This window comes from Amycolatopsis plumensis (assembly GCF_042652605.1).
Taxonomy (GTDB): domain Bacteria; phylum Actinomycetota; class Actinomycetes; order Mycobacteriales; family Pseudonocardiaceae; genus Amycolatopsis; species Amycolatopsis plumensis.
The window spans coordinates 8,034,023-8,487,771 of the sequence record NZ_JBHSJY010000001.1; the positions used below are offsets into that span (position 1 = coordinate 8,034,023).

396 protein-coding genes, 2 tRNA genes and 5 pseudogenes (2 of these 403 running past the window's edge) are annotated in these 453,749 nt (G+C 72.6%); 188 read left to right on the plus strand and 215 right to left on the minus strand.

Going from position 1 to position 453,749, the window contains the following annotated elements; translation table 11 throughout:
* The 8 genes from ACFPLC_RS38810 to ACFPLC_RS38845 form a co-directional block, all read right to left on the minus strand.
* On the minus strand, nt 1–116 hold the 5' end (the start) of the coding sequence (locus ACFPLC_RS38810) for an IS3 family transposase (RefSeq protein ID WP_378208308.1). It extends 781 nt beyond the left edge of the window; the window shows 116 of its 897 coding nt (coding positions 1–116); it begins with the start codon at nt 114–116; its stop codon lies beyond the left edge, outside the window.
* Nucleotides 113–427: a transposase gene (locus ACFPLC_RS38815; protein ID WP_378236041.1), complete on the minus strand. Its 315-nt coding sequence runs from the start codon at nt 425–427 to the stop codon at nt 113–115. The genes ACFPLC_RS38810 and ACFPLC_RS38815 overlap by 4 nt, the downstream gene beginning before the upstream one ends.
* Nucleotides 428–556: 129 nt before the next feature.
* The gene (locus tag ACFPLC_RS38820; protein WP_378202752.1) at nt 557–2,149 is read right to left on the minus strand and encodes a phytoene desaturase family protein; all 1,593 of its coding nucleotides are present in this window, start codon (nt 2,147–2,149) and stop codon (nt 557–559) included.
* 17 nt (nt 2,150–2,166) lie between these two features.
* Complete coding sequence (locus tag ACFPLC_RS38825) at nt 2,167–3,240, minus strand: NAD-dependent epimerase/dehydratase family protein (protein WP_378202749.1); 1,074 nt, start codon at nt 3,238–3,240, stop codon at nt 2,167–2,169.
* Between the two features lie 34 nt (nt 3,241–3,274).
* The gene (locus tag ACFPLC_RS38830; protein ID WP_378202746.1) at nt 3,275–5,299 is read right to left on the minus strand and encodes a CocE/NonD family hydrolase; all 2,025 of its coding nucleotides are present in this window, start codon (nt 5,297–5,299) and stop codon (nt 3,275–3,277) included.
* Between the two features lie 22 nt (nt 5,300–5,321).
* A complete protein-coding gene (locus ACFPLC_RS38835) occupies nt 5,322–6,506 on the minus strand; it encodes a zinc-dependent alcohol dehydrogenase (RefSeq protein WP_378202743.1) in 1,185 nt (394 codons plus the stop codon).
* A gap of 201 nt (nt 6,507–6,707) precedes the next feature.
* Complete coding sequence (locus ACFPLC_RS38840) at nt 6,708–7,703, minus strand: inorganic phosphate transporter (protein ID WP_378236077.1); 996 nt, start codon at nt 7,701–7,703, stop codon at nt 6,708–6,710.
* Nucleotides 7,704–8,318: a DUF47 domain-containing protein gene (locus ACFPLC_RS38845; RefSeq protein WP_378202737.1), complete on the minus strand. Its 615-nt coding sequence runs from the start codon at nt 8,316–8,318 to the stop codon at nt 7,704–7,706.
* Nucleotides 8,319–8,411: 93 nt separating this feature from the next.
* On the opposite strand from ACFPLC_RS38845, the gene ACFPLC_RS38850 reads away from it, so the two are divergent.
* Together ACFPLC_RS38850 and ACFPLC_RS38855 are read left to right on the plus strand one after the other, a co-directional pair.
* Entirely contained in the window at nt 8,412–9,353 is a 942-nt protein-coding gene (locus tag ACFPLC_RS38850; RefSeq protein ID WP_378202735.1) for a glycosyltransferase, read from the plus strand.
* Between the two features lie 23 nt (nt 9,354–9,376).
* Nucleotides 9,377–10,585 carry a glycosyltransferase family 4 protein gene (locus tag ACFPLC_RS38855; protein ID WP_378202732.1) on the plus strand — a complete coding sequence of 403 codons (1,209 nt, stop codon included), beginning with the start codon at nt 9,377–9,379 and terminating at the stop codon, nt 10,583–10,585.
* A gap of 54 nt (nt 10,586–10,639) precedes the next feature.
* Here the strand turns inward: ACFPLC_RS38855 and ACFPLC_RS38860 are convergent, their stop codons facing one another.
* Genes ACFPLC_RS38860 through ACFPLC_RS38870 form a run of 3 tightly spaced genes read right to left on the minus strand, consistent with a single transcriptional unit; the run spans nt 10,640 to nt 13,229 of the window.
* Nucleotides 10,640–11,530: a glycosyltransferase family 2 protein gene (locus tag ACFPLC_RS38860; RefSeq protein WP_378202729.1), complete on the minus strand. Its 891-nt coding sequence runs from the start codon at nt 11,528–11,530 to the stop codon at nt 10,640–10,642.
* A complete protein-coding gene (locus ACFPLC_RS38865) occupies nt 11,509–12,375 on the minus strand; it encodes a glycosyltransferase family 2 protein (RefSeq protein WP_378202726.1) in 867 nt (288 codons plus the stop codon). The genes ACFPLC_RS38860 and ACFPLC_RS38865 overlap by 22 nt, the downstream gene beginning before the upstream one ends.
* On the minus strand, nt 12,372–13,229 hold the full coding sequence (locus ACFPLC_RS38870) for a polysaccharide pyruvyl transferase family protein (RefSeq protein WP_378202723.1): 858 nt from the start codon (nt 13,227–13,229) through the stop codon (nt 12,372–12,374). The genes ACFPLC_RS38865 and ACFPLC_RS38870 overlap by 4 nt, the downstream gene beginning before the upstream one ends.
* A 73-nt stretch (nt 13,230–13,302) precedes the next feature.
* Between ACFPLC_RS38870 and ACFPLC_RS38875 the strand changes: the two genes are divergently transcribed.
* The 9 genes from ACFPLC_RS38875 to ACFPLC_RS38915 all read left to right on the plus strand — a co-directional run bounded on the left by ACFPLC_RS38875 (nt 13,303) and on the right by ACFPLC_RS38915 (nt 21,888).
* Complete coding sequence (locus ACFPLC_RS38875) at nt 13,303–14,268, plus strand: UDP-glucuronic acid decarboxylase family protein (protein WP_378202720.1); 966 nt, start codon at nt 13,303–13,305, stop codon at nt 14,266–14,268.
* A gap of 112 nt (nt 14,269–14,380) precedes the next feature.
* Nucleotides 14,381–16,054: a carbamoyltransferase family protein gene (locus ACFPLC_RS38880; protein WP_378202717.1), complete on the plus strand. Its 1,674-nt coding sequence runs from the start codon at nt 14,381–14,383 to the stop codon at nt 16,052–16,054.
* Nucleotides 16,054–16,614: a D-sedoheptulose-7-phosphate isomerase gene (locus ACFPLC_RS38885; RefSeq protein WP_378202763.1), complete on the plus strand. Its 561-nt coding sequence runs from the start codon at nt 16,054–16,056 to the stop codon at nt 16,612–16,614. The genes ACFPLC_RS38880 and ACFPLC_RS38885 overlap by 1 nt, the downstream gene beginning before the upstream one ends.
* Nucleotides 16,611–17,978, plus strand: a complete 1,368-nt coding sequence (locus tag ACFPLC_RS38890) for a PfkB family carbohydrate kinase (RefSeq protein ID WP_378202714.1) — start codon at nt 16,611–16,613, stop codon at nt 17,976–17,978. The genes ACFPLC_RS38885 and ACFPLC_RS38890 overlap by 4 nt, the downstream gene beginning before the upstream one ends.
* Nucleotides 17,979–18,014: 36 nt before the next feature.
* Nucleotides 18,015–18,701 (plus strand): SDR family oxidoreductase, encoded by a 687-nt coding sequence (locus tag ACFPLC_RS38895; protein WP_191315343.1) that lies wholly within the window; start codon nt 18,015–18,017, stop codon nt 18,699–18,701.
* Nucleotides 18,692–19,705, plus strand: a complete 1,014-nt coding sequence (locus tag ACFPLC_RS38900; protein ID WP_378202711.1) for a glycosyltransferase family 9 protein — start codon at nt 18,692–18,694, stop codon at nt 19,703–19,705. Before ACFPLC_RS38895 ends, ACFPLC_RS38900 begins: the two co-directional genes overlap by 10 nt.
* A complete protein-coding gene (locus ACFPLC_RS38905; RefSeq protein ID WP_378202708.1) occupies nt 19,698–21,008 on the plus strand; it encodes a UDP-glucose dehydrogenase family protein in 1,311 nt (436 codons plus the stop codon). Before ACFPLC_RS38900 ends, ACFPLC_RS38905 begins: the two co-directional genes overlap by 8 nt.
* Nucleotides 21,005–21,610, plus strand: a complete 606-nt coding sequence (locus ACFPLC_RS38910; protein WP_378202705.1) for a flavodoxin family protein — start codon at nt 21,005–21,007, stop codon at nt 21,608–21,610. The genes ACFPLC_RS38905 and ACFPLC_RS38910 overlap by 4 nt, the downstream gene beginning before the upstream one ends.
* A gap of 98 nt (nt 21,611–21,708) precedes the next feature.
* Nucleotides 21,709–21,888 carry a hypothetical protein gene (locus ACFPLC_RS38915; RefSeq protein WP_191315347.1) on the plus strand — a complete coding sequence of 60 codons (180 nt, stop codon included), beginning with the start codon at nt 21,709–21,711 and terminating at the stop codon, nt 21,886–21,888.
* A 39-nt stretch (nt 21,889–21,927) separates the two neighbouring features.
* Here the strand turns inward: ACFPLC_RS38915 and ACFPLC_RS38920 are convergent, their stop codons facing one another.
* Nucleotides 21,928–23,223 carry an FUSC family protein gene (locus ACFPLC_RS38920; protein ID WP_378236078.1) on the minus strand — a complete coding sequence of 432 codons (1,296 nt, stop codon included), beginning with the start codon at nt 23,221–23,223 and terminating at the stop codon, nt 21,928–21,930.
* Nucleotides 23,220–24,569 (minus strand): aldehyde dehydrogenase family protein, encoded by a 1,350-nt coding sequence (locus tag ACFPLC_RS38925; protein WP_378202699.1) that lies wholly within the window; start codon nt 24,567–24,569, stop codon nt 23,220–23,222. Before ACFPLC_RS38925 ends, ACFPLC_RS38920 begins: the two co-directional genes overlap by 4 nt.
* A 90-nt stretch (nt 24,570–24,659) precedes the next feature.
* On the opposite strand from ACFPLC_RS38925, the gene ACFPLC_RS38930 reads away from it, so the two are divergent.
* Together ACFPLC_RS38930 and ACFPLC_RS38935 are read left to right on the plus strand one after the other, a co-directional pair.
* Nucleotides 24,660–26,132 carry an HAD-IIIA family hydrolase gene (locus ACFPLC_RS38930; RefSeq protein WP_378202696.1) on the plus strand — a complete coding sequence of 491 codons (1,473 nt, stop codon included), beginning with the start codon at nt 24,660–24,662 and terminating at the stop codon, nt 26,130–26,132.
* Nucleotides 26,129–27,172 carry a glycosyltransferase family 9 protein gene (locus ACFPLC_RS38935; RefSeq protein WP_378202694.1) on the plus strand — a complete coding sequence of 348 codons (1,044 nt, stop codon included), beginning with the start codon at nt 26,129–26,131 and terminating at the stop codon, nt 27,170–27,172. Before ACFPLC_RS38930 ends, ACFPLC_RS38935 begins: the two co-directional genes overlap by 4 nt.
* 53 nt (nt 27,173–27,225) lie before the next feature.
* Here the strand turns inward: ACFPLC_RS38935 and ACFPLC_RS38940 are convergent, their stop codons facing one another.
* Nucleotides 27,226–27,414 carry a DUF2795 domain-containing protein gene (locus tag ACFPLC_RS38940; protein ID WP_378202692.1) on the minus strand — a complete coding sequence of 63 codons (189 nt, stop codon included), beginning with the start codon at nt 27,412–27,414 and terminating at the stop codon, nt 27,226–27,228.
* 184 nt (nt 27,415–27,598) lie between these two features.
* On the opposite strand from ACFPLC_RS38940, the gene ACFPLC_RS38945 reads away from it, so the two are divergent.
* From ACFPLC_RS38945 to ACFPLC_RS38965, 5 genes are all read left to right on the plus strand, one after another.
* Nucleotides 27,599–28,429, plus strand: a complete 831-nt coding sequence (locus tag ACFPLC_RS38945; RefSeq protein ID WP_378202689.1) for an SDR family oxidoreductase — start codon at nt 27,599–27,601, stop codon at nt 28,427–28,429.
* Between the two features lie 151 nt (nt 28,430–28,580).
* Nucleotides 28,581–29,024 (plus strand): DUF4383 domain-containing protein, encoded by a 444-nt coding sequence (locus tag ACFPLC_RS38950; protein WP_378202686.1) that lies wholly within the window; start codon nt 28,581–28,583, stop codon nt 29,022–29,024.
* Between the two features lie 65 nt (nt 29,025–29,089).
* The gene (locus tag ACFPLC_RS38955; protein ID WP_378202683.1) at nt 29,090–29,257 is read left to right on the plus strand and encodes a hypothetical protein; all 168 of its coding nucleotides are present in this window, start codon (nt 29,090–29,092) and stop codon (nt 29,255–29,257) included.
* Nucleotides 29,254–29,682 (plus strand): hypothetical protein, encoded by a 429-nt coding sequence (locus ACFPLC_RS38960; RefSeq protein ID WP_378202680.1) that lies wholly within the window; start codon nt 29,254–29,256, stop codon nt 29,680–29,682. The genes ACFPLC_RS38955 and ACFPLC_RS38960 overlap by 4 nt, the downstream gene beginning before the upstream one ends.
* Nucleotides 29,679–30,041: a VOC family protein gene (locus tag ACFPLC_RS38965; protein ID WP_378202677.1), complete on the plus strand. Its 363-nt coding sequence runs from the start codon at nt 29,679–29,681 to the stop codon at nt 30,039–30,041. Before ACFPLC_RS38960 ends, ACFPLC_RS38965 begins: the two co-directional genes overlap by 4 nt.
* Nucleotide 30,042: 1 nt before the next feature.
* Here the strand turns inward: ACFPLC_RS38965 and ACFPLC_RS38970 are convergent, their stop codons facing one another.
* The 4 genes from ACFPLC_RS38970 to ACFPLC_RS38985 are packed head-to-tail and all read right to left on the minus strand — an operon-like array spanning nt 30,043 to nt 32,077.
* Complete coding sequence (locus tag ACFPLC_RS38970) at nt 30,043–30,465, minus strand: DUF6292 family protein (RefSeq protein ID WP_378202674.1); 423 nt, start codon at nt 30,463–30,465, stop codon at nt 30,043–30,045.
* 58 nt (nt 30,466–30,523) lie between these two features.
* Entirely contained in the window at nt 30,524–31,168 is a 645-nt protein-coding gene (locus tag ACFPLC_RS38975) for a phosphoribosyltransferase (protein ID WP_378202672.1), read from the minus strand.
* Nucleotides 31,169–31,172: 4 nt separating this feature from the next.
* Nucleotides 31,173–31,511 (minus strand): hypothetical protein, encoded by a 339-nt coding sequence (locus ACFPLC_RS38980; protein WP_378202669.1) that lies wholly within the window; start codon nt 31,509–31,511, stop codon nt 31,173–31,175.
* 29 nt (nt 31,512–31,540) lie between these two features.
* Nucleotides 31,541–32,077: a copper resistance CopC family protein gene (locus ACFPLC_RS38985; RefSeq protein ID WP_378202666.1), complete on the minus strand. Its 537-nt coding sequence runs from the start codon at nt 32,075–32,077 to the stop codon at nt 31,541–31,543.
* A 372-nt stretch (nt 32,078–32,449) separates the two neighbouring features.
* Between ACFPLC_RS38985 and ACFPLC_RS38990 the strand changes: the two genes are divergently transcribed.
* The 6 genes from ACFPLC_RS38990 to ACFPLC_RS39015 all read left to right on the plus strand — a co-directional run bounded on the left by ACFPLC_RS38990 (nt 32,450) and on the right by ACFPLC_RS39015 (nt 37,620).
* Nucleotides 32,450–33,043, plus strand: a complete 594-nt coding sequence (locus ACFPLC_RS38990) for a hypothetical protein (RefSeq protein WP_378202663.1) — start codon at nt 32,450–32,452, stop codon at nt 33,041–33,043.
* Between the two features lie 2 nt (nt 33,044–33,045).
* Nucleotides 33,046–33,954 (plus strand): copper resistance D family protein, encoded by a 909-nt coding sequence (locus ACFPLC_RS38995; protein WP_378202760.1) that lies wholly within the window; start codon nt 33,046–33,048, stop codon nt 33,952–33,954.
* Between the two features lie 23 nt (nt 33,955–33,977).
* Nucleotides 33,978–34,952 (plus strand): cupredoxin domain-containing protein, encoded by a 975-nt coding sequence (locus ACFPLC_RS39000; RefSeq protein WP_378202660.1) that lies wholly within the window; start codon nt 33,978–33,980, stop codon nt 34,950–34,952.
* Between the two features lie 58 nt (nt 34,953–35,010).
* On the plus strand, nt 35,011–35,463 hold the full coding sequence (locus tag ACFPLC_RS39005) for a hypothetical protein (RefSeq protein ID WP_378202658.1): 453 nt from the start codon (nt 35,011–35,013) through the stop codon (nt 35,461–35,463).
* Nucleotides 35,460–36,095, plus strand: coding sequence for a cupredoxin domain-containing protein (locus ACFPLC_RS39010; RefSeq protein WP_378202656.1), 636 nt, complete (start codon nt 35,460–35,462; stop codon nt 36,093–36,095). The genes ACFPLC_RS39005 and ACFPLC_RS39010 overlap by 4 nt, the downstream gene beginning before the upstream one ends.
* A gap of 94 nt (nt 36,096–36,189) precedes the next feature.
* A complete protein-coding gene (locus ACFPLC_RS39015; protein WP_378236080.1) occupies nt 36,190–37,620 on the plus strand; it encodes a glycoside hydrolase family 76 protein in 1,431 nt (476 codons plus the stop codon).
* 55 nt (nt 37,621–37,675) lie between these two features.
* On the opposite strand, the gene htpG is transcribed toward ACFPLC_RS39015, so the two are convergent.
* Nucleotides 37,676–39,565: a molecular chaperone HtpG gene (gene htpG, locus ACFPLC_RS39020; RefSeq protein ID WP_378202653.1), complete on the minus strand. Its 1,890-nt coding sequence runs from the start codon at nt 39,563–39,565 to the stop codon at nt 37,676–37,678.
* A gap of 156 nt (nt 39,566–39,721) precedes the next feature.
* Here htpG and ACFPLC_RS39025 point away from each other — a divergent pair, with 156 nt between their 5' ends.
* The 4 genes from ACFPLC_RS39025 to ACFPLC_RS39040 all read left to right on the plus strand — a co-directional run bounded on the left by ACFPLC_RS39025 (nt 39,722) and on the right by ACFPLC_RS39040 (nt 43,001).
* Nucleotides 39,722–40,660 (plus strand): CE1 family esterase, encoded by a 939-nt coding sequence (locus tag ACFPLC_RS39025; RefSeq protein WP_378202650.1) that lies wholly within the window; start codon nt 39,722–39,724, stop codon nt 40,658–40,660.
* 63 nt (nt 40,661–40,723) lie between these two features.
* Complete coding sequence (locus ACFPLC_RS39030; protein ID WP_378202647.1) at nt 40,724–41,185, plus strand: HNH endonuclease; 462 nt, start codon at nt 40,724–40,726, stop codon at nt 41,183–41,185.
* Between the two features lie 107 nt (nt 41,186–41,292).
* Nucleotides 41,293–42,651: a protein kinase domain-containing protein gene (locus ACFPLC_RS39035; protein WP_378202644.1), complete on the plus strand. Its 1,359-nt coding sequence runs from the start codon at nt 41,293–41,295 to the stop codon at nt 42,649–42,651.
* A 14-nt stretch (nt 42,652–42,665) separates the two neighbouring features.
* A complete protein-coding gene (locus tag ACFPLC_RS39040; RefSeq protein ID WP_378202641.1) occupies nt 42,666–43,001 on the plus strand; it encodes a hypothetical protein in 336 nt (111 codons plus the stop codon).
* Here ACFPLC_RS39040 and ACFPLC_RS39045 read toward each other — a convergent pair.
* A complete protein-coding gene (locus ACFPLC_RS39045) occupies nt 42,958–43,884 on the minus strand; it encodes a LysR family transcriptional regulator (RefSeq protein ID WP_378202638.1) in 927 nt (308 codons plus the stop codon). The two genes, ACFPLC_RS39040 and ACFPLC_RS39045, sit on opposite strands and share 44 nt — an antisense overlap.
* A gap of 71 nt (nt 43,885–43,955) precedes the next feature.
* Between ACFPLC_RS39045 and ACFPLC_RS39050 the strand changes: the two genes are divergently transcribed.
* Complete coding sequence (locus ACFPLC_RS39050; RefSeq protein WP_378202635.1) at nt 43,956–44,879, plus strand: DMT family transporter; 924 nt, start codon at nt 43,956–43,958, stop codon at nt 44,877–44,879.
* A 222-nt stretch (nt 44,880–45,101) separates the two neighbouring features.
* Here the strand turns inward: ACFPLC_RS39050 and ACFPLC_RS39055 are convergent, their stop codons facing one another.
* Genes ACFPLC_RS39055 through ACFPLC_RS39065 form a run of 3 tightly spaced genes read right to left on the minus strand, consistent with a single transcriptional unit; the run spans nt 45,102 to nt 47,389 of the window.
* Complete coding sequence (locus tag ACFPLC_RS39055) at nt 45,102–45,755, minus strand: LuxR C-terminal-related transcriptional regulator (RefSeq protein ID WP_378202632.1); 654 nt, start codon at nt 45,753–45,755, stop codon at nt 45,102–45,104.
* 4 nt (nt 45,756–45,759) lie between these two features.
* Entirely contained in the window at nt 45,760–46,149 is a 390-nt protein-coding gene (locus ACFPLC_RS39060; RefSeq protein ID WP_191315372.1) for a hypothetical protein, read from the minus strand.
* A gap of 31 nt (nt 46,150–46,180) precedes the next feature.
* On the minus strand, nt 46,181–47,389 hold the full coding sequence (locus ACFPLC_RS39065; RefSeq protein ID WP_378202629.1) for a cytochrome P450: 1,209 nt from the start codon (nt 47,387–47,389) through the stop codon (nt 46,181–46,183).
* Nucleotides 47,390–47,608: 219 nt separating this feature from the next.
* On the opposite strand from ACFPLC_RS39065, the gene ACFPLC_RS39070 reads away from it, so the two are divergent.
* Nucleotides 47,609–48,061 carry a hypothetical protein gene (locus tag ACFPLC_RS39070; RefSeq protein WP_378202626.1) on the plus strand — a complete coding sequence of 151 codons (453 nt, stop codon included), beginning with the start codon at nt 47,609–47,611 and terminating at the stop codon, nt 48,059–48,061.
* A 204-nt stretch (nt 48,062–48,265) separates the two neighbouring features.
* Nucleotides 48,266–49,909, plus strand: a complete 1,644-nt coding sequence (locus ACFPLC_RS39075) for a beta-1,3-glucanase family protein (protein ID WP_378202623.1) — start codon at nt 48,266–48,268, stop codon at nt 49,907–49,909.
* Here the strand turns inward: ACFPLC_RS39075 and ACFPLC_RS39080 are convergent.
* Both ACFPLC_RS39080 and ACFPLC_RS39085 read right to left on the minus strand, forming a co-directional pair.
* Nucleotides 49,906–50,796, minus strand: coding sequence for an NADP-dependent oxidoreductase (locus ACFPLC_RS39080; RefSeq protein ID WP_378202620.1), 891 nt, complete (start codon nt 50,794–50,796; stop codon nt 49,906–49,908). The genes ACFPLC_RS39075 and ACFPLC_RS39080 overlap by 4 nt on opposite strands.
* A 60-nt stretch (nt 50,797–50,856) precedes the next feature.
* On the minus strand, nt 50,857–51,711 hold the full coding sequence (locus ACFPLC_RS39085; RefSeq protein WP_378202617.1) for an MmyB family transcriptional regulator: 855 nt from the start codon (nt 51,709–51,711) through the stop codon (nt 50,857–50,859).
* Between the two features lie 9 nt (nt 51,712–51,720).
* Between ACFPLC_RS39085 and ACFPLC_RS39090 the strand changes: the two genes are divergently transcribed.
* A complete protein-coding gene (locus tag ACFPLC_RS39090; RefSeq protein ID WP_378236081.1) occupies nt 51,721–51,849 on the plus strand; it encodes a hypothetical protein in 129 nt (42 codons plus the stop codon).
* On the opposite strand, the gene ACFPLC_RS39095 is transcribed toward ACFPLC_RS39090, so the two are convergent.
* Nucleotides 51,819–52,331 carry a lytic polysaccharide monooxygenase auxiliary activity family 9 protein gene (locus ACFPLC_RS39095; RefSeq protein WP_378202614.1) on the minus strand — a complete coding sequence of 171 codons (513 nt, stop codon included), beginning with the start codon at nt 52,329–52,331 and terminating at the stop codon, nt 51,819–51,821. The genes ACFPLC_RS39090 and ACFPLC_RS39095 overlap by 31 nt on opposite strands.
* Before the next feature lie 276 nt (nt 52,332–52,607).
* Between ACFPLC_RS39095 and lexA the strand changes: the two genes are divergently transcribed.
* Nucleotides 52,608–53,261, plus strand: coding sequence for a transcriptional repressor LexA (gene lexA, locus ACFPLC_RS39100; RefSeq protein ID WP_378202611.1), 654 nt, complete (start codon nt 52,608–52,610; stop codon nt 53,259–53,261).
* A 201-nt stretch (nt 53,262–53,462) separates the two neighbouring features.
* Here lexA and ACFPLC_RS39105 read toward each other — a convergent pair whose 3' ends face one another.
* Both ACFPLC_RS39105 and ACFPLC_RS39110 read right to left on the minus strand, forming a co-directional pair.
* Nucleotides 53,463–53,714, minus strand: coding sequence for a DUF4287 domain-containing protein (locus tag ACFPLC_RS39105; protein WP_378202608.1), 252 nt, complete (start codon nt 53,712–53,714; stop codon nt 53,463–53,465).
* A gap of 77 nt (nt 53,715–53,791) precedes the next feature.
* Nucleotides 53,792–54,544: a class I SAM-dependent methyltransferase gene (locus ACFPLC_RS39110; protein ID WP_378202605.1), complete on the minus strand. Its 753-nt coding sequence runs from the start codon at nt 54,542–54,544 to the stop codon at nt 53,792–53,794.
* Between the two features lie 108 nt (nt 54,545–54,652).
* Here ACFPLC_RS39110 and ACFPLC_RS39115 point away from each other — a divergent pair, with 108 nt between their 5' ends.
* The gene (locus tag ACFPLC_RS39115) at nt 54,653–55,252 is read left to right on the plus strand and encodes a TetR/AcrR family transcriptional regulator (protein WP_378202602.1); all 600 of its coding nucleotides are present in this window, start codon (nt 54,653–54,655) and stop codon (nt 55,250–55,252) included.
* Nucleotides 55,253–55,419: 167 nt separating this feature from the next.
* On the opposite strand, the gene ACFPLC_RS39120 is transcribed toward ACFPLC_RS39115, so the two are convergent.
* Nucleotides 55,420–55,491: transfer RNA gene (locus tag ACFPLC_RS39120), tRNA-Val, on the minus strand.
* A gap of 37 nt (nt 55,492–55,528) precedes the next feature.
* A tRNA-Val gene (locus ACFPLC_RS39125) sits at nt 55,529–55,603 on the minus strand.
* 167 nt (nt 55,604–55,770) lie between these two features.
* On the opposite strand from ACFPLC_RS39125, the gene ACFPLC_RS39130 reads away from it, so the two are divergent.
* Nucleotides 55,771–57,213, plus strand: coding sequence for a DHA2 family efflux MFS transporter permease subunit (locus ACFPLC_RS39130; protein ID WP_378202757.1), 1,443 nt, complete (start codon nt 55,771–55,773; stop codon nt 57,211–57,213).
* 70 nt (nt 57,214–57,283) lie between these two features.
* Here the strand turns inward: ACFPLC_RS39130 and ACFPLC_RS39135 are convergent, their stop codons facing one another.
* The 11 genes from ACFPLC_RS39135 to ACFPLC_RS39185 are packed head-to-tail and all read right to left on the minus strand — an operon-like array spanning nt 57,284 to nt 72,896.
* Entirely contained in the window at nt 57,284–60,592 is a 3,309-nt protein-coding gene (locus ACFPLC_RS39135) for a serine hydrolase (protein ID WP_378202600.1), read from the minus strand.
* Nucleotides 60,589–61,536, minus strand: coding sequence for an ABC transporter ATP-binding protein (locus ACFPLC_RS39140; protein WP_378202597.1), 948 nt, complete (start codon nt 61,534–61,536; stop codon nt 60,589–60,591). Before ACFPLC_RS39140 ends, ACFPLC_RS39135 begins: the two co-directional genes overlap by 4 nt.
* Nucleotides 61,533–63,416: a dipeptide/oligopeptide/nickel ABC transporter permease/ATP-binding protein gene (locus tag ACFPLC_RS39145; RefSeq protein ID WP_378202594.1), complete on the minus strand. Its 1,884-nt coding sequence runs from the start codon at nt 63,414–63,416 to the stop codon at nt 61,533–61,535. The genes ACFPLC_RS39140 and ACFPLC_RS39145 overlap by 4 nt, the downstream gene beginning before the upstream one ends.
* Nucleotide 63,417: 1 nt before the next feature.
* Entirely contained in the window at nt 63,418–64,401 is a 984-nt protein-coding gene (locus tag ACFPLC_RS39150) for an ABC transporter permease (RefSeq protein WP_378202591.1), read from the minus strand.
* Nucleotides 64,398–65,990 (minus strand): ABC transporter substrate-binding protein, encoded by a 1,593-nt coding sequence (locus ACFPLC_RS39155; RefSeq protein ID WP_378202588.1) that lies wholly within the window; start codon nt 65,988–65,990, stop codon nt 64,398–64,400. The genes ACFPLC_RS39150 and ACFPLC_RS39155 overlap by 4 nt, the downstream gene beginning before the upstream one ends.
* Complete coding sequence (locus ACFPLC_RS39160) at nt 65,987–66,877, minus strand: serine hydrolase (protein ID WP_378202585.1); 891 nt, start codon at nt 66,875–66,877, stop codon at nt 65,987–65,989. Before ACFPLC_RS39160 ends, ACFPLC_RS39155 begins: the two co-directional genes overlap by 4 nt.
* Nucleotides 66,874–68,259 (minus strand): serine hydrolase domain-containing protein, encoded by a 1,386-nt coding sequence (locus ACFPLC_RS39165; protein ID WP_378202582.1) that lies wholly within the window; start codon nt 68,257–68,259, stop codon nt 66,874–66,876. The genes ACFPLC_RS39160 and ACFPLC_RS39165 overlap by 4 nt, the downstream gene beginning before the upstream one ends.
* 17 nt (nt 68,260–68,276) lie before the next feature.
* On the minus strand, nt 68,277–69,380 hold the full coding sequence (gene menC / locus ACFPLC_RS39170) for an o-succinylbenzoate synthase (RefSeq protein WP_378202579.1): 1,104 nt from the start codon (nt 69,378–69,380) through the stop codon (nt 68,277–68,279).
* Nucleotides 69,377–70,267 (minus strand): GNAT family N-acetyltransferase, encoded by an 891-nt coding sequence (locus ACFPLC_RS39175; RefSeq protein ID WP_378236082.1) that lies wholly within the window; start codon nt 70,265–70,267, stop codon nt 69,377–69,379. The genes menC and ACFPLC_RS39175 overlap by 4 nt, the downstream gene beginning before the upstream one ends.
* A gap of 23 nt (nt 70,268–70,290) precedes the next feature.
* Complete coding sequence (locus ACFPLC_RS39180; RefSeq protein WP_378202573.1) at nt 70,291–71,412, minus strand: M20 family metallopeptidase; 1,122 nt, start codon at nt 71,410–71,412, stop codon at nt 70,291–70,293.
* Nucleotides 71,409–72,896: an amidohydrolase family protein gene (locus tag ACFPLC_RS39185; RefSeq protein ID WP_378202571.1), complete on the minus strand. Its 1,488-nt coding sequence runs from the start codon at nt 72,894–72,896 to the stop codon at nt 71,409–71,411. The genes ACFPLC_RS39180 and ACFPLC_RS39185 overlap by 4 nt, the downstream gene beginning before the upstream one ends.
* A gap of 295 nt (nt 72,897–73,191) precedes the next feature.
* Here ACFPLC_RS39185 and ACFPLC_RS39190 point away from each other — a divergent pair, with 295 nt between their 5' ends.
* A complete protein-coding gene (locus ACFPLC_RS39190; RefSeq protein ID WP_378202568.1) occupies nt 73,192–73,593 on the plus strand; it encodes a DUF6010 family protein in 402 nt (133 codons plus the stop codon).
* The gene (locus ACFPLC_RS39195) at nt 73,590–73,790 is read left to right on the plus strand and encodes a hypothetical protein (RefSeq protein ID WP_191315394.1); all 201 of its coding nucleotides are present in this window, start codon (nt 73,590–73,592) and stop codon (nt 73,788–73,790) included. The genes ACFPLC_RS39190 and ACFPLC_RS39195 overlap by 4 nt, the downstream gene beginning before the upstream one ends.
* Nucleotides 73,791–73,832: 42 nt before the next feature.
* Here ACFPLC_RS39195 and ACFPLC_RS39200 read toward each other — a convergent pair whose 3' ends face one another.
* The 3 genes from ACFPLC_RS39200 to ACFPLC_RS39210 all read right to left on the minus strand — a co-directional run bounded on the left by ACFPLC_RS39200 (nt 73,833) and on the right by ACFPLC_RS39210 (nt 76,034).
* Nucleotides 73,833–74,597, minus strand: a complete 765-nt coding sequence (locus ACFPLC_RS39200; protein ID WP_378236083.1) for a hypothetical protein — start codon at nt 74,595–74,597, stop codon at nt 73,833–73,835.
* 3 nt (nt 74,598–74,600) lie between these two features.
* Nucleotides 74,601–75,080: a hypothetical protein gene (locus tag ACFPLC_RS39205; protein ID WP_378202562.1), complete on the minus strand. Its 480-nt coding sequence runs from the start codon at nt 75,078–75,080 to the stop codon at nt 74,601–74,603.
* 99 nt (nt 75,081–75,179) lie between these two features.
* The gene (locus ACFPLC_RS39210; protein WP_378202559.1) at nt 75,180–76,034 is read right to left on the minus strand and encodes an NmrA family NAD(P)-binding protein; all 855 of its coding nucleotides are present in this window, start codon (nt 76,032–76,034) and stop codon (nt 75,180–75,182) included.
* Between the two features lie 719 nt (nt 76,035–76,753).
* Here ACFPLC_RS39210 and ACFPLC_RS39215 point away from each other — a divergent pair.
* Nucleotides 76,754–79,048, plus strand: a complete 2,295-nt coding sequence (locus ACFPLC_RS39215; RefSeq protein WP_378202557.1) for a PQQ-dependent sugar dehydrogenase — start codon at nt 76,754–76,756, stop codon at nt 79,046–79,048.
* Between the two features lie 31 nt (nt 79,049–79,079).
* On the opposite strand, the gene ACFPLC_RS39220 is transcribed toward ACFPLC_RS39215, so the two are convergent.
* On the minus strand, nt 79,080–80,459 hold the full coding sequence (locus ACFPLC_RS39220) for a sigma-70 family RNA polymerase sigma factor (RefSeq protein ID WP_378236084.1): 1,380 nt from the start codon (nt 80,457–80,459) through the stop codon (nt 79,080–79,082).
* 323 nt (nt 80,460–80,782) lie between these two features.
* Here ACFPLC_RS39220 and ACFPLC_RS39225 point away from each other — a divergent pair, with 323 nt between their 5' ends.
* The 3 genes from ACFPLC_RS39225 (at nt 80,783) to ACFPLC_RS39235 (ending at nt 84,797) form a co-directional block, all read left to right on the plus strand.
* Nucleotides 80,783–82,177: an alpha/beta hydrolase domain-containing protein gene (locus tag ACFPLC_RS39225; protein WP_378202551.1), complete on the plus strand. Its 1,395-nt coding sequence runs from the start codon at nt 80,783–80,785 to the stop codon at nt 82,175–82,177.
* A 165-nt stretch (nt 82,178–82,342) separates the two neighbouring features.
* The gene (gene fadD8, locus ACFPLC_RS39230) at nt 82,343–83,929 is read left to right on the plus strand and encodes a fatty-acid--CoA ligase FadD8 (protein WP_378202548.1); all 1,587 of its coding nucleotides are present in this window, start codon (nt 82,343–82,345) and stop codon (nt 83,927–83,929) included.
* 124 nt (nt 83,930–84,053) lie between these two features.
* Complete coding sequence (locus ACFPLC_RS39235) at nt 84,054–84,797, plus strand: SDR family oxidoreductase (protein ID WP_378202546.1); 744 nt, start codon at nt 84,054–84,056, stop codon at nt 84,795–84,797.
* 4 nt (nt 84,798–84,801) lie between these two features.
* On the opposite strand, the gene ACFPLC_RS39240 is transcribed toward ACFPLC_RS39235, so the two are convergent.
* On the minus strand, nt 84,802–85,650 hold the full coding sequence (locus tag ACFPLC_RS39240) for a peptidase associated/transthyretin-like domain-containing protein (protein ID WP_378202543.1): 849 nt from the start codon (nt 85,648–85,650) through the stop codon (nt 84,802–84,804).
* A gap of 177 nt (nt 85,651–85,827) precedes the next feature.
* Here ACFPLC_RS39240 and ACFPLC_RS39245 point away from each other — a divergent pair, with 177 nt between their 5' ends.
* The 4 genes from ACFPLC_RS39245 (at nt 85,828) to ACFPLC_RS39260 (ending at nt 88,458) form a co-directional block, all read left to right on the plus strand.
* Complete coding sequence (locus tag ACFPLC_RS39245) at nt 85,828–86,217, plus strand: nuclear transport factor 2 family protein (RefSeq protein WP_378202540.1); 390 nt, start codon at nt 85,828–85,830, stop codon at nt 86,215–86,217.
* A gap of 27 nt (nt 86,218–86,244) precedes the next feature.
* Nucleotides 86,245–86,778: a PadR family transcriptional regulator gene (locus ACFPLC_RS39250; protein ID WP_378202754.1), complete on the plus strand. Its 534-nt coding sequence runs from the start codon at nt 86,245–86,247 to the stop codon at nt 86,776–86,778.
* A gap of 59 nt (nt 86,779–86,837) precedes the next feature.
* On the plus strand, nt 86,838–88,028 hold the full coding sequence (locus ACFPLC_RS39255) for a hypothetical protein (protein ID WP_378236085.1): 1,191 nt from the start codon (nt 86,838–86,840) through the stop codon (nt 88,026–88,028).
* A 169-nt stretch (nt 88,029–88,197) separates the two neighbouring features.
* Entirely contained in the window at nt 88,198–88,458 is a 261-nt protein-coding gene (locus ACFPLC_RS39260) for a GlsB/YeaQ/YmgE family stress response membrane protein (RefSeq protein ID WP_364268218.1), read from the plus strand.
* Nucleotides 88,459–88,494: 36 nt separating this feature from the next.
* Here ACFPLC_RS39260 and ACFPLC_RS39265 read toward each other — a convergent pair whose 3' ends face one another.
* Nucleotides 88,495–89,601, minus strand: coding sequence for a S1 family peptidase (locus ACFPLC_RS39265; protein ID WP_378202533.1), 1,107 nt, complete (start codon nt 89,599–89,601; stop codon nt 88,495–88,497).
* A 626-nt stretch (nt 89,602–90,227) separates the two neighbouring features.
* Between ACFPLC_RS39265 and ACFPLC_RS39270 the strand changes: the two are divergent.
* The 5 genes and pseudogenes from ACFPLC_RS39270 to ACFPLC_RS39290 form a co-directional block, all read left to right on the plus strand.
* A pseudogene (locus tag ACFPLC_RS39270) lies at nt 90,228–91,298 on the plus strand (IS110 family RNA-guided transposase); the annotation flags it as partial.
* 771 nt (nt 91,299–92,069) lie between these two features.
* Entirely contained in the window at nt 92,070–93,332 is a 1,263-nt protein-coding gene (gene ltrA / locus ACFPLC_RS39275; protein WP_378236086.1) for a group II intron reverse transcriptase/maturase, read from the plus strand.
* Nucleotides 93,333–93,461: 129 nt separating this feature from the next.
* A pseudogene (locus ACFPLC_RS39280) lies at nt 93,462–93,596 on the plus strand (IS110 family transposase); the annotation flags it as partial.
* A 267-nt stretch (nt 93,597–93,863) separates the two neighbouring features.
* Nucleotides 93,864–94,145 (plus strand): hypothetical protein, encoded by a 282-nt coding sequence (locus ACFPLC_RS39285; protein ID WP_378201452.1) that lies wholly within the window; start codon nt 93,864–93,866, stop codon nt 94,143–94,145.
* A 73-nt stretch (nt 94,146–94,218) separates the two neighbouring features.
* Nucleotides 94,219–94,629, plus strand: a complete 411-nt coding sequence (locus ACFPLC_RS39290) for an ATP-binding protein (protein WP_378201449.1) — start codon at nt 94,219–94,221, stop codon at nt 94,627–94,629.
* On the opposite strand, the gene ACFPLC_RS39295 is transcribed toward ACFPLC_RS39290, so the two are convergent.
* From ACFPLC_RS39295 to ACFPLC_RS39320, 6 genes are all read right to left on the minus strand, one after another.
* Entirely contained in the window at nt 94,626–95,243 is a 618-nt protein-coding gene (locus tag ACFPLC_RS39295; protein WP_378201435.1) for a hypothetical protein, read from the minus strand. The two genes, ACFPLC_RS39290 and ACFPLC_RS39295, sit on opposite strands and share 4 nt — an antisense overlap.
* Nucleotides 95,240–96,367: a hypothetical protein gene (locus ACFPLC_RS39300; protein ID WP_378201432.1), complete on the minus strand. Its 1,128-nt coding sequence runs from the start codon at nt 96,365–96,367 to the stop codon at nt 95,240–95,242. The genes ACFPLC_RS39295 and ACFPLC_RS39300 overlap by 4 nt, the downstream gene beginning before the upstream one ends.
* Nucleotides 96,364–96,699, minus strand: a complete 336-nt coding sequence (locus ACFPLC_RS39305) for a hypothetical protein (RefSeq protein WP_378201429.1) — start codon at nt 96,697–96,699, stop codon at nt 96,364–96,366. Before ACFPLC_RS39305 ends, ACFPLC_RS39300 begins: the two co-directional genes overlap by 4 nt.
* Before the next feature lie 11 nt (nt 96,700–96,710).
* Nucleotides 96,711–97,205, minus strand: a complete 495-nt coding sequence (locus ACFPLC_RS39310; RefSeq protein WP_378201426.1) for a YbaB/EbfC family nucleoid-associated protein — start codon at nt 97,203–97,205, stop codon at nt 96,711–96,713.
* Nucleotides 97,206–97,291: 86 nt separating this feature from the next.
* Complete coding sequence (locus tag ACFPLC_RS39315; protein ID WP_191317015.1) at nt 97,292–97,594, minus strand: DUF1905 domain-containing protein; 303 nt, start codon at nt 97,592–97,594, stop codon at nt 97,292–97,294.
* 35 nt (nt 97,595–97,629) lie between these two features.
* Nucleotides 97,630–98,235 (minus strand): hypothetical protein, encoded by a 606-nt coding sequence (locus tag ACFPLC_RS39320; protein ID WP_378201422.1) that lies wholly within the window; start codon nt 98,233–98,235, stop codon nt 97,630–97,632.
* 136 nt (nt 98,236–98,371) lie between these two features.
* Between ACFPLC_RS39320 and ACFPLC_RS39325 the strand changes: the two genes are divergently transcribed.
* Nucleotides 98,372–100,024 carry a glutamate--tRNA ligase gene (locus tag ACFPLC_RS39325; protein ID WP_378201419.1) on the plus strand — a complete coding sequence of 551 codons (1,653 nt, stop codon included), beginning with the start codon at nt 98,372–98,374 and terminating at the stop codon, nt 100,022–100,024.
* Nucleotides 100,025–100,073: 49 nt separating this feature from the next.
* On the opposite strand, the gene ACFPLC_RS39330 is transcribed toward ACFPLC_RS39325, so the two are convergent.
* Nucleotides 100,074–100,445 carry a hypothetical protein gene (locus tag ACFPLC_RS39330; RefSeq protein WP_378201416.1) on the minus strand — a complete coding sequence of 124 codons (372 nt, stop codon included), beginning with the start codon at nt 100,443–100,445 and terminating at the stop codon, nt 100,074–100,076.
* Between the two features lie 36 nt (nt 100,446–100,481).
* A pseudogene (locus ACFPLC_RS39335) lies at nt 100,482–101,236 on the minus strand (ATP-binding protein).
* A gap of 255 nt (nt 101,237–101,491) precedes the next feature.
* Between ACFPLC_RS39335 and ACFPLC_RS39340 the strand changes: the two are divergent.
* Nucleotides 101,492–101,884: a hypothetical protein gene (locus ACFPLC_RS39340; protein ID WP_378201413.1), complete on the plus strand. Its 393-nt coding sequence runs from the start codon at nt 101,492–101,494 to the stop codon at nt 101,882–101,884.
* A gap of 6 nt (nt 101,885–101,890) precedes the next feature.
* Here ACFPLC_RS39340 and ACFPLC_RS39345 read toward each other — a convergent pair whose 3' ends face one another.
* Complete coding sequence (locus ACFPLC_RS39345; RefSeq protein WP_378201410.1) at nt 101,891–102,295, minus strand: ChaB family protein; 405 nt, start codon at nt 102,293–102,295, stop codon at nt 101,891–101,893.
* Between the two features lie 231 nt (nt 102,296–102,526).
* Between ACFPLC_RS39345 and ACFPLC_RS39350 the strand changes: the two genes are divergently transcribed.
* Nucleotides 102,527–104,509, plus strand: coding sequence for an APC family permease (locus ACFPLC_RS39350; RefSeq protein ID WP_378201407.1), 1,983 nt, complete (start codon nt 102,527–102,529; stop codon nt 104,507–104,509).
* A gap of 125 nt (nt 104,510–104,634) precedes the next feature.
* On the opposite strand, the gene ACFPLC_RS39355 is transcribed toward ACFPLC_RS39350, so the two are convergent.
* A complete protein-coding gene (locus tag ACFPLC_RS39355; RefSeq protein ID WP_378236087.1) occupies nt 104,635–104,988 on the minus strand; it encodes a hypothetical protein in 354 nt (117 codons plus the stop codon).
* A 216-nt stretch (nt 104,989–105,204) separates the two neighbouring features.
* Between ACFPLC_RS39355 and ACFPLC_RS39360 the strand changes: the two genes are divergently transcribed.
* A complete protein-coding gene (locus ACFPLC_RS39360; RefSeq protein WP_378201401.1) occupies nt 105,205–107,241 on the plus strand; it encodes a glycosyl hydrolase family 65 domain-containing protein in 2,037 nt (678 codons plus the stop codon).
* Here ACFPLC_RS39360 and ACFPLC_RS39365 read toward each other — a convergent pair.
* The 5 genes from ACFPLC_RS39365 to ACFPLC_RS39385 all read right to left on the minus strand — a co-directional run bounded on the left by ACFPLC_RS39365 (nt 107,238) and on the right by ACFPLC_RS39385 (nt 110,669).
* Complete coding sequence (locus ACFPLC_RS39365) at nt 107,238–108,029, minus strand: FkbM family methyltransferase (RefSeq protein ID WP_378201446.1); 792 nt, start codon at nt 108,027–108,029, stop codon at nt 107,238–107,240. The genes ACFPLC_RS39360 and ACFPLC_RS39365 overlap by 4 nt on opposite strands.
* Before the next feature lie 2 nt (nt 108,030–108,031).
* A complete protein-coding gene (locus tag ACFPLC_RS39370) occupies nt 108,032–108,781 on the minus strand; it encodes a cytochrome c oxidase assembly protein (RefSeq protein ID WP_378201398.1) in 750 nt (249 codons plus the stop codon).
* Nucleotides 108,778–109,221 carry a DUF2243 domain-containing protein gene (locus tag ACFPLC_RS39375; protein WP_378201395.1) on the minus strand — a complete coding sequence of 148 codons (444 nt, stop codon included), beginning with the start codon at nt 109,219–109,221 and terminating at the stop codon, nt 108,778–108,780. Before ACFPLC_RS39375 ends, ACFPLC_RS39370 begins: the two co-directional genes overlap by 4 nt.
* Before the next feature lie 82 nt (nt 109,222–109,303).
* A complete protein-coding gene (locus ACFPLC_RS39380) occupies nt 109,304–109,771 on the minus strand; it encodes a hypothetical protein (protein ID WP_378201392.1) in 468 nt (155 codons plus the stop codon).
* Complete coding sequence (locus ACFPLC_RS39385; RefSeq protein WP_378201389.1) at nt 109,746–110,669, minus strand: DMT family transporter; 924 nt, start codon at nt 110,667–110,669, stop codon at nt 109,746–109,748. The genes ACFPLC_RS39380 and ACFPLC_RS39385 overlap by 26 nt, the downstream gene beginning before the upstream one ends.
* A gap of 116 nt (nt 110,670–110,785) precedes the next feature.
* Here ACFPLC_RS39385 and ACFPLC_RS39390 point away from each other — a divergent pair, with 116 nt between their 5' ends.
* The 3 genes from ACFPLC_RS39390 to ACFPLC_RS39400 all read left to right on the plus strand — a co-directional run bounded on the left by ACFPLC_RS39390 (nt 110,786) and on the right by ACFPLC_RS39400 (nt 112,972).
* Nucleotides 110,786–111,784, plus strand: coding sequence for an SDR family oxidoreductase (locus tag ACFPLC_RS39390; RefSeq protein WP_378201386.1), 999 nt, complete (start codon nt 110,786–110,788; stop codon nt 111,782–111,784).
* A 29-nt stretch (nt 111,785–111,813) separates the two neighbouring features.
* Nucleotides 111,814–112,422: a DUF2231 domain-containing protein gene (locus tag ACFPLC_RS39395; protein ID WP_378201383.1), complete on the plus strand. Its 609-nt coding sequence runs from the start codon at nt 111,814–111,816 to the stop codon at nt 112,420–112,422.
* Between the two features lie 385 nt (nt 112,423–112,807).
* Nucleotides 112,808–112,972 carry a hypothetical protein gene (locus ACFPLC_RS39400; protein WP_378201380.1) on the plus strand — a complete coding sequence of 55 codons (165 nt, stop codon included), beginning with the start codon at nt 112,808–112,810 and terminating at the stop codon, nt 112,970–112,972.
* Here ACFPLC_RS39400 and ACFPLC_RS39405 read toward each other — a convergent pair.
* A complete protein-coding gene (locus tag ACFPLC_RS39405; protein ID WP_378201377.1) occupies nt 112,927–116,322 on the minus strand; it encodes a TM0106 family RecB-like putative nuclease in 3,396 nt (1,131 codons plus the stop codon). The genes ACFPLC_RS39400 and ACFPLC_RS39405 overlap by 46 nt on opposite strands.
* A gap of 166 nt (nt 116,323–116,488) precedes the next feature.
* Between ACFPLC_RS39405 and ACFPLC_RS39410 the strand changes: the two genes are divergently transcribed.
* From ACFPLC_RS39410 to ACFPLC_RS39440, 7 genes are all read left to right on the plus strand, one after another.
* Complete coding sequence (locus ACFPLC_RS39410) at nt 116,489–119,077, plus strand: alpha-glucuronidase family glycosyl hydrolase (RefSeq protein ID WP_378201374.1); 2,589 nt, start codon at nt 116,489–116,491, stop codon at nt 119,075–119,077.
* A gap of 85 nt (nt 119,078–119,162) precedes the next feature.
* A complete protein-coding gene (locus ACFPLC_RS39415; protein ID WP_378201371.1) occupies nt 119,163–120,104 on the plus strand; it encodes an acyl-ACP desaturase in 942 nt (313 codons plus the stop codon).
* A 135-nt stretch (nt 120,105–120,239) separates the two neighbouring features.
* Nucleotides 120,240–120,965, plus strand: coding sequence for an IclR family transcriptional regulator (locus ACFPLC_RS39420; RefSeq protein WP_378236296.1), 726 nt, complete (start codon nt 120,240–120,242; stop codon nt 120,963–120,965).
* Between the two features lie 70 nt (nt 120,966–121,035).
* Entirely contained in the window at nt 121,036–122,067 is a 1,032-nt protein-coding gene (locus ACFPLC_RS39425) for a Rieske 2Fe-2S domain-containing protein (RefSeq protein WP_378201365.1), read from the plus strand.
* A complete protein-coding gene (locus tag ACFPLC_RS39430; RefSeq protein ID WP_308676564.1) occupies nt 122,064–122,222 on the plus strand; it encodes a hypothetical protein in 159 nt (52 codons plus the stop codon). The genes ACFPLC_RS39425 and ACFPLC_RS39430 overlap by 4 nt, the downstream gene beginning before the upstream one ends.
* A complete protein-coding gene (locus ACFPLC_RS39435; RefSeq protein ID WP_378201362.1) occupies nt 122,222–123,139 on the plus strand; it encodes a PDR/VanB family oxidoreductase in 918 nt (305 codons plus the stop codon). Before ACFPLC_RS39430 ends, ACFPLC_RS39435 begins: the two co-directional genes overlap by 1 nt.
* 51 nt (nt 123,140–123,190) lie before the next feature.
* Nucleotides 123,191–124,648: a phospholipase D-like domain-containing protein gene (locus ACFPLC_RS39440; RefSeq protein WP_378201359.1), complete on the plus strand. Its 1,458-nt coding sequence runs from the start codon at nt 123,191–123,193 to the stop codon at nt 124,646–124,648.
* A 3-nt stretch (nt 124,649–124,651) separates the two neighbouring features.
* Here ACFPLC_RS39440 and ACFPLC_RS39445 read toward each other — a convergent pair whose 3' ends face one another.
* The 4 genes from ACFPLC_RS39445 to ACFPLC_RS39460 form a co-directional block, all read right to left on the minus strand.
* Nucleotides 124,652–126,226, minus strand: a complete 1,575-nt coding sequence (locus tag ACFPLC_RS39445) for a succinic semialdehyde dehydrogenase (RefSeq protein WP_378201356.1) — start codon at nt 126,224–126,226, stop codon at nt 124,652–124,654.
* Nucleotides 126,223–127,851: a GMC family oxidoreductase gene (locus tag ACFPLC_RS39450; protein WP_378201353.1), complete on the minus strand. Its 1,629-nt coding sequence runs from the start codon at nt 127,849–127,851 to the stop codon at nt 126,223–126,225. The genes ACFPLC_RS39445 and ACFPLC_RS39450 overlap by 4 nt, the downstream gene beginning before the upstream one ends.
* A gap of 159 nt (nt 127,852–128,010) precedes the next feature.
* Nucleotides 128,011–128,469, minus strand: coding sequence for a dihydrofolate reductase (locus tag ACFPLC_RS39455; RefSeq protein WP_378201350.1), 459 nt, complete (start codon nt 128,467–128,469; stop codon nt 128,011–128,013).
* Nucleotides 128,466–129,263: a thymidylate synthase gene (locus ACFPLC_RS39460; RefSeq protein WP_378201347.1), complete on the minus strand. Its 798-nt coding sequence runs from the start codon at nt 129,261–129,263 to the stop codon at nt 128,466–128,468. The genes ACFPLC_RS39455 and ACFPLC_RS39460 overlap by 4 nt, the downstream gene beginning before the upstream one ends.
* A 108-nt stretch (nt 129,264–129,371) precedes the next feature.
* Here ACFPLC_RS39460 and ACFPLC_RS39465 point away from each other — a divergent pair, with 108 nt between their 5' ends.
* The 3 genes from ACFPLC_RS39465 (at nt 129,372) to ACFPLC_RS39475 (ending at nt 133,004) form a co-directional block, all read left to right on the plus strand.
* Complete coding sequence (locus ACFPLC_RS39465; RefSeq protein WP_378201344.1) at nt 129,372–129,824, plus strand: Fur family transcriptional regulator; 453 nt, start codon at nt 129,372–129,374, stop codon at nt 129,822–129,824.
* Nucleotides 129,821–132,094, plus strand: a complete 2,274-nt coding sequence (katG, locus tag ACFPLC_RS39470) for a catalase/peroxidase HPI (RefSeq protein WP_378201341.1) — start codon at nt 129,821–129,823, stop codon at nt 132,092–132,094. Before ACFPLC_RS39465 ends, katG begins: the two co-directional genes overlap by 4 nt.
* Nucleotides 132,095–132,236: 142 nt before the next feature.
* The gene (locus tag ACFPLC_RS39475; RefSeq protein WP_378201338.1) at nt 132,237–133,004 is read left to right on the plus strand and encodes a polysaccharide lyase family 7 protein; all 768 of its coding nucleotides are present in this window, start codon (nt 132,237–132,239) and stop codon (nt 133,002–133,004) included.
* Between the two features lie 37 nt (nt 133,005–133,041).
* Here the strand turns inward: ACFPLC_RS39475 and ACFPLC_RS39480 are convergent, their stop codons facing one another.
* On the minus strand, nt 133,042–134,064 hold the full coding sequence (locus ACFPLC_RS39480) for an LLM class flavin-dependent oxidoreductase (RefSeq protein WP_378201335.1): 1,023 nt from the start codon (nt 134,062–134,064) through the stop codon (nt 133,042–133,044).
* Nucleotides 134,065–134,193: 129 nt separating this feature from the next.
* Here ACFPLC_RS39480 and ACFPLC_RS39485 point away from each other — a divergent pair, with 129 nt between their 5' ends.
* Both ACFPLC_RS39485 and ACFPLC_RS39490 read left to right on the plus strand, forming a co-directional pair.
* Nucleotides 134,194–134,715 (plus strand): hypothetical protein, encoded by a 522-nt coding sequence (locus ACFPLC_RS39485; protein WP_378201332.1) that lies wholly within the window; start codon nt 134,194–134,196, stop codon nt 134,713–134,715.
* Between the two features lie 140 nt (nt 134,716–134,855).
* The gene (locus tag ACFPLC_RS39490) at nt 134,856–136,523 is read left to right on the plus strand and encodes an alpha/beta fold hydrolase (RefSeq protein WP_378201443.1); all 1,668 of its coding nucleotides are present in this window, start codon (nt 134,856–134,858) and stop codon (nt 136,521–136,523) included.
* Here ACFPLC_RS39490 and ACFPLC_RS39495 read toward each other — a convergent pair.
* Nucleotides 136,507–138,129 (minus strand): DUF6461 domain-containing protein, encoded by a 1,623-nt coding sequence (locus tag ACFPLC_RS39495; RefSeq protein WP_378201329.1) that lies wholly within the window; start codon nt 138,127–138,129, stop codon nt 136,507–136,509. The genes ACFPLC_RS39490 and ACFPLC_RS39495 overlap by 17 nt on opposite strands.
* 344 nt (nt 138,130–138,473) lie before the next feature.
* On the opposite strand from ACFPLC_RS39495, the gene ACFPLC_RS39500 reads away from it, so the two are divergent.
* The gene (locus tag ACFPLC_RS39500; protein WP_378201327.1) at nt 138,474–138,875 is read left to right on the plus strand and encodes a helix-turn-helix domain-containing protein; all 402 of its coding nucleotides are present in this window, start codon (nt 138,474–138,476) and stop codon (nt 138,873–138,875) included.
* 353 nt (nt 138,876–139,228) lie between these two features.
* Here ACFPLC_RS39500 and ACFPLC_RS39505 read toward each other — a convergent pair whose 3' ends face one another.
* Nucleotides 139,229–142,240 (minus strand): AfsR/SARP family transcriptional regulator, encoded by a 3,012-nt coding sequence (locus ACFPLC_RS39505; protein WP_378236088.1) that lies wholly within the window; start codon nt 142,238–142,240, stop codon nt 139,229–139,231.
* Nucleotides 142,241–142,508: 268 nt separating this feature from the next.
* On the opposite strand from ACFPLC_RS39505, the gene ACFPLC_RS39510 reads away from it, so the two are divergent.
* The 7 genes from ACFPLC_RS39510 to ACFPLC_RS39540 all read left to right on the plus strand — a co-directional run bounded on the left by ACFPLC_RS39510 (nt 142,509) and on the right by ACFPLC_RS39540 (nt 148,012).
* Nucleotides 142,509–143,738 carry a hypothetical protein gene (locus ACFPLC_RS39510; RefSeq protein WP_378201321.1) on the plus strand — a complete coding sequence of 410 codons (1,230 nt, stop codon included), beginning with the start codon at nt 142,509–142,511 and terminating at the stop codon, nt 143,736–143,738.
* 37 nt (nt 143,739–143,775) lie between these two features.
* Entirely contained in the window at nt 143,776–144,252 is a 477-nt protein-coding gene (locus tag ACFPLC_RS39515; protein ID WP_378201318.1) for a hypothetical protein, read from the plus strand.
* Between the two features lie 294 nt (nt 144,253–144,546).
* Complete coding sequence (locus tag ACFPLC_RS39520) at nt 144,547–144,876, plus strand: MerR family transcriptional regulator (RefSeq protein ID WP_378201315.1); 330 nt, start codon at nt 144,547–144,549, stop codon at nt 144,874–144,876.
* Between the two features lie 193 nt (nt 144,877–145,069).
* A complete protein-coding gene (locus tag ACFPLC_RS39525; RefSeq protein WP_378201312.1) occupies nt 145,070–146,473 on the plus strand; it encodes a cellulase family glycosylhydrolase in 1,404 nt (467 codons plus the stop codon).
* 111 nt (nt 146,474–146,584) lie between these two features.
* Entirely contained in the window at nt 146,585–146,959 is a 375-nt protein-coding gene (locus ACFPLC_RS39530; RefSeq protein WP_378201309.1) for an ArsR/SmtB family transcription factor, read from the plus strand.
* Complete coding sequence (locus ACFPLC_RS39535) at nt 146,956–147,444, plus strand: SRPBCC family protein (RefSeq protein ID WP_378201306.1); 489 nt, start codon at nt 146,956–146,958, stop codon at nt 147,442–147,444. Before ACFPLC_RS39530 ends, ACFPLC_RS39535 begins: the two co-directional genes overlap by 4 nt.
* A gap of 1 nt (nt 147,445) precedes the next feature.
* Complete coding sequence (locus ACFPLC_RS39540; RefSeq protein WP_378201303.1) at nt 147,446–148,012, plus strand: TIGR03086 family metal-binding protein; 567 nt, start codon at nt 147,446–147,448, stop codon at nt 148,010–148,012.
* Nucleotides 148,013–148,019: 7 nt separating this feature from the next.
* On the opposite strand, the gene ACFPLC_RS39545 is transcribed toward ACFPLC_RS39540, so the two are convergent.
* Complete coding sequence (locus tag ACFPLC_RS39545) at nt 148,020–148,400, minus strand: VOC family protein (protein ID WP_191313351.1); 381 nt, start codon at nt 148,398–148,400, stop codon at nt 148,020–148,022.
* A gap of 122 nt (nt 148,401–148,522) precedes the next feature.
* Between ACFPLC_RS39545 and ACFPLC_RS39550 the strand changes: the two genes are divergently transcribed.
* Nucleotides 148,523–149,839 carry a cellulose binding domain-containing protein gene (locus tag ACFPLC_RS39550; RefSeq protein WP_378201295.1) on the plus strand — a complete coding sequence of 439 codons (1,317 nt, stop codon included), beginning with the start codon at nt 148,523–148,525 and terminating at the stop codon, nt 149,837–149,839.
* Between the two features lie 3 nt (nt 149,840–149,842).
* Here the strand turns inward: ACFPLC_RS39550 and ACFPLC_RS39555 are convergent, their stop codons facing one another.
* Together ACFPLC_RS39555 and ACFPLC_RS39560 are read right to left on the minus strand one after the other, a co-directional pair.
* Nucleotides 149,843–150,580 (minus strand): alpha/beta fold hydrolase, encoded by a 738-nt coding sequence (locus ACFPLC_RS39555; protein WP_378201292.1) that lies wholly within the window; start codon nt 150,578–150,580, stop codon nt 149,843–149,845.
* On the minus strand, nt 150,580–150,948 hold the full coding sequence (locus tag ACFPLC_RS39560; protein WP_378201288.1) for a DUF1330 domain-containing protein: 369 nt from the start codon (nt 150,946–150,948) through the stop codon (nt 150,580–150,582). The genes ACFPLC_RS39555 and ACFPLC_RS39560 overlap by 1 nt, the downstream gene beginning before the upstream one ends.
* 71 nt (nt 150,949–151,019) lie before the next feature.
* Between ACFPLC_RS39560 and ACFPLC_RS39565 the strand changes: the two genes are divergently transcribed.
* Nucleotides 151,020–151,610 carry a TetR/AcrR family transcriptional regulator gene (locus ACFPLC_RS39565; RefSeq protein ID WP_378201285.1) on the plus strand — a complete coding sequence of 197 codons (591 nt, stop codon included), beginning with the start codon at nt 151,020–151,022 and terminating at the stop codon, nt 151,608–151,610.
* Nucleotides 151,611–151,642: 32 nt separating this feature from the next.
* The gene (locus ACFPLC_RS39570; RefSeq protein WP_378201282.1) at nt 151,643–152,641 is read left to right on the plus strand and encodes a LacI family DNA-binding transcriptional regulator; all 999 of its coding nucleotides are present in this window, start codon (nt 151,643–151,645) and stop codon (nt 152,639–152,641) included.
* Between the two features lie 93 nt (nt 152,642–152,734).
* Here the strand turns inward: ACFPLC_RS39570 and ACFPLC_RS39575 are convergent, their stop codons facing one another.
* The 3 genes from ACFPLC_RS39575 to ACFPLC_RS39585 form a co-directional block, all read right to left on the minus strand.
* On the minus strand, nt 152,735–153,739 hold the full coding sequence (locus tag ACFPLC_RS39575) for a DUF5914 domain-containing protein (RefSeq protein WP_378201440.1): 1,005 nt from the start codon (nt 153,737–153,739) through the stop codon (nt 152,735–152,737).
* Between the two features lie 106 nt (nt 153,740–153,845).
* On the minus strand, nt 153,846–154,736 hold the full coding sequence (locus ACFPLC_RS39580) for a MerR family transcriptional regulator (protein ID WP_378201437.1): 891 nt from the start codon (nt 154,734–154,736) through the stop codon (nt 153,846–153,848).
* Nucleotides 154,737–154,826: 90 nt separating this feature from the next.
* A complete protein-coding gene (locus ACFPLC_RS39585; RefSeq protein ID WP_378201279.1) occupies nt 154,827–155,720 on the minus strand; it encodes a YhjD/YihY/BrkB family envelope integrity protein in 894 nt (297 codons plus the stop codon).
* 33 nt (nt 155,721–155,753) lie between these two features.
* Here ACFPLC_RS39585 and ACFPLC_RS39590 point away from each other — a divergent pair, with 33 nt between their 5' ends.
* Nucleotides 155,754–156,407 (plus strand): CDP-alcohol phosphatidyltransferase family protein, encoded by a 654-nt coding sequence (locus tag ACFPLC_RS39590; RefSeq protein WP_378201276.1) that lies wholly within the window; start codon nt 155,754–155,756, stop codon nt 156,405–156,407.
* On the opposite strand, the gene ACFPLC_RS39595 is transcribed toward ACFPLC_RS39590, so the two are convergent.
* The 3 genes from ACFPLC_RS39595 to ACFPLC_RS39605 form a co-directional block, all read right to left on the minus strand.
* Nucleotides 156,336–158,018 carry a phytoene desaturase family protein gene (locus ACFPLC_RS39595; RefSeq protein WP_378201273.1) on the minus strand — a complete coding sequence of 561 codons (1,683 nt, stop codon included), beginning with the start codon at nt 158,016–158,018 and terminating at the stop codon, nt 156,336–156,338. The genes ACFPLC_RS39590 and ACFPLC_RS39595 overlap by 72 nt on opposite strands.
* Before the next feature lie 136 nt (nt 158,019–158,154).
* Nucleotides 158,155–159,273 carry a glycosyltransferase family 2 protein gene (locus ACFPLC_RS39600; RefSeq protein ID WP_378201270.1) on the minus strand — a complete coding sequence of 373 codons (1,119 nt, stop codon included), beginning with the start codon at nt 159,271–159,273 and terminating at the stop codon, nt 158,155–158,157.
* The gene (locus ACFPLC_RS39605; RefSeq protein WP_378236089.1) at nt 159,252–160,070 is read right to left on the minus strand and encodes a carotenoid biosynthesis protein; all 819 of its coding nucleotides are present in this window, start codon (nt 160,068–160,070) and stop codon (nt 159,252–159,254) included. The genes ACFPLC_RS39600 and ACFPLC_RS39605 overlap by 22 nt, the downstream gene beginning before the upstream one ends.
* Before the next feature lie 391 nt (nt 160,071–160,461).
* Between ACFPLC_RS39605 and ACFPLC_RS39610 the strand changes: the two genes are divergently transcribed.
* From ACFPLC_RS39610 to ACFPLC_RS39650, 9 genes are all read left to right on the plus strand, one after another.
* Nucleotides 160,462–161,562 carry a polyprenyl synthetase family protein gene (locus ACFPLC_RS39610; RefSeq protein WP_378201265.1) on the plus strand — a complete coding sequence of 367 codons (1,101 nt, stop codon included), beginning with the start codon at nt 160,462–160,464 and terminating at the stop codon, nt 161,560–161,562.
* Nucleotides 161,559–163,034 carry a phytoene desaturase family protein gene (crtI, locus tag ACFPLC_RS39615; protein ID WP_378201262.1) on the plus strand — a complete coding sequence of 492 codons (1,476 nt, stop codon included), beginning with the start codon at nt 161,559–161,561 and terminating at the stop codon, nt 163,032–163,034. Before ACFPLC_RS39610 ends, crtI begins: the two co-directional genes overlap by 4 nt.
* A complete protein-coding gene (locus tag ACFPLC_RS39620) occupies nt 163,031–163,993 on the plus strand; it encodes a phytoene/squalene synthase family protein (protein ID WP_378201260.1) in 963 nt (320 codons plus the stop codon). The genes crtI and ACFPLC_RS39620 overlap by 4 nt, the downstream gene beginning before the upstream one ends.
* Before the next feature lies 1 nt (nt 163,994).
* On the plus strand, nt 163,995–164,336 hold the full coding sequence (locus ACFPLC_RS39625) for a lycopene cyclase domain-containing protein (protein ID WP_378201257.1): 342 nt from the start codon (nt 163,995–163,997) through the stop codon (nt 164,334–164,336).
* Nucleotides 164,333–164,653 carry a lycopene cyclase domain-containing protein gene (locus tag ACFPLC_RS39630; RefSeq protein WP_378201254.1) on the plus strand — a complete coding sequence of 107 codons (321 nt, stop codon included), beginning with the start codon at nt 164,333–164,335 and terminating at the stop codon, nt 164,651–164,653. The genes ACFPLC_RS39625 and ACFPLC_RS39630 overlap by 4 nt, the downstream gene beginning before the upstream one ends.
* The gene (locus tag ACFPLC_RS39635) at nt 164,650–165,381 is read left to right on the plus strand and encodes a class I SAM-dependent methyltransferase (RefSeq protein WP_378201251.1); all 732 of its coding nucleotides are present in this window, start codon (nt 164,650–164,652) and stop codon (nt 165,379–165,381) included. Before ACFPLC_RS39630 ends, ACFPLC_RS39635 begins: the two co-directional genes overlap by 4 nt.
* Complete coding sequence (locus tag ACFPLC_RS39640) at nt 165,378–166,919, plus strand: FAD-dependent oxidoreductase (protein ID WP_378201248.1); 1,542 nt, start codon at nt 165,378–165,380, stop codon at nt 166,917–166,919. The genes ACFPLC_RS39635 and ACFPLC_RS39640 overlap by 4 nt, the downstream gene beginning before the upstream one ends.
* A 5-nt stretch (nt 166,920–166,924) precedes the next feature.
* A complete protein-coding gene (locus ACFPLC_RS39645; protein ID WP_378201245.1) occupies nt 166,925–168,157 on the plus strand; it encodes an NAD(P)/FAD-dependent oxidoreductase in 1,233 nt (410 codons plus the stop codon).
* A gap of 317 nt (nt 168,158–168,474) precedes the next feature.
* Nucleotides 168,475–170,349, plus strand: coding sequence for a Calx-beta domain-containing protein (locus ACFPLC_RS39650; RefSeq protein ID WP_378201242.1), 1,875 nt, complete (start codon nt 168,475–168,477; stop codon nt 170,347–170,349).
* Between the two features lie 49 nt (nt 170,350–170,398).
* Here the strand turns inward: ACFPLC_RS39650 and ACFPLC_RS39655 are convergent, their stop codons facing one another.
* Genes ACFPLC_RS39655 through ACFPLC_RS39665 form a run of 3 tightly spaced genes read right to left on the minus strand, consistent with a single transcriptional unit; the run spans nt 170,399 to nt 184,540 of the window.
* Nucleotides 170,399–171,376 carry a 3-oxoacyl-ACP synthase gene (locus ACFPLC_RS39655; RefSeq protein WP_378201239.1) on the minus strand — a complete coding sequence of 326 codons (978 nt, stop codon included), beginning with the start codon at nt 171,374–171,376 and terminating at the stop codon, nt 170,399–170,401.
* Nucleotides 171,373–176,748: a condensation domain-containing protein gene (locus ACFPLC_RS39660; protein WP_378236090.1), complete on the minus strand. Its 5,376-nt coding sequence runs from the start codon at nt 176,746–176,748 to the stop codon at nt 171,373–171,375. Before ACFPLC_RS39660 ends, ACFPLC_RS39655 begins: the two co-directional genes overlap by 4 nt.
* Before the next feature lie 13 nt (nt 176,749–176,761).
* The gene (locus ACFPLC_RS39665) at nt 176,762–184,540 is read right to left on the minus strand and encodes an amino acid adenylation domain-containing protein (RefSeq protein WP_378201233.1); all 7,779 of its coding nucleotides are present in this window, start codon (nt 184,538–184,540) and stop codon (nt 176,762–176,764) included.
* A gap of 286 nt (nt 184,541–184,826) precedes the next feature.
* Here ACFPLC_RS39665 and ACFPLC_RS39670 point away from each other — a divergent pair, with 286 nt between their 5' ends.
* From ACFPLC_RS39670 to ACFPLC_RS39685, 4 genes are read left to right on the plus strand one after another with little or no spacing between them, the layout of a single operon-like run.
* Nucleotides 184,827–185,111, plus strand: a complete 285-nt coding sequence (locus ACFPLC_RS39670; protein ID WP_378201230.1) for a phosphopantetheine-binding protein — start codon at nt 184,827–184,829, stop codon at nt 185,109–185,111.
* A gap of 5 nt (nt 185,112–185,116) precedes the next feature.
* A complete protein-coding gene (locus ACFPLC_RS39675) occupies nt 185,117–186,184 on the plus strand; it encodes an acyl-CoA dehydrogenase family protein (RefSeq protein WP_378201227.1) in 1,068 nt (355 codons plus the stop codon).
* A complete protein-coding gene (locus ACFPLC_RS39680; RefSeq protein ID WP_378201225.1) occupies nt 186,181–187,203 on the plus strand; it encodes an HAD-IIIC family phosphatase in 1,023 nt (340 codons plus the stop codon). Before ACFPLC_RS39675 ends, ACFPLC_RS39680 begins: the two co-directional genes overlap by 4 nt.
* Nucleotides 187,200–188,039, plus strand: a complete 840-nt coding sequence (locus ACFPLC_RS39685) for a 3-hydroxyacyl-CoA dehydrogenase family protein (RefSeq protein ID WP_378201222.1) — start codon at nt 187,200–187,202, stop codon at nt 188,037–188,039. The genes ACFPLC_RS39680 and ACFPLC_RS39685 overlap by 4 nt, the downstream gene beginning before the upstream one ends.
* Here ACFPLC_RS39685 and ACFPLC_RS39690 read toward each other — a convergent pair.
* Nucleotides 188,024–188,860 (minus strand): PaaX family transcriptional regulator, encoded by an 837-nt coding sequence (locus ACFPLC_RS39690; RefSeq protein ID WP_378201219.1) that lies wholly within the window; start codon nt 188,858–188,860, stop codon nt 188,024–188,026. The genes ACFPLC_RS39685 and ACFPLC_RS39690 overlap by 16 nt on opposite strands.
* 159 nt (nt 188,861–189,019) lie before the next feature.
* Between ACFPLC_RS39690 and ACFPLC_RS39695 the strand changes: the two genes are divergently transcribed.
* The 3 genes from ACFPLC_RS39695 to ACFPLC_RS39705 all read left to right on the plus strand — a co-directional run bounded on the left by ACFPLC_RS39695 (nt 189,020) and on the right by ACFPLC_RS39705 (nt 192,383).
* Nucleotides 189,020–190,330, plus strand: a complete 1,311-nt coding sequence (locus ACFPLC_RS39695) for an MFS transporter (RefSeq protein ID WP_378201216.1) — start codon at nt 189,020–189,022, stop codon at nt 190,328–190,330.
* On the plus strand, nt 190,327–191,673 hold the full coding sequence (locus tag ACFPLC_RS39700; RefSeq protein ID WP_378201213.1) for an alpha/beta fold hydrolase: 1,347 nt from the start codon (nt 190,327–190,329) through the stop codon (nt 191,671–191,673). Before ACFPLC_RS39695 ends, ACFPLC_RS39700 begins: the two co-directional genes overlap by 4 nt.
* A gap of 110 nt (nt 191,674–191,783) precedes the next feature.
* Entirely contained in the window at nt 191,784–192,383 is a 600-nt protein-coding gene (locus tag ACFPLC_RS39705) for an NAD(P)-dependent oxidoreductase (RefSeq protein WP_378201210.1), read from the plus strand.
* A gap of 60 nt (nt 192,384–192,443) precedes the next feature.
* Here ACFPLC_RS39705 and ACFPLC_RS39710 read toward each other — a convergent pair whose 3' ends face one another.
* A complete protein-coding gene (locus ACFPLC_RS39710; protein ID WP_378201207.1) occupies nt 192,444–193,385 on the minus strand; it encodes a LysR family transcriptional regulator in 942 nt (313 codons plus the stop codon).
* A 29-nt stretch (nt 193,386–193,414) separates the two neighbouring features.
* On the opposite strand from ACFPLC_RS39710, the gene ACFPLC_RS39715 reads away from it, so the two are divergent.
* Nucleotides 193,415–194,188, plus strand: coding sequence for an inositol monophosphatase family protein (locus tag ACFPLC_RS39715; protein WP_378201204.1), 774 nt, complete (start codon nt 193,415–193,417; stop codon nt 194,186–194,188).
* Nucleotides 194,189–194,198: 10 nt separating this feature from the next.
* Here ACFPLC_RS39715 and ACFPLC_RS39720 read toward each other — a convergent pair whose 3' ends face one another.
* The gene (locus ACFPLC_RS39720; protein ID WP_378201201.1) at nt 194,199–195,353 is read right to left on the minus strand and encodes a serine hydrolase domain-containing protein; all 1,155 of its coding nucleotides are present in this window, start codon (nt 195,351–195,353) and stop codon (nt 194,199–194,201) included.
* 86 nt (nt 195,354–195,439) lie between these two features.
* Between ACFPLC_RS39720 and ACFPLC_RS39725 the strand changes: the two genes are divergently transcribed.
* Together ACFPLC_RS39725 and ACFPLC_RS39730 are read left to right on the plus strand one after the other, a co-directional pair.
* Nucleotides 195,440–196,096, plus strand: a complete 657-nt coding sequence (locus ACFPLC_RS39725; RefSeq protein WP_378201198.1) for a response regulator transcription factor — start codon at nt 195,440–195,442, stop codon at nt 196,094–196,096.
* Complete coding sequence (locus tag ACFPLC_RS39730; protein WP_378201195.1) at nt 196,093–197,199, plus strand: sensor histidine kinase; 1,107 nt, start codon at nt 196,093–196,095, stop codon at nt 197,197–197,199. The genes ACFPLC_RS39725 and ACFPLC_RS39730 overlap by 4 nt, the downstream gene beginning before the upstream one ends.
* 50 nt (nt 197,200–197,249) lie before the next feature.
* On the opposite strand, the gene ACFPLC_RS39735 is transcribed toward ACFPLC_RS39730, so the two are convergent.
* On the minus strand, nt 197,250–198,173 hold the full coding sequence (locus ACFPLC_RS39735; RefSeq protein ID WP_378201194.1) for an extracellular catalytic domain type 1 short-chain-length polyhydroxyalkanoate depolymerase: 924 nt from the start codon (nt 198,171–198,173) through the stop codon (nt 197,250–197,252).
* Between the two features lie 122 nt (nt 198,174–198,295).
* Between ACFPLC_RS39735 and ACFPLC_RS39740 the strand changes: the two genes are divergently transcribed.
* Nucleotides 198,296–199,180 carry a PaaX family transcriptional regulator gene (locus tag ACFPLC_RS39740; RefSeq protein WP_378236091.1) on the plus strand — a complete coding sequence of 295 codons (885 nt, stop codon included), beginning with the start codon at nt 198,296–198,298 and terminating at the stop codon, nt 199,178–199,180.
* Between the two features lie 77 nt (nt 199,181–199,257).
* Complete coding sequence (locus ACFPLC_RS39745) at nt 199,258–200,718, plus strand: type VII secretion protein EccB (protein ID WP_378201188.1); 1,461 nt, start codon at nt 199,258–199,260, stop codon at nt 200,716–200,718.
* A 90-nt stretch (nt 200,719–200,808) separates the two neighbouring features.
* Here ACFPLC_RS39745 and ACFPLC_RS39750 read toward each other — a convergent pair whose 3' ends face one another.
* Nucleotides 200,809–200,964, minus strand: a complete 156-nt coding sequence (locus ACFPLC_RS39750) for a hypothetical protein (protein WP_378236092.1) — start codon at nt 200,962–200,964, stop codon at nt 200,809–200,811.
* 111 nt (nt 200,965–201,075) lie between these two features.
* On the opposite strand from ACFPLC_RS39750, the gene ACFPLC_RS39755 reads away from it, so the two are divergent.
* The gene (locus tag ACFPLC_RS39755) at nt 201,076–201,597 is read left to right on the plus strand and encodes a MarR family winged helix-turn-helix transcriptional regulator (RefSeq protein ID WP_378201185.1); all 522 of its coding nucleotides are present in this window, start codon (nt 201,076–201,078) and stop codon (nt 201,595–201,597) included.
* 38 nt (nt 201,598–201,635) lie between these two features.
* On the opposite strand, the gene ACFPLC_RS39760 is transcribed toward ACFPLC_RS39755, so the two are convergent.
* From ACFPLC_RS39760 to ACFPLC_RS39780, 5 genes are all read right to left on the minus strand, one after another.
* A complete protein-coding gene (locus tag ACFPLC_RS39760; protein WP_378201182.1) occupies nt 201,636–201,881 on the minus strand; it encodes an ATP F0F1 synthase subunit C in 246 nt (81 codons plus the stop codon).
* Between the two features lie 269 nt (nt 201,882–202,150).
* Nucleotides 202,151–202,600 (minus strand): MarR family winged helix-turn-helix transcriptional regulator, encoded by a 450-nt coding sequence (locus ACFPLC_RS39765; protein WP_378201179.1) that lies wholly within the window; start codon nt 202,598–202,600, stop codon nt 202,151–202,153.
* An 81-nt stretch (nt 202,601–202,681) separates the two neighbouring features.
* Nucleotides 202,682–202,843 carry a hypothetical protein gene (locus tag ACFPLC_RS39770; protein WP_191313427.1) on the minus strand — a complete coding sequence of 54 codons (162 nt, stop codon included), beginning with the start codon at nt 202,841–202,843 and terminating at the stop codon, nt 202,682–202,684.
* Nucleotides 202,844–202,977: 134 nt separating this feature from the next.
* Nucleotides 202,978–203,772, minus strand: a complete 795-nt coding sequence (locus tag ACFPLC_RS39775) for an SDR family NAD(P)-dependent oxidoreductase (protein WP_378201176.1) — start codon at nt 203,770–203,772, stop codon at nt 202,978–202,980.
* Between the two features lie 4 nt (nt 203,773–203,776).
* The gene (locus tag ACFPLC_RS39780; protein WP_378201173.1) at nt 203,777–204,577 is read right to left on the minus strand and encodes an alpha/beta hydrolase; all 801 of its coding nucleotides are present in this window, start codon (nt 204,575–204,577) and stop codon (nt 203,777–203,779) included.
* Between the two features lie 107 nt (nt 204,578–204,684).
* Here ACFPLC_RS39780 and ACFPLC_RS39785 point away from each other — a divergent pair, with 107 nt between their 5' ends.
* A complete protein-coding gene (locus tag ACFPLC_RS39785; RefSeq protein WP_378201170.1) occupies nt 204,685–205,644 on the plus strand; it encodes a LysR family transcriptional regulator in 960 nt (319 codons plus the stop codon).
* Nucleotides 205,645–205,648: 4 nt separating this feature from the next.
* Here the strand turns inward: ACFPLC_RS39785 and ACFPLC_RS39790 are convergent, their stop codons facing one another.
* Nucleotides 205,649–206,188 carry an ArsR/SmtB family transcription factor gene (locus ACFPLC_RS39790; RefSeq protein ID WP_378201167.1) on the minus strand — a complete coding sequence of 180 codons (540 nt, stop codon included), beginning with the start codon at nt 206,186–206,188 and terminating at the stop codon, nt 205,649–205,651.
* 58 nt (nt 206,189–206,246) lie between these two features.
* Between ACFPLC_RS39790 and ACFPLC_RS39795 the strand changes: the two genes are divergently transcribed.
* Together ACFPLC_RS39795 and ACFPLC_RS39800 are read left to right on the plus strand one after the other, a co-directional pair.
* Nucleotides 206,247–207,482, plus strand: coding sequence for an MFS transporter (locus ACFPLC_RS39795; protein WP_378201164.1), 1,236 nt, complete (start codon nt 206,247–206,249; stop codon nt 207,480–207,482).
* A 178-nt stretch (nt 207,483–207,660) separates the two neighbouring features.
* Nucleotides 207,661–208,812: an IS481 family transposase gene (locus ACFPLC_RS39800; RefSeq protein ID WP_378208296.1), complete on the plus strand. Its 1,152-nt coding sequence runs from the start codon at nt 207,661–207,663 to the stop codon at nt 208,810–208,812.
* Nucleotides 208,813–208,898: 86 nt separating this feature from the next.
* Here the strand turns inward: ACFPLC_RS39800 and ACFPLC_RS39805 are convergent, their stop codons facing one another.
* Nucleotides 208,899–210,284 carry a glycoside hydrolase family 10 protein gene (locus tag ACFPLC_RS39805; protein ID WP_378206462.1) on the minus strand — a complete coding sequence of 462 codons (1,386 nt, stop codon included), beginning with the start codon at nt 210,282–210,284 and terminating at the stop codon, nt 208,899–208,901.
* Between the two features lie 166 nt (nt 210,285–210,450).
* On the opposite strand from ACFPLC_RS39805, the gene ACFPLC_RS39810 reads away from it, so the two are divergent.
* From ACFPLC_RS39810 to ACFPLC_RS39820, 3 genes are all read left to right on the plus strand, one after another.
* The gene (locus tag ACFPLC_RS39810) at nt 210,451–212,139 is read left to right on the plus strand and encodes a glycosyltransferase family 39 protein (protein WP_378206460.1); all 1,689 of its coding nucleotides are present in this window, start codon (nt 210,451–210,453) and stop codon (nt 212,137–212,139) included.
* Nucleotides 212,124–212,246 carry a hypothetical protein gene (locus ACFPLC_RS39815; RefSeq protein WP_378206457.1) on the plus strand — a complete coding sequence of 41 codons (123 nt, stop codon included), beginning with the start codon at nt 212,124–212,126 and terminating at the stop codon, nt 212,244–212,246. Before ACFPLC_RS39810 ends, ACFPLC_RS39815 begins: the two co-directional genes overlap by 16 nt.
* Before the next feature lie 211 nt (nt 212,247–212,457).
* Nucleotides 212,458–216,114 (plus strand): glycoside hydrolase family 3 C-terminal domain-containing protein, encoded by a 3,657-nt coding sequence (locus ACFPLC_RS39820; protein WP_378206455.1) that lies wholly within the window; start codon nt 212,458–212,460, stop codon nt 216,112–216,114.
* Between the two features lie 91 nt (nt 216,115–216,205).
* On the opposite strand, the gene ACFPLC_RS39825 is transcribed toward ACFPLC_RS39820, so the two are convergent.
* On the minus strand, nt 216,206–217,795 hold the full coding sequence (locus tag ACFPLC_RS39825; protein ID WP_378206452.1) for a tannase/feruloyl esterase family alpha/beta hydrolase: 1,590 nt from the start codon (nt 217,793–217,795) through the stop codon (nt 216,206–216,208).
* Nucleotides 217,792–219,183 carry an MFS transporter gene (locus ACFPLC_RS39830; RefSeq protein ID WP_378206449.1) on the minus strand — a complete coding sequence of 464 codons (1,392 nt, stop codon included), beginning with the start codon at nt 219,181–219,183 and terminating at the stop codon, nt 217,792–217,794. Before ACFPLC_RS39830 ends, ACFPLC_RS39825 begins: the two co-directional genes overlap by 4 nt.
* A 147-nt stretch (nt 219,184–219,330) precedes the next feature.
* Between ACFPLC_RS39830 and ACFPLC_RS39835 the strand changes: the two genes are divergently transcribed.
* Nucleotides 219,331–221,019 carry a helix-turn-helix domain-containing protein gene (locus ACFPLC_RS39835; RefSeq protein WP_378206446.1) on the plus strand — a complete coding sequence of 563 codons (1,689 nt, stop codon included), beginning with the start codon at nt 219,331–219,333 and terminating at the stop codon, nt 221,017–221,019.
* 3 nt (nt 221,020–221,022) lie between these two features.
* Here the strand turns inward: ACFPLC_RS39835 and ACFPLC_RS39840 are convergent, their stop codons facing one another.
* From ACFPLC_RS39840 to ACFPLC_RS39890, 11 genes are all read right to left on the minus strand, one after another.
* Nucleotides 221,023–222,636, minus strand: coding sequence for a long-chain fatty acid--CoA ligase (locus tag ACFPLC_RS39840; protein ID WP_378206444.1), 1,614 nt, complete (start codon nt 222,634–222,636; stop codon nt 221,023–221,025).
* A 308-nt stretch (nt 222,637–222,944) separates the two neighbouring features.
* Complete coding sequence (locus ACFPLC_RS39845) at nt 222,945–224,297, minus strand: DUF6351 family protein (RefSeq protein ID WP_378206441.1); 1,353 nt, start codon at nt 224,295–224,297, stop codon at nt 222,945–222,947.
* Nucleotides 224,298–224,309: 12 nt separating this feature from the next.
* Nucleotides 224,310–225,245: a poly(ethylene terephthalate) hydrolase family protein gene (locus ACFPLC_RS39850; RefSeq protein WP_378206438.1), complete on the minus strand. Its 936-nt coding sequence runs from the start codon at nt 225,243–225,245 to the stop codon at nt 224,310–224,312.
* Between the two features lie 26 nt (nt 225,246–225,271).
* Complete coding sequence (locus tag ACFPLC_RS39855) at nt 225,272–226,183, minus strand: transporter substrate-binding domain-containing protein (RefSeq protein ID WP_378206435.1); 912 nt, start codon at nt 226,181–226,183, stop codon at nt 225,272–225,274.
* Nucleotides 226,184–226,202: 19 nt separating this feature from the next.
* Nucleotides 226,203–227,426, minus strand: coding sequence for a 2-hydroxyacyl-CoA dehydratase (locus ACFPLC_RS39860; protein ID WP_378206432.1), 1,224 nt, complete (start codon nt 227,424–227,426; stop codon nt 226,203–226,205).
* On the minus strand, nt 227,423–228,427 hold the full coding sequence (locus tag ACFPLC_RS39865; protein WP_378206467.1) for a 2-hydroxyacyl-CoA dehydratase: 1,005 nt from the start codon (nt 228,425–228,427) through the stop codon (nt 227,423–227,425). Before ACFPLC_RS39865 ends, ACFPLC_RS39860 begins: the two co-directional genes overlap by 4 nt.
* A gap of 5 nt (nt 228,428–228,432) precedes the next feature.
* Nucleotides 228,433–229,671 carry a CaiB/BaiF CoA transferase family protein gene (locus tag ACFPLC_RS39870; RefSeq protein WP_378206430.1) on the minus strand — a complete coding sequence of 413 codons (1,239 nt, stop codon included), beginning with the start codon at nt 229,669–229,671 and terminating at the stop codon, nt 228,433–228,435.
* Complete coding sequence (locus ACFPLC_RS39875) at nt 229,668–230,807, minus strand: CapA family protein (RefSeq protein WP_378206428.1); 1,140 nt, start codon at nt 230,805–230,807, stop codon at nt 229,668–229,670. The genes ACFPLC_RS39870 and ACFPLC_RS39875 overlap by 4 nt, the downstream gene beginning before the upstream one ends.
* On the minus strand, nt 230,804–231,589 hold the full coding sequence (locus ACFPLC_RS39880; RefSeq protein WP_378206425.1) for an amino acid ABC transporter ATP-binding protein: 786 nt from the start codon (nt 231,587–231,589) through the stop codon (nt 230,804–230,806). Before ACFPLC_RS39880 ends, ACFPLC_RS39875 begins: the two co-directional genes overlap by 4 nt.
* Entirely contained in the window at nt 231,586–232,461 is an 876-nt protein-coding gene (locus ACFPLC_RS39885) for an amino acid ABC transporter permease (protein WP_378206422.1), read from the minus strand. The genes ACFPLC_RS39880 and ACFPLC_RS39885 overlap by 4 nt, the downstream gene beginning before the upstream one ends.
* Nucleotides 232,458–233,375: a transporter substrate-binding domain-containing protein gene (locus tag ACFPLC_RS39890; RefSeq protein WP_378236093.1), complete on the minus strand. Its 918-nt coding sequence runs from the start codon at nt 233,373–233,375 to the stop codon at nt 232,458–232,460. The genes ACFPLC_RS39885 and ACFPLC_RS39890 overlap by 4 nt, the downstream gene beginning before the upstream one ends.
* A 189-nt stretch (nt 233,376–233,564) precedes the next feature.
* On the opposite strand from ACFPLC_RS39890, the gene ACFPLC_RS39895 reads away from it, so the two are divergent.
* Entirely contained in the window at nt 233,565–234,554 is a 990-nt protein-coding gene (locus tag ACFPLC_RS39895) for a PaaX family transcriptional regulator (protein WP_378206416.1), read from the plus strand.
* Between the two features lie 40 nt (nt 234,555–234,594).
* On the opposite strand, the gene ACFPLC_RS39900 is transcribed toward ACFPLC_RS39895, so the two are convergent.
* Nucleotides 234,595–235,182 carry a TetR/AcrR family transcriptional regulator gene (locus tag ACFPLC_RS39900; protein WP_378206413.1) on the minus strand — a complete coding sequence of 196 codons (588 nt, stop codon included), beginning with the start codon at nt 235,180–235,182 and terminating at the stop codon, nt 234,595–234,597.
* A gap of 99 nt (nt 235,183–235,281) precedes the next feature.
* Here ACFPLC_RS39900 and ACFPLC_RS39905 point away from each other — a divergent pair, with 99 nt between their 5' ends.
* Nucleotides 235,282–236,319, plus strand: a complete 1,038-nt coding sequence (locus ACFPLC_RS39905) for an NAD(P)-dependent alcohol dehydrogenase (protein ID WP_378206411.1) — start codon at nt 235,282–235,284, stop codon at nt 236,317–236,319.
* A gap of 63 nt (nt 236,320–236,382) precedes the next feature.
* On the opposite strand, the gene ACFPLC_RS39910 is transcribed toward ACFPLC_RS39905, so the two are convergent.
* From ACFPLC_RS39910 to ACFPLC_RS39920, 3 genes are read right to left on the minus strand one after another with little or no spacing between them, the layout of a single operon-like run.
* On the minus strand, nt 236,383–237,810 hold the full coding sequence (locus tag ACFPLC_RS39910) for an endo-1,4-beta-xylanase (RefSeq protein WP_378206408.1): 1,428 nt from the start codon (nt 237,808–237,810) through the stop codon (nt 236,383–236,385).
* 28 nt (nt 237,811–237,838) lie between these two features.
* Complete coding sequence (locus ACFPLC_RS39915; protein WP_378206405.1) at nt 237,839–239,287, minus strand: arabinofuranosidase catalytic domain-containing protein; 1,449 nt, start codon at nt 239,285–239,287, stop codon at nt 237,839–237,841.
* Nucleotides 239,288–239,317: 30 nt separating this feature from the next.
* Nucleotides 239,318–241,696 (minus strand): ricin-type beta-trefoil lectin domain protein, encoded by a 2,379-nt coding sequence (locus ACFPLC_RS39920; protein ID WP_378206402.1) that lies wholly within the window; start codon nt 241,694–241,696, stop codon nt 239,318–239,320.
* Nucleotides 241,697–242,056: 360 nt separating this feature from the next.
* Between ACFPLC_RS39920 and ACFPLC_RS39925 the strand changes: the two genes are divergently transcribed.
* Nucleotides 242,057–243,403, plus strand: coding sequence for a glycoside hydrolase family 6 protein (locus ACFPLC_RS39925; protein WP_378206465.1), 1,347 nt, complete (start codon nt 242,057–242,059; stop codon nt 243,401–243,403).
* On the opposite strand, the gene ACFPLC_RS39930 is transcribed toward ACFPLC_RS39925, so the two are convergent.
* A complete protein-coding gene (locus tag ACFPLC_RS39930; RefSeq protein WP_378206400.1) occupies nt 243,381–243,932 on the minus strand; it encodes a hypothetical protein in 552 nt (183 codons plus the stop codon). The two genes, ACFPLC_RS39925 and ACFPLC_RS39930, sit on opposite strands and share 23 nt — an antisense overlap.
* A 116-nt stretch (nt 243,933–244,048) precedes the next feature.
* Here ACFPLC_RS39930 and ACFPLC_RS39935 point away from each other — a divergent pair, with 116 nt between their 5' ends.
* The gene (locus tag ACFPLC_RS39935) at nt 244,049–244,639 is read left to right on the plus strand and encodes a TetR/AcrR family transcriptional regulator (RefSeq protein WP_378206397.1); all 591 of its coding nucleotides are present in this window, start codon (nt 244,049–244,051) and stop codon (nt 244,637–244,639) included.
* Nucleotides 244,640–244,700: 61 nt separating this feature from the next.
* Nucleotides 244,701–245,351 (plus strand): DUF4230 domain-containing protein, encoded by a 651-nt coding sequence (locus ACFPLC_RS39940; protein ID WP_378206394.1) that lies wholly within the window; start codon nt 244,701–244,703, stop codon nt 245,349–245,351.
* A 39-nt stretch (nt 245,352–245,390) separates the two neighbouring features.
* Here ACFPLC_RS39940 and ACFPLC_RS39945 read toward each other — a convergent pair whose 3' ends face one another.
* Complete coding sequence (locus ACFPLC_RS39945) at nt 245,391–247,733, minus strand: beta-L-arabinofuranosidase domain-containing protein (RefSeq protein ID WP_378236094.1); 2,343 nt, start codon at nt 247,731–247,733, stop codon at nt 245,391–245,393.
* A 318-nt stretch (nt 247,734–248,051) separates the two neighbouring features.
* On the opposite strand from ACFPLC_RS39945, the gene ACFPLC_RS39950 reads away from it, so the two are divergent.
* A complete protein-coding gene (locus tag ACFPLC_RS39950) occupies nt 248,052–249,401 on the plus strand; it encodes an RICIN domain-containing protein (protein ID WP_378206388.1) in 1,350 nt (449 codons plus the stop codon).
* Between the two features lie 11 nt (nt 249,402–249,412).
* A complete protein-coding gene (locus ACFPLC_RS39955) occupies nt 249,413–252,259 on the plus strand; it encodes a glycosyl hydrolase family 95 catalytic domain-containing protein (RefSeq protein ID WP_378206385.1) in 2,847 nt (948 codons plus the stop codon).
* Here ACFPLC_RS39955 and ACFPLC_RS39960 read toward each other — a convergent pair.
* Genes ACFPLC_RS39960 through ACFPLC_RS39970 form a run of 3 tightly spaced genes read right to left on the minus strand, consistent with a single transcriptional unit; the run spans nt 252,245 to nt 254,191 of the window.
* Entirely contained in the window at nt 252,245–252,829 is a 585-nt protein-coding gene (locus ACFPLC_RS39960) for a TetR/AcrR family transcriptional regulator (protein ID WP_378206382.1), read from the minus strand. The two genes, ACFPLC_RS39955 and ACFPLC_RS39960, sit on opposite strands and share 15 nt — an antisense overlap.
* Nucleotides 252,826–253,563, minus strand: a complete 738-nt coding sequence (locus ACFPLC_RS39965; protein WP_378206379.1) for an alpha/beta hydrolase — start codon at nt 253,561–253,563, stop codon at nt 252,826–252,828. Before ACFPLC_RS39965 ends, ACFPLC_RS39960 begins: the two co-directional genes overlap by 4 nt.
* 55 nt (nt 253,564–253,618) lie before the next feature.
* Nucleotides 253,619–254,191: a TetR/AcrR family transcriptional regulator gene (locus ACFPLC_RS39970; RefSeq protein ID WP_378206377.1), complete on the minus strand. Its 573-nt coding sequence runs from the start codon at nt 254,189–254,191 to the stop codon at nt 253,619–253,621.
* 82 nt (nt 254,192–254,273) lie between these two features.
* Here ACFPLC_RS39970 and ACFPLC_RS39975 point away from each other — a divergent pair, with 82 nt between their 5' ends.
* Nucleotides 254,274–255,212 (plus strand): zinc-binding dehydrogenase, encoded by a 939-nt coding sequence (locus ACFPLC_RS39975; RefSeq protein WP_378236297.1) that lies wholly within the window; start codon nt 254,274–254,276, stop codon nt 255,210–255,212.
* On the opposite strand, the gene ACFPLC_RS39980 is transcribed toward ACFPLC_RS39975, so the two are convergent.
* Nucleotides 255,213–256,388, minus strand: a complete 1,176-nt coding sequence (locus ACFPLC_RS39980; RefSeq protein ID WP_378189569.1) for an acyl-CoA dehydrogenase family protein — start codon at nt 256,386–256,388, stop codon at nt 255,213–255,215. It lies immediately after the preceding gene.
* Nucleotides 256,385–257,515: a dimethylsulfone monooxygenase SfnG gene (gene sfnG, locus ACFPLC_RS39985; protein ID WP_378189567.1), complete on the minus strand. Its 1,131-nt coding sequence runs from the start codon at nt 257,513–257,515 to the stop codon at nt 256,385–256,387. The genes ACFPLC_RS39980 and sfnG overlap by 4 nt, the downstream gene beginning before the upstream one ends.
* Nucleotides 257,516–257,676: 161 nt before the next feature.
* Here sfnG and ACFPLC_RS39990 point away from each other — a divergent pair, with 161 nt between their 5' ends.
* Nucleotides 257,677–258,165 (plus strand): beta-class carbonic anhydrase, encoded by a 489-nt coding sequence (locus ACFPLC_RS39990; protein ID WP_378189565.1) that lies wholly within the window; start codon nt 257,677–257,679, stop codon nt 258,163–258,165.
* On the opposite strand, the gene ACFPLC_RS39995 is transcribed toward ACFPLC_RS39990, so the two are convergent.
* The 3 genes from ACFPLC_RS39995 to ACFPLC_RS40005 form a co-directional block, all read right to left on the minus strand.
* Nucleotides 258,158–259,084 (minus strand): TIGR03564 family F420-dependent LLM class oxidoreductase, encoded by a 927-nt coding sequence (locus tag ACFPLC_RS39995; protein WP_378189563.1) that lies wholly within the window; start codon nt 259,082–259,084, stop codon nt 258,158–258,160. The genes ACFPLC_RS39990 and ACFPLC_RS39995 overlap by 8 nt on opposite strands.
* A gap of 215 nt (nt 259,085–259,299) precedes the next feature.
* Complete coding sequence (locus ACFPLC_RS40000; protein ID WP_378189561.1) at nt 259,300–261,789, minus strand: AfsR/SARP family transcriptional regulator; 2,490 nt, start codon at nt 261,787–261,789, stop codon at nt 259,300–259,302.
* A 16-nt stretch (nt 261,790–261,805) separates the two neighbouring features.
* Nucleotides 261,806–263,035, minus strand: coding sequence for a pyridoxal-dependent decarboxylase, exosortase A system-associated (locus ACFPLC_RS40005; protein WP_191316317.1), 1,230 nt, complete (start codon nt 263,033–263,035; stop codon nt 261,806–261,808).
* A 482-nt stretch (nt 263,036–263,517) separates the two neighbouring features.
* Here ACFPLC_RS40005 and ACFPLC_RS40010 point away from each other — a divergent pair, with 482 nt between their 5' ends.
* From ACFPLC_RS40010 to ACFPLC_RS40045, 8 genes are read left to right on the plus strand one after another with little or no spacing between them, the layout of a single operon-like run.
* The gene (locus ACFPLC_RS40010; RefSeq protein ID WP_378189559.1) at nt 263,518–271,479 is read left to right on the plus strand and encodes an SDR family NAD(P)-dependent oxidoreductase; all 7,962 of its coding nucleotides are present in this window, start codon (nt 263,518–263,520) and stop codon (nt 271,477–271,479) included.
* A 28-nt stretch (nt 271,480–271,507) separates the two neighbouring features.
* Nucleotides 271,508–276,121: a type I polyketide synthase gene (locus ACFPLC_RS40015; protein WP_378189557.1), complete on the plus strand. Its 4,614-nt coding sequence runs from the start codon at nt 271,508–271,510 to the stop codon at nt 276,119–276,121.
* A gap of 8 nt (nt 276,122–276,129) precedes the next feature.
* Nucleotides 276,130–285,063, plus strand: coding sequence for a type I polyketide synthase (locus ACFPLC_RS40020; RefSeq protein ID WP_378189555.1), 8,934 nt, complete (start codon nt 276,130–276,132; stop codon nt 285,061–285,063).
* Nucleotides 285,064–285,097: 34 nt separating this feature from the next.
* On the plus strand, nt 285,098–285,940 hold the full coding sequence (locus tag ACFPLC_RS40025) for a 3-hydroxyacyl-CoA dehydrogenase family protein (RefSeq protein WP_176176623.1): 843 nt from the start codon (nt 285,098–285,100) through the stop codon (nt 285,938–285,940).
* Nucleotides 285,941–285,968: 28 nt separating this feature from the next.
* Nucleotides 285,969–286,220: an acyl carrier protein gene (locus tag ACFPLC_RS40030; protein WP_003066161.1), complete on the plus strand. Its 252-nt coding sequence runs from the start codon at nt 285,969–285,971 to the stop codon at nt 286,218–286,220.
* Between the two features lie 3 nt (nt 286,221–286,223).
* The gene (locus tag ACFPLC_RS40035; RefSeq protein WP_378189552.1) at nt 286,224–287,363 is read left to right on the plus strand and encodes an acyl-CoA dehydrogenase family protein; all 1,140 of its coding nucleotides are present in this window, start codon (nt 286,224–286,226) and stop codon (nt 287,361–287,363) included.
* Complete coding sequence (locus ACFPLC_RS40040) at nt 287,360–288,430, plus strand: HAD-IIIC family phosphatase (RefSeq protein WP_378189550.1); 1,071 nt, start codon at nt 287,360–287,362, stop codon at nt 288,428–288,430. Before ACFPLC_RS40035 ends, ACFPLC_RS40040 begins: the two co-directional genes overlap by 4 nt.
* Complete coding sequence (locus ACFPLC_RS40045) at nt 288,427–289,173, plus strand: thioesterase II family protein (protein ID WP_378189547.1); 747 nt, start codon at nt 288,427–288,429, stop codon at nt 289,171–289,173. The genes ACFPLC_RS40040 and ACFPLC_RS40045 overlap by 4 nt, the downstream gene beginning before the upstream one ends.
* 273 nt (nt 289,174–289,446) lie before the next feature.
* Here the strand turns inward: ACFPLC_RS40045 and ACFPLC_RS40050 are convergent, their stop codons facing one another.
* The 5 genes from ACFPLC_RS40050 to ACFPLC_RS40070 form a co-directional block, all read right to left on the minus strand.
* The gene (locus ACFPLC_RS40050) at nt 289,447–292,539 is read right to left on the minus strand and encodes a beta-ketoacyl synthase N-terminal-like domain-containing protein (RefSeq protein WP_378236095.1); all 3,093 of its coding nucleotides are present in this window, start codon (nt 292,537–292,539) and stop codon (nt 289,447–289,449) included.
* 17 nt (nt 292,540–292,556) lie between these two features.
* On the minus strand, nt 292,557–293,318 hold the full coding sequence (locus ACFPLC_RS40055) for an ABC transporter permease (protein WP_191316326.1): 762 nt from the start codon (nt 293,316–293,318) through the stop codon (nt 292,557–292,559).
* A complete protein-coding gene (locus tag ACFPLC_RS40060) occupies nt 293,302–294,141 on the minus strand; it encodes an ABC transporter ATP-binding protein (protein WP_378189543.1) in 840 nt (279 codons plus the stop codon). The genes ACFPLC_RS40055 and ACFPLC_RS40060 overlap by 17 nt, the downstream gene beginning before the upstream one ends.
* A gap of 88 nt (nt 294,142–294,229) precedes the next feature.
* Nucleotides 294,230–295,762: an acyl-CoA ligase (AMP-forming), exosortase A system-associated gene (locus tag ACFPLC_RS40065; RefSeq protein ID WP_378189541.1), complete on the minus strand. Its 1,533-nt coding sequence runs from the start codon at nt 295,760–295,762 to the stop codon at nt 294,230–294,232.
* Nucleotides 295,755–296,024 carry a phosphopantetheine-binding protein gene (locus tag ACFPLC_RS40070; protein WP_378189539.1) on the minus strand — a complete coding sequence of 90 codons (270 nt, stop codon included), beginning with the start codon at nt 296,022–296,024 and terminating at the stop codon, nt 295,755–295,757. The genes ACFPLC_RS40065 and ACFPLC_RS40070 overlap by 8 nt, the downstream gene beginning before the upstream one ends.
* 182 nt (nt 296,025–296,206) lie before the next feature.
* Between ACFPLC_RS40070 and ACFPLC_RS40075 the strand changes: the two genes are divergently transcribed.
* Nucleotides 296,207–297,190 (plus strand): LuxR C-terminal-related transcriptional regulator, encoded by a 984-nt coding sequence (locus tag ACFPLC_RS40075; protein ID WP_378189536.1) that lies wholly within the window; start codon nt 296,207–296,209, stop codon nt 297,188–297,190.
* A gap of 125 nt (nt 297,191–297,315) precedes the next feature.
* Here the strand turns inward: ACFPLC_RS40075 and acpS are convergent, their stop codons facing one another.
* Entirely contained in the window at nt 297,316–297,978 is a 663-nt protein-coding gene (gene acpS, locus ACFPLC_RS40080; protein ID WP_378189534.1) for a holo-ACP synthase, read from the minus strand.
* The gene (locus ACFPLC_RS40085; RefSeq protein ID WP_378189532.1) at nt 297,975–298,724 is read right to left on the minus strand and encodes a hypothetical protein; all 750 of its coding nucleotides are present in this window, start codon (nt 298,722–298,724) and stop codon (nt 297,975–297,977) included. Before ACFPLC_RS40085 ends, acpS begins: the two co-directional genes overlap by 4 nt.
* A gap of 226 nt (nt 298,725–298,950) precedes the next feature.
* On the opposite strand from ACFPLC_RS40085, the gene ACFPLC_RS40090 reads away from it, so the two are divergent.
* Nucleotides 298,951–300,153 (plus strand): IS110 family RNA-guided transposase, encoded by a 1,203-nt coding sequence (locus ACFPLC_RS40090; RefSeq protein ID WP_378189530.1) that lies wholly within the window; start codon nt 298,951–298,953, stop codon nt 300,151–300,153.
* A 20-nt stretch (nt 300,154–300,173) separates the two neighbouring features.
* Here the strand turns inward: ACFPLC_RS40090 and ACFPLC_RS40095 are convergent, their stop codons facing one another.
* From ACFPLC_RS40095 to ACFPLC_RS40135, 9 genes are all read right to left on the minus strand, one after another.
* Nucleotides 300,174–301,316 carry an acyl-CoA dehydrogenase family protein gene (locus tag ACFPLC_RS40095; protein ID WP_378189528.1) on the minus strand — a complete coding sequence of 381 codons (1,143 nt, stop codon included), beginning with the start codon at nt 301,314–301,316 and terminating at the stop codon, nt 300,174–300,176.
* Nucleotides 301,313–301,921 (minus strand): acyl-CoA dehydrogenase family protein, encoded by a 609-nt coding sequence (locus ACFPLC_RS40100; protein WP_378189526.1) that lies wholly within the window; start codon nt 301,919–301,921, stop codon nt 301,313–301,315. The genes ACFPLC_RS40095 and ACFPLC_RS40100 overlap by 4 nt, the downstream gene beginning before the upstream one ends.
* Nucleotides 301,918–302,865, minus strand: a complete 948-nt coding sequence (locus ACFPLC_RS40105) for a 3-oxoacyl-[acyl-carrier-protein] synthase III C-terminal domain-containing protein (protein ID WP_378189525.1) — start codon at nt 302,863–302,865, stop codon at nt 301,918–301,920. Before ACFPLC_RS40105 ends, ACFPLC_RS40100 begins: the two co-directional genes overlap by 4 nt.
* 91 nt (nt 302,866–302,956) lie before the next feature.
* Complete coding sequence (locus ACFPLC_RS40110; protein WP_378189523.1) at nt 302,957–303,820, minus strand: hypothetical protein; 864 nt, start codon at nt 303,818–303,820, stop codon at nt 302,957–302,959.
* A gap of 3 nt (nt 303,821–303,823) precedes the next feature.
* On the minus strand, nt 303,824–304,090 hold the full coding sequence (locus ACFPLC_RS40115) for an acyl carrier protein (protein ID WP_003100549.1): 267 nt from the start codon (nt 304,088–304,090) through the stop codon (nt 303,824–303,826).
* Complete coding sequence (locus ACFPLC_RS40120; RefSeq protein WP_378189520.1) at nt 304,087–305,385, minus strand: type III PLP-dependent enzyme; 1,299 nt, start codon at nt 305,383–305,385, stop codon at nt 304,087–304,089. Before ACFPLC_RS40120 ends, ACFPLC_RS40115 begins: the two co-directional genes overlap by 4 nt.
* Nucleotides 305,382–306,725, minus strand: coding sequence for a preATP grasp domain-containing protein (locus ACFPLC_RS40125; RefSeq protein WP_378189519.1), 1,344 nt, complete (start codon nt 306,723–306,725; stop codon nt 305,382–305,384). The genes ACFPLC_RS40120 and ACFPLC_RS40125 overlap by 4 nt, the downstream gene beginning before the upstream one ends.
* Nucleotides 306,722–307,681 carry a 3-oxoacyl-[acyl-carrier-protein] synthase III C-terminal domain-containing protein gene (locus ACFPLC_RS40130; RefSeq protein ID WP_378189517.1) on the minus strand — a complete coding sequence of 320 codons (960 nt, stop codon included), beginning with the start codon at nt 307,679–307,681 and terminating at the stop codon, nt 306,722–306,724. The genes ACFPLC_RS40125 and ACFPLC_RS40130 overlap by 4 nt, the downstream gene beginning before the upstream one ends.
* A gap of 22 nt (nt 307,682–307,703) precedes the next feature.
* Nucleotides 307,704–309,281, minus strand: coding sequence for a condensation domain-containing protein (locus ACFPLC_RS40135; RefSeq protein WP_378189515.1), 1,578 nt, complete (start codon nt 309,279–309,281; stop codon nt 307,704–307,706).
* 667 nt (nt 309,282–309,948) lie between these two features.
* On the opposite strand from ACFPLC_RS40135, the gene ACFPLC_RS40140 reads away from it, so the two are divergent.
* From ACFPLC_RS40140 to ACFPLC_RS40180, 9 genes are all read left to right on the plus strand, one after another.
* Nucleotides 309,949–310,482, plus strand: a complete 534-nt coding sequence (locus tag ACFPLC_RS40140) for a hypothetical protein (RefSeq protein ID WP_378189513.1) — start codon at nt 309,949–309,951, stop codon at nt 310,480–310,482.
* Nucleotides 310,479–310,934: a hypothetical protein gene (locus ACFPLC_RS40145; RefSeq protein WP_378189511.1), complete on the plus strand. Its 456-nt coding sequence runs from the start codon at nt 310,479–310,481 to the stop codon at nt 310,932–310,934. Before ACFPLC_RS40140 ends, ACFPLC_RS40145 begins: the two co-directional genes overlap by 4 nt.
* On the plus strand, nt 310,927–311,364 hold the full coding sequence (locus tag ACFPLC_RS40150; protein ID WP_191316343.1) for a hypothetical protein: 438 nt from the start codon (nt 310,927–310,929) through the stop codon (nt 311,362–311,364). Before ACFPLC_RS40145 ends, ACFPLC_RS40150 begins: the two co-directional genes overlap by 8 nt.
* Nucleotides 311,352–311,933 carry a GNAT family N-acetyltransferase gene (locus ACFPLC_RS40155; protein WP_378189509.1) on the plus strand — a complete coding sequence of 194 codons (582 nt, stop codon included), beginning with the start codon at nt 311,352–311,354 and terminating at the stop codon, nt 311,931–311,933. The genes ACFPLC_RS40150 and ACFPLC_RS40155 overlap by 13 nt, the downstream gene beginning before the upstream one ends.
* Complete coding sequence (locus ACFPLC_RS40160; RefSeq protein WP_378189507.1) at nt 311,930–315,088, plus strand: S41 family peptidase; 3,159 nt, start codon at nt 311,930–311,932, stop codon at nt 315,086–315,088. The genes ACFPLC_RS40155 and ACFPLC_RS40160 overlap by 4 nt, the downstream gene beginning before the upstream one ends.
* Complete coding sequence (locus ACFPLC_RS40165) at nt 315,085–315,780, plus strand: 4'-phosphopantetheinyl transferase family protein (RefSeq protein ID WP_378189505.1); 696 nt, start codon at nt 315,085–315,087, stop codon at nt 315,778–315,780. Before ACFPLC_RS40160 ends, ACFPLC_RS40165 begins: the two co-directional genes overlap by 4 nt.
* A 139-nt stretch (nt 315,781–315,919) precedes the next feature.
* Nucleotides 315,920–318,757: a type 2 lanthipeptide synthetase LanM family protein gene (locus tag ACFPLC_RS40170; protein ID WP_378236097.1), complete on the plus strand. Its 2,838-nt coding sequence runs from the start codon at nt 315,920–315,922 to the stop codon at nt 318,755–318,757.
* 31 nt (nt 318,758–318,788) lie between these two features.
* Complete coding sequence (locus tag ACFPLC_RS40175) at nt 318,789–318,995, plus strand: hypothetical protein (protein ID WP_378189501.1); 207 nt, start codon at nt 318,789–318,791, stop codon at nt 318,993–318,995.
* Between the two features lie 111 nt (nt 318,996–319,106).
* Nucleotides 319,107–322,043, plus strand: a complete 2,937-nt coding sequence (locus ACFPLC_RS40180; RefSeq protein ID WP_378189499.1) for an AAA family ATPase — start codon at nt 319,107–319,109, stop codon at nt 322,041–322,043.
* A gap of 150 nt (nt 322,044–322,193) precedes the next feature.
* Here the strand turns inward: ACFPLC_RS40180 and ACFPLC_RS40185 are convergent, their stop codons facing one another.
* The 12 genes from ACFPLC_RS40185 to ACFPLC_RS40240 all read right to left on the minus strand — a co-directional run bounded on the left by ACFPLC_RS40185 (nt 322,194) and on the right by ACFPLC_RS40240 (nt 338,792).
* A complete protein-coding gene (locus tag ACFPLC_RS40185) occupies nt 322,194–322,553 on the minus strand; it encodes a hypothetical protein (RefSeq protein WP_378189497.1) in 360 nt (119 codons plus the stop codon).
* A 12-nt stretch (nt 322,554–322,565) separates the two neighbouring features.
* Nucleotides 322,566–324,398 (minus strand): OmpL47-type beta-barrel domain-containing protein, encoded by a 1,833-nt coding sequence (locus ACFPLC_RS40190; RefSeq protein WP_378189495.1) that lies wholly within the window; start codon nt 324,396–324,398, stop codon nt 322,566–322,568.
* Nucleotides 324,399–324,435: 37 nt separating this feature from the next.
* Nucleotides 324,436–328,446, minus strand: coding sequence for a ThuA domain-containing protein (locus ACFPLC_RS40195; protein WP_378189493.1), 4,011 nt, complete (start codon nt 328,444–328,446; stop codon nt 324,436–324,438).
* Nucleotides 328,443–329,432 carry a multicopper oxidase domain-containing protein gene (locus ACFPLC_RS40200; RefSeq protein ID WP_378189491.1) on the minus strand — a complete coding sequence of 330 codons (990 nt, stop codon included), beginning with the start codon at nt 329,430–329,432 and terminating at the stop codon, nt 328,443–328,445. Before ACFPLC_RS40200 ends, ACFPLC_RS40195 begins: the two co-directional genes overlap by 4 nt.
* A gap of 20 nt (nt 329,433–329,452) precedes the next feature.
* Complete coding sequence (locus ACFPLC_RS40205) at nt 329,453–330,307, minus strand: TIM barrel protein (RefSeq protein WP_378189489.1); 855 nt, start codon at nt 330,305–330,307, stop codon at nt 329,453–329,455.
* 9 nt (nt 330,308–330,316) lie between these two features.
* The gene (locus ACFPLC_RS40210) at nt 330,317–331,321 is read right to left on the minus strand and encodes a sugar phosphate isomerase/epimerase family protein (RefSeq protein WP_378189486.1); all 1,005 of its coding nucleotides are present in this window, start codon (nt 331,319–331,321) and stop codon (nt 330,317–330,319) included.
* A complete protein-coding gene (locus ACFPLC_RS40215) occupies nt 331,318–332,463 on the minus strand; it encodes a Gfo/Idh/MocA family protein (protein ID WP_378189484.1) in 1,146 nt (381 codons plus the stop codon). Before ACFPLC_RS40215 ends, ACFPLC_RS40210 begins: the two co-directional genes overlap by 4 nt.
* A gap of 66 nt (nt 332,464–332,529) precedes the next feature.
* Nucleotides 332,530–333,585: a substrate-binding domain-containing protein gene (locus ACFPLC_RS40220; protein ID WP_191307932.1), complete on the minus strand. Its 1,056-nt coding sequence runs from the start codon at nt 333,583–333,585 to the stop codon at nt 332,530–332,532.
* A gap of 21 nt (nt 333,586–333,606) precedes the next feature.
* Nucleotides 333,607–334,608 (minus strand): ABC transporter permease, encoded by a 1,002-nt coding sequence (locus tag ACFPLC_RS40225; protein WP_378189482.1) that lies wholly within the window; start codon nt 334,606–334,608, stop codon nt 333,607–333,609.
* Entirely contained in the window at nt 334,605–336,101 is a 1,497-nt protein-coding gene (locus ACFPLC_RS40230) for a sugar ABC transporter ATP-binding protein (RefSeq protein WP_378189480.1), read from the minus strand. Before ACFPLC_RS40230 ends, ACFPLC_RS40225 begins: the two co-directional genes overlap by 4 nt.
* The gene (locus tag ACFPLC_RS40235) at nt 336,098–337,285 is read right to left on the minus strand and encodes an ROK family protein (RefSeq protein ID WP_378189478.1); all 1,188 of its coding nucleotides are present in this window, start codon (nt 337,283–337,285) and stop codon (nt 336,098–336,100) included. Before ACFPLC_RS40235 ends, ACFPLC_RS40230 begins: the two co-directional genes overlap by 4 nt.
* 304 nt (nt 337,286–337,589) lie before the next feature.
* Entirely contained in the window at nt 337,590–338,792 is a 1,203-nt protein-coding gene (locus ACFPLC_RS40240) for an ROK family transcriptional regulator (RefSeq protein ID WP_378189477.1), read from the minus strand.
* A 159-nt stretch (nt 338,793–338,951) separates the two neighbouring features.
* Here ACFPLC_RS40240 and ACFPLC_RS40245 point away from each other — a divergent pair, with 159 nt between their 5' ends.
* Entirely contained in the window at nt 338,952–339,152 is a 201-nt protein-coding gene (locus ACFPLC_RS40245) for a hypothetical protein (RefSeq protein WP_378189475.1), read from the plus strand.
* 31 nt (nt 339,153–339,183) lie between these two features.
* On the opposite strand, the gene ACFPLC_RS40250 is transcribed toward ACFPLC_RS40245, so the two are convergent.
* Nucleotides 339,184–340,368: an FAD-dependent monooxygenase gene (locus ACFPLC_RS40250; RefSeq protein WP_378189473.1), complete on the minus strand. Its 1,185-nt coding sequence runs from the start codon at nt 340,366–340,368 to the stop codon at nt 339,184–339,186.
* A 109-nt stretch (nt 340,369–340,477) separates the two neighbouring features.
* On the opposite strand from ACFPLC_RS40250, the gene ACFPLC_RS40255 reads away from it, so the two are divergent.
* Nucleotides 340,478–340,957 (plus strand): MarR family winged helix-turn-helix transcriptional regulator, encoded by a 480-nt coding sequence (locus ACFPLC_RS40255; RefSeq protein WP_378189471.1) that lies wholly within the window; start codon nt 340,478–340,480, stop codon nt 340,955–340,957.
* A 5-nt stretch (nt 340,958–340,962) separates the two neighbouring features.
* On the opposite strand, the gene ACFPLC_RS40260 is transcribed toward ACFPLC_RS40255, so the two are convergent.
* The 6 genes from ACFPLC_RS40260 to ACFPLC_RS40285 all read right to left on the minus strand — a co-directional run bounded on the left by ACFPLC_RS40260 (nt 340,963) and on the right by ACFPLC_RS40285 (nt 345,048).
* The gene (locus ACFPLC_RS40260; protein WP_378189469.1) at nt 340,963–341,838 is read right to left on the minus strand and encodes an expansin EXLX1 family cellulose-binding protein; all 876 of its coding nucleotides are present in this window, start codon (nt 341,836–341,838) and stop codon (nt 340,963–340,965) included.
* Nucleotides 341,835–342,860 carry a glycoside hydrolase family 43 protein gene (locus tag ACFPLC_RS40265; protein ID WP_378189467.1) on the minus strand — a complete coding sequence of 342 codons (1,026 nt, stop codon included), beginning with the start codon at nt 342,858–342,860 and terminating at the stop codon, nt 341,835–341,837. The genes ACFPLC_RS40260 and ACFPLC_RS40265 overlap by 4 nt, the downstream gene beginning before the upstream one ends.
* 89 nt (nt 342,861–342,949) lie before the next feature.
* Nucleotides 342,950–343,144, minus strand: a complete 195-nt coding sequence (locus tag ACFPLC_RS40270; RefSeq protein ID WP_378236098.1) for a hypothetical protein — start codon at nt 343,142–343,144, stop codon at nt 342,950–342,952.
* Nucleotides 343,145–343,212: 68 nt separating this feature from the next.
* Nucleotides 343,213–343,803 (minus strand): tetratricopeptide repeat protein, encoded by a 591-nt coding sequence (locus tag ACFPLC_RS40275; protein ID WP_378189463.1) that lies wholly within the window; start codon nt 343,801–343,803, stop codon nt 343,213–343,215.
* A 22-nt stretch (nt 343,804–343,825) separates the two neighbouring features.
* Complete coding sequence (locus ACFPLC_RS40280) at nt 343,826–344,647, minus strand: hypothetical protein (RefSeq protein WP_378189461.1); 822 nt, start codon at nt 344,645–344,647, stop codon at nt 343,826–343,828.
* Nucleotides 344,644–345,048 carry a hypothetical protein gene (locus tag ACFPLC_RS40285; protein WP_378236099.1) on the minus strand — a complete coding sequence of 135 codons (405 nt, stop codon included), beginning with the start codon at nt 345,046–345,048 and terminating at the stop codon, nt 344,644–344,646. Before ACFPLC_RS40285 ends, ACFPLC_RS40280 begins: the two co-directional genes overlap by 4 nt.
* 41 nt (nt 345,049–345,089) lie before the next feature.
* Between ACFPLC_RS40285 and ACFPLC_RS40290 the strand changes: the two genes are divergently transcribed.
* The 3 genes from ACFPLC_RS40290 to ACFPLC_RS40300 all read left to right on the plus strand — a co-directional run bounded on the left by ACFPLC_RS40290 (nt 345,090) and on the right by ACFPLC_RS40300 (nt 349,277).
* Nucleotides 345,090–348,545: a CHAT domain-containing protein gene (locus tag ACFPLC_RS40290; protein ID WP_378189457.1), complete on the plus strand. Its 3,456-nt coding sequence runs from the start codon at nt 345,090–345,092 to the stop codon at nt 348,543–348,545.
* A 39-nt stretch (nt 348,546–348,584) separates the two neighbouring features.
* Nucleotides 348,585–348,773, plus strand: coding sequence for a hypothetical protein (locus tag ACFPLC_RS40295; RefSeq protein ID WP_378189455.1), 189 nt, complete (start codon nt 348,585–348,587; stop codon nt 348,771–348,773).
* 120 nt (nt 348,774–348,893) lie between these two features.
* Nucleotides 348,894–349,277, plus strand: coding sequence for a hypothetical protein (locus ACFPLC_RS40300; RefSeq protein ID WP_378189452.1), 384 nt, complete (start codon nt 348,894–348,896; stop codon nt 349,275–349,277).
* Between the two features lie 4 nt (nt 349,278–349,281).
* On the opposite strand, the gene ACFPLC_RS40305 is transcribed toward ACFPLC_RS40300, so the two are convergent.
* Both ACFPLC_RS40305 and ACFPLC_RS40310 read right to left on the minus strand, forming a co-directional pair.
* Nucleotides 349,282–349,638: an L-rhamnose mutarotase gene (locus ACFPLC_RS40305; RefSeq protein WP_378189449.1), complete on the minus strand. Its 357-nt coding sequence runs from the start codon at nt 349,636–349,638 to the stop codon at nt 349,282–349,284.
* A gap of 26 nt (nt 349,639–349,664) precedes the next feature.
* Nucleotides 349,665–350,423 carry a FadR/GntR family transcriptional regulator gene (locus ACFPLC_RS40310; RefSeq protein WP_378189447.1) on the minus strand — a complete coding sequence of 253 codons (759 nt, stop codon included), beginning with the start codon at nt 350,421–350,423 and terminating at the stop codon, nt 349,665–349,667.
* Nucleotides 350,424–350,574: 151 nt separating this feature from the next.
* Between ACFPLC_RS40310 and ACFPLC_RS40315 the strand changes: the two genes are divergently transcribed.
* From ACFPLC_RS40315 to ACFPLC_RS40330, 4 genes are read left to right on the plus strand one after another with little or no spacing between them, the layout of a single operon-like run.
* Nucleotides 350,575–351,843, plus strand: coding sequence for an ABC transporter substrate-binding protein (locus ACFPLC_RS40315; protein WP_378189445.1), 1,269 nt, complete (start codon nt 350,575–350,577; stop codon nt 351,841–351,843).
* Between the two features lie 5 nt (nt 351,844–351,848).
* A complete protein-coding gene (locus ACFPLC_RS40320; protein ID WP_378189444.1) occupies nt 351,849–352,796 on the plus strand; it encodes a carbohydrate ABC transporter permease in 948 nt (315 codons plus the stop codon).
* Complete coding sequence (locus ACFPLC_RS40325; RefSeq protein WP_378189442.1) at nt 352,796–353,623, plus strand: carbohydrate ABC transporter permease; 828 nt, start codon at nt 352,796–352,798, stop codon at nt 353,621–353,623. The genes ACFPLC_RS40320 and ACFPLC_RS40325 overlap by 1 nt, the downstream gene beginning before the upstream one ends.
* 1 nt (nt 353,624) lies before the next feature.
* On the plus strand, nt 353,625–354,812 hold the full coding sequence (locus ACFPLC_RS40330) for a mandelate racemase/muconate lactonizing enzyme family protein (protein WP_378189440.1): 1,188 nt from the start codon (nt 353,625–353,627) through the stop codon (nt 354,810–354,812).
* Between the two features lie 57 nt (nt 354,813–354,869).
* Here ACFPLC_RS40330 and ACFPLC_RS40335 read toward each other — a convergent pair whose 3' ends face one another.
* A complete protein-coding gene (locus ACFPLC_RS40335) occupies nt 354,870–355,778 on the minus strand; it encodes an SDR family NAD(P)-dependent oxidoreductase (RefSeq protein WP_378189437.1) in 909 nt (302 codons plus the stop codon).
* Between the two features lie 129 nt (nt 355,779–355,907).
* Between ACFPLC_RS40335 and ACFPLC_RS40340 the strand changes: the two genes are divergently transcribed.
* The gene (locus ACFPLC_RS40340; RefSeq protein WP_378189435.1) at nt 355,908–356,588 is read left to right on the plus strand and encodes a TetR/AcrR family transcriptional regulator; all 681 of its coding nucleotides are present in this window, start codon (nt 355,908–355,910) and stop codon (nt 356,586–356,588) included.
* A gap of 34 nt (nt 356,589–356,622) precedes the next feature.
* Here ACFPLC_RS40340 and ACFPLC_RS40345 read toward each other — a convergent pair whose 3' ends face one another.
* Entirely contained in the window at nt 356,623–357,516 is an 894-nt protein-coding gene (locus ACFPLC_RS40345; RefSeq protein WP_378189433.1) for a LysR family transcriptional regulator, read from the minus strand.
* A gap of 83 nt (nt 357,517–357,599) precedes the next feature.
* On the opposite strand from ACFPLC_RS40345, the gene ACFPLC_RS40350 reads away from it, so the two are divergent.
* The gene (locus tag ACFPLC_RS40350) at nt 357,600–358,778 is read left to right on the plus strand and encodes an MFS transporter (RefSeq protein ID WP_378189431.1); all 1,179 of its coding nucleotides are present in this window, start codon (nt 357,600–357,602) and stop codon (nt 358,776–358,778) included.
* Nucleotides 358,779–358,862: 84 nt separating this feature from the next.
* Here ACFPLC_RS40350 and ACFPLC_RS40355 read toward each other — a convergent pair whose 3' ends face one another.
* Complete coding sequence (locus tag ACFPLC_RS40355; protein WP_378189429.1) at nt 358,863–359,636, minus strand: maleylpyruvate isomerase family mycothiol-dependent enzyme; 774 nt, start codon at nt 359,634–359,636, stop codon at nt 358,863–358,865.
* Between the two features lie 125 nt (nt 359,637–359,761).
* On the opposite strand from ACFPLC_RS40355, the gene ACFPLC_RS40360 reads away from it, so the two are divergent.
* On the plus strand, nt 359,762–361,345 hold the full coding sequence (locus tag ACFPLC_RS40360; RefSeq protein ID WP_378189427.1) for a long-chain-fatty-acid--CoA ligase: 1,584 nt from the start codon (nt 359,762–359,764) through the stop codon (nt 361,343–361,345).
* Between the two features lie 12 nt (nt 361,346–361,357).
* On the opposite strand, the gene ACFPLC_RS40365 is transcribed toward ACFPLC_RS40360, so the two are convergent.
* Both ACFPLC_RS40365 and ACFPLC_RS40370 read right to left on the minus strand, forming a co-directional pair.
* Nucleotides 361,358–362,602, minus strand: a complete 1,245-nt coding sequence (locus ACFPLC_RS40365; RefSeq protein WP_378189425.1) for a CE1 family esterase — start codon at nt 362,600–362,602, stop codon at nt 361,358–361,360.
* A gap of 156 nt (nt 362,603–362,758) precedes the next feature.
* Nucleotides 362,759–363,607 carry an SCO6745 family protein gene (locus ACFPLC_RS40370; protein WP_378189423.1) on the minus strand — a complete coding sequence of 283 codons (849 nt, stop codon included), beginning with the start codon at nt 363,605–363,607 and terminating at the stop codon, nt 362,759–362,761.
* A 176-nt stretch (nt 363,608–363,783) separates the two neighbouring features.
* Between ACFPLC_RS40370 and ACFPLC_RS40375 the strand changes: the two genes are divergently transcribed.
* From ACFPLC_RS40375 to ACFPLC_RS40395, 5 genes are all read left to right on the plus strand, one after another.
* On the plus strand, nt 363,784–363,921 hold the full coding sequence (locus ACFPLC_RS40375; RefSeq protein ID WP_191308504.1) for a hypothetical protein: 138 nt from the start codon (nt 363,784–363,786) through the stop codon (nt 363,919–363,921).
* A 66-nt stretch (nt 363,922–363,987) separates the two neighbouring features.
* Nucleotides 363,988–364,521 (plus strand): MauE/DoxX family redox-associated membrane protein, encoded by a 534-nt coding sequence (locus tag ACFPLC_RS40380; protein ID WP_378189421.1) that lies wholly within the window; start codon nt 363,988–363,990, stop codon nt 364,519–364,521.
* A gap of 12 nt (nt 364,522–364,533) precedes the next feature.
* On the plus strand, nt 364,534–365,022 hold the full coding sequence (locus ACFPLC_RS40385) for a TlpA family protein disulfide reductase (RefSeq protein WP_191307999.1): 489 nt from the start codon (nt 364,534–364,536) through the stop codon (nt 365,020–365,022).
* Nucleotides 365,022–366,812, plus strand: coding sequence for an ABC transporter ATP-binding protein (locus ACFPLC_RS40390; RefSeq protein ID WP_378236100.1), 1,791 nt, complete (start codon nt 365,022–365,024; stop codon nt 366,810–366,812). The genes ACFPLC_RS40385 and ACFPLC_RS40390 overlap by 1 nt, the downstream gene beginning before the upstream one ends.
* Nucleotides 366,812–367,219: a S26 family signal peptidase gene (locus tag ACFPLC_RS40395; protein ID WP_378189613.1), complete on the plus strand. Its 408-nt coding sequence runs from the start codon at nt 366,812–366,814 to the stop codon at nt 367,217–367,219. The genes ACFPLC_RS40390 and ACFPLC_RS40395 overlap by 1 nt, the downstream gene beginning before the upstream one ends.
* A gap of 109 nt (nt 367,220–367,328) precedes the next feature.
* Here ACFPLC_RS40395 and ACFPLC_RS40400 read toward each other — a convergent pair whose 3' ends face one another.
* From ACFPLC_RS40400 to ACFPLC_RS40410, 3 genes are all read right to left on the minus strand, one after another.
* Complete coding sequence (locus ACFPLC_RS40400; RefSeq protein ID WP_378189417.1) at nt 367,329–370,193, minus strand: AfsR/SARP family transcriptional regulator; 2,865 nt, start codon at nt 370,191–370,193, stop codon at nt 367,329–367,331.
* Between the two features lie 379 nt (nt 370,194–370,572).
* Nucleotides 370,573–371,808 carry a hypothetical protein gene (locus ACFPLC_RS40405; protein ID WP_378189415.1) on the minus strand — a complete coding sequence of 412 codons (1,236 nt, stop codon included), beginning with the start codon at nt 371,806–371,808 and terminating at the stop codon, nt 370,573–370,575.
* Nucleotides 371,809–371,973: 165 nt separating this feature from the next.
* Nucleotides 371,974–372,540 carry a CGNR zinc finger domain-containing protein gene (locus tag ACFPLC_RS40410; protein ID WP_378236101.1) on the minus strand — a complete coding sequence of 189 codons (567 nt, stop codon included), beginning with the start codon at nt 372,538–372,540 and terminating at the stop codon, nt 371,974–371,976.
* An 82-nt stretch (nt 372,541–372,622) separates the two neighbouring features.
* On the opposite strand from ACFPLC_RS40410, the gene ACFPLC_RS40415 reads away from it, so the two are divergent.
* The 10 genes from ACFPLC_RS40415 to ACFPLC_RS40460 all read left to right on the plus strand — a co-directional run bounded on the left by ACFPLC_RS40415 (nt 372,623) and on the right by ACFPLC_RS40460 (nt 383,802).
* Complete coding sequence (locus ACFPLC_RS40415) at nt 372,623–373,798, plus strand: epoxide hydrolase family protein (RefSeq protein ID WP_378189411.1); 1,176 nt, start codon at nt 372,623–372,625, stop codon at nt 373,796–373,798.
* Between the two features lie 90 nt (nt 373,799–373,888).
* The gene (gene eno, locus ACFPLC_RS40420) at nt 373,889–375,172 is read left to right on the plus strand and encodes a phosphopyruvate hydratase (protein ID WP_378189409.1); all 1,284 of its coding nucleotides are present in this window, start codon (nt 373,889–373,891) and stop codon (nt 375,170–375,172) included.
* 163 nt (nt 375,173–375,335) lie between these two features.
* Nucleotides 375,336–376,484, plus strand: a complete 1,149-nt coding sequence (locus tag ACFPLC_RS40425) for a polysaccharide deacetylase family protein (RefSeq protein ID WP_378189407.1) — start codon at nt 375,336–375,338, stop codon at nt 376,482–376,484.
* Nucleotides 376,485–376,605: 121 nt separating this feature from the next.
* Nucleotides 376,606–377,508: an ABC transporter ATP-binding protein gene (locus ACFPLC_RS40430; RefSeq protein ID WP_378189405.1), complete on the plus strand. Its 903-nt coding sequence runs from the start codon at nt 376,606–376,608 to the stop codon at nt 377,506–377,508.
* Nucleotides 377,505–378,269 (plus strand): ABC transporter permease, encoded by a 765-nt coding sequence (locus tag ACFPLC_RS40435; protein WP_378189403.1) that lies wholly within the window; start codon nt 377,505–377,507, stop codon nt 378,267–378,269. The genes ACFPLC_RS40430 and ACFPLC_RS40435 overlap by 4 nt, the downstream gene beginning before the upstream one ends.
* A complete protein-coding gene (locus tag ACFPLC_RS40440) occupies nt 378,269–379,366 on the plus strand; it encodes a streptophobe family protein (RefSeq protein ID WP_378236102.1) in 1,098 nt (365 codons plus the stop codon). Before ACFPLC_RS40435 ends, ACFPLC_RS40440 begins: the two co-directional genes overlap by 1 nt.
* The gene (locus ACFPLC_RS40445; RefSeq protein ID WP_378189611.1) at nt 379,363–380,055 is read left to right on the plus strand and encodes a response regulator transcription factor; all 693 of its coding nucleotides are present in this window, start codon (nt 379,363–379,365) and stop codon (nt 380,053–380,055) included. The genes ACFPLC_RS40440 and ACFPLC_RS40445 overlap by 4 nt, the downstream gene beginning before the upstream one ends.
* On the plus strand, nt 380,052–381,500 hold the full coding sequence (locus tag ACFPLC_RS40450; RefSeq protein WP_378189399.1) for a sensor histidine kinase: 1,449 nt from the start codon (nt 380,052–380,054) through the stop codon (nt 381,498–381,500). The genes ACFPLC_RS40445 and ACFPLC_RS40450 overlap by 4 nt, the downstream gene beginning before the upstream one ends.
* A 67-nt stretch (nt 381,501–381,567) precedes the next feature.
* On the plus strand, nt 381,568–383,022 hold the full coding sequence (locus ACFPLC_RS40455; protein ID WP_378189397.1) for an amidase: 1,455 nt from the start codon (nt 381,568–381,570) through the stop codon (nt 383,020–383,022).
* A gap of 39 nt (nt 383,023–383,061) precedes the next feature.
* Nucleotides 383,062–383,802: a ribonuclease activity regulator RraA gene (locus tag ACFPLC_RS40460; protein ID WP_378189395.1), complete on the plus strand. Its 741-nt coding sequence runs from the start codon at nt 383,062–383,064 to the stop codon at nt 383,800–383,802.
* 76 nt (nt 383,803–383,878) lie between these two features.
* Here the strand turns inward: ACFPLC_RS40460 and ACFPLC_RS40465 are convergent, their stop codons facing one another.
* From ACFPLC_RS40465 to ACFPLC_RS40475, 3 genes are all read right to left on the minus strand, one after another.
* Nucleotides 383,879–385,897, minus strand: coding sequence for an ABC transporter permease (locus ACFPLC_RS40465; RefSeq protein WP_378206119.1), 2,019 nt, complete (start codon nt 385,895–385,897; stop codon nt 383,879–383,881).
* A complete protein-coding gene (locus tag ACFPLC_RS40470) occupies nt 385,894–387,318 on the minus strand; it encodes an ABC transporter substrate-binding protein (RefSeq protein WP_378206116.1) in 1,425 nt (474 codons plus the stop codon). Before ACFPLC_RS40470 ends, ACFPLC_RS40465 begins: the two co-directional genes overlap by 4 nt.
* 156 nt (nt 387,319–387,474) lie before the next feature.
* Entirely contained in the window at nt 387,475–388,221 is a 747-nt protein-coding gene (locus tag ACFPLC_RS40475; protein WP_378206113.1) for a FadR/GntR family transcriptional regulator, read from the minus strand.
* A 72-nt stretch (nt 388,222–388,293) separates the two neighbouring features.
* Here ACFPLC_RS40475 and ACFPLC_RS40480 point away from each other — a divergent pair, with 72 nt between their 5' ends.
* Nucleotides 388,294–389,451: a mandelate racemase/muconate lactonizing enzyme family protein gene (locus ACFPLC_RS40480; RefSeq protein WP_378206111.1), complete on the plus strand. Its 1,158-nt coding sequence runs from the start codon at nt 388,294–388,296 to the stop codon at nt 389,449–389,451.
* Between the two features lie 49 nt (nt 389,452–389,500).
* A complete protein-coding gene (locus ACFPLC_RS40485; RefSeq protein WP_378206108.1) occupies nt 389,501–390,376 on the plus strand; it encodes a fumarylacetoacetate hydrolase family protein in 876 nt (291 codons plus the stop codon).
* An 85-nt stretch (nt 390,377–390,461) separates the two neighbouring features.
* Here ACFPLC_RS40485 and ACFPLC_RS40490 read toward each other — a convergent pair whose 3' ends face one another.
* From ACFPLC_RS40490 to ACFPLC_RS40500, 3 genes are all read right to left on the minus strand, one after another.
* Entirely contained in the window at nt 390,462–390,635 is a 174-nt protein-coding gene (locus ACFPLC_RS40490) for a hypothetical protein (protein ID WP_378236103.1), read from the minus strand.
* Nucleotides 390,636–390,743: 108 nt separating this feature from the next.
* Nucleotides 390,744–391,313: a dihydrofolate reductase family protein gene (locus ACFPLC_RS40495; protein WP_378206105.1), complete on the minus strand. Its 570-nt coding sequence runs from the start codon at nt 391,311–391,313 to the stop codon at nt 390,744–390,746.
* 96 nt (nt 391,314–391,409) lie between these two features.
* On the minus strand, nt 391,410–392,300 hold the full coding sequence (locus ACFPLC_RS40500) for a hypothetical protein (RefSeq protein WP_378206102.1): 891 nt from the start codon (nt 392,298–392,300) through the stop codon (nt 391,410–391,412).
* A 182-nt stretch (nt 392,301–392,482) separates the two neighbouring features.
* Here ACFPLC_RS40500 and ACFPLC_RS40505 point away from each other — a divergent pair, with 182 nt between their 5' ends.
* The 4 genes from ACFPLC_RS40505 to ACFPLC_RS40520 all read left to right on the plus strand — a co-directional run bounded on the left by ACFPLC_RS40505 (nt 392,483) and on the right by ACFPLC_RS40520 (nt 396,594).
* Nucleotides 392,483–392,980: a SigE family RNA polymerase sigma factor gene (locus ACFPLC_RS40505; protein ID WP_378206099.1), complete on the plus strand. Its 498-nt coding sequence runs from the start codon at nt 392,483–392,485 to the stop codon at nt 392,978–392,980.
* A 112-nt stretch (nt 392,981–393,092) separates the two neighbouring features.
* Nucleotides 393,093–393,614 (plus strand): PadR family transcriptional regulator, encoded by a 522-nt coding sequence (locus tag ACFPLC_RS40510; RefSeq protein ID WP_378206096.1) that lies wholly within the window; start codon nt 393,093–393,095, stop codon nt 393,612–393,614.
* Nucleotides 393,614–394,303, plus strand: coding sequence for an ABC transporter ATP-binding protein (locus ACFPLC_RS40515; RefSeq protein ID WP_378206093.1), 690 nt, complete (start codon nt 393,614–393,616; stop codon nt 394,301–394,303). The genes ACFPLC_RS40510 and ACFPLC_RS40515 overlap by 1 nt, the downstream gene beginning before the upstream one ends.
* Nucleotides 394,300–396,594, plus strand: coding sequence for an FtsX-like permease family protein (locus tag ACFPLC_RS40520; protein ID WP_378206090.1), 2,295 nt, complete (start codon nt 394,300–394,302; stop codon nt 396,592–396,594). The genes ACFPLC_RS40515 and ACFPLC_RS40520 overlap by 4 nt, the downstream gene beginning before the upstream one ends.
* Nucleotides 396,595–396,753: 159 nt before the next feature.
* Here the strand turns inward: ACFPLC_RS40520 and ACFPLC_RS40525 are convergent, their stop codons facing one another.
* A complete protein-coding gene (locus ACFPLC_RS40525) occupies nt 396,754–397,068 on the minus strand; it encodes an immunity 53 family protein (protein WP_378206087.1) in 315 nt (104 codons plus the stop codon).
* Nucleotides 397,069–397,224: 156 nt separating this feature from the next.
* On the opposite strand from ACFPLC_RS40525, the gene ACFPLC_RS40530 reads away from it, so the two are divergent.
* Complete coding sequence (locus ACFPLC_RS40530) at nt 397,225–397,887, plus strand: hypothetical protein (protein ID WP_378206085.1); 663 nt, start codon at nt 397,225–397,227, stop codon at nt 397,885–397,887.
* On the opposite strand, the gene ACFPLC_RS40535 is transcribed toward ACFPLC_RS40530, so the two are convergent.
* The 4 genes from ACFPLC_RS40535 to ACFPLC_RS40550 form a co-directional block, all read right to left on the minus strand.
* A complete protein-coding gene (locus tag ACFPLC_RS40535; RefSeq protein WP_378206082.1) occupies nt 397,884–399,392 on the minus strand; it encodes a family 43 glycosylhydrolase in 1,509 nt (502 codons plus the stop codon). The two genes, ACFPLC_RS40530 and ACFPLC_RS40535, sit on opposite strands and share 4 nt — an antisense overlap.
* Before the next feature lie 262 nt (nt 399,393–399,654).
* Nucleotides 399,655–400,065: an STAS domain-containing protein gene (locus ACFPLC_RS40540; RefSeq protein WP_378206079.1), complete on the minus strand. Its 411-nt coding sequence runs from the start codon at nt 400,063–400,065 to the stop codon at nt 399,655–399,657.
* A 368-nt stretch (nt 400,066–400,433) separates the two neighbouring features.
* On the minus strand, nt 400,434–401,429 hold the full coding sequence (locus tag ACFPLC_RS40545) for an RNA polymerase subunit sigma-70 (protein ID WP_378206076.1): 996 nt from the start codon (nt 401,427–401,429) through the stop codon (nt 400,434–400,436).
* Between the two features lie 142 nt (nt 401,430–401,571).
* The gene (locus tag ACFPLC_RS40550; RefSeq protein ID WP_378236104.1) at nt 401,572–402,750 is read right to left on the minus strand and encodes a zinc-binding dehydrogenase; all 1,179 of its coding nucleotides are present in this window, start codon (nt 402,748–402,750) and stop codon (nt 401,572–401,574) included.
* A 385-nt stretch (nt 402,751–403,135) separates the two neighbouring features.
* On the opposite strand from ACFPLC_RS40550, the gene ACFPLC_RS40555 reads away from it, so the two are divergent.
* The 5 genes from ACFPLC_RS40555 (at nt 403,136) to ACFPLC_RS40575 (ending at nt 408,148) form a co-directional block, all read left to right on the plus strand.
* Nucleotides 403,136–403,477 (plus strand): STAS domain-containing protein, encoded by a 342-nt coding sequence (locus ACFPLC_RS40555; RefSeq protein WP_378206067.1) that lies wholly within the window; start codon nt 403,136–403,138, stop codon nt 403,475–403,477.
* A gap of 121 nt (nt 403,478–403,598) precedes the next feature.
* The gene (locus ACFPLC_RS40560) at nt 403,599–404,390 is read left to right on the plus strand and encodes a GAF and ANTAR domain-containing protein (RefSeq protein ID WP_378206064.1); all 792 of its coding nucleotides are present in this window, start codon (nt 403,599–403,601) and stop codon (nt 404,388–404,390) included.
* A 224-nt stretch (nt 404,391–404,614) separates the two neighbouring features.
* Entirely contained in the window at nt 404,615–407,290 is a 2,676-nt protein-coding gene (locus tag ACFPLC_RS40565; RefSeq protein ID WP_378206061.1) for a glycoside hydrolase family 9 protein, read from the plus strand.
* Nucleotides 407,291–407,390: 100 nt separating this feature from the next.
* Nucleotides 407,391–407,846 carry a hypothetical protein gene (locus tag ACFPLC_RS40570; protein WP_378206058.1) on the plus strand — a complete coding sequence of 152 codons (456 nt, stop codon included), beginning with the start codon at nt 407,391–407,393 and terminating at the stop codon, nt 407,844–407,846.
* Nucleotides 407,846–408,148: a transcriptional regulator gene (locus ACFPLC_RS40575; RefSeq protein WP_378206056.1), complete on the plus strand. Its 303-nt coding sequence runs from the start codon at nt 407,846–407,848 to the stop codon at nt 408,146–408,148. The genes ACFPLC_RS40570 and ACFPLC_RS40575 overlap by 1 nt, the downstream gene beginning before the upstream one ends.
* 78 nt (nt 408,149–408,226) lie before the next feature.
* Here ACFPLC_RS40575 and ACFPLC_RS40580 read toward each other — a convergent pair whose 3' ends face one another.
* The 13 genes from ACFPLC_RS40580 to ACFPLC_RS40640 form a co-directional block, all read right to left on the minus strand.
* The gene (locus ACFPLC_RS40580; RefSeq protein WP_378206053.1) at nt 408,227–409,783 is read right to left on the minus strand and encodes an alpha-L-arabinofuranosidase B; all 1,557 of its coding nucleotides are present in this window, start codon (nt 409,781–409,783) and stop codon (nt 408,227–408,229) included.
* Between the two features lie 351 nt (nt 409,784–410,134).
* Nucleotides 410,135–410,596 (minus strand): GreA/GreB family elongation factor, encoded by a 462-nt coding sequence (locus ACFPLC_RS40585; RefSeq protein WP_378206050.1) that lies wholly within the window; start codon nt 410,594–410,596, stop codon nt 410,135–410,137.
* Nucleotides 410,597–410,695: 99 nt separating this feature from the next.
* Nucleotides 410,696–410,875 carry a hypothetical protein gene (locus ACFPLC_RS40590; RefSeq protein WP_378206048.1) on the minus strand — a complete coding sequence of 60 codons (180 nt, stop codon included), beginning with the start codon at nt 410,873–410,875 and terminating at the stop codon, nt 410,696–410,698.
* Entirely contained in the window at nt 410,872–412,134 is a 1,263-nt protein-coding gene (locus ACFPLC_RS40595; protein ID WP_378206045.1) for an NAD(P)/FAD-dependent oxidoreductase, read from the minus strand. Before ACFPLC_RS40595 ends, ACFPLC_RS40590 begins: the two co-directional genes overlap by 4 nt.
* Before the next feature lie 110 nt (nt 412,135–412,244).
* Nucleotides 412,245–413,783: a PucR family transcriptional regulator gene (locus ACFPLC_RS40600; RefSeq protein WP_378206042.1), complete on the minus strand. Its 1,539-nt coding sequence runs from the start codon at nt 413,781–413,783 to the stop codon at nt 412,245–412,247.
* A 76-nt stretch (nt 413,784–413,859) separates the two neighbouring features.
* On the minus strand, nt 413,860–415,167 hold the full coding sequence (locus tag ACFPLC_RS40605) for a pyridoxal phosphate-dependent decarboxylase family protein (RefSeq protein WP_378206124.1): 1,308 nt from the start codon (nt 415,165–415,167) through the stop codon (nt 413,860–413,862).
* A 128-nt stretch (nt 415,168–415,295) separates the two neighbouring features.
* A complete protein-coding gene (locus ACFPLC_RS40610) occupies nt 415,296–416,000 on the minus strand; it encodes an STAS domain-containing protein (protein ID WP_378206040.1) in 705 nt (234 codons plus the stop codon).
* A 52-nt stretch (nt 416,001–416,052) separates the two neighbouring features.
* Complete coding sequence (locus tag ACFPLC_RS40615) at nt 416,053–416,202, minus strand: hypothetical protein (RefSeq protein ID WP_378206037.1); 150 nt, start codon at nt 416,200–416,202, stop codon at nt 416,053–416,055.
* 186 nt (nt 416,203–416,388) lie between these two features.
* The gene (locus ACFPLC_RS40620) at nt 416,389–417,612 is read right to left on the minus strand and encodes a hypothetical protein (RefSeq protein WP_378206034.1); all 1,224 of its coding nucleotides are present in this window, start codon (nt 417,610–417,612) and stop codon (nt 416,389–416,391) included.
* Nucleotides 417,609–417,932 (minus strand): DUF4387 domain-containing protein, encoded by a 324-nt coding sequence (locus tag ACFPLC_RS40625; RefSeq protein WP_378206031.1) that lies wholly within the window; start codon nt 417,930–417,932, stop codon nt 417,609–417,611. Before ACFPLC_RS40625 ends, ACFPLC_RS40620 begins: the two co-directional genes overlap by 4 nt.
* Complete coding sequence (locus tag ACFPLC_RS40630) at nt 417,925–419,292, minus strand: acyclic terpene utilization AtuA family protein (RefSeq protein WP_378206028.1); 1,368 nt, start codon at nt 419,290–419,292, stop codon at nt 417,925–417,927. Before ACFPLC_RS40630 ends, ACFPLC_RS40625 begins: the two co-directional genes overlap by 8 nt.
* A 5-nt stretch (nt 419,293–419,297) precedes the next feature.
* Entirely contained in the window at nt 419,298–420,251 is a 954-nt protein-coding gene (locus ACFPLC_RS40635; RefSeq protein WP_378206026.1) for a phosphoglycerate dehydrogenase, read from the minus strand.
* A complete protein-coding gene (locus ACFPLC_RS40640; RefSeq protein ID WP_378236105.1) occupies nt 420,248–421,513 on the minus strand; it encodes an MFS transporter in 1,266 nt (421 codons plus the stop codon). Before ACFPLC_RS40640 ends, ACFPLC_RS40635 begins: the two co-directional genes overlap by 4 nt.
* Nucleotides 421,514–421,591: 78 nt before the next feature.
* On the opposite strand from ACFPLC_RS40640, the gene ACFPLC_RS40645 reads away from it, so the two are divergent.
* Both ACFPLC_RS40645 and ACFPLC_RS40650 read left to right on the plus strand, forming a co-directional pair.
* Entirely contained in the window at nt 421,592–422,320 is a 729-nt protein-coding gene (locus ACFPLC_RS40645; RefSeq protein WP_378206020.1) for a GntR family transcriptional regulator, read from the plus strand.
* Nucleotides 422,317–422,619 carry a TetR family transcriptional regulator C-terminal domain-containing protein gene (locus tag ACFPLC_RS40650; protein WP_446681656.1) on the plus strand — a complete coding sequence of 101 codons (303 nt, stop codon included), beginning with the start codon at nt 422,317–422,319 and terminating at the stop codon, nt 422,617–422,619. The genes ACFPLC_RS40645 and ACFPLC_RS40650 overlap by 4 nt, the downstream gene beginning before the upstream one ends.
* Before the next feature lie 110 nt (nt 422,620–422,729).
* On the opposite strand, the pseudogene ACFPLC_RS40655 reads toward ACFPLC_RS40650, so the two are convergent.
* Nucleotides 422,730–423,824, minus strand: a pseudogene (locus ACFPLC_RS40655) (tartrate dehydrogenase).
* Between the two features lie 110 nt (nt 423,825–423,934).
* Here ACFPLC_RS40655 and ACFPLC_RS40660 point away from each other — a divergent pair.
* Together ACFPLC_RS40660 and ACFPLC_RS40665 are read left to right on the plus strand one after the other, a co-directional pair.
* A complete protein-coding gene (locus tag ACFPLC_RS40660; RefSeq protein ID WP_378206017.1) occupies nt 423,935–424,852 on the plus strand; it encodes a LysR family transcriptional regulator in 918 nt (305 codons plus the stop codon).
* A 93-nt stretch (nt 424,853–424,945) separates the two neighbouring features.
* On the plus strand, nt 424,946–426,004 hold the full coding sequence (locus ACFPLC_RS40665; protein ID WP_378206014.1) for a hypothetical protein: 1,059 nt from the start codon (nt 424,946–424,948) through the stop codon (nt 426,002–426,004).
* Between the two features lie 66 nt (nt 426,005–426,070).
* On the opposite strand, the gene ACFPLC_RS40670 is transcribed toward ACFPLC_RS40665, so the two are convergent.
* The gene (locus ACFPLC_RS40670) at nt 426,071–427,009 is read right to left on the minus strand and encodes an SDR family NAD(P)-dependent oxidoreductase (RefSeq protein WP_378206012.1); all 939 of its coding nucleotides are present in this window, start codon (nt 427,007–427,009) and stop codon (nt 426,071–426,073) included.
* Between the two features lie 50 nt (nt 427,010–427,059).
* Here ACFPLC_RS40670 and ACFPLC_RS40675 point away from each other — a divergent pair, with 50 nt between their 5' ends.
* Nucleotides 427,060–427,650 (plus strand): TetR/AcrR family transcriptional regulator, encoded by a 591-nt coding sequence (locus ACFPLC_RS40675; RefSeq protein WP_378206010.1) that lies wholly within the window; start codon nt 427,060–427,062, stop codon nt 427,648–427,650.
* A 138-nt stretch (nt 427,651–427,788) separates the two neighbouring features.
* Entirely contained in the window at nt 427,789–428,745 is a 957-nt protein-coding gene (locus ACFPLC_RS40680) for a helix-turn-helix domain-containing protein (protein WP_378206007.1), read from the plus strand.
* A gap of 53 nt (nt 428,746–428,798) precedes the next feature.
* Here the strand turns inward: ACFPLC_RS40680 and ACFPLC_RS40685 are convergent, their stop codons facing one another.
* From ACFPLC_RS40685 to ACFPLC_RS40695, 3 genes are all read right to left on the minus strand, one after another.
* Entirely contained in the window at nt 428,799–429,539 is a 741-nt protein-coding gene (locus tag ACFPLC_RS40685; RefSeq protein WP_378206004.1) for a D-Ala-D-Ala carboxypeptidase family metallohydrolase, read from the minus strand.
* 26 nt (nt 429,540–429,565) lie between these two features.
* A complete protein-coding gene (locus ACFPLC_RS40690; RefSeq protein ID WP_378206001.1) occupies nt 429,566–430,879 on the minus strand; it encodes a GH25 family lysozyme in 1,314 nt (437 codons plus the stop codon).
* 214 nt (nt 430,880–431,093) lie between these two features.
* The gene (locus ACFPLC_RS40695) at nt 431,094–432,914 is read right to left on the minus strand and encodes a glycoside hydrolase family 5 protein (protein ID WP_378206121.1); all 1,821 of its coding nucleotides are present in this window, start codon (nt 432,912–432,914) and stop codon (nt 431,094–431,096) included.
* 166 nt (nt 432,915–433,080) lie between these two features.
* Between ACFPLC_RS40695 and ACFPLC_RS40700 the strand changes: the two genes are divergently transcribed.
* Nucleotides 433,081–434,337 carry an IS4 family transposase gene (locus ACFPLC_RS40700; protein ID WP_378235674.1) on the plus strand — a complete coding sequence of 419 codons (1,257 nt, stop codon included), beginning with the start codon at nt 433,081–433,083 and terminating at the stop codon, nt 434,335–434,337.
* 256 nt (nt 434,338–434,593) lie between these two features.
* Here the strand turns inward: ACFPLC_RS40700 and ACFPLC_RS40705 are convergent, their stop codons facing one another.
* The 5 genes from ACFPLC_RS40705 to ACFPLC_RS40725 all read right to left on the minus strand — a co-directional run bounded on the left by ACFPLC_RS40705 (nt 434,594) and on the right by ACFPLC_RS40725 (nt 439,198).
* On the minus strand, nt 434,594–436,291 hold the full coding sequence (locus ACFPLC_RS40705; protein ID WP_378236106.1) for an alpha/beta fold hydrolase: 1,698 nt from the start codon (nt 436,289–436,291) through the stop codon (nt 434,594–434,596).
* A gap of 62 nt (nt 436,292–436,353) precedes the next feature.
* A complete protein-coding gene (locus ACFPLC_RS40710) occupies nt 436,354–436,845 on the minus strand; it encodes an RDD family protein (RefSeq protein WP_378203200.1) in 492 nt (163 codons plus the stop codon).
* A 46-nt stretch (nt 436,846–436,891) separates the two neighbouring features.
* Nucleotides 436,892–437,542, minus strand: a complete 651-nt coding sequence (locus ACFPLC_RS40715; protein WP_191308102.1) for a response regulator — start codon at nt 437,540–437,542, stop codon at nt 436,892–436,894.
* On the minus strand, nt 437,542–438,726 hold the full coding sequence (locus tag ACFPLC_RS40720) for a sensor histidine kinase (RefSeq protein WP_378203204.1): 1,185 nt from the start codon (nt 438,724–438,726) through the stop codon (nt 437,542–437,544). The genes ACFPLC_RS40715 and ACFPLC_RS40720 overlap by 1 nt, the downstream gene beginning before the upstream one ends.
* A 25-nt stretch (nt 438,727–438,751) precedes the next feature.
* A complete protein-coding gene (locus ACFPLC_RS40725; RefSeq protein ID WP_378203207.1) occupies nt 438,752–439,198 on the minus strand; it encodes a hypothetical protein in 447 nt (148 codons plus the stop codon).
* Nucleotides 439,199–439,323: 125 nt separating this feature from the next.
* Between ACFPLC_RS40725 and ACFPLC_RS40730 the strand changes: the two genes are divergently transcribed.
* Nucleotides 439,324–440,307: a phosphotransferase gene (locus ACFPLC_RS40730; protein ID WP_378203210.1), complete on the plus strand. Its 984-nt coding sequence runs from the start codon at nt 439,324–439,326 to the stop codon at nt 440,305–440,307.
* 11 nt (nt 440,308–440,318) lie between these two features.
* On the opposite strand, the gene ACFPLC_RS40735 is transcribed toward ACFPLC_RS40730, so the two are convergent.
* The 11 genes and pseudogenes from ACFPLC_RS40735 to ACFPLC_RS40785 form a co-directional block, all read right to left on the minus strand.
* Nucleotides 440,319–440,612: a DUF1330 domain-containing protein gene (locus tag ACFPLC_RS40735; RefSeq protein WP_378203213.1), complete on the minus strand. Its 294-nt coding sequence runs from the start codon at nt 440,610–440,612 to the stop codon at nt 440,319–440,321.
* Nucleotides 440,613–440,635: 23 nt separating this feature from the next.
* Nucleotides 440,636–441,202, minus strand: a complete 567-nt coding sequence (locus ACFPLC_RS40740) for an MFS transporter (RefSeq protein WP_378203421.1) — start codon at nt 441,200–441,202, stop codon at nt 440,636–440,638.
* A gap of 127 nt (nt 441,203–441,329) precedes the next feature.
* Nucleotides 441,330–441,950: pseudogene (locus ACFPLC_RS40745) on the minus strand (MFS transporter); the annotation flags it as partial.
* A complete protein-coding gene (locus tag ACFPLC_RS40750; RefSeq protein ID WP_378203418.1) occupies nt 441,947–442,270 on the minus strand; it encodes a MarR family winged helix-turn-helix transcriptional regulator in 324 nt (107 codons plus the stop codon). The gene ACFPLC_RS40750 and the pseudogene ACFPLC_RS40745, both read right to left, overlap by 4 nt.
* A 130-nt stretch (nt 442,271–442,400) precedes the next feature.
* Nucleotides 442,401–442,979, minus strand: a complete 579-nt coding sequence (locus tag ACFPLC_RS40755) for a DM13 domain-containing protein (protein WP_378203215.1) — start codon at nt 442,977–442,979, stop codon at nt 442,401–442,403.
* Nucleotides 442,979–443,569 (minus strand): hypothetical protein, encoded by a 591-nt coding sequence (locus tag ACFPLC_RS40760; protein ID WP_378203218.1) that lies wholly within the window; start codon nt 443,567–443,569, stop codon nt 442,979–442,981. Before ACFPLC_RS40760 ends, ACFPLC_RS40755 begins: the two co-directional genes overlap by 1 nt.
* Before the next feature lie 65 nt (nt 443,570–443,634).
* Nucleotides 443,635–444,237 carry a hypothetical protein gene (locus tag ACFPLC_RS40765; protein WP_378203221.1) on the minus strand — a complete coding sequence of 201 codons (603 nt, stop codon included), beginning with the start codon at nt 444,235–444,237 and terminating at the stop codon, nt 443,635–443,637.
* A complete protein-coding gene (locus ACFPLC_RS40770) occupies nt 444,234–445,277 on the minus strand; it encodes an aldo/keto reductase (RefSeq protein WP_378203224.1) in 1,044 nt (347 codons plus the stop codon). The genes ACFPLC_RS40765 and ACFPLC_RS40770 overlap by 4 nt, the downstream gene beginning before the upstream one ends.
* Nucleotides 445,278–445,491: 214 nt before the next feature.
* A complete protein-coding gene (locus tag ACFPLC_RS40775; protein WP_378203227.1) occupies nt 445,492–445,614 on the minus strand; it encodes a hypothetical protein in 123 nt (40 codons plus the stop codon).
* Nucleotides 445,569–446,600: a glutamate-cysteine ligase family protein gene (locus tag ACFPLC_RS40780; RefSeq protein ID WP_378236107.1), complete on the minus strand. Its 1,032-nt coding sequence runs from the start codon at nt 446,598–446,600 to the stop codon at nt 445,569–445,571. Before ACFPLC_RS40780 ends, ACFPLC_RS40775 begins: the two co-directional genes overlap by 46 nt.
* Nucleotides 446,601–446,608: 8 nt before the next feature.
* Nucleotides 446,609–447,106, minus strand: a complete 498-nt coding sequence (locus tag ACFPLC_RS40785; RefSeq protein ID WP_378203233.1) for a VOC family protein — start codon at nt 447,104–447,106, stop codon at nt 446,609–446,611.
* A 70-nt stretch (nt 447,107–447,176) separates the two neighbouring features.
* Here ACFPLC_RS40785 and ACFPLC_RS40790 point away from each other — a divergent pair, with 70 nt between their 5' ends.
* The 3 genes from ACFPLC_RS40790 to ACFPLC_RS40800 all read left to right on the plus strand — a co-directional run bounded on the left by ACFPLC_RS40790 (nt 447,177) and on the right by ACFPLC_RS40800 (nt 450,670).
* Entirely contained in the window at nt 447,177–447,845 is a 669-nt protein-coding gene (locus ACFPLC_RS40790) for a TetR/AcrR family transcriptional regulator (protein ID WP_378203236.1), read from the plus strand.
* The gene (locus tag ACFPLC_RS40795; RefSeq protein ID WP_378203239.1) at nt 447,842–449,269 is read left to right on the plus strand and encodes a hypothetical protein; all 1,428 of its coding nucleotides are present in this window, start codon (nt 447,842–447,844) and stop codon (nt 449,267–449,269) included. The genes ACFPLC_RS40790 and ACFPLC_RS40795 overlap by 4 nt, the downstream gene beginning before the upstream one ends.
* Nucleotides 449,270–449,665: 396 nt before the next feature.
* On the plus strand, nt 449,666–450,670 hold the full coding sequence (locus ACFPLC_RS40800) for a DUF1996 domain-containing protein (RefSeq protein WP_378236108.1): 1,005 nt from the start codon (nt 449,666–449,668) through the stop codon (nt 450,668–450,670).
* 55 nt (nt 450,671–450,725) lie between these two features.
* Here ACFPLC_RS40800 and ACFPLC_RS40805 read toward each other — a convergent pair whose 3' ends face one another.
* The 4 genes from ACFPLC_RS40805 to ACFPLC_RS40820 all read right to left on the minus strand — a co-directional run.
* Nucleotides 450,726–451,115 carry a DUF305 domain-containing protein gene (locus tag ACFPLC_RS40805; protein ID WP_465251644.1) on the minus strand — a complete coding sequence of 130 codons (390 nt, stop codon included), beginning with the start codon at nt 451,113–451,115 and terminating at the stop codon, nt 450,726–450,728.
* Nucleotides 451,116–451,279: 164 nt separating this feature from the next.
* Entirely contained in the window at nt 451,280–452,620 is a 1,341-nt protein-coding gene (locus tag ACFPLC_RS40810) for a GH1 family beta-glucosidase (protein WP_378203247.1), read from the minus strand.
* A gap of 32 nt (nt 452,621–452,652) precedes the next feature.
* Entirely contained in the window at nt 452,653–453,492 is an 840-nt protein-coding gene (locus ACFPLC_RS40815) for a carbohydrate ABC transporter permease (protein WP_378203250.1), read from the minus strand.
* Nucleotides 453,485–453,749, minus strand: the final stretch of a protein-coding gene (locus tag ACFPLC_RS40820; RefSeq protein ID WP_378203253.1) for a carbohydrate ABC transporter permease. 695 nt of this gene lie beyond the right edge of the window; 265 of the gene's 960 nt are visible here — the last part of the coding sequence; the start codon falls outside the window, past its right edge — the gene reads right to left on this strand; its stop codon occupies nt 453,485–453,487. Before ACFPLC_RS40820 ends, ACFPLC_RS40815 begins: the two co-directional genes overlap by 8 nt.

Genomic DNA, 453,749 nt, shown 5'->3' on the forward strand with positions numbered 1-453,749 from the left:
CTGGGGTTGCGGTGGGCGTAGTAGGCGGCACGGGAGACCTCGAGCAGGGCGCAGGCACGCTTGACGGTGCCTGCGCCGCTGGCGTTCTCCGCCTCGATGAACGGGTAGACGTTCACCGGGTCTCCTTCGCGAAGAAAGCCGTCGCTCGCCGCAGGATCTCCACGTCCTCCTGCAATCGTTTGTTCTCCCGCCGCAGCGCGGCGAGCTCGGCCTTCTCGTCGCTGGTCAGCCCGTCGGTGCGGGTGCCGGCGTCACGCTCGGCCTGGATGATCCATTTCCGGACCACCGAGTCGGTCAGCTCGAAGTCCCGGACCACCTCCGGCACCGTCCGCTCGCCGCGTTGCACCAGCCCGACGATCTGGGCTTTGAACTCGGTGGTGAACACCCGCCGAGGCCGCTGCTGGGCACGAGGCTTCTTCTTCGCCATGCGATCCATGATGAGCGACATCCCTTCCAGGAGCTCCCGCCCCTGATCAGAGGTGTCCGCCAAACCGGGTCAAGCCCATGACGTCAGAAGCCAGGAATGAGTCATTCAAGGCACCTGCCGGGCGCGGGCTCAGCCGTAGATCGCGCGGTGGGCCGCGCGGATCACCGCCGCGTAGCCGCCGCCCAGGGTTCCGGCGCGGGCCAAGGCCGCCCGGGCCGCGTTCGAGCCCGGGCCGCCGTGGACCGCCCCGCCCGGGTGGGCCGAGGCGCCGGACAGGAACAGCCGGTCCACCGGCGTGTCGGCCCGGCCCGTGCTCGGCACCGGGCGGAAGAACAGCTGCTGGTGGATCGCCGTCGTGCCGCCGTTGACCGCGCCGCCGACCAGGCCCGGGTTGTGGCCTTGCAGTTCCACCGGCCCTTGGCAGAACCGGGCCTTGATCAGGCCGGTGAACCCCGGCGCGTGCGCCTCGATCGTCTCCTCGATCCGCTTCGCCCGCCGCTCCAGGGTGGCGCGGTTCTCCGCCGTGCCGCGCGGCACGTGCGTGTACGCCCACGCGGTTTCCGTTCCGGCCGGGGACCGCGTCGGGTCGGCCGTGGTCATCTGGCCCAGCAGCAGGAACGGACGACGCGGCGTCCGGCCCCTCGCCAGTTCGCCGCCGAACGCGGACAGCCCGTCGAGGTCCGCTCCGAGGTGGATCGTGCCCGCGCCGCGCGCCGCTTCGGCCGTCCACGGGATCGGGCCCGACAACGCCCAGTCCACCTTCACCGTCGCGCTGTCCCACTCGAACTTGCCGAGGTCGGCGACCAGCCGGGACGGCAGCCACTCCTCTCCCACCAGCTCGCGGTACAGCACCGGCGCCGGTACGTCGGCGAGCACGGCCTTGCGCGCCCGCACCGGGTCGCCTGCCGCGTCCCGCACGCCCAGTGCACGCCCGCCGCCGATGAGGATCTCCCGCACTGGTCGTCCACAGTGGACGGTGCCGCCGCGGGATTCCAGCCGCCGGACGAGTGCCGCGGCCAGCTCGCCCGCACCGCCTTCGGGTACCGGGAACCCTTCGTCCTGCCCGATCATGGCGAGCAGCCAGCCGAACACCGCACTGGCGGCGTTGTCGACCGAGAGGTCGCTGTGCGCGGAGTTCCCCGCCACGAGCAGCTTGGCGCCTTCGCCGGCGAACAGCTCGTCGCCGAACCGGCGCGCGGGCAGCGTCAGCATGCGCGCCAGGCGCAGCGCGTCGGCCGTCCCGGTGCGGCGCAGCAGCTTCAGCGCCGGGCGGACCGGCGGGAACGGCGCGAACAACGCGTCGACCAGCGGCTCGCGGATCTCTTCCCACTGCGCGAACAGCTGCCGCCACGCCTCGCCGTCGCCGGCACCGAACTCCTCGACGGACGCCGCCGTGCGGTCGAGGTCGCGGGACAGCAGCGCGCACCGGTCGTCGGGCAGCACGTGGGCCAGCACTTCGGGTGCGTGCCGCCAGCGCAGGCCGTGCTCTTCGAGCCGCAGCCCGCGGATTACCGGCGACACCGCGCTCATCGGGTAGAACGCGCTGAAGAGGTCGTTGCGGAAGCCCGGCTCGGTGACTTCGGCGGTCCGGACCGCACCGCCGGCGTGCTCGGTCGCCTCCAGGACCAGCACCGACCAGCCCGCGTCGGCCAGGAGGTTCGCCGCCACCAGGCCGTTGTGCCCGGCGCCGATCACCACCGCGTCGACGGCTTCCGTACTCACTCCGGCCTCCTGGCTGGTCAGGCTTGCGACTGGTGGCTCGGCCCGACCCGGGTGAGCGAGCGGAGCCGGGCCAGGACCCCGTCGCGGCGCGGCGGGGCCAGGGGCGGGCTCGCCGCTCCCGCGCCCGACCGGAGCCCGGCGACCAGGTCGGCGAGGGCGGCCGCGGCGTCATACCGAGGTTGCCAGCCCAGCGCGCTCTCCGCCAGGGCCGGGTCCGCCAGCGCCGCGCGGTCGGCCAGTTCGAGCCAGCCGGGGTGCACCGGCAGCAGCCCGCCCAGCCAGGCCGCCCGGGTGGCGAGCTGGACCACCGGCTTGGGCACCGGGAGCCGGGTGCCGCCTAGGACACCGGCCAGCGCGTCGGCGTCGAGCACCTGCGGCGCCGCCAGGTTGACCGCACCGGTGAACCCCCGGTCCAGGATCAGCCGGATCGCTTCGGCGACGTCAGTGGTGTGCACCACCTGCGCCCGCAGGTCCGTCCACAGCGGAACCGGCAGCCGCCGCCCGCCGACGAGGTGGGCGGGCACGGCCGGGCCGAGCAGCCAGCGCGCGAACTCCCCCGCCGCGTCCCGGTGCAGGATCGCGCACGGCCGGATCCGCGCCACCTTCACCTGCGGGTACTTGGCCTCGAACCGGTCCAGCAGGGTCTCCAGCGCGGCCTTGCCGCGGCTGTAGGCGCTGCCGGCGATGCCGTCACACGGCCAGTCTTCAGTGACCTTCTCCCAGCGCGGCGCCGGGCCGTAGGCGGCCACGGACGAGGCCACGACCACGTGCGACACGCCGGCGGCCGCCGCCGCGGCGAGCACGTTGCGGGTGCCGTGGTCGTTGGTGCGCCACATCGGCGGGTCGCCGCGCACCGGCGAGATGGCCCACGCCAGGTGCACGACGGCGTCCGCGCCCGCGAACACCTCCGCCAGCTCCTCCTCCGCACCGGGAAGGCCGACGTCGACGGCCCGCCAGCCCGCCCGCCGGTACGGCTCGGCCGTCGTGTCCGGCAGCCGCCGCGCGAGCCCGACCACGTCGTGGCCGGGCTCGAGCGCGTGCAACAGTGCCGTTCCGACGTTCCCGGTGGCTCCGGTGATCACGATGCGCACCCGTTCGGCTTACCCGGTGTCGCGGTCGCGAAACTCAGACCAGGTCACGCGGAATCCGCCGGTGCCAATTCCGCGAAACGATCCGGCGGGCCCCGTCGTAGCCGTCGAGCTGCGCGTCGATGACGAACTCGATGTCCGTGCACGACACGCGGGTGCGGGTCTCGCTGCGCGCCACCCAATCACCGCGCGCGAAGGTGACGTCCCACACGGCTTCCGCCACCGGCGAGCAGAAGTCGTCGGCGACCCAGGTGTACCGCTCGCGGACGTCCCGGGTGACCTCGAGGTCCAGGTCGTCGTACCGGACGGTCCCCGCGTCCTTCACGATGTCCAGCGCCGACTGGTAGTCGACCAGGTCCCGCGAGACGGTCCAGCGCTGCTCCCCCGGCGTCAGCGCCGTCACCGACATCGGCGGCGCGCCTTCGGGTTCGCCGAACGGCCGGGCCGGCAGCTCGTCCGGCTCGGCGACCGGGCGCACCGGCAACTCCAGCGCGCTCTGTCCGGTGTGGACACTCAGCAGCACCGGTGTCGGCGGCGGCCAGGCCAGCGGCCAGTACGACGTGGACAGCGAAAGCCGGATCCGGTGCCCGGCCGGGAAGGCCTGCGCCACGGCGTTCAGCTCGATCTCCACCGGACACCGCTCCCCCGGCTCCATCGGCGCCGGCTCGTCGTGGCCGTCGCGGTGGGTCAGGTTGAGCAGCCCGTAGGTGACGCGGGTGGCCCGCCCGTCCGGCGCGACGTCGGAGATCCGCGCCGCGATCATCGCCACCGGCTGGTCGGCCGAGACCTCCAGCCGCACCTTCGGCGAGCCGAGGATTTCGCAGCGCTCGGTCAGCACGTCGGTGTCGAAGACCAGCGAACCGCCGTCCTCTTCACGCTGGTCGTAGGGCAGGTCCGGCGGGGCGCTGTAGGACGCCCACTTCCCGGAGAACTGCCCGACCGACAACGGCGACGACACGGTCAGGGCTTCGTCGTCGACGTCCTCGCCGGGCCGCGCGAGGCGGTGCCGGGCCAGCGGCAGCTCCTGGGGCTTGACGTGCGGCGACGGCCAGGAAGCCTCCCCGACCCAGCGGCCGGGGCGGTCTTCGTACGACGTCGAGGGCGGGACGCTCTCCTGCATCCAGGTGCGCAGCATCGGCCCGTCCATGGCGCCGTTCTCCTCGCCGCGCAGCCAGTGGTCCCACCACTGCACGACCTCCTGGAGGTAGCCGATCGCCGGGCCCGGCTCGCCGAGGTGCGGGTACTTGTGCGACCACGGGCCGATCAGCCCGCGCCGGGGGACGTCGAGGTGGGCCAGCAGCCGGATGACCGCGTTGGAGTAGCCGTCGGCCCAGCCGCTGGAAGCCAGCACCGGGACTTGGACGTCGCTGTAGTTCTCCGACACCGACGCGTGCCGCCAGTAGTCGTCGCGGCGCTGGTGACCGAGCCAGTTCTCGATCCACAGGCTGCAGTTGTCCAGCCGCTCCAGCCACATCTCCCGCCACCGTTCGCCGACGACGGCCGGGTCGGGTGGCAGCGTGGCGTAGGCGAACATCGTGCCGGACTCGGCGACGTTGTCCGACAGCAGGCAGCCGCCCATGTAGTGCATGTCGTCGGCGAAGCGGTCGTCGGTGAACGACGAGATCACGATCGCGCGCAGGCTCGGCGGTTTCCGGGCCGCGACCTGCAACGCGGCGAACGCGCCCCAGGAGATCCCCATCATCCCGGTGTCGCCGGTGCACCACGGCTGCGCCGCGATCCACTCGAGGACCTCTTCGGCGTCGAGCTGCTCGCGTTCGAGGTACTCGTCGGCCAGGACGCCCTCGGACTCGCCGGTGCCGCGGATGTCCACGCGCACGCAGGCGTACCCGTGCCCGGCGAGGTAGGGGTGGTGGATGGAGTCGCGGGGCGCGGTGAGGTCCCGCTTGCGGTAGGGGATGTATTCGAGGATCGCCGGCACCGGATCGGTGTCCGACGAGACCGGCCGCCAGATGCGGGCGGACAGCACGGTCCCGTCGGACATCGGGATCCGGACGTGGTCGGATTCGGTGATTTCGTACGGCAGCGAGGTGACGGCTCGCAAGAGTCGGTTCCCTCCCGGGGGGTCAGGGCTGCAGCAGGATCTTCTGGGCGCCGTCGAGCTTCTTCTGGAAGATCTCGTACGCGCGGGGCGCCTCCTCCAGCGGCAGCTTGTGCGTGGCGAAGCCTTCGACGCCGAGCGGGTCGCCGTCGGCGGTGAGCACCGGCATGATGTCGTCGAGCCAGTGCCGGACGTTCGCCTGGCCCATCCGCAGCTGGATCTGCTTGTCGAACAGCTCCATCATCGGCATCGGGTCGACCATCCCGCCGTAGACGCCGGACAGCGAGATCGTGCCGCCGCGGCGGACGCTGTCGATGGCGGCGTAGAGCACGCTGAGCCGGTCGATCCCGGCCTTCTCGGTGATCTTCTCGCCGAGCGGCTGCGGCAGCAACCCGACGAGCGTGTGCGCCAGCTTGCCGACCGGGGCGCCGTGCGCCTCCATGCCGACCGCGTCGATCACCGAGTCCGCGCCGCGTCCGTTGGTCAGCTGGCGGATCGAATCGCCGATTTCCTTGTGGTCGCGGGTGTCCAGCGCGGTGGCGCCGTGTTCGCGGGCCCGCGCCAGGCGCTCGGGCACCAGGTCGACGCCGATCACCTGGCCGGCCCCGCGGTGGCGCGCGATCCGGCAGCACATCTGCCCGATCGGGCCGAGGCCGAAGACCACGACCGTGCCGCCGTCGGGGACGTTCGCGTACTCGACGGCCTGCCACGAGGTCGGCACGACGTCGGAGAGGTAGACGAACCGCTCGTCCGGCGGGCCGTCCGGCACCTTGATCGGTCCGTAGTGGGCCTGCGGGACGCGCAGGAACTCGGCCTGGCCGCCGGGGACCTGGCCGTAGAGCTTGGTGTAGCCCAGCAGCGCCGCGCCCTTGCCCTGCTCTTTGACCTGCGTCGTTTCGCACTGGGACTGCAGGCCGCGCTCGCACATCCAGCAGTGGCCGCAGGAGATGTTGAACGGGATGACCACGCGGTCGCCGGGCTTGAGGTTCGTGACCTCCGGCCCGACCTCCTCGACCACGCCCATCGGCTCGTGGCCGAGGATGTCGCCCTCGGTCATGAACGCGCCCAGCACCTCGTACAGGTGCAGGTCGGAGCCGCAGATCCCGGTCGAGGTGATCCGCACGACCGCGTCGGTGGCCTCCTCGATCTTCGGGTCCGGCACCTCCTCGACGCGGACGTCGCGTTTGCCGTGCCAGGTCACTGCCTTCATGGCTCTCCCTTTCCGCGGGGCGGGGATGGTCTCCGCCCCGGCTTCCCGGGAGTGGCGACGGACAAACCCCGCCCCGGTCAGGGGCCGCCGATGTCATGAATGAGTCATTCAAGACCTCCTCCGGCACCGGACGTCAGGAATGAGTCATTCACTGCGTCCGACGCCAGGAATGAGTCATTCCTGACGTCGTGGCCACCCGGCTCAGGTGAGCAGGTCGGCCACCAGGTACACCGCCGCGGCCACCGCCGCGGCGGCGGGGAAGGTCAGCACCCAGCCCATCACGATGTCGCGGGCGATGCCCCAGCGGACCGCCGAAAGCCGCTTGGTCGCACCCACCCCCATGATCGCCGCCGTGATCACGTGCGTCGTCGAGATCGGTGCCTTCACCGCGAACGCCGTCACGTACAGCACCGACGACGCCACCGATTCCGCGACGAACCCGTGCGGCGGGTCGAGCGGGAACACCCGCCTGCCGAGCGTGCGCATGATCCGCAGGCCACCCGAATAGGTGCCCAGCGACAAGGCCCCGGCGCAGGCGAGGGTCACCCACAACGGCACCGCGAACGTCGACTGCTGCCCGGCCGCCACCAGCGCCAGCACGATCACGCCCATGCCCTTCTGGGCGTCCTGCAGGCCGTGGCCGAGGGCGAGCGCCGAGGCGGAGACGATCTGGAACCGGCGGAACACGCGGCCGCTGCGGTGCGGGTTCGCCCGCCGCAGCAGCCACAGCGCGGCGACCATCGCGACGTACCCCAGTGCCAGCCCGAGCAGCGGCGAGGCCACCATCGGGATCAGCACCTTTTCGGCGATGCCCGCCCAGTGCACGGTGCTCGCGGCGGCCAGCGCCGCGCCGACCATGCCGCCGATCAGCGAGTGCGAGGACGACGACGGGAGCCCGAAGTACCAGGTGATCAGGTTCCAGGTGATGGCCCCGGCCAGTGCCGCGAACACCACGGTGAGGGCGTCGGGTCCGGCCGGGACGTCGATGATGCCCTTGGCCACGGTCGCGGCGATGCCGGTGGACAGCAGCGCGCCCGCCAGGTTCATCACCGCCGCCAGCACGAGGGCGGCGCGCAGGGTCAGCGCCCGGGTGGACACCGCGCTGGCGATGGCGTTGGCCGCGTCGTGGAACCCGTTGGTGTAATCGAAGACCAGTGTCAGCACGATCACGGTGACCAGGGCGGCGGTCCCCGTCACTCAGGACTCCTTGACGGCGATGGTCTGCACCACGTCGGCCAGGTGCTCGAACGCGTCGGCGGCAAGCTCGAACTGCTCGACGACCTCCTTGGTCTTCAGCACTTCCAGTGCGTCCCCGCCCGGCTCGAACAGGTGGGCCAGGATCCGCCGGTAGACCCGGTCGGCCTCGTTCTCCAGCTCGTTGATCTCGATCCAGAACGGCTCGAGGTCGCCCACCTTGGCCAGGCCGGGCATCGACGACGCCGTCAGCTCGGCGGCCCGGCAGAGCACCCGCATCAGCACGTCGGTGCCCGGCGGGAAGGTGCCGATGCGGTAGAGCACGGCCAGGTCCGCCGCGGTGTCCATGAAGTCCAGCACGTCGTCGATCTTGGCCGCGAGGGCCTGGATGTCTTCGCGGTCGAACGGCGTGACGAACGAGCTGTTGAGCTCCACCATGATCGTGTGGGTCAGCTCGTCGCCCTGGTGCTCGACCTCGTGCAGGCGTTTCGCGAGCGGTTCCCGCTCGGCCGGATCGGCGGCCACGAGTTCCCTGAGCAGCGCGGTCGCGGCGACGAGATTCTTCGCCGCGTCGGCGAGCAAGTCGAAGAACCGGGTGCCCCGTGGGGTGAAGCGCATGGATGGATGTCCCTTCTTCGCGCACGCCCGTCGGGGGCCGAGTACCCCGTCCGGCCGTACGTTTAACAGCCGATCTCCGGGAAATCAGGAAGCATGACCGATCCCGGATCCCGGCGCCTGAGAGTACTGCTCTGGCACGTGCACGGCTCGTGGACCGACGCTTTCGTCCGCGGCCGCCACGACTACCTGCTGCCGGTGTCACCCGACGGTGCGCCCTGGGGCCTCGGCAAGGCGGGGCGGAACTGGCCTTCGGTGACCGAAGTGCCCCTCGACCGGCTGGCCGAGGCCGAGCCCGACGTCGTCGTGCTGCAACGCCCGGAGGAGCTGGACTTGGCCGCCCGCCTGGGCGTGCCGGCCGTCTACGTGGAACACAACGCGCCCCGGCCGTACGCGGCCTCCAGCGAACACCCGCTCGCCGGCCGTTCCGACATCACCGTCGCGCACGTGACCCACTTCAACGCGGCGATGTGGGACTGCGGCCGCGCGCCGGTCACCGTCGTGCCGCACGGCATCCCCGATCCGGGGCCGCGCTACACCGGGGAGCTCGCCGCCGGCGTGTCGATGATCAACGAGCCGGTGCGGCGGGAGCGCGTCACCGGCGCCGACTTGCTCGGCACCCTCGCCGAGGCGGCTCCGGTCGACGTCTTCGGCATGGGGACCGAGGAGTTCGGCGCGCCGCTGCGCGGCCTGGGCGACGTCCCGGCGCCGAAGCTGCACGACGAGATCGCCCGCCGCCGCGTCTACCTGCACACCGCCCGGTGGACGTCGCTGGGACTGTCCCTTTTGGAGGCCATGCACCTGGCCATGCCGGTCGTCGTCTTCGCCGCCACCGAGGCGGTCGAGGCGGTGCCGGACGACGCGGGCGTGCTCTCCACCGACGTCTCCGTGCTGGCGCGGGGTTTCCGCGAATTGCTGCACGAGCCGGACTTCGCCGCGCTCGCCGGCAAGAACGCCCGCGAACACGCCCTGAAGCACTACGGGCTGGACGCCTTCCTGACCGCTTGGGACCACCTCCTCGCCGAGACGGCCCGTTGACCTGTGAAGGGAACGCCTCACCGATGAAGATCGCGATGGTGTCCGAGCACGCCAATCCCCTCGCCGCGCTGGGCGAAGCCGATGCCGGCGGCCAGAACGTGCACGTCGCGGAGCTGTCGGCCGCACTGGCGCGCGCCGGCCACGACGTGTCCGTCTACACGCGCCGGGAGAGCCGCGACGAGCCGCCGGAGGTCCGGACGCCGCAGGGCTACCGCGTCGTGCACGTGCCCGCCGGCCCACCGCGCAAGCTGCCGAAGGACGACCTCCTGCCCCACATGGGCGAGTTCGGCAGCTTCCTGCGTGACCAGTGGGCGTTCGAGCGGCCGGACGTCGCGCACGCGCACTTCTGGATGTCCGGGCTCGCGACCTCGCTGGCCGCGAGCGCGACCGGGACGCCGGTGGCCCAGACCTTTCACGCCCTCGGCGTGGTCAAGAAGCGCTACCAGGGCGACAAGGACACCAGCCCGGCCGACCGCATCCGGCTGGAGCGGATCATCGGACGGCAGGCCGGGCGGGTGATCGCCACCTGCTCCGACGAGGTCTTCGAGCTGTCCCGGCTCGGCGTGCCGCGGTCGCGGATCTCGGTCGTCCCCTGCGGCGTCGACCTCGGCCGCTTCTCCCCCGACGGGCCGATCGCGCGCCGCCGGCTGCCGCACCGGCTGGTCGCCGTCGGCCGGCTGGTCCCGCGCAAGGGGTTCGACATCGCGATCACCGCGCTCGCGCAGCTGCCGGACACCGAGCTCGTCATCGCGGGCGGTCCGGAGCGGGGCCGGCTGTCCCAGGACCCGGAGGCCGGGCGGCTGCGGCAGCTGGCCGAGCGGCTCGGTGTCGGCGACCGCGTCCGCTGGCCCGGCCAGGTGTCCCGGGAGAGCATGCCGGCGCTGCTGCGCTCGGCCGACGCCGTCGTGTGCACGCCGTGGTACGAGCCGTTCGGGATCGTGCCCCTGGAGGCGATGGCCTGTGGCGTTCCGGTGGTCGCGGCCGCGGTGGGCGGCCTGACCGACACCGTCGTCGACGGCGTCACCGGGCTGCTGGTCCGCCCGCACCAGCCGAAGGAACTCGCGTCCCGGGTCCGGCGGCTGATCGACGACCCGGCGCTCTGCCACGCCTACGGCACCGCGGGCCACGACCGCGCGGTCGCCCGCTACTCGTGGGACCGCGTCGCCGCCGACACGCTGCGCGCCTACCACAAGCTCGTCCCCCAGGCCGCGGCCACCGCCGAAGCCCGCTGACCCCGTCGTGAGTGAGAAACAGTGTTCTAACACTGTTTCTCACTCACGAGCGCGTCAGCCCACGTAGCGGCGGGCCTTGGACTCGCGTTGCGGGGCTTCCAGCAAGCGGAGGCCGTGTTCGACGTGGTCCGGGACCACGCGGCGGTCCGCGAGGACCCACGGCAGGCCGCGGAGCACGTCCAGGAGCGCCGCCGCGGTGGCGGCATCGCGCGGCGCGGTGCGCAGGACGTCGCGGCCGCGGCGGAAGACCGCCGGCCAGGGGCGGCGCAGCAGGAGCGTCCACAGTGTGTTGCGGATGCCCAGGCGACGGCGGTGGCGCGGGTCGCGCAGCTTCGAGGGCGCGTGGTGGATCACGACGTCCTCCGCCCAGCACATCCACCACCCGCGCGCGGCGAGGTCCAGGGCGAACAGCTCCTCCTCGCCACCGAGCCACATCCGCGTCGAGAAGCCGCCGACCTCGCGGAACGCGCTGACGCGCACCGCGGTCAGGCCCGCCATGATGCCGAGCAGCGCCGACCCCGGCAGCCAGTCCGGGCCGGGCACCGGCGACTCGCGCAGCTCCGGCGTGATCGGGTCCTCGGCCAGGCCGGGTTCGACCAGGCAGCGCCCGGTCACCGACCCGAGCCCCGGATACGCGTCGAGCAGGTCGGCGGCCCGGGTGAGCGCGCCGGGCTGCCACGTCGTGTCGTCGTCGCAGAAGGCCACGTACGGCGTCGTCACCTCGTCGACGGCGACGTTGCGGGCCACCGCGCCGAGGTTCTCCGCCAGCCGGAACAGGCGGACACCCGGGAACTCCCGGGCGACCATGTCGGCCGTGCCGTCCGCGGAGCCGTTGTCGGCGACGAAGACCGGCGCCGCGTCCGGTAAGGACGTCATGTGCGCCAGGGTTTCGCGCAACTGCTCGCGGCGGTTGCAGGTGATGATCACGACCGAGATTCGCGCCATTCGGCGGTCCTTTCCAGAGTCCGGGCCTGATGTTCGACGTGGGCGGGCAGGACGCGCCGGGAGCTCAGCGCGCGCGGCAGCCGCGGGACCGCCCCGAGGACGGCGCCGGGCGCCCGCACCAGCGTCCGCGCCACCTCGCGGCGGCACACCCGCGGCGGGCGGCGCAGGACGGCGATGAGCAGCCGGTTGCGCAGTTCCGCCCGGCGGCGCCACGACGACGGCGGCCGCGACCGCGACGGGTGGTGGTGGGCGCGCAGGTGCCCGACGTAGCAGACCTCCCAGCCGCGCGCGGCCAGGTCGTAGGCCAGCAGCTGTTCCTCCGCGCCGAAGTGCAGCAGCGGGCTGAACCCGCCCACCTGCAGGTACGCCGTGCGGCGCACGATCGCCGAGCAGGCCAGGAAGCCGAGCACCAGCGGCCCGGGCGCGCCGTCCGGGTGCCCCAGCGGGCTGCGCTCCATCTCGGGCGTCACCGGGTCGTCACGGCATTCCGGGCCGACGAGGGTCCGCGCGGCCAGCAAGCCGGTCCGCGGGTGTTCGTCGAAGATCCGCTCCGCCTCGGCCAGCGCGTCCGGCGCCCACCACGAGTCGTCGTCGCTGAAGGCGATGTACGGCGTGTCGGCCGCGATGACGCCGAGGGTGCGCGCGGCGGCGCCGAGGTTCTGCGGCAGGCGGATCACGCGGACGCTTTCGTGCCGCCGCGCGACCTCGGCCGTGTCGTCCTCCGAAGCGTTGTCCAGCACGATGACCGGGGGTCGCGGGTCCAAAGAGGACAATCGGCCGAGGGTGCGGGCCAGCTCGGCGGCGCGGTTGCGGGTGGCGATGACGACGGTCGTGCGCGCGCTCACCGCGGCCCCACCAGCTCGTCGACCAGCGCGGCCAGTGACGCCGGGTGCGCGGGCGGGCGCACCGGCGCGGGCAGGCACCACTTCAGGCGGGCGTCGAGCAGCGCGGTGTCGTGGACGTCTTCGGCAGCCAGCACCGGCCAGTCCAGCGCCTTCCCCTGCGCGGTCACCTTCCCGCCGCCGGCCACCGGGTCGACGGCGAGCACCGGCACGCCGGTCTTGAGCCCGAAGACCAGCCCGTGCAACCGGGTGGTCACCACGGCGTCCATTTTGGACACCAGCGCGGCGAACTGGTCCGGCGTGGCGCACCGCTCCCAGTCCTCGTGCGCCAGCCGGGTGTCCAGCGGGACGCGGGCGCAGTCCAGACCGGCGAGCCAGCCGGTCAGTGCCTCGTGGACGTCGCCGTGCCTCCCCGCACCACCGTATTCCGGCTGGTGCGGCGCCAGGACCACGCCGAGCACCGGAGTGGGCGAGACCGGTGCCCCCAGCGCGAGGTCGAGTTCGGCGGTGACGCCGTCGTCGCGCGGGAGCACTTGGTGGAACCCGGTCACCGCCGGGTCCTCGGCGTCCGGGACGGACACGCCGACCGCGATCCGGCGGCACGCGGCATAGCGTTCGTGCAGCGAACGCACCTGCGGCCCGTGAACCGGGCCGCAGACGAAGACGACGTGCGTGTAGTCGTCGGGTGGCGCGTCGGACAGGTGCAGGGTCCCGGGCCGGAAGCCGGGGCTCCACGCGACCCGGTGGTCGATCCCCGCCTCCGCCAGCGCGGTCCCGGCCGCGCGCAGGCTCAGGACGTCACCCGCCGTGGCTTCTCCGTGCAGAAAACTGGCCCAACCGGTGAGCAGAACTCGCATGGTGTGAACGCTTACCCGCTCTCCACCCCGTTACACGGTTTTGCGGCCGCCGGAGCCGGGTAGCCGCCACGGCATGACGAATCCGGGAGTGACCAGGCGGTTCGAGCGTGCGGTGGTGACCGGGGGTGCCGGCTTCGTCGGCGCCCACCTGTGCGAGCTGCTGCTCGAAGAGGACATCGAAGTGATCGCCGTGGACAACCTCGCGACGTCCTCGGCGGACACCCTGGACCACCTGCGCCGCCACGACGGGTTCCGGTTCGTGCGCCACGACGTCATCCGGCCGCTGCCGCCGGACTGCGAGGCCGACGTCGTGTTCCACCTGGCGTCGGCCGCCTCGCCCCGCGACTACCTGGCCCTGCCGCTGGAAACCCTGCGCGCCGGCTCGTACGGCACCGAGAACGCGCTGGAGCTGGCCCGCCGCGACGGTGCCCGGTTCGTGCTCGCCTCGACCAGCGAGGTCTACGGCGATCCCTTGGAACACCCGCAGCGCGAAGGGTATTGGGGCAACGTCAACCCGATCGGCCCGCGCAGCGTCTACGACGAAGCCAAGCGGTACGCCGAAGCGCTGACCTCGGCCTACCGCCGCGAGCTCGGCGTCGACACCGGCATCGCGCGGATCTTCAACACCTACGGCCCCGGCATGCGCGCCCACGACGGCCGGATGATCCCCGCGTTCCTCGACCAGGCCCTCAAGAACGAGCCGATCACCGTCACCGGCACCGGCGAGCAGACCCGCTCGATCTGCTACGTCGAGGACACCGTCCGCGGCCTGCTGCACCTCGCGCGATCGGGCCACCCCGGGCCGGTCAACATCGGCAACCCGCACGAGCTGACCGTCCGCCAGGTGGCGGAGCTCATCAAGGACCTCACCGGCTCCGGTTCGCCCATCGAGTACATCGACGCGGTGGTCGACGACCCGCAGCGCCGCTGCCCCGACATCACCCTCGCCCGCGACGCCCTCGGCTGGGAACCGAAGGTCGACGCCGACGACGGCCTCCGTCGCACAGCGGCGTGGTTCCGGCGTGCGCCGTCGCGCTGAGTAGCGACGCCCAGGGCTTTTGCGCGCCATCGTTTATCAACGACTTCGCCGGGTAGCGCTATAGGTGAGAGCGGGCCTCACGAGTCCGCACCGAAACGCCAGAGGCAGGTCGATGCGCATACTCGGGATCAATGCCGTCTTCCACGACCCGGCCGCAGCGCTGGTGGTGGACGGGGAGATCGTCGCCGCGGCGGAGGAAGAGCGGTTCAGCCGCCGCAAGCACGGCAAACAGGCGGTGCCGTTCTCCACGTGGGAACAGCCCGCCCAGGCCGCCGCGTGGTGCCTGGCCCAGGCGGGCTTGTCCGCCGAGGACCTCGACGCCGTCGGGTACTCCTACGACCCCGCACTGGTCGAGCCGGGACTGGCCGGCCACGACCCGAGCGGCGAGGAGCTGCGGACGGAGTTCGCCCAGCGGGCGCCCCTGTTCCTGAAGTCCGCTTTGCCCGGACTCGACCCGGGCATCGTCAAGTTCGTCCGGCACCACGTCGCGCACGCCGCGTCGGCCGCGCTCGCCGCGCCGTTCGGCGACTGCGCCGTGCTCGTCGCCGACGGACGCGGCGAGAGCACGTCCTACCTGGCCGGGGAATACCGCGACGGGCGGTTCAAGGAACTGGCGGCCCAGAAGCTGCCGCACTCGCTCGGCCTGCTCTACGAAGACCTCACCGAACACTGCGGCTTCGCGCGGTCCAGCGACGAGTACAAGGTCATGGCCCTCGCCTCGTACGGCACGCCGGAGTTCCTCGACGAACTCTGCGAGCACGTCCACGTCACCGGCGACGGCGGCTTCAACGCCGCCGGCGTCGACCTGGAGGCGCTGGCCCCGCGCCGTAAACCCGGCGAAGAACTCACCCGGCGGCACGCCGATCTCGCCGCGAGTGTCCAGAAAGTCCTTGAAGACATCCTGCTCGAACTGACGGACTGGCTGCACCAGGCCACCGGCCAGCGCGACCTGGCGCTGGCGGGCGGGATCGCGCTCAACTGCGTCGCCAACACGCGGCTGCACGCCGAAGGGCCCTTCGACCGGATCTGGGTGCAGCCCGCCGCGGGTGACGCGGGCACCGCGCTCGGCGCCGCCCTGCAGCTGGCGGCCGACGCCGGGGAACGCGGTGCCCCCATGGGAGACGCGGGTCTCGGTCGCGGGTGGACCGACGACGAGCTCGAGGAAATCCTCATCAAGGCGAAGCTGCCGTACGAACGGCCGGACGACCTCGCCGAGACCGTCGCCGAAGCGCTCGCGAACGACGAAGTGATCGCCTGGTTCCAGGGCCGGGCCGAGTTCGGCCCGCGGGCGCTCGGGCACCGGTCGCTGCTGGCCCACCCCGGCCGCAAGGCGAACCTCGAGCGGCTCAACGACGTCAAGGGCCGCGAGCAGTTCCGCCCGGTGGCGCCGATGGTGCGCGCCGAGCGGGCGGCCGAAATCTTCACCCGCGGCCCACTGCCCAGCCCGTACATGCTGTTCGTGCACGACGTCGCCGAAGCCTGGCGCGACCGGATCCCGGCCGTCACCCACGTCGACGGCACGGCTCGCGTGCAGACCGTCGAAGAACGCGAAAACCCCGTGCTGGCGCGGATGCTGGCCGGTTTCGAGCGCCGGACCGGCCTGCCGGTCGTGATCAACACCAGCCTCAACACCGCGGGCCGTCCGATGGTCGACTCGCCCCGGGACGCGCTGGAGTGCTTCGGCTCGGCCCCGATCGATCTGCTGGCGCTGGGGCCGTTCGTGCTCCGGCGGCCCCGATCCACCCGAACCGGCGCGGCGTCGCCGGAGGAGAAGGAGGTGCCGTGATGGAAGACCATCTCGCCGCGTTGGCCCAAGCCGCCGAGCGGACCCGCGAATCCGCCCCCAAGATAACCGCGTGGGGACGGCACCTCGCCGGCGTGTTCGAGGCCGGCGGCAAGCTGCTCGCCTGCGGCAACGGCGGCAGCGCGGCCGAAGCCCAGCACCTGACCGGCGAGCTCGTCGGCCGGTTCCGCCACGAACGCCGTCCGCTCTCGGCCATCGCGCTGCACGCGGACACCTCCGCCACCACCGCGATCGTCAACGACTACGGCGACCACGAGGTCTTCGCCCGCCAGGTGCACGCGCACGGTCGCCCGGGCGACGTGCTGGTGTGCCTGTCCACCAGCGGCGGCAGCCAGAACGTCGTCGCCGCCGCGAAGGCCGCGCACGAGCTCGGCGTGACGACGTGGGCCTTGACCGGCCCGGCCCCCAACCCGCTCGCCGCGTTGTGCGACGACGCCGTGACGGTCGAAGCGGCGACCGTCGCGACCGTGCAGGAAATGCACCTGGTGCTGGTCCACGGCCTCTGCGCGGCGCTCGACGACGCGCTCGGAGTGACCGCGTGAAGCCGCTGGTCGTCCTCGGTGACACGCTGCTGGACGTCGATGCCGAAGGCACCGCCGAACGGCTGTGCCCCGAGGCGCCGGTCCCGGTGGTCGACCTGACGGCCCGGCGACGGCGTCCCGGCGGGGCCGGCCTGGCCGCGCTGCTGGCCGCGCGGTCCGCCGCCGAGGTCGTGCTGGTCACGCCGCTCGGCGACGACGAGGGCGGCCACGCGCTCACCGGGTTGCTGGAACCGGACGTCACCGTGCTGCCGCTGCCGCTGCGCGGCACGACGGTGTGCAAGACGCGCGTCCGCGCGGGCGGGCAGTCGTTGCTGCGCCTGGATTCCGGCGACGGCACGGCGACCACCGACCCGCTGCCCGCCCGGGTGCACGAAGTCCTCGAAGACGCCGGTGCGATCCTCGTCGCCGACTACGGCCGTGGCCTCACACGCCATTCCGACGTCCGGCGGCTGCTGCGAGAGCTGGCCGAGCGGATCCCGATCGTGTGGGACCCGCACCCCCGCGGCGCCCAGCCGGTGCCCGGCACGCGGCTGGTCACCCCGAACCTCGTCGAGGCGCGGGCGGTGCTGGCCGGCCACGACGAACCGGCCGAGCTCGCCAAGCTGCTGCGCGGCCACTGGCACGCCGACGCGGTCGCGGTGACCGTCGGGTCCCGCGGCGCGGTGCTCGCCGACGGCCTCGGCGAAACGACCGTCCCGGTCCCGGTCGCGGCGCGGACACCGGGCCACACCGCACCTGACACGTGCGGGGCGGGCGACCGGTTCGCCGCCGCGGCCACCGCGGCCCTGCTGGGCGGTGCGGACACGACCGAAGCCGTGGTGACCGCGGTCGAGGCGGCCGCCCGGTTCGTCGCCGCGGGCGGCGCGACCGCGCTGTCCACCGACGACGGCCCGGTGCCCGACCCGCAGCCGGCGACCGACGCCTTCGGCCTCGCCGAGCGGATCCGCGAAACCGGCGGCCGGCTGATCGCCACCGGCGGGTGCTTCGACCTGCTGCACCCCGGGCACGTGAGCCTGCTGCGGCAGGCGCGCGCCCTCGGCGACGCACTCGTCGTCTGCCTCAATTCCGACGCTTCGGTGCGGGGCCTCAAGGGCCCCGGCCGCCCGCTGGTCCGCGACCGCGACCGCGCCCGGCTGCTCACCGCGTTGTCCTTCGTGGACGCCGTCGCCGTCTTCGACGAGCCCTCGCCCACCGCCGTCCTGGAGAAGCTGCGCCCGGACGTGTGGGTGAAGGGCGGCGACTACGCGGACGCGGACCTGCCCGAACGCGAAGTGGTCGAACGGCACGGCGGCGAGGTCGTGCTCGTCCCGACCGTGCCCGGCTACTCGACCTCCCGGCTGGTCGCCGCGGCGGCCAGTGCCTGACCCCAGCGCCTGATCCCCTGCCTGCGAAGGAGAGCGATGCGACCCCTCGGCAACATCCTGATCACCGGTGGCGCGTCCGGTCTCGGCGCCGCCACCGTCGACGCCGTCCGCAAGGCGGGCGGCACCCCGTACATCCTCGACCGCGTCCGTCCCGAGGACCCGGCGGAGTACGTCGAAGCCGACCTGACCGACACCGCCGCGACCGAGGCCGCGGTCCGGGAGCTCGCCGAGCGCGCGGGCGGCCTCGACGGCGTCTTCACCGCTGCCGGCACCGACGCCTGCGGTCCGCTCGGCGAAGTGTCCACAGAGGACTGGGAGCGGGTCGTCAAGGTGAACCTGTTCGGCACGGCCGCGGTGATCCGCGCCGCACTCCCCTTCCTCGAACGCTCGCACGGCACGGTCGTCACCGTCGCGTCCACCCTGGGCATCAAGGCGGTGAGCGACGCGACCGCCTACTGCGCTTCGAAGTTCGGCGTCGTCGGCTTCACCCGGGCGCTGGCCGCCGAGCTGGCCGGGCGGGTCGGCGTCACCCTGCTCATCCCGGGCGGGATGTGGACGCACTTCTTCGACGACCGCACCGACCAGTACAAGCCGCCGCCGGACGCGAAGCTCAACCAGCCCGAGCACGTCGCGAACACGGTGGTCTTCGCGTTGCAGCAGCCGCCCGGCGCCGAGGTGCGCGAACTGGTCGTGTGCGCGTCCGAGGAGGGGTCGTGGCCGTGAGCTCCGCGGTCCTCGTCCTGCGCGCGCTCGGTGTCGGGGACCTGCTGACGGCGGTCCCCGCGCTGCGCGCCCTGCGGGCGGCGTACCCGGGCGAACGGCTGGTGCTGGCCGCGCCGGAGCAGCTGCGCGACCTGGTCGGGCTGATCGACGCGGTCGACGAGCTGCTGCCCACGCCCGGGCTCGGCGAACTCGCCTGGCCCGGCCCGCCGCCGCGGCTCGCGGTGAACCTGCACGGCAGCGGCCCCGAAAGCATCCACGACCTCCTGGACACCGACCCGGCGGAGCTGCTGACCCACCGCCACCCGGACTTCCCCGACGTACCCGGGCTCGACTGGCGCGACGACGTGCACGAGGTCGACCGCTGGTGCCGGCTCGTCGAGTACCACCACGTGGAGGCCGACCGCTCCGCCCTGCACCTGCCGGTGCCGCCCGGCCCGAGCCCGGCACCGGACGCCGTCGTGGTGCACCCCGGCGCGGCGTTCCCGGCCCGGCGCTGGCCGCCCGAGCGGTTCGCGACCGTCGTCCGGGACCTCGCCGCCCGCGGGCACCGCGTCGTGCTCACCGGCAGCGCCGCCGAACGCGACCTGGCCGCATCCATCGCCGAAGCGGCCGGGCTCGGCGAAGACGCCGTGCTGGCGGGACGCACGGGCCTGGCGGAACTGGCCGCGCTGGTGGCCGGGGCGGCGCTGGTCGTATGCGGCGACACCGGCGTCGGGCACCTCGCCACGGCGTTCGGCACGCCGTCGGTGCTGCTGTTCGGCCCGACCCCGCCCCGGTTGTGGGGCCCGCCGCCGTCGGCGCAGCAACACGGCGACATCCGGGGCTCCGCCCCGGGCCGGGGGCTCCGCCACCCGGAACCCCCGCCGAAACACATCGTGCTGTGGGCCGGAAACGTCGGCGACCCCCACGGCACGGAACCCGACGGCGGACTGCTGCTGCTCGGTGAAGAGCGCGTGCTGGCCGCGACGCGGTCGGCCCTGGAGATGCGGGTGGCCCATGGGTGAGCACATCGGGATCGTCGGCGCGGGTTACGTCGGCCTGACCAGTGCCGCCTGTTTCTCGCGCCTCGGGCACCGCGTCACCTGCGTGGACGCCGACGTGTCCAAAGTGGACGAACTGGGCCGGGGCGTGGTGTCGATCGCCGAACCCGGCTTGGCCGAGCTGGTCGGCCAGGGACTCGCCGACCGGACGCTGAGCTTCACCACCGCCCAGGCCGAACTCTACGGCGCGGACCTCGTCTTCCTGTGCCTGCCGACGCCGCCCGCCGAAGACGGGCGCCCCGACCTCGGCGTGCTCGAACAGGTCGTGCCCCAGCTCGGCCGGCTGCTGCGGCCCGGCTGCGTGGTGGTCACCAAGTCGACGGTGCCGGTCGGCACCGCGGCCCGGCTGCCCCGCCTGCTGGGCCGGGACGACCTGCCGGTGGTGGCCAACCCGGAGTTCCTCCGCGAAGGTCACGCCGTCGAAGACTTCCTGCACCCGGACCGGGTCGTCGTCGGCACCGACCCGGCGGATTCCCCGGCGGCGCGGCGGGTCGCGCGGCTGTACGAGCCGACCGGCGCGCCGGTGGTGGCGACCGACTCGGCCAGCGCCGAACTCGCGAAGTACGCGAGCAACGCCTTCCTGGCCGTGAAACTGTCTTACGTGAACGTCCTGGCCGAGCTGTGCGAGCGGTTCGGCGCGGACGTCCGCGAGGTCTCGCGCACGATGGGCCTCGACGCGCGGATCGGCCCGGAGTTCCTCGCGCCGGGCCCCGGCTGGGGCGGGTCGTGCCTGCCGAAGGACACCTCGGCGCTGCTGCACGCGGCCGAATCGGCGGGCGTCGACTTCGGCATCCTGCGTGACGCGGTCCGCGTCAACGCCCGGCAGCGCGCCCGGGTGGTGCGGGCCGTGCGGCAGGCCGTCACCGGCTCCCCCGCCGGCTCCCTCGCCGGGGCCCGCCTCGGCCTGCTGGGCCTGGCGTTCAAGGCGGGCACCGGCGACCTGCGCGACTCCCCCGCCCTCGCGGTGGCCGACGACCTGGCCCGCGCCGGTGCCGAACTGACCGCGCACGACCCCGCCGTCGCCTGCGTCCCCGGCACGAGCTCGGTCCAAGTGGTCGACGACCCGTACCTGGTGGCCAAGGACGCCGCCGCGATCGTCGTGCTCACCGAGTGGCCCGAGTTCCGGGACCTCGACTGGGCCCGGCTGGCCGCGTCGGCGGACCGGGCGGTCGTCGTCGACACCCGCAACCTGCTCGATCCCGACGTCCTCGCCGAGGCGGGGTTCGCCCACCTCGGCGTCGGCACCCATCCCCGGAGGCAGTCATGACCCTGCGCGTTCTCGCGCTGACCTGCACGCTCAAGCCGTCGCCCGCCAAGTCGAGCAGCGACCTCATCGCCCGGCAGCTGCTGGGGGCGTTCGCCGAACGCGGCGCCACCGGCGAGCTGGTGCGGGTGGTCGACCACGACGTCCGCCCCGGCGTGGAGGCCGACATGGGCAACGGCGACGCGTGGCCGGACATCCGGCGGAAGATCGCCGCGGCCGACATCCTGCTGATCGCCACCCCGACGTGGGTCGGCCACATGTCGAGCGTCGCGCAGCGAGTCCTGGAGCGCCTCGACGCGGAGCTGTCCGAAACCGACGACGAAGGCCGGCCGGCGATGTTCGGCAAGGTCGGCGTGGCCGCGGTCGTCGGCAACGAGGACGGCGCCCACAAGATCATCGCGGACCTGTTCCAGGCGCTGAACGACGTCGGGTTCACGGTGCCGGCCCAGGGCGCGACCTACTGGAACGGCGAAGCCATGCAGGGCGGCGACTACCAGGACCTCGACGAGACGCCCGAAGCCGTGGCCTCGACGAACGCGACTTTGGTCCGCAACGCGGTCCACCTCGCCGAGCTGTTGCGCGCGCAGCAGTACCCGGCCAAGTGATTACGCCGTTCGAGTGACATCGCTGCGCCGGACGAGTGTGGTGCAGGACACGTGGGTAACCCAGCGGGACCTTCCATCCGCGTCAGGGGGCTCCACCCATGTCGAACCGAGTCATGATCAGCCGTGACAGCAAGCCGATCCCCTGCGAGGAGTGCGGCCTGCCCACGTTGCACGTCGCGCGCCTGGTGTCCGGGGACGGCACGCTGCTGGGCCAGACGATGGTGTGCACGGCCTGCCGCCGGCACCGCTCGGAAGCCGAAGCCGTCGCGATCCAGTAGCTTTTGCCCGGGTGAAGGCCGTCTCTCCGGAGGCGGCCTTCACCGTTTTTCCAGCTGCTCCAGCAGCAGGCGGGCGGGCAGCGTCAAGGTGCCGAGGCCGAGCCGCGCCGGGACGCCGTCTTCCTCCGCCGTCACCAGCCGCTTCTCGAGCTCTCCGAGCAGCGCGCGGCATTCGTCCAGTTCGACCGGCTCCCCGGCCACCGCGACCGCCTGCACGGCCCCGGCCAGGTGGTGCATCAGGTCGGCCAGCGACTCGCGCGCGTCCGGCCAGGGGTACTCGAACGGGTGCTCCCGCCGTCCGGACGTCGTCCGCACGGCGGCGACGAGCTGCGACGTCGCGGGCCACAGCCCGATGAGCGTCCGCAGGGGACGTTCGTGGTGCGCTCCGGCGCCGGGGCGCCCGCGGCGGAGGTTCAGCATCCGCCCTTCCCGCGTCAGGCCGACGGCTTCTTCGGCCGCCAGGACCTGGCTGCGCGTGTCCCGTTCCTGCGACAGCAGGCCGTCGAGGTCGTTCGGCGGTTCTTCCCGGCGGATCACGTCGGACAGCGACTCCAGCAGGTCCGCCAGGGCTTTCCCGAGCCACCCGGCGGCCGCGGCGAGCCGTTCGCCGTAGAGGGGCGGGAAGATCAGGGTGTTGACCGCGACGCCGATGGCCGCGCCGAGCGCCGTCTCGAGGAGGCGGTCGCCGAGCAGGACGGGCTCGCGCGCGGTGCCGTAGGAGATGACGAGCATGCCGGTGACGCCGACCCAGACACCGGCGTCGCCGAACCGCCGCCAGCTCCCGGCGAGCAGGCCGACGAAGACGACGGTGGCGAGCGCAACGGCCTGCCACGGGATCAGCTGCCCCGCGACGGCGGCGAGGACGACCCCGCCGGCGACCGAGCCGACCTGCTGCAGCCAGCCGCGCAGCGACCGGTACACGGTGGCCTCGACGAGGAACACGGCCGCATAGGGCGCGAGAAAGGGTTGCGGCAGCCGGAGAACGAGGGTGGCGAGCAACCAGGCGGCGGTCGCGGCGAGGGTGGCTTTGGCGCTTTGGACGAGGATGCGGCGCTCGCGGCCGGGGACGCGAAGCGCGCGGGCGAACCAGCCGATCGGCGTGCGGTCGCGCCGTCCCTCGTCGGGGACAGCTTCGTCGGTGCGCCGGAACGGGCGGGCGAACCGGCTCGCTGAGCGCGTATCCCGCGAGGAGCCGCCGCCCCGCCCATCACCCCCCTGCTCGGAGCCCTCGCTCGGCCGCCCGGACCCGCCCGCCGGGGCACTTTCACGGGAAAGTGCCCCGGCACGGCGGTCCGCTTCGGCCGGCGAGCCTCCGCTTTCCCGCTGTTCCGTCATGCCGGTGGGGCGATGTGCACGAGCTTCGTCTGGGTCATCTCGTCGAGCAGCTCCGGCCCGTACCCGTACCCACTGCCACTCCGGCCGCGCGGGTGCGCCGCTCCGCCCGGGGCGCCGCCGAACACGTTGTTGACCTTGACCGTTCCCGCGGGCAGCTCACGCCACGCTCGCTGCGCGTTCGCCATCGATCCCGTCAGCACCGTCGCGGCCAGGCCGTAGTCGCCCTTGGCCGCTTCGGCCAGGCCTTCGTCGAAGCTCGAGACCACCCGGACCGGCGCCACCGGACCGAACGTCTCCTCGGTCATCACGCGCAGATCGGCCCCGCAGTCCGTGAGGACCGTGGCCGGGTAGTGCGCGCCCGGCCCGTCCGGGACCGCGCCGCCGGTCAGCAGCCGGGCGCCCCGCTCCACGGCGTCCGCCACGTGGGAGTGCACGTGGTCGCGGTGGCGCCGGTCCACCAGCGGGGCCAGCGTGCGCGTCTCGGCCTCCTTCACCAGCGCCGCCAGGAACGGCTCGGCGACCGCCGAGCACACGTAGATCCGTTCGACCGCCACGCAGATCTGCCCCGAGTTGGCGAACGACCCCAGCGCCGCCTGACCGGCCGCCCACACCGGGTCGACGTCCTCATCGATCACCAGCGGGTCGTTGCCGCCGTTCTCCAGCAACGTCTTCGCGCCCGTCGCGGCCGCGCTCGCCGCGATCGACCGGCCGGTCGCCGTGCTGCCCACGTGGGCGATGACGTCGACGTCCGCGCGCATCGCCAGCAGCGCCCCGACCCCGCCGTCGCCGTGCAGCGTCTGCAGCACGCCGTCCGGGAAGACGTCGCCGAGCACCTCGCCGAGCAGCTGCCCGGTGTGCGGCGCGCGCTCGCTCGGCTTGTGCACCACCACGTTCCCGGTGGCCAGCGCCGCGCCCAGGAGCCCGCAGGCCACCGCCACCGGGTCGTTCCACGGCGTGAGCGCCACGACGACGCCGTACGGCTCGGGCACCATCAGGTCCGTCGCGCCGACGTCGCCGAGCAGGCTGCGGCCGCGGTGCACCGGGCCCAGCTCGGCGTACTGGTCCAAGGTCCCCGCCCCGGCGAGTACGCCTTCGCGGGCTTCGTCCCGGGGCTTGCCCGTCTCGGCTTCGTTGGCCTTCGCCAGCTCGTCCGCGCGCGCCCGCAGCCGTTCCGCCGCGGTGTGCAGCAGCGCGCCGCGCTCGGCGGCCGGGGTCCGGGCCCACTGCGCCGCGCTCCGGCGAGCCAGCGCGAGTGCCGCGTCGATCGCGTCTTCGCCTGCGGACGGCACCGTGCCGACCACGCTGCCGTCGGCCGGGTTCCGGATTTCGATCGTCCCCGCGGTCATCCGCACCTCCTTGTCGTCGCCCGCCGGTTACCCGGGCGCGTGGACTTCGACACGCCGTTTGATCACCCCCGGCCGGGGTATCCGTGGCCGGTGACGCTCGACTACACCGTGGTGATCCCCACGACCGGCCGGGACACGCTTCGGCCACTGCTGGAAACCCTGCTCGGCGGGCCCGATCCGCGGCCGGCGGAGGTCCTCGTCGTCGACGACCGCCCGGAGGGGGCCGAACTGGAGGTCCCCGACGGCGTCCGCGTGCTCCGCTCCGGCGGGCGCGGACCGGCGGCGGCGCGGAACCTCGGCTGGCGCACGGCGAAGAGCGAGTGGATCGCGTTCGTCGACGACGACGTCGTGCTCGCCCCCGACTGGGCGCGGCAGCTCGCGGCCGACCTCGGCTCGCTGCCGCCGGACGTGGCCGCGTCCCAGGGCCGGATCACCGTCCCGCTCCCCGCGGACCGGCGGCCCACCGACGACGAACGCTCCACCGCCGGGCTCGAGCACGCGCGGTGGATCACCGCGGACATGGCCTACCGCCGCCGCGCGCTCGTCGAGGTGGGCGGTTTCGACGAGCGGTTCCCCCGCGCCTTCCGCGAGGACTCCGACCTCGCGCTGCGCGTCGCCGAAGCCGGGCACCGGATCGACCAGGGCGAACGGCTCACCACGCACCCGGCCCGGCGCGCGGGGTTCTTCTACAGCCTCAAAGCCCAGCGCGGCAACGCCGACAACGCGTTGATGCGGGCCAAGCACGGCGTGCTCTGGCGGCAGCGGACCGGCGCCGGGCACGGACGCCTCGGCCTCCACGCACTGTCCACAGTGGCCGGTCTGGCCGCGCTCACGCTGCCGCTGTTCAGGCAACGCGGGAAGGCCCTGCTCGCGGCCGGTGTCTGGGCCGGGCTGACGGCCGAGTTCGCCACCCGCCGGATCCTGCCCGGTCCGCGGACCCCCGGTGAGGTGGCGCGGATGGCCGTCACCAGCGTCCTGATCCCGCCCGCCGCGTGCTACCACCGGCTGCGCGGAGAGATCGCGGCCCGGCGGCCCCGGCCCCCGGTCGCGGTGCTGTTCGACCGGGACGACACGCTCATCGTCGACGTCCCGTACCTGAACGACCCGGACGGCGTCCGCCCGGTGCCCGGCGCGGTCGAGCTCGTCCGCGGGCTGCGGGAGCGCGGGATCCCGGTCGGGGTGGTGAGCAACCAGTCCGGTGTCGCGAAAGGACTGATCTCCCCCGAGCAGCTCGACGCGGTGAACGCCCGCGTCCAGGAGCTGTTCGGCCCGTTCGGCACCTGGCAGGTCTGCGTCCACGACGACGGCGACGGCTGCGCGTGCCGCAAACCGGCCCCCGGCATGGTGCTGCGGGCCGCCGGCGAGCTCGGCGTCGACCCGGCGTCCTGCGTGGTCATCGGCGACACCGGCGCCGACGTCGACGCGGCTCTCGCCGCCGGCGCCCGCGCGGTGCTCGTGCCGACCGACCGCACGCTCGAGCCGGAGATCGCCCGGGCCCGCCGGGACGCCGCCGTCGCGCGGGACCTGTCCGAGGCGCTGCGGCTCGCCGGGGTCGCCGGATGACCCGGGTGCTCGTCGCCCGCCAGGACAACCTCGGGGACGTCCTGCTCGCCGGGCCGTGCGTGCGCGCGGTCGCCGCGTCCGGGGCGCAGGTGACCCTGCTGGCGGGTCCGCACGGCCGCGCCGCCGGCGACCTGCTGCCGGGCGTGGCCGACGTGCTCACCTGGACCGCACCCTGGATCGACCCCGAGCCCCCGCCGGTGACCGCCGAGGACACCGGCGCGTTCGTTGCGCTGATCCGCGAGAAGTCGTTCGACCGCGCGCTCATCCTGACGTCGTTCCACCAGTCGCCGCTGCCGCTCGCGCTGCTGCTGCGCCAAGCCGGCGTGCCGTGGATCGGCGCGATCTCCGAGGACTACCCGGGCAGCCTGCTCGACCTGCGCCACCGCGTCGACGGCGATCCGCCGGAGCCGGTCCGGATGCTGTCGCTCGCCGAAGCGGCCGGGTTCTCGCTGCCGCCGGACGACCACGGCGCCCTCGCGCTGCGGCGTCCCCTGCCGAACACCGCCCGGCTGACCGGCGGCGGGGCGTACGTCGTGGTGCACCCCGCGGCCTCGGTGCCCGCCCGCCAGCCGTCGGCGGCCTGGAGCCGCGAGACGGTGCGGGCCCTCGCCGCGGACGGGCACCGGGTGTTCGTCACGGGTGCGCCGTCCGAGCGCACCCTGACCCGCGAAGTGGCCGGAACGTCGGCGGTCGACCTCGGCGGCCGGACGTCCCTGGCCGAACTGGCGGCGGTGCTGTCCGGTGCCCGGGTCGTGGTGGCGCCCAACACCGGCCCCGCGCACCTCGCCGCGGCGGCGGGCACCCCGGTGGTGTCGCTGTTCGCCCCGGTGGTGCCGCAGGAGCGGTGGGCGCCCTACGGCGTCCCCACAGTCGTGCTCGGGGACCAGCAGGCGCCCTGCCGCGCCAGTCGCGCGCGGGTGTGCCCGGTGCCGGGCCACCCCTGTCTCGACACGATCGATCCCGCGGACGTCTGCCGCGCGGTGACGGCGCTCGCCCAGCCAGGTGTCACCTCGCCGGTCCCGGCGGCGGCCACGTCTTGAATGACTCATTCCTGGCGTCGCACGCCAGGAATGAGTCATTCATGACGTCGGGGTCAGCCGCCGATCTCCTTGCTCACGCCGCTGGGCCCCTCGTATGTCCGGTCCGGCAGGCCGCGCACCAGGTCCAAAGTGTCCGAGTCGGCACCGTTCTTCTCGGCCGCCTGCACCAGGTCGTCGCGCTTCGCCGGGTAGTCGACGCCGGACAGGTACTTCTGCAGTTCGATCGGGTTCGGCTTGCTCACGGGAGCTCTCCTTCCGTTCGGGAACGGCGCGGTTACCCCACTCTCCGGCCGACACACGCTCGAAACGGCACCGGCTGCTCCCCCGCCGGGTGACGCCGGTTGCAGGATCCGGCCGCACGTCCACAGCCGGGCGCACCGCGTTTAGTCCCCCGCGGCGGTGGTAGCCGACCCCAAAGGAAAGGAGATGCCCGTGTCGCTCCCGGCACCCCTGCCCGCCGACGCCGCTTCGCCGCGGCGTGCCGTCGTCACCGGTGCCGACTCCGGCATCGGCCGCGCGGTCGTCGCCGCCCTCGCCGGCGGTGGCCTCGACGTCGGCATCACCTACCACTCGGACGCCGACGGCGCGGAAGAAACCGCCGCCGAGGCCCGCTCGCACGGCGTGGCCGCGCACGTCCGGCAGGTCGACCTGACCGAGCTGCCCGGCGCCGCCGATGTCGTCGACGCGTTCGCCGAAGACCTCGGCGGCATCGACGTCCTCGTCAACTGTTCCGGAACCGGCAGCAGCCAGCGGGCGATGGACCTCGACTACGAGAAGTGGCGCCAGGTCCTGGACGTCGACCTCGACGGGGTCTTCCTGCTTTCGCAGCGCGCGGCCCGGCACATGATCGACGCCGGGCACGGCGGGCGGATCATCACGATCACCAGCGTCCACGAGCACGTGCCCCGCGTCGGCGCCGCGCCCTACTGCGCCGCGAAGGCCGGCGCGGGCGCGCTGACCCAGGTGCTCGCCCTCGAGCTGGCCGAGCACGGCATCACCGTGAACTCCGTAGCCCCTGGCGAAATCTCGACGCCGATGACGGGACAGACCGACGCCGACCCGCGCGAACAGGACCGGCCCGGCATCCCGCTCGGCCGCCCCGGGCACGCGGCCGAGGTGGCGGCCGCGGTCGCATTCCTGGCGACCCCGGCCGCCGGCTACATCACCGGGACGTCGCTGGTCGTCGACGGCGGGCTGCTGCTGATGGGTGCCCAGCACGGGACCGCGTACCGCGATCACGACTGGCGTTCTCCCTGAGACCAGGGGCCCGCGTCCTGGCTGCAGGGACCGGCGCGGGTCCCGGCCACGGGCCGGGCGGCGGCACCCCAGCCCGCCGCCCGGCCCGTTCCACTTGCCCGTTTTCCGCACGCATGGCGGGGTATCCGGCCGCGGAGAGAAGGAGAATCCCATGTCTTCCGCAGAACCCCGCTCCCGCGCCGGAGCGTCCTGGCTCCGCCCGGTCGTCGCCGTCCTCGGGCTGCTCTACCTCGCGCTGGGCATCGCCGGGTTCCTGACCCCGGAGACCGCCGCGGTCGGCCACGAAACCAGCCGGGCCGTCTGGATCTTCAGCGTGACCCCGCTGCTCAACCTCGTCCACACGGCGGTCGGGGTGCTCGGGCTGCTCGCCGCGCTCCGGCGCACCGGGTCGATCATCTACTGCTGGGTGCTGTTCGTCGGCTTCACCGGGATGACCGCGTACGGCATCCTCGCAACTTCGCTCGTCAACCCCGAGGACCCGATCAACCTCAATTGGGCGGACAACTGGCTGCACGGGCTGACCGCGGCCGCCGGGCTCGTGCTCGGCATCGTCGCCGCACGGGCGGTCAACCGGACGGCCGCGCGCTCGCGGTGATCTTGGCGTTTCGGTGGCCACCCGCCGGGTAGCCGGAAAAGGGACACCGCGTTAAGGAGGCTCCCATGCATCGCGAAAGCGACCAGCACTCGCCGCGTGAAGACGACGCGCAGAAGGCCGAGCTGCGCGGGACCCTGCAGGGCAACGGCCCCTCCCGCGCCGAGGAGTGGCGGGACCCCGAACTCCCCGCCGACGACGAATCGGACGTCCCGCCGCTGGGCGGCGGAGCATGACCACGAGTGAAGCGGCGGCGGTGGGCGAACCCGCCGTCGTCGTGCACTACCGGCTCCACGCGGACTTCGCCGGACCCGGGTGGCTGCGCCGGATCGCGGGTCCGGGGGCCGGCCTGGAACTGGACGCGGCCGGCCTGCGCGTCCGGTTCGGACCGTGGCTGGTCGAGACCCCGTTGAGCAACCTCGCCGGAGCGGAGGCCACCGGGCCGTACAACGCTCTTCGCGTCCTCGGCGTCCGGCTTTCGCTCGCCGACCGCGGCCTGACGTTCGGGACGACGACGGCAGGGGGCGTCTGCCTCCGGTTCCGGGAGCCCGTCCGGGGGGTCGACCCGTGGGGGCTGGTCCGCCACCCGGGGTTGACGGTGACGGTGTCCGAACCGGACCTGGTCGCCGAGGCCATCAACCGGATCGTGGCGGGCTCGTGACGGCGGCCCGCATCCTCGCCGTGGCGGTCGACTGCCGTCAGCCGGACCTGCTGGCCGAGTTCTGGGCGGCGGCGCTCGGCGGCGGGAAGACCCGCACGTGGACCGACTCACACGGGCTCGCCTACCGCCAGGTGGACTTCGACGACGGCCCGGCGGTGCTGTTCCAGCAGGTGCCGGAGGAAAAGACCGTCAAGAACCGGCTGCACCTGGATCTCGCACCGGTGGCCGGCGATCAGCGGGCGGAGGTCGAGCGCCTGGTGATGCTCGGGGCCAAGGTCCTCGACGACCCGGCCGACGACCCGTGGATCGTGCTCGCCGACCCGGAGGGCAACGAGTTCTGCGTGCTGCCGCCGCGGTGACTCAGGCCCGGCCCACCGGATCCCCGGCGTAGGCGGCCAATCGTTCGTCGAAGCCGTCCCCGGTGCCGGGTCTGCGGAAGTCCGGGGGATCCGGCCGGCCGGGGTACTTCTCGCCGTACAAGCCGGTCACGAATTCCACGACCGCTTCCGGTGCCGGCAGGACGTCCTCACCCAGGTACGCCAGCACGATGACTTCGTCCCCGGTCGACGACTCGACCGCCGCGGACCAGCCGTCGCGTTCGTCCCAGAGGAGGGCCACCTCGTGCTCGGGGAACCGCGCGAGCCGCCGCTCGAGCGCGACATACGCCCCGGCCGGGACGTCCACCTCGCAGAACCAGGCGGGCGCGTTCAGCTTGGCCGCGACGGCCAGCAGGTACTGCCGCAGCCCGCGCGCCGCCGCGCCGAGCCCGTCCCGTTCGCTCATCCCGCTCCCGCCTCTTCGGTCGGTGCCCCCATCGGGTGATACCCCGTCACCCAGCCGGTCAACCCGGGCCGAGCAGGGCGAGGACGTCGTCGTCCTCCAGCTGGCGGAAGTCGGCGTACCACTGGCCGACCGCGCGAAAATCCGGCGGTTCGGCGACGCAGACGACGTCATCGGCTTCGTGCCGCATCCGGGTGACAGCGCCAGGAGCGGCGACGGGCGCAGCGAAGACGAGCGTCCGCGGACGGGCCGCGCGGAGGTCACGCACGGCCGCCGTCGCGGTGCCCCCGGTCGCGAGGCCGTCGTCGACGAGAAGGACGTCACGGTGGGTGAGGACGGCGGGCGTCCGGCCGGCGCGGTAGCGCTCCAGCCGGCGGCGCGCCTCGGCTCGTTCGCGGGTTTCGGTCCGGGCCATCCGCGCGGGGGTCAGGTCCAGCGTGCGCAGGGCGGCCGCGTCGTAGATCGCCGGGCCGTGCGGGGTGACCGCGCCGACGCCGAACTCGCGGTGGCCCGGCGCGCCGATCTTGCGGGCGACCGCGACGTCCAGTTCGGCGCCGAGCCGCCGCGCGACGACGGCGGCCACCGGCACCCCGCCGCGGGCGAGCCCGAGCACGACCGGGTCGGTCCAGTCCCGGTCCCGCAGCTCGCCCGCGAGCCGGCGGCCGCCGTCCTCCCGGTCGGCGAAGATCCGCGGCCGCACGGGCATCAGGTCACGGGCGCCACTCGTCGCGCCAGTCGGGGTGGGCTTCGTACACGGACGCGATGAGCTTGACGGACACGTCGTCGTGCGTGTCGCGGACCTCGCGGCGCAGGAACTCGGCCTTTTCGGCGAACGGCACCGGGTGCCGGTCCTCCATCGCCTCGACCGGCCCGCCGGCGAGGATCAGCCCGTCGGCGTCGTCGGCGTACATGATCCGCAGCCGCCCGCGCCGCTCGGCCTCGTCGATCAGCGGCAGCTCCCCCGCCCGGAAACGCTCTTCGTCCTCAGCGAGCCGGGCGAGCACGAATTCGTCGAGCTTCGCGGTCGTGGTGTCGTCGAGATTGGTCATGGGGCCGGGATACCCGCCAGGCCCCGCCCTCAAGCGTCGGCCCGGCTCAGCCGCCGGGCCACCGCGAACCCGGTGCCGAGCAGGACGGCACCCCCGGTGATCCACGGCCACAGCGGCACCGGGCCGTCGCCGTCCGGGCGCGCCACCGCCGCGACGGCCGGCACCGCCGCTCCCGGCCCCGCCACGGTGAGCCGGAACGGGACGGTGCCCGAGACCGGGTGGCCGTCGGCGGAGGTGACGCGGTACCGGACGGTGTAGGCGCCGGCCGGGCCGAGGGGACGCAGCGGCGCGGACACCCGGGCGTCCACAACGGACGCCGGCCCGGCCTCCCAGTGCGAAGTGCCGTCGGGTCCGAGCACCGCCAGTTCGGTGAACCGGTTCTCCACCAGTTCGTTGAACTCGAGCACAACCTCGGCCGGGGCCGTGGCGAGCGAGGCGTCCGCGGCCGGGGAGCTGGACACCAGCACACTGTGCGCGGCCGCCGCGGGCGCGCCCAGCAGGACCGCGCCCCCGGCGGCCGCCAGCGCGGCGGCGACGCGGACCGGGAAAGACCAGCGGGAAGTCATGTTTTCTCGCCTTCTCGGGAATTCGAGCAATGGGCCGAACGTAACGAGCGGATACGGGGCCGCAGCGGAAGACCGTGAAACGGCTGTGTTAAGCAATTCTCACCGACCCACCCGCACAATCGGGCAAATCGGACCACTGCTCCGATGGATCGTGTGGCCGATCACCCGAACAGCGCAGCAGATGCGGCTTTCGGTCCAGGTTCTCACCGCGTCGCGCCGCGAAAAGGCCGGCCAACGTTACCGGGCCTTCACGTGAACATCACCCCGCGTAACGCGCCGGCTGGTTTATTGCTCGCACATCCCGTTCTCTCCCACTATCCCGGAATTGCCGGTCGGACCGGGAGCGAATTTCCTTCTTTGGAGGACGAAACCGTGCGAGGACCCGCCCTGCGCCGTGACCACGTCATCGCCGCGAGTCTCGCCGGCGCGGTCGTGGTCGTCGTCGGCTACGCGTCCGGCATCGGGCTGCGCCCGGGCACCACCACCGCCGCCGCCCCGCCCGCGGTGGCGGACGGCGGGCACGCCGTCACCCCGGAAACGCCCGGCACACCACCACTTCCGGCCGGCCCGCTCCCCACCGGCGGTCCACAGTCCCCGCTGCCCGCGCTGCCGGTGGACGCCCCGCCGTCGGTCACGATGCCCTCGATGCCCGGCGACGTCGGCGCGACACCGGTCCCGGACCCGGGCTCTCCCGATCCCGGCGCCGCACCTCCCCCGGCCTCCCCCGAGCCGCCGACGACGACGGTGCCGCCCCCACCGCCCGGAACCGACGTGCCCGCGTGCCAACCCGGTGTGGCGCAACAGCTCCTCGACACCGTCGGCGGCCTGCCGCTGCTCGGCGCCGTCACCACCGGACTCGGCGTGACCGGGCCCGACGGGGCCGGTGCGCTCATCCTCGGCTACTGCCGCACGGCCGACGGCGGTCTCGAACCCGCCATGGTGCCCGCCGTCCCGAGTGGACGGTGAACGTGGATCCCGTCAAGGCGTGGTACGTGCTCGCCCGCACCGTCGACTACGCCGGTCTCACCCTCTTCGCCGGCGGTCTGCTGTTCCTCGCCGTGCTCTGGCCCGCGGGCGCCGGCCACCGCGGGGCGCGTTCGGTGCTGATCACCGGCTGGGTGCTCGGCCTGCTCGGCACGCTCGCCGGTCTCGGCCTGCAGGCGGCGTGGGCCGCGCAGCGCCCGCCCGGCGACTTCCTGGCCTGGGACCTGCTCAGCCAGGCCGTGGACAGCCAGTTCGGGCGGATCTGGTTCGCCAGGGCCCTGCTGTGGCTGCTCGGCGGAGTGGTGCTGGCCTGGGTGCTGCAACGCGGCCGGGACGCGGCCACGGCGGTGGCCTGGCGCGTCGGGGCCGGAGCGGTTCTGCTCGGCCTGCTCCGCACGACCGGGCTCACCGGCCACGCGGTGGAGAGCACCCGGCCGTGGCTGACGCAGCTGGCGGACTTCGCGCACCTCGCGGGCGCTTCGGCCTGGATCGGCGGGCTGGCCGTGCTGCTGTTCGGCGTCCTGGCCCGCCGTGATCCCGGGGAACTCGCCTCGGTGATCCCCCGCTACTCGAAGCTGGCGATGACGTCGGTCGGCGTGGTGGTCGCCGCGGGGGTCGTGCTCGCGTGGCAGACCGTCGGCAGCGTCGGCCGCCTGTTCGGCACGACCTACGGGAAAACGCTGCTGGTCAAGCTGGCCGTGCTCGCCACCGTGCTGCTGGCCGCGCAGTTCAGCCGCCGCTGGGTGGGCCGCCGCCTCGACTTCGCCGTCGTCCTGCGCGGGGACGCCGCCACCGTCCGTCCCTTCGTCCACTCCGTCGCCGCCGAAACCACGCTCGTGCTCGTGGTCCTGCTCGCGGCGAGCTTCCTCGTCACGGCCAGTCCCGGCCGCTGATCGCCCTGCGAAAGGAGTCCTCGATGGACAACCCCACCCCCACCGCCCCCGAGCAGCCGGAGGTGGTGCGGCGACGGCGGACCTGGCCGCTCGCCGTGGCGATCCTCGCCCTCGCGACGGCGTTGTTCAGCCTCGCGACGCTGCGCGGCGGCCGGACCGAGCAGGCCGCACCGAGCCAGGCCGCGAACGTCGACCTGGCCGCACTGTCCCAGCAGGGGCCGCTGGCCGTCCCGCTGTACCAGGGACTCGTCCAGGAGCAGGCCGGCGGGGCCGCCGCCCCGGCCGTGGCGCCGTCCGGCAAGTCGGTCGAGGCCATGGGCTACAAGTTCTCGCCGGCCGACCTGACGATCACCGCCGGCGACACCGTGACGTGGACCAACCACGACACCGCACCGCACAACATCGTCGTCACCGACGGGCCGGAAAAGTTCACCTCGCCGACCCTGCAGACCGGCCAGACCTTCAGCCACACCTTCACCAAGGCGGGCAAGTACTCGTACTACTGCTCGATCCACCCCGACATGAAGGCGACGGTCACCGTGACCGGCTCGGCCCCCACCAGTGCCCCGCCGTCCTCGACCCCGACGTCCGCCCCGACCTCGGCACCGAGCCACTCGATGCCGGCCCCGTCCACCCCGGCCGGCGGCGGCTCCTGCGTGCCGAAGGCGGTCCTGCAGCCGATCCTCGACCACGTCAAGAGCGCGCACCTGGAGACCTCACCGGGCCAGCAGGTGCAGGACATCCTCAACCTGGACCAGTACATCAAGACCCACACGGTGTGGCTGGAAACCGTGCTCGCCCCGGCGTTCGACGGCTCGGCGAGCCAGGTCGTCACCGACACGCTCGCGCCGATCATCGCGCACATCAAGAGCGCCCACCTCGAGGAGTCGCTCGGACAGCAGGTGACCGACCTGCTGAACCTCGACCAGTACATCAAGACGCACACCGTGTGGCTCGAGAGCGTGCTCACGCCGCTGCTGAACCAGGCGAGCTGCTGATCCCGGCGGGTGGCCCGGCCGTCCGGGCCACCCGCCCCCTTCTCCGGAGGCCATCCCCATGTCCGACACCGCCCTCCTGCCCACCGCGGCCGGCTACGCCCTGCGCCGCGACCGGTGCGTCATCGAGGTTTCCCCGCGCCCACCGCTGATCCGCGGCCGCCTGACCGCGACCGGCGGGCACTGGACACCCGGCTCCGCGCTCACCGTCACCCTCGACCCCGGCTCGCTGCGGACGCCGATCCCGTTCCTAGGCCGGGCGTTCCGCGGCGACGAGCTCACCTTCACCGCCGGTGAGGTCGGCGAAGACCCGTTCGTCGTCGAAGGCAGCGTGGCCGGGCGGGCCGTGCGGCTGCGCGGCGACGTCCGGCACCAGGACTCCGAGAGCGTCGTCGTCTGGGCCGCGGGCGTCGTCCTCCCGGCCCGCCGGAAGCCCGCGCACGCCGGACGGCTGGTCCGGCTGCTGGCCCGGCGCCGGCTGCGCGTCGAGATCGCGATCGAGTTCCGCCGATGAGGCGCGCCGCCCTGGCCGTCGCCGGTCTCCTGGTGTTCCTGAACCTGCCGTTCGCGGGCCCGGCCGCCGCGGCGACGCAGCAGGTGATGATGCAGGGCTACGCCTTCTCCCCCGCCGCGCTCACCGTGCGCGTCGGCGACACGGTCACGTGGATGCAGCACGACGAGGCCCCGCACGACGTCGTCACGACGAGCGCGCCGGTCGCGTTCCGCAGCCCGCAGCTGTCGGCCGGGCAGAGCTGGAGCTACACCTTCCGGCAGCCGGGCACCTACCAGTACTACTGCTCGGTGCACCCGGACATGCGGGCTTCGGTGACGGTGCTGCCCGCGCCCACGACGACACCGCCGCAGCCCGCGAGCCCGGCCCCGCGGACCACGCCGTCGCGGACGGCGGCCGCAGCGGTGCCGGTGACGACCACGCCGGCCACGAGTGGCCCGGCCCCCACGTCCGCGGCCGCCGCCGCTTCTGCCGCTCCCGCGGCTTCCGCCGCTCCGGCCGCCGAGCCGCCGCCCGCGGTCCAGCAGGCCACCGCGGTCACCCCGCCCACCTTGGACCCGATGCTGCTGGTCGCCGGGCTCGTCACCGGGATCGCGGTGCTGTGCCTGCTCCTGCTGAGCTCGCGGCGGGCGTGATTTTCTGTCCGCAACCTGTCCCGGAAAAGGACTGGACCAATAATATCGGCACCGGAAAATGGGGATGATCGCCCTTCAGCGCGGAAGGTGGCCGATGAACCTCCTCATTCCCCTGTTGTCCGCTGTCCTGGCGGCCGCTCCGACGCCGACGCCGTCGGCCGCACCGCTCGCGGCCATCTGCAACAAGTACTGCGACGCGCGAGATCCCGCGTCGTCGCCGGGCGATCGCGAAGGCCCGTCGGCCGGCGTCGGCGGCCGCCGGATCTCCCTGCACCTCGACGACGGCGACGCCATGGGCTGGGCGGCGATCACCGGCGGCACCGCCGGTGATCACGTCTGGCTGGACCGCTCGTTCGACGCCGGGCGCACGTGGGCGTCGGGCAGCAAGCTCGGCGACACCGCCACGCCGTCCGGGGCGACGGGCTGGCGGACACTGATGTACAACACCGACGACTGGGCGAACAAGGGCGTCGGCCTGCTGCGCGCGTGCGGTCAGCCCGCGGGGTCGGGCACGATCGCCTGCACCGGCTGGGCGCGTCCGACGTGGAACGCCTGGGACCGCCGCACCGCCGCGGCCACCGCGCTGATGGAGCGGTACAACCTCGGCACCGGCCTGTTCGACACGACCGGGTGGTGGAACTCGGCCAACGCGCTCACCGCGATCATCGGCAACATCCGGGTCAGCGGCATGAACAGCTACCGCTACGCGATCGACACGACGTACACGAAGAACCTCGCCGCCCAGGGTGGCCAGTTCCGCAACGACTACCTCGACGACACCGGCTGGTGGGGCCTCGCGTGGGTCGCCGCCTACGACCTGACCGGTGACGGCAAGTACCTGAACACCGCCCGCGCCGACGCGGACCACATGTACGCCTATTGGGACGGCGTCTGCGGCGGCGGGGTCTGGTGGAGCACGAGCCGCACCTACAAGAACGCCATCCCGAACTCGCTGTACATCCAGCTGAACGCGGCGCTGCACAACCGCATCCCGGGCGATACGGCGTACCTCGCGCGGGCCCGGGCGGGCTGGACCTGGTTCGCCGGCAGCGGGATGATCAACGGCTCGAACCTGGTCAACGACGGCCTGACCTCGACGTGCGCCAACAACGGCCAGGCGGTGTGGTCGTACAACCAGGGCGTGCCACTGGCGGCGCTGACCGAGCTGAACCGAGCCACCGGCGACGCGAGCCTGCTGACGAAGGCCCGTGCGATGGCGAACGCGTCGACGACGAACGGCTCGCTGAACCCGGGCGGCATCCTCCGCGACCCGGGCGAGTCGGCGGGCGGCGGCGGCGCGGACGGCCCGACGTTCAAGGGCGTGTACGCCCGGGATCTGGCGGTGCTGAACGCGGCCCTCTCGGACCACCCGTACACGGGGTATTTGCAGCGCCAGGCGAACTCGGCGTACGCCAACGACCGCACCAGCGCGGACGCCTACGGGCTGCTGTGGGCGGGCCCGTTCGACCAGTCCGACGCGGCCCGCCAGCAGAGCGCCGTGGACCTGATGAACGCCGCCCCCTGACGCGTCGTGAGTGGTAAGGCGGGTTAGAACCCGCCTTACCACTCACGAGCGTGGGTCAGAGGGTTTTCTCCAGGCGGCCGGACAGGAGCTTGATGAAGCGGGACGGGTCGGCCAGCTCGCCGCCCTCGGCCAGGAGGGCCATGCCGTAGAGGAGCTCGGCCGTTTCGGCCAGGCCTTCGTCGTCCGGCCGGGCCGCGTGGGCCTCGCGCAGCCCGGTCACCAGCGCGTGCTCCGGGTTGAGCTCGAGGATGCGCTTGATCGGCGGCAGCTCCTGGCCCATCGCGCGGTACATCTTCTCCAGCGTCGGGGTCAGGTCGTGCGTGTCGCCGACGATGCAGGCCGGCGACGTCGTCAGCCGCGACGACAGCCGGACCTCCTTGACCGTGTCGCCCAGCGCCGTGCCCATCCAGGTCAGCAGGCTCTCGAAGTCCTTGTTCTGCTGTTCGCGGGCGACCTCGGTGGCCTTCTTGTCCTCCTCCGACTCGAGGTCGACCTGGCCCTTGGCGATGGACTGGAACTGCTTGCCATCGAAGCCCGGCACCGCGTCGACCCACATTTCGTCGATCGGGTCGGTCAGCACCAGCACCTCGTAGCCCTTGGCGCGGAACGCCTCCATGTGCGGCGAGTTCTCGATCGCCGAGCGCGATTCGCCGGTCATGAAGTAGATGTGCTCCTGGCCCTCCTTCATCCGCGAGACGTAGTCGCGCAGCGAAGTCGGCTTCTCCGCGTCGTGCGTCGAGGCGAACGACGAGATCTCGAGGATGGCTTCGCGGTTCTCGAAGTCGTCGAGCAGGCCCTCCTTGACCGCGCGGCCGAACTCGCGCCAGAACGTCGCGTACTTCTCGGCGTCGGCGGTCATCATCGTCTTGACCGTCGAGAGCACCTTCTTCACCAGGCGACGGCGGATCAGCTGGATCTGCCGGTCCTGCTGGAGGATCTCCCGCGAGACGTTCAGCGAGAGGTCCTGCGCGTCGACGACGCCCTTGACGAACCGCAGGTACTCGGGGACGAGCGACTCGCAGTCGTCCATGATGAAGACGCGCTTGACGTAGAGCTGCACGCCGCGCTTGCGCTCCCGCAGGAACAGGTCCATCGGCGCGTGCGAGGGCAGGAACAGCAGCGCCTGGTACTCGAACGTCCCCTCGGCCTGCAGCCGGATCGTCTCGAGGGGGTCCTGCCAGTCGTGGCTGACGTGCTTGTAGAACTCGTGGTACTCGTCCTCGGTGACCTCGCTCGACGAGCGCGCCCACAGCGCCTTCATCGAGTTCACGGTCTCGGGCTCCTCGCCCTCGCCCTTCATCCGGATGGGCCAGGTGATGAAGTCGGAGTACCTCTTCACGATCTCGCGGATCTTCGCCGCGGACGTGTAGTCGTAGAGGTGGTCCTCGGTGTCCTCGGGCTTGAGGTGCAGCGTGACCGCGGTGCCCTGCGGCGCGTCCTCGACCGGCTGGATCGTGTACGTGCCTTCGCCGGTCGACTCCCAGCGGACGCCCTCGGCGCTGCCCGCGCGGCGCGTCACGAGGGTGACCTTGTCCGCGACCATGAAGCTCGCGTAGAACCCCACGCCGAACTGCCCGATCAGGTCCTGCGACGCCGCCGCGTCCTTCGCCTCCTTGAGCTTGGTCAGGAAGTCGGCGGTGCCGGACTTGGCGATCGTCCCGATCAGGGCGACGACCTCGTCGCGCGTCATGCCGATGCCGTTGTCGCGCACCGTGAGGGTGCGCGCCTCCGGGTCGGTCTCGATCGCGATGTGCAGGTCGGACGTGTCCGCCTCGAGGTCCTTGTCGCGGTACGACTCCAGCCGCAGCTTGTCGAGGGCGTCGGAGGCGTTGGACACGAGCTCCCGCAGGAAGGTGTCCTTGTTCGAATAGATCGAATGGATCATCAGCTGGAGCAGCTGACGCGCTTCCGACTGGAACTCCAGCGTCTCGATCGGGGCAGTCACTTCCATTCCTTTCCGCGTGTCCGGCGGCCGTTGTTGGGTCGATCCTACCGAGCGGGTCCGACAGTTCGGGACCGCGCACTTTATGAACGCAATCTGGGTCCCGGCGGCTCCCGGTGTGATGCTGGCCACGCCCCGCTGTCGATCAAGGAGGATCGAGTGCCCGGACGTCTACCCCGGTGGCTGGCCGCGTTCACCGCGGCCGCTGCCCTGACCACCGCCTTCGCCGCGCCCGCCGCCGCGGCCGGCGTCGCCGACCACCCCGTCCGCACCACCGGCTGCGGGCGGCCCGCCGGGTTCCCGGCCGGGGTGACGACGACCCGGCACGTCACCTCGGGCGGTCTCGAGCGCGAGTACACCGTCCACCTGCCCGCCCGCTACGACCCACACCGGCCGTACCCGCTGGTGCTGTCGTTCCACGGGCACAAGCGGACGTCGCAGTACCAGGAGGAGCTGTCCGGCTTCTCGGCGCTGGACGCGATCGCGGTCTACCCGCAGGGCCTGATCGGCACCGACGGCGAGTCCGCCTGGACCGGCGCGCCCTACTCGGCCGCCGCGGACGACGTCCTGTTCACCGGCGACCTGCTGGACGCGCTGCAGCGCACTCTGTGCGTCGACGCCGGCCGGATCTTCGCGGCCGGGAAGTCCAACGGCGGCGGGTTCGTCGGCGTGCTGGCCTGCCGGCTGGCGAGCCGGATCGCGGCGTTCGCGCCGGTGTCCGGCGCGTTCTACCCGCAGGGCGGCGCCTGCCACCCGAGCCGTCCGGTGCCGATCCTCGACTTCCACGGGACGGCGGACACGACCATCCCCTACACCGGCAACCCCGCGAAGGGCCTGCCCGCGATCCCGGACTGGCTGGCAGCTTGGTCCACAAGGGACGGTTGCCGGCCCGATCCGGTGTCGTGGACGCCGGTCGACGGCGTCGTCGCCGAGAAGTGGCTCGGGTGCGACGGTCGCGGAGCCCTGGTGCACTACCGCGTCGAAGGTGCCGGGCACGTCTGGCCCAGCACCCGGCCGAACAACGATTCCGCGACGCCCACGGTGATCGACGCGACGCCGGTCGTCTGGCGGTTCTTCCGCGCGCATCCCCTGCGGTGAAACGCGATTGACGCACCTCTTTCCTCTCGGCGACCATTTTCGCCGAGAGGAAAGAGGTGTGCTGTGAAGGTCCTGGTCCTGAACGCCGGTTACGAGCCGCTGCAGACCGTTTCGGTCCCGCACGCGATCCGCATGCTCGTGCGCCACGTCGCCGAGATCCACGAGGCCGAGGAGGGCCTCGCCTACGGGCTGTTCCCGCGCCCGAAGATCGTGCGGTTGCTGCGTTATGTCGTCATGAAGTGGCGATATACGCAGCCGCCGCGCTGGTCCCGGCGCGGCGTGCTGGCCCGTGACGGCCATCGCTGCGCCTACTGCGGGCAGCGCGCCACCACGATCGACCACGTGACGCCACTGAGCCGCGGCGGCGCCCGGACCGACTGGCTCAACACGGTCGCCGCGTGCGGCGGCTCGGCCCGCAGCTGCAACGCCCGCAAGGCGGACAAGCTGCCGGCCGAGGCCGGGATGAAGCTGCGCTTCACCCCGTACGTCCCGGCGTGGGACCAGCTGCACCGGCTCGGCGCCTGAGCCCGGCCTGTCCGTCGGCACACCGGCGGGCAGGCCGTTAGGCTCGAACCGATCGCCACCCGCATCCGTGTGTTCCGTGTGCGCTGGGGAAGGGCCGGGAGGTCGCCGTGACCGACGCAGGAGAGCTGATCGCCGGGCGCTACCGGCTGGCCGAGCGGATCGGCCAGGGCTCGATGGGCGTCGTCTGGCGCGCCCGCGACGAGCGGCTCGACCGGGTCGTCGCGATCAAGCAGCTGGACTACGACGCGGCCATCGGGCCGGCCGCGACCGACCAGGCGAGCCAGCGCGCGCTGCGCGAAGCGCGCCTGACCGCGCGCCTGCGGCACCCGCACGCGATCACCGTGCACGACGTCGTCGAGGCGCCCGGGGGGCCCTACCTGGTGATGGAGTACCTGCCCTCGCGGAGCCTGGCGGAGATCCTGCTCGACCGGGAGACCCTGCCCGCCGAGGAGGTGGCGCGCATCGGCGCGCCGATCGCGTCGGCGCTCGCGGCCGCGCACGCCGAAGGGGTCGTGCACCGGGACGTCACCCCCGGCAACGTCCTGCTCGGGGAGGCCGGCGTCGTCAAGATCGCCGACTTCGGCATCTCCCGCGCCACCGGCGAAGGCACCGTGACCGGCGGCGGCTTCATCGCGGGTACCCCGGCCTACCTGGCGCCTGAAGTCGCCTGCGGCCACGAAGCCGGGTTCCCGGCCGACGTCTTCTCCCTCGGCGCCACGCTCTACCGCGCGCTGGAGGGCACTCCCCCGTTCGGCAACGACGACAACGCGATCACGCTGTTGCTGCGGATCGCCAAGGAGGAGCCCATCCCGCCGCGGCACGGCGGGCCGCTGGCCGAGGTGCTCACCCGGATGCTGCAGCGTGACCCGGGGGCGCGCCCGTCGATGGCGGAGGTCCAGGAGCTGCTCGAAGCGGTCACCGGCGGCCGTCCCCTGCCGCCGCCCCGGCCCCGGGCCCGGGCCGGAACCCGGCTCCTGCGCGTCCGCCGTCCGCGACGCCGGCTCGTCCTGGCGGGCGCCGCGGGGGCGGTCCTGCTCGCCCTCGGCGTGGTGATCGGGACGGCCATCGTCCCGGACGGCACGCCGGTGGCCGCACCGGTCTCCTCCGCTCCGGCGGCGCCGGCGAGCTCCACCCCGGCGCCGACGACGCCGGCCGACCTGGGCTGCGCCGCCCGCTACGAGGTGACAAACTCCTGGCCCGGCGGCTACCAGGTGGAGGTGACGGTCCGCAACGACCGGACCGCGGGCCTGACCGGCTGGCGCGTCCGCTGGCAGCTGCCCGCCGGTCACCGCATCAGCGGCTTGTGGAACGGCACCTTCACGGTCGATGGTTCCACGGTGACGGTCGAAAACGCCGCCTGGAACGCGAAGCTCGACGCGGACAAGACGACGTCGTTCGGCCTGATCGCCCTGACGCAGAACGGAAGTGCCGCCGCCCGTCCGGCCCTCACCTGCCGGACGCTCTGACCACGGGAGGCACCGTGAGCACCGTACGCGTGGACGCCCGGCGCAGATCGATCCGGTTCGACGGGCGGACCGTCACCCTCCGGATCGACACGAAGTCCATGGGCATCATTCCCGACCGGGCCGACCACAGGTTCCCGGTCGCCGCGATCACCGGGATCCGGCACCGCGCGGCGACCGCGTGGAAACGCGGCCAAGTCGTCTTCGAGAGCCCGGACGCGCTCACGGAGGTCGTCACCAACGTGCCGCTCTTCGCCGACAAGCTGCCCGGCAACGTCTTCGAATACGAGTACTCGAAGCTCGCCAAGGTCAAGGATTTCCTGGAAGCCGTGGAGAAAGCCCGGAACAAGTGAGCTCGCGCGCCGCCCGCTCGAGCCGGTCCAGCACCGCCGAGACGTCCGGCCGCCGCGCCAGGCCCGCCCGGGTCACCGCGAACACCTTGCGCGTCAACGGTTCCCGCAGGGGGTGCAGGCTGACGCCGGGTGTCCCGGCGGGCAACGCCATGGCCGGGACGAGCGCGACGCCCGCGCCGGCCGCCGCCAGGGCGACGAGGACGGCGAAGTCGGCGGACTCCGCGGCGATCTCCGGCACGAAACCGGCCGCACCGCAGGCCCGCTGGATCATCGCGTAACACGAGAGGTCGGCCGTCGGCACCAGCCACGGCCGGTCGGCGAACGCGGCCAGGTCCACCGGTTCGCCGTCGGCCGGCCCCGGCGAGCCCGGCGCACGCACCAGCAGGACCGGGTCTTCGAGCAGGGCCCGCTCCGCGCACCGGGGCGGGACCTCTCGCGGCAGCAGCGAGTAGCTGTGCACCACCGCTACGTCGGCGTCCTGGCGCAGCAGTGCCTCGAGGGCGGCGTCGGGCTCCTGCTCGACCAGGCGCAGGGAAACCGGCCCGGCCCACGCCCGCGGCAGCAGCTGCCGGGCCGCGGAGGCGAACGCGGCCACGCGGACCGTGCCGGTGCCGCCGTTCCCGGCCACCGCGGCCAGCGCCGATTCGGCGGCGGCGAGATCGTCGAGGATGACCTCGGCGTGCGAGAGCAGCAGCCGCCCGGCCGGGGTGAAAACCAGCGTGCGGCCCTGTTTCTCCAGCAGCGGGACACCGGCCTCGCGTTCGAGCGCGGCCAGGTGCTGCGAGACGGCGGGCCCGGTCAGGTGCAGGGCCGCCGCCGTCGCGGCGACGGTCCGATGCTGAGCGAGTCCGTGCAGGACACGCAGGCGACGCAGCTCCAACATGAAGTCCGGCTTCCTGATCGGGCAAGAAAGAGTAACTGGTACTTCTGCATCTTACTGCCGACGATGGTGGGGTGAAGGTGAAAGCGACCGCGGCACTGGCCGTCACCGTCGTCCTGTGGGCCTCGGCGTTCCCCGCGATCAAGGTCGGCCTCGACGGTTACGGCGTCGCCGGGTTGTCGTTCGCCCGGCTCGCGGTGGCGTCGGCCGTGCTGCTGCTCGCGGCGCCCGTGCTGGGCGTCCGCCGTCCGCGCCGCGCCGACCTGCCGGCGATCGCGGGGTGCGGGCTGGCCGGGATGAGCGCCTATCAACTGCTGCTCAACTGGGGTGAGGTGCACGTACCGGCGGGGACGGCGAGCCTGCTCGTGTCGGTGGCGCCGGTGTTCAGCGCGCTGCTCGCGGCCGCGTTCCTCGGTGAGCGGCTGACCGCGGCGAAACTGCTGGGCAGCGCGGTGGCACTCGGCGGCAGCGCGCTCATCGCCACGGGCGGCGGCCTGGGTTACTCGGGCGCCGCGTGGGTCGTGCTGGCCGCGGCGGCGGTGCAGGCGGTGTACCACCTCGGGAGCAAGCCGTTGCTGCGGCGCTACACCGGGCTCGAAGTCGCCTGCTACGCGATGGGGGCCGGAACGCTGTTCCTCACGCCGCTCGCGCCCGACGCCGTACACGCCTTCGCGACCGCGCCGCCGGAAGCGACGCTGGCCGTCGTGTTCCTCGGCGCGTTCCCGTCGGCAGCCGGGTTCGTCGCCTGGGGGTACGCGGTGGCCCGGCACTCGCTCACGGTCGCGACGGCCGCCCTCTACCTCGTCCCCGCGGTGGCCCTGGCGGTGGCATTCGGCTGGCTCGGCGAGCGGCCGACCTGGGTGGATCTCGCGGGTGGCGCACTCAGTGTCGCCGGAGTCGTCCTGATCAACGCGACGTTCCGTCGTTGGGCCGGTCAGGGTAATTCGCGGAAGATCGAGATCCGGGCTCAACGGTCCGGGCGGCCGGCTCGTCGGTAGTGGTGATCGATCACCACACGGAGGTGCCGGTGCGAAGAACATTTCGGTGCTCGCGGTCCTGCTCGCCGGTTCGGCGGCCGCGACTACGAAGTGCCCGGCACCGCGCTGCCCTATCCGGGGCGCGGGCTCGACGGCGCCGCGCTGGCCCGGCAGTTCAAAGAGGACAGTGCCCGCGGCCGGTTCGGCGGGCACAGCCCGCGCCACCGGTGCCCGGTAGCGTCGTCAGGCCCGGCCGTCCCCCGGGCGGCACAGCCCGCGCTCGTACGCCAGCAACCCCGCGCCCGTCCGGTGCGCGCATCCCAGCTTCCGCACCACCCTCGCCACTTGCTCCCGCACGACCGGCTCCGGCAGCTCCAGCCGCTCGGCGATCTCCGCGTTGGTCAGCGCCGCCCCCACCGCCGCGAGCACCCGGGTCTCGTGGGCCGTCAGGCGGTCGACCGCCGCCATCCGGTCGTCGCGGGGGCCGGACAGGCGGCTCGCCGCCGACACCAGCCTGCGGGAGGCGTCCGGGGACAGCACCAGGTGACCGTCCGCGGCCAGGCGCACCACCTTGATCAGGTCCCGGGGCGGGGCCGACCGCAGCAGGAACCCCGCCGCGCCGTCGCGGAGGGCGCGCAGGATGCCCGCGTCCGAGTCGAACGTCGCCAGTGCCACCACCGCCGGGCGGCGGGGGAACTGCTCCGGCGGGCTCAGGCGCAGGTCGAGCAGCAGCACGTCCGGCAGCCGGCGGCGGAGGGTGACCCGGGCCGCCGTCGCGTCGGGGACCGCCCCGGCCAGCTCGACGCCGTCCGCTCCGTCGAGGACCGTGCTCAGGCGCGCTCGCACCGCCGGATCGCGTTCGGCCACCAGGACGCGGACCGGTGGCGGCGCGAGCACCGCGTCAGTCCTTGGGTCGCAGGCGGATCAGCGGCAGGTCGGTCTTCGACGCGCCGACCAGGTCCCGGCCGCCCGGGCCGCGCAGCCGCACCTCCCGGAACCGCACCGACGACAGCTGCGCGGCTTCGATCGGGTAGACGTCGCCGTAGCGCTTGATCTTCGCCACCAGCTCCTTGCCGAGCAGTTCGACGAGCCCGGCGTGCCGGGTCGCGCCACCGCCCAGCGGCACGTCCAGCTGCTTGCGGACCTCGGGGAACCGCTGGTCCAGCTCGACGGCCAGCTGGTGGATCGTGACGTAGGCCGGCCCGAACTCGGAGGCGTCGGGACCCGGCGGGATCTCCTTGAGCACCTTGATGAGCTTGTCGTCCATCCCGAGCTTGTCCCACAACGTCACGTCTTTTCCTCCGCTCCCGACCGCCGTTGGTCTACCAGAGGACCGGCACGCGGTCCACTCCCCCGGTGACACGGTTGGTCCGGATCCGGAGTTCATCGACGCCGACGGCCAGGCGCAGCCCCGGGAACCGCCGGAACAGCGACCCGAACACGACGCGCAGCTCGGTGCGGGCCAGGCTGGCGCCGATGCAGAACCAGCCACCGTGGGCGAAGGCGACGTGCGCGTTCGGCTTGCGGTCGGGATCGAACGTCTCCGCGGCCGGGAACACGGTTTCGTCCCGGTTGGCCGCGGCGATCGACAGCACGACCGCGTCGCCGCGGGCGATCGTGACGCCGCCGAGCTCGACGTCGTCGTGCGCGTACCGCAGGACGCCGAGCCCGCTCGGGGCGGACAGCCGCAGGATCTCCTCCACCACGCCGTGCACCCGGTTTTCGGGGTCGGCGGCCAGCGCGTCCCGGCGGGCGAGGTCGGTGAGCAGGTAGAGCACGCCGAGGTCGATCCGGTTGGAGGTCGTCTCGTGCCCGGCGAACAGCAGGCCGGCGGCGAGCCGGGCGAGGTCGTCGTCGCCGAACGAGGGATCGCCGGCCTGCGCGCGGACCATGTCCGAGACGACGTCCTGGCCGGGAGCGCGCCGCTTGGTGGCGGCGAGCCGGCTCATGTACTCGGTGAACTCGTCGAGCGCGGCGTCCGCGCCGGCGCCGATGTCCATCCGGCCCATCCGGTCCGACAGCACCCGGAAGGTCTCGCGGTCTTCGTACGGGACGCCGAGCAGCTCGCAGATCACCAGCACCGGCAACGGGAAGGAGAGGTGTTCGTGCAGGTCGACCGGGTCGTCACCGTGGCGAGCCTGCTCCATGGCGGCGAAGCAGCCGTCGGCGAGCTCCTGGACGTGCCCGGCGAGCCGCCGGATCCGGTTGGCGGAGAAGGCGGGCACGAGCATCCGCCGCATTCGCGCGTGCTCGGCGTGCTCGGTCTCGTGGTCACCTTGCGGGCGGCTGAGGATCGCGGCGTCCGAAAGCGCCGACGCCTCCTCCGGCGCCGGGTGCGAACGCCCGAACCGCGGATCGGTGAAGGCGGCGCGCACCTGCTCGAACCCGGTGACCAGCCAGGCGGGGTCGCCCGCGGGCGTGGTCACGGCCACCACCGGCCCCTGCCGGCGCAGCACCCCGAACAGCGGCGCGATCTCCAGGACGTTCGGCCGTTCGAACGGCAGGCGCGGGGTGTCCGTGGTGGCGGTCATGGGTTTCTCCTCCCGGGTGCGCGGCCGATTCGTGCGCCGACACGGGCGGGCCGGTCACCGGCCGCTCCCCCGGTCCCCCCGCGATCCACGGTACCCACGAACACCGCCACGGGGCCCCGGACGGGAGTTCCCCCGCCCGATCGGGCGAGCGCTTCGGCGTGCAACGGGGCGACCGGGTGGTTCCGTCCGGGAAGCAACGGAAGCGAAGGAGCACCCAGCATGCGCAGGCTGTCCGCTGTCCCGGCCGTGGCCCTCGTCGTCTTCGGTGCCGTCGCGTGCGGCAGCACCACCCGGCCCGCCTCGACGTCACCGCTGTGCTCGGCGTCCTACGAACCCCGCGAACTCGTCATGAGCGGGCCGATGTACCCACCCCTGCCGACCGCCTCCGAAGCCGTCCCCGCCGGCGGCCGCACCACCGACGTCGCCGCTATCAAGAAGATCGCCGCCACGGCGTGCGACCTGCCGGAACCGCCGTCGGACATCGCGTGCACCGCCGACATGGGGCCCAGCTTCGAACTCCGGTTCGTCGACGCTCAAGGCCGGACGACGTCCCTCACCGCCGCGGCGTACGGCTGCCAGTTCGTCGAGGGGCTGGGGACCTCGCGGATCGGTGCGACGCCGCTCTGGGCCGCCCTCTCCGCGGCCGGGCTCCCCGCGCCGCGCGGCCGCTGAGCCCACCGTCCACACCGGACACCGACCGGACCACCGCGGATACTGGTCCAGGCTACGAAAGGGCAGTGTGGAGGGCCGTCCGTACCCGTCCCGGGCCGCCGGACATTGACCGCGGCGGACGGCGTACCTACCGTCCGGAAACCGTTTCCGGTGGACGCGGGGCCGTCCGGCCGCGCGGAAGCCGCCCCCGTTCGAGGAGGTGCCATGCTGTCGAGGCGAACCTTCGTCACCGCCGGCCTGGTCGCCGCCGCGGCGAGCACGCCGCTGTGGTCCGCCGTCACCACGCCGAAAGCCCGCGCCGCCGCGGCCCTGCCGTTGACGCTCAAGAACAATTCGGGCAGCGGCACCGTCTACGCCTACATCAGCGGCGCGGACACCGCGGGCCGCCCGGGTTTCGTCACCGCCGACGGCCGGTTCCAGCCGCTGGCCAACCCGTCGGCGCCGGTGACGCCGATCCCGGACTACGCGATCCCGCTCGGCGGCCCGGGTTCCCAGGTCACCGTGCCGCTGTCGGGCTACCTCATCGGCGGCCGGGTGTGGTTCTCGGTCGGCAAGAAGATCCAGTTCTTCGTCAACCCCGGGCCCGGCCTGGTCCAGCCCGGGTTCGCGAGCGCGGACCCGAACTGGCAGACGAACTGGACGTTCTGCGAGTTCACCTACAACAGCGCGAACCTGTACGCGAACATCAGCTACGTCGACATGGTGGCGCTGCCGGTGTCGATGGCCACCACCGGCGCGGCGGGCGCGCAGTCGGTCAGCCCGCTGCCGGACGGCGCCCTCGGCAGCATCGCCGACGGGCTGCGCGCGCAGCACAACGCCGACGGTGCACCCTGGGACCGCCTGGTCGTCACCGACAGCGCGGGCCAGGTGGTGCGGGTGCTCGCGCCCGGCCACTCCCCGGTCGACTTCGGCGGTTACTGGACGAACTACCTCAACGCCGTCTGGGACCACTACCGCTCGACCCCGCTGACGATCAACGGCCAGGGCGGCACCGGCTCCTACACCGGCACGGTCAGCGGGGACGCGATCGTGTTCGCCGGCCTGAACACCAACGGCGTGCCGTTCACCAAGCCGAGCGCGGCGGACATCTTCGGCTGCGCGAGCGGCCCGCTGTACAACTCCGGCAGCGACGCCCGCGGCGCGGTCGCGGCCCGGCTGGCCGCCGCGCTGAACCGCAGCAGCCTGCTGGTGGCCGGCGGGAACAACCAGCCCGACGGCGTCGCCCCGGCGCAGTACTACCGGGACGCCACGACGAACCACTACGCCCGCCTGGTGCACCAGTACGCCTCGATCGGCTACGCCTTCCCGTACGACGACGTCGGTCCGACCGGCGCCCAGCCCGTCGACGGCCACCTCCAGGACCCGGCCCCGACGTCCTGGACGGTCGCGCTCGGGCCGGGCGCGGGCGGCGGCACGACCCCGCCGGGTTCGGGCGGAACGAGCGCGTACTCGACCATCCAGGCGGAGGCCTACAACGCCCAGAGCGGCACGCAGAACGAGTCCTGCGCCGACACGGGCGGCGGGGTCGACGTCGGCTGGCTCGCGAACGGCGACTGGCTCAAGTACGCCCGCGTCGACTTCGGGGCGAGCTCGCCGAACCAGTTCGTCGCCCGCCTCGCCTCGGGCGCGGCCGCCGGGGTCAGCGGCGCGATCCGGGCCCGCCTGGACAGCGTGACGGGCCCGGTGATCACCGAGATCGACTTCGCGAACAACGGCGGCTGGCAGCAGTGGCAGACCGTGCCCGCCAACATCGTCGCCCCGGCCACCGGCGTGCACGACCTCTACCTGACGTTCTCCGGCAGCTCGGCGGACTTCGTCAACGTCAACTGGTTCACCTTCACCCGTTAGACGCTCTCCGGGGCGACGACGACCTTGCCGTGCACGCCGCCCTCGGCGGCGCGCGCGTGCAGGGCCGGGAGGTCGGCCAAGGACACCCGCTCGGCGACGTCGATGCGCAGTTCACCGCGGTCGACCAGCGTCACCAGCTGCGCCAGCTGACCGGCGTCGCTGCGGACGAACAGGTCGATGCCGCGGACGCCGCGTTCTTCGTCGGACGGTGCGGGCATCCACACCGTCGTGTTCACCAGGACCCCGCCCGAGTGGATCAGCGCGAGCAGCGCCGCGAGCTGCTCCGGCGTGATCGGGGCGAGGTTCAGCACGACGTCGACCGGCTCGGTCACCACCGTCGAGGGGTCGCCGGTGGTGCGGTCGACGGCGATCACGTGGGCGCCGGCGTTCTCGGCCAGCTGCACGGCGTACCCGCCGACGGCTCCCCGGGCGCCGTTGACCAGCACCCGCTGCCCGGCGGTCACCTTGCCGTGGTCGAACAACGCCTGGTGCGCGGTGAGCCCGACCAGCGGCAGCGCGGCCGCGTCGGCCAGCGGGACGCTCTTCGGCGCCGCGGTCAGCGCCTCGGCCGGGGCGAGGACGTACTCCGCGGCCGCGCCCGGCTTGTCCATCGGCAGGAAGCCGACGACCTCGGCGCCGGTCTCCAGGCCGGTCACGCCCTCGCCCAGCGCGTCGACCGTGCCCGCGACGTCGATGCCGGGCGTGTGCGGCAGCACGACCGGGATCGGGCCCTGCATGAACCCGCCGCGGATGTTGCCGTCGACGGGGTTGAACGACGTCGCCGCGACCCGGATCCGGACCTGCCCGGCCCCGGGGACGGGCCGATCCACGTCCTCGTAGCGCAGGACGCCGGGATCGCCGTACTCGTGGAACCGCACTGCCTTCATCGGGTTGCTCGCTTTCGTCCGTGATCCACTTCGCCCCCAGGATCGCGGGCGCGAGCCGGATCAGCCTGGGCCGGTTTGGCCCACCCTGACGACCGACGGCGGCCCGGCCGCGCCGACGACCTCGCCGAGCAGGGCCGCGTCGCGCGACCCGGGTGCCGCGGTGAGGACCACCGCCATCAGGCCGTCGCCCGGCACTTCCAGGAGATTCCCGTCGAGCGTGATGTCACCGCCGTCCGGATGCCGGAAGACCGCACGGTTCTCGTACGTGGTCACCGTTTCCGGCGCGCGCCACAAGGTGTCGAACGGCCGGCTCGTCGTGCGCAGCTCGTCGACGAGCTCGGCGACGGAGGTGTCCGCGGGGAAGCGCAGGGACGTGTCTCGCAGCCGGGCGGCGAGCATCGCCCGGAACCCGGCCGCGCGCTCGTCGGTCCGGCTGATCCCCCGGGGTGCGTTGCGGAAGGTGCGCCAGGCGACGTTCCAGTCCCGCTCGTGCCCGGTCGGGCCGCCGGCCTGCAGCGCGAACCACGCGGTGTTGACGGCGACCACGTTCCACGCCGTGTCGGCCAGGAACGCGGGAGTGCCGCCGAAGCGCTCCAGCAGCCGCAGCGCCGCCGGTCCGGCCTCGCGCGGTACCCGCCCCTCCACCGGGGCGTACCCGGCCAGGGCGCAGAGCCGCTCGTAGTCCGCCCGCCCGAGCCGCAACGCACCGGCGATGGCCGTCACCACCCCGGCCGACGGGTGCCGGCGCCCCTGCTCCAGCCGCCGCACGTAGTCCGCGGACACCCCGGCCAGCTCGGCGAGCTCCTCGCGCCGCAACCCGCGGGTCCGCCGCCGCCCCCTCGCCGCCCCGGCCACGCCCGGGTCGGCGTTCTCCCGCAGCCGGCGCACCGCGGCGCCGAGATCGTGCAGCACCATGGCACCAGCATGCCCGAGGCAACCGCGCCGCCCGACGCACTCCTTTGTGGACGGCACAGCCGGGCGGGCCGGGTCGCCGGAGCCGACCCGGCCCGTCCGGCGCCGGCTCAGCTCACCTGCAGGTCGATGCAGGCGTAGAACGCGTTGGCCGTGTCGGCGATGTTCCACACCGCCAGGACCGTCTGGCGGCCCGTGTGGCTGCCCAGGTTGACCTGGTGCGCGACCGTCGACGGCGGCTGCTGGTTGTTGCCGCTCACCTCCGCGATCTTCTGGCTGCCGATGAAGTACTGGTAGTTCGACGTGCGGTGGCGGGCGGTGAACGTCCAGGTGAAGGTCACCGTGCGGCCGACGCTCGCCGCGCGCCAGCCCTTGTTGTTGTCGTTGAGCTCGGCGAACTGGGCGACGCCGCCGTTGCAGGACCGCAGGCCCTTGGGCCCTTCGACGCTCTGGGGCTCGTACTGGATCTGCCCGCACGACACGACGTGCTGGGCGCACTGCGCCTGCCGGCTGGCCGGCGAATTGACGTAGCCGTGCGCGCTCGCGATCCCGGCGGGGTTGAGCACCACCAGCACCGGGGCCACCAGGGTGCCCACGGCGGCCGCGACCAGTTTGCGATTCATGCCGAGCTCCTTCGGGGACAGGCTCGCCTCCCCGCCGCCGGGCACGGCGAAACCGCGGCCCCGGCCTCGCTGGGAGGTCCGCCGCGACGGGAAGGGTTACGAGCGAAGGAAAATTGTGGTCTAGACCATACGTCGAATCGTTACGCAGGTCAACGCCTGGCAAAGTCGGGAATGCTGTTGGTAAGGCGCCAACTGTCACCCGATGTTCCGTTGAGCGGGACCGCGACGGCGAGACCGGCGACGGAGCGCGGGACGCGTGCCTCTAGGATTACGCCGGTGACCACCTACGACGACACCTTCGAACACCTCGACCCCTCGGCCCTGCCGGAGCGGCAGCAGCGGATCCTGGTGGCGATCCGGGACTGGGTGGTCCAGCACGGCTACTCCCCCAGCACGCGCGAGATCGGCGAGGCCGTCGGCCTGCAGTCGACGTCGTCGGTGTCGAAGCACCTGGCCAGCCTCGAAGACAAGGGCTTCCTGCGCCGCGGCGCGACGGTGTCGCGCCCGATCGACGTGCGCGCTTTCCTGAACGGCACGGCCGCCGCCGAAGACGGCGACTCGGTGCCGGTGCCCGTCGTCGGCGACATCGCCGCCGGTACCCCGATCTCGGCGGTCGAGCACACCGACGACGTCCTCAAGCTGCCCCGCGACCTCACCGGCCGCGGCACGGTGTTCGGCCTGCGCGTCCGCGGCGACTCGATGATCGACGCGGCCATCTGCGACGGCGACATCGTCGTGGTCAAGCAGCAGTCCGAGGCCCACTCGGGCCAGATCGTCGCGGCGATGATCGACGAAGAGGCGACGGTCAAGGTCTACCGCCGCCGCGACGGTCACGTATACCTCGAGCCCCGCAACCAGGCCTACGACGTCATCGACGGCGACCGCGCGGTGATCCTCGGCGCGGTCGTGTCGGTGCTGCGCAGCGTCTGACTCACCAGGTGACGGGCAGCTGATACACGCTGACCGCCCTTCGGCCGGGCGATCGCGCTGCGACTGGCCGCCGACGGCGCGGCGGTCGGGGTGCACCGAGGCGGAAAAGTGGCGGCCAACGGGCACACCCCCTGCCGACCCGACCCGAAGCCACATCGACAATCGGCGATCGGGCCGGCGAAAGGGTTTACGAGGGCTCGATCACTCCCGGGCGGCCAGGCCGTCCAGGTGGAGAACTCCCCCGGTGTGGTGCTCCTTGACGAACTCCGGCCCCTTAGTCGCCAGGCGGGCTATCGCGGTGGCATGCCCGTGCCCGAGGTCGTGCTCAGCCTTCAACCACGCAGTGATCTCGCCCGCCTTCGTCAGATTCCGCGCGGCAATCAGGTCCAGGAACGCCCGGGGAGTGATCCCCGTCTGCTTCTCCGCGTTGTCGAGATAGGCCTGAAAAGACATGGTCACTCCTGGGTTTCACCGAACGAAGTTCGGGGTCGCTCGTGGTGCCACCATCGTCTCTCCGACAACTTTTTTTGTCAAGCCTTCGCCGCGACCACCGCCAAGGTCGTGTACGGCAGCACGAAGCTGCCCCCGAGCCCGTCGATCGCCTCACCCACCTCGGACAGCACCTCCGCCAGGGCGTCCGGCGGCAGCCGAGTCAATCCACCCGTGGTCGGCAGAAAGTCGAGCCACTCGTCGCGCGTATACGTCCGCTCCCACTCGAAGCTCCAGCGATCCGGACCACCAAGGCCATCCGCCTTGGCGATCGCGTCGGCGAACCCGCTGAACATCACGTCGTAGATCTCCGCCGCCGGCCGTGTTTCCCCGGTGAACGGCGAGCCGGGCAGCACGCGGCGGCAAGCCGCCGCGAAGGCCTCCGCCACCGCGGCGGGCGGCTGGAACACGTGGGCGAACACGACGAGCAGCCCTCCCGGCCGCAGGACCCGCGCCGCCTTGGCCGGTCCCGCCACCGGGTCCACCCAGTGCCAGGCCTGGCCGGCGACGACCGCGTCGAACGTCCGCGCGCCCGGGTCCCAGTCCTCGAACTTCGCCACCTCGACGTCGATTCCGCCGCGACGCGCGAAAGCCGCCATCCGCGCGTCGGGATCCACGCCGAGCACGCGGCAGCCGGCCGCGCGGAACTGCCGGGCCTCGATCCCGGTACCGCAGCCGACGTCCAGGACGTCGGGTCCGGGACTCGCGGCGACGATCCGGTCCACCAGCTTGCGCGGGTACTCCGGCCGCGCCCGGTCGTAGCGTTCGGCGTCCACCCCGAAGGATTCAGCCATCGTGCGCGCTTCGTGAGGTTGAGTGGGCATACGCCCACTTTAATGGGCACTTGCCCACTCGGGCAACCGCCCGGGCGTTCGCGGCGGGCGTAACGGAGAATGGGCACCATGCCGACCGGGGTTCACCTGCGCGACGTGCGCAAGCAGCTGTTCGACGCGGCCGAGCGGGTGCTCCTGCGCGATGGCCCGAACGCGCTGACCAGCCGGGCGGTGACCACGGAGGCCGACGTCGCGAAGGGTGTCCTGCACCGGCACTTCGCCGATTTCGACGACTTCCTGGCCGAGCTGGTCCGCGACCGGATCGCGCGCCTCGCGGACCAGGCGGCCCTCCTCCACGCGGCGGCGGGCACCCGGACGGTCGCGGAAAACCTCGTCGACGCCCTCATCGAGCTGTTCGACCCGGTGACGGTGGCCCTGTCGAGCTTGATCTTCTTCCGCGACGAGCTCCGCACCCGATTGCGCCATTGCGGGAACGGCCTGCCGCTCCTGGTGGAGGCGCGCGAGATGCTGGCGGCCTACTTGTCAGCCGAGCGCGAACAGGGCCGCATAGCCGCCGACGCCGACGTGGAGTCCCTCGCCCTGTCCCTGATCGGCTCGGCCCACCTCATCTTCGCCGGCCGCCCCCGCAAAACCCTCCCGGACACCGAAGAACTGGCGAAAACGGTCCACACGATCACCGCAGACGCAATCCAACGCCGCCTGCTCTAAAAAAAGTCCGAAGTGGACCAAAAGCCGCACCCGCAGCCAAAACGCACCCACACGGGGGGTCCGGGGCGTGCCCCCGGCGGGGGCGTGGGGGCTCGGCCCCCACAGGACACAAACGAGATGAGCCGTGTTCGCGTTTTCCGCGAACACGGCTCATCCGGCGAATCTCGTGGGCGATACTGGGATCGAACCAGTGACCTCTTCGGTGTGAACGAAGCGCTCTCCCCCTGAGCTAATCGCCCGTGGTACGAACTTCCACGAAATCCGGGGGTGGACTCGTGGTGCGCGATACTGGGATTGAACCAGTGACCTCTTCCGTGTCAGGGAAGCGCTCTCCCGCTGAGCTAATCGCGCGCTGCGGAACTTCGTACTGGCGGAAGCATATCGGACGCTTCGCGCGGCTTCGCAGGGGGTCCGCTGTACGGAAAACTGCCTGACAGGAGCGGCCCGAAACGGGCACACTGCGAAGGACGTCCGTGTTCGCCGCGGGCGTCCCGGCCGACCAGGAGAGTCCCACCCCGATGACCGACACCGTGTCCACCCCGCCCGTCGACGTGAACCGCGCTCCGGCGCGCTCGGGACTCCTCATCTGGGTTCTCGTGCTTTCCGCGTTCGTGATGATCCTCAACGAGACGATCCTGAGTGTCGGGCTGCGCGACCTGACCGTCGACCTGCGGGTGCCGACGACCACCGTGCAGTGGCTGACCAGCGGGTTCCTGCTGACGATGGCCGTTGTCATTCCCACGACCGGGTTCCTGCTGGAGCGGTTTTCGCCGCGGCAGGTGTTCCTGTTCTCGCTGTCGGCGTTCAGCCTGGGCACGCTGCTGAGCGCGCTGGCGCCCGGGTTCGGGCTGCTGATGGCGGGGCGCGTGGTGCAGGCGTGCGGCACGGCGGTGATGCTGCCGCTGCTGATGACGACTGTGATGCGGCTGGTGCCGCCGGAGCGGCGCGGCGCGACGATGGGGACGATCACGATCGTGATCGCCGTCGCACCGGCGGTCGGGCCGACCATCGGCGGCGCGGTACTGTCGCTCGGCTGGCGGTGGATGTTCTGGATCGTGCTGCCGTTGGCGGTCGCCGCGCTGGTGATCGGGGGGCTGCTGCTGCGCATCGAGGGCGAACGCCGCCGGGTGCCGCTGGACGTGCCGTCGGTGCTGCTGTCCGCGGTCGGGTTCGGTGGGATGCTGTACGGCCTGTCCTCGAGCGGGGAGCAGGCCGGGGCGGAGCCGCTGGTGCCGGCGTGGGTGCCGATCGTCGTCGGGGTCGCCGCGCTGGTGGTGTTCACCTGGCGCCAGCTGCGGCTGCAGCGCCGGGACCGTGCCCTGCTCGACCTGCGGCCGTTCACCCACCGCAGTTTCGTCGTCGCGCTGGTGCTGACCGCCTTGCTGTTCATGTGCCTGATCGGCGCCGCGGCGATCATGCTGCCGCTGTACCTGCAGACGGTGCTGCACACGAGCACGTTCGTCAGCGGGCTGGCCGTGCTGCCCGGCGGGCTGGTGCTGGGCCTGCTGGGCCGCCCGGTGGGCGCGCTGTTCGACAAGGTCGGCGGCCGTCCGCTGGTCATCCCCGGTGCGGCGGCGATGGCCGCTTCGCTGTGGCTGTTCGCGGCACTGGGGGCCGATTCGCCGCTGATCGCGGTGATCGGGATCCACGTGCTGATGATGGCCGGGCTGGGGCTGATGATGACGCCGCTGTTCACCGAGTCGCTCGGTGTGCTGCCCGAACACCTGTACTCGCACGGCAGCGCGATTCTCTCGACGCTGCAGCAGGTGGCGGGCGCGCTCGGCACCGCGGTGTTCGTCAGCGTGGCCACGCTGGCCAGCCACGACACGACGGCGGCCAGCCCGGACGCTTCGGGCCTGCGGGCGGCGTTCATCCTCGCCGGGATCATCGGGCTGCTCGCCTTCGCGGGCAGCTGGCTGATCCGGCGCGGGCCGGCTCCGCAGCCGGCTTCGCACCACTGAGGTAAGGTCCCGCTTCCGCTCGGCGAAGGCCGGGGGCAGGCCTGCGAGCGGAAGCGGGAGTCCGGCGCGGCTACTCGACCTTCGGGGTGGCGCGGACGCCGCTGTGCAGGTACCGCTCCCCCGAGGGCAACGTGTAGAACGTCGCCGAGATCCAGGACTTCGCACCCGGCTCGCGGAAGACGAACTGCGAGTCCCCCATCGGGATCAGGTCGTGTTCCGTCGTCGGTTCCGGGACCAGCTCGGCGATCGGGCCGGTGATCGTCTGGCGCATCCGCAGGCCCGCGTCCCCTTCGAAAACCTCGATCCGCATCGACGCGCGCTCGTAGACCCCGAGGTACTCCGTGAGGTCCACGGACGGCGGCTCGGCCGCGGGCGAGACCGGGCGCGGCATGGCCACCCCGGCCAGCGAAGCGAAGATCTCGCGGAACAGCTCTTCGTACAGGTCACGCGTGTTGCCGCCGTTGGTGAGCAGCGTGACGGCCAGACCGTGGGCGGGCAGCAGCCGCAGGAACGCCGACTGCCCGATCGTGTTGCCGTCGTGGCCGATGACGCGGTGGCCGTCCCAGTCGAAGCGGATCCAGCCCAGGCCCCACGAGTCGCCCAGCGTGTGCTTGTCCGGCATGTCCGCCTGCCACTCGGTCATCGCCGTCGCCGAGGCCTCCGACAGCACCTCGCCGCCGCCGGCCAGGTGCATCCGCGCGAACGCGAGGACGTCCGCCGCCGACGCGGTGATCAGCCCGGCCGGGCCCACCGAGCGCGGCAGGCCCCACGCCGGAGCGGGCTGCGGCTCGCCGTCGCCGGCCGCGACGTGGCCCATCGCGGTGCGGTGCAGCAAGGCCTCCTCCGGCAACGTCCCCGTGCGGGTGAGGCCCAGCGGGGTGAACAGCCGCTCGCGCAGGGCCGCGTCCCACGTCTGGCCGGTGAGCTGCTCGATCACCCGGCCGATCAGCACGAACCCGGCGTTGCAGTACGACAGCGTCGCCCCGAGCGGGTGATTCTGGGCGACGCTGTCGAGGAGGCCGACGAACTTCTCGATGCAGTCGTCGCCGCGGCCGGTGTCGGTGAAGACGTCGCCGTCGATGCCACTCGTGTGGGTGAGCAGGTGGCGCAGTGTCACCTGCTTGGTGACGTCGGGGTCGGCCAGCCGCAGCTCGGGCAGCACGTCCGCGACCGGCGCGTCCAGCTTCAGCAGGCCCTCGTCGACCAGCTGCATGGCCACCGTGGCCGTCCAGACCTTGGTGATCGAGCCGATCTGGAACACCGAGTCGTCGGTGACCTCGACCCCCGTCGCGGTGTTCAGCACGCCGTGGCTCGCGAGCACCTGGTCGTCGCCGAGCCGGATGCCCAATGACGCCCCGGGAACGCGGTGCTTGCGCGCGAGCGCGGCCAGGCGCCGCCGCCAGTGCGCGGCGTCGAGCGGCACCCGCGCGGGCTGGCCCGGCTCGCCCGCGTGCTGCGCGACCCAGTCCACGATGCGCCGGTTGAAGTCCTGCCGGTGCGACGGTTTCCCGTCGAGGATGAACAGGTGGGACGCGCCCGGGTAGAGCACCAGGCGGGTCGGGACGCCCTGCTCGCGCAGCGCGGTGAACCACTGCTCGGCCTGCCCGGCCGGGCACCGCTCGTCGGCGGCGCCCTGGACCACCAGGGTCGGCGTCCGCACCTTCTCCACCTGGGACAGCGGGGAAAGCGCCGCGTAGTGCCCCCGGTTCTCCGACGGGATCGCGCCCAGTTCGGCGACACCGAGGTAGTGGCCGCTGTCGGACGTGCCGGCCATGCTGACGACGTCGCTGACGACCCCGCCCGCGACCGCCGCGGCGAAGCGGTCGTCGCGGCTGGTGAGGTAGCAGGTCATGAAGCCGCCGTAGCTGTAGCCGGCCACGGCGAGCCGCCGCGCGTCGGCCACGCCCTCGGCGACGAGGGTGTCCAGCGGCTCGAGGAAGTCCCGGGCGTCGGCCACCCCCCAGGCGCCGAGCGCCGCGGTGTAGAACGCTTCGCCGTAGCCGTCGCTGCCGCGCGGGTTGAGCAGCAGCACCGCCCAGCCGCGGGCGACGAGTTCCTGGTGGTAGAGGTGGGTGGCGTCGGCCGTGCCGTTCCAGGCGTTGTGCGGGCCGCCGTGGATGTCCAGCAGCAGCGGGAGCGGGCCGGAGCGGCCGGGATCGCGCAGCAGCCAGCCGGCCACCACCGTGCCGTCGGAAACGGTGAACTCGCGCGCTTCGGGGACGAACGGCTCGAGGTCGGCGGGTCCGTGCGCGGTGCGGACCTCGATCTCGCCCCCGGGGAGGTCGACCGTCGCGATCTCGCCGTAGGACGTCGGCGTGGCCAGCACGATCGCCGCGGTGTTCCCGGCGACGGACATCGCCGCCACGGCGGTCCCGGTGCTGCCGACGACGAGCCGCGGCTCGCCCCCTTCGGGATCGACGGCGTAGAGGTGGGTGTAGCCGCGGTCGCGGACGCAGAACAGCAGGGAGTCGCCCGCGAGCTGCGGAAGCGCGCCGGGGTAGCCGGGCGCCCCCGGCATGACGTTGCGGTCCAGTGGCGCGGCCAGGTCGGTCGTTTCCCCGCCGTCCAGCGGGATCCGCAGGAGCCCGAGGTGCCCGGGTGCGGTGTCGCGGCGGCCGACGGCCAGCAGCGCGGTGCCGTCGGCGCTCCAGGTGACCGTGCCGCACATGCCGTCGCCGGAGCCGATCAGGCGGGGCTCTCCGCCGGGCTCGACGACGTACGCGCCGGAGCGGAACGTCAGGTCGGCGTCGGCGTCGGGGCCCGCCGGGAAGGCGAGAAGCGAGCCGTCGGGCGACCACGCGGGGTCGCCGGCGTGCCAGTCCCCCGACGTCACCTGCCGGACCTCGCCGGTGGCGACGTCGAGGACGTGGACGTGCTTGCGCACGCTCCGCAGCAGCCCGGCGCCGTCGGCCTTGAAGTCGAGCCGGTCGGCGACCACGGGTGCGCCGGCGCGGCGGGCCCGGGCGGCGTCGTCCTCCCCCTCGTCCGCGGCGAGGTCGACGGGGGCGGCGAAGGCGATCTCGGCGCCGTCCGGCCGCCAGACCGGGCTGCCCGCGCCGAGCGGCAGGCCGGTGACCCGTTCGGGTTCGCCGCCGTCCGCCGGGAGCAGCCACAGCTGCGCCGGGCCGTCCTGGGCGCGCAGGAACGCCAGGCGCGTGCCGTCCGGCGACCACGCCGGCGCCACGTCGGCCGGGCCGCGGGTGAGCCGGCGCGCCTCGCCGCCGCCGGTGCCGACCAGCCAGAGCGAACGGGTGTCCTCGTCTTTGTCGCGGTCGGCGGTGCGCAGCACGTACGCGATCCGGCCGCCGTCGGGGGAAATCGCCGGCTGCTCGGGGAACGCGAACGCCGGGAGGTCGTCGATGCCGGGACGTCGGGTCATGCGGATCTCCTCGTGGGATGGCTGGCGGCGAAGTGGCACGCAGCGGAGTGGGGCCGGTCCGCGGCCTCGCCGGCCGGGTCGGCGGTGACGCAGACGGCGCGGTCGGGGTGCACGAGCGGGCCGATCGGGCAGCGCGGGTGGTAGCGGCAGCCGGACGGCGGGTGGTGCGGGTCGGCCGGTTCGGTGTCGGCGAGCGCGTCGAGGCCGGTCTCGTCGAGCAGGGTGCCGTGCGCCGACGGCGCGGCGGCCAGCAGATCCCGCGTGTAGGGGTGCTTCGGGTCGGTGAGGACCTGCTCGGCGGGGCCGGCCTCGACGATCCGGCCGAGGTACATCACCGCGACGACGTCGCTGACGTACCGCACGACGGCGAGGTTGTGCGAGATGAACAGCATCGACAGCGCGAGCCGCCGCTGCACGTCCCGGACCAGGTTGAGCACGGCGCCCTGCACCGAGACGTCGAGGGCCGAGGTGATCTCGTCGGCGACCAGCACCTTCGGCTGCCCGGCCAGCGCCCGGGCGAGCGCGACGCGCTGCCGCTGGCCGCCCGAGAGCTGTCCGGGCAGCAGGTCCGCCCGATCGGGATCGAGGTTCACCAGTTCGAGCAGCCTGGCCACCTCGGCCCGGCGCCCGGCGCGGCGGGGCATCGCCTCGGCGATCGACTCCCCGATCGCCATCCGCGGGTCCAGCGACGAATACGGGTCCTGGAACACCATCTGCAGCGGGCGCCGCCGCGGCAGCCGGCGCACGTCGACGCCGTCGAGCAGCACCCGTCCGGCGCTGACCGGCGCCAGTCCGGCGGCCGCCCTGGCGAGGGTCGACTTGCCGGAGCCGGACTCGCCGACCAGGCCGACGACCTGTCCGGAAGGGACGGTCAGGCTGACGCCGTCGACCGCGGTCAGCTTCCCGTAGCGGACGCTGACGCCTTCGAACCGCAGAGCGCTCACGCGGCCCCCTCCTCGTGCGACTGTCCGGAAAGGACACTGACCTGGGGGTGCCAGCAGGCGACCCGGTGGCCGGGGCGATCCGTGGCTTCGAGCACCGGGTCCTCGGTGCGGCAGCGGTCCGACACGAGCGGGCAGCGGTCGGCGAACGCGCAGCCTTCGGGGACCTGACCGGGTTCCGGCGGGCGGCCGGGGATCACCTCGAGGGGCCGGTCGCGGTCGGTTTCGAGGTCGACCGTCGTGGCCAGCAGCGCCCGCGTGTACGGGTGCTGCGCCGGGCTCCCGGTCGGCAGGTCTTCGACGATCCGGCCGGCGTACATCACCAGCATCCGTTCGCACGTCTGGGCCACGACCGCGATGTCGTGGCTGATCAGCAGGATCGCCGCGCCTTCGGCCTCCCGCGTCCGCGCGAGCAGGCGCAGCACCTGCCGCTGCACGGTGACGTCGAGCGCGGTCGTCGGCTCGTCGGCGACGATCAGCTTCGGACGGCCCATCAGGCCCATGCCGATCATCGCCCGCTGCCGCATGCCGCCGGAGAACTCGTGCGGGTACTGCCGGGCGCGCCGCTCGGCGGCCGGGACGCGCACCGCGGCCAGCCGGTCCACCGCGCGGGCGAACGCACGGCGCCGCGACAGGCCGTGGTGCTGCTCGGACACCTCGGCCAGCTGGCCGCCCACGCGGCGGGCCGGGTTGAACGACGTCATCGGGTCCTGGAACACCATGGCCAGCGCCGTACCGAGCTGCCGGTCCGATGCGGTGTCCAGCGGCTTGCCGTCGAACTCGAGCCGGTCGGCGGTGACCACGCCGGGGGCCTCGACCAGCCGGGACACCGCCAGGGCGGTCAGGCTCTTCCCGGAACCGGATTCGCCGACCACGCCGACCGCTTCGCCGGCACGGACGTGGAAGCTGACGCCCCGCACCGGAACCGTCCAGCCGTCCGGTGCCGGGAACGCCACCCGCAGGTTGTCCACCACGAGCACGGCGTCCGCGGGCGGCTCGGGAAGCGCCGCCCGCGCGGCCGGGCGCGGGGGTGCCCCGCGCCGGGTCACGCGGGTCCGGACGCCGACCACCGCGGCGACCGTCTCGCCGACCAGGTTGAACGCCAGCCCGGCGAGCACCACGGCCACGGCGGGGGCGAGCGCGGCGGCCGGGTTGACGTAGATGCCGTCCAGGCCCTCGCGCAACAGCCGTCCCCAGTCGTAGTCCGGCGCCTGCACGCCGATGCCGAGGAACGACAGGCCGGCGAAAGCGAGCAGGGCCGAGCCCGCGCCGATGGTCGCGTTCACGACGAGCGGCTCGCCGATGTTCGGCAGCACGTGCCGCGCCAGCAGCCGGATCCGGCCGACGCCGGCGATCCGGGCCGCGGCCACGTAGTCGCGGCCGCTGACCGACGCCGAGAGCGTCTGCACGAGCCGCGCGAACGCCGGCGCCGTCGCGAAGCCGATCGCCAGCACCGCGCCCTGCGTGCCGACGCCGAAGATCACCGCGAGGAACAGGGCCAGCAGCAGCCCGGGGAACGCCACCGCGATGTCGACGACCGCCGTGAGCAGCCGGGCCGCCCACCGGGGCAGCACGGACGGCAGGGTCCCGAGTACGACGCCGGTGCCGGCCCCGATCGCGGTGGCCAGCACGGCGAGGCCGACCGAGAGCCGGGTCGCCACCAGGGTCCGGAGCAGCAAGTCCCGGCCGAGGGAGTCGGTGCCGAACGGGTGCGCCCCGGACGGTCCCTGGCCGATCGCGTCGGTGTCGATCGCGGCCGCGCCGTCGCCCCACAGCAGCGGAGCCAGCACCGACAGGACGACGACCAGGGCCAGCAGCACCGCCGAACACGCACCCACCGGCGTGCGCACGGCCGCCGTCCACCGGGAACCACGTCGGGCCATCTCACGCCTCCCGGATGGCCGAGCGCGGGTCGAGCAGCACGAGCACGACGTCGACGAGCAGGTTCACCAGCAGCACGCCGACGCCGTAGACCAGCACGATCCCCTGCACCAGCGGGTAGTCCTTCTGCAGGATCGACTGGACGATCGTCGAGCCGAGGCCGGGCCACGCGAACACGTTCTCGACCAGCACCGTGCCCGCGACCAGCCCGGTCAGCATCAGGCCGCCCAGGGTCAGCGTCGCGGTCAGCGCGTTCGGCAGCGCGTGCCGGAGGTAGACCAGCCGGGCGGGCAGCCGCTTCGCCCGCGCGGTGCGGACGAAGTCGGCGCCGAGCACCGCGAGGAGCTCGATCCGGAGCATCCGCGCGAGCACCGCCGACGGCCCGGCCGCGAGGGCCGCGACCGGCAGCACGTACGCGCTCGCGTCGTCGCCGCCGGCCACCGGGAACCAGCCGAGGCCGACCGCGAACAACGCCACCAGCGCGACCGCCACCAGGAACTCCGGGATGGCCCCGAGGAAGACGCTCACCGACGTGAACGCCAGCTCGCCGCCCCGGCGCCGGCCGCCGCGGGTCAGCACCGCGAAGACCACACCGACCGGGATGGCGACGGCGACCACGACCGCGAAGGCCAGGATCGCCAGCTGCAGGGTGGCCGGCAGCCGGTCGCCGATCACTTGCGTGACCGGCTGGCCGCTCGCCATCGACGTCCCGAAGTCGCCGGTGACCAGGCCGCGCAGGTAGTGCCCGTACTGAACCCACAGCGGGTCGTCGAGGCCGAGCTCGAGCCGCTTGGCCCGGACCAGTTCGGCCGGGGCGGTCATCCCGAGCGCGGCCCGCACGGGGTCGCCCGGGACCAGGTGGATCATCAGGAACGCCGCCGTGACCAGCGCCCACAGCGAGACGGCGAACCGGGTCAGCCGCCGTGCGGCGAACGCCGGCCAGCCGCCGCCGCGCAGCCGCGCGGGTGCCGCCGCCACCGTGGTCATCGTGCGTACATCCGGATCGACGACGGCGTGACGCTGCCCTGGCTGACCTCGAACCGCGAACCGCTCGCGTAGTACGGCACGACGGAGTCGATGTAGGGCACCACGTCGACGTGCTTGACCAACGCGGTCTCCGCGGCCTGCCAGGCGGGGCAGCTGGCCGCACCGGCCATCGCGGCCGCCTGCTTCACGTTCTGCTCGTACTCGGGGTTGGCGATGTGGCCGAAGTTGGTCCCCTCCGGCGCCGCCGGGCCGGACGCGAACGGCACCAGCTGGCTGGGCAGGGTGAGCCCGAGCGGCCCGAGCGAGACCTCCCACTCGCCGGTGCCGAACAGCACCTGGGACAGCCCGGGGCTGTCGACGGCCTTGAGCGTGACCTCGGCGCCGAGCGACTTCCACGTCTGCTGGGCCAGTTCGGCGGTCGGTGCCATCGTCGGGCCGAGCTGGGTGCCGTAGAGGACGGTGAGCGCCAGGCGCTTGCCGTCCTTGACGCGCACGCCGTCCGCGCCCGCCTTCCAGCCCGCACCGTCCAAAGCGGACGCGGCGGCCGCCGCGTCGTGCGCGGGCAGGTGGCCGGTGACGGTGTCGCCCGAGCACGCTCTCGGCTCGGCGGTGACCAGGCTCTGCGACGGCTTACCGGTGCCGTTGGTCAGCACCTTGCCGAGCTGGGCCAGGTCGAGGGCCTGGGTCAGCGCGCGGCGCACGGCCTCGTCCTGGCCGGGGCGTCCGGGGGCCTGGTTGTAGAAGATCTCTCCGAGCGGGGCGAGGAAGTCGGCGTGGAAGAGCTTGCGCGCTTCGAGGCGCTGGCGGTCCGGCCCGTTGATCTGGCTCGCGTTCACCTCGCCGGACAGCAGCAGGTTCGTCACCGTCGAGGTGTTCGGGATGACCCGGGCGACGACCTTGTCCGGCAGGCCCGGCTGCTGCGCTTTCCAGTCCCCCGGTCCCCACGTGTAGTCATTGCGGCGGGTGAACGTGTAGTGGTCGTTCGGCACGACCTCGGCGACGGCGAACATGCCGGTGCCGCTACCGCCCGTGGCCAGCAGCTTCCGGTCGGCCAGGCCCTTGCCGCACACGATCGGCAGGCTGCCGACGTTGCGGAGCAGGAACGCGTCGGGCGCGCCGCTGGTGACGGTGATCGTGCGGGTGGCTTCGTCGGCGGTGGCCTTGGTGCCGGGCGCGATGGTGAGGCCGGCGAAGGGCGACTTGTTGGCGGGGTCGCCGACGAACCCGATGTTCCCGGCGACGTCGGCGGCGGTCAGCGGGCTGCCGTCCGCGCAGGTGATGCCGGGCCGCAGGGTGAACGACGCTGACGTGTTCGTGGCGTCCCACTTCTCCGCGAGCGCGGGCAGCGGCTTGCCGTCGGGGCCGAGTTCGAGCAGGGAGTCGTAGAGGAACCGGTCGACCTGGGCGGTCACCGAAAGCACCGACATGTGCGGGTCGAGGTTGCCCGGGTCGGAGGCGATCCCGAGGGTGAACGTCTTGCCGTCGGCCAGGCTGCCACCGGCCGCGCCGGCACCGCCCGGTCCCCCGCAGGCGGTGGCCACGAGGGCGAGTGCGCCGGCCACGACCACCGCGGTCCGTGTCTGGGTCATGGGTTTTCCTTCCGCAGGTGGTCCACGGCGAGGCGGCCGGCCTTGCCGATCGCCGCGTCGATGGCGGGTTGCCGTTCGGCCAGGGAGTTCGCGCGGGTGAAGACCGCGACGGCGAAGCGACGGCCGTCCGGGCCGGACACGACACCGGCTTCGTTGCGGACCGACGGCAAAGTGCCGGTCTTGGCCGCGACACCGACGTCCGAAGGGAACCCGGACGACAGGCGGTGCGGCCAGATCTGCCGGGCCATCATCGACCGGACGCGCTCGCACGCCGCCGGGTCGCCGGCGCGGTCGGTCCACACCGCGTCGAGCAGCTCGGTGATCTCGCGGGGGGTCGACGACGTCGTGCGCTCGGGGTCCAGCACCGCGAGCTTCCCCGTCTGCTCGGGGGTCGTGCCGGCGAACACGGCGTCGATGTCGGCGTCTTCGGCTGCCCCGACGTCGGCGAGCACGGAGGCGAACAGGTCCTCGCAGCAGCCGATCAGCCGGGTGCGGCGCAGGCCGAGGTCGGCCAGGAGGCGGTCGACGGCCTGCTGCCCGATCCGGTGGTAGACGACGTCGGTGGCGGCGTTGTCGCTCATCGTCAGCATGAACAGCGCGAGGTCGCGCCAGCTCATTTCGACGTCGTCGGCGCAGCCCGCGGTGCCGATGCCGCCGATGCGGTAGCGCCGTCCGACGCGGGTCCGGGCGGTCTCGTCCAGCCGTCCCGCCGCCACCTCGCGGGCGTAGGCGACGGCGACCGGGATCTTGAACACCGACGCCAGCACCACCGGGTCGTCCGCGCCGACGGCCACCTCCGGCCCGCCGCCGATCTCCCGGGCGTGCAGGAACCCGCGCGCGCCCGCCTCGGCGAAGACCCCGGCGATCTCCGCCTCGACAGCGCTCACGCGGTCACCCGCCGGTCGGCGCGGCCGGTGTGCAGGTACAGCGCGCGGCCGGTGCCGTCGTCGCCGACGAAGGCGTGCGGGATGTACATGCCCTGCATCGGCTCGGCCAGGATCAGCGTGTCCCCGTTCAGCGCGACCAGCTCGGTCTTCTCCGGCTTGGCCAGCTCGGCGAAGATGCCCTTCGGGACGCGCTCGACCCAGACGCGGCCGTCGTCGTCCTGGCTGACCACGATGTCCGCCACCGACGACGAGTACTCGCCGACGTACCGCGAGGCGTCGAACCGCGGCGCCTCCGGGTCGGGCACGGGCGGCACGGGGAGCTCGATGCCGGTCAGCTCGCGCAGAACGTGCCGGACGACCTCGCTGTAAACCGCGATCGTGTCGCCACCGTTGGTCAGCAGGGCCACCGCGACGCCGTGTTCGGGGGCCACGCGCAGGAACGCGGACTGGCCGATGGTGCCGCCGTCGTGGCCGACCACCGTCCCGCCCGAGGCGTCGAACAGCGACCAGCCGAGCCCCCACGCGTCGCCGAAGAGGCCGAGGTCGGGCAGCTCCACCAGGCGTTCCCGCATGGCCCGGGCGCTGTCCGCGCTGAGGACACGGGTGCCGTCGGGGCCTTCGCCGTCCCGCAGGTGCATCGCGGCGAACGTGACGAGATCACGGGCGCGCATCGCGAGCATCGAGCCGGCCGGGGCGTTGGACGGCGCCAGCGCCCAGGTGCCCGCGGGTTCCGGGTCGGTGCCGGGCTCGGCCGTCAGGTGCCCGAGCGCGGCGCGGAACCGGATCGCCTCGTACGGGCTCGGCGCCGCGTGCGTCAGGCCGAGTGGCGTGAACAGGTGGTCCTGCAGGCATTCGTCGTAGGTCTTGCCGCGCAGCACCTCCACGAGCCTGCCGAGCACGCAGAAGGCGGCGTTGTTGTACGAGAACATCTCGCCGGGCGGGAACAGTTGGGGCACGTCGCCGAGCGTGGCGACGTACTTTTCGATGCAGTCGGCGCCGCGGCCGGTGTCGGTGAAGATGTCGCCTTCGAAGCCGGCGGTGTGGCACATCAGCTGCCGGACGGTGATCCGGGCGGCCGCGTCATCGTCGCCGAGCACGAACTCCGGCAGGTACGTCCGCACCGGCTGGTCGAGGTCGAGCACGCCGTCGTCGACGAGCTGCATGGCCAGCGTCGTCGTCCAGACCTTGGTGATCGAGCCGATCTGGAACAGCGAGTCGGCGTCGGCTTCGACGCCGGTGCCGGTGTTGAGCACCCCGGCGGCGTGGTCGGCGATTTCTCCGCCGGCGTACACGGCGACGGCCGCGCCGGGCACGTGGTGCTCGGCGAGCAGGGCGGGGAGCCGGGTCTGCAGCCAGGCGGAGAGTTCGGGGAGTTTCGACATGGGGACCTCTCGTTTCGCTAGGCGAGCCAGGACTTCGCGGTGGTCACCTCGGCCAGCCGCTCGGGGATCGGGGTGACGCCGAGCCCGGGCCCGGACGGCACGGGCAGCCGGCCGGCTTCGAGCACGAACGGCTCGGTGATGTCGGTGCGGTAGAACCGGTCCGACGCCGAGGTGTCGCCGGGCAGGGTGAACCCGGGCAGTGACGCGAGCGCGACGTTCGCGGCCCGGCCCAGCCCGGTTTCGAGCATTCCGCCGCACCAGACGGGAATGCCGTGCGCGGCACAGACGTCGTGCACCCGCCGCGCCTCCAGGTAGCCGCCGACCCGGCTGGGCTTGATGTTGACGATCCGGCAGGCGCCGAGCCGGATCGCGTCGGCGGCCGACCGCGCCGACACGACGGTTTCGTCGAGGCAGATCGGCGTCCGGAGGTGCTTGGCGAGCTCGGCGTGGCCGAGCACGTCCTCCTCTTCCAGCGGCTGCTCGATCAGCAGCAGCCCGAACGGGTCGAGCCGTTGCAGCTGCGGGACGTCCGAAAGCGTGTACGCGGTGTTCGCGTCGACCTGCAGCAGGACGTCGTCCCCGAAGCGCTCGCGGACCGCCCGCACCGGCTCGACGTCCCAGCCGGGCTCGATCTTCAGCTTGATGCGCAGGTACCCGGCGGCGAGGTAGCCGCCGACCACGGTCAGCAGCTGCGGGATCGAATCCATGATCCCGACGGAGACCCCGCACGGCACGGAGTCCTTTGTGGACCCCAGGGCGGTGCCGAAGGAAAGGCCGTGCGCGCGCAGCTCGGCGTCGAGCACGGCCATCTCCAGCGCGGCCTTGGCCATCCGGTGGCCCTTGAACTTCGCCAGCAGCGGCGCGACCTTGTTTGCCGTGAGGTCCCCGGCGGCCAGCAGCGCGGGCACGAGGAAGGTCCGCAGCACGTGCTCGACGCCGTCGGTGTACTCCGAGGAGTAGAGCGGGCCGGCCATCGCCCCGCACTCGCCCCAGCCTTCGCCTTCGGTCGTCACCGCCCGCAGGACCAGCAGCTCGCGATCGGCCTGCGTCCCGAACGACGTCCGGAACGGGGCCACCAAGGGCATCCGCACGCGCAGGACTTCGACACCGGTGAGTTTCATCGCGACTCCTTGGTGAGCACGTACCAGCCGGCCCGATCGAATCCGGTGACCGAGGCGCCTTCGGCGAGCAGGCCGCCGAGCACCTCCCGCAGCGCGACCCGCCACGCCCCGCCCTGGTCCGGGTCGGTGCGCCGGAGCGCCTCGATGTCCGGCGGGACGGCGACCAGCACCACCGGCGCGTCCGCGGAGCCGGTGACCGGACCGGTGTCCGGGCCTGCCGACAGCGCGACCGCCGCTCCCCCGGCCCGCAGCGCCTCCGCGTCGACCCGGTCCGGCCGTCCGGCGGCGGCCGTCCGCACGGGCGGGCTCGCCAGGTCCCAGGCGACCATCAGGCGGTCGGTGTCACCGGCGCCGTTGATGCCGTCGTGCATCGGGCCGTAGAAGTCCGGCAGGTAGTGCGCCGGACGGGCGGCGAGCTTGGTCAGGTTGAAGTGGGCGTTGCGGCGCACCAGCGGGTCGAACGTCCAGGAGATCACCCCGACGCCCTGGCGCAGCGCCCACGCCCGCTGGTGCAGTTTGAGCGCGAAGCCGATGCCGCGGCCGTGCCCGGCCGTCGCGACGCCGGCGATGTGGCTGTGCAGTCCTCCCTTCGCGGGTTCGCCGAAGAACCCGAAGCAGGCGCCGAGCAGCTCGGGGCCGTCGAACGCGCCGGCGACGTAGTTGCCCGCCGACACCATGGCCCGCAGCAGTTCGGCGGTGACCAGGGGATTTCCCGGGGCGGGGCGCCAGATCGACTCGAAGAGCCGGGACACCGCGGCCAGGTCGGCGACCTCGGCCAGGGTCCGGATCCGGACGCCCGAAGCGAGGGCGGCGCGGGCCGCGGCGGCGGTGGCTTCGTCCCGCAGCGGCGGGGCGGTGTTCGTCACGACTTCTGTCACGTCCACCATCCTTTTCGGACGCTCGCCGCCGGTCACCGTTGTCCCGCACGGGATTCTCGGGGGGTGTTCGTCGGACCGGACGAAGTCCGCCGCGCCAGCACGGTTTCGGTGAGCGCGGCGAGCAGCGCGGTCCGCCGGGGCAGCTCCGCGACGACGACGTGTTCGTCGTCGGCGTGCGCTCCCCCGCCGACCGCGCCGAGGCCGTCGAGCGTCGGAATGCCCAGCCCCGCCGTGAAGTTGCCGTCCGAGGCGCCGCCGACCGCGGCCTCGGTGAGCGTCCCGGCCGCGAGTTCGTTCGCGAGCACGAACAGCTCCGAAGACGCTCCCGCGTCCAGCGGGGGGCGGTTGATGCCGCCGACGATGCGGATCCGGGCCTCTTCGTGCACCGGTGCGAGGCTTCGGATGGCACGGTCGACGCGTTCTTGTTCGGCCGCGTCCCACACCCGCACGTCGACGGCGACACTCGCCTTGGCGGGCACGGTGTTCGTCGTGGTCCCGGCCGTCAGCGCGGTCGGCACGACGGTGGTGCCCCGGTCCGCGTCGGCGAGCGCGGCGATCGCGAGGATCTGGTGGGCGACCTCGATCCCCGCGTTGACGCCCTTTTCCGGCTCGAGGCCGGCGTGCGCGGCGCGGCCTTCGACCTCGACGCGGTACAGGGAAACGCCTTTGCGGCGCGTCTTCAGCGCGCCGCCGTCGGCCGAGGCTTCGAGCACGAACACCGCGTCGCAGCTCTTGGCTTCCGCTTCGATCAAGGGGCAAGACAGCGGCGAGCCGATTTCCTCGTCACCGGTGATGAGGATCGAAAGACCGTCGCGGTCGGGCAGCGCCGCGGCGGCGTGCAGAGCCATCACGACCCCGGCCTTCATGTCGAAGCAGCCGGGTCCGCGCAGGATCCCGTCGCGGACTTCGCAGGGGTGCGTGCGCAGGGAACCCAGCGGCCACACGGTGTCGTGGTGGCCGAGCAGCAGGACCCGCGGCTCACCGTCGCCGAACCGCCAGCGCAGGTGCGTGCAGCCGTCGGTGACGATCCGTTCGGGCTCGGCGCCGAGCAGGCGGCCGCCGATCCCGGCGACGACCTCGGCGCTGCGCGCGACGGCTTCGTGGTCGGCCGAAGGCGACTCGCACCGGACGAGCCTCTCGATGTCGTCGATCACCGCGGCTCACCCCGCAGCGGCTTGCCGGGCAGCGCTTCGGTGTTCAGAGTTCCGTCGCTGACCACGGGAGTCCCGGAAACGTAGAGGTGCCGGACGCCCTGGGAGGGCCGGGTGGGATCGGCGTAGGTGGCGGTGTCGGTGACGCGGTCCGGGTCGAGGACGACGATGTCGGCGTCCGCTCCGGCACCGAGGTGGCCCTTACCGCGGGCGGCGGGCGCGACGTCGTCGAGGAGCCGTGACGGCAGGTACGAGCAGCGGCGGAACGCCTCGAGCCAGCTCCAGGCGTGCGTTTCGCGGACCATCAGGCGGAGGGTCTTGGCGAAGGTGCCCGCGGTGCGCGGGTGCGTCCGGCCGCCGGGTGGCAGCGGCCACTCCGTGCTTTCGCTGCGGCCGTCCGGCCAGGACACGGGCATCGCGTCACTGGCGACGACGGCGTCGGGGAAGGCGAGGGCCCGGTGCAGGAGCGCGCGCTCGCGGGGGTTGCCTTCGTCGAGGAACTCCAGCAGGCACGGCGCACCCGGGTCGTCGCGGCGCAGCTGACGCAGGCGGCCTTCGTCGCGCACGCGCTCCCCGGTCTCGAGGATGACCACACTGGACGGCCGGAGTCCCTTGAGCCGCAAGCGTTCCGGCTCGATGAACGCGGCGCCGACCGCGGTGCTGCCCGCGCCGTACGGGTAGGCCTCGACGGTGACGCGGGAGCCCGCGCGGCGAGCGTCGTCGAGGGTGGCGAGCACGCGGTCGATGTGGTGCCCGGAGGTGCTGTTGACGTGGCAGTGGTGCATCGCGGCGCCCGTCTCCCCGGCGGCGGCGACGATCTCTTCCGAGCCGTCGACCGGGATCGCGGGATCGACCTCGACCAGCTCGCGCACGTGGGTGTAGGTCGGCACCCCGGCCTTCGCGGCGAGGTGGGCGACGGCCAGGAACTCCGCGGGCGCGGACTGCGGCGCGTACCCCATGAGGACGCCGATGCCGAGGGCACCTGCGGTCAGCTCCGTGTCCAGAAGCGACAGCCAGGCGGCCAGCTCGGTGGGGGTGGAGGACCGTTGCCAGGCGGGGTTGCCCAGCACGGCCAGGCCGCTGTCGATGTTCGCGTCGGGCTCGATCCCGGCCAGCACCTGCGCCCGCGCTGCGCCCCAGGAGGCGGAGAAGCCGTAGTGCAGCGGCCGCCCGGCCGCGGCGGCTTCGGCGTAGGCCCGCTCGACGGGCATCAGGCCGGCTTCGAGGTCGAGCGCGGTGGTGACGCCGTCCATCGCCTGCAGCCGCTGCCCGGCGACGGAGTGCACGTGACTGTGCAGGTCGACGAACCCGGGCCCGACGACGAGCCCGCTGACGTCGACTTCGGTGGCTTCCGCCGTCAGGCCGGCGCCGACCGCTTCGATGGTGCCGCCGGAGAGGAGGACGTCGGCGACGCCGTCGAACCCGGTCCCCGGATCGACGACCCGGCCGCCCCGCAAGAGTGTCCGCACCCGCCGCCTCCTCGTCACCGCCCGATCGAGGTGACGTTAGGAGGATTTCCGCCGCCACCGTTCGTACCGGGCGACGAACTCCGGCGGCCCGATCCATCCGCGCGAACGAACCGACTGTCCGGGTACGCAAGCCGACCATCCGGGTACGCAAGCCGACCGGCCAGGCACGTCAGCCGACCGTCCGGGGCGGATGGAGGTCAGGAAGCGGGAGTGACGGGGCCAGCGCTCGACCGAATGTGCTGGCGACATCCCGGCGTTCCCTGACCATCGAGCCACTGGCCGCCCAGCCGCAAGCTTCCTAGCGTCGGACCTCGTGATCGAGATCCTGGCGCCGATCCTCATCGGCCTCGCCTACGTCATGCTCAATTCGCTGATCCCGGAGCCGCACCGGCAGCAGTTCAACGCCGTGATGGTGGGCGGCGCCGGCGCGGCCTACCTCTCCGGCGGCGCGCTCGGGCCGTGGGAGGTGGCGTTCTGCGCGGTGCTGACCTACGTCGCCTTCCGCGGGCTCGACTCGTGGACGTTCATCGGCCTCGGCTGGCTGCTGCACACCGGCTGGGACGTCGTCCACCACCTCAAGGGGCAGCCGATCCTGCCGTTCGCCCACGATTCGTCGTTCGGCTGCGCGATCTGCGACCCGGTCATCGCGATCTGGTGCTTCGCCGGCGGCCGGTCCGTGTGGGCGTGGCGGCGGGTGGGTAACCGGGTGGCATGAGCGCCGACGTCGAACGCGCCGCCCACGCCTACTGCCCCCGGTGCCACCCCGATCCACGGCCCGGGGACGTCATCAAGGCCCTGTGCGGCGCCAGCCACCCCTACTTCGGCCGCCGTGACCGGCCGGTCAACACCTGTCCCGCGTGCGTGACGCTGGCTTCGGCGAACGTCTACGCCTGCGGCCACCCGGGCGCCTGAAGGCCGCCCCGGAACACCCCCGGGGCGGCCGGTCGGCGAAGGTCACGCAGGCAGCGAGGACAGCGGCACCGCGAACACCGCACGGCCGCAGGTCTGGTTCTTCGCCGTGCAGTCGGCCGTCGACCACTCGGACTGCGACCACACGAGGCCGGTCGACCAGTCGTAGGTCAGCGCCTCCGGGTGGACCGCCCAGCAGGCCGTCGTCCCGGACGCGCAGGTCGCCGAACTGCTCTTCGCTGTCGTCTGGGACCAGAGCTGGCCGTTGATCGTCGCCGAGCTGTGGGCCACGTACCACTTGCCGTTGTTGGACAGCACGCCCTGCATGTTGCCCACCGAGCTGCGCACCGCCTCGGTCGCGGCCACCGTGCCCGACGACGCCGCCAGCAGGTAGTCCGTGCCCATCGGGTAGCGGTAGAGGCGGCCGTGGAGGCTCTGGTCGGAGAAGTACTCGGTCGTCACGACGCTGGCCGGGGTGGTGCTGCGGTCCAGCGACATCGAGGAGAAGCACGGCACCGCCGTGTCGGAACCCATGTCGCAGGTGCCGCCCGCGTAGCTGTAGTAGCCGATCTGCATCATCGCGTACTTGTAGGTGTAGGCGGCGTACCCGCCCGAGGTCTTGCCGATCGAGTTCGACGTCGTGTCGGTCATCTGCAGGATGTGCTTGGTGCTGAACACGCGGATGGCGGTCGAGGTGCTGCCTTCGGCCGTCACGTAGATCTTGTCGCCGTACCAGGCCATCCCGCCCATGTGGGCCTGCGCCGCGGAGAAGCTGGTGCCGGTGCTGTTCGGCACGGCCAGGTACATCATCCGCTACGACGGCTTGGCCGGGTCGTTGTAGTTGATCGCCTGGATCCGCGCGTCGTTGTAGCGGCCGAGCGCGTCGGTGCCGTGCCAGCCGGACAGGATGATCTTGTCGTCGCCCCACTTGCCGTCGTTGTCGGCGTCGCCGGAGGTCGTGATGCCCTGTGGGCTCCACGTCGTCGTCCCGGCGCGGTCGGCGTCCCAGCACATCGCCTTGGTGGCCACCGGCGCCTTGGGCAGCGAGGCCTTCTCCGCGGCGGTACAGCCGGTCATGTCGTAGCTGGTGTCGTTGACGACGGTGTTGAGGCTGACGTTCGGCAGCGCGCCGTCCAGCGCGGTGAGCGCGGCGGCCGGCGTGGCGTGCCACACCAGGTTCTGCTTGGTCGTCGTGGTCAGCGGGTCGCTGTAGGCGGCACTGGCCGTGCCGGGCAGCGCCAGTGCGCCGGCCGCCACGGCCAGCGCGAGCAGGATCACTTTCGGAGTTCGCATGGGGAGGAGTACGCCAGTGGGCAATCCAAAATCCGTACACCGGCCTTGTACGCCCCTTGTATCCTCGGCCGTCCTTTGTGGATCCTGCTCGCGCCGGGCTCAGCGCCGGAGCGCCTCGGCCAGCACCGCCCGCAGCGGCGTCGCCGGGCGCCCGAGCAGGGTTTCGAGAGCGGACCCCGTCGTGGCGAACTCGCCGCGCCGGGCCGCGCGGAACATCCCCAGCAGCAACTCCGCCCGCGCCGCCGGCACCCCGTGCCCGGCCAGCCCGGCCACCCACTCGTCGTCGGCAACCACCACCCGCCGGACGGGCCGCCCGGCCACCTCGGTCAGCAGGGCGGCGACGTCCTCGAGGTCCAGCGCCACCGGCGCGGTCAGCGGCGGCGTGGGTCCGTCGAACCGGCCCTCCTCCGCGAGGATGACGGCCGCGGCTTCGGCGAGATCGGCGTGCGCGGTCCAGGACACCGGCCCGTCGGCCGGGGCGGCCAGCTCGCCGGTCTCGAGCGCCCCACCCAGCAGTAGTGGAACGGTGCTCGCGTAGAACCCGTTGCGCAGAGCGGTGAACGGCGCCCCTTCCAGCCGGCGCTCGGTCGCGGCGTGGTCGACCATGGGCGCGAACAGCGAATCGGCGGCCGCACCCTGGTGACTGGTGTAGAGAACGCGCTTCACCCCCGCTTCCCGCGCGGCCTCGATCGCCGAGACGTGGTGGGCAACGGCGGCCTCACCGGTCTCATCCGTCGAAACGACGAGCACCTGCACCGCCCCCTCGAACGCCTCGGCGAGCGAACCCGGATCAGCGAAGTCCCCACGCCGGACCCGGACGCCTCTGGCGGCAAGCCCGGCGGCGCGGCCGGGCTCCCGCACGCTGACCCCGACCTCGGCCGCCGGAACCCGCTCGAGCAGCCGATCGACGATCCGCGAGCCGAGCTGCCCGCTTCCGCCGGTGATGACGATCATGACGTAACCCTCTCTGCATGTTTACACTGATACTACCGAGGTTAGCATCAGTGATACCAGGTGTGGGTTACCACTGGAATCCGGTAGGTCCCCTCGTCAAGGAGCTGGGTGGTCATCCCGTCGCCTGAGGCCGTCAAATCACTTTGAGCCGGGCCCGCAACCAACAGGTCAACGCGAGGGGACAGCGCAAGCTTGCGGGCCCGGCTCAAAGTGATAGGCCTCGTTCAGGCGACGGGATGACCACCCTGCGGCCCATCTCGGGAAGGTGAGGGGACAGCGGGGAGGAGGGTCATCCCGGAGCCTGCCCGTCCGGCGAGGACAGTCTTTTTCTTTTCTGCCGCGGCAGAGCGGGTCCGACCTCCCCCACCCCTCCGGTAGGAGTTTCAGCCGCCGGACGGGTTCGTCAAGGCGGGAAAGCGTGCCTTGACAAACCCGCCCGTCGACTGAAGAGAAGGCAGGGATGAGGGGCGGGGGAGGTCTGGTGACGTCGTTGGTCCGGTTGCGCTCCCGGCCGCCGGTTTGCGAGTGGCCTGTGGTCGCCCTTCGCTGCCGGCAGCCGGTTCAAGATCGCTGCGCGGGCCACGGGTAACTCGTTGACCTCTAACGGGATTGAGCTGTTCGTGCATCTTTCTCGCTTCGGCGTAACAACTTTCGGACGCTGCGCGCCATAACGGACGGCGTTCGCGCCAGTCCGGTCCCCGCCGCACGAGGAGTTCGTGATGGGTTCACGTCGTTTTTCGTTCCTGCGAAGATCAAGAAGTGCGCTGGCGGCAGGGGTGATCGTGCCCCTCGCCGTGGCCGTCGCCGCCGCGCCGGCCGCCGTTGGTGCCGTGCCCGCCGGGTTCACCGATACCGTGGCCATCGGTGGCCTCAGCTCGCCGACCGCCGCCGCGTTCGCTCCGGACGGGCGGGTGTTCGTCGCGGAGAAGAGCGGCCTGGTCAAGGTGTTCGACAATCTGGCGGATCCGACCGCGACCGTGTTCGCCGACCTGCGCACGCCGACCCAGGACTTCTGGGACCGTGGCCTGCTCGGCCTCGCCGTCGACCCCGCCTTCCCCACCCGGCCCTACGTCTACGTCTCCTACACCCTCGACGCCGAACCCGGCGGCACCGCCCCGCGCTGGGGCGACACCTGCCCGACACCGCCGGGCGCGACCGACGCCGGCTGTGTCGTGACCGGCCGCGTCTCCCGGCTCACGATGGGGTCGGGCGGGACGGCGGTGAGCGAGAAACCGCTGGTCACTGGGTGGTGCCAGCAGTACCCGAGCCATTCGGTCGGTGCACTGGCCTTCGGCCCGGACGGCGCCCTCTACGCGGGTGGCGGCGATGGCGCCAGCTTCAACTTCGCCGACTACGGCCAGGTCGGCAACCCCTGCGCCGACCCGCCCTCGCCCGCCGGGACGAACCTCAGCCCGCCGTCGGCCGAAGGCGGGGCGCTGCGCTCGCAGTCCCCGCGGCGCGCGGCCGGGCAGCCGGTGCTGCTCAACGGGACGCTGCTGCGGATCGATCCCGACACCGGCGACGGCCTGCCCGGAAACCCCTTCGCGAGCAGCACCGACGCCAACGCCCGGCGCGTCATCGCCTACGGCTCCCGCAACCAGTTTCGGTTCGGGTTCCGGCCGGGCACGAGCGAGCTGTGGGCCGGTGACGTCGGCTGGAACACCTGGGAAGAGATCAACCGCGTCGGGAACGCCGGCGACGCCGTGGCGGAGAACTTCGGCTGGCCCTGCTTCGAAGGCACCGCCCGGCAGGCCGGCTACGACGGTGCGAACCTCGACCGCTGCGAATCGCTGTACTCGGCAGGCGGCCAGACCGTGCCGTACTACGCCTACAACCACAACGCCAAGGTCGTCGCGACCGACCCGTGTCCCACCGGCGGCTCCTCGATCAGCGGGATCGCCTTCGAATCCGGCAGCAACTACCCGGCCGAATACGCCGGCGCGCTGTTCTTCGCCGATTCCTCGCGCGGCTGCATCTGGGCGATGCAGACCGTCTCCGGCCAGCCCAGCCCGACCAAGCTCGTGCCCTTCGTGACCGGCGTCAGCACGCCGGTGCAGGTGCTCAACGGCCCCGGCGGCGACCTGTTCTACGTCGCGCTCGGCTCCGGCGAACTGCGCCGGGTGAGCTACGCGGGCGGCACCAACCGGCCGCCGGTCGCCGCGGCCACCGCGACGCCGTCCAGCGGGGCGGCGCCGCTGGACGTCCAGTTCGACGGCACCGGCTCCACCGATCCGGACGCCGGCGACACGCTGTCGTACGCGTGGGACCTCGACGCGGACGGCGCCTACGACGACTCCACGGCCCCGCGCCCGACCTGGACCTACACCACCGCGGCGGCGGTCGACGCCGGACTGCGGGTGACCGACTCCCACGGGGCCTCCGCGACCACGACGGTCCGGGTGACCGTCGGGACGCCGGCCGGGCTCGACCCGGTGCCGGTCATCGACACCCCGGCCCCCACGCTGAACTGGTCGGTCGGCCAGACGGTGCCGTTCTCCGGCCGCGCCGTCGACGCGCAGGACGGCGAGCTGCCGCCGTCGGCGCTGTCCTGGCGGCTGGCCATCCGGCACTGCGCGGCCAACGGCACCTGCCACACCCACAACGTCCAGGACTTCCCGGGCGTCGCTGCGGGGTCGTTCGTGGCGCCGGACCACGAATACCCGTCGTACCTGCAGCTGACCCTGACCGCGACGGACTCGACCGGCCGCACCGGGTCGAAGACGATCGATCTCCAGCCGAAGACGGTGACGCTGAACTTCACCTCGAGCCCGAGCCAGGCGATGCTCACCGTCGGCGGGACCCAGCAGCGGACACCGTTCTCCCGGACGGTGATCGCCGGATCGGTCAACTCGATCAGCGCGGACAGCCCGCAGAACCTGCCCCCGCTGAACATGAAGTACGCCTTCACCAGCTGGGCGCACGGCGGGGCCCGGACGCAGAACGTGGTCGCGCCGCAGGCGGGGGCGACCTACCAGGCGAACTACCGGCTCTGCTGGCTGCTGCAGCCCTGCTGAGCAGGAGGACCCGGCGCCGCGCGGCGCCGGGTCACTCTCCCGGGTTCGCCGTCTTCTCGGCCTTCTTCGACTCCTTCGCGGATTCCTTCGCCGCCTTGGACGACTCCTTGGCCGCCTGCTTGGACGACTTCGCGGCGGGGTCGTTCCCGAGGCCGTTGCCGTTGTTGCCGTTCCCGTTGTTGCCGTTGCCGTTGCCGTTGTTCCCGCTGGTCCCGATGCCGTTGTTGCCGTTCCCGTTTCCGGCACCCGTGACGGACGGACGGCCGGAGGCGGCGGCCCCCGGCGACTCGCCCGCGGGCTGCACACCCGTCGGTTCCACACCCGCGGCACCGGGCGAGGACGTCCCCGCCGCGTCCGAGGACGGCACGACACCGCCCGGCGGGATCCCGGCGCGGGAGCCGGCCTGCGGGCCGGTGCCCACGGGCTGGGTCGTCGTGCCGTCGCCGCCGGACAGGGGCGGCGGGGCGTCACCGGCCGTGCTCGCGCCGATCGTCACCGTCGTGACCAGCGCCGCGCCCGCGGCAGCCACCTTCGCCGCGGTGGCCCACGACAAGGCGGACGCGCCGGTGCCGGTGGCCCCCGCGGCGGCTCCGGAGGTGGCGAGCGAGCCGGTGCCGGACAGCCACTGCGAGACGATCGGGATGCCCAGGATGAGCGGGGCCACCGTGGCGGGCAGTTCCTGGTTGAGCTGCCGGAGCCCGTCGGCCAGTTCCCGGCAGTCCGGGCAGCGTTCGAGGTGGGCGGCGACCCGGTGGGCCTTGTGGTCGGAGATGCCGTCGCGCACGAACTTGGCCAGCTGGCCGGAGATGGTCTTGCAGGTGCGCCGCCGCGCTTCGGGCACGTGCTGGTCCAGGTAAGCCTGGCGCAGCCCCTCCCGGGCCCGGTAGGCCAGCGCGGCTACTCCGTTCGGGGTCATCCCGAGGTCCTCGGCGATCTTCGCGGGCGACTCGCCGTCGATCTCGGTCCGCCACAGCACCGTGCGCCACCGCTCGGGGAGGCTCGCGAACGCGTCCGCGGCGACCGTGGCGTGCAACCGGGCGCCGACCGGCTCGTCACTCCCCGCACCCGGCAGGACGTCCGGCACGTCCGCCACCAGTGACACGGCCGAGTCACGCCGGCGCCAGCTGATCATCGTGTTCCGGATGGTCGTCAGCAGGTACGGCCGGAAATCCTCGTCCGGGCCCTCGCCGTTGCGCAGAATCCGCAGTACGCGGGTGAAGCCCTCGGCGATCAGGTCGTCCCGTTCCGCCCCGTCGGCCGCGATCGCGGCCGCCACCCGGCGGGCGGCGGGGAGGTGCCGGTCGTAGAGCTCGCCGTACGCCGCGATGTCGCCACCGCGGACTGCCGCGATCAAGGCCGCGTCGCTCGGGACTTCCGTCGTCCCGGCCACCGCCGGCGCCACTTCGGTCACCACTCCCCCTCGCCGTGCGGATGCACGTGCAGAACGTCCCGAGATAGTCGCGCAACGAGTGACTCCTGCGCAAGGTTGCGGCGCCGAAAACACTTTCTGTGAATTCGCTTTCCGGCGAGTGGCGGGGCCGTGGACTTGTCACATCCCTGAGCGATCCCGGGTGGGATCCCCCCGGTTCGCGGACCGGGCGTTGCCCCCGGCCATTACCGGCGGGTAAAGACAACGACGGTGACCGGGCCGGTCACCACCTCAGTGTCCGATGTGGACGGTACGGGGAGCCTGGAGCCGCTTCGCGGGCCGTCGACCGCCAGAAGGGTTTATCCATGCGCAGAGCCCTGCTCGTGCTGCTGACCGTGCTCCTGCCCCTTATCCTGACGACCGGGACCGCCCAGGCCGCGCCGTCCGCCGCCGCCCCCACCGTCGCGGCGGTGCCCGCGGACGCCGGGCGGGGCTGGCCGGTCAGCGGCGCCCAAGGCGTCCTGGACCTCGCCGCCCGCGGGTACGTCGAGGAGGAATACCTGCTGTCCGGCCAGGCCGACACGTTCGACCAGGTCGGGCTGTGGACCGAAGACGGCCGGTGGGCCACCCGCGTGGCCACCACCGGCAACCCGTACACCACCCGGATGGTCGTGGTGCGACCGCGCGACGCCGCCCGGTTCAACGGCACGGTCGTGGTCGAATGGCTCAACGTCAGTTTCGGCGTCGACATCCCCGTGGACTTCTCGCAGTCCTACGAGCACTTCATACGCGAGGGCTACGCCTACGTCGGCGTGACGACCCAGAAAGCCGGTGCCGACAAGCTCAAGAGCCTCGACCCCGCCCGATACGCCGCGGTGAACCTCAGCGGTGACGCCCTCTCCTACGACGTCTTTTCGCAGGCCGCGCAGGCGGTCCGGGCGAACCCGCAGCTCCTGGGCGGCCGGACGCCGACCGTGGTGCTGGGCACCGGGCACTCGCAGTCGGCACTGCGGCTGACCACCTACGCGAACGCGATCCAGCCGGTGCGGCGCAGCTACGACGGCTTCATGATCCACGGCCGGGCGGCGCTCGCGGCGCCGATCGGCGACGGGCCGCTGTCGGCGAAGATCCGCACCGACCTCGGCGTCCCGGTGTTCGTGCTGCAGTCGGAGACCGACGTCATCGCCTCCGCCTCGGTCCGCCAGAACACCGCGCAGGTGCGGACCTGGGAGGTCGCCGGCACCGCGCACGCCGACCAGTACGGCCTGAACCTGTACAACGCGGCCAACGCGCGGGACAAGTCGATCAACGACGGCGCCCCGACGACCTGCGACAAGCCGGTCAACAGCATGACGTTCCGGTATGCGGAAAACGCGGCGTTCCGCTACCTCGACCGCTGGGCGCGCGGCGGCGCGGCCCCGCCCACGGCGGCGCCGATTTCGATGCTGCTCAACCTCATCATCCTGCGCGACGGCGACCAGAACGCCCTCGGCGGCGTCCGGCTGCCCGATCTCGACGTCCCGGTGGCGTCCTACTCGCCGAACAACAGCGGCGGCAACGTGCCGGGCGCGTGCCTGCTGCTGGGCACGACCACGCCGCTGACGCCCGACCGGATCCGGCAGCTGTACCCGGACCACGCCACGTACGTCGCGAAGTTCACCGCGGCGGCGGACCGGGCCCTACGGTCGGGCTACCTGCTGCAGCCCGACCGCGACGAAGCCGTGGCCAGGGCGGAGGCGGCGCCGGTGCCGGTGCCGTAACCGTCCACAAAGGATTCCGGCGGGTCCGGCCAGGCGGCCGGGCCCGCTGGAACCCGTTCCACCCGTCTCCGCAGCTGACAAACCGGCGGCCATCCGCGTATGGTGTCGAAAACAGTAACATGTTCTAGTTTGGCTGTGCCGAGTTGACTGCGCGAAGGGGCCGGGATGGACGAACAGGCGATGCGGTATCCGAACCACCTGGGCCACCTGGTCGTCTCCGCCCTGAAACGCCACCGGGACAAGCCGGTCATGGTGCTGGGCGAGACCACGATGACCGGGGGCCGGACCGCCGAGCAGGTCAGCCAGTACGCCCAGGCCTTCGAGGCGCTCGGGGCCGGCACGGGCGCACCGGTCGCGCTGCTGTCGCTGAACCGGCCGGAAGTCCTGCTCATCATCGCCGCCGGCCAGCTGCAGGGCTCGCGGCGCACGGCACTGCACCCGCTCGGGTCGCTCGACGACCACGCCTACATCCTCGCCGACGCCGGCATCACCACGCTGATCATCGACCCGGTGCCCGCCTTCGTCGACCGCGCGCTCGGCCTGCTCGAGAAGGTCCCCGGCCTGACCCAGGTGCTCACCATCGGGCCGGTGCCGGAACCGCTGGCCCACGTCGGCAAGGACCTGACCGCGGCCGCCGCGACCTTCGAACCGCAGCCGCTCGTGCCCGCCGTGCTCCCGCCCGACCAGGTCGTCTCGATCACCTACACCGGCGGGACCACCGGCAAGCCCAAGGGCGTCATGGGCACCGCGCAGGCGATGACCACGATGACGCAGATCCAGCTGGCCGAGTGGGAGTGGCCCGAGGCGCCGAAGTTCCTGATCTGCACCCCGCTTTCGCACGCCGGCGCGGCGTTCTTCGCCCCGACGCTGCTCAAGGGCGGCTCCCTGATCGTGGTGCCGAAGTTCGACCCCGCCGAAACCCTGCGGATCATCGAAGAGCAGCGGATCACCGCGACCATGCTCGTGCCCACGATGCTCTACGCGCTGATGGACCACCCCGACTCGCGCACGCGCGACCTGTCTTCGCTGCAGACGGTGTACTACGGGGCCGCGTCGATCAACCCGGTGCGGCTGCGCGAGGCTATCGACCGGTTCGGCCCGATCTTCGCGCAGTACTACGGCCAGTCCGAGGCCCCGATGGCGATCAGCTACCTCGCCAAGGGTGACCACGACGACGCGCGGCTGGCCTCCTGCGGGCGTCCGTCGGCCTTCCTGCGCACGGCGCTGCTCGGCCCGGACGGCGAACCGGTGGCCCCGGGCGAGCCGGGCGAGATCTGCGTGGCCGGCCCGCTGCTCGCCGGCGGGTACTGGAACCTGCCGGAGATCACCGCCGAGACCTTCCGCGACGGCTGGCTGCACACCGGCGACGTCGCCCGCGAGGACGAGGACGGCTTCTGGTTCATCGTCGACCGGGTCAAGGACATGATCGTCACGGGCGGGTTCAACGTGTTCCCCCGCGAGGTCGAGGACGTCGTCGCCGAGCACCCGGCCGTCGCCCAGGTCGGCGTGATCGGCACCCCCGACGAGAAGTGGGGCGAGGCGGTGACGGCGGTCGTGGTCCTGCGCCGGGACGCCGACCACGACCTCGAGCGCCTCACGGCCGAGATCCAGGCGGCGGTGCGGGAGCGCAAGGGCCCGGTGCACGTGCCCAAGCAGGTGATCGTCGCCGAGTCCCTGCCGATGACGGGGCTGGGCAAGCCGGACAAGAAGGCGTTGCGCGCCCAGTACGAGCCACGGCGAGCGGCCGTATAGGTCATTTGATCCGCACCGGTCCTCCGTTCGAGCGACGCCCCCTGCGTCGTCACGAACCGGCGAGCAGTCTCGTCCCCGGGATGTGCGCCGCCACCGGGCGGCGCCGGACGGAGGGAACGGACCCATGAAGGTCGTCGTGATCGGCGGGACCGGCTTGATCGGCAGGAACCTGGTGACCTGGCTGGCCGGGCACGGCCACGAGGCGGTGCCCGCGGCGCCGAGCACCGGCGTGGACACGATCACCGGCGAAGGGCTGAAGGAGGTGCTGCAGGGGGCCGAGGTCGTGGTGGACGTGTCGAACTCGCCGTCGTTCGCCGACGACGACGTGATGGCCTTCTTCCGCACCTCGACCGGCAACCTGGTCGACGCGGCGAAGGAGGCGGGTGCCGGCCACTACGTCGCCCTGTCGGTGGTGGGCACGGACCGGCAGCCGGACGTCGGGTACTTCCGGGCCAAGGTCGCCCAGGAGGAGCTGATCGCCGGGTCGGGGCTGCCGTTTTCGATCGTGCGCGCCACCCAGTTCTTCGAGTTCGCCGCCGGGATCGCGGACGGCTCGACCACCGACGGCGTCGTGCGGCTGCCCGGTGCCGGCGTGCAGCCGATGGCGGCCGCGGAAGTGTCCGCCGCGGTGGGCCGGGCCGCCGCCGGGGCGCCCAGCGGCGGTGTCAGCGAGATCGCCGGGCCGGAGGTCTTCGGACTGGACGAGTGGGTGCGGACCGTGCTGACCGCGCGCTCCGATCCGCGGCAGGTGGTCACCGACCCGCGGGCGCCGTACTTCGGTGCGGTGCCGGGGCCGGAAGACCTGCTGCCGGGACCGGGCGCGCGGCTCGCGGAGACCACGCTCGCCGAGTGGCTCGCCCGGGCGTGAGGGGTTACGCGCCGTCGTGGTCCGGGTCGGCGTTGAGCACGATGCAGCCCACGTAGCCGTCGCGGGCCCGGGTCACCTTCAGCAGCATGCTCGGCTGGTAGATCGAGTCGTCGTCGTTGAAGGTGTCCCGGCCGGTGCGCTGGGCGTACGGCTGGGTGGCCAGCACCTGCGCGTTCAGCGTTTCGTCGAACATCAGCTGCGTGGTGAGCGTCTTCTCGTTGCCGACGTGCACCATCACGTGGACGTGGACGGTCCGGCCGCGGTACCAGCCGGGCCAGATCGTGGTGAACTCGACGACCCCGCGCTGGTTGGTGACCTGGGCGCCGCGCAGGTACCGCTTGTCGTCGGTGGGGACGAGGTCGGCGTCCCCACCGCCGCCGGGCGGCGGCGAGCCGGTGGGCGGGGTCCCGGTGGGCGGCGGGCCGGTCGGCGGGGTTCCGCCGCCACCGCCGGAGGCCGCCTCCGCGCCGGAGTACAGGCCGCCCGCGTCGCAGTGCCAGATCTCGACCACCGCGTGCGGGATCGGCCGGCACGTCTCGCTGTCCTGCACCTGCAGGGCGAGCCGCAGCTGCACGCCCTGCTTGTCCTCGCGGATGTCACTGCGGATCTTATCGGCGTCGAAGTAGTAGGGCCCCTGCGTGGTGGACGCGGTAAGGGTGCACGTCCGCGCGCCGGTGAACAGGGCGGTGAGGTCCGCGTCGGTGACCGCCTGCAGGGCGACCGTCTCCCCGGTCGACGTCGTGACGGCGCTCTTGCCCGCGCACGCCGTGACGAGCGCACCCAGCCCGACCGAGCTCACGCCGGCCAGCAGCCGGCGCCGGCTGACGCGCTGTCCCTCGTGATCGTTTCCCATGCCTGTCCCTTCGTGGTGGGTAATGGCCGGTTGACTTCCGCCTGACCCGGCCTTGGGCCAGCGTGGCGAGCGCGGCTGTGGCAGGCCTGTGCTGAAGCTGTGCGTCGCCGATCGGTCACCGAAGGCAAGCGGGTATGCTCGACTGAGTAGTCAACAAATTGAGTAGGTGAGGTGGCCATGACCAGCTTTCGCAAGGCCGTCGAGGCACGCGATCCCGACGCCATGGCCGCGACGCTGGCGGAGAACGTCGTGTTCCGCAGCCCGGTCGCGTTCAAGCCGTACCCCGGCAAGGCCATCACCGCCGCGATCCTGCGTGGCGTGCTGCGCGTGTTCGAGGACTTCCGGTACGTGCGCGAGCTGACCGGCGGCGAAGGCCGGGACCACGCGCTCGTCTTCGAAGCGCGGATCGGCAACGTGCGGGTCGAGGGCTGCGACTTCCTGCACCTCGACGAGGCCGGCCTGATCGACGAGTTCACGGTGATGGTCCGGCCGCTGTCGGCGGCGCAGGCCCTCGCGGAGGCGATGGCGGCGCAGTTCGACCGGATCCAGCGTGAGGCAGTCAACTAGTTGAGCAAGGCGCTGCGCAACGCGCTGATGGCGGCGCTGCTCGAAGGCGAGGCGTCGGGCTACGACCTGGCGAAGGGTTTCGACGCCTCGGTGGCGAACTTCTGGGCGGCCACCCCACAGCAGCTCTACCGGGAACTCGACCGCATGGCGGCCGACGGCCTGGTGCGGGCCCGGGTGGTCCACCAGGAGCGCCGCCCGGACAAGCGGCTGTTCTCGCTGACCGAAGCCGGGCGCCGGACGCTGCACGAGTTCACCGCGCGCCCGCCCCGGCCGGGCGTGATCCGCGACGAGCTGTTGGTGCAGGTGCAGGCCGTGGACGTCGGCGACGCAGCGGCGGTCCGGCGCGCGCTGGTGGAGCGGCTGGCCCGCGCGGAAGCCAAGATCGCCGGCTACGAACGGCTCCGCGCGCGGCTCCTGGACGGCCGCTTCGAAGACGACTACCTCGCCGAAGCCGAGCGGATCGGCCCGTACCTGACGCTGATGCGGGGCCTGTCGTTCGAGCGGGAGAACCTGCGGTGGTGCGAGCAGTCGCTGAAGGTGCTCGACCGGCGGACGGGCTGAGCTGTCCGATGTGGACCGGTTGTACGGCTCTTGTACGAGCGCGGCCCACCATGGCTCCCATGTCACTGCACCGTCTCGCCCAGGCCGCGCTGGCCGCCGGCGTGCTCGCGGGCCTGGCCGCCGCCCCGGCGGCCGCCGCCGCGGCCGCGCCGTCGACCCTGCCCGCCGACCAATACACCCTGACCGCCAACTACAACCAGTTCGACGCGGTGAACAGCGCCCTGGTCTCGACGCTGGGCACCGCGGCCGTCCACACCGTGATGGAGAACGCCAACCACGACCGCACCGCGCTGCCGTCGTCGTTCTCCGTCGCCGGGCTCTCGACCGGGTTCCGGTTCGACAGCGGCGACAACTCCGACTGCGCCAGCTACCCGCAGGGCATCACCACCAGCCGCGACGCCGTCGGGACGGCGAACGGCGGCAACTACGACGGGCACCAGGTCGTCGCGGTCAGCTGGTACACCAAGGACGGCTGCGACGGCGACCAGTCCCGCAGCCGGATCACCCTGGTCGACTGGGACGCCGACTACCCGAACGCCTACCGCAAGATCCTCCTGGTCGAGCCGACCGGGACCGCGGCGGCGCCGGACTTCAAGGACATCCCGATCCACGCCGGCGGCATGTCCTGGTACGGCGACTACCTCTACGTCGCCGACACCGGCAAGGGCATGCGCGTGTTCGACATGCGCAAGATCCTCAAGACGAACACCGGCGGGACCGCCGACCAGGTCGGCCACCAGAGCGGCAGCACGTACTACGCCCACAACTACGCCTACGTCCTGCCGCAGGTCGGCACGATCGCCTCGAAGACGACGTCGGGAACCAACCTCGCGTGGTCGTCGATCTCGCTCGACCGCGTCAGCAAGTCGATCGTGATGACCGAGTACACCTGCTCCTCCGGCTGCACCGACTACCCGAACCGCGCGCCGCGGGCGATCCGCTACCCGTTCGCCTCGACCGGCACCTTCGCCGCGACGACGACGGCGAGCCAGGCGCTGCAGCTTCCCTGGTACAAGCTCAACGGTGTGGCCTCGCACAACGGCCGCTGGTGGTTCCAGTCGTCGGGTTCGAAGCAGCTCTACTACTGGAAGCCCTCGGCCGCCTCGCAGACCTTCTCCTGGGTGAGCAGCGGCGAAAGCATTTCCTACTGGGAGGACGACACCGCCGCCGACCTGCTGTGGTCGCTGCAGGAAGGCGCGGGCAACCGCAACGTCTTCGCGGTCACCCAGGCCACCTACGGCGGCGGCTGAGCCGGCCCGATCGCGAAAGGCCCGTCCGGGACACTCCGGGCGGGCCTTGTGCCGGACTCGTTCGCCGACCGGATGAGATCCGGATCACGTCGGCGTGGCTCGGCGCGCTCCCGGGGCCGGTGCCTGCCATCCTGTGCCGTCAAGAGGTAGCGGACGAGAGGACAACCCCGTGGGCATCATCGCCTGGATCGTGCTGGGTCTCATCGCCGGGTTGATCGCGAAAGCCCTCATGCCGGGCAAGGACCCGGGCGGCTGCATCATCACGATCCTGCTGGGCATCGCGGGCGCGTTCGTTGGCGGCTGGGTGGGCAAGACGCTGTTCCACACCCAGCTCGGCACGTTCTTCGACCTGCGGACCTGGGGCCTGGCCATCCTGGGCGCGCTGATCATCCTGGCCGGCTACCGGCTGATCTTCCACCGCCGCGACTGACCGTCCGGCCGGGGCGGTGCCCCGGCCGGACCAGGTTCAGTTCAGGCTGACTCCGTACGCGCTCAGCGCCTCGCCGACCGGCTGGAAGTACGAGCTGCTGCTGCCCTTGCCGGAGGTGATGCCCAGGCCGACGCTGCCGGCGAACAGGCAGCCGCCGGAGTCGCCGGGGTTGACCAGCGCGCTGGTCTGGATCAGCTGGGACACCGAGCCTTCGGCGTAGTTCACGGTCACGTTCGTGCGCTGCACCGACCCCGAGGTGAGGTGGGTGGTGCTGCCGCTCTTGCTGATCCGCTGCCCGACGGTCGCGGTGCCGGCCGAGCTGATCCGCTGGGTGGAGCCGTTCCACAGGGTGACGGCGCCGGGCGCGCTGCCGGTGGTGTTGAGGATGAGCCCGTAGTCGTTGCCCGGGAAGCTCGAACCCTGCGACGGGCCGACGTTCCACTGCGACACCGCGCGGGTGCAGTGGCCGGCGTCGATGAGGTAGTTCTGGCCGCCGCGGTTGGTGTTGAAGCCCGCCGAGCAGCGGGTACCGCCGCCGGTGATGGCTTCGCCGTTGTAGATCGCGGTGTGCATCTCGCCCGCAACCCGTTCCACGCGGACCCGGTCGCCGAGCGCCCCGGCCGCCTTCAGCAGGGCTTCGGTCCCCTTGGCCGCGTCGGCCACGGTCAGCACGACCTGGTTGGCCTGCGGGTCGAGCCCGATCGAGGTGTGCGCCACCGCGGGCAGCGCCTGCAGGGCGTCCTGCGCGCTCGCCAGCGCGGCGCTGGAGTGCTTGACCAGCCGCGCCTGCGCGCCGGCCCGCTCGACCTGGTCGGCGGCGGCCTGGTCCAGGACGTTGACGACGGGTTTCGCGGCGGCGTCGAGGTAGCCGTCGGCGGCGCGGGCCCCGAGGGACGCGGTGACGCGCTGCAGGGTGTCGACGCTGGCCGCCTGGGTCCGCAGCAGGGCGACGGCGGCGGATTCGCTGATCCCGGCTTCGGCTCGGAGGGAAGCGACGGCTTCCTGCTGCACGGTGGCGGAGTAGCCGTCGATGGTGGCGGCGGTCGCGGAGACCGGGCTGAAGAACCCGATGGCCGCGGCAGCGGCCACGACGGTGGTGGCGGAGCGGGCGAGGAGGTGGTGTCCCGGGGACGTTCTGCGCATGCCGGTAACTCACTTTCGCGGTCGCGGGCGAAGCCGGCGCGAGGGGTGGCCGTGCCGGCACCGGTGATCCGGTCGGTCGAGGGTGGGCCCGGGCCCGGGTGGGGCGGTAGCGACTTTCGTCGGACGGGACAAAAGATAGGTACCGGGCAATTCGCCCAGCGGCGGTTTGCGCAGAGCAACCGGACAGCGGGGCGGTTTCGGCCGAGCGGCACTGCTTCGGCCGCACGAGAGGTCGCCTTCGCACCTGACAGGCTGATTCGCCCGGCCGAGTCTGTTCCGAGCGCGGCTCATCCCCTGCTGGCGACCAGGCGGCCGATTCTTCTCTGCTGGAACCGTTCTCCCGCAACGAAAGCAGCCTTCCCCGCGGCTCGTCGAATCCGCTCGGGCCCGCCCCCCCCGTTACCTTTTTCCTGGCTCCCGACCAGGGAGTTGTGGTCACCAGGTCCGGCATGACTAGCGCCCCCAGTCGAACCCATGATCCGGGGGGTGGTGTCACCGGGCCTGGTGGCATCGAGGGACCGCTGAATAGGGACACGGCCACCGCCAGGTAGGTCTCGTCGTAACGTGGGTGCCGGCACTCGATGCCCAACCGGTGACCACGTCGCGGCGAACGAACGGCAAGGTGGATGAGCAGCACTTTCAGCGTGTTTCTCGGCCTGGACGTCGGCAAAGACAACCACCACGCCGTCGGCCTGGACCCCGACGGCAACCGGCTGCACGACGCCCCGCTGCCCAACACCGAACCCAAACTGCGAGCCCTGCTCGACAAGCTCGCCGCGCACGGACCACTGCTGGTCGTGGTGGACCAACCGGCCACGATCGGCGCGTTGCCGGTCGCGGTCGCCCGCGCCGCCGGGCACCAGGTCGCCTACCTGCCCGGCCTGGCGATGCGCCGCATCGCCGACCTCTACCCCGGCCGCGCCAAAACCGATGCCCGGGACGCGTTCGTCATCGCCGACGCCGCCCGCTCCCTGCCCCACACCCTGCGCCCCGTGGATGTCGGCGACGAGGCGCTGGCCGAACTGGAGGTGCTGGTCGGGTTCGACGACGACCTGGCCGGCGAAGCCACCCGCACCAGCAACCGCATCCGCGGCCTGCTCACCGGCATCCACCCAGCCCTCGAACACGCCATCGGACCACGGATCAACCACCCGGCGGTGCTGGAAATCCTCTCCCGCTGCGGAGGCCCGGCCGGCATCGCCAAGGCCGGCCGCCGCAAACTCACCGCGATCGCCAAGGCTCACGCGCCGCGCATCAGCGACAAGCTGGTCGAGGCGATCATGACCGCCCTCGGCGAGCAGACCGTCACCGTCCCGGGAACCGCCGCCGCGGACACCGTCCTCCCGCGGCTCGCGGACAGCTTGAAAACCGTGCTGCAGCAGCGGAAACAGGTGGCTGAGCAGGTCGAGGGGATACTTGATGCCCACCCTCTTGCCGGGGTCCTGACCTCGATGCCCGGCATCGGCGTCAGGACCGCAGCCCGCATCCTGCTCGAAGTCGGCGACGCCTCCAACTTCGCCAGCTCCGGACATCTCGCGGCCTACGCCGGCATTGCCCCGGTCACCCACAGCTCCGGCACGTCGATCAAGGGCGAGCATCCCGCTCGGACCGGCAACCGCCAGCTCAAACGCGCGTTCTTCCTGGCCGCGTTCGCGGCGCTGTCCGACCCGGTCAGCCGGGCCTACTACGACCGCAAAGTGCGCCACGAGGCGCTTGATGTTCGAGTGGAGGTGAGAGACCTTCGCCGCCCGGCCGTCGCAGCGGCCGGGTTGAAGCTGGGAGCAGCCCGATCCGGGGAACGCCGGGGAGGGTGGGAAGCAGCTCCGACAACGTCGGGACGCGCCAGCACTGCCAGATGGTGCGGGTCCGGCTAGCGAGGCCAGAGGGTACAGCGCAAGCAAACCAGTGGTTGACGCCCCGTAAGCGTCGTACCGGCTCCAACCTGGCGGATGCGGGCCGGGATGCAGTGCGCGGTTCCTGTTTTGCGAGGGAATCGACTCCGAAGCCATGTTTCCCAAGTGGCGAGGAGGCCACGCTGACAGTCTGCGGCGTAGGCGTGGCGATGCTGCCGGGGTAGAGCTGGGTGCCTGCCTGGCCGATCGAACACCGAGTGAACGTGGGAACCGCCCTCGCTCGCCCTCCCCGCTGGGCAGCCAGCCCGGCGGCGGGCAGGTCCGTTGCCGACCGATGGGCGTGGGGCGGGACGGAGGTCTCGTAGTACTCCGAGCCGGGGAAAGCCCGGCACATGGGGAAGGAGACCAGCAAGTCAGCAAGGAGGATGCTGGAATGCCGGGAGGCCACGGGTGAACACCCGCGATCCGGAATCGGTCCTGTATTGGGCTGAGCGCCGGGTACTGGAGATCCAGACCAAACTGCACCGATGGGCGACCGACGATCCTCAGCGTCGGTTCGACGATCTGTTCAACCTCGTCACCGACCCTGCTTTCCTTTTGGTGGCATGGGATCGAGTGCGGAGCAACAAGGGGTCGCGCACGGCCGGAGTGGACGGCAAGACCGTCCACTACATCGAAGCCGCTACTGGGGTCGAGGAGTTCCTCGACCAGCTTCGCTGCCAGCTCAAGCAGCGCAGCTTCCGCCCGGTTCCGGTCCGGGAACGGATGATCCCGAAGGCGAACGGCAAGATGCGCCGCCTGGGCATCCCGACCACGGCCGACAGGGTGGTCCAAGCGGCCCTGAAGCTGGTGTTGGAACCGATTTTCGAGGCGGATTTCCACCCGTGTTCCTACGGGTTCCGCCCCGGACGAGGGGCGCAGGACGCGATCGCCGAGACATGGTTCCTGGCCAAACACTCCTACGAGTGGGTGGTCGAGGGCGATATCGAGGCATGCTTCGACATGATCGACCACACGGCCCTGATGGACCGGGTGCGCCGTCGTGTCGGAGACAAACGCGTGCTGGGCCTGGTGAAGGCGTTCCTGAAGGCTGGCATCTTCAATCAAGACCGGCAGTTCAGGAACACCGAGACCGGCACTCCGCAGGGAGGCATCCTCTCGCCGCTGCTGGCCAACATCGCCCTGTCGGTCCTGGACGAGTACTTCGCCCAGGTCGAGGGCGGCCCGGCCACCCGCGAGTGGGAACGCCAGAAACGACGGCGGCGGGGCCAGGCCAACTACCGGCTGATCCGGTATGCGGATGACTTCCTGGTCATGGTGTCCGGCGACCGCGAGCACGCCGAACAAGCGCGTGACGTGGTGGCGGCGGTCCTGGCGCCGATGGGCCTGCGTCTGTCGGAAGCCAAGACGATGATCACCCACATCGACGAGGGCCTCGACTTCCTCGGCTGGCGCATCCAGCGCCACCGCAAGCGAGGCACTGACAGGCAGTACATCTACACCTATCCGGCCAAGAAAGCCCTCAAGGCCGTCATGGCCAAGGTCAAGATGATCTGCCGGCAGAACAACAACGAGCCCTTGGCGGCCCTGCTGCGCCGGCTCAACCCGGTGCTGCGGGGCTGGGCCACTTACTTCCGGGCCGGGGTGTCCGCCTCGACATTTCAGTACCTGTCCAAGTACGCCTGGGAACGGGTAATGGGATGGATCAGGCGCAAACACCGCAAGATCACCTGGAAGGAACTTCGACGCCGCTTCTGCGGCGGCGAATGGTGGCCCACCGACGGTCAGTCCTACCTCTTCGACCCCGGCCGGATGCGGATCATCCGCTACCGCTACCGGGGCACGAAGATCCCGACACCGTGGACCGCCACGAGCTGAGGACCACCGGCTACCCGGCCGGGACTTGTGGAGAGCCCGGTGCTCAGCAATGGGCACGCCGGGTTCGGCGGGCGGCCCGAGGAAACGGACCAGTCGAAAGACCGGCACCGCGCCTCGGGCCGACCCAACCGAGCCGAGGGCAAGAAGCACAACGCTGCGCTGATCTGCCTGGCCCGCCGCCGCTGCGACGTCCTCTACGCCATGCTCCGCAACGGCACCCACTACCGCCATCCCGAATCAGCTCCAGCCCCTGCTGCGGCTTGACAGCCCCATAGGGACACCCCCCCCGGCTCCAGCGTATCGGCGCCCACCGACAAAAACCGCAGGCCGCCGCGCTGCTCCGGCGTCGGAGTGGTTCCCCCGCCGCCGGCCGGTGCGGGGCGTACCGTTCGAAGTACGGGCATGGCGTGCTCTCCTCCCCCTCGGAGCGCGCCGTGTCCGCCAGCGGAGATGTTGGTACACAGTCGTTCTTGAGCTCATGTGAACGAGAATCGGCTGTTCGCCCGAAGGTGTTCGCCGCTTTGCGTGTCTATGCTGGACCGCGGCCAGACTTTCGGTTCCGGGAAGACGCGCGACATGAACGACCAGCGGCAGGTGCTCGTCCGGGCGGAGTCCCGGCACGTCGTGTTCCCCGGCGACGACGGCGGCCCTGAGACACTCACCTACCCGGGCGTCACGCTCACGCGCGTCATCGCCGGCATCCCGGAGGAAGGCACCTGGCTGCCGATGGGCGACCGCCCCAGCGAAGTCGACGACGAAGCCCTCATCGAAGCCCTGCGCGCGGCGTTCCTCTGGCGGACCGGACTCCCGTAACACCCCGGCCGGAAGTGTATCGGCCGAAATCCCGGGTAGGCCCTCCGCAGAAGGAGAGGTCTCGACGGTGCAGATGAACTGGGGCGCGGCACCTGAGCCGGGATGGCTGGTGCTGGACATCGCCGGAGCGGATCCCAAGGCGCTGGCCCACGCGCGCCGGTGGGCCGAGGCGCAGTTCGCGTCGCTCGCCGAGGCCGATCGGGTCGATGCCACGATCGTGGTCGGCGAACTGCTGGAGAACGCCTACGTCCACGCCCCCGGCCCGCGCCGGCTCGGGCTGCACCTCACGCACGACCCGTGCGAGGTGACCGTGGCCGTCGCCGACACCGGGACCGGGGAACCGCGGCTGCGGGTGCCGGGCCGCACCGGCGGCCGGGGCCTGCTGCTCGTCGACGAACTCGCCCTCGCCTGGGGCGTGCGCCACCACGACGACGGCAAGGTCGTCTGGGCCCGCCTCGCCTGCGCGGGCCAGCCGGCCGGCTAGCGGCCGTTCCAGTGGACGATGTCCGGGAACTCGACGAACTTCCGCAGGTGCTGCTGTTCGGCGCGCCCCTGGATGGGGAGCCGGAAGACCGAGCCGTCCGGCCAGGTCAGCGTGCTCTTGCGGAAGCTGAGCTCCGGCGCCTGCGGCTTGCGCGCTTCCCAGACGATCCGCGGCGGCGGCGCGGCGGCCGGGTCGGTCGACGTCGCCCCGGTGTCCACCACCGCCAGGCACGACGGTGAGCACGCCAGCCACGCACCGCCCACGGACCGGAGGCGGTCCACCAGGTCGAGCGCCATCGCGTTCGCCGGGCCCGTGACGCCGACCGCGCGCTGGAACGGCAGTCCCGGCCGCTCGCCGTGCGCCAGGGCGAAGACGCCGAACACCACCGCGCCGATCCCGCGCAGGATGTTCCAGAAGAACCGCCGGACGAGCCGTTTCCCTTCGACGGTGCCGTCGCGGCGGCGGCCGGGGACGTCGTAGCCCACGTCGGTGTCGCCGAGGTGCAGCACGATGACCGGCTCGCGCCAGCGGTCCCGCAGCAGCGCCTCGACGCGCTCGCGGTGACCTGGCCGGACCCGGGTGTCTTCCGCCCAGCGTTCGAGGCGCTCGTTCAAATGTCCAGGTCCTTGCGTGTCTGCTCCGGACTCCGGTCCCCGCCGATCTCGCTCTTGTCGAACCACGGTTCGTCCCCCTCCGGCGTGACGGCTTCCTTGCCTTCGGCGAAGGCACCCTTGCCCGCCCCGATCCCGGCCTTCACGCCCGCGCCCGCCAGGAACGGCTTGACCCCCGCGGAGGTGCCGAACATCGTGGTGAGCGCCCGGTTGCTCGGCTGCCAGCCCTGGGCGGCCGCGCCGAAGCCGAACTTCGTCTCGCCCGGCATCACGCCGACGCGCAGCTTGCGGGCGAACACCTCGAGCTTCCCGGAGTACCGGACCAGGAACTCCATGAACTTGTCGAGCAGCTTGCCGAACTTGCCGAGGTAGCGCGTCACCTTCTGCAGCACGCTGGCCGCCTTGGCGATCGACGCGGTCATCGCGGCCGCCACCGAGCCGCCGAAGCTGATCACCGACGCCGCCAGCGCGGGCAGCCACAGGGTGATCAGCCAGGACACCAGCTCGGTGATGATCCCCTTGATCACCTCTTCGATGACCACCATGACCATCGACCACATCTGCAGCACTTCGGCCACCGAACCGGCGGCCGAGCCGATGCCGCGGATGCCGGAGGAAAAGTCGCCGAGGGCTTCCTTCGCCGCGTTGCCCGCTTCGTCGACCCACTCGGCCAGCGCGGTGTCGCCGGTGCGCTCGAAGTCGTCGGCGAGCGCGACGAAGCCCTGCGCGATCGTGACGAAGTTTTCCGAAGCGTGGCCGATGGCGGGGCCGTCGCCGGTGACCTGGTGCAGCGCGTCCTGCAGCGGCTGGACCAGTTCGAGCAGCATGTTGAGGCCGTGGCTGACCAGCCACCCGATCGGGTCCATCGCGAAGGTGACCATGTCGCCGGCCGCGGCGCCGACGAACGCCGCGCCGTCACCCACCAGCGCCGCCCCCGCGGACGCCAGCTCACCCGGGCCGTCGGCCTCCGCGGCCTGCCGGGCGTGCTCGCCGATCTTCTTGCCCGCCTTGTAGGCGGTGCCGGCCACCGGCACGTACCCGGCGGCGCGGTCGAGGTTCGCGCCCGTGCTCTCGTCGTAGGCCGAGACGTCCAGCGCGTCGGCGATGCTCTTCTTCGGCTCGGTCATTCGCCCTGCCCGATCGCGTCGATTTCCGCCTCGTACCGGCCGAAGGCGATCTTCCCGGCGTCTTCCATCCCCTGGTACATCTCCGCGGCCTTGTTCAGTTTCGTGGTGAAGCCGTCCACGCCGTCCTTGAGGTCGGTGAGCAGCGAGCGCAGCTCGGTGAGGCGCTCGGTGTAGCCCTGCTTGGCGAAGAGGCCGACGAGCCCCCACGCCTCGTTCGTCACGTCGGCGGCGTCGATCTTGGCGCCGAACTTGTCCGCTTCCTGCTCGTAGAACGGCAGCTGCCTGGCGTAGGCGGAGATCGCGCCGATGTTCGTCTGAATTCCGTCTGGCATCGCGGGTTTCCCTAGGATCGGCGGAGGATGGGGCCCTGGTCGAAGTCGTCGTCGTCGCCGGGCGCTGGCCGTCGGACGGGCCGCGACGGCTGCCGCGGCTGAGGCTCCGACGCAGGTTCGGCCGCCACGGTTCCGAACGCTTCCGCCTGGGCTTCGCGCACCTGCGCGGTGACGTCCACGCCGAACGCGTCGCCGAAGGTCTCGTCGACGATGCCGGCCTGCTGCTGCGCGGCCCCGGCCGCCGCGCGGCGGATGGTGGCCATGATCGTCGCCGCCAGCTGACCGGCCTCGACCCGGGTGGCCCCGGCGGTGAGCCGCAGGTCGGTGATCATCCCGCCGGCGCCCGCGGTGACCGTCACGGTCCCGTCCGGCGAGGTGACGGTGGTCTCGAGCCGGGCGATCCGCTCCTGCATGTCGCCGACGCCGGCGAAGCGGGCCTCGGCCTGCCGCACCTTGTTCTGGAAGTTCTGGAACTGGGCGATCAGCTCGTCCATCTGGGCGGACATCGGGTCTCCCTTGCGCGGTTCGGGGCCTGTGTCCGCATCATGACAGATCCGGTCCGCGGCCGATCACGGTTCGCCGGATCACGGGTTCAGAAGTCGACGAGCTCCACGGTCACGGTGCAGGTGTCCCCCACGCCCAGGCCTTCGGCATCGCGGACGGCCCGCTTGAGCGGCAGGACGTAGGCCTCCCGCGAACCGTCCGGGAAGATCGACGTCTTCCAGCTCGTGGCGCCGATCGTCACCCGGACGCGCACCGAACCGAAGCCGCGCCGCGGCTCGGCGGCGAGCTCGCGGATGTCCTCCGACGCGTCGGCGGGCAGGCTGACGAAGACCCAGCTGTCGGTGCGCCGGGCGTCCCACTCCCAGAGTTCGGCTTCGAAGACGATGATCACGCCCGCAGTGTCACACGGGGCACCGACAGTTTCCGTCAGAGGCAGGGCGGCCGGTAGCCGTCGATGCGCAGGCCGCGGAACTCCAGCTCGTTCGGCGTCTTGCCGACGAACACCAGCCCCCGCGCTTCGCGCAGCGCCGAGGCGAACGAGTACGACGGCGTCCCCAGCTCCGGCAGCGAGGTCCACCGGCGCGGCGAGAAGCTGAAGAACCTGGTCACCAGCCGCCCGCCCGTGGACGGGACCAGCGTCAGCCACTTGTCCCCGCCGCTCCAGTGCGACGCCGGGCGCAGCTGGACGTAGAGGTCGTCGGTCGCGCGGTAGGTCAGCAGGAATCCCGCTGACCGGGACAGGTCGGCCTGCGCGTCGAACTGGTTGCCCAGCCAGACGACGGCCACATGCCACTCGGCGCCGACGAACGTGACCTTCGCGGCGTACCGGCGCCCCTCGGGCACGAGCAGGCTCCCGGTGGCCGGGACCGTCGTCCCTTCGCCGCTGGCCAGCCACTGCTGCAGCCGGTCGATCGACGGGGTCGCGCACTCACGCCCCGGCGACGCGGAGGCGGCCGCCGGGGCGGTCAGCGGGAGGACGAGCAGGGCGGCCAGGGCCGAAAGCGTTCTGGCGAAAGGAATCCGACGACGCATTCCCGGCAAGCTAGCACCGCGGCCCGCCGAGCACCACCTGCCCGGCCGGGGCGGCGGGCCGCACGGCTAGGCTCGTCGTCGGCGAAAACGACCATTTTCGCCGAAGCAAGCGCACCACGACGCGGGAGAACAACCCATGCTGGACCGAGCGGTCATCGACGCACTCTTCCCTGCCGACCTGCCCGAGCCCGAGCACTGGGAGCAGCGCTACCCCGCCCGCGACCTGCCCGAAGGCGCGCTGGTCACGCGCCTGGGCCCGTCGCCGACCGGGTTCGTGCACGTCGGCGGCATCTACGTCGCCACCATCGATCAGGACGTGGCCCGCCGCTCCGGCGGCCGCTACCTCGTCCGGGTCGAGGACACCGACCAGTCCCGCGAGGTCGAAGGCGCCCTCGAGCAGTTCGAGCGCGGCTTCCGCTACTTCCGCCTCGCCGCCGACGAGGACATCCAGCGCGGCGGCGACTACGGCCCCTACCGGCAGTCGGAACGCGAGCGCATCTACCTCACCTACGTCCGCGACCTGCTGCGCCAGGGCAAGGCGTACCTCGACTTCGCCACCAAGGAAGAGCTCGCCGCGATCACCCAGCGGCAGCAGGCCACCAAGCTGCCCACCGGCTACTACGGCAGCTGGGCCATCTGGCGCGACGCCGACCCCGCCGACGTCCAGGCCAAGCTCGACGCGGGCGCCCCGTACGTCGTGCGGTTCCGGGCCCCGGACGACACCGGCGCCCGCGCCCGCTTCACCGACGCGATCCGCGGGCCGCTGGAAGCCGAGGCCAACCGCAACGACGTCGTCATCCTCAAGAGCTCCGACCAGAGCCCGCGGCTGCCGACCTACCACTTCGCGCACGCCGTCGACGACCACCTCATGCGGGTGAACCTGGTGATCCGCGGCGACGAGTGGATCTCCTCGGTCCCGGTGCACCAGCAGCTGTTCGACGCGCTCGGCTTCGAGCCGATCACCTACGCGCACATCGCGCCGCTGATGAAGCAGGAGGGCGGCAGCAAGCGCAAGCTCTCCAAGCGCAAGGACCCGGAAGCGTCGGTCGACTTCTTCATCGAGGCCGGCTACCCCGCCGACGCCGTGCTGTACTACCTGCGCGGCCTGGCCAACGGCCGGCTCGCGGAGATGCCCTTGGAGCAGGCGCTCACCGAGCCGATCAACCTCGACGAGTGCGGCGTCGCCGGCCCGCTGGTGGACCTGGTCAAGCTCGACGACATCGCCGCGGACCACATCGCGACGCTCTCCGGCGCCCGGATCCTCGAAGCCGTCCGCGAGTGGGCCGAGCGGTACGACCCCGAACTGCTCCGGGTCCTGGACGAGGAACCGGACCTGGCGCTGCGCGCGCTGGCCGTCGAGCGCGAAGGGGCCGAGAACCCGCGCAAGGACCTGAAGAAGTGGAGCGAGTTCCGCGCGGTGTACGGCTTCTTCTTCCCGCAGCTGCACGCGGCCGTCACCGGGCCGGACGACGAGCGCATCACCGCGCTCGGCGTCGACCCGGCGGTCGTCCAGGCCGTGGCGCGCGACTTCGCGGCCGACTACCGCCAGCTCGACGACGGCCAGGAGTGGTTCGACCAGATCCGCGCGGTCGCGGCCAAGCACGGTTTCGCCCGCAACGCCAAGGAGTTCAAGAAGAACCCCGAGGGCTTCCCCGGGTCGATCCGCGAGGCTTCGCAGATCATCCGCATCGCGCTGACCGGCTCGACGCGCAGCCCGGACCTCCACGCGATCACGCAGGCGCTGGGCGAGGACGAGGTGCTCGGCCGGATCGCGGCGCTGACCAAGTAGCGGCGGCGGGCTCCGGCGGCCGGTCCTGCCGCCGGAGCCCCCTTCTGCTTCAGGCGCTCTCGTCGTCTTCGAAGGGGCGGAACGCGAACCGCACGACGCTCGGCGTCCGTCCCCCGCTGTCGGCCACCGCCGCGATCAGCCCGGCCGCGTCCTCACGATCCAGCCGGGCGAGCAGGCGGGCGAGTGCCTCCGGCGCCCCCACCGGCTCCCCCGGCGTCTGGATCAGCGTGCGGTGGAGGATCCCGACGTCCCAGCCGTCCCCGCTGCCGCTGCCCGCCGCGGTCCGGATCGTCGCGTCGAGCAGCCAGCGGGGTGGCTTCCCGGTCAGCGCCGGTGTCGCGTGCGCCGTCAGGCCGACGATCTGGTCGGCCCTGAGCAGGCCGTCACTGAGTGTCGCGATCCACACGTTGGTCAAGCCCATGGATCAACGGATAACACCCGGCGGGCACGACCGCAATCACGCGAGCTGGTCGCTCTTGGTCTCGCCGGGCTGCAGCACCGCCCAGACGACCTTGCCGCCGGCCCACGACCGGCTGCAACCCCAGGTGCGCGCGACCTGCGCGACCAGCTTCAGTCCCATGCCCGGTTCGAACGGGGACAGCCGTTCGAGCAGCATGGCCGGCCGCGTGTCCTGGTCGGCCACGGCCACCGTGCACACCCCGCGGCGCAGATCGAGGCGCAGCTCGGGCTCGGAAGTGGTGTGCCGCAGGACGTTTTCGACCAGTTCGGTGGCGATCAGGCGGGCGTCTTCGGCGAGCTCGGGCACCTCCCAGTCGACCAGCCGGCCCGTCACGAACGCGCGGGCCCGCGCCGAAGTGCCGTCGATACGCGGGAAGGTCTGTTCACACCGGCGGCGCACCGGGTGGTCCAGTGCCGCCGTCGCCGACACGAGGTCGGCGCGGACCAGGACGTAGCGGTCGACCACGTGCCGGTTCAGAGCGCCCGGTGCCCGGGACCGGCGACGACCGTGAACGGGATGCCCGGCCAGTCGCCGATCCGCACGGCGACCAGCGAGAAGACACTGACCAGGGACGGATCCGCGATGGCCAGCTCGCTGATGTCCGCCACCAGCCCGTCCGGCGCGTCGGTCGCGATCTTGAGCAGGCCGTCACGCAGGGCCGGGTACGAGCCGGCGTTGAGCTCGCCGCTGACCCGCACGACGGTCGCCTGGTCGTGGCGGCCGACAGCCAGGTGGACGGGAGTACGGCTCATGGCGCGGTCATCTGCTGCCCGGCGCGGCCGGTTGTCCCGAGCTGGACCGTCTGCAGCACCTCGACCCCAGCGGTGGCACCGAGCCCAACTCCTCACTCCGGAACTCACGGTAGTGGAGGCCGGTCACTACCCGGGGTAGCCCCCCACCGGGCGGGCTAAACGACCGGGAACCACGTCGGCCACCAGCGGACCGTCGTTCACGCGGACGTGAGATGCTCGACCACACAGGCAGGCCGAAGGCGGGAGGCGCAGCGGGTGACCACCTGGATCGACGTGATCAACTTTGTCCGGACGCGGTACGAGGTCCTCGAGGAGTCGGAGGACTGGCTGCGGTTCCGGCTGGAGGGCCCGCGGGACCGGACGCAGCAGGTGACGGTGCACCACCTCGCCGAACTCGACGGCGGCTCGTGGCTCGAGATCTCCTCCCCGGTCGGCTGGGCCGACAAGGTGGACCTGCGCCGGTTCCTCGAGCTGGCGGGCGGCTCGGCCGTCGGCGGCGCGGCGGTGGTCGACGGCGTCGCGCTGCTCAAGCACACCGTGCCCCTGGAGGACCTGAGCATCCAGGTGGAGTTCGAGCGCCCGCTCAAGGCGGTCGTCGCGCGCGCGGACGCCTTCGAGCACGAGCTCACCGGCACCGACGAGTTCTGACCGCGCTCACTTCGAGCGGCGGGCCCGGTCGGTCCGGCGCCGGTTCTCCTTCTCCAGTGCGGTGACGAGCTCCTCTTTGGACATCCGCGACCGCCCGGGGATGCCGAGCTGCTTGGCGCGCTCGTAGAGGTGCTGCCGGCTCGCGGTGGCGTTGACGCCGCCGTGGGTCGGCTTCTCGGGCTGCCCGGCGCCCCCGGCGGCCTGCTCGTCCGAGGGACCGCGTTCCGGCTTCGGCTCCCAGTGGTCGCCCACCTTCTCGAAGGTGTGCTTCAAGGCCGCGTAGGCGGTCTGCTGGGCCCGCCGTCCGGGACCGTAGGTCTTGAGGGCTGAGTCGTGCGCGGCGACCCAGGTGTCCTGGGCCTTGCGCGGCGACCGCAGCAGCGTGCTGGGCAAGTCTTCGCGACCAGGCATGCCGCCTCGGCTACCCGCGCCCGCCGTCGGCGAAACAGCGCGCGCCCGCGTGTCCCCTCCAATCACGCGAGATGCCCCTCCAACCACGCGAGATGCCCGAACGCGCCCGCTCCTACCGTCCGAAGAGGACCGGAGCGGCTGGCGGCAGCGGAGCCTCCTGTGCGGTGCCACGACGGGGTCGGGCATGCTGATGACCACTGTTTTCCGAGGTCGAGGGGACGAGAGGGCGAAATGGGTGCTTCACCCGATTTGAGCATTCCGGCGAGCGTCGAGAGCCCGGCACCACCGCATCCGCCCTCCTCGCCCGTGGCGCGGTGGCTGCTGGAGCACCGCGTCGCGCCGGTCGGCCGCGCGGGCGGCGAGGACCACGGGACGCCGCAGGCCTGGTGGAAGGTCATGTGCCTGACCGGCGTCGACTACTTCTCCACCCTCTCCTACCTGCCCGGCATCGCCGCGCTCGCCGCCGGGGCGCTCTCGCCGCTGGCGACCCTGCTGATCGTCGCGCTGACGCTGCTCGGGATGCTGCCGATGTACCGCCGGGTGGCCCGCGAGAGCCCGCACGGCCAGGGCTCAGTCGCGATGCTGGAGACGCTGCTGCCGTTCTGGCGCGGCAAGCTCTTCGTCCTCACGCTGCTCGGGTTCGTCGCGACGTCGTGGATCATCACGATCACGCTGTCCTCGGCGGACGCCACCGTGCACATGCTGGAGAACCCGTACCTGCCGGGCTTCCTGCACGGCCACGCGGTGCTCATCACCGTCGTGCTGCTGCTGATCCTCGGCGGGGTGTTCCTGCTCGGGTTCAGCGAGGCCGTCGGGGTCGCCATCCCGCTCGTCGCGGTCTTCCTGCTGCTCAACGCCGTGGTGACGGTCGCGGGCGTGCTCGACCTGCTCGGTGATTCCGCCGCCCTCTCCCACTGGACCGACGCGCTGACCGCCGGTGGTGGCGGGTTCTCCGGCATCGTCGGCCCGGCCGTCATCGCGTTCCCGATGCTGGTGCTGGGGCTCTCCGGGTTCGAGACGGGCGTCAGCATGATGCCGCTGGTCGCGGCCAAGGGGAAGACCGCCGAGGAGAAGCTGGAATCCCGGATCCGCAACACGCGGAAGCTGCTGACCGCCGCCGCGCTCATCATGTCGGTGTTCCTGATCGCGACCAGCTTCGTCACCACCGTGCTGATCCCGGCCGACGCCTTCAAGGACGGCGGCGAGGCCAACGGCCGCGCCATGGCCTACCTCGCCCACCGGGAACTCGGCGAGGTCTTCGGGACCGTCTACGACGTCAGCAGCGTGCTGATCCTGTGGTTCGCCGGCGCCTCGGCGATGGCCGGGCTGATCAACATCGTCCCGCGCTACCTGCCCTCCTACGGCATGGCACCGGAGTGGGGCCGCGCCGTCCGGCCGGTCGTCATCGTCTACACGGTGATCAGCATCCTCATCACCATCGCGTTCGGTGCCGACGTCAACGCCCAGGCCGGTGCCTACGCGACCGGCATCCTGGCGATGATGGTCTCCGGCGCGGTCGCGGTCAGCATCTCGGCGATCCGGCACCGCCACCGCGGTGCGGCCGTGGGGTTCATCGTCCTCACGCTCGTCCTGCTGTACGCGCTCGTCGAAAACGTCATCGAAAAGCCCGACGGGATCGCCATCTCGGCTCTGTTCATCCTCGGGATCATCGTCGTCTCGCTGGTGTCGCGCGTGTCGCGGACGACCGAGCTGCGCGCCGACCGCATCGAGTTCGACGACGAGGCCCGCCGGTTCATCGCCGATTCCCTGGCCCACGACGGCGCCCTGAACATCGTCGCCAACAAGCGCCAGGGCGGCGACTACGCCGAGTACTCCGAGAAGGAAGCCGAACAGCGCGGGATGAACCCGGTGCCCGGCGCCGCCGACATCCTGTTCCTGGAGATCGACGTCGTGGACCCGTCGGAGTTCAGCAACGTGCTCCAGGTCCGCGGCGTGGAGATCGACGGCTACCGGATCCTCCGCGCGGACAGTCCCGCGGCCCCCAACGCGATCGCGGCGATCCTGCTGACGCTGCGCGACGTGACAGGCGTGCGCCCCCGTTGTTATTTCGAGTGGTCCGAGGGCAACCCGCTCGGCCACCTGCTCCGCTACCTGCTCCTCGGCCGGGGTGACACGGCCCCGGTCGTCCGGGAGATCATCCGCAGCGTGGAGAAGGACCCGGCCCGCCGCCCGGGCATCCACGTCGGCGGCTGACCCGCAGCCCACGAGGGCTGGCCGTCTGCAGCCTCCCGCGGCGGTCGTGAGTGTTTAGACGGGTTAGAACCCGCCTGAACACTCACGACCAGCTGCGGGAGAGGGCAAATCCGGGGTGACGTCGGCTATCGCCGGGCTGGCGGCGGGCCGGAGCGCCGGACCGGAGCCCGTGCCGGGCCGCGGCCCTCCTGCGGCCGCGGTGCGCGGGCCGGTGCCCGCGCGGGGCCACGCGCCGGCGGCGGGCCCGCCGGGCGGGGTGCCCGGACCGGCCGCTCGGCCGCCGGGACCGGGCGGGGCCGGTTGACCCAGGAGTCGAACAGGACGATCAAGCCGGCGAACGCGGCGAAGCCGATCCCCAGTCCCACGTGGATCAACGCGCCGAGGATGCCGGCGACCAGCAGCACCGGCAGCACCGCCATCAGGCAGAACGGGTCGATCCGGCCGAATTTCGGGCGCGACGGCCCCTCGCGGGGACTCACCGTGCGGTCTCCGGGTTCCTGCGGGCCATTCCAGCAGTATGCAACGGCCGCACGCCGCCCTGCCACCTGGGCTGTCCAACGGCCCGGACCATGATCACCCGCCGTGATGGGCCCGTCCGCGGCGGTAGTGGACAGAAGCGGACAGGATCCGGGCGCATCCGGGGAAAGACCGCCGTTTCGTGGTGCACTGGCGCCGACGCCGAAAGGGGTACGCGCATGAGGAACGGCTTCCCGAAACGGATCGGCCACGTGCTGCTGGCCCTGGCGACGGCGGGCGGCACGCTCGCCGCCGCCGTCCCGGCCACGGCGAGCCCGGCCCCGCCTGCCCTCGAGTTCGCGAACCCGGACAGCCAGGCCCTGTTCGGCACCGCGTACACCGCCGCGCTGCAGAACCTGTTGCACACCAACACGATCGCCTACGACGCGCGGTACGACCGGAGCGGCCTGCTGGACCCGGCGACCGGCATCGTCCGCGCGGGCGGCGGCTACGCCCAGCCGTGGACGCGCGACGCGTCGATCAACAGCTGGAACGCCACCAGCCTGCTCGACCCGGCCCTGGCGGAGAACACGCTGTGGGCGGTCGTCGACAAGGACGCCGCCGGTGCCCTGCGGGTGCAGCAGGACGACCAGCAGTGGGACCAGGTCGTCTGGGTCACCGCCGCCTGGCACCACTTCCTGGTCACCGGCGACCGGAACTTCCTGCAGGACGCCTACCGCACCGCGGCGACCACGCTGACCATCCGCGAACACGCCACCACGGCCGGCTTCAACCCGGCCTACGGCCTGTTCACCGGCGCCTCCTTCTTCAACGACGGCATCGCCGGCTACCCCGCGCCGCCTGCCGACGCGACCGAGTCGGTCAGCACCGGGAGCATGCCGTGGCCCGGGGTCGCGAGCGGGATGTACCTCAGCACGAACGAGCTGTACTACGCCGCCTACGTCAACGCCGCGAACATGGCCGGCAAGCTGGGCCGCCCGGCGGCGGAGATCGCCGGGTACCGGAGCCGGGCCGCCGCGCTGCGGACGGCGATCAACCAGCGCTTCTGGAACCCCGCCACCGGCCTCTACGACTACCAGCTGCTCGCCGACGGCTCCCGCGGCGCCTTCCAGGAAGGCACCGGGCTGGCTTTCGCCTTGATCTTCGGCATCGCGAACCCGGCGCAGGCGCGGTCGATCCTCGGCCACGCCCGGGAACTGGCCTGGGGCATGCCCGACACCTTCCCGAACTGGGCGCGCTACAGCGACGCGCAACCCGGCCGGCACAACGCCATCGTCTGGCCGCTCGTCATGGGCCTGTGGGCGAAAGCGCTGGCCGGGCAGGGCGAGCAGAACGGTTTCGCGGCGGAAACCGCGCGCCTGGCCAAGCTGGCCGACGGCAACAGCGGCTTCTGGGAGATCCACAACGGGACCACCGGCGTCGTCGACGGCGGCTGGCAGCGGCTCGGCGACACCGTGAAGTTCCACTGGGGTTCCGAGCCCGACCAGACCTGGTCGGCCACCGCGTTCCTCGACATGGTCCACACCGGCCTGTTCGGGCTGACGTTCACCGACCGCGGGCTCACCTTCGCACCACGCCTGCCGGCGGGCTGGGGTGACGTCACGCTGCGGAACCTGCGCTACCGCGGCGCCAACCTCACCATCGCCCTGCACGGCGCGGGCGGCACGATCACGTCGTTCCGGCTCGACGGCCGGGCCGCCCCGGCCGCGGTCCCGGACACGCTCACCGGCGACCACACGATCGACGTCACCCTCACCGGCGCGCCCGCCGGCGACCGGGACGGCGACGGCGTACCCGACGCACAGGACCGCTGCTCCGACACCGCGGGCACGGCCGCGCTGAGCGGCTGCCCGGACCCGGCGCACCTCGAAGCCGAGGACGCCCGCAACACCGGCGGGGTGAAGGCGAACGTGAACCACACCGGCTACTCGGGACGCGCCTTCCTCGACGGCCTCTGGGCACAGGGCGCGGCATCGTCCTTCACCGTGCACCGCACCACCACGGCGGCCGAACGCGGCTCGATCACCGTGCGGTACGCCAACGCCAACAGCGACACCCGGACGATGACGCTGTCGGTGGACGGGCAGCCGGTGCGGCAGGTCGGCTTCCCGAAGGTCGCCGACAGCTGGGACGCCTGGGGCACCACGACCTTCGCCGACGTGCCGCTCACCGGCCGGGACCCGGTGGTGACCCTCTCCTACGCGCCGGGTGACACCGGCGCGATCAACCTCGACTGGCTCGAATACCGCCGCTAGCGGACCGCGAACACCATCCCGATGTCGGCGGCCTCCTGGACGGGGTCCTGCACGGCCTCGACCCTGAAGCCGCGCGCGGTGAAGACGTCGCGCACGGTTTCCCAGTGCCGCCGCCACCCTTCGACCTCGACCACCGCCTGCCGGACCAGCGGCCAGTGCCGGTCTTCGAGCCCGCGCAGCACGTCGAGTTCGGCGCCTTCGACGTCGACCTTCAGCAGGTCGACGCGCTCGATGCCCTCTTCGTCGAGCACCGCCGACAGCGGGCGGACGCGGACGCGGTGGGTCTCCAGTTCCCGCATCACCCGCAGCTTGCGCCCGACGATTCCGCGCAGGATCGGCGCCGGCACGCGACGCAGCCCGGCGCCCAGCCCGCCGCGCCGGATCATCTCGACGACGCTGGCGGTGACCCGCCGCCGCTCGGCCTCGACGTTCTCCGCGTCCCGCCAGGACGAAGAGAAGATGGTCGCCGCCGGGAAGTAGCTGAAGTCGAGCTCGTCCTCGGCGGCGGCCAGTCCGAAAGGCAGCGCTTTCAGCCGGCCGCCGAAGAAGTCGCGGCCGTTGCGCTCCAGCGTCGCGTGCAGCGGCGGGAGCGGCTCGAAAGCGTAGATCCGCACGTCGCCGTCGAGCCGTTCGTAGACGGCGGCGGAGAAGACGCCGACGTTGGCGCCGACGTCGAGGACGGTCGCACCGGGAGCGAGCTCGACGCCGTGGGCGAAGTAGGCGCCCACCTCCTCGCGCAGGAAGGACACCTCCCACGGGTTGATGCTGTGGAGGTCGATCGTGTCCATGGTCACGCGCAGAGGCTTATCAGCTGCCGGCGGTGCTGGGCACCCCCGTTCGGCGGCTGCTCCGAGCTTCCGCCCGGCCGCGGGCGGCGTACCACTGCAGCGCGACGATCAGCGCGAGCCCGAGCTCGACGACGTCCCCGCCGTAGTACATCAGCTGGGCGCCGGTCCGCGACGGCGAGCACCACGCCCGGCGGCGGGCTGACGTACAAGGTCTTGGCCAGCACGGCGTGCGCGGCGGCGGCGCCGATCAGGGCACCCGCGCGGACGCCGAGCCCGGCGCGGTGGCGGAGCGGGTCGAGCCGGCAGATCGCCGTGGTGAAGAGCAGGCCGGTCAGGAAGACGTGGAGGTGCAGCCAGGGTGCGTCGCCGATCCTGGCGAACAGGCCGGTGCGGTAGAGCAGCCACAGGCTCCCCGCCTCCAGGACGGCCGCGACCGGCGGGAACACCAGCACGCCGGCCGCCCTCAGTGCGTGTTTGAGGAGGCGGCGGGCCGCGGGCGGGACCGCGCGCAGCAGGAGCGTGACCGGGCGGGCGAGCACGATCAGGACGGGTGCCAGCATGCCGGCCAGGACGTGCTGCAGCGCGTGCGTGGTGAAGGTGGACCCGCCGGGCGCGAGCGCCACGGCGACGCCGGCGCCGAAGACGGCGTCCCGGATCGGCGGCCACCGGTCACCGCGCCGCCGCAGCCGCCACGCGCCGGTTTCGTAGGCCGCGAAGGCGAGCAGCGCCGGGACGTGGTGAAAGACGCTCACACGGTCGCCCGCGCGCGGCGCAGCAGGACGACGCCGAACGCGACCAGCAGCACCGCGACGACGTTCCACGTCCAGTCGTAGGGGGTGAGGTCCACGGCGTAGCGGATCTGGTGCAGGCCGAGGAGCTTGTGCTGGATCGTGCCGTCGTAGAGCTGGAAGGCGCCGGCGCCGGTGAGGAGGCCACCGGCGAGGGCGCGGCCGGAGAGCCGGTCACCCCGCCGCAGGTCGGCGACCAGCACCAGGCCGAAGACGACGGAGAAGAAGCCGAAGGCGTGGAAGAGACCGTCGGAGACGAGTCCCGCGTCAGTGGTCGAACGGTCGTAGAAGTGGTGCCAGTGCAGGAGCTGGTGGAAGACGGTCTCGTCGACGAACGCGGCGACGCCGATCCCGGTGAGCACCCCGGCCCAGGCCGACCGCGCGGTGGGTCTCGCGCCCGCCATCCGCACCCTCCCCGCCCTCGCTCCCGCGGCTGGTCGTGAGTGGTAAGGCGGGTTCTAACCCGCCTTACCACTCACGACCGGCTCAGCGGCCCGGCTCCTCTTCCACGTGCATCGCGGCCTGTTCCGGTCCCGCCGCCGGGGCCGAGCCCGCGTCCACGGCCACCTGGTCCGGTTCCGTGTCCAGCGGCGGCCCGTCACCCTCGACCGGCTCCAGCTGGACCGGCTGTTCCGGGGTCTCGCCCGTGTCCTCGTCGGTTTCTCCGCCCGCCCGGCTGTCGATGCCGGTCGAGACCTCGGCCGCCGGATCCGGGACCTCCTCGCCGATGCGGTCGCCGAGGCCGCGCGGGTGGGCCTGCTCCCACGGGGTCATCCCGTACTTCGTCACGCCCGACCAGTGCTCCGGGGGATCCATGCCCTCCTCGAGCGGGTCGGCGCGGATCCGGTCCTCGTCGAGGTCCTCGGCGCTGTTGAGCGCGGCCGGGTCCGTCTCGACGGCGTCGGGTTCGCCGGTGTCCTGCGGCGGGTCATAGCTCTGCTCCGGTTCGCTCATGGTCCCCGGGCTTCCCGCTGACGCGGCGGCGAAACACCGGCCGTCGGCAGCCTTCCCCGGTCCGGGCCAGCAGGATCACCCCCACGACCGCCACCGCGGCGGCCGGGACCCACACGATCGCGTGCCCCGGTTCGAGGCGCTCGCCCGTCAGGAACCGGGCGGCGGGCACGGCCGCGAGCGGGTCGAGCAGCACCAGCGCCGGCATCGACCACGCCAGCGCGCCCCGCGCGTAGGCCTGCTGGCTGCCCAGCTGCGCGACCACCGCGACGGCGAGCGCCGCCCACAGCGCGCTGCCGCCCAGCGTGGGCAGCAGCCCGCGTTCGCCGAACGTCTTCACCGCCGCCGAAATCAGTACCGCCGCCACCCCCGCCGCGACGCCGGCGGCCGCGCCGCAGGCCAGGGCGCCCCAGGGGCCGCGCTCGACCCGGCTGGCCGCCGCGACCAGGCCCACCGCCAGCAGCACCGCGCCGGCGACCGCGAACCAGGGCGGCAGCCGGTCGCCGGTGCCGGCGGCCGGGCGGGCCGCGACCAGGAAGACGGCCAGGCCACCGCAGGTGAGGACGGCCCCGATCCCGTCGAGGCGGGACGGCAGGCACCGGTCGCGCACCGACCGGATCGCCAGCGCGACGACCAGGCCGCCGGCGAGCACCGGCTGCACGATGGCGACCGGCGCCAGCGCCAGCGCGACCACCTGCAGCACGGTCCCCAGCACCGTCGCGCTCTGCCCCACCATCCACTTCGGACGGGTCACGAGCTGCCTCAGTTCGACGCCCCGCGCGTGCGCGCTGCTCGAAGCGGCCTCGTGCTGCAGCACCGATCCGACGGCGAACAGGACGGCCGCGCCCGCGGCGACCGACGTCCCGGGGAGAAAGGCGGAGATTCCGGCAGGGAGGGACACCTGGAGCTGATACCCGCGGCCGGCGCCGGTTATCCGTCCGGCCCGGGATCGGCGTTTGTGCGGCGGTCACGGCGGTATCCGGGGCCTTCCGGGTCCCCGAACCACGAGGAGGCGTCATGCCCCGTCCGGTGTCCGACCAGGTGGTCGTGCTGATGGGCGCGTCGAGCGGGATCGGGCGCGCCGCCGCGCTCGCCTTCGCCGCGCAAGGGGCGCGTGTCGTGTGCGCCGGCCGCACCGAGCGGGCCCTCGGCACGCTGGTCGACGAGATCACGGCCGCGGGCGGGACGGCACTGGCCGCGCCCACCGACATCGCCGACCCGGACGCCGTCCGCGCGCTGGTCCGGACGGCCGAAGCGCAGTTCGGGCGGATCGACACCTGGGTGAACCTGGCCGGGATCGCGGTGTTCGGCCGCGTCGAGGACATCACCGACGAAGAGTTCGACCGCGTCCTGCGGGTGAACTTCCTCGGGCACGTCCACGGCGTGCGCGCGGTGCTGCCCGCCCTGCGCCGCGCGGGCGGTGGCTCGGTGATCGGCGTGTCCTCGCTCGAGGGCGTGCGGGCGGTGCCGCTGCACGCGCCCTACACCGCCAGCAAGTTCGCGCTGCGCGGCTTCTACGACTGCCTGCGCATCGAACTCGCGCAGGAGGGCGCGCCGATCGCCGTCACCACGATCCTCCCCGCGGCCATCGACACGCCGTTCTTCGAGCACGCGCGCAGCAAGCTCGGCGCGCTGCCGAAGCCCCCGCCGCCGGTGTACGCCCCGGAGACGGTCGCCGACGCCATCGTGTTCGCCTCGACACACCCCCGCCGCGAAATCCCCGTCGGCGGGGCCGCGGCCGGCTTCTTCTTCGGGCAGCGGCTGTCCCCGGCGGTGACCGACGCCCTGCTTTCGCTGCGCCGGATCGGCTCACGCAGCTTCCGCAACACGCTGCCCGACAACGGAACCGACAACGTCGACTCCACTGTGGACGAACCAGGGCAGGTCCACGGCAGTCATCCCGGCAAGGTGCTCCGGCGCAGTGCGTTCACCAGGCTGGTGGGCACGCTCCCCCGGCCGGGTGACCTGCTCACGGCGGCGGTCTCGCGGCGCCACCGCGCGAGGGCCGAGGGTTGAGGGCCGCGCAACCGGGTAGCCGCAGCGGTATGGATCCCACGCGCGATGGACATGGCCGGTCGAAGCCCGCCTGGGGCCACCGGGTGCTGCAGAAGGCCGAAGACGCCGAGGCGCTCGACGGCCCGGCCACCGGGCTCGGGCGGGTGCTGAACGGCGAGAGCGGCGTGACGCGCCAGCTGCGCGGCCACGCGCTGGGGCACCCGCTGCACCCGATCGCGGTGACGGTGCCGATCGGCGCTTGGCTGTGCTCGGCGGTGTTCGACCTGCTCCCGGACGGCCGCGACACCGCACGCCGCCTGATCGCGACCGGCCTGCTGGCCGCGCCGGCGGCGGTGGTGCTCGGCCTGGCCGACTACGCGAACCTGGACGTGCGGCAACGCCGGGTCGGCCTGATCCACGCGGCCGCCAACGCGACGGCGACGGCGCTGTTCGGCGCGTCCTACCTGGCCCGCCGCAACGGCCGCGGCGGACGGTTACTGGCGGCGCTGGGCCTGGCGGCGACGGGTGCCGGCGGCGCGCTCGGCGGGCACCTGGCCTACGCGCAGGGTGCGGGGGTGTTCCGCTGGCAGACCCTGGACGACCTGGCCCCGGCCGAACTCGCGGGCGAGCACCCGGCGGCACCCCGGAACCCCGCCTGACCCCGGCCGCCGAGAGCGCGCCCGGTACCTCGCTCCCCGGCCCGAGCCCACCGGCCGAAACCCGGAACCTAGCCTGACCCCGGCCGCCGGGATTGCGCCCGGTACTTCGCCCCGGCCCGAACCCTGCCGAACCCGGCCCCACCCCGAAACCCTCGCCCGACCCGGCCGCCAGGACTGCACCCGGTACCTCGCTCCCGGCCGAAACCGGCCGAACCCGCCCCCCACCCCTGACCCCGGCGGCCCGAAGTCCGCCCGGCACCTCGCTCCCCAGCCCGAACCCGGCCACCGGACAGCCCGCCGCCACCCGAACCGGCCGCACCCCAGCGTCGAACCCGCCCTGACCGGCCGACGCTTTGATCACCGGCACCCGGGGTAACCGCCCCCCATGAGCGAATCCGACAACCGCCCCGTGACCCCCGACGCGCCGGCCCCGCCCGGGACACCCGAACTCGACCTCGACGTGGAAATCCCCGAAGCCGACCGAGAGCGCAAGCAGCCCGGCTCTCAGGACGTCGACGAGGACGCCGGCGAGATCGAACCACCCAGCTGACCCGTCGGCCACGGCCGCGCCGCCGTCATCAGGCCGATCATGCCCGCGACCAGGCGCAGCTGGTCCACCGTCCGGATGTCCGCCTCGACGAGCCGGGGCGAGCACACCAGAACCGCCAGCGCCTGGGCCCGCGACAACGCCACGTTCAGCCGGTTGCGCGACAACAGGAAGTCGAGCCCGCGCGGCAGGTCGACCGCCGACGAGGACGTCATCGTCGCGATCACCACCGGGGCCTCCTGGCCCTGGAACCGGTCGACCGTCCCCACCCGGACGCCCGGGTAGCCCGCCTCCTCCAGGGCCCGGGTCACCGTGCGCGCCTGGAGGTTGTACGGCGCGACGACCAGAACGTCCTTGTCGCCCAGCGGCCGCGTCACACTGTGGTCCGTCCATAGGCGACCGTGCACTTCGGACACCAGCCGCACGACCTCGGCGGCTTCCTCCACCGATCGGGTCGTGTTGCCCCGGTGGTCCACCTCGCTCAGGTACAGCCCCGCGTCGACGCCTTCCAGCGCGCGGTCCGCGGCCGACGGGTGGGCGTGCAGCCGCCCGGCGTAGGACAGGTTCGACACCGGTTCGCACACGGCCGGGTGCATGCGCCGGGTCTCGTCGAGGAAGTAGCCCAGGGACGCCGGCATGATGTCGGCCTCACCGATCAGGTGGCCCAATGCCGAGGCCTCCGCTCCGGCCGGGTGCGTGCCCTGCACCACCTGAGGCAGCTGCTGCGGGTCGCCCAGCAGCACGACGTTGCGGGCGCACATCGACACCGCGAGCGCGTCGGCCAGCGCGAACTGGCCGGCTTCGTCGATGATCAGCAGGTCGAACGGCTCCTCGCGGACCGCCGCGTTCGCGAACGTCCACGCCGTCCCGCCGACCAGGTGCCCCGCGTCGTGCTCCTCGCGCCACTTCACCAGCGCGGGGTTGCTCTTCGGCTGGTCCCACGGCGCGGCCGGGTCCGGCGTCTTCTTCGCGCGCTTGGCGCACGGCAGCTCCGGCGCGCTCTTCTTGGCCGCGCTCAGCACGTTCTCCACGGCCTTGTGGCTGGTCGAGGTGACCGCGACCGTCCGCCCCGCCCGCACCAGCCGGGCGATCAGCCGGCCGGCCAGGTAGGTCTTGCCCGCTCCCGGCGGCCCCTGCACGGCCAGCGCCGACCCGTCGAGCGCCTCGACCGCCTCGATCACCGTGGTCACCAGGTCCTCGCCCGGCGAGGGCAGCGACGCACCGCCCCGCAGCCGGGGCGGGGTGCGCCGGAGCAGGTCGACACCGGGGTGGCGCGGCAGCTCCGGGAGCGCGTCGACGACCAGGCGCGCGAGGTCGGCGACCGCCTCGTCCTTGGGTGACGGCCGCACCGGGCTGCCCGGCAGCACCGCGCTGGGCCGGTCGTTGGTGGTCGCGTCCGGCGGGCAGCTCTCCTCCAGGGTCAGCTCCACGGCCGACGCGGCGACGACTTTCGCGTCCCGGGCGGTGTCGCCGTAGCGCAGCCGGACGTCGTCGCCCGGGGCGAACGGGTGCGGCCGGTCGGGGTCGCACGCCAGCTGCAGCGTCCGCTTCGCGGTGCGTGCCCGCCCGGCCGGGGGCACCCACTCCCCCGCTTCCAGCGAGACCGGCACCGCGCAGGCGGTGTCGACCTCGAGATCCCCGAGCGGGGCGGCGAGCTGGCGGAAGTACTCCCACCAGGCCGGGTTCGTCTCACGCCGGTGGTAGCCGACGGACGCGGCCAGCAGCGCGCGGGCCCGCTCGTCGGCGGTGAAGTGGCCGGGGTCGTCCGGCAGGCCGTCCAGCAGCGGGTCGACCAGCGCCGCCAGCTGCGCGGCCCGTTCGGCGCGCCGCTCGGCGGCGACGTCCTCCTCGGCCGCCCGCAGCAGCGCGTCCTCGGCGGATTCCTCGGCCGGCTCCGGGACCTCGATGCCGGCGTCGGCGCGGACCCGGTGCAGGAATTCGAACAGCCGGTGCGCGGAGACGCAGTCGTCCTCGGTGTTCTCGCCGATGCGGCGCAGGACCTCGTCGGCGCGTTCCGGCTCGCCGGACTGCGCGAGCGCCAGGTACTCCTCGTAAGCCTCGACGTCGGACACCGCGGTCTTCCCGCGGGCGCCGGGCTGGTAGAGCGGCTCGAGGTGCCGGATCGAGTACGACCGCTGCGACACGCGCAGCGCCTTGCGCACGACCGCGTGCAGGTCCACGACCGCGCCGCTGCGCAGCAGGTGGTCGACGGTCTCCTCGCGGGTGCCGTGCACCGCCGCCAGCCGCTTGATCGCGGTGACCTCGTAGGGCGCGTAGTGGTAGACGTGGGAGCCCGGGTGCTCGGCGACGCGCGCCGCGGCGAAGTCGACGAACTCCTCGAACGCCCGCCGCTCCTGGGCGCGGCTGTGCGCCCAGAACGGCGTGAACCGCCGGTCGCCGAACGCGCCGAAGAGGTATTCCAGGCCTTCACCGGCGAGGGCGTGCGGATCGCCGGCCAGGTCGACGAACACGTCACCCGGAGCCGGCGCGGGCAGGGCGGCCAGCTCGGCGGGGTCGACGACCTCGTAGGCGACCTCGCCGGTGGTGTCCTGCCGGACCTGCAGCGCGGCCTGGGCGCGCAGGGTCGCGAACGCCGTCGCGGACAGGTCCCGCGGCCGGTCCTCCGGGCCGGCGGCGGCGAGCGCGTCGATCGAGCCGAGCCCGGCGGCGACCAGCTTGCGGCGCTGGTCGCCGCGCATCCCGGCGACCAGCGAGAGGTCCCGGTCGGCCTCCCTGGCCGACGCGCAGTGCTGCGCGAACCCGCAGCCCGCGCAGGCCGGGCGTTCGTCGGCCCACAGCGGGACCGGCAGCCGCGGCGGGCGGTTCGCCAGCCGAGTCCGCAGCCGGGCCACCAGCGGCCGGAAGTCCTCGACGCGCAGCGTCCGGGTGCCGCCGCCGGTCAGCCGCAGGTGCAGGTGCGGCCCGGCCGGCCACCCGGCGCGGTCCAGTGCGTCGGCGCACGCCGTCAGCCGGACCACCGCGGCCGGCGTCGCCTGCCGGACCGGCTTCGCGTCGTGGACCTCGTAGCGGCCGTCGCCGTCCTGGACCAGGAAGTCCGCCTGCGCCGAGAACTCGCCGTCGAACAGGACGGCCCGGTGGATCACCGGTGTCCCGGCGCGCAACGCCTCCTCCGTCGCCTTCGCGGCGAGCGCGGTGTCCTCGACGTCGATCTCGGCGACCTCGCGCCCGGCGGCGCGGAACCCGGCGAGCATCGCCGTCGGGTGCCCGCGCCGCGGATCCGGTTCGGCGGGTGCGGGCCGCGGCGCTCCCGGCAGGCCCGCGGCCAGTGCCTGGTTCAGGACGCTGCGGTGCTCGCAGTCGAGCAGGTCGGCGAGATCGGCTGGGGTGAGCATCGCCGCGAAGTCTGGCACGGCCGATCATCCGGGCCGGACCACGGCGTCCCGACACGCCGAAACTTTCGAGGATTCCCTGGTATATCGCCAATTCTTGACAGCGCGGCCGCCCGGCCGGAATAGTGCGGGAACCGAACTAAATACTCGTGAACACGATGGGGGCACGGTGTCTTCCAGCGACGAGAACGAGCAGAGCCGGTTGCGCCGGCGTTCCTTCCTGATCGGCAGCGGAGCTGCCGTGGCCACCTCGGTGTTCGGTGCCGTTCCGGCGCGAGCGACCTCTCCGGGCGCCTTCCCCGCCGACTACGACGGCTCCGACCTGTGGCTGCGCTACGAGCAGGTTGCCGACCCCGGCCTCCTCGCCCGCTACCGGGCCGCACTCGGCGCGATCGTCGTGGAGAACGCCGGCCGGACCAAGGTCCACCGGCACACCGCGAACCTCAGCATGGCCCCCGGATCTCGCGAGCACCTGGTGGAAAGCACCCTGGAGGCGGCGCGGGACGAGCTCGTCCGGGGCCTCGGCGGGCTGCTGGGGCGGCCCGTGCCGGTGCAGGGCGGGTTCCCCGACCGCGCGGTGATCGTCGGCACCCCGGACAGCTCACCGCTGGTCCGGATGCTCGTTCCCGCGCGCGACCTGGCGCCGCTGGGCGACGACGGCTACCTCGTCCGCGCGCTGTCCCGGGGCGGGCACCGGTCGATCGTGATCGCCGGCAACACCGACCTCGCCGCGCTCTACGGGACGTTCGCGTTCCTCCGGCGTCTCCAGGCGCAGCAACCCCTCACCGACCTGAAACTTTCTTCGGTGCCCCGGATCAACCACCGGTACCTGAACTACTGGGAGACCGAGCGCCTCTACGCCGGGAACAACCCCGCGGGCACCGGCGGGCTGGACGGCGAGAACGGCGCGATCTTCGACTTCACCGCCACCGGCGCGTCCGCCGCGCTGAACCTGCCGGTGATCCTCGACCGGTACCTGGTGGCGGCACGGGCGATGGCCTCGGTCGGCATCAACGGCATCACGATCAACAACGTCAACGCCAACAGCTTCTACGTCACCCCGGCCGCCATCGAGCAGGAGGCCGCGCTGGCGGACGCGCTGCGCCCGTACGGGATCAAGCTGGCCGTGTCCATCAACTACGCGGCCCCGACGGACGCCCGGTTCGCGCCCGACACCCTCACCCGGGAGGAACTCGATCCCTACAGCGCCAAGTTCCGGGACTGGTGGACGCGCCGGGCCCGGCAGCTGCAGGCCGCCATCCCCGACTTCCTGGGCTTCACCGTCAAGGCGAACTCCGAGGGCCAGCCGGGTCCCCAGGACCTGGGCTACGACCACGGTGACGGCGCCAACGGCATGGCGGCGGCGGTGGCGCCGCTCGGGATGCGGATCTTCTGGCGCACCTTCGTCTACAACGCCGAGGTCGACGCCGACCGGCTCAAGCGCGCCTACCTCGAGTTCGGCCCCATCGACGAAGAGCGCCAGCCCGACAGCACGATCGGCCGGTTCGCGAAGAACGTCTTCCTGCAGACCAAGAACGGCCCGCTCGACTACCAGGCCCGGGAGCCGGCCAACCCGCTCTTCGGCCGGATGGAGCACACCAACCAGGCCATCGAACTGCAGATCACCCAGGAGTACACCGGCCAGAATACGATGCTGTGCTACCTCGGCCCGCTGTGGGAGGAGGTGCTGAAGTCCGACACGTACGCCACCGACGCGCACGGCAAGCTGCTGGACAAGCGCCTGGTCGGCCACGTCGTGGACGGCACCGCGCAGGGCCACCCGGACAGCGCCATCGTCGGCGTGGCCAACTTCGGCAACGCGGACAACCTGACCGGGCACCACTTCGCGCAGGCGAACCTGTACGCCTTCGGCAGGCTGGCGTGGGACTGGACCCTCGACGCCCGCGGCATCGCCGAGGACTGGGTCCGGCTGACGTGGAGCAACCGCGACTTCGTCGTCCGGACCATCGTGGCGATGATGATGGGGTCCCGGGAGGCGCTGGTCAGTTACCAGACCCCGCTCGGCGTCGCGCACCAGTTCCGGTCCAGCGACCACTACGGCCCCAACCCCGCCGAACGGCTGGCGCGGGACGACTGGAGCCCGGTCTACTACAACAAGGCCGACACCGCCGGGCTGGGCTACGACCGCTCTCCCACCGGCAGCGGCTTCACCGCGCAGTACTTCCCGGTGCTCGCGGCCCGGTACGCCGACATCGACACCGTCCCCGAGAACCTGCTGATGTGGTTCCACCACGTGCCGTGGGACCGGCGGCTGCGCTCCGGCCGGATCTTCTGGGACGAACTGGTGTACCGCTACCAGACCGGCGTCCACTACGTGTCGTGGCTGCGCCGGGCCTGGGATTCGCTCGAACGGCACGTCGACGCGCGGCGCTTCGCCGAAGTCAAAGCGAAGCTCGCGGCCCACGAGGCCGACGCGGGTACCTGGCGCGACACCTGCGTGGGCTATTGGCAGCAGTTCAGCGGCCGGGCGATTCCGACCGACGGGCCGCTGTCGATCAAGATCGTCGTCGGCGGCCGGGCCATCGGCGGCTTCGACGCGGGGGCGGCGTCCAGCACCGTCCCGCTGGCGGCCGGTACTCCGGCGAGGATCACGAAGGTGATCCCGTCCGATCCCAGCGTGCGGTGCGAAGTCCTTTCCCAGGCCGACGGCGTGCCCGGGCGGGCCGTCGTGCGGGTCACCGGGATGAGCTTCTTCGGGCCGATCCTGAAGGATTACGTGTTCGAGTTCACGCGCTGAGGGGAACCCCCGGGCAGCCGCGTCCGTTGTCGTTTCCTACGGCACCGTAAGTTACGGTCGCGTAGGTACGGAAGGACGTTGCCCGATGCCGGTCCCCGAAACCACCCGCCTCCTGCACGAACTGGAAGGGACGGTCGAAGAGAACCTCAACCGGCACCTCGCCGCCGCCCAGGACTGGATGCCGCACGAATACGTCCCGTGGAGCCAGGGGCGCGACTTCGCCGACCTGGGCGGGGAGGCGTGGGATCCGGAGCAGTCCCGGGTGAGCCCGATCGCGCGGACGGCCCTCGAGGTCAACCTGCTCACCGAGGACAACCTGCCCAGCTACCACCGCGAGATCGAGCGCGCGTTCGGCCGCGACGGGGCCTGGGGCACCTGGGTGCACCGGTGGACGGCCGAAGAAGGCCGCCACGGCATCTGCATCCGCGACTACCTGCTGGTCACCCGCGCCGTCGACCCGGTCGAGCTGGAACGGATGCGGATGGAGACCATGCAGGCGGGCTACGACACCGGCGACAAGCCGCTGCTCAACGTCTGCGCGTACGTCTCGTTCCAGGAGCTGGCGACCCGGCTCTCGCACCGCAACACCGGCCGCTACACCCAGGATCCCCTGGCCGAGAAGCTGCTGGCCCGGGTGTCCACGGACGAGAACCTCCACATGGTCTTCTACCGCAACCTCGTCAAGGCGGCGCTGGAGATCTCGCCGGACGCCATGATGCGCGCGATCACCGACGAGGTGCTGAACTTCGCGATGCCGGGCGCGGTGATCCCGAGCTTCCAGCGCAAGGCGGCGCTGATGGCCAAGGCCGGCATCTACGACCTGCGCATCCACCACGACGACGTCGTCCAGCCGCTGCTGCGGTACTGGAGGGTCTTCGACCTGACCGGCCTCGGCGCGGCGGGGGAAGCCGCGCGGGAAGAACTCGCCACGTTCATCAAGGGGCTCGACACGCAGGCGTCCCGGTTCGAGGAACGCCGGGACGCCGCCGCGGCGCGCCGGGCCGCGCGGGGCATAGCGGACGCCTGAGCCGGCCGACGGCGAAGGCCTGCCGCGGCTGGTCGTGAGTGGTAATGAGGGTTAGAACCCTACTTGCCACTCACGACACACCCGCCGGAGGTCGCCGTGCCGCACCGAGGTCGCGTTCCCGGCGCCACCGGGCCGGTGCTGGGCCGCGCGCTGCGGGTACTGGAAGCTTTCTCGCCGGACCGGCCGGCGCTGCGGCTGAACGAGGTCGCGCGCCGGGCCGGGCTGCCGGCCGCGACGGCGCACCGGCTGCTGCGCGAGTTCTGCGACTGGGGCGCGCTGGAGCGCGACGAGGCCGGCGTCTACCGGGTCGGCCTCCGGCTGTGGGAGCTGGGTTCACTCGCGCCGCGGGGCCTCGGCCTGCGGGAACTCGCTCTGCCGTTCCTTGAGGACCTCTCGCAGATCACCCGCGAGAACGTCCAGCTCGCCGTCCGCGAAGGCACGGAGGTCGTGTACATCGAGCGGATCGCGGGCTCCGGGGCGGTCCCGGTCCTGACCCGCGTCGGCGGCCGGTTTGCCCTGACCGCGACGGGCGTCGGGCTGGTCCTGCTCGCCCACGCGCCCTCGGCGGTGCAGGAGGAGGTGCTGGGCGGTCCGATCGAGCGGTACACGAGTTCGACGGTGACCGACCCGGACCGCCTGCGGCACATGCTCGCCGACGTCCGGACGCACGGGTTCTCCATCAGCGAGCGCCAGGTGACCCTGGACGCGCTCTCGGTCGGCGCACCGATCCACGACGCGCGGGGGCAGGTGGTCGCGGCGGTGTCGCTCGTGGTCCGGTACGGCAGCGTGGCGCCGCACGCGCTCGCTCCGCTGGTGATGACCAGCGCCCGCGCGATTTCCCGAGCGCTTTCCATCTTATGAAATAGCCCTTCGTGGCGCCCGGTTCGCTCCCCCACGCTGTGACCCGGCCCACCACGAAAGGACGACCCCGATGAGCGCCATCCCCCGCGACCAGTGGTACGTCGCCGCCTACGGCTCCGAGATCGGTCCCGAACTGTTCAGCCGCACCATCTGCGGGGAACCGATCCTGTTCTGGCGGACCCGGGACGGCAGCGTCACCGCGATGGCCGACCGGTGCGTGCACCGGCGCTTCCCGCTGTCGCAGGCGCCGTCCCGGCTGGTCGACGACCAGGTCGTCTGCGGCTACCACGGCTTCACCTACGGCGTGGACGGCAAGTGCGTGGCCGTGCCCGGGCAGACGCGGGTGCCGCGGACCGCGCGGCTGACGCGCTACCCGCTGGTGGAGCAGGACTCCTTCGTCTGGGTGTTCATCGGCGATCCGGCGAAGGCGGACGCGGCGCAGATCCCGCGGGCGCCCTGGCTCGACTCGCCGGGCTACACCACCGTCCGCGGGATGGAACCGCTCAAGGCGCGGTACTCGCTGCTGGTGGACAACCTGCTGGACCTGTCCCACGAGACCTACCTGCACGGCGGCTACATCGGCACCCCGGAGGTCGCCGAAACGCCGATCACCACCGAGGTCGACGAGGAGGCCGGCGTCGTCTACGTCTCGCGGCACATGGCCGACGCGGCGTGCCCGCCCTTCTACGCGAAGTCGACCGGCCTCGAAGGCCGCATCACGCGCTGGCAGGACATCGAGTACACGCCGCCGTGCCTGTACAAGCTGCACAGCCGCATCGCGCCGGTCGGCTCCGTGCCGAACCCGGACGGCAGCGACCCGGACGCCTTCCACGTCGAGGTCGTCTACGCGATCACGCCCGAGACCGAGCATTCGACGCACGACTTCTGGGCGGTGGCCCGCGACTTCGCGTTGGACGACGAAGGGGTTTCGGCGTTCCTCGCGGAGAACAACCGTACGGTCGTGCTGCAGGACGTCGAAGCCCTCGACGTCCTCGAGCGGGTCATCGCCACCGAACCGGACGGGTACCAGGAGCTGTCGATCAACATCGACACCGGCGGCCTGGCGGCCCGCCGCATGCTGCAGCGGATGGCGGCATCGTGAACCGGCCGATGCTCGCGGGAGACCGCGTCTACCGCATCCACTGGGTGCTCGGCACCGACCGGCTGCGCGCGGTCTGCCACTGCGGCGCCGAGCGTGAGTTCGAAGACCCCGTGCAGCTGTGGGACTGGCTGCTCGCCCACCCCGAAGGACACTGATGACGTTCGAACTTGTGTTGGACCGCAAGGAAAAGCCGGCGGAGGGCGTGGTCCGGCTGACGCTCCGCGCCCCCGACGGCGGCTCGCTCCCGCCGTGGGAGCCGGGCGCGCACATCGACCTGCTCCTGCCCGGCTTCGTGCGGCAGTACTCGCTGTGCGGCGACCCCGCGGACAGCTCGGCGTACGTCGTGGCGGTGCTGCGCGAGCCCGACGGCCGCGGCGGCTCGGCGTACGTGCACGACTCCCTCGCCGAGGGCGACCGGGTTCAGGCCGAGGGCCCGCGCAACCACTTCCCGCTGGTGGACGCCGAGCGGTACCTGTTCATCGCGGGCGGCATCGGCATCACGCCGATCCTGCCGATGCTCGAGAAGGTGGCCCGGTCGGGCCGCGAATGGCAGCTGGTCTACGGCGGCCGGACGCGTGCGTCGATGGCGTTCGCCTCCGAGCTTTCCGTGCACGGCGACCGGGTGACGTTCCGCCCTCAGGACGAACACGGCCTGCTGGACCTCCCGACGCTGCTGACGGCGGCCCGCCCGGGCACGGCGGTGTACTGCTGCGGCCCGGAGCCGCTGCTGGCGGCACTGGAGGCCCTCGGCCCGCAGGACCTGCACGTCGAGCGCTTCACGCCGGCGCCGGAACTCGGTGAGCGGACGGCGTTCGAGGTCGAGCTGGCCGGGTCGGGGCGGGTGCTGCCGGTGCCGGCGGACCGGTCGATCCTCGAGGTGGTCGAGGAAGCCGGGGTGCCGGTGCTGTCGTCGTGCCGCGAGGGGACGTGCGGGACCTGCGAGACCGGCGTGCTGGGCGGCGAGCCGGACCACCGGGATTCGGTGCTGACGGCGGAGGAGCGGCTGGAGAACGAGGTGATGATGCTGTGCGTGTCGCGGGCGTGCTCGCCGCGGCTCGTGCTCGACCTCTGACGCAGCGTCACTGCACGGCGAACCCGGCCGATCTGTAGTGATATGGGACAGGTGACGACGTTTCACTCCTTCGTGGACAAGGTGGACGAGCGGCTCGGCGACGGGCTCGAGCGTGTCCTGTGCGCCCATCACCAGCGGCGGCTGAGCCGGCTCGGCTGGGGTGACGTGCTGGGCCCGGGCGGCGCGGACGACCCGCTCGGCGGCCGGGCGCCCGTGCGGGACGGCAACCGCGTCGAGGTGCTGATCGACGGCGAGGAGTCGCTGCCCGCCGTGGCCGAGGCCATCCGGAACGCGAAGTCGCACGTGCACCTGGCCAACTGGCACGCCAGCGCCGACTTCCGGCTGACGCGGGAACCCGGGTCACCCACCCTGCGGGAACTGCTGGCCGAGGCCGCCGGGCGCGGGGTCGAGGTGCGCGTCCTGCTGTGGGCGGGGCCGCCCTTCCCGGCCTTCCAGCCGTCGCGGAAGCTCGCGCGGTCCGAGCGGCGGAAGTTCACCGAAGGCACCGATGTGCGCTGCGTCCTCGACGCCCGTGAGCGGACGATGCACTGCCACCACGAGAAGCTGGTGATCGTCGACGACGCCGTCGCGTTCGTCGGCGGGGTGGACTTCACCGCGCTGGAAGGCGACCGGCACGACAGCCCGGACCACCCGCCGCGGACGATCGGGTGGCACGACCTGATGGCGCGGATCGAAGGGCCCGCCGTCGCCGACGTGGCCGTGCACTTCAAGCGGCGCTGGACGGAGGTGGCGGGCGAGGCCCTGCCCGAACCGGCGGTCCCGGACCCGGCCGGCACCAGCCGGGTGCAGCTGCAGAAGACCGTCCCGAACAACACCTACGACTTCCTGCCGAAGGGCGAGTTCACCATCCTCGACGGCTACCTGCGCGCGCTGCGCTCGGCGCGGCGGCTGGTCTACCTGGAGAACCAGTTCCTGTGGTCGCCGGAGATCGCCGAGGTCCTGCTCGACAAGCTGCGGAACCCGCCTGCCGACGAGTTCCGCGTCGTCCTGCTGCTGCCGCGCAAGCCGAGCAACGGCTCGGACACCACCCGCGGCCAGCTGGGCCGCCTGCTCGACGCCGACGACGGCCACCACCGCCTCCTCGCGACGACGATCAGCGCGCACGACGGCGACGCCTCGGCGCCGGTGTACGTGCACGCCAAACTCGGCATCGTCGACGACGAGTGGCTGACCATCGGCTCGGCGAACCTCAACGAGCACTCGCTGTTCAACGACACCGAGGTCAACATCGCCACCGACGACCCGGAGGTCGCCCGCGGCACGCGGCTGCGGCTGTGGGCCGAACACCTCGGCCACCCGGTCTCGGAGCTGGAGAACCGGGAGCCGGCGGACATCGTCGACAACCTGTGGCGGCCGCTGGCCGAGGAGCAGGCCGAGCGGGAACGCCGCGGTGAGCAGCGCACCCACCGGCTGGTCCTGCTGCCGGGCGCTTCCCGCCGCGCGGCCCGGCTGCAGGGTCCGCTGCGCGGGCTGCTGGTCGACGGGTGAGCGCTACCGGATCCGCAGCTTCCGCATCAGCTTCAGCCCGGAGAGCATGCTTTCGACGTACTTCTCGTACCCCTGCCCCGGCCGCGGGCCCATCACCTGCTTCTTCAGCACGGCGAGGTTCTTCACGTCCGTGTACTTGAGCAGTCCCTGATCGCCGTGCCGGGCGCCGACGCCGGAGTTCTTCACCCCGCCGGAGGGTGTGCCCTTCGCCGCGTACGCGGTCGCGAGGATGTCGTTGACGTTCACGTTGCCGGACTCGATGCGGGCCGCCACCGCGCGCGCCGCCGTGACGTCCGCGCTCCAGACCGAGGCGTTCAGGCCGTAGTCCGTGTCGTTGGCCAGCGCCACCGCTTCGTCGACCGTGCGGTACTTGTGCAGCGCCACCACCGGCCCGAAGGTTTCCGTGACGCCGCAGCGCATGTCCGTGGTGACGCCCTCGAGGATCGTCGGCTCGAAGAAGGCCGGGCCGAGGTCGGGCCGAGGCCGGCCGCCGCACAACACGGTGGCCCCCTTGGCGACCGCGTCGTCCACATGGGACTTGACGCGGCGCATGTGGTCGACCGAGACCAGCGAGCCCATGTCGGGACCGAAGTCGTAGGCCGCTCGGACGTCGAGGGCCGAAGCCGCCGCCACGAACGCCGTCTTGAACTCCTCGTACCGGGACTCCGGCAGGTAGATCCGCTCGATGTGCATGCAGATCTGGCCCGTGTTGCCGAACGCCCCGAAGATCGCGCCCTGGACGGTTTCGGCGAGCGAAGCGTCCTCGAGCACGATCATCGGGTTCTTGCCGCCGAGTTCCAGGCAGCAGCCGATCAGGTTGCGGCCCGCGCGCTCGCCGATCACCCGGCCGGTCGCCGTCGAACCGGTGAACATGATGTAGTCGGCGTGGTCGATCAGCGTCGGGCCCACCTCGGGCCCTTCGCCGCAGACCACCTGGAACAGCCCCTCCGGCAGGCCCGCCTGCTCCAGCAAGCGGATGCCGTAGAGCGGTGAGAGCGCCGTCTTGTTGTCCGGCTTGAGCACGACCGCGTTGCCGGCCATCAGCGCCGGCACGGCGTCGGAAATCCCGGTGGCGAACGGGAAGTTCCACGGCGCGATGATCCCGACGACGCCCTTGGGCTGCCGGATCTCGGTCGAGGACGTCAGCAGCGGCACCGGGCCGCCGCGCTTGGCCGGCGCCAGCAACCGCGCCGCCCGCTTCAGGTAGTGGCTCATCACCATCGGCGGGTCGCAGGTCTCCTCGATCGCCATCCGCCGGTTCTTGCCGCTCTCCACCTGGATCAGGTCGGCGACGGTCCGCGCGTGCCCGACGAACAGCGCGTGCGCCCGCCGGAACACCGCCAGCCGCTCCTTCACCGGCGTGGCCGCCCACTTCAGCTGGGCTTCGCGCGCGACGGCGAACGCCCGCTCGATGTCTTCCGGCGTCGACTGCGGGAGCTCGGCGAGCAGCTCGCCGGTGTAGACCTCGGTGAGCTTCCAGGTCGCTCCGGAGGACCCGGGCACCCGCGCCACGAGCTGACGGAGGAACGCGTCGGTGATCGACGCCGGGCGGGCGAGGGCGAGCGGCGTGACGGTCATGACCGGCTCCCGAGGACGAGCTGGGCGCCCATTTCCCCGATCATGATGCAGGGCGCGTTGGTGTTGCCGCCGGTGATCGACGGCATGATCGAGGCGTCGCAGACCCGCAGGCCCTCGACGCCGCGCACGCGCAGGTCGGGGCCGACGACGGCGAGCTCGTCGACGCCCATCCGGCAGGTGCCGACGCCGTGGTAGACCGACGTCGCGCGGTTGAGGATGGCGTCGCGCAAGGCCTGGCCCTCGAGGTCCTTGCCCGGGTGGATCTCTTCCTTGACCGCCCCCTTGAACGCCTTGGACGCGAAGATCTCGCGCACCATCTCCGAGCCTTCGCCGAGCAGCTCGAGGTCGGCCGGGTCGGACAGGTACCGGAAGTCGATGTCCGGTGCCGCGGCGGGGTCGGCCGAGGTGAGCCGCAGCGTGCCGCGGCTCTTCGGGTAGATGAGCGTGGTCAGCACGGTGAGCGCGGGGCGCTTGTCGACGTCGTGCCGGATCGGCGCGTCCTGGTTGGGCGACACGTAGGCCCACGGCAGGAGGTGCAGCTGGAGGTCCGGGATCGCCCCCGCCTGCGAGGTCCGCAGGAACGCGACCGCCTCGAAGACGGAGTTCGCGAGAAACGTGGTGCCGGGGCGCAGCAGCTCCCGGGCCAGGCCGCGGGCGAAGTACGGTGCCGTGCCCTTGTTCTTGCTGGTCGTCACGTGGAAGGTCAGGGCGTGGAACATGTGGTCGTGCATGTTGTCGCCGACGGGCAGGTCGGCGACCACGTCGATGCCGTGTTCCTTGAGGTGCTCGGCGTGGCCGACGCCGGAGAGCATGAGCAGCTGCGCGGAGCCGATGACGCCGGCGGAGAGGATGACCTCCTTGCCGGCGCGGATGGTGCGACGGCGGCCGCGGTCGAGGACCTCGACGCCGACGGCCCGGCCGTTCTCGATGAGCACCTTTTCGACCAGCACCCGGTCCTGGAGCTCCAGGGTCGGCGGCGCGAGGTGGTGGAGGTAGCCGCGCGAGGCGCTGTAGCGCAGGCCGTCGGCGGCGTTCTGCTGCATGCGGCTGACGCCCTCTTGGGACTCGGCGTTGTAGTCGTCGAGGATCTTGCAGCCGAGCGCGTCGGCGGTGGCGTCGACGAACTGCAGCGACCCCTCTTGCGGGTTCTTCGCGCGGGTGACCCGGATCGGCCCGCCCGCGCCGCGGAAGGCGTTCTCGCCGTCTTCGAAGTCCTCCATGCGCTTGTAGGCGGCGTTGACGCTGTCGGCGTCCCAGCCGGTGTTGCCCTCGGCGGCCCAGGAGTCGAAGTTGGCGCGGTTGCCGCGGACGTAGACCATGCCGTTGATGGAGCTGGAGCCGCCGACGACCCGCCCGCGCGGCACCGGCATCCGGCGATCGAGAACGTGTTTCTGCGGAACGCCGTAGAAGCCCCAGTCGAGCGGTTTCTTGAGCTGCGGCACGGCGTGCATGGGTCCGACGAGGCCGGGTTTCTTGATCAGCAGCTGCTCGTCGCTCTTGCCGGCTTCGAGGACGATCACGCTGGCCCCGGCCTGCGCGAGCCGTCCCGCGATCGCCGCGCCCGAGCTTCCCGACCCGACGACGACGTAGTCGGCCTCGTCGCCGCGCGCCGCCCTTTTCGCCATGTCCGCTCCTCGCTACGACCGGCTAAAACTGGAACGTGTTCTAATTCCAGTCACCGTATAGCGCGATGGTCCACGTCGGCAAGTGCAGTGAATGACTCATTCCTGGCGTGCGACGCCAGGAATGAGTCATTCACCGCGGCCGGAGCGGCGGAGCGGGCTTCAGCCCCAGGTGAGGAAGCGGTAGTGCAGGCCGGTCGAGGACTCGAGCCACTCCCCCACGGAGTCCGCCGGGCGGCCGACCTCGGGGGCGTAGGTGTCCCCCTCGAAGGACTCCCGCAGCTCGGTGACGACGATCCGGTCCGCGAACGGCAGCGCCGCCCGGTACACCGCCGCCCCGCCGATCACCCACAGGTCACCGGCCTCCGCGGCCAGCGCCGAAGGCAGGTCCGGGAACGTCTCGACCCCCTCCTGCGGGGTCGCCGACAGCACGAGGTTGCGCCGGCCCGGCAGCGGCCGGAACCGCGGCGGCAGCGACTCCCACGTGCGGCGCCCCATCAGCACCGCGGCGCCCGCGGTCACCGCGCGGAAGTGCTTGAGGTCCTCCGGCAGGTGCCACGGCAGCTCGCCGTCGCGCCCGATGACGCCGTTCACGGACTGGGCCCAGATCAGCCCGATCACACCGCCACCGGCGCCTTGATGCCCGGGTGCGGGTCGTAGCCGTCGAGCGCGAAGTGCTCGTAGGTGTAGTCGAACAGGCTGTCCGCCGGCTTCAGGTCGAGCGTGGGGAACGGCCGCGCGTCGCGGGCGAGCTGCGTGCGGACCTGGTCGACGTGGTTGTCGTAGACGTGGCAGTCGCCGCCGGTCCAGATGAAGTCGCCGACAGCGAGGCCGACCTGCGCGGCGATCATGTGCGTCAGCAGCGCGTAGCTGGCGATGTTGAACGGCACGCCGAGGAACAGGTCCGCGCTGCGCTGGTACAGCTGGCAGGACAGCTCGCCGTCGGCGACGTAGAACTGGAAGAACGCGTGGCACGGCGGCAGCGCCATGCGCGGGATGTCGGCGACGTTCCACGCGGACACGATGATCCGCCGCGAGTCCGGGTTCTCACGCAGCGTGCGCAGGACCTCGGCGATCTGGTCGACGTGCCCGCCGTCCGGGATCGGCCACGACCGCCACTGGACGCCGTAGACGGGCCCCAGGTCGCCGTCGGCCGCCGCCCACTCGTCCCAGATCGTGACGCCGTGCTCCCGCAGCCACGAGACGTTCGCGTCGCCGCGCAGGAACCACAGCAGCTCGTAGGCGATCGAGCGGAAGTGGACTTTCTTCGTGGTGATCAGGGGAAAACCCTCGGACAGGCGGTAGCGCAGCTGGTGCCCGAAGATCGACCTCGTGCCGGTGCCGGTACGGTCGCCCTTGCGGGCCCCCGTCTCGAGGACGTGGCGGAGGAGGTCTTCGTACTGCGTGTCCGGCATGCCCGGGACTCTAACCGTGCCGCTGACTCAGCGTGAACCCCGGTTGCGCCACTCGACTGAGGGACCCAAACTTGACCCATTCCAGAAAAGGCCTTAGGGTCGGCGGCAATGTCAGACTTCGAAGCGCAGTTGCGGGCGGTCTCGCTGCGGGTCACCCGGCCCCGGCTGGCCGTGCTGGCCGCGCTGCGCGACCATCCCCACGTCGACACCGAAACGGTGATCGACCTGGTGCGCGCCGAGCAACCGACGGTCTCGCACCAGACGATCTACGACGTGCTGCGGGCGCTCACCGAAACCGGGCTGATCCGGCGCATCCAGCCGGCCGGGGCGAACGCCCGCTACGAGGCCCGGGTGGGTGACAACCACCACCACGTCGTGTGCCGTTCGTGCGGGGCGATAGCCGACGTCGACTGCGCCGTCGGCCACACCCCCTGTCTCACCGCTTCGGACGACCACGGTTTCGTGATCGACCAGGCGGAGGTCGTCTACTGGGGCACCTGCCCCGACTGCGCGGCCGACCGACCCCGAAATGATTCGCCGCTCCCGGAAGGAAGTAAATGAGCTCCACCCAGGACAACCCCTCCAGCGCGCAGGGCGTGGACAAGAAGGCGGCGGCCGGGTGCCCGGTCGCGCACGACTCGGTGACTTCGCACGGCAGCGAGAGCGAAAACCCGGCGATCGACTCGCCGACGCCGAAGACGGGGGGCCGTCCGCGCACGAACAAGGACTGGTGGCCCAACCAGCTCGACCTGTCCGTGCTGCACGCGCACTCCTCGAAGGGCAACCCGCTCGGCGAGAAGTTCAGCTACGCCAAGGAGTTCGCGAAGCTGGACGTCGAGGCCCTCAAGCGCGACATCACCGAGGTGCTCACCACCTCGCAGGACTGGTGGCCCGCCGACTTCGGCCACTACGGCGGCCTGATGATCCGCATGAGCTGGCACGCCGCGGGCACCTACCGCATCCACGACGGCCGCGGCGGTGCCGGTGACGGCAACCAGCGCTTCGCCCCGCTCAACAGCTGGCCGGACAACGCGAACCTGGACAAGGCGCGCCGCCTGCTGTGGCCGGTGAAGCAGAAGTACGGCCAGAAGATCTCGTGGGCCGACCTGCTGGTGCTCGCCGGCAACGTCGCCCTGGAGTCGATGGGCTTCAAGACCTTCGGCTTCGGCTTCGGCCGCGTGGACGTCTGGGAGCCCGAGGAGATCATCTGGGGTCCGGAGGACGACTGGCTGGGCGACGAGCGCTACGTCAGCGACTCGGAGATGGCGCCCGAGGTCGGCGCAACCGAGATGGGCCTCATCTACGTCAACCCCGAGGGTCCCCGCGGCAGCGCGGACTTCGAGGCCGCGGCGCACTTCATCCGCGAGACCTTCGCCCGGATGGCGATGAACGACGAGGAGACCGTCGCCCTCATCGCCGGCGGCCACACCTTCGGCAAGACCCACGGCGCCGGCATCGCCGACGACCACGTGGGCCCGGAGCCGGAAGGCGCGAACCTCGAGGCCCAGGGCCTCGGCTGGCTGAGCACGCACGGCAGCGGCAAGGGCGCGGACACGATCACCAGCGGTCTCGAGGTGACGTGGACCGACAAGCCGACCGAGTGGAGCAACCGCTTCTTCGAGATCCTCTTCGGCTACGAGTGGGAGCTCACCACGAGCCCCGGTGGCGCCAAGCAGTACGTCGCCAAGGACGCGCCGGAGATCATCCCGGACCCGTACGACCCGAACAAGAAGCACAAGCCGACGATGCTCACGACGGACCTGTCGCTGCGCTTCGACCCGGTCTACGGCCCGATCTCGCGCCGGTTCCTGGAGAACCCGGACGAGTTCGCGCTGGCCTTCGCCAAGGCCTGGTACAAGCTGCTGCACCGTGACATGGGCCCGGTCAGCCGCTTCCTCGGCCCGTGGGTCGCCGAGCCGCAGCTGTGGCAGGACCCGGTCCCGGCCGTCGAGGGCGAGCTGGTCGGCGACGCCGACATCGCCGCCCTCAAGGCGAAGGTCCTGGAGTCCGGCCTTTCGGTCTCCGAGCTGGTTTCGACCGCGTGGGCGTCGGCCGCGAGCTTCCGCTCCACCGACAAGCGCGGTGGCGCCAACGGCGCCCGGATCCGCCTGGAGCCGCAGCGCAACTGGGAGGTCAACCAGCCCGAGCAGCTCGGCAAGGTGCTGGAGGTCCTCGAGGGCGTCCAGCGCGAGTTCAACGAGGCGGGCGGCGCGCAGATCTCGCTGGCCGACCTGATCGTGCTGGCCGGCTCGGCCGCCGTCGAGAAGGCGGCGCGCGACGCCGGCGTCGAGACGACCGTGCCGTTCCACCCGGGCCGCACCGACGCCTCGCAGGAGCAGACCGACGTCGACTCGTTCAAGGTGCTCGAGCCGCGCGCCGACGGGTTCCGCAACTACCTGCGCTCCGGCGAGAAGCTGCAGCCGGAGACGCTGCTCGTGGAGCGCGCCTACATGCTCGGCCTGTCCGCGCCGGAGATGACGGTGCTGGTCGGCGGCCTGCGCGCCCTCGGCAACAACCACGGCGGTGCCGCGCACGGTGTCCTCACCGACAAGCCGGGCGTGCTCACCAACGACTTCTTCGCCAACCTGCTCGCCCCGGGCACGAAGTGGAAGGCGGCGGAGTCGGCGGAGAACGTCTACGAGATCCGTGACGTGACGACCGACGAGGTCAAGTGGACCGCGACCGCGGTCGACCTGGTCTTCGGCTCGAACTCGCAGCTGCGGGCGCTGGCCGAGGTCTACGCCAGCGACGACGCCCACGAGAAGTTCGTGGCGGACTTCGTGGCGGCGTGGACGAAGGTCATGGAGCTGGACCGCTTCGACCTCGCCTGATCGGAGCATCGACGGGCCCGGCCGGTTTCCGGCCGGGCCCGTTTTTCGCGTCCGCCGCGATCTTGACATCGGGTGAGCGCCGACCTACCGTGAGTTCCACGCCGCCGGGTTGTCCAGACCATTTACCGTGAAGGGACACCCGATGATGCGTGTTCGTGCCCTGCTCGCCCTCCTGGCCATCCCGGCCCTGGCCGCGGCCACCGCCTCCCCCGCGCTGGCGGCGGACCCGTCCGTGGCCCCGGGCGGCAACTTCGACCTCTCGGTCTGGCAGCTGCAGGAACCGGTCGGCTCGCCGGGCAGCCCGACGACCATCTCCTCCTCCCGGCTCCAGGGACCGAACGGCTTCCAGGACAGCTACTTCTACACCGACACCCGCGACGGCGCGATGACGTTCTGGGCGCCGGAAAAGGGCGTCACCACGCCGAATTCGAACTACGCGCGCTCGGAGCTGCGCGAGATGAACCGCGACGGCTCGGCCGCGAACTGGTCGCTGAGCGGGTCGCACAAGCTGAGCGCGACCCTGCGCGTGGTCTCGGTGACGTCGAACGTGTGCGTCGGCCAGGTGCACCTCGGCACCGGCGGCTCGTCGACGAAACCGCTGCTGGAGCTGTACTACCGGGCGAGCGGGGACATCGTGCTGGGCACCGAGAACTCCCCCGACGGCGGCCAGACGGCCCACACCGTCGGCCACGTCTCCATCGGCAAGACGTGGACCTACACGATCGGCATCTCCGGCGGCAACACCATCGACCTCACGGTCAACGGGAGCACCACGCACTACGGCATCCCGTCGTCGTTCAAGCCGTACAAGCAGTACTTCAAGGCCGGCTCGTACAACCAGTCCTCTTCGGACAGCACGACGAAGGGGGCCAGGGTCGCCTTCTACGGCCTGAAGGTCACCCACGGCTGACGAAGGGCGGCCCGGCCGCCACCGGGCCGCCGTCGCCTCACCGCCAGCCCAGTTCCGGGGCCACGTGGGTGAGGATGTTCTCCAGCACGTGCGCGTTGTAGTCCACGCCGAGCTGGTTCGGGATGGTGAGCAGCAGCGTGTCCGCGGCCTGGATGGCCTCGTCCTCCTTGAGCTGCCGGACGAGCTCGTCGGGCTCGCCCGCGTAGGAGCGGCCGAAGATGGCCCGGGTGTTCTCGTCGATCATGCCGACCTGGTCGCGCGAGTGGCGGTCGCGGCCGAAGTACGCGCGGTCGGTGTCGTTCGTCAGCGCGAAGATGCTGCGGCTGACCGAAACCCGCGGCTCGCGTTCGTGGCCGGCCTCGGTCCACGCCTCGCGGTAGGCCTCGATCTGCTTGCGCTGCTGGACGTGCAGCGGCTCGCCCGTCTCGTCGTCCTTGAGCGTCGAGCTCTGCAGGTTCATGCCCAGCTTCGCCGCCCAGACACCGGTGGCGTTCGAACCCGAGCCCCACCAGATGCGGTCGCGCAGGCCCTCGGAGTGCGGCTCGAGCCGCAGCAGGCCCGGCGGGTTGGCGAACATCGGGCGCGGGTTCGGCTGCGCGAAGCCTTCGCCGTCGAGCAGCTTGAGGAAGAGCTCGGTGTGCTGCCGGGCCATGTCGGCGTCCGTCTCGCCCTCGCCGGGGGCGTACCCGAAGTAGCGCCAGCCGTCGATCACCTGCTCGGGGGATCCCCGGCTGATGCCGAGCTGGAGCCGGCCGCCCGAGATCAGGTCGGCGGCGCCCGCGTCCTCGATCATGTACAGCGGGTTCTCGTAGCGCATGTCGATCACGCCGGTGCCGATCTCGATCTTCGACGTCCGCGCGCCGATCGCCGCGAGCAGCGGGAACGGGCTGGCCGCCTGCCGCGCGAAGTGGTGCACGCGGAAGTACGCGCCGTCCACGCCGAGCTCCTCGGCGGCGACCGCCAGGTCGATCGACTGGTGCAGGAAGTCGGCGGCCGACCTCGTCTCGGAGTGCGCGCTCGCCGACCAGTGGCCGAACGAAAGGAAGCCAATCTTCTTCACACCCGCTCAGACGTCCGGCGAACGGGATTGATTCCCCGGTGTGAGCGGACCGACGGGTCGCTCGTTCCGGTGAATTCCCGCCCGTCCGCCGCCCGGCCGGGTACTCCGCCGCAAACGAGGAGGAGACGCATGCCCGACAACGACCTCACCGGATTCCTCATCATCGGCCTGGTGTTCGTGGTGGCCGACGGCCAGGTGCTCTACCGCGGCGGACGGCGCTACCTCAGCGGGCCGGAGGGCGGCGAGGGGACCGGCTCGCTGGCCTGGATGGTGGTGACCGTCTTCCACCTGGTTTCGTTCGGCGTGCTCGCGCTGCTCTCGGTCGTCGGGCCGCAGTGGTCGGGCTCGACGGCCGCGCTGGTCGGGCGGCTGGGCGTGTTCCTGCTGCTGATGGCCGTGGCCCACGTGCTGACGCTGGCCGTGCTCGCCCGCCGCCGTCAGGACCGGATCGTCGAGGAGCACTTCCAGGACCGCGAGACCGAACGGCCGGTGACCGAGACCGCCTACGTCCGGCCGGCCACCGAGGTGGTCGTCGAGCCGGCCGCGACGGACCCCGCGTGGCGCCCTGCCGTCACCCCGGTGCCCGGCCAGGAGGGCCCGCACCCGCGGGTGGCCCCCGATCTCGGCAACCACGGCCCGTACCGCACCTGACCTGCACCGCGGCGTTCACCGGATCGAAGGAATCCACCCCGCTTCACCCTGCCGCTCCCCCATCGGGCGTGATTGGATCTTGCCCGGCCGGTGCGCAAGGAAGGAAAACTGCGGTGCGAACGTCCCGAGCTGGGCTGGCGGTGGCGGTGTCGGTCCTGGTCGCGGCCACGGCGCCCGCCGCCGCGACCACGCCCGACCCGCTCGCGCCGTACCGGAGCCAGGAGGTCTCCTGGGGCACCTGCCCGTTCAAGCAGCGGAGCCAGCCCCACCCGGTGCAGTGCGCGCGGATCACCGTCCCGCGCGACTGGGCGGCCCCGTCGGCGGGCACCGACCTGCAGGTGGCGATCAGCCGCGCGGCGGCCACCGGCAGCAGGCAGGGCGCGATCCTGGTCAACCCCGGTGGGCCGGGCGGCCGGGGCACGTCGCTGGCGGGTGCGCTGGCCGGGCTGGAACCGACGGTCAACGAGCACTACGACGTCATCGGGATGGACCCGCGCGGCACCGGCCAGGAAGGCGGCACCGACGAGGGGTACGTGTGCCGGGTGCCGCTGGGGCGGCTGCCCGCGGACGACGACCTCGACGCCCGCGACCGCTCGGCGGAAAGCATCGCGCTGCACCAGCGGACGCCGCGCGTGCTGGCCGAGGCCTGCCAGAGCGACGCGCTCGCGCCGTTCATCACCACCTGGCAGACCGCGCACGACATGGACCTGATCCGCTCGCTGCTGGGCGACGGGAAGCTGAACTACCTCGGCTTCTCCTACGGCACCTGGCTCGGCGCCAAGTACGCGTCGCTGTTCCCGGAGCACGCCGGCCGGATGGTGCTCGACTCCAGCGTGAACTTCGAAGGCCGCCTGCAGGCCGCGTTCGAAGCGTTCCCGAAGATCGACCAGCGCCAGTTCGACCGCGTCTACGCGCCGTGGCTGGCGCGGCGGTTCCCCGACCAGCTCGGCAAGACGGCAGGCGAGGTCAAGGCCAAGTGGGAGAAGCTGCGGGCCTTCTTCAAGACCAAGGGCATCCCGCCGGACGACTTCGACTCGGTCTTCGTCGGCAACGGCAGCACCCGGCAGTGGATGACCGGCGCGCTGATCCTCACCAAGGGCGCGGCGGCGCTCGACGCGGCGGCCGCCACCCCGCCGCCCGCCGCGCTGCGCAGCGACCTCGACCGGGCGTCGCGGGCCGTCTTCGGCCGCCCGGCGGACCGGCTGACCGCCGACGACGTGGCGGCGGACCCGCCGGAGCCCGACTACGCGGACGTGCCCGGGACCCGGCTGGCCGTGGCGTGCGGTGACCAGCCGACGCGGACGGCGAGCTGGTACAAGCTGCTCAGCGACCTGCAGGGGCCGGCCTACCCGCTGTTCGGCTGGGCGTACGGCCTCAGCGAGGCGTGCGGCTTCTGGTCCGATCCGCCCCGACAGGAGCTGCCGACGCTCTCGGCGGCCGCCGCGAAGAACATCCTGGTCGTCCAGGGCGAGTTCGACCCGCAGACCGGCTACGAGCAGGCGGAGGCGGCGGCGCGGGCGGCCGGGATCCCGATGATCTCGGTGGCGGATTCGCCGTTCCACGGCCAGTACGCGGTGAGCGGCAATTCCTGTGTGGACGATCTGGTGAACGGCTTCTTCCTCGGCGGCAAGCGCCCGGCGGCCACCATCTGCCCCGGCGTCCCGCTGCCCGGGGAGCACCAGGTGTACCCCGTGCCGGGCCCGGCGGGCGAGCCGTCCCAGGCGGCGTCGCCCGCGCCGCGGGACGCCCACTCGAGTGTCCGGGAACGGCTCCAGGACGACATCAGCGCGGTCAACCGGGGTCGCTGATCCGGTAGGCCACCCCGGCCCGGTCGATGTCCTCCAGGTCTTCCGGGTACAGCCCCCGTCCGGTGAACCGCTCGACGGCGACCAGGCCCTTCTCGGTGCTGTCGCGGTAGTTCTCCAAGTCGAGCCCGGCCAGCGCCGCGGCGACGTCCTCGTCCGCGGACGGCCGGCTCAGTCCCGGTTCGAACGAGGTGAGCACTTCGCCGCCGCGGGCGAGCGACAGCCGCTTCACCGCGTTGACGTTCCAGAACATGCTCGCCGCCCGGCCGGCCCGGGACGCGGCGGTGAGCACGGACGCGTGCGAGCCGAAGTAGCCGTTCTCCTCGATCGCCACCACGACGCCGTCGAGGTCCAAGACCGCCAGCCACGGGTCCGCGTACGCCTCGCGCAGCTCGTCCAGCGGCTCGGGCCGGGCGGGGTCCGCGCCGAACGCGCGGACGACCTCCGCCGCCGGGAGACCGGTGGCCACGGTGACGGTCGCCGCCACCGTCAGGCGGGACCGCCCGATCCAGCGGTAACGCGCCTCGGGCCGGTCCACGACCGGCGGCTCCGGCTCGCCGCGCAGGCGGTGGCCGAGCCGGTCGGCCCGGGCGTGCACCACGGGCGGTCCGGCCGGCGCCGTCCAGATCCAGAGGTCGTAGCTTTCGGTCTCGGGGTCGTCGCGGCCGTAGGCGTGCACGCGGACGCGGTAGTCGCCGGGCCACGGCGGCGTCGTCACGCCCCCGCCGACGCCGGCCGAACCGTGCTCCGCGTGCCAGCTGAGGTCGACGACTTCTTCCCAGCCCAGGGTTTCCGCCGCGGCGGGCGGCTCGGCCAGCACCCGGACTCCCACCCGCACCGAGCCGTTCTCCGTGCCGGTGCGGACGACCACACCGCCGTCGGCGGCCTCCGCGAGACCGTTTCCGGCGAAGTCGCCGAAGGCCGGGAACTCGCCTTCGGCCAAGGCGAAAACGTGCTCGCGGACGTTGACGAACGCGCCGCCGGACTGCGGCAGCCGGTACTCGGCACGCTGCTTCTCCCGGACGGCCGCCGCGTAGCCGTCCGGCATCGGCCTCGAACGCAGCAGACTGGCGGCCGTCCCCAGGGCCATCCCGACGATGCCCGCGACGCCGGGCTGGCCGGTTTCGCGGGCGGCGATCGTCGCGATCACCAGCGCGATCGCGAGGTGGTGGGCGCCGTGCGCGGCCGCGATCGCGGCTTCGTCGCCCTCGGCGGTGTCGCCGGCCGGGAAGCCCGCGGTCAGCTCCGCCACCAGCTCGAAGAGCCCGGGCCGGGTGTGCGCGAGCAAGCGGGTCTCCCGCAGGGCTTCGGCTTCGCCGTCGGTGGTGAGGAAGCCGAAGCTGCCGTCCGGCGGCGGCTTCAGCGCGCTCGCGACCGGCGGCGCCGGGACCTCCAGCCGGGCCACGGTCAGTTCCACGGCGCCGTGCACCCGCTCGACGACCCACGCCGGCAGGGCCCGGAGCGCGGCCGCCAGTGCGGGCTCGTCCGGGAACCGGTGCGGCTCGGGCTCGAACCGCAGCCGGCCCAGCACCGCGGCGGGCGCGTCCGGGATCACGGCACGGACAACGGGCACGGCGGCCGCCACGGCGGCGGCAAGATCCTCCCCCATGCGACCCACTGTGCCAGAAACCGGGCCGCCGCAACGTTCATCCGGGCGAGCCTTGGTGTCACTTTTCCGGGACAGCGAAGATCGAGGAGCACCCCGCCCCGACGGATCCCGTCCCGAACCGGAAGGCCGCCCGTTCCCTCCCCGTCCCAGCCCGGTGACCCCGCGGTGACCCCGCGGTGACCCCGGCAAACGCCAACCTCGCTCGTACGGGCGAGCCGGTAGAACACGTCTGGCGGTGTACGCCTCCTCGTCCATCCCTTTGCCTGGAGGAACACCTCAGATCGCCCGGGACGGCTCCGCCGCCCGGCGATACCGGATCAGCTGTTCGGGGCGGCGATGATCTCGTGACCGAGGCCGGGGAAGAACACGAGCCGACCCGGCGGGCGCACCGGCTTCCCGCCGAAGTGCCGGCCGGGGAAGCGGCCGAACTGAAACGCCGGTATCTGGCCGGGGCCACGTTGAGCGCCCTGCTGGCGGATTTCGACGGCAGTTACCGGACGCTGCGCGCCGTCCTGCAGGAGCAGGGGGTCACCTTCCGGGCGCCACAGCCGATGACGCCGCCCGCGCCGCCCGGGCTGGTCGAGACCTATGCCAGTGGGAAGTCGATCATTGAAACGGGCCGTGCCTACGGTTTGGGGCGGGACATCACCAAACGCATGTTGCTCGAGGCCGGCGTGGAACTTCGCGGACGGGGACGGCCACCGAGGTCGCCGTCCACCGGATCCGATTTCACCGACGCTCAGTAATAACGCCAGTGCGCCGGCATGCACGCCATCACGACGGGCATCACAGCGAGCATGCCCGCGATGGCGGTCAACACCAGCGGATGCGATCGAACACGCTTCAACTCGTCACCTTCGGGGTGAGGCGGCTGTCGTATCGGCAGCCACGCTTTTACTGGGGTGGCGAGACAGTAGCGCAGCGATTTATCACCCGTTGCGGGGGGTCGGTGCACGATCCAGCGACCCAATACTCACCGAGATGACGATTCCGTGGACAACATGAACCTGATTCACACTGCCGAGTGATTCTGCCGCACGGCGGTGTGGGCCATCAATTCTGTTGGTGACAGTTCTTGATGACGCTCCGCAGCAATGGCTCAGCGGCCGCGTCGAGAAGTCGACTCGAGCCGCTCGTCGCCGGAAAACGACAACCGCGGCGACGGCATCGCCACCGTGTCGCGCTCGCCGTCCCTCGCCGGCGGGACCGCCGCCGAATCCAGCTCCGCCAGCACCGCCTCGATCCGCTCGGCCTGCCCGACGCGTTCCCGGTCGCGGAACAGCCGTGCGGCGCGCTGCCACAACCGGCGGGCGTCGTCGATGTTGCCGCGGTCCAACAGGATTCTCGCCAGGGAGGCCATGGCCCGCCCCCGTCCCGTCGCGTGCCCCGACCGTTCCGCGAGCTCCACCGCGCGGTGGGCGTGGCGCAGGGCCGCGCGGTCGTCGCCTTCGGCGTGGCGCAGCCGCGCCAGGACGGTGTTCAGCTTCATCGCCGCCGGGAGGTGCTGGCTCTCGTCCATCAGGCGGGCCGCCCGGGCGCACTGGTCGCCGGCTTCGCCGTGCCGGCCTATCCGGGTCAGCAGGTCGCCCAGGGCGATGTGGGTCCGGATGCGGCCAGGGCCGTCGTCGATGCGCTCCCGCAGCGCCAGGGCTTCCCGGTACAGCCCCAGCGCGTCGAGCTGGTGGCCGCCCTGCTCCAGCAACGCGTCCGCGAGCCGGTGCAGGGCCGCCGCGCACCGCTCGGGCTCGCCCAGCGCCCGCGCCGCCTCGAGCGTTTCGCGCAGCATCGTCACGGCCTGGTCCACCCGGCCGGCGTGCAGGTGCCGCCGCGCCATGTTCAGCATCACCGTCACCCGGCCGATCCCGATGCCGTGGGCGTCGACCAGCCGCAGCGCCGCCCGCAGGTACGGCTCGGCCTGGGCGTCCTGGCCCATCAGGAGCAGGACCTGGCCCAGGTCGTTGAGGCTCGAGGCCTCCGCGTACGCGTTGCCCACCCTGGCGGCCGTGGCCGCGGCGACCGTGAACCCGGCGATGATGTCACCGAAGTGACCGTGGAAGTCGAACACGTCGGCCGTGAGGGACGGCAGGGTGAAGGCGATCTCGGGCAGGCCGGCTTCCGCCGCGAGCCCGACCGCGGCGGTGAGGGTCGTGCGTTCGCGCAGGATCCACTGCCGGGCCGCCGCCGGGGTGGTGAACCGCGCCGCGGTGACGTCCGTACCGGTGCGCGGCAGCTCCGGCCGGTCGCGCCCCGGGTACACCGTCCGGTGGGCCTCGTAGGCGGTCAACAGGTAGAACTCCAGCAGCCTCCGGCGCGCCGCCACGCTGTCCGCCAGCTGCCGCGCCAGCGACTCCGCGTACAGCTGCAGCAGGTTGTGCACGCGGTAGCGGTCGAGGTCGCCCGGCTGCTCGATGAGGTGCGCGGCCACCAGCACGGCCAGCGACTGCCGCACCTGCGACAGCGGCCGCCCGTCCGCCGCGGCGATCGCGTCCGACGCCACCTCGGCGCCGGGGTGCAGACCCAGCAGCGCGAACGTCCGCCGCTCGGCGGGCGGCAGGCCCTGGTAGGACAAGGTGAACGCCGAGCGCAGGCTGCGTCCGGGCCAGTCGCCGTCGTTGCCGACGTCCAGCAGCATGTCCGCGTCGCGCAAGGCTTCCGCCAGCGTCACCAGCCGCATTCCGGTCCGCGCCGCGGCGCGGACCGCCACCAGGGTCAGCGCCAAGGCGTTGCCTTGGCACAGCTTCACCAGAGCGGCCACCCCGGCCGGGTCCTGGCGGGCCCGCGGCCCGATCCGCCGCTCCAGCAACGCCCGCGCCGCGTCCGCCGACAGCGGCGCCACCGTCACCACCGGGCTCGGCCGGGCCGCGAGCAGCGCCGACAGCCGCTGCCGTGTCACCACCACGACCGTGCACTCCGCCAGCACCCGCAGCACCGGCTCGACCTGGTCGGTGCGGGCGACGTTGTCCAGCACCACGAGCAGACGACGGCGCCGCAGCAAACGAGTCAGCCGCGCGGCCCGCGCCACCGGGGAGACGATCTCGTCGACCTTCACGTCGAGCAGTTCCAGCAGGAGCTCGACGACGTCGGCCGCCGACGCGCCCGCGACCTGGCCGTCCCCGCGCAGGTCCAGCAGCACCACGCCGTGCGGGTAGCGGTTCGCCGCCCGGTGGGCCCACTTCAGCGCGACCGTCGTCTTCCCGACGCCCGGCCCGCCGGTCAGCATGACCACGTCCGCGCGCGGCAGGCCGGCCGAGTCCACGGTGAACGCGTCGAGCTCGGCGAGGACGGCTTCGCGGCCCACCACGCCGTCGACGTCGGGCGGCAGGTGCCAGACCGCGGGCAGCCCCGGTTCGCCGTCGCGCGGATCTTCGGCGGCCGCGGGGACCGGGGCCGTGGGCGCGGGGAACGGTGCCGCGCCGGGTTTGATCACCTCGTTGTAGACGGCGAGCAGTTCGTCGGCCGCGTGCAGGTCGCCGCATTCCTGGAACTCTCGGCGGACGCGGCGGAAGTACTCGGTCGCCTCCAGCGCCCGCCCGGCGGCGACGAGGGCGCGGACCCGCAGCTTCACCAGGCTCAGCTCCAGCGGATGGGTGAGGTCGAGCTCTTCCAGACGGGCCACCGCGAATTCCGTCTGCCCGAGCAGAAGCTGTTGCGCCGCAAGGAACGCGTTGGCCGGGACCCACTCGTTGCGCGCCCACCTCAGCCGCCACTCGCCGGCGACCTCGGTGCGCAGGCCGGTCAGCGGCTCGTCCCGCCGCAGGCGCACCGCGGCCGACGCCTCCACGTGCGCGCGGTCGTGCTGCCCGCGGTCGTGGAACTCCCGCGCGCGGGCCATCAGCACGCGGAACCGGTGGTAGTCGATCCGGCGGAGGTCGACGTCCAGCCGGCAGCCCGCCTTGCCGATGCTGATGTCCGCGTCGACGCCGTCGGCCTGGAACACCTGCCGCAGCCGGGCGCCGGCCTGGCGGAGTGCCCCCAGCGCGTCCCGCGGCGGGTTTTCGTGGTCGGCCCACACCCAGTCCACCACGGTGTCCACCGCAACCAGCCGATCGGGATTCGCGAGCAGCGCCGCCAGCACCTGGCCCGGCCGGCCGCGGACGGGTTTCACGTCCATATTCCCGTGCAGAAGCAGAGCCGTTTGCCCGAGAATTCCGAACCCGATTTCCATCAGATCCCCTCCCCGCGGCGAGCCGTGACGCCGCCCCTCTCCGCCCACGGCATTTTCGCATTACCCACCGTGAACTACCAGGTCACGGCCGCAAGTGTCCGGAAATGACGATCTTCGTCGATCCATTGTCAAGATGGTGAACAGCAGGCCAAACCCGCTTTTCCGGCTCGCCGCGCAGTCTGGTGACAGTTTTCGGACAGCGAGGGAGAAACACATGACCGAGACGAGCTGGGTCCGCAGTCCCGTCGGGCGCGCCGACCGGCACTACGCCACGCGGTGCGGCACCAAATCCGTTCTGGTGCTGGTTCCGCACCCCGTCGCCGGCACCCGGTTGTTCGACCTGCTGCCGCTGCTCGAAGCCGACCACCGCGTCCAGGTCGTCTTCACCGACCCCGAAGCGGGCGACAACTGGCAGGCGGCACAGGCCTTCCTGCGTTCCCACGGCGGCGTCGTGCTGCCCTGGCCCCAAGCGCGGCGCAGCGAGTTCGACCTCGTGCTCGCCGGCAGCACCCGGGGTCTCGACGACCTCGCCGCACCCACCCTGCTGGTCCCCCACGGCGGCGGGCTCGGCCAGTACCGGCCGTGGCGCCCGCCGGACACCGCCGTGCCGCGGCCGCGGCACCACGGCACCGGGCTGGACCCCGACCAGCTGATGCGGAACGGCCGGCTTCGCGCCGACGCGCTCGCGCTGGTCCACGACCGCGAGCACGCCCTGCTGGCCCGGGAGTGCCCGCAGGCGCTGCCCGCCGCGGTGGTGACCGGTGACATCGCCCTCGACCGGCTCACCGCCAGCCTCCCCCACCGCGGCCACTACCGGCGGGCGCTCGGGGCGGCCGACGACCAGGAGGTCGTCGTGGTCACCTCCACCTGGTCGCCGCGCTCGGCGTTCGGCCGCCACCCCGGCCTGTTCGACGACGTCCTCGCCGAGCTGCCGGGTGACCGCTTCCGGGTGGTCGGGGCGCTGCACCCGAACATCTGGGCCCACCACGGCGCCTGGCAGGTCCGGTCCTGGCTGGCCGACGCCCTGCGTGCCGGGCTCGTGCTCGTGCCACCCGAAGAAGGCTGGCGGGCGGCGCTGGCCGCGGCCGACCACGTGATCGGCGACTACGGTTCGGTCACCGCCTACGCGGCGGCCGCGGGCGCCGCCGTCCTGCTCGAGCACACGCCGGGCCAGCCGCTCCTGGACGGCACGCCGGCCGCGGTCCTGGCCCGCCGGACCCCCCGCCGCCGGCACGACCGTCCGTTGCCGCCGCAGCTGGCCGCCGCGCGAAAAGCCCGTGACCGCACCGGGCTTCCCGAGCTGATCCGCGGACTGCTCAGCTCGCGGCCCGGGGAAGCGGGGCGGCTGCTGCGACGCACGATGTACCGGCTGCTCGGCCTGCCCGAACCGGCCCGCGGTGTCCCCGCTTCGCCCGTCCCGCTCCCGGTCCCGGTGGCGGCATGAGCGGCCACGAACACCGGATCGCCGTGACCCGCACGCCGTGGCCACGCTCACCTGCTGGCGTCACCGGCGCGGTACCGCGGTCGGCACCGGCCCGGACAGCGGCGTCCGGGCGACACTGGCCGACCTCGTGGTGACGCCGCCCCGGCCGTGCCTGGCCGAGGGGTACGCGAGCCTGGCCGCGACCTTCGCCCGGTTGCCCGGGCTCGCCGTGGCCGCGGTGCCCGTCGGCCACGGCGCCTGCCTGCTCGGCGACCGGTCCGGCGGCACCGCGCGCGTCGACGGCGTTCCGGCCGAACTCGCCGCCGTGGCCGTCCACCTCTGGCTGGCCTCCGGGCGACGGCTCGACGCACTCGGGCCGGTGCGCGCCGACGGACGCCCGGGTGGACCCGCAGAGCCGAGCTGCGAAGACCCCGCCGGCTGCCACGGCGATCTGGTGGTCGTGGCCGGACAGCAGCTGCTCCGTCTTGCTTTTGCGCGTCCGCAGGCGGCAGAAAATCTGTTGTGGCGAAGGTAGACATTCGGTGACGGCCGTGGTTAACATTCTTGGTGTACCGAGAAAGACACGGAAGGAAGGGAACGGGACCATCATGGGATCGCCCGCAGCGGCCCGGTAGCGCCGCGCGGGTGCCGTAGGCCCATCGAGTTCGGAGGTGGTGCTCGGTCACGGATGAGCGATCCCCGCGCCGACCGGCTTCGGGCCGGGCGCGGGAAGCCGGCGGACACGCCGGCCGGCAATGGTGAAACCCAACCTTTCGAGGACCCCGGGCGCCGTCGACGGCACCCGGGGTCCTTCTGATGTGGAGGTGGAATGGTCCCCGACGGGGAAAGACCGGCAGCGCCCGGAAATCTCGACGACGAGCACTACCCCGGCTACACGATGGGCCGCGCGGCGGACCTGCTGGGCACCACCCAGGGCTTCCTGCGCAGCCTGGGCGAAGCGGGCCTGATCACCCCTCAGCGGTCGGCCGGCGGCCACCGGCGGTACTCCCGGCACCAGCTGCGCCTGGCCGCGCGGGCCCGCGAGCTGGTCGACCAGGGAACGGCCGTCGACGCCGCCTGCCGGATCGTCATCCTCGAAGACGAGCTGCGCGAAGCCCGCCGGCTCAACCGGGCCCTCCAAGGCGAAGCCGAAGCCTGAGATCGTCCACAGTGGAGTGATCGAGCACGGCGGCCGGTGTGGCTGTGGACCCGTGTGCCGCCGGTGTGCACGTAGGTACCCGCCGAACATCAGCGGTGGAGCACCCTTGACGTCCCCCGGTGCCGGATGCTCTCATTCCTGGGAGCGCTCCCAGCCAGTCGAAACCTTCGAACACCGGATCAAAGGGAGTTCAATGAAGCGCTCCATCGCTGCGCTGGCGGCCGCCGGCGCGACGGTTCTCGGCGGCACGGCCGTGCTCGCCATGCCGCAGGCTTCGGCCGCCGCCCAAGGCTGCCGGGTCGACTACACCGTCACCAACCAGTGGCAAGGCGGCTTCCAGGCCGGGGTCAAGATCACCAACCTCGGCGACCCGATCACCGGCTGGTCGCTCCGGTTCACCTTCCCCGACAGCGGACAGAAGGTCGCCCAGGGCTGGAACGCCACCTGGTCGCAGTCCGGGGCGACCGCGACCGCCGCCAACGCCGACTGGAACCGGACCCTCGCCACGGGTGCCGCCGCCGACCTCGGCTTCACCGGCACCACGACCGGCGCCAACCCGACACCGGCGTCGTTCACCCTGAACGGCGTCACCTGCACCGGGTCGACGACGACCACCACCACGCCGACCACGCCCACGACCCCCACCACGACCACCACGCCGTCTCCCGGCGGCACTCCGCTCGCCGCCAACGGGCAGCTGCACGTCTGCGGCGTCCACCTGTGCAACGAAGCGAACCGGGCGATCCAGCTGCGCGGCATGAGCACGCACGGCCTCCAGTGGTTCGATTCTTGCTACAACGACGCGTCCCTGGACGCCCTCGCGAACGACTGGCACGCCGACCTGCTCCGCATCGCCATGTACGTGCAGGAAAAGGGGTACGAGACGAACCCGGCGTGGTTCACCGACCGGGTCAACACCCTCGTCGGCGAGGCCGAGGAACGCGGCATGTACGCGATCGTCGACTTCCACACCCTCACCCCGGGCGACCCGAACTACAACCTCGACCGCGCCAAGACGTTCTTCGCCGCGGTGGCCGCGCGCAACGCCGCCCGGAAGAACGTGATCTACGAGATCGCCAACGAACCCAACGGCGTCAGCTGGACCTCCATCAAGTCCTACGCCGAGCAGGTCATCCCGGTGATCCGCGCCGCCGACCCGGACGCCGTCGTGATCGTCGGCACCCGCGGGTGGTCGTCGCTCGGCGTGTCCGACGGCTCCGACGAAACCGAGATCGTCAACAACCCCGTCAACGCCACGAACATCATGTACACGTTCCACTTCTACGCCGCCAGCCACAAGGACAACTACCGCGCCACGGTGAGCCGGGCGGCCACGAAGCTGCCGCTGTTCGTCACGGAGTTCGGCACGGTGACCGCCACCGGCGGCGGCACGCTCGACCAGGCGAGCACCACGGCCTGGCTCGACCTGCTCGACCAGTTGCAGATCAGCTACGCGAACTGGACGTACTCCGACGCCGACGAAAGCAGCGCCGCACTGCAGCCGGGCACCTGCGCGGGCCGCGACTACGGCACCGGCCGGCTGACCGCGTCGGGCGCCCTGGTCCGGAGCCGGATCGCCACGCCGGACCACTTCTGAGCACCGGGCGGGGTTCCGCGCGCGGAACCCCGCCCCTTCTCAACCGTCAGGTTGACAACACGCGAGCCCCGCCCTACATTCTTGCTCAAACGAAGAGTTGAGGAAGAACCGGTGGACGAAGACAGCGAGCGGCTCAACCGGGTGTTCGCGGCACTGGCCGACCCCACGCGGCGCGATCTGGTGGCGCGGCTGGCCGGCGCGGACGCGACCGTCGGCGAGCTGGCCGAGCCGTACGACATGAGCCTCCAGGCCGTCTCCAAGCACGTGAAGGTGCTGGAGGAGGCCGGTCTGGTGACCCGCAGCAAGGACGCCCAGCGCCGTCCCGTCCACCTCGATGCCGAGGTGTTCGACCTGATGACCAAGTGGATCGAGCGGTACCGGCGGCAGGCCGAGGAGCGCTACCGGCGCCTCGACACCCTGCTGGGCCGCATGGCCGGCGAGGATGCCGGGCCCCGGGAAGCCCGCCCCCGAAAGGACGCGTCATGACCATGGCGAAGTACGAAACCGAAATCCTGGCCGACGAGAAGGTGCCGACCATCCGGCTCGTCCGGGAGTTCGACGCCCCGCCCGCGCAGGTGTTCCGCGCCCACGTCGACCCCGAGCTGTACGCGCAGTGGGTCGGGCCGCACTCGATCACCACGAGGATCACGCGGTGGGACGCGCGCACGGGCGGCGAGTGGGCTTTCGCCAGCGATCGCGGGGGCGAGGAGATCGCCGCGTTCCACGGCAGCTTCCACGAAGTGCGCCCGGACGAGCGGATCGTGTGGACGTTCACCTACGACGGCGAGCCCGACAACGTCGCACTGGAAACCCTGACCCTGGAAGAACTCGACGGCGGCCGCACCCGGCTGCGGGTGCTGAGCGTGGTGGCGGACTTCGCCACCCGCGACGGCATGCTGGCCAGTGGCATGGCCACCGGGATCAACGAGGGGTACGCCAAGCTCGACGACCTGCTCGCGAAGGAAGCCTGAAATGACCTCGACCCCCACGGGCCCCGCCCGGCAGCACGCCTCCGAAGCCGCCCGCTTCGCCGAACTGGTCGAGTCGGCCGCACCCGGCGACTGGGCGCGGCCGGCCCCGGTCGCGGGGTGGACGGCGCTCGACGTCGTGCGGCACCTGGTCGAGTGGCCGCGCGGCTTCCTCCGCGGCGCCGGGATCGACCTGCCGGCACTGGACGTCGACGCCGACCCGGCCGGCGCCTGGAAGCAGCACGCCGCCGACATCCAGGCCATCCTCGACGACCCCGCCGGGCGCGTGCTCAGCAACCCGCACACCGGCGACCGGCCGGTGGACGAGGCGATCGACCAGTTCTACACGGGCGACGTCTGGCTGCACTCCTGGGATCTCGCCAAGGCCCTCGGCCGCGAGCCCGACCTCGGCGAGGAACGCTGCGCCGAGGCGTTGGCGGCGATGCGGCCGATGGAGCAGATGCTGCGCGACAGCGGCCAGTTCGGCCCGGCGGTGCCGGTGGACGACACCGCTCCGGCGCAGGACAGGCTGATGGGCTTCCTCGGCCGCGACCCGGCCTGGCGGGGCTGAGGTTCCGTCACGGCCAGACGCGGGCGAGCCGTTCGAACGTCTCCGGCTCGCTGTGCACGGGCACCACGCAGAGCAGGTGCCCGCCGGGCGCGCGCAGGGTGTGGCACTCCAGCCAGCGGGAGACCGGTTCCGCGCCCAGTGCGGTCAGGCGCGCGACCTCCGCCGTCACGTCGTCGGTCTCGATGTCGACGTGGTAGCGGGGTTCGCCGTCGATCGCCTGGACGTCGAGGAGCAAGCCGGGCAGTGCACCGTCCAGCGTGGTGAACTGCTCTTCACCCGCCACCGGGCGGGCCGGCGCCCCGAGCGCGGCCGACCAGAACGTCGCGGCCTGGCCGGCCTGGCCGGCGGGCGTGTCGATGAAGATCCCGAACAACCGGCTGCGGTGCATGCCGTGAGGTTACCGGCGATTGACAAACGGCCGGTGCGCGGAGGACTCTGGGAGCGCTTCCAGAGATCGCCGCCGGGGCCGCTTCCGCCTGCCGCGGTACCCGCCAGGCGGAAGGAGAGTCCATGGGATCCGCCTCCCGCCGGCCGGCCGCGCGCCCGGGTGTGCTCGCGGTGATCGCCCTGCTCGTCGTGGGTGTTTCCGTGCTGTGGCCCTGGAAGTCGGGTGCCGCACCGGCCGCGCCCATCATGGGCAACGCCACCCACTTCGACGCGCTCGGCGCCCCCTACGGCGGCTGCGGCCTGCCGCAGGACGTGCTCGACGCGCCGGATTTCGTCGCCCTCAACGTCTACAACACCCCCGGCGACTACAGCTTCTACCCCCGGCCGATCCCGCCTTCGCAGGCCGCGAAGATCGGCCTGTGGGACAACGGCCGCAACTGCGGGCGGTTCGTGCAGGTCACCATCGGCGACTACTGCACCGGCGTCAACGACGGCGCGCCGGGACAACCGTTCTGCCGCAACGGTTCCTGGGTGACCGACGGGTACGCCGGCGCCCAGCTGACCATGGTCGTCGCCGACAGCTGCGGCGACTCGAACGCCTGGTGCCGCGACGATCCCGGGCACCTGGACCTCTCGACCGCGTCGCTCAACCGGTTCGTGAAGAACGGCGTCCCGGTCGGCGACATGAACCCCGCGCACTGGAACAACCGGCGGGTCTCGTGGTCCTACGTGCCCGCGCCGAACTACACCGGCGACCTGAAACTCGGCTTCCTCCAAGGCGCACAACGGTATTGGACGGCCATCGCCGTGTCCCACCTGCCCAACGGCGTGCACGGGGTCGAATTCCTCGGCGCGGACGGCAGCTGGCAGCAGGCGCAGCCGGACAGCGACCTCGGGCAAGCCTTCCTCATCGGCCCGACCGCCACGGCGGGCACCGCGTACGCGATCCGGGTCCGCGACGCGAGTGACGCGCTCGTCAACGACGGCCGCGTCTACCGCTTCACGTTGCCCGACCAATGCCTTTCCGGCTGCGCGGCCGCCTACACCGGGATCAACTACACGACCGGGACCAGCACTCCCCCGACGAATCCCACGACGACGACTCCCACCACGACGACCACGACGACCACCCCGGCCGGTGCGTCGTGCGCGGTGACCTCGGCGGTCACGTCCTCGTGGAACGGGGGCCACCAGCTGGAGTTCACCGTGAAGAACACCGGCTCCGTTCCGCTGACCGGCTGGACGACGGCGTTCTCGTTCGCGGGCGACCAGCAGGTGACGAACTCCTGGAACGCCGCGGCGACCCAGTCCGGCCGGCAGGTGCGGGCGGCCAACCAGGCCTACAACGGAACCCTGTCCGCCGGGGCGACGACGACGTGGGGTGCCGTCGTGACCGGCTCCGCCCAGGCACTCGCCGAACTGGCCTGCACCGCCCGCTGAACGTCAGCGGACCGTCGCCCAGAACCCGGTCAGCACCGCGGCGGCGCGACCCGGGTCGTGGGTCATCCACCAGTGATTCGCGCCCTCGAGAACAGCGACCTGGGCACCGGCGCGCGCGGCCGCCCGGCGGCGTTGTTCTTCGGTGCCCGCCACCCGGTCGGCCGTGGCCAGGATGGCGAGACCCGGCCGGGCCGCCGCCCGCTCCAGCGGCAAGCCCAGCCCGGGCTCGCCCGCGGACCGGTAGACGGTGAGCACCGCCCGGCCCATCGCCTCGTCCTGCCCCGCCGCGACGCGGGCCGCGACGGCCCGGCCCATCCCCCGCTCGACCAGTACCGCCGTGCGCGCTTCGGCCGTGCCGCCGAACCTCGCCGCGACGTCGGCCTCACCCACCCCCGGTGTCCGCCAGCGGCGGGCGAGTTCGTGCCATTCGTAGCCCGGGTCGTACCTGCCGAGCGCGTCGCTGACCCAGCTGCGAACCAGCTCCGGGCGGCTCAGCACGACGTTCACGACGTGCCCGCCACCGAGGTCGTGGCCGACCAGGTCCACCGGCTCGCCGAACGCTTCGAGCTCGCCCACCAGCCAGTCGCGGTAGTCCGCGTGGGCCGCGCCGAACCCCGCGGGCAGGGGCGCCCCGAAGCCGGGTGGCGACCGGCAGACCACGTCCGGGCGGGCGAGTTCCGCCAGCAGCAGGTCCCAGACCGCCGCCGTCTCCGGGTTGCCGTGAACGAACACCGCGGGCATCAGGCTCCCACCGGCGTGGTCGGCTGCAGCACCGATTCGACCAGCGCCTCGGTGCGCAGATGGGTGATCGCCTGGTACTCGGGGTCGCGGACCATGGCCGCGAAGGCCTGCCGGTCCGGGTAGCGGACCAGCACGACCATGTCCCACGCCTGGCCGTCTTCGGCGACCAGCGCCGGGCCGCCGTGCCCGAGGTACTCCACTTCGAGGCCGTAACGGGGGTTGAGCTCGCGGCGGAGGGCTTCGGCGTAGCGCTGGTAGCTCTCCCGGCCACCGTCCGGGCGGAACCGCAGCAGGTTGAGCATCACGACCGGGCCGCCCGGGTCGTCGGCGAGCAGGGCGTCGAGGGCGTGGTCTGGAATTTCGATCATCAGGACCTCCTGGCGCCCACCCTACACATACTTGTTGGGCAACACGCAAGTTAGTTTGCTAGACTCCGATCATGCGCCGCACCCAGCAGGAACGCCGCGACCAGGCCGAAGCCGCGCTGCTGACCGCCGCCGCCGAACTCGTCGTCGAGCAGGGCGTGCGGTCACTGACCCTCGCCCGCGTCGGGGAACGCGCCGGGTACAGCCGCGGCATCGTCACCCACCACTTCGGCGGCAAGCAGGCACTGGTCGAACGGCTCGCGCGGGCCACGCAGACCGGGTTCGTCCCGGGCCTGGAAGACCGGCCACCGGGGCTCGACCGCCTGCTGCGGCTGATCGACGGCTACCTCGGCGAGCTCGGCCGGATCGGCGTGTTCAACCAGGCTTTCCTGCTGCTGTGGGCGGAATCCGCCACCCAGCCGGAGCTGGCTCCGATCTTCCGCGAGCGGGACGCCGCCTTCCGCGCCGACCTGCGCGAAGACGTCGAGGCCGGGATCGCGGACGGCAGCATCGAGGCGAGCGCCGCCCCCGGCGAAGTCGCGACCGCGGTCGTCGGGCAGCTGCGCGGGATCGCGCTGCAGCGGCTGCTCGATCCGGGCAGCGTCGACACCGAGGCACTGCGCCGGAGCGTCACCGGCCAGTGGCGCCGGGCGCTGACCCCTTAGGCTCGGCGTCTTACCCGGAGGGAGGTGACGGCGTGACCGAACGCGGGCGGCTGCCGCGCGTCAAGCGCGTGACGATCGAGGACGTGGCCCGGGAGGCCGGCGTCGGGCGGCAGACGGTTTCGCGGGCCCTGCGCGATCTGCCGGAGATCGCCCCGGACACCCGCGAGCGCGTGCTGGCGGCGGCGACCCGGCTCGGCTACCGGCCGAGCGCGCTGGCGAAGGGGATGCGCACCCAGCGGTCGGACGTCATCGCCCTGATCGTCTCCGACATCGCGAACCCGTTCTACCCGGCCGTGGCGCGCGGGGTGTACGACGCGGCGGAGGCCGCCGGCTGCAGCGTCGTGCTGTACAACACCGACGCCGACCCGGGCCGGGAGCGCGACGCTGTCGAGGACGCGCTGGCCCGCTCGGCGCGCGGGGTCGTCGGCTTCTTCTACGGCATGCCCGACGACGTCTTGGCGGATTACGCGCGCTCGGTGCCGCTGGTGGTCGCCGACCGGGAACTGCCGGCGGAGACGGCGGCTTCGGTGTGCAACGACTTCGCGACCGGCACCGCGGCGGCCGTCGAGCTGCTCGCGCGACGGCCGGACGCCTGCCTCGGCATGCTGGACAGCTCGGTCGGCGTCGCGGTCGACGAACGACGGCTGGCCTTCGTCACCGCCTGCGCGGCACTGGGCTTCGGTGACGTGTCGGCGCGGATCGTCCAGGGACCGCCGACCATCCCGGGCGGCACGGAGGCGGCCGGGCAGCTGCTTTCGGAGTGGCCCGAGGTCAACGGCATCTTCGCGTTCAACGACCTGATGGGCATCGGGGCGGTCCAGGCGGTGCTCGCCCGCGGGGGCGCGGTGCCGCGGGACTGCGCGGTGGTCGGCTTCGACGACCTGGAGATGTCGGCGTACCTGAACCCGCCGCTGAGCACGGTCCGGATCGACAAGTACGACCACGGCCGGGCCCTGGTGCGCGCCCTGCTGGCGGACACCGCCGACCGGATCTCGCTGCCGGTTTCGCTGATCACCCGCGCGACCGCCTGAGGCGAGCCGCGATGCTGGCTTTCCCGGCGCTGCAGCGGTTCTGGCGCACCGGGCCGGCGGCCGGGGCGGATAAGGATTGACCCGGCCGGGAGGTCAGTGTGCGCGCAGGGCGTACCGGCGCTCCGCATAGGCCAGATCGTCCCGCCACAACCGCGCGGCAGCCCGGCGCATGAGCGGACGCAACAGCGGCGCGAACCGGGTGGCGTGGGCGAAACCGGGCCGGTCGGACGCGGCGATCGTCGCCTCGATCACGGCCGTGCGCGGGCGGCCGTCGGGACCGGGGCCGAGCGGGGTCGCGTGCGTTTCCACCACGCTGCCCGTGCCCTCACCGTCCACAATGGTCATCAGCACCGTGCGGGGGCCCGGGCAGGTGAACTCGGCGACCACCGGGACACCGATCTTCCCGGCCAGCCGGAACGTCACCTCGACGACGAACCGGTCGTCGGCCTCGGCGACGTCGACGCCCTGCGGCGCCGACAGCACGCGCAGCCGCGCGAACGAGTACGGGTGGAACCAGGCGCCGTGCCACGGGTCGAGGCGGTTGGCGACGACGTCTTCGGGCTCGCAGGTCCCGGTCAGCGTCGCCACGGCGTCGACCGTGGTCCCGGCCGGGCGGACCGGCACGATCGGCCGCTCGGTGGGCGGTTCGCCGCCGATCCGGTCCAGGCGGACCCAGGCGAGCACGCCGTCGTCGTGGGACGGCAGCGCCGTCCACCCCGGACGGCCCGCGCCGACGCGCAGGCCGTGCCACCGGCAGACCAGCTCACCGCAGTGCACGCGCGCCTGCTCGAGGGGCGCGCCGAGGTGGGGGCACGCGCCGGGGCCGACGAGCAGCGCGCCGTCCGGCCCGCGCCACGCGACCAGCTCGCGGCCGCCCACCCGCACCCCGAACGGCCGGTCGGGGCGGATCTCCCGAGCCGCGGCGAAGACGAACCAATTGCCCGACGGGCGGGCGCCCGCCCGCTTGACCGCGGCCTCGATCAGCGCGGGACTGCAGTCGGCGTAGGTGGGCTCCTGGCGCGCCCACGCCGGCTCGCGGAACGGCTGCACCGGCCACCGCGCCGGCCAGCGCTCGATCACCTGCCGCTTGAGGTCCACCGGACGCGCTCCCGCCTGCCACCGCCGGCCGAGGAGGCCGGCACGCGAGTCATCCTCGGGCATGTGGAGCGATTGCGCAACGCTTTCGCGGGTGCCGGGCGCGGGTTCACGCCTTCAGGCGTTCGGTGGCCAGCTCGAGGGCGGCGGCCAGGTCGTTGACCCAGGGGACGTCCCGCTCGATCAGGTTCTCCCAGCCCGGGCCCGCCGTGGCGACGTCGAAGCCACGCCGCCGCAGCCGCCGGGCGAGCAGGTCGTCGGCGGTGCCGGCGGACATCGACCACAGGAACACGACGACCGGATCGAGCTTGGCCGCGACGGCGACCGTCGTCTCGGCGGGCACCATCTGCCCCAGGTGGACCGCCGGGATGCCGACCTCCACCATGGCGGCGCGCAGCACCTCCATCGGCAGGCTGTGCCGCTCCTGCGGGCAGCAGGCCAGCAGCACCACCCGGCCGGGCGGGGTGTTCGCGAAGCCGGCGCCGTAACGCTGCAGCGCCAGGGAGATCTCGCCGGTCAGCGCCCATTCGGCCTCGAAGCAGACGTCGCCGCGCAGCCAGCGGCCGCCGAGGTGGCGCAGCACCGGGACGAGCACCTCGGTCCACGCCGCGGCCGGGCCGAGCGCGTCCAGCGTTTCGTCGAGCAGCGCGGCCAGCGACGCGAAATCGAGGCCCGCCGCGGCGCGTTCCAGCTCTTCGGCCCGCTGTCCGGGGGAAACCTCGGGGACCGCTTCGCCGGCCGGGGAGAACGCCGCGGCGGCGGCTTCCCTGGCCCGCATGCCCCGGTCGATGAGCCGCTGCATGTACTGCAGCCGCCGGACGTCGGCGTCGGTGTAGCGCCGGTGCCGCCCGTCGTCCCGCAGCGTGGGACCGACCCCGTAGCGCGCGGCCCAGGTGCGCAGCGTCACCGGCGAGACGCCGAGCAGCTCGGCGACCTTTCCGGGCGTCCACGAGCCCCCGGCCCGGGGCTCGTCCCGGCCACTCACCGCGTCGACGTCCATCCCCAACGGATACGGCATGCGGCGTCCGTCCGGAACTCCCCCACCCGGGAACCACCCACAGAGAAGCAATTTCGTGACTCAGATCACAGTTTATTCGGCGGACGCGTCGTTTTGCCGCGACCGGGTACCACCCCGGCTCGGTTCCGCATCGATCCCCGCCGCGCCCAGGCGGGTGCGTTCGGCGCTGAGCGTCAGCCGGTAGCCGAACAGGAGCAGCACGTGGAGCAGGTAGAGCCAGAGGATCAACGCCGACACCGCACCGACCGCCGCGAGGCCGCCGAACGGCACACTCCAGTCCAGCGGGATGGCCAGGAACAGGAGGAACCCGTGGAAGAACCCGGCGAGCACGGCCGCCACGGCGAACGCGCCCACCACCAGCGGCCCGCGGCGCACGCCGCGCGGGGCGCCGCCGGCGAACACGATCGCGGTGACCACGGCGATGATCAGCCAGTCGATGTGGAACGACAGCGTGATGCCCCAGAACGTCGCCCAGCCGCCGCGGGTGTAGTGACCGGCCACCGTGTCGGCGGTGGCCAGCGGCGCGATCGCCAGGGTCGGGCCGAGCACGAGGACGGGCACGAACATCAGCCGTCCCCGCCAGCCGACGAGGGCCCCGGCGGGCTGCCCGGCGACCTGGACGAGGCCGCGCAGCAGGCCTTCGCCGTAGAAGGTGGCCGGGAGCAGGGTGACGAGCAGGGCGGTCCACGGCGTGCCGAGCGCGGCCGTGGCCAGGGCTTCGAGCGCCGCTCCCGGCCCGTGTCCGGGCGGCAGCGCGTCCGCCCAGCGGGCGACGCCGTGCCGGACGAACTCCGGCGACCCGAGGACCGCGGCGCCGCGCAGGGCGACGAGCGCGAGCGGGACGACGGCCAGCACGGAGAAGAACGTGACACCGGCGGCCCACAGCGACAGGTCCCGGCCGCGGAGTTCCCGGGCGGCGTCCCGCAGGACGACGCCCGTCCGGCGGGCCACCTCCCGGGCGCTCACGACGGCCCTCCGGCGCTTGAGGAGGACGACGGGGTGGCCGGCTGGTCGCGGGCGCACGCGCACGACGCGTCGGGCAGCGCGCTCGCCGTCGGCTGGCTGCGGGCGATCCACCTGCTGGCCCGTCCGGTGCTGGGCGTGCCGCCCGACGTGCTCACCGGATGCGGGGTGCTCAGCGCGCTGGCCGCGGTCTGGGCCGCTTCGCCGGCCGGTGACGCGCGGTGGCTCGCGGTGGCGGCGATCGTGGCGACCGGGGTGTTCGACGGCCTGGACGGCGCGGTGGCGCTGCGCACCGGCCGCGCCCGCCCGCTGGGCGCGGTGCTCGACGCGGCCGCGGACCGCCTGACGGAACTGTGTTTCGTGGCGGTGCTGCTGGTGCTGGGGGCGCCGGCGGGGTGGTGCGCGGCGATGGCGGTGTTGCTTCTGCTGCACGAGTACGTCCGGGCCCGGGCGCAGGCGGCGGGCCTGCGCGGGCCGGGCGCGATCACCGTGTCGGAGCGCCCGACGCGGCTGATCGTGCCGGCGGTGGCGGTGACCGGGGCGGCACTGGCTCCGGCCGGGACACCGTGGACGGGCTGGCCGTGGGGCACGACGTGCGTGGTGCTGGGGACGGGGTTGTCACTCATCGGCTTGGCCCACCTCTGGGTGGGTGTCGCGCGGGCGTTCGGGCGGGGCGGGGAGCGCGGCTGACGCCGGTGCCGTGAATGACTCTTTCACTGCGTCGGACGCCAGCAATGAGTCATTCACTGCATCCGACGCCAGGAATGAGTCATTCACTGCGTCCGAGCCCGCTGCCGTACCCGGCTGGTTCCGGCGGCGCGGGGGCGGCCCGACCAGCCCCGCCACGATCTCCGCCGACATCGCCACCAGCGGCAGCCCGCCCCCGGGGTGCGCCGACCCGCTCGCGAGGTACAACCCCGGCACCGGCGTCGCGTTCGCGGGGCGCAGCAGGGCCGCGCGCGGGCCGTTCGACGAGGAGCCGTAGATCGCGCCGCCGGGCGCGCCCGCGTCACGCGCCAAGTCCGCCGGCGTGCGGATTTCGCGCCACAGCAACCGGTTCCGCACGTCCAGCCCGCGGGCCGCGAGGAGCTCGAGCACCCGGTCCGCGTAGTCCTCCGCCAACCCCGGCGCCGTCCAGTCGACCCCGGACGGCGGGTCGTGGCGCGGGGCGTTGACCAGCACGAACCAGGCCTCGCAGCCCGGCGGGTGCAGCTGCGGGTCCTCGGGCGCGCAGACGTAGACCGCCGGGTCGCCGACCGGGCGCGGCGCGCGGCCGAAGATCGCGTCGAACTCGGCGTCGTAGCGGGCCGGGAAGAGCACGCGGTGGTGGCTGGGGTCGGGTGTCGTGCCGCGCAAGGCGAGCAGCAGCACGAACCCGGCCAGCGACGGCTGCGTCCGCCGCAGCGCCCGCCGCGGCCGTCGGGCGCGGGGGTCGTCGAGCAGGTCGCCGTAGACGTGGGCTGCGTCGGCGTTGGCCACGACGACCGACGCGGCGAGCCGCTCGCCGTCGGCCAGCCGGACGCCGCGGACACCGGTCGGTCCGGTCTCGATCGCGGTGACCTCGGCGCCCGTCCGGACGTCGGCACCGAGGACGGCGAGCCGCTCTACCAGCGCGTCCGCGAGCCGGCGCAGGCCACCGCGGACGTGCCAGGCGCCGAACTCCTGCTCCACGAACGGGACGACGCTCAGCACGGCGGGCAGCCGCCGCGGGTCGGAGCCGGTGTAGGTGGCGTAGCGGTCCAGCAGCATCCGGGCGCGCGGATCACTCAGCCGGCGGCGCCCGATCCCGCGGAGGGTGCGCCACGGCGCGATCGCCACCAGGTCCCGGACTCCGCCGGCGTGCCTGAGCAGGTCCCGGGTCCCGTGCAGCGGACGGCGCAGCACGGGTTCGCCGACCAGGCCCCAGAGCCGCTCCGCGTCGCGCATCAGCGCGCGCCACTCTGCGCCGGCACCGCCGCCGAAGGCTGCATCGAGCGCGTCGGGCACGGCCGCGCGCTCGTGCGGGACGGCCAGTTCGGTGCCGTCGGCGAACCGGTAGCGGCAGGCCGGATCGACCGGCACGATGTCGACGAGCTCGTCGAGGTCCGCACCGGTGGCGGCGAAGAGTTCGCGGTAGACGGAAGGCAGGGTGAGCAGCGAGGGCCCGGTGTCGAAGGTGAAGCCGTCCCGGGTGTAGGTGCCGAGCTTGCCCCCGCACGACGCCGACCGTTCCAGCACGGTGACCCGGTGCCCGGCCGCGGCGAGCCGGGCCGCGGACGCGAGGCCGCCCATGCCGCCACCCACCACGATGACTCGGCTCATGCGGGTCCTCCGGGCTGGATCGGTTGGCGGTTGGCTGCCAACACCAGACCACCTCCACCCGCTGCCACGGCACTCACGCCGCACCTCCACACGCCACCAGACAGCCCTGCCGACCGACCGCCCGCCGCCACGGCAGTCACGCGGCACCCCCGCCCGGCACCGAGCGGCCCTTCCACGCCAGCCGCCCGGTGGCTCGGGCCCACCAGGACCGGCCGATCAGGGCCGTCAACGTGAGCACCGATGCCGGGTGCGCCAAGCTGTCCGGCCACACCCGCCCGCCGGTTCGCCGGGCCGCCACCACGCGTCCGGCCACCCCGGCCGCGTACCCGGCCAGGCCGGCACGCGATCCGCCCATCGCCGCCACGGCCGGGAGTACCCACACGATCACGAACACCGCGGCGATCGCCGCCGCCGCGGGGGGCGGACCGGTCGCCGACCAGAGGGATTTCGTGTAGCCGTCGCGCAGCTGGGGCCACGTCTCGTACATCCGGCACTCCGCGATGCGGCTGCCGTCGGCGACCACCCCGCGGCCGCCCGCGCGCTTCACCGCGCGCATCAGGGCGATGTCGTCCAGCACCTCGTCCGCGACCGCCGCGAAACCGCCGCACTTGCGCAGCATCGCGGCGTCGATGACGAAGAACTGGCCGTTCGCCGCGGCCAGCGACGGGCGCGGTGACCTCTCGGCGAGCCGCAGCGGCAGCAGCACGAGCCACGACCACTGCAGCAGCGGCTGCACCAGCCGGGCGCCGAGCCCCTCGGCGTGCTGGCGCGGGAACGGCGACACCGCGTCGAGATCCGCCTCGCGCAGCAGGGCAACCGCGGCCGCGACGGCGTCGGGCGCCAGCACGACGTCCGCGTCGACGCAGACCAGCACACTCCCCCGCGCCCGCTGGGCGAGCTGGTGGCACGCGTGCGGTTTGCCCAGCGTTCCCGGCGGCGGCTCGACGCCGGTCAGCAGCGTGACCCGTGACCCGGCGATCCGGCGGACGACCTCCGCTGTCCCGTCACCGGAACAGTCGTCCAGCACCAGGATTTCGGCGTCGTCGAGACCGCGCTGCGCGAGCAGGGACCGCAGGGCCGGGGCGACGCGGTCGGCCTCGTCGCGCAGCGGCAGCAGGATCGACACGGCTTCGCGGCACCGGACCGGCCCCTCCCTCGGCGCCCGGACGATCCGCGCGTTGTAGGCCGCGTGGGCGGCCGCGGCGATCGCCGCCACCGCCGCGGCGCGCACGATCACGCGGACACGCGAGCCCATCGGAATCCCCTCCCCAGCCGGATCGCGAACGGCACGGCCACCGCGCCCATGAGCACGCCGCCGGCGACGGCCACCCACGGCCGTCCGAAGAACGCGAAGTGCGCCCACACCGACGAAAACCACGTCCAGAGGTACAGCGACGGCGCCGGACCGGCGGCCGGGCCCGGGATCGGGTCCGGTGGCCGCGGCACCCAGCGGTGCAGCGCCGCCTGGATGAGGACGGCGACCAGCAGCCAGCCCGCGAAGTTCGTCAGCGGGATGCCGTGGACCAGCGGTAGCGACGGCTCCGGCGAGGCCCACGTCCAGTACCCCTCGTCCACCATCTGCGGATCGAGGAAGACGTCCCACGCCGCCAGCGCGCACGCCGCCACCGTCACCACCCCGGCCGGCTTCCCGGCCAGCGCGCGCCCGGCCAGCAAGGCCGGCCACGCCATCATCAGCCAGGCGAGCGGGACGATGCCCGGCACGCCGGCGAGGGGCCAGCCGAGCACGCCGGTGTATTCGTAGCGCCCGAACGGAAATCCCGTGTGCAGGCCGGTCACCTCGGCCAGCAGCCCGCCGCCGCCCGCGACGGCGGCCAGCGTGACGGCCGCGCGGGCACCGCAGCGGGACCAGGCGTCGGCGAGGGAGGCCCCCGCGAAGCACAACACCGTGAGCACCGTCAGCGGCGTGCGGCCGCCGGGTTCGGTCACCGAGTAGAGGATCTGGCAGAGCACCGCCGCCGCGGCGCAGAGCCAGGCGGTCACTGCGGACGGGGCGAAGTGGAGACGGGTGAATGCGGCAGTCCGCGAAACCATCACGGAGGCAGAATAGACCGGCCGCGAAAGCCACGCCCTCCTCGGTCGCGATTTTTCCGGACACCCCGAAACCGGAGTTTAAGCCCACCGAAAATGGGCATGCGCAGGCATGAATAACACCCGGCGGCGCCCAGGTGTGGGCAGGCGCCGCCGGGTGCGGGGCCCGCGCCCGAGGGGTGGGACCGCGGACCCGCCGGGACGGCGTGTGGCATCGCCACCCGGCCACGGGGAGGTCTGTTCCGATGCAACATCGATCCAGCGCGCTTGAGACGCAGCGAGCGAACCCGGTGGTCTCGCGGAGCTGACCAGCGTGCACCGCGTTCAAGTAGACAAGCTACACCACATGTGAAACGGTTGCGAATCGAATAGGCCGACAGTGGGAGGGCGCCGGATGACCGCGACCATGACGACGGGGGTGGCTCCCGCGGACCACACGCCCGCCGAGCGGCTGGACGCGCTGGCCCGCCGCTGCCTCACCGAGGCGCACGGATTCGTGAGCGCGCGGGCGCGGGAGCACTTTTCCGGGCGCAGCGAAGGGGCGCTCGCGGAAACCGCGGTCCCGGATTTCGTGGCGGGCGGAAAATGCCTCCGTCCGCTTTTCGCGTACGTGGGGTGGCAGTGCGGGCAGCCGGATTCCGACGCCGCGATCCGCGCGGCCGCCGCGCTCGAACTGCTGCACTGCTTCGCCCTCGTCCAGGACGACGTGATGGACGGCTCGACGCTGCGCCGGGGCCGCACGGCGCTGCACACCCGGTTCGCCCGCTGGCACGAGGAGCAGGGCTGGGCGGGCTCGGCGCCGCGGTTCGGCGAGTCCGCCGCGATCCTGTTCGGCGACCTCTTCCTCGTCTGGTCCGAGCAGATGCTGCGCGAAAGCGGGCTGGCCGCGGACCAGCTGGCGCGGGGCTGGCCGCACTACGACGCGATGCGGGCCGAACTGGCCGTCGGCCAGCTCGCCGACCTGGTGAACGACGCGCGGGCGCTGCCCAGCTGGGACACCCTGCTCGACGTCCTGCGCCGCAAGTCCGGCAACTACACGGTCCGGCGGCCGCTGGAGTTCGGCGCCGCGCTGGCCGGCTGCGGCCCGGAGCTGCTGGCCGGGCTGGGCGAGTTCGGCGGGCTGGTGGGCGAGGCGTTCCAGCTCCGCGACGACCTGCTGGGCGTGTTCGGCGACCCGGCCGTCACGGGCAAGCCGGCCGGGCAGGACCTGCGCGAACGCAAGGCTTCCAGCGTGGTCGTGCTCGCCGCGGCGATGGCCGACCGGCGACGGCAGGCCGAGTTCGCCGAGCTGATCGAGCTCGACACGGTGGACGACGAGGCGGTCGCGCGCTGGCGGGAACTCATCGAGGCCACCGGGGCCCGCGACCGCATGGGCGAACTGATCCGCGAACGCGCGGACAAAGCACTGGCGGCGATCGACCCGGCGGTGGTCCCGCACCACGCCGGCGAGCTCCTCGCGGCGCTGGCGGCCCGGTGCACGGAGCGCGACCGATGAAGACCGTGCCCGGACCGGTGAACCGCGTCGTCGTCGTGGGTGCCGGGCTGGCCGGCCTGGCCGCGGCCCTGCACCTCGCCGGACGCGGGCGGGAAGTCACCGTCGTGGAGCGTGATCGGGGCCCCGGCGGCCGTGCCGGGCGCGTCGAGCGGCACGGCTACCTGCTCGACACCGGACCCACCGTGCTGACCATGCCGTCGATCCTGAGCGACACCTTCGCCGCCGTCGGGGCCGAGCTCGCCACCGAGCTGCCGCTGACCCGGCTCGATCCCGCCTACGTCGCCCGGTTCGCCGACGGCAGCACGCTGCCCGTGCACACCGACGCGGCCGCGATGACCGAGGCGGTCCGCGACTTCGCCGGACCGGCCGAAGCCGCGGGCTACACCCGGCTGCGCGCGTGGCTGACCCGGCTCTACCAGGCCGAGTTCGGCCGGTTCATCGACGCGAACATCGACTCCCCGCTCGGCATGCTCCGGCCCGAGCTGGCCCGGCTGGTCGCCCTCGGCGGCTTCCGGCGGCTCGACGGCCAGGTCGGCCGGTTCCTGAAGGACGAGCGCCTCAAGCGCGTGTTCACCTTCCAGGCCCTCTACGCGGGAGAATCGCCGATGCGCGCGCTGGCCCTGTACGCCGTGATCTCCTACATGGACACCGTCGGCGGCGTGTACTTCCCGCCCGGCGGCATCGCGGCCCTGCCGCAGGCGCTCGCCCGCGTCGCGGCCGACGCCGGGGTCAAGTTCGAGTACGGCGACACCGTCAGCGAACTCGAACGCGCCGGGTCCCGCGTCACCGCCGTCCGGACCGCCGCCGGGGTCCGCCATCCCTGTGACGCCGTCGTGCTCACCACCGAACTGCCCGAGAGCTACCGCCTGCTCGGACGGCAGCCGAAGCGGCCGGTACCGCTGCGGGCCGCGCCGTCCGCGCTGATCGTGCACGCCGGCGGCCCCGCGACGGACCCCGAAGTCGCGCACCACACCATCTCCTTCGGGCACGGCTGGCGGTCGACCTTCGACGAGCTCATCACCCAGGGCAGGCGGATGAGCGACCCGTCGCTGCTGATCACCCGGCCGACCGCGACCGATCCCGGGCTCGCCCCGCCCGGGCGCCAGCTCTACTCCGTGCTCGCCCCGGTGCCCAACCTCGACCGCGGCCCCGCCGACTGGGCCGCCGACACCGGCCCCTACGCCGAAGAAGTCCTCGACGTGGCCCGGGCCCGGCTGCTTCCCGGCTTCACCCCGGACTTCACCCACGTCATCGGCCCGGCCGAGTGGGCCGCCCGCGGCCTGGTCGCCGGGACGCCGTTCAGCTACGCCCACTCCTTCGGCCAGACCGGCCCGTTCCGGCCGCGGAACCTGCCCCGCGGGACGGACAACGTCGTCCTGGCCGGCGGGGCCACCGTGCCCGGCGTGGGCGTGCCGACCGTGCTCGTCTCCGGCAGACTGGCTGCCGACCGGCTCACCGGAGGGACCCGATGACCCGACGCGAACTCGACGCCGCCGGCATCCGCGAACCGGGGCTGCGCGCGGCCTACACCTGGTGCCGCGAGCTCAACGCCCGGCACGGCCGCACCTACTTCCTCGCGACGCGGTTGCTGACCCCGGCGCAGCGGCCGGCGATCCACGCGCTCTACGGCTTCGCGCGGTGGCTCGACGACATCGTCGACGAACCGGACGCCGGCGCCACCCCCGAAGCGCTCGACACGCGCCTGCACGAGGTCGAGAAGCGCTTCCTCACCGACCTCGACGCCGGCTGGAGCGACGACCCGCTGCTGACCGCGGTGATCGACACGGCCGCCCGGTACACCCTCGCCAAGGCGTACTTCGAGGCGTTCTTCACGTCGATGCGGATGGACCTCACCGTCGACAGCTACGCCACCCGCGAGGAGCTCGACACCTACGTGCACGGCTCGGCCGAGGTGATCGGCCTCCAGGTCCTGCCGGTGCTCGGCACGGTCGCCCCGCGCGAGGAGGCCGAGCCGCGGGCCGCGGCGCTCGGGAAAGCCTTCCAGCTCACCAACTTCCTGCGTGACGTCGCCGAGGACCTGGACCGCGGCCGCGTCTACCTGCCGTCCGACGAACTCGCCGCGCACGGCGTCGACCGCGACCGGCTCGCGTGGTGTGCCAAGGAAGGCCGGGCCGACCAGCCGGTGCGGGCGGCGATCCGCAACCAGATCGCCGTCACCCGTGACGTCTACGCCGAGGCCGCACCGGGCATCGCCATGCTGCACCCGATCTCGCGCCCGTGCGTGGCCACCGCGGCGCGGTTGTACGGCGGCATCCTCGACCGCATCGAGGACGCCGGCCACGACGTCTTCGCCGGGCGCGCGGCGGTGCCCCGCGGGCAGCGGCTGGCGGTGGCGTGCGGGGCGGTGGCGCGGACGCAGTGGGCCCGGCGGCGGCACCCGGCGCCGTCGCTCCCGATGGCGGTGGGCTGACGTGGGCAAGGCCGAATACCTCGTCGTGCTGGCCGCGTGCGTCCTGGTCACGCTGCCGCTGGAGATCGCCGGGGCGCGGGTCTACCGGCAGCCGCGGCGGCTGGCGCGCGCGGTGCTGCCGGTCGCGCTCGTGTTCCTCGTCTGGGACGTGCTGGCGATCGCCGGCGGCGTCTGGGACTACGCGCCCGAGCACGTCACCGGGATCCGCGCGCCCTTCGCCGTGCCGCTGGAGGAAATCCTGTTCTTCGTGGTGATCCCGATCTGCGGGGTGCTGACCTACGAGATCGTCCAGCTCACCCTCGCGGTGCTCCGGCGGCTCGTCCGGCAGGAGGCCCGCCGGTGATCCCGTGGGGCTACACCGTGCCGGCGGTCGCCGCCGTGGCCGCGGTCGTGCTGGCCGAGCTGGTCCTGCTGCGCACGGGGTTGTTCCGCCGGCCCGCCTACTGGATCACGATCGTCATCGTGACCGCGTTCCAGATCCCGGTCGACGGCTGGCTGACCAAGCTCTCCGACCCGATCGTGCGCTACGCCCCGCAGCACATCAGCGGCCGGCGCTTCCCGTGGGACATCCCGGTCGAGGACTTCCTCTTCGGCTTCGCGCTGGTGACCGCGGTGCTGTTGGTGTGGGAACGATCCGCGGCCCGGGAGGAGCGCGCATGAACGCGATGGCGAAGGACGGTCTCCCGCGCGGTGCGGTGCCGTCGGCCTTCGACACCGAAGCGCGGTGGTACGACAAGCTGGTCGGCGCCAACCCGGGCTACCACGAGCACCTCCGGCTGTCGGCCCGGCGGCTCGGGCTGCCGCCGGACGGGACGGGCCTGCGGCTGCTCGACGCCGGCTGCGGCACCGGCGCGTCGACGGCGGCGCTGGTGTCCGTCGCCCCCGGTGCGGAGGTCACCGCGTTCGACGCCTCCGGCGAGATGCTCGCCCAGGCCCGGGCGAAGGACTGGCCCGAAGGCGTCACCTTCGTCCACACGCCGGTCGAGGACCTCGACGGCGTCTCGGGCCCGTTCGACGCGATCCTGGCGGCGTACCTGCTGCGCAACCTGACCGAGCCGACTCGGCAGCTGCGGCGGCTGCGCGGCCTGCTGCGTCCCGGCGGCCGGATCGCGGTCCACGAGTACTCCGTCCACGACTCGCGGCGCGCCCGGTGGGTGTGGAACGCCGTCTGCGCGGGCGTGATCATCCCGCTCGGGAAGGTCACCACCGGCGACGCGACCCTCTACCGCCACCTGCGCCGCAGCGTCCTGGAATTCGACGGGATCGCCGCGCTCGCCGGCCGGCTCGCCGACGCCGGGTTCACCGACGTCCGCACCGCCTCGATGCCCGGCTGGCAGAACGGCATCGTCCACACCGTCCTGGGAACCAACCCGCAGGAGCACCCGTGACCCGCCCCCTCGGCACCGACCCCCGGATCGAGACGCGGCCGGCCCCGCCCGGCCTGGCCGACGCCACCCTGCTCGGCCACCGCCCGACCGCGGCGGTGATCGGCGGCGGCATCGCCGGCCTCACCGCGGCCACCGGGCTGGCCGAGCGGGGCGTCACCGTCACGCTCTTCGAACGCGACGACCACCTCGGCGGGCGGGTCGGCGGCTGGGCGGACCGGCTGCCGGACGGCACCGGCGTCACCATGAGCCGCGGTTTCCACGCCTTCTTCCGCCAGTACTACAACCTGCGGTCGCTGCTCATGCGCACCGATCCCCGGCTCGACCGGCTGACCCCGCTGGCCGACTACCCGCTGCTGGACGCCCAGGGCCGCACGGACACCTTCGCGGGTCTCCCCCGGACGCCGCCGTGGAACGCGCTGGCGTTCGCCTGGCGCAGCCCGACGTTCACGCGGAAGGACCTGGTGCGCATCAACGGCCGCGGCGCCCTGCCGCTGGCGACGGTCAGCGTCCCGGAGACCTACCACCGGCTCGACACCACCGACGCGGCGAGCTTCCTCGACGCGATCAACTTCCCCGAAGCGGCCAAGCACCTGGCGTTCGAGGTGTTCTCGCGCAGCTTCTTCGCCGATCCGCGCGAACTGTCCGCGGCGGAGCTGGCGACGATGTTCCACCTGTACTTCCTCGGCTCCAGTGAGGGCCTCGTGTTCGACGTGCCGACCGAGCCGTTCCCGCAGGCGCTGTGGGAGCCCCTCGCCGGGTACCTGGCCGATCGGCGGGTCACGATCCGGACCGGCACCCCGGTCGCGGGCCTCGAGCGCACTTCCGGCGGGTTCGCGGTCACGACGCCCCACGAGACCGGGCGGTTCGACACCGTCGTGCTCGCCTGTGACGTGCGGGGACTGCGCGAGATCGTCGCCGCGTCGCCGAGCCTCGGCACGCCGGACTGGCGGGCGGCCGTGGCCGGCTTGCGCACGGCACCGCCGTTCCTGGTCCGCCGGCTGTGGCTCGACCGGCCCGTCGAAGCCACCCGGCCGGCGTTCCTGGGCACCGGGAGCGTGCCACCGCTGGACAACATCAGCCTGCTCGACCGCTACGAGGGCGAGGCACGGCGGTGGGCCGCCCGCACCGGCGGCTCGGTCGTGGAGCTGCACGCCTACGCGGCCACCACCGACGACCGGGAGACGCTGGTGAAGGCCGTCGACGACCGGCTGCACTCGATCTACCCCGAAACCCTGGGCGCACGGGTCACCGCGTCGATTTCCCTGTGGCGCGAGGACTGCCCGCTCTTCGGGCTCGGCGACTTCGCCAGCCGCCCGAAGGTCGTCACGCCGGACCCGGCGCTGGTGCTGGCCGGCGACGGTGTGCGGATCGACCTCCCGGTGGCCCTGATGGAACGGGCGGCCGCGACCGGCTGGGCCGCGGCCAACGCACTCCTCGCGGGGTGGGGACTCGCCGGGCACCCGCTGCGCTCGGTCCCCAACCGCGGCCGGATCGGCCTGCTGAACCGGCTCGCCGCGACGAAGTCCTTCGGCCGGTGAGCGGGATGCCCGAAGTCGTCATCGCCGGCGCCGGGCTCGCCGGGCTGGCCGCCGCCGTCACGCTGCACCGGGCCGGGGTGCCCTGCGTCGTGCTGGAGGCCTCGGACGAGGTCGGCGGCCGCGTGCGCACCGACGTCGTCGACGGCTTCCGCCTCGACCGCGGCTTCCAGATCCTCAACCCGGCCTACCCGGCGATCCGGCGGCTGGTGGACGTCGACGCCCTCGACCTCGGGCGGTTCTGGCGCGCGGTGCGGGTGGCCGACGACGACCGCGTCTCGCTGCTGGGCAACCCGCTGGACACGCCCAAGGCCCTGCGCGACATCGCGGCCCGGCGTTACCTGTCGGCGAAGGACCTGGCCGCGCTCGGCACGCTCTCCGCCCGGGTCGCGGCGGGACCGGTCCAGGCGGTCATCGACCGCGAAGACCGCACGACGGCCGGCGAACTGCGCCGCGCGGGGGTGTCGTCGCGGGCCGTGGAAACCGTGTTCCGGCCGTTCCTGTCCGGGGTGTTCCTGGAACCGGAGCTGAGCACGTCGTCCCGGTTCTTCCAGCTGGTGTGGCGCAGTTTCCTGCGGTCGGCGCCGTCGCTGCCGGCGCTGGGCATGGGCGAGCTCCCGAGGCAGCTCGCCCGGGCCTTGCCGACCTCGGCCGTCCGGCTGGGCACGCCGGTCGAGGAGGTCCGCCCGGGCCGGGTCCGCACGGCGGGTGGCGAGGCGTGGACGGCCCGCGCGGTCGTCGTCGCCACCGACGGCTCCACGGCCGCCCGGCTCACCGGCGTCCCCGAGCCGCGCTGGAACAGCGGGACGACGTGGTACTTCGCCCCGCCGCGGTCACCGCTGCGCGAACCGGTGATCGTGATCGACGCCCGCGGCGGGCCGGTGGTGAACACGAGTGTGGTCAGCGAGGTGTGCCCGACGTACGCCCCACCGGGGGCCGCGCTCGTGAGCGCTTCTGCCTTGACGGCGCTGCCGGAGGACGTCGTGCGCCGGGCGCTGGGCCGGATGTACCGCACCGACGCGACGCGGTGGCCGCTGGTCGCCCGGTACGAGATCGTCCACGGGCTCCCGGCGATGCCACCACCGCACGCACTCCGGCGTGACGTGCGGCTGGGCGAGGGGCTGTACGTGTGCGGCGACCACCGGGACACGAGCTCGCTCCAGGGCGCCCTCGCGTCCGGCACCCGGGCGGCCCGCGCGGTGCTCGCCGACCTCGGCCCAGCGAGCCGGCCGGGCCGCTGAGCCTTCCTCGTTACGACATCCGGGCGGAAATTCGCTGCCCACGCTGCGAAATCGCCCCGGATTCCGGCCATCGGCCCCCACCCATCGTGCCGCTCGACCCCCTCTCCGTCGCTGGATCGAGTGAACTCCGCCCGGCGATCTTCGGTACTCCGGCGCAGTGAAACCCTCGTGCCCGTAGGCCGAACCGGGAGCCGTGACCCGTTGAGCGCCTTGACACAGGGCGCTCCGAGTGACGTTTCCCCGGCTCGCTAACGAATTCCCGGCTTTTCCGTCTTCCCGAGGCAACCCGCAGTAATCCGGCTTCGGAAAGGAAGTCCATGTCGCGGAGATCCTTGTTCGTCGCGCTGACCACGGTCAGCGCCTTGCTCACCCCGGCCGCCGTCGCGGCCGCGGCGCCGCCGGGAGTCGATCCGGCCACCGTCGACCTCACGCTCTCCGCCGGGCAGAGCACGACCGTCACCAAGCACGTCACCACTTCCCCCGTCCCCCCGAACCCCGACCTCGTGCTCCTCGCCGACACCACCGGCAGCATGGCCGGCGCGATCTCCAACGTCCGCACCAACGCCGGTGCCATCACCGGGGACGTGCTCGCCGCGCAGCCGACCGCCCAGTTCGGCGTCGCCGAATACAAGGACTTCACCGACTCCGTGCCCTTCAAGGTCAACCAGGGCATCACCGGCGACACCGCCGCGGTGCAGGCCGGGATCAACCAGTGGGCCGCGTCCGGCGGCGGTGACTTCCCGGAGGCCGACCTCAACGCGCTCTACGAGCTGGCCACCGGCGCGGTCACCTACCGCCCGGACGGCACCCGGATCATCGCCTGGTTCGGCGACGCACCGTCGCACGACCCCAGCGGCGGGCACAGCCTGACCCAGACCATCGACGCGCTCAAGGCGGCGAAGGTCCGCGTGGTCGCGGTCAACGTCGGCAACCTGGACGCCGACGGCCAGGCGAGCGCCATCGCCACGGCCACCGGCGGGGTGCTGCTGAACAACGTGCCGTCGGACCAGGTGTCGCAGGCCATCCTCGACGGCATCAAGTCCATCGAGGTCACGGTGACGCCGAAGGTCACCGGCTGCGACCCGCAGCTGACCCTCACCAACGACCCGGCGAGCGTCAAGGTGCCCAGCGGGGACGTCGCCACGTTCACCGAGACCGTCGCCGCCGCGGCCGACGCCGCGCCCGGCACCTATCACTGCACGGTCGACTACCTCGTCGACGGCGTGTCCCGCGGGTTCGTCGAGACGACGACCGTGCGCGTGCTCGGCCTGAGCATCAACGACGTCACGGTGAACGAAGGCTCCGGCGGCGCGGCCGTGCCGGCGACGTTCACCGTGTCGCTGCTCGGCGGCGCGAGCCCGAACCCGGTGACGGTCCACTACGCCACCGCGAACGGCACCGCGACCGCGCCGGCCGACTACCAGGCGGCGAGCGGTGACGTGACCTTCGCGCCCGGCGAGACGGCCAAGCCGGTGACCGTGCTGGTCAACCCGGACACCGTCGACGAGCCGGACGAGACGTTCACCGTGACGCTCTCGGCTCCGGTCGGCGCCGGGCTGGTCGACCCGACCGGGGTCGGCACGATAGTCGACGACGACCGCGACGGCGTGTTCTCCTGCACCGGCACCGCCGCGAACGTCATCGGCGTCACCGCGGCCGTGGCGAACCCGGCGAACCTGCCCTGCGCCGACGACAGCAAGAGCGTCCTCGACGCGACGCTCAACGCCGGCCTGATCAAGGTGGAGACGCACGCGCTGACGTCCTCGACCGACCTGGCCCCCGACAACCAGTCGGCGGCGCCGGCGGCCGGTGACCACGCGCAGGCGGCGGCCCGGATCGACAAGACGGTGATCAGCACGGTCGGGCTGACCATCGAGCTGGGCGTGATCCAGTCCCAGGCGGCGGCGACCTGCCAGCCGTCCCCGGGCGGGCTCGCCCCGGTGCTGAGCGGCAGCTCGAGCGTGGCGTCGCTCAAGATCAACGGCGTCCCGGTCACGGTGGGTTCGGCGCCGCTGACCATCGCGCTGGTCATCGGCTCGCTGAAGCTGAACGGCCAGACCATCGCGAACGGCGTCGTGAAGCAGCAGGCCGTTTCGCTCGAGACCCCGCTGGCCAAGATCGTGCTTGCGGAGTCCCAGGCCGACGTGCACGGCACCGCCGCGCACCCGGCGGGCAACCCCTGCAAGCGGTGATCCGCTGAACCACCCGGGGCGGGTGGCCACCGCCCGCCCCGGGAGGTCTTCACAGCTCGTGGGACGTCGTGGCGCCGGTGGTCACCAGGAGGGCGCTCCAGGCCGCGGCCGGGCTGATGTTCAGCAGCACCGCGCGGCCGCCGAACTCCCCGGTCTCCTGGGCGCTGGTGAGGTTGAAGAAGACGTCGTTCGGTCCGAGGTGGCCGAAGCGGGCCAAGTTGTCGGAACACGCCTTCGCGATCGGGACGCCGATCGCCTCCGACCAATTCCGGAACGCGGCCGTGGACAGGTTCTGGGCCAGGTAGCACGGGACGTCCGCAGGAGTCAGGCCGTTGCGGCCGAGGAGGCGGGTCACCAGCGCTCGCAGCCGATTGCGGGTCTCCACGGCCAGCCGGAACGAGTACGCCGCCGGGTCGGTGCACTCCTCGCGCCAGCGGGCGAACTTCTCGTCGCGGTATTCGACCCGGAACAGGTCCGCGTACGCCCCGTTGGTCTCCAGCAGGATGTCCCGGATCCGCAGCTCTCCCCGGCGGCGCAGCAGCAGCGCGCCACCGCTGTCACCGTTCACCGTGACGGGGTGGCGGTACCGCCCGGGCGTCGCGGGCTTGCTCCCGTGCAGCACCAGTACGTTCGCCAGGTCCTGATCCGCGCGCAGCAGCCCGTTCGCCGCGAGCAGCGCCGGAGTGAGCGACGCGCACCCGAGGCCGCCGACCGAAAACGCCATCGCCCGCCCCGCGCCCAGCATCGCCTGCAGCCGCGTCGCCTCCGAGCTGACGAGCGTCTGCGGAGCCCGCGGCTCCACCGTCAGCACGACGTCGACGTCGTTCGCGTCGAGGCCCGCGGTGGCCAGCGCCCGCTCACCCGCCCGGGCGGCCAGGTCCGCCGCGGTCAGCGTGTCGTCGGCGGGCACCCGGTCGATGCCCAGCGCGGCGCAGGTCGCGCGTTCGGCGTCGGACAGCGAGGGCAGCTCGGCGACCGTCAGGAACGTCTCCGGCAGGTACCACGCCGAGGCGGCGAGCGCGATCACGGGAGTTCGCCGAAGGCGCCCAGGATTTCGTCGGCCAGCGCGTCCAGGCGCTCTTGGCCGACGCCGCCCGCCACGGCCAGCCGCAGCGCGCCGTCGCGCACCGCGCTGGTGACCACCAGCGGGAACCAGGACGCGACCGCCCGCTTGAGGTTCACCGAAAGGTCCCAGCGGGTTCGCAGCAACCGGACGCCGGAGTCGAACGCGGAAGTGTCACTCGGCCCGTGCAGCACCAGGACTTCCGGTTCAGGAAGGGCGCGCAGCCGGGCGGTCCCCGGCGAGTCCGGGGAGAGGTGACGCAGCATCCCGTAGCCGACGCCGTCGTTCGGCACCGACCGCGCCCGGTCGGCGATCTCCGGCAGGCAGTCCCGCGCCGCCGTGCCCGGCTCGACCGGCAGCACCAGCGGGTGCAGGGTGGTGAACCAGCCCACCGACGGGCCGCGCCCGGCCAGCCGGAACGGGTTCGGCGTGGCCTCCCCCTCGGTCATCACGAACGCGCTCGGCGCGCCCTGCCACCGGGCCAGGCCGCAGGACACCGCGCACAGCGCCGCTTCCCGGCCCTGCGCTCCCCCGGCGGACAGCAGGGTCGCGACGGCGGGGTCGTCCAGGGTCCGCGCGGTGATGCCGTCGCCGGGCGAGCCGCCGATTCGCCCGGCCGCTTCCCCGGCCCGCAGGGTCGCCGTCCAGTAGGTCAGCTCCCCCGCCAGCTCGTCCGAGGCGGCCATCGCGCGCAGGTGCTCGGCCCACTCGCGCCACCGCGGCGGCCGGGGCGCCGGGGCCGGGGTGCGGCCCGCCGCGAGGTCGGCGAGCAGGACGTCGAGGTCGTCGAGAACGACCACAGTGGACATGTTGTCGAAGACGAAGTGGTTGACCAGCAGGACGAGCAGGCCGCCGCGGGTGCGGCCGCGGTCGTAGTGGCGGACGCGGAACAGCGGCCCGCGCGCGGGGTCCATCTCCGCCTTCATGGCCAGGCAGTCGTCCGCGACGATCGCCAGCTCCTCGTCGGTGTCCAGCGGTGGCAGCACCTTCGTGTCGAACACGTCCGCCGCGGTGAGGTCCGCGACTTCGAGCCGGGTGCCCAGTGCGTTGCGCCGCAACCGGTAGCGCAGCGGTTCGTGCAGGGCCAGGAGGTGGCCGATCGCCGTCCGGATCGCGACCCCGTCGATCTCGGGCGTGGTCTGCACGGTGTGCACGTCGACGAAGTCGCCGACGTCGTCCGGCATCCGGTCCAGGAAGCTGAGCATGATCGGCGTGAGCGGGATCGGGCGCGGGGGCTCGGGGGCCGTCACCGCGGGCGGCGCGGGCACCGGCGCCGGGCCGTCGACGACCGCGGCGCGGGCGAGTTCGCCGAGCGTGCGGCACTGCAGCAGCTGCTGCGGGGTGAAGTGGACGCCGTCCTTCGCCGCCCGCGCGGCGACCCGGACGCCGAGGACCGAATCGCCGCCGAGGTCGAAGAAGTTGTCCTTCGGGCCGACCGGGCCGCCGCCGGTCAGCAGGTCCGCGCAGATCGCGGTGAGGACCCGCTCGGCGTGGGCGGACGGAACGCTGTCCACAGAGTACGGTGCGGTCATGGCGGGCTCCCGGTGGGTGGAGGCGGGGACCGGCTCGCCCTCGACGGCCGGCAGTGCGTCGAGCGGACGGCCGGGTTCGCGCAGCACGGCGTCGAGCAGGCCGGGCAGCAGCCGGGCGAGCGCTTCCGCCGTCCCGCGGTCGAACAGCGCGGTGGCGTACTCGAAGTAGCCGTCCATCGGCCCGTCCTGCTGGTCGATGACGCCGACGGTCAGGTCGAACTTCGCGGTGCCCGGCGCAATCCCGGCGACCGTGCCGGCGTCGGAGAACCGCGAGCAGCCGAGGCCGCCCAGCTCGGCGGTGTCCTGCGGGACGTTCTGGTAGGTGTAGGCGACGTCGAACAGCGGCTGGCGGCCGGGCTCGCGCGGCCCGCACACGGCCGAGACGATCTTCTCCAGGGGGATTTCCTCGTGGTCGAGGACGTGGGCGACGGTGTCGGCGCAGCGCCGGACCAGGTCGGTGAACGACTGCGTGCCGTCGACCGGGGTGCGGAACGGCGGCAGGTTGTTGAAGTACCCCATGAGGTCGTGCGTCGCCGGGTGCGTCCGGCCGGAGGTGGCCACCCCGACGACGACGTCGGTGAACCCGGCCCAGCGGTGCAGCAGCGCGTCGACCAGCGCGAGCATCGTCACGAACGTCGTCACGCCGTGTTCGCGGCTGAACTTCCGGGCCGCTTCGGCCGCCGGTTCGGCGATGGTGAACTCGACGAGGCCGCCGTCGAAGCTCTGGGCCGCCGGGCGGGGCCGGTCCAGCGGCAGCTGGACGGTCGGGAGCCCGGCGAGCTCGGTGCGCCAGAACCGCAGGCCGCGTTCGAGCGTCTCCCCCGACAGGCGGTTTCGCTGCCAGGCCGCGAAATCGGCGAACTGGAAGGGCAGGTCCGGCAGCTCGGGCGCCTGGCCGGCCAGCCGTGCCCGGTAGAGCTCGGTGAAGTCGCGGAAGAAGATCGTCGGCGACCAGCCGTCGAAGACGATGTGGTGGTAGGTCCAGAGCAGCACGTGGTCGTCGGTGGCCAGGCGCACCAGGGTGATCCGGACCAGCGGGCCGGTGGCCAGGTCGAACGGGCGGACGGCCTCCTTGTCGGCCAGCCGGTGCGCCGCCACGTCCCGCTCCGCGTCGGGCAACGCGCTCAGGTCGTGTACGACCAAGCCGGGGCCGGGTTCGGCGAGCCGGGTGAACGGCACGCCCTCCTCGTCGGGGATGCAGGTGCGCAGGATTTCGTGGCGGTCGAGGAGGTCCTGCACCGCTCCGGCGAGCGCGGCTTCGTCCAGGGGGCCGGTCAGGCGCAGGTCGTGCGGGATGTTGTACAGCGCGCTGCCGGGGTTCAACCGGTCCAGGTACCACAGCTGTTCCTGCCCGAACGACAGCGGCAGGGGGCCGCCGCGCGGCAGCACCGTGATGGCGGGGACGTCTTCGGAGGCGCCGCGCTCGGCGCGCACGGCCTCGATGCGGGCGGCGAAGGCCCGCACGGTGGGGTGGCCGTACAGATCGGCGAACGTCAGCTCGACGCCGAAGTCGCGTTCCATGGTGCGCAGCGCGGTGATCGCCGCGATCGACGTCCCGCCGAGGGCGAAGTAGTCCGACTCGCGGCCGAGCTCGTCCTCGCCCAGTGCCCGCGCCCAGACCTCGGCGACCCGGCGCTCGGTGTCCACATCGGACACCACGGGGACCGGTTCCGGTACCCGGGTTTCGACCGACGGCGAGCCCGGCGCGCGGCACCAGCAGCGGACGCTCTCCAAGGGGTAGGCCGGGGCTTCGATCCGGGGCACCACCATCCCGGCGTAGTGGCGGTCCCAGTCGAGCCGGACGCCGAGCCGGTACAGCGTGGCCACCTGCCGCAGGACCGCCCGGCGGCCGGCCCCGGCGATCAGCTCGACGCAGCCCAGCTCGGGCGCCAGGCGGCGCATCGTCCGCGAGAGCACGCCGCCGGTGCCCAGCTCGACGAGCACCGCGCCGTCCCGGGCGAACCCGCGCACCGCCTCGGCCAGCCGTCCGGAGTCGAGCGTGGCCTCCACCGCCCGGCCCGCCGCGGCCGCCAGTCCGTCGGCCAGGGACAGGTCACCGCGCGCGATCCGCACCGACAGGTTGCCCACACCCGAACCGGCGAGGTGGGTGTCGGGGATGCCGAGCGACCGGGCCAGCCGGTGGAGGGCGTGGTGGACGGCGACCAGCCGCGGGCCCGGCTCCTCGGGCAGCGGGTCGTCGCCGAGGACCGGCCACGCCGCGCACAGCCGTTCCCAGCTTTCCGGTTCGACCCCGCCGTCGCCGGAGAACAGCAGCACCACCGGCGGGTCGTCCGCGGCGGGCGCGTCCGGGACGGCGGCCGACCGCAGGGCCGCCGCCAGGCCGGCGGGGTCGTCGGCGACGACGGCGAGGCGGAAGGGGTGGTCGTCACGGCCGCGGTTCATCGCGTGGCCGATGGCGAGCACACCGAGCCCGCTCCCTTCGGCGAATTCGGCGAGCGCGTCGCGGTAGGTGGCGAGCGCGGAAGCCGTCTTCGCCGAGACCGTGACGAGCTGCTCGGTCCCGTCGGGTTCCGCGGGCGCCGGAGCCGGGGGCGCCTGCTCGACGACGGCGTGCACGTTGGTGCCGGTGAGCCCGAAGGAGCTCAGGCCCGCGCGCCGCGGCGCGTCGCCGTCCCACGGGGCGAAGGCGGGGTTGACCCGCACCGGGCCGCTGAAGTCGATCAGCGGGTTCGGCGTCTCGAAGTGCGCGGTCGGGTAGCGGACCCCGCGCCGCACGCTGAGCAGGACCTTGACCAGTCCGGCGACGCCGGCGGCGTTGTCGAGGTGGCCGATGTTGCCCTTGATCGAGCCGATCGCGCAGGACGGCGTCGTGACGCCGGCGTCGAGGAACGCCTGGCGCAGGGCCTCCACCTCGACGACGTCGCCGAGCGGGGTGGCCGAGCCGTGGCACTCGACGTACCCGACGGTGGCCGCGTCGACGCCGGCGTCCCGCCAGGCCGCGGTGATCACCTCGGTCTGGGCCGCCCGGCTCGGCGCGCTCATGCTGGCCATCCGGTAGCCGTTGTGGTTGACCGCGATGCCCTTCAGCACGGCGTGCACGTGGTCGCCGTCGGCGAGCGCGGCGGGCAGCGGCTTGAGCACGACGATCCCGCCGCCCTCGCCGCCGACCGCGCCGGTGGCCTTCTCGTCGAACGGGCGGCACCGGCCCTCGGGCGACTCGACCCCGCGGACCGGGACGTGCCCGGCCGCCCGGATCGGCACCGGCCGCACGCTGATGCCGCCCGCCAGCGCCAGGTCGGCGGCCCCGCTGCGCAGCAGGGCGACGGCGTGGGCGACCGCGACCAGGCTGCCGCTGCACGCGGTGTCGAGGACGAGCGCGGGCCCGGTGAAGTCGTGGCGGTAGCTGATCCGGGCGGCGAGCGACGCGCCCAGGATGCCGAGGATCTGCTGCGGGTCTTCCTCCTCGAAAAGGTCTTCGTAGTCGCTCCGCGAACTCCCCAGCACGACGGCGGTGCGGGAGCCGCGCAGGGCCTGGGGCGCGTAGCAGGCGTTCTCGAGGGCTTCGTGGGCCAGCTGCAGGATCAGCCGCTGGTGCGGGTCCATCCAGGTGGCCTCGGCCGGCGGGACGCCGAAGAAGCGGTGGTCGAACCGGTCGATCCGGTCGAGGTAGCCCATCGGCAGGTAGCCGGGCCCGGGCGGGAAGCCGTTCTCTCGCAGCCGTTCCTCCGCCGGCTGGCCGGTGCGGTCGCGCCCCTCGGCGAGCAGGTCGTGCACGGCGTCCAGCCCGTGGGCGCCCGGGAGCAGGGCGGACACCCCGATGATCGCCACGTCGTCGTTGCGCACCGGCTCCGGCCTCCTAGAGCTCGTAGTCCTTCGGCGGGTTCAGGCCGCGGTCCACCGCCCGGCCCAGTGCGGCGAGCGTGGGGTGCTCGAGCATCAGGGCCAGCGAGCCGACCGTGGGGTTGTCGAACAACGCCCGCGGCGGCAGCGCAGTGCCGAAGTCCGCGCGCAGGCGGGCGGTGACCCGCAGGCAGAGCAGCGAATCGCCGCCGAGGGCGAAGAAGTCGTCGTCGACGCCGACCTGCTCGACGGAAAGCACCTCGGACCAGATCCGGCTCAGCGCGCGCTCGGTCGCGGTGCGGGGCGCGAGGTAGGCCGGTTCGCTCTCGGCGGGGGCGGAAGGCGGTTCCGCCGGTTCGCGCGGACCGGCGGGCTGCCGGTCGCGCGGCGACCCGACCGGCCCGGCCGCGACCGGCTGCGCGGGCCGGCCGCCCGCCGGGTCGCGCAGGAGCTCCGCGAGTTCGTCGGCGAGCTCCTCGGCCGTATCGTCGTCGAACAGCGCCGGGTCGTAGCCGAGCCGGAGGCCCAGCGGTTCCCGCGCACTGCCGTGGGCGACGAGGACCAGCGGGTAGTTCGTGATCTCGACCGCCGTCAGGTCCGCCACCCGCAGCCCGCGCTCGGCCAGCGCGTCGCGGTCGAACGGGTAGTTTTCGAACACGACGATGCTGTCGAAGAGCCCCGCCCGGGCGGGGAGCCCGCTCCAGCGGCGCAGCTCGGCCAGTGACACGTGCCCGAACCGGCGGGCCTCGGCCTGGTCGGCCTGCAACCGCCGGAACCAGCCCGGCCGGTCTTCGGCCTCCGCGACCGTCACCCGGACCGGCACGGTGTTGACGAACATCCCGACGATCGCGTCCACGCCCGGCAGGTCAGGCGGCCGGCCGGACACGACCGCGCCGAAGCAGACGTCCGGCTCGCCGCCGTGCCGGGCGAGCAGCCGCGCCCAGGAGCCCTGCACGACGGCGTTGACGGTCAGCCGGTGCCGTCGCGCGAAGGCGGCCAGCCGTTCCGAGTCCACAGCGGACAGTGAGCGCTCCACAATGGACGTGGAGCGGGCGCGGTGGGCCCGCCCGGGCGGGCGGTCGTACGGCAGCCGGGTGGGGGTGAGCCCGGAGAGGACCTTCCGCCAGTGGGTTTCGGCCGCCGTCGCGTCCTGGCGGGCCAGCCACGCGAGGTGGTCGGCGAACGGGCGGCGCCGCTTGCCGGGCTGTCCGCACAGGTGCGCGAGGACGTCGGTGAGCACCTCGAAGACGCTCCAGCCGTCGAGGACGACGTGGTGGAAGGTCCACAGTGTCCGGACCCGGTGATCGTCCAGCCGGATCAGGGTGACCCGCATCAGCGGCGGCACGGCCGGGTCGATCCCGGCTGCGCGGTCGGCGGCGAGCAGGCCGGCTTCGTCGTACGAGCGCCCGTCGAGCACGGTCACCGGGAGCGTGACGGACCGGTGCACGACCTGGACCGGTTCGCGGACGCCGGTCCAGCGGACGGCGGTGCGCAGGGCCGGGATCTCGTCGACGGCCCGCCGCCAGGCTCGCTCGAGGGCAGCGAGGTCCTCGACGCCGGTCAGGGTGAAGCAGACCTGCTCGAGGTAGGTGCCCGGTTCCGAAAGGCCGTGGAACAGCATCCCGGCCTGCATCGGGGTGAGCGGGTAGACGTCCTCGACGTGGCGGCCGTCGCCGAGGAGCCGGTCGAGTTCCGCCTGGGTGGCCGCGGCGAGCGGGAAGTCGGACGGCGTGCGGCCGCCGGCACCCGGCTCGGCGCAGTGGGCGGCGATCTCCCGCAGCGCGGCGAGCACTTCGGTCGCGAGGCGGGTGACGGTGGCGGGTTCGTGCACGCCCGGCGAGTAGGTCCAGTCGAATTCGAGTTCGCCGCCCGCGGTGACGGCGGCGGTGACATCGAGGCGCGAGGTGCCGGTGACGTGCGGGGCCCGGCTCAGCCCGATGGCGGAGGGGGCGCCGCGGAACGGCTCGCCGGGCTCCGGCTCGGCGTCGAAGCGACCCAGGTAGTTGAACGCCGCCACCGGGCGGGGCTCCGGCAGCCGCTCCTGCCCCAGGTACCGCACCGCCCCGTACCCCAGCCCCCGGTCCGGGACCGCGCGCAGACACTCCTTGACCGCCTTCAGCACCGCACCCCACCCACCGTCCCGGGGCACCTCCACCGGGCACGGGTACAGCGTCGTGAACCAGCCCACCGTCCGGGACAGGTCAACGTCCTCGAAGAGGTCTTCGCGGCCGTGCCCTTCCAGCTCCAGCAGGACGCTCTCCCGCTCCAGCCAGCCGCCCAGGACCCGGGCGAGCGCGCTCACCAGCACGTCCTCGATGCGGGTGCGGTAGGCGGCGAACGTGTCGCGCAGCAGCGCCGCCGTCTCGTCCGCGGCGAGCCGGACCGTCACCGCGCGAGGCGGCCGCGGGTCGCCGTCCGGCCCGGCGCCCGGCGCGCTCCGGCGCCAGAACCGGGTGGCGAACCCGCCCGCCGTCACATGTTCGGCCAGTCGGCGGGACCAGTCGTCGAACGACGTGGTCCGGGGCGGCAACTCCACCGGCCGCCCGGCGCGGGCCGTGGTGTAGGCGGTGCTCAGGTCGGCCAGGAGGATCCGCCACGACACACCGTCCACCACCAGGTGGTGGGCGGCCAGCAGCAGCCGTGCGCCGTCGAGGACCGCGGTGAACAACGGGCCGCCGTCCAGCTCGAAGAAGTCCATCGTGGACAGCGGGCCGACTCGGAGGGCCGGAAAGGGTTCCGCGTACTCCTGCCGCCACTCGCCGTCGACCCGGTGGAAGCGCAGCCGGAGCGCGTCGTGGTGGTCCACGAGCGCCGCAACCGCGGTCCGCAGCGCCGCCTCGTCGACGTCCGCGGCGAGCTCGGCCGACACCCACTGGGTGAAGTGCCCGGGGTGCTCGGTGATCGTCTCGAAGAACCAGTGCTGGATCGGCGACAGCGGCACCGGACCGGACGGCCGGGGTGCCGCGCGCGCCGCCGGTTCCTCCCGGACCGCCGCCGCGGCCAGCTCGGCCGGGGTCTGCCGGAGGAAGACGTCCTTGGCGCTCAGGCGCAGCCCGAGCTGCCGGGCCCGCGCCACGACCTGGATGCCGAGGATCGAGTCCCCGCCCAGCTCGAAGAAGTTGTCCTGCGTCCCGACGTGCTCGACGCCGAGCACCTCCGCCCACACCCGGGTCAGCACCTCCTCGGCCGGGCTCCGGGGCGCCGTGCGGGTTCCGTTGGCGCGCGGCCGCGGGGCGGGCAGTGCCCGGCGATCGACCTTGCCCTGCGGCGTCAGCGGGAACCGGTCGAGCACCACCAGCGCGCCCGGGACGAGGTGCCCCGGCAGGCTCTGCCCCAGGAATTCCCGCAGCGCGCCGGGCTCGACCGGACGGCGGGGCACGACGTACCCGGCCAGGCGCTTGTGGCCGGGAGTGTCCTCGCGCGCGACTACAACGGCCTCGGCGACGTCCGGGTGCCGCCGCAGCGCCGCCTCGATCTCGCCCACCTCGATCCGGAAGCCGCGGATCTTGACCTGGTCGTCGGACCGGCCGAGGAAGTCCAGCACCCACTCCTCGCCGGCGCGCCAGCGCACGACGTCGCCGGTGCGGTACAGCCGGGTGCCGTGGCCGAAGGGGTCGGCGACGAACCGGTCGGCGGTCAGGCCGGGCCGGTCCAGGTAGCCGCGGGCCAGGCCGCTCCCGCCGACGTACAGCTCGCCGGGCACGCCGGGCGGCACCGGATCGAGGTGGCGGTCCAGCACCAGGCAGCGCGTCCCGGTGATCGGCCGCCCGATCGGCACCGGCCGCGCGCCGTCGCCGTCCCGGACCCGGTGGCAGGCGGTGAACGTGGTGCCCTCGGTGGGCCCGTAGCCGTTGACCAGCTCCAGGTCCGGCCACCGGCGCAGGACCGTCGCGCACTGCCGCGGCGACAGGACGTCCCCGCCGGAGACCAGCCGGCGCAGCCCGCCGAACACTTCCGGGTCGGCCGCCGCCACCTCGTGGAACATCCCCGCGGTCAGCCACAGCGCGGTGACGCCCTCGGCGCGGGCGAAGGCCCCGAGGGCCTCGACCGACGGCACGTCCTCGGCGTCGATCGCCAGCCGCGCGCCCGACAGCAGCGTGCCCCAGATTTCGAGCGTCGAGGCGTCGAACGACAGGGGTGCGTACTGCGTCGCGACGTCGTCCGGGCCGAGCCGGGCGTACTCGTCGGCGCACAGCCGGGTCACCGAGCGGTGCTCGATCAGCACGCCTTTCGGGCGGCCGGACGAACCCGAGGTGTAGAGCACGCAGGCCAGGTTGTCCGGCCGGACCCGGCACGGCGGGGCGCCGGGCTCCGGCCCGTCCTCGGCGATCAGCACGTGGGCCCCGGGAGGGACCCGATCACGCGCGGCCGGTGTCGTGAGCACCGTCGTGGCGCCGGAATCGGCCAGCAGCAACGCCAATCGCTCGTCCGGATAACGCGGGTCGAGCGGGACGTAGGCGCCCCCGGCCTTGAGGACGGCGAGCATGCCGACGACCGCGTCGATCCCCCGCGGTACGCAGAGGCCGATCCGGACGTCCGGGCCGGCGCCGCGGGCGATCAGGCCGTGCGCGAGCCGGTTCGCCCGGCCGTCCAGCTCCCGGTAGGTCAACGCCGTACCGGCGCAGGAAACCGCGGGGGCGTCCGGGCGCTCGCGGACGCGGTCGGCGAAGACGTCGAGCACGGTCAGCCCCGGACCGTCCACCGGCGACCGGCCCGCCGCCAGCACGGCACGCCGTTGCGCGGGCGCCGGGAAGGGCAGGCGGGACAGCCGCCGTCCCGGGTCGCCGGCGATGCTCTCCAGCAGAACCAGGAGGTTTTCGGCCAGCCGCCGGATCGTGTCCGCGTCGAACAAGTCGGTGCGGTACTCGACGGTGGCGCGCAGGCCGCCGTCCCGCGGCTCGAACTCGCACGTGAGGTCGAACGGGGCCGACCGCCGGGGCAGGTCGAGCTCCTCGACCGCCAGGCCGGCGAGCTCCGGCCGGGCCGACGGCGCGTTCTGCAGCACCACCATCACGTTGACCAGCGGCGAGCGGCCGGCGTCGCGGTCCGGGGCGAGCAGCTCGACCAGGCGGCCGAACGGGACGTCGTCGTGGGCCATCGCGTCGAGCACGGTCGAGCGGACGCCGGCCAGGAAGTCCGTGAAGACGGGATCGCCCTCGAGGCGCGAGCGGATCACGACGGTGTTGACGAAGAAGCCGACGAGTCCCGCCAGCTCGTCCCAGGACCGCCCGGCCGTCACCGTGCCGAGGGCGATGTCGCGCTGCCCGGTGTAGCGCGCGAAGAGGACCTGAGTCGCGGCGATCAGGGTCATGAACAGCGTGGCCCCGCGCCGGCGGCCGAGTTCGGCGAGCCTCGTGGTCAGGGCCGGAGGCACGGTGAAGCGGTGCGTGGCGCCCGCCGTCCCCCGCACCGCGGGCCGCGGCCGGTCGGTGGGCAGCTCCAGCGCGGGCACCCCGGCCAGCTGCCGCTCCCAGTAGGCGATCCGGTCGTCCAGCTCCGGACCGGCGAGCCGGTCGCGTTGCCAGGCGGCGAAATCGGTATAGCGCAACGGCAGCGGGGGCAGCTCGGCCGCCGCGTCCGAGTACAGCAGGCCGAGCTCGCCGGCGAGCACCCCCATCGACCAGCCGTCGGTGACGATGTGGTGCAGCACCAGCACGAGCAGGTGGTCATCCGGCCCCAGCTCGAACACCGTCGCCCGGAACAGCGGCCCGCGGGCGAGGTCGAACGGCCGCTGGACTTCGGCGAGCAGCTCGCGTTCGACGTCGTCGGCGGTCCGGACGTCCGGCCGGATCTCCGGCGGCGGTCCGACGACCTGGACGCCCCGCCCGCGCACGGTGGGGAACGTCGTGCGCAGCGACTCGTGGCGCGCGGCCAGCGCGGTCAGCGCCCTGGCCAGCGCGTCGGCGGACAGGGGGCCGCGCAGCCGGAACCCCGCGCTGGTGTTGTACTCGGCGCCGCCCGGGGCGAGCTGGTCGAGGAACCAGAGCCGTTCCTGGCCGGACGACAGGGGCAGCGCGGTGCCGGGTGTGGTGCGGACCGGCGCGTGGCCGGGGTGTGGGCCGGAGAGGGCGGCCGCGAGCCCGGCGACCGTGCGGTGTTCGAAGACGGCCTGGGCGGGCAGGGCCGCGCCGAGGCGCCGGCTGAGCGTGCCGGCCACGCGCATGGCGAGGATCGAGTCGCCGCCCAGCTCGACGAAGTCGTCGTCGGCGCCGACGCGGTCCAGGCCGAGCGCGTCCCGCCAGACGTCGGCGACCAGCTCCTCCGCCGGGCCGCGAGGAGCGGTGCCGTCGGAGCGGGCGGGCGCGGGCAGGGCCTGTCGGTCGACCTTTCCGCCGGTGGTCAACGGGAGGCTCGTCAGCTCGACGAACCGGGCGGGCACCAGGTGCTCCGGGACGCGGCCGCGCAGGTACGCCCGCAGCCCGGTCACCGGGTCCGTCTTGGGCACGACGTAGGCGACGAGGTGCTCGTCGCGGCCGTCCCGCCGGGCCACGACGGCCGCGGCGGCCAGGCCGGGATGGCTCAGCAGCGCCGCTTCGGCGTCGGCCGGGTCGACGCGGATGCCGCGGATCTTGACCTGCCCGTCGGCGCGGCCGAGGAAGTCCAGCAGCCCGTCGTCGCGGCGGCGCACGCGGTCGCCGGTGCGGTACATCCGCGAGCCGGGCGGCCCGGCCGGGTCGGCGACGAACGCGGCCGCGGTGGCACCCGGACGGCCGAGGTAGCCGCGCGCGAGCCCGGGCCCGGCCAGGAAGAGCTCCCCTTCGGCGGCCGGCCGCAGCCCGGCGTCCAGCACCTCGGCGCGGGTTCCCGCGATGGGACGCCCGAGCACCGCGCGGCCTTCGGGAACCGTGTCGCAGACCAGGCTGTCCACTGTGGTCTCGGTGGTGCCGTAGGCCGTGCGGACCACGACCCCGGCGGCGTCCAGGGCCGCCCCGAGATTGGGATCGACGGGCTCGCCGCCGGTGACGACGATGCGCGGCCGCGCGGGGCCGTCCAGCAGCCCGGCGAGCAGGAGCATCCGGAGGTGGGAAGGGGTCACGTCGAGCACGTCGATCCGCGCGTCGGCCAGCGCGGCGACGGTCTCCCGCGGGTCGCCCCGGTCCAGGACGTGCAGTTCGTGCCCGGCGAGCATCCACAGCAGCGGAACCCAGGAGGCGTCGAACGACCACGCGGCGGTGTGGGCGACCCGCAGCCGCTCGCCGGCGGCCGTCTCGAAGAGGCCGGCGCGGTGGGCGGCGAAGAGGGCGAGGAGGCCGCCGTGGGTGCCGAGCACGCCTCGGGGCCGTCCGGTGGAGCCGGAGGTGTAGAGCACGTAGGCGAGGTTGCCGGGCCGGATCCGCGGCGGGGAAACGACCGGGCGGGCCGGGTCCGCCCCGGACACGCTGCGGGAATTGCCCGCCTCGCCATCGCGACCGAATCCACCGGGCGCCGGGTCGCCCGTCACGAACACCGGTACGCACTCCGTTGGCAGCCCGTCGGCCAGGTGCGGCTGGGTCAGCACCAGCGTGACCCCCGCGTCGGCGAGCAGCGCAGCCCGGTGCCGGGCCGGGTGGGCCGGATCGAGCGGGACGTACGCCGCGCCCGCTTTGAGCACGCCGAACAGCGCCACCACCATGTCCACCCCGCGCTCGGCCAGGAGGCCGACCCGGATTTCCGGGCCCGCGCCGTTCAGGGCCAGGCGCGCGGCCACTTCGTCGCTGCGAGCGGACAGTTCCGCGTAGTCCACGCGGGTCCGGCCGCACACCACGGCGGTTTCCGCCGGAGTGCGCGCCGCCCGGTGGGCCAGCAGATCGCCCACGCTGCTCAATGGTCCGGTCGTGGTAGTCATCCCCAGAATTCCCCGTGCCCGGTGCCGGAAATCCCGGCGGTGACGAACTCCGGATACTTCCAGCGGCTTCCCGCGAACGGCAAGCCGCCGATCGAGGGACCGGCCGTCACCGTCCATAATTGCCGCCGAACACAAGGGAAATTGATCGTCCATTGAGGACAATGGACGAATCTTCCCGACGATTACGCCGTTCGGCGTCGTCGACGCACCGCGGACCGTGTTAGCTTCGAACGGGGGCTTCGTCGAGGGAGGGCGCGTGACAGGCCAGCAGCCGGTGGACGCGGACGTCACCGCCGAGGAGATCTTGGCCGAACTGAACGGGTTCTTCAGCTCCGCGACGGCCGGGAACACCCCGGGCCCCGACGAAGACTACTTCGCACTGGGACTGGTGAATTCCCTGCTGGCCCTGGAACTGGTCGCCCACATCGAGCGCCGGTTCGGCATCGAGGTCGCGGTGGAAGACCTCGATCTCGACCATTTCCGGACCATGAACCGCGTCACCGCTTTCGTGCTCCGGAAACGATCGGCCGGAATTCCGTGACCACAATGGACTCCGCCGCCTTCGCGGCCGAAGTGCGGCCGGACGCGGCGGACTGGGACGCCCGCGGCGCCCTGCCGCCGGAGGTCGTCAAAGCCGTGGCGCACGCCGGTTTCCTGTCCCCCGACCGCACGCCGGCCGAGCTCGGGGAGCTCTGCGCCGACTTCGGCGGGGTGTGCAGTGCCCTGCGCGCGCTGATCACGGTGCAGGGCATGGTCACCGCGGCCGTCCGGCGCTGGGGCACCGCGCAGCAGCGCGCACACTGGCTGCCGGCGCTCTCGCAGGGCGAGGTCCTGGCCGGGTTCGCGGCCACCGAGGCCGGCGCCGGGAGCGAGCTGTCCGCCGTGACGACGTCCGCCGAGCGCGAAGGCGGGCAGGTGCGCCTGCACGGCCGGAAGCTGTGGGTCACCTTCGGGCAGCTCGCCGACGTCTTCCTGGTGCTCGCCACCTGCGGGGGCCGTCCGGTCACCGTGCTCGTCGAGGCGGACCGGCCCGGCACCACGGCCGAGCCGGTGCGCGGCCAGCTCGGGATGCGGGCGGCCCGGCTCGCCCACGTCCGGTTCGACGGCGTGCTCGTGCCCGCCGGAAACCTCCTCGCCCCACCCGGGTTCGGCCTGTCCCACGTGACGGCGACGGCGTTGGACCACGGGCGCTTCACCGTCGCCTGGGGCTGCGTCGGGATGGCGGAAGCCTGCCTGCGCGCCGCCGCGGGCCACGCCGCCGCCCGCGTGCAGGGCGGGGTGCGGCTGGCCGGGCACCAGACCGTGCGCGCCCTGCTCGGCCGCAGCCTGGCCGACACCGCCGCCGCGCGCGAGCTGTGCGCCCGCGCCGCGGCCCTGCGGGAGAACGGCGATCCGGACGCCGTCGCCGGGACCGTGCTGGCCAAGTACGTGGCCGCCCGCGCGGCCGCCGCCGTCGCCGACCGGGCCGGGCAGGTGCTCGGGGCGGCCGGCTGCGCGGAGGACAGCCTGGTGGGCCGGTTCTTCCGCGACGCCAAGGTGATGCGGATCATCGAAGGCGCCGACGAGGTCGCCGAACAGCAGCTCGGCGAGTACGCGCTGCGGTGGCGCCCGTGAAGACCGTCAAGTGCCTGGTGTGGGACCTCGACGACACGCTCTGGGACGGCGTCGTGCTCGAAGGCGACCGGCCACGCCCGTTCCCCGCCGCGCTCGAGACGCTGCACGCGCTGGACGAGCGCGGGATCCTGCACGCCGTGGCGGGTCGCGGCGAGCTCGCCCGCGCCGCCGGGCACCTGGCCGAACACGGCCTCGCGGAGCTGTTCTGCGCGGTCGAAGTCGGCTGGGGCGAAAAGTCCGCGGCGATCCGCCGCATCGCCGCGGAGCTGAACATCGGCCTGGACACCATCGCCTTCGCCGACAACGACCCGGCCGAGTGCGCGGAAGTCACCGCCGCGCTGCCGATGGTGCGCTGCTACCCCGCCGAGCGCGTCGGCGAGCTCGCCGGCCTGGCGGAGTTCCGGCCGGAGCTGGTGACCGGCGAGTCCCGCCGTCGCCGCCACCGGTACCTGGCCGAACGCTCGCGGGCCGCGGCGGAACGCGCGTTCCCCGGTTCTCCGCCCGAGTTCCTGGCCTCGCTCGGGCTCACGATGACGGTCCGCGCCGCCACCGAAGCCGACTTCGACCGCGCGCACGAGCTGACCCTCCGGACCCACCAGCTCAACACCACGGGCCGCACCCTCGACGCCGCCCGGCTGCGCGAACTGTGCGCGGCCGAGGACCACGAGGTGCTCGTCGCGGACGTCACCGACCGGTTCGGCGCGCACGGCACGGTCGGGCTGGCCGTCCTCCGCCACGACGGCGCCGACGTCGTCCTGGAGTTGCTCCTGACCTCGTGCCGGGTGCTGAACCGCGGGATCGGCACGGTGCTGCTCGGCCACCTCGTCCGGGACGTCTTGGCGCGCGGCCGGCGTCCGGTCGCCCGGTTCGTCCCGACGGAGGCGAACCGGATCATGCTGGTGACCCTGCGGTTCGCGGGCTTCGAGCCGGCCGGCGAGGGCACGCTGACCTTCGCGCCGGGGCGGCCACCGCCCGCGGTGCCCGCCCACGTCCGGATCGTCGACGGGAGGAACCGGTGAAGATCGGGATCGTGGGAGCCGGGGTGATGGGCACCGGTGTCGCGCAGTGCTTCGCCGCGGCCGGGCACGACGTCGTCGTCGCCGACACCGACCCGCGGGCACTGGAGAAGGGCCCGCAGCGGGTCCGGGCCGGGCTGCGGATGGCGGCACTGCTCGGTGCCCGCCCGCCGGCCGCGGTCCCGGAGCGGATCCGCTGGACCGGGCGGCTCGGCGAACTGGGTGACAGCGAGTTCGTCGTCGAATGCGCGGCGGAACGGCCTGCCGTCAAGGAAACGCTGTTCGCCGGGCTGGATCGGGTCTGTCCCGCGGCGACGGTGCTCGCCTCCTGCACGTCCGCCGTCCCGATCGGGCGGCTCGCCGCCGCCACCGCCCGCGCCGACCGGGTCATCGGCACCCACTTCATGAATCCGGCCCCGCTCAAGGACACCGTCGAGGTGGTCCGCGCGGCGACGACCGGCGAGGAGACCCTGCGCGCCACCACGGACCTGCTGGCCGGCATCGGCAAGCGCGTGATCGTGGTGGGCGACGGCCCCGGCTTCGTCGCCAACCGGGTGCTGATGGCCACGATCAACGAGGCGATCGCGACGGTCGGCGACGGCATCGCCGACGCCGCCACGGTCGACCGGGTCTTCGAGACCTGCTTCGGCCACGCGATGGGCCCGCTGCGCACGGCCGACCTCATCGGGCTCGACGTCATCCTGGACACCTTGGTGGTGCTGCTGGAATGCACCGGACAGCCGATGTACCGCCCGTGCCCGCTGCTGACCGAGCTCGTCGGCGCCGGCAGGCTGGGCCGCAAGACCGGCCGGGGCCTGCACACCTACCCGGCGGGCTGAGCCGCCGTCGGCAACAGCTCGAGCGTCTCGGCGGCGAGGCGGTCCGCGCCTTCGCGGAAGTCCGCGTCCAGCTTGCGGAAGAGCGTCTCGGCCTCGATCGCGGGCCAGTCGCGCGGCAGGTGCCCGGCCGGCAGGTGCGGGTCGCGGCGGACGACGTGCAGCCAGTCCGAGTGCAGCATCAGCCGGCGGGTCAGGTCGTCCGGGAACGCCGGCTTCCCGCCGTCCCACTTGTCCATGAAGTCGTGGTAGCGCGAGGCGATCGTGGCCGTGTCGAAGGCTTTGCGGACGAGCTCGGCCGCTTCGGTGGGCTTCGCCGGGTGCGCCGTGAACACCGTGACGTGCCCGTCGAGGCCGAGCTGCTCGACGATGGCCGCGACGTCCCGGACGCCGGGGGCGACCCACAAGCCGTTCTGCAGCAGGCCGAACCCCGCCCAGGTCAGCTGGCGGCGCAGGTCGTGCCGGTCGCCGCGGCGGGTGTCGGGCAGGGAAAAGCCGACCAGCGTCCAGCCGCCGTCCTCCGACCGGTTGACCGCGCCGGTCTCCCAGATCCGCCGACGGCCGTCCTCGAGAACCGTTGCGAGGCGTTCGCTGAGACCGAAGTAGACCTTCCGCCCGTGCCGGTGGCGGGTCAGCAACCCGCTGCCCGCCATCCGGGTCAGCGTCGAGCGCACCGCCTCCTCCGAGACGCCGACGCGGCCGAACACGTCGATCACGCTGCCCGAGTAGATCGCGCTCGCCCGGCCGAGCAGGTGGATGCCCAGGAACGTGAGCATGACGGACTTCGGGCGGGGCCCGGAGCCGGTCTCGGCGGATGACGTCACGGGCGCCAGCGTAACCCGGACGCCCGCCACTTGATGTTGTGCAGAATGTTGACGGCCGTCATGCCCCTGACTAACGTTGGGGCCCGCTCCCCCGTCGTCCACCCCGGACGAACCTGCCCCTCCCGCAGTGCCCCGCCCCCGAAGACGAGGGTGAACCCCATGAGCACTCAGCTCCGCAGAGCGGTCGCGTCGAGCTTCCTCGGCAGTCTCATCGAGTACTACGACTTCCTCCTCTACGCCACGGCGAGCGCGGTGGTCTTCGGCAAGGTCTTCTTCGCCGACCTCGACCCGGCGCTGGCCACGGTCGCCAGCTTCGGCACGTTCACCACCGGCTACCTCGCCCGCCCGCTCGGCGGCCTGATCTTCGGCCACTTCGGCGACCGCCTGGGCCGCAAGCGGATGCTCGTGCTGACCATGACCCTGATGGGCGTCGCGAGCTTCCTCATCGGCCTGCTCCCCGGCTACGACCAGATCGGCCCGGTCGCCCCGATCGGACTGGTCCTGCTCCGCGTCGTCCAGGGCATCGCGGTCGGCGGCGAGTGGGGCGGCGCGGTGCTGATGTCCGCCGAGCACGCGCGGTCCCGCCGCGGGCTGTGGGCCGGCTTCACCAACGCCGGCGCGCCGAGCGGCATGGTCGTGTCGACGCTGGTCATGTCCGCCACCGCCGGGCTCACCTCCGAGGCCGACTTCCTCGCCTGGGGCTGGCGCATCCCGTTCCTGCTCAGCATCGTGCTGCTCGCGATCGGCCTGTTCGTGCGCTCCCGGGTCGACGAAACCCCGGCGTTCCTGGCGACCCGCAAGGAAGAACGGCGGCGGCTGCCGCTGGTCGCCGTGCTGCGGGACCACCCGCGCGTGCTGGCGCTCAGTGTCGGCGTCGGGCTGGCCGCGTTCGTCGTCCAAGCCACGCTGACTACCTTCGTGCTCGCCTACAGCGTCCAGCACGGCCACCCGCGGCAGGACGTGCTCAACGCGCTCACGCTGTCCTCGGCGTGCGCGGTGGCGGGAATCCTGCTGTGGTCGGCGCTTTCGGACCGGATCGGCCGCCGCCCGGTCGTCCTGGCCGGCGTGGCCGCGATGGCGGTGTTCGGGTTCCTGCTCTTCCCGATGGTCCGCAGCGGCAGCGGCTTCCTGCTGGTCCTGGCCCTGGTGCTCGGCCAGGGCGTGATCCACCCGATGATGTACGGGCCGCTGGCTGCGCTGTACTCGGAGCTGTTCGACACCGAAAGCCGGTACACCGGCGCGTCGCTGGGCTACCAGCTGGCCGGGCTCGGCGCCGGGTTCGCCCCGCTGATCTTCGCCGAGCTCCAGCGCGCCAACGGCGGCGGCTCGACCACCCCGGTGTCGTGGACCATCGCCGCGTTCTGCCTCCTCTCCGCCGTCTGCGTGCTGGCGCTGCGGGAGACCCACCGCCGCGACCTCGCCCCCGAGCCGGGCGTGCCCGCGGCCGCCCAGCGGGAAGGACTCCGATGAGCCGGTGGCTGCGCCGGGTCGGCGCCCTCGTCGCGACGACGCTGACCGCGTTCGGCCTCACCACGGGAAGCACGGCGCAGGCCGCCACCCCGGCGCACTACACCGGGCAGCTGCCCGACGGCGCGAGCTGGGTGGCGGACGTCCCGGCCTCCTGGAACGGGACCGTCATCCTCTACAGCCACGGCTTCGGCCCCCTCGAAGCGCGCAACGCGCCCGACGAGCCGACCGGCCAGGCCCTGCTCGCGGCGGGGTACGCCCTGATCGGCTCGTCCTACAGCGGGCCGTCGCTGTGGGCGCTCGCCGCCGCGCCGCGGGACCAGTTCGCCTCGCTCGACCAGCTCGTGCGGAAGATCGGCGAGCCCCGCCGCACCATCGCGTGGGGCACGTCGATGGGTGGGCTGGTCAGCGCACTGGAGGCCGAGTCCGGCAACCGGCGGCTCGACGGCGCGCTGACCACGTGCGGCCTGGTCGCGGGAGCGCTGAACCTCAACAACTACCAGCTCGACGGCGAATACGCGTTGTCCCGCCTGCTCGCCCCGGCCCAGCCGGTGAAGCTCGTGCGCTACACGAGCGCCGAGGAAGCGAGCGCGGCCGGCGCGGCGCTGACGAAGATCGTCACCGACGCCCAGGGCACTGCGGCCGGCCGGGCGCGGATCGCCCTCGGTGCCGCGCTGATGAACATGCCGCCGTGGCTGACCGGGGACACCCCGCCCGGGCTCGCCGACTACGCGGGCCAGGAACAGCAACAGCAGCAGGCCCTCGCGCAGTTCGTGCTCGGGTTCGTGGTGCCCGGGCGCTACCAGATCGAGCTGGCGGCCGGCGGGAACAGCGCGTTCAACGCCGGCGTCGATTACCACGCCCTGCTGTCCGGCAGCCCGCTGGCGCGGCAGGTCCGGGCGCTGTACCGCACCGCGGGCCTCGACCTCGACGCCGACCTGGCCGAGCTGACCCGTCACGCGGACGTCACGGCCGACCCGCAGGCCGTCGGCACGCTGGCCCGCACGTCGACGGCGACCGGACGGCTGCGCGTCCCCTCGCTGGCCATCCACACCACCGCGGACCACCTGGTCCCGGTCGAACAGGAGAACTGGTACGCCCACCGGGTCCGCGCGGCCGGGCGGGATTCGTTGCTGCGCCAGGCGTACGTGGGCGCGGCCGGGCACTGCGCCTTCCAGCCGTCGGAGACACTGGCGGCGTTGCACGCCCTGGAATCCCGCATCACCACCGGGCACTGGCCCGACCTCCGGCCGGAACGCCTCAACGCGGCCGCGGCCGCCCTCGGCGCCCCGGGCCGCTACCTCCGCTACACCCCGGCGCCACTCACCGGCGCGGACCGCCGCTGAGGCAAGGGGGCGGCCGCCTTCCGCGACGGCCGCCCCCTTGCGTCACGGTAAATCATCCCTTTCCGAACTGGCATTTGTAGTCAATCCGCCGCGTCCCTAGCGTGGTCGGCATGAACCTCACCGTCCTCGCGGCGTCCGGCCGGACCGGACTCGCGCTCACCCGGGAAGCCCTGCGGCGCGGGCACACCGTCACCGCGATCGCCCGGGATCCCCGGCGCATCGACGTTCCCCCGTCGGCCCGGTTGCACAAGGTGGCGGGGGACGTCGAGGACCCGGCGAGCCTCGCCCTCGCCGGCTCGACCGTCCTTTCCGGACTCGGCACGGACCGGGCGGGGGTGCTGGCGGCGGGCGCCAAGGCGGTGGTCGCGGCCGGGCCGTCGCGGATCATCTGGCTCGGCGCCTACGGGACGGGCCGGTCGGCGCCGGTGGCCGGGGAAGCGGCCGGGGGGCTCGCGAAACTGCTGGGCGACCGGCTCGGCGACAAGGTCGAGGCCGACGCGACGATCCTCGCCGCCGGCGGCACGGTGTTCCACGCGGGGTTGCTGAGCGACGGCCCGGAAAGCCCGGGCCGGCGCACGGTGGGCCTGGAAGCCGGGCCACCACTGGACTTCACCGCGGAGATCAGCCGGGCGACGGTGGCCGCGGCGATGCTCGACGAGGCCGAGACCCCCCGCTTCCCGGGCACGATCGCCCTCCCCCTCCCCGAGTGACCCTCTTCGCCGGTCTGCCGCGGCCGTCGTGAGTGAAAAACAGTGTTCTAACCCGCTTTTTCACTCACGACCGGCCGCGGCAGACTTCCGGACCGCCACCGGGCCGCCGGTGGTGATTTCGGTCAGGGCTGTGCGGACCTGGTCGCGGAGCCAGGCGTGGGCCGGGTCGGAGTCGTAGCGCTGGTGCCACGTGCAGCAGATCTCCGCCTCCGGCGACTCGGCCGGGAGCGGGCGGGTGATCAGCCCGAACGCGTCGATCAGCGGACGGCTGAGCACCGCCGTGCAGCTGACCAGCGCGTCACTGTGCACCGCCAGCTGCAGTGCCGTCGCGAGTGTGGCCACCGACGCGATCACCCGGCGGCGCAGGCCTTCGGCGGCCAGCACGTCGTCGATCGGGGCCGTGAGCCGGCCGCGGCGGGAGACCAGCACGTGCGGGTGCGCGGCGAACTCCCGCAGGTCGAGGCCCCCGGCCGCCGGGTGGCCCCGGCGCATCGCCACCACCAGGGGGTCGCGGCCGAGCACCTCCGACCGGAACTCGGGCGACTGCGGGCGGGCACCGCCGAGTTCGACGTCGACGCGGCCGTGCCGCAGGTCGTCGGTGTCGGCGGAGTGCTCGGCCAGCACGCGCAGCCGCACGCCGGGCGCCCGGTCCTGCAGCCGGCCGGCCAGCGCCGGGACGACCGACGTCGCGAGCGCGTCGTGGCACTGGATCGTGAACGTGCGGTCCAGCTCGCCGAGGTTCAGCTCGCGGGCCGGCTGCAGGACCTCTCGCGCCCGCCGGACCAGCCCGTGCACGTCTTCGCGGATGGCCACCGCGTACGGCGTCGGAACCATCGTGTGGCCGGTGCGGACCAGGATGTCGTCGCCGGTCACCGCGCGGAGCCGGCCGAGAGTGCGGCTGACCGCCGGGGACGACAGGTGCAGCCGCTCGGCCGCGCCCATCACGCTGCCCTCTTCGAGCAGCGCGTCGAGCACCGTGAGCAAGTTCAAGTCGAGTTGCACGAACCCAAGACAACCACAGGAGAAAAATCATGACTCAGGACCTGCTCGCCGCCACCACCGCCGCCGTCCGCGCCGCCGGGGCCCGGATGCTGGCGCGCTACTCCCCCGCGTCCCGCCAGCCCGGGCTGCCCGAGGTGCTGAAGAGCCTGGACGACAACGACTCCGCGGTCGCCGGCGTGCTCCGGCCCGCACTGGCGGAAATCCGGCCGGAGGCACGCTGGCTCGACGACGAACACGGGTCCGGCCCGCTGCCCGCGGGCGAGTGGTGGCTTATCGACCCCGTGGGCGGCAACGTCAACGCGGTGCACGGCATGCCCGGTTGGAACGTCGGCGTGAGCCTCGTCCGCGACGGCCGTCCGGTGCTGGCCGTGCTCTTCTTCCCGGTGCTCGACGAAATGTTCACCGCCACCGAGGGCGGCGGCGCCCACCTGAACGGTGAGCGGCTCCGGGTGTCGGCCAAGACGGCGCTGGACGGCGCCCTCGCGGGCACCGGCCAGGCCCAGCCCGGCCACGGCTTCCTCGCCCGGATGGGCCGCTCGTTCACCGCGATGTCGGAAGCGGCGCTGTACGTGCGGATCTCCGTGCCGGTGACCCACCAGCTCGCCCAGGTCGCCGCGGGCCGGATGGACCTGCACTGGCAGTTCGACAACGTCCGGTCCCACGCCGCCGGTGTCCTGCTGGTCCAGGAAGCCGGTGGCGTCGTCACGGACCTCGAGGGCGGGCCGTGGGAATTGACGAGCGAGGGCTACCTCGCCGCCGCGCCCGGGGTGCACGCCGCCGCGCTGAAGGTCCTCACCGCCTGAGCGCGCCGGTTCACGCGGTGATGATGTCGCGTGCCTTCTTCACGACTGGAGGGGGTCCGCCGTCGTAGTCGTAGTTGCTCAGGATCACCGTCACCCACTCGGTGTCGGGGTACAGCTGGAAATCGGTCGACGTGCCCGGGGCGCCGCCACCGTGGCCGGTCACCCACTGGTTGCCGACGAGCAGCGTCATCGGGCCGTAGCACTGGAAGCCGGCGTGCGGGCCCGCGGGCGGCCCGCCGGGCTGCGGCGGAAGGGGCACCTTCCCACCCAGGGTGATCCCCGTGAAGGCGCGGTCGAGCAACTTCGAACCCTGCAGCGCGGCCGCGAAGCGGGCCATGTCGGCACACGTCGTGAACGCGTCCCCGGACGGGGTGCCGACGTACAGCCGCTGGTCGATCGTGTCGGCGCGTTCGCCGGACGGCTGTTTCGCGTAGGGGTGGGCCATGCGGGGGTCGGTGTGCCACTGCGGCCTGGTGCGGAAGTCCGTGGCGGTCATGCCGGCCGGACGGAACACGTGCTCCCGCACGTAGTCGTAGTAGGACTGCCCGGACACCTCGGCCACGATCGCACCGAGCAGGTGGTAGGCGGCGTTGCTGTAGCGGTACCCGGCTCCCGGCGCGAACTCCGGCGAACTCCGCCGGATGTAGTCGGTCGTGCCGTTCATCACCTGGTCGACGTCGGTCCAGGTGAGCGCTTCCGCCAGGTACCCCGGCATGGCGAAGGTGTCGCCGAAGCCGGAGGTGTGGGTGAGGAGGTGGTGGACTTGCACGGTATCGGCGATCCCGGCGGGGAAACCGCTCAGGAAGGTGCCCAGCGTGCTGGTGTAGGCGAGCCGGCCGGCCTGCGCGAGCTGCGCGATGGCCACCGCCGTGAACAGCTTCGTCACCGAGGCCATGGCGAAGAGCGTGTCCGGGCCGTTGGGAGCAGCGTCGTTGGCCCGCCCGTAGGACCTGGCCAGCACGGGCCGTCCCCGGTGGACCAGCAGCAGGCTGCCGGAGAACGCGTCCACGGCCGCCTGTTCCCGCACGAACCGGTCGAACGCCCGCACGTCGACGGAGGTGGGGGTGACGGCGGAGCCGGAAGCCGCTCGGGCGACGGCGCCCGTGGCCAGCAACGCACCGGAAGCGCCGAGCACGCCCAGTGCGGATCGTCGTGTCGTGGTCATGGCCGAAGGTCTACCGAGCACGGCCGATCGCGGGCCGATCGACGGCCCATACGTGATCCATATGCCGCGCGCGGGACACTGCGCGGGTGCGGGTGCTACTGGTCGAGGACGAGCAACCGCTGGCCAAGTACGTCGCGGCCGGCCTGCGCAAGCACGGGTTCGCCGTCGACGTCGCCTTCGACGGGCGCACCGCGCTGGACAAGTGCGTGGCCACCCCCTACGACGTCGTCGTCCTGGACCGGGATCTGCCCGTCGTGCACGGGGACGCGGTGTGCCGCGAGCTCGCCGGGCACGGGGCGGCGCGGATCCTGATGCTCACCGCGTCCGGCGCGGTCGAGGACCGGGTCGCGGGGCTCACGCTGGGCGCCGACGACTACCTCGGCAAGCCGTTCGCGTTCTCCGAGCTCGTCGCCAGGGTACGGGCCCTGTCCCGCCGCAGCGCGCCCGCGCTGCCGCCGGTCCTGCGCGCCGCCGGCGTGGTGCTCGATCCCGCACGGCGCACCGCGGAGCGCGCTGGCCGGCTCTTGCACCTGACCCCCAAGGAGTTCGGCGTGCTCGAGCACCTGCTCGCCGCCGACGGCGCGGTGGTGAGCGCGGAAACGTTGCTGGACAAGGTGTGGGACGAACACGCCGACCCGTTCACCAACGCGGTCCGGATCACCGTCGGCACGTTGCGGCGCAAGCTCGGCGACCCACCGCCCATCGAGACCGTGCCGGGTGCCGGCTACCGGCTCGTCCCGTGACCGCGCGCAGCCGGCTCACGCTCCTGTACGCCGCACTGGTCCTCGCCGCCGGCGCCCTCCTGACCACCCTGACCTACTTGCTGCTGCGCCGCGACGGCGGCCACCGGATATCGGTCTTCACCCTCGGCCCGTCGCCGGAGCCGGCCGGGATACCGCCGTTGCCGCCGTCGATCACCGCGGTCACCCTCACCGACTTCGTCGGCCAGGCCGCGATCGCGCTCGCGGTGGTGACGGCCCTCGCCGCGGTCGTGGGGTGGCTGGTGGCCGGGCGCGTACTGCGTCCCATCCGCACGATCTCCACCACCGCACGGCGTCTCTCGGCGGAGAACCTGTCCGAGCGGATACCGGTCACCCGGCCGCTCGACGAGCTCGCCACCCTGGCCGGCACCGTCAACGGGATGCTCGACCGCATCTCCGACGGCGTCGCCGAACGCGACCGGGTGCTCGCGAGCCAGCGCCTGTTCACCGCCAACGCCGCCCACGAGCTGCGGACCCCGCTGACCACCATGCGCACCGCCGTCGACGTCACCCTCGACAACCGCCCCGACGTCGAAGAACTGCTGGCCATGGCCGCCGACATCCGGGCCGCCGTCGAGCAGAGCCGGCGCACCCTCGACGGACTGCTGGCGCTGGCCCGCAGCCAGGCCGGCACCGGCGTCCGGGACCGGGTCGACCTCGCCGGGATCGTGGCGAGCAGCCTCGACGGGGTGGCGCTCCCCGTGCGAGCCGACCTGCGGCCGGCGCCGGTCCGCGGTGAACCGGTCCTGCTGGAACGCCTGTGCGGCAACCTGGTCGAGAACGCCGTCCGCCACAACCGTTCCGGAGGTCACGTCGAGGTCGCCACCGGCGGCGGTGACGGGCGGGCGTTCCTGCGCATCGGGAACAGCGGTGCGCCGATCGCGCCGGACGCCGTCGACCGGCTCCGGGAGCCGTTCGTCCGCGGCGACGGCACCCGGAGCCACACCGGCCGCGGTGCCGGCCTCGGACTGTCCATCGTGGACGCGATCGTCGCCGCGCACCGGGGTGAGATCACCCTCGCCGCTCGCCCGGCCGGCGGCCTGGACGTCGTCGTCCACCTCCCGGCCGCCGAACACCCCGGGTGAGCCGTTCGCCACCGGGCGGCGGGGTGCGGCCCCCACCGGCCCGGTCGCGGTCACCCGCCCAGCCCGAAGAAGGCGATCGCGGCGGCGGCCATCCCGGTCGAGGGCAGGCTGTGCCCGGCGCCCTGGATGCTGTACGCCTCCACCTTGTCGGCGTAGCGGCGGCGGTTCCAGCCGGCCTGCGGGGTGTCCGACGACGTCGGCGTCTGGCTCAGGCCGAAGACGTCGGTCCACTGCTCGATTTCCTCCTGCAGCAGCGCATAGGGCACGAGCGTGTCGGCGGTGCCGTGCCACAGCTGGACGCGCGGGCGGGGACCGGTGTAGCCGGGGTAGGCCTGCCGGACCGCGTCACCCCACTGCTGCGGCGTGCGGTTCGCGCCGCCGTTGCCGGTGCACTTGCTGCTCCACGGCGGGAAGTCCGCGGCGTTCGCGAAGCAGCCGAAGGGGACGCCCATGAACGCCGCGCCCGCCTTGAACACGTCCGGGTAGAGGGCGAGCATCTCGTTGGTCATCATGCCGCCGGAGGACGAGCCGGTGGCGAAGACGCGGTTCGGGTCGCCGCCGTAGTGCTGCTCGGCGTAGGTCACCATCGAGACGATCGACACCGGGTCGCTGCCGCCGCCCCGGCGCTTCGCCGCGTCCGACCAGGTGTCGAAGCACTTCCCGAAGCCGGCCTGCTGCTGGGCGCTGGGGTAGATGACGAGGAACCCGTATCGGTTGGCCAGCGAGGCGAATTCGCTCCCGGAGTAGAAGCCGGGCCCCGAGCCGCCGCAGCCGTGCATCGCGACCACGATCGCGGGGTTGGCCGGCCGCGCGTCCGGCACGTAGACGTGCATGCGCATCCCGCCCGGGTTGTTCCCGAAGCCGGTCACTTCCACCAGCGAAGCGGCCGACGCCGGGGCCGGGACCACGGCGGTGGTGAGGGCCATCAGCAGGGCACTGGCCACGGTCACGAACGCCGTTCTGAATCCACTCATCGGTGACCTCCGGTCGGCGATCCCCCCTCGCGCCTTGAGGTTAGGCAAATTCGGAACGACCGTCAACAATTCATCAAACATTCTGCGGCACCGAAACTTTCGAACTCGGTGATATCCTCGAAATGCCGGACAAACGATTGTTGATCGTCGTGGAAACAGCGAAGAATCAGGCGAGGGGACCCATGCTCGAGGCGGACGGCGAGGGTGCGCCGGGCGTGCGGCCGGAGGCCCTGCTGCTGACGCTGTTCGGCGACCACGTGCTGGACCGCGGGATCGCCGTGTCGACCGGCGGGGTCATCGCCACGCTCGACCGGCTCGGCGTCGGCGAGCACGCGACCCGGGCCACGCTGAGCCGGATGAGCCGCCGCGACCTGCTCCACACCGTCCGCCGCGGGCGGCAGGCGTTCCTCGGCCTGACCCCGCACGGCACGGCGGTGCTGCGCGACGGGCAGCGCAGGCTCGACGGCGACGTCGTCGACCGGCACTGGGACGGCCGGTGGACGCTGCTGACGTTCTCGGTACCGGAAACCCGCAGGGCGGATCGGTACGCCCTGCGCACCCGGCTGGGCTGGTTCGGGTTCGGCCCGCTGCGCAGCGGGCTGTGGGTCTCGGCGTCGGCCGCCGACATCGCCCCGGCACTGGCCGAGCTCGACCTGCTCGACCACGCCGAGGTGTTCCGCGCCGAGCCGTTCCTGTGGACCGACCCGGCGCGCATCGCCCGCGAGGCTTGGGACCTGCCCCGGATCGCGGCCGGTTACGAGCAGTTCCTCCGCCGCTGGGGCGGCAGCGCGCCCCGAGACCCCGGCGACGAGCTGACGTGCCGCATCCGCCTCGGCGCGGAGTGGCTCCTGCTGATCCGCCGCGACCCGGTCCTGCCGCCAGCGCTGCTGCCGCCGGACTGGCCGGGCACGCGAGCGGCGGCCCTGTTCCGCGCCCTGCGGCGGCAGTGGGCCGGACCGGCCGGGGAGCTGGCGGGCGGGCTGCTGGAGTTCCTCGTCGAGGAGTAAGGGGCCCGACGGCGGTTGCCACGTTGCATGCCACGTTGCAAACTGGGGTCCCCCGCTCCCCACCACGGAGGTCAACGGTGACCGACTTCGATCGACGCGACGTTCTGCGTGCCCTCGCCGCGCTGGGCGTGACCGGCGTGACCGCGAGCCTGTTCGGCGGCACCGCCGAGGCGGCCGGCCCGGCCGCCACCGAAGCGGCCGGCGAGAGCCCGCTGGACCTGAAGTTCTCCGTCACCGAGCAGTTCCGGCCGTTCGACCTGATCGCGCCCCGGTTCGTCCAGCTCGACTCCCCCGCCCGGCCCGGCGCGCTCGTCAAGACCGGTATCCGGCCGAAGGCGCCGTACGGGACGGTGACCGTGCAGGTGCTCGACGACCGCGCGCCGGTCGTCGCCGGGCTGGCCGGCGCCGGAGTCTCGGTGCTCGGCCGCTACGACGCCGCCGCGGGGCAGGCGGCGATCGAGATCACCACGGCCGCCGGCACCGCCGTGGTCAAGACCGCGGCGGCGGACCTGCGGGCGCCGTTCGGCTTCGCCGTGGTGGTCAACGAGAACGCGGTCACGGTGCTGGCCGACCGGGGCACCGGCTGGCAGCCGCTGCTGACCGAGCGCGACCAGGTCCGGGCCCGGATCGACCTGCGCGACCCCGCCGTGCTGGGCCGGCTGGGCTACGCCTACGGCAGCCGCGCGCGGCTGGGCCGCGTCCGGGCCGGGTACTTCGGCCAGGCCGGCGTCCGCGATCCGCACGTCGTGCAGTACGCCGACGGCCGTCCCTACATCCGCCACGGCAAGCTCTACCTGACCATGACGAACGCCGGTCTCGGGTTCTTCCAGCAGGCGCACTGGGCGGTGTGGACGCTCGACCTGGCCGATCCCACCCGGCTGGAGCAGGTGGCGACGCTGTTCTTCGAGCGCGACGGCGTCGTCCTCGGCGACCACGCCGGCCAGATCGTCCGCGACGGCGACCGCTTCATCCTGCTGATGAGCTCCTGGGGCGATTTCTCGTTCAACGGCGTCCACGTGCGTCACGCGGTCACCCGCGAGGACGTGCTGTCGGGCGTGCACGTCCTGCCCACCGAGCAGCTGCCGCTGCCGACGACGGTCAGTTCGTGGGACCCGGCCCTGACGAAGATCGACGGCCGCTGGCACATCGCGTTCGTCGAAAGCCCGGCGCAGCAACCGGCTTTCGTGTTCCACCCGGCCCTGGCGGCGGCCCCGCGCGGCGCGGACTACGACGAGGGGCTCACGCTGCTGGGTGCCGATCTGTCGGTGAAGCAGACGGAGGGAACGATCCTGCAGCGAGTGGGCGGCCGCTGGTACCTGTTCGCCAGCGACGGCGACGCCCGCGAATACCCGGTGTACGACCTGAGCCTGCGCAAGCTCGGCACGCTGAACGCGCCCTACGGCACCAACATCCCGCACCCGATGCTGGTCCGGATCGGCCACCGCTGGTGGCTGCCGACGTTCAACGGCACCCAGTACGCCGAAGACGTCCTCGGCTACGGCGGCCACGGCGACTTCATCCTGATGCAGTCGAGCTAGAGGGCGAACTCGGCCACCGTGCGCCACGAGCCCGCGTTCGTGGTGCCGGCGATCAGGCGCACCCGGTCGACGCCGGCCCGGATCGGGAGCTCACCGTACGGCGGAGAACAACCCCGTTCGGTGAGCGCCCAGAGCGGCTCGGGTAGGTCGGGGGCCGGCCAGTGCCGCCGTCAGCTCGTGGCCCACCCCTGCCGCCGGGATCGGCACGATGACCGCCGTTTCGGTGGCGCCCGCCAGGTTGTCCACCACCGCATGCTCGCACGGCGGCCGCGATCGACCTCAATGTCCCGGTTTCGACCATTCCCCTGGCCGGCGACTGGGCGAGCTGCCATCCGTTTGAAGCCGTACGATCGGGCCATGCCGGACGGATACAGCCTCGCCGAAACCGAAAAGGCGTTGTCCGCGCACATCGCCGAGCCGGCGCTCGACCTGCCCGCCGCGGCGGCCCTGTCGAGCCTGTACCGCGCGGCCAACGCCGTCCGCAACCACCTCACCAACGCGGTGCTGCGCGAGCATCACCTGAGCTGGACGGGCTTCGTCGTGCTGTGGTGCGTGTGGATCTTCGACGGCCTCGAAACCCGGCACGCGGCGACCGTAGCGGCGATCTCCAAGGGCACGCTGACCGGCGTCGCCAAGACCCTGGAGGGCCGCGGCCTGCTGCGCCGCGAAATCGACGCCGCCGACCGGCGGCTGGTGCACCTGGTGCTCACCGGCGAAGGCCTGGCCCTGATGAAGGACCTCTACCCGCGGTTCAACGCCGCCGAGGCCGAGGTGGTCGCCCGCATCAGCGGCGGCAAGCTCACCACGATCACCAACGGCCTGCGAACCATGGTCCAGACGGTCGAGGACAAGTCCCGGAAGGCCCCTCAGGCGGACTGACCCGCGCCCGGCGGGTGCGCCGGGCGCGGGCGGTGGATTCACCGGTTGGACGCGATGAAATACACCACGACCCCGATCAACGCGAGCACTTCGCTCAGCACGAAGGTCGAATACCCGATCGTCTGCAGTTTTCCGCGCGCTTCCGGCTGACGTGCGGTACCATTGATGACGGCCGCGAAGATCAGGCCGACACCGATTCCGGGGCCGATCGCCCCCAATCCGTAGCCGATGGCGGCGAGGCCGGGGTTGATGTTGGCGGTTTGGGCCAGAACAGCTTCGGTCATGGACATTCCCCTTCACATCGGTCCACGCGCACGCTCGCGTGGAACAGCGGGCTCGTGCGTCACACCGGAGATGGCTCAAAGCCGAGGGAAGGCGCCGGAAAACGGGGATGTTCGTCGGATCGAAGGCAGATCTCGCCGGCCGGGCGGGATTGTCGGTCATCGAGTGGTCCGAACACCATCAGGATATCACGGCAAATCGGATAATGCCGCCGACAATGCGAGCGCCACGGAACCGCACTGTCCATTGTGCTCAGTGAAATGCGTCCGCGTCAGGCGGACGGCGCCCCCAGCGCCTTCAGCAGCAACCGGTGCAACGTCTCCTGCTCACCCGGGCTCAGCCGGGCAAGCAGCTCGCCGTTCACCGCGTTCGAGACCTCTTCGACCTTGCCGACCGTGGCGCGGCCGTGCTCGGTGAGGGTGAGGACGTGCCGTCGGCGGTCCTCGGTGTCGCGCTCCCGCGACACCCAGCCCGCCGCCTCCAGCCGGTCGAGCACCTTCACGAGGTCACTGCGGTCCAGGCCGAGCCGGTCGGCGACGCGCTGCTGCGACGGCGGGCCGGACTCGCCGATGCAGACCAGCACGTAGTAGTCGCGCAGGGCGACCCCCTGGCCGGCCAGGGCCGCGTCGATCCGGCCGACGCCGCGGCGGTGCAGCCGGCCCATCACGTAGGTGGGCCAGCGCAGCAGCGCCCGCGGCTGGTCGAGCGGGGAGACGGACATGCGCGCGAGCATAGGGGCGGCCGCGGGCCGGCACAATTGTAGGTGTTCCCCACAGCTGTCCGGCCGGCGGACCGCCCCTGCTCAGCGCCGTCGACCGAGCGCTTCGCGCTTGACGAAGCCGATCACGCCGGTCGCGACGAACAACACCGCGCCCACGATGATCAGCCAGAACAGCCCCTTGACGACGATGCCGAGCACGACCAGGACGGCCCAGATGACGAGCAGGGCGACGAGGATTCCCATGGCGATTCCCTTCTGAACTTGTCACGGAAATACCCCGTCCGCGGGGTGCCTACTCCCGGACACCCCTTCCGGGGCAGCGCCTCGCCGTGATTCGGCCGGGATCCGGGAAAGCGAGGCAGACGGCGCCGGGACGATCAGTGGATTTCCGCGGCGTAGCCGCCGTCGATGGCGAAAGCCGCGCCGGTGATGTTGCCCGCCACCCGGTCGCTGGCCAGGAACGCCACCAGGTTCGCCACCTCGGCGGGCCGGGTGAACCGGCCGGTGACGGCGTGCCCGGCCGCCTCCTCGGCGACCGCGTCCGGGTTCGCCCCCGTCGTCGCGGCCAGGGTTTCGGCCACGCCGCCGGCGCCGAGCCACAGATCCGTCGCGACCGGGCCCGGGTTGATCGCGTTGACGCGGATCCCGCGTGGCCCGAACTCCTTCGACACCGACTTGGTGAAGCTGACCAGCGCCGCCTTCGCCGCGCTGTAGTCGATCACGCCGGGGTCGGGCAGGACCGCGTTGACCGAGGCGACCGTGACGACGCTCCCCCGGCCGGCGGTCACCATGGTCGGGAGCACCGCCCGGGTGGCCCGGACCGCGCTCAGCAGGTTCAGCGTCACCGACCGCGTCCACTCGTCGTCGGTGACCAGCAGGAAGCCGTTCGGCCTCGGCGTGACCGCGCCGACGTTGTTGACCAGGACGTCGATGCGGCCGAACTCGGCCACGGCCAGCTCGGCCAGCCGGCCGGGGCCGTCCGCCGTGCCGAGGTCGACGGCGAGCGCGTGCGCCTTCCCCGCCCGGACGAGCGCGTCGAGGTCGGGCCCCGGGACGCGCGCGCCCGCCACGACGTGGGCGCCCTCCGCGACGAGGGTTTCGGTGACGGCCAGCCCGATGCCCCGGCTGGCTCCGGTGACGACGGCGACCGCGCCGTCCAGTCCCAGGTCCACGGGCTCAGATCCCCTGCTCGCGCAGCCAGGCGAGCACGGCGTCGGCGACCTCGCGCCAGCCGCCGTCGATGGTGAGCGAGTGGCCGCGGCCCTCGAACTGCTTCAGCTCGGTGACCGCCGTGGAATCCCGGTACTGCTTGAAGGTCGAGCGGGTGACGACGTCCGGGACGGTGTGGTCCGCCGTGCCGGAGATCAGCAGGAGCGGGCCACGGTCCGCCCGGTGGGTGTCCACCGCGGCCTGGGAGTGCAGGACGAAGTTCGCGGCCGCGGCCTGGAACAGCGGCCGGGCCGGCGACGGGACCGTCCAGCGCCGGTACAGCTCCGCCGATTCCTCGTCGGTCAGGGCGTTGCCGAAGCCGAACCGGAACTCCTTTTCGGTCAGCGACACCGCGCGGTGGAGGTTCGCCGGGTTGCCCAGTGCAGGCAGGCCCGCGCGCAGCTGGGCCAGCGGCAGCGGCAGGACGCCTTTGATCTGCGCGGGGTCGATGGCGACGCCGGCGAGCCCGATCCCCTGTCCCAGCAGCTTTTCGGTGATCAGGCCGCCGAAGGAGTGCCCGATGAGCACCGGCGGCCGCTCGAGACCGGCGACGATCGAGGCGAAGTGCTCGGTGGCGTCGTCGATGCCGATGTCCGCGACGGCGTCCGGGTTCGCCCGGGCCAGTTCGACGGTTTCCGGCTCGTGCGGCCAGCCGGGCGCGACGGGCGCGTACCCGGCCGCCCGGAAGTGGTCGACCCAGGGTGTCCACGACGTGGCGTGCAGCCACAGCCCGTGGATGAACACGACGGGGGTGCCCGGTCCGGCCATCGGATCCTCCAGTTTCGTCCCGGTTGCCCCCGAAGCCAACCCGACGGGCGGCCACCGCGTCCAAGACCTGTTGCGCCCGGATCGATAGCCGTGGTGGCATCGTCGGCGTGGACCTCGACCTCCGGCTGGTGCGGTACTTCGTCACCGTCGCCGACGAACTGCACTTCGGCCGCGCGGCGGCCAAGCTCTTCATCAGCCAGCCCGCGCTGTCGAAGCAGATCCGCAAGCTCGAAACCGACGTCGGCGGCGCGCTGCTCGTCCGCGACAGCCGCCACGTGGCCCTGACCCCGCGCGGCGACCGGTTCCTGCACCTGGCCCGGCAGCTGCTGGCGACCGCGGACCTGATGCTGCGCGAACCCACCCCGCACCACGTGCGGATCGCCCACATCTTCGAGCTGGACACGAGCCGGGTGGTCGCGGACGCGTTCCACACCGCGCACCCCGGCATCCGGCTCGTCCAGAGCCAGATGGACAGCGCCCGCCAGCTCACCGCGCTGCTCGAGGACCACCTGGACGTCGCGATCATCCGCGTCACGAGCGCGCTGAAGGCGGCGAACCCCGCGGGCTGGCGGCACGAGCTGCTGCGGCTGGAGCCGTTCTGCCTCGTCGGGCGCCCGGGCGATCCGCGCCGCCCGGCGGTGTCGGTGCACGAGCGGCCGCTCGAGGTCTTCGCCGACGCACCCGGCACGGCGCTCTACAACGTCCACGGCCGGTACCTGAGTTCGCTGGAGCAGCACACCGGCCTGGCCCTGCGCTGGCTGGGCAACCCGGGCACGTTCGACACGTGCCACGCCGCCCTCGCCCGGGCCACGGACAGCGCTTACCTGCTGGAGTTCGCCAGCTACGCCCGGCGGTACGCCGAGCTCGGGATTCCGGCGTACCGGCCGCTGGAGCTGCAGCCGGTGTACCCGTGGTCGCTGGCGTGGCGGGAGGGCGAGCAGCCGGACAGCGTGCGGGCGTTCCTGGACGTGGCCCTGGAGGTCGCCGCACGGCAGCACTGGCTGCACCCCGAACGGGCGGACGGGGTACCGCTGTGGGCGCCGCCGGAGGACCTCGCCGTCGTGTGAGGGACTACTCCGCCAGGCGGTGCAGCACGATCATCCCGCCGTGGGCGGGTTCGGCGGCCCGCTCGTCGTCGGTCGAGACGTACCGCTCGACGAGCGCGAGGATCCCGCGTTCCAGCTCCGCCGCGTCCTCGGCGGACAGGTGGACGGCGAAGCGGAGGAAGAGGCGCACGGAGTCGGGGCCCGCCGCCCGCAGCTCGTCCTGGACGGCTTCGATGGGCGCCAAGGCGGCGTCGAACTCGGTGTTCGGCGGGTCGTCCAGCCACCACGACCGTGCCTTCGCGCGGTAGGGCTTCTCAAGGGCGCCGCTTTCGCCGGTGCGGACGGGCGCCGGCTCGAGCAGGCCCGCCTCGATCAGCTGGCGCACGTGGTACAGCACGGTCCCCGGGTCGCGCCCCAGCCGGTCGGCGAGCTGCTTGTTGGTCAGCTCGCCCTGCCAGCACAGCCGCAGGATGCGCAGCCGCAGCGGGTGCGCCAGGGCCTTGGCCTCGCTGACCGTGGCCTCGCGCCGCGGCATCGACGAGGAAGCATCTGCGGGTTCAGCCATGAGCGAAGGTTAGCCCACCGCGATGGACTTTTCTCCATCGATGTGGAATCCTCCACCAATGGGGACACCGCTCGGCGGGAAGTACTGGCGGCTGTGGACGTCGGCCACGCTGTCCAACTTCGCGGACGGGATCCTCAAGTTCGCCCTGCCGCTGCTGGCGATCGGCTACACGCGATCGCCGCCCCTGGTCGCCGGGCTGACGCTCGCGTTCACGATGCCGTGGCTGGTCTTCGCGTTGCCGGCGGGTGCGATCGCCGACCGCCGGGACCGCCGCTCGCTGATGCTGCTCGCGAACGCCGCCCGCGCCACCCTGCTCACCGGGCTGCTGGTGGCCGTCCTGCTCGACGCCGGCTCGATCTGGCTGCTGTACGTCGCCGCGCTCGGCACCGGCATCGCGGAAACGTGCTACGACACCGCGTCACAGGCGATCGTGCCGCAGCTGGTCGGGCGCGACAAGCTGCCGAGAGCGAACAGCCGGCTGTACGCGGCCGAGACGACGGCGCTGGAACTCGCCGGTCCCCCGGCGGCGGGCCTGCTGGTCGCCGCCGCGGCGGCACTGTCGCTGGCGACGCCGATCGTCCTGTGGGTGGCAGCGGTCGCCGTCCTCCTGTCCGTCCGCGGCTCGTTCCGGGCGGCGACCCCCGATCGGCGCCCGCACCTGCGTACGGAGATCGCCGAGGGGCTGCGGTTCGTGTGGCGCACCCGCGTCCTGCGCACGTTCACCGTGATGACGGGGGTCTTCAACTTCGCCAGCAGCGCGATCATGGCCGTCCTCGTGCTGTACGCGGTGGGCCCCGGCTCGGCGATGGGGCTGTCGGAGGCGGCCTACGGCTGGCTGCTCAGTCTCATCGCCGCGGGCTGCCTCGCCGGGTCCTTCTTCGCCGAGCCGGCCGAGCGCGTCCTGGGCCCGGCTCGCGCCATCGGCCTGGCCTTCTTCCTCGGCGCCGCGTCGCTGGGTGCGCCGGCGTTGACCACCGACCCGGTGCTGATCGGCGCCGCCTTCTTCGCCGGCGGTGTCGGCCTCATCGTCTCCAACGTCACGACGGTCTCGCTGCGCCAGCGGATCACGCCGGACCGGCTTCTGGGGCGCACCAACAGTTCCCACCGCCTGGTGGCCTACGGCACGCGGCCCCTGGGCGCGCTCGCGGGCGGGCTGCTCGCCCAGGGCTTCGGGTTGCCGACGGTGTTCGCGGTGATGAGCCTGCTGGCCATGTCGACCGTTTTCGGCGCGACGAAGGTGACCGCCGCGGCGGTGGCCGAAGCGGAACGCGCCGCCGCGGACAGCCCCGTCTAGCCGTCGCCGCCGCCGGCTGCCCCTCGTGAGTGGTAAGGAGGGTTAGAACCCTCTGTTGAGTTTCAGGAGTTGTCGGACAGTTGATGTCTCAGGACCTCACGGACACTGACCGGCCTGTCGGTGTCGTGATCGGGTGGGTTGTACCGATCATGCGGCGATGGGCAGAGCAGGGTTTGCGATGGATCCTGAGTTCGTCGCCGCGGTCGCTCGGGCCGCGGGCGGGGAGAAGATCAACGTCGCGGTGTTCTGCCGCGAGCACGGACTGTCCCGGGACACCTTCTACCGGTATGTGACCCGGTTCCGGGCCGAGGGCGCCGACGGGTTCACCCGCCGCAGCACCGCCCCGCACCATCACCCCACCGCGCTCGCGCTGGAGGTGGTCGAGGCGGTGCTGCGGGCCCGCAAGCAGCTGGCCGAGGCAGGCTTGGACAACGGGCCGATCTCGATCCGCTGGCGGCTGCAGGACGCCGGGTTCCACCCCCTGCCTTCCCGGGTGTCGATCTACCGGATCCTGCGCGAACGAGGCCAGATCGTGGCCCAGCCACGCAAACGCCCCAAGACCCGGCGGCGGTTCAGCTACGCCGACCCCAACGGCTGCTGGCAGATCGACGGCATGGAACACCACCTCGCCGACGGCACCACCGTCTGCATCATCCAGATCCTGGACGACCACTCCCGCCTCGACGTCGGCACCTACGCCGCAGCCGGTGAAACCACCGCCGGCACCTGGGCCGCCCTGCAACGAGCGTTCGCCGGCTACGGCCTGCCGGTCAGAATCCTGTCCGACAACGGCCTGGCCTTCACCGGCCGCCACCGCGGGTGGATGGTCGAACTGGAACGCCGGCTCGCCGCGCTCGGGGTCACCACCATCGCTGCCACCCCGCACCACCCCCAGACCTGCGGAAAGAACGAACGCGCCCACCAGACCCTGCAGAAATGGCTCGCCGCCCGCCCACCCGCCAGCACCCTCACCGAACTGCAGGACCTGCTCGATGAGTACCGACAGATCTACAACCACCGCCGCCACCAAAGCCTCAACGGCGACACACCCCAGCAGCGCTACGACGCCCGACCGAACGCCATCCCCACCACCGGCCCACACCGACCCAGCGGCGTGACCACCCGACCGGTCTCGGCCACCGGCGTGATCGCGTTCTCCGGCTGCTCCATCATCCTGGGACGCACCTGGGCCGGACGCACCGCCAGCGTCTACTGGCAAGGCGACCGCGTCACCGTCATGATCGGCGACACCGTCACCCGCCAGCTCACACTAGACCGCTCGGTACGCTACCAACGCCTCACCAACCACACACTGTCCGGAAAGTCCTGAGACACATCTGTCCGTGAGGTCCTGAGACAGCACAGAGGGTTAGAACCCTCCTTACCACTCACGAGCGGGTCAGGGCACCACGGGCGTCAGGTGCTGCAGCTGACGCTGGGCCAGTTCCAGTTCCCGTTCGCCATGATGGTGACGCCCCAGTTGTCGCCGCTGCCGTTCGGCTTGGCGATCAGCACCTGGCTGCTGGGCCAGCTGGCGTTGATGTTCCAGGTGGCGCTGATCCGCGCGGGGCTGGGCACGTTCATCGTGACCGTCCACGACGACGAGCCGCTGACCGAGACGTTGAGGTTGTACCGGTCACCCCAGGACTGCCCGGCCGAAAGCGTTGCGGTGCACCCGCCCCCGCCCGGTGTCGTGGGCGTGGTCGTCGGGGTCGTGGTGTCGGTCGGGGTGGTCGTGGGTGTGGTGGGGGTCGTGGTCGGGCCGGGGCCGGCGGCGTTGAGGGCGTTCAGCACCGAGCTGTAGGCGGCCTTCTTGTTGCCGTTGCCGTCGAACAGCAGCGGGCTTTCGGACGAGCGCCAGGAATCGCTGTCCCGCACGCCCCACACCGTGATGCCGACGCAGCGCGCGACGTTCATGCACGCCTGGGTCAGCGCCGAGTACTGCGAGGTGTTCGCGTTCGTGACGTCGACCTCGGTCAGCGCCACGTCGACGCCGAGCGCCGCGAAGCTGGAGATCGTCTGCTGGAAGTTGCCCGGCACCGAGCTGCCGCCGGTGAAGTGGGCCTGCAGGCCGACGCAGTCGATCGGCACGCCGCGGGACTTGAAGTCCTGGACCATCCGGTAGACGCCCTGGGTCTTGCCGTAGCTCCAGTTGTCGATGTTGTAGTCGTTGTAGCAGAGCTTGGTCGACGGGTCGGCCGCGCGCGCGGTCCGGAACGCGACCTCGATCCAGTCGTTGCCGGTGCTCTGCAGGTTGGACTGCCGCCGGCTGCCGTCTTCGTTGAAAGCTTCGTTGACGACGTCCCAGTAGGCGAGTTTGCCCTGGTAGTGGGCCATCACCTTCTGGATGTGGTTGATCATCGCGTTGCGGAGGCTGCTGCCGCCCATGTTCTGCATCCAGCCCGGTTGCTGCGCGTGCCAGGCGAGGGTGTGCCCGCGCACCTTCGAGCCGTGGCTGACCGCCCAGTTGTAGATCTGGTCGCCCGCCGAGAAGTTGAACTGGTTCTGGTTGGGCTCGGTCGCGTCCGGCTTCATCTCGTTCTCGGGCGTCACCATGTTGAACTCGCGCGCCGCGATCGTGGTGTAGGCCGAGTTGCTGAGCCGCCCGGCGGCGATCGCCGTGCCGAAGTACCGGCCGGACTGCGCGGCCGCGGCGCCCAGCGTACTGGCCGCGGCGTCGGCGCCGGGCGCCGTCACCAGAACGGTTGCGGTCGCGGCCACACTGGCCACGCCGGCCAGCACTCGAGTGGTCGCCGACCGCCACCAGCGCCTGCGGCGCAGGTCCGACGAACTTTCCGCCATTCCGTGGTCTCCTTCGTGAAAGTTCCCCCGTGTCAGCAGGACAACACGCCGCCGGAGCACCGCGCAAAAAGTTTCGAACGACTTTCGAATCGGCGCGCCCCCGTCTGGCCGAACCGGTGGAAATTACCCGCGGCCAACCCCCGCCGCCGCCGGACGTCCCCAGGGGGTGATCATCGAAGCGATCCGGGAGGACGTGCCGCCCCCGGACGGCGCCCGGCCGCCGGGCCGGTGGCGGCGGTGGCTGCTCGCCTTCGCCGTGGTCGCGCTGCTCGCCGAGATGGCGATCGCGATGGTCACGACGGCCGTCGAGCAGACCCCGACCATCGACGAACCGGTCTACGTCGGCGCGGCGATCTTCTCGCTGGAGCACCACAGCCTGCGGTACAACCCCGAGCACCCACCGCTGGGCAAGCTGCTCATCGCCACCGGGCTCGCCTTCGCGGATGTGCCCGTCGACGCCGGTTTCGCCGGCGACCAGGCCCGGCTCGGCCGGTACGTGCTGTACGAATCGGGCCACGACCCGGGCCGGCTGCTGCTCCTGGCGCGGCTGCCGGTGATCGTGCTGACGCTGCTGTTCGGCCTGGTCGTCTTCGCCTTCGCCCGCGATCTGGCCGGGCCGGCCGGCGGCGTGGTGGCGCTGGCCCTGTATGCGCTTTCCCCCGATCTCATCGCACATGGATCGCTGGCCACCCTCGACGTGCCGGTGGCCGGTTTCCTGGTGACGTCGGCCTGGCTGCTGTGGCGGGCCCGTGAGCGTCCGGGCCGCTACCTGCCGTTCGCGGGACTGGCCTTGGGCGCGGCCGTGGCCACGAAGATGAGCGCGCTGGCCGCGGTTCCGGTGGCGCTGGTTCTGGTTGTCCTGTCCGTCCGGCACGCCTACCGTCCACTGCGGACATTCCGGCGCCTCGGAACCGGTGTGGCGGCGGCCGCCGGTGTCGCGCTGGTCGCCGTCGCCGTGGTGTGGATTTCGTACCTGGTCGTCGATCCGCGGCTGCGCTGGGCACCGCCGTCCGGCCTGCCGCCGGCCGAAGGGGTGCGCGCGCTCGCCGGCCTGCTGCCGCTGCCCGAGCCGTACCTCGACGGCATGCGCGTCCAGTTCGGCTTCGAAGACCAGGTGTGGACCACGTTCCTGTTCGGCGGCGTGCACGTCGGTGCGCTGTGGTACTACCTCCCGGCGGCGCTGCTGGTGAAGACGCCGCTGGGCACGCTGGCCCTCTGGGTGGCGGGCGTCGTCGCGCTCGTGGCGGTGCCCCGGCTGCGCCCGGCGGTCCCCTACGTGCTCCTCCCCGCCGCCGTGCTGCTGGCCGTGGCCATGACCGGCAGCCGCGACCTGGGTGTCCGGTACGCGCTTTTCGTGCCGATGTTCCTGGCGATCGCGGCCGCGGGGGTGGTCGCCGTCCGCCGCCGGTGGGCGCCGGTCGCCGTGGTGGCCCTGATCGCGTTCACGGCGGTCAGCTCGCTGCGGACCTTCCCGTACTACCTCCCGTATTCGAACGAGGCGTTCGGCGGCCCGGAGCAGACCCACCGGCAGCTGCACGACTCGAACGTCGACTGGGGCCAGGACCTGGGCCGGCTGGCGGACCGCCTGCGGCAGCACTACCCGGGTGAGCGGGTGTGGCTGGTGTACAAGGGCAGCGGGGTGCCGTCGTTTTACGGTATCGACGCGGCCGACCCGCTGGCCGTCCCGCCGGACGCGGTGCACGGACTGCTGGTGGTTTCGGATTCGGCGATCGCCAAGGCGGACGGCCGGCTCGCGGAGCTGCTGCGCACGACCACGCCGATCGACGAGGTCGGCCACTCCATCACGATCGGACGCCGCCCGTCAACCAGGCACCGCTGGTGGCCTTCGGCCTGAACGCCTTGTTCGCCTTCCGCGCACCGGAGCTGAAGCGGGGCCGCTACTGGCTCGCGGTGGCGCTGCTGATCGTGGTTCCCGACGTCCTGTACTGGAACCTTCGCTAGGGCATCGGCCTCCCCCGGCGGCGGTGTGCGGTGAAATTTTCAGCCGCCGCCGGGCTCCGGCCAGCGGCGACGCCGCAGCGGTGGTGGATGGCTTGCCAGAACCGGAACCCTTCCGAACGATGGTGACGGACCAGCCCGTGCACCGGCGGTTCCCCGCGCCCGGCAACGCACCGGAGCACCCAGCCCATCGACCTTCTGCAACGGAGATCCGATGTCCTTGCGCTTCCCCGGACGGCGACGGGTACGGCTGACCGCCGCTCCCCTGCTCGCCGTCACGGTCACCGCGGCCACGCTCGTCCCGGCCGCGTCGGCGGCTCCCGCCCAGGCGGCCACGCTGCCGGTCTACCGCGACACCCACTACAGCTTCGCCGAGCGGGCCGCCGACCTCGTCGCCCGCATGACGCTGCCCGAGAAGGTGCTGCAGCTGCGCACCAACAGCGCGCCCGCCATCCCGCGGCTCGGCGTGCAGCAGTACACGTACTGGAGCGAGGGCCAGCACGGGCTCAACACGCTCGGCGCGAACACCGACGACGGCCCGGCGACCGGCGGCGTGCACGCCACGAGCTTCCCGACGAACCTCGCGAGCACCATGTCCTGGGACCCGGAGCTGATCCACCAGGAGACCACGGCGATCTCCGACGAGGCCCGCGGCATGCTGGACAAGTCGCTGTGGGGCGTCGCGCAGAACAACATCGGTCCCGACAAGAACAACTACGGCTCCCTGACCTACTGGGCGCCGACGGTGAACCTCGACCGCGATCCCCGGTGGGGCCGCACCGACGAAGGCTTCGGCGAGGACCCGTTCCTGGTCGCGAAGATGGCCGGCGCGTTCGTCAACGGCTACCAGGGCCAGACCGCCTCCGGCCGGCCGACGACCCCGTACCTCAAGGTCGCGGCCACCGCCAAGCACTACGCGCTCAACGACGTCGAGAACGACCGGCACGCGGACTCCTCGGACACGACCGAGGCCAACATCCGCGACTACTACACCCGGCAGTTCCGGCACCTGATCCAGGACGCGCACGTGGCCGGCCTGATGACCTCGTACAACGCGATCAACGGCACGCCGTCACCGGCCGACACCTACACCGCGAACGCCATCGCCCAGCGCACCTACGGGTTCGACGGCTACTCCACGTCCGACTGCGGCGCGGTCGGCGACGTCTACGCGCCCGGCAGCCACAACTGGGCGCCGCCGGGCTGGACCACGGCCACCGCCAACGGCGGAACGCGGTGGACGAACACCACGACCGGGCAGCAGGTCTCCGGCGCCGCCGGCGGCCAGGCGTACGCGCTGCGGGCGGGCACTCAGCTCAACTGCACCGGCACGGAAGCCACCGTGGCCAACATCGAAGAAGCCATCAAGGCCGGGGTGCTGTCCGAGGGCGTGCTCGACAACGCGCTGGTGCACGTGTTCACCACGCGGATGCAGACCGGCGAGTTCGACCCGCCGGACCGGGTGGCGTACACGAAGATCACCAAGGACGTCATCCAGAGCGCCGAGCACCAAGCGCTGGCCGCGAAGGTCGCCGCGAACTCGCTGGTCCTGCTGAAGAACGACCCGGTCGCGGGCACCCAGGCCCCGCTGCTGCCCGCCGATCCGGCGAAGCTCGGCAAGGTGGTCGTCGTCGGCGATCTCGCGAACAAGGTCACCCTCGGCGGCTACTCCGGTGAGCCGGCGCTCCAGGTGAACGCGGTGCAGGGCATCACGTCCGCGGTCAAGGCCGCCCGCCCGGACGCCACGGTCACCTTCGACGCGTGCGGCACGTCCACCGGCACGACCACGGCGGCGAGCTGCTCGGCCGAGACGCTGGCCGCGATGAAGACGGCCGACCTGGTCGTGGTGTTCGCGGGCACCGACGGGAGCGTGGCCACCGAGGGCCGGGACCGCACCACGATCGCCATGCCGGGCAACTACGACTCGCTGATCGACCAGGTCAAGGCGGCCGGCAACCCGCGGACCGCGCTGGCCGTCCAGGCGGGCGGCGCGGTGTCCCTCGGCCACGCCGAAGGCATTCCGGGCATCGTGTTCAGCTCGTACAACGGCGAAAGCCAGGGCACCGCGCTGGCCGACGTGCTGTTCGGCAAGCAGAACCCGAGCGGGCACCTGAACTTCACCTGGTACGCCGACGACTCGCAGCTGCCGGCGATGAAGAACTACGGGCTGACGCCGTCGCAGACCGGCGGTCTCGGCCGCACGTACCAGTACTTCACCGGCACGCCGGCCTACCCGTTCGGCTACGGCCTCTCCTACTCGAAGTTCACCTACTCCCGGGTGCACGCGGACACGAAGGCCGTCAACGCCAACGGGCAGGTGACGGTGCACGTCGACGTGACCAACACCGGCACCTCGCCGGGCGCCACCGTGGCCCAGCTGTACGCGGCCACGGCGTTCAGCGTGCCCGGTGTCGAACTGCCGCGGCAGCGGCTGGCCGGCTTCGAGAAGACGAAGGTGCTCGCCCCGGGCCAGACCCAGCACGTGGCCATCCCGGTGCGGATCAGCGACCTGTCCTTCTGGGACGAGGGCAAGCGCCGCGAAGTGGTGTATCCCGGCCAGTACCGGTTCGGGGTGGGCGCCGACTCGGCGCACCTCGCCGGCACCGCCGCGGTCGCCGTCACCGGTGCCCTCACGCCGAAGACGAAGTACGTGACCGTGCAACCCGATCAGGTCGTCTTCGCGCCCGGCCAGCGCCTCGACCTGACCGCGAAGAACCCGTGGATCGCCGACGACACCGCCCAGGCCGGTCAGCACGTGCCCGCCGACCACATCGTCGAAGCGGTGCACGACGACCAGTCGTTCGTCGACCTCGCGAAGGCTCGGATCGCCTACCGCAGCAGCGATCCGCGCGTGGCCCAGGTGAACCGCGACGGCCAGGTGACCATGGTGGCGCCCGGGGTCGCGACCATCAGCGTCACGGTCGACGGCGTCACCGGCACCACGCCGGTCGTCGTGGAGCAGCCGTTCACCCTCACCGCACCGGCGCAGGTCAAGGCGGGGACGACGTACACCGCCACGACCACTCTGCCCAACCCGGCGGGCGCCCGGCCGCTGCGTGACGTCGCCATGACGCTGAGCGTGCCGGCCGGCTGGACCGTGAAGGCCACCTCGCCGTCCACCTTCGCCACCGTGCCCGCTGGGCAGACGGTGAGCACGACGTGGGAGATCGGCGTGCCGGCCTCGGCGCAACCCGGCAAGTTCGACGTCTCGGCGCAGGCGACGTTCACGTCGGCCAACGGGCGGGGCACGTCGGTCGACGCGACCACCGTGCTGCTGCCGCACCCGCCGTACCCGTCGCTGGCCGCGGCCCGCAACAACGTGGGCATCAGCGACGACGCCACGCCCGGCGCGGGCAACTTCGACGGCGGCAACGCCAGCTTCTCCGCGCAGGCACTGGCCGCGGCGACGCCCAGCCTGACGCCGGGAGCGACGTTCACCCACGACGGGCTGACGTTCACCTGGCCGGACGCCAAGCCGGGTGAGCCGGACAACGTGGTCGCCGGCAGTTCGGCCGGCGGCCAGACGATCGCGCTCTCCGGCTCCGGCACGACGCTGGGCCTGATCGGCGCGGGTGACTACGGCAGCCCGAGCGGAACGGCCACGGTGACGTACACGGACGGCACGACCGAGTCGCACTCGGTGAGTTTCGCGGACTGGTGGTCGAACGCGGCCACCGGCGGCGACATCCTCACCACGCTGCCGTACCTCAACAATAGCAACGGGCGGCTGGACCAGCGGGTGAGCCTGTACTACGCCCCGATCCCGCTGCAGCCGGGCAAGACCGTGCAGTACCTGACCCTGCCCGACGTCAGCGACGGCGCGAACATGGGCACGGCGGCGATGCACATCTTCACCGTCGCCATCGGCTGACCGAGGGAGCCGCGCGCCGGAAGCGGCACTTTCGTAGGGAAAGTGCCGCTTCCGGGGCATCAAAGCGCCACTTTCACAGGGAAAGTGGTCGTCAGCGGGCGCAGGCGAAGCTCGCGGCGCTGTCCGGGTCACCCGAGCGGTACCGGGGCCAGCTCGGGTAGTCGCACAGCGGCCGCGTGCGCTGGTGGGCCAGGTCGGTGACGACCTGGTTCACCGGCGCGCGCCCGGTGCCGACCCACTTCTCCAGCGCGGTGAGCGAGTCCCAGCCCGCCGCGAACGCCGGCGTCCCGAAGTTGGCGTGGTTGGCGCCGGGAACGACGTAGTAGCGCAGGAACCCGTCGGTCGCGTGCGGGCCCACCACGCTGCGCACCCGCTCGTAGTAATCGCTCGTCGAGTACGGCGAGACCAGCTCGTCCGCGGCGCCGTGCAGCAGGATCAGCTTGCCGCCGGCGCGGGCGAACGGGCGCAGGTCCGCGTTGTTGCGGTCCTCGACCAGCGACAGCGCGCTGATCCGGCCGAGCCACCGGCCGGGGTGCCGCGGATCGATGTCCAGCGCGTTCTGCCCCGGGTCCCGGGTCAGGAAGTACTTGACCCACTGGTCCCAGTACTGCATGCCGTAGCCGCTGGTCACCGGCATCGGGTCGGCCGGGGCGGTGGTGCCGAAGCCGAGGAACGGCGTCCGCATGTCCGCGCCGGAGAGGAACGGGAAGCCGGGGTACTGCGTTTCGCCGCTGGCGATCCGGTACGGCCACCGGAACGGCGACGACATCGCTTTCACCGCCCCGATCTGGGCGTCCGACAGGCAGGCCGGGCCGGTGTCGGCCCCGCCCGGGCAGCGCAGCACTCGCGGATCGAAGCGGCAGCCGGGGTTCGAGACGACCTTGTCGACGACACCGTCCGATCCGTCGCACGCCTTGATGACGCTGTCGTAGAGCAGCGTCTGCTTCGCCGGATCGGGGAACGCCCCCGGACGCGACAGAACCTGCGTCAGATAGCCCAGGTCCAGGATCTCGGCGAGGTTGTTCCAGGCCGGGTAGGCGGAGATCACGCCGTCGAACGCGGTCGGCCACCGCTGGGCGACGACCAGCGCCTCGCGGCCGCCTGTCGACCCGCCGGCGAAGAAGACCTCGGCCGGTGTCGCCGCGTACGCGCGCCGGATGAGGAACAGGCTCGCGTCGCGCGTCTTCTTCAAGGCGTCGCCGGCGGCGAAGTTCCGCAAGGCCTCGTCGTTGACGCCGAACGAGCCGTCCAGGGACGGCGGGCGCGCCGGGTTCTGCTGGTGGCCGGAGTCGCTCGCGAAGGTTGCGTACCCCCGGGCCAGCGGCGCCGGCCGGTCGGCGGGGCCGAAGGGCACGTTCGCCGCCACGTCGGGGATGGTCCCGTTGAACCCGCCGCCGCCGAACATCAGCGCCTTGTGGTTCCACGCACTCGGCAGGGCGACGCGCAGCTTGATGGCGGGCGCGGCCGGATCGACCGGGTACAGGTCGGCGTCGACCCGGCAGGACTCCCCGCTCACGACGGAAGCCGTGACCAGGCCGCCGCTCGTCGGCAGGCTGATGACCGACGCCGGGATCCGCAGCCCGGCGAGCCCGGCGCAGTCCGGCGTGGCCGGAGAGGCGAGAGCGGGTCCGGGAACACTTGCCGCCAGGAGCACGGCGGCCGCCACCACGAGCGTCCTCATCGGGCCGCCTCCCGGTGGAGGTGCGCGCCCGGCACGGCCTGCGGATCGGCCCGGACCTCGGGTGGGTTCGTCTCGGGCAGGAACCACGCGCTGGCGAAGGTGATCAGCCCCATCAGCGTGATGTAGACGGCGACCGGCCACGTGCTCCCGGCCTCGGCGATCAGCGCGGTCATCAGGAACGGCGTCCCGCCGCTGACGATGATCGCGGACAGCTGGTAGGCCAGCGACGCGCCCGAGTAGCGGACGTTCGGCGCGAAGAGCTCGCCGAGGAAACTCGCGATCGGGCCATAGGTGAGGCACTGGAACACGAACCCCACCGCCACCGCGACGAAGATCAGCGGCAGCGACGCGGTGCCGACGAGCCCGAAGTACGGGAACGCCCAGACGGCCACGCCCAGCCCGCCGATCAGGATCAGCGGGCGGCGGCCCACCTTGTCCGAAAGGTGCCCGGACCACGGGATCGTCAGGAGCATCGCCGCGGAACTGAGCAGCACCACCGCGAGCAGCGCGTCACGCTGGAGCTTCAACGTGCCGGTGCCGTAGCTCAGCAGCCCGGAAATGCTGACGTAGAACAGGCTGTTGGTCGCCGACAGCAGGCCGCAGCCGAGCAGGATCGTCCGCCACTTGCTGCGCAGCACCTGGGCGAGCGGCGCCCGGACCACCGGGCCTTCGGTGTCGGCCACGGCTTCCTGGAGCCGCCGGAACTCCGGCGTGTCCTCGACCTTGGCCTGGATGTAGAGCACCACGCCGAACATCACGACGCTGAGCAGGAACGGGATGCGCCAGCCCCAGCTCAGGAAGGTCGCGTCCGGCATCAGGCCGCTGGCCGCGACGAAGATCAGGTTCGACAGGACGACGGCCACCGGCACGCTGGTCTGCCCGAAGGTCCCGGCGAAACCACGCCGCTTGGGACTGGCCGATTCGGTCAGCAGCAGGACGATGCCACCCCACTGCCCGCCGGCCGCCAGGCCCTGGACGAACCGCAGGATCACCAGCAGGGTCGGGGCCAGCGCGCCGACGCTCGCGGCGCTGGGCAGGCAACCGATCAGGAAGGTCGCCGCTCCCATCAGCGCCAGGCAGGCGACGACCACCGGCTTGCGCCCGTACTTGTCCCCGAGGTGCCCGGCGAGCACGCCGCCGACCGGCCGGGCCACGAACCCGGCCCAGAACGTGCTGAAGGCCAGCAGGGTCCCGGTCAGCGCCGAGGCGTGCGGGAAGAACACCTTGGGGAACACCAGCGCGGCCGCGGTGCCGTAGAGGAAGAAGTCGTACCACTCGATCGAGCTGCCGATCAGCCCGGCCGCGAGCAGTTTGCGGAAGGCCCGGCGCGGCGTCGCGGGCACCGCGGTGCCGGACTGCCCTTCGGGCTGGGTGAGCGGAATGGCCATGCGTGCCGCCTTCGTCGAGGAGCGCCGGCAAGTGATGGCGGAGATGTTAGGACGGCGTTACGCTGCCGAATGAGGGGTGGATCACCCACTCCTCCCGCCGCCACGGTGGGTCTTTCGCCCACCTCGATGCCGAGGAGGGCGAGCCCCGTGACCCCTGCGGCGGAACCGCGCCGGCAGCGCGAACTGGCGTCGTTGTACGCGACCGTCAAGTCGCTCACCGCCCTGGGCGAGCTCGACGAGGTGCTGCAGTCCATCGTGCACCACGCCCACGACCTGATCGGCACCGACTTCACCTACCTGTCGCTGGTCGGCGCGGACGGCAGGCTGTCGGCCCGCGCGTCGGAGGGCACCATCTCCGCGGAGTTCCTCGCGGCGGCCATCCCGGCCACGGTGGGGCTCGGCGGCAAGGTGCTGGCCTCCAAGAGCCCGCACTGGGTGCGCGACTACGCCACCTCGACGCTCATCCAGCACGACCCGAACTTCGACCGCCTGGTCGTCACCGAGGACCTGGTCGCGCTGCTCGGCGTCCCGCTGGTCATCCGCGGTGAAGCCGTCGGCGCGCTGTTCGCCGCGGACCGCTCCGAACGCTCGTTCCAGGCCGAGGAGATCGCCCTGCTGAACGCGTTCGCCGACCACGCCGCGGTCGCCCTCGACAACGCCCGGCTCTACGAAGAGAGCCGGACCGCGCTGCGGGAACTGCGGGTCGCGTACGGGAAGATCGAGCGGGCGCAGGCGATCCACGAAGCCCTGACCGGTGTCGTGCTCGACGGCGGGACCCCGGGCGACGTCGCGCAGCACCTCGCCGACCAGCTGGGCGGCACTGTGACATTGCTCGACCGAGCCGAGAGTCCACTTCGGACCGATCTGGCCGAGGCCGTCGAAGCCGCCCGCCGCACGGGCCGCTGCCGGACGTCGCCGGGCGCCGACGGGACGGACCGCAGCGTGGCGGCCGTCCAGGCGGGCGACAGTTACCTCGGCGCGCTCGTGTGGAGCCGTCCCTCGGGCACCGGCGACGACACGGACCTGCGCACCCTCGAGCGCGCCACGCACATCCTCGGGCTGCTCATCCTCAAGGAGCAGGCCGTGGCCGAGGCCGGCGAGCGGCTGAGCGGCGAGCTGCTGACCGAGCTCATGGTCGGCAGTCCCGGGATCGGGCCGGCCCAGCGGGCCCGCGCCCGGGCGCGGGCCATCGACGTCGACCGCTTGGACCTGGTGCTGGTCGCGGACTCCCCCGCGGTGCCGCCGGGTGATCTCGCGCGGCACCTGCACGACATCGCCCGGGACCGCGCCGGGCTGGCCGGCGAGCACCTGGGCCGCGCCACGATGATCCTGCCCGGCGCCGACGCGGAGGCGACCGTCGCGAACGTCCACACGAGACTGCGGCGGACGCTGGGCGGGCCCGTCCTCGTCGTCGGGGAATCGGCAAGCGGCCACGACTGGGCCCGGGCCTACGCACTGGCCGGCCGTTGCGGCGCCGTCATGCGCGCGCTCGGGCACACCGACGGCGGCGCCACCACCCGGCAGTATGCCTTGTACGCCATGGTGTTCGACCCCGAGCGGGCCGGCGAGCTCGACCGGTTCCTGGCCGGCTCGATCGGCGCGCTGCTCGAGTACGACCGGCGGCGGGGCACCGACCTGGTCGGCACGCTGGGCGCGTTCTACGTCCACCGCGCCAACGTCGCGGCGACCGCCCGCGCGCTGCACCTGCACGTCAACACCCTGCTCAAGCGCCTGGACCGGGCGAGCACCGTCCTGGGCTCCGACTGGCGCCACGAGAACGACCTCGAACTGCAGCTCGGGCTGCGGCTGCACCAGCTCCGGGCCGCCGCTTCCTAGAGGTCAGCCGGGCAGCACCGAGTCGCGCAGGAGGGTCTTCGAGATCTTGCCGGTGCCGGTCTTCGGCAACGCGGGCACGAAGACGATCTCGTCCGGCAGCCACCACTTCGCGACCAACGGCGTGAGGTGCGCCAGAAGCTCGTCGTCCGTGATTTCGCTGCCTTCGCGCAGCACCACGTACGCCACCGGGCGTTCCATCCACCGCGGGTCCGGGCGGGCGATCACCGCGGCTTCGACGACGTCGGGGTGCGAGGTGAGGGCGCTTTCGAGCTCGACCGAGGAGATCCACTCGCCGCCGGACTTGATCAGGTCCTTGATCCGGTCCACCAGCCGCAGGTAGCCCTCGGCGTCGAGGGTGGCCAGGTCGCCGGTGCGCAGCCAGCCGTCCTCGGTGAAGCTGCCGTCGGCGCCGACCCGGTAGTAGCCGCCCGCCACCCACGGGCCGGCGACCTGGAGCTCGCCGACGGCGTCGCCGTCGCGGGGCAGCTCCCGGCCGGTTTCGACGTCGACGATCCGGACGTTCACCAGCGGCAGCGGCTGGCCCTGGGCGGCCCGCACGGCCACCTGGTCCGCCTCCGGGAGGTCGCGGTGCCGGGTGCGGGTGCCGCCGATTGCCCCGACCGGACTGATCTCGGTCATCCCCCAGGAATGCGTGATGGGCACGCCGATCGCGGCGCGGTAGGTCTCCGACAGCGCCGGCGGGACGGCCGAACCGCCGCCCAGCAGGAACCGCGTGGCGCTGAGGTCGTGCTCGCGCAGCCGGGGGGCCATGCTCGTCCACACCGTGGGGACGGCCCCGGCGACCGTGACGCGCTCGGCCGCCATCAGCCGCAGCAGGTGGTCCGGGTCCGCGGACGGGCCGGGCAGGACCAGGGACGCGCCCGCCGTCATCGCGCCGTAGGGCAGGCCCCAGGCGTTGGCGTGGAACATGGGCACGATCGGCAGCACGACGTCGCTCTCGCAGAGGCCGATCAGGCCGGCGGCGAGCGTCCCCAGGCAGTGCAGGACCGTCGAGCGGTGGCTGTAGAGCACGCCCTTGGGCGGTCCGGTCGTCCCGGAGGTGTAGCAGAGCCCGGACGCGAGATTTTCGTCCGCGAGCGTGAAGGTCTCCTCGAACGAGCCCGCGAAGGGCGTGGCCGCGGCGACCAGGTCGTCGTAGTGCAGGACACGGGGATCCGCCGGGATCGGCTCGCCGCTGTCGTCCGGCAGCACCACCCAGTGGCGCACCTTCGGCAACCGCTCGGCGCTCGGCCAGATCCGCGGCAGCAGGGCGCGGTCGACGAACACCACGTCGTCCTCGGCGTGCTCGACGATGTACTCCAGGTGTTCCGCCGACAGCCGGATGTTGATCGGGTGCAGCACCCGCTTGGTGACCGGAGCGGCCAGGTAGAGCTCCAGGTGACGCCGGTGGTTGCTCGCGAACGTCGCGACCCGGGCGCCGGCCGGGACGCCGAGTGCGTCCAGCGCGGCGGCGAGCCGCCGGGTGCCGGCGGCCACGTCGGCGTACGTCAGCCGCTCGCCCCCGGCCGTGACGACTTCCTTGTGCGCGAACAGCCGCTCGGCACGCTCCAGGAGGTGGGCGATGGTGAGCGGCCGTGGCTGCATCAGCCCGTCCATGGCGCCTCTTCCGGTCGGGGATCTTCGGGTCGCGAGTGACTTTAGGAGCGGTCGCGACCGGGAAGAGAGGGCAGAACCGCCCACTCGTCGGCCCGTTCCGGTGGTGATCACCTCCACACCCGGAGGCCCGTCGCCCGGCGCTGACCGTGCGCCAACAGGCCTCACCCGTGCTGGGCAAGGCATCTCACGTGATCAGAAGGGCATCACGGGTGATCAGGAGGGCATCACGCGAGATGCCCCGCCAATCACACGTGATGCCCCTCCAATCACGCGTGATGCCCCTCCAATCACGCGTGATGCCTCTCTGGTCACGGGGTGGGTGGGTACATGCGGTTGAAGCGGGGCGGGACGTAACTCAGGTAGCGGCCCGCGACGCCGTCCGCGGCCGCGGACAGGGTGTTCATCGTGCGGGGGGACGTGTCCGGCCAGTGGCCGGTGCGCAGGCGGGTGAGCATGCGGTCGATCGCCGCCTGCTGTTCGCCCGTCGTGTACGTGCAGTGGCCCGCCGTCTGCACGTACGTCTGCCGGAGCAGGGGCTCGTTGCCCGCGCGGCGGACCAGGGAACCGTACGACGACTGCTGGGCCACCGTCGAAATCTGGTCGCCCGTGCCGTTGACCGTCAGCACCGGGATCCGCAGCGAGCCGGTGAACACGATCCCCTTCCGCAGGTACGCGACCGCCGCCGGGTCGGCCGTGACACGCGGTGCCGCGGCGAGCCGGGCGAAGTCGGCCTGCAGGTCGAGGCCCGCCCGCGCGTATAGCCGCCGCACGGCGTCGTGCTGCTCCGGTGCGGCCAGCCCGAACTGGCGGGCGTAGTCGACACCGGTGTTCCACGACGGGTTCCCGCCCGCCAGCTGCTCGATCGCCCGGCGGCTGCTGACGGCCTGGCCGAGGTACGGCAGCGGCCCGCCCGCGAGCGCGAGGTACATCCCCTGCTCGACGCCGTCGGCGCCGGATGGCACGGACGTCGGGGAACCGTCCGCGGCCACGCCCCAGCCGGGCAGCTGGCCGATCGCCGCCGCGAGCGCGATGCGGGCCCGGCCCGCCGGCGTCGCCTGGGCCGACGTCACCGCCGCCAGCCACTGCTGCTGCGTGCCCGGGACGTCGGCCGGGATGCCGGTCACCGGCAGGGCCGTGTCGCGGAACAGCAGCGTCTTCAGCGTGAACACCGTGTCGAGCTTCTGGTTCCACTGCCCCACCGCGCCACCGAGGCCGCCGCACATCGGGATGGCCGCGTCGAACCGGCCCGGGTGCACCTGCGCGACCCCGGCGGCGACCATCCCGCCCATCGAGCGGCCCTCGGCGATCGCGTACCGCGCCGGCCCGAACGCGGCTTCGAACTTCCCGAGCGCCTCGGCCTGGTTGTCGATGGCTCGCGCGATGTTCCAGCTGGTGACCGTGCGCGTGGTGCCGCCCACCGCGTAGCCGCGGTGCACGAGACTCGCGGTGAGCGGGCTGGTCAGGCCGCCCGCGGCGAAGTCGAGGTCCACCAGCACGGCGCCGTTCCACCGGGCCGGCTTGGCGAACGCGTACGGCGTCCCGTCGGCCAGCTGCCCTTCGGTGCACGTGTCCGCCGGGCACGACGAGGCCGCGTGGGCGGTCGCGGGCAGCGTCGCCACCAAGCCGGCCACGGCGAGGCCGGTCCAGAATCTCTTGCTCATGCCTTGCTCCTGTCAGAAGTTCTTGCTGGTGACGGTCCAGCCCGGCGTGCCGCACAGGCCGCAGCCCGCGCCGAGGAAGTAGCCGCGCGCCGTGCGGTTGCCGTTGAGGGTGAAGTCGAACCAGGCCACGAGGACCCGCACGGCTTCCTCACGGACGCTCGGGTCGGGATTACCGTCGCGCTGGCCGTAGACGAACCCGGTGTGGCCGGCGGCCGCGTTGGTCGCGCGGACCGCGGGAACGGTGACGAGGTCGTAGTTCTCCCCGCTGTTGGCGTAGGCGACGTCGCTCGGACCGCCGTCGGCGAACAAGACCGGCGTGTGCAGGTTCCGCAGGTTCTCCCGGCCGTAGCCGAGGGTGCCGTCGGCGAAGAAGCCGCTGTCCAGCGACAGCACCGACTTCACCCGCGGATCCGCGGCGGCGACGAGCGCTTCGAGGCCACCGCACGAGTGCCCGGCGACGCCGATCCGCCGCGGATCGAGCTTGTCGCGCAGCTCGCTCCCCCGGCGGCCGTTCTCCCGCTCGGCCCAGGTGATCGCGTCGGTGATCACCGCAGGCACCGGCGAGCCGTTCTCGGTCAGCGCGGGCTCGTCGAACCCGCCGACCGCCACGACGACGAACCCGTGCGCGGCGAGCAGGGTTTCCAGGGTCAGCAGCTCGTCGTTGCTCGTGTGCCGGCAGGCCCCGTTGCCGAACACCACGACCGGCAGCCGGCCGCGCACCCGGTCGAGGTCGGCGGGCCGGTAGACGGTGTACTCGGCCGCGTAGCCGCCGGTCTTGGCGGCGGCTTCGCGGACGACCGGGTGGAACACCTCGGACGCGGGCGGCGCGGGCGGCGCGGGCGGCGCGGCGACTTCGGCCTCGGTCGTGCCGGGGACGACGGCCGCGGTCACCGCGACGAGCGCCGTCACGGCGGCGACGAGGGCGGGCTTGAGCCAGGCGTTTCCCATCGAATGTCCTTTCCGGACGATCAGTGTCAGCCTCGGGTGGCGGCGTTGAACACGGGCGCGGGCACGGAAACCTGGGTCAGTCCCCAGCGGGCCATGATCCCCACGTAGGTCCCGTTGCGGAACAGCTCCTCGAACGCGTTCTGCAGGACCGGGCCCAGCTTCGACGCCTTCGGCACGTACAGCGCCAGGTTGTCCTTGGTCGCTCCCTGCGCGTCGGTCTGCGTGACGTACTTGTACGCGCCCTGCCGGTGCGTCACGTCGATCGCCGCGGCCTCGGTCATCCCGGCGGCGTCCGCGCGGCCGGAGCCGAGCGCCAGCAGCGTGCCGTCGGTGTCGTCGAGCCCGACGGCCTGCGTGGCCGGACGTTTGTTCTCCGTGCAGGAACGTGACAAGGCGGTCAGCTGCTCGGCGACGACGCTCGCGGTCACCACGGCGACGCGCTTGCCGCAGAGGTCTTCGGGCCGGGCGATCCCGGCCGTCGAACCCGCGGGGAACACGTACGCCGTGCGGGTCGTCATCCAGGTGATCGTGTCGAACTGCTTCTCGCGCTCGGCGGTCGCCTTCACCGGGCCGTCGAAGGCGTCGTACCGCCCGGCCAGCATCCCCTCGAGCGCGGCCGGGAGCCCGCTGACCACGCTGATCCGCGTCCTGACGCCGAGCACCTGGCCGAGCGCGGCCTGCAGGTCGGCGTCGATCCCGGTGACCGTGCCGTCCGGCGCGACCGTGCGGTAGGGCGGGTGCGAGTCACCGGCGAACCGGAGCACCCCGGCGTCCTGGATCGCCCTGGGCAGCGCGTCGTGCAGGGACGGCACCACCGGCAGGTTCGTCCCGGTGGCCAGCGTCGGCGAGCCGGCGCCCGCCGCGCACCCGGCGGACAGGACGAAGGCAGCGGTCGCGAGGAGCGCACTTCGGCTTCGCCGGCGAAGCGGAGATCGCACGTCAGTCCTTTCCGGACGGTCACGGAAGTTCGTCGAGCCACGCAGTCATCCGCGCGGTGAGGCCGTCACCGGTGCGGGCGTCGACGTTGTCCGCGTGCAGTTCCAGCACCGGGATCCCGGCCGCGCGCAGGGCGCGGGTGGTGAAGTAGCTGCCCCGCGCGTCGTCGGAGACCAGGTGCACCACGCCGTCGACGCCGTGGTGGCGGGCCTCCTTGACGTACCACTCCGCCGACCACGGCGGCGTGTAGAGCTGGTCGCTGAAGGCGGCGAAGCGGGCGGCCAGCGCGCGCAGCGGGTCGTCGCCGTAACGCAGGTAGCCGTCCGCGGCGATCGCGAGGTACATCGACCACACGAAGACCGCGCCGTGCGATTCCTGGAACCGCCGGTAGAACTCCAGGTCGAACCACAGCCCGCGGCCGATCCACATCAGCCGCAGCCGCTCGTCCGGGCACACCGCGAACCCCGCGTCGACGCGGTCACGGACCTCGTCGTGGAACGCGCGGGCGGCGTCACGCGCCCATTCGGTGCCGCGGTGCCACTGCGGCACCATCACGCTCGGGATGCCGTCGGTCACGGCGATCGGGCAGGGCCGGGCGGCGGCGATGAGGTCGCGGGTGCGGCGGTTCCACTCCTGCTGCTCGTTGACCAGGTCCAGCACCGCGCGGAACCGCGTCTCGGAGAACACCCGGCCGGTGGTCTGCTCGAGGAACCGGATCAGCCCGGTCAGCTCGCCGGTGAGCAGGTCGAGGCGGTCGCTGCCGATGGCCTCCTCCCAGCGGTGCGGCATCAGCTCCCACCAGCGCTCGGGAACCTCGTTCTCCGCCGCGCTCTCCAGCGGGTAGTAGGTGACGCCGGGTTGCGCGCCCCAGACGTCGAAGATCTTCCGCGCCGCGTCGCCGGTGGTCTCGCCGAGCACGATCGACGGCGTCGGCAGCCCGCCCCACGGCGCCTGGTCCGGGTCGTCCTCGAACGCCGAGGCCAGTGAAGTGGCGCTGTACTGCTCGATGTAGTCCGGGTAGCCGCGGTCGCGCAGCAGGCCGAGGTAGCGCTGGGTCTGGCGTTTCGCCGCGACGATCGACGCCCACCACTGGTTGACGACGTACGGGATGCCCATCGCGCGGAAGATCTCCTGCGGCGCGTCCGCGTTGACCAGCGCCAGCGGCCCGCCCTCTTCGCGCAGCCCGGCGAACCACGCGCGCTGGTAGGCGGTCGCGGTGGTCGCCGACCCGAGCCGGGCGGTCACGCCGCCGCCCCCGCCGGGACCAGCGCCGCCAGCGCTTCCGGCGTCAGCTCGCCGTACGGCTGCCGCTCGGCCAGCACCGCGAGCAGGCCCGTCGCGGCCCGCTGGTCCGGGAAGTCCCACGGCGGTGCGTCGTCGTGCACGCGGGCGTAGGACAACAGGACCTCGGCACCGCACGCGCGGGCGGCGGCCGCGGTGTGCGCGGCGCGCTGCCGGATCGACGCGCGCGGGGCGGCCGGGCCGTTGTACTGGTAGCGCTCGGCGAGGGCCAGCTCGGTCGGCGCCGCGCAGGTGCGGGCGAACAGCAGCTCGCCCCAGTCGTGGTCCTCCCCCACGACGAGGAAGCCGTTGCGCTCCAAGGTTTCGTACACGCCCGGCGAGTCGTGGGAGCTCCCGGTGAGGAACAGCCGCACCCCGCCGGTCTCCGTCAGTTCCGAAGCGAGCAGGCGGTCGACGAGCGCGATGGCCTCCGTGACCGGCAACGCCGTGGTCTCCGCCACTACCTCGAGAAACCGGGTGCCGCCGAGCCGGTTCGCCCGGCGCGCCGCGGCGAGCCGGCCGAGCGACCGCCGGAGGGTGTCGTGCGCGGTGATCGCCTCGGCGAGGTCGTCGTCGCCGATCGGCCGCCACTGCCCCAGCCAGGCGCGCAGCTGGGCGATCTTCGCGTGCACGTACCGGGTGGTCGTGTGGTGGGGCAGGTGCAGGACGTCGACCAGGCGCACCGGCGGCAACTGCCACTCCGGTTCGACGCGGTTCAGCTCGCGCAGGGCGTAGAACAGCCGCAACGAGGCTTCGCAATCGCGGGAGACGACGATCGCCTCGAGCGGCCCGTAGTCCCCGGTGAGGATCCGCGTGAGGATCGACCGGGCGACCGGGTCGACACCGCGGCCCAGGTAGCGGTCGCCCAGAGCGCTGTCCCCGCCCGGCTTTCCGGCCAGCCGCAGCGGCCGCAGCCCGGCCGCGGTGATCAGCTCGACCGGGACGTCCGCGCCGACGTACCCCACGGCGTTCAAATGACCGCCTCCGAGACGAGTTCGGCCACCTGTTCTTCGGTATAGCCGAGCAGCTCGCGGTAGACGTGCTCGTTGTGCTCCCCCAGCCCCGGCGCGGGCCGGTCGAGGGCGACGCGGGCGGCGGAGAACCGGATCGGCACCCCGGTCCCGGCGAGGTCGGCCACGTCGCCGTGGCGCGGGTGCCGCAGCGGCACGACCTCCTCGCGCGCCAGCACCAGGGGGTCGCGGACGGCCTCGCGCGGCTCGCGGACCTCGGCCGCGGGAACGCCTTCGGCGGTGAACGCGGCGAGGACCTCCTCCAGGGGCCGCACCCGGCACCACTCGCGGATCAGGCCGTGCAGCTCGTCGGCGGCGCGGACCCGCTGGTCCCGCGTGCGGTAGCGGTCGTCCTCGGCCAGCTCCGGACGGCCGATCGCCCGGAGGACACCGTGGGCGAAACTGTCGGTCGGCGCGCAGAGGGCGACGTGACCGTCCAGTGCCGGCAGGATCCCGAACGGCGCCAGCCGCGGCACCATCGACCCGGTGCGCTGCGGCAGGCCGACCGCCTCGAAGGCGTCGAACGGCTCGCAGGCGACCAGCGAGGTCAGCGCGCCGAGCATGGAGACGTCCACGTGCTGGCCCTCGCCGGTGTGCTCGGCCTGCAGCAGCGCGGACACCGTGCCGATGACGGCGAACAGCGGCGCGAGGAGGTCGCCGATCGGCAGCCCGAACCGGACCGGGCCCTCGTCGGGCTCGCCCGCGGTCATCATCACGCCGCTCAGCGCCTGGATGATCGAGTCCATCGCCTTGCCCGAGCCCGGGCCGCCCTGGGCGCCGAAGCCGCTGATCGAGGTGTAGACGAGCCGCGGGTTGATCTCGCGGACGCGTTCGTAGGAGATGCCGAGCCGATCGGTGACGCCCGGGCTGTAGTTCTCCACCAGCACGTCGGCGTCCCGGACGAGGTCGGTGAACACCGCGTGGGAGCGCGGGTTCTTCAGGTCGAGGGTGACGCTGAGCTTGTTGCGGCCCCGCAGGAGCATCGACACCGAAAGGTCGTCGTCGTGCCGGCGGGCGAGGTTCAGCCCGTCGCGGCCGACGTAGGGCGCGTTGTTGCGCGAGGAATCCCCGCCGGTGGCCGGGTTCTCGACCTTGATCACGGTGGCCCCGAGCCCGGCGAGCAGCAGCGTGGCGTAGGGCCCGGCGAGCGCGGTGGTCAGGTCGACGACGGTGCGGCCGGCCAGTGGCTGGTCGGTCATGCGGGAACTCCCTCGGTGAGATCGACGAGCACTTCGCCGCCGCGGGTGGTGAACCGGCCGTTGAGCCGGGCCCCGCGGGTGATGTCCTCGACGTACTGGGTGACCGCCTCGCCTTCCGGCGTGCCGCCGACCGGGACCGGGCGGCCCTGGTCGTCGATCCGGCACGGGACGAACCCGGCTTCGCGCAGCCCGGATTCGTCGAACCGGCAGAAGGCGATGGCGGTGTTGCGGCTTTCGGGGTGGAACGGGAAGAACGGCATGTCCGGGTCCGGGGCGAAGCCGTACAGCTTCGTCCGCCGCTCGGCCCAGGCGCGCAGCTCGTCCGCGCCGACACCGGCACCCGGGGTCAGGGCGTGGGTGACGGTGGCGAAGTTGCCGAGCCCGTGGAAGATCGGCCGTCCTCGGTGGACTTCGATGCCGCGCATGATGTGCGCGTGGTGGGCGAACACGGCGTCGGCGCCGGCGTCGATCGCGGCGCGGGCGACCGGGCGCTCGTACATCGCGACCTCGACCGGGGTGTGCCCGACGCCCTTGTGCAGGGCCACCAGCACGACATCGGCCTCGGCACGCAGGCGGCGCACGTCGTCGGCCATCGCCTCCAGGCTGTCCGGGTCGGCGAAGGTGTAGATCTTCGGCGGCCCGCCCGGGCTCGCGTGGTCCAGCTCGTAGTGGGTGAGGACGTGGACGTACGCGCACCCGGGCTTACGCGAAGCCGCCCAGGACTCACGCGGGCCGACGCAGTTGTAGGACAGCACCCCGATCCGCAGGCCACCGCGTTCGACGATCGCCGGGCGCCGGGCTTCGGCGAGGTTCGTCCCGGCCCCCGCCGTCACCATGCCCGCCGCGCGGGAGTAGGCGATCGTGTCGGCCAGCCCTCCGGCGCCGGCGTCGAGGACGTGGTTGCCCGCCAGGGTGACCACCTCGAAACCGGCAGCGGCCACCGCTTTCAGCGCCGCGGGATCCGCGGGCGGCGCCGGGACGTCGGTGCTCTGCTGGACCGCCGTGGTCGAGTGCGGCACCTCGACGTGCCCGATCGCGAGATCCATCGCCCGCAGCACCGGCGCGGCCGGGGCGAGGAAGGACTCCGGCTCCGGTTCGTCCAGGATGAGGTCGCCCACGGCGCCGACGGTGATCACGAGACACGCTCCTTTTCGGACAGGTGGCGGGACAGGAAGGCGCGCAGCCGGTCGGTCCGCGGGCGCGCGAACAGCTCGTCCGGCGGGCCCTCTTCCACGATCCGGCCCGCCTCCATGAACACGCACCGGTCGGCCACCTCGCGGGCGAAGGCCATCTCGTGGGTGACGACGACCATCGTCGTCCCGGCGGCGGCGAGGTCCCGCAGCACGGCCAGCACCTCGTCGACCAGCTCCGGGTCGAGGGCGCTGGTGGGTTCGTCGAACAGCATGATCCGCGGCCGGACCAGCACCGCGCGGGCGATGGCCACGCGCTGCTGCTGCCCGCCGGAAAGCTGCCGCGGGTAGTGGTCCTCGCGCCCGGCCAGGCCGATGCGCGCCAGCAGCTCCCGTGCCTCGCTTTCCACAGTGGACCGGTCGCGCCCGTGCACGCGGATCGCCGCGTCGGTCACGTTGCGCAGCACGGTGAACTGCGGGAACAGGTTGAACTGCTGGAAGACCATGCTCATCCGGCGCCGCTGGGCGGCGATCCGCCGTTCGGTGAGCGCGCGCAGCCCACCCGGCGTGCGCCGGTGGCCCAGCAGCTCGCCGTCGAGGTACATCGCGCCGCCGTCGACCGGCTCCAGCTGGTGGGCGCAGCGGACGAGGGTCGACTTGCCGGACCCGGACGGCCCGATGACCACGACGGTCTCGCCCTCCCGGACCTCCAGGCTGACGCCGGCCAGCGCGGTCACCGGCCCGAACTGCTTGCGGACGTCGTCCAGCCGCAGCACCGGCCCGCTCATCGGGCACTCCGGTGGCCGCGGGAGAAGTGGCGTTCCAGCCGGCGTTGCCCGGCCGTCAGCGCGGTGACCACGACGAGGTACCAGAAGCAGGCGACCAGCAGCATCGGCACGATCTCGTAGGTCCGGTTGTAGATCACCTGCACCGAGTGCAGCAGGTCCGACATCGCGATGACCGAGACGAGCGCGGTGCCCTTGAGCACGTTGATGAACTGGCTGCCGGCGGGCGGGATGATCACCCGCATCGCCTGCGGCAGCACGATCCGCAGCAGCGTCTGGCCCGGCGGGTAGCCCATCGCGCGGGCGGCGTCGCGCTGGCCGGGGTCGACCGACGCCACCCCGGCGCGGAAGATCTCCGCCAGGTACGCCGATTCCACCAGCGACAGCCCGAGCACCGCGGCGGTCAGCGGCGTGATGACCGTGTTGGCGTCCCAGGTGCCGAACACCGGCCCGAACGGGATGCCGAGCGACAGCTTCGGCAGCAGGTAGGCCAGGTTGAACCAGAAGATCAGCTGGACCAGCGGCGGGATGCCGCGGAACAGCCCGACCCACAGCGTCGCCACCCACCGGGCGGGCGCGAAGCCGCTCAGTTGCATCGCCGCGACCACCCCGCCGGCCAGCGACCCGAGCACCATCGCCGCGACCGCGAGCAGCACCGTGGTGCCCAGGCCCGCCATGACGCTCTTCTCGAAGAGGTACTTCGCGACGACGTCCCACTGGAAGCGGTCGTTGCCGGCCAGGAAGACGGCCAGCTGCGCGGCCAGCACCGCCAGCACGAGCACGAACAGCCAGCGCAGCGGGCGGAACCGGCCGCGCGCCCCGGCGACGTCGTCGCGGGACGGCGTCGTCTCCTCCGCTGTGGACACGGCGGTCATTTCGCGGTCGCCGCGTCGAACACCGGCTGCGGGACGGTCACTTCGGACAGGCCCCACTGCTGCATGATCCGGGTGTAGGTGCCATTGCGGAACAGCTCCTCGAACGCCTTCTGCAGCACCGGGCCGAGTTTTGCGGCCTTCGGCGTGTAGAGCGCGAGGTTGTCCTTCGTGGCGCCCTGTTCTTCGCTCTGCGTCACGTATTCGTACTGCCCCTTCTGCTGGGTGGTGACGTCGATCGCCGCGGCCTGGGTCATCCCGGCCGCCTCGGCGCGGCCGGACTTCGCGGCCAGCAGGGTGGCGTTCGTGTCGTCGAGCCCGACCACCTGCACGGCCGGCTTCTGTGAGCGCTCACAGAACGCGGACAGCTTCGCGAGCTGGTCTTCGACGACGCTGGCGGTGACCACCGCGACGCGCTTGCCGCACAGGTCGGCCGCCTGCTTGATGCCCGCGGCGGAGCCGGTGGGGACCACGTAGGAGGTCCGGGTGGTCATCCACGTGACGGTGTCGAACTGCTTCTCGCGCTCGGCGGTCGCCTTGACCGGCCCGTTGAAGGCGTCGTAGCGGCCGCTGAGCATGCCCTGCAGCGCGGCCGGGAGCCCGCTGACGATGGTGGTTTCCGTGCGCACGCCCAGGACCTGCCCCAGCGCCTGCTGGAAGTCGTGGTCGATGCCGGTGACCGTCTTCCCGTCCGGGCCGACCGTGCGGTACGGCGGGTGCGAATCGCCGGCGAACCGGAGGACGCCGGCGTCCTTGACCGCTGGCGGCAGCTGGTCGTGCAGCGCCGGGATCGCGGTGAGCGCCGCGGCGGAGGGGGCGGCGGCCGCCCCGTCGTCGACCGTGCACCCGGCCACCGCGAGCCCGGCGGCGGCCACGGCGAGCGCGCTTCGACGCCATTGACGAAGTGAGGAACCCATGTCGTTTTCTTCCTGCGGGAGGCCGCCGAAACGGGCGGCGCGGAAACCTGGGAGAACGATTGGTTGCTATCTGGGCGCCGATCGTCGCATGATGTGTCGCGTGATTCAACCCCTCGATTCGGCCGCCCGGCCGGAGCTGCCACCATGGACCCCCGCGGCGGACCGGCCGCCGCGAGAGGCAGGAGCGCGATGACGGTGCCGCCCTCGGGGCCGCTGCCCCGCTCACAACAGGGAGCCGAGCCGCAGCTCCTGCTCACCTCGCTGCTCGGCGACTTCTGGTACTGGCGCGACGAGCACATCCCGTCCGCCGCACTGGTCCAGCTGCTCGGCGAGTTCGACATCAGCCCGGCGAGCGCCCGCGCGGCGATCCGCCGGCTCGCCGCCCGGGGCCTGCTGACGGTCTCGCGCAGCGGCCGGACGACCGCGTACGGCATCCCGGCGCGGACGTCGGAGGTGATCATCGAGCGCACGCACCGGATGCTGACCTTCGGCACGACCGCGCCGGACTGGGACGGACAGTGGACGGTGGTCACGTTCTCCGTGCCGGAGCAGGACCGCGGCCTGCGCACCGCGCTGCGCTCGCGGCTGCGGGTGCTGCGGTTCGCCGCGTTGTACGACGGGGTCTGGATCAGCCCGCACGACCTCGCGGAACCGGCGCTGGCCGCGTTGCGCGAGCTGGACCTGCGCAGCGCGACGGTGTTCCGCGCGACCGAGGTCCCCGGCCCGGCCGCGGCGGCCACGGCCTTCGACCTCGGGCCGCTGGCCCGCGAGTACGAGCAGTTCGTCGAGCGCTACGAAGAGGTGCTGACGGGCTTGGACGCGGGCCTGATCAGCCCGGCGCAGGCGCTGCGCACGCGCACCGAACTGCGCGTGGACTGGCGCCGGTTCCCGGAGACCGACCCGGACCTGCCGGCCGAACTGCTGCCCGCCGGCTGGGCGCGCGACCGGGCCCAGAAGGTGTTCCTGCAGATCTACGACCGCCTCGGCCCGCTCGCGGAGTTCCGCTTCCGCCAGGTGCTCGCCGACACCGACCCCGCCTTGGCGGAGCTGGCCGACCACCACGACTCGGCCAAGGTGGCGGCGTTGTTCGCCGGGCTGGGCGACCGCCACCCGGCGGGCGACACGCCGTTCGAGCAGGCCGCGGAAGCCCGGAGACTGGACGACGCCCGGCGGCCGTGAGCGGCACTTCCCGAGCCGGGCGTGCCGGAAGGTGCCGCACTCAGGCCGGCGTGACGGCGCTGCGCACGCACTCCCGCAGCAAGGCGCGGCGCCGGTCGTGGACCTCGGCCGGCTCCGCTTCCGTGGCGGCGTAGACGTTGCTGACCGGTGACCAGGCCATGGACATCGCGATCACCATCGCCATCAGGTCGAAGGGGTCCCCCGCCCGGACCAGCCCGGCGGCCTGGGCCTCGGCGATGGCCCGCAGCTTGGGGTCGTCCAGCCGGTCGGCGTCGGCCACCAGGTGCCCGGCCGGCCGCCGTTCGAGCCGGGCCCAGGTGGCGAGCCGGATGAGGTCCGGGCGGCGCAGGTACTCGTCGTAGAGGCGGACCGCCCAGCCGGCGAGGTCGGCGCCGTCGATCGGCACCACGTTCACGATCCGTTCCAGCGAGGCGAAGAAGATCGCGTCGAACAGCCCGTCCTTGCTGCCGAAGTAGGCGTACAGCTGGGCCCGGTTGGTGCGGGCCGCCTCGACGATCCGCTCGACGCGGGCACCGGCGATGCCGTACCGGGCGAACTCGTCGGTCGCCGCGTCCACGATGCGCTGCTTCGTGGCGGCTCCACGGGAGGTCAGCTGCTTGTCGGCCATGGGCCGAAGCCTACAACAGAACAGTCGGTTTGCTTTGTCCGCCCGAGCGAGCTAGCGTCGACAAAGTAAACCGACTGTTCTGTTTTTCGAGGAGCTGCGATGCGGACCACCACCGGCTGGCTGGCCGGCCCGAACGAGCGGACGCTCCGGCGCACCACCATCCACCGGCGCGACCTGCGCGACAACGACGTGGCGATCCGCGTGGACCACTGCGGGGTCTGCCACACGGACCTGCACGCACTGCACGGCGCCCGGGACGCCGCGCTGGTGCCAGGCCACGAGTTCACCGGCGTCATCACCGAAATCGGGCCGGCCGTGACGCGGTTCGCGCCCGGCGACGCGGTGGCCGTCGGCAACATCGTCGACTCCTGCGGCGAGTGCGCGATGTGCCGCCGCGGCCAGGAGAACTTCTGCGCCGCGTTCCCGACGCTCACCTACGGCGGAACCGACCGCCACGACGGCTCCCCCACGCTGGGCGCGTTTTCCCGGGAGTACGTCGTCCGCGACGAATTCACCTACCGGCTCCCCGCGGGCCTGGACCCGGCGGCCGCCGCGCCGCTGCTGTGCGCCGGCATCACGGTCTGGGAGCCGTTGCGGGCCCTCGGAACGGGCCCCGGCACCCGGGTCGCGGTGGCCGGACTCGGCGGCCTGGGCCACCTGGCGGTGAAGTTCGCGGTCGCCCTCGGCGCCGAGACGACGGTCATCAGCCGGTCCGAGGACAAGGCCGCCGACGCGAGCCGCCTCGGCGCCCACGACCTGCTGGTGTCGACGGCCCCGCAGCAGCTGGCCGCGGCGAGAGACCGCTTCGACGTCGTCATCGACACCATCGCGGTGCCCCACGACCTCGGCCCGTACCTGCGCCTGGTCGCCCTGGACGGCACCCTCGCCCAGGTCGGCCACCTGGGCACGCTGACGGTCGAGGCGATGGACCTCCTGGTGGGCCGCAAGAAACTGACCTCGGCGGGCAGCGGCGGCCGGCCCGCCACCGCGGCGATGCTCGACTTCTGCGCCCGCCACGGCCTCACCGCGGACGTTGAAGTCGTCCCGTCGGCGCAGGTGAACGAGGCCCTGGACCGCCTGTCCGCCGGAGACGTCCGCTACCGCTTCGTCCTCGACCTGGCCGACCTCGACGGCTGAACCACCGGTGCCGCCGGTGGTGAACCCGGTCAGGCCGGCCCGTCACCGGGCCGGCCTGACGGCCTATCCCACCGCCCACCGCTGGTTCGACCCGCCGTTGCAGCTCCAGATGATCACCTTGCTGCCGTTGGCGGTCGCCGCGCCGCTGACGTCCAGGCACAGCCCCGACTGGCCGTTCGTGACGGTCCCGCCGCTGGTGAACGTCCACTTCTGGCCGTTCCCGCCGCTGCAGTTCGCGATGACCGCCGCGGTACCGGCGCTCGTCCCGCCGCCCGCGGTGTCCAGGCAGCGCTTCGTGCCACCGGAGTAGACGCTCAGCTCGCCCGCGCTGCCGCGGGTCCACTGCTGGTTCGCCCCGTTGTTGCAGTCCCAGATCTGCACCTGGGTCCCCGCCGTGGTCGACGAGCTCGGCACGTCCAGGCAGCGGTTCGAGGCCACCGCGCGCACCGGGCCGGCGCCGCCGGGGTCGGGGGTGCCGCCGTTGAGAGTGTCGAGGACCGCCGAATACGCCTGCTTCTTGCCGTAGTTGCCGTCGAACAGCAGCGGGGTGTCGCCGGAGCGCCACGAATACTTGTCCGTCACGCCCCACACGGTGATGCCCGTGCAGCGCGACACGGCCATGCAGGCCTGGGTGACCTGCCGGTAGACGTTCGCCTGCCCGGACCCCGAGCCGCCGACGTCCAGTTCGGTGATCTGCACGTCGACGCCGAGGTCGGCGAAGCGCTGCAGGTTCGCCTGGTAGCTGCCGAGGTTCGAGCTCGAGCTCAGGTGGCTCTGGAAGCCCACGCAGTCGATCGGCACGCCGCGGCTCTTGAAGTCCCGGACCATGTTGTAGATGCCGGTGCTCTTGGAGTTGATGCCGTCGGTGTTGTAGTCGTTGTAGCAGAGCTTCGCACCCGGGTCGGCCGCGGGGGCCGCGCGGAAGGCGTCCTCGATGTAGCCGTCACCGAGCTTCTGCTGGAAGGTCGCCTGACGGCGGGTGCCGTTCTCCTCGAACGCTTCGTTGACCACGTCCCAGGCGATGACCTGGCCCTTCCAGTGCCCGGCCACCTGGCTGATGTGGTTGAGCATGGCCGAACGCAGGTTGTTCGCGTCCAGCCCGCCGACCCACGGCGCCAGCTGCTGGTACCACACCAGCGTGTGCCCGCGGATCTTCATCCCCTTGCTCTTCGCCTGGCTCACGATCCGGTCGGCGGGCGCGAAGTTGAACTGGTTGCGGTTGGGCTCGACCGTGTCCCACTTCATCTCGTTCTCCGGCGTGACGCCGTTGAACTCCGCCGTCCACGTGTTCACGTAGGCCGCTTCGCCGAGGTGAGCGGTCGAGATGGCGGCGCCGAAGTACCGGCCGGTCTGGGCGGCCGCGGCCCCGAGCGTGCTCGCCGCCCCGGCGACGCCGGGCGAGAGCACCAGCGCGGTCGCCGACAGGCCGGCCGCGGCGAGGACGGTGACGGCGGTCCGGAGACGCCGCCGTGAAGGTGCAGCGGTGATCATCGAAAGCCTCGATTCCCTCCGGGACGGGTCAGCCCAACGTCCACTGCTGGTTGCTGCCGCCGTTGCAGGTCCACAACTCGACCGGGGCGCCCTCGGCCGTCGAAGCACCGGTGACGTCCAGGCACAGCCCGGACTGGGCCCCGGTGACCGTGCCGTTCGAGTTGACGTTCCACTGCTGGTTGGCCTGCCCGTTGCACGGCCAGGTCACCACCTTCGTGCCCGCGCTGGTGCCCTGCCCGGACGCGTCCAGGCACAGCGTCGCCCCGTTGAGGGTGGCCGTCAGCCTGCCGTCCGAGGTGCGCGTCCACGCCTGGTTCGGCTGGCCGGAGCAGCCGGCGATCTGCAGCTGCGTGCCCTGGGTGGCGTTCGGGGCGGACAGGCACTTGCCCGCGCCGACCGCGTGCACCGGCCCGGTTCCCGTGGTGCTGCCGCCGGTGCCGTACCCGGCCGCGACGATGTTGGCCTGGACGGCGTTCTCGGTGGCGTCCGACGGGTAGCCGGACGTCATCACGCCCTCGTAGAACGTGCCCGCCGAGCCGATGCTGTTGTCGCCGCCGGTGCCGAGGATGATGGCACCTTCCTTGCGCATCGGGTTGTACCCGGCCACGTTGGGCCGCACGCCGTCGTAGAAGGTGGACACGCCGCCGGACTGGGCGTTGCCGCCGCGGATGGCCCACCGGTTCGGACCGCCCTTGACGATCGCCGTCAGGTACCGGTGGCTGATGCTCGGGTCGTTGGCGTTGTAGCGCTGGTTGACGCCGGAGAAGAGCCCGTTCTCGAGGTCCGCCATGATCCACGGCCCGTTGCCGGCGCCGTAGCCCCACACCTTGATGTTGCCGAAGTAGATGGCTTCCATCGTGCCGTTGCCGTTGTCGCGGCTGTTGCGCTCGGCGTTGCCATAGTCGAAGCAGCAGCCGCCGTTGTAGTGCGTGCCGTCGAAGATCGCGTACATGCCTTCCGGCTGGTCGCCGGTCGCGGTCCCGGTGGCGTTGTTGTTGCGGTACCCGGTACCCGGCGCCACGAACACGCCGTAGGCCTTCTGCCCGCCGACCGTGGTCGGCGCGGCCGTCGCGCTGGCCAGGTTGTCGTACCCGCCCGGTGCCGGGCCGGAGAAGCCGCCCGGCGGGGCCTGGGTCAGGTGGTTGTTCCGGCCGGACTGGTCGTAGATCACCGTGATCAGGCACGACGTCCCGGCGCAGAACGAATCCTGGGCCGCGGCGTTCGCGACGCCGCCCGCACTCAGCACGCCGATGTCCCGCGTCGTGTTGTCCGACGCCCGCCGCACCTGGTACAGCGAGCCGCTGTAGGTGCCGTACAGCGCCCGGGTGGTCGAATGCGCGGCCACACAAGGCGTTCCCCCGGCCGCGTAGATGTCACACGGCCCCTGGGTGGCGGCCTGAGACGCCGTCGCCGTGCCGGCCACCGCGCCCGCGGCGATCACCACGGCCGGCCACAACCTCGTCCAGCGCTTGCTCATCGCGAACTCCTTTGTCCGGACGGAATTCCGCTAGCTCCGCGTCCACTTCTGGGCGTTGCCGCCCGTGCAGGTCTGCAGCGTCACCGGCGTGCTGTTCCCGGTGCCGTTGCCGTTCGGCGTGAGGCACAGTCCGGATTGGACACCGGTGATCGTGCCGTCCGCGGCGGCGTTCCACTGCTGGTTGGTGCCGCCCGTGCAGTCCCAGATGATCGCCCGGGTGCCGGCGGAGGTCCCCGCGCCCTCGGCGTCGAGGCACTTGCTGCCGTAGACCTGCAGCTGCTTGCCCGAGGTCAGGGTCCACTGCTGGTTGCTGCCGCCGTTGCAGTCCCACAGCGTCACCTGCGTGCCGTTGGTCTGCGACACGTTCGGGACGTCGAGGCAGCGCCCGGCCGCGGTGTTGCGCAGCACCGACGTCGACCCGCCGCCCGAACCGGCGACGGCGAAGTTGTCGAACTGCGCGGTCTCCCCCACGGCCGTGCCGATGCCGACCTGGCCGGCCGGGAAGGTGCTGTCGGTGACCGTGCCGACGACGGTGCCGTCGACCGAGGCGGTGATGGTGCTGCCGGAGAAGCCCAGCGACAGCTTGTGCCAGCTGCCGGTGCCGAGCGCGGTCGTCGTCCCGGTGCGCAGCGTCGTGTTCTGCTGGCTGGTGTTGTTGCGCCGGATCGACCAGGCGCCGGTGTCACTGACCCGGAAGTAGTACGCGTTCAGCGCGCCCTGGTTGCCGGTGTCCTGCGAGCCGGCCCGGCCGAGCAGCTCGACGTACCCGGACTTCTCCAGCAGCACGTCCGTGCTGAGCGTGTAGTTGCTCCAGGCGATGTTGCCCAGCAGGGCGTAGGGATCGACGAACTTCTTCCAGGGGATGGTCTTCTGCGTGGCGGCCTGGCGCACGCAGGTGCCCGCGCGGCCCGCGCCGCAGGCGGCGGTCTCGAACGCGCCCTCCATGTCCATCAGGTACTTGGCTTCCTTGCCCTTCGCGTACGCCTCGAAGTCGTCGCTGTAGGGCAGGTTGAGCGAACCCTGCGGCGGGCTGGTCGCGGTGCCCTTGCCCTGCCCGGTGGTGGTCGTGATCGAGTAAAGGTAGCCGGGCTGGACGGTCAGGGAGAAGGCGCCGCCGTTCGGCGTGATGTCGGTGCTGTGCACGAAGTGGTCGGCCGGGTTGTTCGAGTTGAGGTTGCTCGCCCACACGTGCACCTGGCCGGTGGACAGCCCGCCGGTGACGTTCAGGTTCAGCGTCTGGGCCGACGTGGCGTCCAGCGTCTCGATGATCGTGCTGTAGTCGGTGTTGTTCGGCGACTTGAGCGAGACGTAGCTGCCGTTGCCGCGGTTCCCGCCGAGGTAGCCGCTGGAGGCGTCGAGGTACTTCCAGCCGGGCGCGGTGAACTGCGTCGTGTGCGCCAGCGCCCACGCGTCCTTGCCGACCGAGTAGTAGCCGGACCACGGCTGGTTGGCGAGGATCAGCCCGACGGTCGGCCACGGGATGTTCGGGGTGACGGCGGCGATCAGGTCCCAGTTGAGGTACGCGGTCATCTTGCCGTCGAGGTAGACGCGGTTGATCCCGCGGGCCAGCGGCTTGGCGCCGTCGTTGTAGTCCTGGGAGCCGTTCTCGCTCGACCACAGCGTCTTGCCGGTGTTGGTGACGCTCGACGGCACGCTGCAGGAGGTCTGCGCGCTGAGGTAGCCGCACGTGTAGTGGGCGCTGAGCACGTCGGTGGCGTTGCGGTAGGCCGTGTTCGTCGAGATCGCGCTCGCCGGGCCCCAGTCCCCCGGCCACGAGTCACCGGAGATGATCTTGATGGCGCTGTACCCGTTGGCGTTGAGCGCGTTGCGGAGGGTGACGGTCCAGTCCGCGCTCCACTGCTTCTCGTTCTGGACGCTCGTGAGGTAGTCGATGGTCAGCCCGTGCTGCTTCGCGCACCCTAGCCACGACAGGTAGTAGTCGGTCAGGTCGTTGGAGAAGAACGTGCCGTTGCCGATCCAGCCCGGCGCGCCCCAGGGCAGGCCCACGAGCTTGATGCCGGGGTTGCGCAGCTTGGCCTGTTCCATGATCCACCACTCGTACCCGCGGTTGCAGTCGAGATCGCCGCGGAAGTGGGCGTGGCTCGGCTCCGCACCGCTGGTGGAGTTCGTGTCCCCGCCCATTTCCACCTTGAGGATCTGCAGGGCGGCCCCGTAGCCGGGCTTGAACAGGTAGTCGAGGATCTGCCCGCGCTGGGGCTCCGGGTAGTCGATCAGCAGGCGGCTGTTGCCCCCGCCGCCGCTGACCGCGCCGACGCCGTCGAACGTGCGTCCGCCGGAGCTTCCGTTGATCGTGATCGAGGTGGCGGCCTGGGCCGGCGCCGCGGCGACGACGCTGCCTGCCACGGCCAGGACGACCGCGGTGACCACCGCTGTCGCGCTCCGGAACATGGGTGTCCTCACTTCCGACGCAGGGCGGCACCCGGCGAAAGTTCCGGGTCTGCCGGCGAAACAATCGAACGATCGACGAAGGGGGGAACGCCCTCGTCCGGCCGGGAATCCGCCCAGGAGAACCCATCTTCGTCGATGGTGACCACGCGCTGCGTTAACGCTAACAGTCACTCTGCCGCCGAACAACTGTCGTTCTTCGCCCCGATGTAATTTTCGGGACGGCAGGCGAAAGCGGCGCCCGCGCCCCTTTCCCGGACCGCATTCCCCGGCTACAGTCTCGGACTGCTGGGAGCGCTCCCAGCGGACTTTTCCGGCGCCAGCCCCGTCGTTCGAAGGAGAACGTGCATGCGAAGCAGGACAGTGGCCGCCGGCGGACTCGCCGCCGTCGCCGTGACCGGCGTCGTCGCCACGACCACGTGGGCCGGCGCGCAGGCCGCCGCCTCGGCGTACTACACCGATCCCGGCACCAACGCGGCCAAGTGGGTCGCGGCGAACCCCGGCGACTCGCGGGCCGCGGTCATCCGCGACCGGATCGCCGCGGTACCCCAGGCACGCTGGTTCACCACCACCAACACCTCCACCGTGCGCGGCGAGGTGGACGCCTACGTCGGCGCCGCGGCCGCCGCCGGGAAAATCCCGATCATGGTCGTCTACGACATCCCCAACCGCGACTGCGGCGGCGCCAGCAGCGGGGGCGCGCCCTCGCACGACGCCTACCGCGCGTGGATCGACCAGGTGGCGGCCGGGCTGGCGGGCCGTCCGGCCGCCATCGTGCTCGAACCCGACGTGCTCCCGCAGATGACGAACTGCCAGAACAGCGACCAGCAGCGCCAGACCACGGCGTCGATGGCGTACGCGGGCAAGAAGCTCAAGGCCGGCTCGTCGCAGGCGAAGGTGTACTTCGACATCGGGCACTCGGCGTGGCTTTCCGCCGGTGAGGCCGCCTCGCGGCTGCGGGCCGCCGACATCTCGAACAGCGCCGACGGCATCTCCACCAACGTGTCCAACTACCGTGCGACCTCCGACGAAGTCGCCTACGACAAGGCGATCCTCAACCAGCTGGGCGATTCGCGGCTGAAGGCCGTGATCGACACCAGCCGCAACGGCAACGGACCGCAGGGCAGCGAGTGGTGCGACCCGGGCGGGCGGGCGATCGGCACGCCGAGCACCAACCAGACCGGCGACAGCCAGATCGACGCGTTCCTGTGGATCAAGCCGCCGGGCGAGGCGGACGGCTGCATCGCCACGGCCGGCCAGTTCGTGCCCCAGCGGGCCTACGACCTCGCCGTCGCGGCCGGGCCGATCCAGACCACCACCCCGACGACACCCACGACGCCGACCACGCCCACCACGCCGACGACCCCGACCACGCCCACCACCACGACCCCGCAGCCGACCGGCGGCTGCACGGTCACCCACCGGGTGGTCAGCTCCTGGCCGACCGGGTACACCGGCGAGATCGTCATCGAAAACCGCGGTGCGGCCCTCACCGGCTGGACGCTGACGTTCTCCGCACCCGGCGTCACCGTCACCCAGGGCTGGAACGGGACCTGGAGCGACGGCGGCGACGTCGTGACGGTTACCAACACGTCGTGGAACGGCAACCTGGGCACGAACGCGACGGCCACGCTCGGCTACAACGCGAACTACACCGGTGGCACGCCGCCGTTCCTGCAGCCGGCGCTCAACGGGACGTACTGCTCCTGAGCCGCAGCGCGGAGACGAGGAAGAAGATGCCGCCCAGCGTGGCGTACCCGGCCAGTGCCGTCAGCGCAGCACCGTCCATTGTGGCCTGCACGAGGAAGGAAGTGCCGGCCACGACGGAGATCGCGCCGCTGAGGATCATCGGCCACTGGCCGCCGAGGCCACGCCGGGCGGCACCGACGACGAGCTGGACCAGGCCGGCCACGATCGCCCAGCTGCCCCACACGCGCAGCACGCCGGGGATTCCGGACGAGGCGGCGACGGCCAGGCCGGCGGCGGCGAGCAGGCTGATCGCGACGTTCACCCAGAGCGCCGTGACCGGCCTGCCCGCCCCCGCCGAACGCGCGTCCAGCACCGCGGCGACGACGTCGAACAGCGGGTACAGCACGAGCAGCGCGATGCTGACGGGTCCGAGACTCGAGGCCGTCGCGAAGAGCAATCCGGCCCAGACGAGGGCGAACGCGAAGCGGACGAAGTAAAGCCGCCGCAAAGCCTGGGCGTGGCCGGCGGCCGGAACGGTGTCGGTGGTCATGGGTGCTCCCGGTAGATAGAACGATCTGTCTCGTTGGCGACTATGGCAGCGGTTTGCCGATGCCGTCAAGACCGACCGTTCTATCTGCTAGGCTGGTTGCGTCCCGGGAGGTGACCTTGTCCGAAGCACGAGGGCGGCTGCTGGCCTCGGCGAGCCGGCTGTTCTACACCGAAGGCCTGCACTCGGTCGGCATCGACCGGGTCATCGCCGACGCCGGCGTCACCCGCGCCACGCTCTACCGGCACTTCCCCAGCAAGGACGACCTGCTGGTGGCCTACCTGACCGAGGCGGACGCCCTCATCCGGACCCAGGTGGAATCGGCACGGAACGCGGCGGGCGGCTCGCCCCGGGAGGCCGTCCTGGCGGTGGCCGCCACGATCGCCGACGGCATCCGGTCACCCGGGTTCCGGGGCTGCGCGTTCCTCAACGCCGCCGCCGAATACCCCGACCCCGGCCACCCGGTGCACCAAGCCGTTCTCGCCCATCGGCAGTGGTTCCTGGACACGGTCACGGAACTGCTCGCCGCCACCGGGGAAACCGCTCCCGGGCCGGCCGCCCAGCACTTCGTCATGCTCCGCGACGGCGCCATGGCCGCGGGCTGCCTTACCGACCCAGACCCGATCTGCGCCACGTTCCTCCGTGGCGTGGAAGGGATCCTGCGGTACCGCGACGCGCCGGCGGCGGCCGGCGTCAAGCGGCGGAAGTGAACCCGGCCGGCACTCCAGACGGCTCGATTGGCCGCGCGGCCGGATGGGTATTCCTCCCGACATGGGTGCTTGGGGCAAACGGCTCATCGCGTTGGCGGCGGCTGTGGTGGTGCTGATCGCCGCGATCCTGGTCGCATCGGCGGTGCACCTGTTACCCCAGTTGCGCAATCCGTTCGCCCAGAAGACCGAAGAGCACTCCGGTCCGGTGCTGCTGCAGTCGATCGTCGAGCTTTCGCGCTACGAGGCGGCCAGCGGCTCCTTCCAGGTCGTCGTCGACATCAAGAGCAGCTCCGTCCTGCCCAGCTTCCTCGTGGGCAGCGACACCCTGTTCATCGGAGTCGGCACGGACAACGCCTTCGTCGACTTCTCGCGGCTGAAGAGCGACGCCGTCCAGGTCTCCGACGACCGCCAGTCCGCCACGATCACCCTGGGCCACGCGCAGCTGGAGCCGGCCACCCTGAACGTCCACGAGTCCCGGGTGTACGCACAGCAGCAGGGCCTGTTCACCCGGATCAACGATTTCCTCAGCGGGAACCCGAACTCGCAGCAGGCCTTGTACGAGCTCGCCCAGAAGCAGATCCAGGCCGCCGCCGCGAAGAGCTCCCTGATCGCCGACGCCGAGCGCAACACCCGGACGATGCTGACCGGCCTGCTGCAGTCGCTGGGCTTCAAGACCATCACCGTCAAGTACGCCGACAGCAATCCCGGCTGATCCCGGCCGGCGCCGCACGCGCGACGCCGGCCGCGTCGATCAGCCGTTGCGTACCAGCCGCCACCGGTTGGCCGCGGCGCCGTTGTCCGGGCCCTGCACGGCATACGCACCCGCCGCCGTGGAGCCGTTCTCGATCGTCAGCAGCTTGCCGCTGTTGACGTTGCGGATCTTCGAGGTCCCGTCGCCCTGGTCGACGAGGGTCCAGCGGTGGTCGGCGGTGCCGTTGTCCGACCACTGCAGGACGCGGGCGTTGTCCGCCGTGGACATGTCCAGGACGCCGAGCACCTTGCCGCTGTTGGCGTTGCGGAACCGGACGGCGCTGCCGTCGGTGATCATCTCCCAGTTGTGGTCCGCGGTGCCGCTGTCGGACCACTGCAGCGCGCGGCCGCCGTCGGCGGTGGACATGTTCTCGACGCCCAGCACCAGCCCGCTGCCCACGTTGACCAGCCGGTAGGTGATCGTACCGGCGCCACCGGTGTTCCAGTAGACGGTGTAGTTGAAGCCCTGGGCGTCGTAGAAGGGCACCAGGTTGACGGCCGAGCCGTTCGCGGTGGCGCTGAAGGTCAGCGCCGTGCTGCTGGTCCGGGTGACCGAGCTCGGGTTCAGCGACGGCAACGCGGAGAGCGTGCTGCTGCCGTAGTTGCCGGCCAGCACGACCGGGCCGTAGGTGACCGCCGCGACGTTCGCGTTGTCGTTGGCCGCCTTCAGGGCGACCTTCATCGGCAGCCGGACGGTGACCGTGTCGCCGGAGGTCCAAGCCCGGGTCAGGGTGGCGTAGCTGCCCGGGGTGGCGGTCACGTTCTGCGCGACGCCGTTGACGCTGATGGTCGCTCCGCTGGTCCAGCCCGGGATACGGAGACGCATCGCCCAGGTCCCGCTGACGCTCCCGGTCACCGTCAGCGTGCTGGTGTCGCTCGCCGGGAAGGACGTGGTCTGGGTGACCGTGATGCCGCGCTCGGTCCAGGTGAGCACCGAGGGCAGGAACTGGTTCACGATCAGCGTCGTGCCGGCGTAGAAGTAGATCGAGTCCGACAGCTTCGTCTGGGTTTCCAGGCCGCTGCCCTGGCAGCACCAGAACGAGTTGTAGTCAGTGCTCCACGTGCCGCCGCCCCACGCCGGGCCGAGACCGCGGCGGCCGCCGGGGTTGAGCGAGCTGAAGTAGGTGATGTGGCCGTGGCTGTCGGCCGGGTTCTGCTGGCCGATCATCTGGTTGAGCAGGGCGCGCTCGTAGTAGTCGGCCAGGTCGGCGCGGTCCGGGTACAGCGCGATCAGTTCCCGGGTCAGCTTGAGCATGTTGTAGGTGTTGCAGCTCTCGCACGTGTCCTGATTGAGGTACCCGGCGATGGCGTTGGGCGCGCGGAAGTGCTCGGCCTGGCTGTTGCCGCCGATGGCGTAGGTGTGCGCGCCCACGGTGATGTTCCACGCGTTGGTGGCGATGTCGCGGTAGCGGGTGGTGCCGGTGGCCTTGTACTCCCGCGCGGCGCCGATCCACTTGGGGATCTGGGTGTTGGCGTGCAGCCCGTTGAGCTGGTCGCGGTTGGCGGCGAGGGGGTCGAACACGGCGGCGTGGTCAAACCGCTGCGCGGTGGTCAGCCACCGCGAGTCGCCGGTGTACTGGTAGAGGTCCGTCAGCACCGCGTTCATGCCGCCGAACTCGGTGTTGAGCACCGACTGCATCTGGCTCGCCGAGAGCCGGGCGGTCCGCCGGTCGACCCACCCCGCCAGGTTCAGCAGCACGTCGCGGGCCTGGGTGCTGCCGATGTACCGCCACACGTCGAGCAGGCCGGCCATCGTCTTGTGGATGCAGTAGTAGGGCACGTTGCCGTTCGACAGGCGCCCGGCTTCGAGGTTGTCGAAATCGGCCTCGGGGAACCCGGACAGGTATCCGGCGGTGAACCCGGCGGCGCCGTTGTTCGCCTGGCACTTCGCCAGCTCCGCCACCATGGTCGTGGCCTTGTCCCGGCACGTGGTGTCGCCGGCGACGGCCCACAGCTGGGCCCACGCGGTCAGGAAGTGGCCCTGGACGTGGCTGCGGAACGGGAAGGTCGGCGCGTCCCAGCCGCCGTTGGTGGCCGCGCCGTTCGTGGAGAGCCGGTGGTTGGCGCGGAAGACGTAGAGGAGCCGGTTGACGTCGACGAACCGCAGGTAGTTCTGCGTGCGGTTCTGGTTGTCCAGCCACCGGCTCGCCGTCAGCCGTACCTGGCCGAGCTCGAACGGGAACGCGGACACGCCCGCGTCCGGGCGGACCGGGCCGACGGCCGCGGCGGCGGTGGTGGCCGCCGAAGCGGCGGGCGCCCAGCCGACGGCGGATCCGGCCGCGGAGGCGATGGCGGTGGCGCCGGCGGCTTGCAGCAGCCGACGGCGACTGAAGGAGGAGGTCACCGGGTGCTCCGTTCGTCATTGAGCGGGACAGGGGGACGGGCGGCGTGAATGTTAGCGCTAACAAGCTCTGCTGTCACGACCCTTCCGCGGCCGACGCCGTCGCACGGCCCTCCGTGCCGTCTCCGGCGAGCCGGGGACCAGGGCCATCGGAAATCGTTTCCCACAAATAGCGGAATTCGTTTTCGACTGTTTCGACGAACTGAAAATTTCATTTCCTGCTGGACGGCCATTCGAAACCCGTGCTACAACCGGAACACCTTGAGCAGGCGTCCGACGCCGAAGGCCCGAGGAATTCCCCATCGGCCGAAGGGATTTCGCATGCCCAAGTTCGGATCACCGTTCCGGACCATGGTGACCGCCGCCCTGCTCGCACTGGCCGTCTGCGCCGCTCCCCCGGGCGCCGCCGCGGCGGCCCAGGCGGCCGCGCCCAGCGCCGGGTGCGGCAAGAATCCCACGCTCACCAGCGGTAAACGCACGATCCAGAGCAACGGCAAGAGCCGCAGCTTCATCCTGCAGCTACCCCCCACCTACGACGACAGCACGCCGCACCGGCTGGCCTTCGGCTTCCACTGGCTGGGCGGCACCGCCGAACAGGTCGCCTCGGGTGGCAGCGACGGCTACGCCTGGGCCTACTACGGCATGCAGTCCCAGTCGGGGAACTCGACGATCTTCGTGGCCCCGCAAGGCCTCAACAACGGTTGGGGCAATTCCGGCGGCGAGGACGTCACCTTCACCGACGACATGGTCCGGCTGATCGAGAACGACCTGTGCGTCGACACGACGCAGCTGTTCTCCATCGGCTTCAGCTACGGCGGCGCGATGAGCTACGCGCTCGCCTGCGCCCGGGCGAGCGTCTTCCGCGCGGTCGTGGCCATCGCCGCGCCCGGCGCGATCAGCGGGTGCAGCGGGGGCACCCAGCCCATCGCGTACATGGGGATCCACGGCGTGTCGGACAACATCGGTGCCGGACGGGGCCTGCGGGACACGTTCGTCCGCAACAACGGCTGCACCCCGCAGAACGCCCCGGAACCCGCGCCGGGCAGCAAAACGCACTACCTCACCGTCTATTCGGGGTGCCGGGCCGGCTACCCGGTGGTCTGGGCGCCGTTCGACGGCGGCCACCAGCAGGGCCCGGTGGACGGCTGCACCGGCTGCGAGAGCGGCGCGCGGAGCTGGGACAAGGCCGAGATCTGGAAGTTCTTCAGCCAGTTCGGCGGCAGCGACCCGAACCCGCCCACCTCGCCGGTGCAGGTCGGCGTGAACTACTCGCTGGTCGCCGCCCACAGCGGCAAATCGGCGGACATCAGCGGCGCGTCCACCGCGGCGGGCGCCACCCTGATCCAGTGGTCCTCGCACACCGCGGCCAACCAGCAGTTCGACTTCCTGGCCTCCGCCGACGGCTACTACCGCATCCGCGCCCGCCACAGCGGGCTCGTCCTCCAGGTCGCGAGCACGGCCTCCGGCGCGGACATCACCCAGCAACCCGACACCGACGCGGCCACCCAGCAGTGGAAGGTCACCGACCAGGGCGGCACGGTCAGCCTGGTCAACCGGGCCAGCGGCCTCGCGATGGACGTCTGGGGTGCCTCGACCGCCGACGGCGCGCGCATCTCGCAGTACGCCGCCTCCGGGAACGCCAACCAGCGGTTCCAGCTCCAGCGCTCCTGAGGAGGACGACGATGCCCGACCTGACCCGACGACAGGCGATCCGGCTGGGTGCCGGGCTGGTGCCCCTCGTGTGGACGGCGACCGCCCGGCCCGGCTCGGCCGCGCCGTCCGACGTCCGGGCGGTGAACGACCTGGCGCTGTGGTACGACAAGCCGGCCGGCACCGAGTGGCTGCGGGCGCTGCCGATCGGCAACGGCAGGCTGGGCGCCATGGTGTTCGGCAACACCGACACCGAACGCCTGCAGCTCAACGAGGACACCGTCTGGGCGGGCGGCCCCCACGACTACAGCAACACCCAGGGCGCGGGGGCCCTCGCCCAGATCCGGCAGCTCGTGTTCGCGAACCAGTGGACCCAGGCGCAGTCGCTGATCGACCAGAAGATGCTCGGCACGCCGGCCGCCCAGCAGCCGTACCAGCCCGTCGGCACGCTCAGCCTCGCCCTCCCGGGCGCCACCGCGTCTTCGTACCAGCGCTGGCTCGACCTGACCACGGCCACCACGGTCGTCACCTACGTCGCGAACAACGTGCGCTACCGGCGCGAGGTGTTCGCCAGCGCCGTGGACCAGGTGATCGTCCTGCGGTTGACGGCGGAGACACCCGGCTCGGTCTCGTTCTCCGCGTCGTTCGGCACGCCGCAGCGGGCGTCGACGTCCAGCCCGAACGGCACCACGATCGCCCTCGACGGCGTTTCCTCCGACAGCCGCGGCATCCCCGGCTCGGTCCGGTTCCTCGCCCTGGCGAACGCCACCGCCGAAGGCGGGACGACCAGCAGTTCCGGCGGCACGCTGCGGGTGTCCGGGGCCAACGCCGTGACGCTGCTGATCTCGATCGGCACCAGCTACGTCGACTACCGCACGGTGAACGGGGACTACCAGGGCATCGCGCGCACCCGGCTGGCCGCCGCCCAGTCGCTCCCCTACGACTCCCTGCGCAGCCGGCACGTCGCCGACTACCAGAAGCTGTTCGGGCGCACCACCCTCGACCTCGGCCGCACCGCGGCGGCCGACCAGCCCACCGACGTCCGGATCGCGCAGCACAACAGCGTCAACGACCCGCAGTTCGCCGCCCTGCTCTTCCAGTTCGGCCGCTACCTGCTGATTTCCTCGTCCCGGCCGGGCACCCAGCCGGCCAACCTGCAGGGCATCTGGAACGACAGCCTGAACCCGTCGTGGGAGTCGAAGTACACGCTCAACGCCAACCTGCCGATGAACTACTGGCCGGCCGACGTCACCAACCTCGCCGAGTGCTACGAACCCGTGTTCGCCATGATCGCCGATCTCGCCGTCACCGGCGCCCGGACCGCGCAGGTCGAGTACGGTGCCCGCGGCTGGGTCACCCACCACAACACCGACGGGTGGCGTGGCTCCTCCATTGTGGACTTCGCGCAGGCCGGCATGTGGCAGACCGGCGGCGCCTGGCTCGCCACCATGATCTGGGACCACTACCGCTTCACCGGCGACGTCGCCTTCCTGCGCGCCCGCTACCCGCTGCTCAAGGGCGCCGCCCAATTCTTCCTCGACGCGCTGGTGACCGAACCCTCGCTCGGCTACCTGGTCACCAACCCGTCGAACTCCCCCGAGCTGAACCACCACACGAACGCCTCCGTGTGCGCCGGGCCGACGATGGACATGCAGATCCTGCGCGACCTGTTCGACGGCTGCGCGGGCGCGTGTCAGGTGCTCGGCGTGGACGCCGCCTTCGCCGACCAGGTCAAGGCGGCCCGGCAGAAGCTGGCGCCGATGAAGGTCGGCTCACGCGGCAACATCCAGGAATGGCTCTACGACTGGGTGGAGACCGAACAGACCCACCGGCACATCTCGCACCTCTACGGCCTCTACCCCAGCAACCAGATCACCAAGCGCGGCACGCCCACGCTGTTCACGGCCGCCCGCAAGACGCTCCAGCTGCGCGGCGACGACGGCACCGGGTGGTCACTGGCCTGGAAGATCAACTACTGGGCGCGCATGGAAGAGGGCGCCAAGGCCCACGACCTGCTCCGGCTCCTCGTGCGGACGGACCGCCTGGCGCCCAACATGTTCGACCTCCACCCGCCGTTCCAGATCGACGGCAACTTCGGCGCGACGTCCGGCATCGCGGAATTGTTGCTGCACAGCCACAACGGTGAGCTGCACGTGCTGCCCGCGCTGCCGCCAGCCTGGCCCGACGGCAGCGTCACGGGCCTGCGCGGCCGCGGCGGCTACACCGTCGGCGCGACCTGGAGCAGCGGCGCGGCGACACAGCTCACCGTCACGCCCGACCGCGACGGGGACGTCCAGGTGCGCAGCCGGCTGTTCACCGCGGCCTACGAGGTCCTGGACACCACGAGCGGCACCAAGATCCAGCCGACGTTCGTCGAGAGCGATCTGGTCCGCTTCACCGGTCAGGGGGGACACACCTACCAGGCCACTTCGCTGGGCGGGCCGCCGCCGGTGGTGGAGCCCGGGGTGAACTACCGGCTCGTCGCCCAGCACAGCGGCAAGTCGGCCGACATCAACGGCGCCTCGACGAGTGCCGGGGCGGCGCTGATCCAGTGGCAGTCCGGCGGCGGACTGAACCAGCAGTTCGACTTCCTCGCCTCGGACGGCGGCTACCACCGCGTCCGCGCCCGGCACAGCGGGCTGGTCCTGCAGGTCGCGAGCTCGGCCTCGGGCGCGGACATCACCCAGCAACCCGACACCGGCGCGACGACCCAGCAGTGGAAGGTGACCGATCAGGGTGGTGGCGTGGTGAGCCTGGTCAACCGGGCCAGCGGTCTCGCGATGGACGTCTGGGGCGCCTCGACCGCCGACGGCGCGCGCATCTCCCAGTACGCCGTCGGCGGCGGCGCCAACCAGCGGTTCCTGCTACAGCGCGTCTGACCGGCGCAGGCCGTTGACCAGCAGTTTCACCAGGTGCCGGGCGTCGTACCGGGCCGCCGTCCCGGCGCCGGCGCAGAGGCTGCCGACGCCCCGCATCAGCTCGTAGGCGTCCTGGCCGGGGACGATCTCGCCGGCCGCGGCGGCCGCGTCCAGCAACTGCGTGCACACGGGGCCGAGGCGTTCGAGGAAGTACGCGTGCAGCGGGTCGTAGCAGGCTTCGTCGGACTGCAGCACCGACGCCAGCCCCTGCTTGGTGATGACGAAGTCGACGAACCGGTCGATCCACTTCACCAGGGCCTGGTGCGGCCCGGGTTCGCTGGCGAGCAGGGCGGGGCCGGCTTCGGCCAGGGCTTCGACCTGCAGCCGGTACACCGCGAGGATCAGGTCGGCCCGGGTCGGGTAGTGGCGGTAGATGGTCGCCGTGCCCACCCCGGCCCGGGCGGCGATCTCCCGGATCGGCGCTTCGACGCCGGACGTCACGAACACCGCCGCGGCGGCCTCCAGGACGTTCCCGGCGTTGCGCCGCGCATCGGCCCGCCGCGGCGGTTTCGCTGCCGCCGTCTCGCTCACGACCGCATGCTACCGGCCCCCACCGGCTCGCCGACGTCGAGCAGCAGCCCGGCCAGCTCCCCCGGCGCGGTGATCATGCAGTCGTGCCCGGTGGCGAGCTCCCGCACGTCCGCGGGCTCGCCGTTCGGCTGCACGGCGGGCACCGGGCGCCGGTCGAACCCCGCCGGCTTCACCGTGCAGTGGATGTGCGTGCGCGGGATCGCGGCGGCGGCCGGGTTGGCCAGCGTGACCCGCTCTTCGAGGCACCGGACCGACTGGTCGGACAGCATGGTCCGCAGCCACGCGACGTCGCCCGGCTCGGTCACCCCGAACAGGCCGAAGGGCGCGGGCAGTGCGGGCAGCGGCGGGACGCGCCAGCCGGTCCCGAGCATGCTTCGGGTGACCGGCATGACGTCGATCGCGTTCTCCCCGTCGGCGGGCACCATGGCGTCGAGGTACACCAGCCGGGCGATCCGCTCGGGCACCTCGTCGGCCACCGCGGAGATCACCAGGCCGGCGTAGCTGTGCCCGACCAGGACGACGTCGCGCAGGTCCGCCTCGGTCAGCAGCCGCACGACGTCGGCGGTGTGCGTGCGGAGCCCGACGTCCGGGGTGAGCAGGTGCCGGGTTTCGCCGTAGCCGGTGAGCGTCGGGGTGAACACCGGCCGCCCGCTCGCGGCCAGGCGCGGCACGACCCGCGCCCAGCACTGCCCGGTGTGCCAAGCGCCGTGGACCAGGACGTAGGTGATCGCCATGGAGAGCTCCTTAAATGGGACAGTGTCCCGGTTACCATACGGGACACTGTCCCACTTAGTCTCGGTGGGCTCGCAGGCCGTTGATCGCGATCGTGGTGAACCGCCGGGCGGCCGCCACTCGCGCCTGCGGCGAGGCCGCCTGGAGCCCGCCGGTTGCCATCAGCACCAGGACGACGTCGTCCAGCGTCGTCTCGGGGCGCACCCGGCCCGCGTCCTTCGCGCGGCGCACCAGCTCCGCGAGCGACTTCAGCGCCCGCTCCCGCTCGGCGGTGAAGTCCATCGGGAACGCCGACAGGAGCGCCGCCGTGATGGCCCGGTCGCGGGCGTACAGCTCGCCCAGCCGCTCGAGCACCGTCTGCAGGCCACGCCAAGGATCCGGATCGGCGACCGCGTCCTCGACGATCGCGTAGCACCCGTGCAGCCGCTCCTCGAACGCTTCGGTGAACAGCTGATCCTTGGTCGGGAAGTGGCGGTACAGCGTCGCCGGGCCGACATCCGCGTGCCGGGCGATCTCCCGCATCGGTGCGGCGGGGCCTTCGGCCGCGAACACGGCCCGGGCGGCTTCGAGGAGGCGTTCGCGGTTATCGCGGGCGTCCGAACGCCGGATCCGAGGCACTTGACCGGTCATCGTCTCACTTTAGGCGTACCGGACGGGGGCGTCCGTTACGGTCGCGGCCGCATCCGACCCCCAGGAGATGATCGTGAAAGCAGTGGCCGTGCAGACCTTCGGCGATCCCGGCGGCCTGGCCGTCGTCGAGCGACCCGACCCGCGGCCGGGCCCCGGGCAGGTGGTGATCACCACCGAGGCGATCGGCGTCGGCGGCGTCGACGCCCTCATCCGCCGCGGCGACCTGGCCGCCTACGGTTTCGCCGCCGGGCACGTGCCCGGCGGCGAGGTCGCCGGGGTCGTCACCGCCCTCGGCGAGGGGGTCGACGAGTCGTGGACCGGCACCCGGGTCTGGGCCCCCACCGGCCTGGGCGGCGGGTACGCCGAGCAGGCGCTGGTGGACGCCGCAGCGCTCGTACCGCTGCCGCCGGGTGTGTCGCCGGTCGACGCGGTGACCGTCGCGGGGTCCGGTGTGGTGGCCCACTTCGGTCTCCGGCACGCCCGCTTCGCGCCCGGCGAGTCGGTGCTGGTCCGCGGGGCGGCGGGCGGGATCGGCGTGCTGGCCGTCCAGCTCGCCGCACGCACCGGCACGGTCGCCGTCACGACGTCGTCGGCCGAACGCGGCGCCCGCCTGCGCGCGCTGGGCGCCACCCACGTGCTGGACCGCTCCGGGGCGGGCCCCGATGGCTACGACGTCGTCATCGACATCGTGGCCGGCGAAGAGCTGCCGTCGTTCTTCGCCAAGCTCAACGCAGGCGGCCGGCTGGTGGCGGTCGGGGCGGTCGCGGGCCCGCCGCCGGCCCGGCTGGCGGCGGGGATGTTCGCGGCGTTCCGGAAGTCGCTGTCGTTCGCGACGTTCAGCGCCGACACCGTGTCCACAGAGGACCGGCGGGCCTTCGCCGGGGAACTGCTGGCCGCCACCGGGCGCGGCGAGGTGGACGCCGTTGTCCACGACGTGCTGCCCTTGGCGCACGCCACGCTCGCCCACCGGCAGCTCGACGCCGGCGAGGTGTTCGGCCGGATCGCGCTCGTGCCGGCGTGATCAGGTGTACCAGGTCGGCGTCGGGTACGCGCCGAGCAAGGCGTACTCCCCCACCTCGCGGCGCTTGTACGGCAGCGGGTCGTGCAGCGAGTGCGTCCGCAGGTTGCGCCAGAACCGGTCCAGGCCGTACTTCGACGCGCTCGCCCGGGCTCCCGTCAGCTCGAAGATCTTCGTGCCGATCTCGAGGCCGGTGTCCACCGCGCGCTGCTTGGCCGCGGCGATCAGCACCGCCACCTCGCCGCGCGCTTCGGGCGTCAGCTCCTCGCGCGGGGCGTGCAGCACGCGGGAGATCGCCGCGCCCGCCTTGTCCACCAGGGCTTCGACCGCCCACAGCTTGGCCTGCAGGTCGCCGTAGCCGTCGAGGATGTACCACTCCTCCGACGCCGCCTGCTTGTCGTCGCCGCCGTAGGGCCAGGGGCGGGTCCGGTCCCGCGTGTACGCGAGGGCGGTCTCCAGAGCGCCTTGGGCGATGCCGAGGTAGAAGTTGGTGAAGACCAGCTGGATCGCCGGGACGTTGAGCGTGTTGTAGACGAGCGGCCGGAACTCGCGGTCGACGTAGCCGGCGGCCGACGCCCACGGCACCCGCACGTCCGAGATCGTCACGCTGCCGGATTCGGTGAGCCGCTGGCCGATGTTGTCCCAGTCGTCGTGGAAGGTGATGCCTTCCTGCTGGGAGGGGACGATCGCGAAGATGTGGTCCTCGGTCCCGGCCAGGACGCCTTCCAGCACGGTCAGGTCCGAAACCTTGCCCCCGGTGGAGAACGACTTGTGTCCGTTGTAGACGATGTCGTCGCCGTCCTCGGTGATCGTGAGGTCGGAGTCGCGCGGGTTCACCGCGCCGCCGAAGAACAGGTTGCCGGTCGTGTACAGCTCTTCGACCGCCGCCACCTGCGCGTCGGTGGCCACCAGGCGCGCCGCCCATGCCCACAGGTAGTGATAGCCCAGCAGCTGCCCGATCGAGCCGTCGGCCTTGGCGACCTCGCGGATCACCCGGTACGCGGTCTCCCACGACTGCCCGCCACCGCCGTGCTCGGCCGGGCCGAGGAGGGTCACCAGCCCGGCGTCCTTCAGCAGTTGCACTTCCTGGTAGGGGGTCTCGCCCCGGCGGTCGCGCTCGACGGCGTCGACAGCGAGTTTGGCGGCGACCTCGCGGGCGCGTTCGATCCAGTCGGTCATGCTCGGCTCCCCACGGGTTCGGGCGTTGCGGCGCTGCGGTCGATGTCCTTCTCGAGTTCCCTGATGATCGGCAGCACGTGCTTGCCGAAGTACTCGACGTCCTCCTGGAAGTGCAGGAACCCGAGCAGCAGCAGGCTCGCGCCCCGGCGCTTGTATTCGATGGCGCGTTCGGCGATCTGTTCCGGGGTGCCGATGAGCCGGGTGCGGAAGCCGTCGTTGTACTGCACGAGGTCGGCGAACTCCGAATCCGCCCACATGCCCTTCTTGTCGGCCGTCGCGTTGCCGGCCTGCTGCACCGCCGACCGGAAGCCCTCGACCGCTTCGACGTTGGCCTTCGCGACGATCTCACGCAGCACGTCCCGCGCTTCGGCTTCGGTCTCGCGGGCGATCACGAAACCGTTCAGGCCGAATTTGACGGCGTGGGAGTTTTCGGCGGCGTACCCGCGGACTTCGGCCACCTGTTCGCTGAACCCGTCGTAATCCTTGCCGTTGCTGAAGTACCAGTCCGAAACGCGGCCGGCCAGCTTGCGGGCGGCCGTGGAGTTCCCGCCCTGAAAAATCTCGGGATGCGGACGCCCGTCCCCGGCGAGGGGTTTGGGCTTGATGTCGAAATCGTGGATGCGGTAGAAGTCGCCGGTGAACTCGGCGTGGTCGTTCGTCCAGAGTTCCTTGAGCACCCGGATGAACTCTTCGGACCGGCGGTAGCGCTCGTCGTGCTCCAGCCACGGTTCGCCGAGCCCGGTGAACTCGTCCTTGAACCAGCCGCTGACGACGTTCACCGCGGCCCGGCCGCCGGACAGGACGTCCGCGCTGGCGATGAACTTCGCCAGCACCCCGGGCTGCCACAGCCCGGGGTGCACGGCCGCGATCACCTTCAGCCGCTGCGTCGCCAAGAGCAGGGCGAGGCTGAAGCCGGTCGATTCGTGTTGGTAGGCGGCGCCGTAGCTGGCGGTGTAGCGCACCTGCGTGAGCGCGTATTCGAACCCGTTGTTCTCGGCGATGACCGCGAGATCCCGGTTGTATTCGTACCCCCAATCGGTGCGCTGTTCGATGTCGCTGGTGACGAGCCCGCCGCTGACGTTCGGCACCCAGTAGGCGAATTTCAGTGGTTCGTGGAGCTGGGTCATGAGCGGAGAATGGAGCACGGCTCACGGCTGAGCAAAAGCATCCACGGTCTGGGAAAACGCCGGTCCGCCGGAATTGTGTCCACGTCGTGGGCACGCTTGCGCGGCCGACCCGGGACGAGTCCACTCGGAGGCAGCCCGTTCGCCCATCGGAAGGACCCGGCATGTCCGTCACCGACGAACTCCTGGCCAACAACGCCGACTACGCCGCCCGGTTCTCCGGGCCGCTGCCGCTGCCGCCCGCCAAGCACGTCGCCGTGCTCGCCTGCATGGACGCGCGCATCAACGTCTATGGCGTTCTCGGCCTGCAGGAGGGCGAGGCCCACGTCATCCGCAACGCCGGCGGCGTCGCCACCGACGACGCGATCCGCTCGCTCGCCATCAGCCAGCGGCTGCTGGGCACCGAAGAGATCGTCCTCATCCACCACACGGACTGCGGCATGCTCACCTTCACCGACGACGGCTTCAAGAAGTCCATTCAGGACGAAGTCGGCATCAAGCCACCGTGGGCGGCCGAAGCGTTCACCGACCTGGAGGACGACGTCCGCCAGTCGATCGCGCGGATCCGCAACAGCCCGTTCGTCCCGAAGAAGGATTCGGTGCGGGGGTTCGTCTTCGACGTCGCCACGGGCAAGCTGGCCGAAGTCAGCTGAGCGAACCCGCCAGCTGCCAGGTGCGCAGCCGTTCGCGCGGGGACCGCATCCCGGACTGGATCAGGACCACCTCCGTCGCCCCGGCGTCGAAGTACCGGCGCAGGCCCGCCTCGACCGTGCGCTCGTCGCCGATGAGCGCGAGGTCGGCCGCGTGCGCGGCGCCTTCGGCGTCGAGGATCCGGCGGTAGGACGGGATGTCGCCGTAGTAGCCCAGGTGGACCGCGGCGATCTGGCGGACCGTCTCGGCGTCGTCGGTCACCACCGCCGGGACGGCCGCGATCACCCGCGGTTCCGGGCGGCCGGCGTCGGCGGCGGCCTTGGTGAGCGTGGGCACGACGTGCTCGGCGAGCGCGCGCGGACCGGCCAGGAAGGGCAGGGTGCCGTCGGCGAGTTCGCCGGTCACGCGCAGGGCCTGCGGTCCCATCGCGGCGACGACGATCGGGACGTCACCGCCCCCGGGCACGGCCGTGGGCAGCGGCGGGCAGGCGGTGAGCGTTTCGCCGTCGAAGGCGGGGCGGCGGCCGTCGAAGATGTCGCGCAGCACGGTCAGGGACTCGCGCAGGGACGTGATCGGCGGCGGGTATTCGAAGCCGAACGCGGGCTCCAGCAGGCCGGGCACGCCGAGGCCCAGCCCGAGGGTGAACCGTCCGCCGGTGGCCGCCTGCGCGGTCTGCGCCTGGGCGGCGAGGTGCAGCGGGTGCCGCGGGTAGAGCGGCACGACGGCGGTCCCGACAGCGATCCCGGGCACCTCACGCCCGGCGAGGGCGGCGAGGGTGAGGGCATCGTGGTCGAAGAGCTGCGAGAACCAGACGGAACGCAGACCGGCGTCGGCGGCCTCGCGGGTCTGGCCGAGCAGCGCCTCGACACTGTTGGCGGCGCCGGACAGATCGCCGGCGGGCAGGGCGGCACCGATGGTCATAGGGTTCCTCCGAGCTGGATGGCGGATCGGGCTTCTGTGAACTCGCGACCACGGGCGCCGAAACGCTCACGGCGAGGTGGCCTGCCGCGGCCAAGCAGCCTGCCGCGGCTGGTCGTGAGTGGTAAGGCGGGTTCTAACCCGCCTTACCACTCACGACGCTTTCGGGCGGAGGCGGAGCGGGCGCGGTGAAGGCAGCGGCTCGGCCGGACGCCCGCTCAGGCTTCCTCCGGGTACTCCGACTCCCGGCGCCACGAGATCGGGCGTGGGCGCGGCAACCGCCGGTGGCCCGCGCGGGCCACCGGCCTCGATGCGCCGTCCACTTGGCCCCGGTCCGCCGCCAGCTCGTACTGGTTGCGGCCCACCGCGATTCGCGGCTCTGCCGTGCGATTGCCCGTCCCCGGGTCTCCGGCTGGCAACCCCGCCAGCCCCGGCCCCGCCACCATCGCGGAGCGAGCGCGGCCGACTCCGGCCAGCACTTCGCGGACCAGCTCGTCCCAGCTCACCCCGCCCGCCTGCTCCCCCGCCGTGAGCGCGCGGGTGATGCGGCCCGCGGCGTCGGCGAACCGGCTCTCCCGGACCGCCAGCTCACCGAGCGAACGTTCGAGCGCCGCCTCGGCCCGGCGGTCGCCCGTCGGCCGCACCGCGCGCAACGCCGTTTCGCCGCTCTCGCGCCAGTCCGCGTACCGGCCGCGCGAACCCGCCAGGTCGGCCACGGCCAGCGCCAGTTCCGCGCAGTACCCCGGCTCCCCCGCGTCGGCCGCTTGGCGCACCGCGGCCAGCAAACCGGCGGACTCCCGGTCGTACCAGGTGGCCAGGTCACCGAGGTCGGCCGGAACCGGCGTCCGCGGAGCACTCCCCGCCTCGACTCCCCGGACCTCGTCGGTCAGGGACAGCCAGGCACCGAACAGCCGCCGCGACGCCGCCCGGAATGGTTGTGCCGCAGCAAGTTCCAGTGCGAGCAGCCGGGTCAGCGACGGCAGCCGGTAGCGGGTTCCGGCGACGTCGACCAGACGGGCGTCGACCAGCGACTCCAGCGCGTCGGCGGCTTCGGCCGGGTCGAGCTCCGACAGCGCCGTCGCGGCCCAGCCCGCCCAGCTGCCCGCGGGAAGCAGGGCCAGCCGCGCGAACAGGTCCCGCGCCGGCGGCGGCAGCTCCGCCAGACCACGCCCGACGGCCGCCCGGACACCCGCGCCGAGCCGGCCGAGCCGGTCGCCCTCGGCCCGCAGCCGCGCCGCCTCCTGGGCCAGCGTGCGCCCGGGCCGGGCCGCGACGTGCGTCGCGGCCGCCGTGACGGCCAGCGGCAGGCCACCACACAGCTCGACCAGCTCCACCGCGTCCGACAGCTCCGCGGTCACGCGGTCTTCGCCGACGAGCGCGGACAGCAGCTCGACGCCCTCCGCCCCGTCCAGGACGTCGAGCTCGGCCACCGCCACGCCCGGCAGCGACGGCACGCGGGCGTGGGTGGTGACGACCAGCCGGCAGCCCCGGGCGTCCGCGACGAAGGGCGTGACGCGCGCCAGGTTCGCCGCGTCCTCCAGCACCGTCAGCACCCGGCGCCCGGCGAGCACGCTGCGGTAGAGCGCCGCACGTCCGTCCAGGTCCTCGGGGATCTCTCCCGCGGGCACGCCGAGTGCGTGCAGGAACCGCGCCAGGACCTCGGCGGCGTCCTCGTCGGCGAGCCGTGCGTAGAGCACGCCGTCGGGGAACGCCGGCGCGGCGCGGTGCGCGGCCTCCGCCGCCACGGCGGACTTGCCCGCCCCGCCGCGTCCGGTGAGGACGGTGACCACGGCCGCGCCGGGCCCGTCGTCGGTGAGGCCGCGCCGCAGTCCCGCCAGCAGGCGCTCGCGCCCGGTGAAGTACGGCAGGCGGGCGGGCAGCATCCGCGGGACCGCGCGGGCGCTCGCGGGCGCCTCGCTCGAACCGGCGAGGATGTCCTGGTGCAGCTCGCGCAGCGCGGCGCCGGGCTCCAGGCCCAGTTCGTCGACGAAGCGGCGGCGCACGGCCCGGTAGGCGGCGAGCGCCTCGACCCGGCGGCCGCACCGGTGCAGCGCGGTCATCAGCTGCAGCACGAACCGCTCGCGCAGCGGGTACTCCTCGGTCAGCACCGAGATCTCGCCGACGACCTCGCGGTGCAGGCCCAGCTCGAGCTCGGCGTCGAGGCAGTCCTCGAGCACCTCCACTCGGCGCTGCGCGATGCGGACCTGGTGGGCGCGCACGACACCGCTGTCGATCCCGGTGAGCGGTTCCCCGCGCCACAGCGCCAGCGCCTCGCGGAACGCCGCGCGGGCCTCCTCCGGCCGCCGCGCCGCCCGCCCCCGCGCCACCAGCGTCTCGAACTCGTGCAGGTCCAGTTCCCCGGGGGCGAGGTCGAGGCAGTAGCCGCTGCCGCGCGCGGAGATCCGATCGCCCAGCCCGGCTTTGGCCAGCGCCCGGCGCAGCGCCGAGACGCAGGTCTGGACCTGCGCCCGGGCCGTCGCGGGCGGCTCGGCGCCCCACAGCGCGTCGAGCAGCACTTCCAAGGGCACCACACGGTTGCCGTTGAGCAGCAGCAGCGCGAGCACCACCTGCTGGCGGCGCGCGGTGACGGCCACCGGCTCGCGGCCGCGGACCTGGAGCAGGCCGAGGACGCGGAACCCGGGTTCGGGCACCTGGTCGGGGACGGCACGGAGCACGGGGGTTCCGGGTGTCGGCACGGTGGTCTGCACGGTGTTCCCTCCGGGGTCAGACGAGGACTTCGGGCGGCGCCGGGTGCCCGAGGAAGGCGGTGGGACTGGCGGTCAGGCCGTAGGCGCCGGCCTGGAAGATCGCGATCAGGTCGCCGATCGCCGCACCGGGCAGGGAAACCCGGTCGCCGAGGAGGTCGAGCGGGGTGCACAGGCAGCCGACCACCGTCACCGTCTCTTCGGGACCGCGGGGGGCGGACGCGAGTTCCAGGGGGTAGTTGCGGCGGATGGCCTGGCCGAAGTTGCCGGACGCGGCCAGCTGGTGGTGGAGGCCGCCGTCGACGACGAGGAACGTGGTGCCGCGCGAGACCTTCCGGTCGACCACGCGGGTGAGGTAGACCCCGGCCTCCCCCACCAGGTAGCGGCCGAGCTCGATCACCACGCGCGCCTCGGGCAGCGCGGGCCGCAGCGAGACGTCGAGGAGCTTCGCCAGGTTCTCGCCGACCTCGTCGAGGTCCAGCGCTGTGTCGCGGGCGGTGTAGGGGATGCCGAAGCCGCCGCCGAGGTTCACCGACCGCACCGGGCCGGGCGCCGCCTCGGCGAGCTGCAGCACCAGGTCGACCGTCGCGCGCTGGGCCTCGCACAGGCTTTCCGCGCGCAGGTTCTGGGAGCCGGCGAAGACGTGGAAGCCCTGGAAGTCCAGGCCCGCGGCGCCGACCTCGGTCAGCACCGCGGGGACGCGCTCGGCGTCGATGCCGAACTGCTGCGGGCCACCGCCCAGCCGCATGCCGGACCCGCGCACGGCGAAGTCCGGGTTCACCCGCAGCGCCACGCGCGGGGTGAGGCCGAGGCGGTCGCCCGCCTCCCGGACGCGGGTGAGCTCGGTGGTGGATTCCAGTTCGACGGTGACGCCGGCGGCGACCGCGCGGGCCAGCTCGGCGGCGGTCTTGCCGGGCCCGGCGAAGCTGATCCGTTCGGGCGGGACGGTCGTGTCGAGCGCCTGCCGCAGTTCCCCGGCGGAGGCGACGTCGAGGCCGTCGACGAGGCCGCTGAGGTGGTGCAGCAGGGCGGGCATCGGGTTGGCCTTGACCGCGTAGCTCAGCTCGACGTCGCCGGGCAGCGCGGCCCGCACCCGCTCGACGCGCGAGGTGACGAGCGAGCGGTCGTAGGCGAAGAAGGGGGTGGTGCCGACCCGCGCCGCGAGCCGGTCCACGGGCACGCCGCCCACGGTGAGCACACCGCCGGCCCGGCCGAACGGCGCCGCCGCGGCTTCCGTCGTGTTCGCCATCGCTTTCCTTTTCTTCGAGCACGGGGAAATGGCTATCGGAAAAGCACCACCGGCAGTTCCCGGCGGCACGGGGACCACTGAAGCAACTACCCACCCACCCGGGCATGGGTAGTCCTCACCCAGATTCGGTACCCACCTGGGGAGGGCGGCACCCAGGTGTACCTGCTGTGTCCGCGCGGTCACTCCGGTGACACATCCACATCGGACTGGACGGTCATTTCCGCAGGTCAGGGCGATTGACCACACCGTTCGGCGCAGTCACCCACCGGCGCTGCTCCAGCCGGGTGGCGTGCCGCGGTGGCAGCTTCCTGCCGTCGCCTGCCTGCCATCGCCGGCCCCGGAAACACCTCTTGACGAACGGGGTGCGCAGCCCGCACGATCGGAATCCACCGGCACCACCCGGAAATGCCCGGGAACCGGTGCCATTCGGTCAGCACCACCGTTTTCCCGATTTCCGCGCCCCTTCCGACGATGGGTGAACTATGTCTTCCCTGCCTGCTCCCGGTGAGCCGATCGCGGTGGTCGGCATGTCCTGCCGGCTGCCCGGCGCCGCCGGCCCGGCGCGGCTGCGCCGGTTGCTGGCCGAGGGCCGCGAGGCCGTCGGCGAGGTCCCGCCGGGCCGGTGGCCGGACGGCGACGGCACCGGGCGCGGCGGCTTCGTGTCCGATGTGGACGGATTCGACGCGGCCTTCTTCGGCGTCTCCCCGCGCGAGGCCGCGGCGATGGACCCGCAGCAGCGGCTGGTGCTGGAGCTCGCCTGGGAGGCCTGCGAGGACGCCCGGATCGCGCCCGGCACCCTGCGCGGCAGCGGCACCGCCGTCGTGATCGGCGCGATCAACGGCGACTACGCGCTGCTGCACGACCGCCTCGGCGCCGGGCCGCACACGCTCACCGGCACCCACCGCAGCCTCATCGCCAACCGCGTCTCCTACGTGCTCGGCCTGCGCGGTCCGAGCCTGACCGTCGACTCGGGACAGTCGTCCTCGCTGGTCGCGGTGCACCTGGCGGCCGAGCAGCTGCGCCGCGGGACCGCGGCCGTGGCGCTCGCCGGCGGGGTGAACCTCAACCTCCTGGCCGCGGGCACCGAGACCGTGGACCGCTTCGGCGCGCTGTCCCCGCGGGGCCGCTGCCACACCTTCGACAGCCGCGCCGACGGGTACGTCCGCGGCGAGGGCGGCGGCCTGGTCGTCCTCAAGCCGCTGAGCGCCGCGCTCGCGGACGGCGACCGCGTGCACGCCGTGCTGCTGGGCGGCGCGGTGAACAACGACGGCGGCGGCGCCGGTCTCACCGTCCCGCGGGCGGAGGCGCAGACCGAGGTGATCCGGCTGGCCTGCGCCGATGCCGGAGTCGCGCCGTCCGACGTCCAGTACGTCGAACTGCACGGCACCGGCACGCCGGTCGGCGACCCGATCGAGGCGGAGGCGCTGGGCGCCGCGTTCGCCGGCGAGCGCCCGGAGCCGCTGCCGGTCGGTTCGGTGAAGACCGTGGTCGGCCACCTCGAAGGCGCCGCCGGCGTCGCCGGGCTGCTGAAGGTGCTGGTGTGCCTGTCCGAGCGCCGCCTGAGCCCGAGCCTGAACTTCGCGACGCCGAACCCGGCCATCCCGTTCGAGTCGCTGAACCTCGAACTCGTGCGGGAGGCCCGGGACTGGCCGCGGCCGCAGGACCGGCTCGTCGCCGGCGTCAGCTCGTTCGGCGTCGGCGGCACCAACTGCCACCTCGTCCTGGCCGAAGCCCCGGCTTCCGCGCCGCCCGAAGACATCGCCGCCGAGGACGTCCCGCTGGTGCTCTCGGCCCGGTCGGCCGCCGCCCTGCCCGCCCAGGCCCGGGCGCTCGCCGGCCACCTGGCCGAGCACCCGGACCTCGCCCACGGCGATGTCGCCCGGTCGCTGCTGTGCACCCGTGAGCTCTTCGAGCACCGCGCGGTCGTGTTCGACGACCTCGCGTCGCTGGCCGACGGCACGCCGTCGGAGAACGTCGTGACCGGGCGGACCGTCGACGGCACCGACGTGCTCGTGTTTCCCGGACAGGGTTCGCAGTGGCCGGCCATGGCCCGCGCGCTGCTGCGCGACTCGTCCGTGTTCGCCCGCCGGCTGGCGGAATGCTCGGCCGCGCTCGCGGAGTTCGTGGACTACGACCTGTTCGACGGCCTCCGCGCGGGAACCGCCGACCTCGACCGCGTCGACGTCGTGCAGCCCGCGCTGTGGGCGGTCATGGTTTCGCTGGCGGAGGTCTGGCGCGACGCGGGTCTCACGCCGTCGGTCGTCGTCGGGCACTCCCAGGGCGAGATCGCCGCCGCCACCGCGATCGGCGCGCTGTCCCTCTCCGACGGCGCCCGCGTGGTCGCCTTGCGGAGCCGGGCGATCGCCGGGATGCCACGCGGCGGCGGAATGATGTCGGTCGGCGCGCCCGAGGACACCGTCGTTCCGCTGCTGCCGGCCGGGGTGTCGGTGGCCGCGGTGAACGGCACCCGGTCGGTGGTGCTGTCCGGGCCGTCCGACGCGCTGGCGGCGTTGCACACCACGCTCACCGCCGACGGCCACCGCGCGAAGATCCTGCCGGTCGACTACGCGTCGCACTCGGCGGCGGTCGACCCGCTGCGGGCGGAGATCCTGCGGCTGCTGGCCCCGGTGCGGCCGGTGTCCACTTCGGTCACTTTCGTCTCGGCACTCACCGGAGAGCCCTTCGACACCGCGGGGCTTGACGCCGAGTACTGGTTCGAAAGCCTGCGCCGCCCGGTGCGGTTCGCTTCGGCGACGGCCGGGGCCCTCGCGGCCGGGGGCGCGCGGTTCGTCGAGTGCAGCCCGCACCCGGTGCTGCTGGGCAGCATCGAGGAAACCGCCGAAGCCGAGGACCGCGCGGTGGCCGTCGTCGGAACGCTGCGGCGTGACGACGGTGGCGGCGATCGCCTGCGGCACAGCCTGGCCGAGGCGTTCGTCGCCGGAGCCGGCGTGCGGTGGGAGGTGCCCGGCTCGCGCTTGGTGGACCTGCCGACGTATGCGTTCCGGCGGACCCGCTACTGGCTCGGCGAAGAGGTGGCCGCCGCCCCGGTGGCCGTCGATCCCGCGCAGGTCGCCGACCTGGTCCTCGCCACGGCCGCGGCCGTCCTGGGCCACGCCGACGCCGACGGCATCGATCCCGCGGCCACGTTCAAGGACCTTGGCTTCGACTCGGTGAGCGTGGTGGAGCTGCGCACCCGGCTGCAGGCCACCACCGGGCGCAAGCTGCCGACCACGCTGCTGTTCGACTTTCCCTCCCCGGCCCACCTGATCACGCACCTGCGGGCGCAGCCGGACGACGTCGCTCCTCCGGAGGAAATGAAGCCGCGGCAGGACGACCCGATCGCGATCGTCGCCATGGGCTGCCGGTTCCCCGGCGGCATCACCACCCCGGCCGAGCTGTGGGACCTGGTGGCCGCCGGCGGCGAGGCCGTCACGGAGCTGCCCGCGAACCGCGGCTGGGACCTCGACACGCTCCTCGGCGACGCCGGGCCGGGCTCGTGCGCCACCCGGTTCGGCGGCTTCCTCCACGACGCCGACCGGTTCGACCCGGCGTTCTTCGGCCTGAGCCCGCGCGAGGCCCTGGCCATGGACCCGCAGCAGCGGGTGCTGCTGGAGATCAGCCACGAGGCGATCGAGCGCGCCGGGCTCGGCTCGCTCGAGGGAACCGACACCGGCGTGTTCGTCGGCGCGATGGCCATGGACTACGGCCCGCGCCTGCACGAGCCGACCGGGCTGGTCGACGGCCACCGCCTCACCGGCACGTCCCCGAGCGTGGCGTCGGGCCGGATCGCGTATACGTATGGGCTGCGCGGGCCCGCGTTGACGGTGGACACGGCGTGCTCGTCGTCGCTGGTCGCGATCCAGCTGGCCGCCGACGCGCTGCACCGCGGCGATTGCTCGCTGGCCCTCGCGGGCGGCGTCACCGTGATGGCGGCCCCGGGCAACCTAGTGGACTTCACGCGGCAGAACGGCCTTTCCGCCGACGGCCGCGCGAAGGCCTTCTCCGCGGACGCCGACGGCACGGCGTTCGCGGAGGGCGCGGGCATGCTCGTGCTGGAGCGCCTGTCGGACGCCCGCCGCCACGGCCACCCGGTGCTCGCGCTCCTGCGCGGCGGCGCGACCGGTTCCGACGGTGCCAGCAACGGCCTCACGGCGCCCAACGGCCAGGCGCAGCAGCAGGTGATCCGCCGGGCGCTGGCCGCCACTGGACTGTCCACAGCGGACGTGGACGTGGTCGAGGCCCACGGCACGGGAACGGCGCTGGGCGACCCGATCGAGGCGCACGCGCTGCTGGCCACCTACGGACAGGACCGCGAGACACCACTGTGGCTGGGATCGCTGAAGTCCAACATCGGCCACACCCAGGCGGCGGCCGGCGTGGCGGGGGTGATCAAGATGGTCGAGGCCCTGCGTCACGACACGATCCCGCGGACGTTGCACGCCGAGGTGCCGAGCCGGCACGTGGACTGGGCGAGCGGCCGGGTCGAGGTCCTGTCGGAGGCCCAGGCGTGGTCCGACCGCGGCCGTCCGCGGCGGGCGGCGGTGTCGAGCTTCGGCATCAGCGGGACCAATGCGCACGTGGTGCTGGAGGCCGCACCGGCTGAGGAGCCCGCGCAGGCCGAGGCCGGAACCGAAGCCACCGCCTCCGCAGCGCCGGCCAGACCGCTGGCCGCCCAGGCCGAACCCGACACCGCACCCGCCGCAGCGCCGACGACAGCCATCACCGAGCCGATCGTCTGGCCCCTGCACGCCCACACCGACGCCGCCCTCCGCACCCACGCCACCCGGCTGCGGGCCTACGCCGAAACCGCCACCGACCACGACATCGCCGCCACCGGTGCGGTCCTCGCCCGGCGCCGTCCCGGGGTCTGCCGCGCGGTCGTCGTCGCCGAAGACCGGGCGGAACTGGCGGCTGCCCTCGAATCCCTCGCCGAGGGCGCCCCGCACCCCGCGCTCGTCACCGGCACCTCCGGGGGCGACACCAAGACCGTGTTCGTCTTCCCCGGCCAGGGCGCCCAGTGGCCGGGCATGGCCGCCGAACTGCTCGCCGCGGACGCCACCTTCGCACGGCTGCTCACCGAGGCCGCCGAGGCACTGCGCCCGCACACCGGCTGGTCCGTTCTCGACGTGCTCACCGGCGCCGACGGCGCGCCGGACCTGGAGGGGACCGAGGTCGTGCAGCCGGTGCTGTTCGCCGTCATGGTCGCCCTCGCCGGACTGTGGCAGGCCGCCGGGGTCGCTCCGGCCGCGGTGGTCGGCCACTCCCAGGGCGAGCTGGCCGCGGCCGTCGTCGCCGGGGCCCTGCCGCTCGCCGACGCCGCCCGGATCATCGCCGTCCGGAGCAGGCTGCTCACCGCCGAGCTGGACGGGACGGGCGGCATCCTCGCCGTCGGCCTGCCCGTCGCGCAGGTGCGGGAACGCCTGGCCCCGTGGGCCGGGCGCCTGTGGCCGGCCGTGGACAACGGCCCGGCCGGCACCGTGGTCGGCGGCGAGCTGGCCGCGATCGAGGAGTTCGCGGCCGCCTGCGCGGACGTCCAGATCCGGCGCACCCCGGTGGCGTACGCGGCACACACCCCGCACGTCGAAGCGGTCCGCGACGCCCTGCTCCGAGAGATCGGCGAACTCGCCCCCGCCGACACCGCGACCACGATCTGCTCTTCCTGCACCGGCGGCTTCCTCCCGGGCTCCGAGCTGACCGCGGACTACTGGTACCGCAACCTCGCCGAGCCGGTGCGGTTCGACGCCGCCGTCCGTGCCTTCGCCGGCTACCGGCGGCCGCTGTTCGTCGAGGTCAGCCCGCACCCCATCCTCGCGGGCGCGGTGCAGGAGATCCTGGCCGACGCGGCCGTCGACGGCACCGCCGTGGGCACCCTGCGCCGCGGGGAAGGCGGGCGCCGCCGGTTCCTGCTCGCCCTGGCCGCGGCGCACGTGCGGGGCGCCGGAGTCGACTGGCCGCGGCTGCTCGGCCCGGTCACCCGCCACCCGGATGTGCCGACCTCGGCGTTCGATCGGCAGCGTTATTGGCTCACCGACGGCGAACGCGGCCTGCTCGGCTCCCCCACCCCGGTCGCCGAGGGCGACGGCCTGGTCGCCACCGGAAAGCTGTCCCTCACCTCGCTGCCCTGGCTGGCGGGGCACGCGGTCCGCGGCACGGTCCTGTTCCCCGGCACCGGGTTCGCCGAGCTGGCCCTGGAAGCGGCGGACGGCGGGAGCGTCGAGGACCTGACGCTCGAAGCGCCGCTGGCGCTGCCCGCGTCCGGCGCGGTCGAAGTCCAGGTCGGCCTCGGCGGCGCGGACGACCACGGCCGCCGCCCGCTGACCGTCCACTCGCGACTCGGCGACGGACCGTGGACGCGGCACGCGACCGGCACGGTGAGCCCGGCGCAGGCACCCGGCACTCCCCTGCCCGCCTGGCCGCCGCTCGGAGCGGAACCAGTCGACCTCGACGGCGCCTACGCGCGGCTCGCCGAACGCGGCTACGAGTACGGACCCGCGTTCCAGGGGCTCGCCGCGTTGTGGCGTGACGGCGAAGACCGGTACGTCGAGGTCGAGCTTCCCGCCGACGGGGAGTTCACCGCCCACCCCGCGGTGCTCGACGCGGTGCTGCACGCGCTGGTGCTCGACGGCACCGAGCTGCTCCTCCCGTTCTCCTTCGGTGGCCTGCGGGTCACCTCGCCCCTGCCGGGCTCGGTGCGGGCCCGGCTGTCCGGCTCGGCGACCACCGGCGTCGAAGTCACCCTCTACGACACGGCGGGCACCCCGCTCGGCGGCGTCGAGTCGCTGCTGCTGCGGCCCGCCGCCGAGGCGAAAGCCGCCGCGGAGCTGTACCGCGTCGAATGGACGCCGGCCGCGGTGGGCAGCGGTGCCGATCGCGAGTGGACGGTGATCGGCACCGAGCTGCCCGAGGTCGTGCCGCCGATCGTGCTCACCACCGCGCACGAGCTGCCCGCCGTTCTGGACCTGCTGCAGCGCTGGCTGCTCGACGAGCGCTGCGACGGCTCGAAGCTGGTGTTCCTGCAGGACCCGGGCTCGCCCGAAGGCGCGCCGGTGTGGGGCCTGGTGCGCTCGGCCATCGCCGAGCACCCCGGCCGCTTCGCCCTCGCCGGCGCCCGGCCCGGTGCGTCCCTCGCGGCCGCCCTGGAAACGGGCGAACCGCAGTTCGCCGTCCGCGACGGCGCGGTGCTGGTGCCCCGGCTGGCCCGGTACATCACCGATCCCTCCACAGTGGACTTCGGGAGTGGCACGGTCCTGGTCACCGGCGGCACCGGTGGGCTCGGCGTCCTGGTCGCCGAGCGGCTGGTGACCACGCACGGCGTCCGCGACCTGCTGCTGGTCTCGCGCCGCGGTGGCGACGTCCCGGCGCGGCTGGCCGGGCTGGACGCCCGCGTTCGCGTGGTGGCGGCCGACGTCGCCGACCGCGGTGCGCTGGAAGCGGTCCTGGCCGGCGAGACGCTCACCGGGGTGGTCCACGCGGCCGGGGTCCTCGACGACTCCACCATCACCGGGCTCACGAAGGCGCAGCTGGAGACCGTGCTGCGGCCCAAGCGTGACGCCGCCTGGCTGCTGCACGAGCTGACCGAAGGGCAGCCCCTCGCCGCGTTCGTGCTGTTCTCCTCGATCGCGGGGGTGCTCGGCAACCGCGGTCAGGCGAACTACGCCGCCGCCAACGCCGCACTCGACGCGCTGGCGGAGTACCGGGCGGCCCGCGGGCTGCCCGCCGTGTCGATCGCGTGGGGCCTGTGGGACACGGCCACCGGCATGACCGCCGGGATGACCGCCACGGACCGTTCGCGCCTGATCGGCGTCCGGCCGATCACCGAGGCGCAGGGGCTCGCCGCGTTCGACGCCGCACTCGGCCTCTCCGGCACGGTGGTGGCGTCCACTTGGGACACCGCGGCCCTGCGGGCGGCCGACGACGTCCCCGCTGTGCTGCGGAGTCTCGTGCCGGTGCGTCGGGCCGCCGCGGCCGCGCCGGTCCCGGCCGGTCTGGCCGGGCAGCTCGCCGGGCTGGACCGCGAGACCGCGGCCGCGACGGTGACCGGCTTCGTCCGGACGGAGGTCGCCACGGCGCTGGGGCACCGGTCGCCGGCCTCGGTCGAGGTGGCGAAGCCGTTCAGCGAGCTCGGGATCGACTCGCTGACGTCGGTGAAGCTGCGCAACCGCATCGGCGCCGGGACCGGGCTGCGGCTGCCCGCGTCGCTGCTGTTCAACCATCCGACCGTCGAGCTGCTGGCCGCGCACCTGCTCGGTGAGCTGCTCCCGCCGCCGCCGGACCCCGCGCAGCGGTTGCGCGACACGCTCGGCGAAGTCCTGGCCGACGCGGGCGCCGAGGACCGCGCCCGGCTGGCGGACGTGCTGCGGGAGGCCCTGGACGGGCTCGGCGCGGAGCCCGCGCTCGACCTCGCCTCGGACGACGAGCTCTTCGCCTTCATCGACAAGCTGTGACGTTTTGCGAACGGATAGGGGTTCGATCATGACCGGCGAAGACAAGCTTCGCGACTACCTGAAGCGGGCGACGGTCGAGCTCGCGGGCGCGCGCCGCCGGCTGGCCGAGTACGAGGCCCGCGAGAGCGAGCCCATCGCCGTGATCGGCATGTCCTGCCGGTTCCCGGGCGCCCCCGACGTCGAGGCGTACTGGAAGCTGCTGCGCGAAGGCCGGGCCGCCGAGGTCGGGCCCGTCCCCGACGGCCGGTTCGACCACGTGCCCGGCAGCACCGGCCGCCGCGGTGCCTTCCTGTCCGAAGTGGACGGCTGGGACGCCGGCTTCTTCGGCTACGCCCCGCAGGAAGCGCTGCGGCTGGACCCGCAGCAGCGGCTGCTGATGGAGCTGGCGTGGGAGGCGATGGACGACGCCGGCACTCCGGCGCCGCGCTTGCGGGGCAGCCGCACCGGCGTGCTGCTCGGGTTTTCCGACAGTTTCCAGTACGGCCAGGTGGAAGCCGAGCGCGAAGGCACCGGCGTCTACGCGGACCCGTACATGGGCCAGGGCAGCCTCGCCAGCGTCGTCGCCGGACGGCTGGCCTACCACTTCGACCTGCGCGGGCCGGCGTTCTCGCTGGACACGGCGTGCTCGTCGACGCTGGTCGCGGTGCACCTCGCGGCCCGCGCGCTGCGGGCGGGCGAATGCGACTACGCGCTGGCCGGCGGCGGGTTCCTGGCGTTGCACCCGTTCCTGTACGTGTACAGCAGCCGCAACGCGCTGCTGTCGCCGACCGACCGCTGCCACACGTTCGACACGAGTGCCGACGGCTACATGATGGGCGAGGGCGGCGGGATGGTGGTGCTGGCCCGGCTGTCCGACGCCCTGCGCGACGGCCACCGCGTCCGCGCGGTGATCCGCGGTTCGGCGGTGAACCAGGACGGCCGCAGCAACGGCCTGACGGCCCCCAACCGCGGCGCGCAGGTCGACGTGATCCGCCGGGCGCTCGCCGACGCTTCGGCCGAACCGGGTGACGTCGACTTCCTGGAGGCGCACGGTTCGGGAACGCCGCTGGGTGACGAGATCGAGCTGGGTGCGCTCGGCGACGTGTTCGGCGCGCGTCCCGGTTCCCGTCCGCTGACGGTCGGAGCGGTGAAGACGAACATCGGCCACACCCACACGGCGGCGGGGATCGCGGGGCTGATCAAGACGGTCCTGGTGCTGGAGAACGGTGAGATGCCGCCGAACCTGCACATGGACGACCCGGCCGAGCAGGTGCTGGCGAGCGCGGCGGTCCGGCCCGCGACGGGGTTGACGCCCCTGCCGGACCACGGCCGCCCGGCGGTGGCGGGGGTCAGTTCGTTCGGCTGGTCGGGCACGAACGCCCACCTGGTCCTGGAGGCCGCACCCCTCGCCGCCCTGCCGCACCCGGTCGTGAGTGAAAAAGCGGGTTCTAACCCTCCTTCCCACTCACGACCAGGGGTGGTGCCGCCGGTCGCCGAGCTGATCCCGGTCTCGGCCGCCTCGGCAGCCGCGCTCCGCGCCCACCTCACCCGCCTCGCCCACCTCACCGCCGAAGCCTCCCAGGCACCCCCCGTGCCTCAAGAGGCATCACCCGTGGCTGGGGAGGCATCACACGTGACTGGAGGGGCATCAAGCGTGATTGGAGAGGCATCAAGCGAGATTGCTCGAGCCGCTGGTGATGCCCCGCCAAACACGAGTGATGCCCTTCCGATCACGCATGATGTCTCTCCGATCACGCGAGATGCCCCGGCGATCACGCGTGGGGCCCCGGACCTGACTTTGGCCGATCTCGGGCACACCCTTCGGGAAGGGCGGGCGCACCTTGATTACCGGCGGGCCGTCGTGGCTACCGGTCTCGACGATGCTGCCCGGCAGCTGGCCGCGGCCGCGCAGGCTCCCGGCGTTCACCGCAAGCCGAGCGCTCCGAAGGTCGCCTTCCTGCTGCCCGGCGTCGGGGACCTCTACCGCGGCCTGGCCACGCAGCTCTACCGCGACGAGCCCGTCTTCGCCCACGCCGTCGACGAGTGCTGCGCCATCGCCGCCGAGCGGTGCGGGGTCGACCTCGAAGCCGCCTTCTTCGCGGAACCCCGAGCCATCGAGGCGTCCTTCTTCGGCGCCGCCCAGGAAGACGACCTCCTCGACCGCGCCGAGGTCGCGCACCCGCTCCTCTTCACCGTCGAGTACGCGCTCGTCCGGCTCCTCGCCGACCGGGGCGTCCGGCCGGACCTGCTCGTCGGCTACAGCCTCGGCGAGTACGTCGCCGCCTGCCTCGCCGGGGTCTTCACCCTCGCCGACGCCCTGCACGTCGTCACCGGGCGGGCCCGGCTGATCGGGCGGGCGCCGGCCGGGCGGATGCTCGCCGTCGCCGCTTCCGCGGACCAGGTCGCCGCGGCCGTCCGGGGCACGGAGGTCGACGTCGCCGCGCTCAACGGCCCGCAGATGACCGTCCTCAGTGGATCCCCCGAAGCCGTCGAAACCGCGGCCGGGCAACTCAAGACGGCCGGGCTCGCGGCGCGGACCCTGCGCTCGGCCCACCCGTTCCACTCCACGCTGCTGGAACCCGCCCGCGCGAAACTCGCCGAGCTGGTCGCCTCGGTGCCCCGGCAGGCACCCCGGATCCCCATCGTGTCGAACGCGACCGGGACCGTCCTCACCGACGCCGAAGCCATCGACCCGCAGTACTGGGCCGACCACCTGTGCCACCCCGTCCGGTTCGCCGACGGCGTCCGGCACTGCGCGGGCGAGAACGTCGACGCCTACGTCGAGCTCGGCCCCGGCCAGACCCTCGGCGGCCTGGTCCGCCAGAACCTCACCGACGCCCGGCCCGCCGTGCTCGGCACCCTGCCCGCGCCCTGGCCCGCCGAGAACCGCCCGGCCGAGGGCACCGCACTGCTGGACACCCTCGCCCGCCTGTGGGAACTCGGCACGGACATCGACTTCACAGCGCTGCGAACCGGCGGCCGGACCGTGTCCCTGCCCGGTTACCCCTTCCAGCGCACGAAGTTCTGGCCGCAGGCGACCCGCACGCCGGCCGAACCCGCGGCGGAAGCCGGCCGGCTCTACGCCCCGGTCTGGCGCCTCGACCCCACCCGGCCCACGGCCCCGCCCCACGGCTCGCTGATCACCACGAACGACGAACTCGCCGCGCTGGCCACGCAGGCGGGGATGACCGTCGGGACCGACCCCGCGATCCTCCCCCAGCCCGTGCACGTCGTCCACGACCGCGGCTTCGACGACCTCCTGCGGACCGTCCAGGCCCTCGACGGCCACGACGTCCGCCTGCTCACCGTCACCACCGGCGCGGCCGAGATCACCGGCGGCGACCTCACCGACCCGGACGCCGCCCTGGTGCACGGCCTCGGCCGCGGTGTCCGGGCCGAGTACCCGGGCCTGCGGTGGCGCGGTGTCGACGTCGAACCCGGCACCCCGGCCGGGCACCTCCTGGCCGAGCTGGCCCGGCCGTGGACCGACGACGCCGCCGCCGAACCGGTGCTCGCCGGCTGGCGCGGCGGCCGCCGCCGCGTCCAGGAGTACACCGAGCTCACCCTCGACGACGTCACGCCGGACTGGGGCGGCACGCACGTGATCACCGGCGGCACCCGCGGCCTCGGCATGATCGTGGCCAAGCACCTCGTCCGCCACGGCGCCCGCAAGCTCGTGCTGATCAGCCGCACCGGCGAGGCCGACCGGAACGACCTCGCGGAACTCCAGGCCGAAGTGCTGGTGCTCAAGGCCGACGCGGGTGTCCCGGAGCAACTGGCCGAAGCCCTGACCGAAGCCAAGGCCCGGTTCGGCGAGCTCGACTCCATCGTGCACGCCGCGGGCCTGCCCGGTGGCGGTCTCGCCCAGCGCCGCAGCGCCGAGGACATGCACCGCACGCTCGCCCCGAAGGTGAATGCGGTCGGCCCGCTCCTCGACGCCCGGCCCCGGCGGCTGGTCCTGTTCTCCTCGATCGTCACCGTCGTCGGCGGCATCGGCGAAGCCGACTACTGCGCGGCCAACAGCGTCCTCGACGCCCACGGCGCCGCACTGTCCACGGCGGACACCCAGGTGGTGACCGTCGCCTGGGGCCACTGGCAGCACGACGCCTGGGCCGACGCGGCCACCGGCGAAGCCCGCCTCGCCTACCGCCGCCGCTACGGCTTCACCGCCGAAGCCGGGTGCGCGCTCCTCGACAAGCTGGCCGGGCACGGCTTCCGCGGCACGGTCGTGGCCCTGCGCCAGGACCTGCCCGCGGCCCGCCGCGAGCTGGCCGCGCTCAACGACCTCGGCGGCCTGCTCGAAGCCGCACCGGCCCCGAAAGCACGCTATCCACGGCCGCCGCTGCGCACCGAGTACGCCGCCCCGCGCGGCGAGCTCGAGACCGACATCGCCGGTGTCTGGGGCGAGTTCCTCGGCATCGACGCCGTCGGCGTGCACGACCCGTTCTTCGACCTCGGCGGCAACTCGCTGGTCGGCATGGCCATGGTGGCGGCGCTGGAGAAGCGCCTCGCCCGCCGGATCGCGCCGGCTGTGCTTTTCGGCCACCCCACCGTGGCCGCGTTCGCCGCCGCACTGACCGACACCGACGCCCCCGCCCCGCGGGCGGCCACCACCGGATCCGCGCGGGGCCAGCGCCGCCGCCTGGCCGGCACCCGGAAATGAGGGACACCGTGACCGACCCCAGCAGCAGCGACATCTCCCCCACGGACATCGCCGTGGTCGGCATGGCCGGCCGCTTCCCGGGCGCCGACGACGTCGGCGCGCTCTGGGAGACCGTCCGCGCCGGCCGCTCCGGCATCACCCGCTTCACCGACGACGAGCTCCTGGCCGCGGGCGTCCCCGCCGACCGGCTCGGCGACCCCGCCTACGTCAAGGCCGGCGCCATCGTGCGCGGCGTCGAGGACTTCGACGCGGGTTTCTTCGGCATCAACCCGAAGGAAGCCCAGATCCTCGACCCGCAGCACCGGCTCTTCCTGGAACACAGCCAGCACGCGCTGGAGGACGCGGCCTGCGACCCGGCGCGGTTCGACGGCGCGATCGGCGTGTTCGCCGGCTGCGCGTGGAGCACCTACCTGACCCACAACCTCACCCCGGCGAACGCGGCCGGGGAGATGGGCGAGATCGCCATCGCCCTCGGCAACGACAAGGACACGCTGGCCACCCGGGTTTCGCACACCCTCGGCCTGTCCGGTCCCGCCTTCAGCATCCAGAGCGCCTGCTCGACGTCGCTGGTCGCGGTGTGCGTCGCGGCGAGCAGCCTGGCGAACTTCGAGTGCGACGTCGCCCTGGCCGGCGGCGTGTCGATCGGGGTGCCGCACCGCGTCGGCTACCTCTACCAGCAGGGTGGCATCGCGCCGCCGGACGGCGAGTGCCGCGCGTTCGACGCGGCCGGCCTGGGCGCCCCGCTCGGCGGCGGCGTCGGCGTGGTCGCGCTGCGCCGGCTGGAGGACGCGCTCGCCGACGGCGACCGGGTGTACGCGGTGCTGCGCGGCTGGGCGGTCAACAACGACGCCGGCCGGAAGGTCGGCTTCACCGCACCCGGCGTCGAAGGCCAGGCCACGGTGATCGCCGAAGCGCTCGCCGCCGCCGGGCTGGAGCCCGCGGACATCGGGTACGTCGAGGCGCACGGCACCGGCACCGCCCTGGGCGACGCGGCCGAGCTCGCCGCGCTGCAGCAGGTGTTCGCGGGCCGGTCGCTGCGGATCGGCTCGGTGAAGACGAACGTCGGGCACCTCGACCGCGCCGCCGGCGTGACGAACCTGATCAAGGCCGCGCTGGCGCTGCACCACGAGGAGATCCCGCCGACGCGCAACCTGGGCACGCCGAACCCGCAGCTCACCGCCGGGAACGCCGAGCTGACCGTGGTCACCGAGCGCACGCCGTGGCCGCGCACGGACACCCCGCGCCGGGCCGGGGTCAGCGCGTTCGGCATCGGCGGCACGAACGCCCACGTCGTGCTGGAAGAAGCCCCCCTCCCCGTGGCCACCGAAGCGACCGGGCCGGAGCTGCTCGTGTGGTCGGCCCGCTCGGCCGCCGCGGCCGACGCGGCCACCGCGAACCTCGCCGCCCACCTCTCGGGCTCGGGCGACGCGCTCGCCGACGTCGCCCACACGCTCCAAAGTGGACGGACGACGTTCGGGCACCGGCGGATGCTGGTCGCCGGCTCGGCCGCCGAGGCCGCGGAATCGCTGCGCGAGGGAGTCGTGTCGGCGTCGAGCGACGCGGGCACCGGCCGCCGCGTCGGGTTCCTCATCGCGGGCACCGGCGAGCAGTACCCGGGCCTGGCCGCGGAGCTGTACGAGACGGCGCCGGTGTTCCGGGCCGAGCTGGACCGCTGCCGCGCGTTGCTGGGGACGTCCGTTCTGGACGAGATGCTCGGCTCGCGCGAAGGCTCCGGCGGGCTGGCCGCGTTGCTGGGCCGCACGGACGGCGGTTCGCGTGCGGGCGACCGCACGGAGGTGCTGCACCCGGCGCTGTTCGCCGTCGAGTACGCGCTGGCGCAGCTCGTGCGCTCGTGGGGTGTCGAGCCGTCGGTCCTGGTCGGGTACAGCCTCGGCGAGTACGTGGCCGCGTGCCTGGCCGGGGTCCTTTCGCTTTCCGACGCGCTCGCGCTGGTGAGCCACCGAGCCGGACTGATCGCCGCGCTGCCCGGCGGCGCCATGGCCGCCGTGCCGCTGCCGGCCGACGACGTGCGGGCCCGGATCGACGGCCTGGACCTCGACATCGCCGCGGTGAACGGGCCGCAGCTGACGGTCGTGTCCGGGACTCCGGCGGCGATCGAGGCGCTGCGCGGCTCACTGGGTGCCGTGCCGTGCCGGCCGCTGGCGACGACGCACGCGTTCCACTCGCGGCAGCTCGCGTCGCTGCGCGAGGAGCTGACCGCGTGGGTCGCCGCGAACGTCACGCTGTCCGCGCCCACGATCCCGTACGTCTCCAACGTGACCGGTGAGCTGGTCACCGCCGCACCGGAGCCCGGGTACTGGGCCGAGCACATGTGCGCGCCCGTCCGCTTCGACGACGCGCTGGCCACCCTGCTGGCCGACGAGGACACGGTGCTGCTGGAGCTCGGCCCGGGCCGGTCGCTGGGCGCGATGGTGCGCGGGCACCGGGCGTGCGCGCCTGCGCGCTGGGCCTCGGTGGTCCCGACGCTGCCGGGCGCCGACGACCCGGCCACGGCGACGGCCGCGCTGGCCGAGGCGGCCGGGCGGCTGTGGCTGGCCGGGGTGGACCTCGACTGGACGGGGGTCCGCGGCGGCCGCGGAGCCCGGCGGGTGGGCCTGCCGGGCTACCCGTTCCAGCGTTCGCGGTACTGGATCGAGGCGCCGGGAACGGTGACGCCCTCGGTTCCGCAGCTCACTGCGGAGCCCGACGAGCACGTGCAGCTGCTGACCCCGACGTGGCGGCCCGAGCCGGCGGCCGCGGGCGGGACAACGGGTCGCGTGGCGATCCTGCCGGACTCCGGTGGGGTCGCCGAGGCGCTGACCGCGCTGCTCGGTGCCGTGGTGGACGCGGCCGAGGCGGACACGGTGGTCGACCTGTCGGTCCTCGACCTGGACGACGACGTGGCCGCGGTGCACGCGGTGTCCCGCACCCTGGCCGCGGCGGCGGGTGACGGGTCACGCGCGGTCCGGGTGGTCGTCGCCACCCGCGCAGGCCAGGCGGCCGTATCCGCCCCGGCCCACCCCGCAGAACCGGCCACCCACGCAGGCGCGCCCCGCTCGGTGCGCCCCGCCCAGGCTGCCGTGGCCGTGTTGCCGGTGGTCGCGAACCAGGAGCACCTCAACCTCGACGCGGGAGCCGTCGACCTCGACCCCGCTCACACCCCCGTCGAAGCCGCCGCCGTCCTGGCCGCCGAACTGCGCGCGCCCGGCACCCCGCTCGTCGCCTACCGCGGAGACCAGCGGCTCGTCCCGGGCTACCGGCCCGCGGAACCCGGCGACGCGCCCGCCGTCCGCGAAGGCGGCAGCTACCTCATCACCGGCGGCCTCGGCGGCGTCGGGCTCACCGTGGCCGAGCACCTGGTCACCCGAGGCGCGCGACGGCTGGTCCTGGCCGGCCGCAGCGGTGGCAGCGACGCGGCCGTGGCCCGGCTGCGCGCGCTGGGCGCCGACGTGCACGCCCCTCGCGTGGACGTCGGCGACCCGGCCGCGGTGCGGGCGCTGCTCAGCGAAGGGTTCGACGGCATCGTGCACGCCGCCGCCGACTCCGACCCGGCCGGGTTCCGCCCGCTGTCCGAAGTGGACGAGTCCGGCATCGCCCGGCACTTCGCCGCCAAGGTCGGCGGCGCCCGGAACCTCGCCGCGGCCATCGAAACCCTCCCCGAAGCCGACCGGCCGGAGTGGACACTTCTGTTCTCCTCCACCTCGGCGCTGCTCGGCGGCGTCACCTTCGGCAGCTACGCCGCCGCCAACGCCGCCCTGCTCGCCGAGGCCCACGGCCGTCCCGGCTGGATCGCCGCCGCCTGGGACACCTGGCCCGGCACCCTCGACCGGCTCGACGCCCGGCTCGGCGCGTCCATGGCCCGGCACTCGATGACCCGGGCCCAGGCACTGTCCGCGTTCGACCGCCTCACCGGCCCGGCCGTGGTGGTCGCCGCCGGCGGGCTCGACGACCGGCTCCCCGGCGCCACGCAACCCGCGAAGACGACCACCGCGGACCGCTTCCCGCGGCCCGACCTGCCCCAGCCCTACACCCCGCCGATGACCGCCACCGAGCGCGGTCTCGCCGAGGTCTGGTCGTCGGTGCTGGGCGTCGAACCGGTCGGCACCCGGGACAACTTCTTCGACCTCAACGGCAATTCGCTGCTCGCGCTGCAGATGCTCGCCCTGGTCAAGGAACGCTTCGGCGTCGCCATCCCCACCGTCACCCTGTTCGAGCTACCGACCGTCCAGGCCCTCGCCGCCACCCTCGACGACCAGGCACCGGCACCCGCGAAAGCCGCGGCGGTCCAGGAAGCAGATCTCGAGGACGACGAGCTCGACCGGCACATCGCCATCGTCGGCATGGCCGGGCGGTTCCCCGGCGCGGGCACGGTCGACGAGTTCTGGCGCAACCTCTGCGACGGCGTCGAGTCGATCACCTTCTTCAGCCCCGACGAGCTGATCGCCGCCGGGGTCGACCCGGCGCAGGTCCGCGACCCGGCCTACGTGCCGGCGCGGCCGGTGCTCGACGACGTCACCGGCTTCGACGCCGCGTTCTTCGGCCTCAGCCCGCGCATGGCGGCGCTGACCGACCCGCAGCAACGGCTGTTCCTCGAGGTCTGCTGGGAAGCCCTGGAGGGGGCCGGGTACGCGCGGCCCGGCGACGAGCGCGGCCGGGTCGGCGTCTTCGGCGGCTGCAACCTCTCGACGTACCTGCTCGGCATCGCCGGCCAATTCACCTCCGACGCCGACGCCAGCATCTACGAGCTGGTGATGGGCAACGACAAGGACGCGCTGACGACCACCGTGTCCTACCTGTTCGACCTTCGCGGCCCGAGCATGGCGGTGCAGACGTTCTGCTCGACGTCGCTGGTCGCGGTGCACACCGCGATGCGCAGCCTGCGGGCCGGCGACTGCGAGATGGCCCTCGCGGGCGGGGTCTCGGTCCGCGTGCCGGACCGGATCGGGCACCTGCACTCCCCCGGCGGCCAGGAGTCCCCGGACGGGCACGTGCGTACCTTCGACGCCCAGGCTCACGGCAGCATGTTCGGCGACGGCGCCACCGTCGTCGTCCTCAAGAAGCTCGGCGCGGCCCTGCGCGACGGCGACCACATCTGGTCGGTGATCCGCGGCTCGGCGATGAACAACGACGGCGCCCTCAAGGTCGGCTACACCGCCCCCAGCGTGGGCGGGCAGTCGCGGGTGATCGCCGACGCCATGGCCGACGCGCGGGTCGCCGCCGAGGACGTCGGGTACGTCGAGGCCCACGGCACCGCGACCGAGCTGGGCGACCCGATCGAGGTCGCCGCGCTGACCCGGGCGTTCGGGGACACCGCCGAGAAGCAGTACTGCGCGCTGGGCTCGGTGAAGCCGAACGTCGGGCACCTCGACCGCGCCGCGGGCACGGCCGGGCTGATCAAGGCGTCGCTGGTCGTCCGCGAGGGCCTGATCCCGCCGACGCTGCACTACACCGCGCCGAACCCGGAGATCGACTTCGCGCACAGCCCGTTCCGGGTGGCCGCCGAGCTCGCGCCGTGGAACACCGACGGCGGCCGTCCCCGGATCGCCGGGCTCAACTCGCTGGGCATGGGAGGCACCAACGTGCACGTCGTCGTCGAACAGCCGCCGGACCGGCCCGCCGCGACACCGGGTGACCCGGACACCGAGCGCCGCTACCAGGTGCTGCCGGTGTCGGCCCGCACCGCGGACGCGGCCGACGCCGCGGCCCGGCGGCTCGGCGAGCACCTCGCCGGGAACCCGGACGCGCGGCTGGCCGACGTCGCGTTCACGCTGCAGGAGGGCCGCAAGACCTTCGAACACCGGCGGGCCGCCGTCGCGTCCGATGTGGACAGTGCGGTCACCGCGCTGGACGCGCCCGCGACCCGGGTGGAACCGGTGCAGGACCGGCCGGTGGCGTTCCTCTTCGCCGGCGTCGGCGAGCAGTACCCCGGTCTCGTGGGCGAGCTGTACCGGCGCGAGCCGGTGTTCCGCGCCCACCTCGACGAGTGCCTGGCCCACCTCGACGCCGACGGCGACCTCGTAACGGGCGCCCGCGGCGGCGGGCCGAGCCTCGCCGCGCTGCTCGGCCGCACCGGTGACGAAGACCCGCGCGCCGAACGGCTCCAGCGGACGGAACTGGCGCAGCCGCTCATGTTCGCCGTCGACTACGCCCTGGCCCGGACGCTGATGGACTGGGGACTGCGGCCCGCCGCGATGCTCGGCTACAGCCTCGGCGAGTACGTCGCCGCCTGCCTGGCCGGGGTGCTTTCCCTCCCCGACGCCCTGGCGCTGGTCGCCAAGCGCGCGGAGCTGATCGCCGCCCTGCCGGGCGGGTCGATGGCCGCGGTGCCGCTGTCCGGCACCGAGCTGGCGGCACGCTTCGACCTCGCGGGCATCGACATCGCCGCGGTGAACGGCCCCGAGCTGGTCGTGGTGGCCGGGGAGACGACCGCTATCGACCGGCTCGCGCAGGACCTGCGGGCCGCGGATCTCCCGTGCCGTCCGCTGCGCACCAGCCACGCGTTCCACTCGCGGATGCTGACACCGGCCGCGGCCGGACTGACCGCGTGGATCGCCGCGAACGTCACGCTCAGCGCCCCCGAGCTGCCCTACCTGTCCAACGTCACCGGCGGTCCCGCGACCGCCGAACTGGTCACCGACCCCGGCTACTGGGCGCGGCACATGTGCGAGACCGTCCGGTTCGCCGACGCGGCCACCGAGCTCCTGGCCGACGAGCACCTGGCGGTCGTCGAGATCGGGCCCGGCCCGTCGCTCGGCGCGCTGCTGCGCGGGCTGAGCCCGGCGAGCCGCTGGCCGATGATCACCGCCACGCTCCCCGCCGCGGACGACCCGCGGCCCGCCGACGCAGTCCTCACCGACGGCCTGGCCCGGCTGTGGCTGCTCGGCGCGGACCTCGACTGGTCGGCCTACCACGGCCGCGGCGCGGCGACGCCGGTCTACCGCGGCACCGCCCCGGGCCGCGTGCCGCTGCCGACCTATCCCTTCCAGCGCCAGCGCTACTGGATCGAGGCGACGCCGGCCACCGGGACGACCCGAGTCGAAACCCCCGCGGAGGGGCCCCTGGAGGAGTTCGACCGGATCCCCCTGCTGCCGGAGGAGCAGTGGATCAACCTGCCCACCTGGCGCCAGACCTCGGCCGCGCACGCCACACCGCAGCCCGCGTCCTGGCTCGTGTTCGCCCGGCCCGGCCTGGCCGAGGACGTCCTCGACGGGATCCGCCGCACCGGCGACCCGGTGACCGTGGTCCGGCCGGGCGCGGGGTACCGGCCGGGCCCGGACGCCACCGTCCGCCCCGGCGACGTCGACGACCTGCTGAACCTGCTGCGCGACCTCAAGCGCGGCGGGACCCGGCTCGACCGCGTGGTGCACCTGTGGAACCTCGACGACGACTCGCTGTCCTTGGGCCTCCACACGCTCGTCGCGCTGGCCCGCGCCGCCGGCGAGCTGGGCCTCGGCGGCTGGACCCTGGATCTGGCCGCCACCGGCACCCAGCGCGTCCTGCACGACGGCGAGCTCCGGCCCGACGCGGCCACGCTCACCGGCCCCAACCTGGTCATCCCGATGGAGTACCCGGGCGTGCAGACGCGGCTGATCGACGTCGACGCGGCCGCCGGGGCCGCCGCCGTGGTGGCCGAGCTGCACCGCCCCTCCCCCGGCCGCACCGTCGCGCTGCGCGGCTCGCGGCGCTGGCTGCCCGGCTACGAAGTCCTGGCGCCGCAGCCGATCGAGCAGGCGGCGAGCGTCCTGCGCGAGGACGGCGTCTACCTGATCACCGGCGGCCTCGGCGGGATCGGGCTGGCGATGGCCGAGCGGCTGGCCCGCGACAGCCACGCGAAACTCGTCCTGTTCGGCCGCCGCGGCCTGCCCCCGCGCGAGCGCTGGGCGGGGATCGCCGACGGCACCGACGAGGTACCGGGCACGATCCGCGACCGCGTCGACCGCGTCCGGGAGATCGAGGCGCTCGGCGGTGAAGTGGTGGTCGTCGAAGGCGATGTCGCCGAAGAGGCCGACGTCCGGCACGCGGTCGCCGTCGCGGTCGAGCGGTTCGGGGCGCTGCACGGCATCCTGCACACCGCCGGGGTGCCGGGCACCGGGCTGATGCAGTTCAAGCAGCCCGGCGACGCCGACCAGGTCCTCGCGCCCAAGCTGCCCGGCTCCCGGGCGCTCAGCGCGGCCACCGAGGGCCTGGACCTCGACTTCGTCGCGTTGTTCTCCTCGATCACGTCGGTCACCGGCGGCGGTCCCGGCCAGGTCGACTACTGCGCCGGCAACGCGTGGCTCGACGCCTACGCCGCCTCCCACGGCGGCCGCACGGTGTCGATCTCGTGGGGCGAGTGGACCTGGAACGCCTGGGACGAAGGGCTTTCCGGCTACGAGGAGGACATCCAGACCTACTTCCGCGAGCACCGCGCCAAGTTCGGCATCGACTTCGAGCAGGGCTGGCGCACGCTGCTGCGGGCGCTGGCCTCGGGCGAACCGCACGTCGTGGTGTCCACTCAGGACCTGGACGCGGTGACGGCCGTGGCGGCCCGGTTCAGCGTCGACGCGGTCACCTCGGCCGCGCACGGCGGCTCAACGGCCGACCGGCACCCGCGGCCGGAGCTGGTAACACCGTTCCAGGAGCCCGAGAGCGACGTCGAACGGGCCGTCGCGGAAGCGTGGTGCGAAATGCTGCGCCTGGACCGCGTCGGGGTGGCCGACAACTTCTTCGAGCTCGGCGGCACGTCCCTGCTCGGCATCTCGCTCCTGGCGACGCTGCGCACCGCGTTCCCGGACGCCGAGCTGCCGCCGCACATCATCCACGAGGCCCCGACCGTCGCCGCGCTCGCGAAGATCGTCGCCGGCGGCCCGGAGACCCCCGAACCCGCACCCGACAGCAGCGCGCAGGGACAGCTGCGCCGCTCCGGCATCAAGGCCGCGGCCGCCCGACGGCGCCGGGCCTGAAACGACAACTCCGCACAGCAGAAAGGGAACAGTCATGGCAGTCACGGGAGTGGTGGGCGCCGGCGTCATGGGCATCGGCGTCGCCCAGGACTTCGCCGCCGCCGGCCACGAGGTCGTGCTCGTCGACAAGGACGAGCGGATCCTCGAAGAGGCGCGGGCCGCGATCACGCGCAACTGCCGGCTCAGCCGGCTCATGGGCGGCCCCGCGCTCGACGCGGACGAGATCCTCGCCCGGATCACCACCGCGGTCGGCCTGGCCGCGCTGGACAAGACCGAGATCCTCGTCGAGAACGTCACCGAGGACTGGGACATCAAGGCCGCCGTGCACGCCGAGCTCGACGAGGTCTGCGGCCCGGACACGGTCATCATCGCCAACACCTCGGCCGTGCCGATCACCCGGATCGCGTCGGTCGGGAAGAACCCGGGCCGTGTCATCGGCGTGCACTTCATGAACCCGGTGCCGCAGAAGCCGGTCGTCGAGCTGATCCCCGGCTTCCACACCACGCCGGAGACCATCCTGCGCACCCGCGAGCTGCTGACCAGCATCGGCAAGCGCTGGGTCGACGTGAAGGACGCCTCGGGCTTCGTGTCCAACCGCGTGCTCATGCTGACCGTCAACGAGGCCGCCTACCTGGTGCACGAGGGCGTCGCCACCGCCGAGTCGGTCGACGAGGTGTTCCGCGGCTGCTTCGGCCACCCGATGGGCCCGCTGGAGACCGCCGACCTGATCGGCGTCGACACGATCCTCTACAGCGTCGAGGTGCTCTACGAGCACTACGCCGACTCGAAGTACCGCCCCTGCCCGCTGCTCAAGCAGATGACCGACGCCGGCCTGCACGGCCGCAAGTCCGGCCGCGGCTTCTACACCTACAGCTGATCCCCTCTACCCAGAAGGAGAACCTGCCATGTCCGAGACCACCGGCGACATCCTCGCCTTCATCACCGGCCGCTTCCCGCAGGCCGAGATCACCGCGACCGAGGACATCTTCTCGCTCGGCTACATCAACTCCTTGTTCGCCATGGAGCTGGTGATGCACCTGGAGAAGACGTTCGCCGTCACCATCCCGAACGAGGAACTGCGGATCGACAACTTCCGCACCGCGGCGGCGATGACCGAGCTGGTCGGCCGCCTGCGCCCGGCCGCGACGGTGGGCTGACCCGTGCCGGAGGTACTCACCGCGGTCCGCGCGCCCGGCCGCGAGGCCGCGCGGGCCTTCGTGGACGAGCGCATCGTCCCCTTCGCCGACGCGTGGGACAAAGCCGGGCGGATCCCCGAGGACGTCCTGGACGGGATCGCCGAGGCCGGGCTGTGGGCGCCGTTCCTGCCGCCCGAGCTCGGCGGGTTCGGCCTCGACATGGTCACCCTCGGCGAGATCCACGAGGAGGTCGGCCGCGGCTGCTCGTCGGTCCGCAGCCTGCTGACCGTGCACACCATGCTCTCCTGGGCGTTGCTGCGCTTCGGCACCGAGGCGCAGCGACACCGGTGGGGCCCGGAACTGGCGAGCGGGCGCGTCCTGGGCGCGTTCTGCCTGTCCGAGCCCGGCGCGGGCAGCGACACGGCCGCGATCACCACGACCGCGACCCCGGACGGGGACGGCTGGCGGCTCGACGGCCTCAAGAAGTGGACCACCAACGGGCAGCGCGCGGACCTGTTCCTGGTCTTCGCCAAGGGGCCGGCCAGCACGATCGCGCTGCTCGTGCCGCGCGACGCACCCGGCGTCACGGTCACCCCGATCGACGACATCCTCGGAACACGCTCGTCGATGCTGGCCGAGATCGGCTTCGACGGCGTCCGGCTGGGCCCGGACGCCTTGCTCGGGCCGAGCGGGTTCGCGTCCGGCATGGTCCTCACCGGCACGCTCGACCTCGGCCGCTACAGCGTGGCGGCCGGGTCGGTCGGCATCATCCAGGCGTGCGCCGACGCGTGCGCGGACTACACGAGCAAGCGGACCGTCGGCGGCACGCTTTTGAAGGATCTCCCGCTGATCCAGGCGAAGCTGTCGGACATGGTCACCGACGTCCGCGCGGCCCGGCTGCTGCTGGCCGAGGCCGGCCGGCTCAAGGACCGCGGCGACTCGGCCACGATCATGGCCACCTGGGTGGCGAAGTACTTCGCGTCGGTCGCGGCCGCTCGCCACGCGTCCGAGGCCGTGCAGGTGCACGGCGCCAACGGCTGCAGCGGGGACTACCCCGTCGCCCGGTTCTACCGGGACTCGAAGGTCATGGAGATCATCGAGGGCAGCACCGAGATCCAGCGGATGACCATCGCCGCCGAGGCCTACCGGAAGCAGGTACCGTGACCAGTCTCGTTTCCCCGGCACCCGCGGTCGGCAAGCCGGTGCAGGGCAAGATCAAGTGCGTGGTGTGGGACCTCGACAACACCGTCTGGGACGGGGTCCTCCTCGAGGACGGCGACGTCCGGCTGCGGCCGTGGGTGGTCGAGCACGTCAAGCGGCTCGACGCGATGGGCGTGCTGCACTCGGTCGCCAGCAAGAACGACCACGAGGCCGCGATGGCGAAGCTGCGCGAGTTCGGCCTGGACGAGTACTTCCTGTTTCCGCGCATTTCGTGGAACGCGAAGTCGGTCTCGATCGGCCAGATCGCCCAGAAGCTCAACTTGGGGCTGGACGCCTTCGCGTTCGTCGACGACCAGGAGTTCGAGCGCGCCGAGGTGGCGTTCGCGCTGCCGCAGGTGACCACAGTGGACATTCTGGAGGCCGACGAGGTGTTGCGGCGGCCGGAGTTCGCGCCCCGGTTCGTCACCGACGAGTCGGCCCAGCGGCGCGGGATGTACTTCAGCCAGCTCGCCCGCGACGACGTCGAGGCGGACTTCGCCGGCACCGGCGAGGACTTCCTGGCCAGCCTGGACCTGCGGTTCACCATCGCGCCGGCGCGGCGGGAGGACCTGCAGCGGGCGGAGGAGCTGACGGTCCGCACGAACCAGCTGAACTCGACCGGGCGGACGTATTCCTACGACGAGCTGGACGCGTTGCGCTCGTCGCCGGACCACGTGCTGCTCGTCGCGTCGCTGACCGACAAGTTTGGCTCCTACGGGAAGATCGGGCTGGCGCTGCTGGAGAAGGGTTCGCCGGACTGGCGGCTGAACATGATGCTGATGTCGTGCCGGGTGATGTCGCGCGGGGTCGGCACGGTGCTGCTGGGTCACGTGATGGGCCTGGCGCGGGCGGCGGGCGCGGGGTTGCGCGCGGACTTCGTCGAGACCGGCCGGAACCGGATGATGCAGATCACGTACGCGTTCAGCGGGTTCCGCGAGGTGGCGCGGGACGGCTCGCACGTGGTGCTGGCGGCCGACCTCGCCGAGATCCAGGAGCCGCCGGCGTACGTGACGCTCGAGGTGGAGTCGTGACGACGGCCGTCGCGAGCCGCTGGCTGCCGTTCCCCGCGACCGCGGGGAACGTGCGACTGTACTGCCTGCCGCACGCGGGCGGCTCGGCCTCGGCGTTCCGCTCGTGGATCGGCCGGCTGCCCGGGGTGACGGTGTGCCCGGTGCAGCCGCCCGGCCGGGAAACGCGGCAGAAGGACTCGCCGCACACGTCGATGTCTTCCTACGTTGCCGATCTCGCGGACTTCGTGGGGTCGGATGAGGGGCCGTACGCGGTCTACGGGCACAGCTTGGGTGCGCTGGTCGGGTTCGAGCTGGTGCGGGAGATCGCCCGGCGTGGGGCGGCTTCGCCGGTGCACCTGGTGGTGTCGGGCTGCCCGGCCCCGCAGTGGCTGACCCCGGACGACCCGATCGTGGCGGGCATGGGCGACGCGGAGATCGTGGCCCTGCTGCGCACGCTGGGCGGCACGCCGGAGGTGTTCCTGAACGACCCCCGCGTCCTGCGGCTCATCCTGCCGCCGATCCGGGCGGACCTGACGGTGAAGAACACGTACGGCTACACCCCCGGCCCCCCTTTGGAGCTCCCGGTCACGGCCCTGGCGAGCACCTCGGACGTACGCGCGAGTGTCGAGTCGGTGCTGGCCTGGCGGGAGCAGACGGTCCGCCCCTTCCGCGGCCACGTCCTCGACGGCGGTCATTTCGCGGTGCTGGAGCAGGAGGACGTCACCTTGGCCCACCTGGCCACCGCCCTCCACCCCTGGTCCTGAACAGGCATCACACGTGATCGGCAAGGCATCAAGCGTGATCGGCGGGGCATCGAGTGTGATGCCCCGCCGATCACGGCTGATGCCCGCTGGATCACGCGAGATGCCCGCTGGAACACGCGAGATGCCCGGCCAGTCACGTGTGAAGCCCCGCCGAGCGGGGTACTGAACACCCGGAACGTGGTGGGTCCGCCGCCAATACCCCTGGCGGCGGGCCCATCACCCACATCGAAAGGGCCCCTTCCCCGGTCTGGGGAAGGGGCCCTTTCGATGTGGTCAGGAGCGTTGTTCGGCGATGCGAGCGGCGAGCAGGCGGACCGTCGGGAGTTCCACGACCGCTGTCGCGGGGAGGTGCCACTCCGCCGCGATGCGGACCGCTCCCGCCGAACGGCCGCCCAGGTCGAAGAAGTTGTCGTCCGCGCCGATCTCCGTGTAGCCCAGCGCTGCGGCCCAGCGAGCCGCCACCTCCTGCTCGAGGCCCGGCTCCGGTTCCACGAACGGCGTGCCCAGCTCCGGCCGCGGCCGGGCCGCAGCCTCCTGCCGGGCAGGCGCCTCGACCTGGACCGGCCGGACGAGCGGAACTCCGGACAGCACCACCTCGGTCAACTGGTCGGCCGCGGCCACCGCGGCGAGGACGGCCGGGGCCGGATCCGAAATGGAAATGACCGTGGTCCACAGCCCACGTCCGGCAAGCCGGTCGACCCGCGCCCGGGCGGCGAGCACCCGGCCGGCGGGGTCCGGCCGGACGATGAGCACTCCGCGCCGCCCGCCGAGGTCCGGCAGGTCGGGACCGCGGTGCACCACCACCGCCTCCGCCATGCCCGGCACCATCACCACTTCCGCGCGGCCCGGCAAGTCCGCCGCCGAACCCGGCACCGCCGCCCCCGCGTGGCCCGGCAGCGCCTCCGCGTGCCCCGCCAGGCCGCACGGCTCGTGGTGCAGCCGCCAGGACTGGTCGCCACGGACCGCCAGGGAGATCTCTCGGCACAAGATCGCCGCCAGGACCTGGTCGATGGCCGCGTCCGGGTCCACGTCCACGTGGCGTGGGGTCAGCGTGGTGAGCGCCGCCTGCGCAGGGGCTGTCAGGTCGGGTCCGAGGACGCCGACCGCGCCCGTCGTCAGCGTGACCATCCCGGGCCACAGCCCGGCCGCCGTCTCGATCTCGCCCGGGGCGCCGCCCAGGGCGAAGCCGTGCACCACCGTGCGCGGCACCACCACCAGCGAACGCAGCAGCTCGGGCAGGTCGCCCGGGCCCACGACGAAGTCACCGGTGTCCAGCGCCGCGAATCCGGGCCCCGGCCGCACCGTGGTCACTTCGGACCCCGCCAGGGTGATCCGTGCGGCCAGCGCCTCGCCGACCGGATCCCCGGCGAACACCAGCCACGGCCCCGCCGCCCGCACCCGGCGCTCGAGACCGGCCACCGGCTGGGGCTCGAGCCGCCACGACGGCACGTGGGCTGCCGAGCTCGGCGGCGGGTCCACCCAGAACCGCTTGCGCTGGAACGGATACGGCGGCAGCTCCACCCGGCGACCTTCGCCGCGGTGCAGGGCCGCCCAATCCACGCTGCAGCCCGCGAGCCACAGCCGCGCCACGGCGGACAAGACCCACGCGGCATCCGAGCCGCCGTCGACCACCAGGGTGTCGGTGGCGCTCTCGTCGAGCCGGACACCCAGCCGGGTCAGGCCGGCGGTCAACGCCGACAGCGCGCCCTCGCGCGTGGCCGCCGGCGCGGGAACCTCGTCCCCGGCCAGCAGGCGGTGCGCGGCCGAGGCCGTCGACGCCCAGTCCGAACCGGCCCCCGCGACCAGGCGGAACCTCGGGTCACGCCGACGCGTCTCGCCGTCGATCCACCGGCCCGGCTCGGCCAGGGCCGCGACCGCATCCGGCAGGTCTCGGACCACCACCGCGCGCCGCAGGGCGAAGTGGCCGCGCGACACCTGCAGCGTGAAAGCCACGTCACCGAGCTCCAGGGAGGGGTGGGCGGCGAGGTGCGCCCGCAGGCGCGAGGTCACCTCGTCGAGGGCGGCCGGATCACCGGCGGAGAACGTCAGCAGGTGCGGGCCGCCCGGCGGCCGGGGCGAACGACGAGGTGGCTCCTCCAGCACCACGTGCGCGTTCGTCCCGCCGACGCCGAACGAGCTGACACCGGCGCGTCGCGGGGTGCCGTCGGACGGCCAGGGCACGTCGGCGGGTAGCACGGTGAACCGGTCACCGAGCGCGGGATTGGGCGTGCGGAACCCGGCGGTGCCCGGCAGCACGCCGTCACGCAGGTTCAGCGCCGCCCGGATGAGGGACGTGACGCCCGAAGCCCGGTCCAGGTGCCCGATGCTCGGCTTGACGGAGCTGAGCACGCACGGCGAAGCACGCCCCCGCCCGAACACCCGGTTCAGCGCGGCCAGCTCGATCGAGTCACCCAGCGGCGTGCCGACGGCGTGGCACTCGACGTACCCCACCGTCTCCGGCTTCACCCCGGCCACGGCGAGCGCGGTGTCGACCACCGCGGCCTGCCCGGCGACGCCGGGAGCGGGGTAGCCGGCGCGGTCACGGCCGTCGTTGTTGACCGCCGAGCCGAGGATCACCGCGTGGACGACGTCGCCGTCGGCGAGGGCGTCCTCCAGGCGTTTCAGCGCGACGACGGCGGCGCCGGAGCCCATCACCGTGCCGTTGGCGGCCGCGTCGAGGGCCCGCACCCGGCCGTCGGGCGAGAGGATGCTGCCCTCTTCGAAAGCGTGGCCGCCGGTCTGCGGCAGCGGCAACGCGGCGCCGCCGGCCAGGGCCAGGTCGCACTCGTAGGTCAGCAGGCTCTGGCAGGCCAGGTGCACCGCGACCAGCGAGGTCGAGCAGTACGTCTGCACGGTGATCGCCGGGCCGCGCAGCCCCAGTTTGTACGACACGAGCGACGTCAGCGAATCGCGCTCCACGCCCGCGGACAACAGGGGTTTGCCGCCCGGTTCCGCGGCGAGGCCGGAAAGGTTGCGGATCAGGTAGTCGGGGAACGCGCAGCCGGCGAACAGCCCGACGGGCACGCCCGGATCGGTCGGCCGGTAGCCCGCCCGTTCGAGGGCTTCCCACGAGCATTCCAACAGGAGCCGGTGGTGCGGTTCCAGGGTTTCCGCTTCACGTGCGGAAAGCCCGAAGGCGGCGGCGTCGAAGGTCTCGACGCCGCCTTCGACGGGCCCGCCGACGCGGACGTGGCCCGGGGTGGCCGGGTCCACGCCCGCGGCGGCGAGCTCGTCGTCGGTCAGTTCGCGCAGGCCGGGGATCCCGGCCGCGAGGTTGCGGCGCAGCTGCTCGACGTCGGCGGCGCCGGGGAACCGGCCCGCCATTCCGACGAGCGCCACGGCCGGTTCGGGTGCCGGTTCCGTCATGGCAGGTCCTTTCGACGTCAGAGCAGGTGGCTGCGGCCCCAGCCGTGGGCCAGCCGGTAGGTCGCGAACGCCCCGGTGGCCAGCCCGATCCCGAGCACGATCACCGCCGGGCGCAGCATGGCCTCGGCGTTGCCCGCCATCGCCGCGCGGATCAGCGACAGTCCCCAGTAGCCCGGGGAGAACGGCGCGGCCGCCTGCGCCCACGACGGCATCAGCGACACCGGCAGCAGCGAGCCGCCGAGCGAGCTGATGGTGATCGCGCCGAGGTCGACGGCGACGATCAGGTCACCACGGCTGCGGACCACAGTGGACAGTGCAGCACCCATGGCCAGCAGCATGAAGCCCCACAGGCACATCGCCCCGAAGACCAGGCCCGGCGACACCGGGAACGGCATGCCGACGACGAGCCAGCCGTAGATGATCAGCACGCCCTGCTGGATGAGCAGCACGACGAACACCGGGACGGCCTTGCCGATCAGCAGCTCGGCGCGGGCGGCCCGGCTGGCGCGCAGCCGGTCCCAGGTGCGCCACTCGCGTTCGACGAAGATCGCGTTGCCCACGATCGCCATGGCGAACACCGAGAACATCACCAGCTGCCCGGTGACGGCCTCGACGGCCCCGGTGCCCAGTGCCTTCACGTACAGCGGCTGGAACAGCACCATGAAGATCATCGGCGTGATCAGGTAGCTGATCAGCTGGGAGGGGTCGCGCAGGCGCAGGATCGCGTTGTAGCGGACGAGAGCGCCAGCCCGGGAGAGGGAGTCAGTGCGCGTCGACATCGGTCACCGCCAGGGAGTGGTAGAGGTCGTCCAGGCTGGGGTTGCGCAGCTCGACGGACTCGACCGGCCGCGTCACGCTGGGCAGCAGGTCCAGCAGCGTGCCGGTCGGGTCGGTGGTCGAGACGGTCAGCTGCTCGTCGGCGGTCCGCACGCGGACCTCGCCGGGCAGGCCCGACAGCAGCTCGTCCGCGCCGCCGCGCGCGATCACCCGGCCTTCGGCGGCCACCGCGATCGTGGCCTGCAGGTCGGTCAGTTCGGTCAGGTAGTGGGTGGTGTAGACCACTGCGGCTCCCTCGCCTGCTCGTTGCTTGACCACGTCGAGCAGCGCCTGACGGGTCTCGGGGTCGGCACCGGCGGTCGGCTCGTCGAGCAGCAGCAGCGCCGGCCGGTGCACCAGCGCCGTCGCGGCCTGCGCCCGCCGCTGCTGGCCGCCCGAGAGCAGGCCGCAGGTGCGGTTCAGAAACCCCTCCAGCCGCAGCGCGGCGGTGAGGTCGTCGATGGCCGTGCGCAGTGCGGCCCGGCGCAGGCCGGCGAGACGGCCGTACAGCTCCAGGTGCTCGCGCACGGTCAGCGGGCGGTAGAGCGCGATGTGCTGCGGGGAGATGCCGATGCGGTCGCGGGCGCGCGTCGGCGACTCGCCGTCGACGAGCACGGTTCCGCTGTCCGGGCGCAGCAGCCCGGACACCATTTCGACGAAGGTGGTCTTGCCGGCACCGTTGTGGCCGACCAGTCCGACGATCTCGCCCGCGGCGACCTCGAGGCTGAAGCCGTCGAGGGCCTGCACTTCGTCGTAGCGTTTCCGGAGGTCGATTGCTTGCAACATAGGGATCGCTCCTTGCGATTCACGGCTCTTGCAATGTCGCACGGGGACGGCCGGGGCGGCGCTTCCCCGCGGTGGCAGGAAACTGCCGTCATTCGGTGCCGGCGGGCACCACGCTCAGCGACTCGCGCAACGCGACCCGGTCGAACTTGCCGTTGACCGACCGGGGCAGCTTCGGCAGCACCTCGATCCGCCGCGGCAGCATGTACGCGGGCAGTTCCTTCGCCAGCGCGCGGGAAATCGCCTCGGCGTCCCCTTCGGGCGCGACCGCCAGCACGATCCGGTGACCCAGCACGGGATCCGGCACGCCGAACGCGGCGGCCTCCCCCACCAGGCCCGTCGCGTAGGCGGCCTCTTCGACCTCGGCGGGGCTGACGCGGTAGCCCGACGTCTTGATCATCTCGTCGGTCCGGCCGACGAAGTAGAGGAACCCGTCCTCGTCGCGGTAGACGGTGTCGCCCGACCAGACGGCGATCTCCGGGCGCACCAGGCCGTCCGGTCCGGGCACCGGGCGGAAGCGCTCCGCCGTGCGCGCCGGGTCGTTCCAGTAGCCGAGCGCCACGAGCGCGCCGCGGTGCACCAATTCGCCGTGCTCGCCGGGCGGGCAGGGCGAGCCGTCGGGGCGCAGCACGAGGACTTCGGCGTTGGGGATCGCCTTGCCGATCGAGCCGGGACGGCGGTCCGCCTCGGCCGGGTCGAGGTAGGTGGAGCGGAACGCTTCGGTGAGGCCGTACATCAGGAACGGCTGTGCTGTCGGGAAGATTTCGCGCAGCCGGGCCAGCGTGGCGCGCGGCATGCGGCCGCCGGTGTTGGCGAAGTACCGCAGCCGCCCGGTCGCCGCGGCGGGCCACTCCTGCGTCACCAGCTGCAGCCACAACGGCGGCACGCAGGTCAGCGCGGTGACGCCGTGCCGAGCGCAGAGCCGGACGATGTCCTTGGGCAGCAGGTAGTTCACGAGCACCACGTGCGCGCCGGCGGCGAACGCGGTGGTGAGCTGGCTGAACCCTGCGTCGAAGCTCAGCGGCAGCGCGGCGAGCACGACGTCGTCGCGCGTGTGGCCGAGGTATTCGGCCACGCTCGCGGCGCCGGCGAGCAGGTTGCGGTGGGAGAGCACGACGCCCTTGGGGCCGCCGGTGCTGCCGGAGGTGTACATGATCGCGGCCGGGTCCTGGTCGATCACGGTGGCGGGCACCGCCTCCGGTGCGACCGCGCTCAGCGCGTCCCACCCTGGGGTGCCGAACACGACGACCGGGGTGCTCTCGGGCACGGCCTCGCGGACCGTCACCAGCCGCTCGGTCGTCGTGAGGACCACCTTCGGCGTGCAGTCGGTGGCGACGTGGGCGATGTGCCGTCCCTTGAACAGCGGGTTCAGCGGCACCAGGACCGCGCCGGCGGCCGAGGCGGCGAACAACGCGACGACGGTTTCCAGGCGCTTCTCCGCGTACACCGCCACGCGGTCGCCGCGGCGCACGCCGAGCCGGTGCAGGCCGTGGGCGACGCGCGCGACCTGGTCGGCGAGCTCGGCGTAGGTCAGGGTCCGGTCCTTGTACGTCAGGGCCGGATCGCCGGGCGCGCCACGGGTGAGGAGCGCATCGAGCCGCACCGGGGCGGCGGCCTCAGACATCGGCGGGCTCCGGCGCGACGAACTCCGCGACGGCCGCCCACAGGCTGCCCGCGGTGGCGAAGGTGTCCTCGGTGAGCAGCTCGTCGGGCAGCTCGAAGGCGAAGGTCTCCTCCAGATCGGTGACGAGCTGCACGACGCCCATCGAGTCGAGCCCGAGCGCGGCGAGGTCGTCGTCCTCGGCGAGCCGGTCCCCGAGCGCGTAGGGCAGGTGCGCGATCAGGATCTCGAGGAACCTCGGCGGGATGGGGAGTGTGTCAGGCATTTCGTCACCCTGTTTCGCGTTCGGCGGTCAACCGTGTCCTCCCGAGGACACCACCGGCCGGACTCACCCGGCTCTCACGCCGCTCTCATCCCGCCACCGCCGGGCGAGAGCGGCGTGAGAGCCGTCCGAGAACACCGGCTGCGACGGTGGAAAACGCAGAAGCCCGGATCTTTGGAGGCACGATGTCGACGGCCACACTCCCGCCGCCCGGGGCGTTCTCCGTGCCCGAGCCCGATCCCGAAGCCGAGCTGTACCGCTACGCGACCCGCTGCGGCCGGATTTCGTCCGTGGACACCGCCGCGGCGCACCTCGGCCTGCCCGCGGACACGGTCCAGGCGGCCGCGGCCCGGCTCGTGGACCTGCACCTGCTGCGCGCGGTCGACGGCGCGCTGGTCCCCCGCGAGCCCGAAGCGGCCGCGGAGCTGGTCGTGACGCCACTGGAACGCGCGATGTACGAACGGCGCGAGCTGGCCGACCGCCTGCGCGAGCGCATCGACGGCATCACCCGCGCCCCGGCCGGCGCCACGGGCACGCTCGACCGCCTGGAGGGCGTCGCCGAGATCCGCGGCCTGATCAAGCTGGCGGCCGAGGTCTGCCGCGACGAGCTGGTGGTCCTGCACCCGGGCGAGGCGGCCGACGACCTGGTCGACGAGCTGCTGGACGCGTGCTATTCGGTGCTGGGCGACGGCATCGGCGTCCGGGTCGTGTGCCCGCACCGCAGCCGCGCGGGGTACGCGGCACGGGCGCGGTTGACGCAGCTCGCCGGCCGCGGGGCGAACATCCGCACGCTGAGCCGGGTCCCGCAGGCGGCGGTGGTGTTCGACCGGTCCCTCGCGGTGACGCTGGACGTCACCGACCTGTCCGCCCGCCGGGTCCGCGACCAGGGCATGGTGCGGTTCCTGCTGGGCCTGTTCGACCAGCTGTGGGACGGCGCGACGCCGTTCGCGGCCGAGGACCAGGGCTACAGCGGCGAGATCGCGCACGACCTGCAGCAGACGATCGCGCGCCTGATGGCCCAGGGCCTGACGGACGAGGTCGTGGCGCGGCGGCTGGGGATGTCGGTGCGGACCTGCCGCCGGCACATCGCCGCGATGCTCCAGAACCTCGACGCGGTCTCCCGCTTCCAGGCCGGAGTCCAGGCGGCCTCCCGCTTCACCCTCGCCTGAACGTCTTGAATGACTCATTCCTGGCGTCGGACGCCAGGAATGAGTCATTCACTGCATCGGCGCGATGCTCACACACGAGAAGGGGCCTTCCGCAGCTCGCGGAAGGCCCCTTCTCTCTGCCCGCCCTACCAGCCGGCCGCCTCGGCGACCACACCGTAGGTGCCCGGCAGATCGGTCATCCGGTAAATACCGGCCTCCGGGACGCGGATGCCGTACCGGTGCTCGATCCGGGCGAGCAGCTCGATCACCACCACCGACGTGACCCCCAGATCGCCCGCGAACGACGTCGCGGTGGCCACCTCGCCGGCGGGGACCGAGAACAGGTCGGCCGCCATGGCCGCCAGCTCGTCGAAGCGAGCCGGGACCGGGACGACACCAGCAGGCGCGGCCGCGCGGCGGAACGGGCGGGGCGGGCGGGCGCAGGCCGCCGCCGCGACCGCGACCACCAGGTCGGCCTGGTGGCTCAGCGTCACCACGATCTCCTCCAGGCCCGCCTCGTCCGCGATCTCCGCCGCGCCGCCGCCCAGGGTCACCAACGGCGCTCCCCAGTCGTCGTTGGTCACCTCGATGTCACGCCAGCGCAGGCCCTGGCCGAAGCCACGACCCAGCATCTTGCAGGTGGCCTCCTTGACGGAAAACCGCCCGGCCAGCCGTTCCAGGGACCGTTCGGCACCCATCCGGGCGGCCTGCTCGAGCTCCACCGGGGTGAAGACCAGCGTCCGGTACCGGTGGTGCGCCGCGACCTCCGCGAACCGCGGGATCGACATCAGGTCCACGCCGATTCTCATCCACTCCGCCCCCCGAGCAAGCTCGCCGTGGCCGCGGGCACCAGCCGCACCGCGGAGACGTCGACCGCGAGCAGGGAAAGCCAGCCCTCACGCAGCGGTCCGCGCGTGTGGAGCAGGACGCGGTCGCCGTCGGCGACCACGCCTTCGGCCAGTGCCGCGCAGAAGGCCAGCCACGCGTCGCACGGGCCGCGGCCCGTGAACCGGTGGCCGCCCGTCAACGCGGGTTTCCCTTCCCCGCAACCGGAAACCGTCAACGCCGACGCGCCGCGCCGCACCCGCACTCCGACCGCCGCGAACCGCGGGTGACCGCAGGCCGCGTCGGCGAACAGCGGCTCGTCGCAGACCACCGCCGTCGCCTCGGTCTCGACCGCCCACTCCAGCAACCCGAAGACGGCCGTGCCGCCGAGCTCGTCGAGGTGGGAGAGGCCGACGTCCTCGCCTTCCCAGCCGCTGTGGTGCACCAGTCCCGCCAGCGCGGCGACATTCGGATCGCGCAACGGTCCCGAACGCACGAAGAACAACGGCTGCGGCACCGCGGGCGGCCCGAGGGCGGCGAGCACCTGCGCGGTGACGTCGACGTCGTCGTCCTCCGGGATCCGGACCATCAGCCGGGACAGCGGGATGCCGGCGGCGGCCAGCCGCTCCGGCGGCACCAGGTCGGCCGCGCCGGGCAGCGTCGACAGCGGCACGTACTCCTCGCGCCGGGCCGCGGCGAACGCGATCGTGTCGATCCCGAGGTCAGGCATCCCTACCTTCTTTCTTGGGTCGGCCCGGGCCAGTCGTAGGGTCCGGGGGACCCGTGGGGTGCCGGGTATGGCTTTCAGGCATCTGCCGCTGGGATGGCTCCCGCCGATTGGCCGCCCGGCACCCCCTCGACGACCCGGCCGCTGATTGAGAATTGCGATCCGGTCGCTGCGTAGGGATAGGCCGGCGAGGTCGTCTACGGGAGACCATGCTGTCGAGGGCAGGGAGATGCGAGTGGAACGTGCGTGGGCCGGGGTGGACATCGGCAAGGGACACCACCATGCCGTGGTGATCGACGCCGACGGCGCCCGGATGCTGTCGCGCCGAGTGATCAACGACGAGCCGGCGTTGCTGGAACTGATCGGCCAGGTCACGGCCTTGGCCACCGAGGTGCGCTGGGCCGTGGACGTGAGCACCGGTGGCGCCGCATTGCTGCTGGCGCTGCTGGTTGCCCACGGCCAGCAGGTGTTCTACCTGTCCGGCAACCAGGTCAACAGCGCCGCCGGTGGTTACCGCGGTGAAGGCAAGACCGACGCGAAAGACGCCGCGATCATCGCCGATCAGGCCCGGATGCGCCGGGACCTGACCGCGCTGCGCGTGGACGAGCAGCTGATCGTGGAGCTGCGGATGCTGGTCGCCCGCCGCCGTGACCTCGCCGCCGACAGGGTCCGCATGGTCAATCGACTGCACGATCAGCTGCTGGCCTTCAGCCCCGCTCTCGAGCGAGTGCTGGATCTGACCAACCGCGGGCCGCTGATCCTGCTCACCCATGTCCAGACACCGGATGCGATCCGCCGGCTCGGCGTGGCCGGGCTCGAAGAATGGCTGCGGTCGCAGAAGGTGCGCAGCGCCGCCGCACTGGCCACCGCGGTCGCGGCAGCGGCTGATTCCCAGCACACCACACTGCCGGGCCAGCAGCTGGCCGCACAGCTGGTCGCGGACATGGCGAAGGGAGTGATCTCCCTCGATGAGCAGCTCAAGCAGACCGACAAGCTCATCGAGGGCCGGTTTCGCCGCCACCGCCACGCCGCCGTTCTGTTGAGCATGCCCGGCATCGGCGTGCTGCTCGGCGCGGAATTCCTGGCCGCCACCGGCGGCGACATGACCGCGTTCGCCTCCGCCGACCACCTGGCCGGTTACGCCGGCCTGGCCCCGGCACCACGAGACTCCGGCCGGGTCAGCGGGAACCTGCACCGGCCCCGCCGCTATCACCGCGGCCTGCAACGCGCGCTTTACACCTCCGCGCTGGTCAGCATCAGCTGCAACGACCAGTCCAGAACCTTCTACGACCGCAAGCGAGCCGAAGGCAAACGCCACATCCAGGCCGTGCTCGCCCTGGCACGCCGCCGCGTCAACGTCCTGTGGGCACTGCTGCGCGACAACCGCTGCTACCAGACAGCAACGCCGTCCACCACTGCCACTGCCGCTTGACATGATCACTCTTGACAAGGTCATTGAGGATCGGCGTCTCCCGCCTGGTACCCGCGCGCCACGTGCAGGCGGTGGATGTTGCTGGTGCCCTCCATGAACTCGAACGCGTGCACGTCCCGCGTCCACTTCTCCAGCAGCGGGTGCTCGATCAGGCCGGCCGGGCCGAGCGCGGCCGACGCCCAGTGCGCCGTCCCCACCGCCAGGCCGACCGCGCCGAGCTTCGCCGCGCTGGAGAGGTAGCCGCGCTCGGGGTCGCGGTCGATCCGCGCCGCCGCCTCGTACACCAGCTCCCGGCCCGCTTCGGCGCGGGCGAGGGCGAGCTGGCCGCCGGGGGCGTTCTTCCGGTGCTCCAGCACGTACTCGACCATCGCCAGCGCGGTCCCCACGGCGGACGCGGCGATCCGGACCCGCATGTGGTTGAACGTCGTGATGGCGGCGAAGATCCCCCGCCGCGTCGCCGGCAGGTGGTCGCCCAGCATGCGCCCGGCCGGAATGGCGACGTCCGAAAAGGACAGCCGGCTGATGTAGGCGCCGCGGAGGCCGATCATGTCGAGTTTCTCGCCGTGCCAGCCGGGCGCCGGGACCTCGACCAGCGCCGCGCGAATCGACAGCGCGCCGCGGCCGGTGCGGCCGAACACCACGCCGACGCTGCCGCGGGCGGCGTTGCCGACGTAGCACTTGCCGCCGGTGAGCCGCCAGCCGTCGCCGTCGCGGTCGAAGCGGGTCTCCATCGCCGTCGCGTCGTTGCCGCGGCCCTCTTCGGTCATCGCGAAGAACGACCAGCGGCGGCCGCCGTGCATCCGGGTGAAGAACCACTCCTGCTGCTCGGGCGTGCCGAGCAGCTCGACGAACACCCCGGCCAGGCCGGGTGACGGGCAGGCCAGGATGGCCCCGACGTCCCCGCGGGCCAGTTCGATCAGCCCGGCGACGTTCTCCAGGCACGAACCGCGCTCCATCGCCCGCAGCAACGGCGTCGACGGCAGCGACTCGCGGTACTGCGGCGGCGTGTCGGCCTGCCGCACCATCTCGAACACGGGCGAGTTGTAGTGCTCCTCCATCGCGTCCGGGTCGACGTCGATGGCCAGGGCCCGCGACCGCAGGTCCACGGCCGCCTCCCGGCTCAGGTCGCGGACGGCGCGGACGCGTTCGCTCAGCTCGATCATGCCGGTTCTCCTTCCGGTTCCCGGTCCACCCAGGTGCCGGCCACCAGGGCCGAGACGTAGAGCGACCGCGCGGGTGAGGTGGCCAGGAAGCCGGAGGCGCCGAGGTGCTGGGCCACCCGCCAGCCCAGCTCGTCGAGTTCGCGGTGGACGTCGGCCACGGCGACCGGGTGCCGCTGCGAGCGCACCTGGGCGCGCAGCCGTTCCACCGCGGCCATCACGTCGCCGATCGCGCCGGCGATCAGCTGCTTGCGGATCAGCGGTTCGTCGCCGCTGGTGCGGTTCGACAGGTGCTCGACGACGTGGTCGAGCACCGAGCGCAGCACCCCCAGCCGGACCGCGGCCAGGTGCCGGCCGAAGTCGGCCAGCTCGTGGGCGTCCCGCTCCTCGCGGGGACGGCCCGGGGTGGCGAGGAAGACGATGTCCTCGCGGTCGGCCAGGCTGTGCGTGCGCACTTCGGCGCCTTCGGGGACGGCCGCGGCGGGCACGGCCGCGTACCGGCCGGGGGCCAGCCGGTCGGCCGGGGTGGCGGGCAGGGCCCGCGCGAGGCCGGCGGCGAGGCCGTCGCTGCGTGCGGTGCGCTCGCATTCGAGCAGGCTGGTGGTCACTTCTCCTCCACGACCTCGACGATCACCGACTGGAAGTAGGCGCCCTGGCCCACGGAGACCAGGGCGCAGCGCTGTCCGGGACGCAGCCGGCCGGCCGCGTCGGCGTGCTGCAGGGCGAGCAGGGAGTCGACCCCGAAGTTGTGCCCGCGCTCGGCGACCAGGTCCAGGGGGATCCGGTCGAACGGGAACCCGGACAGCCCGCTGAAGGTGCGCCAGAACATCCGGTTGGACAGGTCCGGCAGCACCCAGTCCACATCGGACAGGGTGAGGCCGGCATCCCGCGCCGCGGCGCCGACGACGGCCACCGCCTGCTCGCAGCAGACCTTGCCGAAGAGCGTGAACTCCTCCTTGGTCATGCGCAGGCTGCGGTGAAACCGGGTGTCGCGGGTGCTCGCGCCGCCGAGGTACCGGTAGCGGGCGGGCCCCCGTCCGACCACGAGAGCCGCGGCGGTGTCACCCGCGACGGTGGTGCCCGGGATGTAGCGGCCGCGGTCGCTCGCGCTGCCTTGGTCGCCGCCGAGCACGAGCACGCGGTCGTCCGGGGCCGCGCCGGGCCGGGCCAGGTAGCGCCGGGCGAGTTCGACCGAGCGCAGCACCGACGTGCAGTTCACGTGCGACACCCCGAAGAACGGGACGCCCGGCAGGCCGAGCGCGGCGCGCAGCCGGTCCGGGAACTCCCCGCACAGGTCCAGCTCGGCGATGAGCAGCGTGTGGCCGTAGAGCACCAGGCTCGCCGGCCCGCCGCCGAGCGCGGCCCGCCCGGCCTCGGCCAGGTGGTCCGCCATCCGCTCGCCCGGTGCGAGCACCGGGCTGTCGCGCAGGCCGTAGATGCGGCCGAACATGCGCCGCTCCAGCGGTTTGGCGCCCGACCGCACGAGCACGTCGTCGACGGCCTCGACGCGGCCGGGCAGCCGCACGGCGACCCGGGACAGCCCCGTGTCCATCAGCGTTCCCTCCCGAGGTGACGCGTGTCGGCTCCCTGATCACGCGTGTCGACCCTTCGCGCACGGGCCAAATCCGGCAACCGCGCCCCCATCAGTGCTCCCTCCCCGGCACGAGCAGGCAGCTGCAGAACGTCCCGCTCGCCGGTTCGAAGTCGGCCAGCAGGACCGGTTCGGCCAGCGGCCACAGGCGGGCCAGTCCCGCCCACACGCCCGTGCACCACAGGTCCGGCACCGCTTCGACGCGGCTGGCGTACGGGGTGCCGTCGAGCCGCTTGGCGAGGCCCGCGCCGGCCAGGACGCGGACGCCCGGGTGCCGGTAGAGCACGTCCGCCAGAGCCAGGGTGGCCGTGTGCGGCCCGGTCCCGCCGAGCCGCACCTCCTCCAGCTCGGTCACGGCGACGTCGCCGGTCGCGCCGGCCTGCAGCAGCACCGCCGCGTCGGGGCGGTGGGTGGCCGGGTGGCCGCTGTCCCACAGCACGGCGTTCTGGTCGAACACCAGCAGCGCCGCCGAGGACGCCTCGCCGAGCCGGCACAGGCCGTCCAGCAAGCGCAACGCCGTGAACGCCGCCCCCGGCCCCGGCCCGGCGACCGAACACGGCTCCGGGTTCCCGGGCAGGCGTCCGGCCAGGTAGCAGCCGGCGACTTCCGAGTGGTACAGGTCGGGCGAGTGGTAGGCGAGCACCACCGCGTCCAGTGGCGGCAGCGGGGTGCCCGCATCCGCCAGGAGGGCCTCGGTCATCTCGATGAACCCGTTGCCGGTGCGGGCCAGGAAGTCCTCCTGGTCCGCCGCGGCGCCGAAGGTCTCGACCATCAGCCGGGCCAGTTCCGGGCGCATCCCGAACACCGGCTTGGCGCGTTCGGTGAACACCCGGTGCGTCACGCCGCTCAGGTGCACCCCGGCCGGGCGCGGGGGGCTCGTGGCCCGCCCCGGCGGCGCGAGTGTTTGCAGGGACATGGCTCAGACCGCCGCGGCGGCCCTGGCGAAGGCCGACTCGATGTAGTCGGTCAGGCTGCCGACCGTGCGGAAGACCTCCGGGCCGAGCTCGTCCGGGTCGATCTCGAGGCCGATGGTGTCCTCGAGGCTCATCAGCAGCTCGATGACGCTGGTGGAGTCGAGCGCCAGGTCCTCGAACAGGCGCAGCTCCGGGGTGACGCCGCCGATCTCCTTGTTGAGTACGGCGGACAGGGCGATCTCCAGGTGGGCGACGATCTCGGTGCGGTTCATCTCGGCTCACTTCCCATGCTGTCGGTAAGGGGCTGGTGCAGGTGCTGCTTGCGCAGCAGGTCCGCGGGCTCGTCGCGGTCGCGGACCAGGAAGGCCGCACCCCCGCGCACGAGCACCTCGGCGGGGAACCCGTGGCTGAGGAACAGCCCGGGCGAGGCCGACGGCCCGTAGGCGCCGGAGTTCAGGACGCCGACCAGGTCGCCGGGGCGCAGGTCGGGCAGTTTCACCTGCTTGAGCAGGGTGTCGTTGGGCGTGCACAGCGGGCCGGTGACGGTCCACGGGCCCGGCTCGACGGTGTCGTCGGTGTCCTCGCCCGCGGCACGCGGGGTGAGCAGCACGGCCGGGAAGTTGCGCTTGACGAACGACCCGATGCCGACGGCCGCCATGTGGTGGTGGGTGCCGCCGTCCGCGATCGCGAACCGCTCCCCCATCGACTCCTTGACGTACCGGACGCCGAGCACGTAGACCCCGGCGCGGCCGGCCAGGAACCGGCCGGACTCCATGATCAGCCGGGTCGCCGGGTGCGCCCGGTGGAACGCCTCCAGCATCGGGTTGATCTCGGCGGCCACGTCGGCGGCGTCGAGGTCGTCCTCGCCCTCGAAGTACGCGACCCCGAGCCCGCCGCCGATGTCGACCGCTTCCAGGCGGATCCCGGTCTCGGCGGCGACCCGCTCGGCCAGGTCCAGGGCGTAACGCGTGTTCTTGCCGATGACCTCGGCGTCGAGGATGCGCGTGCCCATGTAGACCTGGATGCCGGCGACGTCGGCGTGGCGGTACTCCGCCAGCCGCGGTCCGGCGGCGAGGACCTGAGCCTCGTCGATGCCGAACTGGCGGGGCTTGCCGCCCATGGTCAGCCGGGAGCCGCTGATCGCGCAGGTCGGGTTGATCCGCAGCAGCACCCGCTGCTGCTTCCCGAGCTCGGCGCCGAGCCGCTCGATGTCGTCGAGCTCGTCGAAGGACTCGCAGACGATGGCGTAGACGCCGGTGTCCAGGCACGCCCGCAGCTCCTCCTGGCTCTTGCCGGGGCCCAGGAAGATGATGTCGTCGGGCCGTGCACCGGCCTTCAGCACGGTCTGCAGCTCCACAATGGACGAAACCTCGGCGCGTGCGCCACCGTGGTGCAGGGCGGCGAAGACGCTGATGTTCGGGTTCGCCTTGAGCGAGTAGAACACCTCGATCGCCGGGTGCAGCACCGCGCGCAGGCCGGTGATGGTGTCGTGCAGGACGTCGCCGTCGTAGACGTACAGCGGCGTGCCGAACCGCTCGGCGAGGTCCTGGTAGTCGATGTCGGTCATGCGTCCTCTCCTGCCATGGCGGCGAGGCGGCGCTCGGCCTCGGTCCGGACGGCGAGGGCCTCCTCGGGCGAGTCCCCGACGCAGATCGCGTAGAGCCGGCCGTGGAAGGAGCCTTCGCCGGTGTTCGCGGCGTTGAGCGTCGCGAAGTTGTTGACCAGCACGCCGGTGTCGCCGGCGCCGGTGAAGAACAGGTCGCCGAGCGCGGCTTCGACCTCGGCGAAGGTGTGCTCGCGCTGCAGCTTCAGCGAGAAGGTCGCCGCGATGGCGTGCCGGCCGTCCGGGATGAACTTCTCGGCGATCCGGCTCTGGTAGGTCGACATGTTGAACCGGGCGTTGATCTCCAGGCACGGGTAGAGGGTGCCGTCGGCGGCGAGCATCGCGTCGACGCCGACCATCCCGAAGAACCCTTCCTCGTGCAGCGCCTTGCCGATTTTCTCGACGGCTTCGGCCAGCTCCCGCGCCGCGACGGGCGGCAGCTCGACCGGGAAGCGGTGGCCCTGGTGCACGCCGTTCTTCAGGACGGCGGCCTTGACCGTCTCGAACCGGACGCCGCCGGTGCGGGAGACGACGAACTGGTAGTTGAGGTCCTGGGCGTGCTCGATCCAGGACTCGACCACCAGGTTCGCGGGCGCGTCGGCGCCACGCCGCTCGATCAGCCGCAGCAGGCGGTTCGCACCACGCTCGTCCTCGACGACGACCATGCCGCGCCCGGAGACACCGAGCGACTCCTTGACCACGACCCGGCCGCCCAGCGCCAGCTGCGCGGTGAGGGCGTCCCGCAGCTCGCCGACCGTGTGCACCACCCGGCCGGGCACCTGGCGCAGGCCGAGGGCGTCGACCAGACCGCGGCTGAACACCTTGCCGTTGACCGCCTTGCAGATCTGCGCGGTCGACCCGGCCAGCGGCAGCCCGGACTCCTTGGCCAGTGCCTCCTCCGACGCCGAAATGCCCAGCGGCATCAGGTAGGTGTTGCCGTCGGCCAGCTCCCGCAGCCTGCCGAGGAGTTCCGGCGAGTTGAGGGCGTCCTCGGTCACCATCGCGTCCGGGTCGTTGTGCTCGGCGATCAGCGTCGTGCCGTCGGCCGCGCCGATCCGGGCGAGGTAGCCGGCGAACGCGGCGTCCATGGGTGCCTTCAGCACCACCAGGTCGCCCTCGCCGGCCAGCAGCGCGCCCATCTCCTCCATGCGGTTGACCGTGGCCCCCGCGAACGAGATGCCGGCGCCCGGCAGTTTCGGCTCGCCCACCGCCCAGCTGCGTTCCACCTCGAAGTTGTTGACGAAGACGAACCGCGCACCGGCGTCGCCGGTGAGGTCCTTCTTCAGCCGTGCCACGAAATTCATCCCTGGTTCCCTTCTCCGATCTCGACGACGGCCGCCGCGAAGGTCGCCCCGAGGCCGGCCGAAGCCAGCAGCACGAGGTCCCCCGGATCGACCCGCCCGTCCGCGCGCGCCGCCGCCAGGTTGATGAACGGGTCGGAGCTGTAGCAGTGGGCGTACTTCCCGACGTTGTCGAGGAACACGCGGTCCCGCGGCACGCCGAGCGTGCCGGTGATGCGTTTCCACGACAGCTTGTTGACGTTGTGCGGCAGGATGGCGGCGATGTCCGTGGCCTCGACCCGGGCGTCGTCGAGGGCGTCCTGCATGACCTGGGCGAGCGCGTCCGGGTAGACGTGCTTGTACTGCAGCTGCAGGGCTTCGTCGCAGTCGATGCCGCGGTAGAACTGGCCCAGCACGGTCAGCGCGCGCCCGAGGACGCGGTCGCCGCGCGGGTCCGGCCCGAGCAGCACCGCGGCGGCGCCGTCGCCCTGGATCGTGGTGTCGCGGATCAGCCGGGCCTCGTGCATCAGCACCTTGTCGCCGGTGAGCACGAGCACGCGGTCGCCGGGGGCCGCGGTGGCCAGCAGCGAGCGAGCCACGTGCAGGGCGTGGATGCCGACCACGCAGTTGAGGTGCGACAGGCTGAACGCGGTCGCGCGGTGCAGCCGCAGCCGCGTCCGCACGTCCTCGAGGAGGCCGGGCGTCGCGACGGCGACGTGCTGCATGGTGTGGGCGTGGACCAGGAACCGGACCGAGTCGCGGTCGGTTCCGGCCAGCACCCGTTCCCCGGCGCCGGCCAGCAGGTCGGCCAGTTCGAGGCCGTCGGCGACGGCGACCCGGTCGAGGCCCAGGAAGCGGGTGAAGAAGCGCAGCTGGGTCGCGTCGAGGCCGAGCGGGCCGGCCAGGTCCGCGACCGGCAGGCTCGTCTCCGGCACGAACGACGCCACCCGTTCCAGCCGGGGTGCTTCGAGCAGGGACATGATTTCCTCCTCTTCGTCCGGCTCAGCCGCGGGCCGGCACGAGCTCGTGCGCGAGTGCGGACAGGGGACGGGTGGTGGTGAACGGGACGAGCCCGGCGCTCCAGCCGCGCTCGTGCAGGGCTTCGACCACGCGGGGCAGGCGCAGCACGCGGCCGCCCGCGCCGAGGTAGCTGCGGGCCGGATCGACTTCCCCGAGGCCGTTGACCTCGGCGACGACGTCGACGAGCACCCGCTCGGCGGGCGCGGTGCCGGTGCGCTCGGGTTCGGCTTCGGACCGGGTCCGCCGCGGCTCCGGCGGGGCGAACCCGATGAGCGCGGCGGCCTCGCTGACGCGCAGGTCGGTGCCGGGGTCGCGGTGGGCCTCGACGAGCCGGGCGTAGCCGCGCAGGAAGTGTTCGACGGCGTCGGCGTCCATCACCGCGTCCAGGGCCTGCAGAGCGAGGGTGATGCCGTCGGCCCATTCGTAGATGCGCAGGTAGCTGTCGGAGCCGGCGCGCGCCCAGTCGGCGGGGGCCGCGCTGACCGCGTACCGGTCGCGCTTGGTGCGGCACGAGCGCGGCGCGTTGTCGAGGAAGTTCAGCTCCGCCACCACCCGCACGTTCTTCTCGGCGACGAGCTCGTACACGCGGTCGTAGGGCACGTGCGCGTGCGTCATCGCCTGGCTGACGCGGGTCGCGGACTCCTTGACCACGGCCGAGAACCGCGGATCGCCGCCGAGGTCGGCGACCACCGGCGTCGGGTAGGACAGGCACGTGACGGTGCCGCCGAAGCCGCTGGCGTCCCGCTGGCTGGTGTACATCCGGTGCGCGACCAGCGTCTGCCCGGTGTAGGCGGCGAGCGTGACGGCATAGGCGGCCAGGTGGACGGCCGAGGGCCACACGTGTTCGCGCGCCGCGATGGCCCGGGAGGCGGACAGCAGCGACGGGACGGTGAAAGAGGCGCTGTGCGCGGCTCCGGATGCCTTGCGGCGCTTCGAGAAGACGTCGGCGGGCAGTTTCCGGACGACTTCGCGCCAGTGGCTCAGCGCCGGTTCGAGGTCGGCCTCGGTGCGGCTCTCTTCGAAGCGCGCGAGGTCGACCGGCTGGTGTTCGACCGGGTCCAGCACGGCGGGCCGGCCCTCGGTGCGCGCGGCCAGCAGCTCGTCGAGCTCGGCGGCGATGCGGTCGAGGGCGACGTCGTCGAAGGCCAGGTGGTTGAAGACCAGGTGCAGCCGGACCAGGCGGCCGCCGTCGGTGACCACGCAGGCCCGCAGGGGCCACTCGCGGGCCAGGTCGAACGGGGTGCGGGTGAGGCCCACGATGACGTCCACGGCGTCCTCGGTGGTCGCCTCGATCACCGGTTGCGGCGCCGGCGGCTGCACGACCTGGCGCGGCCAGGAACGCCCGTCCGCCGCGGTGCCGGTCAGGTCGTAGACGGTGCGGAGGACCTCGTGCCGGCGCACCAGGTGCGTCAGCGCCGTGCGGACGGCCGCGACGGTGCAGCCCGCGGGCAGCGGGTAGCTGGTGCCGATGTGCGCCTCGTGCCGGGACGGCGCCGGCACCCGCAGGTACCGCAGCAGGTGGTGGTGCTGTCCCCAGCAGAGGTTCGCGCTCTTCGTCACGTGTCCTCCAACCCTGAATCGTCGTACGCCGATGGTGGGCGGCCGCGGCGCAAATGGTTAGCCCCTGGCGGTGGCACGTTCTCCGTGGCACGAACATGACACCGGGAGGCGAACGGTTTTCCTTGACCCGCAACGGTTCGTCGGTGAATCTGGGTTGGCCCGCCGGAATGCGTTCCGGATCTGCGGGGGAAATCCCACCGAAAAGAATGAGGAGCACTCATGTCGAAGGAAGCCTCGAAGGTCGCCAGCAAGGTCGCGTCGAAGGTCGCCAGCAAGGAGGCCTCCAAGGAGGCGTCCAAGGAGGCCTCGAAGGTCGCTTCCAAGGAGGCGTGACGCCGCGGCGGGATGGCGGCGCGGGTGCGCCGCCGTCCCGCCGAACCGGGCACTTTCACGTGGAAGTGCCCGTCTCGTGGCCACCGCGGGCGCGGCACTTTCACGTGAAAGTGCCGTTCCCGCGGCTCCCTCGCCACCACCGGCTCCGCCCGCTCGCCCGCCCAACGTCAGGAATGAGTCATTCACTGCACCGCACGCCCACCGGACGTCAGGAATGAGTCATTCACTGCGTCCCACGCCAGGAATGAGTCATTCACTGCGCCACACGCGCGCCGGATGCCAGGAATGGGTCATTCACTGCATCCGCCGTCCGCCCATCAGCCCGGGAGGGGCCATGACCTCGATCGCGCCCGTCGCGCCGCCCGCCGCCGCGCCGGTGGACCGTGCGCTGCCGCGCTGGTCGGCCCGCGCCTGCGCGGAGGCCGACCGGACCGCCGTGCTCGCGCTGTTCGCCGACCCCGGCTTCTTCTTCCGCTCCGACCGGCCGGACACGCGGCCCGAGTGGGAAATCCGGCGGCTCCTCGGCGACGACACCCGCGTGCTCTGCGCCGACGGCGAGCCCGTCGGCCTCTACGCCCTCGAGCACGAAGGCAGCGAACACGGCTGCCACTACGTCCTGCACCTGCGCCTGCGCTCCGACGCCCCGACCCGCTGGTGGCGTGCCGCCTACCGCGAGATCGTGCGGGCGCTGCGGTGGCGTCACGAGCTGGTGCGGCTGTCGGTCCGGTTCCCCGAGTTCGACCCCGCCGGCCTCGCCTTCGCGCGGGAAGCGGGCCTCACCGAAGAGGGCACGCTCGCCGGCGTGACCACCCACGAAGGCCGCCGCCGTGGCACGGTCTTCTTCTCGCAGGTTTGGGCGGAGTCATGAAACTGCGTGGATACCGCGACACCGACCGCGGCCTGCTGAGCGGGCCGTGGCTCGCCGGTGAGCTCCTCGGGCTGCCCCTCGACGACTGGCCCGCGCTCGCCGAGCCGACCGAGGTCCCGCCGCCGGCCGGCGACGACGAAGAACTGTGCGTCACCGACGGCGCCTTCGTCCGCTACACGGCCATCGACTGGGTGCACCGGCGGGCCCGTGTCGAAATCGGCGTCCACAGCGGACTGTCCGAACTGGACGAGCTACTGGCCGCCGCCGTCGAACACGGGTTCACCGGGCTGAACCTGCGCCGCCTGCACGGCTGGGTCACCCCGGCCGCCCGGCCCGGCCCGGCCGCGCTGGCCGCGGCGGGCTTCCGGCGCGAAGCGGTCGTCCCGGCCGCCACCTGGTTCGACGGCGCACCCGCCGCACGGGAGATCTGGGGGACGATCCGCCATGACTGAGCTCAGGCCGCTTTCGCCCGCCGAGGCCGCGCAGGGACTGCGCCGCGCGGGTGACGCCGCGCGCGGGTTCCTCGGCACCGATCCGGTGACGCAGAACGACGCCCTGCTCGTGCGCGAGCTCATCCGCCGCGAAGCGCAGGTGTACGCCGCCGGCGGCGCGCTCGTCGGCTGCGTGCCGAACCGGGCGCAGCCGCGCCAGGCGTACGTCTCGAGCACGTCCGCCGGCCCGGAGCCAGTGCGCGCGCTGCTCGGGCACCTCACCACCTACCAGCGCCGGACGTCCTTCGTCGCGCTGGTCCCCGAAGGCGGGGCCGCCGCCTTCCTCGGCGCCGGGTTCGCCCGCGGCGGCGTCCTGCCCGGCCACCACTACGCCGGCCACGCGTTCCACGACGTGCTGGTCCTGGTGAAGGAGGAGTCATGCCGATCGTGACCGTCCGGCACTTCACCGAAGAGGACGTCCCGCTGCGCACGGAACTGCTGCGCGAGGCGCGGTTCACGGCGAACCTCACGGACTTCGCCGTCGGCTCGGACGACGACGGCCTGCAGGCCCGGCAGCTGCGCACCATCACCGAGGAACAGCGCACCAAGCGGATCTTCACCGTGTGCGGCTCGCACGGCCGGGTGATGGGGTTCGCGTGGATCACCTCGATCGACTGGCGCGCGCAGCGCTGCGAGCTGTCCTTCGGTGTGCTGCCGCGCGACCGCGGGCTCGGCGCGTTCGCCGTCTACGCGGTGCACAAGCACCTGCGCGACGAGCTCAACATGCGCGTGATCGTCAACCAGGTCCTCACGCACAACACCATGTTCCTGTCCGCCGAAGCCCTCGAGGCCCAGCACCAGGTGCGCTGCGAGCGGGACTCCTACACCGTCGGCGAATGGCGGACGGCGTGCTATTGGACCCTGTCCGACGAGGACATCCGGCAGCACGAGGCGTCCGCCGAGGAACGCCGCCGGGCGCTGGCCGAGCGGATCCGCGCGCGGATCGAGGCCCGGTCGTGACCGGGCGGGCCGGGTACCTGCGCACGGCCGCGATCTCCGGCGACACCCTGTACTTCGCGTGCGAGGACGACCTCTGGTCGGTGCCCGCCGAAGGCGGCCGGGCGCACCGCCTGACCGCGGGCCCCGGCGAAGCCCGGCGGCCGCGGATTTCCCCGGACGGCACGGAAATCGCGTTCGTCGGCACCTACGACGGGCCGGCCGAGGTGTACGTCATGCCGGCCGAAGGCGGCCCGCCCCGGCGGCTGACCTACCAGGCCGGGCGCTGCGTCACCGTCGGCTGGCACCCGCACACCGGCGAAGTGCTCTACGCGACCGACGCCGAGCAGCCGTCCGGCTTCGGCGCCCGCCTGTTCTCGGTGCCGTCGGCCGGTGGTCCCGCGCGGCCGCTGCGGCTCGGGCCGGCCGACACGATCGCCTTCGGGGACGGCGTCGTCGTCGGCCGCAACACCGCGGATCCCGCGCGGTGGAAGCGCTATCGCGGCGGCGGCACCGGCGAGCTGTGGTACGCCGAAGCCGAGGCCGGCCCGTTCACGCGGCTCGTCGCGCTGCCCGGGAACGTCGCCGACCCGTGCTGGGCGGGCGGCCGCGTCCACTTCATCAGCGACCACGAGGGCATCGGCAACGTCTACTCGTGCCTGCCCGACGGCACCGACCTGCGCTGCCACACCGACCACCACGACCACTACGCGCGCGGGCTCGCCACCGACGGCACCCGGCTGGTCTACACCGCGGGCGCCCGGCTGCACCTGCTCGACGCCCGCGGCGCGCGCCCGGTCGAGGTGGACCTCGGCGGCGCCGCACCGCAGCGCGGCCGCCGGTTCGCCCCCGCGGGCGAGTACCTCGACGGCGCGCGCCTGTCCCCCGACGGCACCCGGCTCGCGGTGACCGCCCGCGGCAAGGCGTTCACCTTCGAGCACTGGTCCGGCCCGGTCCGCGGGCACGGCCGCGCCGACGGCGTCCGCTACCGGCTGCTGCGCTGGCTGGCCGGCGGGCGGCAGCTCGTCGCCGTGGCCGCCGACGAGAGCCCGGACGAGCGGATCGTGCTGATGGACGCCGAGGGCGGCGAGGACGCCCCGGTGCTGGTCGCCGGCGGCGTCGGGCACATCACCGAGCTGACCGCCTCCCCGGCGTCCGGGCTGGTCGCCTTCGCGACCAGCCGCCAGCGCGTGTGGATCGTGGACACCGCCGACGTGCTCCCCCGGCCCCGGCTGCTCGACGCGAGCAAGCACGAGCGCATCGAGGACCTCGCGTGGTCACCCGACGGCCGGTGGCTGGCCTACACGTTCCCGGAGTCGCCGCGCACGTCGTCGATCAAGCTCGCCGACACCGCGTCCGGGCGCACCCACCGGGTCACCGAGCCGGTGGTGCGGGACGCGCGCCCGGCGTTCGACCCGTCCGGGCGGTACCTGTACTTCCTCGGCCAGCGCGACCTCACGCCGGAGCTGGACCAGGTGCAGTTCGACGTCGGGTTCCCGTTCGGCTCCCGGCCGTACCTGATCACGCTGCGGGCGGGCGATCCCTCGCCGTTCGAGACGCGGTCCGCGGTGCCCGGCCAGGCGCTGCCCGCCCCGCGCGGCGACGGCCGGGTGGCGGTCGACCTGGACGGGATCTCCCGGCGGGTGGCGGCCTTCCCCGTTCCCGAAGGCCGCTACAGCGACATCGCGGCGCTGCCCGGGCGGGTGCTGCTGCTGTCGGTGCCACTGGCCGCGCCCGACCCGGCGCACCCGGACTCCGGCGCCGAAGGCACGGTGTCGCTGGTGGACCTGGGCACCGGCCGGGTCACCGCGGGCTGCCTCGGCGCGGTCGATGAGCTGGACGTGCGCGGCGACGTCGTGCTGCACCGCACCGACAGCCGGTTGCGGGTGCTGCGCGCCGCCGTCGCCGGCGACCCGCCCGACGGTGAAGAACCGGGCCCGGCGACGGGCTGGGTCGACCTCGGGCGCGTCAAGGTCCCGTTCGACCCGTCCGCGGAGTGGCGGCAGATGTTCCGCGAAGCGTGGCGCCTGCAGCGCGAAGGCTATTGGGACGCGCGGATGTCCGGCCTCGACTGGGACGCGGTGTACGACCGGTACGCGCCGCTCGCGGAGCTGGTGTCGTGCCGGGCGGAACTGTCGGACCTGATCTGGGAGCTGCACGGCGAGCTCGGCACGTCACACGCGTTCGAGCGCGGCGGCGAGTACCGCGCCGGGCCGGACGAAGCGCAGGGCTTCCTCGGCGTCGACTGGGACACCGACGGCTCGTCCTGGCGGATCGCCCGCATCCTGCGCGGCGACCCGTGGAACCCGAAGGCCGGATCGCCGTGCGCGCGGCTCGGCGCGGACATCCGCGCGGGCGACGAGGTGGTCGCGGTCAACGGCCGCCGCGTCGGCCCGCCGGGCCCCGGCGAGCTGCTGGTCGGGCAGGCCGACCGGGAGGTGGAGCTGACCGTGCGGCGCGCCGGGGCCGAGCACCGCGTCGTCGTCCGGGCGTGTGCCGGCGAGGCGCGGGCGCGGTACCTGGACTGGACGGAGGGCAACCGGGCGTACGTGCGGGCGGTGTCCGGCGGCCGGCTGGGCTACCTGCACGTGCCGGACATGACGCGCAGCGGGTACGCCGACTTCGTCCGCGGGTTCTTGACGGAGCTGGACCGCGACGGCCTGATCGTCGACGTCCGGTTCAACACCGGCGGGCACGTGTCGCCGCTGCTGCTCGACCGGCTGGCCCGCCGCCGCACCGGCACCGAGCACGGGCGGTGGAGCGGGATGGCGCCGTACCCGACGGAGTCACCGCGCGGGCCGATGGCGACGCTGCTCAACGAGCACACCGGGTCCGACGGCGAAATCTTCGCCCACGTCTTCCGTGCGCTCGGGCTGGGTCCGTTGATCGGCAGGCGCAGCTGGGGCGGGGTGATCGCGACCTGGCCGCGGCACCGGCTGGTGGACGGCACGGTGACCACGCAGCCGGAGTTCCGCTACCGGTTCGGCGACGCGGGTGCTTCGCTGGAGAACCACGGCGTGGAGCCCGACCTGGCGGTGGTCCCGGCCCCCGACCGGCTCCTGCCGGGCGAGGACGACCAGCTCGCCGCGGCCGTTGCGCACCTGCTGGCGGAGCTGGGCTCGCCGTCGGACGAGCTGCCCGCGCCGCGGGCGGCCCTGCTGCTGCCGCAGGCGCCATGATCGTCGACGTCTGGCTGGTGCCGGTCCGCCCCCGGCCGGAGTGGCTCGCGCTGCTCTCCGGGGCGGAACGCGCCCGCGCCGCCCGGCTGCCGGCGCCGGTGGCGGACGTGTTCACGGCTTCGCGCGCCCTGCAGCGCCTCTGGGGCGCGTCGGCGATCGGGGTCCCGCCGTCGGAGGTGGTGATCGACCGGGCGTGCGAGCACTGCGGCGACCCGGGCCACGGCCGGCCGCGGCTGAGCGGCGCCCCGGAGTTTTCGGTGTCCCACACGGACCGGTGGCTGCTGCTGGCGGCGGCGGAGAAGGGCCGGATCGGAGCCGACATCGAGGACCCGGCCGCGGCCGCCGACCCGGCGGGGCTGGCCGGGGTGGTGTTGTCGGCTGCGGAACACCGGCAGTTCTCGGCGGCGCCCCCGGCGAAGCGGGCGGGCCGGTTGCTGACGGCGTGGACGCGCAAGGAGGCGGCGATGAAGCTGGCCGGGCTGGGCCTGGCGGCGGCTCCGGCCCGGGTGGATGTGCGGGGGACGCTCGCCCGTTCGGACGTACCGGGCTGGCCCCGTGAGCCGGTGTACCTGGATCCGCTGACGGTTTCGGGCGGCCACGTGGCCGCGCTGGCGACGACGGTGCCGGTTGAGGCGGTGCGCCGTCGCACGGTGGCGGAGCTGGGCCTGCCGGTGGGGGCGAGGGTGCCGTGACCTGGCCGAACTCGCCGCACCCGGCCTCGCGGCACAACCGTGAGCCACCGCGATCGGAGGCAGACCCCAACCCCTGATACCCAATCTGGGTAGCGAGTACCCATGTACGCGCATCTCCGGGAGTGCGAATCTCTTCGGCGTGAGCCAGACAGTAGAGCGCCCCGAGCAGGCCCCCCACGAGGCACCGGCCTGGTGGACCGCCGCTCGCCTTCCCGGCGAGGCCGGCGGCGACCGGCCCGCCTGGGCGCTGCTCGCCGACGGGGTGCTGGCTTCCCTGCCCGCCGAAGGTGACTGGCCTGCCCCCGTCGACGCCGACGGTGACCGGGTCTTCCGCCACGCCGTGCTGCCCTTCGCCGCCGCCACCCGGGCCTTGCTGGTCGAGAGGGAGCCCGCCGCCGAGCGAGTGTGGTCCGGGGTCGAGACCTGGCTGTGCGGGCAGCTCACCGCGCTCGCGGCCCGCACCTTCGTGCTGGAGCTGCACGCGGCGAAGAAGGCCGGCCGGCTGCGCGGCGCCACCGGACGGGACCGCTTTGTCGACTTCCTGCGCCTGCTCGGCAGCCGCGAGTACCTCACCGACGTGCTGGGCCGCCACCCGGTGCTGGCCCGGCTGCTCGCCCAGACCTGCCTGCGCACCGCCGACGCCGTCGCCGAGCTGCTCACGCGGTTCGCCGCCGACCGGGCCGACCTGGGCGCCGGGCTGCTCGCGGGCCGCCCGGCCGAACTGAGCGAATTGACCCTCGGCGCCGGTGACGTGCACTCCGGCGGCCGCGCGGTCGCCGTGCTCGGGTTCGCCGACGGACGGCGGCTCGTCTACAAGCCGCGTCCGCTCGGGCTGCTCGCCCGGTGGGGCGAGCTGCTGCGGTGGTTCGCCGAAGAACGGCCCGGGCTCGCGCCGCGCCCCGTGGGGGTGCTCGCCCGTGACGGTTACGGCTGGGCCGAGTTCGTGCCCGCGCGGCCGTGCGCCGACCAGGCCGGGGTCGAGCTCTTCTACCGCCGCCAGGGTGCGCTGCTGGCCCTGCTCTACGCGCTCGACGCCACCGACATGCACTGCGAAAACCTCATCGCCTGCGGCGACCAGCCGATGCTGGTGGACGTCGAAACCCTGTTCCACCCGGCTTTCACTTCGCTCACCCGCAACGGGCCCGACCCGGCCGCCGCCGCACTGCACCGCTCGGTGGCGCGCACCGCCCTGCTGCCCACGCTGATGCTCGGCGAACACGGCGCGCTCGACGTGTCGGCCTTCGGTGGCGGCAACGGGGAGCAGAGCCCCGGGGAAGTGCCGCACTGGACCGGCGCCGGGACCGATGACATGCGCCTGGCCCGCGGGCCGCGGCCCTACGCCGGCGGCGCGAACCGCCCGGTGCTCGCCGGGGCCGAGGTCGACGCCGGGACGTACCGGCAGAGCCTGCTGAGCGGCTTCCGCGCCGCCTACGAGTCCTTGGTCGACCGCCGCGCCGAACTGCTCGGTGGCGCGCTCGAAGGGTTCGCGGGCGAAGAGATCCGCCTGGTCATGCGGCCGACGCAGGTCTACGCCACGCTGCTGGCCGACGCGACGCACCCGGCCCACCTCGCCGCAGGGGCCGCACGGCCCGCGGCGTTCGCCGCACTCGCCGAAGACCACGGGAAAGCCCACCTGCCCGCCCTCGTGCCCCACGAGATCACCGAACTGTGCGACGGCGACGTGCCGGTGTTCACCACCGCCGCGGGGTCGGTCGACGTCACGACCGGCACCGGTGCCGTCCTGCCCGGCCTGCTGGCCGCGAGTGGTCTCGACCAGGCCCGCGCGAAGATCGCGCAGCTGTGCGCCGAGGACCTGCGCGAGCAGGAGTGGTTCGTGGAGGCCACACTCGCCACCCGCCGCCCGGAGGTGCGCCACGGCGCGGGTGCCCCGCTGCCCGGCGCGGTCGCCGCCGTCGTGCCCGACAGCCAGCACCTGCTCGCACTGGCCTCCGCCATCGGCGACGACCTCGTCGCCCGCGCCGCCCACGACGAGGTGCGGGCCAACTGGGTCGGCCTCGAACTCCTCGACGGACGCCACTGGCTGGTGCTGCCGATGGGCGCCGGGCTCGCCGAAGGCTACTGCGGCACCGCGCTGTTCCTGGCCCAGCTGGGCGAGCTGACCGGCACGTCCCGGTACACCGAGCTGGCCGCCAAGGCCGTGCGCACGCTGCCGATGCTCGTGGAGGTCCTCGCCGAACACCCCGAGCTGGCGCGCGAAGTCGGGTCCGGCGGCTTCTTCGGCCTCGGCGGGATCTGTTACGCCCTGGCCCGCCTGGCCTCCCTCCTCGGCGACCGCACGCTCGCCGGCTGCCTGCCCGCCGCGATCGCCGCGACCGCCGCCGCCGACGCGGCCGCGCCCGTGGGCGTCGGCGAAGGCACCGCGGGCGCCCTCGCCGCGATGCACGCCGTGCACGCCGAAAGCGGGCTGGCCGAAGCGGCCGCGCTGGCCGCGACGCTCTCCCGGCGGCTCGCCGGCGCCCCGCGCCCCAGCGCACCCGGCTTCCTCTGGGGCGCGGCGGGTGTCGACTGGGCGCTCGGCCGCGGCGGCGGGATCACGGCGGAACCGGTCGCCGGCGACCTGGGCTGGTGCTCGGGACTGGCCGGCCGGGTCCTCGCCGCGGCCGCCGGTCCGGGGTTCGCCGCACGGACGGCGGACGCGTTCTCGGCCGCGGTGGCCGCCCGGCCGCCGTCGGCCGACCAATCGCTCTGCCACGGCGAGCTCGGCACCCTCGAAGCACTCGTGGTGCTGGCCGGACAGGGCCACGAACCGTCGGTCTCCGCGCTGCGGAGAGCGACTTCGCGCCTCGTGGGGGCCATCGAAGGACACGGGCTCCAGTGCGGTACTCCGCACGGAGTAGCGAGCCCAGGCCTGCTGACCGGAACCGGGGGTATCGGTTTCGGGTTGTTGCGGGTCGGTTTTGCCGAACAGGTTCCGTCGGTTCTGCTGCTCGAACCGTCGGGACAGCTCCGGAAATAGCCCCGAAACACACCTCATCACAGGAGTGAAGATGCGCAACGACACCAACGCCGGCGAATTCGACGCGACCCCCGCCGGCTCGGAGGCGGACAGCCCGCTCGGCGACGCCACCCCTGGTGCCAGAACGAAGATCGGTGTCCGGGCGGGGATTCTGGCCGGACTCACCCTCGGCGTGGCCAGTGCCGCGGTCGTCACGATGGACATCAGCACCGTGGTGAGCAACCACACGCACGCGTGACGTGCTCGGCACGGCACAAAGCGTGACAACAACCCCAATCCTGCCGTCCGAACAGTGGAATCTCCACCGGAAGACCACCGAATTCGTGACTCCGGTCTCTAAGGTTGGCGCATGCGCACCCGTGCCCCCGCTCTCGTCGGCCGAGCACCGGAGATCGAGGAGATCGAGCGGGTGTTGCGGGACGCTCGCCGCTCTTCGGGATCGGCCGTGTTCGTCACGGGGGAACCCGGCATCGGCAAGACCCGGCTGGCCGCCGAGGCGGTCGGCCACGCCCTCGACGCGGGATTGGTGGTGCTGCGCGGCCGCGGCAGCACCACCGGGCCCGCGGTCCCGTTCCGGGCCCTCACCGAAGCGCTGCTGTCGCTCGCCCGCACCGGCGGCCGCGAGCTGGTCGAACAGCTCGGGCCGTACCGGTCGGTGCTGGGCAGGCTGATCCCGGACTGGGCCGCCGGCACCGACACCGCCGGCGACTCCTCGCTGGTCGTCCTCGCCGAGGCGACGCTGCGGCTCACCGGGCTGGCCGGGGCGGGCCGCGGCTGTCTCTTCGTCGTCGACGACCTCCAGGACGCCGACGTGGAAACCCTCGCCGTGGTGGAGTACCTGGCCGCCAACGTCCGCACGCAGCCGGTGGTCGTGCTGGCCACCCTGCGCGCCGAACCCTCGCCCGCGCTCGAGGCGGCCCACGCCGTCGCCCGGCGCGGCGAGGGGCTCCTCATGCCGCTCGACAGCCTCGGGCCCGCCGAGGTGCGGGACGTCGTGGCGTCCTCGCTCGGCGCCGAGCCGGACCAGGTGTCGGCCGACGTGGCCGAGCGCCTGTTCGCCGACAGCGCGGGCAACCCGCTGGTCGTCGAGGAACTGCTGCACAGCATGGTGGCGGCGGGCGAGCTGGTGAACAGCGCGGCGGGCTGGCGGTTCACCGGCCACGGCCGCAGCGCGGTGCCCTCGACGCTCGTCACGATCATCACCCGCCGCGCCGACCGCCTCGGCGAACGCGGCAAGCAGCTGCTCGCCATCGCCGCGGTGCTCGGCCGCCGGTTCCCGCTGTCGGTGGTGCAACGGGTGAGCGAGCTGGACGACCACAGCCTGTTCGGCCACCTGCAGTCCGCCGTCGCCGCCCAGCTGCTCATCGCCGACGAGCGCGGCGAAGACTGGTACGCCTTCCGCCACCCGCTCACCGCCGAAGCATTGCTGACCCTGCTCAACCCGGCCGAACGCGTGGCGCTGTCGGCGAAAGCGGCCGACGCCGTGGTGGAGCTGCACCCCGACCTGCCGGGCGAGCTGTGCAGCCTGGCCGCGTCGCTGCGGCTGGGCGCCGGGGACCGCTGGGCCGCCGCCGACCTCTACCGCGAGGCCGCGCAGCGCGCGCTGGGCGAAGGCGCGCCCGGGTCGGCGATCGCCGTGCTGGAGCACGCGGTGAACCTGCTCGGCGACGACGCCGATCGCGGTGACGACCGGTCCGGCCGGTACCGGGACCTGCTCGAGCTGCTGCTGTTCGCGCTGGCGGAGGCCGGGCGGTTCGACCGGGCGGTGAAGGTGGCGCGCTCGCTGCGGCCCGCCGACGGCCGCGACCCCGCGCGCCAGATCCGCGTCCACGTCCGCCTGGCCTGGGCGGCGCAGGTCGCCGGCCGCTGGGCGGAGGGCTTCGAGCAGGTCGCCGCCGCGCGGGCGCTGCTGCCCGGGACCGGACTGGACGAGGAGGCCGTGGCGGTCGACGCCGTGGACGCGTACCTCTCGATGTCCGGTCCGGCCCCCGACCGGGTGCGCCGTAGCGAAGAGCTGGGCCGCCGCGCGGTCGAGGGCGCCGAGCGGATCGGCTCGCCGTCGACGGCGTGCCAGGCGCTCTACGCGGTCGGGTTCGTGGTGCGCGAGCGGGACATGGCCGAGTCCGACGAGTGCTTCCGGCGCATGCTCGATCGCGCGGCCGAGCACCGGCTGACGAACTGGCGCAACTACGCGCTGGTCGGTCTCGGCGGCAACGCCTGGCTGGCCGAGGCGGACCCCTCCGGGCTGGAGACCGCGCGGGCCGAGGCCCTGCGCACCGGCGGGATCAGCCTGGCCTACAACGCCGAGGCCGTGCTGGGCCTGCATTCCGTGCTGTGCGGCCGGTTCACCGAGGCCGGGCAGCGGCTCGACGCCTGCTACGCGGAGGCGTCGCGGATCAAGCTGTACGCGGTCACCCGGTACGTCCAGATGGCGCAGGCGGTGCTGGCGGGACACCGCGGCGACCGCCGGGCGATGGAGGCCGCGCTCGGCGACTTCCGGCGCGGCGGCGGTGACGCCGGTCCCGAGGCCCCGCTCGCGCGCGGCCTGGCCCAGGTCTTCTGCTCGCTGCTGGAGGAGGACCGCGACACCGCACGCGCCGAACTGGACACACTCGCCGCCGACCAGGCGCGCCAGCAGAGCACGTTCCACCTCGCCGGCACCCACGGCCTCAAGCTGCTGCTCGACGTCATCGCCGGCGACGCGGCCTGGGACGATCACCGGCGCGTCGCCGGCGGGGCCACCGGCGGGATGCGCTGGAACCGCCAGTTCGTGCTGCTGGCCGAGGCGGTGCTGCACGGCCGCGACCACGCGCACGAGGCGGCGGCCACGGCGATGCGGCGCGCGGCCCAGGCGGCCGCCCCGTTCGGCGTCGCCCGGCCGCTGGGCCTGCGCCTGACCGCGGAGCCCGCCGTCGACGACGGCTGGGGCGAGCCCGCGGAATGGCTGCGCGAAGCCGAAAGCCACTTCCACGGCGCGGACGTGATCCCGGTGGCCAGCGCGTGCCGCGCGCTGCTGCGGCGGGCCGGCGCGTCCGTGCAGCAACGCCGCACGGGCACCGAGCGGGTGCCCGAAAGCCTGCGCGCGATCGGCGTGACCCTGCGCGAGTACGAGGTCTTCGAGCTGCTGGCGTTCCGGCTCAGCAACAAGGCGCTGGCGGCGCGGCTGCACATTTCCCCGCGCACGGTGGAAAAGCACGTAGCGGCCCTGCTGATGAAGACCTCGGTCCGCGACCGCGCCGAGCTGGCCCGGTTCGCGGCCGAGCATTCGTCGGCCTCGGAGGTGTGACGGCTGTGCCCGTGCGTGGCACATACTGTCCTGTGTAGACGGTCTACCGGCCGGGCTCGAAGCCGGCGCCGTGCGGACGCGGCGCACGATTCCGCGTCCGCACGGCCGGCCCGCCGGTCGCGTCCGCAGTGGCTCGGGCGCGCGGCGAGCTCAGGGGGCCAGTGCCGAGGCCGCGCACAGCGCCGCCCAGGTGGCCGCGAACGCCGCCACCTTCGTGCGCGCCGCCCGGTCCGGCAGGTTCGTGCCGAACACCACCGCGTCCGCCGCGTCGGACGCCACCCGCGCCGCGAGCGCGACCTGCAGCGGCTTGCCCTCGGGGGCGAGGAGCATCGCCAGGCCGATGGCCGCGTCGCGGGCGCCGATACCGGCGATCAAGGTGCGGACGCCCGCGGTGACCCCGCCGTCCCGGGTCGTCAGGCCGCACGGTTTCGCCAGTACGCGCGGCGCGGCGATGATCGTGGCACTGTAGGCGGCGGTCACCGCTCCGAGAACGCGGGTCAAGGCGGGCATCCGTCACTTCTTTCAGTCGGCGCGGCCGGAAGTCTTCCGCTTACCCGCGTCCGCCGGCGCCAAACCGCCGCCGCCGACGCCGGACTCGATCGCGGCCGTCACGATGCGGTTGCGGTCGCCCGTGGACAGCACCCCGCCGGCCACCAGTTCCTGGGTCACCGCCTTCACGTGCTGGACGAACCGGTCGTGCGACGCGTACTCCGCGTTCTCGTCGATGACGTCGTTGATCGTGCAGCCGTTGCCGGTGTCGACGTTCTCCACCTGGCTGTCGACCCCGCCGATCACCACCGTCTCCCGGGTGTCCGAGGACGGGCAGGCGTCCGGCGGCAGCGCGGCCGCGACCACCGTGAACGCCCCCGTCAGCTCCGCCGAGACGTTGCCGGCGACGTCGGTGGCCCTGGCCCGCACGGTGTGCGCCCCGAGCGCCGACACGACCACCGGTGCCGGGTACCGGGTCCACGCCGATGCGTCCACTTTGTACTCGATGAGGCTCACGCCGGACTCCGCGTCGGTGGCCGTCACCGTCACCGTGGCCGAGCCGACGTAGTTCCAGCCGCCGTCCTGGTTCCCGGTGACCTGGAGCGCGACCGAAGGCGCGGTGGTGTCCCCGCCGGCGACCACGGTGAACGACACCGAACCCTCCGCGGACGCATTGCCGGCGACGTCGCGAGCGCGGTAGCCCACCGTGTGCGCACCGGCCTCGGACACCGGAACCGGCCCCGCGTACGCGGTCCACGCTCCACCGTCCACCTTGTACTCGACCGCGGCGACCCCGGAGCCCGCGTCGGACGCCGTCACCGTGACCGTCGCCCTGCCGACGTAGTTGCCGTCGGGGTCCCGCGTGCCGGCGACCGAGGCCGACACGGTCGGTGCCGTCGTGTCGCGCTTGACCACCGTGAAGCCCGCCATGCCCTCCGGGGACGTGTTTCCCGCCGCGTCGGTCGCCCGGAAGTGGACCATATGCGCGCCCGCCCCGGTCACCGCGACCGGCGCCGAGTACGGTGTCCACGCGCCGCCGTCCAGCTGGTACTCGACCGACCGGACGGCGGAGTCCGCGTCGGTCGCCGTCAGCGAAACCGTGGCCACGTCGAGGTAGTTGCCCGCCGGATCCTTCTCGCCCGCGATCGAGGCGGTCACCGTCGGCGGGGTGGTGTCGCCCTGCCCTTCGACGATCGTGAAGTGCGCCATCCCTTCTTCGGACGTGTTCCCGGCGACGTCGGTGGCGCGGTAGTGCAGCATGTGCATGCCCACCGCGGTCACCACCACCGGCGCGGTGTACGTGGTCCACGTGCCGCCGTCGAGCTGGTACTCGACCGACGCCACGCCGGAGCCCGCATCGGTCGCGGTCAGCGAAACCGTGGCCGACCCGACGTAGTTGCCGGACGGGTCGCGGTCGCCCGCCACCGCCGCGGTGACGGTGGGCGCGGTCGTGTCGCCGGTGCCGTCGGAGACGACGAACTCCCCCACCATCGCGGTGTGCCCGGGGATGGTGCAGAAGTAGCGGTACTTGCCGGGTGTCAGCGTCACGACGGCTTCGTGCCGCCCGTTCTGCGGGTCGAACGGGTTGGCCAGGATGTTCAGCGAGACGTCGTGGTTGTAGCCCGGCGTCGTCGTGTCGAACGTCAGGGTGTGCGACATCCCGGTCGTGTTGCCGGTCGCTTCGCTGTTCTCGAAGACGATGGTGGTCTCGCCGGGCCGGGCGCCGGTCGGCGCGGACGCGTATTCGGTGGTGCTGTTGTTCCCGGTCCAGGTCAGCGTCTGGACCGGCGCCGCCGCCGCGGGCGTCGCCAGCCCGAGCACCGCCAGGAAAGCAGTCAGCAGCAGGGCGATCAGTCGTGGGGACATCGCGGGACCCTTCCTGAAGTGAGGGGTCGCGGCAGGGTTACAGCTGCCGCACCCGGATGTTGCGGAACTCGATCAGGTCGTTGTCGCTGTGGTTCTGCAGCCCGATGAACCCGCTGACGAACTGCCGCAGGTCGGTCGGCGGGTCACCCGCGCGCGACGACTGCTGCCCGGGGGTGTTGTCGAACTCGTTGATCACCACGCCGTTGCGGATCATCGTGTAGTGCTGCCCGACGACCTTGATCTCGTACTCGTTCCACGTGCCCTTCGGCCGGGCACCCGCCTGGTCGAGCGGGCGCGGGTCGAAGTTGTAGACCGACCCGGTCTTCTGCGGCTCACCGGTGTCGCCGTCGTAGATCTGGATTTCGTGGCCGCAGTAGATCGCGACCCACGCCTGCGACGTCCGCGCCGACCCGACCGTCCCGCAGCTGCCCGGCGGCCGCTGTTCGAGGGGTGTCCGCGGATCCGGGAACCGGACGAACACACCGCTGTTGGCCCGGTTCGGGTCGGGGGCGATGTCCTTGAACTGCAGTTTCACCGAGAAGTCGCCGAACTGCCGCTGGGCGTACCAGAGCATGCCCAGCCCGCCTGCCGAGCGGATCGAGCCGTCCGGCTGCAGGGTGAACTGCCCGGACGGCGCTTGTTCCCAGCCGCGCAGCGACTCCGCCGTGCCGTCGAAGAGCGCCTGGTAGCCCGTCGTGCCCGGCTTCCCGATCGGCGACGCCTCGGCGGCCGCGTTCAGTTCCGCCACCTCGGCGTCGGTCAGGATCCCGAGGTCGGACAGCGTTCCGGTGGCCTGCTCGACGTGGTTGACGAACGCCGCGTGCGTGCTCCACGTGCCTTCGTCGTCGAGGAAGTCGTCCACCGTGCAGCCGCCACCGGCGTTGCGGTTGACCACCTTCGTGATCGAGTCGCCCAAGGTCACCACCGGGCTCGGATCGGCCACCGCGCACCCGACGTTGACCGCGGTCCGGGTCGTCACCGCTTCGCCGTCGGCGTAGGTCACGGTGAGCTTGGCGGTGAACAGGCCGGTGCGCGGGTAGGTGTGCCGCGGATCGGCCTGGGTGGACACCGAGCCGTCGCCGAACTCCCACCGGTAGGACACGCCACCGGACTTCGACCCGGTGAACGCCGCCGTCAGCGCCTTGCTCTGCACCATGGTCGACGACGCCGCCGGGGCGGGCGTCGGCGCGCCACCGGTGTAGCTGATCTTCAGCAGCTTCTGGTTGGCGTCCAGGGAGAAGAACCCGTTGCCGTAGTCGAGCACGTACAGCGCGCCGTCCGGCCCGAACTTGGCGTCCATCCAGCTCTGCACCCGCGTGTCACCGGACCCGCCCGGGATGATTTGCCGGAACGTCTCGGCGAACACCGGCGGCTGGTGCGTCGGCACGCCCGCCGGATCCACGGCCACCGCGACCCGGTTCTGCGAGTTGGCTTCGTCGGCGATGAACCACTTGTTGTCCCAGTACTCCGGCCACGCGACACCGCTGTTCGTGTTGACCAGCGAGCGGTGGTACGTCGGCCCGGACATGACCGCCTGGCCACCACCCCGCAGGTACGGCTGGGTGTAGGTGGCGTCCGCCGCGTTGTACGTGGGGATCGACGAGCCCGGCCGCTTCGGGAAGACCGGCCCGCCACCGTCCGGCGAGTACCAGATCATGTTGTCCTTGATCGGCGGCAGCGTCACCAGGCCGGTGTTGCGCGGCGAGGTGTTCACCGGGTGGTCGCAGTCGTACCAGCCGGTGAGCTCCGCGGCGTTGGTGCTGCTGCGGTCGCGGTAGGGCTGCCGGTTGCCCATGCAGTACGGCCAGCCGTGGTTGCCCGCCTCGGTGATGATCGTGGCCGTCTCGTACTTCGCCGGCCCGAGCTCGGGACTCGGCGACGGCGCGTCCGGGCCGACCCAGCCCGCGGTCATCCAGTTGTGCACGGGGTCGATCTGCAGCCGCGAGATGTTCCGGACACCCATCACGTAGATCTCCGGGCGCGTCTTGTCCGCCGGCCCTCCTCCGAACAGGTTCCCCGGCGGGATCGTGTACGTGCCGTTGGCCTCCGGGTGGATGCGCAGGATCTTGCCGCCGAGGTCGTTCGTGTTGCCCGCCGTGCGGCGCGCGTCCTGGAACGAAAGGCCCTTGTAGTCGAGCGTCCAGTTGTTGCCCGAGTAGCCGTTCGAGCCGCCCGAGGAGTTGTTGTCCCCGGACCCGATGTAGAGATTGCCGTCCTTGTCGAACGCCATCCCGCCGCCGGCGTGGCAGCAGCTGTGGATCTGCACGTCCCAGGACAGCAGGTCCTTGCGGGTGGCCTGGTCGAGGCTTTGAGCCGTGGCGTTGTAGGTGAACCGCGAGACCGTCCGCTTGCCGATCCGCTTGTCGCGGTCGATCGACTCGTGCGGCATCCAGTAGGCGTACATCCAGCCGTTCTCGGCGAACTTCGGGTCCAGCGTCAGCCCGAGCAGACCCTCCTCGTTCTTGACCAGCTCGTCGCCGCTGCCCCGGTTGCCCATCACCCGCAACGTGGTGAGCAGCTTGACCTTCTTGGTCGCCGGGTCCCACTGGTGGATCGTGCCGCAGCCGAGGCCGACGTTCGGGTCGTCCCAGCTGACCACCGGCCCGGTCGGGCAGGCCGCCTTGCCGATGTAGAACACCTTGCCGTCCGGCGCGATGGTCAGCCCGTGCGGCTCTCCGATCTGGTCGAGCTGGCCGGCCGCGTTCTTGCCGGTCAGCTTTTCGATCTTGTAGTTGGCGGCGATCCCGGCCTGGCAGTCGCCGCGGACCATGCCGGTGGTCCAGCGCAGGGCGCCGAGCAGGTGGTCGCGGAACTGCCCTTCGCCGTAGGAGGCCTCGGTGCGGCCCATCCCGGTGTAGAAGGAGCGGCCGCCGTCGTAGTCACGGCACCACGAGATCGGGTGGAACGCGCCGTTCGCGCCGACCCCCGGCTGGTAGCCCTTCTCTTCGACCTGCGCCACGGTGTGCACGGTGCCGACCGGGTTGGTTTCCCAGTTCAGCCAGCGGTCGGTGCGCGTCCAGTTCTGCGGCAGCCCCTTGGTGGCCGGGTGCTGCGCGTCGAGGACGTCGACAACGGCCTGCTGCGGCGGCGACTCCGGCGGCGGCGGGGTCGTCGAGGTGTCCTTGAACAGCTTGAGGTCCGCCAGCTGGATGATCGGCTCACCGGCGTTGGCGGTGATGTTCAGCCGGTAGTTCGGGTAGACCGTGGTGTTGGCGAAGGTGAACGTCCGGGTCTGGAAGGGCTCGGTGAACGTCTCGTTCGCCCGCGTGTCCAGGTCGGTCCAGGTGCTGCCGTCCGCGGAGCCCTGCAACGTCCAGCTCTTCGGGTTCCGGCCCGGGTAGTCGTTCGCCGACGTCAGCGAGTAGCTGCTGACGGCGACCGGCGTGGCCATCTTGTAGGCCGCCCAGCCGGTCGTCGCGAACGTCAGCCACTTGGTGTTTTCGTTGTTGTCGGCCAGTTTCTCCTTGGTTTCGTTGGGCGGGTTCTCCCCGCTCGCGGTCACCGCGGCCACCGCCTCGGGCGTGAGCCGCGCCCCGACCGGGCGAGCCCCGATCAGGCCGGTGAACCACTGGGACGAGTCCTGCGCGCGGGCGGCGTCGGAGATGCCGAGGAACCCGCCGCCCGCCTTCATGTACGCCTGCAGCGCGCCTTCCTGTTCCCGGCTGAGCGCGACGCCCTGCGCGGACAGGAACACGACACCGCGGTAGCGGGCCAGGTTGGCGGCGCTGAAGACACCCGGGTCGGAGGACGCCGTCACCGTGATGCCGTTGTCCCCGCCCAGCCGCGCGATCGCGTCCGCCGCGCGGAGCACCGGGTCCTTCTGATCGGCGGCGGCGCCGTGGAAGACCAGGACGTTCACCGGCACGTTCGCCGCGGGCGCCGCCTGGGCCACCGGCATCGCCATCAGCGGAGCTCCGGCCGCCAGGACCGAGCCGATGGCGAGCACGACCGCGCCGCGCCTGCCGAACCATCGCCGTTTCTTCTGGGGCCGAGCCCCAGACCCCGCCAGGTGGGCAAGCCCCCCTGGACCCCCCAAAAGCTGCTTCATAGCTCCCCTCCTTGGTGCGTCTGGGCGTCCGGGTTCATGTCGTGCCCGGTGTGGCCGTGCTGCTTGAACCGGTCGATCGCGTCCTGCGCGCCGTCGGGCAGGCTGCCGTCGGGGTTGCGGACCAGGAAGAGCCCCACCATGCCGCCGTCGGAGTGGGTCTGGACGTGGCAGTGGTACATCCACGCGCCCGGCCCGGCGCCTTCCCCGGCGAGCACCTGGAAACCGAACGAGCTGCCGGGGTCGAGGTTCTTGTTGTCGACGATGGCAGCGTTGTCATCGGCGCCGCGAAGCATCCCGGTGCGCGTGTCGGCCCAGCGGTGCCCGTGCAGGTGGAACGTGTGCGGCAGGCTGCCGTACCCGATGCAGACCCACTCGACGCGCTCGCCGAGGCGCGCCTCCAGGACCGGCGTGTCGGGCGCCATCTTGTGGTTGATCATCATCTCGTTGAACACGACGGTGTACTGCCTGCTCGGCAGCAGGTCGCCGCGCTTGCGCACGATCAGCCCGCCGTAGAGCCCGCGCGCGAGGCCCGCGGTGCCGTGGTCGGTGCCCATCGCGTGGTCGTGGTAGTGCCAGTAGCCGGCGCTGCCGGGCATCCAGAACCCGCCACCGGCGTCGTAGCGGGTCCGGGTGCGCCAGGTGTAGGTCCGCGTCTCGCCCGGCTTGTTGAACGACGCGTTGAGCGGAGCGCCGTCCGACGCGGTGTCGTAGATGACGCCGTGCGGGTGGATCGACAGCCGCTGGTCGGTCCGGTTGACCAGTTCGATTTCGAGGGTGTCGCCCTCGTAGATTTCCAGCAGCGGCCCCGGGATCGTGGCTTTGCCCGGTTCGAGGCCGTAGCCGTAGAGGCCGCCGGGCAGGGCTTCGGCGTAGAGGGTGAGCTGGCGGGTCAGGCCCGCGGCCGACGCTGTTCCGGCCACCCCGACCGCGGGCGCGAGCACGCCCGCGGCGGTTCCGGCCAGCATCGACCGACGTGATACTCGCATGTCGAGTCCCCCCGGGGCTCTCAGAACCGGACGGTGCGGAGGTAGTCGAAGCCGACCTTCGCCGTATTCAGCGGGTCGGCGGGCTGGTCGTGCTCGACGATGAATTCGCGGATGGTGTGGCAGGACGCGGCGAAGATGCGCGGGAAGTCGATGACCCCCGCGCCCGGGTCGACCATCTGCCCGTCCGCGGTCCGGTCCTTCACGTGGTACTGCGTGACGCGCGGGTAGTGGCGCCGGAACAGCTCGACCGGGTCCGCGCCGCCGTTCACCGCCCAGAACAGATCGATCTCGAGGTGGACGAGCCGCTTGTCCGTCTTCGCGGTGAGGACCTCGTAGGGCACGACACCGCCGATCGGGGCGAACTCGTGGTCGTGGTTGTGGTAGCCGAGGTTCAGCCCCGCCTTCTTGAAGGCGGCCGCGGCGGTGTTCATGCGGCCCGCGAAGGCCTCCCACTCGGCGATGGTGCCGAAATTCGCGTACGGCACGACGACCGAGCGGTTGCCGAGGACCTTGGCGTCGGCGATCGCCTGGTTCAGGTCGCCGTCGATGCCGACGTGCGTCGAAGACGCCTCGAGGTGGCAGCGGTCGAGGATGGCGCGGAACTCGGTCGCGGTGCGGCCGTAGGTGCCGGCGAGCTCGACCTTGCGGTAGCCGATGTCGGCCAGCGCGGAGAGCGTGCCTTCCGGGTCGTTCTGGAGCAGGGAACGCAGGGAGTAGAGCTGGATGCTGATTTTCTCGAGCGGCACGCGGCGGCGGGCGGGGGATGCGCTCGCGGTGCCGGGCAGGGCCACCGCCGCGGCCCCCACCGTGAGGGCCGCTGTCGCCACGTTCAGGAACTTCCGTCGGGAGTGCTGCTCTGGCCGGTCACCGCACATGGAACTCCCTCATTTCTGGTTGCTGAAAGCCGCGTCGAATGCCGCCGACGGCTTGTCGAACAGGTGCTCGCGGACGTACTTCACCGCCTCCGCCGCGCCGCGGAGCCGGTCCATCCCGGCGTCCTCCCACTCCACCGAGATCGGGCCGGAGTAGCCGATCGAGTTCAGCGCCCGGAAGCAGTCCTCCCACGGGACGTCGCCGTGGCCGACGGACACGAAGTCCCAGCCCCGCCGCGGGTCCGCCCAGGCCAGGTGCGAGCCCAGCCGCCCGTTGCGGCCGTCGAAGCGCTTGCGGGTGTCCTTGCAGTCGACGTGGTAGATCCGGTCGGCGAAGTCGAGGATGAACCCGACCGGGTCGAGGTCCTGCCAGACGAAGTGCGACGGGTCCCAGTTCAGCCCGAACGCCGGCCGGTGGTCGACGGCTTCCAGCGCGCGCTGGGTCGTCCAGTAGTCGTAGGCGATCTCGGACGGGTGGACCTCGTGCGCGAACCGGACGCCGACCTCGTCGAAGACGTCCAGGATCGGGTGCCACCGGCGGGCGAAGTCCGCGTAGCCGTCATCGATGTCATCGCGCGTGACCGGGGGAAACATCGCCACGTACTTCCAGATCTTGGACCCGGTGAAGCCGATGACGGTGTCCACGCCGAGCTTCGCCGCCGCCCGTGCGGTGTCGGCCATTTCGGCCGCCGCGCGCTGCCGGACGCCCTCGGGTTCGCCGTCGCCCCAGATGCGGGACGGCAGGATCGCCCGGTGCCGGTGGTCGATCGGGTCGTCGCAGACGGCCTGCCCGACGAGGTGGCTCGAGATCGCCCACACCTTGAGGCCGTGCTCGGCGAGCAGCCGCAGCCGTCCCGGCACGTAGTCCTCTTCGGACAATGCCCGGTCGACCTCGAAGTGGTCGCCCGAGCACGCGATCTCCAGCCCGTCGTAGCCCCATTCCGACGCCAGCTTGCAGACCTCGGTGAAGGGCAGATCGGCCCACTGGCCGGTGAACAACGTGACGGGACGGCTCATCTTTCCTCCACCGGTGTCCAGTTCGCTTCTGCGGCAGCGCTCTTTTCGACGGCGGCCAGCACCCGCTGGACGCGCAGGCCGTCGTCGAAGCTCGGTACGGGGTCGGTGCCCGCGCCGATGGCGTCCAGGAGGTCGGCGACCTCGTGGGTGAACGTGTGCTCGTAGCCGAGCAGGTGCCCCGGCGGCCACCACGCGCCGACGTACGGGTGCTGTGGCTCGGTGACGAGGATGCGCCGGAACCCGGCCTCGGTGCCGGTGCCCTCGTACCACTGCAGCTCGTTCATCGACTCGAAGTCGAACGCGAGGCTCGCCTTGGAGCCGTTGATTTCCAGGCGCATGGCGTTCTTGCGGCCGAGCGCGAACCGGGTCGCCTCGAAGGTCGCCACCGCGCCCCCGGACAGCCGGGCCAGGAACAACGCGGTGTCGTCGACCGTGACGTCGTCGGTGCCGCCGTTCTCGGACGGCCGCTGCTTCACGAAGGTGTTCGTCAGCGCCGAGACGCCGGTGATCACCTCGCCGGTGACGAACTGGGCGGCGTCGACGATGTGCGCACCCAGGTCGCCCAGCGCGCCCGAACCGGCACTTTCGCGACGGAGCCGCCAGGTCATCGGCGCCTGCGGGTCGGACAGCCAGTCCTGCAGGTACACCGACCGCACGTGCCGGATGTCGCCGAGTGCCCCGCTCTCGACCAGCTTCCGGGCGTGGGCGAGCGCGGGCACCCGGCGGTAGTTGAACGCGACCATGGCCCGCACCCCGCGGTCCCGGGCCCGCCGCGCGGCTTCGGCCATCGCTTCGGCCTCCGCGACCGAGTTGGCCAGGGGCTTCTCGCACAGCACGTGCTTCCCGGCGTCCAGCGCGGCGATCGCGATCTCGGCGTGGCTGTCGCCCGGGGTGCAGACGTCGACCAGGCCGACGTCGTCCCGGGCGACGAGCTTGCGCCAGTCGGTCTCGACGTCTTCCCAGCCGAACTTCTCCGCGGCGGCCTTGGCCCGGGCCTCGTCCCGGCCGCCGAGGACGGCCAGGCGCGGCACCAGCGGCGGATCGAAGAACCGGTGCACGCTGCGCCACGCGTGCGAATGCACCGCACCCATGAAGGCGTGCCCCACCATGCCGATCCCGATCGTTTCCCGTCCCGGGCTCATACCCCTCCTTTGGTTCCGGTGCCGGTGGTCGTGAGTGAGAAACAGTGTTCTAACCCTGTTTCTCACTCACGAGTCGAAGCCGACGTCGAGGTACTGGTCGACGTTCTCCTTGGTGACCACCGCCGAGTACGTGGTGATCTCGGCCGGGATGTCGTGCTCGGCCAGGTCGCCGATGCCCTTGCCCTGCCCGAGCAACCGGGCGAGCGCGACCGCCGTCGAGGCCATCGACGGGCTGTAGAGCACGGTCGCCTTGATCGGCGACGAGTCGGCCTTGATCAGGTTCATCATGTTCTTCGAGCCGGCCCCGCCGACCATGATGAACTCCTTGCGGCCCGCGGTGTCGATCGCGGCGTTGACGCCGATGCCCTGGTCGTCGTCGTGGTTCCACAGCGCGTCCAGCTTGGGCGCGCCCTGGAGCAGGTTCGCCGTCTGCTGCTCGCCCGACTCCGACGTGAACTGCGCCGAGACGCGCGGGCCGACCTTGAACCCGGCGCGGCCCAGCGCGTCGGAGAAGCCCTTGCTGCGTTCCTGGGTCAGCGGCAGCGAGTCGATCCCGGCGACCTCGCCGATGATCGGGTTCGCGACGTTCTTCTTCTTGAGCTCCGCGGCGATGTAGTTGCCCGCGTTGACGCCCATCCGGTAGTTGTCGCCGCCGATCCACGTTCTATACGCCAGCGGGGTGTCGAAGACACGGTCGAGGTTGATCACCGGGATGCCCGCGTCCATCGCCTGCTGGCCGACCGCGGTGAGCGCCTTGCCGTCGAAGGGCAGGATCACCAGGACGTCGACCTTCGCGTTGATCAGCGTCTCCACCTGGGAGATCTGCTGGTTGACGTCGTTGGTGCCCTCGGTGGCGTTGAACTTCACCTCGCTGAACTTCTGCGCCTGGGCCTTGGCGTTCTTGGTGATCGCCGCGATCCAGCCGTGGTCGGCGGCCGGCGCGGAGAAGCCGATGGTGATCGGCTTGCCCGGCTGGGTGTTGTTGCCCGCGTTGGCGACCGGCGCGCCTCCCTCCGAGTTCGCGGGCGTGTTCGACGTGCAGCCGGCCAGCAGCGCCCCGGCGCCGACGGCGGCCCCGCCCAGCAGGAATCCCCGGCGGCCGAGGAAGGGTTGTTCGGCCATGATGACCTCCATCGGTGATGACTACGGACCGGTCCTGGCTTTCCTGGCCCGGAACTGCAAGAGCACGGCGAGCACGATGATCACGCCCTTGGCGATGTTCTGGATGTCGGTGTCCAGGTTGTTCAGCGTGAAGATGTTCGACAGCACCGTGAAGATCAGCACGCCGACGAGCGTGCCGATGAGCGAGCCGCGGCCGCCGGTCAGCAGCGTGCCGCCGATGACCACCGCCGCGATCGCGTCGAGTTCGTAGAACATGCCGTTGGTCGACGCGCCCGCGGTCGTCCGCGCGACGACCATGAGCGCGGCGATCCCGCAGCACAGCCCGGCCACGCCGTAGACGAGCGCGAGGTGGCGCTTGACGTTGATCCCGGCCAGCCGGGACGCCTCGGCGTTGCCGCCGACCGCGTACGTCCGCCGGCCGAAGGTGGTGCGGTTGAGCACGACCCAGCCGACCGCGAAGACCAGCGCGAACAGCCAGATCAGCGTCGGGATGCCGAGGAAGCTGCCCCGGAAGAAGGCCAGGAAGTCCTGGTCGGCGACGACCTGGGTGCGCCGGCCGCTGATCCGCTCGGCGAGCCCGCGGGCCGAGACGTACATCGCCAGGGTCGCGATGAACGGCACGACCTTGCCGTACGCGACGAGAACGCCGTTGATCAGCCCGCAGCCCAGCCCGACCGCGAGTCCGCAGAGGACCATCACGAACGGCCCGTAGGACTGCGTGGCCAGGGTCGTCAGCCAGACGCCGGCCAGGCCGACCATCGAGCCGACGGACAGGTCGATGCCGCCGCTGATGATCACGAACGTCATCCCGACGCTGACCACGCCGATCGCCGCGGCCAGCCGCAGGATCGTCGAGATGTTGCTTTCGGTGAAGAACAGCTCGGGCCGGGTGAACTGGCCGACCAGGCACAGCACGACGAGCACGGCCGCCAGGCCGAGCAGCCGCGGGTCGGCGGCGACGGCGAACCGTCGCTTCCGTTCGGCGGGCGGCGCTTCCTGGGGCGGTGCCTGGGTTTCGGTCATGCCGCGCTCCCCTCGAGAATCACGTCGAGCACCTCGGCCTCGGTGAGCCCGGCGGAGCGCCGGTCGGCGAGGACACGGCCCTCACGCAGCACCAGCACCCGGTCGGACAGCCCGAGCACCTCGGGGATTTCGCTGGACACGAGCACGATCGCGACCCCGGTCGCGGCCAGCTCGTCGATCAGCCGGTACAGCTCGGCGCGGGCGCCGACGTCGACGCCGCGCGTCGGCTCGTCGAGCAGCAGCACCCGGCACCCGCGGACCAGCCACCGCGCGAGCACGGCTTTCTGCTGGTTGCCGCCGGACAGCGTGCGGACGATCCGCCGGGGATCGGCGGGCCGCAGGTCGAGCCGCCGCAGGCTCGCGCCGGCGTCGTCCAGTTCCTTGGCCCGCTCGGTGAAGCCGAGCTTCGCGTACCGGCCGAGGCTGGCCAAGGTCACGTTGTGCACCACCGGCAGGTCCAGCAGCAGGCCCTGGCTCTTGCGCTCTTCCGGCGCGAGGCCGATGCCCGCCTTCACGGCCGCCTGGACGCCGGGTCCGAGCGGTTTCCCCTGGACGGCAATGGTTCCGCGGTCGGCCTTGCGCGCGCCGAAGATCGTCTCCAGCAGCTCGCTGCGCCCGGAGCCGACCAGCCCGGCGATGCCGACGACCTCGCCGGCGTGGACGGTGAAGCTCACGTCCTCGAACTCGCCGTGCCGGGTGAGGTGCTCGACGGCGAGCGCGGTCTCCGGCCGGGCGTGTCCGTCGTGACGCGGGCCGAAGACCGTCTCCACCTTGCGCCCGGCCATCAGCGCGACCAGGTCGGCGGTCGGCGTCGCGGCCGCGTCGAGACCGGTGCCGACGGTCCGGCCGTCCTTGAGGACGGTCACCCGGTGCCCGATCCGGCGCAGCTCTTCCAGGCGGTGCGAGATGTAGACGACCGCGACGCCGTCCGCGGTCAGCTCGCCGACGATGCGGAAGAGGTTGTCGACCTCCTCGCCGGCCAGCGCGGCGGTGGGTTCGTCCATCACGAGCAAGCGGGCGTCGTGGGCGAGCGCGCGGGCCATCGAGACGAGCTGCTGGCCGGCGGCCGACAGCTTGCCGACCTCGGTCGACGGCCGGATGTCCGGGTGCCCGAGCCGGGCCATCAGCCGGGCGGCCTCGGCGCGGGCCTGGGAGATCCGGGTGAAGCCGAAGCGGGCGCGTTCGTGGCCGAGGAAGATGTTGTCCGCCACCGAAAGCCCGGGCACGAGGTCGAGTTCCTGGTACATCGTCGCGATGCCCAGGCGCAGCGCGTCGACCGGCGAACCGAGCATCACCGGTTCGCCTTGCCAGGTGATCTCCCCGGTGTCGGGCTGGTGCGCGCCGGAGAGAACCTTGATGAGCGTCGACTTGCCGGCGCCGTTCTGGCCGAGCAGGCAGTGCACCTCACCGGGTTCGACGTCGAGGTCGACGCCGTCGAGGGCGCGGACGCCGGGGAACGTCTTCACGATCCCGCGCACGGACAGCAGACTCATACTGTCGCCTCCTCGGCGAGGGTCGGGTTCGCGAACAGCCGCTCGGCCGCCAGGTGGGCGGCGCCCCGCAGCGGGGCGCGCAGGCCGAGCCGGGACGCCACCACCCGCGCCTGGCCCAGCGGCCGGGCGGCGAGCTCGACCCGGACCGGTTCGACCAGCCACTCGCCCAGCTCGGCGAAGTAGCCGCCGAGCACGACGACGTCCGGGTCGAGCACGTCGACCACAGTGGACAGCGCGATGCCGAGCGCGACCCCGAGTTCGTGGACCGCCGTCACCGCGCGCTGGTCGCCGCGCCGGATGCGGTCCTTGAGCAGGGTGACGCGGGCTTCGACGCCGGGCGCGGGATCGTGCAGCGGGTCACCCGGCGCCGCGGCCGCGCGCAGGACGGCGGCCAGGTTCGCCTTCGTCTCCAGGCAGCCCGTCCGGCCGCAGGAACACCGCTCGCCGGACGGGTCGACGGCGATGTGCCCGACCTCACCCGCGAAGCCGCGCGCGCCACGCAGGATCGTGCCGCCGGAGACGAACCCGCCGCCGACGGTCGTTCCGCCGCCGAGGTAGCAGACGTCGGTCCCGGTGCCCGCGACCGATTCCGCGAGAGCACCGAGGTTGGCGTCGTTGTCCACGGCGATGGCCTCGACCGGGAGACCCAGCCGGGCCGCCATGAGGCCGGCGATCTCCGCGTCCCGCCAGCGCAGCGCCGGTGCGAACCGCAGCACGGCGGCGGCCGAATCGACCAGCCCGGGTACCGAGATCGCCACCCCGACCGGCGGACCGGGCAGCACCCGATGGGCTAGGCGGGCGAGTTCGTCCATGCCTCTCGGGAGACCGAGCGCGGCGACGTCGACGGCCTCGGTCCACTCGGCCAAAACCCGGCCGGAGAGATCGGTGACCAGGGCCGACAGCCGGTCGGCTTCGATGCCCAGCGCGAGCGCGTAGGCGTCTTCGCCGTGCAGCTCGACCAGCCGGCTGGGCCGCCCGTGACCGGGGAGGACCCCGGCGGGGCGGACGAGACCCCGTTCGGCGAGTTCGGTGAGCAGGCCGGGAACCGCGGACTTGGCGATCCCGCAGCGGGCCGCCAGCTGCGTCCGCGAGAGCGGGCCGGTGCGCAGCGCCCGCAGGACCGCGGCCAGGTTCGCCGTACGCGGGCTCGCCGAGCCGGCTTGCCTCGTTCCGGTGACGGCCACGGTGCCCCCATCTTGCGCTGGCTACTGAACGCACTTTGTCGCTCAGGCAGCGAAAGTAGGGTGACTGGCATCACTCGTCAAGGTGATACCCGTGCGTTTAGTCGGCTTTTCACCCGGATAGACGTGCGAAACCGGACAGACTTTCGCTCTACGCGCGCGAAAGTCTGTCCGGATCGAGCATTACACAGTGGACGCGTTCAGCAACGCCCAGTCACCACGCAGCCACCCGGGATGCAGTGAATGACTCATTCCTGGCGTCTGATGCCAGGAATGAGTCATTCACTGCGTTTGGGCCCGGGAGGGGTCAGCTGCTGAGCGTGAACGCCCGATCGGTGGCCGACCAGGCGGCCCCGATCACGCCCGCCGTCTCGCCCAGCTCGGACAGCACGATCGGCAGGTTGCCGGTGGCCAGCGGCAGCGAGCGCCGGTACACCGCGCTGCGCACCTCGGCGAGCAGCTGGTGCCCGAGCTGGGCCACGCCGCCGCCGATCACGACCATGCCCGGGTTGATGAAGCAGACCAGCGAGGCGATGACCTGGCCGAGCCGGCGCCCGCCGTCGCGGATGAGGTTGACCGCGCCGGAGTCGCCGGCCGCCGCGGCCCGGCCGACGTCACGGGCGGTGACCACGCCGCGTTCGGCGGCCGCCTCGGCCAGGTGCGCCGACCGGCCGCTGCGAGCCAGGGCCAGCCCGTCGCGGGCCAGCGCGGCCCCGCCGAAGTAGGCCTCGAGGCAGCCGACCTCCCCGCACGCGCAGGTCGGGCCGAAGTCGTCGAGCCGGATGTGCCCGATGTCGCCCGCCGTGCCCGCGACCCCGCGGTAGACCTTGCCGCCGAGCACGATCCCGCAGCCGATCCCGGTGCCGATCTTGACGAACATCAGGTCGTCGGTCGAGCGCGCGACCCCGGCGTGCCGCTCGCCGAGCGCCATCGCGTTGACGTCGTTGTCCACCGCGACCGGGCAACCCCAGAGCCCGCCGAGGTGGTCGCGCACGTTGAACCGGTCCCAGCCGGGCATGATCGGCGGCGCGACGGCCATGCCCTCGGCGAAACTGACCGGCCCGGGCAGCCCGACGCCGGCCGCGACCAGCCTGCCGGGTGCCTCGTCGCGGACCTTCGCCGCCAGCTCGGCCACCCGCCGCAGCACCGGGTGCGGCCCCTGCCGCACATCGCAGTCTTCGACGGCGTGCGCGAGCACTTCGCACGAAGCGTCGGTGACCGCCACGCCGACCGACGTGGCACCGACGTCCACGGCGAGCACCCGCAGTTCCCCCGCGAGCCGGACGAGCGTCGAGCGCCGCCCGCCCCGGCTGGCCGACGGCCCCGCGGCCTCGACCAGGCCGACCTCGGCGAGCCGCGCCACCTCGGCACCCACCCGGGCGCGCGGCAGCTCGAGGCGCTCGCCCAGCTCTACCCGCGACATCGGGCCGTCGTCGCGGAGCAGGGTCAGCAGCCGGGTCTGGTGCCGGGTTTCGACCATCGACTGCTCCGGGGTGGATACCGTGCTCATTCACCTGAGCGTACTGGTGCTTTCCCGGGCGGCCGTGCAGCGGCGGGATCCCTGTGGGGGTCACCCGGACCGGTGCCATCCGCCCCGAACCCGTTCAACCGGCGTGCTTCCGGGCAGCCTCCGGCCATCGGAAACCGGCTCCACGACAGGAGGATCGCCATGCGACGGATCACGGCCGCGCTCGCTGCGCTGGCATTCACGACCGGAGTCCTGATCACCACCACCGCCACGACCACCGCCTCGGCCCAGGCGGAAATCTGGCCGGGGGTGCGGTGCGTCGGCAGCTCGCTGGAGATGTTCGCGACCAACGGGTTGTGCGTCTTGCCGAGGTACTACCCGGTGCTCGTGATCCCGGCCTGACGCTCGGTGAGGCGGTCGCGGCCCGGCCGCCTCACCGCACCGGCACGGGGAAGTCCGGCAGCGTCAACGCCGAGTGCTCGGGCCGGGGCTCACTCCGCGGCACCGTGGTGAGCTGCCGGAGCGCGGCGTTGCGGCGTTCGAGCGCTTCCGCCGTCGCCGGGAAGAGCGTGGCCTGGCCCGCCGTCACCAGCGCCTGGTTGGCTTCGACGAAGCTCCGCAACCGGTTCTCGTAGGCGGCGAAGGCCGCCGCGTGGTCCGGGATGGTGGCCAAGGCGTGGCCGAGCAGGTACGCGCCCACCAGGGCGAGACTGGTGCCCTGGCCGGTGAGGAACGACGGTGCGTGGGCCGCGTCGCCGGCGAGCGCGACGCGGCCGGACGACCAGGCCGGCATGCGGATCTGGCTGATGACGTCGAAGAACAGGTCGTCGGCTTCCCGCATCGCCGCGACCATGCGCGGGACTTCCCAGCCGTCGCCCGCGAAAGTGCCGGCGATGAGGTCGCGCTGCGCCTCGGGGTCGCGGAACGCCTCCAGCGGCGGTTCCGGCCGGGCGGAGACCAGGAAGCCGTGCACTTCTTCGCTGTCCAGGACCGCGTACAGGGCCGCGCCCTTGCCCGGCGTGCTCCACGCGAGCCCCTCGCGGAAGAGCCCGAAGTCGTTGGGCATGGTGAACCCGGCGAAGCAGTAGCCGAGGTAGTGGTGGAACGGTGCCTCGTCGCCGAAGACCAGCTCGCGGGTCCGGGAATGCAGGCCGTCGGCGCCGATCACCAGGTCGTAGCGCTCTTCGCGGCCGCCGCGGAAGGTCACGTCGACCCCGTCCGCGTGGTCGGCGAGGGTTCCGATCGTGTCGCCGAACCGGAATTCGACGTCGTCGCGCACCAGGTCGTACAGCGTCCGGATCAGGTCGCCGCGGCGGATCTCGAGGTCTCCGCCTTCGGTGGCGCCGATGATCGCCTCCGGGGCCAGCGACGCGATCACGCCGCCGTCGGGATCGAGGAACGTCAGCCGCCGCGTCGAGATGTGCAGGTCCCGCAGGCGCGGGAGGATCCCCATCCGGCCGACCGCGTCCAGCGCCGTGCCGCGGACGTCGATGGGATAGCCGCCGACCCGCAGTTCGGCTGCCTTCTCCACGACGGTGACCGCGAAGCCGGCCTGCCGCAGCCAGAACGCCAGTGCCGGTCCGGCGATGCTGGCCCCCGAGATCAGAACTCGCTTCATGACATCCCCTATAGCTAAGTTAGGTATCTATGTTCGAGGTGCGACAATGCCCGTGATCGACCCCCGACTCGACCGACTATATACCTAAGTTAGCTATCTAAGAGGTGTGATGGGCGACACAGACGCCACCGACCTGCGGACCGTGCTGCCCCGGCTCCTGCAGCTGGGCACCCTGATGAACCGCAGCGGCCTCGGCGAACGGGCGCTGAAGCAGATCGGGGCCGAGCTCGACCGGCCCGGGCTGTCGATCATCCTCGCCCTGCACATGACCGGGAAGGCGATGCGCGTCGGCGAGATCGCCGACCGGATGCAGGTCGCCGGGCCGCACGTCACGCGGCACCTGCACGTGCTCGAACGGCGGCGGCTCGTGCGCGGCCTGGCCGACCCCGACGACCGGCGCGCCCGGCTGGTCGAGCTGACCCCCGATGGCGCCGAGATCGCCGACCGGTACGTCACCACCCTGCTCGGCTGGTTCGGCGACGCGCTGTCCGGCTGGACGCCGGCGGATCGCCGCACCTTCTACGACCTGCTCCTGCGGTTCACCGACGACCTCGCGGCCTTCCTGTCGGCGACCGCCGAACAGGAGTGAGGGGTTCAGTGCCGCGCGAACTGCCGTGACGTCGGCTGGCTGACGCCGGGCTTGACCGGCAGCGGATCGATGACGAGCCGTTCGCCGTGGATGTCGGTGACCGCGACGGAACCGCCGCAGCCGGCGCCGCTCTCCGACAGGAAGTAGTTGTAGTCGGTGCGCTGCAGCCGTTTCCAGCTGCCGCCCGCGCGAACTTCCAGCCGGGCCACCGGGTTGCGGTGGCCGATCACCTGGATCCCGCACCAGTACTGGGACGAGCCGTCCTTGTAGCGCAGGGAAATGTCCGGCACCGACGGCGGGTCCACCAGCTTCCAGGTGACCCGGAGCTCGCCGAGGTTGCGCGCCCCGAGCCGGTCGAACGCCTTCGGGTTCAGGTCCACCTGGCCCACCCGGCACGGCGCCGGGCACAGGTTGGTGATCCGCACGGTCACGTTCGCGCCGTTGGCCGCCTGCACCCGGATGTAGGCCCCGCAGGCCAGGGAACCCTCGAAGTCGGCGACGTTCATGGCCGCGTTGAGCGGATCCGCGCTCGCGTCGTACCCGCAGGCACCGGTGCCGTCGGTGTCGTAGAACGTGGCGACGCCGGAGTGGGGCACGCCGGGCTTGATCCGTCCGGCGAGCGGCGCGTCCCCGGAGGCCGAGGTGGTGGCAGTGGTCGTGGCGGACGTCGGAGGCGGAGTGCCGGAGGGCGCCGAGGTTGTCGTCGTGGGTGCAGGCGGCGCCGAGGAGGTGGTGGCGATCGCCGGCGTGACGTCCGATCTGCCTGCCGCGGCGGCCGGGGTCGGGCGGTCGGCGCGGGTCACCACCAGGACGACGACCGTCGCGGCCACCACGAGCACCGCCACGAGCGATCCGAGCACCGCGCGCCTGCGGCCGGTCACCGGGCGGCCAGCCGGTCGTATTCGGCCCGGGTCACCGGCAGGACGGTGCCGTGCCGGGGTTTGCCGGGCAGCTGGGCCCCCGCCACCGGGCGCCAGTCGCCGGAGTCCAGGTCCGTGGTTTCGAACGGCCGGTACCCGGCGCCGCCGTACTCGTCGATGAACAGGTACCACTTCTTTTCGGTGTTCGACCGGAACACCAGCGGACCCTCGCCGCCGACGATCGTGTCCTTGCCGATGCACTCCCGCACCAGGTGGTAGCTGCGGCTCAGCAAGACCTTGGCCTTTTCCTCGGTGACGTACCGGCCGCACGGGGTCGAGCCACCGCCGCCGGGGCCGCGGTCGTCCTGGGAGAACCGGTAGTACTGGCCGCCGTCGCGGATCACCGTCGAATCGATCACCGAATGGCCCGGGTCGAACCACGTCCTCGGCTCGCTGAACGTGCGGAAGTCCCGGGTGGTCGCGAACATGATCCGGTTGTAGGAGGTCGTCACGTGGCCCGGGTCGTCGGCCGGGTAGATGTTCGACGCCCAGAACACCACGTACTCGCCCCGCGCCGGGTCGTAGACCGCCTCCGGCGCCCACACGTTGCCCGCGGTTTCCGGCGCGACCGGCACCAGCCGCGGCGCGCTCCACCGCACCAGGTCCGCCGACTCCCACACCACGATCGAACGACTGCCGTGCCGCCACGACTGCTCCCAGTCGTCCCGGCCGTACATCCGCAGGTCCGTCGCGATGAGGAAGAACCGGTCACCGCGCGGCGACCGGATGACGAACGGGTCGCGGACACCCTTCGTCCCCACATCCGACCGCAACGCCGGGCCACCGCCGGGTGGCTGCCACCGCAGCGGATCGTTGCCCCGGCTCAGCGCGAAGTACACCTGCTCGCCGTCGGGCGTGCCCTCGCCGGTGAAGTAGGCGAACAGGTACCCGGCGTACCCCGGGTGGGCGCTCGCCGGACCCGCCGGAGTCAGCAGCCCGGCCGCGATCAGCAGCACCGAAGCCAGGATCCGGAATCCCCGCATGCCTCTTTCCTCCCTCGAGCCGCCGCGTCCGGCGAATGTTAGCGTTCACATACTGTCGGCGGAAGAGGAAACCGGCTCTCGCGAGCAGCTCACGGAATCGTCCACACCTGGTTCGCGGCACCCGTCCCGCCGAGCTGCGCGACGGGCGCGCCGCTCGCGGTCGACGACACCCCGATCGCCAGGCCGCTCGTGCCGCGGATCGTGAGCGGGAGCCAGATCAGCGGCGAATTTGTCGTTGGTGGCCCAGACTCGTGGTTCGGCAGCGTCGCCACCGCACCCGCCACCGACAGGTGGTCCCGCAGGGAAACTTACACCGGCGCCGAGGCAGTCGAATCGGTTCGAGCCCCATGGGTCACAAGTGGCGCAGCACGATCTCGAGGTTGTGCGCCACTTCCTGGGTCAGCGGGTCGCCGCTGCCGAACGCCTTCATCGCCGCGTGGTAGGCCGCCTGCAGCGTGGTCGCGGCGGCCTGCTTGTCCCCGGTCAGGTACAGCGCCGCGCCCAGCGTCTTGGCGGTGTCGATCGTGTCGGGGTGCCGCTCCCCCAGCTTCCGCGTCCGGCGGGTCAGCACGTCCCGCAGGACGGGCAGGCCTTCGTCCCACGCCCGCAGCATGGAGAGGGTGCAGCCGAGGTTGTGGCCGTACTTCAGGGTTTCCGGGTGGTCCGGCCCCAGCACCGCCACCGCCCGGCGGCGGGCCTCCCGGTGGCTGACCGCCGACTCGGGGAGCCGCTCCCGCTGGAACTGGGTGGAGCCGAGGAGATCGAGGACGGCGAGGGTGCCCGGGTGCTCCGGGCCGGCCGTGGTCTCGCAGTCGGCGACCAGGGAGCTCAGGCTGAGCTCCGCCGCGGCGAACTGCCCGGCGTCGAACATCGCGCCCGCGGCGCGGGCCCGGCGGTCGAGGTCGGCGGGCAAGGCCTTGGGGCGCTTGGAGAACAGTCCCATTCGTGAGTCCTTTGCAGACGCCTCAGCCGGCTTTGCCGAGGAGGTCGTCGAGGGTCCGGCCCTCGGCCGGGCCGACCTCGGTGCCGAGGGTGAGGCCGAGCTTCGCGGCGAGATCGCGCAACCGGAGGTCGATCGCGGCCTCGGCCAGTTCGGCGAACTCCGCCATGGTCGCCCGCAGCCGGCTCCACGCCGTGAGCAGCACCCCCGCGGCGATCAGCAGCGCCGGCCACCACAGGACCCCCGGCACCAGGTACAGCAGGCCCCAGCCGGCCAGCGTGCCGGCCTCGGCGTACCGGGTGCGGACGTCGGTGATCGGGCGTCGCGCGTCCTCCTCCAGCAGCAGCCACAGCCGGGGCCACACCAGGCTCGCGCTGACGTAGTACTGCGCCCGGACCCGGACCTCGATCAGCCGGGCCCGGTCGCCCAGCCACGTCGGCCGCTGCGGCAGGTAGGCCGGCACGACCGTGGCGCCGGCGCGCTCCGCGGCGGCCACCGCCCGGCTGCGCCGCGACCACCGTGACCGCCGGAGCAGGCCGCCCGTGACGAACCGGTCCCGCAGGCACCAGCGTTGCACCAGGCCGCCCAGTCCGCCCGCGGTAGTGCCCGCCAGGCCCGCGGCGGCGAGCACCACGGCGGCGAAGACGGCCAGTCGCGCGGGCCGGGTGGTGAACTCGCGGCCGGCCCGGTCGGCCGCGGCCGCCAGCCGGGCGTAGCCGAACGCGTGCTCGTGCCCCAGCACGGAGGCGGCGACCACGACGGCGACGAGGAGCAGGCCCGGCAGCAGGATGGCGGTGACCCAGCGGGTGCCGAGCCGCTTGCCCACCTCGGTCAGGAAGCCGGTCACTTCGGCCGCATCGAGGCGTCGAAGGCCGCGCAGCGGGGCGGATGGCCGTCCTCGTCCCGGGACGCCACCCGGGCGCACCGGTCGAGCGGGCAGCCGTACTCCCCCGCCCCGACGCCGGGCGCGCGGCCCCGGCCCGGCAGCGCCGCGATGCCGAGCGCCGGCCGGTCCGCCCAGCTGCGCGGCGCGCCGTCGGGCCCGACCGGACCCCACTTCTTCAGCGCGGTCTTCGCCGGGCCGCCCTGTTTCACCCGGTCGGCGTCGCGGTCGAGCCGGTCGAGCACCCCGTCCCGGCGCGCCGCCGCCCGCAGCTCGGGCAGCAGCAGGCACCACAGCGCCAGGTGATCGGCTTCGGAGTCCACCCCGCCCCCTTCCGACGTCGGACGATCACGGAGTCTAGCCATCCGCACTACGATCGGTGGTCAACCGGTCGCGAGGGGGCGCAGTGTTCGGGCGGCAGAGACGTCAGGCGGACGGCGATTTCGTCAGCGGCGCACTGTGGGAGGGCAAGGCGTGGCTCGACGCCTTCGAAAGCTCCGGTGACCTCGCCGCCCTCGAGCAGGCGATCGCCGCGGGCACGGCCGCCTTCGAGCGGGGCGATCCGGCCGCGCCGGAGCGGCCCGCCACCCTGATGTTCCTCGGTGACGCACGGATGCGGCGGCACCAGGCCACCGGTTCGGTGCCGGACCTCGACCAGGCACTGGCGCACTACCGCGAGCTGCTGCCGCTCGTGCGGGCGCAGCAGCCCGACCTGGTCCCGTTCTCGCTGGCGGCGATCGCCGAAAGCGCACTCCGGCTGGGCGTGCTCACCGGCGACCGGTCCCGCGCCGAGGAGTCGGTGCTCGCCACCAGGGAACTGCACCTGCTGGCCGGGTCGACCGGCGCGGTCCACCTCTTCGCGCTGGTGAGCGAGCTGCTGGAACGGGCGCTGGTGGCGCTGCCCGGCGATCACCCCGACCGGGCGGCGATCGGCGCGCTGCGCTGCACGGCCCTGGTCCACCACATCGAGGGCACCGGTGACCCCGCACTCCTCGGCGAGGCCGAGGAGGAGATCGACCGGGCCCTGCGGCTGTGCCCGCCGGACGACGCCAACCGCCGTCCCTTCCTCACCGTGGCGGCCGACGTCCGCCGCCTCCGGCACGACTTCGAGGGGACCCGGGCCACCCTCGACGCCTTCCTGGACGCGGAACGCCACGTCCTCGACGTCCACCCGCCGGGCCATCCGGTGTGGACGATCACCGTGCACAACCTCGGCCGGCTCCACCGCGAGCGCCACGAGTCCACCGGCGACGTCGCCGACCTCGACACGGCGGCGCACTACCTCCGGCAGGCCATCGAGCACGCGCCGGACGCCGATCTGCGGGCCGCGGCCGAGCGCGGGCTGGCCGATGTGCTGGAGGCCCGCGGCCCGGTGCAGGAGTACGAACCGCCGCCCGGCGTCACCCTCGAGTACGTCGCCGGGCCCGAAGATCCCCGGCGCCCGCTCGCCGAGGCGGCCGGCGATCCGGCCGAGCTGGTGCGGCACGGGAACCGGCTCTCCCGGCTGCTCGGGCAGTACCAGCAGTCGCGCGACCGCACCCTCTTGGACCGGATCTGCGCCGACGGCGAAGCCCTGCTGGCCGCGTTGCCTGCGGAGCACCCGCGCCGGTGGCTGATCGAGATCCGGCTGGGTCCCGCGCTCATGCTCCGGTACGAGCTCACCGGCGACCGCGCCGATCTGGACGCCGCGATCGACCTGCAGCGCGCCGCGATCGCCCGGCCGGTGGACGGCCCGGCCGACCTCCTCGACGAGTTCGGCAACCTCGCCGCCGCGCTGGTCAACCGGTTCCTGCGGGATCGCGACAGCGCCGACCTCGACGAGGCGATCGCGCTCGCCCGCCGGGGTGTGGAACTCGACGAAGCCCACGGCACCACCAGCTCGGCCATCCTGGGCAGCGCCCTGTTCTACCGCTACCGCCACCTCGGACGCCGCCACGACCTCGACGAGGCGATCGCGGCAGGCGAGCAGACGGTGGCCACCGCCGGGCCGCTCCGGATCGCCAACGCCCGCGCCGGCCTCGGCAACCGGCTCCGGCAGCGCTTCCTCGCCACCGGGGACCCGGCGGACATCGACGCGGCCATCGAGCACCTCGAGGCCGCACTGCGCCGCGAAGAAGACGTCCACACCCGCCTCAACCTCGGCCTGGCCCTGACCGACCGCGGGCAGACGCGACCCGAGCAGCAGGACCTGCTCGACGCCATCACCGCCTTCACCGCGGTCCGCGCGACGACCGGCGACCAGGCGCCGCTGCACACGATCGCTGTCCAGGGCCTCGCTGAGGCCTACCTCGCGCTCGGCCGTCCGGACGACGCCATCGCGGTCCTCTCGGCGCTGCCCGAAGGCCGGTCGTTCGACCGGATGCGCGTCCTGGTGACGCTCGCGGGCCTGCGCGCCGACCGCGGCGACGACGCCGGTGCGGTCGCCGACCTCTACGAGCAGGCCGTGGCGCTGCTGCCCGTGCTGGTGTGGCGGGGGCTCTCCGCGACCGACCGCCGACAGCTCGTCTCGCAGTGGCCGGGGCTCGCCGGTGACGCGGCCGCGGCGGCGCTGGCCGCGGGCCGTCCGGAGCGCGCAGTCGAACTGCTGGAGCACGGCCGTTCCCTGTGGTGGAGCCAGGTGCTCGACCGGCGGACCGACCTGACCGGGTTGCGGGCGGCGCACCCCGACCTCGCCGCCCGGCTGAGCGCGGTGGACCTGGACGCGCCGGACCGGCGGGCCGCGGCGGCCGAGTGGGACGCCGCCGTCGCGGAGGTCCGGACGCGGACCGATTTCGAGAACTTCCTGCGGCCGACGCCGTTCGCGGAGCTCGCGAAGGCCGCGGCGGACGGCCCGGTCGTGCTGGTCAACGTCAGCCGGATCCGCTGTGACGCCATCGTGCTGGCCCCGGACCGCGGCCACGTGATCCCGCTGGCGGGCCTGACCCACGCCGAGGCGCAGGACCGCACCCGGGCGTACCTCGCCGCGACGGCGAAGAAGGGCACCGGCGGGCTTTCCTCCGGACCGCGGGAGCAACTGCTGCTCGGGTACCTGGAGTGGCTGTGGGACACCGTGGCCCGGCCGGTGCTCGACGAGGCCGCGGTCCCGCCCGGGTCGCGCTTGTGGTGGTGTCCCACCGGTCCCCTCGCGCCGAGCCCGCTGCACGCCGCCGGCTACCACGACCCGGACGACCCGCCCGGCCGGTCGGTGCTCGACCGCGTGATCTCCTCCAGCACCCCGACGATCCGGGCGCTGTCGCACGCCCGTCGCCCGGCGCGGCCGGTGCGGCACCGGCCGCTCGCCGTCGTGTGCGAGCGGCGTCCCGCCTACGTCACCGGCCTGCCCGACCTGCCCGCCGCCGTCCGCGAAGCCGAGGTCCTCGCCGGGCTCTTCCCGGGCGGCACGACCCTGGCCGGTGCGGCCGCCACCACCTCGGCCGTGACGGACCTGCTGACCGGTCACTCGTGTGCCCACTTCGCGTGCCACGGCGGCACGGCTGCGGACGGCGACGCCGCGCTCTTCCTCGTCGACGGCCCGCTCACCAGCACCGGCCTCAGCCGGCTCGACCTGCCCGACGCCCACCTGGCGGTGCTGTCGGCGTGCCACACCGCGATGCCCGACGCGGCCACGCCGGACGAAGCCGGCCACCTCGCCGCGGCCCTCCAGGTCGCCGGGTTCCGCCAGGTCGTCTCGACGTTGTGGGCCATCGGCGAAGAAACGGCGGCCGCCGTCACGGCGAGCCTCTACGGGTCCCTCGCCGCGCCGGACGGCACCCTCGACCCGGCGGGGGCGGCCGCCGCTCTGCACACCGCGGTCAAGGAATTGCGCGACCGGTCGCCCTACGAGCCGAGCAAGTGGGCCCAGTTCGTCCATTTCGGACAGTAAGCCACCCGTTCTTCGCCCGTTTCCCGAGCCGATTCGTCGGTGATTGACTTTCCGGAAACACCGGCGTCCGGCGAAACGCGCAGCAACACGGACTTCTTCCGCTCCGGCCGCAGCGGCCAGTGGCGCGACCGGCTCGATCCCGCCGCCCTCGACCACTACCACCGCCGGGTGGCCGAGCTGGAGCCACCCGACCTCGCCGAGTGGCTCCATCCGGCCGAAGCGCGCTGACGTCCGCGGCCCGCCGGGTCCCGGACGTGCCGCCGATCGGGTGATCTCCGCGGCCGGCACTCAACCGGCACGCAGCTCCGGAGTGGACGGTGCGCACCGCCGTCGACCCCAGGAGGAACCGTGCGCAACCACCGCCTGCCCACCCTCGCCGCAGCGGCACTGCTGGCCGCCTTCGGCACCGTCGCCGTGGCCCCGGCCGCCTCGGCGCACGACGCCTACGCGGAGGTCGTCAACTGCAGCTACCAGGGCGCGATCCGCTGCGGCTACGGCGGCGTGACCAACGGCCACACCCGGGTGTACGCGTGCGACACCTTCAGCGACGGCTACGGGTTCCGCACCGAGTGGCGGACCCGCAGCGGCGGCGGCAGCGGCGTGGACGACGCCAACGGCAGCAGCTCCGGGTGCAGCGCCAAGGTGCCGGGCACCTCGGCCAACCCGGTGACCATCTTCCGCGTCTGCCAGAAGACACCCACCTGGTTCTGCTCGCCGTGGCAGAACGCTTGAGCGATCAGGGGGCTTGACCGTCCACAACGGACTCCGCGGCGAGGTGCCAGACCTCCGCCATGGGCGTCCACCAGGAGCCGCCTTCGCGAGCGGAGAGCGATTCCTGGCAGGGGTCGGTCAACGCCCACCAGCGCTGCGTTTCGGGATCCGCGGCGATGCGCGCCTGGTCGGCGTCGTGGTCTTCGCCGACGTACTCGTAGTACCCGAAGAGCAGGTCGTCGTGCAGGAAGATGGAGAAGTTGCGGATGTTGGCCTCCCGCAGCATCCGCTCGACGCCGGGCCAGACCGCGGCGTGCAACCGCAGGTACTCCTCGCGCTTTTCCGGGCGCAGGCGGATCAGCATGCCGTAACGCTGGACCATGGAACTCCTTCCGGACGGGATGGCGATCACCGCTCCAGGCGGCCGGGATCGCCGGACTCGGGACGGCGCGCGAGCCACGCTTCGGTGATGTGGTCGAACATCGCCTTCGCCGCGCCGCCCGAGTCGCCGGCCGCGATCCGCTCGTAGACGCGGCGGTGCCCCTTGTTCGATTCCACGCACAGGGCACGCTCGCTCGGCCCCACGTACCGGGCGGTGTTGACCACCTGGCTCTCCAGCGCGCGCACCACGCCGCGGGCGAGGCGGTTGCCCGAGACCTGCATGATCGTGTCGTGGAACGCGAGGTCCTGCTCGCGGTAGGCGTCCGGCTCGCCGACCAGCTCGTCCATGAGGTCCACCAGCGCGCCCAGCCGGTCGACGACGGCCCGGCTCGCGGTCCGGGCGGCCACCAGCGCCATGTCCGATTCGAGCAGCCGGCGCGTCACCACCAGGTCGTCGAGGACGGCCGAGGTCTCGTCCTCGGCGATCACCGCGGCCAGCACGAGCTCGTCGAGCATGTTCCACATCGACGCCGGGTTGACCACCGTGCCCGCGCCCTGCCGCACCTGGACCAGGCCCTTCGCCTGCAGCAGCTTGACGGCCTCGCGCACCACGGTCCGGCTGACCGAGAAGCTCTCGCACAGCACCGGTTCCGCGGGCAGCGACGTCCCCGGCGGGTGGACCCCGCGCACGACGCGTTCCACCAGTTCGGCAGTGACCGCGCTCGCCAGGTTCGCGGGGCGGCGCACCCATTCGGGGGCCGCGGGTGGCCGGTCTGATGCCGTCATCGTTCCTCCGGTCGCGCTCGCGCCGACGTCCGTCGAGCGCAGGGGAAGTTTACACAGCGGCAGCGTTGACGTCATACGTCATACGAGTTACGTTTCTGCGCACTGCGCCGGGCCACTCCCGTCCGGCCACCGTCTGGAGAAGTGAGCAGCGATGAAGCAGCGCACACTATTCTCGGCCGCCCTCCTCGCGGCGCTGGCGTTGACCGCGGGCTGCGGAAGCGCCGCCGGCCCGGCCACCCCGACCGGGGACGCGAGCGGCAAGCTCGTCGTCTGGGACTGGAAGTCCGGCGACGCCAAGGCCGCGGGGTACGTGGCGAAGGCCAAGGCCGAGTTCGCCAAACAGCACCCCGGCGTCACCGTCGAGTTCGTGGCCCAGCCTTTCGACCAGTACTACACACTGCTGGGCGCGGCGATCCAGGCCAAGAGAGGCCCGGACGTCATGCTCTTCAACGGCGGCGGCCAGATCCGCGACCGGGTCGCCGACCTGGTGCCGCTGGACCCCTACGTCGCCGACGACCGGTCGCGGCTGTCCGGCTGGGACGCGTTCGCCAAGGACGGCAAGGTCTACGCCGAGCCGGTCACCCTGCAGGGCCACCCGGTCTACTACAACAAGGAGCTCTACCAGAAGGCCGGGCTGAACCCCGACGCCCCGCCGCGCACCTGGGACGACTTCGTCCGCGACTGCGGCACCATCTCCGCCAAGACCGGTGCCAAGTGCCTCGCGCTGGGCAACAAGGAAGGCGCCGGGATCCAGTTCTTCCTGTCGGCGCTGGGTTCGGCGAGCCTGACGCCGCAGGAGTACACCGACTGGATCGCCGGCAAGCGCGACTGGACCGCGCCGGACGTCAAGCGGATCTTCGAGCTCTGGAAGCAGGCCGGTGACGCCGGGCTGAACACCGACGGCCCCAACTCCACGGCGATGTTCAACGACGCGTTCGCGCTCTTCCAGTCCGCCAAGGCCGCGAACGTCATCGGCCTGATGTCCGACGTCGGGCACTGGAAGGACTTCGCCGAGTTCCTCGGCGCGGACAAGGTCGGCGTGATGACCGGGCCGCAGGTCAACCCGGCCGCCACGCCGAGCCTGCCGTACGACGGCGGCATCGGCTACGCGGTCGCGAAGGGGACGAAGGACCCGAAGCTGGCCGCGGACCTGGTGCGGTCGCTGAGTTCCACCGACGCCCTGAAGTCCTTCTACGCCGACAGCGGCGCGATCGCCGCGGACACCTCGATCGACGTCTCGGCGGGCGGACCGGCCGTCGCGAAGATCGTCTCGGAGGTCAAGGGCGGCAAGCCGGCCCTGCACGTGGCCCTCTCCTCGAAGACGCTCGACCTGATGGGGCGGCTCTCGCAGCAGCTGCTCAGCGGTTCGGCCGGCGTCGACGACGTGCTGCAGCAGCTCGCCGCGTCGGACAAGGGCTGAGGAGCGTGACCGGGTACTCCCCCGCTCCGGTGGACCGGGCTCCGGCCCGGCCCGCCGGAGGGCCCGCGCCGGCCCGGCGTGCTCCGCGCGGAACGCGGCTAGAACGCTTCGCGCCGCTCGTCCTCGTCGCCCCGGCCGTGCTGGTCGTCCTCCTGCTCCGGCTGTGGCCGCTGCTGCTCGGCGTCAACTTCTCCTTCACCGGCGACGGCGATCGCAACGGCACGGCCGTCGGCTTCGACAACTACGTGACGCTGTTCGGCGATCCGCTGTTCCGCACCGCGCTGCGCAACGTCGGGCTGCTCGTGCTGCTGCTCCCGGTCGCCGTCGCCATCCCCGGCCTGCTCGCCACCTTCATCCACCTCAAGGTGCCGGGCCACCGGGTCTACCGCGGCGTCTACTTCTTCCCGGCCGTGCTGTCCCCGGTGATCGTCGGGGCGATCTTCAACCTGCTGCTCGCCTTCGACGGGCCGGTCAACGCCGTTCTCGGCCTCGTCGGCCTCGGCCCGGTGGACTGGCTCGGGAACCCGGGGGTGGCGATCTTCGCTGTCGTCGGGGTGCAGGTCTGGGCGACCTTCGGCATGGCACTGGTCGTCTTCCTCGCCGGATTCTCCACTTTGGACGCTTCCTTGCTGGACGCGGCCAAAGTGGACGGTGCGTCCCTGCTGCAGACCATCCGGCACGTGATCGTCCCCGGGCTGTCCCGGACCATCCAGTTCGTCTTCGTCACCACCATGATCGGGCTGCTGACCTCGATGTTCGGCCTGCTGTACGTGATGACCAGCGGCGGCCCGGCCGGCTCCACCTACCTGCCCGAGTACTACATCTGGATCCAGCAGGGGCAGCTGAACCAGCCCGCGCTCGCCTCCGCGGCGTCGACCGTGCTGTTCCTGATCATGCTCGTGGTCGGCCTGGCCCAGATCGGCATCCTGCGCCGCGCCGGAAGGGAGGACTGATGACGGGGTCCCGGCTCACGAAGTGGCTCGCCGCCGTCCCCATGGCCGCGCTGGCCCTGGCGACGATCTACCCCCTGGTGTTCACCGTGAACGTCGCCATGAAGGACCGCCGCGAATACACCCTCGACCGGTTCTCGCCCGCCGGGTCGCTGCACTGGGACAACATCGCCCGCGCGTGGACGAGCGTGGGGATGTCGCGGTACTTCCTCAACTCGGTCGTCGTGGTGGCCTGCTCGGTCGTGGTGCTGCTGCTGCTCGGGTCGATGGCCGGGTTCGCGCTGGGGCGCCTGCGCTTCCGCGGGTCGTCGGTGGTCTTCCTGGGCATCCTGGCCGCGTTGTTCGTGCCGTTCCAGGTGATCATGGTCCCGCTCGCGCGGATCATGGCGGGCACCGGGCTCATCGACACCTATCCGGGGCTGGTGCTCGCCTACGTGGCGCAGTTCCTGCCGTTCACGGTGTTCCTGATGACCACCTTCTACGCGTCCGTGCCGCCGGAGATCGTCGACGCCGCCCGCATCGACGGCTCCACCTTCTACGGCGTCTACTGGCGGATCATGCTGCCGCTGGGTGCCCCGGCGCTGCTGTCGGTCGGTGTGCTCAACGCGCTGTTCTGCTGGAACGACGTCCTGATCTCGCTGCTGCTGATGCCGTCCGCGGAGCACCGGACGCTGATGGTCGGGGTGACCGCGCTGCGCGGGCAGTACTCCGCCGACATCCCGACGTTCGCGGCGGGCGTGCTAATCGCCGCGGTGCCGGTGCTGCTCGTCTACCTGTTCCTGCAACGCCAGATCGCCGACGGGGTCACCGCCGGGTCCACGAAGGGTTGACATGCGCATCACTGGTTTCCGGGCCCTCACGACCGTCCAGGACTGGGGCCGCCCGATCGGCGACGCCAACGGTGTCCACGCCGGTGGGGTCGTCCCGATGCCGCTCGTCGTCGTCGAAACCGACGAAGGCGTCACCGGCGTCGGGCTCGGTTCACACGTGCAGGCGGAGACGGTCTTCGCCGCACTGGAGGGCGAAGACCCGCGCGCCGTGAGCGCCCTCTACGACCGGATGCTGCGGCGGACGTTCAAGGCGGGGCACGCCGGCGCGGTGTTCGGCACCATCGGCGCCTTCGACACGGCGTTGTGGGACATCAAGGCGCAGCTGGCCGGGGAACCGCTCTGGCGGCTGCTCGGCGGGCGGGACCGCCGCGTGCCCGCCTACGCTTCGGGCCTCGACATCGCCCTCGGCGACGAGGAGCTCGCCGAGCTGTACCGGACCTACGCCGGCCACGGGCTGCGGGCGGCGAAGCTCAAGGGCGGGCTGGACATCGACCGCGACCGGCGTCGCCTCGGCCTCGTCCGCGACGTCCTCGCCGAGGCCGGTGGCGGCCGCCCGGGGCTGATGCTGGACGTCAACGAGAACTGGACGCGCAAGCAGGCCGTCCGGCACGTCGCCGAGCTCGAACGGACCCTCGACCTGACCTGGATCGAGGAACCGGTGCGGCGCTGGGACGTCGACGGCCACGCGACCGTCGGCCGCGGCGTCCGCGCCTCGGTCGCCACCGGGGAGAACCTCACCGGGCTGGAACAGCACCGGCCGCTGATCGCGGCGGGCGCGGTCGACGTCGTCCAGACGGCCGCGGGCTGGGGCGTCACCCACTTCCTGCGGGTCGCCGCCCTGGCGCACGCGCACGACCTGCCGGTCAGCCCGATCGGCACCACCCCGATCGGCCTGGTGCACGCGGCGACCGCGGTGCCCAACCACCTGGTCGCGGAGTTGCAGGACCTCCACCCCCCGGTCGGCGTCACCCTGGACCACGAGATCGGCGACGGCGCGTTCATCCTCGCCGACACCCCCGGTCTGGGCATCCACCTCGACGAAGCAGCCATCGCGGCGGCCGGCCACCGCCTCCCCGACCCGGCGGCCGGCGGAACCCACATCCGCCCGGACCGCGCGGGCTTCCACCTCCTCCCCGCCTCCGGCAACGGCCACCACCCCGGCAGCCTCGTGAGTGAGAAACAGGGTTAGAACACTGTTTCTCACTCACGACAAGCCGCGGCAGACTGCTTTCGCACGTCCGGGTGCTCAGCCGACCGGGAACTTCACCGCGGTCAGTTCCTCCGAAACCGCCCACAGCCGCCGCTGGATCGCCCCGTCGTAGGACTGCGGGCTGGACGCCACCACCTGCGGGCGGCCGCGGTAGCCGCCCGGGCCCGCCGGGCCGTAGTACTGGCCGCCGAGGGCGGTGGGGTCGGTCGCCGCGCGCAGGATCGGGAGGGCGCCGCGCTCCGAGCTCTGCGTGAACAGGGGCGCCACCAGCGGGAAGACCGCGCGCATCGCCGCCGGGGAGTTGCGCATCAGCTCCGTGCGGGCCACGCCCGGGTGCGCGGCGATCGAGGCCGTCGTGCCGTGCGGGGCGAGGCGGCGCTGCAGTTCGTAGGCGAACATCAGGTTGGCGAGCTTGGCCTGCCCGTAGGCCGCCACGCGGTCGTAGGAGTTCTCCCACTGCAGGTCGTCGAAGTGGATGCCCGCGCGGATGCGGTGGGCGATGCTGGCCACCGTCACCACCCGGGAGCCCTCGACCGGCAGCAGCAGGTCCAGCAGCAGGCCGGTCAGCGCGAAGTGCCCGAGGTGGTTCGTGCCGAACTGCAGCTCGAAGCCGTCCCGGGTGGTCTGCCGCGGCGGATACATGACACCGGCGTTGTTGATCAGCAGGTCGATCTTCGGGAGCGTGGTGTGCAGGTCGGCCGCGGCGGCGCGGACCGACTCCAGCGACGCCAGGTCCAGCTCCTGCACGGTGACATCGGCGTCCGCGCCGAGCCGCGCGGCCGCCTGCTTGCCCTTCTCGACGTCGCGGACGGCGAGCACCACCGTCGCGCCGCGCTCGGCCAGCACCTTCGCCGTGTCGAAGCCGAGGCCGGTGTTCGCGCCGGTGATCACGGCCACGCGGCCGCGCTGGCTCGGGACCTCGCGCTCGGTCCAGTTCTCGCTCATGGCAGTCCTCCGGGTTCGCGGCCCTTTCGGACCGTCGGTCTGTTATGACTGCGACGCTAAGGAACCGACGGTCTATTGTCAAGAGACTGCCGGTCTTCAATCTTCCGGGGCGAGCGTTAGGCTGGTCTCATGACGTTCCAGCGGGCGCGCAGCGCGGAGCAGCGGGAGGAGCGGCGCCGCACGATCCTCGACACGGCGCTGAAGATGCTCGACGAGATGCCGGTGGCCGAGGTCAGCCTCAACGAGCTCAGCCGCCGGGTCGGCCTGGCCAAGTCGAACGTCCTGCGCTACTTCGAGTCCCGCGAGGCCGTGCTGCTCGAACTGCTGGACCGCGCCCTGCGCGACTGGCTGGCCGAGGTGGCCGGCGAAGTGGCCGAGGGCGTCGACCCGGACCGCCCGGCACCCGAGCGGGCGGAGGCGTTCGCGGCGGTGGTCGCCCACTCGCTGGCCCGCCGGACGGTGTTGTGCGACCTCATCGGCGCGCAGGCGGGCGTGCTGGAGCACAACGTGTCCACCGACGTGGTGGTGCGGTTCAAGCGGTCCGCGCTCGGCGGGCTGGACACGATGGCCGACCTGCTCCGCCGGTCCGTCCCCGAGGTCGGCGGCGAAGCGGTGTCGGTGTGCCTGCTCGCCATGATCCTGACCGGCGGCCTGTGGACGCACTGCCGCCCGGCCCCCAGCGCCCTCGCGGCTTACGAAGCCGATCCGGCGCTGGCCGCGCTCCACCTCGACCTGGCGCCCGCGCTCCAGCAGGGGCTGACCCTGCTGATCACGGGAGCCATGGCCCGCACCGGCCGGTCGTCCGGCTGACCGACGCCGCCGCGCGTAGATCCATCTCTGACGATCACATCCGCCGGGCGAGGTCCCGCGCGACCTCGACGGCGATCTCCCGGGTCCGGATCGCGAGCGGCGACTCCGTGCGCCCGGCCGGCCAGTACAGCGCCAGCTCGGGAACCGGCGCCGGCTTCAGCGGGCGGATGCTCAGCCGGTCGTCGGACCAGGCGTCCTGGCCGTGCAGCGCGAGCCACGGCAGCACCGCCCAGCCGATGCCAGCCCGCACCATCGACAGGATGGTTTCGTGGCCCGTCGTGCGGAAGACGAACCGCGGCTGCGCGCCGGCGCGGGCGAACGTCCGCTCCAGCCAGCGCTGGTGGTACGTGGGCGGCCAGGCGACCATCGGCACGTCGTCGAGCGCCTTCACCCGCACGGGACCGTCCGGCACCGCGCCGGCGGCCGTCACCAGGAGGTACGGCTCGTCGAACAGGTTGACGTGCTCGACTTCGCCCTCCACCGGGCCGTCGTGGAACAGCAGGTCGAACTCGCCGACGCGAGGGTCTTCCGGCGCCACGTCGGACAGCCTGATGTCGCAGCCGGGGTCTTCGTCCAGCAGCCGGCGGATCACCGCGGGCAGGATCAGGTTCGACACGCTCTGGAAGGTGCCGATGTCGATGCGGCCGTGCCCCGCCCGGAACCGGTCCACGGCGTCGGTCAGCGCCGCGCCCTTCGCCAGCAGCTCACGGCCGTGCGTCAGGACCACTTCGCCCAGCCGCGTGATCCGGACCGGCCGCGGGCCGCCGGGCCGGTCGAACACCGCGCCGCCGACGGCTTTCTCCAGCGCGGCGATCTGCTGGCTCACCGAGGACTGCGTGTAGCCCAGCCGGGCCGCCGCCTGCCCGAACGTGCCTTCCTCGGCGATGGCGGCCATGGTCCTCAGGTGACGCAGTTCGAAGTCGGCCATGCTCCCTAACATAGCCATTGGCGATCGGTTCGATCGGAATTCATCGCTTTTCGCGATGCTTTTGCCGCCCTAACGTCAGTGCCATGACGACGACTTCGGCTCCGCCCGCCACGACCTCCCGGCTCGTCCGGGCCCTGGCGGCCACGCACTTCGTCGGCCGTGCGGGTGGCGTGGTGCGGTCGTTCCTGGTGCTGTACCTGACCCAGGCGCAGCACCTTTCCCCGGCGACGGCGGGCGGGGTGGTCGCCGCGGTCGGCCTCGGCGACGTCGGCTCGCAGGTGCTCGGCGGCTGGCTCGGCGACCGGATCGGCAGGCGCAACACCATGCTGGCCGGGTTCCTGGGGTCGGCCGCGGCGCTCGTCGCGCTCGGCTCGGCGGATTCGCTGCCCGGGATCTGGGTGGCCGCCGTCGCCGCCGGGCTCACGCTCGAGCTGTTCCGCCCGGCCGGGTCGGCCGCGGTGGCCGATCTGCCGGCGCGACAACGGATCCGCGCGTTCGGCGTGCTCTACTGGGCGGCGAACCTCGGCTTCTCGGTCGCCACGGTCACCGCCGGGTTCCTCGCCCGGTACGGCTACGGGCTGCTGTTCTGGATCAACGTGGCGGCGTCGCTGGCCGCAGCACTGCTCGTCTGGCTCCAGGTACCGGAAACCCGCCCGGCGGGGACGGTGCGGACCCGGCAGGCACTGCTGCCCGTCGTGCGGCGCGACCGGTTGATGCTCGCGATGCTGGCGCTGCACGCCGCCTACTTCACGCTGTTCCTGCAGACGTTCACGACGTTGCCCCTGCTGATGACGGCCGGCGGTCTCGGCCCGGCGGCCTACGGCGGAGTCCTGGCCCTGAACGGGATCGCCGTCGTGGCCCTCCAGCCCCTGGCCGTCCGGCTGCTCGCCGGTCGCCACGGCCCCACTGTGTCGGCTGTCTCGATGCTGCTCGTCGGGCTCGGCGCCGGGCTCGGCGCCCTGAGTCACGGCACCGCGGCCTTCGCCGGTTCGGTCCTGCTCTGGACGCTCGGCCAGATCGGGATCGCCGTCCGGTTCGGCGACACCTTCGCCGCCCTTGCCCCGGCGGAGGTGCGCGGCGGGTACCTGGGCCTGGCCTCGGCCACCTGGAGCGTCGGCGCGGTCCTCGGTCCGCTGGCCGGAACCGCCCTGCTCGAACAGAGCGGCGCACCCGGCCTCGCGGCCGGGTGCGCGCTCGGCGGGATCGTCCTGTTCACCGCCCAACGGGCCCTCGGCCCCGCCCTGCACCGCCGGAAGCCCTGACCAGCAGCGGGGGCGGCCGTCTTGAATGACTCATTCCTGGCGTCTGACGCCAGGAATGAGTCATTCACTGCATCCGGAGCTGACTCAGAAGCCGGGGAACACGCGGCGCAGGTCGTCGAGCGTGACGCTGCCTTCGACCGTCACGTCCTTGTCGTACGGCGCCTTCAGCCGGCCGCTGACCAGCCGGATGAAGGCCTCCGCCGGCCCGGTGAACGTCGCGGACGGCGCCTCGAGGTGGTCCACCACGGTGACCGCGTCGTCGATCACCAGCCCGGCACCGGGAACCGCGACGGACACCGGGTCCGCGAGCTCGGCCGGCTTCGCGAGGAAGCTCAGCATGAACCCGACAGGGCCGGTCAAGAGCTCGACCAACACCGCGGCCGAGTCCGCGTCGACGCCGGCACCGGAGTCGAACGCGACCCGCACGTCCCACGAGTGGTTGGCCACCTCGCTCAGCCGCATGCCCACGGCGGTCACCAGCGGCACCGGCTCCGGCAGGAAACCGAGGTCGACGGTCAGCGACGCACGCTGCTCGGGCGTGAGCGCCTCGACGGTCTCGAGCCAGCGGCCGTTGTACTCCAGGAAGCCTTCGGCCTGCGCCCGCGGAGTGGCGGCGTCCCAGCGAGCCCAGATCGCCTGGTTCTCTTCGGCCGCCACGGTCTCGCCGGTGGCGCGCGCGATGGGTGCGCGGCCGATCTCGGCACCGCTGCCGAGGTGGGAGAGGACCTGGGCGACGGTCCACTCCGCCGCGCCGCTGGGTGCGGCGAGCTGGTCGTCGGTGAGGCCGCGGACGAGGCCGGCGAGCGTGTCGTGCTCGGAACGGAGGGCGGTGATCGTGCGGTCCACGAGTTGCGTCATGCCACCCTCAACCCGCGGGAGGACGCCGGTGTTCCGCCGATCACCGGGCGGTGGACCCGCGGCCGTCGCCGTGCTAGAAGTAGAACGTGTTTCAATTCTGACCACCGAGGCCGGGAGGTGCGCGGATGAGCGTCCCGACGGTGACCGAGCTGCTGCTGGCCCGCGCCGGCGACGAGCGTCCGGGCCTGCGGTTCGAGGACGAAACGTGGTCGTGGGCCGAGCACGTCCGGGCGTCCGCGCGCTGGGCGGGCGGCCTCCGCGCGGCGTTGCGCCCGGGCGAACCGCCGCACGTCGGCATCCTGGCCGACAACGTGCCCGCGTTCTCCCTCCTCCTGGGAGCCTGCGCGTTCGCCGGGGCGGTCCTGGTCGGGCTCAACCCCACCCGGCGCGGTGCCGCCCTCGCGCGGGACGTCCGGCTCGCCGACTGCCAGTTCGTGCTCGCCGAGCGGAAGTACCGGCCCCTGCTGGCCGGCCTGGACCTCGGCGGGATCGCCGTGCGGGAGCTGGAGTCCTGGGCGCCGTCCGCCGACCCGATCGACCCGGTCCCCGCCTCCGCCGACGACCTGTTGATGCTGATCTTCACCTCCGGCACCAGCGGCGACCCGAAGGCCGTGCGCTGCACGCACGGCAAGATCGCGTTCCCCGGCGCGATGCTCGCCGAGCGCTTCGGCCTGTCCGCATCGGACACCGTGTACGTGACGATGCCGATGTTCCACTCCAACGCCATCATGGCCGGCTGGGCGGTCGGGCTCGCGGCGGGCGCGAGCATCGCGCTGCGCCGCCGGTTCTCGGCCTCCGGTTTCCTGCCCGACGTGCGGAAGTTCGGCGCGACCTATGCCGGCTACGTCGGCAAACCGCTGTCCTATGTGGTCGCGACGCCGCCACGTCCGGACGACGCGGACAACCCGCTGCGCCTGGTCTACGGCAACGAAGGGGCGAGCGCCGACCTGGCCGCGTTCGAGAAGCGCTTCGGCTGCAAGGTCGTCGACGCGTTCGGCTCCACCGAGGGCGGGGTGGGGTTCGCCCGCACCGACGACACCCCACCCGGCTCACTGGGCCGCCCGGCCGGCGACGTGGCCATCCTGCACCCGGACACCGGACTCCCGTGTCCCCCGGCCGAGTTCGACGCCGACGGCCACCTGCTCAACGCCGGCGAGGCCGTCGGCGAGCTGGTCAACACCGCGGGGGCCGGCTGGTTCGCCGGCTACTACCGCGATCCCGCCGCCGACGCCGAACGGGTGCGTGGCGGCCGGTTCCACACCGGCGACCTCGCCTACGCCGACGCCGACGGCTTCTGCTACTTCGCCGGCCGGCTCGGCGACTGGCTGCGCGTCGACGGGGAAAACCTCGGCACGGCCCCGATCGAGCGCATCCTGCTGCGGCACCCGGCGATCACCGACGCCGCCGTCTACGCGGTGCCCGACCCGGTGACCGGGGACCAGGTGATGGCCGCCGTCGTCACCGGCGGCACGCCACTGGACCCCGCCGGCTTCGGCCGGTTCCTGGCCGACCAGCCCGATCTCGGGCCCAAACAGGTGCCCCGGTACGTCCGGACGGTCCGGGAACTCCCGCGGACCTCGACGTTCAAGGTCCTCAAGCGGCAGCTGTCCGCCGAAGGCCTGGACTGCGCCGACGTGGTCTGGGAACGGAAGGGCAAGGACCTCGCCTACACCGACCTGGGGTCACGCCCGCGCGCCACGACGACGTGACCCCACCACGGGTCAGCCGGTGGTGCAGGCCGCGCCGTTGAGGGTGAACGCGGTGGCCGGAGCCGGGTTCCCGGTGTGGTTGGCCTGGAAGCCGATGGTGGTGGACGCGCCGACGGCGAGCTCGCCGTTGTAGGCGACGTTGGTGGCGGTCACCTGCCCCGACGACGGCGCGTACGCGGCACTCCAGCCGGAGGTGATGGTCTGCCCGTCGGGCAGGGTGAACCCGAGCGACCAGCCGCTGATCGCGGCCGAACCGGTGTTCGTGATGGTGATGCTTTCGGTCAGGCCGGTGTTCCACGCGCTGACCGTGGCCGCGACCCGGCAGGCGCCGGTGGCCGGCGGCGGGTCGTCGGGCGGCGGCGTGGTCGTGCCGAACTGCGAGAAGAACTGCCACACCAACGCCGGCACCCAGGTCCGGGAACCGCTGTCACCGGTCGCGCCGTCCTGCGGGGCGGCGATGTGGCCCTCGTCGAAGGCGGCCCATTGCACCGGGTACCCGGCCCGGCAGCCCGCATAGCTCGTGACCCGGTGCGTCAGGCTGCCCTGCGCCGGCTCGGGCGGATTCTGGGCGGTGCAGCCGTTGTTGCGCACGAACCGGTCCCGCATCGACCGGCCGCCCGCGATGTTCAGGACGTTGTCCCGCAGGCCGTGCACGCCGAGGTAGGCGATGGGTTGCGTGCCCCCGCTGCACCCGCTGAGCACCCCACCGGACTGCACCGCCACCGCGCGGAACACCGTCGCCCGCGAACACGCGAGCGAGTAACTCATGGCGGCGCCGTAGCTGAAGCCCACGGAGAACAGCTGGGTCGTGTCGACGCAGAGGTCGCCCTCGACCTGCCGGATGATGTCGTCGGTGAAGGTCACGTCCTCGCCGCCGGAATTGGCCCAGCCGTTGTTGAACCCTTGCGGGGCCACGAAGATGGCACTGTTGTTGGCGAGCCGCTGCAGGCCGTAGTACGCCCAGGCCCCGGTCTGCACGGTCCGGCCCGTGTCGACGTCGGTGGCCGTGCCGCCCAGCCAGTGGAAGCCGAAGATCAGCCGGTACGGGTGGTTCCGGTCGTAGCCGTCGGGGATCCGCAGGATGTAGTTGCGGCTCTTCCCGCTCGTCTGGATCGTCCGGGTGCCGCTGGTCAACGTCGGCGCCTTGCCACAGCCGGCCGTCGAGGCGGCCGGCTGCAGCGGTGCCCCGGCGGCCACCGCTGCCGAACCGAGCACGAGCAGCGCGGCGGCCACGGCCACCACGACCCTTCTCACCATCACGGAACTCCTCCCGGTGCGGCCGGCGCTCAGGAGAGCGATGCTGGAACCGGCGGGAGCGCACTGTCAACCGGGGGAAGCGCCCGGCGGCCGATGCCGTGTTCAGGTGTGGTGCAACGGTTTTCGCCCGGTGAAACTTTCAGGTTTCCCGGCGGCCTACTGCCTCGTCAGCGCCCAGGGCATGAACTTCTCCCCGAGCGCCCGGCTGAACGGCCGCACCAGGGTTTGCAGTTCGGTGCAAGCGGCCTCGCCGATGTGCGCGTAGGGAGTCACGCTGTGCTCGTCGGTCACCTTCTCGATTTCCGCGCGGCGGGCCGCACCCGCGGGCGTGAACGCCGGTTCGGTGGCATCGGTGAGCCAGTCCCGCTCGCGCAGGCCGGCGACGGCCCGGTTCCAGTCCTCTTCGGACCACGACCGGGAGGTGCGCAGGGTTTCCGCGGGGACCGCGCCGGAAGCGGCGTGGGTGATCAGGGCTTCGATGCCGCTCAGCCCGGCCGTCAGCAGGGCCGCGACGTGCGCGTCGCCGCGGTACTCCCGGAGCAGGGTCTGCGCGTGCCACAGCACCAGGTGCGGCTCGGTGGGCCACGGCAGCGCCGCGTGGGCGGCGAAGAGGGGACGACCGGTGACGTCACCGATGGCCGCCTCCGCGGCTTCGCGCAGGAGCGCGGCGGCCCGGCGTGTTTCCGGCGCGGTGACCGCGTCGCCCAGGACGCCGCGCAACGCCTGATCGGCCGCGGCGAACCGCGCGGCCAGGACGGCGGCCGGGTCGGTGACGGACCAGGCCGCGGCGATCGATTCCCGGACGAGAGCCGGGTTGAAGTTGTAGAAGGTCGCGATGACGACCGGGGCCGGGACCGCACCGAGCGCCGCCGACCTCGAAGCGAAATAGCCGGCGCGGCCGGTGAGCCCGAGTTCCGCGTAGGCGGCCGCGGCTTCCGGGGCGAAGTAGATCATGCCGTGGTAGGGCTCGAGAATTCGCCAGGTCCGGCGCGCCGCTTCGATCACGCGGGCCAACATACCATCCGGTCGGTACGGCGTGGCCCGGGTTTTCGCGGCGAACTTCCGGTTCCCGTGGGGTACCGCCATCCGGCGTACCGCAACGGCGGATTCCTCGATAGCGAACGGATAGCGAGCCTGCGTCACGATCTTCCCGTCGATTCCCGCTGATGAGAGGAGTGATCATGGCTCGCATGATCAACGCCCTGGGTGACCGGCTGCTGGGGCTGTTCCTGCGCGAGGTCAAGGCCGGCGCTTGCATCCCCGAGCACGGCCAGGTCTGCAAGACGCTCCACTACGACTGCTACGGCAACTGCAAGTAACCGGTGTCCACGCCTTTCCCGCCGCGCCCGTCGCGGCGGGAAAGGCTCGCCAGAGGGGGTGCACCGATGCTCGGCGCTCAGTTCGTGCTCGCCGCCCGTGTCCTCGTCGGGCTGGTGTTCGCGGTCGCGGCCGTCGGCAAGCTCGCCGGCCGGAGGCGGCTGACGGAGTTCGCCGATTCGCTCGCGCCGCTCGGCCGGTCGCCGGTCGGCTGGCTGCCGGTCGCCGCCGGGACCGCCGTCGTCGAGCTGGCCACCGCCGTCCTCGTCGCCTTCCCCGCCACCTCCCGGCTCGGTCTCGGGCTGGGCGCGGTGGTTCTGCTCGTGTTCTGCGCCGCGATCGTCCGTTCCCTGCGGCTGGGCCGCCGCGTCACCTGCCGCTGCTTCGGCCGCTCCGGGGCGGTGCTCGGCCGGGCCCACCTCGTCCGCAACGGGCTGCTCGCCGGGGTGGCCGCCGGCGCGCTCGCCGTTCCGCTGAGCCCCGCACCCGGGTTCGACGGTGTCGCGGCCGCCGCGCTCGTCGGCGCGTTCGCCGCCGTCGTCGCGATCAACTCCGACAGCCTGGCCGGCCTGGTCGGCAAGGCGGACCCCGCCAACCGCTGAAAGAGGTATCCCATGTCGTTCCTGGTGGCCGTGGTCGCGGTGCTGGCCGTGCTGACGGTGCTCAACCTCCTGCTGTCCTCGGCGATCATCCGGCTGCTGAACGAGCAGCGCCGGCCGGTGACCCCCGACCTACCCGCCGTGGGCACCGAGATCGGGACGTTCGAAGTCACCGACACCGACGGCGTGACCGTCACCGATCGCGACCTGGACGACGCGCTCGTCGCGTTCCTGTCGCCCACCTGCGGGCCGTGCCGTCGGATCGCCGGGAAGCTCACCGAGCCGACCATCGCGTTCGTGATCGACGGCGGGGACCGGGCCAAGGCCGTCGAGTACGCGGCCGGGCTCGGGCCCGCGGTGCGCGTGGCCTTCGTCGGCGACCGCAGCCCGGCGTCGGCCGCGTTCAACGCCGGTGACGTGACCCCGACCCTGGTCCGCGTGCGGGACCGGCGGATCGCCGCCGCCGGCCACGACCTCGACGCCGTGCGTCCGCAGCACGTCTGATGAACCTCGTGCGCGCGGCGGGTCCCGCGTTCGCCATCGCCTGGCGCGCGTCCCGGGTGGCCACCGCCGGCGCGGTCGCGCTGGCGGTGCTCGCCTCGGCCGTGCCCGCGGCCTCGGCCTGGCTGGGGAAGCTGCTGTTCGACGAGCTGGCCGCCGGCCGGGACACCGGGCGGATCGTGCTGCTGGCCATCGGCTCGGCGGCCGGGCTCGCCGTCACCGCCGCGATCACCGCCGTCGCCTCCTACTGCACCGCGCTCGTGCGGGCCAAGTCCGCGATCGAGGCCGAGGACCGCCTGGTCGGCGCGGTCGGCGCGCTGCCGGGATTGCGCCGGCTCGAAGACCCGGCGTTCCTCGACCGGGTGCGGCTGGCCGAGCAGGGCGCGCAGGAGGCCGCGCCCGCGGTGCTGGGGCTGACCGTCGACGCGGTGCGCACCCTGATCGCCGTGCTCGGCTTCGGCGGCGCGGTGGTGCTCGTGTGGCCGCCGATGGCCGGGCTGCTGGCCGCGTCACTGGCGGCGACGGCGATCTCCCAGCTGACGCTGTCCCGCCTGCGCACGCGGGAGACCGAGGCGATGATGGCCACCCAGCGCCAGCGGTTCCTGTTCCGCTCGCTGTGCTCGGACATCCGGGCGGCCAAGGAGATCCGGCTGTTCGGCCTCGCGGACCTGTTCCGCTCGCGGATGGTGACCGCGGTCCGCACGGCGACCGCGAGCGAATGCGCGATGCAGCGCCGGATCGCCGTCGCCGGGATCGCCGCCGCGGTCGTCTCGGCGGTGGTGGCCGGGATCGCGCTCGTGGTCGCCGCGACCGGCGCCGCCCGGGGCTCGCTGTCCATCGGCGACGTCACCCTCTTCACCGCCGCGGTGGCCGGGATCCAGTCGCCGGTGAGCACGCTGCTGAACCAGCTCGGCCGGGCCGGCGGCTCGCTCGGGGTGTTCGAGCACTACCTCGACGTCGTCACGACCGGGCCCGACCTGGTGTCCGGGACCGCTCCCGTGCCGCCGCTGACCACCGGCATCGAACTGCGGGACGTGTGGTTCCGGTACGACGAAACCGGCCCGTGGGTGCTGCGCGGGGTCGACCTGGTGCTCCCCCAGGGCGCGGCGGTCGGGCTGGTCGGGGTGAACGGCGCGGGCAAGTCGACGCTGGTGAAGCTGCTGTGCCGCTTCTACGACCCCGATCGCGGCCGGATTCTCTGGGACGGCGTGGACATCCGCGGCTACGACCCCGCCTCGCTGCGGGCGCGCCTCGGCGCCACGTTCCAGGATTTCACCAGCTACGATCTGACCGCGGCCGACAACATCGGCATCGGCGACGTCGCCCGCCTCGGCGATCTCGACCGCATCCGCGCGGCGGCCCGCCTGGCCGAAATCGACCCCGCGCTGTCGGCCTTGCCGCGCGGCTACGAAACCCTGCTGTCCCGGGCGTTCCTGGACGTCGACGACAAGGCCGGGGCGGCGCTGTCCGGTGGCCAGTGGCAGCGGGTGGCGCTGGCCCGGTCCCTGATGCGGGCCGAGGCCGACCTGCTCATCCTCGACGAACCCAGCTCGGGCATGGACGCCGACGCCGAGACCCGCACGCACGAGGCCCTGCGCGCCCACCGCGCCGGCCGGACGAGCGTGCTGATTTCGCACCGCCTGTCCGCCCTGCGCGGCGCGGACCGGATCGTCGTGCTCGGCGGCGGCCGGGTGGTCGAGCAAGGCACGCACGACGAGCTGCTCACCGCCGGCGGCGAGTACGCCCGGCTGTTCTCGTTGCAGGCCAAGGGATACGCGATGGTGGAGGCGTGATGGTCGCCATCCTGGTGGTGGTGGTCGTGGCGCTGACGGCGCTGGTCGTGCTGCGCCGCCGGTACGTGGTCGCCCGCGTTTGGGGGCACAGCATGTCCCCCACGTTCCACGACGGCGAGCGCGTGGTCGCAACCCGCCGGCGGGTGTACCGCGCCGGCGACGTGATCGTCTTCCGGCCCCGGTCGGCTTCTTCCGACGTCGCGTGGCGCATCAAGCGGATCGTCGCGGTCGCCGGTGACCCGGTCCCCGCCTGGCTGGAGACCGGCCACCGGGTCGTCCCGGCCGGCCGGGTGGTGGTCGTGGGCGACAACACCGGTCACAGCGAGGATTCCCGCCAGCTCGGCTACATCGACCTCGCCAGCGTGGCCGGCGCGGTCCCGCACCGGCCGGCGCCGGAGGGCAGCTGACGGTCCGATCTCCGCCAATATCCCGCTCCACCCCCGACTCGCCCTGCTGCAGCTGGGCCGCGCGGGCAAGGCGGCCACCAACTCGACACCAGCGCAACCGGCGCAGCCCTCACCGCCCCGCCCCCGACGGCAACTGGCACTCGATCTCCGCCAGCACCCGCTCCACCCCCACCCGCTCGACCGGGCTGTCGAACCGGTCCTGCAAGAGCAGAGCCGCGCGGGCGATGCGGCGGGCCGCGGCCCGGTCGCCGGCGGCCAGCTCGATCGAGGCCAGGGCGAGCAGGGCGGCCGACTCGGCGTCCGGACGGCGGGTGCGGCGGGCCAGGCCCAGCGCGCGGTCCGCGAATCTCCGGGCGGCGGACAGGTCGCCGTGCGCGCGGAGGGCGTCGGCTTCGGCGGTGAGGCACCAGGTCTGGCCGATCAGGTCGCCGTTCCGCTCGGCCAGGGCGCGGGCCTGCCCGGCGAGGCGGACCGCGGCCGCCGTGTCACCGCAGGCCAGTGCGGTGCGCACGACCACGAGCCGCACCTGGGCGCAGGTCTTCCACTCGCCGGCGGCGTCGGCCAGCCGCAGGGCCTTCTTGCCGTGCGCCCGCGCCGCGCCGAGGTCGCCGAGGTGGTCGCGGTACAGGGCGGCGAGCGTGCCGTGGCAGCCCGACTCCCCCGCCCGGTTGCCGGACTTCCGGAAGCACACGACCGCCTCGCCCACCGCGGTGACCGCCCGGTGCCAGTCGCCGCAGCGCTCGTACGCGTAGCCCAGACTGGTCAGCACCTCCGCCCGCAGCGCGGGGTCGACGTCCCGCACCGGCGCCTCACCGAGGATGGCGATCACGTCGGCGTACCGGCTCCGGTGCATCCGGGCCGTCGCCGTGACCAGCGCCGCGGTCACCCGCACCACCGGGTCCGCGCCGGCGACGGGCCGCAGCCGCGCGGCCGCCCGGGCGCCGTGGTCGTAGAGCTCGAGCCGCACGAGCGGCGCCCGCAGGACCAGCAGCAGCGCCGCCGCGCGACGGGGCAGGCCGCCGCGCACGGCCAGTGCGAACACGGCGAGCAGGACGTCGGCGTCCGCGGCCACCCACCACAGCGGCTCCCGCACCACCTGCTCCGCCACGTCGGGGCCGAGCGGCGCGGCCGTCTCGGCGAGCACCGCGTACCCGACCGGCGTGCCCAGGATGCCCGCGTAGGCGTGCCGGGCCAGCGCGACCGCCCACCCGGTCAGCCGGTCCAGGGCGCCCGGGTCGAGTGCCGGGCCGACCGTGCGGCAGTAGGCCCGCACGAGGTCGTGCATCCGGTAGCGGGGCACGCCGTCGCGCCCCGGGCCTGCCTGGTCGAGCAGGTTCATCGCGCACAGGTGCGCCAGCACCTCGCCGGTGCGGTGCAGCGGCACGCCGAGCACGGGCGCGAGCGGCCAGCCGGTGAACGTCGGCGCCCCGATCGCCGCCAGCGCGAGCATCGCGGCGCGCGCGTCGCGGTCCAGCAGCCGGAAACTGGCGTCGAGGCTGTCGCGCACGCTGCGCTGCCCGGCCACCAGCTCCCGCATCCGCCGCGACTCGTCGGACAGCCGCGCGGCCAGCTCCGCCACGCTGAGCTTCGGGTACGCGGCGAGCTGCGCCCCGGCGATCCGCAACGCGAGCGGCACGCCCCCGCACGCCTCGATCACCGCGGCGATCGTGCCGTCGCCTTCGGCCAGCCGGGCCGCGCCCGCCACGTTCGCCAGCACCGTCCCGGCCACCTCGTCGCACAGCGGCGCGAGCGGCACCCGGACCACCGGCTCGACCTCGGGCAGCACGGACCTGCTCGTCACGATCGTGGCGCAGCCCGGATCGGCGGCCAGGAGCGGCTCGATCTGCCGGGCGGTGGCGGCGTTGTCCAGCAACACGAGCACCCGCTTGCCCGCCGTGCGGCTGCGGAACTCGGCCGTGCGGTCCTCGACGGTGGCCGGCATCGACCACGCCGGCACGCCCAGCGCGCGCAGGAAGCCGGCGAGGACGTCGTGCGGAGCGGCCGGCCGGGCGTCGGCACCGCGCAGGTCCGCGTAGAGCTGCCCGTCGGGATAGGCGTGCACCGCGGCCGCGGCCGCGTGCACGGCCAGCGCCGTCTTGCCGATCCCGGGCATCCCGGTGACCAGCACCAGCGGGGGCGCGTCGGCCCGGCGCACCACCGCGGCCCTGATCGCGGCCGACTCCGCTTCGCGCCCGGCGAACCCGGAGGTCCGGGGCGGCAGCTGGGCGGGCACCACGGTCGCCGCGGGCGGCGTCCCGACGGCGAGGATTTCCGCCTCCAGCGCGAGCAGCTCCCGGGACGGGTCCACGCCGAGCTCGTCCCGCAGCACGCGCCGGGCCTCGTGGAACGCGGCCAGGGCGTCGGCCCGCCGTCCGGCGCGGTGCAGCGCCAGCATCCGCCGGTGGTGCAGGCCCTCGCGCAGGGGGTGCGCCTGCACCAGCGCGCTCAGCTCGGGCAGCAGCCGCGCCGCCCGCCCACACGCGATCTCGGCGTCGATCCACTCCTCGGCCAGGCACATCCGCAGCTCGTCCAGCCGGAGCAGCTCCGCGCCGGCCAGGTGCGGGGTGACCCCGCCCAGCGGCGTCCCGGCCCACCGGTCGAGCGCGGACCGCAGCAGGGCGGCGGTGTCCGCGGGGTCCCCGGCCGCCCGCGCGGTCAGCAGCAGCCGCCGCACCTCGTCGACGTCGACGACGCAGTCCAGCAGGTACCCGCTCGGCACGGTGACCACGGCCCCGCCGGCGCCCGCCCGGTCGAGCGAGGCACGCAGCTTGGAGACCTGGATGTGCACCTGGGTCCGCGCGGTGGCCGGCGGCCGCTCGCCCCACAGCGCATCGATCAGCCGCTCCACCGAAACCGGCTGGCGGCAGGCGAGCGCCAGCGCGGCGAGCACCGTGCGCCCCAGCCGTCCCTTGATCGGCACCGGTGTCCCGTGGACCGTCGCCCCGACGGGGCCGAGGACGGTGGCTTCGAGCAATCCCCTGCCCTTCGAGATCGGGTGGCGGGCACGCGGGCATGCCGAGGACCGGCGGCACCGCCGCGGCCGGCTCGGGCCGGCGTGTAATAGCTGTCGGACGACGCGAAGGCGTCAGCCCGCGCCTCCGCCGAAGCGGAGCGGGAGGAGGGTTCGCCGACGGTCACCGGCGCGCCCGGGCCCGCGGCGGGCCGGGCACGTCGGTCCACTGTGGTTGGTCATGCGGGCGTCCGCCTTCCCCAGAAAAGTTCAGCCCGAAGCCGGAAGTGCCCCACCCCTCGCCTTCCCCAGCCGGGTGCGCGCTTCTCGCCGTGCGCGACGTTGCCAGCGGTACTTGATCACCGTCAACGGGCCCGCGAACGTTTCGAGCAGGCCCGAAACGTCAGACAGCTGGCTGAAGCGGGCCGCCCGCTCGCGCCGGGCGGCGGAATTCCAGGATGGCGTGGTAGCTCACGGCGATGAGCATGGCCAGCTCGAGCGCCGCGAGGACGCGGAAGTCGACCGGGCCGACGGCGCGTTCGCCGCCCGGCGTTCCGAAGATCCCCGGGATGGAGCTGAGGAGGGAAACGAACTGCACGCCGATGGGCACGTACCACAGGCGCCGGGGCAGGTGGAAGGCCAGGACGACAGTGAGCAGGTCGGCGAGGTAGAAGTACCGCTCGTGCATCGAAGGCAGCACGTAGGGCACCAGGATGACGGAAACCGTGCCCACCAGCAGGATCCGCGGGGTCGTCAGTTCGGCCCGGGCGAGCAGGAGCAGCAGGCAGAGCGTCAGGACGAGCAGCACGGTGACCAGGACCCCGGCGTTGTGCATGACATTGGTGTCGCGAACGCCGCGGAAGAACTGCCAGACCGACGGCGCGTTGAGCGTCATCTCGGGGTAGAGGCCGGACTGACGCGGGTAGATGGTCAGCAAGCGGATCGGGTCCGCGCCGAGCAGGATCGCCGGGAGGTCGAGGGCCAGGTAGACCGCGGGGATGACCAGCAGGGCGCGCCAGGGCACCCGGCCGAGCAGGACCATCGCCAGCAGCAACGGCAGGATGAAGATCGCCTGCAGCTTGAAGGACAGCGCGAGCCCGATGAAGGCGCACGCCCACCACGGCTGCCTCCGGATGAGGTGGTACACCCCGCCGAGCACGAACGAGGCGTAGATCGAATCGCACTGCGCCCACATGGCGCCGTTGAGCACCACGGTCGGCAGCATGAACACCACGAACGCGGCCACCGCCGGCGTCCAGCGCGACGGGTACTTCAGTGCGACGATCCGGTAGGTGAAATACGCGGCGACCGCGTCGAACAACACCGACAGCGCCTTGATGCCGCCCTGAGGCGGCAGCGGCAGGTAGTGCAGCACCACCAGCAGATAACGGTACGGGACGTTGTAATCGGTGAAATCCTCCCGTAACGCGCGGAAACCGCCGTGCTGACCAATGAATTCGTACCAAGGGCGGAGGAAATAGCGGTAATCGGTAGTGTCGTACCGGATCAGTGACCACCGCACCGCGAACGCGAGCAGCACGAGCGCCACGGCGAGGCCGCCCAGGTACAGCCGCCGGACTCGGTCGTGAACGACCGGTTCCGCACCCATGCGCTCGGATATCTCAGCCGTCTCCGCCATCTCCCCCACCGATTACTTTTGTCGCATCAAATGTTTCATCGAAGCGCTTTCCTGCGAATCTGCGGGTCTATCGCGAAATCGGCGCAGCCTCTTACGCCGAACGCGTGTGACCTGTGCCACACGAATCGATATGGGCGAGCCGGCGAAGCGGACGGCCCGCGGTGATCACTCCGCCGAGCCGGGTTTCTTGGCGTTGAACCGCGCTTTCTTCTGCCGGTTCCCGCACGTGTTCATGTCGCACCACCGGCGGGTGCGGCTCTGGCTCGTGTCGAAGAACGCGGCCCGGCAGGTCGGCGACGCGCACAGCGCCAGCTTCCCGTCTCGCTCGCCCGCGATGATGCTGATCGCGTCGGCGGCGATCACGCCGAGAGCGTCTTCCACGCCGGAAGGCGAACTGAGCCGCCACCGCCGCTTGCCGTCGGGCGTCAGGACGGCCGCGGCGCGCCCCTGCGCGCTGCGCTCGTTGATGACCCGGACCGCGGCCTCGGGCAGGGGCTCCTGGACCGCGGCCGCCGTCGCGGCCGCGTGGATCGACTCCCTCAGCTGCCGGGCGAGGTCGAGCTGGGCGGTCGTGCAGGACTCGACGGCCAGGCCGCTCACGGCCAGCCAGTCGACGAGCCGCTGCGGTGTCGGGATGCGCTCCACCGCGTCGCCACGACGCTCGGTCAACGTCGCCGTGAAGCTGGTCGCCAGCACGGAACCGAGGCGGAAGTCGGGGAACCCTGCACGCATGGAACCACCTTAGCCGGTTGCGGCCGGGCGCGGGCCCTGTTAGAACCGTCTTAGCCGGTTCTCCGACGACCGAGGAGGTCTCATGTCCCACCCGACCAGCGATGTCCAGGCATTCCATGCGCACGCAACGGACGCCGACCTCGACGACCTGCGCGCGCGGCTGGCCGCGGCGAGGCTGCCGGAAGCCGAGACGGTGCGCCCCGCCGCGGCCGGCCGGGACCGCTGGGACCAGGGCGTTCCGCTCGCCGACCTGGTCGAGGTCGTGGACCACTGGCGCACCGCGTACGACTGGCGGGCGTTCGAAGACCGCCTCGACCGGATCGGCCAGTTCCGCACGACCATCGACGGGCTGGGCATCCACTTCCTGCACCGCCGGTCCCCGCGCGCGGACGCCACGCCGCTCGTCCTCACGCACGGCTGGCCGGGCAGCATCGCCGAGTTCACCGGCGTGGTGGACGAGCTGGCCGAGCCGGGCGACGCGGACGCGCCGGCGTTCCACGTCGTCGTTCCCTCGCTGCCGGGCTTCGGCTACAGCGACCGGCCGGCCACCACCGGCTGGGGCACCGAAAAGATCGCGGCCGCCTGGGTGGAACTGATGGGCCGGCTGGGCTACCCCGAGTTCGTCGCCCACGGCGGCGACTGGGGCGGCAACATCACCACGGTGCTCGCCGGCCGGTTCCCGGCGCACGTCCTCGGCATCCACTCGACGTTCGCCGCGGGGCCGCCCGGGATGACCACGGACGGGCTGACGGCGGAGGAACGCCGGTGGACGGAGGAAACCCACCACTTCTGGCACCACCGCGCGGCCTACGCGAAGCAGCAGGCCACCCGGCCCCAGACCATCGGCTACTCGCTCGTCGACTCGCCGGTCGGCCTGCTCGCCTGGATCCTCGACAAGTTCGCCGAGTGGTCCGACACCGACGACAGCCCGTTCGAGACGATCCCCCTCGACACGGTCCTGGACGACGTCACCCTGTATTGGCTGACGCGCACGGGTGCGTCGGCGGCCCGCATCTACCACGAGAGCCACAACGCACTGGACCCCGAGCTCCGGGTCGACGTCCCGGCGGCCATCACGACCTACCCCCGCGACATCGAGAAGTATCCGCGCGCCTGGGCGCAGGAGCGGTACCGGCGGATCGTCCGGTGGAACTCGCCCGAGCGCGGGGGACACTTCCCGTCGCTGGAAATGCCCGGATATTTCGTCGAGGACCTGCGGGAGGGCCTCGCGGCGGTGCTCGCCGCCCACGGCACGTGATCGATTCAGAAAATCCTGCTAGCCTGCCCCCGGAAACGGCGCCGCGGCACCCGCCGCCGGCGCGCCGGGGACGAGCTTCGAGGAGCCCAGATGACGGCAATCGCCCGTGTTCGTGGTCGTGAGGTGCTCGACAGCCGGGGGAACCCGACCGTCGAAGTCGACGTGCTGCTCGAGGACGGTTCGCTCGGCCGGGCGGCCGTTCCGTCGGGCGCCTCGACCGGGACGCGGGAAGCGGTCGAGCTGCGGGACGGGGACGCGTCGCGGTACCACGGTAAGGGCGTACGCAAGGCGGTCGCCGCGGTCAACTCCGAGCTCGCCGACGCGGTCGTCGGGCTCGCCGCCGAAGCGCAGGCCGAGGTCGATGCCGCCCTGATCGCCGTGGACGGCACCGCGAACAAGGCGCGCGTTGGCGCCAACGCGACGCTGGGCATCTCCCTCGCCGTCGCCAAGGCCGCCGCCGCGGCGAACACCCTGCCGCTCTACCGCTACGTCGGCGGGGTGTTCGCCCACCAGCTGCCGATGCCGATGATGAACATCGTCAACGGCGGCGCGCACGCCGACAACCCGATCGACTTCCAGGAGTTCATGATCGGCCCGCTGGGCGCCGAGACCTTCGCCGAGGCCGTGCGGATGGGCTCCGAGGTCTTCCACACCCTGCGTGCCGCGCTGCGGAAAGCCGGGCACAGCACCAACGTCGGCGACGAGGGCGGGTTCGCGCCGAACCTCGCTTCGGCCGACGAAGCGCTCGAGTTCGTGGTCCGCGCGATCGAGGAGACCGGCTACACCCCGGGCGAGGACATCGCGCTGCTGCTCGACCCGGCCGCGTCGGAGTTCTACACCGACGGCGTCTACGACTACACCGGCGAAGGCCGCAAGCGCAGCGTCGAAGAGCACGTGGCCTACCTCGACGAGCTGACCCGCCGGTTCCCGATCGTGTCCATCGAGGACGGTCTCGCCCAGGACGACTTCGACGGATGGAAGCAGCTCGCCGACCGCATCGGCGACCGGGTCCAGCTCGTCGGCGACGACGTCTTCTGCACCAACGTCACGCTGCTGCGGGACGGCATCGAACGCGGGATCGCCAACTCGATCCTGGTCAAGGTCAACCAGATCGGCACCCTCACCGAGACCCTCACGACGGTCGACACCGCGCACAAGGCGGGCTACTCGGTCGTGATGTCCCACCGGTCCGGGGAAACCGAGGACACCACGATCGCCGACCTCGCCGTCGCGACCGGCTGCGGCCAGATCAAGACGGGGTCGCTGTCCCGCTCGGACCGCACCGCGAAGTACAACCAGCTCATCCGCATCGAAGAGGAACTCGGCGCCGAGGCGCGCTACGCCGGGCGGACCACCCTGCGCGGCAGCCGCTGACGCCCGTTCTCCCTGACGTCCCCGTCCGCGGCCGCGGACGGGGACGTTCCTTGCCGGGTGCCGGGGAAGTTGCGTGTGGGTTACGCATCTCACCCCGAATGCACCCGGATCGCCCCTCCCCCGTCTTTCTCTGTGACGGTACGTAGCAGGGGGAGGCACTACCATGAGGTCCCGTTCATCCCGATGGGTGCGCTGGCCGGGCACCTGGTTCACCGTCGCCCTCGCCCTCGTGCTGACCGGCGTCCTGATCCTGACCCCCGGCCGTGGCCAGACCCGGCCCGGCCCACCGGACGGCGGTCCGCCTGCCACCGCCTCGACCACCGCCCCGCCGGTCGTCAAGGACGCGGAATGGATGCGCCCGCTGCGCCCGGGCGAAAAGCCGCCGCAGTTCGTGCTCTTCTCCTTCGACGGCGCCGGCTCCCACGAGCACTGGAGCCGCTACCTCGCCCTCGCCAAGTCCGTCAACGCGCACTTCAGCGGCTTCCTCTCCGGCATCTACCTGCTGACCGACGAGCAGCGGCCGCACTACACCGGGCCCGGCCACAAACCGGGCGCGGCCTCGATCGGCTTCGGCGGCAGTGCCGCGGAAGTCGCCACCCGCGTCCAGGACCTCAACACCGCCGTCGCCGCGGGGCACCAGATCGGCACCCACTACAACGGCCACTTCTGCACCGGCGCGGAGCCGAGCGTCGGCCGCTGGACCGCGAAGGGCTGGGCCGACGAAATCGGCCAGTTCAGCCGGTTCGTCGACGACGCCCGCGACCACCTGGGCCTGCACCTGTCCGCCCACGACGTCACCGGCGGCCGGACCCCGTGCCTCGAAGGCAACTGGGCCGAGGCGTTCCCGGCCATGCGCGACGCGGGCTACACCTTCGACTCCAGCCAGCCCTCCGACGGCGTCAAGTGGCCCACCCGGCTCGACGGCATCTGGGAGTTCTGGATGCCGTACGTCAAGGTGCCGGCGCTGCACAAGAAGGTCATCATGATGGACTACAACCTGTGGTACCAGTTCAACCACGCCAAGAACGACCCGTCCCACGCCGAGCAGTACACCCAGGCCACCCTCGAGACCTACCGCACCGCCTACCGCGCGGCCTTCGACGGCAACCGCGCACCGCTCGTCATCGGCAACCACTTCAACGACTGGGCCGGCGGGGCGTTCTCCCGGGCCGCGGAAGGCTTCATGGGCGGGGTCTGCGCCCGGCCGGAGACGGTCTGCGCCACCTACGCGGAAGTCACGAAGTGGATGTCGCTGCAGGACCCGGCGGTGCTGGAGAAGTACCGGTCGATGCCACCGGCCCAGGCCGGCTGAAGACACGCAGGTTGCAATTTCCGGAATGGTCCCCGGCCGGGCCCCGCTCCGGGCCGTCGGCTCTCAGAGTTCTCCCAGAACCTCCCAGGATCCGGCCAGGCGGGCGGGCCACGCTCGCCGCATGACGATCGAAATACGGGGCCTGACCAAGCGGTACGGGCCCGAGACCGTGGTGGACGACCTGTCGTTCACCGTCGAACCGGGACAGGTGACCGGGTTCCTCGGCCCCAACGGCGCCGGCAAGTCCACGACCATGAAGATGATCGTGGGCCTCGCCGCGCCGACGCGGGGCTCGGTCACCATCGGCGGGCGCCGCTACCAGGACCTTCCCGTGCCGCTGACCGAGGTGGGCGCGTTGCTCGACGCCGGTGCCGTCCACGGCGGCCGGAAGGCGCACGACCACCTGCTCGCCCTCGCGGTGAGCAACGGCCTCCCCCGCCGCCGGGTCGGCGAGGTGCTCGCCCGCACCGGGCTGACCGGCGTGGCCGGCAAGCGGGCGGGCGGGTTCTCGCTCGGGATGCGGCAGCGGCTCGGCCTCGCCGCGGCGTTGCTCGGCGACCCGCGGGTGCTGATCTTCGACGAGCCGGTGAACGGCCTCGATCCCGAGGGGATCCGCTGGATCCGGGAGTTCATGCGCTCCCTCGCGGCCGAGGGCCGGGCGGTGCTGGTGTCCAGCCACCTGATGAGCGAAATGGCCCAGACCGCCGACCACCTGGTCGTCATCGGCCGGGGACGGCTCGTCGCCGACACCCCGGTGAGCGAACTCGTGCGCGGCGAAGGCACCGTGCTCGTCCGCACGCCCGAGCCGGCCTTCGCGCGGCTGCTGGTCACCGCCGGGGCCGCGGTGCGGGAGGGGGCCGAAGCCGCCCTCGTCGTGTCCGGCATGACCAGCGCGGAGATCGGGAAGCTCGCGGCCTACCACGGCGTCGCGCTCGCCGAGCTCACCCCGCAGCGCGTCTCGCTGGAAGACGCCTTCATGGCGCTGACCCGCGACAGCCTCGACTACCGGGGGGCCGCCGCGTGAGCGTGCCCTTCACCCGGACCGTCCACGCGGAGTGGATCAAGTTCCGCAGCCTGCGCTCCACCTGGTACACCTTGGCGTGCCTGTTCGCGGTGGGGCTCGGCATCACCGGGCTCGCCATGAACGCCGCCGCGAAGGACTACCCCGGCGAGGGGCCCTGGGATCCGACCAACCGCAGCCTGACCTCGTACATCGTCGCGCAGCTCGTCATCGGGGTGCTCGGCATCCTGGTCGTCACCGCCGAGCACGCGACCGGCCTGATGCAGACGTCGCTGATCGCCACGCCGCGACGGCACCGGCTGCTGGCGGCCAAGGTGGTCGTGGCGGTGGCGGTCGCCGTGGTGGCGGGCCAGGCGCTGATGTTCGCCGCCTTCTTCGTCGGACAGGCCGTCCTCGCCGCCCACGGCGTGCCGCACGCCGGTCTCGGCGATCCGGGGGTGCTCTCGGCCGTGACGGGTGGCGGGCTCTACCTCGCGGCGATCGCGCTGCTGGCGGCCGGGCTCGGCACGCTCATGCGCGCCACCGCGGGTGCGCTCGCCACCCTGGTCGGGATCGTCTTCCTGGTCCCCGCCCTCGCGGCCCTCTTCCCCGCCTGGCTCCAGCGGCTGTTCTTCTACTGGCCGACGCTCGGCGCGTCCGCGGTCCTCAAGACGGTGCCCGATCCGGACTTCCCGCACCCGTGGCTGAACCTGGCCGGGATGTGCGCCGGGGTGGCCGCCGTGCTGGCCGTGGCGTTCGTGGTCTTCCAGCGCCGGGACGTGTGATGCGGGAGGCTGCCCGGGGCCTGGTGGCGGCGGCCGCCGCGCTGCTCGCCATGACCGTGGTCGCCGCCACCGGTCTGGCTCTCGTGGGTGTCGGCGACTTGGGCGCGCTGACGGCGGCGGCCGTCGCGCTGGCGACGGGCGGCACCGCGGAGATCGGCGCCGTCCCGGCGGCCGGGTTCGCGGTCGCCGTGCGAGGCGGCCTCTACGTGCTGCCCCTGGGGATTTCCCTGGTGGGCGCGGTGGTGCTGGGCTCGGTGCTGCTGCGCGGCCGTCCGGACGGCCTCCTGGTCCGCGGCGCCGCGGCAGCCGTGGCCCTTCCGCTCGCGGTGGGCGCTTTCGCCGCGGTCGCACGGGGAAAGCTGCCGCTGCCGGAGGGGGCCGCCACCGGCGGCTGCGCCCGGAGCGGCGGTTCGCCGCGCCTGCCCCTCCCGGCCGCGCTGGAGGCCGGATTCTCCGTCGCGGTCGGGCCGACGGTGGTGGGTGCCCTGGCCGGGACGCTCGCGGTGGTCGGAGCGTGCTGGGCCGGCCGGCGTTTCCCCGTCCGCGCCGGGAGCCTGCGCACGGTGGCGTGGCTCGCGGGCGGGAGCACCGCCCTGTGCCTGATCCTCGCGTGGGCGTTCGGCGGCCCGGCCGCGGCCGGGGCGGTGCTGCTGTTCCTGCCTCAGCTGGTGTCCGGCGTCGTGCTGCTGGGGCTGGGTGTGCCGTGGACGGTCGGCACCACCGGCCTGCTGCCCTGCGCACCCCAGCTCCCGCCGGGCGGCCCGGCGTCCTGGGTGGCGGTGGTGCTGCTGCTCGCCTTCGGCGTCGCGCTCCGGCGCCGCCGGCCCGGTACCCCCTGGCGCCGGGCCGTCGCGAGCGCGGGGTGGTTCGCTCCCGCGACCGGGGCCGTGCTCGCCGTCGTGACGCTGCTGTCGCGGTTCTCCCTTGACGTCACCGTCGGCGCGTTCGGCTTCTCGTTGCCCGTCTTCGCCGCGCGGTTGACGGCGAATCCGCTGCTCGCGCTGATGGCCGGGCTCGCGGGCGGCGCGGTGGCGGGCTTCGCGGGCTCCCTGCTCGCCGACGGGCTCTCCGTATCCTCGCGGGCATGGAAGCGATGACGTCCCGGCTGCTCGTGGTCGACGACGAAGCCACCGTCCGGGAGCTGCTCTCCGCCGCGCTGCGATTCGCCGGCTTCCGGGTGACGTCGGCGGCGACCGCGCGGGAAGCCGTCGCCGCGGCCACCGCGGAGCCGCCCGACCTGGTGCTGCTGGACGTCATGCTGCCCGACATGGACGGCTTCGAGGTGGTCCGGCGGCTGCGCGAACGGCACCCCGGCTCCGGCGCGCCGGTGCCCGTCCTGTTCCTCACCGCACGCGACCGCCAGTCCGACAAGGTCACCGGCCTGTCCCTCGGCGCCGACGACTACGTGACCAAGCCCTTCGACCTGGCGGAACTGATCGCGCGGATCCGCGCGATCCTCCGCCGGACGGCCGGCCACCCGGCGGCCGTGTACACGGTGGGCACGCTCGCGCTCGACGCCGAGGGCCACCAGGTGACGCGCGCGGGGCAGGTGATCCGCTTGTCCGCCACGGAGTTCCGGTTGCTGCGCTACCTGATGGAGAACGCCGGGCGGGTCGTGTCGAAGGCGCAGATCCTGGACCGGGTGTGGCGCGAGGACTTCGGCGGCGACGCCGGCATCGTCGACACCTACATCTCCTACCTCCGGCGCAAGGTCGACACCGCAGAGCCGAAGCTCATCCACACCGTGCACGGCGTGGGTTACGTGCTGCGCGAGCCCCGCCGGTGAGGCGGCTTTCCCTGCGGGCCCGGCTGCTGCTGCTCACCGCCGGCCTGCTGCTCGCCGGCCTGACCCTGATCGGCGCCCTCGTTTCCGCCCAGCTGGAGCGGTTCCAGCTCGACCGGCTCGACGGCCAGCTGCGTTCGCTGACCGAGCTCATCTCCCGGGCCGCGGGACCGCCCCCGGCCGCGAACCCGGCCGTGCGGCCCGAGCTGGTCGATCCCGCGCTCGAACTGTTCGGCACGCCGTACGTCGTGTACCTCGACGCCGGCGGCGCGGTCGCGGGCGGCCTGCATTCGTCGCGTGTGGACGGTGCGGCGCTGCCGCCGGTCGGCGCCCTGCGCACGGTGCCGGCCGACGGGACGGCCGTCGACCTGGACGCCGCCGACGGCTCGCAGCGCTGGCGGGCCGTCGCGCGGCCGGCCGTGCGCTGGGGCGGGACGGTCGTTTCGGCCGCCCCGCTCGCCGAAGCCGACGCCACGATCACCCAGCTGCGGACGAGCAGCCTGGTCACCGGCGCCGGGCTCCTCGTCGTGCTGACCGCGGCCGGCTGGCTCGCCCTCGGCCGCGGCCTGCGTCCGCTGCGCCGGATCGAGCACACGGCCGCGGCGATCGCCGGCGGCGACCTCACCCGGCGCGTCCCGGACCTCGCCTCGCCCGGCACGGAGGTCGGGCACCTCGCGGCGTCGCTCAACACCATGCTCGGCCAGCTGGAACGGGCCTTCGCCGACCGGGCCGCGTCCGAGGCGCGGATGCGCACGTTCGTCTCGGACGTCAGCCACGAGCTGCGCACGCCGCTGTTCGGCATCAAGGGTTCCACCGAGCTCTACCGGATGGGTGCCCTGCCGGAACCGTCCGATGTGGACGAGGCCATGCGCCGCATCGACGGCGAAGCGACCCGGCTCACCGCGCTGACCGAGGATCTGCTGCTGCTCGCCCAGCTCGACGAGGCACCCGAGGAGCAGCTCGACCGGGCGCCGATGGACCTGCGCACCCTGGCCGGCGACGCCCGGCACGACCTGCGGGCGCTCGACTCGGCCCGCACCGTCTCCCTGACCGGGCCGGGCGGCACCGGGCCACCCGGCCCGGCCCCGGTCGACGCCGACGAGGCCCGGCTGCGGCAGGTCGTCACCAACCTGGTGGGCAACGCCGCCGCTCACACGCCACCGGGCACCGGCGTCCGCATCGGCGTCGGCACGGTGGCCGGCCGCGCGGTGCTCGAAGTGGCGGACGAGGGCCCGGGCATGACGGCCGAGCAGGCAAGCCGCGTCTTCAACCGCTTCTACCGGGCCGACCGCTCCCGGACCCGCAAGCCCGGCGCCGACGCCGGGCTGGGCCTGGCCATCGCGCGTTCCCTGGCTCGCGCCCACGGCGGCGACGTCGAACTCGAGACCGCGGTCGGGGCGGGCGCCTGCTTCCGGCTCGTGTTGCCGGTGCACGGGTTCCCGGATTGACCTCGCCCGTTCCGTTGCGCGAATTCGGGTTTTATGGCTCCATCCGGGTGCGTTTACGGTCGGATCCATGGAACGGAACCACGCATCGGCCGAAGAACTCATGGTTGCCCTGCGGGCCGGTGAAGTGACCTCGGTGGAGCTGACCGAGGACGCGATCGCCCGCATCGAACGGGACGACGAGGTGATCAACGCGATCTGCGTGCGGGACTTCGACCGGGCCCGCGCCGCCGCCCACGCCGCCGACCGGGCGCGCGCCCGCGGGGAGGACGCGCCGCTGCTCGGCCTCCCGGTGACGGTCAAGGAGTGCTACGACATCGCCGGGCTGCCCACGACCTGGGGCCTGCCGCCGCACCGCGACCACGTGCCCGCCGAAGACGCGGTCCAGGTGTCGCGGGTCCGGGCCGCCGGCGCGGTGGTGCTCGGCAAGACCAATGTCCCCTTGGGACTGCAGGACATCCAGACCTTCAACGAGATCTACGGCACCACCGGCAACCCGTGGGACCTCGAGCGCACGGCGGGCGGGTCGTCCGGCGGGTCGGCGGCGGCGCTGGCGGCCGGGTTCGGCGCACTGTCCCTCGGCTCCGACCTCGCCGGCTCGCTGCGCACCCCCGCGCACTTCTGCGGGGTCTACGCGCACAAGCCGACGCTCGGGCTGGTGGCGACCCGCGGCATGGTGCCACCGTCCGAACCGGCCTTGCCGGCCGAGTTCGACCTCGCCGTGGCCGGCCCGATGGCGCGCACCGCCCGCGACCTCACGCTCCTGCTCGACGTCATGGCCGGGCCGGACCCGCTGACGCACGGCGTGGCGTACCGGCTGGCGTTGCCGCCCGCACGCCACGAGCGGCTCGGCGACTTCCGGGTCCTGGTCCTCGAAGACCACCCGTACCTCCCGACCGGATCGGCCGTGCAGGCGGCCGTGAACCGCGTGGCGGACGCGCTCGCCGACGACGGTGCCCGCGTCGAACGGCACAGCCCGCTGCTACCGGACCTGGCCGAAGCCGCGCACCTGTACATGCGGCTGCTGATTTCCGGCGCCACGGCCCGGTTTCCCCTTGCCTCGGAGGAGGAGTTGCGGACCCGCGTCGCCGGGCTGAGCGCCGACGACCGGAGCCTGGACGCCGTGCGGCTGCGGGCCCTGGTGTCCAGCCACCGCGACTGGATGGCGGCGAACCACCGCCGCGAGGTCCACCGCCACGGCTGGCGGCAGCTGTTCGCCGAGTTCGACGTCGTGGTGTGCCCGATCACGCCGACACCGGCGTTCCCGCACGACCACCAGGCCACCCCGCTGGAGCGCCGCATCGACATCGACGGCGTCGAGCACCCCTATTTCGACCAGCTCGTCTGGGCCGGCCTGGCCACCATGCCCGGCCTGCCCGCCACCGCCGTCCCGGCCGGCCGATCGCCCGAGGGCCTGCCGGTCGGCGTGCAGCTCATCGGCCCGATGTTCGAGGACCGCACCCCGTTGCGGCTGGCCGAACTGCTCGAGCGAAAGATCGGCGGTTTCCGGGCGCCGCCGCGGTAGAATGCTTGCCACAGCGCCGATCCGAGGGAGCTTGCCGACGTGGTCGAGACGCCCGACATCGTTCGCCCGCCCGCCGAGTTGAGTGCGGCCCTCGCGGCCGTCGGCAGCGCCACGGCCAGCGCCGAGCTCAGCCGCATGGGCGTCCGCAGCGCGTTCATCCGCGGCCCGGTTTCGGTGACCCCCGGCGTGCGCGTGGCCGGCCCGGCGCTGACCCTGCAGTTCCTGCCGAAGCGCGAAGACCGCTATCCGGTCGACGAATACGAAGAACCGGAAAAGCAGCTGCACCGGCACGTCATGTACCACGCGCAGGCCGGCGACATGATCGTCGTCGACGCGCGTGGCGACATGAGCAGCGGCGTGTTCGGCGAGATGATGCTGACCTACTTCAAGGGCCGCGGCGGCGTCGGTGTGGTGGTCGACGGGTGCCTGCGTGACATCGGCGAGGCCCGGCAGCTCGGCCTCGGGCTGTGGATCCGGGGCGCCACCCCGAACTTCCACGCCCAGACCGACATCGTCCCGGCCGCGGTCAACGTGCCGGTGGCCTGCGGGGGCACGCTCGTCGAGCCGGGCGACATCGTCGTCGCCGACGACGACGGGGCGGTCGTGGTGCCGGTCGAGCTCGCCCCCGCCCTGCTGGCGGTCGCCCAGGAGCACGCGGAATGGGAGGAGTTCTCCCGCATCCGGCTCGCCGAGGGCGGCGACCTGCGCCGGTACTACCCGCTGTCGGACGAAGCCCGGCCCGAGTACGAGCGGTGGCGCGCCGAACAAGGCCGAACCTGACCTCCTGCCGCGGCTGGTCGTGAGTGGTAAGGCGGGTTAGAACCCGCCTTACCACTCACGACGCCCGGCGCGTGGGTCAGCCCTTGACGGCGCCCGCGGTGAGGCCCTCGGTCAGGAACCGCTGCCCGAACCCGTACATGAGCACGACCGGGATGCTGACCAGCAGGGAGGCCGCGGCCAGCTGGCCCTGCGGCACGACGTCCCCGAAGATCATCGACTGCATGCCGACGGGCAGCGTCTTGTACTCGTCCTTGGTGATGAACACGAAGGCGAACAAGAACTCGTTCCACGCGTTGGTGAGCGTGAACAGCGCGACCGCCAGCAGTCCCGGCTTGGCCAGCGGCAGCACGATCCGCAGGAACGCCCCGAACCGCGTGCAGCCGTCGACCAGCGCGGCCTCCTCCAGGTCGGCCGGAATCGATTTGAAGTAGCCGACGAGCAGCCAGGTCGCGAACGGCAGGGTGAACGTGGGGTAGGCGAGCACGAGCGACCACAGCGAGTCGTTGAGCCCGATCCCGCTCACCAGCTGGTAGAGCGGGATGAACAGCAGCGCACCCGGCATCACGTAGGTGAGCAGGATGGTCACCGTGAAGCTCTCCGAACCCCGGAACTTCAGCCGCGCCAACGCATACCCGGCCAGCGCCGCGCAGACCAGGGCGATCGCGGTGGACGCCACCGACACCAGGATCGTGTTGACGTACCAGGTGCCGAACGCCCGGCCGGTGAACAGGTTGGTGAACTGCTCGGTGCTCCACGGGGTCGGCCACAGGTCGTCGGTGCGCGCGACGATCTGGTCGTCGGACTTGAAGGCCGTGACCGTCATCCAGTAGAGCGGGGCGAGGACGAAACCCAGCAGCGCCACCAGCGCGACGCCCGTGCCGGTGCCGCCGACCACCCGCGCGGCCACCCGTTTGCTCTGGGCGGCGAGCGCGGAAACGGCCCGCCCGACGGCGGCGGCGAGCACCACGAACACGCCCAGCACGAGCGCGGCCTTCCAGACGATCTGCGGCGACGCCCAGACCAGCACGAGCACCGAGACCGCGACGATCACCCACGGCAGCACCCGGCGCTGACCGGAAGTCAGCCGCCGTCGGCCGCGGTCGGCCGCGCCGGGCAGGTCGCCGCGTCGCATCAGCCGCACCAGGATCACCACGAGAATGCCGATGATCGGCAGCATCACCAGCGTGGCCGCGGCACCCGCGCCGAGCTGCAGCTGCTGGATGGCTTTCGAGTAGGCCACCATCACGTACGGGGCGGTGGCGTCGCCCGGGCCGCCCTGGGTCATCAGCCAGATCAGGTCGAAGTTGTTGAACGTCCAGATCGACGACAGCAGCACCGTCACGATCATGACCGGACGCAGCCCGGGCAGCGTGATGTGCACGAAGCGCTGCCACGGTGAGGCGCCGTCCACCATCGCCGCTTCGTGGAGGTTGCCGTCGATGGCCTTGAGTCCCGCGAGGAACGTCACCGTGAAGAACGGGATGCCCTTCCAGACGTTGACCAGGATGACCGCCGGCATCGCCAGCGCGGGGTCGGACAGCCACTCCGCGGGCCACTTGTCGACGAGCCCGATCGCGGCGAGGCCGGGCCCGATCCCGGACTCGGTGAGCAGGACGTTGACGCTGCCGAAGATCGGGTCGAGCAACGACCGCCAGGTGAAGGCCGTGACGACCGTCGGGATCACCCACGGCAGCAGGATCACCCCGGCGACGATCGCCCGGCCGCGGCGCAGGTGGTGCAGCATCAGCGCCGCGATGAGGCCGAAGGTCACCTTGAAGATCTCGGCGTAGGCGGTGAAGACGAACGAGTTCAGCACACCCTTGTGGAACAACGCGTCGCCGAGGAGGGCGGTGTAATTGTCCAGCCCGACGAACACCGTCTCCGCGCCGTGCCGCTCCGTGGCGCTGGTGAGGACCGAGCCGATGATCGGGACCAGGATCAGGCCGGCGACCAGCACCAGCGTCGGCCCGATGAACACCGCGGCGAGGCGCCAGTCGCGCCCGAGCAGCCGCTGGGTCCGGGTGAGCGAGGACGACGCACCCGGCGCCGGGACGACCGGCGCCGCCGGTGTCCTCTTCGGACGCAGGATGGTCACTGCCGATAGCCCTGTTGCTCGAAGATCTGCACGATCCGGGCGTGGGTCGCGGCGACGGCGTCGGCCGGCCGGGTGCCCTGGATGACCGACTGCATCATGTCGGTCAGCAGGTACGCGGCGGTGGCGGCCTGCTCGCCAGGGCTCGGGGCCTGCGGGAACGCGTAGCCGGTCTTGGTGGTCACCGGGAGCTTCGCGCGGGTCTGCTCCCGCAACGCGGGGAAGGCCGGGTCACCGCTGGTGTAATACGGGTCGGAGTCCCACACCTTGTCCCACGACGGGTTGACCAGGCACGGTGCTTCCTTGGCCACGCCGAGCAGCGCGCTCCCGCCGGCCATGAACTTCGCCACCACCTTGGCGAGGCCGGGGTTCTTCGCCCCCTTGAACACGACGAACGAATTGGACTCGCCGAACGCGAGCGGCCGGTCGAGTGCCGGTCCGGTGGCGCCGTTGAACACGTGCGTGTTGGCGTACACCGGGTTCTTCTTGGTCTTCGAGTCGGCGTAGACGCTGAACTGGTTGAGCGTCAGCCCCAGGATTTGGGCGAGCCAGTTTTCGTTGTTGCTCGAGTCGGTCCAGCTTCCGATCCCGGGCGGCAGCATCGGCCGGTACTTCGGGTTCGTGTAGATGTCGCCGATGAACGAGACGGCCTCGACGGTTTCCGGCGAGTTGAACACCACCTTCGTGCCGGTGTTGTCCGCGATCGCCCCGCCGTAGGTGTTGATGACGTTGGCGATGAAGCCGTTGGCGTCGCCGGAGCGGTTCACCGTGAGCCCCCAGCCGAAGCGCCGCTTGGCCGGGTCGGACACCGCCAAGGCGTTGTCGCGCAGCTCTTCCCACGTGTAGTGGGGCTTGAGCGGCAGGCCCTTCTCCTGGTACCAGTCCTTGCGCAGGTACATCCCGGTCGCGATGAAGTGGTACGGGATCGCGAACCAGCGTCCGTCGAACACGCAGTAGTCCGCGGCCTCCGTGGCGGGTTCCCCGTACAGCGTGCGCATTTCCTCGACCACGTCGGTGACGTCGGTGAGGGCGCCGAGGTTGTGCAGCTGGCCGACGAACCGCCGGTCGCTCACGAAGGCCAGGTCTCGGCTGGTGCCCGCCTTCACCTCGGCGTCCATCTTCGCGACCATGTCACCGGCGTCCCCGGAGACCAGGTCGTTGCGGATCGTGGTGCCGGTGGCCTGCGCGAAGACCTGCAGCGACTTGTCCAGCGCCTTGTTGGCGGCCTCCGAATACAGCTTCTGCGAGAGCATCCCCACCGAGCCGCCGCGCAGGGCGGCCGCCTGGTCGAGCAGCGCCTTGGGCACCTGGACGTCGACCTGCGGTGCGGGTGCGGGGCCGCCACCGCACCCGGCGAGACCGAGCACGCCCAGCGCGCTCATCCCCAGGAACGAGCGTCTCGACCAGTCCGTTTTCTCTGCCATGACCACTCCTTTTCGCGTCCGATCGCTGCGGACGCGGACCGACGGGGCGACGGTGCAACCGGCGGGACAGCGGGGCGAACGCCGCGCTGCGGGTCGTTCATGCGGTGAGTGATGCCGAACGCTGGTGTGTGGGTCGAGCGCCGTCCGGATCGGCGGCTAGCGCCGCCGGGCGGCCCGTTTGCTTCGGTGCTCCTTCTCCGCGAGGAGCGTGGAGTAGTTGTTGCTCAGGTGCCTGCGCATCGCCGCGCGGGCCCCTTCCGGATCGCGCGCGACGAGCGCCTCGTAGATCTCGGTGTGCTGGGCGGTGGCGCGGCGCAGCCCGGCCGGCGCCTCGTTGGTGAGGCGACGGCTGGCCGTACCGAGCCAGCGGGCGGAGTACATGATCCGGTCGAGGATGCGGTTGTCGGCCGCCCGGCAGATCTCCATGTGGAATTCGTGGTCGACCTCGAGGTAGGCCTCGGGGTCCGTTTCGAGCGCCGCCATGCGGCCGATTTCGTCCCCGAGCCGGGCCAGCGTCTCGTCGGTGATGCTCGCCGCGGCCATGGCGGCCAGTTCGGGCTCGAGCAGCACGCGCATCTGGTGCAGTTCCTGCAGCAGCTCGTCGACGATCTCCGTGGGCAGCCACTCGATCAGCAACGGGCTCAGGTAGTCCCACTCCGCGCGGGGGCGCACGACGACGCGGCGGCCCTGCGCGACGTCGACGATGTCGAGCGAGGCGAGGATCTTGAGCGTCTCCCGCGCGACCACCCGGGAAACCCCGAACTCACTCGAGATCTCGAGTTCCGACGGCGCCCGACCCTCGTCGATTTCGCCCTGGACGATCCGCCGGGTCAGGTGGGCCGCCACCTGCACCGGAAGGGTCCGGACCTTGACAGCGTCCGGAGACTCTTGTCTCCTTGGCATGTGAGCAGCTTATAGGACAAGTTGGACGTCGCGTTAGTCCGTTCGTACGCACCACCCGGCGGCGGGAGAGCAATGCGGATCGTGAACGTCACGACGGCGGTGGTCGCCTACCACGGTCAGGCCACGCTGGTCCGGATCGACACCGACGAAGGCCTCAGCGGGTTCGGCGAGGCCAATCCCGACGCCGGCGCGGCCGCCGTCGTGGGCATGATCGCGACCCTGACTCCCCTGCTGCTCGGCGAAGACCCGCGCAACGTCGAGCGCTGCTGGGAAAAACTCCGCCGCAGCAACGTTTTCGCGGGCTCACAGGGCGGGGTGTTCGTGATCGCGCTGTCCGGGATCGAGCTCGCGTTGTGGGACCTCGCGGGCAAGGCCGCGGGCCAGCCGGTCCACCGGCTGCTCGGCGGCAAGTTCCGCGACCGGATCCGGCTCTACGCCGACTGCGGCGACGGCGACGACCCGGCCGGCTCGATCGCCGGGTGCGTCGACCGGGCCCAGCGGATGGTCGCCGAGGGCTTCACCGCCCTCAAGTTCGACGTCGACAACCTGCAGCACCCGGCCAAGTACGACGCCTTCAACCACACGATCAACGCCGCCGAGCTGCACTCGATGGTTTCGCGCGTGGCGGCGGTCCGGGAAGCGATCGGGCCGGACATCGACCTGGCCATCGACCTGCACGCCCGCTACGACGTGCCGAGCGCGTGCCGGATCTCCTGGGAACTCGAGCCGTTCCACCTGATGTGGCTCGAGGAACCGCTGCCGGCGGAGAACGTCGACGCGCTGGCCCGGGTGCGCGCGCAGACCCGCACGCCGATCTGCGCGGGGGAAAACCTTTACCTGCGTTGGGGATTCCGCGAACTGCTCGAACGCGGCGCGGTGGACGTCATCGAGCCGGACGTGCCGAAGTGCGGCGGCCTGGCCGAGGCCAAGAAGATCGCGAACCTCGCGGAGCTGCACTACGTTCCGTTCGCCCCGCACCTGGTGTCGACCCCGCTGGGCACGATGGCCACGTCCCACCAGTGCGCGGCGATCCCCAACTTCTTCGTCCAGGAATGGCACGCCCTCGAGGAGCGCGCGGTGTGGGACAGCTACGTCCACGCCCCGGACGGGAGCGGCTCGATCGTCAAGGACGGGTACATCACGCTGCCGGACACCCCGGGCATTGGCGTGGAGCTCGACCTGGACGGCGTCCGGGCCCACGCCGTCGCGGGCTACGGGGTGTTCGAGTAGCCGGCCGCCCCGCCCAGCCGTAGGTTCGACACGAACGAGGAGGTCCGGCTTGAGCCACCTGGTGCGATTCGCCGACGGAACCGGCGACATCCGAGTCGGCCTGCTCACCGGGGAGCGGCTGCGGCCGCTCGCGGTGGCGTCGATGAACGACCTGCTGCGCCGGCCCGTGGCGGAGATTCGCGAGCTGGCCGCGAACGCCGGTGAGCCGGTGCCCGCGGCCGGGACCCGCCTGCTGCCGCCGCTGGACGGGCGGATGGAGGTGTGGGCCGCCGGGGTGACCTACCTGCGGTCCGAGGAGGCCCGCCGCGAGGAGAGCGCCGACCAGGACGTCTACGCGCGGGTGTACCGCGCGAAGCGACCCGAGTTGTTCTTCAAGTCGGCTGCGTGGCGCGTGGTCACCGACGGCGAGCCGATCGCCGTCCGTGCCGATTCCGCCAACAACGTGCCGGAGCCGGAACTCGGCCTGCTGCTGACGGCCGGCGGGGAGATCGCCGGGTACCTGGTGGTCGACGACGTCAGCTCCCGCAGCATCGAAGGCGAGAACCCGCTGTACCTCCCGCAGGCCAAGATCTACACCGGTTCCTGCGCGGTGGCGGCGCGGGTGCGGCCGGCGTGGGAGGTGCCGGACCCGCTGGCGCTCGACCTCCGCATGCGCATCCTGCGCGACGGTCACGAGGTGTTCGCGGGCGAAGCGAACACCGCCCAGCTCAACCGCACGCCGGCCGAACTGGTCGAATACCTCTGGCGGGACAACGACTTCCCCGACGGCGCCGTGCTCTCCACGGGCACGTCCGTCGTCCCGGGGCTCGATTCCGGGCTGCAGCCGGGAGACGTGGTCGAGATCGAGATCGGCGAGGTCGGGGCGCTGCGCTCCCCCGTGGTGCTGGGCGCCGACGCAGTGCGCCGGGTGCTCGCCGCGCGCTGACGGCCCGCGGCGCTCCGGAAGCGCGCGCACGAGGAAGTCACCGCGATCAACCATGAGCTCTCGTCGGCCGCGAGCTCCGGGCCGGTCACCGCACCGTGGCCTGGAGCCGGGCGGCGCGCGCCTCGGCGCCGGGCACGCCGGGGTGCAGAACTCCGTGACCATCGCCAGGATCCGGCGGGCCGCGGCGGGCGAAGCGGTCAAGTCCGGACTGGCCGCGACCGTGATCCCCTTGGTGACTGTCCCGTCGGTCATGCTCCACGTGTTGCAGCCGGGCACGTCCCCGGCGTGGCCCCGGAACTGTGGTGTTCGGCGCGGCTGCGCCGGTACCTCGAGGCGGCGAGCGCCGCCGGCGACAGCCCCCTCGGTGTCAGGCCGTGGCCCGCACGGCGTACCTGGTGAGCACGACCCCGCCGGGAAACGTCCGTGTCTCCACCAGGTCCAGCTTCACCTGGCCGGCCATCGCGGCGAAGAACGGCGTGCCGCCGCCCACCAGCACCGGGTGGGTGACGATCTCGTACTCGTCGACCAGCCCGGCCCGCATGGCCGCGCCGCCCAGTGTCGCGCCACCCACCCGCATCGGCTCGCCCTCCCCGGCCTTGAGCCGGGTGATCTCCTCGACCGCGTCGCCGGTGACCACCCGGGTGTTCCAGCCGGCCTCGCCGACCGTCGACGAGAACACCACCTTCGGCGTGTCCCGCCAGTTCCGCGCGAACTCGACCTCCGCCGGCGTGGCGCCCGGCTGCTGATCGCCGGTCGGCCAGTAGGAACTCATGGTCTCCCACAGCTTGCGGCCGTACAGGAACAACCCGATCGCCTGCTCCTGCTCTAGCCACCACTGGAACAGTTCATCGCTCGGCTCGCTCCAGCCGAAGTCGTCCCCCGGTGCGGCGATGTAGCCGTCCAGGGAGAGGTTCATGCCGTAGACCAGCTTCCGCACGGCGTCACGCCTTTCTGTCGGTTCGGCCCCGGAAGTCCACTGTAGACGCCCTCGCCTTCGTCGGCCGCAACGGGCGGGATGACCGGCCGAGCGTGCTCACCGGTTGAGCCGGACGGAGTCCAGCATCGCCGCCGCGGCCTGCTCCTGGGCGGGCGAGCTGTGGACTTCGACCGTGTACGCCCCGAGCGTCCGGGACCGGCGTGCGGGAAGCGGGTCCTCGGGAAAGGTCCCGCCCTCGGCGTTGCCGGCCCGGCTGGTCAGCGACACGGTCAGGGAGAGGCACCGCTTGTCGAGCGGGGCCATCCGCGCGTCGAGGTCGGGGCAGAGGACCAGGGTGTTGGTCTCGGGTTCGCTGGTGAACGTGGCGACCTTCTGGCCCGCGGGAACCTCCAGCGACTTCAGCGGCGACCCGAGCACCGGCGGAGTGGTGCGGATCTTCCCCAGCAGGGCCAGCATTTCCGCGGGCGTCACCGGTTTCGTGGTCGTCACCCGGATCCACCGGCCGGGGGCGTCCTGCCACTGCACCGTCTGCGGGTGCCGGAGCTGGCCGGCGTCCGACGGTTTCGCCGTCGGCGCGCCACGCGGTGCCGTGCCGTCGCGAACTTCGATCTCGAACGCGTAGCGATGCGCCTGCCCGTAGTGCACGGCGGCGAAGTGCGGCTGGACGGCCCAGAACAGCAGGTCCCAGGAGCCGTCCTCGAGGCTCACCGCCGGCGGGGACGGCGGCACCTGGCCGGCGGCCGGAGCAGCGGTCACCGAGACCGGCGGGGCGTTCACGCGCGACGCAGGTGCCACCGTGGCGGTACCCCGGCCCAGCACCGCGACGGCCCCCACGCCGAGTGCGGCCACGGTGAGCGCCACCGCGGCGACACCGGCGATGCGGCGGCGCCGCAGCCGCCGGGTGGCGACGGCGAGCACGCCGTCGGGGTCGGGCGCCAAGGACTCCTGTGCGCGCAGGGTGCGGCGCAACGCGTCGAGGTCGGTCATCAAACTCTCCTGTGCCCCGGGCCGTGGCCCGCGCGAGAACCCTTCGGACTGCACACCCCTTAAGATGCGGCTGCTCCGTGATCTGTTGCGGAAGCGACCGGGGTCGGGCCGATCCTCCGAGTTCGCCGGCCAATTCCCGTGGCGACGCAACAGTTCGCCGGGGTCCGGGCGTCTGATTTCTTGTGCACTTCGAAGAGTTCGCGCGCGAGGAGCTGCCCGACCTGGTGCGGTTCGCGGCTGTCCTGACCGGCGACCGCGACCTGGCGCAGGACGTCGTGCAGGACGCGCTGGTGCGCGCGCACCAGCAGTGGCGCCGGGTGGCCGCGGCCGACCGGCCGAAGCTGTACCTGCGGAAGATGGTGGTCAACGGCTACCTCTCGTGGCGGCGCCGCTGGTACCAGCGCTCGGTGCACACCACCCCGGACGTCACGAGGTTCGCCGAAGCGGCCACGCCCGACCACGCCGACCGCATCGCCGACGCCGACCGGCTCGCCCAGCTGCTGGCCACCCTCTCGCGAGCGCAGCGGGCCGCGATCGTCCTGCGCTTCTACGACGATCTCGACGACGCTGAGATCGCCGAGGTGCTCGACTGCGCGGTCGGCACCGTCCGCAGTCACATCTCCCGGGGGCTCAGCTCTCTCCGTGTCCAGATCGGGAACGGCAAGCAAGTCGTCTGCTGACAGACCAGTGACCTGCGAAGACTCACTATCCGCCGTGCGTATACACCCGGCGTATACACCTGCGTTATAGTGAGCCCAACCCCCAGCAGGGGGCCAAGGGAGGACGAGCAGGATGTCGGTTTCACACACGTTGCTCGCGTTGCTCGAATCGGGCCCGCGACACGGCTACGATCTGAAACGCGCGTACGACGAGCAGTTCGGGCAGGATCGCCCGCTCGCCTACGGCCAGGTCTACTCGACCTTGTCCCGGCTGCTGCGCAACGGCATGGTCGAGGTGGCGGGCGTCGAGAGCGGCGACGGGCCGGAGCGGAAGCGCTACACGATCACCGACGCCGGGATCACCGACGTCGAGACGTGGCTGCGCACCCCGGAAGACCCGCAGCCGTACCTGCAGAACACGCTGTACACGAAGGTGGTGCTCGCGCTGCTGTCCGGCCGCAGCGCCGCCGAGGTGCTCGACGTCCAGCGGGGCGAGCACCTGAACGCGATGCGTTCGCTCACCCGGCGCAAGAACGCGGGCGACCTCGCCGACCAGCTGATCTGCGATCACGCGCTCTTCCACCTCGAGGCGGACCTGCGGTGGCTGGAGCTCACCGCCGCGCGCCTCGGCGAACTCGAAAAGGCGGTGCGCTGATGACCGGGCCGGGAACGCCGTTGCTCGTCGGCAAGGGGCTCCACAAGTCGTTCGGGCAGACGCGGGCGCTCGACGGGGCGGGGCTGTCCGTCTCGGCGGGGGAAGTGCTCGCGATCATGGGTTCGTCCGGTTCGGGCAAGTCGACGCTGCTGCACTGCCTCGCCGGCATCGTCCGGCCGGACTCGGGCACCATCGGCTACCGCGGCGCGGACCTCGTCGGGATGGACGACCGGGGGCGCAGTGCGCTGCGGCGCACCGAATTCGGGTTCGTCTTCCAGTTCGGCCAGCTCGTGCCCGAGCTGTCCTGCCTGGAGAACGTCGCGCTCCCCCTGCGGCTGACCGGGGCCAAGCGGAAGCAGGCCGAGGCCAAGGCGACCGAATGGCTCACCCGGCTGGAGGTCGACGGGCTGGCCAAGCGCCGTCCCGGGGACGTCTCCGGCGGGCAGGCGCAGCGGGTCGCCGTGGCGCGGGCGCTGGTGACCGGGCCGAAGGTGGTCTTCGCGGACGAGCCGACCGGCGCGCTGGACTCGCTCAACGGCGAGAAGGTCATGCAGATGCTCACCCGGGCCGCGCGGGAAACGCACGCCGCGGTGGTGCTGGTGACCCACGAGCCGCGGGTGGCGGCCTATTCGGACCGCGAGATCGTGGTACGCGACGGGCGCACGGTCGACCGGGAGCTGGTCGCATGATGCGGGATCTCGCGCTGGGCCTCCGGCTGGCCGTCGGGGGCGGCCGGATGTCCGGCGCGGCGCTGCTGCGCCTGGCGATGACGGCGTTCGGGATCGCGCTCGCGGTCGCCGTCCTGCTCCCGGCCGCCGCGGTCGACCACCTGGTCGGGGCGCAGGCGCAACGCGCGGCGGCGATCAGGCCGGTCACCGAGCCGCGTGCGGGTGTCGCGCCGCTGCTGACCTACAACTGGTTCACGGCCGTCGGGGAGGACTTCGCCAAGCTCACCGCGGTCGCGCCGACCGGGCCGGGCTCGCCGGTGCCGCCCGGCGTCGACCGGCTGCCGTCGCCCGGCGAGCTGGTCGTGTCCCCGGAGCTCGCGGCGAAGCTGGCCGCCCCCGGCGGCGATTCGGTGCGGGCCCAGCTGCCGGGGCGCATCGTCGGCCAGGTGTCGCGGGAAGGCGTGTCCGGCGCCGGGGACCTGCTCGCGTACTACGGGGTGCCCGCCGCGCAGATCCAGGCCGAAGGCGACGAAGGCACCGCGGTCTACGCGTTCGGCCGGCCCTACACCGGGCTCGGGTTGTCGGCGGCCATGGCGGCGATCGTCCTGCCGATCGCCGCGGTGCTGTTGCTGCCGTTGCTGATCTTCGTGACCACCGCGTCGCGGATGGGCGCGGCGCAGCGGGAGCGCCGGCTCGCCGCGCTGCGCCTGATCGGCCTCGACTCGCGGCAGGTGAAGCGCGTCGCGGCGGCCGAGTCGCTGGTCGGTGCGCTGATCGGGCTCGTGGCCGGCCTCGGGTTCTTCGCCGTGCTGCGCACGTTCGTCGCCGACATCCTGCCGTTCGGGCTGCGGATCTTCCCGGAGGACTTCGTTCCCTCGTGGCCGCTGGTCGCGGTGATCGTGCTGCTGGTACCCGGGCTCGCGGTCGGCTCGGCGCTGTTCGGGCTGCGCCGCACGATCGTGGAACCGCTCGGCGTGGTCCGCCAGGGCAAACCGGTGCGACGGCGGATGTGGTGGCGTTGGACGCTCGCCACGATCGGCGTGCTGTTCCTGGCCACCACCCTGGCCTCCGAGCGGGGGAACGGCGACACGCCCGCCGCGCTGGCGCTCTCGGTGGGCAGCGTGTTCCTGCTCGTGGGTGTCGCGGCCCTGCTTCCGTGGCTGGTCGAGCGGCTCGTGGAGCGGCTGCACGGCGGTCCGCCGTCGTGGCAGCTCGCGATCCGGCGGCTGCAGCTGGACAGCGGCACCGCCAGCCGCGTGGTCTCCGGCCTGGTCGTCGTGCTGGCCGGCACGATCCTGATCCAGGGCGTACTCACGTCGCTGGGCAGCGGGGCACCGCGGCAGACGTCACCGGCGGGGGTGACCGCGGCCCCGGTGCGGGTGGACACGACCGCCGCGCACGAGGCCGAGGTCGTCAAGCTCGCGGGGTCGGCGGCGGGGGTCACCGGGACGCATCCGGCCCGGACCATCGGGATCCAGTCCGGGTCGAAGCAGACCTCCGGCGTGGTCGGCGACTGCGTGGCGCTCGCGGTGGAAGCCGACCTCGGCGGCTGCGCCGACGGCGACACCTTCTACGTCGTGCCCGCGCAGGGCCCGCCCGCCCCGGCCGGCCCGGTGCAGCTGCAGAGCTCCTTCCACGACAGCACGGTGAGCGGTCCGCAGTGGACGGTCCCGGGCACGGTCAAGGTCGTGCGCTCGGACGACACGGCCCTGGCCGAGCAGGGCACCCTGCTGATCACGCCGGGCGCACTCGGCGGGCTCACACTGCCGGACACGTCGGTCGCCGTCTACGTGTCCGGCACCGGCGACCTGCAGGCGCTGACCGACAACGTCGCGAGGGCGGTCAACCCGCTCGCGTGGAACGCCACGGTCGTCAAGAGCAACTACCTCGACGGTTTCGCCGCCCGCGACCGGCGGATGGTGGAGAGCTTCCGCTCGGTGCTGATCACCGCGTCCCTGTTCGTGCTCGCGGTGGCGGCGATGAGCCTGCTGATGCTGTCGATCGAGCAGATCAGCGAACGGCGGCGGCCGCTCGCCGCGCTGTCCGCGGCCGGCGTGCCGATCGGGGTGCTGGCCCGCGGATCGCTGTGGCAGACGGCGATCCCGGTGGTGGTCGGCGTCGCACTGGCGGTCGCGGCCGGGCTCGGGCTGACCGCGCCCATCCTGCGGCTGGCGGACCGGCCGATGATCGTCGACGTCCCGGTGCTGCTCACCCTGGCGGCGACGACGGTGGCGGCGGTCCTGCTGGTGACCGGGCTGACCATGCCGCTGCTGCGGCAGGTGACCCGATTGGACACCCTACGCTCGGAATGAGGCGGGCGGCGGGGGCGGCACGCGCGGCCCCCGCCCTCAGCCGAGCGGGTAGTGGATCAGCTCGGCACCGCCGGTGGCGTAGTTCGGCACATCGGCGGCGACCGCCTTGCCCTCCTCCGAGCCGAGCGAGCCTCGCACACGCGGGGCGCTCGGTGCCGGTCATGCCGAGTCCTCCTCCGTGGCCGAGGCGAACCGGCGGAACGCCGCGAGCAACTCCGCCAGCGACCGCACATCGCAGGACGCCTCGAAACTCTCCCCGTCCGCCGCCGTCCAGAGCCACCGGTCCGGGCCGAGGTCCGCCTTGGACCTCGGCAGCACGCGGCCCTCCGCACCGGTCCCCACGGTGTCGACGCGCAGCCGCCAGCCCGGGTTGTCCAGCGTCTCGAGCCGGACGCCGAACTCGTGCTCCCAGTCGCCGTCGCACTGGCTCGCGTACCAGCCGGTCAGGAATCCGAAGTCGTCCGGCCGGCTCATGGGCATCCCCTGGGCTTCTGATCAGGCGTCGGCTTGCTCGCCCACCCGTTGTTGTGGTTGATGTGCGGAGTATCCACCACCGAGCCGTCCGGGTTGACGTGTGCCGGGCCGCAGCGCCCGTGCGACCCGCGCCGTGCGTTCTGCTTGGATATCGGCGTGACCGTGTACGACCTCGCTCACCGCCTGCCCGACATTCCGGACCTGCGCGCGCTGTGTCGTGCGCTGGCCGCGTTGGACGTCGTGCTGGATCCCGGGAGCGAGGACCGGCACCACAGCTACGACACCGCGTGGGCGCCCGGTGCCGAGCTGGCGTCCATGCGGGACGGCGCGGGCAACGAGTACTCCATCATCTTCACCGCCGCGGGCGCGTGCGTGCGCGGTTTCGACCACGAGTCGCCGATGAGTCCCTTCGCCACCGACGACGACCAGCCCTGGCCCGGTGTTCTCGATGCCGTGCCCGAGGTGTTCCGGAACCACGTCGACGAGCCGGCGTTCTGCGACGAGTTCGGCACCCCGTACGTCACGGTGTGCCTGTGGCGTGAGCACCACGAATCCGCGTGGCGGCACGGGGTCGTCGAATTCCCCCGCGAAGGCGACGACGGAGCCGATTGGCTGTTCGCCCTGCTGTCCGACCGCACACCCGAGGCCTTCCAGGACTGGGCCCAGGACTACTACGAAACGCCGATCGACCTCGACGCGGTGCGGCACGTCTACGCCGGGCAGCCGGTGACCGCGAGCGTCGTGACCGCGCTGAACTCCGGCACCACCCTGGCCGCCGTCGCCGAGCGCGTCGCCGCCACCGGCTACCCGATGCGCTAGCTGCCCGTCTGGACCAGGCTGAAGTCGTCGACGTTCACCCAGTTGCCCGCGTTCGCGTCGGAGAACACGCCGACCTGGATCGACCCGTTCGTCACCGCGATGTTCGGGACGGTCACTTTCGTCCAGCTCCCGAGTGCCTGGCTGATCGACGCGCTCAGCTCACTGCTCCCGAAGTTCTTCGCGAAGATCGTCGCCTTCTTCTGCCCGCCGCTGCTCTTCACCCACGCCGACAGCGTGTACGTCCCGTTCGGCAGCGAGATGTTCTGATACCGCGAAGCGTTGTACGCCGACGACGAACTCTGCGCGAACGCCCACCGTCCGGTGTGGCCACCCTGCTTGTTGCCGTTCACGGTCCCGCCGGAGATCGTCCAGCCCGCGAGGTCGTTCTGCGCCACCCGGTCGGCCTCGGCACTCGGGTTGAGGACGTGGTTGTTGCCCCGGCCCACCGCCCACGTGCCCGCGGCCGCGTCGACGGTCCACTGGCTCAGCGAGTGGAACACCGGCGTCGTCCCGCTGAACGTCACCGGCACCCAGTCGTTGTACCCGATGCCGTTGCCCGCGAAGTCGCTCCAGCGGTCACCACCGAACATCACGAACGACCCCTGCGAACCGGTCACCGTGAACGCCAGGCCCGTCTGGGTCACGTGCGAGAAGTCGGCATCGGTTCCCTGCAGCACGAACTCGGCGGAGTACGGGCCCATGATGTTCTTCGCGCTGATGCAGTAGGTGTGCGAGGCGTTCCAGCCGTGCAGGTCGGAGGAACAGAAGTAGTACGTTCCGTTGTATTTGAACATGATGTTGCCTTCGCGCCCGCCCGCGGAACTGTTGTAGACGTTCTTCGCCGGCTCGACCTGCAGGTAGTCCGAGGCCCGCAGCGCCGAGACGTACAGGTGCGACCGGCCGCTCTTGTTGCTGTAGATCAGGTACGCCTTGCCGTCGTCGTCGGTGAAGACCGATTGGTCGCCGGACATGCCGGTGGACACACCGCTGATGCTCGACTGCGTGCCCGCCCGGGTGAACCGGCCGTTCGGCGTGCTGCTCGTGGCGAACACCAAGCCGCTGTCCAGCTGCGAAACCAGCACGTACTTGCCCGTGTTCGGGTTGCGCGCGACTCCGATCCGGCCCACCCAGCCGCCACTCAGCTCACTGCCGGTCAGCGCGTTGCCTTCGAACTTCCAGGTGGCCAGGTCGGTCGACGAGTAGATGGTGATCGCGCTCAGCGACGTGTCCCCGTTCTTCCCGCCGCCCGGGTTGTTGTAGTAGTTGACCGCGCCGTTGTACTTGGCCCCGTACCAGTAGTACGTGCCACTGACCTTCAGTACGCCGCCCCCCTGGGAGTAGATCGGGTTCCCCGAGGTGTCCTTCCAGAAAACGTCGTTCTGGATCGTCGCGGCCGCGGCCACCTCCGGAGCGGCCGCCGCGGCGACACCACCGGCGGACGCCAGCGCGACCGCCGAGGAAAACAGGACCGCGGCGAGCGTCCGCCGGGAATTCTTTTTCCGCACTTCACGACCTCCGTGGCGAGTACCTCTTGGCGATTCGTCCGCGCGAAGACCTGGCGGCTCGGCATGTAAGCGCTTTCTCGCGGCCCTGCGGCCGAAGCGGAAGCCCACGGTAGCACCCCCGGCGGCGACGGGGAAACCATCGGGGACACGCTTTCCCGTGAACGGACCAATTCGATCAAAACCGGCCCATTCCGCGGCACGAGTTTCGAAGATTTCCCCGCGCTTTTGAACGTTCACATCGGGAAGTACCGAAGCAGGCGGGCTACGCCGCGCTGGTCCACATCCGTTCGGCCAGCTCCACGAACCGGGCGGAACTCATGGCGTCGAGCGCGGTGGCCAGGTCGGGGTAGGTGTCGAGAGCCGGGCGCGACGCCGTCAGGTCCAGCAGCCGTTCGACGATCCGGTTGCGCCCGGTGACCACCCGGAAGTCGGTGCCGCGCTCGGTCGCGTGGGCTCGCGCGGCCAGCAGCATCGTGACCATGCCCGCGCTCCCGAACGTCACGTCGGTCAGGTCGAGGACGAGCACGTCGGCGGCTTCACCCAGCAATTCGGTCAGGGCGAGCGCCGGCCGCCCCAGTGTCGCGTGGTCGAACTCCCCGGTCAGCGCCAGTACCGGGGGCCCTTGACGGGTTCTCGTGGTGCGAACGCCTGCGGGCGGAGAAAAGGGAGACATGCAGCGGGGTTCCGTTCGTGCTGGAGAAAACCGGTTCTCAGGCCGGCTCACGGTTTGAACCCCCTGCCCCAACCAGGAACGGATCAGCGGCCCCGATCATTCCGGAGCCGGGCGACCCAAACCCTCCCGGAACGCCGGACGACCCTCCTACCAGCCCTTGGTCCACCGCGGCGACCTACGTCACAGTGCGCGACGGCCGGGACCCGTACCCCCGCGGCCCGGCTTTCGCCCGCGCCGGGTGACGACCCGGGGACCGGGCGCGGCCACCATCGGATCCGCCGCCGCTCGTCTCCGATCGGGGAGCCGTTCGCGGCCGTCACCGGCGGTCCCGCCCACCGCGCGATGGCCGAAGCGCTGTTCCTCCGCCACTACGGTCGCCGATGAGCGAGCTCCCCGGCAAAGCCGAACGTGGTGACCAGCGCCGGGTCGTGGAACTCGACCACGCGGGAGACACCGGTGGCCGTCGCGGTCAGCACCACGATGCCGTGCGCCCGGTGGACGCCGCCGGTGTCGCGGTGGTAAACGGCGGCGGCAGGCTGGCCGTTGGCCGTGGTGGCGGTCATCCGCCAGTCGCCCGGCTCGCCCATGACGTACCTGCCGAGCAGGGCGAGGCACGCCACCCGGCCCGCGTACCAGTCGCGGAACGGGGTCGCCTCCAGTGTGGCGTCGGTGCGCAAAACCTGCTCCAGCAGGCCGGCGTCGGAGCGTTCGAACGCCGCGATGTAGCCCTCGAGCAACGCCCGCGCCCGCGGGTCGGCGGGTTCGAGCACGTCCCCGGCCGGGGGTTCGAGCTCGTCGAGGCGGGCCCGGGCCCGCTGGAGACCGCTTTTCACCGCCGCCGTGGTGGTGCCGAGGATGCGGGCCGTTTCGGGCGCGGTGAACGCCAGCACTTCCCGCAGGAGCAGGATCGCGCGCTGCCGGGCCGGCAGGCTCTGCAGGCTGACGACCAGCGCGAGCCGCACGGACTCGCGGGCGACCACGGCCGCCGCCGGGTCGGCGACCCAGTGGTCCGGCACCGGCTCCAGCCAGGACACCGAACCCGGCGCGGCCGCGACCGGCGGCCGATCGGGTCCGTCGCTGGGACCGCCCAGCCCCGAGGGCAGCACCCGGTTGCGACGCGGCTCCAGCGCGGTCAGGCAGACGTTGGTCGCGATGGCGTAGAGCCAGGACCGGATCGACGCACGCCCCTCGAAACCGGCGTAGGACCGCCACGCCCGCAGGTAGGTTTCCTGCACCAGGTCCTCGGCGTCGTGCGCCGAGCCGGCCATGCGGTAGCAGTGCGCCAGCAGCTCCCGGCGGTACTCGCCGGTCTCGGCCGCGAACCGGTCCTGGTCGCGGGCCTCCGCGGATTGCCTGCTTGCCATGCGCTGCTCCTCGTTCCCGCCGGTCGGCATCCTTCCTTCCGGTACGACCGGGACACCACGGAAAAGGAATCGAAGCACAGGTCAGCGGGCATCGCGATCGCCCATGGCGGGCCGGTCTCGGAGCCGGGCGCGGGCGCCCCGGTCACGGCAGCAGCGCCACCTTGCCCACCGTCGCCCGAGCAGCCAAGTCCGCCAACGCGCGAGAACCCTCGGCCAGCTCATACGCCACCGGCTCCGCCGGACCGACCACCCCGGCCGCGATCAGCGCGGCCAGCTCACCCATCACTTCGCCGAAGATCGCGGGCGCGGACCGGATCAGCGTGCCGATGTTCAAGCCGATGACCTGCACCTGGTGCCGGTACACGAGCTCCCAGTTGGTCAGCGATGCTTCCCCGCCCGCCAGGCCGTAGACGACGACCCGCCCGGTGACCGGCTTGGCCGCGGCCAGGCTCTCGGCGAACGCGGCCCCGCCGGCCGATTCCAGCACGACGTCGGCTCCGGCACCGCCGGTCAGGCGCCGCACCTCGGCGGCGAAGTCGCCGTCGCGGGAGTCCAGGACGTGGTCCGCCCCCAGCGCCAGCACGGTCTCGTGCTTGGCCGGCGAGGCGGTGGCGACGACCGTCGCGCCGTAGTGCTTGGCCAGGGTCAGCGCCGCCCGGCCGGTCGCGCCCGCCGCCGCGGGGACGACCACGGTCTCCCCGGCCGCCACCCGGCCGAGCGGCTTGAGCGCGGCGAGCGCGGTGGGCCAGTTCACGGCGAGGCCGAGCGCCTGCTCCGCACGCCACCCGGCCGGTACCGGCATCGCGGCCGCCGCGGGCAGCACCAGGTACTCGGCGAAGGCCCCGTCGCCGACGCCGGTGACGTACGTCCCCGGCGCCGGGCCGGTCACCGCCTCACCCGTCGCGACGACCTCGCCCACCGCCTCGAAACCCGCCCGGTACGGCGGCTGCGGACCGTCCCCGAAGGTGCCGCAGGCCTTCGAGACGTCGGCGAAGTTGACCCCGGCGGCCACGACCCGGATCAGCACCTCGCCCCGGCCGGGCTCCGGCACGGGCACGCCGGTGATCAGGCGCATGTCCTGCGGCCCCTTCAGGGTGGTCTGTTCCAGGGCGCGCATGGTGGCGGGAATGCTCACGGCTCTCCTTTTCGGTGGCTTCGCGGCCGGCTCGCGGCCGTACCGACAGGAAGACCGCCGCCACCGGAGAAAGGAATCGGCCGCCGGGCCACCCGCCGCGGCCGGGCCGTGCCGGTGGCTCACGCGCCACGGGCCGCCGACCTGCGCTGCACCGGCTGCCGACGGATTGTCCACGTCCGTTGCCACGATCCTCCTCGACCGGGCTTCACACCCCGGGGCACCGGGCAGGAAAGGAGGTGGCGGGCGGCGTGCTCGCCGAGTCGTTCGGTACCCGCGGCGGCATCCGGATCTGCGTCGCCCTCGACGGTTGCGCGGCCCTGGTCCTGCTGTGGGTGTCCCGCCGCAGCAGCCGTGTTGATTGAGTTTCCCGCGGGCTGGGCAGTATGCCCAACGCGACGCAGCGGTTGAGCCACCAGCCGCCCCCCACCGGTCCGGCCCGTCCACCCGCGGGCCGGAAACGCGGGAGGCACGGTGAACCCTTGGCCTCCCGCACGACGAGAGGCCAACCATGCCCGGCATCGCCACCCCCCGCGATCTCGACCCAGGGCACCACGCACGCACGGACATCACCGTGACCACCACGACGGACGCGTCGATCGTGACGGTCGAGGGCGAACTCGACCTGGCCACCACCCCCCGCCTGCGGAACCAGCTGGACGCCGCGTTGAAGTCACGGCCCACCGCGCTGATCATCGACCTCGACGCGGTCGGGTTCTGCTCCTCCGGCGCGCTGTCCGCCCTGCTGGAGGCCGTCACCAACGCCCACGCCCGCGGAATCCCCTGCGCGATCGTCGCCACCCAGCGGGCGGTGATCCGCCCGGTCAAGCTGCTGCGGCTCGACCGCATCCTGCCTCTCCACACCGACCGCGCCGAGGCCGAGACCTGGCTGGCGCTGGTGGCCCGCCTGCGCTGAGGTCGCGCGTGGCCCGGGCGGTCTTGCCCGACCCGTGGCGACGTGGCGCCCGGCGGGCTACGTTGGTCGTCGCGATGGTTGAGAAGGCAGCCGTCTTCCACAGCGACTCGGGGAGACCGGCATGAGCAGTGACCAGGATTGGCAGCGTGACAAAGAGCGGTTCGCCGCCGGCCTCGAGCCCGTCGCGCCGGGGCCGCTGGCCCACCAGTTCGCCCAGCTGACGCGCACCCTGCTCACCGCCCCGACCGTGGAAGACGTCCTGCAGCGCGTGCTCGAGGCGACCACGGTGATGGTCCCGGCCGCCGAGCTCGCCAGCTTCACCGTGCTCGACACCGAGGGCCACTTCCACACCCCCGCCGAGACCGACGAGGTCGCCACCGAACTCGACCGGCTGCAGTACCGGTTCCGGGAGGGGCCCTGCGTCGAATCCGCCGAGCCCGGCGGCCCGGCCGTGGCGATCGCCCCGGACCTGGCGGCCGAACCGCGCTGGCCCCGCTGGGCCCCGGCCGCCGCGCAACTCGGGATGGGCTCCGTCGTCTCCACCGCGCTCATCAGCGGACCGCCCACCGGGGAGTCCCGCGGCGCCCTCAACGTCTACTCCCGCTCCCGGCACGGACTCGACGAAGCCGACCGCGACGTCCTGCTGCTGCTCGCGACGCACGCCTCCCTCGCCCTGGCGGCCACCGACGCCGTCACCCGCGCCGAACTGCAGGCCGCCCACCTGCGCAAAGCCATCGACAGCCGCGACGTGATCGGCCAGGCCAAAGGGATCATCATGGCGCGGCGAGGCGTCTCCGCGGACGCCGCGTTCGACGTACTGAGGCGAACGTCCCAGGACCTCAACGTCAAGCTGGCCGACCTCGCCCGGACGCTCGCCGACCGGCACGCCGAGATCGACCTGCCCACCCGCTGAGGAGCTCGCCCATCGCCGGTACGCCGGTGCTGCCGAAGTCTGTAGGAGCGCTCCCAGAATCGAGTTGCTCTCACGCCTCCTGACAACTCCACCCACGCCCCGCGCTACGCCGGACGGCCGTGACAAAGCCGCCGTTTCGCCTACCTCGGCAACCAGTCCTTTACACCCCCGACCTCCGCTCCTTACCCTCCCTCTGGAAGCGCTCCCAGAACCGAGGAGGCGGAGTGCGCTCTTCAACGACGAAGGCGGCAGCCCAGGCCATCGTGGCGGTGCTCGTGCTCGGCCTGACCCTGGTCGTCACGGGTCAGTCCGCCGCCGCGGGGAAGTTCAACTACGGCGAGGCCCTGCAGAAGGCCGTCTGGTTCTACGACGCCCAGCGCTCCGGCAACCTGCCGGCCGACAACCGCGTCTCCTGGCGGGGCCCCTCCGCCCTGAACGACGGCAAGGACGTCGGCCTCGACCTCACCGGCGGCTTCTACGACGCCGGTGACCACGTCAAGTTCGGGCTGCCGTTCGAGTTCAGCATGACCATGCTCGCCTGGGGCGCGCTCGAGAACCGCACGGCCTACCAGAACTCCGGCCAGTGGCCGTACCTGCTGTCGAACCTGCGCTGGGGCGCCGACTGGCTGATCAAGGCGCACCCGCAGCCCGACGTGCTCTACGGCCAGGTCGGCAAGGGCGACGACGACCACAAGTGGTGGGGCCCGGCCGAAACGATGACGATGGCGCGGCCCGCCTACCGCATCGACGACTCCTGCCCCGGCTCCGACCTCGCCGGCGAGGCCGCCGCGCAGCTGGCCGCCGGCTCGATGGTGTTCCAGGGCGGCGACCCCACCTACGCGGCCACCCTGCTCACCCACGCCAAGCAGCTGTACTCCTTCGCCGACAACCACCGGGGCGCCTACTCCAACTGCATCACCGACGCCCAGAGCTTCTACAAGTCCTGGAGCGGCTACCAGGACGAGCTCGTGTGGGGCGCGATCTGGCTCTACAAGGCCACCGGCGACAGCAGCTACCTGACGAAGGCGCGCGCCGAGTACGAGAAGCTGGGCACCGAGCCGCAGACCACCACCCGCTCCTACCGCTGGACGCTGGCCTGGGACGACAAGTCCTACGGCGCCTACGTCCTGCTCGCCCAGCTCACCCACGACCCCGAGTACATCGCCGACGCCAACCGCTGGCTGGACTGGTGGACCACCGGCGTCAACGGCCAGCGCGTGCCCTACTCCCCCGGCGGCCAGGCCGTGCTCGACCAGTGGGGCTCGCTGCGGTACGCGGCGAACACCGCTTTCGTCGCCCTCACGTACGCGGACTCGTTGCGCGCCACCGATCCCACGCGCGCCACGACCTACCACGACTTCGGCGTCCGGCAGATCGACTACGCGCTCGGCGACAACCCGCGCGGCGCGAGCTTCGAAGTCGGATTCGGTGTCAACCCGCCCCGCAACCCGCACCACCGCACCGCACACGGCTCCTGGGCCGACAACATCAACGAGCCGGCGCAGAGCCGGCACACCCTCTACGGCGCGCTCGTCGGCGGCCCCAGCTCGGCCAACGACTCCTACACCGACGACCGCACCAACTACACCATGAACGAGGTGGCCCTCGACTACAACGCCGGCTTCACCGGCGCGCTGGCCCGCCTCTACGGCGAGTACGGCGGCACGCCGCTGGCCTCCTTCCCGCCGAAGGAAACGCCGGACGGTCCGGAGCTGCTGGCGCAGGGTGCCCTGAACCAGCCCGACGGCGGCACGTTCACCGAGGTGAAGGCGTACGTGCTCAACAAGTCGGCGTGGCCGGCCCGGACGTTCACCGGCTCGCTGCGCTACTACTTCACCCTCGACGGTGCCACCACGCCCGGCCAGGTTTCCGTCACCTCGGCCTACAACCAGTGCGACGCGCCGGCCATCCGCCCGTTCTCCGGCGCGGTGTACTACGTCGAGGTGACGTGCTCGGGCGGGGTCGCCCCCGGCGGGCAATCCCGCTACCGCAAGGAAGTGCAGTTCCGGATCAGCAGCACCGGCACCTGGGACTCCGCGAACGACTGGTCGCACACCGGCCTCGCCCCGAGCGGATCCGCGCCCGCGGACGCCTCGCGGCTGGTGCTCGCCCAGGGTTCCACCGTCGTGTGGGGCACCCCGCCGGGACCGTCCACGGTGGATACCACGCCGCCGTCCGCGCCGACCGGGGTCACCGCCACCGCCGGCAGCACCAGCGTCGGTCTCACCTGGACCGCCGCCACCGACGACGTGGGCGTCGCGGGCTACGACGTGCTCGATGCGGCCGGCGCGGCGATCGGCAGCACCACTGGCACTTCCTACCAGGTCACCGGCCTGACGCCCGGCACGGCGTACACGTTCTCGGTCCGCGCCCGGGACGCCGCCGGCAACCTGTCCGCGGCCGGCAGCCCGGTCTCGGTCACCACCACGACCGGCGGCGGCAACCCGGGCACCGGCTCGCTCGCCGTCCAGCAGCGCTCCAGTAGCGCCGCCTCCGACAATCAGATCCGCACCAGCCTGCAGATCGTCAACCGGGGCAGCACGCCGGTCGCGCTGAACGGCGTCACCGCGCGCTACTGGTTCACCGGCGACGCCACCAACCCGGGCTACCAGATCTGGTGCGACTACGCGGTGGCCGGGTGCGGCAACGTCACCCTGCGCGTGGTCAAGCTCGCCACGCCACGCCCGGGCGCCGACGCCTACGTGGAACTCGCCTTCACCGGCGGCACCCTGGCCGCCGGCGCGAACACCGGCGAGGTCCAAATCCGCGTCGCCAAGGCCGACTGGTCCCCCTTGAACCAGGCCGACGACTACAGCTACCGCGCGGCGGCGGCGTTCAGCGATCTGGCCACCGCGACCGCCTACCAGTCCGGCACCCTCGCCTGGGGCACCGAACCCTGAGCCGCTGCCCCGGCGCGCCGGCGGGCCACCGGCTTTCCTCCCGGGAAAGCCGGTGGTAACTTTCCTCTCAGGAAAGTCACTGCCGGCCGAAGGAGCACGGATGCCGTCACCCAACGCACAGGAGTCGCTCGACACGATCCACCGCCTCGGGCGGCGCACGGTCGACGAGTACGTGGACCACACGTTCGCCCGGCGGTACCTCCTGCTTTCGGCGTCGGCGGTGTTCGTCGTGTTCGCGTCCTTCGACCTGCCGGCCCCGTGGGACCGGCTGGTGCTGTCGGCGGGACTGGGCATCGCCGTGCTCGCGGCGCTGCTGGCCCACCGGGATGCCCGGGTGCGCCGTCGGCTCGCCGGGGCGGAACTGGGGTGGTCCCTCGCGGCCGCGGCCGGGTTCCTGGTGCTCTGCGTGGCCTTCCAGGTGGCCGCCGCGGTCCTCGCGGTGACGGCCGGGCTGCCCGCGCACCACACGCTGGGGGCGGCGGCGACCGCGTTGACCATGGTGGCGCTGGTGTCCCCGCTCCGGGCGGGCTTCCGCGCGGTGGTGCGCGGGCGGTGATGGATCCGGACTTCGACGAGTTCCTGCACGTCCCGGCCAGGCTGGCGATCCTCGCCCTGCTCGCGCCGGCCGGCCGGGTCGAGTTCGGGTTCCTCCGCGACGCGGCCGAGACCAGCGATTCCGCGCTGTCCAAGCAGATTTCCGCACTGGCCGACGCGGGTTACGTGACGGTGGACAAGGGCCGCAGTGACGGCGTCCGGCGCACCCGGGTCGGCCTGACCCCGGCCGGGCGCCAGGCGTTCGCCCGCCACGCGCGGGCGCTGGAACGCATCGCCGCGCTCGCCCGGCCCGAGGGCACGTGAGCCGGCGGCGGTGGAAGCGAGCACGGCCCCCCTGCGGCATTGCAGGGAAGCCGTGCTCGCGGCCGAGGGGATTCCCGGTCAGCTCCAGGGCGTGGCGGTGAGCCAGCTGGTGTCCTGGGCCCACGACGTCGTGGCGTCCCAGGCGTTGCTGCCGCCGTTGCTCGCCACGTACCCGGTGAAGTTGTAGTGCCGGATGTACTTCGCCGGGTAGTTGACCGACTGGAACGAACGCCCGGCGCCGCTGTTGCCCGGCGTGGCGCAGAACGTCGCGTCCTGCGCGAACGCGGTCCCGCCGTCGTCGGCGTTCGACCGCAGCTGGAACGCGTAGTGGCGCAGGAACCGGCCGGGCTGGTCGGCGGACTCGAATGTCAGGCACGAACTGTTGGCCAGGCCGGCCCGGACGATCCAGGTCGCGTCGGCCTTGAGGGTGGCCGCGCTGGACGCGTCGACGGCGGAGATGACGACCTTGTCGTCGGCGTCGTCGTGGCGCAGGTAGTCGGAGGTGCAGCACGCGGTCGTCGCCCGGAGGGACACCTTGGCGCCGGGGGTGAGGGTGCCCGAGCCGGTCGGGGCGCTGCTGTAGCCGGCCGCGGTGATGTTGGCCTGGACCGCGTTCTCGGTGGCGTCCGACGGGTAGCCCGCAGTCATCACGCCTTCGTAGAAGGTGCCGCGCCCGCTGACACTGTTGTCGCCGCCAATGCCGAGGATGATGGCCCCCTGCTTCTTCATCGGGTTGTAGCCGGCGACGTTGGGGCGCACGCCGCTGTAGTAGGTGGACAGGCTGCCCGACTGGGCGTTGCCGCCGCGGATGGCCCACTGGTTCGGGGCGCCCTTGACGATGGCGGTCTGGAAGCGGTTGGTGACCGTCGGGTCGTTCGCGTTGAAGTGCTGGTTCACGCCGGAGAACAAGCCGTTCTCCAGGTCGGCCATGATCCACGGACCGGGGCCGCTGCCGTAGCCCCAGCCGTTGTTGTTGCCGAAGTAGATGGCCTCCATGGTGCCGTTGCCGTCGTCGTTGCCGCTCGTTTCGGCGTTGCCGTAGTCGAAGCAGCAGCCGCCGTTGTAGTTCGTGCCGTCGAAGATCGCGTACATCCCCTCCGGCTGGTCACCGGTCGCGATGCCGTTGGTGTGGTTGTTGCGGTAGCCGGTGCCGGGCGCCACGGAGACGCCGTAGGCCTTGTGGCCGCCGACCGTGACCGGCGCTTCGAAGGCGTTGGCGAGGTTGTCGTTCCCGCCCGCGGCCGGGCCGGGCCAGTACCCCCTGAGCGCCTGCGTGAGGTGGTTGCCCTTGCCGGACTCGTCGTAGATGACCGTGATGACGCAACTGGTGCCGGCGCAGAAGGAATCCTGCGCGGCGGCGTCGGCGTACCCGCCGGCGCTCAGCACGCCGATGTCCCTGGTCGCGTTGTCGGAGGCGCGCCGCACCTGGTACAGCGGGCCGCCGTAGGCCGCATACAGGGCACGGGTGGTGCTGTGCGCGGCCACGCACGGGGTGCCGCCGGCGGCGTAGATGTCGCACGGCCCCTGGACGGCGGCCTGCGAAGTCGTGGCCGTGGCCGCGAGCAGGCCGGCGACGAGGCCGGTGGTGGCGCCTGCCGCGAAGAGGGCACGGCGGATCCACGATCGTCGGGTCATCGAATCTCCTTCACACGGTGGGAAAATGCGCTGCCGGACGGCCGGGGCGCGGTGAGCATCGCGGTGCCGAACCGGCATTCCGTGCCGAAGGTGATTGTGACGCAACAAGACAGCGCAGGCACCATGAACTCCCTTGTTCATCGATGACGAATGTTAGCGCTAACAGTTCCGGCGGCTTGTGACTTCGGCTCAGTTTCGGGATTGAGCCATCACTATCGACGAACCCCAGGGGCGCGTCAAGACTCCAGCCGGGTCCGGAGCCGGTCCGTGGATCGTTATGTCCCTTATGGAGGAATTTCCCGCCCAGTCCTCAGTGGACGAAACGGACCGGACCGGCCGTCCGGACCACGGTCAGCCGGTGACGTTCCGGAAGCGTCCGTAGGGCTCGGCGTCGATCAGGGTGACGCGGACGATCGCACCGTTGGGCACCCGATAGGTCCGCTGCTCCCCCGGCTCGGCGCCGGCCAGGGCGCGGCCGAGCGGCGACTCCGGCGAGTAGACCTCGAGCTCGTCCTCGGTCGTTTCGTCGCGCGAGCCGAGCAGGAAGGTCTCGGCCGTGTCCGTGTCGTCGTACCGGACGGTGAGGACCATGCCCGGTTCGGCGATCCCGTCGTCGGGCGGGTCCTCGCCGACGACGGCCTCGCGCAGGATGTCGTCGATCCGGCGGATCCGGGCCAGGCGGTGGCGATCGCGCACCACGCCGTCGGGATCGTCGCCGGCGGCGGCGGTCCCGGCGCGCAGCAGGTCGGCCCGCTCCCGGAGCAGGCTGCGGTGGGTGTGGGGGGTCAGCCACGGGCGAGCCGAGGTGGTCATGCGATCTCCTTCCGGAGGGGTTCGAGCTGGGCGTCCGTGGGGGCTGGACGAGTGGGGGGAGGGTCCCAGCCCCCACGGACTTCGGAGAGCCCGCGTCGGTCAGCGGGGCTCTGGCTTTCCGGCCGCGCCCGGCGGGAGGGCACCGGCGTCCACGGCGAACCCGGTGGCCGCTTTCAGCAGGAGGTCCTTTTCGATGCGCAGCAACGCGTTTTCGGCGCGCAGCCGGACCAGTTCGCTGCGCTCGCCCGGTGTCAGCGCGGCCGGATGCACGGCGTTCACCGCAGCGGGTCGAACGGGCGGAGGGCTTCGGGCTGCTTGCCGGTGGTGATGTGCTCGGCGAGCAGCCGCCCGGTGATCGGGCCGTGCGTCAGCCCCCACATGCCGTGCCCGCCGGCGACGAACACCCCCGGCGCGCCCGCCGCGCCGATGACCGGGCGTCCGTCCGGTGTGACGGGACGGGAGCCGACCCAGACATCCGTGCGCTCCTCCCACCGGATCCCGGTGAGGAAGGGCCGGGCGGAGGCGATGATCGCCTCGACCCGCGCGTCGTCGAGCGGCGCGTCCGGCTTCCGGAACTCCATGGTGCCGGCCACCCGGAGGCCACCGCGGTACGGCGTGCAGGCCACCCGGATGTCCGGGAGGTAGACCGGCTCCGGCACCGGGTGGTCCGTCGGCACGGTGAACGAGTAGCCGCGCCCGGCCCGCACCCCGACGGTGACCCCGAACCGCCTGCCGAGCTCGCCCAGCCACGCGCCGGTCGCCAGGACGACGGCGTTGGCCGACAGCGTCTGCCCCGCGGCCGACTGCACGGCGACCGCGTGCGGGTGCGGGCGCACCGACGTGACGGCGAAGCGGCTGCGGATCGTGCCCCCGCGGCTGACGACCGAGCGCGCCAGCGACTCGGCGAACCGGCCCGGGTCCACGTACCGCTGCCCCTCGAGCCGGACACCGGCCCCGATGCGCGCGCTCACCTGCGGCAACCGGGCGACGAGCTCGGTGGCGGTGAGCCCGGTGGCGTCGACTTCCTGCCCGGCTTCGCGCAGGCGCCGCAGTTCGGCCAGCAGCCCGGCCGCGTGGCCCGCGGTCTCGAACACCGCGGTGATGGGGGCTTCGACGGTCGGGGCGTCGACCCCGTTCGCGGCGAGGACGTCGAACGCTTCGAGGCATTCCTCGTTGAGCGGGAGGTTGGCCTCGACCGCGCGGGTCCACGACCTGCCGGTGCAGTGCGCGGCGAACCGGGCCAGGAACGCCCACAGCCGGGGGTCCGGGGTCGCCGGGACGTGCAGCGGCGCCTGCCGGTCGAACACCGTCCGGAGCCCGTAGCGCAGCACGCCCGGTTCGTTGAGCGGGATGGCGAGCCCGGGCGAAAGCCAGCCGGCGTTGCCCCAGGACGCCCCGGCGGCGATGCCGGCGCGGTCGACCACGGTCACCCGGACCCCGCGTTCCTGCAGGAACCACGCGGTCGACAAACCGACCACGCCGGCGCCGATCACGATCGCCGAGCGCGGGCCGCCGTCCCACCGGTCGAGTTCGGGCATCAGGTCCTCCGTGGCGCGAGTGGTGCTGGATGCGGCCAGGATGACCCGGATCGGGCGGGCGGTGCTTGTCCGGACCGGACAAGCACGGGTGGTGTGTTTGTCGGTTCCGGTCAACCCGCCGGGTCGGCGACGACGAGCTCGATGATCATCGCGAGCCGCTTCGCGGGCACGTCGAGCTGCAGGGTGGTGACCTCGGCCATCTTCCGCAGCCGGTAGCGGATCGTGTTCGGGTGCACGCCCAGCCGCTCGGCGGCCTGCCCGAGGTCGCCCTGGGTCTCCAGCCACGCGCGCAAGGTGGCGAGGTAGCCGGTGCCGTTCTCCGCGTCGTGCCGGGCGAGGTCGGAGATCGGCCCCCGGGCCGGGGCCCGGCCGGCCGCCGCGGCCGCCCGGAGCCGCTGCACCAGGATGTCGTCCCAGGACTCGTCGTACACCGTCGCCGCGGCGGAGCCCGGGTGCGCGTCGTGGAGGGCGACGCATTCGTCGGCCTCCTGCCGGCTCGCGGGCAGCTCGGCGAAGGTGGCGGCGGCACCGATCCCGGCGACGACCGTCACCTGGGCGGGCAGGGCGTCGCGCATGGTCCCGACCCATTTCCGGGCCGCGGCGACGTCTTCGCCGGGGAGGACGGTGTAGACGGTGTTGCTGAACAACGTGCTGCGTCCGGGGCGTGACCAGCCGAAGCCCGTCGTGGCCCGCTCGAAGGCCAGCAGCAGGGCGGCGTGCCGCTCCTCGGCGATGTGGGCCTGCAGGGCGACCACCCGGAACCGCCCGGGCGCCAGCCCCAGCCTGCTGAGCACCGAAGCCGCGTCCGGCGTGCCTTCCAGCAGCCGGATCACCAGGTCCGATTCGACCTGCCGCTCGAGGTCCGCGCTCGCCCGGGACCGCAGCAGGTGCAACCCGACCGTGCGCGAGCTGTCCCGCAGCACGGCGCGCCGCGCGTCGTCGAGGGGACGCTCGCATTCGACCCAGATCGAGCCCAGCGATTCCCGGCCGGCCCGGACCGCGACCGCCATCCGGCCGCCCAGCCCGTGCTCCGGCGCGGCTTCGACGAACAGCGGCTCGTCGGACTCGGCGAGGTGGGCGAACACGCCCCGCCGGTCGAACAGCTCGCGAGCGCGCTCCGGCACCCGGCGGCCCAGGATCGTCTCCAGCCGGACCTGGTCGGCGCCGTGCTGCAGGCTGGAATAGGCCAGGACCCGGGACAGCTGGTCCTCGATGGTCACCGTGCTGCCCAGTGCATCGGCCAGGCTGTCGGCCAGCGCGAACAGATCGGTCGGCCCGCGCCCCGACTCGGTCTCGCGCCCTTCGAGCACCAGCCCGTAGACGACCCCGGCGACCTCGCCCCACGACACCTCCGGGTCGACGGCGAGCACCGCGACTCCCGCGGCCTCGGCGGCCGCGATCACCGCCGGCGCCGAGGGAACCGGGCCCCGCACCAGGACGACCGACGCCCGGGCCGCGGCCGCCGACGCCACGGCCGCTCCGGCGGACTCCGCGCCGACCGCGAGCAGGACGTCCCCGCGCAGCTCGCGGGATTCGGCCGGGTCGTGCATCACCACGTCCCGGAGGGCGACGTCCCGCGAGACCGGGCAGCAGCACAGCCGGACGCCGTACCCGCCGAGGACGTTCACGAGCCGATCCAGGGTCACCATGCCCTGTTCCTACCCCACCTCGCCGGAGGGCGCCGGTCCCCCATTCGTACTCGAACCAGCGTGGCCGAATAGGGCGTTATACGCGGCTCAACCGGACGATTTCGCGGTGCAGGCCGGGGACGTGTGCTTCGCTCTCCGGCTTCATCAGGACGCTCCGCAGGATCCGTCCGCGCGGGACGTCCTCGCGCACGGCGTGTCCGCGGCGGGCGAGGTCGGCGCCGCTGACGGTGTACGTCGCCACGAACAACGCCTCCTCCGGAGCGCGGCGCATCCCGGCCTCGAGAACGTGCGCGCTGACCCGGTCGATCTCGGAAAGCGTGTCCCGGGGAGGGAAGTAGCTGACGATGTCGAGCTGCGGCGGCTGGAACACCGCCAGCTCGGCGCTATCGCCGATCAGGCCGGCCCACGCGAGCGCGGCCCGCCGCCCGGGCCGGAGCACCGCGCCCAGGCCGTCCGGGGTCAGGGGAAGGACCCGCGTCGTCAGCCACAGCGCCGCGGCCGCGGCGCCGGCCCGGGAACATTCGAGGGAGATTTCCCCGAGGTGCAGCTCGTCGGACGTGAAGTAGGTGTACGGCGAGTCGTGCAGGTAGTGGCGGGCGACCGCCGGGTCGCGGAAGAGCACGGCACCGCAGCCGTAGGGCTGCAGGCCGTGCTTGTGCGGGTCGATCACCACCGAATCGGCGTCGGCGATCGCGCGGAACGGCGCCGCGGCCACGCCGTCGGCCGTGTCGTCGGCGATGAGCCGGAAGAACCCGCCGTAGGCCGCGTCCACGTGCACCCGGGCCCCGTACCGGCGGGCGAGGGCGACGACGTCGGCGACCGGGTCGACCGCGCCGAGGCCCGTCGTGCCGGTCGTCGCGACCACCGTGCCGATGCGCCCGGTGCGGAGCAGGTCCTCGAGCGCGTCGAGGTCGAGGGTTCCGGCGGCGGTGGTGGCCACCGGAACGGCCTCGACGCCGAGCAGGTGGCTCATCCGGCCGTGGGTGTAGTGGGCGTCGGCGCTGTGCGCGATCGCCTTGCCCGGGTGCGTCTCGCGGGCGACGAACAGGGCTTCCAGGTTCGCGATCGTGCCGCTGCTGGTCAGGTGCCCGAGGTGCCGGGGGAAGCCGAACATCGCCGCCAGGTCCGCGACCACCTCCTTCTCCATGGCCGCGGTGGCGGGACCGCCGTCGAGGGCGTGGTTGTTCGGGTTGATCAGCATCGCGCTGAGGTAGCCGGCGACGGCGGCCGGGTGCGGCGGCTTGAGCATCTGCCCGGCGTAGCGGGGGTGGAAGAACGGGTAGTTGTCCCGCAGGCGCCGGTGCAGCTCCGCCGTCGCCTCCCGGAACAGCTCGAGCGGCACGTCCTGGGCGGGGTGCGGGTCGTAGCCGCCGTACTCCGCCATCCAGGCCCCGATGTCGCGGACGGCGTCACCCAGCACCTCGGCGAGCTCCGCGAACCCGGCCGGTCCCGCCCGCAGCACACGATCGTTTGGTTCCACATGATGATGTTCACACAACCCCGGCCGGGTGCTCACCCGCCGAAGGCCGCCAGCGCGTCGGCGCGGGTGTCGAAGACGCGCAGCAAGGTGCCGGTGAGCCCGAGCAGCTCGAAGGTCCGCCGGTTGTGCACGCCGGCCGCGACGTGCAGGGCCACGGCGTCGTCGGCGGCGGCGTGGGCGAGCCGGACGATCTCGTTCACGCCGGTCGAAGCCAGGAAGCTCACGCCGGTCAGGTCGAGCACGAGCCGCAGCGGCCGGGCCGCGAGGATCACCGCGATCGCGTCCCGCGCCCGTGCCGTCGTCACCAGGTCGAGCTCGCCGGTGACCGCGATGACCAGCGTGGCCCGGTCGATCCACGTGGGAACGACCGCGACCTCCGAAGCGCCGGCGACCGGCGCGTCGGAAAGGTGCAGGAAGGGCGCCAGTTCTCGGCTGCCGAGGACGGGCAGCAGCGCCGGGGTGACTTCGATGCGCAGCGCGAGATTTTCCCGCGCGCAGGTGAGCGCCAGCTCCCGCAGCTCCGCCGGCAGGACCCCGTCGCACGAGGTCACGGCGGTCAGCGTGACACCGAGCGCCGCCGGTTCGGGTGACAGCGCCGTCAGCAGCGCGATCCGCAGCGTCTCGCGCAGCCGGGCGTGCGCCGCGGGCCCGAGCGCTCCGGACATCTCCACCTGCACGATGCCGGCGGTCGTCCGCGCCGGCGGCATCGTGATCGTCCACGCGGACTCGTCGTCCATGCGGCCAGTCTGGCAGCGGCGCGGCCGATCGGCGCGCCGACGCGGTGCGGAATCAGTCCGGTGGCTCGGCCGCGGCGGGCTCCGGCGACGGCGGGTCGTCGGCCAGGAACTGCGCCACGTCGACGTCCAGGTCCGGCACCGGGGCCGTGCCCGGCGAGACCGGCGCGTCCGGGTTGACCTCTTTGGCGTCCTTGTCAGCCATGTCGGTGATCCTCTCCCGTGAAGTGGGAACCGGTGCCGGGCGACCTGCGGGCCGGGCCCCGGCTGTCTGCCTGCCTCCTACCCGGCACCGCACCGCAGAAACCGTGATCGGCGTACCCGCAGCGATCGGGTGGGGGCGAATCCCCCGATCGTGAGCCCCGGCCCAGCCGGTGTCCTCGACAGCCGGTCAGCCGGCGTTGAAGTTCTGGTCCACTTCGGCGGCCAACGCGCTCAGCGCCCGGTCGAGAACGGCGCGTACCTCTTCGGTGTCGGCGTCGGCGTCGACCTGCGCCCGCAGTTCCGCATCGCTGGCCCCGGTGCCGTTGTCGGTCACCCGCAGGTCACCCGCCCAGCCGCCGGTGCGCCACGCCACCCGGCCTTCGTCCGCCCGCAGGTCGACGTCGCGGTCGTCGCCGCCCGGCAGCCACGCCTGGGCGCGGGTGGCGTCGGAGGCGGTGTTGAGCACGATGTCGGCTTCGGCCGTCATCGCCCGGTTGCTGGTCACGGTGCGTGTCGTCATTCGGGCCCGTTCCTCTCGAGTGCGCGTTCGAGAACGAGTACCCCGGTCTTCCGGGGCTACGCCGCCACCGGCAGTCCGCGCGCACGCAGGATCGAGCAGGCGGGCGAAGAACCCGGTGACCGGCGGCCGGGTCCCCGCGGCGCTGTGCCCGACGCCGGGCACCACCACCTTCTCCACCACCGATCCGTGACGAATCAGGCTCTCCCCGAGCCGGTCGAGCTGCTCCGGGCGGCTGTGGCCGTGATCGCCCATGGCCGCCAGGTCGGCGCGGCCGTCGTCGTCGCCGCCGATGACCAGCAGGGCCGGGACCCGGGCGACGGCGGTGGGATCCACCCTGATCCCGAACCGCCGGCGGGTGTCGCCGATGCCTTCCGGCCAGGCGAGCGACCGATCGAGCAACGTCACGCCGCCGGGGGCACCGACCGCGACGGCCGCGACACGGCCCGGGTGCAGGTACAGGAAGCGGTGGGCGAACTGACCGCCGCCGGAGTGCCCGCACAGCAGCACGGTGCCGACGCGGGCGTTCCACCGGAACCGGACCTGCTCGAGGATTTCCAGCAGCACCAGGTCGAACCGGATGCCGTGGGCCTCGAGGCGCTTGTAGCCGTCGACGTCGTCCGGATCGTCGATGCCGACCGGGAACAGCGGGAAGACCACGATCAGGCGGTGGCGTTCGGCGAAGGGGATGAACCCCTCGCGCAGCTCTCCGACGCTGCGGCCGGTGCCGTGCACGGCCACCAGGACCGGCAGTTCGGCCTCCGGGGTCCAGCTCGTGGGCACGTAGGCGCAGTAGCTGCAGCGCGGCTCGCCCGGCGCGGCAAAGAAGGGCGTGCGCTTGGTCAGCAGCCGGCGGCCCGGGTGCGTGGCGGGCAGGTCCGCGACCCGGATCACGCGAGGTCCCCGCCGGTCACCGGGACGCGGGCCAGCGGGACGTGGTGCTGTCCCGCGTGGACGTCGCGGTCCCGGAGCGAGCCCTGGCTCACCGGCCGCGGGAAGGAGATCTTCACGACGTTGAGCGAAGGGATCCGGAAGATCCGGATGGCGTCTTCCGCGACCCGGTACAGCCGGGCGATCATCCGCTCGTCCACCAGCTCCGCGGCGAGCCGGTAGCCCTCGGCGTCGCGCATGAACAGCTCCATGGTGACCCAGAACGGGCCCGCGTTCTTGGAGCGGACCTCGTGGGCGAGATCCGCGAGAGTGGTGTCAGGCACGGGTTTTCTCCCCCAGCTCGGTCCGGAACAGCTCGGCGGGATCGGCGCAGTCGACGACGTGGTTCAGCACGAACTCGTACGCCGCGCCGCGCTCGATCTCCGCGGGCGAAAACGGGAAGGCGAAGCTCGGCAGGTAGTCCATTCCCGGCGTCGGCAGGTGCAGCAGCAGCGGGTTCGCGACCTTGGCGACGGCGGTGGCGGTCGCCTGGCCGGGCGCGTTGACCAGCAGCATGACGCCGACCTCGCGCGGCGGCCCGGTCTCGGGCTCGAGCTCGTCCAGGACCGCGTTGTGGCCGTAAAGGCGGAGGTCGAAGGCGTATTCGCCGTCCGCCAGGCCGAGCGTCTGGCCCACCCGCTGCGTGATCATCGTGCGCATCAGCCGCGCCCAGGCGTCGAGGTCGGCGAGGATGCCCGGGTCCCGGATCGCGGCGAACGACACGGTCTCGTAGCCGGTGATCCGCGCGCCTTCCAGCTTGATCGTGTACTGGTCGGCGACGTGGAACCGCGACCCCTCGACGCGGACCGTCCGGTCGTCGATCGCGGTGTACCGCGCGTCCCGGACGTCGAGGGTGCCGGCGGGTTCCCGCATCTCGAACGGGTTCGCGGTCTCGTAGAGCATGTGGGCGGCCACCGAGAGCGGCGTGCACGACACCGCGGGATCGAGCGGCTCGATGGTGAAGCCGCCGGCGTCGATGGTGGCGAGGACGCCGCCCGCGCGCGGGTTGCTCGTGCACTGGCCGCCGCACTCGACGATCTTGGCCGCGTGCCAGGTGGGCCCGGGCGGCATGCCCTTCATGAGCGGGTACGCGGCCGCGACCGCGGTGTCGGTCGCGCGGCCGGCCAACACGACCTGGGCGCCCGCCCGCAGCGCTTCGGCGATCGGCTCGTGGCCCATCGCCCCGACGATGTGGGTACAGCTCTCCAGGGTCTCGGCCCGCAGCTCCCCCAGCGGCGGCAGCGGGTGGACCCGGCCCGCGTCGAGGTGTTCCTTCAGCCCGGCCGCGTCCTGCTCGCTGTAGATCCGCGCGACCGGCAGGTCCAAGCCCTCCTCGGCCAGCACCTCGGCGGCGATCCCGGCGACCCAGTCGACGCCGCGGTCGGTTCCGCTCGTGCCGCACGAGCCCACGATCACCGGGATGCCCGCGCCGGCGGCGGCCGTGAACAGGCTGCGCAGGTCCCGGGCCACCGCCTCGGCGGCCGTCTTGGCCGACGCGGACCCGAGGTAGTACGGGCCGGAGTCGGTGGAGCCGGCGTCGATGGTGATGACGTCGGCGCCCAGGGCGATGCCGCGCTCGATCGTCGCGTGGTCCCAGCCGGCGCCGAGCATGCCGCTCGGCGCCAGGACGCGCACTGTGTCCATGTCCCTCATTTCTCCGTGTTCACTGCGAACCGCGCCCGTCCCGCGAGGGCGGCGACCAGTTCCTCGGCGCCGCGCAGGCCCGCGGCGGCACGTGCTTCGGCCGTCTGCCCGGCCAGGTGGGAATAGACGACGATGCCGGGAACGCCGCGCAAGGGGCTGCCGGCGGGCAACGGCTCGTCGGCCACGACGTCGAGCGCGGCGCCCGCGATCTCGCCCGCCCGCACGGCCGCGACGAGGGCGTCCTCGTCGACGATGGCGCCGCGTGCGGTGTTGACCAGCAGTGCCGTCGGCTTCATCAGATCGAAAGCCGCTTTACCCAGCAGGCCACGGGTTCGTCCGGTCAGCGCGGTGTGCACCGAAACGTAGTCCGATGTGGACAGCAGCTCGGTCAGCCCGGTGAACCGGACACCGGGCTCCCGCAGCCGCGCGGGGACGTTCGTCGTGCAGACCACGTCCATGCCGAACGCGCGGGCCAGCGGCACCACGGCCCGCGCGGAAGCGCCGTGGCCGATGAGCCCGAGTGTCGAGCCGCGCAGTTCGCGGCCGTCCTCGCGCGGCCAGTTCCCTTGCGCCACACCGGAAGCGGACTGCACGAGCCGCCGGGCCCCGGCGAGCAGCAGGCCGATGGTGTACTCGGCGACGGCGTTGGCGTTGACGCCGGGCAGGTTGCTCACGCTGATCCCGAGCCGGGCCGCCGCGCCGACGTCGACCGAGTCGTAGCCCACGCCGGTCCGCACGATGACCCGCAACCGCGGCGCGCGGGCGAGGACGTCCGCCGTCAGCGGCTCGTTGGCCACCAGCGCCGCGTCGATCCCGGCGAGAGCGCCGGCGAGTTCGCCGGGATCGCGACGGCCAGACAGGGGCAGGTGCCGGGTCTCCAGCCCGCGTTCGCGCAGGAACAGGTCGACGTCGTCGCCGGGACGCAGGTAGTCCGTGGTGATCAGCACGCGCCCGGTCACAGCGCACGGCTCGCGGGCGTCCGGCGCTGCAGGGCACTGACGCGCACGACCGCCAGCACGGCCAGCAGCGCGACGATCGCGACGTGGAGCAGCAGGAGGGGCCAGCCGGTCAGGTCGACCAAGCCGCCGACCAGGGCCGGTCCCAGGAAGCCGCCGCTGACCCAGCCGACGGTGTAGAGCCCGGTGTAGGTCCCCACCACGCGGTCGGACGGGGCGAGGTTCCACAGGACGACGACCGCGTTGACCAGGAACGAGGACGCCCCCGCGGACGCCACGCAGAGACCGGCCACGACGCCCGCGGGCGTCGCCACCACGGTGGCGAACGCCGTGCCGGCCGCGAACACCGTCATCCCGGCCGTCATGACCCGGAGCCGGCCGAAGCGTTCGGCGAGCCTCGCCACCGGGTAGGCGGCCACGATGAAGGCCACCCCGCTGGGCAGCGTGAGGCCGCCCGCTTCGCCGCGGGACAGGCCGAGCACCTCCATGCCGTAGGGCGTGATGAGCGCCCGGGAGGCCGCCCAGGCGCCACCGAAGAGCAGGATGGACAGCATGAGCAGCACCCGGCTGCGGTCGCGGTCCCGGACGATGTCGAGCACGGTGTCCCGCACCCGCGCGGCGGGGGCCGCCTGTTCGCGTTCTTCGTCGAGGGCGGCCCGGTAGGCGGGTGAGCGGCTGTCGCGCACGTTCGCGGCCAGCACGGCGAGGGACACCACCATCAGGACCGCGGGGATCGCGAACGACAGCTTCGGATGCGTGTCGATCAGGAAGATGCTGATCAGGGCGGCCACCAGGACCGTGAGGCTGGACGCGATCTTGACGACCGCGTTGGCCCGGCTTCGCCGCTCGGGCGGGACGAAGTCCGGCAGCAGGGATTCGGCGATGGGCTTGAACGAGTTGGCGACCAGCGCGTAGCCGAACATGACCAGGATCAGCAGCGGCAGGGTGCCCGCGACGTGCGGGATGAGGAGGAACAGCAGCGCCGCCACGGGCATCCCGGCGAGGAGGTAGGGCATGCGCCGGCCCCACGACGTGCGCGTGCGGTCCGACCGGTTGCCCATCCACGGCTGGATGAAGATGCCGAGCACGTTGTCCATCCCCATCAGGAGGCCGATCAGCGCGGCACTGCCGAGGTGTTCGCGGAGCAGCGGCGGAACCTGGGAGTCGTAGAGGTTCCACGTCGACTCCTGCGCGAAGACCGCCAGGGCGACGAAGAACGTGATCCGTCCCGTCCGCGCCGGCTGTGTGCCCGACGTCGTCGTCATGGCCGCCAAGCTACTTTTGCTATAGCAAGAACGTCAAGTGTCTCTTACTTGATTTGCCATGGCAGATAGAGTGACGCAGTGGCAAGTGAGACGTTGAAGGGGCTGACGGCCGACACGCTGGCCGACCGCGCCTACCGCGCCATCCGCGACGCGGTCACCACCGGCGAGCTGCGGCCCGGGCAGAAGGTCACCGAGCGCGGGCTCGCCGAGCGGCTGTCGGTGAGCCCGACCCCGGTGCGGGAGGCCATCCGGCGCCTCGAGCAGGACGGTCTCCTCGAACGGACCGGACCGCGGACCGTCCAGGTCGCCGCGTTCGGCGACGCCGCGATCCAGGACCTCGCCGAGGTCGAGGTGGCCCTGCGCGGGATGGTGGCGCGCTTCGCCGCGCGGCACGCGACCCCGGACCGGCTGGACCACCTCGACGCCGTGCTGGACGAAGCCGACGACCTGCTGATCGTCATCAAGCAGCGGCAGCAGTCGGGGCAGGACGTGACCCGGCACCTGGACCGGCTGCTGGACACCATGCAGCGCTTCAACGAGGGCGTCGAGTCGTGTGCCCGCAACCCGGTGCTCGTCCGCCTGCTCGGCCAGACGCGGGTGTTCCCCTCGCCGGAACGGCGGGCCAGGCTGCTCGAGCGCATCGCCGGAAACGACCGGTTCGGCCTCGACCGCTACGGCAGCCACCGCGCGCTCGTCCGGGCGCTACGGACCGGCGACTCGGCGGCGGCCGAGGCCCTCGTCATCGAGGACGCGCGCGGCGGGCTGGGTGACCTGCTCGCCGCACCGGCCGACGGCACCCCGGCTTGAGGAAGGGTCGAACGCTGGGCAACCTCGCCGGCGAGGTCGGCGACAACCCGAAGCTCGCCCCGCTGGTCGACCAGGCCTACTGGACGTGGGAGTCCCACCTGGAACGCGGACTGAAAGCCTTGCAGGACAACGGCGAGCTCGCGCCGGACGCCGACCCGGCGAGGCTCGCGCAGGCGGCGATGACGTCCGTCCAAGGTGGACTGCTGCTGGCCCACATCCGGCACGACCTCACGGCCCTGGAGGACGCGCTGGGCATCGCGCTCACCTGCCTCCGCTCCCACGCCACACGTCGTGAGTGAGAAACAGGGTTAGAACACTGTTTCTCACTCACGAGGCGGTGAGCTGGGCGACATCCGCGCGCAGTTCCTCGATCACCTTGGCCACGGCAGGCCGCTGCAGCGCGCGGAGGTCATGACGCCACGGTCTGCCCCCGCGTGATCTCGGCCGCGATCGCCGCGCCCAGGCTCTCGGTCGTACCGGACCCGCCGAGATCCGGGGTGTGCACGTCCGGACGCCCGGCCAGCACGCGCTCGATCGCGGCCACGACCGCCGCGGCCGCGGCGGTCTCCCCCAGGTGCTCCAGCATCATGGCGCCGCTCCAGATCTGGCCGATCGGGTTGGCGATTCCGCGTCCGGCGATGTCGGGGGCCGAGCCGTGCACCGGCTCGAACAGGCTCGGCCAGGTGCGGTCCGGGTTGATGTTGGCGCTCGGCGCGATCCCGATCGTGCCGGCGCAGGCCGGGCCGAGGTCGGAGAGGATGTCGCCGAAGAGGTTGCCGGCGACGACGACGTCGTACTGCCCGGGCCGCAGGACGAACTTCGCCGCGAGGATGTCGATGTGGTCCTTGCTCGCGACGACGTCGGGGTACCGCTCCGCCATCGCCGTCGCGCGCTCGTCCCAGTACGGCATGGCGATGGCGATGCCGTTGCTCTTGGTCGCCCAGGTCAGGCGCTTGCGGGGGCGCGCGGCGGCGAGCTCGAAGGCGTACCGGAGCACCCGGTCCACGCCGGTCCGGGTGAGCACGGTTTCCTGCAGGACCGTTTCGCGGTCGGTGCCCTCGAAGATCCGGCCGCCGATGCTCGAGTACTCGCCCTCGGTGTTCTCGCGGACGACGACGAAGTCGATGTCGCCGGGCCCGTGGTCGCGCAGCGGGCTGCGGACTCCGCGCAGCAGTCAGACCGGCCGCAGGTTGACGTACTGGTCGAAACCGCGGCGGAACCGCAGCAGGCTGCCCCACAGCGAAACGTGGTCGGGCACCACCTCGGGCCACCCGACCGCGCCGAAGAAGATCGCGTCGAAGCCGCCGAGCACGTCCCGCCAGTCCGGCGGCAGCATCTCGCCGTGCCGCAGCCAGTAGCCGGCACAGGCGAAGCCGAATTCGACGAAGTCGAGCGCGAACCCGTGGGCGTCGGCGGCGGCCCGGAGGCACCGCAGCCCTTCCGGGACGACCTCACGGCCGATGCCATCGCCGGGAATGACCGCGATGCGGTGACGCTGGGACACGAGACGCTCCTGTGGTTTCGGTGGGAGCTTCACCCTGATCGCCGCGGAACGCCGCGACAAGAGCACCGGCGGCAACCTATCCTTTCGCCCATGGAAAGGGACGAACCGCGGTGACCACCTCGATCGACGACCTCCGCTTCTTCCAGGTCGTCGCCTCCAGCCAGACGCTGACCGCGGCGGCCCGCGAGCTGCAGTGCTCGCTACCGGTCGTCAGCAAGCGTCTCAGCGCGCTGGAACGCCGGCTCGACGCGCAACTGGTGCACCGCGGCACGCGCCGGCTCACGCTGACCTCCGAAGGCGAGCTGTTCGCCACCCGCCTCGAAGAAATCCTCGACCGGGTCCGCGAACTCGAGGACGTCGTCGGCCACCGCTCCGGCGAGCTGCGGGGGTCCATTGTGGTCCAAGCCACCCTCGGTCTCGGCCGCGCGCACGTCGCCCCGCTGCTCGGCGAGTTCACCGCCCGGCACCCGCGGGTGAGCGTCCGGCTCCGGACGTCCGCGCTGCCGCTGCGTCCGCATCGGCACGAGTTCGACCTGGCCGTCCACGTGGGCACCCCACCGGACTCCTCGCTGCGGATGCGCCGGCTGGCGAAGAACCGCCGGGTACCGTGCGCGGCACCGTCCTATGTGGATCGACGCGGCATGCCCGAGCGGATCGAGGACCTGGCCGGCCACGACTGCATCGTGCTCCGCGAGAACGAGGGCGGCTTCGCGCTCTGGCGCTTCGGAGACGCCCGCACCCCGCGCCAGGTCCGGGTGCGCGGCCGCCTATCGAGCAACGACGGCGACACCGTGACCGGCTGGGCGCTGCAGGGTCACGGCGTGATCATGCGCTCGGAGTGGCAGGTCCGCCCCCACCTCGAGAGCGGCGCCCTGATCCGCGTCCTGCCGGGCGTGCCGACCCCGCCGGCCGACATCCACGCCCTCCGCGCCGACGACACCCACGTCCCGCGGCGGGTCAGCGAGCTGATCAAGTACCTGGCCGCCCGGCTGCCGGACCGCATCGCGGGGCGCCGTTACGGCGAATGACCGATTGCGACCGCAGCTCGTTACCGTTTGACTTGGTGCGCAACGCCACCGCGTGCGGCCAAGCGGCACGCGTCACGTCCGGGGGGATCGTCCATGACACGTTCACGAGTACTGCCGCGCGCCGGCATCCTGATCGGCGGCCTCGTCGCGGCACTGGCGGGCACGGTCGTCCTTCCGGCGCCGGCCTCCGCCACCACGCAGGTCACCGATCTCGGCGTCCTCCCGGGCGGCAGCTACAGCTTCGCCTACGCGATGAACTCGAGCGGGACCGTCGTCGGCCAGTCCTCGGTCGGCCTCGGCACCCACGCCGCGCGCTGGAACCCGGACGGCACCGTCGACGACCTCGGCATCCTGCCCACCGGCGTGGACAGCACGGCGAACGCCGTCAACGACGCCGGTGTCGTCGCCGGCCGGGGCAGCATGCGGGATGCCGCGCACGACTTCCACACCCACGCCGTGCGCTGGAACCTCGACGGCACCATCGACGACCTGGGCACGCTGCCCGGTGACGTCGCCAGCGAGGCACGCGGGATCAACTCCGCCGGCGTCATCGTCGGCTACTCCCAGCAGCCGGACGGCGTCCGGCACGCGGTGCGGTGGAACCTCGACGGCACCGTCGACAACCTCGGCACCCTGCCCGGCCTGAGCAGCAGCCAGGCGAACACGATCAACGACGCGGGCACGATCGCCGGGTACTCGTACGGCTGCTGCCCCGGCACCAGGGCCGTGCGGTGGGCCCCCGACGGCACGATCAGCGCGCTGGGCATCGGGTCCGGCCCGTCGACCAGCATCGCCACCGCGCTCAACGACAACGGCGAGACCGCCGGCTACGAAACGACGGACACCTCCCGCGTCGCGCGCTGGGACGGCACCGGTGCCATCACCCTGCTGAATCCGCTGCCGGGCGACGCCACCAGCTGGGCGTCGGACATCTCGGCCTCCGGGGTCATGGTCGGCAAGTCGTTCACCTCGGGCGAGCCCGGCCACGCCGCGCGGTGGGACGCCGACGGCACGGTCTCGCGGCTCACCCCGCTCGTGGACGGCGAGGACGCCACCGCCAACGCGGTCAACAACAACGGACAGGCCGCGGGCTACGCCACCACAGCGGACGGCTGGACCCACGCGGTCCGGTGGTCCACGGGGGCGAACTAGCGCAGTTCTCCCCGGTCGAGCTGTCTCATCGACGGCGTACCACCCTTTCGCGTCTGGATGAGCACGTCAGGCCGGATCCGGGGTGACTCCGGTGGCGGCGGCCGTGGCTTTCCAAAGCTCGCCGGCGAGGACCGGGTCCTGTGCGGTGGCCGAGCGCCGCGCGGGTCCGGCCGGACCGCGGACCTCGAACGGCCCGGTGGGGCCCAGGTAATCGCCGCCGTGCACCGGCCCGGTGGCCGCGAGCAGCTGAGGCCGGATCCCGGCGGTGATCGGCTGGGAGATCCAGCGGTCCGGCAGCACGAGCAGGCGCGCCTTCCACGTGCCGCCGCGGGCGAGGGCGTTGTTCAGCAGGTCCGAAGCCGTCAACCCGGGGTGGGCGGCGATCGACAGCACCGGGTCGCCGGCGAGCCGCAACCGCCGGTCGAGTTCCGCGGAGAACAGCAGGTTCGCCAGTTTCGAGGCGCCGTAGGCGCGCGTCGGCGAATAGCGCCGTCTCTCCCAGGCCAGGTCGGTGAGATCGAGCCCACCGGTGCGGTGGCCCAGGCTGGACGTCGTCACCACCCGGGACAGGCGTTCGGCGGTTCCGGCGGCCCGCAGCGCCGGCATCAGCAGCCAGGTCAGCGCGGCCGGGCCGAGGTGGTTGGTCCCGAACTGCAGCTCGAACCCGTCACGTGTCCGTTCGTGCGGCCCCAGCGACACCGCGGCGTTGTTGACCAGCACGTCGACCCGGTTTCCGGTGCGTTCCCGCAGCTCCGCGGCAGCGGCGCGCACCGACGCGAGGTCGGCCAGATCGAGCAGCACGGATTCGGCCGAACCGGGCCCCTCGATGCCGGCCCGCACCTGGCCGACGGCGGCCGCTCCGCGCTCGGCGTCGCGAACGGTCATCAGGACGCGGGCACCGGCTGCCGCCAGGGCACCGGAGAGAGCGAGGCCGAGGCCGGAGGTCGTCCCGGTGACGACGATCGTGCGGCCCGCGAGATCGGGCAATTCATGTGACAACGTCATATCAACGACTCTCCGGATTTCGGATGACATTGTCAACTAGACTGACCCGCATGAAACGAGCCGAGAGCGCCGCGGCCACGCGAGAGGCTCTCGTCCGCGCCGCCTCCGAGCTGCTGGACGAGGGCGGACCGGCCGCGGTGACCCTCCGCGCGGTCGGAGCGCGGGCCGGAGTTTCGCGGGGCGCACCGTACGGCCACTTCGAGAACAAGGAGCACTTGCTGACGCAGCTCGCGATCACCGCGTGGCACTCGCTGGCGGACGACGTCGAGCAAGCACGCGCGGATACCGGCACCACGGCCGAGGCGCGGCTCGAGTGGGCCGTTCTGAAACTGATCGGGCTCGCTCGACGGCGGCCGCACGTCTACGCGCTGATGTTCAGCACGCCGGCGGACACACCGGCCGCCGCCGAGGCGGCGGGCCGCCTCGAAAAGGCGTTCCTCACCCTCGTCGCCGGCGTGGTCGGCGAGGCCGACGCACTCCGGTACGCCGCCCTGCTGATGTCCAGCGCGCACGGCATCGCGGGGATGGAACTCAGCGGCCATCTGTCGAAGGACACCTGGCAGGTCAGCGTGGAACAGCTGGTGCGCATGCTGGTCGACGCGATCCGGTCCGCCGGCCGCGAGGCGAACCCGGCTCGATGACGCGCGGGCGCCGCGCTTGGTCCGCTCGGTGACGCGAAGGAAATTGTGGCGTAATCCGGCAATTTCTCCCCGGAGTGCGCCGCGACGGTGTTAACTTCCGTCCGTCATCCGCTGCCCGAGCGAGGTGTTCGAGTCACAGTGACACTGCACACGGACAAGTTCGCCGCCTACCTGCGCATGCTGAAAGACCGTAGCGGGCAGGGCTATGAACGGCTCGGCAAGCAGGCCGGGGCCAGCGGCTCCAGCCTGCACCGGTACTGCTCCGGCAAGAGCGTCCCCGCCGACTACCGCGTCGTCCACTCCTTCGGCAAGGTCTGCGGCGCTTCCCCGGCGGAACTGCGGGAACTGCACCAGCTGTGGGCCCTGGCCGACGCCGGCCGCGTCGACGAAGCGGAGCAGACCGAGACTGGCGAGGAGGCCGCGCCGCCCCGCCGGCGGCGCGCCTACGCCGCAACGGCCATCGCGGTCGTGGTGCTGCTGGCGGTTGGTCTGGTCTGGCTCACCGCCGACGCGTCCCCGCCGGCCACCGGCCGGTACGCCGACCGGATGCTGTTCTCGGCCGCCTGCGAGCCGCCGGTCAGCATGGGCCAGCACGACGAGTGCGTCACCGAGGTGCAGAACCTGCTGGTCGCGGCGCACGGGCGGCTCTCGGTCGACGGCTCGTTCGGGCCGGAGACGCTGCGCCGGGTCACCGCGTTCCAGGTGCTGGCGGGCCTGCCCGCCCGCGGGGTGGTCGACGAGGCCACCAAGACCGCGCTGTACGACCGCCGGACCAGCATGGCGACCTGGCCGGCGGCCGCGGTGGAACAGCGGGTCCGGGCCGTGTTCACCGAAGCGCCGGACACCGCGGTCGCCATCGCGCGCTGCGCCTCGTTCCTCGATCCGCTCTGGGTGCTGCCGAACACGAACGGCAGCCGCAACTGGGGTGTCTTCCAGATCTCCGACGCCCGCCTGCTGGAGCTGGGCGGCACGCCGCGGCAGGCGTTCGACCCCGCCTGGAACATCGAGGCGGCGCACCGACTGTGGAGCGTGCGCCACGACTTCCACGACTGGCCGGCCTGTTCGGCGGCGCTGGCCACCCCGCCACCGCGCTGAGGACCGGCCCGGGCGCCGGGAATCCCCAGGTTCCCCGGCGCCCGGCCGGTGGCTCAGACCGTGCCGTTCTCCCACCACCACGAGCGGCCGAGGTCGGCCCGGCTGTCCACGTGCTGGTGGTCGGTGTTGTAGGTCTCCAGGCCGGAGAACCCGCACGTCTCCGCCTTCTGGTAGACGGTCTTGTTGGCCACGCCCGGCACGTTCAGGTCGGCCGCGGTGCCGTACAGGTGCATGCTGTCGCTCGCGCCGCCGATCTCCGCGTTGTGCGCGATGCTGCGGAACCCGGAGTTCACCGTGATCGGCTTGTTCCCGAGCTTCTTGCGCAGTGCCTCCAGCTTGTACATGCAGCGCCGGGCGTTCTCCTTGGCGGTGGCCGCGCTGACCTTGCCGCCGTTGAACGTGCCGCTGTCGCGGTCGGTGAACTCGCTGAAGTTGAAGTGGACGGTGGACCCGTCGCTCTGCTCCAGCGCGTTGAGCGCGGCCTGGGTGGCCGGACCGGCCTGGCCGTCCACCCCGAGGCCGTAGGCCGCCTGGAACCGGCGGACCGCGGCCGCGGTGCCGGGGCCGAACTCGCCGTCGATCGAGACGCGGCTCTGGCTCGCGTGGTCGGCGGCCCAGCCCGCGACGCGGATCTGGAGTTCGGTGACGTCGGCGCCCGTGCTGCCCTGGGTGAGGGTGCGGGACCACGGGTACGCCTGGGCGGTGCCGGTCAGCAGCAGCGGGCCGACCGCCGCGGTCGCGCCGAGCACCACCGCGCCGCGCAGCACCGAGCGGCGGCTCATGGGGAGGTTCATTCTCGTCCTTTCCTGACAGGGTTTTTTCAGCGGTTGGCGAGCCGGTCGAGGTCGGCCTGGGTGCCGTTGAAGACGTCGCCGGTGGCCGGCGCGGGGATGCCGTCGGGGATGGCCGCGTCGGTGTACTGCCACATCAGCCAGGTCTTCGACCCGGCGGGCAGTGCCGGTTGCGTGACGGACTGGCGGTAGTCGGCGAGCTGCATCGGGTAGGCCGCGAGCGCCGTGGTGCCGCCCAGGCAACTGTCCAGGAACGACTTCTGGGTGTAGATGATCGGGGTCCGGCCGAACGCCGCCTGGACCTTGTCCAGCCAGGCCTTGGCGTCGGCGACGGTGACGTAGGGCGGGCAGCCGCCGGAACCGTCGTCCTTCCACTCCAGGTCGAACACGGGCGGCAGGTCACCGGCGCGCTTGCCGGTGTACCCGGTGGCCTTCACGGCGGCGATGAACCGGTCGGCCTGCGCGCCGCCGGTGCCGGCCGCGGTGCCCGTGTAGAAGTGGTACGGCCCGACGGCCAGCCCGGCGTTGCGCGCGGCGGGCAGGTCGGTGGCCAGGTAGTCGTCGGTGACGTTCAGGCCGCGCGTCGCTTTGACGGTCGCGAACTCGACCCCGGACGCCTTGACCGCGCCCCAGTTGATCGGCGCGCCCCCGGGGTGCTGGTACTTCGCCGTGTCGACGCCGTCGATCGGGTGCCCGGCGGGCTTCGGCGGCGTGCAGTAGGTGTTGCGGCCGGACCAGTCGGTGACCTTCGCCCAGGTCGTGGGCCCGGCGACCCCGTCGGCACTGGCGTTGACACAGTGCTGGAACTGGATCACCCGGGTCCGGGTGCCGTCCCCGAACTGCCCATCGATGGTCAGCGGCGGGTAGTGGCCCGGCTCCATGGCGAGGTTGAGCCGGCACTGGAGTTCCTTGACGTCCACGCCGCTGGAGCCGCTTTGCAGGGTCGGGCGGGCGGTGGAGAGGCCGCACACGACGCTCTGCGCGGTGTCGGCGGTGCCCTGGGTGGCGCACTTGCGCGGCCGCGCGGACCAGGAGTTGAGCGCGGCCCACGTGTTCGGCCCGACCCGGCCGTCCACGCTCAGCGCGGCGCACTTCTGGAACACGCGAACGCGCGCTTCGGTCGCCGGGCCGAAGGAGCCGTCGGCGCCGATGGGCGTGTACCGGCTCGCCTTGGTCGCCAGGTTCAGTTCGCACTGCGCCTCGGCGACCGCGGCGCCGGTCGCCCCTGAGGCGAGCGTGGGCTGGGTACTGGTGTGCCCGCACACCGCAACGGGTTCGGCCGCGACCGCGGCTGCGGCGGGGAACACCAGCAGCACCGCGACGGCCAGAGCGAGTCTTTGCATGGCGAGAAGGCTGGCAGCGCCCGGGCCGCGGATCGCCCTTCGGCGGGCGACCCGGGACGCCGGGACGGTCCCACCCGGCCGGACCAGCGGGAACGCGACCCCGCTGGGACACGGCGGGGATGCTGGACCACCAGAGCAACGGCCCCACCGCACGAACGATCGCCAACGGAATCACGCCCCGGCACCCGAGCGAGACCTCCCCCGCCCAATCCCGCTAGGACCGGCAGAGCAACGCGTCCGGCGTCCGGCTCGAACCGATCCGCCCGGTGTAAGCGACACCGGCCACGTACTCCCCCGGCGCGCACTGGCCCTTGTAGTTCCCGGTCGCGAAGTCACCGCCGGGGTCACCGGGCGGCCGGTTGTCGCCGCGGTCGAACCACACCGTGCGGCCCGTGCGGCCCAGCGGTGTCACCGACCGGCCGCACAGCACCGCCGAGAAGGCCGCCCCCTGGACGCTGTACCCGACCACCGCGTGCCCGGGCGGGCACTGCGTCTTGGTGTAGCCGGCCGCCCAATCGGTGTCGACGTAGGTCTCGTCGCGCACGACCACGTACCCGGCCGGGGCGGTGAGCGTCCCGGTGCACAGGCCACGGTTCCCGGTGTGGGCCAGGCCCGCGAGCCGCTGCCCGTCGGGGCAGGTGCCCTTGCGGGCGCCGGAGTTCCAGTCCGGCAGGGCGCGGACCTGCCGCGACTCCGGGAAGTCCCCGTGGTCGAGGTTCAGCATCGACCAGTGCGCCAGGTCGTCCGGGATCGGCCCGGTCCGCGACGGCGCGGAGATCAGCCGCCGCCAGGCGGGACCGCGCCAGTCCGAGCCGTCGAGGACGTCGAGGCGGCGGCCCGCCGAGTCGTATCCCAGCAGGGCCCAGCCGTCGGTTTGGAAGCCGACCGCGGGCCAGTAGGCGAAGTCCGTGTCCGTCTCGGCCAGGTAGTTCACGAAGTTCTCGAAGAACGCGCGGGACGCCGGGTCGGTCGTGTTGCGGCCTTCGCCGAACTCGCTGATCCACAGCGGAGCCGTGTAGTGCCGGCCGGTGTCGGCCGAGACGAAGAACGCCTGCCGGTACAGGACGTCCCGCAGTTCCTGGGGCGAGAGGTCCCGGTAGCGCGGGTCGTGCGTTTCACCGAGGCCGGTCGCGCCGGAGTGGTTGGGTCCGGTGTAGCCGTAGAAGTGCGCCGAATAGACGAGCTTGCCCGAGTCCACGAGCGTGTGCGACAGCGTCCGGGCGGGTTCCAGTGTCGGACGGCCGTGCGGGAAGCCGTCGACCGGCAGCCCGGTCCAGTTGATGCCCTCGACGAAGATCAGCAGGTCGCGGTTCGCCTCGGTGAGGATCCGGTCGGCGACCTGCTGGCTCGCGCGCTGCCAGTCGGTGCCGTTGCCCCAGCCCCAGTTGGGGTCGTCGAAGGTGTCGCGGCGGACCTCGTTGTACAGGTCGGCGCCCACGACGCGCTTGTTCGCGGCGTAGCGGCGCGCCATGAACAGCCAGTCGTCCTGCCACTGCTGCTCGGTCTGCGCGGTGTTCCAGCGTTCGTTGCCGTCGAGCCCGCAGCACCAGCGCGAGGTCGTCGTGTGGTTGTTGAGAACGACGGCGAACCCGCGCGCGGTCAGCCGGTCGACGACGCGGTCGTAGACCTGCAGCGGCGTCAGGCCGTGCAGGTCCGGGTTGGCGGCCAGGTCCGGGACGGGCCGGGTGTCGTGGAGCATCGCGTTGGAGAACGGCAGCCGGACGCTGTTGAGGCCCAGCTGCGCGAGCCCGTCGATGACCGTGTCGATCGACGCGCGGTCGAGCCCGAGCGGAGTCTGGTGGGCGATCTCGCCGGCGTGGTGGTTGGCCGGGTCGTTCACGTCGCCGGAACCGGTCCACGTGCCGCTCGCGCCGTGCCAGTTGGCGGCCTTCAGCTTGAAGCGGTCCCCGTGCGCGTCGACGATGTACCGGCCGCGCGTGCTGAGCGGCCCGCTCCAGGACGGCGGATCGGCCGCGGCGGCGGGAACCGCCAGGCCGGCGGTGGCGAGCAGGACGGTGAGCAGCAAACCCGGGATCCGCACGCGAGTGAGTCAACCAATTCCCGGCCCACCCCGTAAGGGCCACAAGGAGGTCGTGAGTGGTAAAGCGGGTTCTAACCCAATGCCGCTTAGCTTAAGTTGATGTTGTGCTGGTCGGTGTGGTGCTTCTGGCGGTGTCGGTTGGCTGGTTAGTGTCGCTGCCGTGAGCGGGATTGGTGGCGGGTGGGCGGACTCGATGTCGGTGGGGGTGCTGGCCACGGCGGTGCCACGGGACGCGGTGGACACTGCGATCGCGGTGACCCGCCGGGGCGCGAAGCGCTCCGGCGGGAAACTGCCCCCGCACGTGATGGTGTACTACGCGATGGCGCTGTCGTTGTTCGCCGACGACGATTACGAAGAGGTCATGACCTGCCTCGCCGGCACGCTGGCCTCGTGGGGATGCTGGGATCCGGGCTGGGACATTCCCACCACAGGCGGGATCACCCAGGCCCGCCAGCGGCTGGGCGCCGAGCCGCTGGCGGAGGTGTTCGACACGGTCGCGGTCCCGGTAGCCGATGAGCTGACCCAGGGCGCGTTTCTGGGGCCATGGCGGCTGATGAGCATCGACGGATTCGAGTGGGACGCCCCCGACACCGACGCCAACGTCGCCGAGTTCGGGTATTCCGGCGGCACCGGCGAGAAAGCATCCGCGTTTGCAAAGGTTCGGGTACTGACCATCGCCGAGTGCGCCTCCCACGCAGTCGTGGCCACCCGGATCGGCGGGCGCGGGACCGGCGGGAAGCGCCAGGGCGAACAGACCCTGGCCCGCCGGCTCTGGCCCGCACTGGCCGAGGACTGGCTGCTGATCGCCGATTCCGGTTTCTACAGCTACCAGGACTGGAGCAAGGCGGCCGCCACCGGCGCGGCCCTGCTCTGGCGGCTGCCCGCCACGGTGAAGACCCCGAAGCTGATGGATCTGGACGACGGATCCTACCTGTCGGTACTGATCAACAAGACCGTGCGCAGCACCACCCGCCGCGCCGAGATCCTGCAGACCGCCCGCGACGGCGGTGACCTCGACCCCGCCGAGGCGACCGTGGTGCGCGTGATCGAGTACACCGTGCCCGACCGCGGACCCGACCCGGACGAGGTGATCCGCGTGATCACCACCATCGGCGATCCCGCCGACGCCCCGGCCGAGATACTCGCCCAGGCCTACCACCAGCGCTGGGAGCACGAGACCGGCAACGACCAGCTCAAAACCCACCTCCGCGGCCCCGGCCGGGTCCTGCGATCGAAAAGCCCGGACATGATCCGCCAGGAAATCTACGGCTACCTGCTCACCCACTACGCCATCAGCACACTGATCTGCCGAGCCGCCACCGAAGCCGACATCGACCCCGACCGGGTCAAATTCCTGCGCACCGTCCGCCTCGTTCGCCGCCAGACCACCTCCGGCCCGGCGGCCTTTTCCCCCTAACCAGCAGACCAGAACACTCACCACCGCCATCACCACCCGCCGTCACCTCAACCCGCAACGCCGGCACAGAACCTACCCACGCGTGGTCAAACGAGCCCGCCACACCGCATACCGGATTAAGAAACCCACCGACACCGGCACCCACCACAACGGACCCGCCACCATCACCCTCACCACCGCCGCATGATCAACACAAGCTAAGTGGCATTGGGTTCTAACCCGCTTTACCACTCACGAGGCCTGGGGGCGCTTACCGTCAGCGGGCGTTGTTGAGCTGGCCGATGGTGCGGCGCACGGCGGTGCGCAGCGCCGGATCACGGGTGTCGGCGGCACTGGCCGTCGCCGCGTGGCCGCCGGTGACCGGGCCGGCCACCGGGAAGACGCGGTCCTCGCCGGGCAGGGGCACGCCCGGGCAGGTGGCCGAGCGCGGCCGGGAATTGGCGATCAGGAAGACGTTGACCATCCCGTCGACGCACGGGTTGCCGCCCAGGGCGTACTGGCCGTGGAACGCGGCGTCGTCGACCGACACCAGCGGGACCCCGGCGGCGCGGACCGCCGAACGTGCTTGCTCGTACCCGGTTTGCGGGTCGAACTCGCCCTGGACCACCAGCACGTTGGCCGCCGCTTCGGGCGAGAGCCCGGCCAGGTCCTGCCGGGGCCGGTCGGACCAGAACCCGCACGGCTCGGTCAGCCCGTAGGCCCAGCCGAAGATCGGGTACTGCGGGCCCTGCCGGTCGGACAGGCGCTTGTACCAGCCGGCCGTCTTCGTCGGCTGGTCGCCGCACGCCACCGCGTAGCGCGTCCCGGAAACCTTGCGGTAGTCCGGTTCCGCCGCCGCCAGCCCGGCGGCGACGTCGGCGCCGGTCAGCTCGGCCAGCCGCTTGCCGAACGCGGCCGCGGACCAGGTGTCCAGCTGCGCCGCGAGCGCCGCCGGGACCTGGGCGGGCTTGCCGTCCAGCTCGGCCGCGCCGGCGACGAGGACCGCGGCGTCGAGGATCCACCGGATCTCGTTGCCGTTGCCGACGAACAGGGCGTCGAACTGGTCCGGTGCGACGCCGAGCCCGGCGTAGAACCCGCGCAGGCGCTCGATCTTCTGCTTCACCTCGGCCGGCGAAGCGCCGAGCTGCTCGGGGAACTGCCGGGCCAGCCACGGCACGAAGACCTCGTCGGTCTGCCGCTGCCCGATCATCGGGAACGCCTCGAAGTCGGCCTGGAGCCGGCCTTCGAAGTCGACGCTGGAGTCGAGCACCACCTTGCCCGCGCGGCTCGGGAACAACGACGCGTACTTGGCGCCGAGCCAGGTGCCGTAGGAATAGCCGAGGTAGTTCAGCTTCTCGTCCCCGAGCAGGATCCGGATCAGGTCCATGTCGTGCGCGGTCTGCCAGGTCGTGACGAACGGCGCGACCGCGTCGCTCTGGCACGCCTCCGCGATCGCCCGCGGTGTCTTCTGGTGCTCCGCGATGCTCGTCGCCGAGCGGTCACGCGCGTCGAGCGGCCCCTGCGGCAGCCGTCCCGCCGGGACCTGGCAGACGAACCCGGCGTCCGCGGTCCCTTCGTGCCCGGTGCCGCGCGGATCCATGCCGATGAAGTCGTACCGCTCGTTCACGCTCGGTTCGAGGCCCGCCAGCGCACCCGCGAGGGAACTGCCCTGCCCGCCGGGACCGCCCGGGTTCACCAGGAGCGCGCCGAGACGTTCGCCCGTCGCCGCGACGCGGCTGATGGACACGCTGAGGTCCACGCCGGAATCCGGGTTCGCCCAGTCCCGCGGCACGGTGATCACCGCGCATTCGGCGGCCTTGGCCCCGTCGGCGACGGGGAACGGGCACGCTCCCCAGGTCACCTGCTGGCCGGTGTAGCGGTCCGGCGTGGCCGCGGCGGCGGTTCCCGCGGGAACCGCCGGCACCGCGAGCAGCACGGCGGCGATCAGAAACCGGCTCGCTGTCTTGTTTTTCACGTGACGCCCCTCGTCCGGGTGAATGATCACCCGGAGTATGGCGCGCATTCCCGGCGCCGGGATCAACCAAAAGTACGAGGACCCGCGCGCACCACGAGAGTCCGCGCCACCAGATCCCCGATTCGCTGCCGCCGCCGGGAAAGCACGATGCTGACGACGGCCACCAGCCCGAACAGCAGGCCGTCGACGGTCATCAGCAACCACCGGAAGACGTAGGCGCGTGCCTGGGGCGGCCCGCCGCGCAGGGTTTCCACGCGCAGTCCCATCACCAGCATGCCCGGGGTGACCCCGCCCCGGCGCAGGGGGATCCAGATGTGGATCAGGGCGTCACAGGCGTAGTTGACCGCGAAGAACGTGATCGCCGGGCCCCACAGGAGCGCTTTCGGTGGCACCCATCCCCACTGCAGCAACGGGATGACGACGAGGCCGGCCGCGAGCGCGGCGAACGCCCCCAGCCCGGCGGCGAGCGCCTGGTCCAGCACCGCCTGCACCACCCGGCGGCCCGCCATCCGCAGCCGCTCGGGCACTTCTCGCCGTCCGGCCGGGATGGTCACCGCGCTGACCGCACACTCGGCGAGTCTCGCACACCGGTCAAGGTCGTCATCCCAGCAACCCGCGCTGCCACGCCCAGACGGCGATTTCCGTGCGGTTCCGGAGTTCGAGCTTGCGCTGCACGCTCGCCAGGTGCGTCTTGACCGTCGAGAGGGAGACGCGGAGGTCGTCGGCGATCTCCGCGTTGGTCCGGCCGCGGGCTACCGCGAGCACCACATCGGACTCGCGGTCGGTCAGCAGGCCCGGTGTCCCCTGCGCGCGCTGCCGCGCCTTCTCGGTGAACCGGGCCAGCAGGCGCACGGTCACCGACGGCGAGACCATCGCCTCCCCGCCGGCCGCCGCGCGGACCGCGTCCACCAGCAGCTGCGGGCCGGCGTCCTTGAGCAGGAACCCGCTGGCGCCGCCGAGCAGGGCGGCGTAGACGTTCTCGTCCGCGTCGTAGGTCGTCACCACCACCACGCGCAGCGGCTGCGCGACCCCCGGCCCGGCCAGCAGCTCGGTGGCCCGCAGACCGTCCACTTTGGGCATCCGGATGTCCATCAGCGTGACGTCCGGCCGCAGCTGCCGCGCCAGCCGGACCGCGGCCTCCCCGTCGGCGGCTTCGGCGATCACCTCGATGTCCGGCGCGGCGTCCAGCACCAGCCGGAACCCGGTGCGCACCAGCACCTGGTCGTCGGCGACGAGTACCCGGATGGTCATCAGAGCCCCCTCGGCAAGGCGTCGAAGGGCGCGTCCTCGCCGGCGAGCGGGAGCCGCGCCACGACCCGCCAGCGCGCCCCGGCTTCCGGCCCCGCGGTCAGGCGGCCGCCGAGCATGGCCAGCCGCTCGGTCATGCCGATGATCCCGAACCCGCCGGGTGCGGCCGTCGCGGTGACCCCGTCGTTGCGCACCTCGAGCACGAGGTCGTCGGCCTCGACGCGGGCGGAGACGACCACCTCGGTCGCGGACGGCGCGTGCCGGCGGGCGTTGGTCAGCGCTTCGGTCACCACGCGGTGCACGGTCGTGGCCACCTGGGCCGGCACCGGCAGCTGGTCCAGCTCCTCGGCGACGTCCACCCGGGCGGAGGAGCCGGCGGCCGCGCGCACCGCGTCACCGAGCACGGCACCGGACAGCAGGGGCACGTCCCGGGTGTCCCGCAGCATCCCGACCAGCCGGCGCGCGGCGGCCAGCGCCGCACCGCCGGCTTCCTCGATCTCGCGGTAGACCGCCGCGTGCCCGCCGACGTCCGCGTTCGCTTCGGCGATCGCCCGGGCGGCCTGCACGCGGACGACGATCCCGCTGACGTGGTGGGACACCAGGTCGTGCAGTTCCCGGGCCAGCTGCAGGCGTTCCTGGCTGCGCACCCGGTCCAGCGCGGCCCGCTGCCGGGCGTCCGCCGCCCGCAGGATCAGCCCGACCCCGAGGCAGGCACCCCAGTACGCCGCGGCCGCCACCGCCAGCAGCGTCTCCGGCTCGCCGGCGCCGTAGCGGAGCAGGGGCGCGGCGATCATCACCGCGCCGAGGGCCGGCGCCAGCGCGGCCGCGTGCTTCGGTTCGAGCTTGCGGCCGGCGGCGGCCGTGAGCAGCCCGGCGGCCACGATCTCGGCGAACGGCGGCTGGCTCCGGGCGTGCGCGGTGACCGCCACGACCGTGCCGATCGCCGACAGCGCGGCGACGACGCTCCCCAGCACGCCGACGTGGCGGGGGAAGCGCCGCCGCAGCACGGCCAGCACCGGGATCGCCGTCCCGGTGGAAGCCAGGAGTCCGGTGAGCGGCGCGGCCCAGCCGCCGCTTCCGCCGGGTGCGCGCAGCACCAGCACCACGTCGGCGACGAGCGCCGCGGCCAGCGCGGCGAGCTCGGTGCCGAGCATGCCGCGCCGGGCCAGGACCCCCGCTCTGCGCATGGCCGTCATGATCCCGCGCCCCGGGTCAGCCCGCGCGCCGGACCCCGGCGATGTAGCGGTTGGACGGCGACAGATAGCTGAGCACCGTCGCGACCACGGCCACCCCGCAGCTCAGGTAGCCCGCCCACGACGGTTCGGTGGTCAGCAGCGAAGCCGCCTGCAGCAGGGTGAAGACGGTCAGCGTGACGCGCGCCCAGTTGCGGCCGGCCTTGAGCTTGAACGACAGCCACAGGTAGACCAGCGCGATGACCACGGCGATGGCGACCGGCACGGCCTGCGCGAGCAGGGTGAGCCGGTCGAGCCGGTCCTGCGCCAGCGCGGGGTTCGCCCGCCGCAGGGCCGCCGCGATTTCGTCGTGCGCACTCAGGATGAGCAGCCCGCCGGCGATCGCGGACACGGTGGACACCAGGAAGCCGAAAAAGGCGGCGATGATGGTGCTGGGCGGGTTCTCCCGCGCGGTTTCGGTAGTCATACCGGGAAGTTAGGACGCACCGCGCACCGGCACCGGCTGAGACGAGCTCGTCTCGTACTTTCGGCCGAGGCGGCTCGAGACCGAAGCCGGACCACGCGCGGAGCCCTCTTCAGTAGGTTCGGAAGATGCGGCAATTCGCTGACGTCGAAGACCTGTCGAAGCTCGTCCGCGACGCGCTGGGCCCGGGGTGCCGCGTGGTCGCCGTCAAGCGGTTGCGCGGCGGGAGCAAGAAGGGGGTGTACCGGTTCCGCCTCGAGGGCACCCGCATGCCCGGGGTGATCGTCTACAGCTGGGCCGAAGCGGAGAACTTCTGGCCTGGCGAACGGGAAGCCGACCCGGCCGACCCGTTCGCGCCTGCCTCGGGGCTGGTCCCCTTCCTGGCCGCGCACCGCACCTTGGACGCACTCGGCGTCCGAACTCCGCGCATACACCTGGCGGACGACAGCCGGCGCCACTACCCGGCCGACGTCGCCGTGGTCGAGGACGTCTCCGGTGGCACGCTGGAAGCGCTCTTCGAAACCGATCGCCGGCGTGCCGCGAACGCCCTGGGCGAACTCGCGGGGACGCTCGAAGTGATGCACCGGCACCGGAGCCGGCACTACGGCAGGGTGGATCGGCTCGAATCGGCGCCACTGGTTTCGTGCGAACGGCGGGTTCTCGACCGCGCGCTGCGAGACCTCGATGAGGCGGCGGAGCGCGACGCACGCATCGCGGCAGCCGCCCCCGCGATGCGCGACCGGCTGCAGGAATTGGCCGGCCGGGTCCGTCCTCGCGCGGAGTACGGGCTGATCCACGGAGAACTCGGCCCCGACCACGTCCTCATCGACGCCGGCGGGCACCCGGTGCTGATCGACATCGAGGGCCTGATGCACTTCGACGTCGAGTGGGAGCACGTCTTCCTCCGGCTCCGCTTCGGCGAGCACTACCCCGCGCTCGCCCGGCCCGGCCTCGACCAGCGGCGGCTCGACCTCTACCTGCTCGCGATGCGCCTGTCGCTGGTGGCCGGCCCGCTGCGCCTGCTCGACGGGGACTTCCCCGATCGTGCGCTCATGCAGGGGATCGCCGAGCACAACGCCAGGGAGGCGCTGGCGCTCCTCCGCCCGAGCTAGCGCCGGCCCGGTCAGTCGATGCCTTCGACGATGCGGAAGTCACGCTCGACACCGTCGGCGAGGGCGGCCAGCGCCTCCTGGTAGGCGTCGCTCTCGCGGGCCGCGACGGCCTGCTCGAAGCTGTCGAACTCGACCAGGACGGTGCGCTCGGCGATCCCCTCGTCGTGGGCGGTGACCCGGCCGCAGCGGACGAGGGTCCGGCCGCCCGCGGCCCGGACGGCGGGACCGGCCAAGGCGTTGTAGGCGGCCAGTTTTTCGGGGTCGGAAATGGTGCGGTAGACGCTGACCCAGTAGCCCTTGGGCATGGAACCTCCAGTGTCGGAATGACTTATGGCGTGGTCTTGGACGAGCTTCGGCGGGCGAGGGCGAGGCTGATCAGCGTCGTGATCGCCATGGCGCCGAGGCCGGCCAGCGCCGCGGTGGTGTAGGCGCCGTCGTCGGGGAAGAGGTGGCCCGGGCCGGTGCCCGCGGCGAGGATCAGCCCGCCGATGGCGCTGCCCAGGGAGTAGCCGACGCTGCGGACGACGTAGTTGAAGCTCATCGCGCTCGACGTCTCACTCCGGGGAGTGACGGCCAGGATGACGCCGGGCATCGCGGCCGAGAAGCCCCCGACACCGAAGCCCAGCACCCCCATCGCCACGAACAGTTCGGTCAGGTTCGAGCGGGCCACCGCGAAGAGGGCGAACCCGCCGCCGACCACGACGGCGCTGCCGGCCAGGAGCAGGGGGTCGGCGATCCGCGTCCGGACGCGCGGCGTGAGCTTGCCGGCGGCGAACCCCAGCACCGAGAACGGGATGAGGACCAGCCCGGCGACGAAGGTCGTCAGCCCGAAGCCGTAGCCCGCGCCGCGCGGCGTCTGCGCGTACCGGGTGATCAGCGTGAGCAGCAGGTACATGCCGATCCCGCCGACGAACATGGCGAGGTTCGCCCCGGCGACCGCCGGGTGCCGCGCCGACGGCGAGGCCCGCCACCACGGCGAGGTGCCGCCTCCACAGCTCCCGTTCGCCGGCCAGGAACAGCACCAGCAGCAGCGCCGCGGCCAGGACGACCGCGCCCGCCACGTCCACGCGGGCGGAGCGGCCTTCGGGGGCTTCGGGCATGGTGCGCCAGGCGGTCAAGAGGGCGGCGGCGGTGACGACCAGGCCCAGGCCGTAGGCGGCTCGTAGCCCACCGAACTCGGCGAGCAGCGCGGCCAGCGGGTAGCCGACGCCGGCCCCGATGATGGAGACCACGGAGATCAAGGCGATCACGGCCGCGCTGCGCGCCTCGGGGAGGTGGTCGCGGGCCACGCCCATCATCAGCGCGGTGAGACCGAGTCCGACGCCCTGGGCCGCCCGGCCGGCCAGCAGCCACCCGAACGGCAGCGGCAGCACGGTGAGCGCGCTGCCGCCGACGACGATCGCCAGCGTGGCGAGGATCGTGACCCGCCGGTGCGGGCCGGCGCCGAGCCGCCCCAGGACCGGCGTGGCGACGGCACCGCTGAGCAGGGCGACGGTCAGCGTCCACTGCGCGCTGCCGAGCGAGACGTGGAGCGAGGTCGCCACGCTGGTGATGAGCGGCGTCCCGAGGCTGGCGACCGCGGCCACGACCAGGGCGATGAAGATCAGGGCGGGGACCAGCAGCCGCGCTTCGGAACGCGTCACCGCTTGGGCCCTTCGCGTTCCTGGCTTTCGAGCTCGGCGAGATGCTTGAGCGCCGGCAGGGCCGCCACCAGCGCCTCGACCTCGTCGCCGGTGAGCTCGCCGATCAACCGCTCGAAAGCGTGCACGCCCGCCTGGCGCCGGGCCCGGACGTAGGAGGCGCCGGCCTCGGTCAGGCACACCAGCGTGATCCGCTTGTCGGACACGTCGCCCCGCCGCTCGACCAGGCCGGACTTCTCCATCACCCGGACCAGGGTGGTCATCGCGGGCTGGGTGACGCCTTCGACCGCGGCCAGATCGGTGATCCGCCGCGGCCCGGTCAGGCCCTCTACGGCCTGGCCACCAGGGCCGCGCGGCGCCTGCCCCGGGACATGAGCCTGACGTCCGCCGCCACGCTGGCCACCCTGGAGCGCGCCTCGGCCAGGCGGTCGACGAGGTCGCCGACATTCGGTTTCAGGCGCCCTGGCCGGTCAGTTCCGCCGCCCCGAAGGACACGTTGAAGCGGTCGCACCACAGGCTTACGCTGGTGTAGCGGGCCAGGTCGGTGCCCGCCGGCAGCGGGTAGTTCTGGTTTCCCCTGTTGCCCTTGAGCTTGCCCGCGTCGAGGTGCGCGCCGTCGTCGAACACGTCCCAGCCGTCCTTGCCCGGTTTCACCGGGGCGTCGGTGAGCCAGACGTGCACGTCCGGGCCACTGCTGGTCTCGAGGCCCTCCAACCGCAGCACGAGCGCGCCATCGGCCGCGCGCAGGAGCCGGACGGTACCGGTGGTGCGGTGCTCGTGGCTGATCAGCGACCCGGTCGCGAGTTCGGTCGGCGCAGCCGGTTGCGAGGACTGCGACACGGCGGGTGGTTCCGCTGCGGGCTGCGACGTCCGAGCCGGGAGCGGCGCGGACGGCAGCGACTCCTGCACCGTCGCGTCCACCCAGAGCTGCCACGGCTGGAACCAGTACAGGCCCGCCGCGACCGCGACCAGACCCGTCACCAGGACACCGGCGAGCCAGGGCCGGATGCGCCTGCTCCGCGTGCGGTTCATCAGTTCTCCTCCATGGGATCCGGTCGATGATCGCCGGCGACGGACAACCACGACATGCCGAAGGACACTCCGATCATCGTGACCACGCCGCGCGGCCAGAAGATGTGACTGTCGAGAAAGGACACGCTGGCGAGCAGGAGGACCACCGCGCCCGGCACCGCCCGCCACCCCGCACGCACGACCACCGCGCCGATGATCACGACATTGGCGGCGAGGAAGCAGGCGGCGCCCACGTAACCGAGCCGGTCGCCGGCGGCGAACACGGCACCGACGACCGGCGTCGCACCGTGCTGAGCGTGCACCACGGTGCCCGCGGCGATCCCCGCGACGGCGTCGAGCCCGCCGTAGAAGGTGGCGAAACCGAACGCCGCCACCCGGCCCGGCCACCGAAGCCACGGCGGCGCCGAGGTCAGCAACAGCCACTGCGCCACCGCCGGCAGCGGAAAGACCGGAAGCAGGACGACGTGCAGCGCCACCCACCACGACGCGGTGCCGGCATCGAGGTACGCCGGATGCACCGCACCGAACCCCGCGAGCAGAAGACCCGGCAGAGCGAAGAGCAGACCGCGCAGCCATCGTGACCCGAGCACCGGGCGACCATAGCCCGGGACGACCGATGTCCGAGCGGATCAAGGGATTAGGAATCTCTTACGCGTCAGCGGCCGGCGAGCACCGGCTGATGCGGCAACGCCTGCCGAGCGGTCCGGGCGGCGGCGAGGCCGCCGCCGAGGACGACGTGGCCGATCATGATCGGGTAGATGACCGCGCGTTCGAACAGGCCGATGTTCCACGCCCAGCCGGTGAACACGTCGGCCATGAACGCCCCGAACGCGACCAGCCCGAAGACACCCAGCGCGATGCTCGCGACGCGGCGACCACGGCCCTGCCCGAGCCGGGACGCGTTGACGCCGACGACGATCGCCATGACGTTCCCGGCCAGCATCACCCCTTGCGCGCCGTAGGTGTGGAACGCGATCAGTCCATTCGCGACATTCGCGTTGGACCCCTGGAAGATCCCGACGAGAGAGACGCCCATACCGGCCAGGATCGCCAGCACCACGATCGCGATCGGTCCGAACGCGACCTGGCTCGGCCCGGTCAGGCCCAGGTCGCTGACCCAGTTGTAGAACGGCGAGTAGTGCGGCTCCTGCCACGCCGACGCCGTGATCAGCTCGGCCACCCACGACACGAGCGGACCGATGAAGAGCAGGACCGCTCCGGCGCGGGCGGCCCCGCCGGAGCGCACGATCGGCGTCACTTGAGCGCCATCCCCGGGACGCGGGCGCGGATCGCGTCCATGGTCGCCTCGTCGGAAACACCCTGCCAGTCGTACCGCGGCGTGTAGGGGGCCGTGAGAGCGCGGACGTCCTCGTCGGTGAGCTCGACGTCCAGTGACGCGATGGCGTCGTCGATCTGCTGCGTCGAACCGGCGCCGACCAGCGGGGCGGTGACCACCGGCTGCCGGTGCAGCCACGCCAGCGCGATGGACGCGCGGCTCACGCCGTGCGCGGCCGCCACCTTGCCGACCGCGTCGATGATCGCGCGGTCCGATTCGGCGGACGAGTACAGCAGATCCGCGTACGCCCCGTCGGTGCCGGCGCGCGCCGTCGACTTCGCGTCGTCCCACGCGCGGGCCAGGCGGCCGCGCGCCAGGGGGCTCCAGACGATCGTGCCGACGCCTTCGTCCAGGCACAGGGGGATCATTTCGCGTTCTTCTTCGCGGGCCAGCAGGTTGTAGTGGTCCTGCATGGACACGAACCGGGCCCAGCCGTGCTGCTTCTGCAGGTGCAGGGCCTTGGCGAACTCCCAGGCGAACATCGACGACGCGCCCAGGTACCGCACCTTGCCCGCCTTGACCAGGTCGTGCAGCGCTTCGAGGGTTTCCTCGAGCGGCGTCGCGTGGTCGTTGCGGTGGATCTGGTACAGGTCGACGTAGTCGGTGTCCAGCCGCCGCAGCGAGTGGTCGATCTCGGTCATGATCGTCTTGCGGGACAACCCTTTCCCGTTCGGGCCGGGCCGCATCGGGTGGCGCAGCTTGGTGGCGATCACGACGTCGTCCCGGTCGGCGAAGTCCTTCAGCGCGCGGCCGAGGATTTCTTCGCTGGAGCCGTTGGAGTACATATTCGCGGTGTCGAAGAAGTTGATGCCCGCCTCGAGGGCGTGCTTGATCAGTGGCCGGGCGTCGTCCTCGCCCAGGGACCAGACGGGGTGGCCGCGGTCAGGCTCGCCGTAGGTCATCGCGCCGATCGCGACGGGTGAGACGTCCAGGCCGGTGGTGCCGAGTTTCACATAACGCATGGGAGATCTCCTGAGAGGCAGAACTTGCGGACAATCCTCCGCAAGTGCTCTTCAAACTAGCGGAGGGTTCTCCGCAAGTCAACGAGAGGACACCCAGGTGTGATAGCCGACCAGCCGCCGACCACCTATGGCGCGCAGCGCAAGGCCGCCTCGCGCAACCGCATCGCGATCTTGGAAACCGCTCGACTCTTCTTCGCCCAAGGCTCGGCCTGCGTCACAACGTGGCGAACAGGTAGGTGCCGGACGCACCGGCCACGCGCAGCGGGGTGGCCTCGGCCACGGTCCGCGTCCTCAGCATCCCGACGGCGTGCGCCAGCCGCGCGAGCGTCGCCCCCACGACGAAGACGAGCGTCCACGACGGCGCCCGGGCCGCGTCGACGGCATCCGCCCGATGCCCGGCTGGAGCAGCTCCAGCGCCGCCCGGCGGGCGGTGGGCACGAGCAGCAGGACGGCCAGCGTCGTCACCGCGGTCGCGATGCGCTCGGGCGGCTGGGCGTCCAAGTAGCGCACCTCGAGGTAGCCGCCGCGCGGACGGACGGGCGGGAACAGCGTGCTCAGGTGGTAGGCACCCGCCGCCGCTTCCGGGATCGGCAGGCGCGCCGCGGCCGAGGCGAACGCGGTGTACGCGCCGACCGGGTCCGCGGGGTCGAGGTGGCGGCCGTCGTAGCCGGTCCGCGACGGCTCGATCCCCTGCCAGATCCGGGTGCGCGCGCCGGGAATCCCCGCGCTCGCGCCGTCCAGCCGGGGCGAGTTGGCGAACGCGGCCGCCAGGGCCGGGCCGGCCAGGTTGGCCACGAGCCACTGCTCCCGCCCGGCGGGCCCGCGCTGCAGGTCCACGGCCACCTGCAGCGACGCGGTCAGCCGCATCATCCGCCTGCCGTCGGGGCCGGCCCGGTCGAACTGCCGTTGCATCGCCAGGTAGCGGGCGGTGGTCAGCCGCAACGGCACCTGCGCGCAGCAGCGGTCCGGATCGGTCCCGCTCGCGGTCAGCGTCACCCCGGCGGACGCGGCCAGCGCGGCGGCGTGCACCAGCAGCTCGCGCAATCCGGCCACCAGGTCCGCCACCGACGCCCGTGGCGGCGGGCTCAGCTCCAGCTGCCCGCCCGGCTCGAAGCTGGGCCTGGCCGCCTCGGTGAACCGCCGGTCGAACAACGCGGCCAGCACCCGCGGCGGCACCGCCGAACCGTCCGGGAACGCGGGAATCAGCTCCACCTCGGCTCCGACGCGCCACCCGCGGCCCGGCCGGAACATTCGCCGCACGACGTCGTCCAAGGGCTCAGCCGCACGACGCGGCCGTTCGGCGACACTCCGGTGGCCCGGCATGGCGACGCCTACTCGGAGCGGCGGTCGGCGAGGTAGGACTGCTCACGGCGGGCCGCCGTGGCGCGGGCGTCGTCGACGCGCCGGATCCCGGCGTCGCCGGCGTCGGTGTGATGTTCGGTGGTGTAGAAGCGGATCTCGTGGCCGTCGGGGTCGTGCGTCTTGGGCAGGATCCAGCCGATCGTGGCGAAGTGCACCCCCGCGTGGGTCTCGCCGAGCCGGGTCAGCCGGGCGGCCAGGGCGTCGAGCGCCTCCTTGGTGGGGACACCGATCGAGAAGTAGTCGAACCCGGCGGCGGCCTCCGCGCGCTCGGGATCGAGCCGCAGCGCGAACATCGGTCCGCCGTTCGGGTGCGTCATGGTCAGGCCGGTGACCGTGCCGTGCTGGACGAACTCGGTGGTGACCCGGTACCCGAGGCGCGACTCGTACCACGCGCGGGACCGGTCGAGATCGCCGACCGGCAGCTTGAGGTGGTGAACCCCGTCGAGCAGGGGTGCGTCGGTGGTCATGGCCCGTCCTCCCGGTGGAAGCGGAAAGTAATTGCAGTCAGACTGCACTCTTGCAGCTATACTGCATCTCATGAGCGAGCCCGTCAATCCCCCGCCGGCCGACCTGCGCGCCGCCCGCGTCGCCGACACCGAAGAACGCATCCTCACCGCGGCCCGCGAGCTCTTCGTGCGCGACGGCTACGCCGCCACCACGCTCAAGGCGGTCGCCGACGCCGCCCGGGTGGGGCACCGCACCGTCTACGTCCGCTTTGGCACCAAGGCCGACCTGCTCAAGCGGGTCGTCGACGTCGCCATCGTCGGTGACACCCGGCTCGTCGACCTGCCCAGCCGCGACTGGTACCAGCTCGCGCTGAACGCCCCCACCGTCGCCGAACGCCTCGCCCTGCTCGCGGACGGGGTGGCCGCCCTGATGGCGCGAGCCGGAGACGTCTTCGCGGTCGCCCTCCAGGCCGAGCCGGTCGAGCCGGCCGTCGCCGAGGCCGCCCGGGCCGGGCGGGCCGCGACGACCGAATCGATGCGCGCGTTCTTCACCAAGCTGCACACCGACGGGCTGATCGCCGGCCCCGCCGACCTCGGCTGGCTCTGCGACACGGCCGGCGCGCTGGGCCACAACCAGACCTACCTGCTGCTCCGCGAGACGCTCCACTGGGAGCCCGGCCAGTACCGCGACTGGCTGTACACCACTTGGACCCGGCTCGTCACCGCCGCGTCCGCGCCGGCCAAGGACGGATCCCCATGACTGATTCCCTTGCCCCGCAACGAAACGACGCACTCGGCACTCCGCCGGTGCGCCACGGCTTCACCGACGTCGACCTGCGCGCCATCGGCCGCGCCGCCGCCGCGGACGCCTGGTCGCAGGGCATGACGGTCCACCGGCCCGACGGCTCGGTGGTCCCGATCCCGCTGGTCTGCGAGCCGCAGGTCCTCCCCCGCACCACGCTCCGGTCCGTCGCGGCGGAGGCCAAGACGATCCTCTCGGGGGCCGTGAAGCTCGCCCGGCACCTCGTGCGGGTCGGCGACCCGCGCGACCGCGAGGCGCTGCTCGGGCCGTTCCACGGGCTCGAACGGGAGGCGATGCGGAAGCTGTTCGCGGGCGCGCCCTGCCCGGCGGTCCTGGCCCGGGTCGACTTCCTCGTCCCCGAAGCGGGCGGTACCCCGAAAGCGCTCGAACTCAACACCACCATCCCGGCCATGCAGGCCTACGCCGATCTGGCGGCGCACGGCTGGATCCGCGCCGCCGCCGCGAGACGCGGCCTGCCGCCGTGGCTGGCCGATTCCCTCGTCGCCCGCTGTGGCAGCCACATGGAAGCACTGCGCGAGACGCTCGTGCACTTCTACCGCGTGCGCGGCGGCAGGCGGGAGCACCCCAGCATCGCGCTGGTGGCCCGCCCCGGCGACGCGCAGCTCGCCGAACAACGCCGGCTGGCCGAGCACTTCCGCCGTCGCGGCCACCACGCCGAGACGCTGGTGCCCACGACGTGTGCGCCGGAGGCGTTCGACGTGCTGTACCGGCACGTCTGGGCCCACCGGACCCCGGCCGACGCGCCCTTCGCCCGCGCCCTGCTCCGGCCGGAGTCGTACGTCTTGGCCAACCCGGTGAACGGGCTCCTCGAAGCGAAAGCCCTCTTCGCCCGTCTTTCGGAGTGCGCCGAGGACGAACGGCTCGCCGAGCGGGCCGGCCTGGACGACCGCGAGCGCACCGCGGCCCGGGCGCTGCCCTGGACCCGCCGCCTCGACGCCGCCCTGGTGCCGCGGCTCCTCGCCGAGCGCGAAAGCTTCGTGATCAAGCGGAACTGGGACTACGGCGGGAAGTCCGTTTCGCTCGGCGCCGAACTCGCCCCGGAGGACTGGGAACGCCGGGTCCGCGCCGCGGCCGCCGATCGCGAAGGGGGCGGGTTCATCGTCCAGGAACGCGTCTTCGCCACCCGCGCTCTCGCCACCCGCATCGTCGGCCCCGGAGCCGAAGAGCGCGGCGTCCTGTACCGCGACATCTCCACCTACACCGGCCTCCTCGACGTCGCCCCGGGCGGCAGCGTGGTCCGCGCCGCGGCAAACCCGGTGGTCAACATCCTCGGCGGCGGTGGTTTGGCGCCGGTCGTACCGGAGGACGTGCTGAATGCCCTGCTGACGGCCGATCCGGCGGAAGCCGGTCAAGCTTCTTGACGTCGCCCAATCCGGGCGGTTTACTGGCAATTGTCTCGATGGAACCGGTTCCGCGGCCGCCACCTGGAACGCTCCAGCAGCTCGGGTTGGTTGAGGCTCCACTGCTCACCTCACCCGAATGGATCACGACCGACCAGGTGGGCCCGATGAGATCAAAGACGTTCTCCCGACCACGACGCGCCTCGGCGCCACAACGCTCCGCGCCACGGTTCGACCGTCGTCGCCGACGAGAGCGGTAACACAATTCCTCGGCAGTAGGCCGCGCTCTTCGCGAGCGACATCGAACGGCGCCCCGGCATCCGAGAAATTCGCGCTGCCACGGCGACGATTTCCCGTGCCATCAAAGCGCACTCACCGCGCCTGTTCAGCATTTCGACGGCAAACAAGGAGATCCGTATGCGAAATATGCCAGATCGGGCTACTGGTCGGCGACCTCGACGGTTCCGGCTCCGGACCCGGGCCGTTCTCACCACTGCCCTCGCTCTCGCACTGGCCGGAAGCACCGTCTCCGCGGCCGCCGGAGCTTCGACCGGCTCCGTCGCCGCAGAGGCCGGCTGGGTGGACGTCGATCAGGCCCGGTACCAGCGCGAACTGACCGACTACCAGCGCATCGTGCCGCCACCGGTGCCGGCCGGGACGACGCGGGTCGCCGAGTTCCACACCGACTGCACGATCGCGAACGAAGCCAAGGACGATGCGATCGTCTTCCCCCGCCTGCCCGGCGCCTCCCACATGCACACGTTCTTCGGGCCGAGGAACGACGCGTTCATGACCACGGAAACCCTCCTGGCCGCCGGATCGACGACGTGCAACTCCCCCGGTGACAACGCCGCTTACTGGGTACCGCAGCTGCAGCGGAACGGGGTGGCCGTTGCGTTCAAGAGCATGCGCGTCTACTACGGCTCCCGGCTCCCCGACCCGTCGGCCGTCCGGCCGTTCCCGCCGGGGCTGGTGATGGTGCAGGGTGATGCCAAGCTGCAGGTGCCCACCCAGAAGGGCCAGGGAAACCAGTTCTGGTGCGCGGGCAGCGCCGAGGTCGGGCGCAGCGCCGACGGGAACTGGCCGGTCTGCGCCCCCGGCGGCAACCTGATCTACCAGCTCGTGTTCAAGGATTGCTGGGACGGCAAGCACATCGACTCGCCCGACCACAAGTCGCACATGGGCGACCCGGTCGCCGGCAAGTGCCAGGGGAACTACCCGGTCGCGGTGCCGAACCTGTCGTACATGGTCAACTACGACATCCTGGGCGGCGACGGCCTCGCGCTGTCCTCGGGCATGGCGTCGTCGATGCACGGTGACTTCATGAACGGCTGGGACCACGTCAAACTGGCCGCACTGGTCAAGACCTGCCTGAACCAGAACGCGAAGTGCGGGACCACGCCGACCTTCACCGGCGGCTGAGAACAATCGCGAGCGGGCCGCCGTGCCGTCCCGATCGGACGGCACGGCGGCGCCGTTATCCGGCCAGCGCGGACAGCCGACCCTGTTCCTGCAGGACTCGCGCAGCGAGGCTCACGGTCTGCGCCTCTTTGCCGGACGACTTCTCGCCGAGCGCCAGCCGTTCTTTCTGCTCCAGGTGATCACGCAGGCACTTCTTGAAGTAGCTGTCGAAGTCCGCGTCACGCAAGGCGCCGGCCTGCGCGACCTGGTCCGAGGAGACCATTCCGGGCATCTCCATCCCCTTGTGGGGATTCTCCGCTGGAAGACCGGCCTGATCGTGAAGCCGCCGGAGATCCAGCAGCTCCGCTTTCGTCGAGGCGTCGGCTTCTCTACCGAGGTCGCGGACGGCCGCCGTTCCGGTGCGGCTGTCGACCAGGCCGAGCATCGGAACGAGTTGCTCGTCCATGGCAATGGTGATCTCGATCCAAGCGCGGTCCGTAGTGGTGAACGACGACGCCGCAGCAGGGGTGGACGTATTTCCGGAGTGACTGTGCATCCCGGTGGCGCAACCGCCCACGAATACCATGGCCATGATGCTCAATCCGCGAAGAAAGCGCATGTCTGGTCGCCTCAAGAGAGGGTTCGGTGCTCGGCGATCAGGTCGGCGTAGAAGTGGCCGCTGGCTTTGACGGTCCGGAGCTGCGTGCCGTAGTCGACCCGCACGAGGCCGAACCGCTTGTCGAGGCCGTTGTCCCACTCGAAGTTGTCCAGCAGGGACCAGGCGAAGTAGCCCTTGACCGGGGCGCCCGCCTCGGCGGCCGACGCGACCGCCGCGAGGTGCTCCTCGAAGTAGGCGATGCGGTCGTCGTCCTGGATAGAGCCGTCCTCGGCGACCTTGTCGTCGAACGCGGCACCGTTCTCGGTGATGTAGATGGCTTCCGCGCCGTAGTCGTCGTGCAGCCGGTGGATGAGGTCGGCCAGTCCCGGACCGTGGATTTCCCAGCCCATGGCGGTGGTACCCGCGCCCTCCGCCGGCACCTGCCTGGCGAAGGGCGCGGGGCCGGTGGGATCGTCCTCGACGATCTGGCGGAAGTAGTAGTTGAGGCCGTGGTAGTCCGTGGGTGCCGCGATGACGTCGAGGTCGTTGCCGCGCACGGGCGGCTCGACACCGTAGACCTCGAGCATGTCGGCCGGGTAGCCGCGGCCGTTGGCCGGGTCGAGCCACCACCGGTTGACGTGCCCGTCCATCCGCTTCGCCGCGGCCACGTCCTCGTCGCGGTCCGAGGCGGGTTCGATCCCCGACAGGTTGCAGACGAGGCCGATGTTCGCGGGGCGAGCGGCGTGCGCCCGGATTGCTTCCACCCCGAGCCCGTGGGCCAGCAGAAGGTGGTGCGAGGCGGGCACGGCCTGCTTCAGATCCCTGACGCCGGGAGCGAACCGCCCTTCGAGGTAGCCGAGCCAGGCGGCACAAAGCGGTTCGTTGATGGTGCTCCAGTCGCGCACCCGGTCGCCGAGCCGAGCGGCGACGACCGCGGCGTACTCCGCGTAGGCGTAGGCGGTATCGCGCTCGGGCCACCCGCCCGCGGCCTGCAGCGCCGAAGGCAGGTCCCAGTGGTACAGGGTGACGAACGGGCGGATCCCGGCTTCGCACAAGGCGTCGACGAAGCGGTCGTAGTGGTCGAGACCCCGGGGGTTGACCCCGCCGCGGCCGGTGGGGATCACCCGGGGCCAGGCGATGGAGAAGCGGTAGGCGTCCAGCCCCAGCTGCTTCATGATCGCCAGGTCCTCGGGCCAGCGCCGGTAGTGGTCGCACACGACGTCACCGGTGTCGCCGTTGTCGATGGCACCGGGGACCCGGCAGAAGTCGTCCCAGATGGACGGCAGGCGGCCGTCGACGTCTACGGCGCCCTCGATCTGGTACGCGGCGGTGGCCGCGCCCCACACGAAATCCGCGGGCAGGGAAAGCTTCAAGGCAAAACCTCATTCGGGGAGGGTGTGGGTGGCTACTTGACGGCGCCGGCGGTGAGCCCGGAAACCAGGTAGCGCTGGAAGAGGAGGAAGCCGGCGACGATCGGCACCGAGACGATCAGGCTCGCGGCCATGACCTGGTTCCAGTACACCTGCACCTGGGTCGAGTACTCCTGGAGGCCGACGGCGAGTGTCCTGGTGTCCGAGTCGGTCATGACGGAGGCGAACAGCACCTCGCCCCAGGCCGTCATGAAGGAGTAGATCGACACGGCGACGATGCCGGGAACCGCGGCGGGGATGACGACGCGGATGAGCGCGCCCACCGGCCCGTTGCCGTCGACCATCGCGGCCTCGTCGAGCTCCTTCGGGATGGAGTCGAAGTAGCCCGCGAGCATCCAGATCGCGAAGGGCAGGGAGAAGGTGAGATAGGTCAGCGTCAGGCCGAGGCGGGAACCGTAGAGGACGATGCCGGTGGTGTTGCCGATGCTGACGAAGATCAGGAACAGCGGCAGCAGGAAGAGGATGCCGGGGAACATCTGGGTCGACAGGACGGTCATGGCGAAGAAGTTCCGGCCGCGGAACTTGTACCGGTTGATGGCGTAGGCCGCGAAGATCGCGATCAGCACCGAGCAGACGGTGGCCGCGCCGGAGATGACCAGGCTGTTCAGGAAGTACTTGGCCAGCGGGATGGTCTCCCAGATGTCGAGGAACGGCTGGATCGTCACCGTCGTCGGGACCCACTGCCACACCCCCTGGACGTCCCCGAGGGGCTTCAGCGACGTCGACACCATCACGTACAGCGGCAGCAGGGTGAACAGCGCGAGGAAGCCGAGGACGATGCGGCGGGCCCAGGGGACCCAACGGGGCTCAGACACTGGCCGTCCTCCTCCGGCGGGCGGTCAACGCGAGGTACCCGGCGCTGACCAGCATCAGGAACAGCAGCAACAGCACCGACATGGCGGAGCCGAGGCCGAAGTTCCAGGTGACGAACGAACTCTGGTAGATGTGGATGGAGATCAGCGACGCCTCGCGTGGAGCGGACTTCCCGAACAGGACGTACGGGGTGTTGAAGTCGTTGAACGTCCACAGGAACAGCACGAGCAGCAGCACCTGGTTGACCGGGCGCAGCATG

Excerpts from the sequence above, each read along its gene's own strand:
- ACFPLC_RS38815 (WP_378236041.1), bottom strand. The coding sequence starts at position 427 with ATGGCGAAGAAGAAGCCTCGTGCCCAGCAGCGGCCTCGGCGGGTGTTC.
- ACFPLC_RS38835 (WP_378202743.1), bottom strand. The coding sequence starts at position 6,506 with ATGAAGGCAGTGACCTGGCACGGCAAACGCGACGTCCGCGTCGAGGAG.
- ACFPLC_RS38845 (WP_378202737.1), bottom strand. The coding sequence starts at position 8,318 with ATGCGCTTCACCCCACGGGGCACCCGGTTCTTCGACTTGCTCGCCGAC.
- ACFPLC_RS38850 (WP_378202735.1), top strand. The coding sequence starts at position 8,412 with ATGACCGATCCCGGATCCCGGCGCCTGAGAGTACTGCTCTGGCACGTG.
- ACFPLC_RS38855 (WP_378202732.1), top strand. The coding sequence starts at position 9,377 with ATGAAGATCGCGATGGTGTCCGAGCACGCCAATCCCCTCGCCGCGCTG.
- ACFPLC_RS38860 (WP_378202729.1), bottom strand. The coding sequence starts at position 11,530 with ATGGCGCGAATCTCGGTCGTGATCATCACCTGCAACCGCCGCGAGCAG.
- ACFPLC_RS38870 (WP_378202723.1), bottom strand. The coding sequence starts at position 13,229 with ATGCGAGTTCTGCTCACCGGTTGGGCCAGTTTTCTGCACGGAGAAGCC.
- ACFPLC_RS38875 (WP_378202720.1), top strand. The coding sequence starts at position 13,303 with ATGACGAATCCGGGAGTGACCAGGCGGTTCGAGCGTGCGGTGGTGACC.
- ACFPLC_RS38880 (WP_378202717.1), top strand. The coding sequence starts at position 14,381 with ATGCGCATACTCGGGATCAATGCCGTCTTCCACGACCCGGCCGCAGCG.
- ACFPLC_RS38885 (WP_378202763.1), top strand. The coding sequence starts at position 16,054 with ATGGAAGACCATCTCGCCGCGTTGGCCCAAGCCGCCGAGCGGACCCGC.
- ACFPLC_RS38895 (WP_191315343.1), top strand. The coding sequence starts at position 18,015 with ATGCGACCCCTCGGCAACATCCTGATCACCGGTGGCGCGTCCGGTCTC.
- ACFPLC_RS38905 (WP_378202708.1), top strand. The coding sequence starts at position 19,698 with ATGGGTGAGCACATCGGGATCGTCGGCGCGGGTTACGTCGGCCTGACC.
- ACFPLC_RS38910 (WP_378202705.1), top strand. The coding sequence starts at position 21,005 with ATGACCCTGCGCGTTCTCGCGCTGACCTGCACGCTCAAGCCGTCGCCC.
- ACFPLC_RS38915 (WP_191315347.1), top strand. The coding sequence starts at position 21,709 with ATGTCGAACCGAGTCATGATCAGCCGTGACAGCAAGCCGATCCCCTGC.
- ACFPLC_RS38920 (WP_378236078.1), bottom strand. The coding sequence starts at position 23,223 with ATGACGGAACAGCGGGAAAGCGGAGGCTCGCCGGCCGAAGCGGACCGC.
- ACFPLC_RS38925 (WP_378202699.1), bottom strand. The coding sequence starts at position 24,569 with ATGACCGCGGGGACGATCGAAATCCGGAACCCGGCCGACGGCAGCGTG.
- ACFPLC_RS38935 (WP_378202694.1), top strand. The coding sequence starts at position 26,129 with ATGACCCGGGTGCTCGTCGCCCGCCAGGACAACCTCGGGGACGTCCTG.
- ACFPLC_RS38945 (WP_378202689.1), top strand. The coding sequence starts at position 27,599 with ATGCCCGTGTCGCTCCCGGCACCCCTGCCCGCCGACGCCGCTTCGCCG.
- ACFPLC_RS38950 (WP_378202686.1), top strand. The coding sequence starts at position 28,581 with ATGTCTTCCGCAGAACCCCGCTCCCGCGCCGGAGCGTCCTGGCTCCGC.
- ACFPLC_RS38955 (WP_378202683.1), top strand. The coding sequence starts at position 29,090 with ATGCATCGCGAAAGCGACCAGCACTCGCCGCGTGAAGACGACGCGCAG.
- ACFPLC_RS38960 (WP_378202680.1), top strand. The coding sequence starts at position 29,254 with ATGACCACGAGTGAAGCGGCGGCGGTGGGCGAACCCGCCGTCGTCGTG.
- ACFPLC_RS38970 (WP_378202674.1), bottom strand. The coding sequence starts at position 30,465 with ATGAGCGAACGGGACGGGCTCGGCGCGGCGGCGCGCGGGCTGCGGCAG.
- ACFPLC_RS38975 (WP_378202672.1), bottom strand. The coding sequence starts at position 31,168 with ATGCCCGTGCGGCCGCGGATCTTCGCCGACCGGGAGGACGGCGGCCGC.
- ACFPLC_RS38980 (WP_378202669.1), bottom strand. The coding sequence starts at position 31,511 with ATGACCAATCTCGACGACACCACGACCGCGAAGCTCGACGAATTCGTG.
- ACFPLC_RS38985 (WP_378202666.1), bottom strand. The coding sequence starts at position 32,077 with ATGACTTCCCGCTGGTCTTTCCCGGTCCGCGTCGCCGCCGCGCTGGCG.
- ACFPLC_RS39000 (WP_378202660.1), top strand. The coding sequence starts at position 33,978 with ATGGACAACCCCACCCCCACCGCCCCCGAGCAGCCGGAGGTGGTGCGG.
- ACFPLC_RS39005 (WP_378202658.1), top strand. The coding sequence starts at position 35,011 with ATGTCCGACACCGCCCTCCTGCCCACCGCGGCCGGCTACGCCCTGCGC.
- ACFPLC_RS39010 (WP_378202656.1), top strand. The coding sequence starts at position 35,460 with ATGAGGCGCGCCGCCCTGGCCGTCGCCGGTCTCCTGGTGTTCCTGAAC.
- ACFPLC_RS39015 (WP_378236080.1), top strand. The coding sequence starts at position 36,190 with ATGAACCTCCTCATTCCCCTGTTGTCCGCTGTCCTGGCGGCCGCTCCG.
- ACFPLC_RS39045 (WP_378202638.1), bottom strand. The coding sequence starts at position 43,884 with ATGTTGGAGCTGCGTCGCCTGCGTGTCCTGCACGGACTCGCTCAGCAT.
- ACFPLC_RS39065 (WP_378202629.1), bottom strand. The coding sequence starts at position 47,389 with ATGACCGCCACCACGGACACCCCGCGCCTGCCGTTCGAACGGCCGAAC.
- ACFPLC_RS39070 (WP_378202626.1), top strand. The coding sequence starts at position 47,609 with ATGCGCAGGCTGTCCGCTGTCCCGGCCGTGGCCCTCGTCGTCTTCGGT.
- ACFPLC_RS39075 (WP_378202623.1), top strand. The coding sequence starts at position 48,266 with ATGCTGTCGAGGCGAACCTTCGTCACCGCCGGCCTGGTCGCCGCCGCG.
- ACFPLC_RS39080 (WP_378202620.1), bottom strand. The coding sequence starts at position 50,796 with ATGAAGGCAGTGCGGTTCCACGAGTACGGCGATCCCGGCGTCCTGCGC.
- ACFPLC_RS39085 (WP_378202617.1), bottom strand. The coding sequence starts at position 51,711 with ATGGTGCTGCACGATCTCGGCGCCGCGGTGCGCCGGCTGCGGGAGAAC.
- ACFPLC_RS39090 (WP_378236081.1), top strand. The coding sequence starts at position 51,721 with ATGCCCGAGGCAACCGCGCCGCCCGACGCACTCCTTTGTGGACGGCAC.
- ACFPLC_RS39095 (WP_378202614.1), bottom strand. The coding sequence starts at position 52,331 with ATGAATCGCAAACTGGTCGCGGCCGCCGTGGGCACCCTGGTGGCCCCG.
- ACFPLC_RS39105 (WP_378202608.1), bottom strand. The coding sequence starts at position 53,714 with ATGTCTTTTCAGGCCTATCTCGACAACGCGGAGAAGCAGACGGGGATC.
- ACFPLC_RS39110 (WP_378202605.1), bottom strand. The coding sequence starts at position 54,544 with ATGGCTGAATCCTTCGGGGTGGACGCCGAACGCTACGACCGGGCGCGG.
- ACFPLC_RS39115 (WP_378202602.1), top strand. The coding sequence starts at position 54,653 with ATGCCGACCGGGGTTCACCTGCGCGACGTGCGCAAGCAGCTGTTCGAC.
- ACFPLC_RS39130 (WP_378202757.1), top strand. The coding sequence starts at position 55,771 with ATGACCGACACCGTGTCCACCCCGCCCGTCGACGTGAACCGCGCTCCG.
- ACFPLC_RS39135 (WP_378202600.1), bottom strand. The coding sequence starts at position 60,592 with ATGACCCGACGTCCCGGCATCGACGACCTCCCGGCGTTCGCGTTCCCC.
- ACFPLC_RS39145 (WP_378202594.1), bottom strand. The coding sequence starts at position 63,416 with ATGGCCCGACGTGGTTCCCGGTGGACGGCGGCCGTGCGCACGCCGGTG.
- ACFPLC_RS39150 (WP_378202591.1), bottom strand. The coding sequence starts at position 64,401 with ATGACCACGGTGGCGGCGGCACCCGCGCGGCTGCGCGGCGGCGGCTGG.
- ACFPLC_RS39155 (WP_378202588.1), bottom strand. The coding sequence starts at position 65,990 with ATGACCCAGACACGGACCGCGGTGGTCGTGGCCGGCGCACTCGCCCTC.
- ACFPLC_RS39165 (WP_378202582.1), bottom strand. The coding sequence starts at position 68,259 with ATGTCGAAACTCCCCGAACTCTCCGCCTGGCTGCAGACCCGGCTCCCC.
- menC (WP_378202579.1), bottom strand. The coding sequence starts at position 69,380 with ATGAAACTCACCGGTGTCGAAGTCCTGCGCGTGCGGATGCCCTTGGTG.
- ACFPLC_RS39175 (WP_378236082.1), bottom strand. The coding sequence starts at position 70,267 with ATGGTGGACGTGACAGAAGTCGTGACGAACACCGCCCCGCCGCTGCGG.
- ACFPLC_RS39195 (WP_191315394.1), top strand. The coding sequence starts at position 73,590 with ATGAGCGCCGACGTCGAACGCGCCGCCCACGCCTACTGCCCCCGGTGC.
- ACFPLC_RS39200 (WP_378236083.1), bottom strand. The coding sequence starts at position 74,597 with ATGATGTACCTGGCCGTGCCGAACAGCACCGGCACCAGCTTCTCCGCG.
- ACFPLC_RS39205 (WP_378202562.1), bottom strand. The coding sequence starts at position 75,080 with ATGCGAACTCCGAAAGTGATCCTGCTCGCGCTGGCCGTGGCGGCCGGC.
- ACFPLC_RS39210 (WP_378202559.1), bottom strand. The coding sequence starts at position 76,034 with ATGATCGTCATCACCGGCGGAAGCGGGCAGCTCGGCTCGCGGATCGTC.
- ACFPLC_RS39215 (WP_378202557.1), top strand. The coding sequence starts at position 76,754 with ATGGGTTCACGTCGTTTTTCGTTCCTGCGAAGATCAAGAAGTGCGCTG.
- ACFPLC_RS39225 (WP_378202551.1), top strand. The coding sequence starts at position 80,783 with ATGCGCAGAGCCCTGCTCGTGCTGCTGACCGTGCTCCTGCCCCTTATC.
- fadD8 (WP_378202548.1), top strand. The coding sequence starts at position 82,343 with ATGGACGAACAGGCGATGCGGTATCCGAACCACCTGGGCCACCTGGTC.
- ACFPLC_RS39235 (WP_378202546.1), top strand. The coding sequence starts at position 84,054 with ATGAAGGTCGTCGTGATCGGCGGGACCGGCTTGATCGGCAGGAACCTG.
- ACFPLC_RS39240 (WP_378202543.1), bottom strand. The coding sequence starts at position 85,650 with ATGGGAAACGATCACGAGGGACAGCGCGTCAGCCGGCGCCGGCTGCTG.
- ACFPLC_RS39245 (WP_378202540.1), top strand. The coding sequence starts at position 85,828 with ATGACCAGCTTTCGCAAGGCCGTCGAGGCACGCGATCCCGACGCCATG.
- ACFPLC_RS39250 (WP_378202754.1), top strand. The coding sequence starts at position 86,245 with ATGGCGGCGCTGCTCGAAGGCGAGGCGTCGGGCTACGACCTGGCGAAG.
- ACFPLC_RS39255 (WP_378236085.1), top strand. The coding sequence starts at position 86,838 with ATGTCACTGCACCGTCTCGCCCAGGCCGCGCTGGCCGCCGGCGTGCTC.
- ACFPLC_RS39265 (WP_378202533.1), bottom strand. The coding sequence starts at position 89,601 with ATGCGCAGAACGTCCCCGGGACACCACCTCCTCGCCCGCTCCGCCACC.
- ACFPLC_RS39285 (WP_378201452.1), top strand. The coding sequence starts at position 93,864 with ATGCTGGACCGCGGCCAGACTTTCGGTTCCGGGAAGACGCGCGACATG.
- ACFPLC_RS39290 (WP_378201449.1), top strand. The coding sequence starts at position 94,219 with ATGAACTGGGGCGCGGCACCTGAGCCGGGATGGCTGGTGCTGGACATC.
- ACFPLC_RS39300 (WP_378201432.1), bottom strand. The coding sequence starts at position 96,367 with ATGACCGAGCCGAAGAAGAGCATCGCCGACGCGCTGGACGTCTCGGCC.
- ACFPLC_RS39305 (WP_378201429.1), bottom strand. The coding sequence starts at position 96,699 with ATGCCAGACGGAATTCAGACGAACATCGGCGCGATCTCCGCCTACGCC.
- ACFPLC_RS39310 (WP_378201426.1), bottom strand. The coding sequence starts at position 97,205 with ATGTCCGCCCAGATGGACGAGCTGATCGCCCAGTTCCAGAACTTCCAG.
- ACFPLC_RS39320 (WP_378201422.1), bottom strand. The coding sequence starts at position 98,235 with ATGCGTCGTCGGATTCCTTTCGCCAGAACGCTTTCGGCCCTGGCCGCC.
- ACFPLC_RS39325 (WP_378201419.1), top strand. The coding sequence starts at position 98,372 with ATGCTGGACCGAGCGGTCATCGACGCACTCTTCCCTGCCGACCTGCCC.
- ACFPLC_RS39330 (WP_378201416.1), bottom strand. The coding sequence starts at position 100,445 with ATGGGCTTGACCAACGTGTGGATCGCGACACTCAGTGACGGCCTGCTC.
- ACFPLC_RS39345 (WP_378201410.1), bottom strand. The coding sequence starts at position 102,295 with ATGCCTGGTCGCGAAGACTTGCCCAGCACGCTGCTGCGGTCGCCGCGC.
- ACFPLC_RS39350 (WP_378201407.1), top strand. The coding sequence starts at position 102,527 with ATGGGTGCTTCACCCGATTTGAGCATTCCGGCGAGCGTCGAGAGCCCG.
- ACFPLC_RS39360 (WP_378201401.1), top strand. The coding sequence starts at position 105,205 with ATGAGGAACGGCTTCCCGAAACGGATCGGCCACGTGCTGCTGGCCCTG.
- ACFPLC_RS39365 (WP_378201446.1), bottom strand. The coding sequence starts at position 108,029 with ATGGACACGATCGACCTCCACAGCATCAACCCGTGGGAGGTGTCCTTC.
- ACFPLC_RS39375 (WP_378201395.1), bottom strand. The coding sequence starts at position 109,221 with ATGGCGGGCGCGAGACCCACCGCGCGGTCGGCCTGGGCCGGGGTGCTC.
- ACFPLC_RS39380 (WP_378201392.1), bottom strand. The coding sequence starts at position 109,771 with ATGAGCGAACCGGAGCAGAGCTATGACCCGCCGCAGGACACCGGCGAA.
- ACFPLC_RS39390 (WP_378201386.1), top strand. The coding sequence starts at position 110,786 with ATGCCCCGTCCGGTGTCCGACCAGGTGGTCGTGCTGATGGGCGCGTCG.
- ACFPLC_RS39395 (WP_378201383.1), top strand. The coding sequence starts at position 111,814 with ATGGATCCCACGCGCGATGGACATGGCCGGTCGAAGCCCGCCTGGGGC.
- ACFPLC_RS39400 (WP_378201380.1), top strand. The coding sequence starts at position 112,808 with ATGAGCGAATCCGACAACCGCCCCGTGACCCCCGACGCGCCGGCCCCG.
- ACFPLC_RS39405 (WP_378201377.1), bottom strand. The coding sequence starts at position 116,322 with ATGCTCACCCCAGCCGATCTCGCCGACCTGCTCGACTGCGAGCACCGC.
- ACFPLC_RS39415 (WP_378201371.1), top strand. The coding sequence starts at position 119,163 with ATGCCGGTCCCCGAAACCACCCGCCTCCTGCACGAACTGGAAGGGACG.
- ACFPLC_RS39425 (WP_378201365.1), top strand. The coding sequence starts at position 121,036 with ATGAGCGCCATCCCCCGCGACCAGTGGTACGTCGCCGCCTACGGCTCC.
- ACFPLC_RS39435 (WP_378201362.1), top strand. The coding sequence starts at position 122,222 with ATGACGTTCGAACTTGTGTTGGACCGCAAGGAAAAGCCGGCGGAGGGC.
- ACFPLC_RS39445 (WP_378201356.1), bottom strand. The coding sequence starts at position 126,226 with ATGACCGTCACGCCGCTCGCCCTCGCCCGCCCGGCGTCGATCACCGAC.
- ACFPLC_RS39450 (WP_378201353.1), bottom strand. The coding sequence starts at position 127,851 with ATGGCGAAAAGGGCGGCGCGCGGCGACGAGGCCGACTACGTCGTCGTC.
- ACFPLC_RS39460 (WP_378201347.1), bottom strand. The coding sequence starts at position 129,263 with ATGCCGGACACGCAGTACGAAGACCTCCTCCGCCACGTCCTCGAGACG.
- ACFPLC_RS39465 (WP_378201344.1), top strand. The coding sequence starts at position 129,372 with ATGTCAGACTTCGAAGCGCAGTTGCGGGCGGTCTCGCTGCGGGTCACC.
- katG (WP_378201341.1), top strand. The coding sequence starts at position 129,821 with ATGAGCTCCACCCAGGACAACCCCTCCAGCGCGCAGGGCGTGGACAAG.
- ACFPLC_RS39475 (WP_378201338.1), top strand. The coding sequence starts at position 132,237 with ATGATGCGTGTTCGTGCCCTGCTCGCCCTCCTGGCCATCCCGGCCCTG.
- ACFPLC_RS39485 (WP_378201332.1), top strand. The coding sequence starts at position 134,194 with ATGCCCGACAACGACCTCACCGGATTCCTCATCATCGGCCTGGTGTTC.
- ACFPLC_RS39495 (WP_378201329.1), bottom strand. The coding sequence starts at position 138,129 with ATGGGGGAGGATCTTGCCGCCGCCGTGGCGGCCGCCGTGCCCGTTGTC.
- ACFPLC_RS39505 (WP_378236088.1), bottom strand. The coding sequence starts at position 142,240 with ATGGACGTGAAACCCGTCCGCGGCCGGCCGGGCCAGGTGCTGGCGGCG.
- ACFPLC_RS39510 (WP_378201321.1), top strand. The coding sequence starts at position 142,509 with ATGACCGAGACGAGCTGGGTCCGCAGTCCCGTCGGGCGCGCCGACCGG.
- ACFPLC_RS39520 (WP_378201315.1), top strand. The coding sequence starts at position 144,547 with ATGGTCCCCGACGGGGAAAGACCGGCAGCGCCCGGAAATCTCGACGAC.
- ACFPLC_RS39525 (WP_378201312.1), top strand. The coding sequence starts at position 145,070 with ATGAAGCGCTCCATCGCTGCGCTGGCGGCCGCCGGCGCGACGGTTCTC.
- ACFPLC_RS39535 (WP_378201306.1), top strand. The coding sequence starts at position 146,956 with ATGACCATGGCGAAGTACGAAACCGAAATCCTGGCCGACGAGAAGGTG.
- ACFPLC_RS39540 (WP_378201303.1), top strand. The coding sequence starts at position 147,446 with ATGACCTCGACCCCCACGGGCCCCGCCCGGCAGCACGCCTCCGAAGCC.
- ACFPLC_RS39545 (WP_191313351.1), bottom strand. The coding sequence starts at position 148,400 with ATGCACCGCAGCCGGTTGTTCGGGATCTTCATCGACACGCCCGCCGGC.
- ACFPLC_RS39550 (WP_378201295.1), top strand. The coding sequence starts at position 148,523 with ATGGGATCCGCCTCCCGCCGGCCGGCCGCGCGCCCGGGTGTGCTCGCG.
- ACFPLC_RS39555 (WP_378201292.1), bottom strand. The coding sequence starts at position 150,580 with ATGCCCGCGGTGTTCGTTCACGGCAACCCGGAGACGGCGGCGGTCTGG.
- ACFPLC_RS39560 (WP_378201288.1), bottom strand. The coding sequence starts at position 150,948 with ATGATCGAAATTCCAGACCACGCCCTCGACGCCCTGCTCGCCGACGAC.
- ACFPLC_RS39565 (WP_378201285.1), top strand. The coding sequence starts at position 151,020 with ATGCGCCGCACCCAGCAGGAACGCCGCGACCAGGCCGAAGCCGCGCTG.
- ACFPLC_RS39580 (WP_378201437.1), bottom strand. The coding sequence starts at position 154,736 with ATGGACGTCGACGCGGTGAGTGGCCGGGACGAGCCCCGGGCCGGGGGC.
- ACFPLC_RS39595 (WP_378201273.1), bottom strand. The coding sequence starts at position 158,018 with ATGAGCCGAGTCATCGTGGTGGGTGGCGGCATGGGCGGCCTCGCGTCC.
- ACFPLC_RS39600 (WP_378201270.1), bottom strand. The coding sequence starts at position 159,273 with ATGGGCTCGCGTGTCCGCGTGATCGTGCGCGCCGCGGCGGTGGCGGCG.
- ACFPLC_RS39605 (WP_378236089.1), bottom strand. The coding sequence starts at position 160,070 with ATGGTTTCGCGGACTGCCGCATTCACCCGTCTCCACTTCGCCCCGTCC.
- ACFPLC_RS39610 (WP_378201265.1), top strand. The coding sequence starts at position 160,462 with ATGACCGCGACCATGACGACGGGGGTGGCTCCCGCGGACCACACGCCC.
- crtI (WP_378201262.1), top strand. The coding sequence starts at position 161,559 with ATGAAGACCGTGCCCGGACCGGTGAACCGCGTCGTCGTCGTGGGTGCC.
- ACFPLC_RS39620 (WP_378201260.1), top strand. The coding sequence starts at position 163,031 with ATGACCCGACGCGAACTCGACGCCGCCGGCATCCGCGAACCGGGGCTG.
- ACFPLC_RS39635 (WP_378201251.1), top strand. The coding sequence starts at position 164,650 with ATGAACGCGATGGCGAAGGACGGTCTCCCGCGCGGTGCGGTGCCGTCG.
- ACFPLC_RS39645 (WP_378201245.1), top strand. The coding sequence starts at position 166,925 with ATGCCCGAAGTCGTCATCGCCGGCGCCGGGCTCGCCGGGCTGGCCGCC.
- ACFPLC_RS39650 (WP_378201242.1), top strand. The coding sequence starts at position 168,475 with ATGTCGCGGAGATCCTTGTTCGTCGCGCTGACCACGGTCAGCGCCTTG.
- ACFPLC_RS39675 (WP_378201227.1), top strand. The coding sequence starts at position 185,117 with ATGGACTCCGCCGCCTTCGCGGCCGAAGTGCGGCCGGACGCGGCGGAC.
- ACFPLC_RS39695 (WP_378201216.1), top strand. The coding sequence starts at position 189,020 with ATGAGCACTCAGCTCCGCAGAGCGGTCGCGTCGAGCTTCCTCGGCAGT.
- ACFPLC_RS39700 (WP_378201213.1), top strand. The coding sequence starts at position 190,327 with ATGAGCCGGTGGCTGCGCCGGGTCGGCGCCCTCGTCGCGACGACGCTG.
- ACFPLC_RS39705 (WP_378201210.1), top strand. The coding sequence starts at position 191,784 with ATGAACCTCACCGTCCTCGCGGCGTCCGGCCGGACCGGACTCGCGCTC.
- ACFPLC_RS39715 (WP_378201204.1), top strand. The coding sequence starts at position 193,415 with ATGACTCAGGACCTGCTCGCCGCCACCACCGCCGCCGTCCGCGCCGCC.
- ACFPLC_RS39720 (WP_378201201.1), bottom strand. The coding sequence starts at position 195,353 with ATGACCACGACACGACGATCCGCACTGGGCGTGCTCGGCGCTTCCGGT.
- ACFPLC_RS39735 (WP_378201194.1), bottom strand. The coding sequence starts at position 198,173 with ATGAGTGGATTCAGAACGGCGTTCGTGACCGTGGCCAGTGCCCTGCTG.
- ACFPLC_RS39740 (WP_378236091.1), top strand. The coding sequence starts at position 198,296 with ATGCCGGACAAACGATTGTTGATCGTCGTGGAAACAGCGAAGAATCAG.
- ACFPLC_RS39755 (WP_378201185.1), top strand. The coding sequence starts at position 201,076 with ATGCCGGACGGATACAGCCTCGCCGAAACCGAAAAGGCGTTGTCCGCG.
- ACFPLC_RS39760 (WP_378201182.1), bottom strand. The coding sequence starts at position 201,881 with ATGACCGAAGCTGTTCTGGCCCAAACCGCCAACATCAACCCCGGCCTC.
- ACFPLC_RS39765 (WP_378201179.1), bottom strand. The coding sequence starts at position 202,600 with ATGTCCGTCTCCCCGCTCGACCAGCCGCGGGCGCTGCTGCGCTGGCCC.
- ACFPLC_RS39770 (WP_191313427.1), bottom strand. The coding sequence starts at position 202,843 with ATGGGAATCCTCGTCGCCCTGCTCGTCATCTGGGCCGTCCTGGTCGTG.
- ACFPLC_RS39780 (WP_378201173.1), bottom strand. The coding sequence starts at position 204,577 with ATGGCCGGACCGGGCACCCCCGTCGTGTTCATCCACGGGCTGTGGCTG.
- ACFPLC_RS39790 (WP_378201167.1), bottom strand. The coding sequence starts at position 206,188 with ATGGCTGAACCCGCAGATGCTTCCTCGTCGATGCCGCGGCGCGAGGCC.
- ACFPLC_RS39795 (WP_378201164.1), top strand. The coding sequence starts at position 206,247 with ATGGGGACACCGCTCGGCGGGAAGTACTGGCGGCTGTGGACGTCGGCC.
- ACFPLC_RS39800 (WP_378208296.1), top strand. The coding sequence starts at position 207,661 with ATGGATCCTGAGTTCGTCGCCGCGGTCGCTCGGGCCGCGGGCGGGGAG.
- ACFPLC_RS39805 (WP_378206462.1), bottom strand. The coding sequence starts at position 210,284 with ATGGCGGAAAGTTCGTCGGACCTGCGCCGCAGGCGCTGGTGGCGGTCG.
- ACFPLC_RS39820 (WP_378206455.1), top strand. The coding sequence starts at position 212,458 with ATGTCCTTGCGCTTCCCCGGACGGCGACGGGTACGGCTGACCGCCGCT.
- ACFPLC_RS39825 (WP_378206452.1), bottom strand. The coding sequence starts at position 217,795 with ATGAGGACGCTCGTGGTGGCGGCCGCCGTGCTCCTGGCGGCAAGTGTT.
- ACFPLC_RS39830 (WP_378206449.1), bottom strand. The coding sequence starts at position 219,183 with ATGGCCATTCCGCTCACCCAGCCCGAAGGGCAGTCCGGCACCGCGGTG.
- ACFPLC_RS39840 (WP_378206444.1), bottom strand. The coding sequence starts at position 222,636 with ATGGACGGGCTGATGCAGCCACGGCCGCTCACCATCGCCCACCTCCTG.
- ACFPLC_RS39845 (WP_378206441.1), bottom strand. The coding sequence starts at position 224,297 with ATGAGCAAGAGATTCTGGACCGGCCTCGCCGTGGCCGGCTTGGTGGCG.
- ACFPLC_RS39850 (WP_378206438.1), bottom strand. The coding sequence starts at position 225,245 with ATGGGAAACGCCTGGCTCAAGCCCGCCCTCGTCGCCGCCGTGACGGCG.
- ACFPLC_RS39870 (WP_378206430.1), bottom strand. The coding sequence starts at position 229,671 with ATGACCGACCAGCCACTGGCCGGCCGCACCGTCGTCGACCTGACCACC.
- ACFPLC_RS39880 (WP_378206425.1), bottom strand. The coding sequence starts at position 231,589 with ATGAGCGGGCCGGTGCTGCGGCTGGACGACGTCCGCAAGCAGTTCGGG.
- ACFPLC_RS39885 (WP_378206422.1), bottom strand. The coding sequence starts at position 232,461 with ATGACCGCCGTGTCCACAGCGGAGGAGACGACGCCGTCCCGCGACGAC.
- ACFPLC_RS39890 (WP_378236093.1), bottom strand. The coding sequence starts at position 233,375 with ATGGGTTCCTCACTTCGTCAATGGCGTCGAAGCGCGCTCGCCGTGGCC.
- ACFPLC_RS39895 (WP_378206416.1), top strand. The coding sequence starts at position 233,565 with ATGACGGTGCCGCCCTCGGGGCCGCTGCCCCGCTCACAACAGGGAGCC.
- ACFPLC_RS39900 (WP_378206413.1), bottom strand. The coding sequence starts at position 235,182 with ATGGCCGACAAGCAGCTGACCTCCCGTGGAGCCGCCACGAAGCAGCGC.
- ACFPLC_RS39905 (WP_378206411.1), top strand. The coding sequence starts at position 235,282 with ATGCGGACCACCACCGGCTGGCTGGCCGGCCCGAACGAGCGGACGCTC.
- ACFPLC_RS39910 (WP_378206408.1), bottom strand. The coding sequence starts at position 237,810 with ATGATCACCGCTGCACCTTCACGGCGGCGTCTCCGGACCGCCGTCACC.
- ACFPLC_RS39915 (WP_378206405.1), bottom strand. The coding sequence starts at position 239,287 with ATGAGCAAGCGCTGGACGAGGTTGTGGCCGGCCGTGGTGATCGCCGCG.
- ACFPLC_RS39920 (WP_378206402.1), bottom strand. The coding sequence starts at position 241,696 with ATGTTCCGGAGCGCGACAGCGGTGGTCACCGCGGTCGTCCTGGCCGTG.
- ACFPLC_RS39930 (WP_378206400.1), bottom strand. The coding sequence starts at position 243,932 with ATGACCACCGACACCGTTCCGGCCGCCGGCCACGCCCAGGCTTTGCGG.
- ACFPLC_RS39940 (WP_378206394.1), top strand. The coding sequence starts at position 244,701 with ATGGGTGCTTGGGGCAAACGGCTCATCGCGTTGGCGGCGGCTGTGGTG.
- ACFPLC_RS39950 (WP_378206388.1), top strand. The coding sequence starts at position 248,052 with ATGCCCAAGTTCGGATCACCGTTCCGGACCATGGTGACCGCCGCCCTG.
- ACFPLC_RS39955 (WP_378206385.1), top strand. The coding sequence starts at position 249,413 with ATGCCCGACCTGACCCGACGACAGGCGATCCGGCTGGGTGCCGGGCTG.
- ACFPLC_RS39965 (WP_378206379.1), bottom strand. The coding sequence starts at position 253,563 with ATGGCGATCACCTACGTCCTGGTCCACGGCGCTTGGCACACCGGGCAG.
- ACFPLC_RS39970 (WP_378206377.1), bottom strand. The coding sequence starts at position 254,191 with ATGACCGGTCAAGTGCCTCGGATCCGGCGTTCGGACGCCCGCGATAAC.
- ACFPLC_RS39980 (WP_378189569.1), bottom strand. The coding sequence starts at position 256,388 with ATGACCGACTGGATCGAACGCGCCCGCGAGGTCGCCGCCAAACTCGCT.
- sfnG (WP_378189567.1), bottom strand. The coding sequence starts at position 257,515 with ATGACCCAGCTCCACGAACCACTGAAATTCGCCTACTGGGTGCCGAAC.
- ACFPLC_RS39990 (WP_378189565.1), top strand. The coding sequence starts at position 257,677 with ATGTCCGTCACCGACGAACTCCTGGCCAACAACGCCGACTACGCCGCC.
- ACFPLC_RS39995 (WP_378189563.1), bottom strand. The coding sequence starts at position 259,084 with ATGACCATCGGTGCCGCCCTGCCCGCCGGCGATCTGTCCGGCGCCGCC.
- ACFPLC_RS40005 (WP_191316317.1), bottom strand. The coding sequence starts at position 263,035 with ATGGCGAACACGACGGAAGCCGCGGCGGCGCCGTTCGGCCGGGCCGGC.
- ACFPLC_RS40010 (WP_378189559.1), top strand. The coding sequence starts at position 263,518 with ATGTCTTCCCTGCCTGCTCCCGGTGAGCCGATCGCGGTGGTCGGCATG.
- ACFPLC_RS40015 (WP_378189557.1), top strand. The coding sequence starts at position 271,508 with ATGACCGGCGAAGACAAGCTTCGCGACTACCTGAAGCGGGCGACGGTC.
- ACFPLC_RS40025 (WP_176176623.1), top strand. The coding sequence starts at position 285,098 with ATGGCAGTCACGGGAGTGGTGGGCGCCGGCGTCATGGGCATCGGCGTC.
- ACFPLC_RS40030 (WP_003066161.1), top strand. The coding sequence starts at position 285,969 with ATGTCCGAGACCACCGGCGACATCCTCGCCTTCATCACCGGCCGCTTC.
- ACFPLC_RS40050 (WP_378236095.1), bottom strand. The coding sequence starts at position 292,539 with ATGACGGAACCGGCACCCGAACCGGCCGTGGCGCTCGTCGGAATGGCG.
- ACFPLC_RS40055 (WP_191316326.1), bottom strand. The coding sequence starts at position 293,318 with ATGTCGACGCGCACTGACTCCCTCTCCCGGGCTGGCGCTCTCGTCCGC.
- ACFPLC_RS40060 (WP_378189543.1), bottom strand. The coding sequence starts at position 294,141 with ATGTTGCAAGCAATCGACCTCCGGAAACGCTACGACGAAGTGCAGGCC.
- ACFPLC_RS40065 (WP_378189541.1), bottom strand. The coding sequence starts at position 295,762 with ATGTCTGAGGCCGCCGCCCCGGTGCGGCTCGATGCGCTCCTCACCCGT.
- ACFPLC_RS40070 (WP_378189539.1), bottom strand. The coding sequence starts at position 296,024 with ATGCCTGACACACTCCCCATCCCGCCGAGGTTCCTCGAGATCCTGATC.
- ACFPLC_RS40075 (WP_378189536.1), top strand. The coding sequence starts at position 296,207 with ATGTCGACGGCCACACTCCCGCCGCCCGGGGCGTTCTCCGTGCCCGAG.
- acpS (WP_378189534.1), bottom strand. The coding sequence starts at position 297,978 with ATGAGAATCGGCGTGGACCTGATGTCGATCCCGCGGTTCGCGGAGGTC.
- ACFPLC_RS40085 (WP_378189532.1), bottom strand. The coding sequence starts at position 298,724 with ATGCCTGACCTCGGGATCGACACGATCGCGTTCGCCGCGGCCCGGCGC.
- ACFPLC_RS40090 (WP_378189530.1), top strand. The coding sequence starts at position 298,951 with ATGCGAGTGGAACGTGCGTGGGCCGGGGTGGACATCGGCAAGGGACAC.
- ACFPLC_RS40095 (WP_378189528.1), bottom strand. The coding sequence starts at position 301,316 with ATGATCGAGCTGAGCGAACGCGTCCGCGCCGTCCGCGACCTGAGCCGG.
- ACFPLC_RS40105 (WP_378189525.1), bottom strand. The coding sequence starts at position 302,865 with ATGGACACGGGGCTGTCCCGGGTCGCCGTGCGGCTGCCCGGCCGCGTC.
- ACFPLC_RS40110 (WP_378189523.1), bottom strand. The coding sequence starts at position 303,820 with ATGTCCCTGCAAACACTCGCGCCGCCGGGGCGGGCCACGAGCCCCCCG.
- ACFPLC_RS40115 (WP_003100549.1), bottom strand. The coding sequence starts at position 304,090 with ATGAACCGCACCGAGATCGTCGCCCACCTGGAGATCGCCCTGTCCGCC.
- ACFPLC_RS40120 (WP_378189520.1), bottom strand. The coding sequence starts at position 305,385 with ATGACCGACATCGACTACCAGGACCTCGCCGAGCGGTTCGGCACGCCG.
- ACFPLC_RS40125 (WP_378189519.1), bottom strand. The coding sequence starts at position 306,725 with ATGAATTTCGTGGCACGGCTGAAGAAGGACCTCACCGGCGACGCCGGT.
- ACFPLC_RS40130 (WP_378189517.1), bottom strand. The coding sequence starts at position 307,681 with ATGTCCCTGCTCGAAGCACCCCGGCTGGAACGGGTGGCGTCGTTCGTG.
- ACFPLC_RS40140 (WP_378189513.1), top strand. The coding sequence starts at position 309,949 with ATGACCTCGATCGCGCCCGTCGCGCCGCCCGCCGCCGCGCCGGTGGAC.
- ACFPLC_RS40145 (WP_378189511.1), top strand. The coding sequence starts at position 310,479 with ATGAAACTGCGTGGATACCGCGACACCGACCGCGGCCTGCTGAGCGGG.
- ACFPLC_RS40150 (WP_191316343.1), top strand. The coding sequence starts at position 310,927 with ATGACTGAGCTCAGGCCGCTTTCGCCCGCCGAGGCCGCGCAGGGACTG.
- ACFPLC_RS40155 (WP_378189509.1), top strand. The coding sequence starts at position 311,352 with ATGCCGATCGTGACCGTCCGGCACTTCACCGAAGAGGACGTCCCGCTG.
- ACFPLC_RS40165 (WP_378189505.1), top strand. The coding sequence starts at position 315,085 with ATGATCGTCGACGTCTGGCTGGTGCCGGTCCGCCCCCGGCCGGAGTGG.
- ACFPLC_RS40175 (WP_378189501.1), top strand. The coding sequence starts at position 318,789 with ATGCGCAACGACACCAACGCCGGCGAATTCGACGCGACCCCCGCCGGC.
- ACFPLC_RS40180 (WP_378189499.1), top strand. The coding sequence starts at position 319,107 with ATGCGCACCCGTGCCCCCGCTCTCGTCGGCCGAGCACCGGAGATCGAG.
- ACFPLC_RS40185 (WP_378189497.1), bottom strand. The coding sequence starts at position 322,553 with ATGCCCGCCTTGACCCGCGTTCTCGGAGCGGTGACCGCCGCCTACAGT.
- ACFPLC_RS40190 (WP_378189495.1), bottom strand. The coding sequence starts at position 324,398 with ATGTCCCCACGACTGATCGCCCTGCTGCTGACTGCTTTCCTGGCGGTG.
- ACFPLC_RS40195 (WP_378189493.1), bottom strand. The coding sequence starts at position 328,446 with ATGAAGCAGCTTTTGGGGGGTCCAGGGGGGCTTGCCCACCTGGCGGGG.
- ACFPLC_RS40200 (WP_378189491.1), bottom strand. The coding sequence starts at position 329,432 with ATGCGAGTATCACGTCGGTCGATGCTGGCCGGAACCGCCGCGGGCGTG.
- ACFPLC_RS40205 (WP_378189489.1), bottom strand. The coding sequence starts at position 330,307 with ATGTGCGGTGACCGGCCAGAGCAGCACTCCCGACGGAAGTTCCTGAAC.
- ACFPLC_RS40210 (WP_378189486.1), bottom strand. The coding sequence starts at position 331,321 with ATGAGCCGTCCCGTCACGTTGTTCACCGGCCAGTGGGCCGATCTGCCC.
- ACFPLC_RS40215 (WP_378189484.1), bottom strand. The coding sequence starts at position 332,463 with ATGAGCCCGGGACGGGAAACGATCGGGATCGGCATGGTGGGGCACGCC.
- ACFPLC_RS40220 (WP_191307932.1), bottom strand. The coding sequence starts at position 333,585 with ATGGCCGAACAACCCTTCCTCGGCCGCCGGGGATTCCTGCTGGGCGGG.
- ACFPLC_RS40225 (WP_378189482.1), bottom strand. The coding sequence starts at position 334,608 with ATGACCGAAACCCAGGCACCGCCCCAGGAAGCGCCGCCCGCCGAACGG.
- ACFPLC_RS40230 (WP_378189480.1), bottom strand. The coding sequence starts at position 336,101 with ATGAGTCTGCTGTCCGTGCGCGGGATCGTGAAGACGTTCCCCGGCGTC.
- ACFPLC_RS40240 (WP_378189477.1), bottom strand. The coding sequence starts at position 338,792 with ATGAGCACGGTATCCACCCCGGAGCAGTCGATGGTCGAAACCCGGCAC.
- ACFPLC_RS40245 (WP_378189475.1), top strand. The coding sequence starts at position 338,952 with ATGCGACGGATCACGGCCGCGCTCGCTGCGCTGGCATTCACGACCGGA.
- ACFPLC_RS40250 (WP_378189473.1), bottom strand. The coding sequence starts at position 340,368 with ATGAAGCGAGTTCTGATCTCGGGGGCCAGCATCGCCGGACCGGCACTG.
- ACFPLC_RS40255 (WP_378189471.1), top strand. The coding sequence starts at position 340,478 with ATGGGCGACACAGACGCCACCGACCTGCGGACCGTGCTGCCCCGGCTC.
- ACFPLC_RS40265 (WP_378189467.1), bottom strand. The coding sequence starts at position 342,860 with ATGCGGGGATTCCGGATCCTGGCTTCGGTGCTGCTGATCGCGGCCGGG.
- ACFPLC_RS40275 (WP_378189463.1), bottom strand. The coding sequence starts at position 343,803 with ATGGGACTGTTCTCCAAGCGCCCCAAGGCCTTGCCCGCCGACCTCGAC.
- ACFPLC_RS40285 (WP_378236099.1), bottom strand. The coding sequence starts at position 345,048 with ATGGCTAGACTCCGTGATCGTCCGACGTCGGAAGGGGGCGGGGTGGAC.
- ACFPLC_RS40305 (WP_378189449.1), bottom strand. The coding sequence starts at position 349,638 with ATGGTCCAGCGTTACGGCATGCTGATCCGCCTGCGCCCGGAAAAGCGC.
- ACFPLC_RS40310 (WP_378189447.1), bottom strand. The coding sequence starts at position 350,423 with ATGACGGCATCAGACCGGCCACCCGCGGCCCCCGAATGGGTGCGCCGC.
- ACFPLC_RS40315 (WP_378189445.1), top strand. The coding sequence starts at position 350,575 with ATGAAGCAGCGCACACTATTCTCGGCCGCCCTCCTCGCGGCGCTGGCG.
- ACFPLC_RS40325 (WP_378189442.1), top strand. The coding sequence starts at position 352,796 with ATGACGGGGTCCCGGCTCACGAAGTGGCTCGCCGCCGTCCCCATGGCC.
- ACFPLC_RS40330 (WP_378189440.1), top strand. The coding sequence starts at position 353,625 with ATGCGCATCACTGGTTTCCGGGCCCTCACGACCGTCCAGGACTGGGGC.
- ACFPLC_RS40335 (WP_378189437.1), bottom strand. The coding sequence starts at position 355,778 with ATGAGCGAGAACTGGACCGAGCGCGAGGTCCCGAGCCAGCGCGGCCGC.
- ACFPLC_RS40340 (WP_378189435.1), top strand. The coding sequence starts at position 355,908 with ATGACGTTCCAGCGGGCGCGCAGCGCGGAGCAGCGGGAGGAGCGGCGC.
- ACFPLC_RS40345 (WP_378189433.1), bottom strand. The coding sequence starts at position 357,516 with ATGGCCGACTTCGAACTGCGTCACCTGAGGACCATGGCCGCCATCGCC.
- ACFPLC_RS40350 (WP_378189431.1), top strand. The coding sequence starts at position 357,600 with ATGACGACGACTTCGGCTCCGCCCGCCACGACCTCCCGGCTCGTCCGG.
- ACFPLC_RS40355 (WP_378189429.1), bottom strand. The coding sequence starts at position 359,636 with ATGACGCAACTCGTGGACCGCACGATCACCGCCCTCCGTTCCGAGCAC.
- ACFPLC_RS40360 (WP_378189427.1), top strand. The coding sequence starts at position 359,762 with ATGAGCGTCCCGACGGTGACCGAGCTGCTGCTGGCCCGCGCCGGCGAC.
- ACFPLC_RS40365 (WP_378189425.1), bottom strand. The coding sequence starts at position 362,602 with ATGGTGAGAAGGGTCGTGGTGGCCGTGGCCGCCGCGCTGCTCGTGCTC.
- ACFPLC_RS40375 (WP_191308504.1), top strand. The coding sequence starts at position 363,784 with ATGGCTCGCATGATCAACGCCCTGGGTGACCGGCTGCTGGGGCTGTTC.
- ACFPLC_RS40380 (WP_378189421.1), top strand. The coding sequence starts at position 363,988 with ATGCTCGGCGCTCAGTTCGTGCTCGCCGCCCGTGTCCTCGTCGGGCTG.
- ACFPLC_RS40385 (WP_191307999.1), top strand. The coding sequence starts at position 364,534 with ATGTCGTTCCTGGTGGCCGTGGTCGCGGTGCTGGCCGTGCTGACGGTG.
- ACFPLC_RS40390 (WP_378236100.1), top strand. The coding sequence starts at position 365,022 with ATGAACCTCGTGCGCGCGGCGGGTCCCGCGTTCGCCATCGCCTGGCGC.
- ACFPLC_RS40395 (WP_378189613.1), top strand. The coding sequence starts at position 366,812 with ATGGTCGCCATCCTGGTGGTGGTGGTCGTGGCGCTGACGGCGCTGGTC.
- ACFPLC_RS40405 (WP_378189415.1), bottom strand. The coding sequence starts at position 371,808 with ATGGCGGAGACGGCTGAGATATCCGAGCGCATGGGTGCGGAACCGGTC.
- ACFPLC_RS40410 (WP_378236101.1), bottom strand. The coding sequence starts at position 372,540 with ATGCGTGCAGGGTTCCCCGACTTCCGCCTCGGTTCCGTGCTGGCGACC.
- ACFPLC_RS40415 (WP_378189411.1), top strand. The coding sequence starts at position 372,623 with ATGTCCCACCCGACCAGCGATGTCCAGGCATTCCATGCGCACGCAACG.
- eno (WP_378189409.1), top strand. The coding sequence starts at position 373,889 with ATGACGGCAATCGCCCGTGTTCGTGGTCGTGAGGTGCTCGACAGCCGG.
- ACFPLC_RS40425 (WP_378189407.1), top strand. The coding sequence starts at position 375,336 with ATGAGGTCCCGTTCATCCCGATGGGTGCGCTGGCCGGGCACCTGGTTC.
- ACFPLC_RS40430 (WP_378189405.1), top strand. The coding sequence starts at position 376,606 with ATGACGATCGAAATACGGGGCCTGACCAAGCGGTACGGGCCCGAGACC.
- ACFPLC_RS40440 (WP_378236102.1), top strand. The coding sequence starts at position 378,269 with ATGCGGGAGGCTGCCCGGGGCCTGGTGGCGGCGGCCGCCGCGCTGCTC.
- ACFPLC_RS40445 (WP_378189611.1), top strand. The coding sequence starts at position 379,363 with ATGACGTCCCGGCTGCTCGTGGTCGACGACGAAGCCACCGTCCGGGAG.
- ACFPLC_RS40455 (WP_378189397.1), top strand. The coding sequence starts at position 381,568 with ATGGAACGGAACCACGCATCGGCCGAAGAACTCATGGTTGCCCTGCGG.
- ACFPLC_RS40470 (WP_378206116.1), bottom strand. The coding sequence starts at position 387,318 with ATGGCAGAGAAAACGGACTGGTCGAGACGCTCGTTCCTGGGGATGAGC.
- ACFPLC_RS40475 (WP_378206113.1), bottom strand. The coding sequence starts at position 388,221 with ATGCCAAGGAGACAAGAGTCTCCGGACGCTGTCAAGGTCCGGACCCTT.
- ACFPLC_RS40480 (WP_378206111.1), top strand. The coding sequence starts at position 388,294 with ATGCGGATCGTGAACGTCACGACGGCGGTGGTCGCCTACCACGGTCAG.
- ACFPLC_RS40500 (WP_378206102.1), bottom strand. The coding sequence starts at position 392,300 with ATGACCGACCTCGACGCGTTGCGCCGCACCCTGCGCGCACAGGAGTCC.
- ACFPLC_RS40510 (WP_378206096.1), top strand. The coding sequence starts at position 393,093 with ATGTCGGTTTCACACACGTTGCTCGCGTTGCTCGAATCGGGCCCGCGA.
- ACFPLC_RS40515 (WP_378206093.1), top strand. The coding sequence starts at position 393,614 with ATGACCGGGCCGGGAACGCCGTTGCTCGTCGGCAAGGGGCTCCACAAG.
- ACFPLC_RS40520 (WP_378206090.1), top strand. The coding sequence starts at position 394,300 with ATGATGCGGGATCTCGCGCTGGGCCTCCGGCTGGCCGTCGGGGGCGGC.
- ACFPLC_RS40525 (WP_378206087.1), bottom strand. The coding sequence starts at position 397,068 with ATGAGCCGGCCGGACGACTTCGGATTCCTGACCGGCTGGTACGCGAGC.
- ACFPLC_RS40540 (WP_378206079.1), bottom strand. The coding sequence starts at position 400,065 with ATGTCTCCCTTTTCTCCGCCCGCAGGCGTTCGCACCACGAGAACCCGT.
- ACFPLC_RS40545 (WP_378206076.1), bottom strand. The coding sequence starts at position 401,429 with ATGGCAAGCAGGCAATCCGCGGAGGCCCGCGACCAGGACCGGTTCGCG.
- ACFPLC_RS40560 (WP_378206064.1), top strand. The coding sequence starts at position 403,599 with ATGAGCAGTGACCAGGATTGGCAGCGTGACAAAGAGCGGTTCGCCGCC.
- ACFPLC_RS40570 (WP_378206058.1), top strand. The coding sequence starts at position 407,391 with ATGCCGTCACCCAACGCACAGGAGTCGCTCGACACGATCCACCGCCTC.
- ACFPLC_RS40575 (WP_378206056.1), top strand. The coding sequence starts at position 407,846 with ATGGATCCGGACTTCGACGAGTTCCTGCACGTCCCGGCCAGGCTGGCG.
- ACFPLC_RS40580 (WP_378206053.1), bottom strand. The coding sequence starts at position 409,783 with ATGACCCGACGATCGTGGATCCGCCGTGCCCTCTTCGCGGCAGGCGCC.
- ACFPLC_RS40585 (WP_378206050.1), bottom strand. The coding sequence starts at position 410,596 with ATGACCACCTCGGCTCGCCCGTGGCTGACCCCCCACACCCACCGCAGC.
- ACFPLC_RS40595 (WP_378206045.1), bottom strand. The coding sequence starts at position 412,134 with ATGCCCGAACTCGACCGGTGGGACGGCGGCCCGCGCTCGGCGATCGTG.
- ACFPLC_RS40600 (WP_378206042.1), bottom strand. The coding sequence starts at position 413,783 with ATGGTGACCCTGGATCGGCTCGTGAACGTCCTCGGCGGGTACGGCGTC.
- ACFPLC_RS40605 (WP_378206124.1), bottom strand. The coding sequence starts at position 415,167 with ATGGCGGAGTACGGCGGCTACGACCCGCACCCCGCCCAGGACGTGCCG.
- ACFPLC_RS40610 (WP_378206040.1), bottom strand. The coding sequence starts at position 416,000 with ATGGACGACGAGTCCGCGTGGACGATCACGATGCCGCCGGCGCGGACG.
- ACFPLC_RS40615 (WP_378206037.1), bottom strand. The coding sequence starts at position 416,202 with ATGGCTGACAAGGACGCCAAAGAGGTCAACCCGGACGCGCCGGTCTCG.
- ACFPLC_RS40630 (WP_378206028.1), bottom strand. The coding sequence starts at position 419,292 with ATGGACACAGTGCGCGTCCTGGCGCCGAGCGGCATGCTCGGCGCCGGC.
- ACFPLC_RS40640 (WP_378236105.1), bottom strand. The coding sequence starts at position 421,513 with ATGACGACGACGTCGGGCACACAGCCGGCGCGGACGGGACGGATCACG.
- ACFPLC_RS40665 (WP_378206014.1), top strand. The coding sequence starts at position 424,946 with ATGACACGTTCACGAGTACTGCCGCGCGCCGGCATCCTGATCGGCGGC.
- ACFPLC_RS40670 (WP_378206012.1), bottom strand. The coding sequence starts at position 427,009 with ATGACGTTGTCACATGAATTGCCCGATCTCGCGGGCCGCACGATCGTC.
- ACFPLC_RS40675 (WP_378206010.1), top strand. The coding sequence starts at position 427,060 with ATGAAACGAGCCGAGAGCGCCGCGGCCACGCGAGAGGCTCTCGTCCGC.
- ACFPLC_RS40685 (WP_378206004.1), bottom strand. The coding sequence starts at position 429,539 with ATGAACCTCCCCATGAGCCGCCGCTCGGTGCTGCGCGGCGCGGTGGTG.
- ACFPLC_RS40690 (WP_378206001.1), bottom strand. The coding sequence starts at position 430,879 with ATGCAAAGACTCGCTCTGGCCGTCGCGGTGCTGCTGGTGTTCCCCGCC.
- ACFPLC_RS40715 (WP_191308102.1), bottom strand. The coding sequence starts at position 437,542 with ATGACCATCCGGGTACTCGTCGCCGACGACCAGGTGCTGGTGCGCACC.
- ACFPLC_RS40720 (WP_378203204.1), bottom strand. The coding sequence starts at position 438,726 with ATGCGCAGAGCGGGGGTCCTGGCCCGGCGCGGCATGCTCGGCACCGAG.
- ACFPLC_RS40725 (WP_378203207.1), bottom strand. The coding sequence starts at position 439,198 with ATGACTACCGAAACCGCGCGGGAGAACCCGCCCAGCACCATCATCGCC.
- ACFPLC_RS40730 (WP_378203210.1), top strand. The coding sequence starts at position 439,324 with ATGCGGCAATTCGCTGACGTCGAAGACCTGTCGAAGCTCGTCCGCGAC.
- ACFPLC_RS40735 (WP_378203213.1), bottom strand. The coding sequence starts at position 440,612 with ATGCCCAAGGGCTACTGGGTCAGCGTCTACCGCACCATTTCCGACCCC.
- ACFPLC_RS40740 (WP_378203421.1), bottom strand. The coding sequence starts at position 441,202 with ATGTACCTGCTGCTCACGCTGATCACCCGGTACGCGCAGACGCCGCGC.
- ACFPLC_RS40755 (WP_378203215.1), bottom strand. The coding sequence starts at position 442,979 with ATGAACCGCACGCGGAGCAGGCGCATCCGGCCCTGGCTCGCCGGTGTC.
- ACFPLC_RS40770 (WP_378203224.1), bottom strand. The coding sequence starts at position 445,277 with ATGCGTTATGTGAAACTCGGCACCACCGGCCTGGACGTCTCACCCGTC.
- ACFPLC_RS40780 (WP_378236107.1), bottom strand. The coding sequence starts at position 446,600 with ATGCCGGGCCACCGGAGTGTCGCCGAACGGCCGCGTCGTGCGGCTGAG.
- ACFPLC_RS40785 (WP_378203233.1), bottom strand. The coding sequence starts at position 447,106 with ATGACCACCGACGCACCCCTGCTCGACGGGGTTCACCACCTCAAGCTG.
- ACFPLC_RS40790 (WP_378203236.1), top strand. The coding sequence starts at position 447,177 with ATGAGCGAGCCCGTCAATCCCCCGCCGGCCGACCTGCGCGCCGCCCGC.
- ACFPLC_RS40795 (WP_378203239.1), top strand. The coding sequence starts at position 447,842 with ATGACTGATTCCCTTGCCCCGCAACGAAACGACGCACTCGGCACTCCG.
- ACFPLC_RS40800 (WP_378236108.1), top strand. The coding sequence starts at position 449,666 with ATGCGAAATATGCCAGATCGGGCTACTGGTCGGCGACCTCGACGGTTC.
- ACFPLC_RS40805 (WP_465251644.1), bottom strand. The coding sequence starts at position 451,115 with ATGGACGAGCAACTCGTTCCGATGCTCGGCCTGGTCGACAGCCGCACC.